The 328,021-nt window shown below is 59.1% G+C and carries 302 protein-coding genes, 1 tRNA gene, 17 pseudogenes, 1 riboswitch and 1 other annotated feature (1 of these 322 running past the window's edge); of the genes and pseudogenes, 144 read left to right on the top strand and 176 right to left on the bottom strand.

The genetic code is table 11. The features are described 5' to 3' along the window. Both VDP81_RS15300 and VDP81_RS15295 read right to left on the bottom strand, forming a co-directional pair. Positions 1-398: hypothetical protein (locus tag VDP81_RS15300; RefSeq protein ID WP_323012756.1), on the bottom strand; the 398-nt coding region annotated here is incomplete at its 3' end. A gap of 382 nt (positions 399-780) precedes the next feature. Beyond that, positions 781-1,218, bottom strand: a complete 438-nt coding sequence (locus VDP81_RS15295; protein ID WP_322995020.1) for a cupin domain-containing protein — start codon at positions 1,216-1,218, stop codon at positions 781-783. A gap of 207 nt (positions 1,219-1,425) precedes the next feature. Here VDP81_RS15295 and VDP81_RS15290 point away from each other — a divergent pair, with 207 nt between their 5' ends. Continuing rightward, positions 1,426-2,112 (top strand): heavy metal response regulator transcription factor, encoded by a 687-nt coding sequence (locus VDP81_RS15290; RefSeq protein ID WP_322995021.1) that lies wholly within the window; start codon positions 1,426-1,428, stop codon positions 2,110-2,112. Between the two features lie 3 nt (positions 2,113-2,115). Further along, on the top strand, positions 2,116-3,552 hold the full coding sequence (locus VDP81_RS15285) for a heavy metal sensor histidine kinase (protein WP_323012755.1): 1,437 nt from the start codon (positions 2,116-2,118) through the stop codon (positions 3,550-3,552). Between the two features lie 10 nt (positions 3,553-3,562). On the opposite strand, the gene VDP81_RS15280 is transcribed toward VDP81_RS15285, so the two are convergent. Continuing rightward, positions 3,563-4,759, bottom strand: coding sequence for a tyrosine-type recombinase/integrase (locus VDP81_RS15280; protein WP_322995023.1), 1,197 nt, complete (start codon positions 4,757-4,759; stop codon positions 3,563-3,565). 141 nt (positions 4,760-4,900) lie between these two features. Here VDP81_RS15280 and VDP81_RS15275 point away from each other — a divergent pair, with 141 nt between their 5' ends. Next, on the top strand, positions 4,901-5,947 hold the full coding sequence (locus VDP81_RS15275) for a DNA-binding protein (protein WP_322995024.1): 1,047 nt from the start codon (positions 4,901-4,903) through the stop codon (positions 5,945-5,947). 444 nt (positions 5,948-6,391) lie between these two features. On the opposite strand, the gene VDP81_RS15270 is transcribed toward VDP81_RS15275, so the two are convergent. The 4 genes from VDP81_RS15270 to VDP81_RS15255 form a co-directional block, all read right to left on the bottom strand. Continuing rightward, a complete protein-coding gene (locus VDP81_RS15270; protein ID WP_322995025.1) occupies positions 6,392-7,321 on the bottom strand; it encodes a LysR substrate-binding domain-containing protein in 930 nt (309 codons plus the stop codon). Between the two features lie 41 nt (positions 7,322-7,362). Continuing rightward, positions 7,363-8,538: an ABC transporter substrate-binding protein gene (locus VDP81_RS15265; RefSeq protein ID WP_322995026.1), complete on the bottom strand. Its 1,176-nt coding sequence runs from the start codon at positions 8,536-8,538 to the stop codon at positions 7,363-7,365. 20 nt (positions 8,539-8,558) lie between these two features. Further along, on the bottom strand, positions 8,559-10,451 hold the full coding sequence (locus VDP81_RS15260; RefSeq protein WP_322995027.1) for an FAD-dependent monooxygenase: 1,893 nt from the start codon (positions 10,449-10,451) through the stop codon (positions 8,559-8,561). 398 nt (positions 10,452-10,849) lie between these two features. Further along, positions 10,850-11,419, bottom strand: coding sequence for a TMEM165/GDT1 family protein (locus VDP81_RS15255; protein ID WP_322995028.1), 570 nt, complete (start codon positions 11,417-11,419; stop codon positions 10,850-10,852). 9 nt (positions 11,420-11,428) lie between these two features. Next, a riboswitch (yybP-ykoY riboswitch) is annotated at positions 11,429-11,609 on the bottom strand. A gap of 116 nt (positions 11,610-11,725) precedes the next feature. Between VDP81_RS15255 and nadA the strand changes: the two genes are divergently transcribed. Both nadA and nadC read left to right on the top strand, forming a co-directional pair. After that, entirely contained in the window at positions 11,726-12,862 is a 1,137-nt protein-coding gene (gene nadA / locus VDP81_RS15250; RefSeq protein WP_323012754.1) for a quinolinate synthase NadA, read from the top strand. Then, positions 12,859-13,734: a carboxylating nicotinate-nucleotide diphosphorylase gene (gene nadC, locus VDP81_RS15245; protein WP_322995030.1), complete on the top strand. Its 876-nt coding sequence runs from the start codon at positions 12,859-12,861 to the stop codon at positions 13,732-13,734. Before nadA ends, nadC begins: the two co-directional genes overlap by 4 nt. Positions 13,735-13,736: 2 nt before the next feature. On the opposite strand, the gene nadB is transcribed toward nadC, so the two are convergent. Beyond that, complete coding sequence (nadB, locus tag VDP81_RS15240; protein WP_322995031.1) at positions 13,737-15,362, bottom strand: L-aspartate oxidase; 1,626 nt, start codon at positions 15,360-15,362, stop codon at positions 13,737-13,739. 112 nt (positions 15,363-15,474) lie between these two features. Next, the gene (locus tag VDP81_RS15235; protein ID WP_322995032.1) at positions 15,475-15,810 is read right to left on the bottom strand and encodes a c-type cytochrome; all 336 of its coding nucleotides are present in this window, start codon (positions 15,808-15,810) and stop codon (positions 15,475-15,477) included. A 216-nt stretch (positions 15,811-16,026) separates the two neighbouring features. Between VDP81_RS15235 and VDP81_RS15230 the strand changes: the two genes are divergently transcribed. After that, positions 16,027-16,515, top strand: coding sequence for a redoxin domain-containing protein (locus tag VDP81_RS15230; protein ID WP_322995033.1), 489 nt, complete (start codon positions 16,027-16,029; stop codon positions 16,513-16,515). Here VDP81_RS15230 and VDP81_RS15225 read toward each other — a convergent pair. The 6 genes from VDP81_RS15225 to VDP81_RS15200 all read right to left on the bottom strand — a co-directional run bounded on the left by VDP81_RS15225 (position 16,472) and on the right by VDP81_RS15200 (position 21,480). Beyond that, positions 16,472-17,257 (bottom strand): slipin family protein, encoded by a 786-nt coding sequence (locus VDP81_RS15225; protein ID WP_322995377.1) that lies wholly within the window; start codon positions 17,255-17,257, stop codon positions 16,472-16,474. The two genes, VDP81_RS15230 and VDP81_RS15225, sit on opposite strands and share 44 nt — an antisense overlap. After that, positions 17,257-17,589 carry an NfeD family protein gene (locus tag VDP81_RS15220; protein WP_322995034.1) on the bottom strand — a complete coding sequence of 111 codons (333 nt, stop codon included), beginning with the start codon at positions 17,587-17,589 and terminating at the stop codon, positions 17,257-17,259. The genes VDP81_RS15225 and VDP81_RS15220 overlap by 1 nt, the downstream gene beginning before the upstream one ends. 26 nt (positions 17,590-17,615) lie before the next feature. Then, positions 17,616-17,993 (bottom strand): DUF488 domain-containing protein, encoded by a 378-nt coding sequence (locus tag VDP81_RS15215; RefSeq protein WP_322995035.1) that lies wholly within the window; start codon positions 17,991-17,993, stop codon positions 17,616-17,618. Between the two features lie 2 nt (positions 17,994-17,995). Next, positions 17,996-19,399 carry a class II fumarate hydratase gene (gene fumC / locus VDP81_RS15210; protein ID WP_323012753.1) on the bottom strand — a complete coding sequence of 468 codons (1,404 nt, stop codon included), beginning with the start codon at positions 19,397-19,399 and terminating at the stop codon, positions 17,996-17,998. Positions 19,400-19,475: 76 nt separating this feature from the next. Continuing rightward, entirely contained in the window at positions 19,476-20,522 is a 1,047-nt protein-coding gene (locus VDP81_RS15205; protein ID WP_323012752.1) for a type I glyceraldehyde-3-phosphate dehydrogenase, read from the bottom strand. Then, positions 20,515-21,480 (bottom strand): D-2-hydroxyacid dehydrogenase, encoded by a 966-nt coding sequence (locus tag VDP81_RS15200; protein WP_416233275.1) that lies wholly within the window; start codon positions 21,478-21,480, stop codon positions 20,515-20,517. Before VDP81_RS15200 ends, VDP81_RS15205 begins: the two co-directional genes overlap by 8 nt. A gap of 136 nt (positions 21,481-21,616) precedes the next feature. On the opposite strand from VDP81_RS15200, the gene VDP81_RS15195 reads away from it, so the two are divergent. Further along, positions 21,617-22,228 carry a glutathione S-transferase family protein gene (locus tag VDP81_RS15195; RefSeq protein ID WP_323012751.1) on the top strand — a complete coding sequence of 204 codons (612 nt, stop codon included), beginning with the start codon at positions 21,617-21,619 and terminating at the stop codon, positions 22,226-22,228. A 265-nt stretch (positions 22,229-22,493) separates the two neighbouring features. On the opposite strand, the gene VDP81_RS15190 is transcribed toward VDP81_RS15195, so the two are convergent. The 6 genes from VDP81_RS15190 to proC form a co-directional block, all read right to left on the bottom strand. Then, positions 22,494-23,195: an ABC transporter ATP-binding protein gene (locus VDP81_RS15190; protein ID WP_322995040.1), complete on the bottom strand. Its 702-nt coding sequence runs from the start codon at positions 23,193-23,195 to the stop codon at positions 22,494-22,496. A gap of 2 nt (positions 23,196-23,197) precedes the next feature. Continuing rightward, a complete protein-coding gene (livG, locus tag VDP81_RS15185) occupies positions 23,198-23,962 on the bottom strand; it encodes a high-affinity branched-chain amino acid ABC transporter ATP-binding protein LivG (protein ID WP_322995041.1) in 765 nt (254 codons plus the stop codon). Further along, positions 23,959-25,188, bottom strand: a complete 1,230-nt coding sequence (locus tag VDP81_RS15180; RefSeq protein ID WP_322995378.1) for a high-affinity branched-chain amino acid ABC transporter permease LivM — start codon at positions 25,186-25,188, stop codon at positions 23,959-23,961. Before VDP81_RS15180 ends, livG begins: the two co-directional genes overlap by 4 nt. After that, complete coding sequence (gene livH / locus VDP81_RS15175) at positions 25,185-26,114, bottom strand: high-affinity branched-chain amino acid ABC transporter permease LivH (protein WP_322995042.1); 930 nt, start codon at positions 26,112-26,114, stop codon at positions 25,185-25,187. Before livH ends, VDP81_RS15180 begins: the two co-directional genes overlap by 4 nt. A gap of 88 nt (positions 26,115-26,202) precedes the next feature. After that, on the bottom strand, positions 26,203-27,321 hold the full coding sequence (locus VDP81_RS15170; RefSeq protein ID WP_322995043.1) for a high-affinity branched-chain amino acid ABC transporter substrate-binding protein: 1,119 nt from the start codon (positions 27,319-27,321) through the stop codon (positions 26,203-26,205). Positions 27,322-27,497: 176 nt separating this feature from the next. Next, a complete protein-coding gene (proC, locus tag VDP81_RS15165; protein ID WP_322995044.1) occupies positions 27,498-28,343 on the bottom strand; it encodes a pyrroline-5-carboxylate reductase in 846 nt (281 codons plus the stop codon). A gap of 222 nt (positions 28,344-28,565) precedes the next feature. Between proC and ugpB the strand changes: the two genes are divergently transcribed. Genes ugpB through VDP81_RS15145 form a run of 4 tightly spaced genes read left to right on the top strand, consistent with a single transcriptional unit; the run spans position 28,566 to position 32,732 of the window. Continuing rightward, on the top strand, positions 28,566-29,891 hold the full coding sequence (gene ugpB, locus VDP81_RS15160) for a sn-glycerol-3-phosphate ABC transporter substrate-binding protein UgpB (RefSeq protein ID WP_322995379.1): 1,326 nt from the start codon (positions 28,566-28,568) through the stop codon (positions 29,889-29,891). 3 nt (positions 29,892-29,894) lie between these two features. Next, positions 29,895-30,776 (top strand): sn-glycerol-3-phosphate ABC transporter permease UgpA, encoded by an 882-nt coding sequence (ugpA, locus tag VDP81_RS15155; protein ID WP_322995045.1) that lies wholly within the window; start codon positions 29,895-29,897, stop codon positions 30,774-30,776. Positions 30,777-30,793: 17 nt separating this feature from the next. Next, a complete protein-coding gene (gene ugpE, locus VDP81_RS15150) occupies positions 30,794-31,636 on the top strand; it encodes a sn-glycerol-3-phosphate ABC transporter permease UgpE (RefSeq protein WP_322995046.1) in 843 nt (280 codons plus the stop codon). A gap of 13 nt (positions 31,637-31,649) precedes the next feature. Continuing rightward, on the top strand, positions 31,650-32,732 hold the full coding sequence (locus tag VDP81_RS15145; RefSeq protein ID WP_323012750.1) for a sn-glycerol-3-phosphate import ATP-binding protein UgpC: 1,083 nt from the start codon (positions 31,650-31,652) through the stop codon (positions 32,730-32,732). Positions 32,733-32,860: 128 nt separating this feature from the next. Here VDP81_RS15145 and VDP81_RS15140 read toward each other — a convergent pair whose 3' ends face one another. From VDP81_RS15140 to rph, 12 genes and pseudogenes are all read right to left on the bottom strand, one after another. Continuing rightward, positions 32,861-33,982, bottom strand: a complete 1,122-nt coding sequence (locus VDP81_RS15140) for a branched-chain amino acid ABC transporter substrate-binding protein (protein WP_322995048.1) — start codon at positions 33,980-33,982, stop codon at positions 32,861-32,863. A gap of 123 nt (positions 33,983-34,105) precedes the next feature. Then, the gene (locus VDP81_RS15135) at positions 34,106-34,630 is read right to left on the bottom strand and encodes a Dps family protein (protein WP_322995049.1); all 525 of its coding nucleotides are present in this window, start codon (positions 34,628-34,630) and stop codon (positions 34,106-34,108) included. Positions 34,631-34,727: 97 nt separating this feature from the next. Next, entirely contained in the window at positions 34,728-35,684 is a 957-nt protein-coding gene (locus VDP81_RS15130) for a LysR substrate-binding domain-containing protein (protein WP_322995050.1), read from the bottom strand. A gap of 32 nt (positions 35,685-35,716) precedes the next feature. Then, positions 35,717-37,786: an ATP-dependent DNA helicase RecG gene (gene recG, locus VDP81_RS15125; protein ID WP_322995051.1), complete on the bottom strand. Its 2,070-nt coding sequence runs from the start codon at positions 37,784-37,786 to the stop codon at positions 35,717-35,719. 22 nt (positions 37,787-37,808) lie between these two features. Further along, positions 37,809-38,195 (bottom strand): Rid family detoxifying hydrolase, encoded by a 387-nt coding sequence (locus VDP81_RS15120; RefSeq protein WP_322995052.1) that lies wholly within the window; start codon positions 38,193-38,195, stop codon positions 37,809-37,811. A gap of 70 nt (positions 38,196-38,265) precedes the next feature. After that, positions 38,266-39,042 (bottom strand): ferredoxin--NADP reductase, encoded by a 777-nt coding sequence (locus VDP81_RS15115; RefSeq protein ID WP_322995053.1) that lies wholly within the window; start codon positions 39,040-39,042, stop codon positions 38,266-38,268. 129 nt (positions 39,043-39,171) lie between these two features. Next, positions 39,172-40,752, bottom strand: a complete 1,581-nt coding sequence (gene ntrC / locus VDP81_RS15110) for a nitrogen regulation protein NR(I) (RefSeq protein WP_323012749.1) — start codon at positions 40,750-40,752, stop codon at positions 39,172-39,174. Continuing rightward, positions 40,749-41,702 (bottom strand): nitrogen regulation protein NR(II), encoded by a 954-nt coding sequence (gene glnL, locus VDP81_RS15105; RefSeq protein ID WP_323012748.1) that lies wholly within the window; start codon positions 41,700-41,702, stop codon positions 40,749-40,751. The genes ntrC and glnL overlap by 4 nt, the downstream gene beginning before the upstream one ends. A gap of 9 nt (positions 41,703-41,711) precedes the next feature. Then, positions 41,712-43,124: a type I glutamate--ammonia ligase gene (gene glnA, locus VDP81_RS15100; protein ID WP_322995056.1), complete on the bottom strand. Its 1,413-nt coding sequence runs from the start codon at positions 43,122-43,124 to the stop codon at positions 41,712-41,714. A gap of 194 nt (positions 43,125-43,318) precedes the next feature. Continuing rightward, positions 43,319-44,521, bottom strand: coding sequence for a radical SAM family heme chaperone HemW (hemW, locus tag VDP81_RS15095; RefSeq protein ID WP_322995380.1), 1,203 nt, complete (start codon positions 44,519-44,521; stop codon positions 43,319-43,321). Between the two features lie 29 nt (positions 44,522-44,550). After that, positions 44,551-45,144, bottom strand: a pseudogene (rdgB, locus tag VDP81_RS15090) (RdgB/HAM1 family non-canonical purine NTP pyrophosphatase); the annotation flags it as partial. A gap of 17 nt (positions 45,145-45,161) precedes the next feature. After that, positions 45,162-45,915 (bottom strand): annotated as a pseudogene (rph, locus tag VDP81_RS15085) (ribonuclease PH). A 70-nt stretch (positions 45,916-45,985) separates the two neighbouring features. Between rph and VDP81_RS15080 the strand changes: the two are divergent. The 6 genes from VDP81_RS15080 (at position 45,986) to VDP81_RS15055 (ending at position 52,718) form a co-directional block, all read left to right on the top strand. After that, a complete protein-coding gene (locus tag VDP81_RS15080) occupies positions 45,986-46,894 on the top strand; it encodes a YicC/YloC family endoribonuclease (RefSeq protein WP_323012774.1) in 909 nt (302 codons plus the stop codon). 289 nt (positions 46,895-47,183) lie between these two features. Further along, on the top strand, positions 47,184-47,435 hold the full coding sequence (locus VDP81_RS15075) for a hypothetical protein (protein ID WP_322995059.1): 252 nt from the start codon (positions 47,184-47,186) through the stop codon (positions 47,433-47,435). Next, positions 47,432-48,388 (top strand): c-type cytochrome, encoded by a 957-nt coding sequence (locus VDP81_RS15070; protein WP_322995060.1) that lies wholly within the window; start codon positions 47,432-47,434, stop codon positions 48,386-48,388. Before VDP81_RS15075 ends, VDP81_RS15070 begins: the two co-directional genes overlap by 4 nt. 13 nt (positions 48,389-48,401) lie before the next feature. Beyond that, the gene (locus tag VDP81_RS15065) at positions 48,402-50,096 is read left to right on the top strand and encodes a cbb3-type cytochrome c oxidase subunit I (protein WP_323012746.1); all 1,695 of its coding nucleotides are present in this window, start codon (positions 48,402-48,404) and stop codon (positions 50,094-50,096) included. Between the two features lie 181 nt (positions 50,097-50,277). Next, positions 50,278-51,510 (top strand): MFS transporter, encoded by a 1,233-nt coding sequence (locus tag VDP81_RS15060; RefSeq protein WP_323012745.1) that lies wholly within the window; start codon positions 50,278-50,280, stop codon positions 51,508-51,510. Then, on the top strand, positions 51,507-52,718 hold the full coding sequence (locus VDP81_RS15055; protein WP_323012744.1) for an MFS transporter: 1,212 nt from the start codon (positions 51,507-51,509) through the stop codon (positions 52,716-52,718). The genes VDP81_RS15060 and VDP81_RS15055 overlap by 4 nt, the downstream gene beginning before the upstream one ends. 84 nt (positions 52,719-52,802) lie before the next feature. Here VDP81_RS15055 and fabB read toward each other — a convergent pair whose 3' ends face one another. From fabB to VDP81_RS15040, 3 genes are all read right to left on the bottom strand, one after another. Then, complete coding sequence (gene fabB / locus VDP81_RS15050; RefSeq protein ID WP_323012743.1) at positions 52,803-54,020, bottom strand: beta-ketoacyl-ACP synthase I; 1,218 nt, start codon at positions 54,018-54,020, stop codon at positions 52,803-52,805. A gap of 11 nt (positions 54,021-54,031) precedes the next feature. Further along, positions 54,032-54,544: a 3-hydroxyacyl-[acyl-carrier-protein] dehydratase FabA gene (fabA, locus tag VDP81_RS15045; RefSeq protein ID WP_323012742.1), complete on the bottom strand. Its 513-nt coding sequence runs from the start codon at positions 54,542-54,544 to the stop codon at positions 54,032-54,034. Positions 54,545-54,646: 102 nt separating this feature from the next. Next, positions 54,647-55,126 (bottom strand): hypothetical protein, encoded by a 480-nt coding sequence (locus VDP81_RS15040; RefSeq protein ID WP_323012741.1) that lies wholly within the window; start codon positions 55,124-55,126, stop codon positions 54,647-54,649. A 94-nt stretch (positions 55,127-55,220) separates the two neighbouring features. Here VDP81_RS15040 and VDP81_RS15035 point away from each other — a divergent pair, with 94 nt between their 5' ends. Then, on the top strand, positions 55,221-55,682 hold the full coding sequence (locus VDP81_RS15035) for a GatB/YqeY domain-containing protein (RefSeq protein ID WP_322995067.1): 462 nt from the start codon (positions 55,221-55,223) through the stop codon (positions 55,680-55,682). A gap of 8 nt (positions 55,683-55,690) precedes the next feature. Here the strand turns inward: VDP81_RS15035 and VDP81_RS15030 are convergent, their stop codons facing one another. Beyond that, the gene (locus VDP81_RS15030) at positions 55,691-56,707 is read right to left on the bottom strand and encodes an alkene reductase (protein ID WP_323012740.1); all 1,017 of its coding nucleotides are present in this window, start codon (positions 56,705-56,707) and stop codon (positions 55,691-55,693) included. A 193-nt stretch (positions 56,708-56,900) separates the two neighbouring features. On the opposite strand from VDP81_RS15030, the gene VDP81_RS15025 reads away from it, so the two are divergent. The 8 genes from VDP81_RS15025 (at position 56,901) to VDP81_RS14990 (ending at position 64,030) form a co-directional block, all read left to right on the top strand. After that, entirely contained in the window at positions 56,901-57,557 is a 657-nt protein-coding gene (locus VDP81_RS15025) for a TrkA family potassium uptake protein (RefSeq protein ID WP_322995069.1), read from the top strand. Between the two features lie 9 nt (positions 57,558-57,566). Beyond that, positions 57,567-58,745 carry a TrkH family potassium uptake protein gene (locus VDP81_RS15020; RefSeq protein WP_323012739.1) on the top strand — a complete coding sequence of 393 codons (1,179 nt, stop codon included), beginning with the start codon at positions 57,567-57,569 and terminating at the stop codon, positions 58,743-58,745. Next, the gene (locus tag VDP81_RS15015) at positions 58,660-58,935 is read left to right on the top strand and encodes a potassium transporter TrkG (RefSeq protein WP_323012738.1); all 276 of its coding nucleotides are present in this window, start codon (positions 58,660-58,662) and stop codon (positions 58,933-58,935) included. Before VDP81_RS15020 ends, VDP81_RS15015 begins: the two co-directional genes overlap by 86 nt. 94 nt (positions 58,936-59,029) lie before the next feature. Next, on the top strand, positions 59,030-59,812 hold the full coding sequence (locus VDP81_RS15010) for a transporter substrate-binding domain-containing protein (protein WP_323012737.1): 783 nt from the start codon (positions 59,030-59,032) through the stop codon (positions 59,810-59,812). Between the two features lie 72 nt (positions 59,813-59,884). Continuing rightward, on the top strand, positions 59,885-60,601 hold the full coding sequence (locus tag VDP81_RS15005; RefSeq protein WP_323012736.1) for an ABC transporter permease subunit: 717 nt from the start codon (positions 59,885-59,887) through the stop codon (positions 60,599-60,601). Next, positions 60,598-61,281 carry an ABC transporter permease subunit gene (locus VDP81_RS15000; RefSeq protein WP_322995073.1) on the top strand — a complete coding sequence of 228 codons (684 nt, stop codon included), beginning with the start codon at positions 60,598-60,600 and terminating at the stop codon, positions 61,279-61,281. The genes VDP81_RS15005 and VDP81_RS15000 overlap by 4 nt, the downstream gene beginning before the upstream one ends. A gap of 3 nt (positions 61,282-61,284) precedes the next feature. Then, on the top strand, positions 61,285-62,661 hold the full coding sequence (locus tag VDP81_RS14995; RefSeq protein WP_322995074.1) for an MFS transporter: 1,377 nt from the start codon (positions 61,285-61,287) through the stop codon (positions 62,659-62,661). A gap of 133 nt (positions 62,662-62,794) precedes the next feature. Then, complete coding sequence (locus tag VDP81_RS14990) at positions 62,795-64,030, top strand: ABC transporter substrate-binding protein (protein ID WP_322995075.1); 1,236 nt, start codon at positions 62,795-62,797, stop codon at positions 64,028-64,030. Here VDP81_RS14990 and VDP81_RS14985 read toward each other — a convergent pair. Then, complete coding sequence (locus tag VDP81_RS14985; RefSeq protein ID WP_323012735.1) at positions 64,016-65,314, bottom strand: diguanylate cyclase; 1,299 nt, start codon at positions 65,312-65,314, stop codon at positions 64,016-64,018. The genes VDP81_RS14990 and VDP81_RS14985 overlap by 15 nt on opposite strands. 300 nt (positions 65,315-65,614) lie before the next feature. Between VDP81_RS14985 and VDP81_RS15400 the strand changes: the two are divergent. From VDP81_RS15400 to VDP81_RS14965, 5 genes and pseudogenes are all read left to right on the top strand, one after another. Then, positions 65,615-65,989, top strand: a pseudogene (locus VDP81_RS15400) (HAMP domain-containing protein); the annotation flags it as partial. Beyond that, entirely contained in the window at positions 65,963-66,790 is an 828-nt protein-coding gene (locus tag VDP81_RS14980) for a methyl-accepting chemotaxis protein (RefSeq protein WP_416233274.1), read from the top strand. The pseudogene VDP81_RS15400 and the gene VDP81_RS14980, both read left to right, overlap by 27 nt. 80 nt (positions 66,791-66,870) lie before the next feature. Further along, positions 66,871-67,305 carry a DUF5602 domain-containing protein gene (locus VDP81_RS14975; RefSeq protein WP_322995078.1) on the top strand — a complete coding sequence of 145 codons (435 nt, stop codon included), beginning with the start codon at positions 66,871-66,873 and terminating at the stop codon, positions 67,303-67,305. Further along, entirely contained in the window at positions 67,305-67,826 is a 522-nt protein-coding gene (locus VDP81_RS14970; protein WP_323012733.1) for a cupredoxin domain-containing protein, read from the top strand. Before VDP81_RS14975 ends, VDP81_RS14970 begins: the two co-directional genes overlap by 1 nt. Before the next feature lie 268 nt (positions 67,827-68,094). Beyond that, a complete protein-coding gene (locus VDP81_RS14965; RefSeq protein WP_322995080.1) occupies positions 68,095-70,266 on the top strand; it encodes a putative bifunctional diguanylate cyclase/phosphodiesterase in 2,172 nt (723 codons plus the stop codon). A gap of 47 nt (positions 70,267-70,313) precedes the next feature. On the opposite strand, the gene VDP81_RS14960 is transcribed toward VDP81_RS14965, so the two are convergent. The 5 genes from VDP81_RS14960 to VDP81_RS14940 form a co-directional block, all read right to left on the bottom strand. Then, entirely contained in the window at positions 70,314-71,054 is a 741-nt protein-coding gene (locus tag VDP81_RS14960; protein WP_322995081.1) for an amino acid ABC transporter ATP-binding protein, read from the bottom strand. Between the two features lie 81 nt (positions 71,055-71,135). Then, positions 71,136-72,233, bottom strand: a complete 1,098-nt coding sequence (locus tag VDP81_RS14955; RefSeq protein ID WP_322995082.1) for an amino acid ABC transporter permease — start codon at positions 72,231-72,233, stop codon at positions 71,136-71,138. After that, complete coding sequence (locus VDP81_RS14950) at positions 72,234-73,421, bottom strand: amino acid ABC transporter permease (protein ID WP_323012732.1); 1,188 nt, start codon at positions 73,419-73,421, stop codon at positions 72,234-72,236. Between the two features lie 84 nt (positions 73,422-73,505). Further along, entirely contained in the window at positions 73,506-74,522 is a 1,017-nt protein-coding gene (locus VDP81_RS14945) for an amino acid ABC transporter substrate-binding protein (RefSeq protein WP_322995084.1), read from the bottom strand. 132 nt (positions 74,523-74,654) lie between these two features. Next, positions 74,655-75,590 (bottom strand): phosphorylase, encoded by a 936-nt coding sequence (locus tag VDP81_RS14940; protein WP_323012731.1) that lies wholly within the window; start codon positions 75,588-75,590, stop codon positions 74,655-74,657. Between the two features lie 164 nt (positions 75,591-75,754). On the opposite strand from VDP81_RS14940, the gene VDP81_RS14935 reads away from it, so the two are divergent. The 7 genes from VDP81_RS14935 to VDP81_RS14905 all read left to right on the top strand — a co-directional run bounded on the left by VDP81_RS14935 (position 75,755) and on the right by VDP81_RS14905 (position 81,493). Further along, on the top strand, positions 75,755-76,465 hold the full coding sequence (locus tag VDP81_RS14935; RefSeq protein WP_322995086.1) for an RNA polymerase sigma factor: 711 nt from the start codon (positions 75,755-75,757) through the stop codon (positions 76,463-76,465). 13 nt (positions 76,466-76,478) lie between these two features. After that, on the top strand, positions 76,479-76,892 hold the full coding sequence (locus VDP81_RS14930; protein ID WP_323012730.1) for a copper resistance protein NlpE: 414 nt from the start codon (positions 76,479-76,481) through the stop codon (positions 76,890-76,892). 89 nt (positions 76,893-76,981) lie between these two features. Next, a complete protein-coding gene (locus VDP81_RS14925; protein WP_322995089.1) occupies positions 76,982-77,545 on the top strand; it encodes a DUF2799 domain-containing protein in 564 nt (187 codons plus the stop codon). Between the two features lie 49 nt (positions 77,546-77,594). Beyond that, positions 77,595-78,713: an alkene reductase gene (locus VDP81_RS14920; protein WP_323012729.1), complete on the top strand. Its 1,119-nt coding sequence runs from the start codon at positions 77,595-77,597 to the stop codon at positions 78,711-78,713. A gap of 67 nt (positions 78,714-78,780) precedes the next feature. Beyond that, positions 78,781-79,464, top strand: a complete 684-nt coding sequence (locus VDP81_RS14915) for an isoprenylcysteine carboxylmethyltransferase family protein (protein ID WP_323012728.1) — start codon at positions 78,781-78,783, stop codon at positions 79,462-79,464. A 32-nt stretch (positions 79,465-79,496) separates the two neighbouring features. Beyond that, complete coding sequence (locus VDP81_RS14910; RefSeq protein ID WP_322995092.1) at positions 79,497-80,162, top strand: response regulator transcription factor; 666 nt, start codon at positions 79,497-79,499, stop codon at positions 80,160-80,162. A gap of 47 nt (positions 80,163-80,209) precedes the next feature. After that, positions 80,210-81,493: a sensor histidine kinase gene (locus VDP81_RS14905; RefSeq protein WP_323012727.1), complete on the top strand. Its 1,284-nt coding sequence runs from the start codon at positions 80,210-80,212 to the stop codon at positions 81,491-81,493. On the opposite strand, the gene VDP81_RS14900 is transcribed toward VDP81_RS14905, so the two are convergent. After that, positions 81,490-83,691, bottom strand: coding sequence for an OsmC domain/YcaO domain-containing protein (locus VDP81_RS14900; RefSeq protein ID WP_322995094.1), 2,202 nt, complete (start codon positions 83,689-83,691; stop codon positions 81,490-81,492). The genes VDP81_RS14905 and VDP81_RS14900 overlap by 4 nt on opposite strands. Positions 83,692-83,915: 224 nt before the next feature. On the opposite strand from VDP81_RS14900, the gene dsrO reads away from it, so the two are divergent. Genes dsrO through VDP81_RS14885 form a run of 3 tightly spaced genes read left to right on the top strand, consistent with a single transcriptional unit; the run spans position 83,916 to position 88,950 of the window. Further along, positions 83,916-84,701: a sulfate reduction electron transfer complex DsrMKJOP subunit DsrO gene (gene dsrO / locus VDP81_RS14895; RefSeq protein ID WP_323012726.1), complete on the top strand. Its 786-nt coding sequence runs from the start codon at positions 83,916-83,918 to the stop codon at positions 84,699-84,701. Positions 84,702-84,727: 26 nt separating this feature from the next. After that, complete coding sequence (gene nrfD / locus VDP81_RS14890) at positions 84,728-85,780, top strand: NrfD/PsrC family molybdoenzyme membrane anchor subunit (RefSeq protein WP_323012725.1); 1,053 nt, start codon at positions 84,728-84,730, stop codon at positions 85,778-85,780. Continuing rightward, positions 85,777-88,950, top strand: a complete 3,174-nt coding sequence (locus VDP81_RS14885; RefSeq protein ID WP_323012724.1) for a tetrathionate reductase subunit A — start codon at positions 85,777-85,779, stop codon at positions 88,948-88,950. Before nrfD ends, VDP81_RS14885 begins: the two co-directional genes overlap by 4 nt. 46 nt (positions 88,951-88,996) lie before the next feature. Here VDP81_RS14885 and VDP81_RS14880 read toward each other — a convergent pair whose 3' ends face one another. Together VDP81_RS14880 and VDP81_RS14875 are read right to left on the bottom strand one after the other, a co-directional pair. Continuing rightward, positions 88,997-89,188 carry a hypothetical protein gene (locus VDP81_RS14880; protein WP_322995096.1) on the bottom strand — a complete coding sequence of 64 codons (192 nt, stop codon included), beginning with the start codon at positions 89,186-89,188 and terminating at the stop codon, positions 88,997-88,999. Next, on the bottom strand, positions 89,185-89,682 hold the full coding sequence (locus VDP81_RS14875) for a Zeta toxin family protein (protein WP_323012723.1): 498 nt from the start codon (positions 89,680-89,682) through the stop codon (positions 89,185-89,187). The genes VDP81_RS14880 and VDP81_RS14875 overlap by 4 nt, the downstream gene beginning before the upstream one ends. Before the next feature lie 159 nt (positions 89,683-89,841). On the opposite strand from VDP81_RS14875, the gene msrP reads away from it, so the two are divergent. From msrP to VDP81_RS14825, 10 genes are all read left to right on the top strand, one after another. Next, positions 89,842-90,804 (top strand): protein-methionine-sulfoxide reductase catalytic subunit MsrP, encoded by a 963-nt coding sequence (msrP, locus tag VDP81_RS14870; RefSeq protein ID WP_323012722.1) that lies wholly within the window; start codon positions 89,842-89,844, stop codon positions 90,802-90,804. Between the two features lies 1 nt (position 90,805). Continuing rightward, positions 90,806-91,510 carry a protein-methionine-sulfoxide reductase heme-binding subunit MsrQ gene (locus tag VDP81_RS14865; protein WP_323012721.1) on the top strand — a complete coding sequence of 235 codons (705 nt, stop codon included), beginning with the start codon at positions 90,806-90,808 and terminating at the stop codon, positions 91,508-91,510. A 62-nt stretch (positions 91,511-91,572) separates the two neighbouring features. After that, the gene (locus VDP81_RS14860; RefSeq protein ID WP_322995100.1) at positions 91,573-92,451 is read left to right on the top strand and encodes a lipid A biosynthesis lauroyl acyltransferase; all 879 of its coding nucleotides are present in this window, start codon (positions 91,573-91,575) and stop codon (positions 92,449-92,451) included. Between the two features lie 304 nt (positions 92,452-92,755). Then, entirely contained in the window at positions 92,756-93,505 is a 750-nt protein-coding gene (locus VDP81_RS14855; protein WP_322995101.1) for an IclR family transcriptional regulator, read from the top strand. Between the two features lie 20 nt (positions 93,506-93,525). Further along, the gene (locus VDP81_RS14850; RefSeq protein ID WP_322995102.1) at positions 93,526-94,272 is read left to right on the top strand and encodes a transporter substrate-binding domain-containing protein; all 747 of its coding nucleotides are present in this window, start codon (positions 93,526-93,528) and stop codon (positions 94,270-94,272) included. Beyond that, a complete protein-coding gene (locus tag VDP81_RS14845) occupies positions 94,269-94,937 on the top strand; it encodes an amino acid ABC transporter permease (protein WP_322995103.1) in 669 nt (222 codons plus the stop codon). The genes VDP81_RS14850 and VDP81_RS14845 overlap by 4 nt, the downstream gene beginning before the upstream one ends. Continuing rightward, positions 94,934-95,692: an amino acid ABC transporter ATP-binding protein gene (locus VDP81_RS14840; protein WP_322995104.1), complete on the top strand. Its 759-nt coding sequence runs from the start codon at positions 94,934-94,936 to the stop codon at positions 95,690-95,692. The genes VDP81_RS14845 and VDP81_RS14840 overlap by 4 nt, the downstream gene beginning before the upstream one ends. 13 nt (positions 95,693-95,705) lie before the next feature. Then, positions 95,706-96,650, top strand: coding sequence for a formimidoylglutamase (hutG, locus tag VDP81_RS14835; protein ID WP_323012720.1), 945 nt, complete (start codon positions 95,706-95,708; stop codon positions 96,648-96,650). A 225-nt stretch (positions 96,651-96,875) separates the two neighbouring features. Continuing rightward, positions 96,876-97,853 carry a helix-turn-helix domain-containing protein gene (locus tag VDP81_RS14830; protein ID WP_323012719.1) on the top strand — a complete coding sequence of 326 codons (978 nt, stop codon included), beginning with the start codon at positions 96,876-96,878 and terminating at the stop codon, positions 97,851-97,853. Positions 97,854-97,961: 108 nt separating this feature from the next. After that, positions 97,962-98,990: a DUF1254 domain-containing protein gene (locus tag VDP81_RS14825; protein ID WP_323012718.1), complete on the top strand. Its 1,029-nt coding sequence runs from the start codon at positions 97,962-97,964 to the stop codon at positions 98,988-98,990. Here the strand turns inward: VDP81_RS14825 and istB (VDP81_RS14820) are convergent. Both istB (VDP81_RS14820) and istA (VDP81_RS14815) read right to left on the bottom strand, forming a co-directional pair. After that, positions 98,941-99,681 carry an IS21-like element helper ATPase IstB gene (istB, locus tag VDP81_RS14820; RefSeq protein ID WP_323011742.1) on the bottom strand — a complete coding sequence of 247 codons (741 nt, stop codon included), beginning with the start codon at positions 99,679-99,681 and terminating at the stop codon, positions 98,941-98,943. The genes VDP81_RS14825 and istB (VDP81_RS14820) overlap by 50 nt on opposite strands. Beyond that, entirely contained in the window at positions 99,668-101,188 is a 1,521-nt protein-coding gene (gene istA / locus VDP81_RS14815; RefSeq protein WP_323012395.1) for an IS21 family transposase, read from the bottom strand. Before istA (VDP81_RS14815) ends, istB (VDP81_RS14820) begins: the two co-directional genes overlap by 14 nt. A 74-nt stretch (positions 101,189-101,262) precedes the next feature. Here istA (VDP81_RS14815) and VDP81_RS14810 point away from each other — a divergent pair, with 74 nt between their 5' ends. From VDP81_RS14810 to VDP81_RS14800, 3 genes are all read left to right on the top strand, one after another. Then, positions 101,263-101,916, top strand: a complete 654-nt coding sequence (locus tag VDP81_RS14810) for a DUF1214 domain-containing protein (protein WP_323012717.1) — start codon at positions 101,263-101,265, stop codon at positions 101,914-101,916. A gap of 91 nt (positions 101,917-102,007) precedes the next feature. After that, positions 102,008-103,618 (top strand): DUF1254 domain-containing protein, encoded by a 1,611-nt coding sequence (locus VDP81_RS14805; RefSeq protein WP_323012716.1) that lies wholly within the window; start codon positions 102,008-102,010, stop codon positions 103,616-103,618. Positions 103,619-103,636: 18 nt separating this feature from the next. Beyond that, complete coding sequence (locus tag VDP81_RS14800) at positions 103,637-104,023, top strand: hypothetical protein (RefSeq protein ID WP_323012775.1); 387 nt, start codon at positions 103,637-103,639, stop codon at positions 104,021-104,023. Here VDP81_RS14800 and VDP81_RS14795 read toward each other — a convergent pair. The 4 genes and pseudogenes from VDP81_RS14795 to VDP81_RS14780 form a co-directional block, all read right to left on the bottom strand. Next, positions 103,916-104,311 (bottom strand): annotated as a pseudogene (locus VDP81_RS14795) (reverse transcriptase domain-containing protein); the annotation flags it as partial. The gene VDP81_RS14800 and the pseudogene VDP81_RS14795 overlap by 108 nt on opposite strands. A gap of 110 nt (positions 104,312-104,421) precedes the next feature. Continuing rightward, positions 104,422-105,162 carry an IS21-like element helper ATPase IstB gene (istB, locus tag VDP81_RS14790; protein WP_323011742.1) on the bottom strand — a complete coding sequence of 247 codons (741 nt, stop codon included), beginning with the start codon at positions 105,160-105,162 and terminating at the stop codon, positions 104,422-104,424. Further along, positions 105,149-106,669 carry an IS21 family transposase gene (gene istA / locus VDP81_RS14785; RefSeq protein WP_323012395.1) on the bottom strand — a complete coding sequence of 507 codons (1,521 nt, stop codon included), beginning with the start codon at positions 106,667-106,669 and terminating at the stop codon, positions 105,149-105,151. Before istA (VDP81_RS14785) ends, istB (VDP81_RS14790) begins: the two co-directional genes overlap by 14 nt. Before the next feature lie 118 nt (positions 106,670-106,787). Then, a complete protein-coding gene (locus VDP81_RS14780; RefSeq protein WP_323012715.1) occupies positions 106,788-107,456 on the bottom strand; it encodes a hypothetical protein in 669 nt (222 codons plus the stop codon). A 389-nt stretch (positions 107,457-107,845) separates the two neighbouring features. Between VDP81_RS14780 and tnpA the strand changes: the two genes are divergently transcribed. The 7 genes from tnpA to VDP81_RS14745 all read left to right on the top strand — a co-directional run bounded on the left by tnpA (position 107,846) and on the right by VDP81_RS14745 (position 112,072). Continuing rightward, entirely contained in the window at positions 107,846-108,214 is a 369-nt protein-coding gene (tnpA, locus tag VDP81_RS14775; RefSeq protein WP_323012714.1) for an IS66 family insertion sequence element accessory protein TnpA, read from the top strand. Then, on the top strand, positions 108,214-108,570 hold the full coding sequence (tnpB, locus tag VDP81_RS14770) for an IS66 family insertion sequence element accessory protein TnpB (protein WP_323012713.1): 357 nt from the start codon (positions 108,214-108,216) through the stop codon (positions 108,568-108,570). The genes tnpA and tnpB overlap by 1 nt, the downstream gene beginning before the upstream one ends. A gap of 206 nt (positions 108,571-108,776) precedes the next feature. Further along, entirely contained in the window at positions 108,777-110,303 is a 1,527-nt protein-coding gene (gene tnpC, locus VDP81_RS14765; protein WP_416233273.1) for an IS66 family transposase, read from the top strand. A gap of 27 nt (positions 110,304-110,330) precedes the next feature. Beyond that, complete coding sequence (locus VDP81_RS14760; RefSeq protein ID WP_323012773.1) at positions 110,331-110,486, top strand: DUF1214 domain-containing protein; 156 nt, start codon at positions 110,331-110,333, stop codon at positions 110,484-110,486. Positions 110,487-110,571: 85 nt separating this feature from the next. Then, positions 110,572-110,823 carry a hypothetical protein gene (locus VDP81_RS14755; RefSeq protein ID WP_323012711.1) on the top strand — a complete coding sequence of 84 codons (252 nt, stop codon included), beginning with the start codon at positions 110,572-110,574 and terminating at the stop codon, positions 110,821-110,823. A 175-nt stretch (positions 110,824-110,998) separates the two neighbouring features. Then, positions 110,999-111,205 (top strand): hypothetical protein, encoded by a 207-nt coding sequence (locus tag VDP81_RS14750; protein WP_323012710.1) that lies wholly within the window; start codon positions 110,999-111,001, stop codon positions 111,203-111,205. A gap of 15 nt (positions 111,206-111,220) precedes the next feature. After that, on the top strand, positions 111,221-112,072 hold the full coding sequence (locus VDP81_RS14745) for a hypothetical protein (RefSeq protein WP_323012709.1): 852 nt from the start codon (positions 111,221-111,223) through the stop codon (positions 112,070-112,072). A 253-nt stretch (positions 112,073-112,325) separates the two neighbouring features. Here the strand turns inward: VDP81_RS14745 and VDP81_RS14740 are convergent. Both VDP81_RS14740 and VDP81_RS14735 read right to left on the bottom strand, forming a co-directional pair. Beyond that, a pseudogene (locus VDP81_RS14740) lies at positions 112,326-113,505 on the bottom strand (IS3 family transposase). After that, positions 113,111-113,227 (bottom strand) — a sequence feature (AL1L pseudoknot). It overlaps the preceding pseudogene by 117 nt. 312 nt (positions 113,506-113,817) lie before the next feature. Then, positions 113,818-114,087: pseudogene (locus tag VDP81_RS14735) on the bottom strand (transposase domain-containing protein); the annotation flags it as partial. Between the two features lie 56 nt (positions 114,088-114,143). Here VDP81_RS14735 and VDP81_RS14730 point away from each other — a divergent pair. Continuing rightward, positions 114,144-114,449 carry a transposase gene (locus VDP81_RS14730; RefSeq protein WP_323012708.1) on the top strand — a complete coding sequence of 102 codons (306 nt, stop codon included), beginning with the start codon at positions 114,144-114,146 and terminating at the stop codon, positions 114,447-114,449. 124 nt (positions 114,450-114,573) lie between these two features. Here the strand turns inward: VDP81_RS14730 and VDP81_RS14725 are convergent, their stop codons facing one another. Continuing rightward, positions 114,574-115,836, bottom strand: coding sequence for a HipA domain-containing protein (locus VDP81_RS14725; RefSeq protein WP_323012707.1), 1,263 nt, complete (start codon positions 115,834-115,836; stop codon positions 114,574-114,576). Further along, complete coding sequence (locus tag VDP81_RS14720; protein WP_323012706.1) at positions 115,826-116,158, bottom strand: helix-turn-helix domain-containing protein; 333 nt, start codon at positions 116,156-116,158, stop codon at positions 115,826-115,828. The genes VDP81_RS14725 and VDP81_RS14720 overlap by 11 nt, the downstream gene beginning before the upstream one ends. A gap of 213 nt (positions 116,159-116,371) precedes the next feature. On the opposite strand from VDP81_RS14720, the gene VDP81_RS14715 reads away from it, so the two are divergent. The 3 genes from VDP81_RS14715 to VDP81_RS14705 all read left to right on the top strand — a co-directional run bounded on the left by VDP81_RS14715 (position 116,372) and on the right by VDP81_RS14705 (position 124,677). After that, positions 116,372-119,356 carry a TrlF family AAA-like ATPase gene (locus tag VDP81_RS14715; protein ID WP_323012705.1) on the top strand — a complete coding sequence of 995 codons (2,985 nt, stop codon included), beginning with the start codon at positions 116,372-116,374 and terminating at the stop codon, positions 119,354-119,356. A gap of 466 nt (positions 119,357-119,822) precedes the next feature. Further along, a complete protein-coding gene (locus VDP81_RS14710) occupies positions 119,823-123,614 on the top strand; it encodes a hypothetical protein (RefSeq protein ID WP_323012704.1) in 3,792 nt (1,263 codons plus the stop codon). 259 nt (positions 123,615-123,873) lie between these two features. Continuing rightward, positions 123,874-124,677, top strand: a complete 804-nt coding sequence (locus VDP81_RS14705) for a hypothetical protein (protein WP_323012703.1) — start codon at positions 123,874-123,876, stop codon at positions 124,675-124,677. A gap of 443 nt (positions 124,678-125,120) precedes the next feature. Here the strand turns inward: VDP81_RS14705 and VDP81_RS14700 are convergent, their stop codons facing one another. The 10 genes and pseudogenes from VDP81_RS14700 to guaA form a co-directional block, all read right to left on the bottom strand. Beyond that, positions 125,121-125,363 carry a transcriptional regulator gene (locus VDP81_RS14700; RefSeq protein ID WP_323012702.1) on the bottom strand — a complete coding sequence of 81 codons (243 nt, stop codon included), beginning with the start codon at positions 125,361-125,363 and terminating at the stop codon, positions 125,121-125,123. Between the two features lie 17 nt (positions 125,364-125,380). After that, positions 125,381-126,328, bottom strand: a complete 948-nt coding sequence (locus VDP81_RS14695; RefSeq protein WP_323012701.1) for a nucleotidyl transferase AbiEii/AbiGii toxin family protein — start codon at positions 126,326-126,328, stop codon at positions 125,381-125,383. Then, positions 126,312-127,133, bottom strand: a complete 822-nt coding sequence (locus VDP81_RS14690; RefSeq protein ID WP_323012700.1) for a type IV toxin-antitoxin system AbiEi family antitoxin domain-containing protein — start codon at positions 127,131-127,133, stop codon at positions 126,312-126,314. Before VDP81_RS14690 ends, VDP81_RS14695 begins: the two co-directional genes overlap by 17 nt. Before the next feature lie 156 nt (positions 127,134-127,289). Continuing rightward, positions 127,290-128,504: pseudogene (locus VDP81_RS14685) on the bottom strand (tyrosine-type recombinase/integrase). A gap of 453 nt (positions 128,505-128,957) precedes the next feature. Further along, the gene (locus VDP81_RS14680) at positions 128,958-129,176 is read right to left on the bottom strand and encodes a hypothetical protein (RefSeq protein ID WP_323012699.1); all 219 of its coding nucleotides are present in this window, start codon (positions 129,174-129,176) and stop codon (positions 128,958-128,960) included. 90 nt (positions 129,177-129,266) lie between these two features. Next, a complete protein-coding gene (locus VDP81_RS14675) occupies positions 129,267-130,340 on the bottom strand; it encodes a hypothetical protein (RefSeq protein WP_323012698.1) in 1,074 nt (357 codons plus the stop codon). 44 nt (positions 130,341-130,384) lie between these two features. Next, positions 130,385-131,566: a GIY-YIG nuclease family protein gene (locus tag VDP81_RS14670; protein ID WP_323012697.1), complete on the bottom strand. Its 1,182-nt coding sequence runs from the start codon at positions 131,564-131,566 to the stop codon at positions 130,385-130,387. Next, positions 131,559-132,728, bottom strand: coding sequence for a DUF1016 N-terminal domain-containing protein (locus tag VDP81_RS14665; RefSeq protein ID WP_323012696.1), 1,170 nt, complete (start codon positions 132,726-132,728; stop codon positions 131,559-131,561). The genes VDP81_RS14670 and VDP81_RS14665 overlap by 8 nt, the downstream gene beginning before the upstream one ends. Before the next feature lie 107 nt (positions 132,729-132,835). Beyond that, positions 132,836-133,793, bottom strand: a pseudogene (locus VDP81_RS14660) (tyrosine-type recombinase/integrase); the annotation flags it as partial. 305 nt (positions 133,794-134,098) lie between these two features. Next, positions 134,099-135,691, bottom strand: a complete 1,593-nt coding sequence (gene guaA / locus VDP81_RS14655) for a glutamine-hydrolyzing GMP synthase (protein ID WP_323012695.1) — start codon at positions 135,689-135,691, stop codon at positions 134,099-134,101. 162 nt (positions 135,692-135,853) lie between these two features. Here guaA and VDP81_RS14650 point away from each other — a divergent pair, with 162 nt between their 5' ends. Further along, entirely contained in the window at positions 135,854-137,038 is a 1,185-nt protein-coding gene (locus tag VDP81_RS14650; RefSeq protein ID WP_323012694.1) for a YbfB/YjiJ family MFS transporter, read from the top strand. 7 nt (positions 137,039-137,045) lie between these two features. Here VDP81_RS14650 and VDP81_RS14645 read toward each other — a convergent pair whose 3' ends face one another. From VDP81_RS14645 to VDP81_RS14580, 14 genes and pseudogenes are all read right to left on the bottom strand, one after another. Further along, complete coding sequence (locus tag VDP81_RS14645) at positions 137,046-138,239, bottom strand: M20 aminoacylase family protein (RefSeq protein WP_323012693.1); 1,194 nt, start codon at positions 138,237-138,239, stop codon at positions 137,046-137,048. 6 nt (positions 138,240-138,245) lie between these two features. Further along, positions 138,246-139,706, bottom strand: coding sequence for an IMP dehydrogenase (gene guaB, locus VDP81_RS14640; protein WP_322995132.1), 1,461 nt, complete (start codon positions 139,704-139,706; stop codon positions 138,246-138,248). A gap of 177 nt (positions 139,707-139,883) precedes the next feature. Next, positions 139,884-143,930 (bottom strand): phosphoribosylformylglycinamidine synthase, encoded by a 4,047-nt coding sequence (purL, locus tag VDP81_RS14635; protein WP_323012692.1) that lies wholly within the window; start codon positions 143,928-143,930, stop codon positions 139,884-139,886. Positions 143,931-144,040: 110 nt separating this feature from the next. Then, a complete protein-coding gene (greB, locus tag VDP81_RS14630; RefSeq protein ID WP_323012691.1) occupies positions 144,041-144,595 on the bottom strand; it encodes a transcription elongation factor GreB in 555 nt (184 codons plus the stop codon). Next, on the bottom strand, positions 144,592-145,434 hold the full coding sequence (locus tag VDP81_RS14625; RefSeq protein WP_323012772.1) for a PHP domain-containing protein: 843 nt from the start codon (positions 145,432-145,434) through the stop codon (positions 144,592-144,594). The genes greB and VDP81_RS14625 overlap by 4 nt, the downstream gene beginning before the upstream one ends. A 48-nt stretch (positions 145,435-145,482) precedes the next feature. Continuing rightward, a complete protein-coding gene (locus tag VDP81_RS14620) occupies positions 145,483-146,433 on the bottom strand; it encodes an alpha/beta hydrolase (RefSeq protein WP_323012690.1) in 951 nt (316 codons plus the stop codon). Positions 146,434-146,536: 103 nt separating this feature from the next. Further along, entirely contained in the window at positions 146,537-147,949 is a 1,413-nt protein-coding gene (gene lpdA / locus VDP81_RS14615; RefSeq protein WP_322995136.1) for a dihydrolipoyl dehydrogenase, read from the bottom strand. A 6-nt stretch (positions 147,950-147,955) separates the two neighbouring features. Then, positions 147,956-149,287 (bottom strand): dihydrolipoamide acetyltransferase family protein, encoded by a 1,332-nt coding sequence (locus VDP81_RS14610; protein WP_323012689.1) that lies wholly within the window; start codon positions 149,285-149,287, stop codon positions 147,956-147,958. Continuing rightward, positions 149,287-150,324 (bottom strand): alpha-ketoacid dehydrogenase subunit beta, encoded by a 1,038-nt coding sequence (locus VDP81_RS14605; protein WP_322995138.1) that lies wholly within the window; start codon positions 150,322-150,324, stop codon positions 149,287-149,289. Before VDP81_RS14605 ends, VDP81_RS14610 begins: the two co-directional genes overlap by 1 nt. A gap of 2 nt (positions 150,325-150,326) precedes the next feature. Next, positions 150,327-151,559: a 3-methyl-2-oxobutanoate dehydrogenase (2-methylpropanoyl-transferring) subunit alpha gene (locus tag VDP81_RS14600; protein WP_322995139.1), complete on the bottom strand. Its 1,233-nt coding sequence runs from the start codon at positions 151,557-151,559 to the stop codon at positions 150,327-150,329. A gap of 114 nt (positions 151,560-151,673) precedes the next feature. Then, positions 151,674-154,307 (bottom strand): DNA internalization-related competence protein ComEC/Rec2, encoded by a 2,634-nt coding sequence (locus tag VDP81_RS14595; protein ID WP_323012688.1) that lies wholly within the window; start codon positions 154,305-154,307, stop codon positions 151,674-151,676. A gap of 92 nt (positions 154,308-154,399) precedes the next feature. Next, positions 154,400-155,228 (bottom strand): annotated as a pseudogene (locus VDP81_RS14590) (TatD family hydrolase). After that, positions 155,218-155,919: an ABC transporter ATP-binding protein gene (locus tag VDP81_RS14585; protein ID WP_322995142.1), complete on the bottom strand. Its 702-nt coding sequence runs from the start codon at positions 155,917-155,919 to the stop codon at positions 155,218-155,220. The pseudogene VDP81_RS14590 and the gene VDP81_RS14585 overlap by 11 nt, the downstream one beginning before the upstream one ends. After that, entirely contained in the window at positions 155,912-157,183 is a 1,272-nt protein-coding gene (locus VDP81_RS14580; protein ID WP_322995143.1) for a lipoprotein-releasing ABC transporter permease subunit, read from the bottom strand. The genes VDP81_RS14585 and VDP81_RS14580 overlap by 8 nt, the downstream gene beginning before the upstream one ends. Before the next feature lie 40 nt (positions 157,184-157,223). Between VDP81_RS14580 and VDP81_RS14575 the strand changes: the two genes are divergently transcribed. Further along, entirely contained in the window at positions 157,224-158,132 is a 909-nt protein-coding gene (locus VDP81_RS14575) for a hypothetical protein (RefSeq protein ID WP_323012687.1), read from the top strand. Further along, positions 158,117-159,817 (top strand): single-stranded-DNA-specific exonuclease RecJ, encoded by a 1,701-nt coding sequence (gene recJ / locus VDP81_RS14570; RefSeq protein ID WP_416233266.1) that lies wholly within the window; start codon positions 158,117-158,119, stop codon positions 159,815-159,817. Before VDP81_RS14575 ends, recJ begins: the two co-directional genes overlap by 16 nt. Here the strand turns inward: recJ and VDP81_RS14565 are convergent. Next, the gene (locus tag VDP81_RS14565) at positions 159,788-160,735 is read right to left on the bottom strand and encodes a DMT family transporter (RefSeq protein ID WP_323012686.1); all 948 of its coding nucleotides are present in this window, start codon (positions 160,733-160,735) and stop codon (positions 159,788-159,790) included. The two genes, recJ and VDP81_RS14565, sit on opposite strands and share 30 nt — an antisense overlap. Further along, positions 160,732-161,640 carry a DMT family transporter gene (locus tag VDP81_RS14560; protein WP_323012685.1) on the bottom strand — a complete coding sequence of 303 codons (909 nt, stop codon included), beginning with the start codon at positions 161,638-161,640 and terminating at the stop codon, positions 160,732-160,734. The genes VDP81_RS14565 and VDP81_RS14560 overlap by 4 nt, the downstream gene beginning before the upstream one ends. Positions 161,641-161,918: 278 nt before the next feature. On the opposite strand from VDP81_RS14560, the gene infA reads away from it, so the two are divergent. Next, positions 161,919-162,182 (top strand): translation initiation factor IF-1, encoded by a 264-nt coding sequence (infA, locus tag VDP81_RS14555; protein WP_322995147.1) that lies wholly within the window; start codon positions 161,919-161,921, stop codon positions 162,180-162,182. 13 nt (positions 162,183-162,195) lie between these two features. On the opposite strand, the gene VDP81_RS14550 is transcribed toward infA, so the two are convergent. From VDP81_RS14550 to VDP81_RS14535, 4 genes are all read right to left on the bottom strand, one after another. Further along, positions 162,196-163,002 carry a transporter substrate-binding domain-containing protein gene (locus tag VDP81_RS14550; protein ID WP_323012684.1) on the bottom strand — a complete coding sequence of 269 codons (807 nt, stop codon included), beginning with the start codon at positions 163,000-163,002 and terminating at the stop codon, positions 162,196-162,198. After that, complete coding sequence (locus VDP81_RS14545; protein WP_323012683.1) at positions 162,995-163,768, bottom strand: ABC transporter permease; 774 nt, start codon at positions 163,766-163,768, stop codon at positions 162,995-162,997. Before VDP81_RS14545 ends, VDP81_RS14550 begins: the two co-directional genes overlap by 8 nt. A gap of 84 nt (positions 163,769-163,852) precedes the next feature. Beyond that, positions 163,853-164,848: an ABC transporter substrate-binding protein gene (locus tag VDP81_RS14540; protein WP_323012682.1), complete on the bottom strand. Its 996-nt coding sequence runs from the start codon at positions 164,846-164,848 to the stop codon at positions 163,853-163,855. Then, complete coding sequence (locus VDP81_RS14535) at positions 164,845-165,621, bottom strand: ABC transporter ATP-binding protein (RefSeq protein WP_322995151.1); 777 nt, start codon at positions 165,619-165,621, stop codon at positions 164,845-164,847. Before VDP81_RS14535 ends, VDP81_RS14540 begins: the two co-directional genes overlap by 4 nt. Positions 165,622-165,798: 177 nt before the next feature. Between VDP81_RS14535 and VDP81_RS14530 the strand changes: the two genes are divergently transcribed. The 4 genes from VDP81_RS14530 (at position 165,799) to VDP81_RS14515 (ending at position 169,281) form a co-directional block, all read left to right on the top strand. After that, positions 165,799-166,260, top strand: coding sequence for a hypothetical protein (locus VDP81_RS14530; RefSeq protein ID WP_322995152.1), 462 nt, complete (start codon positions 165,799-165,801; stop codon positions 166,258-166,260). Positions 166,261-166,385: 125 nt separating this feature from the next. Beyond that, positions 166,386-167,393 carry a TRAP transporter substrate-binding protein gene (locus VDP81_RS14525; protein ID WP_322995153.1) on the top strand — a complete coding sequence of 336 codons (1,008 nt, stop codon included), beginning with the start codon at positions 166,386-166,388 and terminating at the stop codon, positions 167,391-167,393. A gap of 77 nt (positions 167,394-167,470) precedes the next feature. Continuing rightward, positions 167,471-168,007, top strand: a complete 537-nt coding sequence (locus VDP81_RS14520; protein ID WP_322995154.1) for a TRAP transporter small permease — start codon at positions 167,471-167,473, stop codon at positions 168,005-168,007. After that, positions 168,004-169,281 carry a TRAP transporter large permease gene (locus VDP81_RS14515; RefSeq protein ID WP_323011274.1) on the top strand — a complete coding sequence of 426 codons (1,278 nt, stop codon included), beginning with the start codon at positions 168,004-168,006 and terminating at the stop codon, positions 169,279-169,281. The genes VDP81_RS14520 and VDP81_RS14515 overlap by 4 nt, the downstream gene beginning before the upstream one ends. A gap of 62 nt (positions 169,282-169,343) precedes the next feature. Here the strand turns inward: VDP81_RS14515 and VDP81_RS14510 are convergent, their stop codons facing one another. Further along, positions 169,344-170,456: a tellurite resistance/C4-dicarboxylate transporter family protein gene (locus VDP81_RS14510; protein WP_416233265.1), complete on the bottom strand. Its 1,113-nt coding sequence runs from the start codon at positions 170,454-170,456 to the stop codon at positions 169,344-169,346. A gap of 153 nt (positions 170,457-170,609) precedes the next feature. On the opposite strand from VDP81_RS14510, the gene prfB reads away from it, so the two are divergent. After that, a protein-coding gene (gene prfB / locus VDP81_RS14505) for a peptide chain release factor 2 (RefSeq protein ID WP_323012681.1) occupies positions 170,610-171,714 on the top strand; the annotation gives its coding sequence in 2 pieces (ribosomal slippage) (positions 170,610-170,690 and positions 170,692-171,714; 1,104 coding nt in all). A 3-nt stretch (positions 171,715-171,717) separates the two neighbouring features. Next, positions 171,718-173,232: a lysine--tRNA ligase gene (gene lysS / locus VDP81_RS14500; RefSeq protein WP_323012680.1), complete on the top strand. Its 1,515-nt coding sequence runs from the start codon at positions 171,718-171,720 to the stop codon at positions 173,230-173,232. A 60-nt stretch (positions 173,233-173,292) separates the two neighbouring features. Here lysS and iscA read toward each other — a convergent pair whose 3' ends face one another. The 6 genes from iscA to VDP81_RS14470 form a co-directional block, all read right to left on the bottom strand. Then, positions 173,293-173,616, bottom strand: coding sequence for an iron-sulfur cluster assembly protein IscA (gene iscA / locus VDP81_RS14495; protein WP_322995158.1), 324 nt, complete (start codon positions 173,614-173,616; stop codon positions 173,293-173,295). A 27-nt stretch (positions 173,617-173,643) separates the two neighbouring features. Further along, the gene (locus VDP81_RS14490; protein ID WP_322995159.1) at positions 173,644-174,033 is read right to left on the bottom strand and encodes an iron-sulfur cluster assembly scaffold protein; all 390 of its coding nucleotides are present in this window, start codon (positions 174,031-174,033) and stop codon (positions 173,644-173,646) included. Beyond that, positions 174,033-175,247 (bottom strand): IscS subfamily cysteine desulfurase, encoded by a 1,215-nt coding sequence (locus tag VDP81_RS14485; RefSeq protein WP_323012679.1) that lies wholly within the window; start codon positions 175,245-175,247, stop codon positions 174,033-174,035. Before VDP81_RS14485 ends, VDP81_RS14490 begins: the two co-directional genes overlap by 1 nt. A gap of 11 nt (positions 175,248-175,258) precedes the next feature. Next, positions 175,259-175,777: a Fe-S cluster assembly transcriptional regulator IscR gene (gene iscR, locus VDP81_RS14480; RefSeq protein WP_322995161.1), complete on the bottom strand. Its 519-nt coding sequence runs from the start codon at positions 175,775-175,777 to the stop codon at positions 175,259-175,261. A gap of 218 nt (positions 175,778-175,995) precedes the next feature. Next, entirely contained in the window at positions 175,996-176,193 is a 198-nt protein-coding gene (locus VDP81_RS14475) for a DUF2892 domain-containing protein (RefSeq protein ID WP_322995162.1), read from the bottom strand. Positions 176,194-176,258: 65 nt separating this feature from the next. Then, positions 176,259-176,570 (bottom strand): metalloregulator ArsR/SmtB family transcription factor, encoded by a 312-nt coding sequence (locus tag VDP81_RS14470; protein ID WP_322995163.1) that lies wholly within the window; start codon positions 176,568-176,570, stop codon positions 176,259-176,261. 137 nt (positions 176,571-176,707) lie between these two features. Between VDP81_RS14470 and VDP81_RS14465 the strand changes: the two genes are divergently transcribed. After that, positions 176,708-177,064 (top strand): carboxymuconolactone decarboxylase family protein, encoded by a 357-nt coding sequence (locus VDP81_RS14465; protein ID WP_322995164.1) that lies wholly within the window; start codon positions 176,708-176,710, stop codon positions 177,062-177,064. Between the two features lie 60 nt (positions 177,065-177,124). On the opposite strand, the gene VDP81_RS14460 is transcribed toward VDP81_RS14465, so the two are convergent. Both VDP81_RS14460 and uvrB read right to left on the bottom strand, forming a co-directional pair. Further along, complete coding sequence (locus VDP81_RS14460; RefSeq protein ID WP_322995387.1) at positions 177,125-177,616, bottom strand: low molecular weight protein-tyrosine-phosphatase; 492 nt, start codon at positions 177,614-177,616, stop codon at positions 177,125-177,127. A gap of 139 nt (positions 177,617-177,755) precedes the next feature. Further along, positions 177,756-179,786, bottom strand: a complete 2,031-nt coding sequence (gene uvrB / locus VDP81_RS14455; RefSeq protein ID WP_323012678.1) for an excinuclease ABC subunit UvrB — start codon at positions 179,784-179,786, stop codon at positions 177,756-177,758. 93 nt (positions 179,787-179,879) lie between these two features. Here uvrB and VDP81_RS14450 point away from each other — a divergent pair, with 93 nt between their 5' ends. Together VDP81_RS14450 and lexA are read left to right on the top strand one after the other, a co-directional pair. After that, a complete protein-coding gene (locus tag VDP81_RS14450) occupies positions 179,880-181,085 on the top strand; it encodes an amino acid aminotransferase (protein WP_323012677.1) in 1,206 nt (401 codons plus the stop codon). A 133-nt stretch (positions 181,086-181,218) separates the two neighbouring features. After that, positions 181,219-181,974 (top strand): transcriptional repressor LexA, encoded by a 756-nt coding sequence (gene lexA, locus VDP81_RS14445; protein ID WP_322995167.1) that lies wholly within the window; start codon positions 181,219-181,221, stop codon positions 181,972-181,974. A 161-nt stretch (positions 181,975-182,135) separates the two neighbouring features. On the opposite strand, the gene lon is transcribed toward lexA, so the two are convergent. From lon to tig, 4 genes are all read right to left on the bottom strand, one after another. Beyond that, positions 182,136-184,595 carry an endopeptidase La gene (lon, locus tag VDP81_RS14440; protein ID WP_323012676.1) on the bottom strand — a complete coding sequence of 820 codons (2,460 nt, stop codon included), beginning with the start codon at positions 184,593-184,595 and terminating at the stop codon, positions 182,136-182,138. Positions 184,596-184,755: 160 nt separating this feature from the next. Further along, complete coding sequence (gene clpX / locus VDP81_RS14435; protein WP_322995169.1) at positions 184,756-186,048, bottom strand: ATP-dependent Clp protease ATP-binding subunit ClpX; 1,293 nt, start codon at positions 186,046-186,048, stop codon at positions 184,756-184,758. 13 nt (positions 186,049-186,061) lie between these two features. After that, positions 186,062-186,721: an ATP-dependent Clp endopeptidase proteolytic subunit ClpP gene (gene clpP / locus VDP81_RS14430; RefSeq protein ID WP_322995170.1), complete on the bottom strand. Its 660-nt coding sequence runs from the start codon at positions 186,719-186,721 to the stop codon at positions 186,062-186,064. Further along, positions 186,721-188,031: a trigger factor gene (tig, locus tag VDP81_RS14425; protein WP_322995171.1), complete on the bottom strand. Its 1,311-nt coding sequence runs from the start codon at positions 188,029-188,031 to the stop codon at positions 186,721-186,723. The genes clpP and tig overlap by 1 nt, the downstream gene beginning before the upstream one ends. A gap of 114 nt (positions 188,032-188,145) precedes the next feature. On the opposite strand from tig, the gene VDP81_RS14420 reads away from it, so the two are divergent. From VDP81_RS14420 to VDP81_RS14390, 7 genes are all read left to right on the top strand, one after another. Beyond that, positions 188,146-188,230 (top strand) — tRNA-Leu (locus VDP81_RS14420). Between the two features lie 311 nt (positions 188,231-188,541). Then, the gene (locus VDP81_RS14415; protein WP_323012675.1) at positions 188,542-188,700 is read left to right on the top strand and encodes a hypothetical protein; all 159 of its coding nucleotides are present in this window, start codon (positions 188,542-188,544) and stop codon (positions 188,698-188,700) included. Positions 188,701-188,761: 61 nt separating this feature from the next. Then, positions 188,762-189,016, top strand: coding sequence for a type II toxin-antitoxin system RelE/ParE family toxin (locus VDP81_RS14410; RefSeq protein WP_323012674.1), 255 nt, complete (start codon positions 188,762-188,764; stop codon positions 189,014-189,016). Continuing rightward, positions 189,000-189,326 carry a helix-turn-helix transcriptional regulator gene (locus tag VDP81_RS14405; protein ID WP_323012673.1) on the top strand — a complete coding sequence of 109 codons (327 nt, stop codon included), beginning with the start codon at positions 189,000-189,002 and terminating at the stop codon, positions 189,324-189,326. Before VDP81_RS14410 ends, VDP81_RS14405 begins: the two co-directional genes overlap by 17 nt. Positions 189,327-189,438: 112 nt before the next feature. Next, positions 189,439-189,636, top strand: a complete 198-nt coding sequence (locus VDP81_RS14400) for a hypothetical protein (protein ID WP_323012672.1) — start codon at positions 189,439-189,441, stop codon at positions 189,634-189,636. Between the two features lie 145 nt (positions 189,637-189,781). Beyond that, complete coding sequence (locus tag VDP81_RS14395) at positions 189,782-190,207, top strand: DUF6088 family protein (protein WP_323012671.1); 426 nt, start codon at positions 189,782-189,784, stop codon at positions 190,205-190,207. A 13-nt stretch (positions 190,208-190,220) separates the two neighbouring features. Beyond that, positions 190,221-191,135: a nucleotidyl transferase AbiEii/AbiGii toxin family protein gene (locus VDP81_RS14390; protein ID WP_323012670.1), complete on the top strand. Its 915-nt coding sequence runs from the start codon at positions 190,221-190,223 to the stop codon at positions 191,133-191,135. A 72-nt stretch (positions 191,136-191,207) separates the two neighbouring features. Here VDP81_RS14390 and VDP81_RS14385 read toward each other — a convergent pair whose 3' ends face one another. Continuing rightward, positions 191,208-191,708 (bottom strand): hypothetical protein, encoded by a 501-nt coding sequence (locus VDP81_RS14385; protein ID WP_323012669.1) that lies wholly within the window; start codon positions 191,706-191,708, stop codon positions 191,208-191,210. Between the two features lie 20 nt (positions 191,709-191,728). Here VDP81_RS14385 and VDP81_RS14380 point away from each other — a divergent pair, with 20 nt between their 5' ends. From VDP81_RS14380 to VDP81_RS14325, 12 genes and pseudogenes are all read left to right on the top strand, one after another. Then, entirely contained in the window at positions 191,729-192,127 is a 399-nt protein-coding gene (locus VDP81_RS14380; protein WP_323012668.1) for a hypothetical protein, read from the top strand. Positions 192,128-192,173: 46 nt separating this feature from the next. After that, positions 192,174-192,782 carry a DUF6088 family protein gene (locus VDP81_RS14375; protein WP_323012667.1) on the top strand — a complete coding sequence of 203 codons (609 nt, stop codon included), beginning with the start codon at positions 192,174-192,176 and terminating at the stop codon, positions 192,780-192,782. After that, the gene (locus VDP81_RS14370; protein WP_323012666.1) at positions 192,779-193,798 is read left to right on the top strand and encodes a nucleotidyl transferase AbiEii/AbiGii toxin family protein; all 1,020 of its coding nucleotides are present in this window, start codon (positions 192,779-192,781) and stop codon (positions 193,796-193,798) included. The genes VDP81_RS14375 and VDP81_RS14370 overlap by 4 nt, the downstream gene beginning before the upstream one ends. 476 nt (positions 193,799-194,274) lie before the next feature. Beyond that, the gene (locus VDP81_RS14365) at positions 194,275-194,511 is read left to right on the top strand and encodes an antitoxin (RefSeq protein ID WP_322995221.1); all 237 of its coding nucleotides are present in this window, start codon (positions 194,275-194,277) and stop codon (positions 194,509-194,511) included. Between the two features lie 12 nt (positions 194,512-194,523). Next, a complete protein-coding gene (locus VDP81_RS14360; protein WP_322995222.1) occupies positions 194,524-194,766 on the top strand; it encodes a helix-turn-helix domain-containing protein in 243 nt (80 codons plus the stop codon). Between the two features lie 61 nt (positions 194,767-194,827). Beyond that, positions 194,828-195,052, top strand: a complete 225-nt coding sequence (locus tag VDP81_RS14355) for a hypothetical protein (protein ID WP_322995223.1) — start codon at positions 194,828-194,830, stop codon at positions 195,050-195,052. A gap of 62 nt (positions 195,053-195,114) precedes the next feature. Next, entirely contained in the window at positions 195,115-195,447 is a 333-nt protein-coding gene (locus VDP81_RS14350) for a type II toxin-antitoxin system RelE/ParE family toxin (protein WP_322995224.1), read from the top strand. After that, on the top strand, positions 195,434-195,721 hold the full coding sequence (locus VDP81_RS14345; RefSeq protein ID WP_323012665.1) for a helix-turn-helix domain-containing protein: 288 nt from the start codon (positions 195,434-195,436) through the stop codon (positions 195,719-195,721). The genes VDP81_RS14350 and VDP81_RS14345 overlap by 14 nt, the downstream gene beginning before the upstream one ends. 228 nt (positions 195,722-195,949) lie before the next feature. Next, positions 195,950-196,228 (top strand): hypothetical protein, encoded by a 279-nt coding sequence (locus VDP81_RS14340; protein ID WP_322995226.1) that lies wholly within the window; start codon positions 195,950-195,952, stop codon positions 196,226-196,228. 98 nt (positions 196,229-196,326) lie between these two features. Then, positions 196,327-196,590, top strand: coding sequence for a helix-turn-helix transcriptional regulator (locus VDP81_RS14335; RefSeq protein WP_322995227.1), 264 nt, complete (start codon positions 196,327-196,329; stop codon positions 196,588-196,590). Next, positions 196,587-197,933, top strand: coding sequence for a type II toxin-antitoxin system HipA family toxin (locus tag VDP81_RS14330; protein WP_322995228.1), 1,347 nt, complete (start codon positions 196,587-196,589; stop codon positions 197,931-197,933). The genes VDP81_RS14335 and VDP81_RS14330 overlap by 4 nt, the downstream gene beginning before the upstream one ends. Positions 197,934-197,976: 43 nt before the next feature. After that, a pseudogene (locus VDP81_RS14325) lies at positions 197,977-198,099 on the top strand (helix-turn-helix transcriptional regulator); the annotation flags it as partial. A 49-nt stretch (positions 198,100-198,148) separates the two neighbouring features. Here VDP81_RS14325 and VDP81_RS14320 read toward each other — a convergent pair. Next, positions 198,149-198,685, bottom strand: a complete 537-nt coding sequence (locus tag VDP81_RS14320) for a DUF2058 domain-containing protein (RefSeq protein ID WP_323012664.1) — start codon at positions 198,683-198,685, stop codon at positions 198,149-198,151. A 389-nt stretch (positions 198,686-199,074) separates the two neighbouring features. Between VDP81_RS14320 and VDP81_RS14315 the strand changes: the two genes are divergently transcribed. After that, positions 199,075-199,881 (top strand): EcsC family protein, encoded by an 807-nt coding sequence (locus VDP81_RS14315; protein WP_323012663.1) that lies wholly within the window; start codon positions 199,075-199,077, stop codon positions 199,879-199,881. Between the two features lie 39 nt (positions 199,882-199,920). On the opposite strand, the gene VDP81_RS14310 is transcribed toward VDP81_RS14315, so the two are convergent. Then, positions 199,921-200,361: a hypothetical protein gene (locus VDP81_RS14310; protein ID WP_323012662.1), complete on the bottom strand. Its 441-nt coding sequence runs from the start codon at positions 200,359-200,361 to the stop codon at positions 199,921-199,923. Further along, on the bottom strand, positions 200,358-201,029 hold the full coding sequence (locus VDP81_RS14305; RefSeq protein WP_323012661.1) for a hypothetical protein: 672 nt from the start codon (positions 201,027-201,029) through the stop codon (positions 200,358-200,360). The genes VDP81_RS14310 and VDP81_RS14305 overlap by 4 nt, the downstream gene beginning before the upstream one ends. Positions 201,030-201,523: 494 nt before the next feature. Between VDP81_RS14305 and VDP81_RS14300 the strand changes: the two genes are divergently transcribed. From VDP81_RS14300 to VDP81_RS14265, 8 genes are all read left to right on the top strand, one after another. After that, positions 201,524-202,243, top strand: a complete 720-nt coding sequence (locus tag VDP81_RS14300) for an IrmA family protein (RefSeq protein ID WP_323012660.1) — start codon at positions 201,524-201,526, stop codon at positions 202,241-202,243. Positions 202,244-202,315: 72 nt separating this feature from the next. Continuing rightward, positions 202,316-203,182, top strand: coding sequence for a GTPase (locus VDP81_RS14295; RefSeq protein ID WP_323012659.1), 867 nt, complete (start codon positions 202,316-202,318; stop codon positions 203,180-203,182). A 72-nt stretch (positions 203,183-203,254) separates the two neighbouring features. Further along, entirely contained in the window at positions 203,255-203,818 is a 564-nt protein-coding gene (locus VDP81_RS14290; RefSeq protein WP_323012658.1) for a hypothetical protein, read from the top strand. Position 203,819: 1 nt separating this feature from the next. Continuing rightward, a complete protein-coding gene (locus VDP81_RS14285) occupies positions 203,820-205,616 on the top strand; it encodes a dynamin family protein (protein ID WP_323012657.1) in 1,797 nt (598 codons plus the stop codon). 32 nt (positions 205,617-205,648) lie between these two features. Further along, on the top strand, positions 205,649-206,617 hold the full coding sequence (locus VDP81_RS14280) for an IS5 family transposase (RefSeq protein ID WP_323011486.1): 969 nt from the start codon (positions 205,649-205,651) through the stop codon (positions 206,615-206,617). A 190-nt stretch (positions 206,618-206,807) separates the two neighbouring features. Then, a complete protein-coding gene (locus tag VDP81_RS14275) occupies positions 206,808-208,454 on the top strand; it encodes a GTPase (protein WP_323012656.1) in 1,647 nt (548 codons plus the stop codon). Further along, positions 208,447-208,725 carry a YkgJ family cysteine cluster protein gene (locus VDP81_RS14270; RefSeq protein WP_323012655.1) on the top strand — a complete coding sequence of 93 codons (279 nt, stop codon included), beginning with the start codon at positions 208,447-208,449 and terminating at the stop codon, positions 208,723-208,725. The genes VDP81_RS14275 and VDP81_RS14270 overlap by 8 nt, the downstream gene beginning before the upstream one ends. 60 nt (positions 208,726-208,785) lie before the next feature. After that, positions 208,786-209,433 (top strand): hypothetical protein, encoded by a 648-nt coding sequence (locus VDP81_RS14265; protein ID WP_323012654.1) that lies wholly within the window; start codon positions 208,786-208,788, stop codon positions 209,431-209,433. A 320-nt stretch (positions 209,434-209,753) separates the two neighbouring features. On the opposite strand, the gene VDP81_RS14260 is transcribed toward VDP81_RS14265, so the two are convergent. Together VDP81_RS14260 and VDP81_RS14255 are read right to left on the bottom strand one after the other, a co-directional pair. Then, positions 209,754-210,764: a WYL domain-containing protein gene (locus tag VDP81_RS14260; protein ID WP_323012653.1), complete on the bottom strand. Its 1,011-nt coding sequence runs from the start codon at positions 210,762-210,764 to the stop codon at positions 209,754-209,756. An 86-nt stretch (positions 210,765-210,850) separates the two neighbouring features. Beyond that, positions 210,851-211,051, bottom strand: a complete 201-nt coding sequence (locus VDP81_RS14255; protein WP_322995235.1) for a hypothetical protein — start codon at positions 211,049-211,051, stop codon at positions 210,851-210,853. 309 nt (positions 211,052-211,360) lie between these two features. On the opposite strand from VDP81_RS14255, the gene VDP81_RS14250 reads away from it, so the two are divergent. The 3 genes from VDP81_RS14250 to VDP81_RS14240 all read left to right on the top strand — a co-directional run bounded on the left by VDP81_RS14250 (position 211,361) and on the right by VDP81_RS14240 (position 214,934). Further along, on the top strand, positions 211,361-212,341 hold the full coding sequence (locus tag VDP81_RS14250) for a Fe(3+) ABC transporter substrate-binding protein (RefSeq protein WP_323012771.1): 981 nt from the start codon (positions 211,361-211,363) through the stop codon (positions 212,339-212,341). Between the two features lie 121 nt (positions 212,342-212,462). Further along, on the top strand, positions 212,463-214,070 hold the full coding sequence (locus tag VDP81_RS14245; protein WP_323012770.1) for an iron ABC transporter permease: 1,608 nt from the start codon (positions 212,463-212,465) through the stop codon (positions 214,068-214,070). Positions 214,071-214,076: 6 nt separating this feature from the next. Further along, positions 214,077-214,934 carry an ABC transporter ATP-binding protein gene (locus VDP81_RS14240; protein WP_323012652.1) on the top strand — a complete coding sequence of 286 codons (858 nt, stop codon included), beginning with the start codon at positions 214,077-214,079 and terminating at the stop codon, positions 214,932-214,934. A 14-nt stretch (positions 214,935-214,948) separates the two neighbouring features. Here the strand turns inward: VDP81_RS14240 and VDP81_RS14235 are convergent, their stop codons facing one another. Further along, the gene (locus VDP81_RS14235; protein WP_323012651.1) at positions 214,949-216,064 is read right to left on the bottom strand and encodes a J domain-containing protein; all 1,116 of its coding nucleotides are present in this window, start codon (positions 216,062-216,064) and stop codon (positions 214,949-214,951) included. Positions 216,065-216,247: 183 nt separating this feature from the next. Between VDP81_RS14235 and VDP81_RS14230 the strand changes: the two genes are divergently transcribed. The 3 genes from VDP81_RS14230 to VDP81_RS14220 are packed head-to-tail and all read left to right on the top strand — an operon-like array spanning position 216,248 to position 218,851. Then, on the top strand, positions 216,248-217,249 hold the full coding sequence (locus tag VDP81_RS14230) for a cytochrome-c peroxidase (RefSeq protein WP_416233264.1): 1,002 nt from the start codon (positions 216,248-216,250) through the stop codon (positions 217,247-217,249). A 43-nt stretch (positions 217,250-217,292) separates the two neighbouring features. Beyond that, positions 217,293-218,456, top strand: coding sequence for a PQQ-dependent sugar dehydrogenase (locus tag VDP81_RS14225; protein WP_323012650.1), 1,164 nt, complete (start codon positions 217,293-217,295; stop codon positions 218,454-218,456). 23 nt (positions 218,457-218,479) lie between these two features. Then, on the top strand, positions 218,480-218,851 hold the full coding sequence (locus VDP81_RS14220) for a pyrimidine dimer DNA glycosylase/endonuclease V (RefSeq protein ID WP_323012649.1): 372 nt from the start codon (positions 218,480-218,482) through the stop codon (positions 218,849-218,851). An 83-nt stretch (positions 218,852-218,934) separates the two neighbouring features. Here the strand turns inward: VDP81_RS14220 and VDP81_RS14215 are convergent. The 3 genes and pseudogenes from VDP81_RS14215 to VDP81_RS14205 form a co-directional block, all read right to left on the bottom strand. Beyond that, a pseudogene (locus VDP81_RS14215) lies at positions 218,935-219,150 on the bottom strand (DUF4372 domain-containing protein); the annotation flags it as partial. Between the two features lie 32 nt (positions 219,151-219,182). Next, positions 219,183-219,455: a BrnA antitoxin family protein gene (locus VDP81_RS14210; RefSeq protein ID WP_323012648.1), complete on the bottom strand. Its 273-nt coding sequence runs from the start codon at positions 219,453-219,455 to the stop codon at positions 219,183-219,185. Beyond that, complete coding sequence (locus VDP81_RS14205) at positions 219,439-219,708, bottom strand: BrnT family toxin (protein ID WP_323012647.1); 270 nt, start codon at positions 219,706-219,708, stop codon at positions 219,439-219,441. The genes VDP81_RS14210 and VDP81_RS14205 overlap by 17 nt, the downstream gene beginning before the upstream one ends. Positions 219,709-219,725: 17 nt before the next feature. On the opposite strand from VDP81_RS14205, the gene VDP81_RS14200 reads away from it, so the two are divergent. The 7 genes from VDP81_RS14200 (at position 219,726) to VDP81_RS14170 (ending at position 225,440) form a co-directional block, all read left to right on the top strand. Beyond that, positions 219,726-220,046, top strand: a complete 321-nt coding sequence (locus VDP81_RS14200) for a hypothetical protein (RefSeq protein WP_323012646.1) — start codon at positions 219,726-219,728, stop codon at positions 220,044-220,046. A gap of 797 nt (positions 220,047-220,843) precedes the next feature. Beyond that, entirely contained in the window at positions 220,844-220,981 is a 138-nt protein-coding gene (locus VDP81_RS14195; RefSeq protein ID WP_323012645.1) for a transcriptional regulator, read from the top strand. Positions 220,982-221,106: 125 nt separating this feature from the next. Further along, positions 221,107-221,892, top strand: coding sequence for an exodeoxyribonuclease III (gene xth, locus VDP81_RS14190; RefSeq protein WP_322995390.1), 786 nt, complete (start codon positions 221,107-221,109; stop codon positions 221,890-221,892). A gap of 45 nt (positions 221,893-221,937) precedes the next feature. Next, the gene (locus tag VDP81_RS14185) at positions 221,938-222,270 is read left to right on the top strand and encodes a hypothetical protein (protein ID WP_323012644.1); all 333 of its coding nucleotides are present in this window, start codon (positions 221,938-221,940) and stop codon (positions 222,268-222,270) included. Positions 222,271-222,285: 15 nt separating this feature from the next. Beyond that, on the top strand, positions 222,286-222,927 hold the full coding sequence (gene gmk / locus VDP81_RS14180; protein ID WP_322995241.1) for a guanylate kinase: 642 nt from the start codon (positions 222,286-222,288) through the stop codon (positions 222,925-222,927). A gap of 27 nt (positions 222,928-222,954) precedes the next feature. Further along, positions 222,955-223,158, top strand: coding sequence for a DNA-directed RNA polymerase subunit omega (rpoZ, locus tag VDP81_RS14175; RefSeq protein WP_322995242.1), 204 nt, complete (start codon positions 222,955-222,957; stop codon positions 223,156-223,158). Positions 223,159-223,175: 17 nt separating this feature from the next. Then, positions 223,176-225,440 (top strand): bifunctional (p)ppGpp synthetase/guanosine-3',5'-bis(diphosphate) 3'-pyrophosphohydrolase, encoded by a 2,265-nt coding sequence (locus tag VDP81_RS14170; RefSeq protein WP_322995243.1) that lies wholly within the window; start codon positions 223,176-223,178, stop codon positions 225,438-225,440. Between the two features lie 248 nt (positions 225,441-225,688). Here the strand turns inward: VDP81_RS14170 and VDP81_RS14165 are convergent, their stop codons facing one another. Then, entirely contained in the window at positions 225,689-227,776 is a 2,088-nt protein-coding gene (locus tag VDP81_RS14165) for a SurA N-terminal domain-containing protein (protein WP_323012643.1), read from the bottom strand. 214 nt (positions 227,777-227,990) lie between these two features. Between VDP81_RS14165 and ugpQ the strand changes: the two genes are divergently transcribed. Both ugpQ and VDP81_RS14155 read left to right on the top strand, forming a co-directional pair. Continuing rightward, on the top strand, positions 227,991-228,758 hold the full coding sequence (gene ugpQ, locus VDP81_RS14160) for a glycerophosphodiester phosphodiesterase (protein ID WP_322995245.1): 768 nt from the start codon (positions 227,991-227,993) through the stop codon (positions 228,756-228,758). Between the two features lie 10 nt (positions 228,759-228,768). Beyond that, entirely contained in the window at positions 228,769-229,740 is a 972-nt protein-coding gene (locus VDP81_RS14155) for a 23S rRNA (adenine(2030)-N(6))-methyltransferase RlmJ (protein WP_322995246.1), read from the top strand. Here the strand turns inward: VDP81_RS14155 and VDP81_RS14150 are convergent. Beyond that, positions 229,713-230,444 (bottom strand): pseudouridine synthase, encoded by a 732-nt coding sequence (locus VDP81_RS14150; RefSeq protein WP_322995247.1) that lies wholly within the window; start codon positions 230,442-230,444, stop codon positions 229,713-229,715. The two genes, VDP81_RS14155 and VDP81_RS14150, sit on opposite strands and share 28 nt — an antisense overlap. A 44-nt stretch (positions 230,445-230,488) precedes the next feature. Here VDP81_RS14150 and VDP81_RS14145 point away from each other — a divergent pair, with 44 nt between their 5' ends. Beyond that, positions 230,489-231,097, top strand: coding sequence for a chorismate--pyruvate lyase family protein (locus VDP81_RS14145; RefSeq protein WP_322995248.1), 609 nt, complete (start codon positions 230,489-230,491; stop codon positions 231,095-231,097). Here VDP81_RS14145 and VDP81_RS14140 read toward each other — a convergent pair. After that, positions 231,036-231,374: a P-II family nitrogen regulator gene (locus VDP81_RS14140; protein ID WP_322995249.1), complete on the bottom strand. Its 339-nt coding sequence runs from the start codon at positions 231,372-231,374 to the stop codon at positions 231,036-231,038. The two genes, VDP81_RS14145 and VDP81_RS14140, sit on opposite strands and share 62 nt — an antisense overlap. A 102-nt stretch (positions 231,375-231,476) precedes the next feature. Here VDP81_RS14140 and argH point away from each other — a divergent pair. Continuing rightward, positions 231,477-232,893, top strand: a pseudogene (argH, locus tag VDP81_RS14135) (argininosuccinate lyase). A 38-nt stretch (positions 232,894-232,931) separates the two neighbouring features. Here the strand turns inward: argH and rlmD are convergent. The 5 genes and pseudogenes from rlmD to surE all read right to left on the bottom strand — a co-directional run bounded on the left by rlmD (position 232,932) and on the right by surE (position 237,456). After that, entirely contained in the window at positions 232,932-234,254 is a 1,323-nt protein-coding gene (gene rlmD / locus VDP81_RS14130; protein ID WP_416233263.1) for a 23S rRNA (uracil(1939)-C(5))-methyltransferase RlmD, read from the bottom strand. Continuing rightward, positions 234,247-235,027 (bottom strand): annotated as a pseudogene (locus VDP81_RS14125) (3'-5' exonuclease). The gene rlmD and the pseudogene VDP81_RS14125 overlap by 8 nt, the downstream one beginning before the upstream one ends. Beyond that, complete coding sequence (locus tag VDP81_RS14120) at positions 235,024-235,878, bottom strand: peptidoglycan DD-metalloendopeptidase family protein (protein ID WP_322995251.1); 855 nt, start codon at positions 235,876-235,878, stop codon at positions 235,024-235,026. Before VDP81_RS14120 ends, VDP81_RS14125 begins: the two are co-directional and overlap by 4 nt. 13 nt (positions 235,879-235,891) lie before the next feature. Continuing rightward, positions 235,892-236,716 (bottom strand): protein-L-isoaspartate(D-aspartate) O-methyltransferase, encoded by an 825-nt coding sequence (locus VDP81_RS14115; RefSeq protein WP_416233272.1) that lies wholly within the window; start codon positions 236,714-236,716, stop codon positions 235,892-235,894. Then, positions 236,713-237,456, bottom strand: a complete 744-nt coding sequence (gene surE, locus VDP81_RS14110) for a 5'/3'-nucleotidase SurE (RefSeq protein ID WP_323012642.1) — start codon at positions 237,454-237,456, stop codon at positions 236,713-236,715. The genes VDP81_RS14115 and surE overlap by 4 nt, the downstream gene beginning before the upstream one ends. A gap of 134 nt (positions 237,457-237,590) precedes the next feature. On the opposite strand from surE, the gene plsY reads away from it, so the two are divergent. Further along, the gene (plsY, locus tag VDP81_RS14105) at positions 237,591-238,235 is read left to right on the top strand and encodes a glycerol-3-phosphate 1-O-acyltransferase PlsY (RefSeq protein WP_323012641.1); all 645 of its coding nucleotides are present in this window, start codon (positions 237,591-237,593) and stop codon (positions 238,233-238,235) included. Between the two features lie 6 nt (positions 238,236-238,241). On the opposite strand, the gene tsaD is transcribed toward plsY, so the two are convergent. Further along, positions 238,242-239,288 carry a tRNA (adenosine(37)-N6)-threonylcarbamoyltransferase complex transferase subunit TsaD gene (tsaD, locus tag VDP81_RS14100; RefSeq protein WP_322995255.1) on the bottom strand — a complete coding sequence of 349 codons (1,047 nt, stop codon included), beginning with the start codon at positions 239,286-239,288 and terminating at the stop codon, positions 238,242-238,244. A 107-nt stretch (positions 239,289-239,395) separates the two neighbouring features. Here tsaD and VDP81_RS14095 point away from each other — a divergent pair. Further along, a pseudogene (locus tag VDP81_RS14095) lies at positions 239,396-240,022 on the top strand (solute carrier family 23 protein); the annotation flags it as partial. A gap of 154 nt (positions 240,023-240,176) precedes the next feature. On the opposite strand, the gene VDP81_RS14090 reads toward VDP81_RS14095, so the two are convergent. Next, positions 240,177-241,145, bottom strand: coding sequence for an IS5 family transposase (locus tag VDP81_RS14090; protein WP_323011486.1), 969 nt, complete (start codon positions 241,143-241,145; stop codon positions 240,177-240,179). Positions 241,146-241,217: 72 nt separating this feature from the next. Between VDP81_RS14090 and VDP81_RS14085 the strand changes: the two are divergent. The 3 genes and pseudogenes from VDP81_RS14085 to VDP81_RS14075 form a co-directional block, all read left to right on the top strand. Then, positions 241,218-241,889, top strand: a pseudogene (locus VDP81_RS14085) (solute carrier family 23 protein); the annotation flags it as partial. Positions 241,890-242,025: 136 nt separating this feature from the next. Further along, positions 242,026-242,406 carry a thioredoxin gene (gene trxA, locus VDP81_RS14080; protein ID WP_323012640.1) on the top strand — a complete coding sequence of 127 codons (381 nt, stop codon included), beginning with the start codon at positions 242,026-242,028 and terminating at the stop codon, positions 242,404-242,406. Then, entirely contained in the window at positions 242,403-243,950 is a 1,548-nt protein-coding gene (locus tag VDP81_RS14075) for an MFS transporter (RefSeq protein WP_323012639.1), read from the top strand. The genes trxA and VDP81_RS14075 overlap by 4 nt, the downstream gene beginning before the upstream one ends. Here VDP81_RS14075 and VDP81_RS14070 read toward each other — a convergent pair whose 3' ends face one another. The 8 genes and pseudogenes from VDP81_RS14070 to recC form a co-directional block, all read right to left on the bottom strand. Next, complete coding sequence (locus VDP81_RS14070; protein WP_323012638.1) at positions 243,951-244,547, bottom strand: YigZ family protein; 597 nt, start codon at positions 244,545-244,547, stop codon at positions 243,951-243,953. A 14-nt stretch (positions 244,548-244,561) separates the two neighbouring features. After that, entirely contained in the window at positions 244,562-246,163 is a 1,602-nt protein-coding gene (locus VDP81_RS14065) for an ABC-F family ATPase (RefSeq protein ID WP_323012637.1), read from the bottom strand. A 68-nt stretch (positions 246,164-246,231) separates the two neighbouring features. After that, entirely contained in the window at positions 246,232-247,248 is a 1,017-nt protein-coding gene (locus VDP81_RS14060; RefSeq protein WP_416233271.1) for an LD-carboxypeptidase, read from the bottom strand. Between the two features lie 54 nt (positions 247,249-247,302). Next, a pseudogene (tadA, locus tag VDP81_RS14055) lies at positions 247,303-247,809 on the bottom strand (tRNA adenosine(34) deaminase TadA); the annotation flags it as partial. Next, positions 247,799-249,331: an NAD(P)H-hydrate dehydratase gene (locus VDP81_RS14050; protein WP_322995261.1), complete on the bottom strand. Its 1,533-nt coding sequence runs from the start codon at positions 249,329-249,331 to the stop codon at positions 247,799-247,801. The gene VDP81_RS14050 and the pseudogene tadA, both read right to left, overlap by 11 nt. Beyond that, on the bottom strand, positions 249,331-251,241 hold the full coding sequence (gene recD / locus VDP81_RS14045; protein WP_323012636.1) for an exodeoxyribonuclease V subunit alpha: 1,911 nt from the start codon (positions 251,239-251,241) through the stop codon (positions 249,331-249,333). The genes VDP81_RS14050 and recD overlap by 1 nt, the downstream gene beginning before the upstream one ends. After that, on the bottom strand, positions 251,238-254,882 hold the full coding sequence (recB, locus tag VDP81_RS14040) for an exodeoxyribonuclease V subunit beta (protein ID WP_323012635.1): 3,645 nt from the start codon (positions 254,880-254,882) through the stop codon (positions 251,238-251,240). Before recB ends, recD begins: the two co-directional genes overlap by 4 nt. Beyond that, positions 254,879-258,445 carry an exodeoxyribonuclease V subunit gamma gene (gene recC, locus VDP81_RS14035; RefSeq protein WP_323012634.1) on the bottom strand — a complete coding sequence of 1,189 codons (3,567 nt, stop codon included), beginning with the start codon at positions 258,443-258,445 and terminating at the stop codon, positions 254,879-254,881. Before recC ends, recB begins: the two co-directional genes overlap by 4 nt. Before the next feature lie 79 nt (positions 258,446-258,524). Between recC and VDP81_RS14030 the strand changes: the two genes are divergently transcribed. Together VDP81_RS14030 and VDP81_RS14025 are read left to right on the top strand one after the other, a co-directional pair. Continuing rightward, positions 258,525-259,307, top strand: a complete 783-nt coding sequence (locus VDP81_RS14030; protein ID WP_322995266.1) for a YggS family pyridoxal phosphate-dependent enzyme — start codon at positions 258,525-258,527, stop codon at positions 259,305-259,307. Positions 259,308-259,434: 127 nt separating this feature from the next. Continuing rightward, positions 259,435-259,947, top strand: coding sequence for a Spy/CpxP family protein refolding chaperone (locus tag VDP81_RS14025; RefSeq protein ID WP_322995267.1), 513 nt, complete (start codon positions 259,435-259,437; stop codon positions 259,945-259,947). A gap of 176 nt (positions 259,948-260,123) precedes the next feature. Here the strand turns inward: VDP81_RS14025 and VDP81_RS14020 are convergent, their stop codons facing one another. The 4 genes from VDP81_RS14020 to VDP81_RS14005 are packed head-to-tail and all read right to left on the bottom strand — an operon-like array spanning position 260,124 to position 263,887. Further along, on the bottom strand, positions 260,124-260,609 hold the full coding sequence (locus VDP81_RS14020; protein ID WP_322995268.1) for a C40 family peptidase: 486 nt from the start codon (positions 260,607-260,609) through the stop codon (positions 260,124-260,126). Between the two features lie 32 nt (positions 260,610-260,641). Then, on the bottom strand, positions 260,642-261,334 hold the full coding sequence (locus tag VDP81_RS14015) for a response regulator (RefSeq protein WP_323012633.1): 693 nt from the start codon (positions 261,332-261,334) through the stop codon (positions 260,642-260,644). Further along, the gene (locus VDP81_RS14010) at positions 261,331-262,725 is read right to left on the bottom strand and encodes an ATP-binding protein (protein ID WP_323012632.1); all 1,395 of its coding nucleotides are present in this window, start codon (positions 262,723-262,725) and stop codon (positions 261,331-261,333) included. The genes VDP81_RS14015 and VDP81_RS14010 overlap by 4 nt, the downstream gene beginning before the upstream one ends. 25 nt (positions 262,726-262,750) lie before the next feature. Next, a complete protein-coding gene (locus VDP81_RS14005; protein WP_322995271.1) occupies positions 262,751-263,887 on the bottom strand; it encodes an aminotransferase class V-fold PLP-dependent enzyme in 1,137 nt (378 codons plus the stop codon). Positions 263,888-264,033: 146 nt separating this feature from the next. On the opposite strand from VDP81_RS14005, the gene VDP81_RS14000 reads away from it, so the two are divergent. After that, positions 264,034-265,314 carry an EAL and HDOD domain-containing protein gene (locus tag VDP81_RS14000; protein ID WP_323012631.1) on the top strand — a complete coding sequence of 427 codons (1,281 nt, stop codon included), beginning with the start codon at positions 264,034-264,036 and terminating at the stop codon, positions 265,312-265,314. Further along, entirely contained in the window at positions 265,311-266,498 is a 1,188-nt protein-coding gene (locus VDP81_RS13995; protein WP_322995273.1) for a benzoate/H(+) symporter BenE family transporter, read from the top strand. Before VDP81_RS14000 ends, VDP81_RS13995 begins: the two co-directional genes overlap by 4 nt. A gap of 91 nt (positions 266,499-266,589) precedes the next feature. Here the strand turns inward: VDP81_RS13995 and VDP81_RS13990 are convergent, their stop codons facing one another. The 16 genes and pseudogenes from VDP81_RS13990 to VDP81_RS13915 form a co-directional block, all read right to left on the bottom strand. Continuing rightward, positions 266,590-268,215, bottom strand: a complete 1,626-nt coding sequence (locus VDP81_RS13990; RefSeq protein ID WP_323012630.1) for a methyl-accepting chemotaxis protein — start codon at positions 268,213-268,215, stop codon at positions 266,590-266,592. 149 nt (positions 268,216-268,364) lie between these two features. Beyond that, complete coding sequence (locus VDP81_RS13985) at positions 268,365-268,718, bottom strand: DUF4351 domain-containing protein (protein ID WP_323012629.1); 354 nt, start codon at positions 268,716-268,718, stop codon at positions 268,365-268,367. Between the two features lie 43 nt (positions 268,719-268,761). Continuing rightward, the gene (locus VDP81_RS13980) at positions 268,762-269,751 is read right to left on the bottom strand and encodes a PDR/VanB family oxidoreductase (RefSeq protein WP_323012628.1); all 990 of its coding nucleotides are present in this window, start codon (positions 269,749-269,751) and stop codon (positions 268,762-268,764) included. Positions 269,752-269,816: 65 nt separating this feature from the next. After that, positions 269,817-270,482, bottom strand: coding sequence for a hemerythrin domain-containing protein (locus tag VDP81_RS13975; RefSeq protein WP_323012766.1), 666 nt, complete (start codon positions 270,480-270,482; stop codon positions 269,817-269,819). Continuing rightward, positions 270,456-271,139, bottom strand: a pseudogene (locus VDP81_RS13970) (ABC transporter ATP-binding protein); the annotation flags it as partial. The gene VDP81_RS13975 and the pseudogene VDP81_RS13970, both read right to left, overlap by 27 nt. Then, complete coding sequence (locus VDP81_RS13965) at positions 271,132-271,881, bottom strand: ABC transporter ATP-binding protein (RefSeq protein WP_322995297.1); 750 nt, start codon at positions 271,879-271,881, stop codon at positions 271,132-271,134. The gene VDP81_RS13965 and the pseudogene VDP81_RS13970, both read right to left, overlap by 8 nt. Next, entirely contained in the window at positions 271,878-272,936 is a 1,059-nt protein-coding gene (locus tag VDP81_RS13960) for a branched-chain amino acid ABC transporter permease (RefSeq protein ID WP_322995298.1), read from the bottom strand. Before VDP81_RS13960 ends, VDP81_RS13965 begins: the two co-directional genes overlap by 4 nt. 9 nt (positions 272,937-272,945) lie before the next feature. After that, positions 272,946-273,803 (bottom strand): branched-chain amino acid ABC transporter permease, encoded by an 858-nt coding sequence (locus tag VDP81_RS13955; protein ID WP_416233262.1) that lies wholly within the window; start codon positions 273,801-273,803, stop codon positions 272,946-272,948. A gap of 104 nt (positions 273,804-273,907) precedes the next feature. Next, the gene (locus tag VDP81_RS13950) at positions 273,908-275,080 is read right to left on the bottom strand and encodes an ABC transporter substrate-binding protein (protein ID WP_322995299.1); all 1,173 of its coding nucleotides are present in this window, start codon (positions 275,078-275,080) and stop codon (positions 273,908-273,910) included. Positions 275,081-275,114: 34 nt separating this feature from the next. After that, complete coding sequence (locus VDP81_RS13945) at positions 275,115-276,071, bottom strand: Gfo/Idh/MocA family oxidoreductase (RefSeq protein WP_322995300.1); 957 nt, start codon at positions 276,069-276,071, stop codon at positions 275,115-275,117. Further along, positions 276,068-276,937 (bottom strand): class III extradiol dioxygenase subunit beta, encoded by an 870-nt coding sequence (locus tag VDP81_RS13940; RefSeq protein ID WP_322995301.1) that lies wholly within the window; start codon positions 276,935-276,937, stop codon positions 276,068-276,070. The genes VDP81_RS13945 and VDP81_RS13940 overlap by 4 nt, the downstream gene beginning before the upstream one ends. After that, positions 276,934-277,323: a protocatechuate 4,5-dioxygenase subunit alpha gene (ligA, locus tag VDP81_RS13935; protein ID WP_322995302.1), complete on the bottom strand. Its 390-nt coding sequence runs from the start codon at positions 277,321-277,323 to the stop codon at positions 276,934-276,936. The genes VDP81_RS13940 and ligA overlap by 4 nt, the downstream gene beginning before the upstream one ends. Before the next feature lie 3 nt (positions 277,324-277,326). Then, complete coding sequence (locus tag VDP81_RS13930) at positions 277,327-278,244, bottom strand: amidohydrolase family protein (RefSeq protein WP_322995303.1); 918 nt, start codon at positions 278,242-278,244, stop codon at positions 277,327-277,329. Between the two features lie 10 nt (positions 278,245-278,254). Next, on the bottom strand, positions 278,255-278,950 hold the full coding sequence (gene ligK / locus VDP81_RS13925) for a 4-carboxy-4-hydroxy-2-oxoadipate aldolase/oxaloacetate decarboxylase (RefSeq protein ID WP_322995304.1): 696 nt from the start codon (positions 278,948-278,950) through the stop codon (positions 278,255-278,257). A gap of 19 nt (positions 278,951-278,969) precedes the next feature. Next, a complete protein-coding gene (locus tag VDP81_RS13920) occupies positions 278,970-279,998 on the bottom strand; it encodes an amidohydrolase family protein (protein WP_322995396.1) in 1,029 nt (342 codons plus the stop codon). A gap of 46 nt (positions 279,999-280,044) precedes the next feature. Beyond that, the gene (locus VDP81_RS13915) at positions 280,045-281,196 is read right to left on the bottom strand and encodes a 4-oxalomesaconate tautomerase (RefSeq protein ID WP_322995305.1); all 1,152 of its coding nucleotides are present in this window, start codon (positions 281,194-281,196) and stop codon (positions 280,045-280,047) included. Between the two features lie 136 nt (positions 281,197-281,332). On the opposite strand from VDP81_RS13915, the gene VDP81_RS13910 reads away from it, so the two are divergent. Beyond that, the gene (locus VDP81_RS13910; protein WP_322995306.1) at positions 281,333-282,247 is read left to right on the top strand and encodes a LysR substrate-binding domain-containing protein; all 915 of its coding nucleotides are present in this window, start codon (positions 281,333-281,335) and stop codon (positions 282,245-282,247) included. A gap of 54 nt (positions 282,248-282,301) precedes the next feature. Here VDP81_RS13910 and VDP81_RS13905 read toward each other — a convergent pair whose 3' ends face one another. From VDP81_RS13905 to VDP81_RS13890, 4 genes are all read right to left on the bottom strand, one after another. Continuing rightward, positions 282,302-283,192, bottom strand: coding sequence for an NAD(P)-dependent oxidoreductase (locus VDP81_RS13905; RefSeq protein WP_323012627.1), 891 nt, complete (start codon positions 283,190-283,192; stop codon positions 282,302-282,304). A gap of 60 nt (positions 283,193-283,252) precedes the next feature. Continuing rightward, entirely contained in the window at positions 283,253-284,251 is a 999-nt protein-coding gene (locus VDP81_RS13900; RefSeq protein WP_323012626.1) for an aldo/keto reductase, read from the bottom strand. Between the two features lie 118 nt (positions 284,252-284,369). Further along, a complete protein-coding gene (locus VDP81_RS13895; RefSeq protein ID WP_322995309.1) occupies positions 284,370-285,221 on the bottom strand; it encodes a class III extradiol dioxygenase family protein in 852 nt (283 codons plus the stop codon). A gap of 2 nt (positions 285,222-285,223) precedes the next feature. Then, positions 285,224-285,583, bottom strand: coding sequence for a protocatechuate 4,5-dioxygenase subunit alpha (locus VDP81_RS13890; RefSeq protein WP_322995310.1), 360 nt, complete (start codon positions 285,581-285,583; stop codon positions 285,224-285,226). Between the two features lie 123 nt (positions 285,584-285,706). Between VDP81_RS13890 and VDP81_RS13885 the strand changes: the two genes are divergently transcribed. Further along, positions 285,707-286,690 (top strand): helix-turn-helix domain-containing protein, encoded by a 984-nt coding sequence (locus VDP81_RS13885; RefSeq protein ID WP_322995311.1) that lies wholly within the window; start codon positions 285,707-285,709, stop codon positions 286,688-286,690. On the opposite strand, the gene pobA is transcribed toward VDP81_RS13885, so the two are convergent. Beyond that, on the bottom strand, positions 286,687-287,868 hold the full coding sequence (gene pobA / locus VDP81_RS13880) for a 4-hydroxybenzoate 3-monooxygenase (RefSeq protein WP_322995312.1): 1,182 nt from the start codon (positions 287,866-287,868) through the stop codon (positions 286,687-286,689). The two genes, VDP81_RS13885 and pobA, sit on opposite strands and share 4 nt — an antisense overlap. A 118-nt stretch (positions 287,869-287,986) precedes the next feature. On the opposite strand from pobA, the gene VDP81_RS13875 reads away from it, so the two are divergent. Beyond that, positions 287,987-288,874, top strand: a complete 888-nt coding sequence (locus tag VDP81_RS13875) for a helix-turn-helix domain-containing protein (RefSeq protein ID WP_323012625.1) — start codon at positions 287,987-287,989, stop codon at positions 288,872-288,874. Here the strand turns inward: VDP81_RS13875 and VDP81_RS13870 are convergent. Beyond that, entirely contained in the window at positions 288,871-290,397 is a 1,527-nt protein-coding gene (locus tag VDP81_RS13870; protein WP_323012624.1) for an aldehyde dehydrogenase family protein, read from the bottom strand. The genes VDP81_RS13875 and VDP81_RS13870 overlap by 4 nt on opposite strands. Before the next feature lie 259 nt (positions 290,398-290,656). Between VDP81_RS13870 and VDP81_RS13865 the strand changes: the two genes are divergently transcribed. After that, positions 290,657-292,522 (top strand): sigma-54-dependent Fis family transcriptional regulator, encoded by a 1,866-nt coding sequence (locus VDP81_RS13865; protein ID WP_323012623.1) that lies wholly within the window; start codon positions 290,657-290,659, stop codon positions 292,520-292,522. A gap of 157 nt (positions 292,523-292,679) precedes the next feature. On the opposite strand, the gene rpoD is transcribed toward VDP81_RS13865, so the two are convergent. The 19 genes from rpoD to ndk form a co-directional block, all read right to left on the bottom strand. Continuing rightward, on the bottom strand, positions 292,680-294,968 hold the full coding sequence (rpoD, locus tag VDP81_RS13860; RefSeq protein WP_322995316.1) for an RNA polymerase sigma factor RpoD: 2,289 nt from the start codon (positions 294,966-294,968) through the stop codon (positions 292,680-292,682). 116 nt (positions 294,969-295,084) lie between these two features. Next, positions 295,085-297,031, bottom strand: coding sequence for a DNA primase (gene dnaG / locus VDP81_RS13855; protein WP_322995317.1), 1,947 nt, complete (start codon positions 297,029-297,031; stop codon positions 295,085-295,087). Beyond that, complete coding sequence (rpsU, locus tag VDP81_RS13850) at positions 297,032-297,244, bottom strand: 30S ribosomal protein S21 (protein WP_298015764.1); 213 nt, start codon at positions 297,242-297,244, stop codon at positions 297,032-297,034. It lies immediately after the preceding gene. Positions 297,245-297,378: 134 nt separating this feature from the next. Next, positions 297,379-297,939: a phosphoribosyltransferase gene (locus VDP81_RS13845; RefSeq protein ID WP_323012622.1), complete on the bottom strand. Its 561-nt coding sequence runs from the start codon at positions 297,937-297,939 to the stop codon at positions 297,379-297,381. A 74-nt stretch (positions 297,940-298,013) separates the two neighbouring features. After that, positions 298,014-299,309, bottom strand: coding sequence for an adenylosuccinate synthase (locus VDP81_RS13840; RefSeq protein WP_322995319.1), 1,296 nt, complete (start codon positions 299,307-299,309; stop codon positions 298,014-298,016). Between the two features lie 58 nt (positions 299,310-299,367). After that, positions 299,368-300,534, bottom strand: coding sequence for an ATP phosphoribosyltransferase regulatory subunit (locus VDP81_RS13835; protein WP_322995397.1), 1,167 nt, complete (start codon positions 300,532-300,534; stop codon positions 299,368-299,370). An 11-nt stretch (positions 300,535-300,545) separates the two neighbouring features. Beyond that, positions 300,546-301,424 carry a protease modulator HflC gene (hflC, locus tag VDP81_RS13830; protein WP_322995398.1) on the bottom strand — a complete coding sequence of 293 codons (879 nt, stop codon included), beginning with the start codon at positions 301,422-301,424 and terminating at the stop codon, positions 300,546-300,548. Between the two features lie 9 nt (positions 301,425-301,433). Further along, complete coding sequence (gene hflK / locus VDP81_RS13825; RefSeq protein WP_416233261.1) at positions 301,434-302,738, bottom strand: FtsH protease activity modulator HflK; 1,305 nt, start codon at positions 302,736-302,738, stop codon at positions 301,434-301,436. Beyond that, positions 302,716-303,819 (bottom strand): GTPase HflX, encoded by a 1,104-nt coding sequence (gene hflX, locus VDP81_RS13820; RefSeq protein ID WP_322995399.1) that lies wholly within the window; start codon positions 303,817-303,819, stop codon positions 302,716-302,718. The genes hflK and hflX overlap by 23 nt, the downstream gene beginning before the upstream one ends. A 96-nt stretch (positions 303,820-303,915) precedes the next feature. Next, positions 303,916-304,152, bottom strand: coding sequence for an RNA chaperone Hfq (gene hfq, locus VDP81_RS13815; protein ID WP_322995321.1), 237 nt, complete (start codon positions 304,150-304,152; stop codon positions 303,916-303,918). 96 nt (positions 304,153-304,248) lie between these two features. Beyond that, the gene (hisC, locus tag VDP81_RS13810) at positions 304,249-305,328 is read right to left on the bottom strand and encodes a histidinol-phosphate transaminase (RefSeq protein ID WP_322995322.1); all 1,080 of its coding nucleotides are present in this window, start codon (positions 305,326-305,328) and stop codon (positions 304,249-304,251) included. Then, the gene (der, locus tag VDP81_RS13805) at positions 305,325-306,710 is read right to left on the bottom strand and encodes a ribosome biogenesis GTPase Der (RefSeq protein ID WP_322995400.1); all 1,386 of its coding nucleotides are present in this window, start codon (positions 306,708-306,710) and stop codon (positions 305,325-305,327) included. The genes hisC and der overlap by 4 nt, the downstream gene beginning before the upstream one ends. Before the next feature lies 1 nt (position 306,711). Then, the gene (bamB, locus tag VDP81_RS13800) at positions 306,712-307,866 is read right to left on the bottom strand and encodes an outer membrane protein assembly factor BamB (RefSeq protein WP_322995323.1); all 1,155 of its coding nucleotides are present in this window, start codon (positions 307,864-307,866) and stop codon (positions 306,712-306,714) included. Positions 307,867-307,871: 5 nt separating this feature from the next. Further along, complete coding sequence (locus VDP81_RS13795; RefSeq protein ID WP_322995324.1) at positions 307,872-308,510, bottom strand: tetratricopeptide repeat protein; 639 nt, start codon at positions 308,508-308,510, stop codon at positions 307,872-307,874. Positions 308,511-308,518: 8 nt separating this feature from the next. After that, complete coding sequence (gene hisS / locus VDP81_RS13790; RefSeq protein ID WP_323012621.1) at positions 308,519-309,802, bottom strand: histidine--tRNA ligase; 1,284 nt, start codon at positions 309,800-309,802, stop codon at positions 308,519-308,521. 3 nt (positions 309,803-309,805) lie between these two features. Next, positions 309,806-311,113, bottom strand: coding sequence for a flavodoxin-dependent (E)-4-hydroxy-3-methylbut-2-enyl-diphosphate synthase (ispG, locus tag VDP81_RS13785; RefSeq protein ID WP_323012620.1), 1,308 nt, complete (start codon positions 311,111-311,113; stop codon positions 309,806-309,808). Further along, complete coding sequence (locus tag VDP81_RS13780) at positions 311,110-311,613, bottom strand: helix-turn-helix transcriptional regulator (protein WP_323012619.1); 504 nt, start codon at positions 311,611-311,613, stop codon at positions 311,110-311,112. Before VDP81_RS13780 ends, ispG begins: the two co-directional genes overlap by 4 nt. Next, a complete protein-coding gene (gene rlmN / locus VDP81_RS13775) occupies positions 311,610-312,761 on the bottom strand; it encodes a 23S rRNA (adenine(2503)-C(2))-methyltransferase RlmN (RefSeq protein ID WP_323012618.1) in 1,152 nt (383 codons plus the stop codon). The genes VDP81_RS13780 and rlmN overlap by 4 nt, the downstream gene beginning before the upstream one ends. A 56-nt stretch (positions 312,762-312,817) precedes the next feature. After that, the gene (ndk, locus tag VDP81_RS13770) at positions 312,818-313,243 is read right to left on the bottom strand and encodes a nucleoside-diphosphate kinase (RefSeq protein ID WP_322995328.1); all 426 of its coding nucleotides are present in this window, start codon (positions 313,241-313,243) and stop codon (positions 312,818-312,820) included. Between the two features lie 183 nt (positions 313,244-313,426). Here ndk and VDP81_RS13765 point away from each other — a divergent pair, with 183 nt between their 5' ends. Both VDP81_RS13765 and pncB read left to right on the top strand, forming a co-directional pair. Next, positions 313,427-316,267 (top strand): valine--tRNA ligase, encoded by a 2,841-nt coding sequence (locus tag VDP81_RS13765; protein ID WP_416233260.1) that lies wholly within the window; start codon positions 313,427-313,429, stop codon positions 316,265-316,267. An 18-nt stretch (positions 316,268-316,285) separates the two neighbouring features. Continuing rightward, positions 316,286-317,500, top strand: a complete 1,215-nt coding sequence (gene pncB, locus VDP81_RS13760) for a nicotinate phosphoribosyltransferase (RefSeq protein WP_322995329.1) — start codon at positions 316,286-316,288, stop codon at positions 317,498-317,500. Positions 317,501-317,525: 25 nt separating this feature from the next. On the opposite strand, the gene tldD is transcribed toward pncB, so the two are convergent. Both tldD and VDP81_RS13750 read right to left on the bottom strand, forming a co-directional pair. Continuing rightward, positions 317,526-318,980, bottom strand: a complete 1,455-nt coding sequence (gene tldD, locus VDP81_RS13755; protein WP_322995330.1) for a metalloprotease TldD — start codon at positions 318,978-318,980, stop codon at positions 317,526-317,528. A gap of 19 nt (positions 318,981-318,999) precedes the next feature. Further along, a complete protein-coding gene (locus VDP81_RS13750) occupies positions 319,000-319,812 on the bottom strand; it encodes a carbon-nitrogen hydrolase family protein (protein ID WP_323012617.1) in 813 nt (270 codons plus the stop codon). Positions 319,813-319,993: 181 nt separating this feature from the next. On the opposite strand from VDP81_RS13750, the gene VDP81_RS13745 reads away from it, so the two are divergent. Continuing rightward, a complete protein-coding gene (locus VDP81_RS13745; RefSeq protein WP_322995331.1) occupies positions 319,994-320,365 on the top strand; it encodes an H-NS histone family protein in 372 nt (123 codons plus the stop codon). A gap of 19 nt (positions 320,366-320,384) precedes the next feature. On the opposite strand, the gene VDP81_RS13740 is transcribed toward VDP81_RS13745, so the two are convergent. Then, positions 320,385-321,029, bottom strand: a complete 645-nt coding sequence (locus tag VDP81_RS13740; protein WP_322995332.1) for a DUF4136 domain-containing protein — start codon at positions 321,027-321,029, stop codon at positions 320,385-320,387. A gap of 168 nt (positions 321,030-321,197) precedes the next feature. Here VDP81_RS13740 and pepN point away from each other — a divergent pair, with 168 nt between their 5' ends. Both pepN and VDP81_RS13730 read left to right on the top strand, forming a co-directional pair. After that, positions 321,198-323,900, top strand: a complete 2,703-nt coding sequence (pepN, locus tag VDP81_RS13735; RefSeq protein ID WP_322995333.1) for an aminopeptidase N — start codon at positions 321,198-321,200, stop codon at positions 323,898-323,900. Between the two features lie 84 nt (positions 323,901-323,984). Beyond that, a complete protein-coding gene (locus VDP81_RS13730; protein WP_323012616.1) occupies positions 323,985-324,989 on the top strand; it encodes a class 1 fructose-bisphosphatase in 1,005 nt (334 codons plus the stop codon). A 7-nt stretch (positions 324,990-324,996) separates the two neighbouring features. Here VDP81_RS13730 and VDP81_RS13725 read toward each other — a convergent pair whose 3' ends face one another. Further along, positions 324,997-325,986: a quinone oxidoreductase gene (locus VDP81_RS13725; RefSeq protein ID WP_323012764.1), complete on the bottom strand. Its 990-nt coding sequence runs from the start codon at positions 325,984-325,986 to the stop codon at positions 324,997-324,999. Between the two features lie 42 nt (positions 325,987-326,028). On the opposite strand from VDP81_RS13725, the gene VDP81_RS13720 reads away from it, so the two are divergent. The 3 genes in view from VDP81_RS13720 to purD are tightly spaced (at most 56 nt apart) and all read left to right on the top strand, a layout consistent with a single transcriptional unit that may run on beyond the window. Further along, positions 326,029-326,886 (top strand): DMT family transporter, encoded by an 858-nt coding sequence (locus VDP81_RS13720; RefSeq protein ID WP_322995335.1) that lies wholly within the window; start codon positions 326,029-326,031, stop codon positions 326,884-326,886. Between the two features lie 56 nt (positions 326,887-326,942). Beyond that, positions 326,943-327,674 carry a YebC/PmpR family DNA-binding transcriptional regulator gene (locus tag VDP81_RS13715; protein WP_322995336.1) on the top strand — a complete coding sequence of 244 codons (732 nt, stop codon included), beginning with the start codon at positions 326,943-326,945 and terminating at the stop codon, positions 327,672-327,674. Beyond that, positions 327,671-328,021, top strand: the beginning of a protein-coding gene (purD, locus tag VDP81_RS13710; RefSeq protein WP_322995337.1) for a phosphoribosylamine--glycine ligase. 945 nt of this gene lie beyond the right edge of the window; only the first 351 of its 1,296 coding nucleotides appear in the window; it begins with the start codon at positions 327,671-327,673; its stop codon lies off the right edge, out of view. The genes VDP81_RS13715 and purD overlap by 4 nt, the downstream gene beginning before the upstream one ends.

The raw sequence follows: 328,021 nt of genomic DNA, 5'->3' as shown, positions 1-328,021 counted from the left end.
CATCGCAGAAAGGCGGCTGCGGTCAGTGCGACAATAGCCAGCATGGTGAGTACTTGCCATGTGATGAGAGCGCGTCGGTCTGCGTACGAGCCATGCGCATGCAGCAATAAGGCGATGAGTACGAGCGCCATAATCGCGCACGCTATTTTGATCGCTAGCGCCACGATGGCGATACCATGAATGTCGGGTAGCTGGCTGTAGAAGTAGAGGCTTACCAGGCCAAACAAAGTGCCACTGGCAATTTGCGCGACCCACCCAACCAGGGTCAACCACAAGATGCGGCGCTCATGTTTGGTCTGGCGGTTGATCAGGAAATAGAGCGGCCCAGCAACCACGGCCACCGCACCGAAGTTGTGGGCAACCTGTGTCAGCGCGTAAACGAGGTTTTGCCAGTTCAAAGCGCCTATCCGACGTTAAGATCGACGCAGTCCTCGGCGCCAGTAGCGACATGGGCTCTATTTGCCACCTTGATGCAGACTGTATGCTTTCCTGGTGATAGATCCATGCCATCAAGCGTGAAGCCACCCTTGAGCTGGCGTGTTTGCCCCATCAACTCACCATCCATGTAAACGTGCAGGTGGTCGACATTGGGCCCAGGGGTCGCACTGAAAACGAGCTCGTTTGGATTTTTAACATTGAGCGTCACACCGCTCGCTTGTGGGGCAGTGGCAATAGTCCTCTCGGCGCCTAGGCTAGGGGATCCCAATAAAACCGATCCTGAGACCAATGCGACCAACAATGTTAGTGCTCGAATAAATAGCATGCAGGTTCCAAAATTCGTTATTGAGCCTTGGGAGTGTCCCAGATGACGAGGTTGTGATCATTGGTGTCCGCAACGAAAATGGCGAGTAGCTTTGCTGGCTCGGTATCGCTCGCGTTTTCGCTGATAGCATGATGATCACCTGGGTTCTCAGACCAGCTTTCGCCTGCGTGAAAGACGATCTCCTTGCCATCATTGACTTTGCTGCGAATCGCGCCTGACAGTACGTAGGCGACAACGAATGCAGCGCCGTGGCTGTGTGGTGGAGATTTGACGCCTGGCGCGTAGTCGACAACGACTCCGGTAAGTGATTTGCCTGGGGCGTTGGCGATAGCTTGTTGGAAGGCTTGCGTGATGCCTTGATCCTGCTGGGAGGGGTCAGCCGCTAGCGTTGTGAAGCTTGCAGTGGCTAAAAGGCTGGCTGCTGAGATAGCCAACGATAAAGTTCGTATACTCATTTTTTGCCTCTTGCACATGACTTCATGTGTTTCTGCTTTTAGGATAGGCGCTTTCTATTGAAAATGCACATTACAGTTTTGTAATCTGCCCGTCATCGTCCTGTCAGGTGGGCGTGAGTAGAGTCTTACCTGGGTTTAGGCAATTCTTAGGCAGAGCGCTGTCCGCGAGTTGGGTGTAATACAGAAGAGCGTCGCAGGAGCGATCACATGAAATTGCTCGTTGTTGAAGATGAAATAAAAACCGGTGAATACGTGCGCCAAGGCCTGATGGAGTCCGGTTTCGTGGTCGACTTGGCACGCACAGGCCTGGATGGGCGCCATCTCGCACTCACGGAGTCCTATGACTTGATCATTCTCGATGTCATGCTCCCAGACGTTGATGGCTGGCGTATCCTTCAAACCTTGCGTGAGGCGAAGCTGTCTACGCCTGTGCTTTTTCTGACGGCACGCGATAGTGTGGAGGATCGTGTCAAAGGCCTGGAGCTGGGTGCTGACGACTATCTAATCAAGCCCTTTGCGTTTTCGGAACTACTTGCACGAGTGCGTACGTTACTGCGCCGGGGCGCTGTGCCAGTTTTTAATGATCAGCTGCAGGTAGCGGATCTCGTGCTGGATATCCCGCGCCGACAGGCGAGGCGCAAGGAGATGCGTATCAATCTGACCAACAAGGAGTTCGCCCTTTTGGAGCTTTTGGTTCGGCGCCAGGGCGAGGTTTTGCCGCGCTCACTCATTGCGTCTCAGGTATGGGATATGAATTTTGATAGCGATACCAATGTGATTGATGTCGCCATTCGCCGCTTGCGAGCCAAGATCGACGAGGCCTTTGAGCCCAAGCTCATCCATACCGTGCGGGGTATGGGCTATATGCTCGACGTCAGTAGCGACGTCAACTAAGCCGTGGCGCACCGTCCAGCCTCTCTGGCGCTGCGCCTGACTGTCTCTATTGGGGCAGTCATCACGGTGGTTTTGCTCACATTTGGGTGGACGGTTGAACGGTCTATCAATGATCACTTTGTCCAACAAGACGTCGACGAGCTCAATGCCGTGGTTCAGGCCCTACAGCAATCGTTGTCGTCCCGCCCGCTAGACGAGGATCCTGCGGCACTTCGGCGTCGGTTGGCCGCTGCGGTCTCGGGACATCATGATGCTGAGTTTCGTGTATCGGACGAGAGCGGCGCACTGATCTATGCGACGCCTGATTCCGATCTCGAAGGATTCGCCCGCCTGCCACCGTCGACTGAAGAGATTGATATCAGCTCCGTCAAGATCTGGCGAGATAAGGGCCAGACGTATCGAGGTGCTGTCATACAGATTGTGCCGCATGGAGCTCCTGACAATGCGCCCTTGACCGTTGTCGTTGCGACAGATATCGATTTCCATTTGCACTACCTTGAGAGCTTTCGTGATTACCTGCGGTTGATAACGCTCGCCGCCTGTCTTTTTGCCATCTTGGCCATTTGGTTCGCGGTGTATCGAGGTCACGCGCCAATTCGGCGTATCAGTCGTGAGATGAGGCGTATCAAGTCCGATCAATTGCATATTCGGCTCGAACCGGAGGCTGTGCCGGTTGAGCTGACGGAGTTGGCGGCATCGTTCAATGACATGCTGGATCGCATCGAGGGTGTTTTTCGCAGGCTCTCCAATTTTTCAGCCGATATCGCCCATGAGCTGCGTACTCCGATTACCAGTTTGAAGACTCAAACAGAGGTAGCCCTGTCCCAGGTGCGTAGCGTCGAGCAGTATCGCGAAGTCCTGTACTCCAGTTTGGAAGAATACGAGCGCATGGCGAAAATGGTGAGCGACATGCTGTTCTTGGCGCAGGCGGACAATAAGCTGCTGAAGCCCGAACTGGTGACTGTCGACCTTGCTGCGGAAGTGCATAGCTTGTTTGATTACTTTGAGGCGTGGGCAGAGGAGTGCGCGGTGGCGCTCGTTTTAGATGGATCGGGTGTGTGCGTACAAGGTGATCGTCTGATGATTCGCCGTGCCTTGAGCAATCTATTGTCTAACGCGATTCGTCACACCCCCAAAGGCGGTGCGGTCAGGGTCTCAGTGAGTTCGGCTGGCGACAAAGGGGTACTCCGAGTGGAGAACCCGGGATCTGCGATATCACCTGAACATCTACCTCATCTTTTTGACCGATTCTATCGGCCAGATGCCTCAAGGCGGCGCAGCGGCCAGGGTGCGGGGCTTGGGTTGGCGATTGTTAAATCGATCATTGAGGCACATGACGGATCGATCACAGCGTCCTCCTCGGGCAGTGTAATCACGTTCGAGATGACTCTGCCCACGCTAATGCATGCTGCAGATAACGCTGCGACTGAACCGCGATAACACCACTAAGCTACCACTGAATTTTGTGATGTTCTTCGGTCTCGCGGTGTCGCGCGTCATCCGAGGAATGCAGGTAGGTATTGGTTGTGCTGATGGACTCGTGCCCGAGGTTATCCCGGACATGACGCAGATCCACCTGGTTATTGGCCATGTGGGAGCCTGCGGTGTGCCGTAGCCAGTGAGCCGAGGCTTGTTCAACCCTTTGCGCTTTCGACTCAAAGTCAATGCCTCGTGCTCGGACCCGGGTAGCGGCTTCTTTAAAAATATGCTTAACAATACGATGGACTGCTGCGCGGGTGAGTGCGCGCGTCTGGCGACCGATCGGTAGCAAAAGCGGCGTAAATTCACCGGGAATAGGGAAGGGCGCCAAGCCCTTTTCACGCCGATAGCGCGCCAACTCGATCATGAGCTCGTGGGTAGCGGGAATGATCCGGGTTTTCTCGCCTTTACCAGTCACCTCCAGCCACCAGCGCTCCTCGCCATCCTTATCGCGTCGGCAAAAGAAGCCACCCATGGTATTTTGAGTGACTTCCGAAATACGCAGCCCGCATAGGTAGAGCAGGGAAAATAGCCAACGCAGCCGAAAATAGTGCTCACGCTCACGGTCGGAATCACGTGGCAGGGCATCAATGGCGAGTTTTACTTCGCTCCAGGCCTCGTCATCCAGGTAGCGCGTGACGCGCGGCTTGGCCTTACGAGCGCGCTGGCGCGAGAGCGATAACGGATTGCCTGCCAAGTAGCCAGCCGTCACCAGCCAGGAAAACATCCCGTTCAGAATGATGATGGCCTGACGACGACTCGTGGGCGCCAAGGGGCCGGCGAAGGGGCGCCAATCGGCATGCGTGCGGCCCACCTTACGCCCGGAGCGCATGACCCATTGGGCCGCGGGCTGGGGATCACTCAAGAAGTGCTGATAAGCCAGCAAGTCTTCGTGCGTGAGCGATGACACCGGCTTTTGCATTGCGCCAGTCGACCACAGCAGGAGGCGCTCAGCTTCCTTACGGTAATTATTGAAAGTGTTGGGAGAGTCCATAAAGCGCGCCAACCAGGCCGTAATGGCATCGACATCGGTGGTAGCAGCGATCTGGGGCCGATTACCCATGGCGCGGTTCGTACCAGCGCGTCCGTCCAGTTCTGGAGAAACACGCACAGCCTCGAAGGGCGAGGGCGGAGTAAGCGCTGCTGAAAATTCATTATTTGAGGCCATGTCCAGCTCGACGTAAGCAGAAGATCGTACTCTCTGTATAACTTGACATTATACCAATAATGTCAAATTATCAAGAAAATAAGTCATGTATTTAACGTATTACGTAGTATTATTTCTTGAATTATTTTATGGATTGTTGCCATGGCCACGGATATCGCCACGGATGCGGCGCTTTCGCGAGATGTCGAGGCGTTACGCGAGCGCTTCACCCAGACTCAAGAGCTTTATCGTGAGGTCTGTGCATTGCTGTTCTTTCGATATGGCGTCACACCGACAGCCAATAAGCTCTATCAATTAGTGCGCAAGGGCAGCATGAGCGCACCGGCTGAGGCGCTGACCAGGTTCTGGGGGGATCTGCGCGAAAAAAGCCGCATACGCATTGAGCATCCTGATTTGCCGGAAGCCTTGAAGAGCGTCGCGGGTGAACTTATTGCCACGCTATGGACAAGCGCCCAAACGGCTGCTCAAGAGTCACTGGCAGCGTACCGTGCCGAAGTCCAGGAAGAGGTACTCCAGGCAAAGGCCGATCTTGCCTCAGCGGAAGCTGAACGAGACGCTGCACGATCGGCGGCGCAAGGCGTTAAGAGTGAGCTTGAGCGGGCGAGACAAGAAATAGGTACTCAGTGTGAAAATCTAGCAGTCGCGGAAGAAACGCGGAATTCATTGCTCGCAAGGCTTGATGAAGCGAAGCATGAAAACACGGTATTACAGCGCCAGCTTGAAGATGCTCGCCGTGATTTTGCTCTTGAGCTCGACAAACAGCGCACCTCGATGCAGTTAGCCGAAGAACGCTCACGTGCCTCTGAAAAACGCATGCTTCTGGATATGGATCGTGAGCGTACCACCTTGGCAAAGCTTCAGAAAGAGCTTGATGCCCATGCCGCTGGAGCTTTACGCACGGTTGATCAGCACAGACAAGAGCTTAATTTACTGCAGCAGGCGCTCGGCGATAGTCGCCAAAAAAATGGCCAACTGGAAGGCGCTCTGCAAACAGTGACAGCAAGCCTGGAGCGCGCGGATACCGAGGCCAAGCAAATGCAAACCCAATTAAGCGAATCCAGCGCTCAAACAGTGCTGTTTCGTAGCCAGGCCGAAGGTTGGCGCCGTCAATTCGAAGAATTGCAAGAGCTCCAAAGAAAAAACGCACAAACAACCAAAGCAACCGCACGAAAGCCTCGCCGACCCTGAGCAGCGATATTTCGACAGATATGGCTAGCTGGAGCCTATCTAGATGATGCTTCCAAAAGATATAGATTTGATCTTCTAGACGGTGGCGGCAGTATCCTTGTCGATGCCGTGCAATAGAGCGGTCACAATCGTCTCACGAGTTGCGCCTGGCACGGAGAGGAATGGAACTAAACTTCCCACCAACATGCAAAACACCCATGTGGGGAATTTGGTTCAGAGCATTTTTTGACAATTCCACCTTGGAACTAAAGTTGGCAAGAGGATGCCACGCATCAATTTGCTAACTTTAGTTAGCGAAACTCGACCGACTTTAGTTCCGAGCACTGCCGACCTGAACGGGGTTGCTTTAGAGCATTCTTTTATTCGCATAATGTGTATTATGTAAAGTCATGAACAGAGTGACTGTTGCAGCTAAGATCATTCCTGTCGGCAGCTTGGCCCGGACTACGATTTCGGTTTATTGGCTGCTGTCCTAATGCAGTCCAGCGTTCGCTCTACCGAGTCCGGTAATATTTCGTTTTTGCGCCAATAGATCGAGACAGACCCTGTACCTTGCAGCGTCAAGGGCAAGATACGCAGCAAATCCATCTTCGACAAAATAAGCGCGGATCGGTGCGATGCCGTGCCGATGACATCGCTATTGTTCAGCAAGGTGATATTGGCAATGACAGAATTGGATTCGATATAGTTGGTAGGCAGCGGGCAGGCTGCCGCCTGCAGGGCGTCTTCCAGGGCTTTGCGGATGGGCGACCCCTGGGGCCAAACAATCCACTGATACTGTCGGATGTCATCCCAGTGGATGTCATCACGCAGCAACAATGGATGGCCGCAGCGCGTGACCAGATCCACAGATTCGGTGTACAGGACTTCACTGTGGAACGCGGGCTGATCTTCGATGGTGGACACGGTGCGCCCCAGGACGATGTCCACATCCCCCTGGGCCAGTTTTTCCAGCAACAAATCCATCGTGCCTTCGATCAGATCGATGCGCAGGCCCGGCATGCGTGCCGCCATTTCGAGTACCGCCAACGGACCGGCTTCGGTAGCGGCAACCCCGGACGCCCCCAGAACCACGTGCCCCGCCCCACCCTCGCTGAGAATCTGCATATCGGTGGCGGCGCGATCCAGTTGTGCCTCGATGCGGCGCGCATGGCTGATCAGTACCCGCCCGTGTTCGGTGGGGATCAGGCCACGAGCGTGTCGGGCAAACAGGGTCAGGCCGATGTCTTGTTCTAGTTCTTTTAGCCATTTCGACAGCGCTGGCTGCGTTGTGTGCAACTGTGCTGCCGAATGGCTTAAGTTATGCGTTTGCGCCAAATTCAGTAAAAACCGCAAATTTCGCAAACGGATGCGGTCGGTCCAGTTAGTCCCCATGACAGACACCTACGATACCGCCGCAGCCTTGGTGCAGTACCTTATTTGCCGGGATCCTTGACTGCCTCGAAGGTGTCGAATTCGATATTTTGCAGGGTTCCATCCACGCGCTCTAGTTTACGAATGTATTCATTCTGTACGATATCACGCGTGTCAGGGTCAATGCTGACCGGCCCCCGTGGGCTTTCCCATTGCAAGCCTTTTACCGCCGCAATAAAGGCGGGGGCGCTGGCATCTCCCTGGGTGGCTTGCAGGGCCTTATAAATCAATTGCATTCCATCGTAGCCACCCACCGACATGAAGTTTGGGCGTTCTCCCGGGAAATTCTTGGCGTAGGCCGCCACAAACGCCTGGTTTTCGGGTGATGCATGGGCATCGGAATAATGAAAAGCCGTGATCAGGCCCAGGGCTGCATCCCCTAAAGCCGCCAGGGAATTTTCGTCCGTCATGTCACCCGGGCCGATTCCCTGGATGCCCTGCTTATCCAGGCCCAATTCGCGGAAGTTTTTGGCCAATGACACCATGGAGCTGCCGGGTGGCACAAAAAAGAACAAGGCATCCGGCTTGCTGTCTTTGGTGCGCTGCAAAAAGGGCGAATAATCGGCTGTGCTGACCGGAGTGCGGACTTCTCCAACGATCTGCCCGCCCAACTCGGTAAAGGTTTTTTTGAATTGGTTCTGGGCATCGTGCCCTGGACCATAATCGGCCACCATGATATAGGCGGAACGGATACCTTCTTTGTAGGCCCATTGCGCAATCGCCCAAGAGCTTTGCGGCAGGGTCATCGATACCCGGACAATATAAGGCGATTTTTCTGTGATGGACGACGTTGCCGCATTCATCACCACCATGGGGGTTTGGGATTCAGTGGCCAGGGGAGCCACGGAAAAAGCATTGGGAGTCAGGTCAAAGCCGGCCAGAATGTCCACCTTGTCCTTGATCAGCAGTTCCTGGGCCTGGCGCTTGGCAACGGCTGGTGCGATACCGGTGTCGTCCTTGATGATCAACTGGATTTTGCGTCCGGCTACGGTATCGCCGTGCTGCTGCATATAGGTCTGAATACCGTTTTTGATTTGTTTGCCATAGTCGGCATAAGGGCCCGACATGGACAGCACCAAGCCGATTTTCAGGTCTTGATCTTGGGCCTGTGCCGTGGTGGCCGCCAAAACCATCCCTGCCGTCAGGGCAATGGCACTAAGGGTGTGTCGCAACTTCATTGGTCTTCTCCGAAAGTTTATTAGTGTTGGGGCAAGGCAAAGGTCTTTAAAAAACGGGTCAGCTGATCGATTGCGCTCAGAGGCAGCACATGCGCCACGTACTGGTCTGGTCGTACGATCACCACCGCCCCTTGGCGGCTGATTTTGCGCCGCTCAAAAATATCGTCGTCCGGTAAGGCGGCGTAGATATTTTCATAATCAGACAGACGATATGGGCCCACCCGGGGAATAAAGGCCTGGGGGACTTGGCCGATATCGATCTGGGTGTGGTTTTGCTGATAAATGACCTTGATATCAAACCAGGCGTTTTCGTCCAAATCAGCAGGGGTAAAGCCGCGCACCGGCGAATCGGGGGATTCATCCAGCCAGCGCCCCAGCGTCGTAGTGGCCGAGTCTTGGCCAGGCAGGGCCGCGTCGGCAAACACATAAAAGCGCCAACGGCCATCGGCAGTGGCCTCGTGGCCCAGATGGCGGCGATTCGCATCAGCCACCCGCATGACTTCGGCAGACCAGAATCGCTTACCCACCGGAAAGCCTGCGGCCAAAGACCCATCGTCCGGCGTGGCATTGATCATCGAGGGCGCATATTGCGTCATGAAACCCTGGGCAAACGCGGTAATCTGCAAATAGGCATCTTCAAATTCTTCTTGGCTGGAGAATTCCTCCGGGGACTTCGCCATTTGGGCGGCCCAGCGTTTGTCCTGTTGGATCAAATCATTGCCGATTTGTTGGCGTTCCGTACTGTAGGTGGACAGCAGGGTATCCGGGCTGCGTCCTTCCAGTACGTGACCCAGCTTCCAGCCCAGGTTGAATCCATCCTGCATGGATGCATTGGTCCCCTGCCCGGCCTTGGCACTGTGCGTGTGGGCGGCATCGCCGGTAATAAATACGCGCGGCATCCGATGGTCACATTGCTCCTGGGGTACATCGTCAAAGCGCTCAGAGACCCGGTGCCCGACTTCGTAGACGCTATACCAGGCCACATGGCGGATATCCAGACGATAAGGGTGCAGTATTTTTTGTGCCCGGGCGATGGTGTCTTCGACCGGGGTGCGGCGCACAGCCCCATCATCGCCTGCCGTGACATTGCCCAGATCTACATACAGGCGGAATAAAAACCCGCCTTCCCGGGGAATCAACAGAATATTGCCGTCATTTTTAGACTGGATGGCGCACTTCACCCGAATATCCGGAAAATCCGTTTCGGCCAAGACATCCAGCACTCCCCAGGCGTGATTGGACGATTCGCCCTGCAAGCGCCAGCCCAGCGCTTTGCGTACCCCGCTGTGCGCCCCATCGGCCCCAATCACGTATTTGGCCTGGATGGTACGTTCTTGCCCAGCTTGAGGGCCCGCCGTTGGCGCGACCCGGACTGCTACGGGATAATCCCCGTCAGACATGATTTCCATCCCCAGGAACTCCAGCCCGTAGTCCGGAGCCATGCGGGTGGGGGCATTGGCCATGAATTCGGCAAAATAATCCAGAACCCGCGCATGATTGACGGTCAGGTGAGGATATTCGCTGATCTGATTGGGATCTTCGTCCAACCGGGAAACCCGGCGGATATTGTCTGGTGCCACGGGATCTGGCCGCCAGAAGGCGGTTTCCGTCACGTGGCAGGCTTCGGCCATCAAAGATTGGGCAAACCCAAAGGCATTAAAAGTTTCCAGACTGCGTTTCTGCATGCCATCGGCCAGGCCGATTTCCAGTCGATGAGGGCGGCGATCAATGATTCGGGTGCTGACCCCAGGAAACTGTGACAGCTGGGCGGCTGCAATCATGCCCGCCGGCCCTGCCCCGACGATCAGCACATCCACTTGATCAGGCAATGCGGCGGATCGTGTCAAGCCCTCTCCGGCGGGCGGCAAAATCCTGGGATCGTGGGACACATAGCTGTGGTGATGATATTTCATATGGTCTCCTGGGCGTAGAGCGGCCCTTGGAATCTGCTGGGCCAGCAGATTTTTTTATAAAATTAATTGAGAAGCCCCCCTGGGAAATCCATTTCTGGATCGCCTCGTACAGCATCAAGAGATTTTTAAAGCCGCCAAGACCTGTTTTCCCTCATGCAAGAAAGCCTTGAAGAATGAACTCATTCAAAGCACCCATGCATTGAGGGGGTAAACATAGTTTATGAGTAAAGCGCGTGCTTTACTGTTTTTTAAGGATGAAGTTTTATTATTATTAATATGAAAATCGATATACCGGAATTCAAATATGCCATACGGATATGGCATAACAGAAATAAAGATTTTAAAAGTCCAAAATTAATTTGCTGGATTAATATAGGTTTGGGTGATTATGAATAAGCTTAAAACCAGCCCATCGCACTCAGCAAAGATCCTACGCCAATCACGGCAAACAGCGCCGCTGCCCCTGCATGCACCCATTTGACCGGCAGGCGGTCAGCTGCCTTGGCGCCCAGATAGACGGCAGGCACATTGGCCAGCATCATGCCGATGGTGCTGCCGACGACTACCAACAGTATGTCGTTAAAACGCGCGGCCAATGCAATCGTGGCGATCTGGGTCTTGTCGCCCATTTCAGCCAGAAAGAACATCACAATAGTGGCCATCAGCACGCCCATCTTGTGCATGGGCTTAAAGTCTTCGTCGATTTTGTCGGGTATCAGCAGCCAGATCCCCATCAGCACAAAAGACACCCCCAACACCCACTTCAGCAGCACGGGGTCCAGGAGTCCAGCCACCAGCACGCCCACCGCGCCGGCCAGGGCGTGATTGGCCAAGGTAGCAATCAGGATGCCCAGGCAGATCAAGCCGGGCCGGTGATAACGAGCAGCCAGCACGATGGCCAGCAATTGGGTTTTGTCGCCGATTTCTCCCAGGGCAACCACCCCGATGGAGACCAGAAGTGCGTCCATTTTTGAATACTCGGGGCGAACATGACCACGCCTTCCGTCGGCCCCTTGCGACGGGAAACGCAGTCAGCGGTCTTGCCAGGCCTGGGTATGCCCCAAAGGCTGCTGGTGCCATGGTCGAGCGACCAAGTGTGTTGACATCAGCCCAGCGGACAAACAGTCCTGCTGGCGGCTACTCCCCGATGACGGGTGCCGCATTATAGTCTGTGCCGGATCGAATAGCATCCAGGCCGGGTGACAGAGCGGACAACCCGCCTGGCTTTGGCGTATGATCCCCAGGTCTATCCTGTCCTTTTTCCATATCACATCATGCCTTCAGGTACCCGAATCGTCGAATTCGATCGCCCGGACATGGCCAGTGGGGCGCTCGGCACTGCCGAGGCCTGGGCCCGGGTCAATCCTCCTGTGTCTCCGGAAGAACGCGAGTTTCAAAAAACCCGCATCCGCAGCCTGCTGAAATCCCGCAATGCCGTGCTGGTGGCCCACTACTATGTGGATGCCGATATCCAGGATCTGGCCGAGGAAACCGGCGGCTGCGTGTCAGACTCCCTGGAAATGGCACGCTTTGGTCGTGATCACGGCGCGGATACCCTGGTGGTCTCCGGCGTGCGTTTCATGGGCGAGACCGCAAAGATCCTCAGTCCTGAAAAACGTATCCTGATGCCGGACCTGGACGCGACCTGTTCACTGGACCTGGGCTGCGATCCGCTGGCATTCAAGCAGTTCCGCGCCCAATACCCGGATCGTACCGTGGTGGTCTATGCCAACACCAGTGCTGCCGTGAAGGCCCAGGCCGACTGGATGGTGACCTCATCCATTGGGCTGGATATCGTGGCCGATCTACACCGTCAGGGCAAAAAAATCCTCTGGGCGCCGGATCGCCACCTGGGTTCTTATATTCAGCGTCAAACCGGCGCCGACATGGTGCTGTGGCAGGGCTCCTGTACGGTGCATGATGAATTCAAAGGGATCGAGCTGGATCTCATGCGCCAGGAACACCCGGACGCCTTGATCCTGGTGCACCCGGAATCCCCTGCGGGCGTGGTCGCGCTGGCCGATGTCGTGGGGTCTACTTCGCGTCTGCTGGCTGCCGTCCAGGAATCCTCCGCCGATACATTTATCGTGGCCACTGACCAAGGCCTGCTGCACAAGATGCGCCTGGCCGCTCCAGACAAGACTTTCATCGCAGCACCGACCGCCGGCGAATCCGCCACCTGCAAGAGCTGCGCGCACTGCCCGTGGATGGCCATGAATTCCCTGAAAGGCATTGCGGATGCCCTGGAATTCAATCTCAACGAGGTCCACCTGGACCCCGCACTGGGCCAACGCGCCAAAATCTGTATTGATCGCATGCTGGATTTTGCCGCCGCCCATCGTCAAAAAATCCAGCCTGGTGCAGATCTTGCCCAAGAACAAGCCCTATTCGCCAAAGTCGGCCCTGCATGAAGACCCCTCAGTCCACCCTGCGTAATCCCCACGCCCCCTTCTCCCCTGCCCTGCGGGCTGCCTTCGAGGCCCGCATCGATCAGGCGCTGGCCGAAGACATCGGTACCGGCGACGTCACCGGCCTGTTGATCCCTGCCGATCAGGTCGAGGCTGCCCAGGTCATTGTGCGCGAACCCGCAGTGCTGTGCGGAGCGCCCTGGTTCGAGGCGGTCATGCACCGGGTGGATGACCGGATACTGCTGGATTGGGCCTATGCCGAGGGCGACCTGATGGAAGCCGACAGCGTGGTCTGTCGCTTGCATGGACCTGCGCGGTCCTTGCTGACCGCTGAACGCACGGCCTTGAATTTTCTGCAGCTGTTTTCAGGGGTGGCCACGGCCACCCGTCGCTACGCCGACCTGATCACCGGCACCAAGGCCAGCGTGCTGGATACCCGCAAGACACTGCCCGGCCTGCGCCAAGGGCAAAAATATGCCGTGCGGGTCGGTGGCGGAAAAAACCAGCGCCTGGCTCTGTACGACGGCGTCCTGATCAAAGAAAACCACATTGCGGCGGCGGGTGGCATTGCTGCTGCCTTGCAGGCCGCCCAGGCCCTGCCCTATCATATTCCGGTTCAGATCGAGGTCGAAAACCTGGACGAACTGCGCCAGGCCCTGGATGCCGGGGCGTCTTCTGTGTTGCTGGATAATTTTTCCCTGAATGATCTGCGGGCAGCCGTGGATTTGACCCAGGGCCGCGCTCTGCTGGAGGCTTCCGGCGGAATCACCCACGAAACTGTGCGCGCCGTCGCCCAGACCGGGGTGGATCGTATATCGGTGGGCAGCCTGACCAAGGACATACAGGCAACGGATTATTCTCTGCGTATTCTGTAAGTCTACCGGAAGCCATCCTCGGGGGTCATGACCGTCGGCAACGCACGCGGTAGCGTCCAGGGGAAATCCTGGCAATAATGCAGGCCGCGGCTTTCCTTGCGCGACAGTGCTGACGCCACGACCAGGGCGGCTACCTGGATCAGGTTGCGGCACTCCAATAGATCGCTGGTGACCCGGTATTCCTGGTAGTAAGCCTGGATTTCCTGCTCTAGCAGACTGATTCGTTGGTGAGCCCGGCCCAGGCGTTTCTGGGTCCGCACAATGCCCACATAATTTGACATCAGGCGCCGGACTTCGTCCCAGGCATGGGTGACCAGGACGGCTTCAGCGCCATCGCGTGCCCGGCTGTCATCCCAATCGGGCACTTCAATGGTGGTGGACTCCAGCGGCGGCTGGACATCGATGTCGTGCGCCGCATTGCGTCCGATCACCAGGCATTCCAGCAGCGAGTTACTGGCCAGTCGGTTTGCGCCATGCAGGCCGGTATAGGCGGTTTCGCCCACGGCATACAGGCCGGGAATATCGGTGCGGCCGTTCAGGTCGATGACCACCCCGCCGCAGGTGAAATGCATGGCGGGGACCACCGGAATCGGGTCGCTGGTGATGTCGATGCCGAATTCCAGGCACCGTGCCTGAATGGTGGGAAAGTGTTCGTGGATGAATGCCGGAGAGCGATGGCTGATATCCAGATCCACATGTGTCAGGCCGCGTTTTTTGATTTCGAAATCAATCGCGCGCGCAACCACATCACGGGGGGCAAGCTCCAGTCGCTCGTCATGCCATTGCATGAAGCGTTCGCCCGCCTGGACACCCGCAGTGGCAGGCAGGCGCAATACCCCGCCCTCGCCGCGCAGCGCTTCGGAAATCAGGAATGATTTTGCCTGAGGGTGGTACATGCAGGTAGGGTGAAACTGCATGAACTCCATATTGGCGACCCGGCACCCTGCCCGCCAGGCCATGGCGATGCCATCCCCGGTCGAGGTGTCCGGGTTGCTGGTGTGCAGGTAGACCTTGCCCGCGCCGCCCGTGGCCAGCACAACCTGACCCGCCAGGATGGTATCGACCCGGTCGGCCTGTTCGTCGTATACGTAGGCGCCCAGGCAGCGCGCCGGGGCATGGGCCTGATCCTGCCCCAGGATGCGGCTGGTAATGAGTTCAACCCCAGAATGGTATTCCAGCAAGGTGATGTTGCGGTGGGTGCGCACCTGCTGCTCCAGCGTCAACTGGACCAGATGGCCGGTTTCATCGGCGGCATGGATGATGCGCCGCTGGCTGTGGCCGCCTTCGCGGGTCAGGTGAAAACCGAGTTCCGCCCCCTGGTCCTGGGTGAATGGAACACCCAGCCCAATCAGCCACTCGATGGCAGAGGGACCTTGCTCAACAATATGACGCGTAGCCAGCGGATCACAAAGATCCGCGCCGGCCACCTGAGTATCAAGCACATGCTTATCGTGGCTGTCGCCCGAGTCCAGCACGGCGGCAATCCCGCCCTGGGCCCAATTGCTGGCACCGTCCAGCAGGGCTTTTTTAGACAGGACGGCCACCTTTTTGTCAGCGGCCAAGTGCAGGGCAACGGTCAGCCCGGCCAGTCCGCTGCCAATAATCAGTACATCATAATGTTGGTTCATCACGCTTTGAGTAACAGTGAATAAAGCGAAACAATCAATGCTGCCTCGGCTGCGCAGCAAAAAACCCTGCGGCAGCCAAAGGCCGCACGCAGGGTTGATCGATCAGCAAAAATTAATGGGCAGCGCCGGCCACCAGCCATTCGACGACGATCTGGGTGTCTGCAGGCGAGATGCCGACATTGGGCGGCATGGGGATGGGGCCGTAATTGCCGGTGCTGCCTTCCTTGATGTGCTTGGTCAGGATTGCGGCGGCGTCGGCCTGGTCCTTGTGCTTGGTAGCGACCTCTTGGTAGGACGGCCCGATGACTTTTTTGTCGACGGCGTGACAGGCCAGACAGGCGTTCTTGGCCAGGATAGGCTGGACCTGAGTGGCGTAGTCAGGGGCGGCATGAGCCGATTGTCCCAGAACGAAAAGAGGAACGCACAAAGCCAGTGCAAACAGTTTCATGATTGGATCTCCGATATTAAAAACATATAGGCTTGTGGCAGGGCTGCTGAAGGCTCGACCTCGTGACCGCCAGCATCACGACCGACGGCAAGCAGCATCATTACACCATAGCCTAGGCATGGATATAAAAATACTGCCATAGATTGTAGGTCTTCACAGAGTTTTGGGGCAGGCCTATGATAAAGGGGAAGCATGATTCTTTGACACGGAGCCACCATGACTAAAGGCGACATCATTCCCGATTGGGATATCCAGACTTGGCTGAATACGGACACGCCTTTGTCGCTGTCGGATTTGCGGGGTTCGGTGGTCGTGGTGCATGCGTTTCAGATGCTGTGTCCAGGCTGCGTATCGCACGGCATTCCTCAGGCAAAATCCATCCACCAGGCCTTTCCACCAGGGAAACTACAAGTGGTTGGCCTGCATACCGTGTTCGAACACCACGCGGCCATGACCGAGATCGCCCTGCGGGCCTTCATGCACGAATACCGCATCCGCTTTCCGGTAGGCATCGATCGTCCCGACCCACGCGGCAACCCGATTCCCCTGACTATGCAGGCCTGGCGCCTGCAGGGCACCCCGACGCTGGTCATTCTGGATGCACAAGGCCATGTGCGACTGCATCATTTTGGTCAGATTGAGGATTTGCGCGTTGGCGCGGTCATTGGTCAGTTGTTGACTGAGGCGGAATCGATTTCCCCATGAATCCGGCCAGCAGGTCAATCGGAATCGGGAATACCAGCGTGGATGATTTATCCCCGGCCACCTGGGTCAGGGTCTCCAAGTAGCGCAACTGCATGGCAGACGGTTCTCGCGCCAGGATACTGGCAGCGTCTGCCAGGGCCTGGGCAGCTTGGCGCTCGCCTTCGGCGTGAATGACCTTGGCCCGGCGCTCGCGCTCGGCTTCGGCCTGGCGGGCCATGGCCCGCACCATGGTTTCATTCAGGTCGATGTGCTTGATTTCGACGTTGGTGACCTTAATGCCCCAGCCATCGGTCTGGGCATCCAGGATGCTCTGCACGTCCAGATTCAATTTTTCGCGCTCGGTCAGCATTTCGTCCAATTCGTGCTTGCCCAATACGGCCCGCAAAGTGGTCTGTGCCAATTGACTGGAGGCTTCCAGGAATTGCTCGACCTGAATGATGGCTTTGGCCGGATCGACCACCCGAAAGTACACCACGGCATTGACCTGTACTGAAACATTATCCCGGGAAATCACGTCTTGAGGCGGGATATCCAATGTGACTACCCGCATATCCACGCGCACCATCTGCTGCAGGAACGGAATGATGATGATCAGGCCCGGGCCTTTGGTGCCGGTATAGCGCCCCAGCGTAAAGACCACAGCGCGCTCGTATTCGCGCATGATGCGAAACAAGCGAAACAGCACCAAGATCAGAAACAGCAGGATCAACAGGCTGATCCCCGAGCTCGCATTCAGAAACATCATGAGGATTCCCCTGATAAAACATCAACATCGTCGGCGAGAGGCTCGACGATCAGCAATAAATCATGGGCCTGTATCACCCGCACGGCTTGTCCCGGAGATAAAGGGCTGGTGCAGCGAACCTGCCAGACTTCGCCGCGCACCAATGCCCGGGCGCGGCCACGCGCATCGGTAGCCTCGGTGACTTCACCGACCATGCCGGGAAGCTCTTCATTGCCTCCCAGGGCGCGGCTGCGATGCGCCTGGATGGCGATCACGACAGCCAGGGCCAGGATCAGGGCCAGCAGAACCAGTGCCCACAATGACTGGGCACCAAAATAAACCAGCAGCATGCGGTCTCCTGTGAGATAAACCGCCGTCAAGAATTGGCGGCGGCGCGCCGCCGAGCCAGCATATCTGCCAATACCACCGCCTGATTGTGCTCGGTATCGTGTGCGCCGTACAGCAGTGTGATGGTTTGACCCTGGGCGGCCGCCAGGATTTCATCCATCAGGGACAAGGCATCTGCAGATTGGAGTTCGGCCGTGTAATCACGGCGAAATTGTTCCCAGCGTTCGACTTGGTGACCAAACCATTTGCGCAGGTCTGTGCTGGGTGCCAGGGTTTTTTCCCAGCGATCATAAGGCAAGCTTGCCTTGGATAGGCCCCTGGGCCACAAACGATCCACCAGCACCCGGTAGCCGTCGCTGTCGGCAGCAGGTTCATAAGCGCGTTTGATGAGCACAGGGGCAGTCATGATCAGCCTTTGCTGGGATGCGTCATATCCAGAGGGACGATCCATTCATCGTACTGCGCATCAGTCAGAAAGCCCAGCGCCAGCGCTGCCTGGCGCAGCGTGCTGTGTTCCTTGTGGGCCTTTTTGGCAATGGCGGCGGCCTTATCGTAGCCGATATGGCGGTTCAGGGCGGTGACCAGCATCAGGTTCTTGTTCAGGTTTTCCTCGATGCGCTGAATGTTGGGCTCGATGCCAACAGCGCAGTGCTCGTCGAATGCCAGGCAGGCGTCAGCCAGCAAGCCGATGCTTTCCAGGACATTGTGCACCATGACGGGCTTGTAGACGTTGAGCTGGAAATTACCCTGGGAACCTGCAAAGGCCACTGCGGCATCATTGCCGAAGACCTGGGCGCAGACCATGGTCATGGCTTCGCACTGGGTTGGATTGACCTTGCCCGGCATGATGGAAGATCCAGGCTCGTTTTCCGGGATGTCGAGTTCGCCGATGCCGCAGCGCGGACCGCTGGCCAGCCAGCGCACATCGTTGGCGATCTTCATCAGGGCGCCAGACAGGGTGCGCAGCGCCGCCGACATATTGACCAGGGCGTCGTGGGCCGACAGAGCAAAGAATTTATTTTCAGCGCTGCGGAAAGGCAGCCCGGTGATGTCGGCGATCCGGGCGGCAGCCAATTCGCCAAAGCGCGGGTGTGCGTTCAGCCCCGTGCCTACGGCGGTGCCGCCGATGGCCAGATCATAAATGCCCGGCAAGGCCACCTGCACGGTATCCAGGGCGAAATCGATCTGGGCCACCCAGGCGCTGATTTCCTGGCCCAGGGTGATGGGCGTGGCATCCTGCAAGTGGGTGCGGCCGGTCTTCACGATCGTGGCATAGGCTTTGGCCTTGGCATCCAGGGTCGCCCGCAGTTGGCCCACCGCCGGGAAGAAGTGCCGGGACAATTCGGATGCCACAGCAATATGCATGGCGGTTGGAAAGGTATCGTTGGATGACTGGCCACGATTGACGTGATCATTGGGATGTACCGGGGCTTTGCTGCCCATGACACCGCCCGCTAATTCGATGGCGCGATTCGAAATGACCTCGTTGGCATTCATGTTCGACTGTGTGCCAGAGCCGGTCTGGAACACCACCAGGGGAAATTCGGCATTGAGCTTGCCGGCGATGACCTCATCTGCGGCACGCACGACCAGATTACCGATATCCTCCGGCAGTTCGCCGAGTTCGGCATTGGCCTGGGCAGCGGCCTTTTTCAGGACCCCCAGGGCGCGAATGACCGGCGGCTGCCAGCGAAACCGATCGACGCCGATCGGAAAATTCTGAATGGAGCGCTGTGTCTGTGCCCCCCAGTAATGGACGGAGGGTACCTCGATGGCGCCCATGGAATCGGTTTCGGTACGGCAATCAGCCATGGTGAAAAACTCCTGTATCGTTTCGATTGAAGTGAAAAAAATTGGCTTGAATATAACGCGATATGGCGATACCCAATCAGGCAGCACGCGCCAGCAGCGCAGCCCAGGTTCGGGTAATGTCCAGCATGCGATTGGCAAATCCCCATTCGTTGTCAAACCACAGCAGCAGGTTGATGAAGCTGCCATGATTCACCCGCGTTTGCCCGAGATCCACCACGGCAGAATGGGGGTTATGGTTGAAGTCGATAGAGGCATGCGGCTGACGGGTACAGGCCAGCAGCCCGGGGTGTGCCCGGGCGGCGTCTTCCAGCAAGGCATTCAGGGCCTCGACCGAGGTGGCCGTATTCAGGTTGACGGATAAATCAATGGCCGAGACATTCAGAATGGGCACCCGGATGGCCTTGGCCTGGATTCTGCCAGCTAACTGGGGCAATAATCTTTCCACCCCCTGGGCCAGGCCTGTCGTGACCGGAACGATGGATTGCATGGCAGAGCGTGTGCGCCGCAAGTCCGAGTGGTGATAACCGTCGATCATGGGCTGATCGTTCATCACCGAATGCAGCGTCGTCAGATAAGCACTCTGGACCCCCAGGTGCTGATCCAGCACATGCAGTACCGGCACCACGGCATTCGTGGTGCAGGATGCCGCAGACACGATGGTCTGATCCGGTTGCAGGACGGATTCATTGACGCCATACACGATGGTGCAGTCCACGTCCGCTGCGCCGTGGCCCGGGTTGGACACCAGCAAACGGGGGCAGCCCGCATCCAGAAAACCCTGCAGATCACGGCGGCTGCCATAGGCACCGGAACATTCCAGCAATAAATCCAGCTTCAGGGCTTTCCAGGGAACCTGGGCGGGTGTGCGGGCATGAAATACCTGGATATCCCGGCCCGCAATCTGCAGACCGTTGTCATGGGACTCTACCGCTGCAGGAAACACCCCATGGGTAGAATCAAAATGCGTCAGGTAGGCCATGGATTCCAGGTCAGCGGGCTCGTTGATGGCCACGACCTGAATGCTTTGATGATGCGGGGACTCGATCAGGGCGCGCAAAAAGCAGCGCCCGATGCGGCCATAACCATTGATGGCAATACGTAAGGGCTGGGACATATCAGCCATGAAAACCCGCCACAACATTGCGTGGCATATCGCGACAAAAGGCCTCGATGTTATCGCAGACCTGTCGGGCCATGGCGCTGATGGCTTCCTGGCTGGCCCACGCCACATGCGGGGTCAGGATGAAATTCGGGTAGCTCAGTAATTTCATCAACGGATGGTCCGGCATGGGGGGTTCCTGGGTGGTGACATCAAACCCCGCTCCACTGATCTGGCCGGTCTTCAGCGCGGCCTCGAGGGCGAATTCATCCACTAAGCCGCCCCGGGCGGTATTGATCAGCAAGGGTTGGCGTTCCATCAGGGAAAACTCATCGGCGCCAATCATGCCCCGGGTTTGGTCATTCAGCGGACAATGCAGGCTGATGACGTCGCTGTTGCGCAGCACGTGCGTAAATGATGAATAGTCCTCGGCGGGCGAGCCTTCATCGCGGCGGGCGGCAAACTGCACGCGCATGTCAAAAGCCCGGGCGATTTCAGCCACGGCTTCGCCCAGCGCCCCACGGCCGATAATGCCCAGGGTGGAACCAGCCAGATCGCGAATCGGGAAGTCAAAGTAGCAGAATTGGCCGCTATGTTGCCAGCGGCCATCCTGCACCGACTGACGATAAGCCAATAGGTTGCGGCGCAGTGCCAAGATCAGGGCAAAAGTGTGTTCGGGCACAGTGTGCACTGCATAGTCGCGCACATTGGACACAATAATGTTCCGACGGTTACATGCCTGCAGGTCAATGTTGTCGGTGCCGGTGGCGGCCAGCGCAATCATGCGCAGGCGCGGTGCTTGCTGCAGCATGGCCGCTGTCAGCACGACCTTGTTGGTGACGACAATATCGGCATCATGAATGCGTGGCACAACCTCGTCGGCGGTGGTGCGGGCATGCGACACCCACTCGTGCGGCACATCGGGGGCTGGTATTTCCACCGATGCAGGCAAAGTGTCACGATCCAGAAAGACAATGCGCAAAGGGTTCATAAGAGCAGCCTTTCAGTGAATATGAGTTATTCAGGGAAACCCTAGTCTACTCTACTCTATCGGCATGTTCTGCCCATGTGCCGGTGGTATAACATGCTCTGAGCATCGAACCTTTTGCGGGAATCTCATGAAACTCTATTATTTTCCGGGCGCCTGCCCGCTGGTCACCCATATTGTCCTCGAGTGGATCGGCAAACCCTATGAAACCGAGCGCCTCACGCCCGAACAAACCAAAGAACCTGCCTACTTGAAGTTGAATCCCAGTGGCGCCGTACCTACCCTGGTAGACGGGGATTTCGTCCTGACCCAAAGCGCCGCCATCCTGGACTATCTGGCCGAACTCAACCCCAATGTCCCGCTGATTGGTGACACGCCTCAGGCGCGAGCCGAAACCCGGCGCTGGCTCAGTTTTTGCAACTCGGACATCCACCGCACCTTTGGTCTGGTGTTTGGGGCGCCTTACTTCAGCGGCGGCGACGAAGCCATGGCCAAAGTCCTGACCGCCAAGGCCAGCGATAAGCTGAAAAGCATGTTCTCGATTGTCAATGACCGCCTCAATGGCCGCGACTGGCTGACCGGCCAGCGTTCAGTGGCAGACCCCTATTTATTCGTGCTGCTGATGTGGGCCGACGCCAAACAAATCGCCCTGCCCGGCCTGGAAAACCTACGTAAGTTCCAACAGCGCATGCAAGCCGACCCCGGCGTCCAAGCCGCCCTGAAATCACAGGGATTGATCTGACTCAAGACAGCCCTAATGGGCTGTCTTGTGTACAGATCAATCGGAGCTGCCTGCAGGCAGCGACGTGGGCTGAGTCCCCTGACAAGACAGCCCCAATGGGCTGTCTTGTGTACAGATCAATCGGAGCTGCCTGCAGGCAGCGACGTGGGCTGAGTCCCCTGACAAGACAGCCCCAATGGGCTGTCTTGTGTACAGATCAATCGGAGCTGCCTGCAGGCAAAAAAACAGCCCAGCCTTAGCCGGGCTGTTTTTTTACACGAAACAATCAGGCCCCTAGATAGGCCTTGCGGACCTCATCGTTGACCAGCAGGTTTGCGCCGGTATCCGCCAAGACGACCTTGCCGGTTTCCAGCACGTAGCCGCGGTCAGCCACCTGCAGCGCCTTATTGGCGTTCTGTTCGACCAGAAACACCGTGACGCCTTCGTCCCGGATGGTGCGGATGATGTCGAAGATCTGTGCAATGATCAGCGGCGCCAGCCCCAAGGTCGGCTCATCCAGCAGCAGAAGCTTGGGACGCGTCATCAGGGCGCGGCCAATGGCCAGCATCTGCTGTTCACCACCCGACATCGTGCCAGCCCGCTGGTTGGAGCGTTCTTTCAGGCGGGGAAACAGATCGTAGACATGGTCCATGCTTTCTTCGGTCTGGATCTTGTCCAGAAAGAAAGCGCCCATGTTCAGATTTTCTGCCACAGTCAGGTCGGGAAATACGCGCCGACCCTCGGGAGAGATGGCAATGCCACGCTGCATCACTGTATGCGTGGGCTGCTCGGTGATATCCTGGCCCAGAAAGCTGATGCGCCCGGAACGTGCCCGGGGGTTGCCGCAGACCGTCATCAGCAAGGTGGTCTTGCCCGCGCCATTGGCACCGATCAGGGTGACGATCTCGCCCTGGTTGACCTCGACCGAGACATCGTTGAGAGCCTGGATGGCACCATAAAAGGTGCTGACGTTTTCCAGTTTGAGCACGGTTATTCCCCCAGATAAGCTTTGATGACGCGAGGGTCCGTGCGGACCTCATCGGGTAAGCCCGTCATGATGGGCTTGCCGTGTTCCATGACCAGAATGCGATCCGATACCCCCATGATGAGACTCATGTCGTGCTCGATCAACAGCACGGCGACGCCGTATTCCCGGCGCAACTGGTCGATCAGGGCGGAGAGATCGCGTTTTTCCTGAGGATTGAGACCGGCAGCAGGCTCGTCCAGCATCAACAGGCGGGGCTGGGTGATCATGCAGCGGGCGATTTCCAGGCGCCGTTGGTGGCCGTAGGCCAGATTGCCGGCCTCGCGGTTTGCATATTGGCGGATATCCATGAAATCCAGCCATTCGACAGCGCGTTTTTTAGCATCGGCCTCGGAGTGGCGGAAAGACGGCAATTTCAGGATGCCCTGCAACAGCCCGGTTTCCATCAAGGTGTGCTGGGCAACCAGCAGATTTTCCAGGACTGTCAGGTTTTTGAACAGGCGCACGTTCTGGAAGGTACGCACCAGCCCGTGGCGCGCAACCTTATGACTGGGCAAGCCGCCGATGGGCTTGCCATCCATGGAAATATCGCCGCTGGAGGGTTTGTAAAACCCCCCGATGCAGTTAAACACAGTGGTCTTGCCTGCCCCATTGGGGCCAATGATGGCAAAGACCTCGTTTTTGCGGACATCGAATTCGACCTGGTCCACCGCCAGCAGGCCACCGAACCGCATGGTCAGCCCACTGACTTTCAACAAAGATTCACTCATGATTCCAATTCCACTTGTGGGCGTTTTACCGGCAGCAGGCCCTGCGGGCGCCACACCATCATCACCACCATCACCAGACCAAAAATCAGCATGCGATATTCAGCGAACTCGCGGGCGATTTCGGGCACCACGGTCAGCAGCACGGCGGCCAGGATGACCCCCAGCTGAGAGCCCATGCCGCCCAGCACCACAATGGCCAGAATCAGTGCGGATTCGATGAAAGTGAAGGATTCTGGATTGACCAGCCCCTGGCGAGCAGCAAAGAAAGCCCCGCCAAAACCGGCAAACATAGCGCCCATGGTAAAGGCGGAAAGCTTGATGTTGCGCGGATTGAGTCCCAGCGAACGGCAGGCGATCTCGTCTTCTCTGAGGGCCTCCCAGGCGCGCCCGATGGGCATGCGGATCAAACGACTGGTGAAATACAAGGTAATCAACACCAGCACCAGGGCCATCAAATACAGGTAGGTGACTACATCCTGACTGTTGAAAGTCCAGCCCATCATTTCGTGGAAAGTCTGGCTGCCATCGGTAGTGCGGCGAACCATCTGGTAGCCGAAAAAGGATGGTTTTGGGATGCCGGAAATGCCATCGGGTCCACCAGTCAGGCCATACAGATTGATCAGCATCAGGCGAATGATTTCACCAAAGCCCAACGTGACGATGGCGAGATAGTCACCCCTGAGGCGCAGCACGGGGAAACCCAGCACAAAGCCAAATAAGGCGGATACCAGGCCGGCAAACGGAAGGGCTTCCCAGAAGCCCCAGCCTGCCCAGTGATACAGCAAGGCATAGGTGTAGGCGCCGGTGGCATAAAAGCCCACGAAACCCAAGTCCAGCAGCCCGGCAAAGCCCACCACGATATTCAGCCCAAGCCCCAACATGACGTAGATCAGGACCAGAGTGGCAATATCAACCTGGGCGCGGCCACTGAAAAATGGCCAGACAATGGCAAACAGCACCAGCACCATAATGGCGTTGTGCCTAACCTTGTCGGTGAGCGCAGGCATGGTGAAGCGCGGCGTGGTGCTTTTTTTGCGGTTAAGCCACAGAGGCCGCAGCATCTGCACGACAAACACCAGCACCATGCCACCGATGATCATGGACCATTCAGGCTGTAGATAGGTTTCCTGGCCTTTGCGCAGAATCTGCAGGCCATAGACAGGCGCGATGATGACGCCGGCCATGATGGCGGCAATCAGGGAATTTTTCAGGTTCTGCATTATCAGACCTTTTCGACCTCGGGTTTACCCAACAGCCCCGTAGGACGGAACATCAGGATGAAGACGAGCAGCAAGAAGGCAACAATGTCCTTGTACTGCGATGAAATAAAGGCGGCGGCGAAAGTCTCGGCCAAGCCCAGCAACACCCCGCCCAACATGGCACCTGGAATACTGCCGATGCCGCCCAGCACTGCGGCGGTAAAGGCCTTGATGCCGGCGATGAAGCCGATGAAGGGGTTGAGCTTGCCGATAGCCAATGCGATCAGCACCCCGCCCACGGCTGCCAGCATGGCGCCGACAACAAAGGTAAATGAAATGATCCGGCTGGTATCAATCCCCAGCAGGTTCGCCATGCCCAGATCCTGTGAGCAGGCACGGGAGGCCTGACCAGTGCGAGAGTATTTGATGAACAGGGTCAGCCCCACCATCATCAACACAGTCACCAGGATGATCAAGATGCGGGAATATGGTGCCGTGACGGAAAAATCACTGGTGCCAATTGTGAATTCGAACGAGCCGCTGATCAAGGCGGGAACCGCCATGTCCCGGGCGCCCTGCCCGGTGGCCACCCAGTTCTGCAGAAAGATCGACATCCCGATGGCGGAGATCAGGGGCACCAGCCGAGGGCTGTTGCGCAAGGGGGCATAGGCCACCTTTTCGACAGCATAGCCGTATACGGCAGTGACCAGCACAGCGACGATCAGCATCGCCAGCACCATGACGGGCAGCGGCAAACCGCTACCGACGCCGATGGCGGATAAAGTGACCAGGCCGACATACGCACCAATCATGTAAATCTCGCCATGGGCGAAATTGATCATGCCGATGATGCCATAAACCATGGTGTAGCCAATCGCAATCAGGGCGTAAATCGCACCCAGCGACAAGCCGTTGAACAGCTGTTGCGTCAATAGAGGAAGCAAGTCAGACATAATGGCAGGGGTCTTCTAAAAATCGGCCGAGCTGAACAGCCCGGCCAGGAAAATGGCCCCGACAAAACGCCAGGGCCTGCCGAACCCTTTAGGGTTGGATCTGGGTCATGTTGCCGTCAGCATCCCACTTGAATACGGCAAATTCAAAGTGCTTCAAGTCACCCTTTGCATCGTAGTCGACTTTGCCGATACTGGTATCGAAGCTGGTCTTGTGCATGTAGTCGGCGACCTTCTCGGGGTCAGCGCCCACGGCATTGATACTGTCGGCCAGAATCTGCATCGCGGCATAGGCGGTCATGGTGAAAGCGCCATCCGGACTGCGGTTGAATTTCTTGAAGTTTTCGAGGATTTGCTCGTTGCCTTTGCGCTTGGTGAAATCGGCCGGCAGGGTAACCAGCAGCTTATCAACAGCCGGCCCGGCAATGGCGGACAGATCCTTGTTGGCGACGCCCTCGGGACCCATGAACTGGGTATCCAGGCCTTGTTCACGCGCCTGACGCAGCAACAGGCCGAGTTCGGGGTGATAGCCGCCAAAGTAGATCAGGTCGGGACCCAGTGCCTTAAGCTTGGAGATCACAGCGGAATAATCGCTGTCACCCACGTTAATGCCCTCGAACATGGCGATGTTGACATTGGCATCCTGCAATGCTTTTTGTACCTGGGTGGCAACGCCAGAGCCATAGGTTTGCTTGTCGTGCAGAATGGCGACTTTTTGGGGCTTCAGCTGTGTTGCGATGTAATCGGCTGCAAACGGACCCTGTTGATCATCGCGACCAATCGTACGGAAGAAAAAGTGCGGCTTGATGGTGTCGGTGACCAGCGGCGAGGTGGCGCCCGGAGTAATGGCCACGATGCCTTCTTGCTCGTAAACGTTGACGGCGGGTACCGTGGTGCCCGAGCATGCGTGAGCGACGGCGAATTTAGCGCCGGAGTTCACGACGCGGTTGGCGGCCGGGACGGCCTGCTTGGGTTCGCAGCCATCGTCAATCAGCAGGGCTTCGATTTTCATGCCCTTGATGCCGCCGGCTTCGTTCATGGCATCAATGGCGGTAAGTGCGCCAGCCTGAATTTGATCGCCGTATTGGGTATTGGGGCCTGTCATCGGTTGCGGGATACCGATTTTCAGCGTGTCGGCGTGGGCTCCAGCAGCCAGCGACAAAGCGCCAAATGCCAGAACGACAGGGGTGATGCGCAGATTGAACTTCATTCGTAATGTCTCCGGTAGAGGCGCCACTGACTTTGTTATGAACCTGATTGGATCAAACAGCCAGGGGCACTAAGCCTTGATTTTTGCTTCCGCCCTGAGCGGCAGGCGTATTCTGCAGGCTTAGCCCCCTTGTGTCACTACGGTTAATCCCTGATTTTTAATTATTTCAGGGTTATTCAGGAGCCGACGGGATCTGAATACTGTTTGGCCAGTTGGGCCGCGCGCTGGGTGGCTGCCGCTACAGCCTGATCCACGGTGGATTTCAGCGCGTGGCGCTGGAAGACTTCGAGCGCAGCCGCAGTCGTGCCGCCTTTCGAGGTGACGCGTTCGCGCAGCACGGCGGGACTGTCCGGTGACAAGGAAGCCAGCTGGGTGGCCCCATGAAAAGTGGTCAGGGCCAGCTGTCGAGCCTGGTCTGCCGACAAGCCCTGATGGATACCGGCTTCGATCAGGGCTTCGAGAAACAGGAATACATAGGCGGGACCGCTGCCTGAAACGGCTGTCACCGCATCGATGGCCGCATCATCGGGTACCCACAGAATATCGCCCACCGCTTGTAAAAGCTCTTCGGCCAGCAATCGGTCAGCAGTGCTGACGGCATCCAACGCCATCATGCCGGTCATGCCGCTGGCAATCAGGGCGGGCGTATTGGGCATACAGCGCACGATACGCTCATAGGGTGCATCCGCCGTCCCCAGCCAGCGGGCAATCGCCTGCCCCGGAATACCAGCAGCAATGCTGATGACCAGGGTATCCGGGCGCAGCCAGGCACGACACTGCTGCACGACTTGCGACATGATTTGCGGTTTGACCGCAAAAAACCAGACATGGCACTGGGCCAGGCGCTTGTCGGGGGCGCTGGCCGTGGTGGTGCCCAGGGCATCCCAGCGCAGTCGGGTGTCATCACCAGGGTCGATGACATGCACATTGGCGGCCGCGCAACGCCGTCCGATCAGGCCACTGGCCAGGGCATTGGCCATATTGCCGCCGCCAATCAGCGCGAGAGTAAGGTTCTTATCCATAGCGTACGATTGTAAAGGCATCATGCACTATCCGACACCCTGCCGGGGCGAGATTTCAAACGCGGGTTCATGCTACAAGAACGTCACTCATCCTGCGTTTTTGGCTGCCGGATGAACGTCTATCTTGTGGCAAACAGGGATTGTCAAAGCTGACATGAACTGGTCACAATAGCTTCCTACAATCCCCTCGTCGCCGCCCTTGGCTATTGACCGGGGGAGGCTATCAAGGAGAACCAAATGGCATTTCCCTTTACACGCATGACAATTTTGGCCGCTTTGCTGGCCAGCGCCGGTGTCGCCCAGGCGGCGACCACGGTCACCTTCTGGCATTCCATGGAAGGCCCGCTCGGTGAACGTGTCGACGCCATCGCCAAGGACTTCAACGCCAGCCAATCCGACTATGTCGTCAATCCGGTCTACAAAGGCGCCTACGGCGAATCCATGAATGCCGGAATCGCGGCATTCCGCGCTGGCAACGCCCCCGACATCCTGCAGGTCTTCGAAGTCGGTACCGCCACCATGATGTACGCCAAAGGCGCTGTGCAGCCTGTACAGGCCCTTTCTGAAAAGCTGGGCGACCCCATCAACCCGGGTGACTTTCTCGGGGCCGTCGGGGGCTATTACTCGTCCCCAGAGGGCAAGCTCGTCTCCATGCCTTTCAACAGCTCGACCCCCGTGCTGTACTACAACAAGGACGCCTTCAAGAAAGCCGGTCTGAATCCTGATGCCCCGCCCAAGACCTGGCCGGAACTGGCCGAGGCCGCGAAAAAACTGCGCGCAGCCGGCATGGAATGCGGCTACTCCACCGCGTGGCCGTCCTGGGTGCTGCTCGAAAACTTCGCGGCCTGGAATAACATCCCATATGCCTCCAAGGACAACGGCTTTGGCGGCTTGGACGCCCGGTTGCTGCTGGAAAGCGAACCCTTCAAAATGCACATGAACTTCCTGGCCAATATGGCCAAGGCAGGCGAATTTACCTATGGCGGGCGTGGTGATGCAGGCAACGCGCTGTTTACCTCCGGCAAATGCGGCATGTATACCGGGTCCAGCGGCATGCGCGCATCCGTCATTAAAAGCGGCCTGTTCGAATTCGGCACCAGCACCCTGCCCTACTACCCGGATCTGCCTGGTGCACCCCAGAACTCGATTATCGGTGGGGCTTCACTGTGGGTCTTTTCGGGTAAGTCCGACGATGCCTATAAAGGCGTGGTGAAATTCTTTAAATTCCTCGCCAGTCCGGCCCAAGCCGCCGCCTGGCACCAAGGTACCGGCTATGTGCCTGTCACCAAGGCTGGCTACGAAGCGACCAAGGCTTCCGGTTTCTACGAGAAAAACCCAGGCACTGAAGTCGCCGTGAAGCAGCTCGACGCCGATACCACGGCTAATTCCCGGGGTATCCGCCTGGGTTATCTGCCGCAGATCCGTGACATAGAAGACAGCACCATGGAACAAATCTTTGCGGGCAAGGTGTCCGCCGAAGATGGCCTGTCCAAGATGACCACGGAAGGCAATGCCTTGCTGGAACGCTTCGAGAAAAGCGTGAAATAAACCATGGAAAAGCGCGTCGTCTTCCGTCATCGGACTCTGCCCTGGTTGTTGCTGGCCCCTCAGTTGGCCATTACGCTGGTCTTTTTCTTTTGGCCGGCCGGGCAGGCCATGTGGCAGTCGTTTCGCCTGGAAGACCCCTTTGGCCTGTCTTCGCAGTTTGTCGGGCTGGAGAACTTCGCCGACCTTTTCGCCAACGATGATTACCTGGCCTCGTTTCGCACGACGGCCTGGTTTTCCACGCTGGTGGCGGTGGGGGGGTTGGTCATTTCGCTGCTGCTGGCGGTCATGGCCGATCGGGTGGTACGGGGCGCCGCGCTTTATAAAACACTATTGATCTGGCCCTATGCCGTGGCTGCCGCCGTGGCTGGGGTGCTATGGCTGTTTTTGTTTTCCCCGTCCGTGGGTATTTTGGCCGTGGCCATGATGGAAATAGGCCTGCAATGGAACCCTCGCCTGGATGGGGAGGATGCCATGGCCCTGATCGTCTTTGCCTCCATCTGGAAACAGGTCTCTTACAACTTTCTGTTTTTCCTGGCTGGCTTGCAGTCCATCCCTAAATCGCTGATCGAGGCGGCCGCGATTGATGGCGCAGGGCCGGTGCGTCGTTTCTTCAGCATTGTCTTTCCCTTGCTCTCCCCCACCAGTTTCTTTCTGCTGGTGATCAACTTCATCTATGCCTTTTTTGACACCTTTGCCGTCATCGACGTTGTGACCCAGGGTGGCCCTGGCCGCGCCACTGATATTTTGGTCTACAAGGTCTACAACGCGGGCTTCAAAGGCCTGGATCTGGGGTCGTCTGCGGCCCAGTCCGTGATTCTGATGCTGATCGTCATTGCCCTGACGGCTATTCAGTTTCGTTACGTCGACCGCAAGGTCAATTACTGATAAGGACGCAGATCATCATGGTAGAACGTCGTCCTATTCTGGATCTGATTTCTCACGCAGTCCTGATCCTGGGGGTGCTGGTCATTGCCTTCCCCTTGTATGTGGCCTTTGTCGCCTCTACCCAGACTGCCCAGGAAGTCGCTCAGGCGCCCATGTCGCTGATTCCTGGATCGCATTTTTTCAGCAATTATTGGGCCGTGTTGACCGGCAGTGCGATCAATACCCCACCCGTGGGGCGCATGCTCTGGATCAGCACGTTCATGGCGCTGGCGATTGCCATCGGCAAGATTTTCATTTCTATGCTGTCGGCATTCGCCGTGGTGTATTTTCGCTTTCCGTTGCGCATGCTGTGCTTCTGGATGATTTTTGTCACCCTGATGCTGCCGGTCGAGGTGCGCATTGCACCGACCTACGCCGTGGTGGCTGACCTGGGCATGCTCAACAGTTATGCCGGGCTGACCCTGCCTCTGATTGCTTCAGCGACGGCCACCTTTTTATTCCGGCAGTTCTTCCTGACAGTGCCAGACGAACTGGTCGAAGCCGCCCGCATCGATGGTGCCGGTCCAATGCGCTTTTTCAAGGATATTCTTTTTCCCTTGTCGCGCACCAGTATTGCCGCCTTGTTCGTGATTCAGTTCATCTATGGCTGGAACCAATATCTTTGGCCGCTGATCATTACGACCCAGGAAAACATGTACCCCGTGGTGGTGGGCATCCGGCGCATGATTGCTGGGGGCGACAGCGTCACTGAATGGAACCTGGTCATGGCCACCGCCTTGCTGGCCATGGTGCCGCCGGCAGCCGTGGTCATCCTGATGCAAAAGTGGTTCGTCAAGGGCCTGGTAGACACAGAAAAATAGGATATGGGCTGACATGACAACCCTGAGCTTTCGCAATGTACGCAAAACCTATCCGGGCGGCGTAGCCGTCATTCACGGCATCAGCATGGAAATTCACGATGGCGAATTTGTCGTCATCGTAGGTCCGTCCGGCTGCGGTAAATCCACGCTGATGCGCATGGTGGCCGGCCTGGAATCCATTACCGACGGCGAGATCCTCATCGGCGATCAAGTGGTGAATAATCTGGAGCCCGCCGAACGCAACATTGCCATGGTGTTCCAGAATTACGCACTCTACCCCCACATGAGCGTCTTTGACAATATGGCCTACGGACTGAAAATCCGCCGCATGGACAAGGCCGAGATCCACCGCCGCGTAGATGACGCAGCCCGCATCCTGGAGCTCGATCATCTGCTGGATCGCCGCCCCAGGCAATTGTCCGGGGGCCAGCGCCAACGCGTGGCCATGGGACGTGCCATCGTGCGTGATCCCTCTATTTTTCTGTTCGACGAGCCATTATCCAATCTGGATGCGAAGCTGCGGGTGCAAATGCGCCTGGAGATCCAAAAACTGCATCAGCGCCTGAAGACCACCAGCCTGTATGTCACGCATGACCAGGTAGAAGCCATGACCCTGGCGCACCGCATGATCGTGATGAATCAGGGCATCCCTGAGCAGATCGGCACGCCCGCCGAGGTCTTTGAACGCCCTGCGACGGTCTTTGTCGCCAGCTTTATTGGCTCACCCCCGATGAATCTGCTGCAGGTCAGCCTGGACGCCCAGGGCCGCCCCCAGGGGCCGGATGGACAGGTATTGCCCGTCCCCGCACCGGCTACCGCTCCATCCGATGGCGCCCAACTGATTCTGGGCTTGCGGCCCGAGCATCTGCAACTGGGTGCAAGCGGTCTGCAAGCCCAGGTCGACATGGTCGAAGTGCTGGGATCAGAGCAACTGATTCATGCCTCTTGGGGCAAGCAAAGCCTGATCCTGCGCTGCAGTGTCGCCGAAACCCGCGACCATCCCCTGAAAACAGGGGATACCATCAGCTTTGGGCTGGATGGACAGCACCCGGCGCACTGGTTCGATGCCAGTACCGGCAAGCGCCTGGAATCCTGACTGAGTTCACCGTTCGAATTCACCATTGAAAAAAGCCTCTTTGCAGAGGCTTTTTTGCGCCTGCCCGAAGACAGGCCAAGCGAGTGGATCACAGACCCGAACCTGAAGTCCGGGCCTGCTCAAGGCGCTTATTTATAGACGGACTTGTTGCCGTCGGCATGCCAGGTAAAGACATCGAACTTAAAGGATTTCAGGTCGCCCTGTTTGTTCCAGGAGATGTCGCCAATCGGGGTCTTGACATCATTGGCGTGCAGCCAGGCAGCGACCTTGGTGGGGTCATCTGCGCCTGCGCCCTTAATGCCGGCCACGATGGCATCCACAGCAGCATAAGCGGTCAACTGGAAGGCACCGCCCGCGTTACGGCCTTTGGCCTTGAAGGCCTCGACCACGGCAGCGTTGTCCGGGTTGGCGGTGAAGTCGGCCGGCAGGGTAACCAGCATGCCTTCGACTGAAGGACCAGCAATGGCATTGATGTCGGGGTTACCCACGCCTTCCGGGCCCATGAACTTTGCATTCAGGCCTTGTTCGGCACCTTGGCGCAGCAAGAGACCCATTTCGGGGTGATAGCCGCCATAATAAATAAAGTCGGCGCCTGCGGATTTCAGTTTTGTGATGATGGCGGAGTAATCGCTGTCACCGGCATTGATCCCCTCGAAGAGGACGACCTTCACACCGGCCTTTTCAAGATCAGCCTTGACGGCGGCGGCAATGCCCTGGCCGTAGGACTGTTTATCGTGCAGGACGGCCACGGCCTTGGGTTTGATTTTATCGACGATGAATTCCGCAGCGGCGGGACCTTGTTGGTCATCACGGCCAATGGTACGGAAAATCATGTCGTAGTTCTTGCCATCCGTGACTGCCGGCGAGGTGGCAGACGGAGAAACCATGACGACGCCTTCGTTGTTGTAGACGGGCGCGGCTGCAATCGTAGCGCCCGAGCACACATGCCCGACCACATAATGGATTTTCTCATTGACGACGCGGTTGGCGACGACTGGACCCTGTTTGGGTTCGCAGGCATCGTCGATCACCACGGCTTCGAGTTGATTACCCAGCACACCGCCATTGGCGTTGATGGTTTCGATTGCCGTGTCCACGCCTTCTTTGACCATATCGCCGTATTGCGTCAGTGCCCCGGTGTAAGGCCCCGCAATAGCGATCTTGATTGTGTCAGCGGTCGCTGCGGAAGACATCATCATGCCAGCGGCAAGCCCTAGTGCGGCCACCATCGGCGTCAAGCGAATGTTCATACAACCTCCTGTGAAAGACCCAGAAAGAATACACGAAACCCCGGCGAGTGGATGCAGGTTCGTACGGGGGTTTTCCCCGAATTCGGGCGATTCGAGTCCGAATTCGAGTCCGAAAGAGCGAGATCAGGCCAGCAAACTGCGCAGCATCCAGGCGTTTTTCTCGTGAATGTCCAGGCGCTGCGTGAGCAGATCGGCCGTGGGCTGATCACTGACTTTATCGGCACACTGAAATGCCTTGCGGGCAGTTTTTGCCACGGCTTCGTTGCCCTGCGTCAGGAGCTTGATCATGTCCTCGGCGGAGGGGACAGAGTCGGGTTCGGCGATGGAGCTGAGCTGGGCGTATTCGGCATAGGTGCCAGGGGCGTAATACCCCAAGGCACGAATGCGCTCGGCGATGGCATCCAGTGCCTGCCAGGCTTCTGTGTACTGATCCATGAACAGATTATGCAGCGTACTGAACATGGGGCCGGTGACGTTCCAGTGGAAATTATGCGTCATCAGGTACAGGGTATACGTATCTGCCAGCGTCTTGGAGAGTTCGGCCGCGACGGCAGCACGGTCTTTTTCAGACAGGCCGATATCAATAGGCAGGCCGCTGGAAGCCACCAGGGATTTTTTCGAACTGGATTTCTTGTCGGTTTTTGTCATGAAATACTCCCTTATGAATAGACCAAATCAGAATAGCACAGGGGGATAACCCTAGGGCTTGGTGAATATAAAAAATATAGACAGGGCTTGTGTCTTGTCAAGCCTCGGCCAGGCTGGTCTCGATGGAACCGTCCAGCCAGTTGACACCCGGCATGCCGCAATGGCGCACTGCCTGAGCCAGCGCCTCGATGGCCGCCAGGCGCGGGAAGCTCTTGCGCCAGACCAGCACGACCCGGCGGTCCGGCACGGGGGCGGCAAAGGGCACGAAACGCAGCAGCTTGCTTTCGTCGCCCTGCACGCCCAAGGCGCTGGCCGGCATCACAGTAATGCCGATGCCCGCCGCCACCATATGGCGGATGGTTTCCAACGAGGAACCCTCGAAGGTGCGCTGTATGCCTTCGCTGGACGCTGAATAGCGGGAAAGCTCGGGACAGACCTCCAGCACTTGGTCGCGAAAGCAATGCCCCGCTCCCAGCAGCAGCATGGTTTCTTCTTTCAGGCGTGAAGACGGAATCATGGATTCGTGCGCCCACGCATGGTCATGCGGCAAGGCCACATAAAAAGGCTCGTCATAGAGCGCGCACTGGGCCAAGCCGGTATCCGGCAGAGGCAATGCCACGATGGCGCAATCGATCTCTCCTTGGCGCAGCAGTTCCAGCAGGCGCGTGGTGTAGTTTTCCTGTAGCAGCAAGGGCATCTGGGGCGTGCGGCGGATCTGCTTGGGCACCAAATGCGGCAATAAGTACGGCCCCACGGTATAAATCACGCCCACGCGCAGCGGCCCCTCCAGGGGGTCATGCCCCTGGCGTGCGATTTCGCGCAGGTTAGCGGCTTCTTCAAGCACCCGCTGGGCCTGGGTGACGACGCGCAGGCCAATGGGGGTGATGCCGATTTCAGTGCCGCCGCGTTCGAACAGCACAATCCCAAGTTCTTCCTCGAGCTTGCGGATCGCCACCGACAGGGTCGGCTGGCTGACGAAGCAGGCTTCGGCGGCGCGACCAAAATGGCGCTCGCGGGCAACAGCGACAATATATTTCAATTCGGTCAAGGTCATGATGTTCCTTCGGGCATTCGGGCAACCAGGCCTTAGCTGCGTAAATACTGGGTCGCACCCGCCATCCAGCGCTGTTGGTGGGCTCGGGCTTGTGCTGGAAAATCGGCACTGAGCCACGCAGCGGCTTCGCGGGCTTGTTCCAGCAAGGCCTCGTCGGCCTCCAGGTTGGCAAAGCGCAGCAGGGCCTGGCCCGACTGTCGCAGTCCCAGCAGCTCGCCAGGCCCGCGCTGGGCCAGGTCTCGGCGGGCAATCTCAAAGCCATCAGTGGTTTCATAGAGCGCACGCAAACGGTCCCGCGCCACCGAGGACAAGGGGGATTGATACAGCAGCACGCAGGTGGATTCGCGCTGTCCGCGCCCTACCCGCCCGCGCAACTGGTGCAGCTGCGCCAGGCCAAAGCGCTCGGCGTGCTCGATCACCATCAGGCTGGCATTGGGGACATCGACGCCGACTTCAATGACCGTGGTGCTGACCAGCAAATCCAGCTGCCCATCCCGAAAGGCCGCCATGGTGTCGGTCTTTTCCTGGGCGGGCAGGCGTCCATGCATCAGGCCGACGCGCAAATCGGGCAAGGCCTGGCAGAGATGGGACCAGGTATCAACGGCAGTTTGCAACTGCAGGGCTTCGCTTTCCTCGACCAGCGGACAGACCCAATAGGCCTGCTGGCCTTCCCGGATGGCAGCCGCTACATGGGCGAGTAATTCTTCACGGCGAAAATCGGCAAACAGCCGGGTGCGTACCGGCGTACGGCCCGGCGGCAGCTCGTCCAGAACGGAGACATCCATGTCGGCGAAAAAGGCCATGGCCAGCGTCCTGGGGATAGGCGTGGCGCTCATGCTGAGCTGGTGGGCGAACCAGGCGTCCTGATCGCCCTTGCGACTGAGGGCCAGGCGCTGACCCACGCCAAAGCGGTGCTGCTCGTCGCTGATCACCAGGCCCAGGGCGTGAAATTGAACCTTGTCCTGGATCAGGGCCTGGGTGCCAACCACCAGACGGGCTTCGCCGGATTCGATGGCCTGCAAAGCCTGGCGCCGCTTGGCCGCAGGCAGCGACCCCGTCAGCCAGGCAAGCTGGATGCCCAAGGGCGTGAACCAGTCGGTGAACTTACGCCATAGCTGTTCGGACAGCAGCTCTGTGGGCGCCATCACCGCCACCTGGACTCCGGCATCCATGGCCTGGGCTGCCGCCATGGCAGCAACCAGGGTCTTGCCGCTGCCAACGTCGCCTTGCAGCAAGCGATGCATGGGGTGGGGCTGCGCCAGGTCGGACAGGATTTCGCGGATGGATTTTTCCTGGGCCGCAGTGGGCGCAAACGGCAGCAAGGCACGCAATCCGTCCAGCAAATCGCCTTGCCCATTAAGGGCCTGACTACGCTGTGCGCGACGCGCGGCGCGGGCATCGGCCAAAGCCAGTTGCTGCGCCAGAAGTTCGTCGAACTTGATGCGTCGCCAGGCCGGGTGGTCATGTTCAGCCAAGGAGGACAGCGAGATCTCCGGGCCCGGATGATGCAGCAAGCGCAGGGAGCTTTCGAAATCAGCCAGCTGATATGTCTGGCGCACTTCCAGCGGCAAGGTGTCATGCAGATCAGCCTGGTCCAGCGCCCTGGCAATCGCCTTGCGCAGACTGGGCTGGGACAGGCCCTGGGTGGTGGGATAGATAGGCGTCAGCGTGTCTGGCAGCGCCGTGCCGGGCTCGGTGACCAGGGGGTGAATGATCTCTGGCCCCTGATAACCCATGCGAATTTCGCCGCGCACCCGTACTCGTCGCCCTGCCCGCAGGCGGGCCAGTTGACCAGGATAGGCGTGCAGCCAGCGCAGCTGCAGTTGCCCCGAGCCATCGGACAGCAGCGCCTGCAGTTCGCGCCGGGGCTGCTGCTGCATCTGGCTATGCAGAATCTCACCCTCGAAGAGCGCATGCACCCCGGCGCGGGCCTGCGCCAACGGAGTCACCCGGGTTTCATCCAGATAGCGCAGCGGCAGATGCACAATGAAGTCTGCCGTGGTGCGCAGTCCCAGGCGCTCGAAGAGCCGGGACTGCGGGGTACTGTCTGTGGATGGCCGAGGGCGTCCGGGTGCCTGCGTGCTGGTCGCAGCGGGGGACATCTGACGGGAAAACCCAGCCCGATCAGAGCGCCAGAATGGCTTCGACCTCGAATTGGGCGCCTTTGGGCAGGCTGGCCACGCCGATGGTGGAACGGGCCGGATAGGGCTGCGGAATGATCTCGGCCATGATGGCGTTGGCGCTGGCGAACTTGCTGAGGTCAGTCAAAAACAAGGTGAGCTTGACGACATTGTCCAGCGTCCCGCCTGCTGCCTGGATGACGGCCTGCATGTTGGTAAAGGACTGGCGCACCTGGCCTTCGAAGTTTTCCGAGACGAGTTCGCCGGTGCCGGGTTCCAGGCCGATCTGACCGGACAGAAACACCAGACGGCCCGCTGTGGTGCTAACCGCCTGGGAGTACGGACCGACCGCTGCCGGGGCCTTGTCGGTGTGAATGATTTCTTTGCTCATGAGGGCTGTCCTGAATTAAGTTATACAACTATCGGATTCTACCAATCAATAGCGAAGAACAAAAGATCCCTTATTTTTCGGCAAAGGCGCGTTCGTAAACATAGTCACCGGGCTCGCCGACCCCAGGCGACACCACAAAGCCCCGGGCATCCAGCATGGCGCGAATATCCGTCAGCATGGCGGGGCTGCCGCAGATCATGGCACGATCCCGGGCGGGGTCCAGTGGCGGCAGGCCGATATCGGTAAATAACTGTCCGCTTTCGACCAAGGTGGTCAAACGACCCTGGTGAATATAGGGTTCGCGGGTGACAGTCGGGTAATAAATCAGCTTTTCACGCACCATTTCGCCCAGATATTCGTCCTGGGGAAGTTCCTGGGTGATGTAGTCGGCATAGGCCAGTTCACTGGTAAAGCGCACCCCATGCATCAGAATGATCTTGTCGAAACGGTCATAGACGTCGGGGTCTTTGATGATGCTGAGAAACGGCGCCAGGCCCGTGCCCGTGGCAAACAGGTACAAGTGCTTTCCTGGTTTCAGGTCGTCCGCCACCAGGGTGCCCACGGGCTTTTTGCTGACCAGGACAGCATCGCCTGGCTGCAAATGCTGCAGACGCGATGTCAACGGACCATTGGGGACCTTGATGCTGAAGAATTCAAGGTTTTCTTCGTGGTTGGCGCTGGCAATGCTGTAGGCACGCATCAAGGGCTTGCCCTCGACCTCCAGGCCCAGCATGAGGAAATGCCCATTATGAAAACGCAGACCGGGATCGCGCGTGGTCTTAAAGGAGAACAGCGTGTCGTTCCAGTGGTGCACGCTAAGGACTTGCTCGGAAATAAAGGCGGCCATGTCAGGGAATAGAGATGCAGTCGATACGTATATGGTAAGGCCTGAAGGGCTTAGTACAAGCCCTAGCCTGACAGACTGTGGGGATTTGCTTGATTTGGCTCAAGCTCAGGCCGTTTTCAACCCATTGTACTAAGGAGCATCGGGATAAGTCGAGCCATCGCCCGATGCGGCCGCATCCAGCGCCAGTGCCTGGGCTTTGCGCGTCAGGGTATTGCGCCCTATCCCCAGCATGGCGGCTGCCCGCCCCCGCTGGCCCTCCGCATGCAATAGCGCCTGGCGCAGCAGGACCCGATCGAACTCACCGCGCAGGCTTTCGTAGACATCGGGGCGATGCTGCGACAAGCTGGCGGCTGCCTGGACAGCCAGCGCCTGCTGCCAAGTACCCGCAGGCCCGGCACCGGGCGGGACGGCGCTTGATGATGATGGTGCATCTATCGCACCCGGAACGCGTGCATTGGCCGCCGTCGGGGCGGTGCGTGCCGCCGGATCGCCAGTGTTCAGAACCTCGGGGGGCAGATCCTCGGCCCGGACCCAGGCTTCATGGCTCATGACGGTCAGCCATTGGCAGATATTTTCCAGTTGGCGGATATTGCCGGGATACTGAAACCGCTGCAAAGCCTGCAAGGCCTGGGGGCTGAGGATGCGTACAGGCACCTGCAGTTGCTTTGCTGCCTGCTGCAGAAATTGCTGGGCCAGCAATTCTATGTCTTCCGGACGCTGTCGCAATGGCGGCAGGCGCAGGCGGATGACATTCAGCCGGTGAAACAAGTCCGCCCGAAAACGTCCCTGCATGACCCGATCTTCCAGGGGCTGGTGGGTGGCGGCGACGACCCGGACTTTGACCTTGATCGGACGGCTCCCCCCTACTCTGTAAAAACTGCTCTCGGACAGCACGCGCAGCAGTCGGGTTTGCAGCTCAGCCGGCATATCGCCGATCTCATCGAGGAACAAAGTCCCGCCGTCGGCCTCTTCGAAACGGCCTCGGCGCATCTGGACGGCACCCGTGAACGCGCCACGCTCGTGGCCAAACAGCTCTGCTTCCAGCAGATCCCGGGGAATGGCGGCCGCATTGACGGCAATGAATGGCCCCGATGCCTGACTGCTGTGCTGGTGCAGCGCACTGGCGACCAGTTCTTTGCCGGTGCCGGATTCGCCCGTGATCAGGACGGTCGCGCTGGATCTGGCCAGCCTGCCGATGGCGCGAAAGACCTCCTGCATGGCCTGGGACTTGGAAGGCAACAATAAACCCGTATCGCCCACAGGCTGGGGCATTGGCTGGATCTGGCGAATCAGGCCCGGCGCCAGCGATGTTTCGGCCGGTTTGCCCTGTGTACTGCCCGCCGCCCGGGCAATCAGGGCAAGCGCAGCCTGTATATCAAAAGGCTTGGCCAGATAGTCAAAAACCCCTTGGGAAAATGCAGCCACCGTGGTGTCCAGGTCGGTATAGGCAGTCATCAGAATGACCGGCAGCGTCGGCAGGCTCGCCTTGACGCGGCTGAGGACCTGAAAGCCATCCAGGCCGGGCATGCGTACATCCGATACCAGCACCGCCGGTGCCTGGGAGTCTTCGGCCGAGGATAAGTCCTCGATGGCTCGAACCAGCGCATGGCCGTCGGTAAAGCAGCGCACGGGCCAGCCTGATTTATCCAGGGCTTTTTCCAGCACCCAGCGCATGCCTGGCTCGTCATCCAGAATCCAGATTGATTTCATGGCCTGTCCAGGGGCAGCAAGAAACGAAACTCCGTGAGGCCGGGCTGTGAGTCGAATTCCAGTACACCGCCGTGCTGTTGCAAGCAAGCCTGGGCGAGGTTCAAGCCCAGCCCGCTGCCCTGTGCGCGCCCTGTCACCAGCGGATGGAAGACTTTGTCCTGCAAGGCCACAGGTACGCCAGGGCCATTGTCCATGACCCCCAGCAGCAAGCCCAGCCGGTGCTGACCCTGCAGCAGGACAGGTTGATGCAGGATGCGGGTGCGCAGCTGCAAAGTAGGCGCCTGCACGGCCTCTGCTTCAGTCAGGGCCTGGGCGGCATTGCGTACCACATTCAACAAAGCTTGCAGCAGACGATCCCGATCAGCCCAGATATCCGGCGCCGAAGCGTCGTAATCCCGGATCACGGTCAACTGCTGGCCGAATTCAAGCTCGATCAAAGCCAGGACACGTTCGCAGATTTCGTGAATATTGAACTGTATTGGCTCAAAATCCTGACGCTGCGGCGACACCAGACGAGTGACCAGATCGGCAAGGCGGTCTGCTTCCTCGATGATGACTCGGGTGTAATCATGCAAATCATCGCGTGTGAGCTCCATGTCCAACAGCTGGGCCGCCGCACGCAGGCCAGCCAGGGGATTGCGGACTTCATGGGCCAGATTGCGCAGGGTTTCGCGCTGGGCGGCCTGGTCAGCCAGGGCCTGCAGGCGGTCTTCATAACGCCCGCCTTGGTGGACGGGAATTTCCAACAACCAGGCCCAGGGGGGCGACGACAGTGGCGTCTTCAGGAAACTGGTCTGATCAGCCAAATATGGCGCCGCCGCCTGGCCATGCAATTGGCGGCGCGAAACCCCCAGCAAAGTCTCTGCCGCAGCATTGGCAAAACGAATCCGGCCGGACTCGTCCAGCAGCAAAACCGCTGTTTGCAGTATTTCGAAGCCGGACGGGTCCATGGGATAGGGTCAGAGCGCGTAATACATATCGAATTCAACCGGGTGCGGTGTTACCCGCAGACGATCGAGTTCGACGGCCTTCAGATCGAGATAGGCATCCAGCAAGTCATTGCTGAACACCCCGCCCCGGGTCAGGAACTCCCGATCCCGATCCAGCGCTTCCAGGGCCTGCTCCAGCGATGAGCAAACGGTCGGGATCTTGGCGTCTTCCTCGGGTGGCAGGTCATACAGGTTTTTATCTGCGGGATCGCCCGGATGGATTTTGTTCTGCACCCCATCCAGGCCGGCCATCATCAGTGCCGAAAATGCCAGATAGGGATTGGCCAAGGGGTCCGGGAAACGCGCTTCGACGCGCCGTGCCTTGGGGTTGCTGACGTAGGGAATGCGAATGGAGGCCGAGCGATTGCGCGCTGAATAGGCCAGTTTGACGGGGGCCTCGTAGTGCGGCACCAGACGCTTGTAGGAGTTCGTGCCTGGGTTCGTGATGGCATTCAAGGCGCGGGCATGATGAATAATGCCGCCGATGTAGTACAGCGCAAATTCGGACAGACCGCCATAGCCATTGCCGGCGAACAGGTTTTGGCCGTCCTTCCAGATGGACTGGTGTACGTGCATGCCCGAACCGTTATCCCCCACCACAGGCTTTGGCATGAAAGTCGCCGTCTTGCCGTAAACATGGGCGACGTTGCGAATCACGTACTTCATGATTTGAGTCCAGTCGGCACGCTGCACCAGCGTAGAGAACCGGGTGCCGATTTCCAGCTGGCCGCAGTTACCGACTTCGTGGTGATGGATTTCCACGGGCACGCCCATTTGTTCCATCAACAGGCACATCTCCGAGCGCATGTCGGCAAAAGAGTCAATCGGCGGCACTGGCACGTAGCCGCCCTTGATGGCTGGCCGGTAGCCCAGATTGGTGCCGTTGGCATCATCGGCATTGGACCAGGCCCCTTCGTTGGAATGGATTTTGACGAAACTGCCGGACATATCGGCCTTCCAACTGATGCCATCGAAGACGAAGAATTCTGGCTCTGGGCCAAAATAAGCGGTATCGCCCAGCCCGCTGGATTTCAGGTAAGCCTCGGCGCGGCGTGCCAGCGAGCGTGGGTCGCGGTCATACCCCTTGAGGTCAGAGGGTTCGACCACATCGCAGGTCAGAATCAGGGTGGACTCCTCGCGGAAAGGGTCCATGCGCGCTGAGGTCGCATCGGGAATCAGCACCATATCCGAGGCCTCGATGCCCTTCCAGCCGGGCAAGGATGACCCGTCGAAAGCCACGCCGGACTCCATCCGGTCCTCATCCACCTGGCTGGCAGGGACGGTCAGGTGGTGTTCCCGACCCAGGGTATCGGTAAAGCGAAAATCCACGAAGGTGACTTCGCGCTCGGCAATGAGCTGAATGACGTTTTCTGGGGTGGACATGAGGGCTCCTGCGCCAAAAATATATGAAAAGGTAGAAGCGGATTGGTGCTTGAGATCCGCTTTTTAAATTAAGCAAATTCCGTGCCAGATTCACAATCTGCCGTTAAGGTACAAATAAATCATATTTGCACCAAAATGGAACACATCCAGATTTGATATGCACCATTTTAGATTTTAATCCGCACCGAATTCGATCAGGCTAAAAATTCCATCTGCAAATCATTCAGGAACCGCCAGCCTTGGTCCGTGGCCTGGACACGATCCAGACCGGGCTTCAGTAAGCCTTTGTCGACGGCCCGACGCATGGCCGGCAAAAGCGTCATCAACGACAGCCCGGTGCGCTCGATGAACAGGCCGCCTTCTACGCCATGACGTAGCCTCAGGGCATTCAGCATGAACTCGAAGCCCAGGTCCTGGTGGTTCAATTCGCGTTGTTCGACGATGTGCTTGCCCGTGTGCTCTTGGGCCAGCCGCATCCAGGCATCAGGCATACGAGCCCTGGCCTGGCGGATGATGCGATTCTGGAAGGAAATCTTTGAATGTGCGCCTGGCCCTATGCCCAGGTAATCCCCAAATTGCCAATAGTTCAGATTATGCAGGCAGGCCTGACCTGGCTTGGCATAGGCGGAAACCTCGTAGCGATCCAGGCCTGCAGCCGCGGCAAGCTCGGCCACCCGGTCCTGCATGGTGGCGCTCAGTTCGTCGCCCGGCACAGGTGGCGGATATTTGGCAAATACCGTATTGGGCTCCAGCGTCAGGTGGTACAGCGACAAGTGCTCTGTCTGAAAAGCCAGGGCCTCGCGCAGGTCTTGCTCGCATTGAGCCAGGGTCTGCTCGGGCAGGGCAAACATCAGGTCCAGATTCACGCGCTCGACGGCCTGCTGGGCCATCTCGATGGCGGCACGCGCCTGGGCGGCATCATGGATGCGCCCCAATCGGCGCAGCTTATCGTCATTGAAGCTTTGGATGCCCAGGGAAATCCGGTTCACCCCTGCCTGGGCATAAGCCTGGAACCGCGCCGCCTCTGCGGTGCCTGGATTGGCTTCCAGCGTGATCTCCGCATCCGGCGGCAGACTGAGGGTCGCCCGCAGCAGGCTGATGATCTGGTCGACGGCATCCGCCGACAGCAAGCTGGGGGTGCCGCCCCCGAAAAAGACGGTCGATACTGGCCGTCCCCAGACATCCGGCAAGGCTTGTTCCAAATCCGCCTGCAGGGCCTGCAGATATGCCTGTTCGGGCAGCTCGCCACTGCGTTCGTGCGAATTGAAATCACAATAGGGACATTTATGCACACACCAAGGCACGTGCACATAGATAGACAGAGGAGGCAATGCAGCCAGGCCGGGCCGTCCCCTGACCCCGGGCTTGCCACCGGTATCGGGTTCGGGCTGCGGCACACGCACTAATTTTTTCACGGATCGGCCTTTTAATGCGTTGGCGCCGCATATTCGCTGCGCAACGCCTGCAGCAAAGCACGCAAGGCGCGCGCACGGTGACTCAGTTGATTTTTCTGCTCAAGCGGAAGTTCGGCGGCGGTCATGCCCAGATCGGGCAGATAGAAATAGGGATCATAACCAAAGCCATTGCTCCCCCGAGGCTGGTCCAGAATCTCGCCATCCCAGATACCTTCGACCACAATCGGGCGCGGGTCATCTGCACGGCGCACATAAACCAGCACCGCGACATAGCAGCCACGGCGGTCCGTGTGCGCAGCCATATCCGCCACCAAACGGGCATTATTGGCGGCATCCGAGCGCGTGCCATCGGCCAGCGCCGCGTAACGCGCCGAATGCACGCCGGGCGCGCCACCCAGGGCCTGCACGCACAGCCCCGAATCATCCGCCAGCGCGGGCAGTCCCGTGATCTGGCTGGCGTGGCGCGCCTTGGCCAGCGCATTTTCAATGAAAGTATTGAATGGCTCGTCGGCCTCCGCCACCCCTAAAGCGCCTTGTGCCAGCATATCAATGCCTGCCGCCGCCAGGCTGGCGGAGAATTCCTTGAGTTTTCCGGGATTGTTCGAGGCGAGGACCACGCGTGTCATTGCGCCTGCTCCAGTGCCTGGCGCTGTGCCACAATCAGCTGTCGGATGCCTCCATCGGCCAGATCCAGCAAGGCATCCAGCTGTTGGCGCTGGAAGCTGCCCCCCTTCGCCCGTGCCCTGGACTTCGACAAAATCCCCCGCATCCGTCATGACGACATTCATGTCGGTATCGCAGCGAGAATCTTCGGCATAGTCCAGATCCAGTACCGCTGCGCCGCCATGCAGGCCGACCGACACGGCGGCAACCTGGCCACGCAAGGGATCGCTACTGAGCAGACCCTGGGCCTGCAGGCCGCGCACTGCGAGGGCGGCTGCTACCCAGGCGCCCGTGATGCTGGCGCAGCGCGTGCCGCCATCAGCCTGCAATACGTCACAATCCAGGTGCAAGGTACGTTCACCCAAAGCGGACAAATCAAATACCGCCCGCAAGCTGCGCCCAATCAGGCGCTGAATTTCCTGGGTGCGGCCACTTTGTTTGCCCCGTGCGGCTTCGCGATCGCCCCGGGTGTGGGTGGCGCGCGGCAGCATGCCGTATTCAGCGGTCACCCAGCCCTGCCCTTGGCCCTTCAAAAAGGGGGGCACCTTGGACAGCACGCTGGCGTTGCACAACACCTGGGTATCGCCCATGCAGGCCAGCACGGAGCCTTCGGCATGGCGGGTATAGCCCGTCAGCAGACGAATCGGACGCAGGATATCGGCAGCCCGACCAGAGGGGCGGACCAGGGGCTGAGTTTCAGTAGAGTGGGACATGAGTGAAATTCCGGAATCAGGGGCAGACTACAATGATCCTCTTATTGTAGAGAATCACGAGAGCAAGCAGATGATCCGCAGCATGACTGCTTTCGGCGCCAGCCGCCTGGAGGCCCAGCAAGGCGCCCTGTCGATCGAGGTCCGCAGCGTCAATAATCGTTTTCTGGACCTTAATCTACGCATCCCCGAAGACCTGCGCTTCGTGGAGGGTCTGGTGCGTGATCTGGTCAGCCGCCATGCTTTGCGCGGCAAGATCGAGGTCCGCCTGAACTACAGCGTCAGCGGCCAGGACACCTTGCGTCCTTTTGATGAACAAGCCGTACGCACTTTGGCCGAGCAACTGGCCTGGGCCCGACGCCAGATTCCTGACTTGCCCGCGCCCTCTTTGGCAGAGCTTCCCCGCCAGGGCCTGACCCAGCACGGCCTGGACGCCGATACCTGGCTGCCCTTATGTCAGCAGGCCTGCACCCAGGCCTTGACTGAATTCCAAACCGCCCGCGAACGCGAAGGCGCCCGCTTGGCCGCTGCCATGCAGGCCATGGCCCACGAGATCAGCACCATCGTCGACCAAGTCGAGGTGGACCTGCCCGCATTGGTACAGCAGCATCAGGACAAAATTGCCCTGCGTCTGCGCGACGCCCTGCTGGCCGCCAGCCCCGATGGTTTTGCCGCCATCAGCGGGGCCGAACTCACCGCCCGCATTGCCCAGGAAGCCAGTCTGTTTGGCCTGCGAGTGGACGTTGCCGAGGAACTCACCCGGCTGCGCTCTCACTTGCAGGAACTTCACGATATCCTGGCCGGCACCCACCCGGCTGCCGCGCGCGGCAGCGGCAAGCGCCTGGATTTCCTCTTCCAGGAAATGAACCGCGAAGCCAATACCCTGGGCTCTAAAGCAGCGGCCCTGACGGTCACCCAGGCCGCCATCGATCTGAAACTGTTGATCGAACAGATGCGGGAACAGGCACAGAATATTGAATAGCGGGTTAATCCCTGTTTCATATCAAATTTGATCCAGGTTAAGGCAAAGGCAGTCGATTTCTGCTTGTGGCCGTCATTCCAGACAAACTAAAGAAATCCATAAAACTCCGCTTTTGCTTGGTTTCAAGCATAAGCGCGGGTGCTGCTGCATCACATGAATGATACGTTTGTTGTAAATAGCTGAATCCTCAAACAAATCAGTCTCCTCCTTGGCAGTAAGGGATTGCCGCTTTTCCCTTGGGCCTGTTCCTAGACTAAGCAAGCCAATCCAGTCTGAAAGGGAGGGGAATATGGCGCAACGTGTGATTGATCTAGTGTTATCGGCCTTGGCCGCCTTGCTGAGTGTCTTACTGTCCTGGCCATACTGGCACAGCGTCGGATACTGGGCTGAAACCCCCGCTATGTGGACCCTCTATATCGTGGTCGGTTATGTCCTGGCTGTCTACGTGTTTTACGTGTTTCTAGGCAGCCTGCGTACCTTGTTTCTGCATGATGCTCAGGGGCATCAATCGTCTGCAGACCCCCAGGAGAAGCAACCATGAGCTGCCTGAACGGAAGTGACTGCCGCGAGCCGGCAAAACGTCGCACCGCCCTGGCCATCTTGGCCGTGATGCTGGCAATTTTCCTGATCCTGTCGGTCTGGTCGTTCTTACCCGCCCACAAACAGGCCATCCCATCCACCACGCATTATGGCGATGCGGATGCCGTGCTGGGGAAACGCGTATTTCAGGCCTATAACTGTATGGGCTGTCACACCATTTTGGGCAACGGCGCTTATTTCGGACCGGATCTGACGGATACCTACGGAGATACCGGTCCAGCCTGGCTGGCGGCTTTCCTGCCATCCGCTGGCGGCTGGCCCACTTCGGCCGCCGTCCAGGTTCAGCTGCAAAACGCCGCAGTCCAAAAAGACATCGGCAGCACCAGCATGCAGGAATATCTGGACCGCTATCCGGGGGCAGCCGAACGCATAGCCCAGCGGGGCGGGCAGCACACACTGATGCCAAATCTGCCCCTCAAGGCCTCCGAAATCACGGCCCTGATCGCATTCTTCAAATACACCTCGGCCATGAATACCGAAGGCTGGCCGCCCGCCCCGAAAGAAGGCCGGCGCATCCCCGTCCTGGCCAATAGTGGCCAGTCGGCCAATCCGCCTGTGGCAGCCGCCGCTCCCGTCCAGCAAGCAGCGCCGACTGCAGAAGCCGACCCAGTGGCGCTGGGTAAAAAACTGGTCAATGACCTGGGCTGTGTCTCATGCCACGCCACCGACCAGAAACGCCTGGTGGGTCCGGGCTGGGGGGGATTGCATGGGAAAACCGTACAGCTGGCCGATGGCACCAGTGCGACGGCAGATGACGACTATCTGGTCGAATCCGTCCGCCAGCCTGACGCCAAAATCGTCGAGGGCTATCCACCACATGTCATGCCGTCCTACGACTCACTGGTCAATGAGTCCGACATGAAGGCCATCGTGGCCTATCTGCGCAGCCTTTGATAGGGAAGCCATCATGATCAAGATCGAATACCAAACACAGCGCCTTAGCCTGCGCTTCTTTTTGCTGATGCTGATTCTGTTTTTGTTCCAGATGTCGTTCGGCCTGCTGATTGCCACTCAGCACGTCGACCCGACACTACTGGCCGGCATCGCCAATTTCAACGTTCTGCGCGCCGAACACACCAACCTTGGCATCCTCTGGATTCTGTCAGGATTCATCGGCACCATCTTGTTTATCGGGCCTTTGCTGTCCAACCGGGAACTGGTCTCGCCTTGGCTGATCAAGTTCCTGTTTTACGCGCTCGTGGCGGTGACGCTCTGGAACGTCGCGACGCAGACCCTGGCCGCCGATGGCATCGCCGGCTGGTGGCTGGGGCAGCCCTGGTTCCAGGAAGGCCTGGAATACCTGGAAGCCGGCCGCGCCGCCGATTTAGTGATTTTCGTCGGCTTTGCCATTTTGACCTACGTGGTGCTGCGCACCTTCCCTGCCCGGCGCGAATGGAATGAAATCCACTGGGGTCTGGCGATGGGGGTCACTGCGCTAACCTTTGTCTGGCTGTTTGGCGTGTTCTTCGTCGAACGTCTGGATCTGCAGGAATACTTCCGCTGGTATGTGGTGCACTACTGGGTCGAAGGCGTCTGGGAAGTCATCCACATCAGCCTGGTGGGCTTCCTGCTGGTACTGATGTTCAAGGCGGACGTGAAAGCCGTGGGCTATGCCGTGTTCTGGGGAGTGTCCCTGGTCTGGCTGTCAGGCCTGATCGGCAATGCCCACCACTACTTCTGGATCGGCACGCCTGAATTCTGGCAATTCTGGGGGGCGCTGTTCAGCGCGCTGGAACCCTTGCCCCTGGTGTTCTGCTTCTGGCATATTTATCTGGATGCCCATCAGGACAAAAAGCCTCTGGAAAACGCCCCCGCCTTTTACTTCATCCTGGGTTCGGTCGTGCTGGAGCAGGTGGGTGCAGGAATCCTGGGCTTCACCATGACTTTCGCCCTGACCAACGTCTGGTCGCACGGCACCTGGGTCACTCCCAGTCATGCGCACCTGGCCATGTTCGGCACCTTCGGCATGCTGGGTATTGCATCGGCCTACTACGCCGTCCCTTTGTTGCGCGGGGTAAAAAGCTTCGATCAGCGTCTGGGAAAAACAGCCTTCTGGCTGGTCATGACCGGCATGCTGGGCATCGCCTTCGCCTTTGCCATCGGCGGCACCATACAGGTTTTCCTGGCACGCTCCATGGGTCTCAGCTGGTACGGCGGCCAGGTCTTTCCGGCCATGCAGTTCTTCAAGGTCCTGATTCCGCTGTTCGGCCTGGTGTTTGCAGTAGGGGCCGGACTGCTGGTCTATGACCTGCTGACCATCGGCTTGCGCCAGCCCTCCACCGCCGTGGCCAAGCAAGTCCCGCGCACCGAGCCCGCCCCGGACAAGGGCTGGCATTCCGCCCTCAGCGGCAGCGAGGCCAGTCTGTGGTTGATGGGCATGTGGATCTTTGGCGCCATCATCACCCTGGGGCTGCTGAGCTTCAACCTGGACGCCGTGGCCAGTGGCGACCCAACCATCCCTTATGTGTTGGCGGGTGTTGGCTATCCCGGCCTGCTGCTGATCACCCTGCTGTTTGTCTGGCGCTTCCTGGCTTCTCTGCAGGCCCGGCCCGTCACGGCATCCGCTGAAGTCCCCGGTCTGCTGGCAGCCAAAGGCGCCTGAAGACTGAGTTCATCCGCTTGGACGGGTTCGGGGCGAATGGCATATGTCATTCGCCCCGAACCCGTCCAAGCAGCCTATTCGGCAAATCAAGCTGAAAAGTCAGGTGCTATGCGCACAAAATGGTGCAAATTGGCCAACAGCGTACAATCGTCCGGATGCGCTTTTGATCGCCATCCGCCCCATGAAAAATACAATTTCTTCTGCCCTCCCCTCGTCGCCAGCCCAGTCCGCCTCTGTCGGTACGCAGCCTGGCATTGCCTATCCGGTCCTGGGTGCCATCAGCCTGACCCATTTGCTCAACGACATGATGCAATCGGTGTTATTGGCAATCTACCCAGTGCTGCAGGGGCGCTTCGACCTCAGTTTTGTCCAGGTCGGCCTGATTACACTGGCCTTTCAGTTTTCTTCTTCCCTGCTGCAGCCTCTGGTAGGGCGCTTTACGGATCGCCGACCACTGCCTTATTCCCTGCCCATCGGCATGGGCTTTACCTGTTGCGGCCTGCTGCTGCTGTCGCAAGCCTGGAACTTTCCTCTGGTCGTGCTGGCGGCAACGCTGGTGGGTGCTGGGTCATCGGTCTTTCACCCGGAATCCTCACGCGTGGCGCGCATGGCCTCAGCCGGGCACCATGGCCTGGCGCAATCCATTTTTCAGGTGGGGGGCAATATAGGTTCATCCATCGGGCCACTGTTGGCGGCCTTGCTGATTGTGCCCCGTGGCCAGGGCAGCGTGGCCTGGGTATCTTTGGCCGCCTTGTTGGGCATCGTCATTCTGATCGGGGTCAGCCGCTGGTATGCCGCCAACCTGACCAGCGTCCGAGGGCGCAAATCCCTGGGCAAGGTCGATAACGGCCTTGCCCCTCGCCAGGTCAAATTTGCACTGGCCGTTTTACTGTTGCTGATCTTCAGCAAATATTTTTACCTGGCCGGACTCAACAGCTATTTCACGTTTTTTCTGATCGATCGTTTCGGCCTGGATATCCAGCAGGCCCAATATTCGCTTTTTGTATTCCTGGCAGGGGTTGCCACCGGCACGCTGGTGGGTGGCCCCATCGGCGACCGGATTGGCCGCAAACGCGTGATCTGGGGCTCCATCCTGGGCACAGCGCCATTTTCGCTGGCACTGCCCTATGCCAATCTGGAATGGACCCTGATTCTGGTGTTCTGCGCCGGCGTCATGATTGCCTCGGCTTTCCCGGCCATCATCGTCTATGCCCAGGAACTGATGCCCGGCAAGACCGGCACAGTCTCCGGCCTGTTTTACGGTCTGGCCTTTGGCATGGCCGGCATCGGGGCTGCCGTCCTGGGAAAACTGGCGGATAGCACCAGCATCGCCTTTGTCTATCACCTGTGCGCGTATTTACCGCTACTGGGGCTGGCCGCGTACTTCCTGCCGGACATGCGGCGGCGCACATGAACAACCCCCAGCGTAGCATCACCCTGAATCGCTGGCTGGTCGCCGCCAGCCTGCTGTTGCTGGCCGCCAATCTGCGGCCCTTGTTTTCCAGCACTTCGGTCCTGTTGCCCAACATCATCACGGGCCTGGGCATCAGCGCGGCCACCGCCGGTTACCTCACGACCTTGCCCGTGCTGTGCATGGGGATTTTTGCCCCATTGGCGCCGCGCTTCGCCCAGCGCATCGGGGTGGAACGCACCCTCTGGGTCGTGTTGCTGCTGATCACCATCGGGACGGCATTGCGCGGCTATCTGGATGTGTACGGCCTGTTTCTGGGCACCGCCATGGGCGGGGCCGGCATTGCCATGGGCAACGTGCTGCTGCCCAGCCTGGTCAAACGCGACTATGCAGACCGCGCTGCACTGATGACCGGCCTATACACCATGAGCCTGGTCGGCGGAGCCGCATTGGGCGCTGCCATCAGCCTGCCGCTATCCCAGGCGCTGGGCGATCAATGGAGCAATGGCCTGGCCATCTGGGCCTTGCCGGGCCTGCTGGCCTTGTTCGCCTGGGCGCCCGTGGCCTATTTGTCAGGGGCTGCGCGGCGGGCGAGCACCAGACTGCTGCCAGTCAAGGGGCTGCGTCAGGACACATTGGCTTGGGCGGTCACCCTGTTCATGGGCTTGCAGTCGGCACTGGCCTATTGCGTCTTGGGCTGGATGGCGCCCATGCTGCAAGCCAGGGGTTTAAGCGGCACCGAAGCCGGTCTGATCACCTCGGCATCCATCATTTTGCAGGTGCTTTCCTGTATTCTGACCCCCATGCTGGCCAGTCGCGGACGAGATCAACGGGCGCTGGCAGTCGTGCTCAGCGCCATGGCGGCCCTGGGCCTGGTGGGCATGCTCATGGGCCCAAGCTGGGCCATCTGGCCCCTGGCGCTGGTCCAGGGACTAGGACAGGGAGGACTGTTCGCCTTGGCACTGATGCTGATCGTATTACGCTCACGGGATGCCCATGTGGCGGCCAGCCTGTCCAGCATGGCCCAAGCCATCGGCTATATCCTGGCGGCCAGCGGGCCGTTGTTGATCGGGCTGTTATATGCCTGGACAGGCGGCTTTGAGGCGGCCGCTGGCCTGATTGGCATATTGGGCATTTGCACCGCCTTGGCCGGGTGGTTTGCCGGGCGCAATCTATTGGTCAAGGCGCAAATCATCGACGTGACTGTCTAAGATTCCACTGAAAACAAATCCCGCCAGCCAGCGGGATTTGTTTTTAAACCGATCGATCAACCCCAGGTTGGGGAGATTACCGGCCTATAAGTCTGCGCGGGAAAACACCAAGGTTGCATTGGTGCCGCCAAAGCCGAAGCTATTGGACAAGGCTGTCTGGATCGTTGTGTTGGGCAGGGTTTCACACAGGATGTTCATGCCCTCGGCCGCTGAGTCCAGCGTGTCGATATTGGCCGAGGCCGCGACAAAGCCGTGCTTCATCATCAACAAGGTATAGACGGCTTCATTGACGCCAGCCGCCCCCAGCGCATGGCCAGACAGCGATTTTGTCGAAGCTATCCAAGGTTGGTCAGCCCCAAAAACCGCACGAATGGCCTCGAGTTCTTTGACGTCGCCCACCGGCGTGCTGGTGCCGTGGGTGTTGATATAGTCCACTCGCGACGACACGCCGACCAGCGCCTGGCGCATGCAGCGTTCGGCGCCCTCACCCGAAGGAGCCACCATATCGTAACCATCGGAGGTTGCCCCGTAGCCGACGATTTCAGCCAGGATATTGGCCCCGCGTGCTTTCGCGTGTTCGTATTCCTCGACCACCACGATGCCGCCGCCGCCAGAAATCACGAAGCCGTCGCGATCGGCATCATACGTGCGGGATGCCCGGTCAGGGGTATCGTTATAGCGCGTGGATAGCGCCCCCATGGCGTCGAACATAAAAGACAAAGACCAGTGCTCTTCTTCGGCGCCGCCGGCAAACACGATGTCTTGCTTGCCCAGCTGGATCTGTTCGACGGCGTTGCCGATGCAGTGCGCGCTGGTAGAACAGGCCGAGCTGATCGAGTAATTGACACCCTTGATCTGGGCGCCCGTGGCCAGACAGGCCGATACCCCGCTGGCCATGGCCTTGGTGACCATATAGGGGCCTACCCGGCGCACGCCCTTTTCGCGCAATGTCTGGATACCATCGTGGATAGAGGAATGCGATGCGCCCCCTGCCCCCACAATCAGACCAGTACGCGGATGCGAAACCTGTTCGGGTGTCAGACCGGCGTCCTGGATGGCTTCTTGCATGGCCAACCAGGCGTAGGCATGACCATTGGCCATGAAGCGCCCGAGTTTGCGGTCGATTTTTTCCAGTGCATCCAGATGCACTGAGCCCGCCACATGAGAGCGCAGCCCCTGGGCTGCGTATTCGGACTGATAGGTGATGCCCGAACGGCCTGTACGCAGGCTGTCGAGAACTTCGGATTGATTATTACCCAGGCTGGATACGATGCCCATGCCGGTGATGACCACACGACGCATGATAGGGCCTCCTAGAAATTATCCGTGCGGGTGAACAGGCCCACTCGCAAATCATGGGCCACGTAGATTTCGTGGCCATCGACTTCCATGCGGGCATCGGCAATGCCCATCACAAGCTTACGCATCATGACGCGCTTCATGTCGATGTGATAGCGCACGAGACCGCTGGTGGGCAATACCTGGCCAGTGAATTTGACCTCGCCCACCCCCAGGGCACGACCGCGCCCCTGGCCACCGCAGCAGCCCAGGAAAAACCCCACCAACTGCCACATGGCGTCCAGGCCCAGACAACCGGGCATGACGGAATCGCCCTGAAAGTGGCAATCGAAGAACCAGAGATCCGGGCGGATATCGAGTTCGGCGATGATCTCGCCTTTATTGTGCGGCCCACCCTGATCGTCGATATGAACGATGCGATCGAACATCAGCATGGGGGGCAAAGGCAACTGGGCATTTCCCGGCCCGAAGAGTTCTCCGCGCCCGCACGCCAGCAGTTCGTCATAGCTGTAACTGTTTTTTTGCATGATGTCCTGTGAGATAACCCGACTGCTGGCTGCAAAAACCAAGATATGAGCAGCCTACAAAGTAATCAAGCCTAACAGTATAACCCGAGGCTCGAACCTAGCCTAGCGCACCTGGGCATGGGGCTGATCCGCATACCAGACGGTCACCGTGCCACGCACAAACAAGGGGGGATGATCGCCGACCCAGCGGTCCACCCTGTGCACCAATAGCAGCGGCCCATTGGCGGGCTTGCCATTGAATGCGCTGGTATTGATGTGGCGCCCCTGCAGGGGCACGCAAAGACCTTTCGGGGAGCCCCAGCAAAGTTCCGTACTGACCTGGGCCAGACCCTCGTAGTCGCGCGAGGCATACACCTGGGTGATGCGCGCATTGCTGGTTAACTGGGGGCTTGTCTTGCTCTTTGGTGCATAGACTACCACCACGGGGCGGCCCAAGGCCTGCAAACCCGTGCTGGTGCGATCCAGAGTCCAGGCCAAGTCCGCCGCCGCACTGGTCGGCCCGGCCAGCAAAGCGGCCAGCAAGCATAGCCCCGCCTGCCTGAGTGGCCTGGTCAGCCTGAAGGAAGAAATCATCGAAATCATGAATGCCAGTATAAAAGCCAGATGGAGGAAGCGCGCGGCCGTGAATTGGCTGCGCGCTAAAATACGGGTTTTACAACATGAACAGGATATTCCCATGAGCACCGGCCTTGCCAGCCAGATTTCCGACGACGTCAAATCTGCCATGCGCGCACACGACAAGATCCGCTTGGGCACCTTGCGCCTGCTACAGGCCGCGATCAAGCAAAAAGCCGTCGACGAGCGCATCGAACCCGATGACGCCATGATTATTGCCATCATCGAAAAACAAGCCAAACAGCGCCGGGAGTCAATTGTTGCCTTTGAATCCGCCGGACGCACCGAATTGGCGGCTCAGGAAAGCGCCGAACTGGACATCCTGAAGGAGTTTCTGCCCCAGGGCGCCAGTCCGGAAGAAATCACCGCAGCCATCGCCGCAGCCATCGCGCAAACTCAAGATAAAGGCCTGCAAGGCGGTGCCGCCATGGGGGCGGTCATGGGACAGCTGAAAACTGCCTTGGCGGGCCGTGCCGACATGGCTGCCGTCTCCGCCCAGGTGCGCAGCCAGCTAAACGGCTGATCAGCCCGTCAGGCGATCGGCGTCAGTTCGTCGCAGGCCCGCAGCGCCTGGCCCTCGCGCAGACGCTGGACAAGGTCCGGATTATGCACAAAGGCGCGCCCAAAGGCGACAGCATCACCATGCCCAGCCTCCAGGGCATGGTGGGCCAGGCCCACGTCATAGCCTTCGTTCAGGATCAGGGCACCGCCGAATGCCTGACGCAACACGGGCGTCAGGGCATCATCGCCCGGATGTTCTCGGACACAGACAAAGGCCAGGCGGCGCTTGTCGAGTTCTTTGGCAATGTATTGGTACAGCGCAGCCGGGTCAGAGTCCCGCATGTCATGGCGGTCGCCCCGTGGCGACAGATGCACACCGATGCGGCCAGTGCTCCAGACCCCGATACAGACATCCAGAATTTCCAGCAAGAACCGGCAGCGATTTGCCAGAGAACCGCCGTACTCGTCCTGACGACAGTTGGAGCCATCGTGCAAGAACTGATCAATCAGGTAGCCGTCCCCGGCATGCACCTCGATCCCGTCGAATTCCGCCATCCGGGCATAGCGTGCCGCTTGATCGAAATCAGCCACAATGCGATGGATCTCGTTGAGACGCAGGCTGCGCGGCACGACATAGGACACCGTATCGTCGGTCACCGCGCACTGCCCGTTCTGACAGGCAATCGCGCTAGGCGCCACCGGCATTTCGCCAGAGAGCAATTCCGGATCAGATACCCGGCCCGCATGCCACAAGCGCAGAAAAATCCGGCCGCCGCGCTCGTGCACGGCCTGAGTCACCCGCAGCCAACCCTGCACTTGGGCGCTGTTCCAGATGCCGGGCATCCCCGGATAACCCAGCCCCAAAGGGGACACCGAAGCCGCTTCGGTGACAATCAGTCCGGCCGCCGCACGCTGCGCGTAATAGTTGCGCAATGCATCATCCGGCACCCGGCCCTGAGCGGGCCGACTACCGGCGGCTGGAGCCATGATGATGCGGTTGCGCAAGAGGATATCGCCCAGTTGCAGCGGGTCAAGCAAACTTGTCATATGATGCGACCAAGACAGGAAATGCCGGAGCTGCGAGACATTTTGCTGCAACGCACAATCCAGACATCAAAATCCATTAAAAATCCATCAGGGTTTTTACCAGATTTTAGACAGTCTGGCTATCATTACAAAGCCACATTACAAAGCCTCTGGCGCCTGCAGCCAGTGCCCTAAGACTTTCATCAGGAAACGCATGGGACAATTTGCCGTCATTGGATTGGGTCGTTTTGGTGCCGCCACATCGCTGGAACTGATGCGGCTGGGGCACTCCGTGCTGGGTCTGGACGGCGACAGCCGGGCTGTCGACCAGATCGCCGACCAACTGACCCGCGCCGCAATCGCGGATGTCACCGACCGCAATGCGCTGGCTGAATTGGGGCTGGACGAATATGACATGGTATTGGTCGCCATCGGCGAAGAACTCCAGGCCAGCCTGGTCTGCACGGTGCATCTGAAATCACTGGGGGTGCAGAACCTATGGGTCAAGGCCTCGTCGCGGGCCCACCATCTGATTCTGAATAAGCTTGGGGTCAGCCGCATCATCCACCCCGAGGAAGAAATGGGCATCCGGATTGCCCAGGTGCTCAGTTACCCCATGGTCACGGACTACATCGCCCTGGGCAATGGCGAGTTTATTGTCGAAATCGAAGCCAGCACCCACCTGGCGGGTCATACCCTGGGGGATGCCCTGACGACCGACCCACCCGGTCAGATCCAGGCCTTGCTGATCAAGCGCAAAGGGGTGCACACTGTGCACCCGCCAGAGCAATTCGTGCTGCAACCCAAGGACACCTTGATTTTATTCGGACCCTTGCAGCAGCTAAAGCTGGCTGCCCCAAAGCTGCGCTAGGTCAGTCGCATGCCTCGTTTATTTACTGTCCATCCGCTACAAGCTTACCGACGCGTCCGCCGCACCGGCCAGCTGCATGCCAGCCCGCCCGTCGTGCTGGCTGGCAGCTTTTTCATCCTGACCCTGCTGGGCATGCTGCTGTTGCTGCTGCCCGCCGCCCAGGCCCAGCCCATCAGCATCTTCCAGGCCCTGTTCACGGCGGCCTCTGCCGTGACGGTCACGGGGCTGATGGTCATCGACCCAGCCCAGGCCTTGACCCCTTTTGGCCAGGGGATCCTGCTGGCGCTGGTGCAGATCGGCGGGATCGGTTTCGTCACATTCGCCATCATTGCTTCAGTCACGCTGGGCAAGCGCGTCAGCCTTAAATACCAGGCATTGGCGCTGGAGGCCTTTAACCAGACCAGTGTCGCCCGTATCCGCCAGACCGCCCTGACCGTGCTGAAGTTTTCGCTGATCATCGAAGGCGTGGCCATTGTGATCCTGACGCTTTGGTGGTGGCGCCACAACAATCTGCATGATGCTTTTCTGATGGCTGTTTTTCATGCGATATCGGCCTTCAATAATGCCGGCATCACTTTATTTTCCGATAGCCTCAGCGGCTTTGTCGGCGATCCTGTCACGACCTTTGTGCTGACGGGCTGCATCATCCTGGGCGGATTGGGCTTTAGTGTGCTGGCCGATATCTACCATAAACGCGCCTGGAAAACGCTGGCTTATTACACGCGGCTGATGCTGATCGGCACTCTGGTGCTGAATCTATGCGCCCTGACACTGTTCTGGTTGATCGAGTCCCGGAATCCGGCCACGCTTGCCCACCTGCCCTTGCCCAGTCAGGGCTTGGCATCCTGGATACAGGTGGTGGCGGCCCGTACAGCAGGGTTTGCCGCGATGGATGTGGACTTGATGCACGATAGCTCGCGCTTCCTGCTGGTGGCGCTGATGTTCATCGGCGGTGGGTCACTATCGACGGCCAGCGGGATCAAGCTTGGCACCTTCATTATTTTGCTGGCCGTGATGCGGGCCTATATCCTGCAGCGCAAAGAAGTCGTGCTGATGAACCGCACCATCACCCCCCGAGGCCATCCACAAGGCCCTGGCCCTGATGATGATGTCCGGCCTGCTGGTGTGCATTGGCATTTTTATTGTCAGCCTGTTCGAACAGTTGCCATTTCTCTCGGTCATGACTGAAGTCATGTCGGCCTTCAGCACCACGGGACTCAGCCCGGATCTCACGCAGAAACTCAGCCTGCCCAGCCAGATTCTGCTGATCTTGCTGATGTTCATCGGTCGGCTGGGGCCTTTGACCCTGGTCTACAACCTGGGCACGCGCAGCCATAGCCGTATTCGATACCCGGACGCACAGATGCAGATTGGGTGAATCCGCCGATCTTGTACTACTATTGCCTTTTTCCAGCCCTCCTTTCGAAAGGATACCCTCATGGTGACAAGCATTGCACGACAGGCGGCGATTTGTGCCGCACTGGGCCTGGCCTGGCCTGGCGACCGCCGCCTCGGCGGCCACCCTGAAAATCGGCACTGAAGGCGGCTACCCGCCCTGGAGCATGGTCGACGCCCAAGGCAAGGTCCAAGGCTTTGACGCCGATGTAGGCAACGCCCTGTGCCAGAAACTGGACATGAAGTGTCGCTTTGTGGTTCAGGCCTTCGATAGCCTGATTCCGGCCCTGGAGGCCGAGCGCTTCGATCTGGTGATCTCCGGCATGTCGGTCACCGCCGAACGCGCCAAGGTCATTTCCTTCAGCATCCCCTACGCCACCGAAGACTCGTCCTTTGTCGTGCCCCAGGGCAGCCCCTTGATCAAGGCCGACTCCCAGGAAGCCCTCATCAAGGGTCTGACCGGTAAATCCGTCGGGGTACAAAGCGGCACCACCCAGGGTGCTTTTTTGCAGAAATACGCCCCTGAGCTGAAACTCAAGACGTACGAAACTCAGGACCAGATGCAGATGGACCTGTCCGCAGGACGCCTGGATGCTACCTTCTCCGAGGTCACCCCCCAGAGCGAATTCCTGGACAATAGCGGCAAAGGCAAATTCGCCATGGCCGACTATGTCGTCAAGAGCAGTGCTGATCCCGATATTCTGGGCCTGGGCATCGGCGCCGGCATCAATCAGAAAAACACCGAACTCAAAGCCAAGGTCGACAAGGCGCTGTGTGAACTGATCCAGGACGGCACCCTCAAGACATCCAGCCAAAAATGGTTTGGTGTCGATCTCTCCAACTATCAGGCCTGCAAATAAGCGCCTGACTCCCCTGCGCCCCGCGGGTATTCTGGTGTCATCACACCAGGATCTCCGGGGCATTCTGATTTTATGAACGCAACCCTGCACGACATTCTGAGCGCTGGCTGGGGCACCATGTTATTGCGTGGCGCCGGTATGACCATATTCATCAGTCTGTGCGGCATCGTGCTCGGCATGGTCATCGGCATTGGTGGCGCAGTCCTGAAGTCCGGGCGCAACCGGCTCCTGCGCGCAATCGTCAGCCTCTATACGCTGCTGGTGCGCAGCGTCCCCGAACTGCTCATTATCTATCTGCTGTTTTTTGGCACCGTACAGCCTGCCGCCGACCTGGCGGACTGGCTGGAATGGGACGACATGATGAGCAAGGTCTTCCCCATCCTGGTGGGCATATTGGCCATCGGCTTGATTTCAGGGTCCTATAGCGTCGAGGTTTTTCGCGGGGCCTTCAAGGCCATCGCCCCTGGTCAGCTCGAGGCTGCCCGGGCCATTGGCATGAGCCGCCGCCAATGTCTGATTCGCATCACCCTGCCCCAACTGTTCTGGTATGCCCTGCCCGGTGCCAATAACGTCTGGCAGAACGCCCTCAAGGACACGGCGCTGATCTCTCTGGTGGGTCTGGTTGAACTCATGCGGGCCGCCGTGCTGGGCGCTGCAGCCACCCGGGCCCCCCTGACCCTGTATTTATTGGCCGGTATCCTGTACTTTTTGATCGGTGCCTGTAGCCAAGGGCTGTTTGTCTGGGCCGAACGATATTTCGGACGCGGCATGCAAGGGGCCGACCGATGATCGAACTCTTTGAAAAAGCGCTGCCTGTACTGGTCGAAGGCTTTTGGGTCACTCTGCGCATCGGCCTGTTCGCGATTCTATTCGCCTCGGTGGTGGGCTTGGTGGCGGCCCTGATGCGCACATCATCCAGTCGGCTGGTCTCGGGAACTGCTTTTTTATACAGTACTGTGTTTCGTGGCACGCCGCTATTGATTCAGCTTTTTTTGCTGTACTACGGCATTGGCACACTGGAATTCGTGCGTGAACAAGCTGCATTGTGGTGGCTGTTCAGCGACGGCGCCCGCTGTGCCATCCTGGCGATCACGCTGAACAGCGGCGCCTACATGAGCGAGGCCATCCGGGGCGGGCTGCAGTCCGTTCCCGGCGGCCAGATCGACGCTGCCCTGTCATGCGGCATGAGCCGTTTTCAGGTCTTTCACCGGATTCGCTTTCCCTTGGCGATACGTCAGGCATTCCCGGCCTACAGCAACGAGCTGGTGCTGGCCATCAAAGGCACCAGTCTGGCCTCGACCATTGCGGTGATGGAGCTGACCGGCTTTGCGCGTCGCTTGATGAGCCAAAGTTATCTGATCATGGAAACCTTCATCATCGCCGGCCTGCTGTATCTGGCCATCAATATCACCTTGCTGGGCTGCGCCTGGTTGGTCGAACGCAGCCTGGGCCTGCGATCGGATACCTGAGTCATGCCTGCCACCACCACGATTCGCCGGGTACCCGCCTTTATCACCATCGCACTGGCACTGCTGATGACGTCGGTCGACTCCACCATCGTGGCCACCGTCCTGCATGATTTGCAGCATGGTCTGAATACCTCGATCAACTGGGCGGGCTGGACCATCACCGCCTTTGCCTTTGGCTTCGTCCTGATGCTGCCCATCAGCGGTGCTTTAAGCGAACGCATCGGTCGGCGTCGGGTATTCATGGGATCAGTGGCGGTCTTTACCCTGGCCTCGTTACTGTGCGGCCTGACCGACAATATCGTGCTGCTGATTTTCCTGCGCGCCTTGCAGGCGGCGGGCGGCGCGGGCATCACCCCATCGGCCACCGGCATCGTGGTGGATTATTTCGGCAGCAGCCGTGACCGCGCAGTCAGCCTGTTCGGCAGTATTTTCCCCATTGGCGCGATGATCGGGCCTATATTCGGGGGCCTGTTCGTGGCTTACTGGAACTGGCGCGGCGTTTTTTTCGTCAATGTCCCGATCGGCCTGCTGATACTCTGGATGGCGCTGCGCTATATCCCGCCAGATCCAGTGCGTGAACGCAAGCCCGGCCCCGGTCTGGACTATCTGGGCCTGGGATACCTGGGGGTCTGCTTGTTGGCCAGCATGCTGACGGCCAGCTACCTGGGCGAGCCCGATCTCCCGGTGCTGTCGGCTCAGATTCTGGTGCCGGGTGTGTTGGCGCTGCTGACAGGCTGGAGATTTTTTCATCATATCCACCGTAGCAGCCATCCCTTTATCACCCCAAACCTGATTCATGGTCCGGGCTTTGGGGTCGTCAACTTGATCAACCTGATCTTTGGCGGCATTACCATCGGTGCCATCACGCTGATTCCGCTGTATGCCACCAACCGCTATCAGATGGACGCCTTGCTCTCTGGGTCCTTGCTGGTTGCCCAGGGTGTGGCCGCCATCCTGCTGTCCCTGCTCTGCACCCTGCTTATCCGGCGTACCGGCTACCGCTTGCCGCTGTATGTGGGCGGCGTCATCATCGCCATCGGCATGACGCTGCTGGCACTGCCCCCCGCCTTTGGCTGGTCGCCTTTTGCCTGGCTGGCGGCCACCGCTTTTTTGATCGGTGTGGGCACCGGCAGCGTCAATCCGGCCAGCCGCAACGCAGGCCTGCAACTGGCCCCAAAATCCGCTGCAACCTTGGCGGCGCTGCGCACGCTGGCAATGCAGCTGGGTACCATCACTTTTATTTCCCTGGTCACTACCGTATTGTCGGTTTCACAGCACCCCGGCCAGAGCCAGGCCTGGATTTATGGGGGACTGGCGGCGCTGGTGCTGGCGGCGCTGCCACTGGTGCATCGGGTACCCGAGCACCATGGCGCCTGGTAGCGCCTGCAAAACCAAACCGCGCCAGCAGTAGGCATACCACCGTCTTGGCGGGCATTTGCTGGCATGATTGTGCCTGTCCCCAAGGCTGGTTCATGCATTGCATCCCGTTTACCATTGATATACAGGTTTCCCCATGAAGATATTCTCTAGTCTGGCCACTAGCCTGACGCTGGCCCTGCTGTGCAGCCCAGCCCATAGCACCGGCATCTCCGACGACATCATCCGCATCGGCTTCATCACCGATATGTCCGGGGTTTATGCCGACGGCGACGGCCCTGGCGGGGCTGAAGCCATCCGCATGGCCATTGCCGATGCCGGTGGTCAAATCAACGGCAAGTCCATCGAACTACTGACGGCTGACAGCCGCAATAAGGCCGATGTCTCATCTGCCCTGGCGCGCGACTGGTTCGATAACCAGCAACTGGATTTATTGATAGGCGGCACAAATTCAGCCGCCAGCCTGGCCATGTCGGCCGTAGCCGCCGAAAAGAAAAAACCCTTCATTACATCGGGGGCTGGGGCATCAGCTTTCACCAATGCGCAGTGCAACCCCTACACCATCCAATACACCTATTCCACCAGCGGCCTGGCCCGAGGCACAGGGGCAGCGGTTGTCGGCCAAGGCGGACAATCCTGGTTTTTCCTGACCACTGATTACACCTTTGGTCACGAACTGGAGCGTGACACCGCAGCCGTCGTCCAGCAATCCGGGGGAAAAGTCCTGGGGGCCGTGCGCACGCCCTTGGGCGTGGCTGATTTTTCATCCTTTATCCTGCAGGCCCAAAGCTCGGGCGCCACTGTACTGGCGCTGGCCAATGCAGGGGCCGATCTGGTCAACTCGCTGAAAACGGCCGTTGAATTCGGCCTGACCAGCACCATGACCCCTGTGGGCTTGACCACGACCCTACTGGACATTCATGCATTAGGGCTAGACGTTACCCAGGGCATGTATTTCACCGTGCCCTGGTATTGGAATAAAACCCCAGAGGCTGAAGTCTGGTCTGAACGCTATCTGGAAAAAATCGGTCGCATGCCGACCTACAGCCAGGCTGGGAACTACTCCGCTGTCTCCAGCTATCTGAATGCTGTCCGCGAAACAGGCTCAGACGATGCCGATGCCATGATGCAGTGGCTGAAGTCCCATCCGGTGAATGATTTCTTTGTACAAAACGGGATTATCCGCGCCGATGGCCGCATGATGAATGATCTGACTCTGCTGCAGGTAAAAACTCCAGCTGAAAGCACCGGCCCCTGGGATCTGCACAAAGTGGTCGCCGTCATCCCCGCCGAAACTGCCTATGGGCCGCTTAGTACATCCACCTGCCCTTATGTACAGGCAGCGGCAGGAAAACCATCAAGCCAAGGCTGACATACTGACCACCTGATTGCGGCCCTGTTTTTTAGCCTGATACAGGGCGTCGTCAGCCCTGGAGAACAAGGCATCGAAGCCTGCATCGTCGGCTTCGCGGCTGACCACCCCAAAGCTCGCGCTGACCTGCAGCGCGGAATGTTCCGGGCAAAACCGCCCTTGTATGATCAGGGTCCGCAGCCGCTCGGCGATGCTCAGGGCGGTCACCAAGTCTGTGGCGGGCAGCAATACGGCAAACTCTTCCCCCCCTATGCGGGCAAATACATCTTCTTCGCGCAGCGCATCCGTGCACACCCGCGCCAGGCCCCGCAAGACGGCATCCCCGACCAGATGGCCATACTGGTCATTGATTTGTTTGAAATGATCGACATCCAGCGTGATCAGGCTCAAGTCATGGCCGCGGCGGCGGCTACCGGCAAAATCGCGCACGGCATGTTCGTAAAAGCAACGCCGGTTTGCCACGGCGGTCAGGCTATCCGTGGTGGCCTGAGTCTGCAATTGCTCTTTGAGCTCATGCAGCTCGGTGATGTCCGTGGTCAGGCCAATCACCGCCTGTTCGCCCTGAGGCAGGGTCCAGGGAACCTTGACAGTCCAGTAGTGATGCATGCGCCCACTGGCATCAAGCAGGGATTCTTCGCCCTCCAGGCGCTGCCCTGATTCAAACAGACGACGATCCATCGCAGAATGACTCTCGGCCCGATCCGGCGGCAGGATATCGACATCGCGCCAGCCGACGATGTCCTGGATCGGACGCTGAAAGGTCTCGGCCACGCGCTGATTGGCATACAAATAGCGGCCATCCTGATCTTTCATATAGATGCAGGCCCCTAGATTATCCAGCACCATATCCAACAAAGCCTTGTGCTGCTGGGCCTTGGTCTCTGTCTTTTTTTCGTGAGTGATCTCAAAAGACACGCCGCTGATGCCCAGCAAGCGTTGCTGGGCATCGTATAAGGGACTTTTGACAGACCGATACCAGCGCAATTTTCCGGTTATGGGGTCTGGCATGGACTCTTCGGCGGTCAGACGCTGTCCGGACTGCATGACCAACACGTCGTTCTTGCGAAAGCCACGGGCGGCCTGCGCGTCCATATAGTGGTGATCTTTCTTGCCCAGAATATCGGCCAAAGCACAACCGAAACGCCGCAACAACACATCATTGGCGTAGGTCAGCCGTCCTTCGGTATCCTTGATGTAGATAATCGCGCCCAAACCATCCAAAACCTGTCTTAGCACAGCATTGTCTGACAAGGGTGCGAAATGATCGGATGCCTGACTGGACATAGCGCCTCGTCACTTGGTAAATAGGGTCATGAATCCACACGAAAATCCTTCAAAAGATATCACATCAGTAATAATCAGAACACTAGGGAAGCCCATGATGCAAGAACGCATGATCGACCGCCCCATCATCAAACCTTGATAAGCATCATCCAGGTAATGATATGTCAGGGGCGAATGTCTCATGCCAGAATAAAAATGCGGGATGCTGTGATCTGAGCAGATCAGACCAGCCTCCCGACTCATATGACCGGAAAAAAATAGTCGGCGCCATGGCAGTCCACGACCCTTGGAGACACCCCCATGAAAGGCTTTCTGTCCGGATGCTCGCTGCGTATGCGATTGTCCCTGATTTTGCTATCACTGCTGGTCTGGATACTGGCTGCTTTGGCCTGTGCCATGTGGTTGCGCCCTGCTTTGGGTGCAGGCTGGCCGGATGCACCAGCAGGCCAGAATCCCGGCACGTCAGGCTTTCTGTCTGTATTGGCCGCGATCCTGTTGGCAGCCACGGTCAACATTTTCCTGGCCTATCGCTGGCTGTACGGGATGGTTGTGCGCCCGCTGCGCGACACTGGCGGCTTGCTCAGCCGCATTGCGGCGGGCGACCTGACCACCCCCATCGAGGTCTGGACGCGTGATGAAATCGGCAATATGTTCCAGGGCATCAAGGACATGCAAACGGGCTTGAAATCCATCGTTGCCTCTACCCTGGACAATACCCAGCAAATGCAGCAGGCCGCCCAGGATATCGCCAACGGCAACCAGGATCTGACCCAGCACACCGAACAATCATCCACGGCGCTACGACATACCGCCAGCAGCATCGAGCAACTGCTGCGCACCATCGGCAGCAATGCAGACAACGCCAAACAAGCCAAGCTTCTGGCCCACCAAGCCGCTGCCGTCGCCGGCCAAGGCGGGCACACCGCAGCAGAAGTCACCCGCACCATGACAGAAATCACCGACAGCGCGGCCAAGATGACCGATATCATCGGCATCATCGACAGCATCGCCTTTCAGACCAATATCCTGGCCCTGAATGCCTCGGTCGAAGCGGCCAGAGCCGGTGAACAGGGGCGCGGCTTCGCGGTCGTGGCCGCCGAAGTTCAAGGCCTGGCGCAGCGCAGCGCCAACGCCGCGCGCGAAATCCGGGCGCTTATTTCCCTGTCCTCCACCCGCGTTGAGTCCGGCATGCAGCAAGCCCACAAGGCCGGGGACACCATGCAGAGTATTGTGCAGGTCATTGCCCAGGTATCGACACTGATCGAAGAAATCACGGCGGCCACCGAAGAACAATCCGCAGACATCAGTCAGATCCATCAGGCCATGGCAGAACTGGAAACCATCACCGAGCACAATGCCCGCCTGGCCCAAGCGGCAACCAGCAACGCCCACACGCAGCAGCGCCTGGCCGGGGCTGTCAATTCTTCGCTGGCCATATTTCACCTGCCCGAAACCGTGCCTGCGCTTTCTACGTGAAACGTTCTTTCTCCTGGGTGCATCCAATGGGGTGACGAGGCCACAAGTTGCCTCATATACACGCTATCAGGAGATAGACCATGATCCGTTCCATTCTGACCGCCACAGCCGCCGCCGCTGCAATGACTTTGTCCATGGGGGCCACCCCTGCCCTGGCCGCCGAGGCTGCCGTGCAATCCGCTCCTCCCGCCGCCCCTTACAAGGCGGTCAGTTCACTGGTGAAGCTGCCTGATTTCATCCCAGGCATGGGTCAGCTATTCGTCGATCCCGCCACCCTGCCTGCGGGCCCGTTCCTGGCCTATGACCACGATGGCAAGCTGGTCAGCACCACCTATATGATTCCGCTGTCCATGATGAAGGCCGACATGAATCTATCCGACCTGAAGGTGCCGGCTGGTACCGTAGACCATGTGGACATGATGTATAACGCAGGCCATCCGGGCGTGGCCGAGCCACACATCCACATCGTGCTGTGGAATATCCCTGCCGCCCAAGAAAGTCGGGTCGCCAAGTAATGATCAAGGCCTTTGACTCCCGCCGACGACTGATTTTGTCGGCTGGGGGCGGCCTGCTGTTGACGGCAACCCTGTTGCGCAGGGCCAATGCCGCCAGCGAGGTCGAGATCGCCATGGCTGGTACAGCCAACGGTTCCCAAGTCTGGTTCCGCCCGCGTGGGCTATTGATCCAGCCCGGCCAGCTTGTGCGCTGGGTCAATCAGGACGCTGGCAACGTCCACACCACGACCTCATATGATCCCAGCAACAAAAAGCCACAACGCATCCCCGATGGTGCGAAAGGCTGGAATTCGGATTATCTGATGCCGGGTCAGTCATTCAGCATGACGTTTACAGTGCCTGGCGTTTACGATTACTTCTGCCTGCCCCACGAACATGCCGGCATGGTGGGCCGCCTGATCGTCGGCACTGCCGATACCGCACAGTCGCCTTATGCAGGCACGGATGCCCAGTTGCCGGCGGCAGCGCTGCAGGCCTTGCCTTCTGTGGTGGAAATATTAAAAGGCCAGCCCATTGATTAAGCCGCTTTTTAGTCTGACGTAGACAACAGGCTCCCATTCGGGGGCCTGTTCGCTTCACGCCGCCCATTTTGCCTGAGTCAAGCGCAATAGCCTCTGGGTGAGAATTTAAACGCTTTGATGAACTGCCTGCGAAGCTCAGGGGATTGGCTCACAATCGCACAGAACACAGCGGCGGCCCGGAAAATGCGCGAATCGCCCTGCAACTTCCCCCAGCTTTCACTCATATCTAGCATAGAATCTATATCTTCTGATTTCCTGGGTGCCTGTGATGCTTGATTTTTTGCTGCGGTGGCTGCGTAGGCCTCGCCCCAAGCCCCATGCCGGGATACCAGCAGACTATCTGGCCCTGAAAGAAAGCCATCAACACCTGCAAACCATATTCAACCAAGCCGCCGTAGGCATTGCCTTGGTGAATATGGAAACCGGGCGTTTCGAACGTGTGAATCAACGTTACGCTGATATTTTGGGCTATACCAGGCAAGAACTAAACGGGCAGCTGGTCTTCAAGCTATCCAGCCCGGACGACGACAACCGCCTGACGCAAACCCTGCGCGACGAACTACGCCAGGGCAAACGCGCCTCTTTCCACATTGAAAAACGTCAAATTCGTAAGGATGGTCAAACAGTCTGGATAGATTTGACCGTTGCGCCCGTCGAGCAAGACGATGGATTGCGCCTATACGATATTGGGGTCATCCAGGACATCACCGAACGGCGACAGATGCAAGACGCCTTGCGTGTCAGTGAAGCCCACCTACGCAATATTCTGGATCATCTGCCGTTGGGGATACTGCAATCCGGCTCTGCGACGCAACGGGTTTTTTATAACCGCAACTTCATGGATATGACGGGTTATAGCAGCAAAGAGCTGGTCAACCCAGGCAGTTGGTGGCGCTTGGCCTTTCCTGACGCAAGCGAACGCCATGAAGCAAAAACCCGCTGGAGCACGCTACGCGCCCAGGCGGCTGCCCAGGGTGGATTGATTGAACGCAGCGAATACAATATACGCCGGGCAGATGGCACGTTTTGCAGCATGGCGATTTCGGGCATTTTGCTGGACACTGGTGAAATTGCGATTTTCGAGGACCTCAGCCGCTATAAAGCAGCTGAAGAGCAAATCAATTACCTGGCCTATTATGATTCGCTCACAGGCTTGGCCAACCGCCGATTGCTGAAAGAGAGATTGGCCGAAACGCTACACCAAGGCATACGCAGCAAGCAATGCGGTGCAGTGCTCATGCTGGGATTGGATCGTTTCAAAACCTTGAATGAAGCCCGGGGACACAGCTGCGGAGACCAGTTGCTGCGCCAGGTGGCACAGCAACTGCGTGCTTGCCTGCAGCCTGACGATACTTTGGCGCGCTACGCTGGCGATACCTTTGTCTTGGTGATGGCCGCCAGCCAGCAAACGCCCGATAAAGCCGCACAACAAGCCAGTCAACTGGGCCAAAAAATTCTCTTGATCCTGCGGTCAGCTTCAATTTTACTGGACGGACAAAGCTATCGTGGCACAGCCAGCATCGGGGTGGCTGTTTTTCAGGGCCAAGACGAAACCCCCGAGACCTTGCTGCAGCAGGTTGACATGGCCATGTATCAGGCCAAGGCCAATGGCCGCAATACACTGGCTTTTTACGATACCCAGACCCAGGCCCGTATCAGCAAACGGGCAAAGCTGGAAGCCGATTTACAGATCGCCATCGAACAGGGTCAGTTGCAGCCTTATTTTCAACCCCAGGTGCGCAGCGGACAGATCGTGGGGGCCGAGGTCCTGGTGCGTTGGCCGCACCCAAGCCAGGGCCTGATTTCGCCGGCCCAGTTCATTCCGCTGGCCGAAGAAACGGGCTTGATCATCCCGCTGGGCGGCCAAATATTGCGTGCCGCCTGCCTGCAATTGGCACAATGGCAACAAGACCCTGTGCTGGCCAAGCTGACCTTATCGGTCAACATCAGCCCACTGCAGTTTTATCGGGAAGACTTTGTGGATCAGGTCCTGGATGTCCTGCAGCAAACTGGTGCCAATCCTAGACTATTGGGGCTGGAAATTACCGAAAGCCTGCTGTTGCAGAATGTCGAATCCACGGTGATCAAGATGCAGCAACTCAAGGCCCAGGGGCTGAGATTTGCACTGGACGATTTTGGGACAGGGTATTCTTCCTTGGCCTATCTTAAGCGTTTGCCACTGGATGAATTGAAAATCGATCAGAGCTTCGTACAGGACGCTCTGGGCGATGCCAGCGATGCGGCACTGGTCCGCACGATTGTCAGTCTGGGGGACGCCTTTGGGCTGCAGGTCATTGCCGAAGGCGTAGAAACCGATGCCCAGCGCCGTTTTTTGCAGGCCCAGGGCTGTTTAAGCTGGCAGGGATACCTGTTTGGCAGGCCCACACCCGTGGATCAATTTGAAAAACTGGTCCACGGATATGGACAAGCAAGCGCTTAAACGCCCCCTGAACAAGTCGAGCGGCACGCAGGCGCTGTGGTTCCCCCTTAGCTCAGGATCTGGCTCAGAAAAAGCTTGGTCCGTTCGTTCTTGGGGTGGTCGAAGAACTCATCGGGGGTGTTTTCCTCGATGATTTCGCCATGATCCATGAAAATCACGCGGTCTGCGACCTTGCGGGCAAAACCCATCTCGTGGGTCACGCACAGCATGGTCATGCCGGTTTCCTGGGCCAATTCCACCATGACGTCCAGGACTTCCTTGACCATTTCCGGGTCCAGCGCCGAAGTCGGCTCGTCGAACAACATGATTTTTGGATTCATGCACAGGGATCGAGCGATGGCCACGCGCTGCTGCTGCCCACCCGACAGCTGACCAGGATATTTTTTTGCCTGATCGGGAATCTGCACCCGTTCGAGGTACTTCATGGCGGTGGCCTCGGCCTCGGCCTTGGGGCGCTTCAGCACCCAAACGGGGCCCAGGGTCAGATTTTCCAGCACGGTCATGTGGGGGAACAAATTAAAATGCTGGAACACCATGCCCACGTCGCGGCGGATGGTTTCAATTTGCCTGAGATCGTTGGTGAGTTCCGTGCCATCCACAATGATCTGGCCTTCCTGGTGTTCTTCCAGGCGATTGATGCAGCGGATCATGGTGGATTTTCCTGAACCAGACGGCCCGCAGATGACGATGCGCTCACCGGACGAGACATCCAGATTGAGGTCTTTCAGGACATGAAACTGCCCATACCACTTGTTGACTTTTTTCAGGCTGATGATGGCTTCCGACATATGTCGCGGCTCCTGGGGCCAGTCGGTTGAAAGACAATACCGACTGGCGCGGTAAAAAACAAAAAGAAACGAATCCCGATCTCAACGCTGCTGGGACTGATCCAGCTGCCGCTCCAGCGACAGGCTATAGCGCGAGATTGAAAAACAAAAAATGAAATAAATAACGGCAATAAATAGATAGGCCTCGGTGCTGTAGCCGCGCCATATCGCATCAGACACCGCGACCTTGGCCGCCTGGGTCAGGTCGAACAGCCCAATGATCACCACCAGAGAAGTGTCCTTGAACAGCGAGATGAAGATACCAACCAGCGGTGGAATAACGATCTTCAGGGCCTGCGGCAGGATGATCTTGCGCATTTTCTGCCAATAGCTGAGACCCAGGGACTCAGCCCCCTCGTATTGTCCTTTAGGCATGGCCTGCAGGCCACCGCGCACCGTCTCGGCAATATAGGCCGCTGCAAACAGAATGATGGCGATCTGCGCCCGCAGCAGCTTATCGATGGAGAAACCTTCGGGCAGGAACAACGGCAGCATGACCGAGGACATGAACAACAAGCTGATCAGCGGCACGCCGCGGATGAGTTCGATGTAGACGACGCAGACGGCCCGGACCCCCGGCATATCGGAGCGCCGCCCCAGGGCCAGCAACAGTCCGAACGGAAAGGCAAAGGCAATCCCGAATGTAGACAGAATCAAGGTGACGGGCAAACCACCCCACTTTGCATTTTCGACATAGGACAGGCCAAAGACCCCACCCCACATCAGTACACCGACTGCCACCAGCGCCACCAACCACATCACCCCCAGAAAAGGTTTCCAGAACCAGCGGATGCAGCTGCACACAATGGTGCCCACCAGGATGCAGGAAGCCAGCAAGGGGCGCCACTGCTCGTCGTAGGGATAGATGCCAAACAGGATCAGGCGGTGTTTTTCGCGCACGAAGGCCCAGCAATATCCCCCGGTAGCCTGGCATTGCTGGGGCGTGGTGGCGGCGAAGTCTGGTCGCACAAAGAGATAGTCGATCAGTGCGGGTACAGCCAGCGCCAGAACCCAGAGCGTAAGCAAGGTCAAGACTGAACTAAGCGGCGAGTAAAACAAGCGGGAACGCACCCAGCCGACAACGCCCTGATTCTGGTGGGGCGGCAAGCGGTCCGCCGTTGCGGTATAAGTATCAGCCATTTATCGCTCCACCAGCGCGATGCGCTTGTTGTACCAATTCATGAAGACAGAAATGGAGAGGCTGACCACCAGATAAGCCGCCATGATGATCATGATGCCTTCGATGGCCTGGCCGGTCTGGTTGAGGATGGTATTGGTGACTGCCACAATATCGGGATAGCCAATAGCCACCGCCAATGAGCTGTTTTTCGTGAGGTTCAGGTATTGGCTGGTCATGGGCGGAATGATGACGCGCATGGCCTGGGGCAGAATCACCAGCCGCAGCGTGCGCGCCCGGGACAAGCCGATTGACGAAGCGGCTTCCCATTGGCCCTGGCTGACCGCCTGGATGCCGGAACGCACGACCTCGCCCACAAAGGCGGAGGTATAGATCACCAGGCCCAGCAAAAGCGCGGCAAATTCCGGTGACAGATTCAGCCCGCCCTGGAAGTTGAAGCCCTTGAGTTCAGGGCGATCGATTTCCAGTGAACCGCCGCTGATCAGCCAGCCCAGAACAGGCATCAACACCAGCAGACCCAGGGCAGCACGCCCCAGTGGGAAAATCTCGCCCGTGTTGTCCTGGCGGCGACGCGCCCAGTGTGCCAGCAGCACGATCAGGATGATGGCCAGCGCCAGTCCACCGAAGATCCAGTCCATGGCATCGCCGGTCAGCCAGGGAAGTTTCAGCCCGCGGTTGGACAGAAAGACATTGGGCAGAGGCGTCAGTGCCTGACGCGGCCCCGGCATGAGTTCGGTGATCAGCGCATACCAGAAAAACAGCTGCAGCAGCAGGGGGATATTGCGCATGACCTCGATGTAGAGGCCTGTCAAGCGGGAGATCAGCCAGTTTTTTGACAACCGCCCGATGCCCAGCAAAGTACCGAACAAGGTGGAGACAATCACCCCGATGACGGAGACTTTAAGGGTGTTGAGCAAGCCCACCATCACCGCCCTGCCGTAAGTATCGGCCGGGGCATATGGAATCATGGATTCGCCGATGGCGAAACCGGCTTCTTCACCCAGAAAGCCAAAGCCGGTGGAGATATTGCGTACAGCCAGATTGTGTAGCGTGTTGGAAACCAGATACCACACCCCAAGGGCCACCAGGCCCAGAATGAGAACCTGATAGATCAGGGCGCGGGTGGATGGGTCATTCCAGGACCAACGGCGTGACGGCGCCTTCGGCGCACGATGAAGCGTGTCAGACATAGGCGATTTTCAGCAGACAGACGATTTTGCAAAAGAGGGCTCAGGCCACCGGGACCCCGGTGGCCTGAGAGGCAAAACGCTGGCTTAACGGATCGGCCAGCCGTACATGATGCCGCCCTTGTTCCATTGGGCGTTCAAGCCGCGATCAAGCTTCAGGGGTGAGCCCTGGCCGACGTTGCGTTCGAAGGATTCGCCGTAGTTGCCGACTTGTTTGATGATGTTGTAGGCCCAACGCTTGTCCAGGCCCAGGCCCTTGCCCATGTCGCCGGACACCCCCAGAATGCGCTGGATGTTGGGGTTGTCGCTCTTGAGCATTTCATCGACGTTCTGGGAAGTAATGCCGTATTCCTCGGCTTCCAGCATGGCCATGAGTGCCCAGCGGATGACCATGAACCATTCGTCATCACCCTGGCGCACCATGGGGCCCAGGGGCTCTTTGGAGAAGTTCTCGGGCAGGATGATGTAATTATCCGGCGTGGCCGAAGACGCCCGCAAGCTGGCCAACTGGGATTTATCGCTGGTGACGGCATCGCAACGACCCGACTCGAAGGTGCGGAAACCTTCTTCGGAGGTATTGATGACGACGGTCTTGAATTCAAGATTATTTGCCCGGAACCAGTCGGCAAGGTTGAGCTCTGTGGTGGTGCCCGCCAGCACGCACACCGCTGCGCCACCCAGTTCGGTGGCGCTTTTCACGCCAAGGTCCTTGCGCACCAGGATGCCCTGGCCGTCGTAGAAGTTGGTGCCGGTGCTCATCAGGCCCAATGTGGTGTCGCGGGTGATGGTGGCCGTCGAGTTACGTGTCAGTACATCGATCTCGCCGGACTGCAGCGCCGTAAAACGCTGTTGTGTGGTCAGCGGAACATATTTGGTCTTGGTGGCGTCACCAAACACCATGGCACCTACTGCGCGACACATGTCGATATCCAGACCTTTCCAGACGCCCTTGCTGTCGGCCAGCGCAAACCCAGGCAGACCGGCATTGACACCGCACTGCACATAGCCGTGTTGCTTGACCGTGTTGTAGGTATCGCCCGCCTGAGCACCCGTGCTGGCCAGCATCAAGGCAGCACTGACTGCTGCTAGTTTCATGAATTTCATAATTGTCCCTTCCAGTGAGCAGGTCGTTATTAGAAAGACGCGGATCGAAATCTTGTGGAATCAATCCGTCTGGCCTGACATCGTACTTTGTTAAGACACATAACAAACATGCGGGATATCCCTGCAGCAGAGTCAGCAATAGGCGTTTCCGGGCGCCATCCCTACGCTGGCGAGGACGTTCAGCGGGCCAGCCTCGCGAATGGCATCCATCTGGGCGGGGTCACGCACATAGAGCGTCCCGCCAAAGGACAAAGCATTCAGGGACACCCCCTGAAAATGCTCTTGGCTGCGCGGCACCGCCAACATCCAGCCATCACTGATCAACAGATTAAAAGGGGGCAGCAGGCCCTGGGCATCCGGGCGCAGGCCCAACACCGCGCAAGCCTGAGCATAGGCAGTCTGCATAGAGGCGGCGCTGGCCTGTGGCGCAGCCCCTGGCCCCGCATCCACCCGAATAAAGCAATGTGCTACCGAGGCCAGCAAAGGGTGATGCAGGACTGCGCCTTGCTCGGATACGGCAGGCAAGCCACGCACCAGGGCCTTCAATGAGGCGTTACCGGGTGCTGCCGGAATCCATTGCACATGCTTATGCCGCTGGCTGGCACCAGCCGCCGCTCCGCCGTTATAAAAGCCCAACCCACCGTATTGGGACAGGACTTGCGCCAGCGCGATGAAATCAATCAATTCCAGGGGGGACAATTGTTCGGCAAAGTCGCGCCTGGCCAACACCAGGTGATGCAGGCAGACAGGGAATTTATTCAGAATTGCCACGTGATGCGCGCCGATGGGCCCCACGGTCAACGCCGGATCAGGGCGCAGAAATGGATTGAAATTGGGGTCTCGGGGGCCGCCCGGCAAGATCGTGCCCGCTGGGCCAGATGCATTCTCAGCAGCGTCCTCGGGCTGTTTGACGGCATCCTTGGCGGCCAACGCCGCCACCCAGCGCACGACAAACGGCAAGCCCTGATCCTGCAGGTCGGCCTGCTCGGCCACGATAGGCTGTAAATCGCCTGTCGCAATGGCCTGCTGGGTACGCGTGCGTACTGTATCCATAAAATTATCTAGCATGCTCACTCCGTTCGTGGGCTGCGCCCATCAAGTTATGTGGCCAAGGCCTGACGGCTGGCGGTCAGATGAGCCCTGATTGTATGGGATCGATGTCAAAGCGGGTCTATACCGCACTGGCCCGTCAGGCCTTACAATTCAGCAAAGGATTTCTGGAGAAAGCCGCAATGGATACGATCGCGGAAACCGCATTGGACGACGATCTACACATATTCCAGCAAATTGCCGCAGGGGATCTGAGCGCATTTGACCGCCTGATGCGCCGCTATAACCAGCGCTTATATCGCACAGCACGCAGCATTCTGCACAACGACATGGATGCCGAGGAAGCCGTTCAGGACGCTTGGTGGAAAGCTTTTCAGCACTTAGGCGAATTCAGGGCCGAATCCCGCCCCTCAACCTGGCTGACGCGGATCGTGGTCAACGAGGCCCTGATGCGCCTTCGACGAAACAAAAGCCACGATGCCATCATCCAATTGGCAGATAACGAGCCCGATACCCCAAACCATCCTATGTCTCCCAGCAACCCAGCCACTACGTTGCCTGACAGCCAACAGCCCGATCAACAGGCCTGGCGCGCAGAAATGCGACGCCTGATCGAAACCCATGTCAACGCCCTGCCCGATCTGTACCGGGCCGTTTTCATGCTGCGCGGGGTAGAAGACATGCCTTCCGCCGAGGTCGCCACCATCCTGGACATCCCCGAAGCCACCGTCAGGGTGCGTTATATGCGCGCCAGGCGCTTATTGCAAGACAGCCTGAAGGATCAATTGGACCCTCATGTGCACGACGCATTTTCCTTCGCCGGCGAACGCTGCGATCGGATCGTGGCCGGCGTCCACGCCCGCATGCGGGCAGCCGGGCTGCCGGTGCCCTGATAACATGATGCTCATGAAAAAGAAACTGATATTGGCCCTGGCCACCGCTGTTCTGGCTGGATGCACCAGCCTGCCGACGTCCACTTCGGCCATCAACAGCGACCATAGCGCCCGCCAGGCCCTGGACTGGGCCGGCACCTATCGCGGCCTGTTGCCTTGCGCCGATTGCGAGGGCATAGAAACCACGGTAGTGCTCAGGCAAGATCGCAGCTACCACCAGCAAACCCGCTATGTGGGCAAGGGTGGCCAGGTATTCAATCAGGCAGGCACATTTACCTGGAACCCTGCGGGCGATACGATCACCCTGCCCGATCCGGAGCCTGCCCAGTATTTTGTCGGCGAGGGCTGGATCTTGCGCCTGGCCACCGATGGCAGCCGCATCACTGGTCCCCTGGCTGATCATTATCAACTGACCAAACTAGACTGAGCACCCATCAACAGCGTTTATCGGTGAGTCCCACGCCTCCTGATTTCCTATAACATACGGGCCATACCATCTCGGAAGGCTCCGTACCGATGAACCTGCTCAAACAAACACGTTCTGGTTTATATCGGACCTGGGCCTTCGGTCTGGGCATGTTGACGATTCTGATCCTGTCAGGTTGCGCCTCTATGTCCGAACAAGAGTGCCTGACTGCCGACTGGTACGATCAAGGCTACCGGGATGGCCGCAGGGGTTATCCGGTCGCGCGTGTGATCGACCATCAAAAGGCCTGCGCCGATGTAGGCGTCAGACCCGATATCGAGCGTTACAGGGCAGGGAACAGCCAAGGGGTGCTGGAATACTGCACCCCTGACAATGCCTTTACGGTCGGCCGCGCCGGACAATCCTATCGCAACGCCTGCCCTGCCCACCTAGAGGGAAAATTCCTGCCTGCTTACCACCAGGGCAAACGCATTTACGAAGCACAGCGGCAAGTTGACAATCTGAACAGCGAATCCAGTCGATTGCAGCGCAAACTGGAAAAAGAAAAGAAACCAGAGGTTCAGCGCCGCCTGCGCAATGAACTCCGCGACCTGGACCGGCGTCTGAGATACGCACGCGACACCCTGGCCGACCTGGATCGGTACTCACGATAGCCCGCTGCTGCTAAGCTGTCAGGTTATATCCCCTATACCCGAGACCAGCATGCGCACCTTATTCGATCCCTTCGACCTATCAGGTCTGAGTTTGTCCAACCGCATCGTGATGGCGCCACTGACACGCAATCGCTCTCCGAATGCGGTGCCACCCCCGATGGCTGCCACCTATTACACGCAACGCGCCAGCGCGGGGCTGCTGATCACGGAAGCCACGGCGATCTCTCAGCAAGGACAAGGCTATGCCGACGTGCCCGGCCTTTATTCAGCGGACGCGCTGAACGGGTGGCGGGCGGTCACCGACGCAGTACATGCCCAGGGCGGAAAAATCGTGGTGCAGCTATGGCATGTCGGCCGAGTCTCGCACCACTCGCTGCAGCCCGATGACCAGGCGCCCGTCGCGCCCTCGGCCATCCAGGCCAAAGCCAAGACCTATTTGATTGACCATGACGGCAATGGCCGCTTCATGCCCACGTCCATGCCGCGCGCACTGGAGATCAACGAAATCGCAGGGATCGTCCACGACTACCAACAAGCCGCCCGGGCGGCCATGGCCGCAGGCTTTGACGGGGTGGAAATCCATGCGGCCAACGGCTATCTGGTCGATCAATTCCTGCGCAGCAATTCAAACCATCGCACCGATGCCTATGGTGGCAGTATTGAAAACCGCGCACGCTTTCTGTTCGAGATCATCGATGCGATTTCAGCGGAAATTGGCACTGCACGCACAGGCATTCGCCTATCCCCCGTCACCCCCGCCAATGACGCCTACGACCCTCAACCTCAGCCGCTGTTTGAACACGTGGTCCAAGGCCTGGCAAAACGCGCAATTGCATATATCCATCTTATCGAAGGATCGACCGGGGCTGCCCGCGACCACCAGCAGGGCGACCAGCCATTTGACTATTCCGCGCTGAAGCAGGCCTATCGCGTGGCCGGGGGCCAGGGTGCCTGGATGGTGAACAACGGCTATGACGCGGCTTTGGCCGCCCAGACCATCGCCAGCGGCGAAGCCGACCTGATCGCCTTTGGCAAACCATTCATCAGCAACCCGGATCTGGTCGAACGCCTGCGTCTAGGTATTCCGTTCAGTGACTGGAACAGCCGCACGTTCTATGGCGGCGGAGAACAGGGGTATATCGACTATCCGGCCGCAACAAGCTGTTGACGCTCAGTCTGTCCTAAGTTTTCTTATGTAGTCTTCACGCTTTACGACACATCGGAAAAACTCAAGCATGGACCAGATATCGGCACACTACCTCGATTCAAGCGCCAATAGGATCGAAGACAAAATCATCGACAGCCGCTGGGAACATCTGGCACGTGCTCAGGTTCGGCGGCGTCACGCACTGGGCTGGCTTGCCGCGATGGCCATGTGCTCTTTGCTGTGGATCGACTCGGCGTGGCCAGAGGCCAGTATCCAGAACCAGGGGCTGGAATGGCTGGGCCTGGCATTGATATTCCTGGCCGTTCTCGGGCGTGCGGCGTGCATGCTGTATGTCGGTGGCCGCAAAGGCAGCGACCTCGTCGCTGATGGCCCCTACTCCATCAGCCGCAATCCTTTGTATGTTTTTTCGATGCTGGCCGTCCTGGGCATCGGGCTGCAAACTGGCAGCCTGACCATCGGCCTCGGCTTCACAGCGGTCGCCTATCTGATTTTTCGCTGGATTGTCAGGGAAGAAGAAATTCTGCTCAGTCTGGCTTTCGGCAAGGACTTTGATGCCTATTGCAAAACAGTCCCACGCTTTTTCCCCCGATTTTCCCTGTGGCAATCGCCACAGCACGTGATCGTTGATCTGCCAGGCATCTGGAGAACCGTTCGCGACGCCCTGCCCTATTTTCTGGCTGTGCCCGTCTTCGAACTGATCGAAGCCGCTCAACGGGCAGGCTGGGTGCATGTCTATGTTTCGCTGTTCTGAGCTGCAGACATTTCGGACGGAGAGAAGCCACCTTGAGAGTACTACTGGTTGAAGATGATCCCATGATAGGCGCAGCAGTCCGGGATGCCTTGAAAGAAGCCAGCTATGCAACGGATTGGGTCAAGGACGGCCTGACCGCGATCACCACGGCAAAGATCCAGCACTATGACACGGTGCTGCTTGACCTGGGCCTGCCGGGAATGGATGGACAGGATGTGCTGCGCACGATCCGCGCTCGAGATGCACAGGTGCCGATTCTGATCCTGACAGCACGCGATGCGCTGGACGAGCGTCTGCGCGGGCTGGACAGCGGCGCGGATGACTACATCATGAAGCCATTCGACATGGCGGAGCTCCTGGCCCGATTGCGCGCCGTGCTGCGCCGAAAGGAAGGCAAAGGAGCCCCAATCCTGTCGAACGGAATCATCTCGCTGGACCCCGTCACCCGAGAAGCCAGCATTGCGGGCGCTGAGTCCACGCGCCTGACGGCCCGGGAATTCGCCCTGCTGCGGGCGTTGCTGGCGCGTCCAGGGGCGATTCTGTCGCGCAGCGACCTGGAAGGCCATCTCTATGGCTGGGGAGAAGAAGTGGAAAGCAATGCCATCGAATATATTATTTATGCTTTGCGCAAAAAACTGGGCAATCACATGATCGAGAACGTCAGGGGGCTTGGGTGGATGGTCTCAAAAAGCGATTGAACGACTCTGTCCAATATCGCCTGTCATTTTCATTGGCTGCCGTGGTAATGGCCATCGCATTGGCAGCAGGAATTTTTTCTTTCATCTCGGCCTTCCATCAGGCCCAGGAACTGCAAGATGACGTTTTGTTCCAGATCGCGGCCCTGATCAACCAGAGCGACCCCGATTGGACGCTGCCCGCCGATGGTATCGAACTGGAAGACTGGGACGAAGATTCGTGGATACACATCCAGATGCTGTCGAGTGCAGTTGGCCCCCTGCACTCGACAGCCAAACACAGAATGCCGACACTGCCGACACCCCTGGCAGATGGCTTTCATACGGTCGATTCTGGCGGCGAAGCCTATCGCGTATTCATCAAGACGACCCACAGCGGGCACAGGATCGCCGTGTCACAGGAAGTCAGGGCCCGCAATGAAAGCGCCTACCTCAATGCGCTGAATACCTTGCTGCCATTCTTGATCCTGATCCCGATACTACTCATCATCATTGCCCAGCTGATTCGCAAGATATTCAGGCCGATTACCGCGCTTGCACACCACATAGACGCCCGCGCAGAAAATGACCTGCGCCCCATACAGGACAACAATATTCCCTCAGAAGTGCGCCCCTTCATTCTGGCCATGAACCGGCTGCTGGCCCGGGTCAATGAATCTGTCAATATCCAACGACGCTTTGTGGCCGATGCCGCGCACGAATTAAGATCCCCCATGACCGCCCTGTCCCTGCAAGCCGAACGCCTGAGGCACATGCCGATGTCGGACACTGCCCAGGAACAGCTGCATATTCTGGAAAATGGAATCACCCGCGGACGCGACTTATTGAATCAGCTGCTTAGCCTGTCCAAGGCCCAAGCCCCCCCGGAGCTGCCACCTGGTGCAGTTTCCATCCGGCACATCTACCGCGCCGTCCTGGAAAACCTGATGCCGCTGGCCAAGGCCAAGCAGATAGACATCGGGGTGCTGGACGGCCCCGACGCTTCCGTGTTGATCAGCGAACTGGATCTTTTCATCATGGTCAAAAATCTGGTGGACAATGCCATCCGCTATACACCAAGGGATGGCCGGGTGGATCTGTCCATCGAGATCAGCCCGCAAGCGACCTTGATCCGGATTGCAGACACAGGGCCGGGCATTCCCAGCGCAGAACAAGCACGTATTTTCGATCCGTTCTATCGCATTCTGGGCAGCGATCAGCAGGGTTCCGGCCTGGGGTTGGCCATTGTCCAGGCCATCGCAGGACGGCTGGGCGCCAGCATCCTGCTGGGCTTTAGCAATCCGCAGACCAAAACCGGCTTGACGGTTACGATCAAGTTGCCTGCTTTGGACTAGGCTTTACTTCCCCATGCAGCCCGCGCCTTGTGCAGTTTCCTGTAGCTATCCAGCAACCGGTGGTGCCTGTCCAGGCCTTCCAGTTTCATGCTGGTTGGCGTCAGCCCAAAGAAGCGCACGCTGCCGTCGACTGACCCCAGGACGGCATCCATTCGGGCATCCCCAAACATCCGACGGAAGTTGACCACGTAGTCGTCCAGTTCCAGATCATCATCAAGCATGGCTTCCAGCACCACATTCAAGGCCTGGTAAAACAGCCCGCGTTCAACGGTATTGTCGTTGTACTGCAGGAAGGCGCCGACCAGTTCTTGCGCGGCTTCGAATTTTTGCAGGGCAAGATTGATCAACAACTTCAATTCAAGAACTGTTAGCTGCCCCCAATCCGTATTTTCATCAAAATCAATGCCGATCAAGGTGGCGATATCGGAATAATCATCCAGATCATTGCTCTCCAGCCGATCCAGCAGTGTAGTCAGGCTGGCATCGTCCAGGCGATGCAAGTCCAGGATATCGGCGCGGAACAACTGCGCCTTATTGGTGTTATCCCAGACCAGATCATCCACTGGATAAACTTCTGAATAGCCGGGCACTAAAATCCGGCAAGCGATGGCACCCAATTGTTCATATACCGCCATGTAGACTTCTTTGCCCATGCCGTCGAGAATACCGAGCAACATGGCGGCTTCCTCGGCATTGGCGTTTTCGCCTTGCCTGGAAAAATCCCACTCAACGAATTCGTAATTTGCTTTGGCACTGAAAAACCGCCACGACACAATGCCGCTGGAATCAATAAAATGCTCAACAAAATTATTGGCGTCAGTCACGGTGTCGCTGGAAAAAGTAGGCTGAGGCAGGTCGTTCATGCCTTCAAAACTGCGCCCCTGCAGCAGTTCCGTCAGGCTGCGTTCCAGTGCTATCTTGAAGTTTGGGTGGGCGCCAAACGAAGCAAATACGCCGCCTGTGCGCGGATTCATCAATGTCACGCACATCAATGGATACACGCCACCCAATGATGCATCCTTGACCAGCACCGGAAAGCCTTGTTCTTCCAAGCCCTGAATACCGGCCAAAATATCGGGATATTTTTCCAACACTGCGTGCGGCACATCCGGCAAGGCAATTTCACCTTCCAGAATTTCGCGCTTTACCGCCCGTTCCAGAATTTCCGACAGGCATTGCACCTGCGCCTCGGCCAGCGTGTTGCCGGCACTCATGCCATTGGTGGCATAAAGGTTTTCAATCAAGTTGACCGGGAAATATACGATCTCGCCATCTGACTGCCGCACGTATGGCAGCGTGCAGATGCCGCGTTCTATATTGCCAGAATTGGTATCCACCAAATGCGAGCTATACAGTTCGTCATCCGGATTGTAGATTCTCAGGCAGTACGCATCCAGAATTTCAGCCGGTAATTCATCTTCAGGGCCAGGCTGGAACCAGCGCTCATTGGGGTAATGGACAAACGCCGCATTGGCGATGTCTTCCCCAAAAAATGCATCGGTATAGAACTGATTGCAGCTCAATCTTTCAATGTATTCACCCAGCGCCGACGCCAATGCGCTTTCTTTGGTCGCGCCTTTGCCGTTGGTAAAGCACATGGGCGAATGTGCATCACGGATGTGCAGCGACCACACATTGGGAACGATGTTGCGCCACGAAGCAATTTCAATCTTGATGCCCAAGTCCGCTAAAAGCCCCGACATATTGGCAATGGTTTGTTCCAGTGGCAGATCCTTGCCTGTAATACAGGTTCTGGCGCCAGCATCCGGATTCAGGGTCAGCAAGGATTGGGCATCGGCATCCAGGCTCTCTACTTCCTCAATGACAAACTGAGGCCCGGTTTGCACGACCTTCTTGACCGTACAACGCTCGATGGAACGCAAAATCCCTCGACGATCTGCTTCCAATATATCGGATGGCAGTTCGACCTGGATCTTGAATGTCTGCTGATATCTGTTTTCTGGATCAACAATATTATTTTGCGACAGACGGATGTTTTCGGTCGGAATATTGCGCGTCGTGCAATACAGCTTCACAAAGTAAGCCGCACACAAAGCTGACGAGGCCAGAAAATAATCAAAAGGACCAGGCGCGGAACCATCACCCTTATAACGGATGGGCTGGTCGGCCACGATCGTGAAGTCATCGAACTTGGCTTCGAGGCGAAGCTTGTCGAGAAAGTTAACTTTAATTTCCATGGCCGAATTCTTTAAATAACAGCATAACCAGTAATCGTACCTTAATTATTGCGCGATCCCAGCAGTGCGTCGCCCTCATGCAGCATGACGTCCCTTTATTTGAATCAATACGGGTATTCCCTAGGTCGTTAAGATCCAATAACACCTTTGCTTATAGGGTCTTTGATCCACAGCAGACCAGAGACATTGTCGCAAATCATCAATACGAGCCAAGGAGCGCCGCTATGCACACCACCCCGAAGGGTGACCTAACCACCCCCAGCAAACGGGGGTTTTTGCAGGATCTTATCGGCTTGACCATCGCCGCCACGACCCTGCCCGTGGCGGCTGCCACAGCGGCTCCAGTCCCGCATTTAGGCATGGGGGCACAGCCACCTCGCCGCCCAGGCATTGCGGGCAAGCGCTACGCCATGGTGGTGGATCTGCGTAAATGCATAGGCTGCCAAGCCTGTACTGTGAGCTGTTCCATGGAGAATTTGCCCCCCATCGGGCAGTTCCGCACCACCGTGCTGCAGTATGAGGTTGATCGCGGCCCCACCGAGCTTCCTGCCATGCTCAGCCTGCCGCGTCTGTGCAATCACTGCGACGAGCCGCCCTGCGTGCCCGTATGCCCGGTGCAGGCAACGTTTCAGCGTGAGGACGGTATTGTGCTGGTCGACAGCGATCGTTGCGTGGGCTGCGGCTATTGTGTGCAGGCTTGCCCATACGATGCGCGCTTCATCAACCACGAGACCCAGACCGCTGACAAGTGCACCTTCTGTGAGCACCGTCTTGATGTCGGACTGCTGCCAGCCTGTGTAGAGAGCTGCGTAGGCGGTGCCCGCGTGATCGGCGATATCAATGACCCGGACAGCAGTGCGTCGCAAATGCTCAAGGAGCATAGCGCAGACATCAAAGTACTCAAGCCTGGCATGGCCACTGCGCCGCATGTGTTCTACATCGGCTTGCCCGACGAATTTGTCGATGGCATTGACGGCCAGGCCAGCGTGCGCCCGGTCGGTGGCCTCTGAGCAAAGCAGCTTTCAAGGAATACACCATGAATATCATCGAGCTGCTCACTCTCGCCTACGAGGTGGCCTGGCTACCCTGGGCAGTCCAGTATTTCTTTCTCGTGGGCATCTGCACCGGCGCGGCGCTGACGGCAGCGGCTTGCGCCTTTGGCGGCCTGGGTTCTGCGGGCGCCCGCTTGTTGCCCACCGCCGTCGTCGTACTGGCTGCCAGCGCCGCTGCTGCGCCTGTTTCCCTGCTGGCCGACCTGCACCAGCCAGCGCGCTTCTGGCATTTCTATGCACACTTCACGCCTTGGTCGTGGATGTCGGTCGGCGCCTACCTGCTGCCGGCTTTGGTCGTGCTGGCCTTCGCCTTTTGTATTGTTTGGTGGCTAGGCTGGAAACCCCTGCTGCGCGTGCTGGCGGTGCTGATGGCCTTGTCTGCCATCAGCGTCATGGTCTATACCGGCGCGGAAATCATGGTGGTGCGGGCTCGTCCATTATGGAACACCCTGCTTTTGCCATTCAATCTGGCGCTGACTGGCTGGCTGGCCGCACTGGGCGCCATGCTGGTGGTGGGACGCCTGATGCCGGGTGGCATGGCAGCCCTGCCCGCCCAGTTGTTACGCAGGCTGTGTCTGGCCGTGGCCTGGCTCTTGGTGGCAGCGGTGGTGTTGTGGGCAGGCGTCGGCCTGATGACCGACACCCCCTCATTCGTGGCTGCCAAACGTCTGTTCACTGAATTTCCGGTCTGGCGCCTCAGCCTGCTGGGCTCGGTGCTGGCAGGCCTGGTGGTGCTGATGCTGCTGAAGCGCCCAGCAAGCACGTTGATGCGGCCTGGTTTTTCGCTAGGCATAGGCCTGGCGATGCTGGCAGCAGCCTGGGGGTTTCGCTGGGCACTGTTCATGGGGGTGCAGGGCGTGCCTAAATTTGGCGCCGGCCTGTATGTCTACAACATGCCGTTAGGCGGAGACGGCCTGCTGGGCATCTTAGGCGTATTTGGCCTGTGCGTGGCGCTGCTGGCCAGCCTCACGCTGGCGCTAGAGTACTTCCCAGCCCGTCATGCCATTCCAGCAAAAACCCCAAGGATTTCTCCATGAGCAAGAACGACAAACAAGATAAGCCCCAGGACGGGGCACGCCGTAAGCTATTGCTGCGCGGCGGCGTGGCAGCGGGCGGCTTGGCCGCATTTGCGGCGGGTTACGGCGAAACAGTCTACAAGGCGGGCAAAGGCCTGGTGACCGGCAGTGCGGGCGTCACGCCTGCACACGCCACACGCGGCAATTCACTCGCGCCTGAGTTCCGGATTGACCCCGTGACAGGCATGCTCAGCACCCAGCCGGGGCAAATCGTCAGCCCCTCCAGCTGTCTGGGCTGCTGGACGCAATGCGGTGTGCGCGTGCGCATCGACACCAAAACCAACCGCATCCTGCGCGTCGCTGGCAACCCTTATCACCCGCTCGCCACCACGCACCCGGCCCCCATGGAAACCCCCGTGCGCGAAGTCTACGCCCAGCTTGGTGGCGACAACGGCCTAGAAGGCCGCGCTACCGCCTGCGCACGAGGCTCGGCCATGCTGGAACACCAGACCAGCCCGCACCGTGTGCTGCAACCGCTCAAACGCGTCGGCAAACGCGGCGAGGGCCGCTGGCAGACGATTTCGTTCGAGCAACTGGTGCAAGAGGTTTGCGAAGGGGGCAACCTGTTTGGAGAAGGTGAAGTCGAAGGGCTGCGCGCCGTCTATGACACCCAAACCCCCATTGATTCTGACAACCCCGAATATGGTCCAAAAAGCAATCAGCTATTGGTGACTGACGCTTCGAATGAAGGCCGCGCACAACTGCTGCGTCGTTTTGCCAGCCAATCATTCGGCACCGTGAACGTCAGCAATCATGGCGCTTACTGCGGCCAGAGCTTCCGCGTTGGCGCGGCTGCCGCGCTGGGCGATCTGCCCGGCATGCCGCATGGCAAGCCCGATTGGAAAAATGCGAGCTTTGGCTTGTTTATCGGCGCAGCGCCTGCGCAATCGGGCAATCCTTTCCAGCGGCAAGGCCGCGAACTCGCCGAAGCGCGTGCCCGCAAAGAAAATACCTTTCGCTACGTGGTCGTTTCGCCCATCCTGCCCACCTCATCGAGTTTGGCAGCGGGTAGCGGCAATCGTTGGATTGGCGTTAAACCCGCCAGCGATCTGGCGTTGGCGATGGGCTTGATCCGCTGGATTCTGGATAATGAGCGTTACGACGCGCAGTTTCTGGCACAGCCTGGTGTCGCTGCCATGGAAGCGGCTGGCGAGGCATCGTGGAGCAACGCCACCCACCTGCTGATTAACGACCCCCAGCACCCCCGTTTTGGCAGCTATCTACGTGGCACCGACCTGGGTTGGTCGCTGCCTACCGCTGCCCCCACTGAGCCAGGCAAGGAGCCGACGGCACCAGCCGATGTGTTCGTGGTGCAGCGCGCCGATGGCACGTTGGCGCCACACACCATACCCGAGGCCGCCGCCTTGTTCGTGGAACGCATGGTGGATGTGCCGATGTCCGCGCAATCCTCACAGCCCCTGGCCGTGTGTTCGGCACTGTTCAAGCTGCGCGAGCAAGCCCGAGCCAAGACGCTCGACGAATACGCTGCTTTATGCGGGGTGCCACGCCCCGAGATCGAAGATCTGGCCCGCGAATTCACCAGCCACGGCAAGCGCGCCGTCGCCGACGCGCATGGTGGCACCATGAGCGGTGCCGGCTTCTACACTGCCTATGCCATCGCCATGCTCAATACCCTGGTCGGCAACCTGAATGTACAAGGCGGACTGGTGCTGGATGCCGGTCCATTTGGCCCCTTTGGCCCTGGCCCACGCTATAACTTCGCCGACTTCAAGGGCAAGGCCAAGCCACGCGGCGTGGCACTGTCGCGCAACCGTTTCCCCTACGAAAAAAGCAGCGAATTCAAGCGCAAAAAAGAGGCTGGCCAATCGCCCTACCCCGCCAAGGCGCCCTGGTACCCGGCGGTGGGCGGCTTGAGCAGCGAAATGCTGGCTGGCGCGCTGGCGGGCTACCCCTACAAGGCCAAAGTGTGGCTGAACCACATGAGCAATCCGGTGTATGCCATCGCGGGCTTCAAGAACGCGCTGCTGGACGCCGTCAAAGATCCGAAAAAACTGCCGCTGATCGTCTCCATCGACCCTTTCATCAACGAGACCAGTGCGTTGGCCGACTACATCGTGCCGGATACGGTCACGTACGAAAGCTGGGGCATCTCGGCGCCTTGGGCCGATGTGATTGCCAAGTCGTCCACGGTGCGCTGGCCCGTGGTGACACCAGCCGTGGCGTTGACCGCCAGCGGCGCACCCGTCAATGTCGAGAGTTTTCTATTCGCCTGCGCGGAGCGCCTGCAACTGCCCGGCTTTGGTGATCATGGGATGCAAGACGCACAAGGCAACCCCTGTGCGCTGAAAACAGCCGAAGATTTCTTTCTGCGCGGGCTGGCCAATATGGCTTTTTCAGGCGGCAAACTTGTCCCGCCGGCCAGCGATGACGACATGCTGATCACGGGCGTCAATCGCTACCAAGAACAGTTGCAAACTCAGTTAAAAGACGATGAATGGCGTCAGGTGGCAATGCTGATGACCCGCGGCGGGCGCTTTGACAAGATCGAGGCTGCCTGGAAAGGATCGCATATCCGCAAGACCCATGCCCCCGCGCAGCAGGTCTGGAGCGAAGACCTGGCCAAGATGCGCCATTCGATGACCGGCGAACGCTTGAGTGGCTGTCCCACCTGGTTTCCCACGCGCATGGCCGATGGCAGCAGCATGCGTCAGCACTATCCCGAGGCGCAGTGGCCGCTCTTGATGACCTCGTATAAATCGAATCTGATGAGCTCGATGTCAATCGGCGTGGCGCGACTGCGCCAAGTGCATCCGCACAACCCAGCCTCGGTCAACCGCGCCGACGCCGAGCGCCTGGGCCTGAAAAACGGCGATACCATCCGCATCAGCACGCCCGGCGGCAGCATGCTGGCCACCGCCCTGGTCCGCGACGGCATCATGCCCGGCGCCGTCGCCATCGAATATGGCTACGGCCACACAGAGCTGGGCGCACGCACGCACATGGTGGACGGGACAGCGCAAGCGCACAATCCGCAGCATGCCAACGGCATCAATCTGAACGAGCTGGGCTTTGCCGACCCAACACGCGGCGACCAGCGTAACGTGTGGATCGACTGGGTATCAGGGGCGGCCGTGCGTCAGGGCCTGCCGGCGCGGATCGAGCGGGCATAAGGCCGGATTGCGCGATGGCGATGCCAGACATTGCCATGACCTCCGTTCAACGCCGTGCTGGGTCGCTGCGCGTAGGTTTCTTCGGTTCAGGTGGATTCGGCCCGATATAGACCGATTTCCCATCCTTCCACACCACGGCGTACTGACCCAACCGGCGCTTGCGATCCAATGCTTTGGCGACAGAATTGCGCAGGCTTTCCAACGCCTTGCGCGTGTCCTCATCAAATTGGGGAGTCATAGGCCCGCCTCATTGCGTAGGTGCCGATAAACAGCGTCATCAAGAATTTCAACATGGTTCCCCTGCTGAGTAAACACAAGGTCAGGATTGTCCTGGCTGTTCAGGTAGCAGCGCGTCAGGCTGACCCTGGGGGCATACAGTTCAAACAAGTTGTATAAGCTGCGGGCAAAGCGCCGTTCAATTGCCTCAGTCGGGATGCCATGGCCGCCGTGCGCGACACGCTCTGCTACCCGATCATGGGACAGCTGCACATTGGATAGGGCCAAGTATGACATCTCCACTCGCCAGCCGCTTTGCATCAAGCGATCCACCAGCCGCAGATAACCGCGCCCGGACAATGTTGTCTCGAAAGCGAAATTCTGACAGGCGCGCTCGCATCGGTCAATTTCCGCGAGATACAGCCTTGACGCCGCCAACTGCTCGCGCTCGGGATTTAAGGGCGAGAGCCCAGCAGCGATCAGGTCAGCGTTGATAAACGTCTGACACTGAGCCACTGCGGGCAGGTAATCCAGCGCAAAGGTTGTTTTGCCCGCACCATTGGGGCCTGCAATAATCCAACAGGTAGGCGTAACATTCATCCAGGCCCTCCCCCTAGGTAAGCCGTTAGCTTACCGTCCAATAGCAGCAGTAGTCACGAGCAATGGAGGTATACCATGCAGCGCCCCTGGAAAACAGATGTGGCCCCGTCGGACATCACACCAGAATCCGTCTGGCGAGGTCGGCGACGACTCTTGCAGGGTGCTGCGCTTGCGCCACTTGCGCTGGGGGCTTCCCCCCTGGCTCACGCGGCGCTTGACGACCAGCCCACCGGGCCCGTACTTCCTGCGCAGCGCAACACTGAATGGTCGACCAACGAAGCCGTCAATAGCTGGCAGGAAATAACCACCTACAACAATTTCTATGAATTCGGCACCGGCAAGGGCGATCCCGCACAATACGCCAACAAGATGCAGCTGAGTCCCTGGACAGTGCAGATCGATGGAGCCGTGCGCAAACCCATCACGCTGGATATCGACGACCTGCGCAGACTTGCCCCCCTTGAAGAGCGCGTCTACCGGCTGCGCTGCGTAGAGGCATGGTCCTTGGTAATCCCCTGGGCCGGCTACTCGCTCGCGCACTTGCTCAAGCATGTCGAGCCCACTGAGGAAGCCAAATACGTGGTCTTTACAACCGTGGTGCAGCCCGAAGCTATGCCGGGCGTGCGCAGCAATATCCTGGACTGGCCCTACGTCGAAGGATTGCGCATGGACGAAGCCATGCATCCGCTGACGCTACTCACCTTCGGACTTTACGGCCACGATCTACCCGCGCAGGACGGTGCCCCCATGCGCATCGTCGTCCCATGGAAGTACGGCTTCAAATCGGGTAAGTCGCTGGTCCGGATTCACCTGCAATCCACCCAGCCGACCACAAGCTGGATGCGCGCAGCGCCCCAGGAGTACGGCTTTTATGCCAATGTAAATCCGGCAGTACCCCATCCACGCTGGAGTCAGGCGACCGAACGCCGTATCGGCTCGGGCTTCTTTGCGGCCCGCATCCCAACACGGCCTTTTAACGGCTACGAGAAGGACGTGGCAGACCTCTACAAGGGCATGGATTTGCGTCGGAACTTCTAAAATGACTGATAAGAACAGTCATGCACGACAAAGATGCGTTCAGCCAATCACTCAAGGCCAGAGCACCGCACGTCCTCAGCGGCATTCATCAACTGGCGGCCGCCTGGTACTTGGACTGTGTATTCACCTATTTGGGCTGTTCCCGCTTGTCCGCTGGGTAGTGCTTGGGTACGTCGGCAGCCTCAGCGCCAATCCGCAGGAGTTCCTGACCCGCTCCAGCGGAATCTGGGCACTGGTCTTCCTCTGGGTCACGCTTGCCGTGACGCCCGTTCGACGGCTGACCGGCTGGAACGGTCTTCTGCGCCAGCGTCGCAAATTGGGGCTATACGCATTTTTCTACACGATGCTGCACGTCATCGCCTGGGCACTCTGGGACCGAGGCGCAGTGCTGGCAGCCATGTGGACGGACATCTGGCAGCGCGACTTCATCGGCATCGGCACGCTTGCCACGCTTTGCCTAGTGCCGCTGGCCGTGACCTCCACCCACCGATGGATGCGTCGACTTGGCCGCTGGTGGACCCGCCTGCATTGGCTGATTTACCCCGCCGCCATTTTCTCGATCTTGCACTTCATCTGGATGCGTGCTGGAAAAAACGACTTTTTCGAGCCGCAGGTCTATGCCGTGGTGCTTGTCGTGATGCTCGGCATACGGCTCGCGTGGCGGTTATGGGGAACCTGCCCTGGGCGACGGTCTGCCCGGCACTGATCCCCGTGCTAGCATGAGGGTTCAGCCCAATGCGGGCTTCCCTCTCGGGATCTGCCCACTCTATGAAAAAGAAAACCCAGGCTGCCATGCTTTCGGGCTTGCTTCGCATCCTCTCTATCCTGCCCTACGGGCTGGTTGCCCGGCTGGGTGAAGCCCTGGGTTCCCTGTTGTACCTGATTCCCGGCAAGCGTCGACATATTCTGCACACCAATTTGCGCCTGTGCTTCCCGGAAAAGTCCGAGTCCCAGCGCAAACGCCTGGCCCGTGCCAATTTTCAGCACGTCATTCGCAGCTACCTGGAGCGCGGCCTGCAGTGGTATGGCAGCGCGCATGCCATCACCAGTCTGGTCGAACTGGACAGCGCCATCGAACTGCAGGACCGCTACGACCAGCCGACCATTTTCCTGGGATTTCATTTCACCGCCATCGAAGCCGCCTGTATGTACTATTCGATACAGCACCCGGTCGCCTCCATCTACACGCCAATGTCGGACGAAACAACGGACACGATTTCCAGGGAACAACGCTCACGATTTGGCTCTCTGATGATTCCGCGCCACCATAGCGCCCGTCATATCTTGAGCATCTTGAAAGCCGGTCAGCCCATCATGCTGGCCGCAGACATGGACTTCGGGCTGCGCGATTCGGTGTTCGTGCCGTTCTTCGGCGTGCCTGCCTGTACGCTGACTGCCGTGTCGCGCCTCGCGCGCCTCAGCGGCGCGCGCGTCGTTCCCTTTGTCGCGGAAGTGCTGCCCAACTATCGCGGCTACAAGCTACGAATCTATCCGGCGCTGCCGACCTTCCCCAGCGGGGACGATCAGGCAGACGCCCTGGCGATGAACCAGTTTCTCGAAACACGCATCCGCGAAATGCCTGAGCAATACTACTGGGTGCATCGCCGGTTCAAGCGCCGCCCGCCAGGCGAAGCGCCAGTTTACTGAGCGACCGGCAGCGGGCGTGCAGCAATGCCGCTGGCTTGCCTGGCACTACTTCCCTACTTCCCACGTTTGCACGCTAGACATGCCTGTGTTCGGATTTCTGACGAACACGGGCTGGCTGAGCTTTGCATTTGCGATTCAGGGAAAATCCATCCCTACTGATTAGGGATATCCCTTTATTTCTTATTTTATGAGACATGACCAGCTAATTTTTGAGAAAAAAGAATAATCTTCTCCCTGGACTGATCACAACGACCCCCAGGCTGGGCTGCATGCGCAGCCGACCTGGCCACGAAGGAGCCCATGGATGCAAGCGGACCCCATCAAAGGCGGAGCTGAGCGAGTACTGTTCATCCTGTCCGTGCTGGCTAGACTGGGACGCTCGGTTTCCATGACCGATCTGATTTCAGAGACGGGTCTGGCAAAAAGCACCTTGTACCGGCAACTGGCTTTGCTCAAGCGTTGGGGCTTCATCATCGACAGCAACAACGAGTACTTACCCGGCCCCATGTGTGTATCGCTGGCCTGGGGATTCGAACAATCTTCCTATCTGCGGCAGGAAGCCCGCGAAGAACTTGAACAGCTTTCCACCAGCAGCAACGAATCCGCCGGCTTGATGGTCGCCGTCAACAATCAGGTGGTCTGCCTGGAAATGATCGAAAGTCGCCAGCCCCTGCGCTGCTCTTTCGTCAAGGGACGCAGCCTGCCCTTGCTGAGCGGCGCATCCGCCAAGGCACTGCTGGCGTTCATGGCAAAGGATCGCCAGCGCGCCGCCCTGAAAGACTTGCAAACCCGCAATCTGATCACAGACGAATCCCGCACCGCGCTGGAAGGCGAATTGGCCCAGATCCAGACCCAGGGATATGCCTGTTCCATCAGCGAAGTGGATGAAGGGGTCTGGGGCGTGAGTGCGCCCATTTTTCAGCAGACCAGCCACGCGATTGCCGTGGTGACCCTGATGGTACCCAGCACCCGCATTGAAAACCGCACGCAGAATCTCATCAGCATGACCACCCGTGTGGCTGCACGCATTTCGTCTCGGCTACAAAGCCACTAACCGCATCAAAGGAACCTATCATGACACTGAGCAAGAAACTCATCTCCGCTGCGCTTGCCATCTCCATGAGCGGCTTTGCAGCTGCCAGCCTGGCCGCATCGAACACAATCCGCATCGTGACCGACCCGACCTTTCCCCCCATGGAGTTCACGGAATCAGGGGTGCGCACGGGCTTTGACATTGAACTGACGGAAGCACTGGCCAAAGAAGCTGGCCTGACCATCGAATGGACCGACATCGATTTCAAAGGCCTGATTCCCGCAGTCATCTCGGGGCGCGCCGATGCTGCCGTCTCGGCCATCTACATCACGGAGGCCCGCAGCCAGGTCGTGGATTTCACGCACTCCTATTACGCTGGCGGCCTGGTTGTCCTGACCAAGAAGGACGGCCCGATCAAAACCCTGAAGGACCTGGATGGCAAGAAAGTCTCCGTCCAGGTCGGCACAAAATCCGTGAAGTATCTGCAAGAACACTATCCCGACGTCCAGCGCGTTGAAGTCGAGAAAAACCAGGAAATGTTCAACCTGGTCGAAGTGGGTCGCACCGATGCCGCCGTGACAGGCAAGCCGGCTGCCAAGCTGTATGCGCAATCACACCCCGACCTGACGGTGCTGAACGAGCAGATCACCACGGAAGAATACGGCATCGCCGTCAGCAAGAACCAGCCCAAAACCTTGCAAGCCCTGAACGAGGCACTGGGCCGTCTGAAGGCCAATGGTACTTATGACAAGATCGTCAATAAATGGTTTGAAGGCGACGCGCAATGAATTTTGATTTCACGCCGGCCCTGACCGACTGGACGGCGCTGCTCAGCGGCGCCATCGTCACCATCGAAGTGACGCTCAGCGCGCTAGTGCTGTCTTGCCTGCTGGGCCTGCTGATCGGGATCGGACGCCTGAACCCACAACGCAAGACAGCTTACGGGATCTGCAGCATCTACCTGTCGTGCTTTCGCGGCACCCCGCTGCTGGTGCAGTTGTTCATCTGGTTCTTTGGCTTGCCGCGATTCGGCATCCTGTTGCCGGCCTTCGTCTGCGGCGTCGTGGGGCTGGGTATGTATTCGGCATCCTATGTGTCGGAGATCGTACGGGGTGCCATCCAGTCCATTGATCGCGGCCAGATGGAAGCCGCGCGATCGCTGGGCATGTCGTCCCGACAAGCCATGCTCAAGATCATCCTGCCCCAGGCATTCGTGCGTATGATCCCGCCGCTGGGCAATGAATTCATTTCACTGATCAAGAACTCGGCGCTGGTGTCGCTGGTGACGATTCACGACCTGATGCATGAAGGCCAGAAAATCATCAGTGTTTCCTATCGCTCGCTTGAGATTTACCTGGTGATCGCCGTGATCTATTGGATCATGACGACCACGACAACCATAATTCTGCATCGCATCGAATTGCGCATGAAAGCCGGAGGGATGGTGCAATGACGGCCCCAGCCATGATCAAAATCCACCAATTACACAAGTCGTACGGCAGCAACGATGTGCTCAAGGGCGTCGATCTCGAGGTCAATCAGTCCCAGGTGGTGGTCGTCATCGGCCCCAGCGGGTCGGGCAAGAGCACCCTGCTGCGTTGCTGCAACGGCCTGGAAGTGCCGCAAAAAGGCACCATCGATATCTGCGATCACCGCCTGGTGGCCGACGGGCGCCTGCTCGCCGATAAAGACCTGAACAAGCTGCGGATGCAGGTCGGCATGGTGTTTCAATCATTCAACCTGTTTCCCCACCTGTCTGTCCTGGAAAACGTGACGGTGGGGCCGCGGACACTGCGCGGCATGAACGCTGCGGATTCCGAAGTCCTGGCTCGCCAACTGCTTACCAAAGTGGGACTGGCGGAAAAAGTCGATGCCATGCCAGCCAGCCTGTCGGGCGGACAGAAGCAGCGTGTCGCCATCGCCCGCGCGCTTGCCATGGAGCCCAAGGTCATGCTGTTTGACGAACCCACCTCGGCACTGGACCCCGAGCTGGTCGGCGAAGTGCTGAGCGTCATGAAATTGCTCGTCAAGGAAGGCATGACCATGATGGTGGTGACCCACGAAATGGGATTTGCCCGTGAAATGGCTGATATGGTCGTCGTGATGGATGGCGGGAATATCATCGAAGCCGACGTGCCTGACGTGATTTTCACAGCGCCGAAGGAAGAACGGACCCGCTCGTTCTTGCAGGCGGTACTCAAGAAGTAAGGTAGAAGAAGCAATGACGCAAGACACGAATCCCTGGCACGGCCGCAACGACGCGGGCGAACAGGGCGATACCCGTCGGCTGTTTCAGATCGTGCAAACAGGGCCCCTGGCCTGCCAGGCAAACGAGGCCGTGGTGCTTGGATTTGCCAGCGATGCCGGCGTGCGCCGCAATCAAGGACGCCCCGGCGCCCGGCTGGCGCCGCACGCCATCCGCCGCATGATGGCCGGACTGCCCGCCCATGACTTGTCCGTCTTGTGGGATGCCGGCGACATCCCCTGCGAGGGCGATGCCCTGGAACAGGCGCAGGCCAAGCTGGGTGATCAGGTGGGCCAGATTCTCGATACGGGTGCACGGCTGGTGGTGCTGGGCGGGGGCCATGAAATGGCCTGGGGCAGCTTCCAGGGTCTGCACGCCCATCTCTCGAACCAAGATCAAGAGGCAGCGCGATCCATTCTGATCATCAATCTTGACGCACACTTCGACCTGAGGACCAGCCGACCGGGCAGTTCAGGCACGCCCTTCGACCAGATTCTGGCGTTTTGCGGTCAGCAGAATCAGCCTGTCACCTATGCCGTCTTCGGCATTTCACGGCTCGGCAATACTGCCGGGCTGTTCCAGCATGCGAAGGACTTGGGTGTCTTCTACATAGAAGACACAGACATGCAAGAGCGCCATCTCGACGCCAGACTGGCGGACCTGAACAGCCTGATCAATCAGGCCGACCATATCTATCTGACGATCGACCTGGATTGCCTGCCCGCAGCCGTCGCGCCGGGCGTATCGGCGCCTGCGGCCTTCGGCATCCCGATGACGGTGGTCGAGGCCGTGGTCCGGCACGTCAAGGCCAGCGGCAAGCTGCGCTTAGCCGATCTGGCGGAAATGAACCCGGAATATGATATTGACCAGCATACTGCCCGCTTGGCGGCGCGGCTGGCTTGGATGTTGTTGGCGCCTTGAGTGGTTGGTTACTTACCAGGGCCAGGATGAGCTGCTGTACGTGAAATCGAGACAAGTTCAGATGTGGGCATTACCGCAAACGTGAAGCGCCCCGGGGCGCTTCAAACGTCCCTAAATCTCGTAATGAAAGCGTACAAGAATCCTGCGTAAGCAAATTCCCTCTTGCCTCTCTGAGGCATAAACAGTAGCATCAATTTTAGGAACCACATATTGAGAGAGTGAGAAATGACCACTCACGCTTTGGAACGCTCTTCTGAGAATCAATGGTCTCATATATCTCTCTCTAACTTAGAGTCCCTGAGCGACGCGGTTTATGGCGCGGGTTTAGACATCGTGCAAATGTCTCGCGCACCAATCTCTGGCAGCCTTGGGTTCATGGCGCACGATGATGTTCGTTGCTCAACGGGCCTCATCGGGGCAAAAGTTGCGCTAAGCGGCCCACTGTCAGAAGATCAAATAACCTTGGGCGTCGGCATCACTATGCCCTCTGGAACACGGCACTGGCTCCATGAGGCAGCTTCTGGCGATATAGGCGTGTTTATGCCCAACGACGAACATGATTCACTTTACATGCCAAACTCGCTATATGCCGTGATCACATTAAGTGAGGATCGACTGGAGGAAATCGCAGCCGAACACGACATAGTCTTAACCGCGCGTAGCCTAGGCGGCACCGGTTTTTTCGGACGCCAACTTCCAGAAAAGAAGCTATTAAAACTTCGGCGTCTCTTTCAAGATGTCCATACCTCGGCAGACTCAGATATTCAAAAGAGAATTGACCCGATAAAATACCTCACCACCACGCTTGTTACTCATCTTGGTCGACCGCCTCGCACGATCGCTGGCATTAGAAACCCGCAGGGCCACACCAGAGTTTTCCAAAAAGCCCGCGCCTTTATTCATGAAAACCTTGACAGCGCATTGACGGTAGAAATGATTGCGCATGCCGCAGCAACCTCGACACGCACACTACATCGTGCGTTCATACTCCTACTTGGTGAAACCCCTTATGCGTATGTCCAGAAATTACGCCTTCATCGGATCCGTCATGAGTTGATCTCTAATGCAGAGCTCACGTCAACACTAGCCAGCATAACGAACCGCTGGGGGCTTAGCGAGTTAGGCCGCTCTTCGGGGTGGTATCGAGATCTCTTCGGTGAACTACCATCTGAAACGCGAAAGAAACTACGATCAATCGACTAGTTTTCAATGCTTTGAAATATACAAATGGCAGAAAGTGCATAGCCTGGCAAGCTAGGAGCAAGATACTATGGTTAAGTCCAATGTAACAAAAACTTAACTGGGGAAGGTATGAAGCTCACACTAGCACTTCGAGGTACATATATATTAGCCTTAGCTGCTCTACTTACATCGACGGTTTTTGCAGAACCCATTGCCATGGCAGATTCGAAGTTGTATGGCACCGAAAAAATACAAACACCAATCGGAATAATAAATCTGATTGATACCTATTTTGACAATGACGCTTCAAAACGCCTGTTTGACGAAATGGACTACCAGCGCGCTGCGCAGGCTTATATCTGGAGCATGCCGCTGGTAAGTTCAGCCATCTGGCGCGACAGGCAAAACAAGGCATTTGGTGTTAAAAACCCCACCGACTTCGTCGTGTTGGATACGGTAAAGCAGAAAAGCGGCATACTTACGCCCAATCTGACCACGCCCTATATTTTCAACTTCAGTACTCTGAAGAGCGGCCCGATACAAATTGATTATCCAGCAGGTGAAACCGCTGGTGGCGTGCTTGATTTTTGGCAGCGCCCGGTCGTTGATCTTGGTCTTACGGGCCCAGACAAGGGCAAAGGCGCTACCTATATCGTGGTCGGCCCGGAAGATGACCCATCCAAATACAAAAAAGATGGCGTTTACGTTGTGCAAAGTGCGACCAACAACATTCTTGTTGCACTACGCCTACTTAGCCAGGATGCAGATTATTACGGAAAATTTACTTCTGAATACCGCATGGGTAGTGTCGGTAAGGAACTTAAGCCTAGTCACTTCATTAAGAATAAAGACGTAAAGTGGCTGGCAACGCCACCACGTGATATCGAATACTGGCAAACACTTTCGGACATCATCCAAGATGAACCGGTCCGCGAGATCGACAAAGGCTGGATGGCTATGGTTGCCCCACTTGGTATTGTGAAAGGCAAATCATTCCAACCCGATGACCGCCTAAAAAAGATACTTCTTAACGGCATGAAGATGGGTGTGTCAATGGCCATTTATTTTGACCCACTTTTGGCCAATAAAATTGACCCACCCCTAAGCCCTATTCGGGCATTTTTTGTCTTAAACGGTAGCTCTCTCCTCCCAGCATGAATACGTTGGAATGATGGATGATGCGGTCGATGATGGGGATGGCCACGTTATCGTGATGGAAGAACGCCCCCCAGTCAGCGAACCCCTTGTTAGTAGTCAAGATAATCGACCGGTACTCATACAGGGTATTGACCAACTGGAACAGGTTGAAACGGGCCTGCGGTGTCATGGGTAGGTAGCCCAGCTCGTCGATTACCAGCAGGTCGAATTTGGCCAACTGATTGATGCGTTTTTTCAGTTCCCCCTTCATCTCGGCCAACTCCAAGTCCTCGACCAAATCCAAGGCAGTGCGAAACAACACCTTGTAGCCACTGGCCACGGCCTTGTGGCCAATGCCAATGGCCAGGTGGGTCTTGCCAACGCCGGGAGGGCCAATGAATATGATGTTCTCTCGATTGTCAATGAAGCTGAAATCCAGCAATGTGTTGACTTGGCGCTTGCTGATCGTCGTCTGGTGACGGTAATCAAACCCCTCCAGGTATTTGCCGGTAGGCAGTCCCGATGCACGGCGGTGCCGTTCAATACGTGTGCTTGCACGCTCGGCCAGTTCGTGCTCGGCTAGCAGGTGGGCAAAGTCCAGGTAGGATAGTTCTCCCGCCTCGGCCCGGGCGACCAGATCCACTAGGTTGTGGCCAATCGCATTCAGGCGCAGGGCACGATACTGGGTGCGGGCTATCTCAAGCGCACTCATGGTCCACCTCCTGGCCACCCGGTTGGCCAACCTGGGCGTAGACGGTCAGATCCAGCGGCTCAGCCCCATCCGCTCTGGACTCCCACAATGCGCCAGTGCGCCCACGGGCATGTGCCGATGCACTGGCTTGCAGATAACGCTCCAGCTGTGTGGCCGTCATACTTGGCCGACGAGCTAGTGCGGCAATCAGCCCGGCGTCTGTCTTCGCGTATACGCGAAGCATCTTGCAGACAGCCACCAACTGGTCTTTATAGATCCGTGGCGATGTATGCTTCAGGGTCGCGCACAGGGCCTGAGCATCCGGCGATGGAATCAGGGTGGCAATCTCCTGCTCCAAGTCAGTGATGCGTTGTGCATGGTCGCGGTAATGGTGATTGTTCTTGGCGATTTGTCCGCGCCCGACGCATAGGGTATGGGTGGCGATCACAGAACCAGATTCCAGGTCTGTAATAACTAGGCCACCATCTTGCTCGACCACGCCCACATAGGCCCGCTGCCAGGCCAGCGGGACAGAATATTTGTTGGACTGCCACGAGATCAGCCCCGTCTTGTCTGCCCGGCGGCGCTGCCAGACAGCCGACTGGGTGGTCAAGTCAAATGATGGGTTGTAAGGGCGCAAATGCTTGCGCTCTTCCTTCTCAAAAAGTTCACGCGGAATCTGTCCTGTGGTGCCATGCAGCCGGGCATTGGCTACGTCCTCCAACCATTGGGCGAGGTGTTCGCGCAGCGCCTGCTCGCTGGCAAACTCCTCGCCATATAGGCAGTCCGTCTTGACGTACTTGACGCCTGCCTCGACCTTGCCCTTGCTCTCGGGGTCATAGCCCTCGCAGGCATGGATACGAAACCGGGCATGGGTGGCGTATTCATAGAAACGCGCGTTGACAGTCAGTTCGCGGTAGCGCTCGTCGATAACCACCAGCTTGGTCTGATCATAGATGCACTCCTCTGGTACCCCGCCAAAGTAGCGCATCGCTTGGTCATGCAGTTCGATGAAGGCTGCTGTATCGAGCGCCTTGAACGCCAGCCCCACATACAGCAGCCGTGAATACGACAGGACAAACACTACAAAGTGCACCGTGCGTGCCTGGCCGCCAATCAGCACCTCGCGCAGTTCACCCGGGTCCACCTGGCACTGCACGCCAGGCACCGTCTGTAAAACCGGCTCGTAATAGCGCAGTTGCCCGCAGGCGACCTGTTGCTTCAGGTCCTGTACATAACGCCGGATGCTGCGATCTGATACAGCCAAATCGCCAACCTTCGCGCGCAGGCGTCGGGCAAGCTTCACTGCCGTGAGCTTCGGATAACGCTTCAGTTCAATGGCCAGGTAATCCCGGTAGGTATCGAGCGATTTGCTGCGTGACTGATAGGCTTGCTTGTCACTGATCTGCGTCTCGTCCATCTGCAGGTACTTACGCACCGTGTTGCGCGAGATCCCCAGCTCGGCGCTGATGGCCCGTATCGACATCCCGTGACCCTGATCGTACATCCCTTTTATCTTGTGAATCACAACCCACTCCTTCATCTGTGCGCTCCTTCCTACCTGCCATTGCGGGGTCGGAACGCTATACGGTTTGTGGCCTCATGGCCACCCGGGAGGTGGGTCAAAATTATTGGCCATTAGTGGGTCATTTTATTTGGCCATTAACAGGTGAGCTGATGGCGCGTAACCTTCAGATCAATCCCCGCTATACAGAGCCTTACTGGCCAGGTACTTCCTGGTATGACAGCGTCGACTTTGTGATTTCTCAAGAAACCGCCAATATCCAGCAGATTGACGAGCGTATCACGTGGTTCTATGAGGCTGTAGCGACCAGTAAAGGCATGGTCAACCCACAACCGGGCGAAGGTCAGGTCTATATGACCACCAAGCGTGATAGCGACGGTAATATGTTGCGCGCCGACCGGACCTATAAGTTACACGTTCCGGCCAAAGTGCCTGTGGGCCAGTTCTGGTCACTGACGCTTTATAGCGAGAACACCCGCACCACCTATGACAACGGTGGCACGCAGCAGCCTCGTGACGCAAGCATCGACAGTCGTATGAAAGATCTGAAACGTAACCAGGACGGTAGTATTGACATTTTCATCGGCCCCGAAGCTCAAGCGGGTCAGGAAGCGAACCACCTAAAAACGGTTGCTGGCGACGGCTGGTTTGTCTATTTCCGTCTTTATGCACCGGAGCAGCCTTTCTTCGACAAGTCGTTCAAGCTCGCTGATTTTGAATTAGTCAAGTAAAGCAGCTAAGAGGGCGCACCCACTGTGGCTGCGCCCCTACCGATTTCAAATCACAACAATACTTAATACAGCCGTCAAGAAAGGCACTTATATGAGCTCTCGAAAACTCCTACTATCATCTTTGAGTGCGCTAGCCGTCTCGCTCGGATCCATCAGCACAGCGAATGCCAATCAAGCGCACTATAATGCGCTTGCAAATCTTCCCTTCGAGCACAATCGTCCCACAGCTGAAACGGCAAAGACTCTAATGGATACGCTCGCGTTTCAGCAGGCGACACAGGCCTATATTTGGGCGCTGCCGCTGATTAACACGCTAGGCATGAAGTATGGTTCAGAAGCAACATTTGGCGCTGGCTATAGCGTACTTCCAATCTGGAAGCAGCGACTAGACCCCAAGACATTGGTGACGACGCCGAACTCCGATGTGCTTTACGCCATGAGCTATGTCGACATGAGTGAAACCGGTCCCATCGTTCTGGATGCGCCACCTAACCTTCAGGGTATTTTGCTTGATTTCTGGCAGCGCCCTATACCCGTTGACGGTGGCAAGTACCTTGGCGACATCGGCTTACCAGGCCCCGATCAGGGCAAAGGCGGTAAGTTCCTGGTGCTGCCTCCCGATTACAAGGGTGATATACCCGATGGGTACTACGTCTATCGTTCCAGCACCTACAACATTTTTGTTTTCCTGCGCGGATTCTATGAAGACCCGAATAACCTTAAGCCAGCTGTCGAGCATCTCGAAAAGACCAAGATCTACCCGCTGAATCTGGCAGAGGCCGAGCGCAAGCCAATGACGTTCCCGGATGCTTCCGGTGTTCCCGTGAACATGCTGCCGCGTTCAAGTGTAGAGGCCTTTGAACAGCTAAAATGGCTAGTCGATAAGGAAGGCGAGCATCTGGCTGGTCCAGACGGTCTGGGTATTCTTGCCAACGTCGGGCTGATTGCCGGGGTCTCTTTCAAGCCGGATGCGGAAAAGCGCGCCATGCTTGATGCGGCTGCGAAAACTGGCTACAAGACAAGCCGGGTTATAGGTCTGGATATCCGCGGCATCGGCTCTGATCGCCATCTTGCCGTTTGGCCTGATCGTCAGTGGATCAACCCATTCAACAACATCATATTCGCTGACACCAAGTCGCCGCTTGATTTCAGCTTTCGCAGTAAGACACATGGTTTCACGGCCATAGAGGCGCGCGCCTGGTACTTCACGAACTATTACTCCTTTAGCCCCGGAATGTTGTCGCAAATACCAGGGAAAGGGGCTGCCTACCAGATTACTTTTGAGGATGGAGACGGGGCGTCGCTACTTGGTAGCACTTCCTATAAACTCACCTTGCCGCCTAATGTCCCAGCCAAGATGTTCTGGTCGGTGACACTCTACGAGGCTGAGAACGCATCGGGTCTGGCAACAGACGCGCGTCGCTTCCCATCGCTAGGTTCACGTGACAAACCTGTTCAAAACGCCGATGGGTCGACTGATCTGGTCGCGGTAGGGACACCGGTTACCCGATGCCCCCCGCACAGATCCGTACGTGCAGAATTACCGCATACGGCTCCTGCCTTGGGTTGTGACGTCAAAACGAACCGAGGGATAGGGATGCTTCGGAACTTGCCGCGGGTACAGCAGGTAACGGCGAGCGATCGTTTTCAGCCTCTCCCACGTCATTCGATGCCGCTGACTTCGGCGCCTGAGCGCATGTAGCCAGTGACGACAAACTTCTTGGTAGAACTGATCCAGTCGCTTTTCATTACCGGGCACATTGAAGTAAGCAAAGTAGCCGCGCACCACTTGCCCAAGCCATTTACCCATCACGGGGACGGGCTCATGGCGACGGCGCAGCAATGTCTGGCCTACTGCTTTCAGCGTGGCACGCATTCGCTTCTTGACAGTGAGGCGTTTGACCTCGAAGAAGCCCTTCTTGTTCTTACCACAGATGTGAGTAAAACCAAGAAAGTCAAACGTCTTGGGTTTGCCTTCACCGTGCTTGAGACAGTCTTCGGCGGCGTACCGCCCAAACCGTATCAATCGGGTTTTGGCAACATTCAGTTCCAGTCCGAACTGACCAAGGCGTTTTGCGAGTGCCTTCAGGAACTGCCGGGCTTCTGACTCGTAAGCGAAACCCATCACGCTGTCGTCCGCGTAGCGCACAACGATGACTTCACCCTTGGCAATCCGCCTGCGCCATTGTGCAACCCAGAGGTCATACACATAGTGCAGGTAAATGTTTGCCAATACGGGTGATATGACAGCCCCTTGGGGGCATCCGCGTTCAGATGGAATGCGGCGACCCTCTTCAAATACACCTGCCACAAGCCATTTGCGAATCAGTCTCAAAAGACGACGGTCCGCAATCCGATGCTCAAGGAAACGCATCATCCATTCATGATCAATCATGTCGAAGAATGCACGGATATCCGCATCCAGCACCCACCTTATCTGACGTGTGTCAATGGCCATTTATTTTGACCCACTTTTGGCCAATAAAATTGACCCACCCCTAAGCCCTATTCGGGCATTTTTTGTCTTAAACGGTAGCTCTCTCCTCCCAGCATGAATACGTTGGAATGATGGATGATGCGGTCGATGATGGGGATGGCCACGTTATCGTGATGGAAGAACGCCCCCCAGTCAGCGAACCCCTTGTTAGTAGTCAAGATAATCGACCGGTACTCATACAGGGTATTGACCAACTGGAACAGGTTGAAACGGGCCTGCGGTGTCATGGGTAGGTAGCCCAGCTCGTCGATTACCAGCAGGTCGAATTTGGCCAACTGATTGATGCGTTTTTTCAGTTCCCCCTTCATCTCGGCCAACTCCAAGTCCTCGACCAAATCCAAGGCAGTGCGAAACAACACCTTGTAGCCACTGGCCACGGCCTTGTGGCCAATGCCAATGGCCAGGTGGGTCTTGCCAACGCCGGGAGGGCCAATGAATATGATGTTCTCTCGATTGTCAATGAAGCTGAAATCCAGCAATGTGTTGACTTGGCGCTTGCTGATCGTCGTCTGGTGACGGTAATCAAACCCCTCCAGGTATTTGCCGGTAGGCAGTCCCGATGCACGGCGGTGCCGTTCAATACGTGTGCTTGCACGCTCGGCCAGTTCGTGCTCGGCTAGCAGGTGGGCAAAGTCCAGGTAGGATAGTTCTCCCGCCTCGGCCCGGGCGACCAGATCCACTAGGTTGTGGCCAATCGCATTCAGGCGCAGGGCACGATACTGGGTGCGGGCTATCTCAAGCGCACTCATGGTCCACCTCCTGGCCACCCGGTTGGCCAACCTGGGCGTAGACGGTCAGATCCAGCGGCTCAGCCCCATCCGCTCTGGACTCCCACAATGCGCCAGTGCGCCCACGGGCATGTGCCGATGCACTGGCTTGCAGATAACGCTCCAGCTGTGTGGCCGTCATACTTGGCCGACGAGCTAGTGCGGCAATCAGCCCGGCGTCTGTCTTCGCGTATACGCGAAGCATCTTGCAGACAGCCACCAACTGGTCTTTATAGATCCGTGGCGATGTATGCTTCAGGGTCGCGCACAGGGCCTGAGCATCCGGCGATGGAATCAGGGTGGCAATCTCCTGCTCCAAGTCAGTGATGCGTTGTGCATGGTCGCGGTAATGGTGATTGTTCTTGGCGATTTGTCCGCGCCCGACGCATAGGGTATGGGTGGCGATCACAGAACCAGATTCCAGGTCTGTAATAACTAGGCCACCATCTTGCTCGACCACGCCCACATAGGCCCGCTGCCAGGCCAGCGGGACAGAATATTTGTTGGACTGCCACGAGATCAGCCCCGTCTTGTCTGCCCGGCGGCGCTGCCAGACAGCCGACTGGGTGGTCAAGTCAAATGATGGGTTGTAAGGGCGCAAATGCTTGCGCTCTTCCTTCTCAAAAAGTTCACGCGGAATCTGTCCTGTGGTGCCATGCAGCCGGGCATTGGCTACGTCCTCCAACCATTGGGCGAGGTGTTCGCGCAGCGCCTGCTCGCTGGCAAACTCCTCGCCATATAGGCAGTCCGTCTTGACGTACTTGACGCCTGCCTCGACCTTGCCCTTGCTCTCGGGGTCATAGCCCTCGCAGGCATGGATACGAAACCGGGCATGGGTGGCGTATTCATAGAAACGCGCGTTGACAGTCAGTTCGCGGTAGCGCTCGTCGATAACCACCAGCTTGGTCTGATCATAGATGCACTCCTCTGGTACCCCGCCAAAGTAGCGCATCGCTTGGTCATGCAGTTCGATGAAGGCTGCTGTATCGAGCGCCTTGAACGCCAGCCCCACATACAGCAGCCGTGAATACGACAGGACAAACACTACAAAGTGCACCGTGCGTGCCTGGCCGCCAATCAGCACCTCGCGCAGTTCACCCGGGTCCACCTGGCACTGCACGCCAGGCACCGTCTGTAAAACCGGCTCGTAATAGCGCAGTTGCCCGCAGGCGACCTGTTGCTTCAGGTCCTGTACATAACGCCGGATGCTGCGATCTGATACAGCCAAATCGCCAACCTTCGCGCGCAGGCGTCGGGCAAGCTTCACTGCCGTGAGCTTCGGATAACGCTTCAGTTCAATGGCCAGGTAATCCCGGTAGGTATCGAGCGATTTGCTGCGTGACTGATAGGCTTGCTTGTCACTGATCTGCGTCTCGTCCATCTGCAGGTACTTACGCACCGTGTTGCGCGAGATCCCCAGCTCGGCGCTGATGGCCCGTATCGACATCCCGTGACCCTGATCGTACATCCCTTTTATCTTGTGAATCACAACCCACTCCTTCATCTGTGCGCTCCTTCCTACCTGCCATTGCGGGGTCGGAACGCTATACGGTTTGTGGCCTCATGGCCACCCGGGAGGTGGGTCAAAATTATTGGCCATTAGTGGGTCATTTTATTTGGCCATTAACACGTGTCTGTAGTCCAACCGTCAGTGCATCCAAGGCGTCGTGCTGGCCCTTGCCTTGCCTGAATCCATAAGAGAACCCCAGAAAGTCCTGCTCGTAAATTGCATTCAGCAGCTGAGTTACCGCATGCTGAACCAGCCGATCTTCCAGAGCTGCGATCCCAAGCGGTCGTTGACTACCATCCGCTTTGGGAATGTAAACTCGCCGGGAAGCTGTTGCCCGATACCGTCCAGCATGAATTTCATCGTGCAGTTCGGGTAGTCGAGTGGACAGCCCCCGCTCATACTCTGCCCACGTCATCCGATCAATACCTGTCGCGGCATTCCTGTTGAGGGCATAGAAGCTCTCGTACAGTCGTTCCTCGGTCAGGTGATGCATCAGTGACGTGAACCGGACACGCTTATCCCTGCGTGCCGCTTGACGTATGCCCTCCAGAGACATCGACGCACTTACCCGGCTCTGAGTCCGGCGTGCGGGTTCCTGGCTGACATTTCCCTTGGCTACTCCCCTTTTCTCCACCGCCTCCGCAGGTTTCCCTTTGTTCGGCAGCTTCTTCGATACTACGGGAGTATCCGACTTCTCACCAACGTAGACGGCAGGATTACGGTTTATGACCTTGCCTGCCCCGTCCGGGGCCACATGATCGGACATTGATGAGACCTCCCAGTTTCCGTGTGAGTGACTTCCCAGCGTGCTCAGGGTCTGCGACCGCGCGGGACGTGAGCATGGCTTGCACTTGTCGTCATGTTCACTGTGGCCTTCCGCTTCGCTTAACAGCGTCGGCGTCCCGGATTTATGATTTCGCGGCTCGATGGCTGGCCCGCAGGTTTCCCCTGTCAACACTTCACCGACCACCTCGCGATGGGCGGCGCATGACTCGGGGTTAGGATGATGTGCCATTCTTTCCTATATCGGACTTTCACCGACTATCAACTCACCAGCTTTGACTGGCGTACTAAACGCTCCATTTTTCCCATGATTGTTCGCGCCCGCTCTGTGGGGCATCGTATCGGTTCTGCAAGCAAACAGGAGAACCGAGGATGTCGACGAGTCGAGGACCAGGGCAGGCCTGGTGGGAAATGCACCTTGACGCGATAGCGCGCGAGGGCATTGGCGCCACGGCCTACGCGCAGCGTGAGGGGTTGCCGGTCTCAAGCCTGTATTATTGGCGCCGGCGCCTCAAAGCCCTGGAGCGGAAGGCTCAGGTGCCCGTCAAGGCGGTGGCTGCGCCGGTTGCGCGCCAGTTTGTGCCGGTCAGCGTGGGTCCGCTCGCCGCTGTCGATCACCCTGTCGCGGCGGATCGCCATGTACTGGTGCTGGGCGCTGGCCTGCGTCTGGAGCTGTCCGGCTTGCCCAGCCCGCAGTGGCTGGCGCAGGTGCGTCAGGCGCTGACTGAGCAGGTGCATTGATGCACCCGGGAGTGGCGATTGGGCAGGTCTACTTGTGCTGCGTGCCGGTGGACTTTCGCAAGCAGATCGACGGGCTGGCCGCGCTGGTGCAAAGCGAGCTGGAACTGGATGTCTTCGGCGATACGTTATTCGTGTTCGTGAATCGCCAGCGCAACCGCATCAAGATTCTGTATTGGCATCGCAACGGCTTTTGCCTTTGGCAGAAGCGGCTGGAGAAAGAGCGCTTTGCCTGGCCCGCGCCAGGCGCGCAAGCGACCGTGACACTCACCCCCAAAGAGTTGGAGTGGCTGTTGGAAGGGTTTGATTTATGGACGAATTATCCTCATAAAACACTGAAATATCAGTCAGTTATGTGATAATTCTGGTATAATTATGCATGTCTGATCGCCCTGCAGCCACCCCATCCTTCCCCCCTGAGCTCAGCCCCGAAATCGGCGCTGTGCCGACCTCGGTTGAAGCCTTCCAGGCGGCATTGAAAGCCGAGCGCGAAAAGACGCTGGCCGAGTTACGGGCCACGCTGCAGGCGCAGAACGAAACCCACCTTCACGCCTTGCGTTCGGCGATGCAATCCGAGTTCGAGAGGAAACTGCAAGAAGGGATTGCCGCCGGCGTCGCCACAGGGGTCGCCGAGGCGGTGCAACGCATCCTTGAGCAATGGCGCTTGGCCCGGCATCAGGTGTTCGGCCCCAGTAGCGAGTCGCACCAGGGCGAGCTGTTTAACGAAGTGGAAGCCTTGGCCGAGCAGGCCGCTGATCTCGAAGACGCACACGAGGGCGCGCCCGCGCACAACACGCCTCGCCCCAAGCGCGGTCATCGCCGCGCTTTGCCGCCCGAGCTGCCCCGCGTCGAGTTCCTGGTCGATGTCCCCGAAGCAGAACGCCAATGCGCCTGCGGCACCCCCATGGTGCGTATCGGCGAAGACGTGAGTGAACAGCTGGACATCGTGCCGATGCAAATCCGCGTGATCCGCACGGTGCGCCCGCGCTACGCCTGCCCCAAGGGCGATCAGGCACCGGTACAGCAGCCGGCACCGGCGCAGGTCCTGCCGCGCAGCAACTTCAGCGCCGGGTTCCTGGCGATGATGGCGGTGGTGAAGTATGTCGACGGCCTGCCTCTGGCGCGCTTCGAGAAGGTGATGGCCCGCCACCAGGTGGACGTCCCACGCCAGAGCATGACGCGGGCCATGATCAGGCTCGCCCAGGCCTTGCAGCCGCTGCACAATCTGGCCCGCGACACCTTGCTGGATGCGCCCGTCATCCACATGGATGAAACCACGGTTCAAGTGTTGAAAGAACCAGGGCGAAGTCCGACCTCTAAAAGTTATATGTGGGTGCAGCGCGGCGGGCCGCCGGGGCGCACGGTGGTGTTGTTTGATTACGAGGCGAGCCGTTCGGGGCAGATACCGGTACGCCTGCTCGAAGGCTGGCAGGGTTACCTGATGACCGACGGGTACGAAGGCTACGCGCCGGTGGCGCGCCTGCCCGGTGTGGAGCACCTGGCGTGCGCAGCCCATGCTCGGCGCAAGTTCGTCGAAGCCAAACGGGTCAGCCCCAAAGGCAAGAGTGCCCGCGCAGACCACGCGCTGGATCTGTTCGCCCGGCTGTATCGTATCGAGGCCAAGCTGAAAACAGCGAGCGATGCGCAGCGCTTCGAGGCGCGCCAGACCCACAGCCTGCCGATCCTGCAAAAGCTGCGTGCATGGTTGGATGAAACCCTGCCGGGGGTCACGCCCAGGAGCAAGCTGGGCGAAGCGTTGGGATATCTGCACAAGGTCTGGCCGCGCCTGATCCGCTATACCGAGTGCGGCGATTTGCCCATCGATAACAACCCCGCAGAAAACGCCATCAGGCCGTTTGTGATTGGCAGAAAAGCGTGGATTTTTGCGGATACCCCGGCGGGTGCACACGCCAGCGCGGTACTGTATTCGCTGCTGGAAACGGCCAAGGCCAACGGGCGCGAGCCCTATGCGTGGCTGCGCTTTGTGCTGGAACACCTGCCGATGGCCCAAACAGTGGACGAAATCGAGGCGCTGTTGCCGTGGAATACTCATGACCAAGATTTAGCCATGAATCTCGCCGCCTGGGAATAATGGGGGAGATGCACCGCTTACACTGATCTGTATATCGGCCCGAAAGCGCCAGCAGGCAAAGAAGCTAACTGGCTGGCCACCGCGCCGGAACGAGGGTTCTTTGCAATTCTGCGATTGTATGGCCCAGAAGAAGCGGCCATCAATTACAGCTGGAAGCCAGGCGACCTAGAAAAGATTCGCTAATACGCTCAAAAGGTTGCGCCGCATTAATTTTCCTGCTCATAGGCGACGCAGCCTCGCTACCCTGTCTGCTAAGCAGGGATATCACATGATTATGAATCTACGCCCATTGTATGTTGCGGCGATTACAGCGCTAACCCTGTTGTCGCTACCCGCAACCGCCCAGGTCAGCAAGGCTGAACTAGAAACCATTTCAATGTCGGATCGCGTCAACACAGCCATCGACGAATTGAGATTTTTCGACGGTGTTCCCTCTGATACAACCATCGACAAGCTCTATGGCACCCAGACGCGTTCGTTATTGCAGACCAGCCAAACATTCCCGACTGTAGGTAGCTAGGACAAGGGCCTGGAAAAGAATGCTGATGGTTCTTATGACGTTTACTTCGAAACCTATGGCGCCGCAGGGCAAAGAAGGCAATTGGCTGGAGTGAAGTGGCCCCGGCAAGCCTGTCGGCATCAACCTTCATATTGGTCAGCGCCCCATTGCCGCGTTTGGCAGCTCTGACGGTGATGTGCAAATGTTGCAATGGGCGACGGCAGGCAAAAGGGCGCGATTGGGTGCAATCGTTCATCATACTGATGCTGAACGTGAATATGCCTACGACCGCAAGTCTTCATTTGGGCGACTTGATAAGGCGCTTGATGAGGCGTCGGCCAATCCCTGGCTCATCATTGATATGAAGAAGGACTGGAAAACTGTCTTTCCTTCTACAAAATAAATCTCAAGGAACAAGATGGCAATTCATAACGTCAGGCGCTTACGGGTCAGTTTGCACTGCACCAAGATATCAGTCATGTGTAGTACTGCACTTGCTTTTTTTGCGTCGAACCCAGCGTATACCGCTGATCTTCCCTCCACTGTTGTCCCGTCCAGTAGCCACACGTCAGCATCCGATTGGAAGTTTCAGTTAGGTCTTTACGGCTGGGCCACAGCATTAAATGGCGATGTTGGGGTACGCAATCTGCCCAACGCATCAATCAACGTGCCATTTTCAAAAGTACTACGCAATCTCGACGGAGCACTAATGGGGTCACTGATTGCTAATAATGGTAAGTGGTTGGTTCTGGGAGACGTGGTAGCCGCCAAACTTTCCCATTCGCGAGCATTTAATACGGCTTATGGAAGTTCTGTCGGTGCCGACCTTAACCAGACTGTTGTAACAGGCGCACTAGGGTACATACTGCCAACCAGTCGTGTTGATACTGACTTCGCTATTACAGGTGGGCTACGCTACACGAGCGTCAAAAGCTCTATGCAATTTGACTCATCGAAGCCTCTGCCTTCAGTGCCGACAAGCCAGCGAAAATCGTGGATTGATCCTACTATCGGTGTCTTTGCACAGCGGTCTATTAACGAAAAGCTTTATGTGAACGCCATTGTCGATATCGGAGGCTTTGGTGTTGGCTCGAAGCTGTCAAGTTCCGGTTATCTGGGCCTTGGTTACCTGTGGACCAATAGTTTCTCAACATCTATAGGGTATCGCTATTTGTATGAGAACTATAAAAGCAGCGGATCAGGCAAAGATGCATTCCGGTACAAGACAACCATACATGGTCCAACGATAGCGGCAATGTGGCGCTTTTGATCTACCTCTAGCGTATACTTCAGCATGTTATGTTTCATGCAATCGAGAATTCTGATACGCAAGAAGAGAGAACAGCGACGTTCCGCACGCCAAAACGGATACAGAGAAAGGGCAACTGCACCGCTTGCTGCAATGCTAGGCATAAAGCCAAAAACGCTCAAATGAGCGCCTACTTTTGCTTTATGCGAAGGATTGCATGGAAACCCGCTTTAGCCGGTTATGAATCCCCCCGGGTTTCGCGGAGGCTGTTTAGTTAAAGTAAAACAGGCTCTGCAGCCTGGACTGCGTGTTGTTGATAGTACCTCTGCTCGGCTTCTGCTGGCGGGATGTCGCCAATTCAACGGCTGCCTTGGTTTTCCAGGGGCCACGCTTGTGGATCACCTCAGCCTTGTACAGGCCATTGATAGTCTCCGCCAGTGCATTGTCATAGGCATCGCCTGTAGCACCCACCGAAGGACTGATCCCTGCCTCACCCAGCCGCTCTGAATACCTGATCGAGACGTACTGCGAACCGCGATCCGAATGGTGAATGAGACCGCTGGCCGGATCTGGTCGGCGGTCATAGATCGCTTGCTCCAGGGCATCGAGCACGAAGTCTGTGGTCATCCGCGAACTGGTGCGCCAGCCGACGATACGTTTGGCATAGGCATCAATCACAAAAGCTACATACAGCCACCCCTGCCAGGTGGACACATAGGTGAAGTCGGCTACCCAGAGACGGTTGGGGCGATCGGCATGGAAGGCCCGCAGCACCAGATCGCGTGGACAGGGCTTGGCGGGATCGGGAATCGTTGTGCGTATCCGTTTGCCACGGCGCACGCCCTCAATGCCCAGACGGCCCATGAGTCGCTCCACGGTGCAGCGGGCAATGGGCAGGTTCTCCCGATGCATCTGTCGCCAAACCTTGCGCGCACCATAGACCTGGAAGTTCTGATCCCAGACCCGTCGTATGTCAACCATCTGCTGTTCGTCCTGTTTGGCCCGGTTGCTGCACAGCGCCGGGTTGCGGCACCGGGCGGCATGAAGCCTGTAGGCTGATGGGGCGACCTGCAACACCTTACAGATCGGCTCGACCCCGTACAGCTCCCGATGCTGATCGATATAAGCGTTTATTTCTTCAGTTCGCGGTCGAGCGCCGCCTGGGCGAAAAAAGCACTGGCCGTCTTCAGTATCTCGTTGGCTCGGCGCAGTTCCTTGACCTCGCGCTCCAAGGCCTTGACGCGCTCTCGTTCCTCGCTAGTGACCCCAGGGCGAGTGCCGTTGTCAGTCTCGGTGCGTTTGACCCAGGTAAGCAGCGTTGATTGATTGCAGCCGATCTTGGGCGCAATTGAGCCTACCGCTGCCCACAGGGATGGATATTCGTCGCGGTGCTCTTGCACCAGCCGCACGGCGCGTTCGCGCACTTCAGGGGAAAAAGATGATTGATTTGCCATAGATCCATTCTCTCAAAGTTCGGAGCCTCCTCAAAACCCGGGGGGATTCACTGCGCGAGCGTCATCGCTTATATCGTCAGGCACAAGCAAACCACCCTGCTCGTTGGTCTGGCTGCACCAGGAACTGGGAGCCAGTTGGCGACGTCTGGCTCAATCCAGAGAAAGAGGCCGAACTGATTTATCCTGAAAGAGATTTAGAGGCCGCATGATTCATGTTCCAACTACCTTGACAGACTCCGACATCAAGGGGTTCACATGGAATCACAGTAAGGTTCCGACCAGGGCCGTCTTGACGGTTTATTCTGATGTTGCCTACGACTCAAGCGTGACGTTCCAGGGCAATAACTCGTCCACCCGATTCACTGGGTGATCGGCGATCACGGTCAAGACATGGGTCAGGTACGCTTGCGGATTAACACCGTTTAACTTGGCAGTGCCCAGCAAACTGTACATGGTCGCGGCGCGTTCGCCGCCAGCGTCTGAGCCCAGAAATAGGTAATTCTTTCTGCCCAAGGCCACACCGCGTAGCGCCCGCTCGGCCGTGTTGTTATCGATCTCGATACGGCCATCGCCCAGGTAGTGAAGAGGCCCCAAGAATTCGGACGGAGGCGTAAGCTCTGATCATTGAGGATAAGACAATGAGTCAGAAACGCAAACAGTACAGCGCTGAGTTCAAGGCGAAGGTGGCCATGCAGGCGCTGCGTGAAGAGCTGACAGTGGCGCAGCTCGCCCAGAAGTACGGCATCCATCCTACGATGATCAGCTACTGGAAGAAACAACTCGCCGAACACGCCGCCGAGATTTTCGCGCACGGCACACAGCACGACGACACGGCACAGACCATCGCTGAACTTTACCGTCAAATCGGACAGCTGAAGGTGGAGAACGATTTTTTGGCCAGCAGGCCCGGCATCATTCCCTTTGCATCAGTGCCTTCGACCTGAGCGCTTGCCAAGTCTGTGAATCCCTTGTAATCGTCAGCGGGGCTATTCAAGGTACCTCCACTTCACGAAGGGTCGGGTTCGAATTACGCAGTGGACCTGCCTGGGCGCCAGTCGGCTTTGCGGCTCACGCATCGGGACGCCTTTCGGAGAAGAAGCACTCAGGCAAGATGGCCGGCGCGATGTAGTTGATGTCTTCGACCAACACACCACAGGCGTGGAAGCCGTCGCGCCAATGCCGGACAACATCGACGAGTCGATCGATCTCCCCGCGCGCCTCTTCCGCCGACAAGCCGAAACGCCCCGCCTGCGACAAGAGGTTGTAGATGCTGGCCGTGCGACCGTAGTCGCCGACGGTCAAGGCCAGGTCGCGCCTCTCCAAGCTAACCACAGGTGCGGGCACGAGGTCATATGCTGGAGAAAGCCGCCATCCCTTCTGCCTGCGCAGTAGAGCGTGGTTGCGCGGATGATCATCGTTGTTGGTCACTGCGGCGTTGAAGACCATCCGCCTGAATAGTTCGGCGCAGTCGGCTTCCGGCTTGTCGGACCAGCGGCGCAAGTTGTCGGCCATCAGCGGGTAGGACCAACGCTCCCGGTCCAGGTGGCTATCGCCGCAGTCGAGCACGGTTAGGCCACTGACTAGACCGAAGCGCAGGTAGCCCTTGTCGGTGTAATCGCGATCGAAGCGCTGCAACATCAGCACATCGCTCTCGCCGACGGACTGGAGCCGCGCCTGTGTGACGTTCAGGCCGCATCTCCGGGCCAGGTCGAGCGTCGCGAACTCGACGCGCTGCAGATTGAAGCGGTCGTCTCTGGCTGGAAACTTGCCGAGCCAGAGACTTTGCGCATCCTCAATCGTGGCCTTCGGCCGCGCACCACCCATGCTGGTGCCAAGATCGAGCTGTTCGAGCAGATGGGCAGCCACCGGGCGCCCATCTTCGATCGCCTGTGCGGCCGCAATCAGCTCGGCCAGGTGATGCGTGCGGTTGTACTGGCGCTTGGGCGCGGGCGGTTCTGCCTTGAGCCCAAAGCTCAGGTACCCTGCCCCGTCTTGCGGTCCATGTAGCAGATAGTCAATTTCCTGGAGGTCGGCGGCGCTGCGCTCGAGCTTGTGCTCGATCACGCGACGTCCCCAGGCATCGGGGCCGGCGTCTCGAACTGCACCGGGGATGCCCTTGAGCTGGGTGAACTCGAAGACTTCCTTGGCAAGAGGCAAGTGAAACGGATCGAGTGCGACCGCCTCCTGGCGCCGAAGGTAGCGGTCGCCGTAGCGAAACCGCCCTATCTGCGTGCCGTCGGGCAGCGTCTGCACCCTGAGCAGCGCTGCCGGCACCGTTTCCATGGTGCCAGGCAGCTGGATATATACATAGGCCTCGCGCTCAGAAGTCATAGTCGTCGCTTGTCTTCCGAGCCTTGCCCGCCCGCGTCGGGCGGCGCGACGCTTCGAGCGCCTTGCCGTGGAGGTCGCTGTCGGGATCCGCAACAGCGTCCAGAGACTTGTCCAAGCCGAGCGCCCACAGCACCGTGAAGCTCACACCGACCGCCGTACCCGGCTTACCGAGTTCCAGCGCCGTGAGGGTATTTCGGTTGATGCCCGCCTTGCTGGCGAGATCGGCAACCGACCAGCCGCGCCGAATGCGCGCGACACGGATGCGCTGTCCCAGCCGGGCGACCCGGTCGGCAACTTCCAAAGGCATCACGAATTTGCTCATGAAATTAGGCATTACCATATTGAACGCCTGCTATATTAGGCCCGTTCAGCTACAAACACAAGGTAGCCTTGGCAAAATAAATCGCCAAACTAGGCAAAATCGTACATAATGCCTTGTATTTTAGGCATTTGGCCTTGGCATTTTGGGCTGGCCGTCGCTACATAACAGGAGTGACCGAATACGTCCTCCTTGGAAGAACACTGAAGAGGACCCATGGCCGACATGTTCGACGTACAAAGCAAACGAGGCTCGATCTGGCATCGCTGGGACCCTCACATCCACACGCCCGGCACCGCCCTGAACGACCAGTACGCAGGTCCAGATCCTTGGGCAGCGTTCCTAGATGCCATCGAGGCGTCGAACCCGCCGATTCGCGCGATTGGTATTACCGACTATTTCGGCATTGAACGTTACGAGCAGGTCGTCGAAGAAAAACGCCGTGGACGTTTGCCTGGCGTGGGCCTGATATTCCCCAACGTCGAACTGCGGCTTGGGATCGAAACCGCGAAGGCATCGGCGGTCAACATCCACCTGCTCTTCTCGCCGCATGATGCCGACCACATCGACCGGATCAAGCGCTTCCTGCTGGAATTCGAGTTCCCGTACCTGGGCGAGTCCTACCGCTGCCAACGCAGCGACCTCATTCGCTTGGGCCGCGCCCACAAACCAGACCTGACGGACGACGAGGCAGCCCGGTCTGAAGGTGCCAACCAGTTCAAGGTGAATTTCGACCAGCTCAAGCAGGCATGGTCAAAAAACGAGTGGATCAAGAAGAACACCCTGATCGCTGTTGCCGGAGGGGAGAAGGACGGAACTTCGGGTCTGCGCGACGCCACCGCCTCTTTCGCGGCGCAACGCAAGAACGTCGAGGGCCTTGCCCACATCATCTTCAGCGCCAATCCCAAGCAGGTCCGCTTCTGGCTGGGCAAAGAATCGGCCACGGTCGAAGAACTCGAAAGCCAGTACAACGGATGCAAGCCATGCCTGCACGGGTCGGATGCGCATTCGCTCGCCAAGGCCGAGCAACCTGACGGCGACCGGCGCTGCTGGCTCAAGGGCGACCTGATGTTCGACTCGTTACGCCAGGCCTGCATCGAACCCGAAGAGCGTGTTTTCATCGGCACCGAGCCCCCGCGCGGCGCACTGGACAGCCACACAATCAACTCGGTGTCTGTGACGAATGCGCCCTGGATCGCGAACGGTGCCGTTGGGCTGAACGCGGGATTGGTTGCCGTGATCGGCGCGCGCGGTTCGGGAAAAACCGCCTTGGCCGATCTGATTGCAGCAGGCGGTCTTGCGCTCTCCCCTCATTTGAACGAGCGCTCCTTCATCCTGCGCGCGAAACAATACCTCGGTGACAGCAAAGCCGAGTTGCAATGGGCGTCTGGCGAAACGACTGGCAACGAACTCGACCAGACTGACATGGAGGATTTGCTCGCCAGCCCGTATGTCCAGTACCTGTCACAGCAGTTCGTCGACCAGCTCTGCTCGGCGGAAGGCTTGAACGATGCACTGGTCGCGGAGATCGAGCGTGTGATCTTCAGTGCTCACCCGCTCAACGAGCGTCAAGGCGCAGACTCTTTCCAGGAGTTGCTGGGCCTTCGGCTGGAAACTTCGCGCCAGAAGCGCAAACGCCAGCAACAGGCTCTGACCAGGGCGTCCGCAGACCTCACCGACGAACGTGTCAAGAAGGACGGCCTCAAGGCGCTCGAGAAGGACCGGGACGAGAAGAAGCGTGCTATCGACAAGGACAAGACTGACCGCAAGTCGCTGGTTGCCAAGGGCAACGAAGAACGCGCGCGGCGCCATGAACAGGTTTCGCTCGCGGTCGATGCGAAGCGACAACTGGTAGATCAAGCCAAGCGCCGACACCAGGCGCTGCTTCATTTGCAAAACGACGTGCGCGACTTCCGCACCCGCCAGGCCCCCTCTCTGCTCGCCGACCTGAAGGAAGAGCGTGAGCAGGCCGGCCTCAGTGCCACTGACTGGGAAGCCTTCAGGCTCGACTATGCCGGCCCGGTTGACACGTTGCTGACCGAGCGCATCAAACAGGCGAACCTGTCTGTGACCGCGCTGCAAGGCCCCGCGAAAACCGATCCGGCGCCTCAGGCCAACTCCGACCCAGCCGTCACGCTGATCCCCGTGGACGTCAACCTCGCGGATCAATCTCTTTCGCTCCTTGAGCGGGAGCTTGCTCGCCTGCGCAAGCTGGTCGGTGTCGACGCGCAGAACGCCAAACGCTTCACCACCCTATCGGACAAGATCACCAAGGCCGAGGCCGCGCTGCCCAAAGTGTTGCAGCAGATCGAGCGCATCCAGGGCGCAGACGAGCGCATCCGCGCACTGATCGAAGCGCGGCGCAGCGCCTACGCCGCCATCTTCGAAGCGATCGTCGAGGAAGAGCGAGAGCTTGCAGATCTCTACGCGCCTATCAAAGCGCGCATCGACGAGGCGGCGGGCTCCTTGTCGAAACTGTCGTTCTCGGTGCGTCGAAATGTGGATCTTTCGCAGTGGGCCGCCAATGGCGAAGAGTTGTTGGACCTGCGGACCAACGGTCCTTTCAAGGGGCGCGGCGAATTGCTGCGGTCAGCGCGCGCCGGGCTGATGGCGGCATGGGCGGCCGGTGACGCTGCGCAAGCCGCCACGGCCTTGCTCGATTTCGTCAAGATCAATGAGGCCGCGCTCCGGACCCACATGCCTGAGAACGCCGATTTCCGTGCATGGGCGCGCAACATTTCGGACTGGCTCTACAGCACCGATCACATCACTGTTGGCTACGGCTTGCAATATGACGGTGTCGATATTGAGCAGTTGTCACCCGGCACACGCGGCATCGTCTTGCTGCTGCTGTACTTGGCCATCGACGCGGAAGATGATCGACCACTCATCATCGATCAGCCCGAAGAGAACTTGGACCCTCAGTCCATATATCAAGAACTGGTGCATCGTTTCCGCGACGCCAAGAAGCGGCGCCAGATAGTCATCGTGACGCACAATGCCAACTTGGTGGTGAACACCGATGCGGATCAGGTGATCGTGGCGCAGTGTGGGCCGCACAGGCCCGGCCAGTTGCCGCTCATTACATACGAGAGCGGCAGTCTCGAAAACCCGCTCATCCGGCAACACGTGTGCGACATCCTCGAAGGTGGAGAACGTGCCTTCAAGGAGCGCGCCAAGCGCTTACGAGTGACCATTTGATCAGCGAGAACACGGATGCCAAGTGTCCCGCCCTCGGTCGCGAGGCTGCGGGTGTGTATATACAAGCTTCGTGGTCTTCCGCCAGTTACGGCTTTGCTGGCTTCACCGCGAGGGTCGTTTGCCCTCCCCTCTTGAACATCCGATCGCCGGCCATGAATGCTTCCAACTGCGGGGGGCACTGGGTAACCGGTGTCCCTACCGCGACCGGAAAGTTGGCTGCCAATGTTGATACAGACTCAATTCATCACGGTTCTGCGTCAGTCATCGCAATAATGGTGCGAACACGAACCCAAACCGCTGAGGAATACCGTCAGCTCTTGCGGAAAGATCATTGGGAAAAGCCACTCGTGGAGGTCTTGCTAGATGCAGGAAAAATTTGATTCTAGGAACTATGGCGATTATTCGATGTGTCCAAGATCACTCGTTTCAGCATACCGCTTCAATTTTGAAGATATGTACAAAGAACATGAGTGATCACAACTACGACGCAGAACCTGACCTCGCTTCCTTGGCTGCAACGATGAGGTTGCCAGCATCAGATCCCAACATCGGAAAGATTGCTAGGCAGTGCAAATCGTTTGTCCGGGATCTACACAGATTCAATGCAATCAGGGTCGCGGCCGCGTTCGGCGGATTGCTGTTGCAACCGTCTCTCCAAGCGAACTGCCTGCGCCTAGAGACTCTCGTTCACCTCTCCGTCGCCTTTGGCCAAGGGATAGAAGCACCAGGTTCGAAGATTCTCCTTAAGGGCTTTTCTGCGCTTGGCTTAGCGTGTGGCCATCTTGAGGATCCACCCGAGAGCATCTTTGTAGGCAACATATCGTCCAGCCGCGGCAACTATCTTGTCCTGGAGGGTGTTTGGGAGAGCGCGACCTTCTACCTTCAGCGCATCGTCGAGATGGTCGATGAGCTGCCGGATGAACCGCAATTCCAATTCATCGCGAATTCAATTCATGCGCTTCTGAAAATTTCCGACTTTGCCCTCCGCCGAGCGGGACTGAAGCGAAACCAGTCTGGAGAGGAGACTCGGACCAAGGTGTTGCCGAAGTCGCTCGCTCAACAGTTTGGTCAGCTGCAGGACCTTGTGCGATTTAGCCACGCTGATCTCGCTGATGCAGGCGTTGACATCGACCTGCTGGGCCCATTTCTACTCGGCCAGGAGCGCGCGGGGCTTCTGCGGGATCAAACCGTCGGCCATTCCGAGCTGGAGCGCCGGCCGATCGTATGGAGCGAGCAGAGCCTCTTCCTTGTCCTCCCGACTGCCGTCACTGTCGCGATTCGCAGGTTCTTCATCGAAGTGCTGGGAATGGATGAGAACAGGCAAGTATTCCTCTCGAGCCTGACGCGCCAATATGCAACGCTACTCGCCCATTCACCGTTGCTCGGCAGCCAGGGTAGGAAACTTCCCTTTCGGATCAATCACATTGGAAGCCTCTGCTGCGCAGCCAGGGAGGTTGATGCGGGTCGTCATCTGGCGCTCGTATGCATAGTCGACACCCTTGAGGACTTCAAGGAAGATGGTTTCAGAGGGGCCTTCGTACCCACGAAAGAACAATCAGATCAAATCGATAAAGCCATCGCCTTCGTTCTAACCGCGTGCTCCAGGACAGAGGGCTTCCAGCAAGGACTTTTGCTGGTTCTGACCTGCGGAATCGGTCGAGGAGCCTCCCTATCTCTTCTGCCAGCCCCGGACCCAAGATGGAAAGTCCAGCATACGAGTACAGCAGACTTCTGGACCTTGGGATGGCTGCCCGACATGGATGTTCTCCAGCTCTGGCGCATTCTCCTGGCCCAGGACCAACTGGCAAGGATGGGTGTACAGCTACAGAACGCAAATGGGCTACTCAATCTGGTTGCCTGGGCCGATTCGAACAAAGGGCATCTAGTTCCACATTCAGATATCCCGTCCGAAGCAGCAAGAAAGAAACTCTGTTTGGCCATCACGCAGAACGCGATTCTGGAAGCCCGGCGCTCGTTCCATGCAGATGTTGACATGCACGCTGAGAGGTTCATCGATGGACGCTGGATACTGGTTCAGATCGACGGAAGAAGTCACTTCGACGATGAGAACCGGCAACCGCTATATCGAACGGTTGATCCCGCAGAAGACGGTTTCCCCATGGGGATGTGCAGAACAGCTGCACGCGCATGGTGGTTCCAGCTCCCAGTTCATGAAGGGAAGCCGAGCTGGACCTATGAGCGTTGGAGAATGCTCGAGACATGGTGCCGACGTGCGGCGCCTCATCTCGAAGCGGAGTTTTCTACATATCTTGGGAATGGAGCGATCCTTTGGAAATGCATCTTCACCTCGTCCCAAATCCCATTAGATCCTGAGCAAGGATGGGGTAATGCGGAAGACGCCGCGCACGCCATTGCCGTTACGGCCGAACATGCGACATGCACGATTCAAATGACGATCGGCTCGGCCTTCGAAAGAGCTCTCTACAGCCCCGAAAATATAGCGGAGGCAGCCTTAGTGAGAGCACTTATTTCAGGCGTCTCGCGGCTTTCCGATAGGGTACCGAGCGATCCTGAAGGCCTCTTTCGGAAGATCGTTCCCAGCGCTCAGGCCAGGCAGACTCACATGTTCTCGCAACAGGAGTTTCGGGATTTCTTCCCTTGGCTCGGTCGGGAGACGCTGGTCAACATCAGTTCCTACGAGGACGCCGCGACAAGGCTCGGACTCGGGTGGAAGGTCCGCGATCCCCGCGAGGGCGGTGCCGTTGCCGGAAAGGAAGCCTGCCGACAGTTTCTGAATGATCTGGTGCGGCGCGTGGAAGATGAACTGAGAGTACAGCTCGCGCAATTCGATCGGCGCGATGTGCTCTCAAAGGTTTCGCTCAACTATGAAGCGGCCTCGGTGTCCAGGGCCCGATGGCATCGAACGTCATCCGCGATCTTGGCACTGCGCGACGATCAGTCTTCTGCCCTGAGCGTTATGAAGGAGCAGGAATTCAAGCTGAATGCGATCTTTCACGGATCCCGCGTGCTGCTGGAGATGGCCATATGCGAATGCCCGCTCAACGGAGCACGTGAACTTGGCCGCATGGATCACTCCCTTCTTCTGACATTGGCGTCCCAGATCCATCACCTGGGTGGCTGGTCTGACCTGATCCATTGGGGCCTCATGAAGCCCGCAATCTCCGTTCGCGCGTTGGGCGATGTGCACGTTCATCACGACTTCATCGACAGTGTCATCGACCAGTTCGGTAGCAGGACGAACGCAGTCCGCTACATGGATTCGGTCAGGAGCTACAGCAAGAACCTCGCCATGCCCGCCGTCGTACTAGACGTGAAGGGTGTGTTGGATCAGAAATTTCTGGATGCGTGGGTTGTAGAATTCGGATTTGAGTTCAATGCGCTTCGACAGTTCGTGGATGCCGTTGAGAACCATGGGATCGAACGAGACGAGCCGATCTTCGTGATTCGACGAAGCGAGCTTGAGGCCCTAGCTCCAAACAAAGGGATTGGCCCGAACATCTTGGCGGCGCTGAGCCTGCAGCCCCGCACATCCTGGCGAGATCTGCCCGAAGGCCATGATGACCGAGACATCTCCTTCTGGAGGTTTCGTCGCCGACTCAGTTTCCTTCGACGACCACTGCTGCAACTCTCAAACGATGAAGACCCCGAGATGTTTGTGGCACCAGCTATGCTGAGGGAAGGTGTAATTTCCACGCTTGCAAACTACTACTCGGGGTCCTATGCAGACCGACATCTTGGTCCAGCTATGCGCAGATATGCTGGCCACGCACGTCACCGCGATGGCATGCAGTTCAACGAACGCGTGACAAAGCGGATGAATTCGCTGGGCTGGAGAACTCACTCCGAGATAGCTCTGAGCAAGTTACTTTCTTCAAAGCTAGAGCGCAACTACGGTGATGTAGATGTCCTAGCTTGGGATCCGAAAAATGGGCGGGTGCTGGTAATGGAGTGCAAGGATCTGCAGTTCCGCAAGACCTACGGGGAGATCGCCGAGCAGTTAATGGACTTCGCTGGTGAAGTGGATGAAAAGGGCCGGCGCGATTTGCTTCGGAAGCATCTAGACCGGGTCGAATTGCTTCAGATTCACGCATCGACCGTGGCGCGCTACCTAGGCCTGAGCAACGACTGCACGATTGAAAGTCATCTGGTCTTCAAAAACCCAGTGCCGATGCAGTTTGCAGAAGGCCCTATCCGTACTCATTGCATCCAGCACACGTTCGATTCCCTATCCGAACTGAACCTCGGCTCTCACGTCGAGGCAGCCACTGACTCATAAATCTGCACCAACGTCTCTTCTGGCGAGCGATCATTCCGCCCACTGAAGAATGTGTTGGCTTCAGCCGCAAGAACGCCGAGGAGCGGGCTGGCCGAATCAGAGCTCAGAAGCGCCTCTTGGGCAGGCTTACAAGGCGCCTAACACATCGGATCACAAATGCAAGGAATTGATGAAGTCATCGAGTCCTCAGTCCGAGCCAGCCACGACGCATGAGCCTTTTACGCTCGCTAAAGGATCCTTTCGCCAGGAGCACGACCCCATGGATCTTTTCACACCGATCGTCGATGAATCCAGGCAGCACCCGCACTTCAAGTCACTGCTTGGCCCCGCACGCGCACCTGACCGGGCAGTCCTCGCTGCTTGGGCCGAGGGCTTCCCCGACCGCGATGGGAAGATGATTCAAGAGTTCCAGCTCTCCTTCAACTCGTCCTTCTGGGAGATCTACCTATATGCGGTCTTCTGTGACTATGGGTTCGAGTTCGACTGGCCACACTCAGCGCCGGACTTCCAGCTCGACCGCGAGGGCACCCGCTTCCTTGTCGAGGCTGTGACTGCGAACGCAGCTCAGGGTAAACCCAACGAGTGGGACCTGCAGTTTTCTCTTGAATCGCCCGCAAACCTGGGCATCGACATCGACGCGCTGAACCACGAAGCCATGATTCGCCTTGCAAACGCGATTCACGGGAAGGCACGCAAGTTTACCGACGCCTACTCAAAGCTCCAGCATGTCGCCCGAAAGCCTTTCGTTCTGGTGATTGCTCCATTCGAGCAGCCGCACTTCAACCACCAGTACAACCGCCCGATCATGTCGGTCCTCTACGACCACTACGTCGATGAGCCGGCGTACATGCGTAACCCAGCTGCTTTTCCGAACGGCCCTCCGACCCGAAACCTCGGCTTCGTCACGAAGGACAACGGCGCCGAGATTGAACTGGGACTGTTCAATGATGACCGTATGCGCCAAATTTCCGCGGTGATTTTCTCCTGCACCGCTACCTGGGGAAAAGAGAGTGCACTTGCGCCCCAGACTTCAGAGCACCAGACGATGATGCACACCCTATAGGGCGCAACATCTGACGGCCGGCCTATGGCGCGCGTAGGCAGAGCTGACGAGATCGGTGAGACACTGAGCGACGGGCTGCAGGTTTATCACAACCCCTTCGCCTCAAACCCTCTCGACCCTACATTCTTCCGCCGCCGCGGTGTCGTCCAGCACTACTTCGAAGAAGCCTCAACGGGTTGGATCGTGGAAGGGCTTGAGCACAGCCTCATACACCGCATGCCGATGACCCTTGTCGCAAGGAATGACCTTAGCACTGAGCAAGCTGATGAAGCAGCCCCGTAGCGGTGAGCGGGGGGCCCGATTTAAGCCAATGATTAGTGTGATCGAAGGCCGCAAGCAGGCCTCTCGATCAGCGAAGACCCACTCGTCCAGCGGACCGGACGTGAAGCTGCGCCGGCACCGCCCTGTTCGATGATGACGCCATCATCAAATGCTTGCAGCGGCTACGCGGCATCTACCCGGACCAGCACCGCCCCGGGCAGCGCCTGTGCCATCTGCGCCGTTGCAAGCGTGACCGCAGTATCGCGGTCGCTCGCCTCCCTGCTGAATGCCAGGCCGACATGACCCGGCCGCCCCCAGCCGACCGTGGCATCGGCGCAATCGCTGTCCGCTACTTGGCGAAGGACATCCTCCTGCGACCCCATGCCCGAGTCCAGTGCATAGACCAGTGTGAAATCGTGAACCATCGCGTCAACCTCCTTCGTCATCCGGCACCGGTGATCCGCGCCAGCGTGTCGTCAAGCTGCCGGCGATCTGCCGCACGCTTGGCCGCCGTGCGCTGAGCCAGGTTGTGCAGCTTGCGCCGCACGCCGGGTAACTCGGCCGCATGGGCCAATCCGATCAAACTGAAATCCGCCTTCTCATCCTCGACGGATTGCAGAAAGGCACGCGACGGCCCATCCAGCCAATGCGCTACGCGCGCCAGCAGGCGCCCGCGACTCTCCAGCAAGGCAGCCACGCTGATAGGCTCGGACGTCATGCCCTTGAAATGGGCCTCGAAGGTGGCTCCGAAATCCGCTGGCACACGCGGCGCCAGCATTTCCCAGGCCGGCTTCGGACTGCACGTCAGGTACACGAGAAAAGTTCGCCAGAGACCCGCATCCGCGCGTTCATCCTCCAGCAGCAGGCCCACGTCGAACAGATCGCGCGGGTGCTGCCGCGACAGCGCAGCCGCCAGCTTGCCGGCATAGAGGTCGGTGAACGCCAGCACCTGCACCTCGGCAAAGCCGAAGGCCTCTTCCACCCTCGGGCGTACCACCATGCCGCGCACCGGATGCACCGCTCCACGCATGACAGGTGTCGTTTCGATTTGCACGCGCGCACGGCCGCGACTGGCCACCAAGCGAGTGACCGCCCCGCCCTCACCCGCCGAGGTGTGCACCTGCAATTGCAGAGGCCGGGCACGCAGCACATCGGCCAATCGCCCCAACGCTTCGGCGATCAGTCTTGCATCCTCGGCATAGTCGTGCACCGGCAACCAGGCCAGATCGATGTCCACCGACAGGCGCGGCAGATCGTGCTCGAACAGGTTGATGGCGGTGCCGCCCTTGAGCGCGAAGCGCGGCTCCTGCGCAAGCACCGGCAGGATCTCCACCAGCAACCGCACGCGGTCCGTGTAGCGCCGGTCCCACTGATCAAGCCAGGTGCTCATCGAGGTCTCCCGGCAAGGTGATCTGGTAGGTCGGATGCAGGCGCCCACCGGGCACCAGCGCACGCTTGCCCCGGCCTAGATCAACGCCTTCCAACGACACGTGCGCCAGCCATGCATGCCGATGGCGATCGGCCAGGGCCAGGAACAGCCGCTTCGCCTTGATGCTGCGGCAGTGCCGCAGCATCAGGCCGACACGCTGCGGCCGCAGCGTGGTCATGGCCTGCATCAGCGCATCGGCTTCGTAGACCCCTGCCGCACCCGATACGCTGTCGCACAGTTCCAGCATGGCCCGCTCGGGCGTCGAGCAGACCACGGCATCGGCCCCAAACGCAACGGAGTACCAAGCCAAGCCCGCGTCCGACAACGCCGTCCCTGAGACCTCCGCAGTGACAGGCACGGCCGGGAGATCCAACGGCCCCTTGCCCTCGTACTCGAAGCGCTGCTCCAGTGAAAGCTTGCCCATCCAGCCCGGCGGCTGCTGTGGCCCATACAGCGTGATCGTCCCGGCATCGCCCAGGCGCAGGTAGTGCTCGTGTCCCTGCAGGTCGAGTGCGAAGCATCCCCCGACGTGCAGCGGTACCCCCTCCCCGACCTGCAGGCTGCGGACCACGCCCTCCCATTGCAGCCGCCCGCCCCTGCGCATGTAGACGCCACGCGCCGGCGACACCAGCCAGCCGCTGCCCACGTAGCGCGCCACAAGGCTGTTGGAGTAGCCGTGCGCCCGTAGCCAGCGGCTGGAAACCAGGCGCGTATCGCCCAGTTCGGTCAGCAAGCGGTTCAATTTTCCTGAATTTTGAGCATCCATAGTGCTCAAAATAACATATTTGTAAACCTTCGCCAAGATCGGCCAGTTTGGCAAGGACCACAAAAGATCACCCAGAGTGATCTTTTCGTCCTGTCGGCAAACCTTGCGCTGGCCGCCGACAGAGAGTTTCGATACGGTCATCATGCGGCCCTCCCTTCACAAAGCCGCGCTGAGAACAGGGACCGATACGTTCTCCGGCAGCAGCTTCGGCACATGGATGCGCTCGTCGATCCAGGCATCGACCATGTCGGCTCACTCCTGCAGCATGTGCCGCCGCTGCTCGGCGTACTCGGCCTTGTTGTAGATCGAGCGCGAGGAACGCCCTTCCTCGTGCGCCAGGCACTTCTCGATCCAGTCGCCGTTGAAGCCCACTTCGTTGAGCAGCGTAGAGCCGGTACGGCGCAGGTCATGCACGGTAAAGGGCTCCAGCGGCAGTCCAGCAGCCTTGGCACGCTCCACGATGAGTTGGGTCACCCGGTTCAGGATCGCATGCGCCATGCAACGGGTCGGCTCATAGCGCGAGGGCAGCACGAACTTCGAGCCTGCCGCGCAGGTGTGCAATGCCACCAGGATGTCCAGCGCCTGCCGCGACAGATAGACCACGTGAGGGTTGCGCCCCTTCATGCGCTGCTTCGGAATCGTCCAGGTCGCGTTCTCGAAGTCAATCTCACTCCAGGTGGCCTCGATCAACTCGCTCTTGCGCACCAGGGTCAGCAGAACCATGCGCAGCGCCAGGCGGATCGTCGGGTAGGTCGCAATGGACTCCAACTGGTGGAACGCCAGCCGGATCTCGGTCGGCGACAGCGCCCGATCCTTCGGCACGAAAGTGGCGATCGAGGCGGCCGCCACGTCGTTGGCCGGGTTGTCCACCCTCTCCCCATGCAGGATCGCAAAGGCATAGACCTGCTTCACGATGTCGCGGACATGCACCGCAGTGGCAGGCGCCCCGCGCGCCTTCACCTTGTTGCACAAGGCCCGCAGGTCATCAGCGGTGATTTCATTGAGCAGCCGGCTCTTGAACACCGGCAGGATGTCGCGGTCGACGACATGCTTGCGCATCGCGCGTGTGCTGTCCGCCATCTTGGCGTCCGCCAGCCACTTGAGCGCTACATCACCGAAGTTCTTGTCTGCGGTGAGCCGGCGCTTCTCACGCTGCTTCTCCAGTGCCGGGGAACGGCCCGCAGCGACAGCCTTCTTGGCATCGAGCAGCTTTTCACGGGCCAGGGCCAGCGAGATGCCGCCCAAGCCGTAGCGGCCGATGGTCAGGGTCTCACGGCGCCCGTTGAGACGGTAATCGTAGCGGAAGGTGACGGTACCGGCAGTCGATACCGTCACGTACGTCCAACCCCGATCAGAATCCTTATAAGTCAACTACTTAGGCTTCAGATTGCGCAGTGCTGTGTCGGTAAGCATCGAGGTTTTCCTCCTGTTTCGTGACGGCTTTTACCGTCAGGGGTCAGGAGACCTGTTGATGCCCGGAAAGCCGCATGAAACAAGCTTTCCAGAGGAGTGTTTTACCGTCAAAGACCGTTTTGGTCTCAATAGTAAACGGGAGGGTCTTGATCCGCCCCCCGGTTCTTACCGCCAGCCCTACCGTCAATCCATTTCGCTGGTCGGCGATAGCCACCGATAGCCGCCGTGACGTATTTCTTTTTAAATCAACACGTTACGTCTTTTTCGATAGCTGGCGATAGTCCCCGAAGGACGTCAATTCACCCAACTCGATTGTCAATAATAGAAAAAATCCTTTCGAAATCAAAGTTTTATTTATTTGCATGCGCACGATACCATGCAAAGTACCATGCAATACCAAGAAAAGTTGAGCTAGCCACCATCGGTGACTTTCAACCTCCAGCCTTGCCGCTTCTGCCGCTCGGCGTCGGCCAAGTCGCCGGGCCACCTCGCCAACTCGTCATCGGGAAGGTCAGCCAGGATTTGCGGCAGGTTCATGATCCGGTGCGGAGGCATCGGCAGGTCATTGGACGGCGGGCCGTCGGTGATGAAACACGGCTCGGTTTGATCGTCCTGGTGCAGCCTCGTCATGCTCTTTCCTCTTGGCGTTCATTCTGGCCTGCGGCCAAGGTAAATCAAACTCGCGACGCCCTTGCTGAAAATGGACATAGGCCAACAAGGCTACCTACCGCGCTTCCGCGGGCGTGCCCGCCATGCTTCCTCGACTAATTCTGGCGTAATGGCATCCCGAAGCACACGTAGCGCATTGTCGGAATATCGGGGATGCTTTTGAGACCCGAACTCGAAAACCATCACGTTGGCTGGATCTTCGTCTATGCGCAGGAAGTCGCGGACGGCCTTGGCCTTGCTGGCCGACAAACCCAACTTGTCCGCCAAAGCGCTAGGGCTCCAGTGGTATTTTTTCTGGAGATCTACTTCACGGATGGCCGCTGCGCCCTCTGGGTCATCACCGGATATGTAACGAATAGCCGGGGCATCTGCCGCTTTGGTGATTCGAACACGAATAGTCGGACCTTCGCCTTCCACGTTCGTTGCTAAGGTCATCAACCGTGGAAACACCTGCTCTACCGGAATATCCCCTTTAATGGCATCCTCGATTCGATCCAGGTCACGCTTGGAAACCGCGACTTCCTCGCTAACGTGGGCTTCCATCGCCAGGAGTGCCGTAATTCGGCCCCTGGCTTCGTCTCGCGCTCTTCGGCCCGGAGCAAGCAGTTCTCGAATCTGCTCATACTCCCGATTCACCAGCATTAAGAAATCAGGAAGCGCTTGGGTCGACAGAGGAAGGACCCGTACCGGAAGGTTGTCAGCGAGCGTGTCTTCGAAATGTTCAGTCAGGACTTCATCCAAGACGGTGATCAATGCCCTGGCGTTGATGTAAAGAGCGTCTTCTGGAACCACGATCATCCAGTGCTGGGCTTGGTCGCGCATCGCGTCGATGACGCGGACGGCCCCAGCTTGCGCAGCGCTCACCCACCCTTTGGACTGAGCAATGTTCAACGCCTTCTCGATACCGATGGAAGTCCCCTTTTCCTTGTCGAAGACGTTTTGCCCCTTCTGAACCAACAATGCCTTAGTTAACATTTCACTGGCGTGCTGAAGCATAAGCAGGACAGTCTCTGGCCTTCCATCATCGTCGTGGTTGTTGAACGCCTCCAGCCCCCGCTTCAAGGATGCGATAGCCTTGGCTTTCAGTGTCTTGGCTTCCCTCTTTAACTTCACAATTTCCCCCAATCTTTGGCTAGCTGCGGACGCTTGATCGGCATAGCTGTCTCTAATTAAACCGCCGTTACCAACGTCGCAGCTTTGGGATCATAGATATACCCAGTGATACTCCCATCCTTGATGCGCGCGACGGCCTCGTCGATGACAAATAGCGGGACGAGAAACCATTCCTCGGGCTGCACGGGATGGCCGAAGCGATCATTGATGGTGATGTTCAGCCGTGCAGGTGCGAACAGCCTGTGGAACAGATTTTCCATCCGCGTTCGGTTGATGCCTGCGAGCTTGTAGGTTGCTACCACTTCGACCTTGGCCAACAGATAGGTGGAATCGTGTTCGGCATTGGCGATGCGTGTCTCTACCTTGCCGCCGGTCACACCAATCTTGTGGATGACATCGCGATGCTCGGCCACATAGGGGTTCTCAGACAGCGAGCGCAACACATAAATAGTGCCACTCTCCAGATCACCCTCTTCCAGGGAGTCGCTAAACAAAGGCCCCATATCTGGATCAGTAATTCGACGTGCTGTTTCGTCTTTGTACAAAGCACGGGCTAGGGACAGGCGCAGCAGGTTACTTTCTGTACCGTTCGAGAAAATGACACGCAGCCGAGCATCTTTCTTGCCTTGTGGCGAGTCGAACTCTTCACCTTCCTCAGCCACATACGCCATTTGTCCGTCCAGGATGAACCAATGATCCACTTCAATCGTTGCGTATTGCCCGAAAGGCCGAGTCACTCTTAAACCTGCACTCAGATCACTGCGCGCCTGATCAAACAGCTCTTTGAACCCACCAAAGTCTTCGCACGGCTTGCGATCCGCAATCTCCTCAGCAGCGCGCTTTTCGGCGCTGGTTCGAACATGGCGCAAGACCGTGATGTCGTCCGCGTCGGCAACACCCGCCAGCTCGGCAGCCAGGTCGTCGATGTCGATGGCGTCGTCTGCTGAAGCGGCATTGGTCTGTGCCTCAGCAAGCAAGCCCTGGTGATCCAGCGGCTCAAGCACGGCGCGGCAGTCCGGGAGCGCGCGCAGACGGTCTAGGCGCACGGCATACAGGCGCTCGAATATGTCGCGGTCTTCGCCATGCTGCGGCGCACGCCCATGCTGCTCGGTAAAGCGTTGGATTTCCTCGAAGCCGACGATGACACGCTCCTCGCTGGCGGGGCGTCCCTTTTTCTTCTCAGGCGGCGCGAACTCGGCCAGTTCTGCTGCCAGGTCATCAAGATCGAAGTTACTCATAGCGCCCCTCCGCCCTGAAACGCATGAATGCGGCTGCGCCTTCGGCAAGGTGCTTTTCCCAGGTATCTTGCGAGGTTGCCGATGGAAGCCGCCCGCGTTCGCGCTTGAACTCAGCCGCGCGCTTGGCAATCACTTTGGCATCGTCAGGCGTGATTGTGGTGCGCTTGGTCGAGATGGCCGTTGCGACCTGCTTCAAGCTGTCTTCGCTCATGGTCTTGGCGAGGATGGCATAGGCTTCGCCGAAGGGATTGATGCGGTCTATCAGGTCAATATCCAGTTCACGCACGTCCATCGCGAAGCGGCGCACGCCGTCGAGCAAGGCCGTATTAGGCGACCCATCACTTTCGCCGTCAGTAACAAGCCGCTTGGCCTGCTGCGTAAGGTTGAGGGCGGCGATGGCGTGCTGCCGCACGGCCTCCTGATCTTCGGCGTCAAACTCGGGGTATTTGTCCTTGATGATCTTGCCCATGCGAACCTGCGTCAGTTCTTCGGGCACCAGTTCCTCATCGAACAGGCCGCGCTCGATGGTGGGCTTGTCTTGTACGAAGGCCGCGATCACTTCGTTCAAGTCCTCCTGGCAGATACGCGCAGCCTCTTGGCTTTTGGGCTCGGCCAGGCCCTTGATCTCGATCTGGTAGGCCCCGGTCTGCTCGTTGACACCGAAATTGCAGCGATCCGGGTCATACCCCCCGTCGCCATAGTCAAAGCCCGGCGTCGGGCCGCTGTCAGAGTTCTTGGGCTTGAACTCGAAGCGCGGGGCCAATACCTGCTCCATCAGCAGGCTCAACTGCGACAACAGCACAAGATTGTGCCCCCAGGGCAATTGTCCAACAGCCTGTTGGACAATTTGCTCGTCGGGCCACGCCGCCGCAAACGCCCGCATATACATCAGGTTGGCGCGGGAAAAACCTTTCATCTCCGGGAAGGCCGAACGCAAGTCCTGCGACAGCCGCTCGATGACTTTCGCACCCCAACCCTGTGCGGCCTGCCGTGCCAGGATGTCCTGACCAATCTGCCAGTAGAGCAGCACGAGTTCACGATTAACCGCCAGCGCGGCGCGTTGCTGGGCGGTGTGGATGCGGGTTTTCAGCTCGACCAGCCAGTCGGCGTAGCCTTCGGGCACTGGTGTCAGTTTGACGGGTTTTGCATCATCGGTGCTCATGATTTTTTTCCCCACGGCACGTTCTCTGAATCAGTCACGTATTTCGCCGTCAACCGACTGGTATAGGTGTCGTCGTAGCCGCACAAGGCCAGAACAGACAACTCCAGGTACCACAGCGTCAGCACCTGGTTGAGTGTGGCATTGCTCATTGGCGCATCCGAGTCATACCGTGATGGCAAAACGAAGTCAGAACCACCGGCAAAGGTTTTCAGGGCAATGAAAATATCCAGCGCCTGCTGGGACAAGAACACCAGGTGCGGATTGCGCCGCTTCATCCTTTCCTTCGGAATAGTCCAAAGCGCTTCACTGAAACTGATTTCACTCCAGGTGGCGTTAGTCAGCTCGCTTTTACGCACCATCGTCAGCAACAGCAGCTTGGCCGCCGCACGGTTTGTTGGGCTTGTACCCACCCGCTCCATGTACTGATACATCAACCCGATTTCTTCTGGTGTCAACGCTCGGTCGCGTGGCTCAAATCGGGCAATGCTGGTTGGCCGCACCAGCTCCGCCGGGTTCTCGACCTTCTGCCCACGCTCAATTGCCCAACGAAAAACCTGAAGCACGATTTCACGCGCATGAACGGCGATGGCCGGTGCGCCTCGCTCGACGATGGCATCGGTCAGCGCACGCAAGTCCTCATGGGTGATCTCCACCAGCTTCTGATTGCTGAATTTCGGCTTCAGCTCGCGTTCATAGACCGAACGGCGCATATCGCGGGTGGAATCGGCCATTTGGTAACCGCGCAGCCACTTCTCCGCCCAGGCACCAAACGTCTCCGCATCTTTCACTCGCGCCTTGTCGCGGGCCTTCTCCTTGGCCGGCGACTTGCCAGCCGCAACCATCTTCTTGGCGTCATTCAACTGCTCACGGGCTTCAGCCAAGGTAATGCCACCAACGCCATAGCGGCCAAAGGTGATGGTCTCCTGCCTTCCGTTGATTGAGTAGTTGTAACGGAACACGAGATGGAGCCGGCTGGAGTCACGGCACATAGAGACCTTCCCGGTCATTCACCTTGTAGAGCTTGTCCCTAGGCTTGAGATTGCGCAGCTTGGTATCGGTCAGCATGTATCTTGTCCTTCTTCGCTTTCGATACCATGCTGAAAAAACGTCAAATTCATATTGTTTTATCTATATAAAACAACTATTTATTGAAATTCAATACCATGAACACATAAGAAAACGCAGCATGGTATCAACATCAATCATGGCATCGTCAGTCGATAGTACCAGCTTTAATGCCATGCTCAAACGGTGCTTGGCGCTTCCTTTTGTTGCCAGGCCATGCCAGACGAAAATACAAAAAAGCCCGCAACTACGCGGGCTTAGCGGATTTTTATGCCATCAGCTGCCTGACCGTGCCAGACGTGGAATCATTCCCACTCAATCGTAGCAGGCGGCTTACTCGACACATCATAGGTCACCCGATTAATCCCGCGCACCTCGTTGATAATCCGTGACGATACCTTTTTCAGCAACGAATAAGGCAGCTCTGCCCAATCGGCGGTCATGAAATCGGTGGTCTGCACAGCACGCAGGGCAACCACGTAATCGTAGGTGCGGCCATCGCCCATGACCCCTACCGACTTTACCGGTAGAAATACGGTAAAGGCCTGAGACGTCAGGTCATACCAGGACTTCCCGGTGGATTCATCCACGGTATTGCGCAGTTCTGTGATGAAAATATCATCGGCGCGGCGCAGCAGATCGGCGTATTCCGGTTTGACTTCACCCAGGATGCGCACGCCCAGGCCGGGACCTGGGAAGGGGTGGCGGAACACCATCTCGGGCGGCAGGCCCAGGGCCAGTCCCAAGTGACGGACCTCGTCTTTGAACAGTTCGCGCAGGGGTTCCAGCAACTGCAGGTTCAGGGTCTCTGGCAGACCGCCTACATTGTGGTGGGATTTGATGGCCACGGCCTTGCCGGTCTTGGAGGCCGCTGATTCGATAACGTCCGGATAGATCGTGCCCTGGGCCAGCCATTTTGCCGATTTCAGTTTTTTCGATTCGGCCTGGAAGACCTCGACGAATTCACGGCCTATGATTTTGCGTTTGGCTTCAGGGTCGGTCACGCCGACCAGATGGCCCATGAATTGGGCGCTGGCGTCCACGTGGATGACGCGTATGCCCAGGTTCCGGGACATGGTATCCATGACCTGGGTGGCTTCGTTCAGGCGCAGCAGGCCGTGATCGACAAATACGCAGGTCAGTTGATCACCGATGGCCTTATGGATCAGGGCAGCTGCGACCGAGGAATCCACCCCGCCGGACAGGCCCAGAATGACTTCGTCGGAGCCAACCTGATCGCGGATGCGGGCCACAGCTTCGGTGACGTAGTCGGGCATGTTCCAGTCGCGCGTGCAGCCACAGATTTCCGTGACGAAGCGTGCCAGCAAGGCCTGGCCCTGCAGCGTGTGGGTGACTTCAGGATGGAACTGCACGGCATAGAAACCACGGGCCTCATCAGCCATGCCCGCGATGTCGCAAGACGGCGTGGAGGCCATCCGGACAAAGCCGGGGGGCAGCGCCGTGACACGGTCGCCGTGGCTCATCCAGACCTTCAGCATGCCGTGGCCTTCGGGGGTGGCAAAATCCTGCAGGCCGTCCAGCAAGCGGGTGTGGCCGTGTGCACGGACTTCAGCGTAGCCGAATTCCCGGTGGTCGGAGAATTCGACCTGGCCGCCCAATTGCAGCGCCATGGACTGCATGCCGTAGCAGATTCCCAGCACGGGGACGCCTGCCTGGAATACCTCGGCGGGGACTTTCATCGAGGCTTCGGCATAGGCCGAGGCGTGGCTACCCGACAGGATGATGCCTTTCAAGCCCTGATCCAGCTGGCTGCGAATAAAGGCATCATCGACATCACCAGGATGAATTTCGCAGTAAACGCCGCATTCGCGTACGCGTCGGGCAATAAGCTGGGTAACCTGTGAACCGTAGTCCAGGATAAGAATGCGCTGGTGCATGATGAAAATCGGATGGGCTATTCAAGGCGATACTTTAACCCATCCAAAGCGGTTTCGGATAACGCTTGCAGTGCGCGGTGTTTGTCTGAAGTGCACGACAACCATTACAGTATTGGCGTTCCCAACAAAATAAACGGCTGCCTGATGGCTAAACATGAGTCAATGATTCCCCTGCCCCTGGCCGGGCTGCTGGCGCTGGCCGTGGCCATGGGCATCGGTCGTTTTGCCTTTACCCCGGTATTGCCGATGATGCAGGCAGACCTGGGCCTTAGTCTGGCCCAGGGGGGCTGGCTGGCCAGCGCCAATTATCTGGGATATTTGTTGGGCGCCTTGCTGGTCACCCACATGAACTGGACACCCGCCATGCTGCTGCAGCGCGGGCTGTGGCTGGTGGTGCTGACCACGGCCGCCATGGGGCTGGATACCCATTGGGCGGGCTGGCTGATGTGGCGCCTGCTGGCGGGGGTTGCCAGCGCCTGGGTGATGATCGGGACGGCATCCCTGTGCATCGCCAGGCTGAATGCGCTGGGCAAGGCCGAACACAGTGGCATTGTGTTTGCCGGGGTAGGCTGCGGCATTACCTTTGCCGGGCTGGCCTGCATGGGCTTGACGCTCCTGAGCGCCAGTGCCGCTTCGGCCTGGCTGTGGCTGGCTGCGGCTGCTTTGATGGGGCTGCTGGGGGCATCCACGCTCTGGCATTCGCCCGAGCACACCCAGCCGTCATTGACCGTAGAGCCCGCGCCCACACCAGCGCCTGATTCAGAGGCCAGCATGCTCAACACCGCCACGCCAGCACTGCACTGGGGCTTGATCCTGTGCTATGGCGTTTACGGTTTTGGCTATATTCTGCCGGCTACGTTCTTGCCCGCGCAGGCCCGGCTCTTGATCCCTGATCCGTGGTTGTTCAGCCTGGCCTGGCCGGTATTCGGGCTGGCCAGTGCGGGGTCCACCTTGATCGCCAGTCGGCTGGCCAGGCGTTTCAGCCGGCCTCAGATCTGGGCGGGGGCACAGGTCATGATGGCCGTCGGAGTGTTGATGCCTGCCATCTGGCATTCGTTGACAGCCATCCTGATTGCCGCGATCTGTGTGGGCAGTTCGTTCATGGTGATCACCATGGTGGGCCTGCAAGAAGCTCAGGCCACGGTAGGCGCGGCCCGGGCCAAGCACCAGATTGCCGCCATGACGGCATCTTTTGCCCTGGGTCAGTTGGTGGGGCCGATATTCTTCAGCCTGACGCATGCCTGGTTCGGGGCACCGCTGGAATTCGCGCTGATTCTGGGGGCACTGGGCTTACTGATCGGGGCGGCCCCGATTTTGCGGCTGGATCGCCGCGCCTCGAAGGCCTAGCGATCAACTAGGCGTTGATACACCGTTGATACACCAGGGTTGCGAAAATCGCCGCACCCTGGGCCAGCAGCGCATCGTCGAAATCGAATTCGGGGTGATGGCAGGTCAGGCCATCGTGTCCCAGGAAGAAGTAGGCACCTGGGCAATGATCCAGCAAATAAGAAAAGTCCTCTGAGGCCATCAGCGGGGTGACGGGATCGATGATTTGATCCGCCCCCAATACGGCAGCCGCCGCCTGACGGACATGGGCCACAGGCCCGGCGTGGTTGATGGTGGGCGGCGAACTGAGCAAGTGGTCAAAGGTGATTTGACAGCCATAGCCCTGGGCGATGCCGGCGCAGATTTCCTGCAGGCGTTGCAGGGTACGCGACTGGGCCTCGCGGGATAAAGTGCGCACTGTGCCGCGTAATACCGCATGATCGGCAATGACGTTGATGGCGCTGCCCGCCTGGAATTGACAGACACTGAGCACCGCCGTATCGAACGGACTGATATTGCGGCTGACGACCGACTGCAGTGACTGCACCAGCGCAGCGCCCGCGACGATGGGGTCATTGGCCTGATGCGGCATCGCGGCATGGCCGCCGACGCCCTGAATGCGGATTTCAAACAGATCGCAGGCCGATAAAATAGCCCCGACCCGCACCCCGACCTGTCCTGGACCAATACAGTTGTTATTGTGCAAGCCGTAGATTTCGTCGCAGGGAAAGTCCTTGAACAGGCCCGCCTGGACCAAGGCCTTGGCGCCGGTCAGGGGTTCTTCGGCAGGTTGGAAGACAAACACCACGCGCCCGGAAAAATCGGGATGCGCGGCCAGATGACTGGCAGCGCCCAGCAAAATGGCGGTATGGCCATCATGTCCGCAGGCATGGGCCACGCCATCGCGCGTGGAACGATGAGCATGATCGCCCTGATCCTGCATGGGCAAGGCATCCATGTCGGCGCGCAGCCCTACCGTAAGCCCGGCCCCCGAACGGCCGTCCAGCACCCCGATGACACCGGTGGTGCCGCCATAGTTTTCATGGACGGCCAGCCCCCAATCCCGCAACAGCTGGGCCACGCGGGCTGCCGTGCGGTGTTCTTGATGGCCGAGTTCCGGGTGCTGGTGAAAATCGCGTCGCCAAGCCTGCATCGCCAAGGCCAGATCAGGACTGATCTGGACCTTGGTTGGCTGGATTGGTGAATCAATCAACGGTGTCACGGCCGCTTAATCAGCCCGATAGTTAGGGGCTTCTTTGGTGATTTGCACGTCATGGACATGGGATTCACGCACGCCGGCCGCCGTGATTTCCACGAATTCGGCCTGCGTGTGCAGATCTGCAATCGTGGCGCTGCCGCAATAGCCCATGGAAGCGCGCACCCCGCCCACCAGTTGGTAGATGATGGCAATGACGCTGCCCTTATAGGGGACACGGGCTTCGATGCCTTCGGGGACGAGCTTGTCGACGTTGTTGTTGGGGTCCTGGAAATAGCGATCCGCCGACCCATCGGCCATGGCGCCCAAGCTGCCCATGCCACGATAGGATTTGTAGGAGCGCCCCTGGAACAGGACGACCTCGCCGGGAGCTTCCTCGGTGCCGGCGAACATGCCCCCCATCATGCAGGTGGATGCCCCGGCCGCCAGGGCTTTGGAGACATCGCCGGAATAGCGGATGCCGCCGTCGGCAATCAGGGGAATGCCCGTGCCTTCCAGGGCCTGGGCCACGTCGGCAATGGCCGTGATTTGCGGCACGCCCACCCCCGCGACGATGCGGGTCGTGCAGATGGAGCCTGGGCCGATCCCGACCTTGACGGCATCGGCACCGGCCTCGGCCAGCGCACGCGCTGCCGCTGCCGTGGCGATATTGCCGCCAATGACCTGAATATTGGGGTAATGCTTCTTGACCCAGCGCACGCGCTCGATCACGCCTGCCGAGTGGCCATGGGCGGTATCCACCACGATGACATCGACCCCGGCGGCGGCCAGTTTTTCAACGCGCTCGTCGGTGCCCTCGCCCACGCCCACGGCGGCGCCCACGCGCAGCTGACCTTGGGGGTCCTTGCTGGCCATAGGGTGTTCAGTGTTCTTGACGATGTCCTTGACGGTCGCCAGGCCACGCAGCTGGAATTTGTCGTTGACGATCAGCACGCGTTCCAGGCGATGCTTATGCATCAAGGCCTGGGCTTCTTCCAGGGTGGCACCCTCGCGCAGGGTGACCAGCTTTTCCTGGGGAGTCATGATCTCGCGCAGAGACACATCCAGGCGGTCTTCAAAGCGCAGGTCGCGATTGGTGACGATCCCGACGAGCTTTCCGCCTTCGACGACAGGCAGGCCGGAAATACCATGCATGCGCTGTAGTTCGATGGCGTCGCGCACCTTCATGGTAGGCGTGACGGTGACAGGATCGATGACGATGCCGAACTCGTGGCGCTTGACACGAGCGACCTCGCGGGCTTGTTCGTCCGCCGTGAGGTTTTTATGGATGATGCCGATGCCGCCTTCTTGGGCCATGGCAATGGCCAGACGGGATTCGGTGACGGTATCCATGGCGGCAGAAACCAGCGGGATATTCAACTGGATGCCACGCGTGAGCTGCGTGGTCAGGCGCGTATCGCGCGGCAGAACCTGAGAGAAGGCAGGCACCAGGAGAACGTCGTCGAAAGTGAGCGCTTTTTTAATGAGACGCATAAACTGTGTAGACTCCGGGCAAAGCCGGATTATACGCCGTTAACGTCTCCGGATAAACCCCTAGACAGATGGCTGCCACCCTTTATCTTGCGATCTTGCAAGGCATTCATCGCAAGCCTCGGCAACGCTCCTCCGAGCGCCTTGCGGGGCGCCCGGAGAAGACAGCGCAGAACAGCCCTATTTCATCGATGCGCGTGCGTTGCGAAATAGGCGCATCCAGGGGGTGTAGCCGCCGTGGGTGGTTTCTGCCGCGCCCTGGTCGGCGGGGCCCCACTGGGCGGGCCGCCATGACATGGCGACGTTGCGCGTGACGCGTTCGGGGTGCGGCATCATGGCGGTGAACCGGCCATCCGCCGTGGTGACGGCAGTCAGGCCATCGGGGCTGCCGTTGGGATTGGCGGGATACGCCTGAGTACGTGCTCCTCGGTTGTCCACAAAGGCGGCTGCGGCCAACACCTGGCGCGCATCGCCCTGGCGGGAAAAATTGGCGTAGCCTTCGCCGTGGGCCACCGCAATCGGCACCCTGGCGCCAGCCATGCCGCTGAAGAAAATGGAAGGCGAATCCAGGACTTCCACCAGCGACAGACGAGCCTCGTATTGCTCCGAGATATTGCGGGTGAAGCGCGGCCAGTGCTGCGCCCCCGGAATCATGTCGGCCAGGGCAGCCAGCATCTGGCAGCCATTGCACACCCCCAGGGCAAACACATCGGGGCGCGCAAAATAAGCCCCAAACTGATCGGCCAGGGCAGCATTGAAACGGATGGTGCGGGCCCAGCCTTCGCCGGCGCCCAGCACGTCGCCATAGCTAAAGCCCCCCACCGCCACCAAACCCTGCATATCGGCCAGGCTGATGCGGCCCGACAGCAGATCGGTCATGTGCACGTCCACTGCCTGGAAGCCTGCCACATCAAAAGCCCAGGCCATTTCGACCTGGCTATTGCAGCCTTGCTCTCGCAGGATGGCTATCTGAGGACGCACCCCGGTGGCAATGAACGGCGCAGCCACGTCTTCCTGGGGATTGAAGGTCACCTGGGGAGACAGGCCGGGGTCTTCGGTGTCCAGCCAGACATCGAACTGGGCCTGGGCGCAATCCGGATGGTCGCGGCGCGCCATGATGCGCCGGGTAGTCTCGGACCAGATCTGGCCCAATTCGGCCAGGGGACGGTGATACACAATCGCCCCATCACGGAACACCTGGAGTTCCTGGCGGGTATTGAGCATGCCCACCACCTGGGTGATGGCGGATAAGCCCAACTGCCGCAGATGCTGCAGGATGGCGTCACGGTGGACACGCGGCACTTGCAGCAACCAACCGGCTTCTTCGTTGAAAAGAGCCGTCAGATTGTGTTCGTGATGCAGCACGGCGACCTGATCGTTGCGGATCTTGTAGTCGCCGGCATCCGCCGTGTGCGGGTCGATGGTCAGCATGTCCAGATTGAGCGACAGCCCCACCCGCCCGGCAAAGGCCATTTCAGCCGCAGCGGCCAGCAGACCGCCATCAGATCGGTCATGACAAGCCAGCACCCAGCCTCGGGCCACCAGATCACGCACCGCCAAAAACGCTGTACGCAACAAGTTTGCATCGTGCATGTCGGGGGTTTCAATCCCGATGCCGCCATAGACCTGGCCCAGCACCGAGCCGCCCATGCGTTGGCGGCCCTCGCCCAGATCCAGCAGCAGCAGGACGGAATCCCCCGCATCGGTGCGCAACTGTGGTGTAACGGTCGCACGCACGTCGGCCACCGGCGCAAAGGCGGTGACCACCAGCGATACCGGCGAGACAACTTGCTGATCACCGGACTCGTCCTGCCAGGCGGTGCGCATGGACAGGGAGTCCTTGCCCACCGGGATGGACAGCCCCAGTGTCTGGCACCAGTCGCTGACTGCCGCCACCGTGTCATACAGGGCGGCATCCTGGCCTTCGGCCCCGCAGGCGGCCATCCAGTTGGCGGAGAGCTTGATGTCCTCCAGGCGCGCCACCCCAGCAGCAGCCAGGTTGGTCAGGGCCTCGGTGACGGCCATGCGGCCGGATGCGGCGGGATTCAGCACGGCAATGGGGCTGCGCTCGCCCAAGGCCATGGCTTCGCCTGCCACGCCCTCGTGGTCGCGCAGCGTGACGGCACAATCCGCCACAGGCACCTGCCAGGGGCCAACCATCTGGTCGCGGGCCGTCAAGCCGCCCACCGTGCGATCACCAATGGTGATCAAAAATGATTTATTGGCCACCGTCGGATGGCGCAGGACGCGCTCGATCGCGTCATCCAATTCGACCTCGACCAAGCTGAGCGGCGTACCGCGCACGGTCGAACGCCGGGCCTCGCGCTGCATGCGGGGCGGCTTGCCCAGAATCACATCCACCGGCACATCCACGGGACGCAAGCCCTGCGCCGGAATCTCGCCATGCGGGCGATCCAAGCCGGGCAGACCTTCGTCCAGGGTTACGCGCAGGCGGCGTTCTTCGGTGGCAATGCCCACCACCGCGTAGGGACAGCGTTCGCGATCGGCGATCCGGGCAAAACGGTCCAGGTCGGCCGGCAACAGGGCCAGCACATAGCGTTCCTGCGATTCGTTACTCCAGATCTCAGCCGGCGAGAGGCCGGATTCTTCCAGGGGGACGCGGCGCAGTTCGAATTCGGCACCTCGACCGGCGTCGTTGACGAGTTCGGGAAAGGCGTTGGACAGGCCCCCCGCCCCGACATCGTGAATGGCCAGAATCGGATTATCATCGCCTTGCTGCCAGCAGCGGTCGATGACTTCTTGGGCGCGGCGCTGCATTTCCGGGTTGCCGCGCTGGACGGAATCAAAATCCAGCTGGGCCTGGTTCGTGCCCGCACCCATGCTGGATGCCGCCCCGCCGCCCATGCCGATGCGCATGCCGGGACCGCCCAGTTGCACCAGCAAAGCGCCCGGCGGCAAAGGATCTTTATGGGTCAAACGGGCATCGATCTGGCCCAGGCCGCCGGCCAGCATGATGGGCTTGTGATAGCCCCAGCGCACGCCGTCCACAGTCTGTTCAAAGCTGCGGAAATATCCCAGCAAATTGGGTCGGCCGAATTCGTTATTGAAGGCTGCCCCGCCAATAGGGCCCTGGATCATGATGTCCAGAGGGGTGGCAATGCGCTCTGGCGCGCAGGCAGCGTCTTCCCAGGGTTCGATCGCATCATCCACTCGCAAGGCCGACACGGTAAAGCCCGTCAGACCGGCCTTGGGCTTGGAACCGCGCCCAGTAGCACCCTCGTCGCGGATCTCGCCCCCCGCGCCGGTCGCAGCGCCCGGGAACGGCGCAATCGCCGTGGGGTGGTTATGGGTCTCGACCTTCATCAGGATATGGCTAGTGATGTCCTGGCGGCGATAGATCGTGTCATCGGCCCCTGCCGCCTGAAACACCGAGGCCGGACCACCGGCCATCACGGCGGCATTGTCGGAATACGCGACCACCGTGCCCTCGGGCTGGGCCGCGTGGGTGGCGCGAATCATATCGAACAAGGTGCTGGACTGCGTCTGGCCATCCACCGTCCAGTGGGCATTGAAAATTTTATGGCGGCAGTGTTCACTATTGGCCTGGGCAAACATCATGAGTTCGACATCGGTGGGGTCGCGGTCCAGATCGCGATAGGCGCGCCACAGATAGTCGATTTCGTCGGCGGACAGCGCCAGCCCCAGGCGGGTATTGCAAGCGTCCAGGGCATCACGGCCCTGCGCCATGACAGGCACGGCCTGCACAGGCTGACCCGCCACAGGGGCAAACAGAGCCTGGCCGTCGAAATCGGCGGGCACCACGGTCTCGGTCATGCGGTCGTGCAAGCAGGCAGCCAGGGCCTGCTGCTGGGCTTGGTCCAACTGGCGGCTGCCCAACAGGCGGCGTTCTGGCTGTACCGTGTAGCACATGGCGCGTTCGATGCGATGCACCTGAGGCAAGCCGCAGTGGCGGGCAATGTCGGTGGCCTTGCTGGCCCAGGGCGAAATCGTCCCCAGGCGCGGGATCACCAGAAACTGCAAGGCATGCCGGTCAGGCGCAGCCGGTGCTGGCTGACCATCATCCAAGAGCGAATTCAGTCGTTGAGCATCCGCATCGGACAAGGCTGCATCCAGACCCACGAAATAGCAGGCTTGGGCGGTGATGGACGACACCGGCAGACCTTGTTGGGCAAAAAGACGCAGGAAATCCTGCTGGCGAAAATCAGACAAGGCGGCAGAACCGGAAATCTTCAGAACGGTGGTCACGGCTAAAGGCCCAACAATGGAGAAACCTTCATTTTACCGGGATCAGGCGCGCTGTATATGGAAAACCCTGAGCGCCTGTCTGCATCGGCGTCTGCAACCCCCTAAAATCCTTAGGGATCCGGGTAGCTGATCTGCAAAATATCGAGTTCCTGCACGCCTGCCGGGGTCCGCAGGGTAATGGTGTCGCCCTCGCGGGACTTGATCAGGGCGCGCGCCACAGGCGACACCCAACTAATGCGCCCGGCCAGGGGTTCGGCCTCGTCCACCCCGACTATGGTGACGGTGGTTTCCTGGCCCTGGCTATCGCAATATTGCACCGTCGCCCCGAAAAAAACCTGATCCCGGTTGGGTTGCAAAGCGGGGTCCACAACTTCGGCAGCCTCCAGGCGACGGGTTAGAAAGCGGATGCGGCGGTCGATCTCGCGCAGGCGTTTTTTGCCGTAGATATAGTCGCCGTTCTCTGACCGGTCGCCATTGGACGCCGCCCAGGACACGGTCTGCACCACGTCTGGACGCTCGGTGTTCATCAAATGCATCAGTTCGTCGTGCAGCGCCCGATAACCCGTCGTGGTCATGTAGTTCTTGGTCCCGGCAGGCAGGCCCGGAGTCTCCGGCAACTCATCTTCGTCGTCGTTGTCGGTTTCCTTGACAAAAGCTTTGTTCATAGCGACTCCTGTGTCCAATCCAGCCACACCGGAGTCAGCTCATCCGGCAGAGGCGGCATCCTGCCTAATTCTGTGCGCCCTATTCCAGGCGCATGAAAATCCGAGCCCCGCGAAGCCTGAAACCCGTACTGCAGCGCCATGCGGGCATACTGCTTGTATTGGGCCGACGTATGGCTGCTGGTGATGACCTCGATGCCCTGCCCGCCCAGATCTTTGAAGGCGGAAAACAAGGCGTCATGCTGCTGCGGGGTGTATTTATAGCGCCCAGGATGGGCAATCACGGCCTTGCCGCCAGCCGCCAGAATCCAGGCCACAGCATCAGCCAGCGTCGCCCACTGGGTGGGCACAAAGGCACGCTTGCCTTCGCCCAGATAGCGATCAAAGGCCTGTTGCAAGGATTTCACGTGGCCTTCCTGTAGCAGGTGGCGGGCAAAGTGCACACGACTGATCAGATCGGGGTTCTCGACGTATTTCAGGGCACCGGCATAGGCCTGCGCTATCCCGCAGTCGGCCAACAAGACATCCAGCTGATGCGCGCGCGTGAATCGGCTGCGGCGAATCTCCGCCAGGCCGGCCTGCAAGGCCGGGTGGTCCGGCTGGATATTCAGCCCCAGAATATGCACGGTCTTCTGGCAAAACGTGACGGATACTTCCACCCCAGGGATAAAACCCAACCCGTGCGCCTGGGCCGCCTGGGCCGCTTCGGCCAAGCCGCTGGTCTCATCGTGGTCGGACAAAGCCCACCAGTCCACACCATTGGCGTGGGCCCGCGCAGCGACCTCTGCGGGCGCAAGCGCACCGTCGGACTGGCGGGAATGGCTATGTAAATCAACATTCAACATCATCATGCATCCGCGCTAACGCCCAAACCGGGCGACAGCGACTGTTTAATCCTGCTTGGCCAATAAGAACCGGCGCACAGCGGCGATCTGATCGTCCGCGCGCAAGGTCGGCGCATGGCCGACACCGGGGAACTCCACCGCCTGCGCATGCGGATTGCGGGCCAGCATGTCCTTGACGGTATCAGCCGCCAAAATATCCGACTGCGACCCACGCAGAATCAGCGTTGGCATCGTCAGATAAGTCCACGCCTGCCACAACAGGGCTTGGGCGGCCTCGGTTGCCTCGGTGGTTTGCAACTCGAAGGCCTGCGCCATGCGCAGATCGTAGTGCTTGACCCACTGCCCGTCTTGTTGATTGAACACGTGTTCGGTCAAGGCGCGCCAGCCGTCGGCATCATGCGGGCCGAAACCCTGGGATGACGACCGGACATAATCCACGGCCTGCTGAAAATGCTCAAAACGAAGATCCTGGCCGACATAGGTACCGATGCGCGACAAGCCATCCAGATCCAGCGTGGGGCCAATGTCGTTGAACACCATGCGTCCCAGCGGAATATCTGCGGCTGATCCCAGGCCATATGCCCCCCGGTTGGGACGCATCAAAGGCGCAGCCATCACCGCCCCCGCCAGCCCCAAGCCAATCAGCCCCCCCATGGATGTCCCCACCCAATCCAGCCGGGCGGGCTTCAAGCGCGCAATCAGGCTGACCATATCGGCCACATACTGCGGCACCACATAGCCAGTGGGGTCGATCAACCAGTCGGAGCGCCCACGGCCCACCACATCCGGGCAGACCACCCGATAAGTGTCCTGCAGGGTGCGTGCCAGCGGATCAAAATCCCGGCCAGTGCGGGTCAGCCCATGCACGCACAGCAGCACATTATCATTATCAGGATCGCCCCACTCCCAGTAAGCCATGCGATGCAGACCAGCCGGACTGGCGCAGGTGACAGACCGCAGGCGCGGCTCGGTGGTGGAGTCAGCGGCGATTGACATGATGTGCCCCTAGGATGAAGGTAATCCTTTGATTGTAAACGGCCCGCCAGCAAGTGCCGACGGGCCGTCTGAAATCCACCCCTGGGCGAGGCGTGTGCTGCTGCTAGATGTGCAAGGCTTGTCCCAGTGCCCGCAAAGCGGCCTCTTGGATGGCTTCTCCCTGGGTGGGGTGGGCGTGAATGGTATGGGCCACGTCTTCCAGCCGGGCACCTAGTTCGATGGACTGGCCAAAGGCCGCCGAAAACTCGGATACCCCCCGGCCCACGGCCTGCCAGCCCAAAATCAGGTGGTTATCACGCCGCGCCACCACGCGGACAAACCCGTCTGTGGATTCCAGCGTCATGGCGCGTCCATTGGCCGCCAAGGGGAACACGCCTTCGATTGCATCGATGCCCGCCGCCTGAGCCTGTTGGGCAGACAGTCCGCACGTCACGACCTCGGGATCAGTAAAGCAGACGGCAGGGATGGCGGCAGGAACAAATTGGCGGGTTTTTCCGGCGATCTGCTCGGCCACGCATTCGCCCTGGGCCATTGCCCGATGCGCCAGCATGGGCTCGCCGGTGATATCGCCAATCGCCCAGACCCCGTTCATGGAGGTGCGGCAACGGTCGTCCACGCGCACCGCCAGGCCATCCATGTCCAGCATCAGAGAACTAAGACCAAAGCCACGGCTGCGCGGCCGACGGCCCACCGCCACCAGGATCTGCTGCGCGGCCAGAGTTTGTTCGTCGCCTTTGGCTGGCTGGATGCGCAGCCCCTTGCCATCCTCGGACAGCCCCAGCACCTGGGTTTGCAGGTGCAACCCCACCCCCAGTGCCTTCAGCGCCTTGTGCACGGGCTTGACCAGATCGGCATCGTAAGCAGGCAAAATGCGGTCTTGGGCCTCGATGATATCGACCTTGACCCCGAGTTTGCGATATACCGTGCCAAGTTCCAGCCCGATATAGCCCCCCCCCACAACAGCCAGGGACTTGGGGAGTTTTTTTGGTGCCAAGGCCTCGGTGGACGAAATGACCGGCCCCCCAAAAGGCATGAAAGGCAAGGCAACCGGCTCGGAGCCAGTGGCCAACAGCAGGTGTTCACAAGCAATACGCTGAGGCGCCCCAGCCTTGCCTTTGGCGACCGGGTCCACATCGACGGTCTTGCCATCGACGATGCGCGCCCAGCCCTGCACCACCGTGACCTTGTGCTTTTTCAGCAAGGCCCCGATGCCTGTGGTCAGTTTTTTGACGATGCCGTCCTTCCAGGCGATGCTGCGCTCCAGGTCGAGTTCCGGCGCCTGGGTGCGGATGCCCAGCGGCGAATCGCCCGCATAGCCCTGCAAGGCGTGGAACTGCTCGGCCACATGGATCAGGGCCTTGGATGGAATGCAACCGATGTTCAGGCAGGTGCCCCCTAAGGTGGCGCCTTCGACCAGCACCGTGGGGATACCCAACTGACCGGCACGGATGGCGGCCACATAGCCGCCAGGCCCCCCGCCGATGATCAGCAAGGTGGTTTGAATGGGATTGGACATGCTGGCTTACTCCACAAACAACAGCGCCGGGCATTCCAGATAACGCCGGATGCACTGGATGAACTCGGCGGCATGCATGCCGTCGACCACGCGATGATCAAAGGATGAGGACAAATTCATGAGCTTGCGCGCCACCACCCGGCCTTCGAGGAAAACCGGGCGCTCGACCACGCGATTGACGCCCACGATGGCGACCTCGGGGTGATTGATGACCGGCGTGGACACAATGCCGCCCAAAGGCCCCAGGCTGGTCAGCGTGATGGTGGAACCCGTGAGTTCATCGCGGGCGGCCTTGCCCTGGCGGGTGGCCTCGGCCAGACGTGCAACCTCGGCGGAGCAGGACCAGAGATCCAGGGTTTCAGCATGGTGCAGCACCGGCACCATCAGCCCGGCAGGCGTCTGGGCTGCGATCCCCAGGTGCACGGCCCCATACTGGGTAACCACCCCGGCATCATCGTCAAAACGGGCATTGATCTGCGGAAATTCGCGCAGCGCCAACACCATGGCCCGAGCCAGAAACGGCAACAGGGTGAGCTTGCCGCGCTGGGCGGCGTATTGGCTATTTAGCCGTGCGCGCAGAGATTCGAGTTCGGTGACGTCGATTTCTTCTACGTAGGTGAAATGCGGGATACGGCGTTTGGATTCCTGCATTTTCTGGGCGATCTTGCGCCGCAGGCCAATGACCGGAACCTGGGTTTCCTCGTCGTTGGATTGATACAACGACCCGGTGGTGCGGTTCGACGTCGCATTGCGGTCGCGCGCCAGCCAGGCATCCAGATCCCCGTGGGTGATGCGGCCTGCGGGGCCGGTGCCCGGCACATATTGCAAAGTAATGCCCAAATCCCAGGCGCGACGGCGCACGGCGGGCGATGCCAGAGGACGCTGACCCACCGCCCGAGCCGGGGCATGCGACGCCGCGTGGGGCGATACTGCCACCGAACGGGGTGCCTCCGCCACCGGGGCAGGAGCGGGAGCCGACGCAGCCACGACGGCCTGGGCCGGCACGGCTACCGCCACGGGTGCTGCAGCAGGCGCTGCCGGGGCCTCGGTCTTCGAGGCTGCCGTCCGGGTCTTGAAGGTGTGTTCGTTGCCCTCGCCCTCGATTTCCAGGCGGATGAGTTCAGCCCCCACCGCCATGACTTCGCCCACCTGGCCGCCCAGGGAGACGACCCGGCCATGCACCGGGGACGGAACCTGGACGGTAGCCTTGTCGGTCATGACATCGGCCAGGATCTGGTCCTCGACCACGGTGGCGCCCGGCTGGACATGCCATTCGACGAGTTCGACTTCTGCGATGCCTTCGCCAATATCCGGCATCTTGATGATATGAATACCCATTATGCCTCCCGGAACGCACGTTTGAATGCCTCGGCCACCCGTTTGGGGCCGGGGAAGTAAGCCCATTCATGGGAATGGGGATACGGCGTGTCCCACCCCGTGATGCGTTCGATCGGGGCCTCCAGGTGATAAAAACAATGCTCTTGCACCAAGGCGCAGAGTTCGGCGCCAAAGCCCCCTGTGCGGGTGGCCTCGTGCAGCACCACGCAGCGGCCGGTCTTGCGCACGGAGTTCAGGATGGTATCCAGATCCAGCGGCCAGATGCTGCGCAAATCAATGATATCGGCCTCGATGCCCGCCTCTTGGGCGGCGACCTCGGCCACATAAACCATGGTGCCGTAGGTAATGACGGTAAGTTCGCGGCCCTCGCGGTAAAGCGCGGCCTTATCCAGCGGCACGGTGTAATAGCCTTCCGGGACATTGCCCAGGGGGTGCTTCGACCAGGGCACCACGGGTTGGTCGTGATGGCCGTCAAAGGGACCGTTATACAGCCGTTTGGGCTCCAGGAAGATGACAGGATCATCGTTTTCAATGGAGCTGATCAACAGACCCTTGGCATCGTAGGGGTTGGACGGCATGACCGTGCGCAGGCCGGCGACGTGCGTAAACAGGGCCTCCGGGCTTTGGCTGTGGGTCTGGCCGCCAAAAATGCCGCCGCCGCAAGGCATGCGGATGGTCAGCGGCGCGGTATAGTCGCCCGCCGAACGGTAGCGCAAGCGCGCGGCCTCGGAGAAAATCTGGTCGGCTGCGGGGTAAAAGTAGTCGGCGAATTGAATCTCGACCACTGGCCGCAGGCCGTAGGCCCCCATGCCGATGGCTGCCGCCACGATGCCGCTTTCAGAGATCGGCGCGTCGAAGACCCGGGACTGGCCGTATTTGGCCTGCAGGCCTTCGGTGCAGCGGAATACGCCGCCAAAATAACCGACGTCCTCGCCGAAAACCACCATATTGTCGTCGCGTTCCAGCATGATATCCATGGCCGAACGCAGGGCCTGAATCATGGTCATGGGGCGTGTCTTGAGTTTTTCCTGTGCCATGATTACACCCCCAATTCCTGGCGCTGCCGACGCAGATGTTCCGGCATTTCCTTGTAGACGTCCTCGAACATGGTGGCCACGCTGGACGTGCGTCCAGTGGCCATCGTGCCATGGGCTTCGGCCTTTTTCTGGGCTGCAACGACTTCGGCCTCGCAGGATTTTTGGGTATCCTGGTGCTCTTTTTCGGACCAGATGCCACGCACAATCATGTGCTGTTTCAGGCGCGTGATAGGGTCACCCAGCGGGAAGCGCGACCAATCATCGGCAGGCCGGTATTTGGACGGGTCGTCCGAGGTGGAATGCGGCCCAGCCCGGTAGCTGACCCATTCGATGAGTGTGGCGCCGTGGTTGTTGCGCGCCCGATCGGCCGCCCAGCGGGACGCGGCATAGACCGCCAGAAAATCATTGCCATCCACCCGCAGCGACGCCAAGTTGGAGCCGATGCCGCGTGCGGCCAGGGTGATGCCTTCCCCGCCTGCGACGGATTGGAAGGTGGAAATGGCCCACTGATTGTTGATGACATTGAGAATCACCGGCGCCCGGTAAACATGGGCGAACAACAGCGCGGCCTGGTAATCGGATTCGGCGGTGGCACCGTCGCCAATCCAGCCGCAGGCAATGCGGGTGTCGCCCTTGATTGCCGAGGCCATGGCCCAACCCACCGCCTGGGGCATTTGCGTGCCCAGATTGCCCGACAGCGTGAAAAAGCCTTTTGCAGGCACGGAATACAGCACCGGCAACTGACGCCCTTTCAGGTGGTCTTTGTCGTTGGAGAAAATCTGGCACAGCATATCGAACAGCGGATAATCCTGGGCGATCAGAAGGCCCTGCTGGCGATAGGATGGAAAATGCATGTCGCCATCGCGCAAGGCCAGGGACTGGCCGATGGCAATGGCTTCCTCGCCCAGGCACTGCATATAGAACGAGGTTTTTTTCTGGCGCTGGGCAATGACCATGCGCGCATCGAAGATGCGGGTCTTGATCATGGCCTGCATGCCCCGGCGCAAAATTGCGTCATCCGGCGGGTCTTCGGCCCAGGGGCCCTGCGCCTGACCATCGTCATCCAGCACGCGGATCAGGCCCAGGGCCAGGTCGCGGGTGTCGTAGGGAATGGTGTCGATGGGAGGTTTTCGGGCAGCGCCTGCAGGTTGCAGCCGCAAATAGGAAAAGTCGGTCTCCTGACCGGGACGCCCCGAGGGCTCGGGGACATAGAATTTCAGGGGTGTCTGTGTCATGGTCGAGAAAATCTTTTGGATTTGCCATTAACCCGCTGGCGGGCAACAGTCGTCTTATGGACGGCTGGCGCATCATCGCCGATCCCGCAATTCAGCACAAGATCGGATAAACCATTAGGGACGCTGGCCATGCCAATACCGACGCGACGACTTCAATACACTGTACAACGACAGCCCATCGGCACGCGACTCGGCATTTACCCCGCCCTGCCAGTCAGTCCGCCAGACCTGCGTGTCCGCCTGCTGCCAGCGGCGCAGCACGGCATCCGCAGGATGGCCGTGGCGATTCCAGCGGCCTACCTGCATGATGACATGGCGGGCGGACACCGCCGCCACAAATGCCGCTGACGAAGACGTGCGCGATCCGTGGTGGGCAGCCACCACCACATCCACCGGCGTCAGGCCCCGCGCCACCAACACGGATTCCGTGCGGGCTTCAATATCCCCGGTCAGCAGCAGGCTGTGATAGCGCCCCCGCACCCGCAGCACACAGCTACCTGCATTGGCCTGTACGCCTTTGCGTTCACCGCGCACATCCAGGGGCCACAGAAATTCAAAACTGACGCCGTCGATCTGCCAGCGTCCGCCAAACTGACAAAAACTGGCGGCCAGCGGCGCAGTGGCAGGCTCAGCCTGCAACAGACGGGCCTCACGACGCAACCAGGCAGGCAGATCAAAGGAACTGTAAGTCTGTTCTACCGGCATGGCATCCAGGATGCTGCGCACCCCGCCCGCATGATCCAGGTCCGCGTGCGACACCACCAAGACATCCAGCCGCCGCACCCCCAGGGCCCGGGCCACAGGCACCACGGTGCGAACGCCCTCATCGCTATCGCGGGCATGACGGGCACCTGTATCGAACAAGATGGCGTGCTTTGCCGTGCGCACCAGCAAAGCACTGCCCTGCCCGACATCCAGGGCATGCAGATCCCACTCGCCCAGCGCCGGACGCGCAGGCACCCACATCAGCATGGGCAACAGGGCCAGCCAGCCCCAGCGCTGTCGGCCACCAAGCCAGACTGGCCAACGCAATGCAGATGCAGACCATCCTCCCCTGGCCTGTGCACCAACGGATTGGCGCGCCGTGCGACGCGGCCAAAGGGCCACCGCCACCCCGGCTGAAGCCAGAAGATACAAACCCGCAGGCACCGTCGGCACCGGCCAGGTCGGCAACCGGGCCAACCAGGCCGTGGGCACCATCATCCAATCCAGCACCCCATGCGCGAGCCAGGCCAGAACATCCGCCAACCAGTCCAGCCCCGGCACCAGGGCACACGCCGCCAACAGCAAAGACAGGGGCGTGACCAGCAATTCAATCAGGGGGATGGCATAGGCATTGGCCAGCGGCGACACCAGCGATACTTCATGAAATATCCAGGCCAGCACTGGCGCCAGCGCCAGGGTAATGGCCCACTGCAGGCGCGCCGCCAGGCGCAATCCGCGCAGCCAGCGTTGGCGGCATGATGCAAGCGTCGGCGCCGCCACCGGCACATCACCCGCCGCCGCAGTGGTACTGTCCAGCCCCACCGCCAGCAATACCCCCACGGCGGCAAAAGACAGCCAAAACCCACTGGCCAGCACCGACCAAGGGTCCAGTGCCACCACCACGAGGGCGGCCAAGGCCAGCACCCGAGCGCCACTGAGGCGCAACTGCAGGATCTGAGCCCCCGCGACGACCGCCAGCATCATGAAAGTGCGCTGGGCGGGAACCCCCCAGCCAGCCAGCAGGCAATACAGCCAGGCCACCAACAAGGCGGCACAGGCCCCGGCCCGCCTTGCGGGCCAGCGCTCGGCCAGCAAGCGGCCACGCCAGGAAAACCGGCGCCAGCCCCAGATCACCGACAAGCCCCCCATGCCTGCCAACATGGTGATGTGCGAACCGGATATGGACACGAGATGCGTCAGGCCTGTGCGGTTGAAAACCGTCCAATCGGCATCATCCATGCCATCCTGGTCCCCGATGGCCAAGGCGCGCAGTACCGCCCCATAGCGTTTTCCAGCTAGATAAGGCGCCATGGCCTGCCGGATATGATGTCGCGCCCGGTCGGCCACCGTCGACAGGCTGTGCCAGGGTTCATCGTGCAAATACTCGGGCGCTCCGCGCACCGTGCCTGTCGCCCGTATATCGGCGGCAAAGGCATGGCCCTCGTAATCAAAAGCGGTGATGTTCTGCGCGGCCTGGATCGGCCGCAACACCAGGGCCATGCGCCAGACCTGACCGGCATAAATATCCGGAAATGGCGGGTCTGCGGGCTTGGCCGCCGCATAAGGGCTACGCCAGCCGGATGCCGACCAGTTGACCAAGATGCGCTGGGGCACCCCCGGCGGATGAGCCTGCAACACTTCCGCCTCGAACCGGACCCGATCCGGCTGCAGCCGCGGCAAGCCCTGCACCCGCAAGATCACCCGGGACACCCGATCCGTATTGCCCGCATCCAGCGTCTGATCCAGCCGCCGTTCAGCCCAGAAAACCGTCACCGCTGCCGCCAGCAAGGCCGCCGACAGGCACGCCAGCAGCATGCGACAGGTTTGGAGCAGGCGCCCCAACCATAAGGCCAGACGTGCGTGACGAAGAAACCTAGACCTGATTCTGCTTTGGGGGCGACCGCCGAGCCATGGAATCAGGCCCAACAAGGCCAACGGCAGCAAGCCCCAGGCCAGAACACCCGGCCAGGCAGGCAACAGGGCCAGGCGGTGCACCGCTACGACTCCCAATAGCCCTGCCCCGACGATCAAGCGCCCGATCATGCCCTGTCTCCCAGCCTGCCCAGACCGAAGACACTACGTCACGCCGATAGGACAGTTCCAGTCCAGGTTGACAAAATTGCGCGCTTAATTGGTCAGATAGGCTGAACCAGGGCCAGCCTGGGCAGCGATCGCTGTGCATTAGCGGCGCATTGACCAATCACCGCTGCCCGGGCCTCGCCCCGCAAGCTCGCCAGGCAATCAGCCACACCCGCTATTTCTGCAGGCTCGTTGCGGGCTGGCTGAGCATGCCCCTGGGCATCCCGGCCCAACCAGGCTGGGGCCATGTCCGGCGCATCGGTTTCCAGCACCAGGGCGCCGATCGGCAACTGGGTGGCCAGGCGCCGGATCTGCAAGGCCCGATCAAACGTCAGCGCCCCGCCCATCCCCAAAGAAAAACCCAAATCCAGAAACTGATGCGCCTGCTGAAAACTGCCATTGAAGGCATGCGCAATGCCACCGATGGGCGACTGCCTGCGCAGGTATTTCAATAAAACATCCTGGGATTTGCGCCCATGCAGCAGTACCGGCAGGCCAAACTGCCGGGCCAGGCCCAGTTGGTGGGCATAAAATATTTCTTGGCGGGCGCGCTGGGCCGGGGCATTGTGATCCGGCACAAAAAAAATCCAGGCCGATTTCACCCACGGCAACCAGGCGAGGATCATCCTGCCAGGCGTGCAGGCATTGCGCCAGGGCCAGCAGGTCTTGATCATCCGCCTGCGCCACATACAAGGGATGTATCCCCAGCGCATAGCGGCCTCCCGGCCAGGACCAGGCCAAATCTCTGACCGCCTGAAAATTGCTGCGCCCCACTGCTGGAATCACGATTTGCCGTACCCCGGCGGCCACAGCGCGGGCAATCACCGCTGCCCGGTCGGCATCAAACTCGGTTGCATCCAGATGGCAGTGCGTGTCAATCAGCATGGCGCAAGCACCCGGCCTGCATGTGCAGCTGCCGATGCGCCAGCGCAGCCAGGGCCGGGTCGTGCGTGACGATAATGAAGGCCGTGCCCAGATCCTGATTGATCTGGCGCAGCAACGCAAACATCGTATCGGCCGTGTGGCGGTCCAGGTTGCCGGTGGGTTCGTCGGCCAGCACGCAGGCCGGTTGGGTGACCAGGGCGCGGGCCAGGGCCACGCGCTGGCGCTCGCCCCCGGACAACTGACCCGGAAAATGCGCCATCCGCTGGCCCAGCCCCACCTGATCCAGCATTTGACTGGCCTGCTGTCGGGCCTGGGATCGTGCCATGCGGCGCACGATCAGCGGCATGGCAACATTATCCAGGGCGGAAAATTCCGGCAACAGGTGATGAAACTGATACACAAATCCCAGGGACTGATTGCGCAAGCGGCTGCGCTGGCGCTCGGACAGGCCTGCGGCAGCCTGGCCCGCCACCCAAAGCTGCCCCTGGTCGGGCTGGTCCAGCAAGCCCAGGACATGCAGCAGCGTGCTTTTGCCAGAACCGGAGGCACCAATAATCGCCAGCATCTCGTGGGCATGCACCGTCAGGCTGACGTCTTGCAGCACATCCACCCGCCCAGTGCCCTCGTCATAGGACTTGGACAGGTGCTCGGCGCGCAGCACCACGTCGGCTGATTGGAATGATTCAGTCATGACGCAATACCTGGGCAGGCTGCAGGCGCGACGCCCGCCAGCTGGGATATAGCGTCGCCAACAGAGACAAGACCAATGAGGTCAGCCCGATGACCGTGATATCGCCCATCTGGGGATTGGATGGCAGTTCGCTGATGAAGTAGATCTGTTGCGGCAAGAACTGCACCCCCAGCATGCGCTCTATCCAAGGCACGATGACGTCGATGTTATACGCGGTCAGGGTGCCCAACAGCACCCCGGCTGCCGTGCCAATCACGCCGATCAAGGCTCCTTGTACCAAGAAAATACGTGCAATCTCTGCCGGGGTGGCCCCCAACGTGCGCAGGATCGCAATATCGGATCGCTTGTCCTTGACGGCCATCACCAGAGAGGACAACAAATTGAAGGCGGCCACCGCCACAATCAGGGTCAGGATCAGGAACATCATACGTTTTTCGGTTTGCACAGCGGCAAACCAGGTCCGATTATTCTGCGTCCAATCCATGGCGCGCACCCCCGGTGGCATGAGGGCCAGCAGTTGACGCGCCACAACCGGGGCTTGCTGCATATCCGCGATACGCAGCCGCACACCGCTGATGCCGCTGTCGCGAAACACGCGGGCGGCGTCTTCCACATTGATGAAGGCCAGCGTTGCGTCATATTCGTAATAGCCCGAGGAAAACACCCCAGACACCGTGAACTGGCGCATGCGCGGAGAAAATCCCGCCGGTGAAATCGAGCCCTGGGGGGCCAGCAGCAGCACCGTATCCCCCACCCGCAGGCCCAGCGACTGGGCGATCTGGCTGCCAATCACGACTTGGTACGACCCAGGGCTCAGACTGCTCAGCGAACCGGACTCCAGTTGCCCTTGCAAATCCGATACCTGGGGTTCAGTCGCCGGATCGATGCCGCGAACCTGAACGCCGCTGAGCGACTGTCCCTGGGCCAGCATGGCCTGAGCCGCCACAAAAGGCGCAGCCCCGCGCACGGCAGGGTCCGTCTCGGCCTCGCGCGCCAGGTCCTGCCAATGATCCAGTACCTGTTGATGCGACACGCCCGGTAAATAGAGTTCTATATGGGGTAGCACCGACAGCATGCGATCCCGCACCTGGGTCTGAAAACCATTCATCACGGACAGCACGATAATCAGGGCTGCAACCCCCAGCGCAATCCCCGCCATCGAGCTGGCCGCCACGAAAGACACGAAGCGGTCGCCTCGGCGGCCCCCGCGGCCAGTCCGCGCCAAGCCCGCATAACGCGCCCCAATCCACCACTCATAACTCATCTAAACAGCCTTTGCTTGCGTTTGACTCTACAATTCCGCCATGCATATCGTGATCCCTGGGGCCTGGCCCGACCCTGAAGTCGCCACCGAACTGGCACCCCATCTGGCGCAACGCGCCCCCACCCTGGCCCACTGGCTAGGCAAAGGGAAACCCGTGATCAGCCCCAGTCTGGCGGCAAACACTTGGTGCACCCCATTAGAACACTGGCTGCTGGATGCGCACGGCTTTATACCCGCACCAGCCGAGCATATTAGCGCAGGTCTGGGGCCTCTGCGTGCGCCTACGCTGGATGATGAGCCGGTCTGGCTGGCCGAGCTGATCCACATGGCGCCTTCACGCGATGGCGCCGCCCTGTTGCCGGCCGACACGCTGGCGATCACGACAGAACAATCCGAGGCGCTCTGGGCATCCGCCCAAGCATACCTGGAAGACGGCCTGCAGCTGGAACCGCTGCTGACCGATACCTGGCGCGTGCGCTGGCCATCGAACCCGACGCTGCCCTGTGCCAGCCCAGCCCTGGTGGCCGTCAGTGCAGTCAACGACTGGTGGCCCCAGGCCCCAGCAGCCCAGCCGTGGCGGCGACTGGTCAATACTTTGCAAATGGCATGGTTCGAGCATCCGATCAACCTCGACCGCCAGCGCAACGGCCTGCCACCCATCAATAGCCTCTGGCTGTATGGCGGCGCCCGCCCCAGCCAATTGACGACCTCGCTGCCACCAGACCTGCACATCGACACCCGCCTGCAGGCCTTGGCCACCGCCCAGCGCTGGGGTGAGTGGATAGAAGCCCTGGCCGATCTCGATCAGCAATTATTGACGCCCATGGCCAGCCAGCACCCTATCTTGGTCCTCGGCGGACGCGACCGCTATGCCAGTGTCACCGTATCTGGTGGCTGGCTGGCGCGCTTGAAAACCCAAGACTGGAGGCGCTGGTGGTGCAGCCGCTGATTCGTCCGCGCCAGTCCCGCCGGCAAGGCACGCAGGCACTGACGGATGCCGGGGTCCATCCGCTGCTGGCCCGGCTGTGGGCGGCACGCGGCCTGTCTCAAAGCACTGCGCCCGACTGGGCCAACCTCATCCCGCCGACGCGCTTATCCCAGGGACAACAGGCCGCCGATTTGCTGGCCGATGCGATTGCCAGTCAGAAAAAGCTACTGATTGTGGCCGACTACGATTGCGACGGTGCCACCGCATGCGCCGTGGCGGTGCGTGGATTGCGTCTGCTGGGCGCGCAGGTGGACTTTCTGGTGCCCAACCGCTTCGAGACCGGCTATGGCCTGTCGCCCGCCGTGGTCGAGCTGGCCTGCAAGCACGCCGCTGGACGGCCCGATCTGCTGATCACGGTGGATAACGGCATCGCCAGTGTCGAAGGCGTGGCAGCGGCCCAGGCGGCAGGCATCCAGGTGATTGTCACAGACCACCACCTGCCGGGCGATGCGCTGCCCCAGGCGCTGGCCATCGTCAATCCCAATCAGGCGGGCTGCGACTTCCCCTCTAAACACCTGGCCGGCGTCGGGGTGATTTTTTATGTGCTGTTGACCCTGCGTGCCACCTTGCGCGCACGTGGCGTGCTGCCGCCGCGCGGCGGCCCGCGCCTGGATGCCTTAAGCGACCTGGTGGCCTTAGGCACCGTGGCCGACGTCGTGCGGCTGGATGACAATAACCGTCTGCTGGTGACCCAGGGCCTGAAACGTATCCGCCAGGGACAGATGCAGGCGGGCATCGCAGCGCTGTTTGCCGTGGCCGGCCGCGACCCCCGCATGGCCAGCACCGCCGATCTGGGCTTTGCCCTGGGACCCCGCATCAATGCCGCTGGCCGCATGGCCGACATGAGTATCGGCATCCACTGCCTGCTGGAAGACGATCCGGCCCGCGCCCTGGCACTGGCCCAATCGCTGGATGAAATCAACCGCGAACGAAGGGCCCGCGAAACCACCATGCGTGATCAGGCCCTGGCACAGCTGGATATACAGCCCCCCAGACAAACCGCCAGTCTCTGTGTATGGCAGCCCGACTGGCACCCCGGCGTGATCGGCCTGGTCGCTTCGCGGCTGAAAGAAACCTACTGGCGCCCCACCCTGGCATTCGCTCCCGACGAGCACGACACGCTGCGCGGATCAGGGCGATCCATCCCCGAGGTCCACCTGCGCGACGCGCTGGACCTGGTCAGCAAGCGCCTGCCCGGCGCCATCCTGCAGTTTGGCGGCCACGCCATGGCCGCCGGCCTGATCCTGCGCCTGGCCGCATTCGAGGACTTCACCGAGCAGCTGGATCTGGCGGTACGCACGCTCAGTGGCCAGGATGCTTTCGAGCCCTGCCTGGAGACCGATGGCGCCCTGGAGCCCATGTATTTTTCCGTGGAAACCGCAGCCATGCTGGCAGAACAGGTCTGGGGTGCAGGCTTTGCGGCACCGCTGTTCCAGGGATATTTCCAGGTCATCCACCAGCGCGTCCTGAAGGAGCGCCACCTGAAGCTGTTTCTGGAGCACGACGGCCAGCGCCTGGATGCCATCTGGTTCAATCATGCCGACCCCCTGCCCGAGCGCATCGAAGCCGCCTATCGACTGGAGCGCAATACCTGGGGGGGACAGACCACCCTGCAGTTATTGATCGAGCACGCGCGCGGCGCTTGAGGCCCGACCCGGCCAGACCGCCAGCACCAACCCCAACAGCGCCAAGCCAAACGCCAGGGCATGCAGGCGACTGAAGGATTCCCCCAGCGCCAGCACCCCCACGCAAGCCGCCCCCACCGGCAGCATGGCGGTAAAAACGCCTGCGCGCGAAGCCGGCACGCGGCGCAAGCCCGTCATCCACAATAGAATCGTCCAGCTGGCGGCCAGGCCATACAGCAGCATTGCCCCCCACATGGATATAGACACCGCTGAAAAATCGAAATTCCGGGCCGTCCAAAGCCCCGCCGGCAGCATCAGCACAAACCCCCAGACATTCATCAAGGCACTGATGCGCTTGGCAGACAGGCTGCCCGTCAACTGTTTGCCGATGACGGCATACGCCGCCTCGCACAGCACGGCCCCGCCCAACAAGGCGTAGCCCAGCCAGTGCTGGGCAGCATCCCCGACCTGGGCCTGATCCGCATCGGGTTGGGCCAGCGCCAGCAGTGCGATGCCCAACACGGCGCAAAGAATAGCCAGCACGATCTGGGGCCGGATGGCCTCGCCCAGCACCAAACGGCTGAGGACGGCAATCGCCGCCGGAATGGCGGACATGATCACCCCAGCCGCCACGGCATTGCTGTAGCTGACGCCCAGCACCATGAACACCGTGAACAGAAAGCTGCCGATGAAGGACTCCAGAAAAATCAGCCAATGCAGGCGCATCGTCAAGGGCGGCTCGGTCGCGGGTTTACGCAGCCAATGCAGCACCGACAGCCCACCGATACCAAAGCGCAGGCAACCCAGCAAAAATACAGGAAAAATCAAGGCCAGCGGCTTGCTGAATGCCACATATGCCCCGACCACGAACATGCTGCCCGCCAGACAGACATATGCCACCCAAGGCACGGAGCTTGGTGCGGCATCCTGCGGACTCATGTCCTGGCCCGGCGCGAAGACATCACAATGCCCCCGATAATCAGCAAAAAGGCCGTCGCATGATAGAAATGCGGGCGTTCGCCCAGCAAAGCCGATGACAACAGGGCCGCAATCAAAGGGGTCAGATTATTGAAAAAACCCGCCAAGGTCGGCCCCACCCGCTGCACCCCGGCGCCCCAGCAGCGAAACGCAATCACCGCCGGGCCGACGGCCACGAACGCCACGGCCAACAGCAAAGGCCAGCCCCACACTACCTGACTATCGGTCAGTTGCCATTCCAGCGCCGCAAACATCCCGGACCAGGCCGCCCCATACAGCACCTGCCCCAACAAGAATCCCGCCCAATGCGCCCGCACCGGCGCATCCGCCGGAACCTGAGTCAACTGCCAGCTGTAAAACGCCCAGATAATCGTGGCCAATACCATCAGCAAATCGCCCACCACGAAGCGCAAGGCCAGAAACTGATCCCACTGGCCATGGGACAGAACGATGGCAACCCCGGCCAGCGACAGCCCCGCCCCCGCCATCTGCGCCGGACGTATCGCCGCCCCATGAAACATGCGCCCCACCAGCATCATCCAGACCGGCATGCTGGCCGCCACCAGCGTGACATTGACCGGGGTCGAGGTATGGAGCGCCAGGTATTGCAAAGAGTTATATAGCCCAACCCCCAGCAAGCCCAACATGGCATAGCGCGGCCATTCCCGCCAGACGGCGCTGCCCCGCTGCAATACCCGATAGCCAAACGGCAGCAGCAATAGCAGGGCCACGGCCCAGCGAAAGAAATTAAGCGTCATGGGGGGGACCAGATCGGCCACCGCCCGGCCAACCACCGCATTGCTGGCCCATAAGGCGGGGGGCACGAGCAGCAAAGCCACGGTCCCGGGAGTCAAACGTTCATTCATGTATCATTTGCCTGCATAGATCAGCAGGGATTCTAACCGTCAATTAATTCTTGACATAATACCGCCTCAAGCCTTAACATAAGGGCTTGTTTCATCAGCGGTTTTCAGCATTCACCAATTTTTCGGCTGCCTATAGCAGGTATTGCACCTGCTGCCTCTTTAGGGCGGCTCCGTCCCTGCCTGGTCCTGATCGCCTTTGCCCCATGCCTGCCTCCCCAGAGAGCCGGTTCACGGGGCATTTGCCCGCTGACACCAAAGAACTTTACGGGAGCCCCAATATGGCTAAAGAAGAACTACTCGAAATGCAAGGATCCGTCACTGAGGTCCTGCCAGATTCCCGCTTCCGCGTGACGCTGGACAATGGTCACCCAGTGATTGCCTACACCGGCGGCAAAATGCGCAAGCACCACATCCGCATCCTGGCCGGTGACAAGGTCACCCTGGAAATGTCACCCTACGATCTCAGCAAGGGCCGCATCACTTTTCGCCACCTCAACCGTCCGGCCGGCTCGGCTCCGACGCAGCAGCGTCGCCGCCACTGATCCACAGATCGGCTCAGTGACAATCCGGCACGGTCTGGTCCAGATAAACCTCAAAGGCAATGGACTTGGCCTGCTGCTGCGCAAGTTTTTGCAACTGCGCAGGCGCCACCGACTGGTGCAGGGCCGCCACCGCATCCGCCGACAAATCAGCCCTTTGCAACTGCACCAGCGTCACCTGTCTCTCGGGGGCCAACTGGGCCGAGAACTTGCGCCACTCCGGAAACCTCAGCAACTGACGCAGCAAGCCCTCATCCTGCACTGCCGCATCACATCGCCCAACCCGCAAAGCCAGTAAAGCATCCGTGGCCGATGGATAGACTTGCTCGATCGCCGCATGGCGGGCCGCGAGTTCACCGACATAACGGCCATCCGCACTAAGACAGACCGTGCGCCCCGCCAGATCGGCCCATTGATGTATATCGGTGTCCGTGCGCATGATCGCCATGGGACTGACCGACCAGTCCAGCACCCGACGCTGCACACCAGCAGGCAGGTCTTCCGTCGCTGACCACACCCCCACCCAGCCATCCAGATCGGATTGCTGCAATTTGCGGCCCACCTGATCCTGTGCCACAGCCTGCAAAGTGGCCGCATGCGCAGTCGCCTGGCCTGCCAGCACTTCAATCCGCGCAGAAGTGCGAGGCTTGGCCCCCGGTTCGGGCGCAGGTGGGACTTCGGCCACCCCGACGCGCCAACCACCGGCTTCCTGAGCCACGGCCGGTACGGTCACAATAAACCCCACCAGCGCCGCAACAGCCGTCGTGCGGATCAATGCCGCAGCACGTGTCAAAGAAACTGGAAGCAAAGCGAAATCAGACATATTGATAGCGCAGCACACTGCGTTTTATGTTCTCTAAAAACACTTGGTCGATCAGGGTAGCCAGAATGGCGATGGTCAGAATATTGGCCATCACCCCCACCATGTCGGCAGTCTCGCCGGCATAGGCCAGCGAACGCCCCAGCCCCTGGCCAAAGCCAATCAGCATTTCAGCCGAAATCAAGGCACGCCAGGCATTGCCAAAGGCCAGTTGAGCCCCGGTGATGAGTTCTGGCATGACCGCAGGCAGATAGACCCGGCGCACCATGTCCCAGGGGCTGGCCCCCATGACCCGGGCTGCCGACACATGGGTTTGCAACACGCTCTCGGTGGCGTTCATGACCGATAAAGCTGCCGGGAAAAATGCCGCCAGAGCAATCACCACGATAATGGGGATATTGCCAAAGCCCATCAGGATCAGGAACAAAGGGACCCAGGCGATCGACGGGATGGACTGCAGGATAATGATGGCGGACTTCAGGACTTCGCGAAAGAACAGCAGCAGCCCGCCCGCCAGACCGAAGCCCACCCCAAACAACAGGGCAAAGCCATACCCTACCCCCAGGCGCCCCATGCTGCCTGCCAGCACAGCCCGGAACTCGCCGGATTGCAAATCATGCCAGACCCGCACCAACACCCCCGGCACCCCCGGCATCAGAAAATCCGGCAAGGTCCAGGCCGCCATCTGCCAGACCAGCAAAATGGCGGCAATAGCCACCAGCATGGCCAGTTTGCGGGCTGTGGGTGAAATACGTTTGCTTGTGCTCATAATCAAGAAGAAGGCCGGAATCACATCCGGCCATGGGGTTGGATGCGGGGTGGCGATTATCGCACCCCCCGACAGATTGATGCTTTAAAGCTTGCGGGCCTGCTGCCATTCCAGGTCGACAATGGCCTTCACGTCAAAGGGCTGGCCATCGGCTGTTTTCAGCGCACCATGAGCCTGCATGATGTCGGCGACTTCCTGCATGCGGCCCAGGTCGTCCGGCGTCAGGGCAGGATTGAAGGTCTGCGTCTGGATCGCTTTGCTGATGATCTGATCGCGCGGCAGATCGCCCTGATTCAGGGTTTTCAGGGTGGGCTCGGCAATAAAGTAGCTGGAGATCAGCTTGGCTGCCTCGTCGGGCTTGCTTTGCAATAATTCGATTGCCTCGGCTTGGGCATCCAGGGATTTCCAGACCAGATCCTTCTTGTTTTTCAGGGTCTCGCCTGAAGTAATCGTGACCATGCAGGGGAAAGGCCAGACCGCGCCAATTTCATAAATCTGCTTGACCGGCGCAATCAGTTGAGCAATGCTGGCCTGAGGCTCGAACAAAAAGGCGGCATCCACGCGTTTGCCCACCAGCGACTGCACCGCCACCTGTGGGCTCACGCCCATGATATTGACATCCTCGACGGCCAGTCCGGCGTCCTTCAGAACCACCCCGCGCAAGACGGTATCGGCCGTGCTGCCTTCTTTTTGAGAGGCCAGTGTATGGCCCTTGAGATCGGCCACGGTATTGATATTGACATCATCGCGCACCACCAGGGCATGAAAGCCCCGCTGCGCACCAGACACGACTTTCAGGTCGGCTCCGCGTGAAGACCACGATGCCGCATTGGTAAAGCCCAGCACGCCGGTATCCAGTTGGCCGCCGACAATTGCCTTGATCAGGTCGGTGCCCGACTTGAATTCAACCAACTGCACGTCCAAACCATGTTTTTCATAGAACTTGCCCTCGAAAGCGGCAATTGCCTGGGCGTCATCCATGACACGGATATACCCCACCTTGAAAGGATCGGCGGCAAACGCCTGGGACGCAAAGGTCAGGGCCGCCAGGGCGGGGATCAATAAACGGCTGAATTTCATGCTGCAAGTTCCTCGGGATATGAAGACGAATCGGAATGTGTGTCGGCGACGATGCCCAGCAAGCCCAGAATTTCTCGGCGCATCTCGGCAAAACCCGACAAATCATGGGTTTTATCGCTGGCGGTCAGATGGAATTCCTGGAGCAGGCGCGAAGGCCGAGCACTGAAGACCAGAATGCGATCAGCCAAAAACAAGGCTTCGTCGACATCGTGGGTCACCAACAGCACGGTGGGCCGTGTCTCCTGGATCAAGGTGCGCAGGGCATCTTGCAAGGTCATGCGCGTCAGGGCGTCCAAAGCGCCAAAAGGTTCGTCCAGCAGCAAGACTTCAGGCTGCGTGATGAAGGCGCGCGCCAGGGCGCAGCGCTGGCGCATGCCGCCCGACACCTGATGCGGGAAATAGTCCTCAAAGCCTTTTAAGCGGACCTTGTCCAACCAGGCGGCGGCCTGCTCCCGGGCCTGGGCACGAGGAATCTTCTGCAGCTCCAGCGCCATGGCGACATTTTGCAGCAGGGTCAGCCAAGGGTACAGGGCATTTTCCTGGAACATCAGCATGCGGCTGGGGTCTGGGCGACGGATGACTTGGCCATCCGCCAGCACCTGACCTGCGCTGGGTGCTTCCAGGCCGGCGGCCAAATGCAGCAGGGTCGATTTCCCGCAACCAGACGGCCCGACCAGCGCGACGAGTTCGCCGGGCGCGATATCACTGCTGAACTGCTCGACCACCGAGAGATCGCCAAACTGTTTTTCGACTTGCCTGAAAGATAAATTCATGGTTTTTCCTGCCAAGCCAGCCAAACCGGGCTGACCCACGCTGCAAAATAACGGGACTGTCGATACTTTAACGACCATGCTTAATATCCAACAACAATAAATTAATGATTTTTTTATAACTAAAAGATATATGTCGACGCGTTACCATGAACCATCCGCTGAGGCAGGAACTTCATCATGACCAGCCAGATGTCCCCAGACCCAATCACGTGGCTGCTGACAGCACACGCCAGTACGCGCCAGCACCTGGAACAGCTGCTGCACACCCCTGCACCCGCCCTGGACCCGGCCACACAATCCGCCATCGCCTGGTTCGACAGCCCTGCACAGCTCCAGCACCACATCCTGCGCGATATCCTCTGCCCCCTGCTGATCGAATCCATGGCGGGTTCCGACGCCGTGTGCATCAAAGGCATGACCCAGTCGCTAGAGACACAGGGCACCCGCCTGGGCCAACAGTGGCGTCAACAAATTGCCCCGGGGCTGCTGACCCAGCCACCAACAGCCACGCAATTGGCCGCCTGGGTGCGCGACTACCTGGCATATCTGGACCAGGCGGATGACGAGCTGCTGCCCATGGCCGCCCGCCTATTGGATGACAAGGCCCTGGAAACAATTGCCCAGGCATGCCATCAATAGTGGTTTGCCCTAATCGTCAAAATATTACAATTTGATTAAACTTCGCGAGTTCAGCCCCTGATCAAGCCAGGGGGCCGTCAGACAAGGAACGCATCATCATGCACCTTGCTACCCGGAGGTTCTTCATGAAATTCACCACCACCCGCCTAGCCACTGCCATTGGCCTGTCCCTTACCCTGGGACTGGTGTCCGTCACCGCCAATGCGGCTCCGATCGTCATCAAATTCAGCCACGTGGTGGCCGACTCCACACCCAAAGGCCAAGGCGCCCTGAAATTCAAGGAGCTGGCCGAGGCCGCCCTGCCAGGCGAAGTCGAAGTCCAGGTCTTCCCGAACTCCCAACTGTTTGGTGACGGCAAGGAAATGGAAGCTCTGCTGTTGGGCGACGTCCAGATCATTGCTCCTTCGCTGGCAAAATTCGACCGCTATACCAAAAAAATCCAGATCTTCGACCTGCCCTTCCTGTTCGACGACATGGCGGCGCTTGACCGCTTCCAGGCCAGCCCCGCCGGGCAAAGCCTGCTGGATTCCATGCAATCCAAGGGCATCCAGGGCCTGGCCTACTGGCACAATGGCCTGAAGCAAATGTCCACCAACAAGGACAAGCTCACCCGCCCCGAAGACGTCAAGGGCCTGAAATTCCGCATCCAGGCATCCGACGTGCTGGAAGCCCAATTCCGCCAATTGGACGCCAACCCCCAGAAACTCGCCTTCGCCGAGGTCTATCAGGCCTTGCAGACCGGCGTGGTGGACGGTGCCGAAAACCCCTGGTCCAATATTTACTCGCAAAAATTCCACGAAGTCCAGAAAACCATCGCCAATACCAACCATGGCGCCCTGGACTACATGGTGATCACCAATGCCGGCTGGTGGGATGGCCTACCTGAAAATGTCCGCGCAGCCCTGAAAACCGCTATGGCAGGCGCCACCGAGCACGCCAATAAGCTCGCCAATGAAATCAACGAACGCGATAAAAAACTGATCGCTGACGCCGGTAAAGCCAAAATCCAACCTCTCTCCAAGGAAGACGTTGCTGCCTGGCGTACCGCCATGCAGCCAGTCTGGGAGAAATTCCAGGACGGTATCGGTGTAGACCTGATCGAAGCAGCCAAGGCATCCAACCAGCCTTCCTGATTCCGGCTATCATTCGCTGATTCTCAGTACGGCCGCTACCTAGCGGCCGTTTCGCATCCTACCAAGGAGCCCTCTCCATGCTGAAAAATTGGCTGGAACATACAGAAGAAGGTTTGATCGCCTTCCTGCTGGCGGCCATGACCCTGGTCACTTTTGCCCAGGTCGTGGCGCGCTACGTCTTCAACTACAGCTTTGTCTGGGCGCTTGAGCTGACCATGTATTTCTTCGGCGCCCTGATCTTTTTGGGCATGTCCTATGGGGTACGCGTCGGCGCCCATATCGGTGTCGATGCCGTGGTGCGTCTGCTGCCCGCACGCACCGCCCGCCACTTGGCGATTGCCAGCACCCTGCTTTGCATTATCTACGCCATCATCGTGCTTTACGGCAGCTGGATCTACGTCAGCAAAATTCACATGATCGGCATCATGGCCCAGGATCTCCCGATTCCGCAGTGGGTTCCCCGCCTGGTCATGCCGCTCGGCTTTGCCCTGCTGATCTACCGCTTCGGCGAAGTTCTATGGCACCTGATGAAGGGCGATCACGCCTCGCTGTTGGGTGACGAGGTCGCTGACGCCATGAAATACCGATCTGACGACACAGGGGACAACACATGACCACGCTTGCCCTCTTTGTCCTGCTGTTTGTCTTCATGTTCATGGGCCTGCCTGTGGCGATTGCCCTGGGCCTGTCCTCGCTATTGACCATTATGGCCTTTGGCACCGACTCCCTGGCGTCCCTTTCACTCAAGCTCTACGAAACATCCGAGCACTTCACCCTGATGGCCATCCCCTTCTTTATTCTGGCGGGGGCCTTCATGACCACCGGTGGGGTGGCCAAACGCATGATCCGCTTTGCCATCGCATCAGTCGGCCATCTGCACGGAGGCCTGGCCATTGCCTCCGTGCTGGCCTGCGTGCTATTTGCCGCTGTCTCGGGATCGTCCCCGGCGACTGTGGTCGCGGTCGGCTCCATTGTCATCGTCGGCATGGTGCGGGCAGGCTACACCGAGTCTTTCGCCGCCGGGGTGGTGTGTAATGCCGGTACGCTGGGCATTCTGATTCCGCCCTCCATCGTGCTGGTGGTGTACGGGGCAGTCACCGAAACCTCGGTGGGTGCGCTGTTCATGGCGGGCGTGGTGCCGGGTCTGCTGCTCGGCCTGGTACTGATGGTGGCAATCTATATCATCGCCCGCGTGCGCAAGATGCCGCGCCAGCCACGCGCCAGCATGGCCGAAGTCGCTACCGCTGCCCGGGATTCGATCTGGGGCCTGCTGCTGATCATCATCATTCTGGGCGGCATTTACGGCGGGATCTTCACGCCCACCGAGGCCGCTGCCGTGGCTGCCGTCTACGCCTTTGTGATCGCCGTATTCGTGTATCGCGACATCGGCATGAAACAAGTCCCGGAGGTCCTGATCGACGCGGCCAAGGTGACCATCATGCTGATGTTCATCATTGCCAACGCCTTGCTGTTTGCCCACGTGCTGACCACAGAACGCATCCCGCAGGCAATCGCCGAGCAGATCATCGCCTGGGACATGAGCAGTTGGCAGTTCCTGATCGTGGTCAATATCCTGTTGCTGGTGGCCGGGGCCTTCATGGAACCCACCGGAATCATCCTGATTCTGGCGCCAATCCTGTTTCCCATCGCCATGGAACTGGGCATCGATCCCGTCCATCTGGGCATTTTGATGGTGGTCAACCTGGAAATCGGCATGGTGACTCCACCCGTGGGCTTGAACCTGTTTGTCACGGCAGGCATCACCAAGATGAATATCTCGCAGGTGATCCGGGCCGCCAGCCCCTGGCTATTGTTGCTGCTGACCTACCTGGTGTTCATCACCTACGTGCCGAGCGTCAGCCTCTGGTTGCCGGGACTGTTCCACTGACACTCAACGTCATCTAATGCAAAAAGGCCAGGAAAACCTGGCCTTTTTGCTTGGTGAACGATTTATGCGCGAGCCTGGCGCAGCACACTGCGCACCATGCCATAGAACGTAATCGCCCAGGCCAGCAAGGCCGCATGAAAAAATACCCAGGACACACCCGTCAAAAACCCGAATTCCATGGCGTGCTCCAGCTGCCAGGTACAGGCCGCGTACATGCCCAGCGGGAACACCATGCCCCAATACAAGGGGTCGTACTCGAATGGAAAGCGCTGGAAGATATAGCGCCACACCCCCAGCAGCAGCAACATGGGAATCCACCAGGTACCGGTCGCCCAATAAAACACGGTAAAGCCCTTGAGAAAAGGGACGAGCGACACCAAGAACGGGGCATCCGGCGCATTCAGAATCAGTTGGGACCCGGCCAGCGTGGAAATCGCCATGGCTCCCATATTGATCCAGTACGGCGGCGAGAGATCGCTGGGCGGAAAGCGAAAAAACACATAACGATAAAAAATCAGAGACATCATCCAGATATAGAACATCCCTCCCCAGAGCCACATGGACAAGGCCAGAAAATTCAACTCTAGTCTGAACGGCTGGCCAATGCGGGCCGCCAACAATGCACTGGATACCGCCAATGACTGGGTTGCCACCACCGCCAGCAGCCAGGCACCGCTAATGCCACGATCCAGGGTGGGCTTTTCCGTCTTGACGGTGAACGCGGTGAAAATCGTGTACATCAGCAGCACCCACAGCACCACCGACAGCCCCCAGAGGGCCACGCCCAGTGGAATGTGATCCAGCTGAATCATCATCTGGCTGGATAAAATCCCCGTCGCCGCCACCATGGTAAAAAACCCCGGTCCTTTCAGGTGGCTGACCATATCGCCGAAAAAATTCCGGGGATAGCGCACGGCACGCAGTACATACAGCACCCACAGCACCAGAAACTGCACGACATTGAGCCCCAGCAAGACACTGGCTATCCAGGGATAGCCCATCATGTGGGCACCAATCGACACAATGCCGGTGGCCATGACCAGGCCAAAATACGCCGGATGCATGTCCTGCAGACGGCTCTGGCGTCCCGATGCCTGCCAGGGGGCGCCCTGGACCGCTGATGCGCCCGGCGCAGTCGGCACCCTGGATTGCTGACTCAATCCGCTAGTCTCCATGTGGTTCTCCTGATGCATAACAAACATGTCTTTCTTGACGCGCTAAAATAGCAGATTCCCCTAAAGTGTAATGTGCTATCGCTCGTACTCCGGTCAGTGGCCGGTGTGGGCCAGCCATGCGCTAGATTCAAGCCACCATCAGACAGGACCCCCATGGAAGCCGAACGCCAGAATCAGATCAGCAACCACATCGAAGATTACCTGGAACGCCAGGATATTCTACGGAGGTATCTTTGACTACGATACCAAGTCCGAGCGCCTGATTGTCGTCAACGCAGAGCTGGAAAACCCGGATGTCTGGAACAATCCCACGCACGCCCAGGAATTGGGCCGCGAGAAAAAATCCCTGGAATCCGTGGTTCAGACCTTGACCGAGCTGCAACAAGGCCTGCTGGACGCGCGCGACCTGTACGAGCTGGCCGCTGATGACGACGATGAACCGACCCTATTGGCCATCGAAGCCGACTGTGCCGCCCTCGGAGAGCGTCTGGAAGCCCTGGAATTCCGGCGCATGTTCGACAACCCTGCCGACCCGCTGAACTGCTTTGTCGATATCCAGGCCGGGGCCGGTGGCACCGAAGCCCAGGACTGGGCATCCATGTTGTTGCGCCAGTACCTGCACTACGGCGAACGCAAGGACTTCAAGGCCGAAATCCTGGAAGAATCCGAAGGCGAAGTCGCCGGGATCAAATCCGCCACCATCAAATTCGAAGGCGAATACGCCTACGGCCTGCTGCGCACCGAGACCGGCGTTCATCGCCTGGTGCGGAAAAGCCCTTTTGATTCCTCGAATGGCCGCCACACGTCTTTTGCCAGCGTGTTTGTATACCCGGAAATCGACGATTCCTTCGAAGTCGACGTCAATCCAGCCGATCTGCGGATCGACACCTACCGCGCCAGCGGGGCCGGTGGCCAGCACATCAACAAGACCGACTCGGCCGTGCGAATCACGCACAGCCCCACCGGTATCGTCGTGCAATGCCAGAACGACCGGTCCCAGCACCGCAACCGCGCCGAAGCCATGCAGATGCTGAAGTCCCGCCTGTACGAACTAGAGATGCGAAATCGCATGGCCGAGCAGCAAAAACTCGAAGACTCGAAAAGCGATGTAGGCTGGGGTCACCAGATCCGATCCTACGTGCTGGACCAAAGCCGCATCAAAGACCTGCGCACCGGGGTCGAAATCTCCAATACTCAAAAAGTCCTGGACGGCGACCTGGATCCCTTCATTACTGCCAGCCTGAAACAAGGCGTATGAGACATGAGCACGCAAGACACACCAGCCCCTGATGAAAACCGCCTGATCGCCGAGCGGCGCGCAAAGCTCTCCACCCTGCGCGAACTCGGTCCGGTCTATCCCAACGATTACCGGCCAGATACCCACGCCGCCACCCTGCACGCCGACTACGGCGCACTGGAGGCCGAAGCCCTGGAAACCCAAGGCATACAGGCCCGCGTCGCCGGGCGCATGATGCTCAAACGCGTCATGGGAAAAGCCAGCTTCGCCACCTTGCAGGACGCCTCGGGGCGCCTGCAACTGTACCTGGATCGCGGCGTGCTGGGCGACGAAGCCTATGCCGCCTTCAAGACCTGGGACATTGGCGATATTCTGGGCGCCGAAGGCCAGGTATTCAAAACCAACAAGGGCGAACTGTCCCTGCGCGTGCAATCCCTGCGCCTGTTGTCAAAATCCCTGCGCCCGCTGCCCGATAAGTTTCACGGCGTGGCCGACCAGGAACTGCGTTACCGCCAGCGCTATGTCGACCTGATCATGACCGACAGCACCCGCCAGACTTTTCTGGCGCGCAGTCGCATCGTCAATGCCATCCGCCAGATCATGACGGATGCCAACTTCCTGGAAGTCGAAACCCCGATGCTGCACCCCATCCCAGGAGGGGCCGCCGCAAAACCCTTCATCACGCACCACAATGCGCTGGACATGGAGATGTACCTGCGCATCGCACCAGAGCTTTACCTGAAACGCCTGATCGTCGGCGGCCTGGAACGCGTCTTTGAAATCAACCGGAACTTCCGCAACGAGGGCGTGAGCCCGCGTCACAACCCGGAATTCACGATGATGGAGTTCTACGCCGCCTACACCGATTATCGTTGGCTGATGGACTACACCGAGTCCCTGATCCGCGAAACCGCCCTGCAGGTATGCGGTACCGCCGATCTGTCCTACCAGGGTCAGCCCCTGGACCTGAGCCGCGCATTCGACCGCCTGACCATTGTTGAGGCCATCCAGAAATACGCCCCGGCCTACACGCTGGCGCAACTGCAGGACGAGGCATTTCTGCGCCAGGACTTGCGCCGCCTGGGGGCCGAGGTAGACGGCCCGGTACTGGCCAATGTCGGCCTGGGGGCGCTGCAGTTGGCGCTCTTCGAGGAAACCGCCGAAGCCAAGCTGTGGCATCCGACCTTCATCATCGACTACCCCATCGAGGTCTCGCCACTGGCCCGGGCATCAGACACCCAGGCTGGCATTACCGAGCGATTCGAACTCTTTGCCTGCGGCCGCGAGATCGCCAATGGATTTTCGGAATTGAACGACCCCGAAGATCAGGCCGCCAGATTCCAGGCCCAGGTAGCCGCCAAGGACGCGGGTGACGAAGAAGCCATGTATTTCGACACGGACTACGTGCGTGCGCTGGAATACGGCATGCCGCCCACGGGCGGCTGCGGCATCGGCATCGACCGCCTGGTCATGATGTTGACCGACGCGCCGAACATCCGCGACGTGATTCTGTTTCCCCATCTGCGCCGCGAGGACTGATCCGCTGGCAGGGTACGGTGACTGGCCAGTCTGGCCATCACCATGCCCTGATGAAACCGATTAGACGGTAAATGATTCGCCGCACCCGCAGGCGGCTTTTTCGTTGGGATTACGGAATCGAAAGCCCTCGTTCAGGCCTTCTCGGGCGTAATCCAGCTCGGTCCCCTGCAGGTATGGCAGGCTATCGGGGTCTATATACACGCTGACCCCGAATTGCTGAAATAACTGATCGGCTGCGGCGGGCTCGTCCACGTATTCGATCTGGTAGGCCATGCCCGAACACCCGGTGGCTTTTACCCCCAGGCGCAGGCCCAGGCCATGGCCACGTTTATCGAGATGACGCCGGATGTGATCGGCGGCGGATTGTGTAATAGTGATTGCCATAAAGACCTCGGTAATGGAAATCGGTGATCAGGAGTGCTTGCGGGTGTAATCGGCCACGGCTGCCTGAATGGCATCCTGAGCCAGCAAGGCACAATGCAGTTTAGCTGGCGGCAAGGCCAGCGCCCGAACAAAGTCCTGGCTATCAATGGCCAGGGCCTGATCCAGGCCACGCCCCTGCAGCCATTCGGTGGCCAACGACCCTGCGGCAATCACAGCGCCGCAGCCAAAGGCGCGGAAGCAAACCGCCTGGATCTGGTTATCCTGCAAACGAATCTGCAATTTAAGCACCTGTCCAAGCTGGGGCGTCCCCACCAGCGCGGTGCCCACCTGGGTGTCGTCTGGATCAAACGAACCCACATGGCGCGGGTGCAGGTAGTGATCCAGAATAACATCTCCGTAAACAACTGGCGCGGCCATCAAAGCACCTCCGTCCAGCTGGCCAGCGTGCCTGCCTGACGCATTTCCCATAAGGGGGATAAATCCCGCAACCGCAGAATCTGTGTGCGCAACAAACGGATAGCCAGATCAACCTGATCCTGCGTAGTGTAGCGCCCCAGCGTCAGGCGCAGAGAGCTATGCGCCAAGGGGTCGCTACGCCCCAGGGCGCGCAGCACATAGGAAGGTTCGAGGCTGGCTGAAGTACAGGCCGACCCGGTGGACACGGCCAATTCCGGGATAGACATCAGCAGGGCCTCGCCCTCGATGTGGGCCACGCTGAAATTCAGTGTATGCGCCACCCGCTGGTCTGGGTGACCATTCAGGTAGATATCGGGCAGATCCTTCAGGCCATCCCACAGCCGATCACGCAGCGCCCGAATGCGCGGGACTTCTGTATCCATCAACTGGGCGGCCAGGGCATAGGCCTGGCCCATGCCGACGATCTGGTGCGTAGGCAGGGTCCCCGAGCGCAGGCCACGTTCGTGGCCACCGCCATGAATCTGCGCCGCCAGACGCACACGCGGCTTGCGCCGCACATACAGGGCGCCAACACCCTTGGGACCATAGGTTTTATGCGCGGACAGGGACATCAGATCGACGTCCAGCGCCTGGACATCGATCTGAACCTTACCGGTGGCCTGGGCGGCATCCGTATGCAACAACACGCCATGCTGTTTGGCAATGGCGGCCAAGGCAGCAATGTCCTGGATGACGCCAATTTCGTTGTTGACCAACATCACCGAGACCAGGATGGTGTCGGGGCGCAGGGCAGCCTGCAGAACCTGTGGGTCCAACAGCCCATGGGCGTCCACATCCAGGTAGCTCACGCTGAAGCCTTGTTGTTCCAGGGCCTGGCAGGCATCCAGCACGGCTTTGTGCTCGGTGCGCAGGGTGATGATGTGTCGCCCGCGCGCCGCGTGAAATTCAGCCACGCCCTTAATGGCGAGGTTATCGGATTCGGTAGCGCCGGAAGTCCAGACAATCTCGCGCGGGTCTGCATGGATCAGACCGGCCACCTGGGCGCGTGCCTGTTCTACCGCGTCTTCGGCGTCCCAGCCCCAGGCATGGCTGCGCGAAGCCGGGTTGCCAAAGCGCTGTGCCAACCAGGGCACCATCGCCTCTACCACCAGGTCATCGACCGGCGTGGTGGCAGAGTAATCAAAGTAAACAGGGTGATCCAAAAACTGCGACATCAAGACTCCAATCAGGCCAAGACGGTCTCCCGTTGCGTGTCATTGGCCACCGGAGTAATCGGAATCGTGGGACGGCCGCTACGCAGCTGCCCGGATTCCTGCCATTCGCGCAAACGCTGCTGATCCACCAGATCCTGCAGCGAGACTGAATCCAGGTAATCCAGCATTTTACGACTAAGCGTGGCCCAGAGGTCGTGAGTCATGCATTTGCCCGAGCGCCCATTGCGTCCGATGTCGCAATTTTCCTTGCCGCCGCAACTGGTGGCATCCAGGGGCTCGTCGACGGCAAAGATGATGTCTGCCACGGAGAGGTCGCGGGCATGACGCGCCAGGGTGTATCCCCCGCCCGGCCCGCGCACGCTATCGACGAGTTCGTGGCGACGTAGCTTGCCAAATAGCTGTTCGAGGTAGGATAAGGAGATGTTCTGGCGCGCACTGATCGCTGCCAGGGTAACTGGGCCGCTATGATGACGCATCGCCAGATCAATCATTGCTGTTACGGCAAAACGCCCTTTCGTCGTCAAACGCATGATGAAAACCTCTTTTCTGAGTCCAAATCAATCGGATAACCCTATATCCGACTATTAGAGTCAAGTATACCCTGATACCTGACTAAAATACTCAGCTTTAAGCCCACTACACCCAGCATATTGATGAAGATCAATTTTACTCGATGCGTCCCGGAAAGGCTCTGAGACCATTCGAGGGCCGCCCCAGGGCAACCCTCGGATGGATGGCGCCGACCAGCTTACTTATTTTTCTTCAGCGCACAGGTGTTCAACCCCACCAAGCGATAAAGCGGACAAGTGCCTGCCAACCCGGTAAGCAGCGGCACCAGCCCCACCCACCCCCACCAGCCCACCATGTTCGTCGCAGCCAAAGCAACCAGCACAATGCCGACGACAACACGCAATACTCGATCAATGCTGCCAATATTCGATTTCATAAGCTTTCCTATAAAAAATGAAGGGGAAACAGATCAACACTGCGCAGATGCCTAAAACCAATGAATCAAGGACAAAAAATGTCCTTTAGCGTAGCAATCAACTTGACGACATTCGGGTTCTCAATGCGGTAGTACAGCGTCTGCGCCTCGCGCCGATACGCCACCAGGCCTTCGCCCCGCATCCGGGTCAGATGCTGCGAGAGCGCCGATGGGCTCAGGGGAACGCTTTCATTGAGCGCTCCGACGCTCATTTCGCCATGAATGATCAACAGACACAGCACCACCAAGCGATTAGGATTGCCTACCGCCTGCAGCAATGCAGCAGCTTGTGCGGCACTGTCTTGCAACAGTTCGATGTCGGACTTTTGTTGAGCCATATCAGAAGATATTCAATCTATAATTTAGAAAATTCTTAATTTAGTATATTATAAAATAAGATTTTTAGAAAGCGCCTTGCCCAAACCAAAGGGCGTGGCAACTGCCCCCGCATCCACCTGAAAACAGGAGTTCCTCCATGACCGTTGCGCCATATAAACAACTCACCCAGACCATCTCGACCAACTTGGCCCAGTTGCACAAGACTCAGGCAGGCGTGATGAAAAGCTTTGGCGACATGGGCAAGGCCGCCATGGCAGGCGGTGCCCTTGATTCAAAAACCAAAGAACTGATCGCCCTGGCCGTCGGCGTCGCCGCCCGCTGTGATGGCTGCATTGGTTTTCACACCAAGGCGCTTGCGCGCCTGGGCGCCAGCCACGAAGAAGTGCATGAGGCCCTGGGCGTGGCCATCTACATGGGCGGTGGGCCAGTGGCAATGTATGCAGCCAATGCCGTCGCTGCATTCAATGAATTCTCAGATCCGGCCCACGACTGAATAAAAAAAGCCCCAGTCATACTGGGGCTGCCAAGGCAAATAGAGGATGGGACGGAAGGGTCAGGCTGCCTGATACTGCAGGGCGCGCTTGCGCACCAATTCAAGCACGCCCTGACTGGCATCCTCGATGTAGTCCAGAACCTTATTGAAGCCTTCTGGGCCACCGTAATAGGGATCAGGCACTGTGGCTTCCTCGTATTCGTTGGAGAAGCGCATCAGCAGCATGAGCTTATGCTGATAGATTTTCGGGCAGCGTTGCTGCAGCGCCGACAGATTTTCCCAATCCATGGCGAGGATCAAATCGGCGTCGCGAAAATCGTCAGCCGCGATCTGACGGGCTACATGAGCCGACAAATCGTAGCCGCGTTTACGCGCAGCGGTTTGCGCCCGCGCGTCCGGGGCCTCGCCCACGTGGAATTGGTGGGTGGCGGCTGAATCGACGCTGATGGCGTCGGACAGACCTGCCTCGTCGACCAAGTGTTGGAAAACGCCCTGGGCAGACGGGGAACGGCAGATATTGCCCGTGCAGACAAAAAGTACCTTATGCATGATAGGTGAAAGTGTGAGGGAAAACCCGGAAATTGGCAAGCTTTTTTATTCAAGATTCATAAAAAAACCTCGTGATGTCAGAACTTTGCAAAATCCGACATTCGACCCATGCGCCCGATGACAGGTCTGAGGCAAACGGCATCTATGACAATAAGGCACGGTCCTTGAGGGCGCGCAGGGTATCCCGCACAGCAGCAGCCTGCTCAAACTCCAGATTGCGGGCGTGCTCGTTCATGCGCTGCTCCAGGCGCTTGATTTCGCGTGACAAGGCCTTTTCATCCCCCAACATGGATTCATCGAAGTCCGTCGCCAGCGCAAGCGGCGCCGCCGCGACGGACACCCCATCGATCAAGTCGCGCACGACCTTGTTGACCCCACGCGCCGTAATGCCATGTTCGATGTTGAAAGCCTGTTGTTTTTCTCTGCGCCGGGCCGTTTCATCCATGGCCCGACGCATGGAGTCCGTGATCCGGTCGGCATAGAGGATGGCCCGCCCATGAAGATGCCGGGCTGCCCTGCCTATGGTCTGGATCAGGCTGCGCTCAGAGCGCAAGAAGCCTTCCTTGTCGGCATCCAGAATCGTGACCAGCGAAACCTCGGGGATATCCAGCCCTTCGCGCAGCAGGTTGATGCCCACCAGCACATCAAAAGCCCCGAGACGCAGATCGCGGATGATCTCCACCCGCTCGACCGTATCGATATCGGAATGCAGGTAGCGGACCTTGAGGCCGTTTTCCTGCAGGTATTCGGTCAGGTCCTCGGCCATGCGCTTGGTCAGCGTGGTGACCAGGACTCTTTCGTGGCGGGCGATGCAGAGTTTCGCCTCGCCCAGCAGGTCATCCACCTGAGTGGCGGCTGGACGTACTTCAACCACCGGATCAACCAGGCCGGTAGGCCGCACCACCTGTTCGACGACCTCGTCGGCATGGTCCGCCTCGTAAGCCCCCGGCGTGGCAGAAACAAACACGCATTGCGGCATGCGGGCCTCGAATTCCTCCAGTTGCAAGGGCCGATTATCCAGCGCTGAAGGCAGGCGAAACCCAAACTGCACCAGCGTGGCCTTGCGTGAACGGTCACCCCGGTACATCCCCCCCAACTGCCCAATGGTGACGTGACTCTCGTCGATGAACATGAGCGCACCGGCAGGCAGATAATCAATCAAAGTGGGTGGGGGTTCGCCAGGCGCAGCCCCCGACAGATGGCGGGAGTAGTTCTCGATGCCCTTGCAAAACCCGAGTTCCTGCAGCATTTCAAGATCAAAGCGGGTGCGCTGTTCCAGACGCTGGGCTTCAACCAGATGGCCGTCAGCCGTTAGGTTGACCAAGCGCTCACGCAACTCGATCTTGATGGTCTCGATGGCGCGCAGCACGGTTTCGCGCGGCGTGACATAGTGGGAACTGGGGAAAATCGTGAAGCGCAGCAGATTCTGTACCAGCTTTCCAGTCAAGGGATCGAACAGGTCCAGGGATTCGATCTCATCGTCGAACATGGTGATGCGCAACGCCTGTTCGGCGTGTTCAGCAGGAAACACATCGATGGTCTCGCCTCGGGCGCGGAAGGCTCCCCGCCCAAAGTCCGTGTCGTTGCGTTCGTACTGCATGGAAACCAGCCGCGCCAGAACTTCCTGGCGACCAATATGGTCGCCAGTGCGCAAGGTCAGCACCATGGCGTGATAATCAGCCGGATTACCGATCCCGTAGATGCAGGACACCGTGCCAACGATAATCGTATCCTGGCGTTCCAGCAGGCTTTTGGTGGCCGACAAGCGCATTTGTTCGATGTGTTCATTGATGGACGAATCCTTTTCAATGAACAGATCGCGCGACGGCACATAGGCTTCGGGCTGGTAATAATCGTAATATGACACGAAATATTCGACGGCATTTCGCGGGAAAAATTCGCGCATCTCGGCATACAGCTGGGCGGCCAAGGTTTTATTCGGCGCCAGCACGATGGCGGGACGGCCCGTGCGGGCAATCAGATTGGCCATGGTGAAGGTCTTGCCCGAACCTGTCACCCCCAGCAAAGTCTGACACATCAGGCCGTCGCGCACGCCCGCCTCCAGCGCATCGATGGCGGCAGGTTGGTCGCCAGCGGGCGGATAAGGCTGATACAGCTGAAAAGGACTATCCGGGAAATACACAAAGCCCGGAGAATTTTTCTGGTTCTCCATGGTTCGCCTAGACATTATTCGGGTTAACCCCTTATTATCACATCGTTGGCCTCTGTGACCAAGACCATTTCTCTTTTGTCTCAACGGTATCTCATGACCTCACTATTCGCTTCTGTCGAACTCGCCCCTCGCGACCCTATTTTGGGTCTGAACGAACAATTCAAAACCGATAATCGGTCCACCAAGGTCAATCTTGGTGTGGGCGTCTACACAGACGACAACGGCCAAATCCCCTTGCTGAAGGCCGTGCGCCAAGCCGAGGCCATCCTGTTCGAACAGGCCGCCCCGCGCAACTACCTGCCGATCGATGGGATTCCCGGCTATAACCATGGCGCTGCCGCCTTATTGCTGGGGGAAAAATCCCCGCTGATGGCGGATCACCGCTCCCTGACCGTCCAGACCCTGGGCGGCACCGGTGCCCTGAAGGTCGGCGCAGACTTCCTCAAGCGCATCCTGCCCAATGCTCAGGTCGCCATCAGCAACCCCAGTTGGGCCAACCACGAAGCCCTGTTCTCGGCTGCGGGCTTCCCCGTGGTCAGCTACACCTATTACGACGCCGCGACTCATGGCCTGGATTTTGCCGGCATGCTGGCATCGCTGAAATCCCTGCCCGCCGGCACCATCGTGGTATTGCACGCGTGCTGCCACAATCCCACCGGCGTTGACCCAACCCTGGACCAATGGCGCGAAATCGCCCAAACGCTGCTGGCCAAGCAACTGGTGCCTTTCCTGGACATTGCCTATCAGGGCTTTGGCGACGGCCTTGAAGAAGACGCCGCCGTGGTGCGCATGTTTGCCGATCTGGGCATGACACTATTCATCAGCTCGTCATTCTCGAAGTCGTTCTCGCTGTACGGCGAACGCGTGGGCGCCCTCACCCTGGTCACCAGCGGCGACGAGGAAAGCACCCGGGTACTCAGCCAACTGAAGCGCGTCATCCGCACCAACTACTCCAACCCGCCCACCCACGGCGGTGCAATGGTCTCCACCGTGCTGAACAGCCCCGAGCTATTCAAGCTCTGGTCTGATGAACTGGCCGGCATGCGTGACCGCATCCGCACCATGCGCCATCAGTTGGTCGAGCAAATCCACGCCCAGGGTGTCACTCAGGACTTCAGCTTCGTGAAGACCCAGCGCGGCATGTTCTCTTACTCTGGCCTGACCAAACCTCAGGTAGAGCGTCTGCGCGAAGACTTCGGCATTTATGCCGTCGGCAGCGGCCGTATTTGCGTGGCGGCGCTTAACAGCACCAATGTAGACTACGTAGCCCGCGCCATCGCCCAGGTTCTGAAGGGATAAAATCGAACACAGGGCAGTCCCTGCGGACTGTTCTGTGCCTATTTTATCGAAGCGGCCTGCAGGCCGCGACGCGGCTTGCCTTATTTGGCACATTCGGACAAAATACAGGCTGTGATTTCATCCAGTACCAGCCATGTCCACCAAGCTTACTACCCGCCAATCGCAGATTCTGGCGCTTATTGCACAGGCTATCCATCAGGATGGCCGCCCCCCTACCCGGGCTGAGATCGCCACGGCGCTGGGTTTTCGGTCGGCCAACGCTGCCGAAGACCATTTACGCGCCCTGGCCCGCAAGGGCTACATCCTGCTGGTGGCAGGCACATCGCGCGGTATTCAGCTGACGGCACTGGCCCAGGCCATGCTGACCATCCCCGGCGCCACCGCAACGCAACAAACCCAAGACACCTCCTCCCCTACTCGCCACGCCGCCAACGACACCGGCGCAGCCATGCCCCCAGGCGATCTGCCTGGGGCTCCTGCCTGGATAGAATCTGCCGATCACCGCATGCTGCCCCTGATCGGCCGCGTCGCCGCCGGCCATCCAATCCTGGCCACTGCACACATAGAACGCGAAATCCCCATCTCCGCCTACCTGTTCGACTCCCCACCCGATTATCTGCTGCGGGTGCGCGGCAGCAGCATGCGCGATGCCGGCATCCTGGATGGCGATCTGCTGGCGGTGCGCAGCACCCCCGAAGCCCATCACGGACAGATCATCGTGGCGCGCCTGGGAGACGATGTCACCGTCAAACGCCTTGATCACCAGGGTCGACACATACGCCTGCTGCCTGAAAACCCGGACTTTTCCCCCATCGACATCAGCGCCGCCGACGATTTCGCCATCGAAGGCCTCGTCGTCGGCCTGATCCGCACCAATAAGCCGCACTAATCACTACCCTGTCCAACCCCATCCAGGACAAACACCAAAATCATCAAAAGCCGGGGACAGATGCTGTTAGCTGCACCAGCAAAAAGCCCCGCTCCTGATTTCTCAGGGACGGGGCTTTTGCCTGGATCACGCGCCAGTTAATTACCTGGGCCGCGTGCCAGTTAATGCTTCAACACATCACCGCCTGCTGAGGACGCCGGTTTCGAGGCCGCCAGGGCCTCGGCGGCCAAGCGGGCGACCTCTTCGTCAGACAAAGGGGTCGGCATATGCTGCAAGGCGACCTCTAGCACCCGATCGATCCAGCGCACGGGTATGATCTCCAGGTGGTTCTTGACGTTATCGGGCATCTCGGCCAGATCCTTGACGTTTTCCTCTGGGATCATGACAGTCTTGATGCCGCCGCGCAGAGCAGCCAGCAACTTTTCCTTGAGACCACCGATTTCCAGCACCTCGCCACGCAGCGTGATTTCGCCCGTCATGGCAACATCCGAACGAACTGGAATACCGGTCAGTGCCGAAACCATGGCCGTGGTGATGGCGATGCCCGCCGAAGGACCGTCCTTGGGCGTGGCACCCTCCGGAAAGTGCACATGCAGATCGTGTTTTTCAAAAACCTGATCGGCAATGCCCCAATGGCGGGCGCGAGCCCGGACCACCGTGCGCGCCGCCTCGACGGATTCCTTCATGACATCGCCCAAGGAACCCGTGCGGGTGACCACACCCTTGCCCGGCATGTCGGCAACCTCGATGGTCAGCAGATCGCCGCCCACCTCGGTCCAGGCCAAGCCTGTGACCTGGCCGACGCGGTCTTCCTTTTCGGCCATGCCGAAACTGTAGCGCCGCACGCCCAGGTAATCCCCCAGGTTATCCGAATCCACAGTCAAGGACTCAGAGACCTTGGATACTTTCCGCCCCTTGGTGACGGGATTGGCGGACAAAAGACGCTTGACGGCCTTGCGGCAGATTTTGGAGATTTCGCGTTCCAGTGCCCGCACCCCCGCCTCACGCGTGTAATAACGCACGATATCCCGGACTGCGGACTCGGCCACACTGAGTTCGCCATCCTGAACACCGTTGTTCTTCATGAGCTTCGGCAACAAGTGATCAAAGGCGATATGGACCTTTTCGTCCTCGGTGTAGCCCGCCAGACGGATGACCTCCATCCGATCCAACAGCGCAGGTGGGATGTTCAGCGTATTGCTGGTGGCCACGAACATCACATCCGACAGATCGAAATCGACCTCGATGTAGTGATCCTGAAAGGTATGGTTCTGTTCCGGGTCCAGGACCTCTAGCAGTGCCGAGGATGGATCGCCCCGGAAATCAGCCCCGAGCTTATCGATTTCATCCAGCAGGAACAGGGGGTTGCGAACCCCGACCTTGCTCATGTTCTGCAGGATCTTACCCGGCATGGAACCGATATAAGTGCGCCGATGGCCACGAATCTCGGCCTCGTCACGCACGCCACCCAGCGCCATGCGCACGAATTTGCGGTTCGTGGCACGCGCCACCGATTGCCCAAGCGAGGTCTTGCCCACCCCTGGTGGCCCGACCAGACACAGAATGGGTGCCTTGAGTTTTTCGACCCGCTGCTGCACCGCCAGATATTCGACGATGCGTTCTTTGACCTTCTCCAGACCGTAGTGGTCTGCATCCAGGACTTCCTCGGCGTTGGCCAGGGCGTTGTTGACCCGGCTCTTTTTGTGCCACGGAAGATTGATCAGCGTATCAATGTAATTGCGCACCACGGTGGCCTCGGCCGACATGGGTGACATGAGCTTCAGTTTTTTCAGCTCGCTATCGATTTTCTTGCGCGCTTCCTTCGACATGCGGGCAGCCTCGATCTTGCGTTCGAGTTCCTCAATGTCGGCGCCTTCCTCGCCTTCGCCCAGTTCCTTCTGGATGGCCTTGACCTGCTCGTTCAGATAGTAGTCGCGTTGACTTTTTTCCATCTGTTTTTTGACCCGGCCACGGATGCGTTTTTCGACTTGCAGAATCTCGATTTCGGATTCCAGCTGGGCCAACAGGGATTCCAGACGCTGGGCCGCCCCCGGCATTTCAAGCAAGGATTGCTTCTGGTCGATCTTCAGTGGCAAGTGAGCCGCAATGGTATCGGCCAGACGGCCGGCTTCTTCGATCCCGGCCAATTGAGTCAGCACTTCTTGGGGGATTTTCTTATTGAGCTTGACGTATTGCTCGAATTGGGCCATCACGGCGCGGCGCAAGGCCTCGGCCTCGGTTTGGTCGGTTGTATCTTCGGGGACACCCGTCACCCGCGCCACGAAGTGGGTCTCGGCATCGGCCACGGCATGAATATGCGCGCGCTGCAGACCCTCGACCAGCACCTTGACAGTGCCATCGGGCAGTTTCAACATCTGCAGAATATTGGCCGCACAGCCGATATCGTACAAATCGTCCGGTGTAGGTTCGTCCTTGCCGGCGGATTTCTGGGCCACCAGCATGATGCTGTTGCCGGCCTCCATGGCCAGCTCTAGCGCTTTGATGGAACGCGGTCGCCCGACAAACAGCGGGATGACCATATGGGGAAAGACCACGACATCGCGCAGCGGCAGCAGCGGTAGATCCACAGGGTCCTGGGTCAGAATCTGACTAGCAGACATGGTTGCATCCTAAAACGGTTATTCCAATAAAAAAGGAAGCGCAGGCTTCCTTTTTTGCATGTTGCCTGCTTGTTCATGTGGTGCCGGGTTGGCGGATTTCAAGACCCGGCACCGCAGTTTCAGTATAAGCGTAACCGCATGCCCCCATGATGGAGAAAAATCAAGCCGCTGCTGTCCGTAACGGCTTCTCCTCGGTCGTCGCGGCGCGCCGTGGGCCATGGACCAGTTGAGGCTTGGCCCGACCCTCGACGGCATCGGCATCCAGCACGACCCGATTGATATCCGGGCTGGAGGGCAGATCGAACATGGTGCCCAACAGGGATTGTTCCATGATGGAGCGCAGACCCCGTGCCCCGGTACGGCGCTTGATGGCGCGCTGGGCAATGGCAGTTAGCGCCTCTGGGGTCACGTCGAGTTCGACTTCTTCCATCTCGAAGAGCTTCTGGAATTGCTTGACCACCGCATTGCGCGGTTCAGTCAGGATACGCACCAGCGTATCTTCCTTGAGTTCTTCCAGCGTGGCCACCACGGGCAGACGGCCAACCAATTCGGGAATCAGGCCAAACTTGATCAGATCCTCGGGCTCGACCTCAGCAAAGAGCTCGCCCACGCCGCGTTCGGAACGCGCCCGCACGGTAGCGGAAAAGCCAATGCCCGAACGTTCGCTGCGATCACGGATGATTTTCTCGAGGCCATCAAAAGCCCCGCCCACGATGAACAGGATGTTGGTGGTATCCACCTGAACAAAGTCCTGATTGGGGTGCTTGCGCCCCCCCTGGGGCGGCACAGAGGCCACGGTGCCCTCGATGAGCTTCAGCAAGGCCTGTTGCACCCCCTCGCCCGACACGTCACGGGTAATGGAAGGGTTGTCGGCCTTGCGCGAGATCTTGTCGATTTCGTCGATGTAGACGATGGCGCGCTGGGCTTTGTCGACCTCGTAGTTGCAGTTTTGCAGCAACTTCTGGATGATGTTTTCAACATCCTCGCCCACATAACCCGCTTCGGTCAGCGTGGTGGCGTCGGCCATGACGAAAGGAACATCCAGCATGCGCGCCAGCGTCTGCGCCAGCAGGGTCTTGCCTGAACCGGTTGGGCCGATCAGCAGGATGTTGCTTTTGGAAAGCTCGACATCACCGCTTTTGGCCTCGGCATAGCGGATGCGCTTGTAGTGGTTGTATACCGCCACGGCCAGATTGCGTTTCGGCGTTTCCTGACCAATGACATAACCATCCAGGAAAGTTTTGATTTCCAGGGGCGTGGGGAGTTCGTTGCGCACGGCTTCGCGCGCGGCTTCTTGCTTGTCATCACGGATGATGTCGTTGCAAAGCGTAATGCATTCGTCACAAATGAACACGGAAGGACCCGCGATCAATTTATGGACTTCAGCTTGGCTTTTGTTGCAGAAGGAACAGTGCAAGTTCTTATCCTCGCCGGATCCTTTTTTTTCGGTCATGGCAAACCCGTGCTTATTTGGTTTCGTCGGTGCGCGAAACCAGGACTTTATCGATCAGGCCATAGGCCTGGGCATCCTCGGCCGACATGAAATTATCACGTTCCGTATCGGTCTCGATGCGCTGAATATCCTGACCAGTGCGTTCGGCCAGAATACCGTTGAGGCGCTCACGCAGACTAAGGATTTCCTTTGCCTGGATCTGAATATCAGATGCCTGGCCCTGCGCGCCGCCTGAAGGCTGGTGAATCATGATGCGCGAGTTAGGCAATGCGTAGCGCTTGCCTTTCTCGCCGGCAGCCAGCAGGAAAGCCCCCATGCTGGCGGCCAAGCCGGTACACAAAGTGGACACGGGCGGCTTGACGAACTGCATGGTATCGAAGATAGCCATGCCGGCGTAGACCGAGCCGCCCGGGGAGTTGATGTACAGGGAGATGTCCTTATCAGGGTTCTCCGATTCCAGAAACAGCAGCTGGGCCACGACAAGATTGGCGGACTGGTCATTGACCGGGCCGACAAAGAAAATGACACGCTCGCGCAGCAGGCGCGAATAAATGTCGTAAGAGCGTTCGCCCCGGCCAGACTGTTCGATCACGATAGGCACATAGCCCAGGCCGGTGGGGGTAACAGATTCCCCACCATACATCGATGCATAGAAATCGGTGAACCTGGACATTAATTCGTTCCCATCAAGGTATCAAAATCCACGGCCTCGTCGGTGACCTGAGCCGCAGCCAAGACATGATCGACGACATTGTCTTCGAGCACCAGGGATTCGATCTCGGCACGGCGCTGGCGATCGGACAGGTAGTAGGTCACGACCTGAGCGGGCTGCTCGTAGCTCTTGGCGAAGTCTTCGATGCGGGCGCGAACCTGCTCGGGCTTGGCTTGCAGATCAGCGGATTTGATCAGCTCAGCCACCAGCAGACCCAGGCGCACGCGGCGTTGGGCTTCGTCCCGGAAGGTGTCTTCGGGGATATCGATGGTATCGGCATTGGGCAAGCCGCGCTGCTTCAGCTCTTCGCGGGCGGCTGCCGTGCGGTTGGCGATTTCGCTGTCGACCAGGGCCTTGGGCACATCAAACGTGCAGGCGGCTGCCAATGCATCCATGACGCTGGCCTTGGTACGGCCTTTGGTGCGGGCCTCGGCCTCGCGCTGGACGTTGCCACGGATATCGGCCAGCAAGGCTTCGACATTGCCCTCGGGCTGACCCAGGGACTTGGCGAATTCGGCATCGATTTCGGGGAGTTCGGGTTCGGCGACTTCCTTGACGGTGATGGTGAATTCAGCCTGTTTGCCCGCCACGGTCTCGCTGCCGTAGTCTTCCGGGAAATCCAGCGAGAAAGTTTTTGTCTCGCCGGCCTTCAGACCCTGAGTGGCAGTCTCGAATTCGGCCAGCATACGGCCCTGCCCCAGCACAAAGGGGAAAGCTTCGGCAGTACCGCCATCAAAGGCAACACCATCGATGGTGCCGGCAAAATCCAGCGTGACGCGATCACCATCCTGCGCGGCGCGATCGGCTGCGGGCTTGAAGATGGTGCGCTGGCGGCGCAGGATGTCCAGGGTTTTCTCGACCTCGGCATCGCCGACATCAATCGTGCTGCGGGTGATCTTCAAGGCGGACAGATCAGGAAGCTCGACCTCTGGGTAGACTTCAAAGGTGGCGGTAAAGGCCATCACGCTGTCGTCCACACCTTCGAGCTTGGGTTCGAGCGTGGGGCTGCCGGCCAGGCGCAAATTGGTGTCGGCAATTGCCTTGTCCAAGGACTTGCCAATCTGGGCATTGACGACGTCGTAACGTACCGACGGGCCATGGCTGCGTTCGATGATGGACAGCGGGGCCTTGCCGGGACGAAACCCCTGGACCTTCGCCGTGCGGGCGACGCGTTTTAGCTGCGCCTGAACTTCTTTTTCAATGTCGGCGACAGACACGCTCAGATCGACACGGCGCTCTAGGCCGGAGAGTTTTTCAACCACGGGCTGCATTCGGAACCTATTGATAGTAGTGAATAGTAAACGGGCTATTTTAGCGGAAAGTGAAACCGGGCGTAGGGAGGGCTATGAGGATGGTTTTTCACGCTATAATGTCGGGCTACCCTAGCGAACGTGGCGGAATTGGTAGACGCACCAGGTTTAGGTCCTGGCGCCGAAAGGCGTGAGAGTTCAAGTCTCTCCGTTCGCACCACTGATCTGATCAGCATAACATTAATAATAAGCAAGATCAGTGGGTTACGAGACAGCCCTGGAATTGGGCGTTCGGGATTCCCGCCTGGACAAGGTCTCCGCCGCCTCGGTGCGCCGCGAGATCTGAATCCTGTCTTCGGTCTTCGAATCCGCCCGCCTTGAGTGGGGCTGGGCGGAACACAATCCCTGCCGTGACATTCGCAAGCCCGCGAACTCCAAAAGCCGGGACCGGGGAATTAGCTGGGATGCAGTGGGAGCAGGTCTTTGAGGATCACGTCCACCTGCCCCAGGCCAAATCCGGCAGACCACGGGATGTGCCGCTGTCCACCAGGGCCGGACGGCTGCTGCGCCAGAATTTCCCGCAAGGTCGAGGTGCTGGACCTGTGCAAGATCTTTGGCTGGACGGACCCGACGATGGTAATGGTGTACTACAACCCGCACGCCAGCACCCTGGCGGAACTGCTGGGGTAATGACGTGCTGAATATGAATACTAGTTTTCACCGTGAAACTTATATTTAACTTATAATTTTCATGAATACGATCCTTTGGACTCGAAAAGCCGTCAAGCAGCTACGAAAGCTGGATCCTCAGCATCAGGTCGCAATCCGCGATAGCGTCACGACGTTGGAAGGCATGCCTGAATGCCAGAACATCAAGTCACTCATCAACCACCCATACGGCTACCGTCTGCGGGTGGGACAGTACCGAGTTCTGTTCGACTGGGGCGGCGCCATCAAGATCGTCCAGATTGAAGAAGTGAGAAAACGCGATGAACGCACGTACTAATATCCAGATCATCAACGGCCCGGACGGCGAGCCTGCCTTTGTCGTGATCCCCTATACGGATTACGTGAACCAGCATTCCGAAGATCAGGACCTGATTCCACACGATGTCGTCAGCCGTACGGTAGACGGGGCCACACCACTACGAGCCTGGCGCGAGCACCTGGGCCTCACCCAGGGTGAAGTGGCTGAACGCCTGGCCATCACCCAATCGGCCTATGCCCAGCAGGAAAATAGCCAGCGGCTACGCAAAGCGTCACGAGACAAGATTGCTGCTGCCTTGGGCATCACAGGGGCGCAACTGGATTTCTGATTCATTTCCCAGTATGCAATGCCTGCGGCGCCAAGCAAGCAACTGCAGACCAGACTCGACAGAATAAAGCTGCGACCCTTGCTTTCCGCGCCTCTGTTGAAGGAACCCCACCATGAACGAACCCCTCTCCGAGGTCATCCGCATCCGGGCGACCCCGTCGCATGCTGCGCGCCTGCCCACCGATCAACCGCTGCATCTGGACCATGCCTACACCACCTGCCAGAGCGGGTGGATAGGCTGGAAGGTAAGGGGCTGGCGCATGATATTGGTGGGCTACACCATGGGCCGGCTCACGATGGCGCCACCCTGACGCTGTCCGACGCATAGGCATACACTCAGGCGTTCGAGCTTCAATAGTTGAGCAATGCTTGCATCAAAAACCCAGTAGAAACTGGATTTACGAGAAAAAATACTCTATAGTCAATGAGCAATGTTTGCATCAAGCAGGAGGTCCCATGAGCCGGCTCAGCATCAAAGACAGAATGACTCGTTCCATCGCCCTGCGCAAGGGCGAGGTCATCCTGCGCGCTGATTTCGAATCCATGGGCAGCGCCAGCCAGATCAGCCGCGCCCTCAAAGAACTGACCGAAGCAGGCAAGATTGTCCGCCTGGGTTACGGTGTCTATGCCAAAGCCCGCCCCAGCGCGCTCACGGGTAAGCCCATACCCCGTGTCAGCCTGGCTGAACTGGGCCAGGAAGCCCTGGAAAAACTTGGGGTCTCCGTCAAACTGGGGCATGCTCAGGCAGCCTACTCAGAAGGCAAGACGACACAAGTCCCCGTGCGTACCACCTTCAATACAGGCCAGCGCCGTATTTCCCGCAAGCTCACTGTCGGGATCAGCACCGTACGCTATGAGAACAATTACAACGCACGAATATGAGCTGATCACCAGTGTGATCGGCGAAGGGCTGACAGATCTGCCCGAAGCGGTCCTTGAAAAGGACCTGCTGATCACAGAAGCACTACGTACTGTGGCTACACCCGATGAAGATGGCCCTCAGCTTATTTTTTGTGGTGGCACATGCCTGTCCAAAGCATACGGTCTGATCGACCGGATGTCCGAAGATATTGATTTCAAGCTGGTACTGCCGACTGGTTTATCAAGCAACACACGCCGCCGATTACTCAGCCAGATCAAGAAGCGCCTGATCCAGGTCTTCACCGACGCAGACTTCTCGGTTCCAGCCGAAGGTGTCAAAGCGCGTGACGGCAACCACTATATTCAGCTGGACCTGCAGTACCGCAGTTGCTTTCCCGTGGTCGCCAGCCTGCGGCCCGCCATCAAGGTCGAAATCAATGCTCGCCCGCCGATACTGCCCACGACCACACAAGCCATCGCATCCATGCTGGACCGTTTGATCCAGACGTCCAGCCCCGCCCTGCAACTGAAATGCATCAGCGTCGAGGAGACTCTAGCCGAAAAGGTGCTGTCATTCCTGCGTCGCACAGCAGAAGCTCAGGCAGGGCGAAACCGCGCTGAATACGATAGCCGACTGGTTCGCCATATCTACGATATTCACGCCATCGTTCAACGACACAGAGACATGTCGTTACCACATGCCTGTTTTGCTGCCCTGGTGGTCAGTGATGCAGCGCAGTTTCAAAACCAATATCCAGAATTTGCAGCTGATCCTGTGGGACAGATGCAAACGACATTGGATGCCCTGCGCGATGACTCAGGCTTGTTCGAGCATGATTATCTGCGCTTTGTCGATGAACTGGTATTCGGAAAACCTGTAACCTTCGCCGAAGCCAGAATGGCATTTGTCAGCATGGCAGATCGTCTGATCGAGCAGATGCGCAAGTGACGCAACCTCCACATAATCAAGGCTCAGACCTGACAGCCCCCAAAACGTCTACCGACTGTCGTCATACTACCGTCAAGACGCACTCTGCCCGTCTTCATTGACCAGGCAGACCTGCTGCAAAGCGCTGTGCGCCACGCGGGCGGTCATACCGATGTCACCGCTATCCAGTCGGTCATCCAGACCCAGGTACAGGCAGGGACACTCATCCAGGAAGCGCCACACTATCGCAGCACCCAGGACATGAAGGCAGCGCCCATGACCCGCGACAGTTCGACCCGCTACGAAGCCATCGCCCAGGCCTATGTGAGGCTGCCCGCCGATCAGCAGGCCAGCACCATCGTCGCGACCGGCACCAACGCTTCGCGTCAGGCGATCAATGCCCGCATCCACGCCCTGCGCGGTCTGAAGGGCACGGGTCAGCGCTGCCAGTTGCTGTCCCGACACGACACCACACGGGCCGAACGCAGTGTGGCCCGGTATTACACCGTGGGCGATATCGTCGTGTCGGAACGCGATTACCAGTGCGGCCCGAAGCGCGGCGAACTGTACCGGGTGACCGGTATCCCCCGCCATGACCGCATCATGAATCAGAATTGTTCGCAGGCGACCAAGTGCGCATCACCCGCAACGATGCCCAGCATGACCTGGTCAACGGCCAGTTGGCACGGGTTGTCGCCATCGAGGCCAGCACCGTCACCATCAAAACTGGCGACAGAAGTATCACCCTGCCCACCGACCGGGTGCTGTACAACGCCGAAAGCTTCAGCCGCACCACGGCCCAGGATACCTACTACGTCAGCATCTCGCGCGAGCCGCATGAGGTCGTGGTGTTCACGGATGATGCGAACAAGTTGCCCGAACGGGCGGACCGTCTGGGGTTCAAGGGGCTGGCGCATGACATCAGCGGGCTACACCATGGGCTGCCGATTCATGGCACAGATGAAGCAGAGAACCAGCCCGCAAAACCGGATCAGGAGTTGGCGTGGCAATAGACTGTTTGTTAGAAATAAATTAGAATTATCTAACAAGGAAATACTGATGAGTACTGCCCAAAACATCCGCCAGCAAATCGCCCGGCTTCCTGCCGGTGAACCCTTCACGCCCGCGTTGTTCGCCGGGCTGGGTTCGCGTGCGGCCATCGACCAGACCCTGATGCGTCTGACCCAGTCCGGTCAGATCCAGCGCATCGGACACGGCCTTTACACAGTGCCCAAGGCCAGCCGCTTCGGCCTGGCCACCATGCCTGCACCCGAAGCCGTAGCACGGTTGATTGCCGATCACGAAGGTGCCTCCATCGAGATCCACGGGGCCGAGGCTGCCCGTCGCTTCGGTTTCAGCACTCAGGTGCCTGCACAGCCGGTTTTCTATACGACTGGGTCGTCACGCACCGTAAAACTGGGCAAACTGCAGGTACGCCTCCAGCATGTCGCCGCCCGCAAGCTCGCCCTGGCGGGCCGCCCGGCAGGTCAGGCACTCGCCGCGCTATGGTATCTGGGTCGTCAGCAGGTCACCCCCACCACCTTCCAACGCATCGAATCCAAACTGCCTCATGCTGAATTCCTGGCCCTGCGCCAGGCGAAATCATCCATGCCCGCCTGGATGGTCAAATCGTTGCGCCAGTACGAAGCCCAAAGCACCACCTCATGACAAAGACATCCGAAGAACGCTATTTCGATCTGCGCACACAGGAGCAGGCAGACTTGCTGCGCAGCCTGGCTCCCATCATGGGCCGACGGGCTGAAATCCTGGAAAAAGACATCTGGCTTTGCCAAGTGCTGGATCTGCTGTTTCGCCTTCCATGCTGCAAGCCCATGGCATTCAAGGGCGGCACATCTCTGTCCAAGGTATATCGGGCGATTGACCGTTTTTCCGAGGATATCGACGTCACCGTCGACTATCGCAGCCTGGATGCAAACGCGCCGGACCTGGACAACATGACCAGCAACAATCAACGCAGCAAGCTCTCAGAACGCTTGAGATCGGCACTGGCCACACACATCACCAACGAACTGGCCCCCGCATTGCAAACTGCCCTGCAAACAGCACTCCCCCAGGCCCCAACCAGCCTGGAAATCAGTGACGATGCCGAAAAAATCTGGGTGTACTACCCCAGCGCAGTTGAAAATTCAGACGCCTATCTGCGCCCGAGCATCCTGATTGAATTCGGGGGTCGCAATTCGACCTTGCCGCAAGACAGGCTGGTCATCGCTCCGGACATTGCCGGTCACGTCCCTGGTCTGGAATTGCCTACTGCCCACCTGGCTGTCTTATCGGGTGCGCGCACCTTCTGGGAAAAAGCGACGCTAATTCATGTCGAATGTCATCGCCCGGCCTTGCGTGCCAGCGCCGAACGGCTTTCACGTCACTGGTACGACCTGGCCAAACTGGCCGATCATTCGGTCGGCCAGGAAGCCATCCACGACAGGGCCCTTCTGGACGACGTACTACGCATCAAGCAGACCTTCTATCGCAGCGGATTCAGCCACTACGAACAATGCGCCAGCGGCGGGCTGCGCCTAGTCCCCGACGCCCCCCTGCTGACTGCCCTGCAACAGGACTACCAGGCTATGCTGGACGCCCAAATGTTCTATGGCGAAACGCCAAGCTTCGCACAAATCATCAAGCGGCTACGTGTGCTGGAAAAATCCATCAATACAGTCTGACAACTGTCTGCCAGATGTCGTCTTACCGGCTTCAAGACGCACTCTGCCCGTCTTCATCACACCCCGCACCTGTCACCCTGCCGTCTCACCCTTGCATCCTGCCCAGAATGTCTACGCACCATTCGGCCACAGTCGTGGTCGCCGTTCTTCCCGCTGGATCAATGGCTTGCGCCATTCCAGTGCCCTATCTGTCCTACATCACCAGAATCGGCCATCTCCCGACAAGCCATTGATCCACAAAGCCTTTTCCCACCCCACCAGGGGTGCGCCATGTGTGGGACGTTTAAGGCCACAAATAAGCGCAGCGAATTTGGGGACTGAACGGCCCAGCCTGAACGGGAACCGGGCAGGCAGCGTCACAGCGCAGGGCCCCAGGCGAAGCCTGGGAACAAGGCCAGGCATCAGCAGCAGATCCCCTGCGACAGGATGTATAAATGTGGTGATGTGGGTTTAAGGGGATTCTCGGAGCCATCACTATGAGCCGCCTAACCATTGACATGACCGACCAGCAACACCAGAACCTGAAAGCTATGGCCGCCCTGCAAGGCAAAACCATCAAGCAATACACACTTGAACGGCTGTTTCCCGCTAACGACCAGGCATGGCAGGAGCTGCAAGCCGTTCTAACCGAACGCATCCGTGACGGCCTGGCCGGAAAAATATCCGCCAAGAGCGTCGGCAGGATTCTCGATGAAGAGCTAGGGAACCTCTGAACACCGGAAGCCATGCTGGCCGAAGCCGCCCACCGGGGCGCATCCCGCGCCATAGAAGACATGGTGTGCTACCACTTCAACGAAGCTTGCGCCCGCCTGGGCATCAGCTACAACACGCTGCAAAAGCGTATCCGCGAAGGCAAGATCCACCCCATCGACGGCCGGATCACCGGTGCCGAGCTGCGCCGGTATCTGATGCTGGATGATTCGCCGAAAACCCGGCGGTTGATGCAGCAGAAAGCGGCTGCGCCATAGCGCGGCGATATGCGGCCTTGACTATGGGCGATGAGTGTGTACTCAACCGCTACAATGACGCATGGACACCCAACTATTCGAAGACCTGAAGGACAGCCTGCGGCAAGTGAAAGCCATCCGCCAGGGCAAGCTTGAAGGCCGTCGCACAGCGGTCGCGACCATCGACGTCAAGGCTAACCTGCGACCGGGTGCTGTACAACGCCGAAAGCTTCAGCCGCACCACAACCCAGGATACCTACTGCGTCAGCATCTCCCGACAGAAGCTAAGCTGAAAATTGAGCAGTAGCCGCCAGCGTGTGATCGCCGATTTCATTGGCCATTTATTCACATATTTGTTAACATCAGCTTATGTCATACACCATTCACTACTACAGTGAAGATGTGGAAGCTAAAGTGCTGGCACTCCCTAAAACCCTACTTGCCCGCTATTTCAACCTGACCGACCGCATGATCACAGCGGGCGCCAACCTCGGAGAGCCACATACCAAGGCTTTTGGTGGCGGTCTATTCGAATTGCGCCTGAAAGGGGCTGAAGGAATTGCCCGGGTGTTTTATTGCACACGCGTCGGCCACCGTATTGTGATGCTTCACTGTTTCGTGAAGAAGACCGACAAAACACCCCCGGCAGAGCGTCGCATCGCCGAAGCACGATTGAAGGAGATTCAAAATGCGCACTCATGAAGAGCTCAAGGCCTTGGCCTTATCGGATCCAGAAGTTCGTGCCGAATATGAACGTATCGAGCGCGAAGAAATGCCGATGCTGGATACCATCCTGAAAGCCCGACGTGAAGCGGGGCTCACCCAGGCACAAGTGGCCGAACGCATGGGTACCAAAGCCTCTGCTGTTGCTCGACTAGAAAACGCCCTGGTGACCGGAAAGCACTCCCCCTCGATTGCGACACTCAAAAAATACGCTGCAGCACTGGGTAAAGAACTGGAAGTCCGTTTTCACTGAGTGAAGTTCAGCCAGCCGGTGTCCGCCACCAATCAGGCCACCGTCTACGCGCCATTCGGCCACAGTCGTGGCCGCCGTTCTCCCCGTCAGATCAATGGATTGCGCCATTCCAGTGCCCTATCTATCCCGCATCACCAAAACCGGCTATTTCTCGCCAACCCATTGATCCACAAAGCCTTTCCTCACCCCGCCAGGGGTGTGTGATGTGTGGGACGTTTAAGGCCACAAATGAGCGCAGCGATTTTGGGGACTGAACGGACCAGCCTGAACGGGAACCGGGCAGGCAGCGTCACAGCACAGGACCCCAGGCGAAGCCTGGGAACGGGGCCAGGCATCAGCTACAACACGCTACAAAAGCGCATCCGCAAAGGCAAGATCCACCCCATCGACGGCCGGATCACCGGTGCCGAGTTGCGCCGGTATCTAATGCTGGACGATTCGCCAAAAAAACGGCGATTGATGCAACAAAAAACAGCTACACCATGGCGCGGCGATGTGCGACCTTGAATGGGCAAGCGATCTCTACTAGACGAATGTCTTGTATTTTTGTGTCTCTAAAGATACATTATTACTTATAACTGAATTTTTGTACCTCAGGAGACGCAATGACGACTCTTGCTGACATCGCTGATATGCTGCGGGAAGCCCGCAAAGAAGCTGGCCTTAGCCAACAGGCTTTGGCCAAGCGCGCAGGGGTCTCGCGCACCACGGTTGCCCGTATGGAAACGGTCGCCATGGGCGACATGAGCGTCTCTGCCTTGGTCAGGCTGTTGGAGTCAGCCGGCTATGGCCTGAAGCTGATCAAGCACGGCCATATTCGCACCATTGAAGATATCCTGGCTGAGCAACGTCGAGGCGATGACACATGAAGCTCGACGTGTACGTCTGCAGCAAAAAGGTCGCTAGCCTGTACAAGGACCGGGACGAATACGTCCTGACGTATTTGCCGCAGGCAGACCCTGCTGATTTCATCAGCCTGGCCATGCCCGTCCGTGAGGAATCATGGCGCTGGCCGCGTGATCTGCATCCATTCTTTCGCCAGAACCTGCCAGAAGGCTATTTGCTGAGCATCATCCGCGAGGAATTTGGTCCCCTGCTGGACGGCACCGACCTGTCCCTGCTGGCCGTCGTGGGGGGCACCGGGATCGGACGCGTAACGGTAAGCCCCGAAGGCACCGCCCCTGACAGTGACCAGGAATCCCTGCATATCGAACAGCTGCTGAAAGCTGACAATACGACAGAACACTTCGCCAAACTGGTGCGTCGGTACGCTCGGGCATCCATCTCGGGCATGGTACCGAAATTCATTGCACCCGAAGCAGTCGCTGGAGAAGTGCCGGAGCCCCTGGGCAAACCCACCCTGCGCACCCACCGTCACATCATCAAAGGCTCGGACGACAGCACGCCGTTTCTGGGGTTCAATGAGTTCTACACCCTGCGCGTCCTGGCACGACTGGATGTGACCCCAGTGGTCACAGCTCAAATGTCGGAAGACGGACGTGTGCTGATCGTCAAACGCTTTGATGTAGACGAGCACGGGACCGTGACTCACGGTGTCGAGGACGCCTGCAGCCTGTTAGGGCTGCCGCCACACGAAAAATATGCAACCACCACCGAGCGTGTCCTGACAGCAACTCGGACTTATATAGCAAGCAGCCATGCTCGGTCACAGCTGACGCACTTCGGCTGGCAATTGCTCACGAATTATGTCGTGCGCAACGCCGACTGCCATGCCAAGAATATCGCGCTGTACTACACCACCCTGAATGACGTGGCATACACGCCGGTCTACGATGTCGTCACCACACAGGCCTACCCACGCTACGCGACCAACCCACCCGGGCTGCCTGTTGACGGACGACAGACATGGGCCACAGGGAAAACACTTGAACGTTTTTTCAATGCACGACTCGGCATCCCACCGAAACAGTATGCCGAGATGGTCGAACGGCTATGTGAATCCGCCGTTGAAGTCGGATTTGAAGTCATCGCAGCGGCCCAGAACAACCCGCAGTGGCATAGCGTGGCTAAAAATATGGTGCATGCCTGGAACGAAGGAATGGCATCGCTGCGCAGCCCCAAAAGCCAAGTGTTGTTCAAAGGGCTGACCAATGCCATTGCCGACGCAGGCCTCTCTGATGCAGACAAACCCGAGATCGAACGGACCGTCATCGGGCGTTCGGAATTGCTAGCTACGCGGCGGAAAAAATAAACTGAGCAAATAACGGCCGCACCATGGTGCGGCGACGCACGGTCTGTGTGAAGCCCGCAAAGATGCTGGCCTTAGCCAACAGGCTTTGGCCAAGCGCGCGGGGGTCTCGCGCACCACGGTTGCCCGCATGGAAACGGTTGCCATGGGCGACATGAGCGTCTCTGCCCGTCACATCAGCGCCTCACAAGCGTTCGTTATGGCGCTGCTCGGTGGTACTACCACATCAAATCATCTGGGATCTTGTAATCAGCATAGAAATCATCGTCTATCGGCACAGACGTGGGCTTCTGCACGCGGACGACCAGGGCCGGGTCCCGCTCGGCGATCTTGTCGGCCACAACTTTCGGCACCAGCTCTGTGGCATCGCCCAACCGCACAATCACAAGCTGCCCGGCCGACAACAGAGAGCGCACCGCCTCGGACACGTAGATGCGCTCGATTTTTGTCCCAAACGTGAAGTTATAGGGGATATCACCACGCCCCCTGCTCTGGCTGCTCTGCTGAACCATCTGCTGAATCTGCGCACGGATTGCATTCCGGTTTGCTTCCGCATCCCGCTTCATATTCAGTTCACGGACGAGTTCGCGATTTTTTTGCTGTGCATCCAGCACAGCCAAACGCGCCTCGTCCTCGTGCTGCACACCCGTGGCGCGCTCGATTTTCTTCTGTCTGCTCTTGGCCTGATGAGCCTGCTTGACCTTCTTCTGATTGGTCAAACCCGCTTTCAAGAGCTGTTCCTGTAACGACACCATGAAAATGGTCCTTATCAAACGACTTGCCCAGCCATTCTAAACGAACCCATCTTCAAGGTCATCCGCATCCGGGGGCTCGTCGCATGCGACACACCTTGACGCCTCCTGGTGCAATCATGACCTCAAGCCCCCATCCGGGCAGTGTTCCAAACCCACGAGGTACATCATGATCCGAAATCTGCTTGCTTTAGTTGGCCTTGTCGTTGTGGCTCAGAAGGGCCTGCAATTCATATCGCACTATCTGGACATCAAAAAAGAAAACGAGTTTCTGCACAAATCCGGGTCCAAGCAAGGCCCTGAAACACAGCAGGACGCAGATTAGCCAGTGCTTTTTCCTTGAGACAAGCCCGTCTTCCCCCTGCGTTGCGTCTTCTCGTTAAGGCTATATCATGGATCTTGTTGTCATGACCCCCATCATGCAAGACACCGATCTCGAGTCCTTGCGCCAAGCCCACCAACTATTGGAATCCCCCAGCCTGACGGCCAGGATCATCGGCGTCCTGGGGACTCCCATCGAACAAGGCTTGCAATACTTGCCCAAGCGCTGGGGCCACGCCATCGGCGACGCCACCCGGCTGGCCTTGACCAAAGCCGCCGATGCCGCGCTGTTCACACTGGGTGACGAACCAGGAAAAGAATCCGCCAATGCCTGGCACAAGCTTGGGGTCGCCGTCACCGGCGGAATTGGTGGGTTTTTTGGCCTGGCCGGTTTGGCTGTCGAGCTGCCGATTTCCACGACGCTGATCATGCGCTCGATTGCGGACATTGCCCGCAGCGAAGGCGAACGCCTGGACGACCCAGACACCCGCCTGGCCTGCCTGGAAGTCTTTGCCCTAGGCGGAAAGCAAAAGAGCGACGACGCCACAGAAAGCGGTTATTACACCATCCGCGCCGTGCTAGCCCAGGCCGTCAGCCAGGCAGTGGAATATGCCAGCGGCAGCGTCGTCCTGGAAAAAACAGCCCCACCGGCCCTGATCCGCCTGATCAATCTGGTGGCCGAACGCTTTGGTCTGCAGGTGACCGAAAAAGCCGCTGCCCAGGCCATGCCCGCTATTGGCGCGGCCAGCGGCGCCCTGATCAACGTCCTATTTATTGACCACTTTCAATATATGGCCCGAGGCCATTTCATCATACGACGGCTGGAAGCCACCTATGGAAAGGAAGTCGTTCAACGGTGCTATCAGGCAATCGATTAAGCCGTCTGCCATCAGCCCACAGCAAAGCATCATCAAAGCTTATGGCAACAGCACTGCCTGTTCTGCCTGCGTACAGATTGGCTGCCAGACAGGATCAGCCCCCAACAAGCGCTGGGCGATAAGCTTCACCGAACGCAACAAATTATGCGGATTGCGTATTTGCCCCGTCATGCACGCGGCGGTGAATTGATGGCAATTATTCAGCAGCAGATGATAGCTGGAGACTTCGCCCAGCCGCTGCCACGCCCGATCAGCAAAATCAGACCGCCCCACAGCAGCCTCGCCCTTGCACGAGACATGGATTTCCTGGCCTAGCCCTCCGGCTGAAAACTCCGTCAGGCCAACCAAGCAAACCAAGCCATCGCGATTGAGTTCAATCACCTGGCCATCACCGACATAAACCCCGGAGTGCTGCATATACCCCGGGATCAAGTCGACATAAACAACGCTACCGACAGGCGGCGTAATAGGTGGGTTCATCGGCTGAGCAGCTTATCCAGGCTGGCACCCAGCTTGGATAAAGGACGAAAAATATTGTCAATGGTATTGAACACCCCCTGATGGCCTGTATCCAAGGTTTTTTCCAGCGTATTGCGGCCACGATAACAACTGCCAAAAGCCGTCAGCGCCCAGTCTCGGCCATGATAAAAAACATTGCTGGTGATATTGAGCACATCAACACGGTGGCCCAACTGAACATTGAAAAACGCATCGGAAAACTGCTTGCCATCCGGCACATAGGCTTCAAGCACCAGATTTTCATCGGACTCCAGCCGAACATTGGCATGCACAATCGTTGTGTTCGCGCGCTTCAGCGGGATGCTCTCGCCCGAATCGAAATTAACGACATCGGCTGGGTCTGCCAGAATCTTGAGTACAGGGTATTGCGCTGGATCCAGATTCAAACCAATGATATGGGAGACATTCAGCACATCGTCGTAATTGATTTCATGAATGCCATCGGGGACCAGCAAAATACTGGCCTCATCCACCTGGCTGAAATCCTGCGTCAGCAGCACAGGAAAATCATCTTCATCCAGTTGGCTTAAATTGATCAAGCTGATCTGACTGGTGGCACCCAGGCTTTGCAGCACCTGGCTGGCCAGTTCAAGTTCATCAGCAGTGGGTAGGCGGTTAGCGTTTTTCATGGTGTGCCTCGTTTTCAGTGTTGGCGACGTGAAACAGAATTTTTGCCCTGCCACCACAGGCTGGTTGCGGCTTCCAACCAGGTGGCCGAACGGCCGGACAGGTTTTTGCACCCGCACTTAGGACATTGCTGCTCTATGAGCAGTACATCGCTGACAGGGCGATAGGTGTGGTGCCAGCCACACTGCGGACAGTTCAGCGTGAAAGGCTTGGGTGGAATCGGCATGGTGAGTCTCCGGTATCGGGTTGATCTCAGCATAGGCACCATATACGTCAAGATGTGTCGCTAAAAAGCATTGAGCTAAAAAAACATTGAAAACCATTACTGCGACACAGCATGTCGTTGTCTTGTGGATCATGGCATTCAGTGCCGGGCGCACCTAGTCCCAGGCTACTGAAGCCCGACATCACCGACACCTTGTGGGGTGCGGCCAGATGCCTGAAAAGTAAGCTATATTTACCTACAGTAGCAAAATAAAACATTCTGGAGAAATCAATGCAACAAGCCTTCAAAACCTACCTACTCGCCCTTGTTTGCGGGGTCTTTGCACCCGGTGCCCAGGCAGTCGAGTTCTGGCATGCCTCCACCGCCTGGGCTGGGCAAGGCCAATGCGCTGCAGAATTCATCTTCGACAGTGGCGGCGAAGAAGTTTTGGGACTGAAGGTCGCCATGACCGCCGAAGACCCCCAGGGCAATCCAGTAGACGCCGCCGTCATGACGCTGCCCGATTTCGGCCTCAGCACGGCAGATCGCACGGTGAACGCTTTCTGGGAAAGCGAGGCCATCTGTGATGATGATTTGAGGCTGGTCGTCACCATGGCCAGCGCGCAGGTGGACGGCCAGACACAAAACCTGCTGAAAAACAGTGGCCTGACTGTGCGTGATTTCAAACCCTTGCCCATCCGTCTGGCCGGTGCACCCGCCCCTGCCCCTGCAGCGGCGCCAAACCAAGCCGCCGCACTGGAATGCGCCGTGACGCTAGATAAGTCCGATGCAGACGGACTGTGGAAAGACCTGCAGGCAGATCCAAACCAATACTACCAACAATGCGTGCAGATGACAGCTGAAATGGCGATGCAGTTTGGCGGAGTGCCGCAGGCTGAAGCCGTGCAGATGGCGACAGAAAGCTGCAAAACGGAGATTAACGAGGCGCAAGCTTGTATGGCACAGCTGGGAGCCCAGGCTGTGGGGTGTTTTTGTGGGGCGGATGGTTAGTGGAAGCAGCCACACAATAAAATTATATAAACAACTAATTTAATTAATCAAAACTCAATTAGGGATTATTACATGAACAACACAAACACCGCACTACACGCATTACAGGAAGAATATGAAACGTTCATGAATGCACCCGACACACGAGACGACAAGCCACGCGTAGCAGCATGGGGCTTGGTCAAGGCAGGAAAAAGCTCGCTGCTGAATATGTTGTCCGGTCACGTGACAGATGAGTACTTTGCCACAGGTGCTATCCGGACCACACGTACCAACTTGGAACTTGAAACTGAACAATACGTCCTCATCGATACACCGGGCCTAGACGCGGGGGACGAGGACACCCAGGAAGCATACCGGGGGCTGGATTCCGCCGATGTCATTCTTTTTGTCCATGCTCCTCAGGGAGAGCTCGATCGGGAAGAAATAGGTTTCCTGGATCAGGTCGTCGCAGAATACGGTACAGAAACAGATCAACGCTTGATCATGATTCTGACGCAGCTTGACAAAAACCAGGGACAAAACATCGACATGATCAAGGATAGAATCCTGGATCAAGTCGAAGAGTGCGCTGGTATAACTCCCAAGTGCTTTCTACTCTCCAATACGCGCTATCAGAAAGGCGCAACAGAACATAAGAACACTTTGGTAGAAAAGAGCGGAATCCCCGCCTTGGCACAACACCTAAAGGGGCTAGCGTACGAAATCCAGCCTAAATTGGATTTTGTACGCACACAGCGACTATCTGCAAAAAAACATTCCCTGCTGCAAAGACTGGATAATGCTATTGAATCAGAAATGGCACTTATTCTTGAAATACAGCATTCTTATGAGAAAAAAACCTCACGATTCAACGATATCATACAAAATCTGCGTGACGAATATCAAAGTACGGAAAAAGAAATCACCAGTGCAAAGCGCAAACTAACAAAACTGTAGTGAGTGTCTTTAAGCAGCATGCTTAAGAATTATTAATAACCTCAATTTAATTCAAAAAACAAGGAATTCCATATGGCACTCCCCTGGTTGATCGGCGCTGCAGTTGTAGGCCTCGGTGTTGCAATAAAAAAAGCACTGGAAGATGACGATACCTCAGACGAACAAGACACTGACGAGGATGAACGACGCAAACAGCAGCAAGAAGCCAAAACCAAACGTAAGCGTGCACAGCTTAAACAAAAAGTTTCCAATCTGGAAGCGCAATTAAAAACCGCCTTTCCCGAACAGTTTGCCCAAGCAGCTCAGGCACTCGAACTGCCGTCATACAAAACACTGCTAGACGCCGACGCCATAGCAATGAAACTAAAAGAAACACTACGAAACACCGACGCTACATCAAACTCCAGCTATGCCGAGGCCGTCACGGAAATCCTAGAGTTCGGCAAGGCGGCCGATCACGAAACTGAATCCTTAAAAGAAAAATTTGGTGCAAATCTTCTGATCCTGGAATCCATGCGAGGACAGCGCTTTGACCTGGAAGACGCTGACACAGCAGCCTTCTGTCACTTCAGGGAATCCGCAGCGCGCCTGAAAAAATACTTTTCTATGAAAGAAAATTTGCTTCGGAACGATTGAAATGAAACACAACCTGATCACACGCGATGACTTGATTGCAGAGTTCAATTGCCTTGAAGAAAAATTCTCCTCTCAAAAATCCGATATCGCGGATAAGGTGTTGAAATTTGACAACTTTCGAGACATCTTTGCCAAAAAACTAAAAAAATACCATTTAGAACTCAGGCAGTCGATCGGCGAAGAGAACCCTCTCCACAGATCCCTCGAGAAAACCGCCAGCCACATGGACACGCAATTTGACGCTTGGGAAAGCCAGGTCGCAGCACGCGCCAAGGGCGCTGTATTTCGAGAAGGGTTTAATGACAGCCTACTGGTCTTCATCTATGGAAAGGTCAAGTCTGGAAAAAGCTCTCTCGGCAATTACATGGCCTGGGGACACAGTAACCCGACTGAATCAATGAAGACGCAGGCAAAATCTCGCCCTTCATATTTCACGGCGGAGCAAACCAATGTCACCAGCGGAGATAAAAAAAATGAGGCCGAAGACAGGAAGCAGTTTCGCGTCGGTGCCACCGAAGCCACTAGCTCCATACAGGGGTTCAGGCTCCCCGGCCTGACTTGGATTGATTCACCTGGCCTGCACTCGGTCAACGCCAGCAATGGGGATCTGGCCATGGAATACGTGGAACATGCGGACCTTATCCTCTATACCATGCACTCCCAGTCGCCGGGCCGTGCGTCCGACATGCGTGAAATCCAGGATCTACTGAGTGACAACAAAAAAATGATGGTGCTACTGACCGGAAGCGACACCACGGACGAAGATGAAGACGACAATGGTTGCATCATTACCCGGGTGCTCATGAAAAGCCCCAAGGACAAGGAAAACCAGATCGCTTATGTTCGTAGCGAGTTGGATAAATTAAATCAGTTGGATGAAATAACAGATAAGGCTGGCATCCTGACCGATGTGCTGCCTATTTCGGTTCTCTATGCCGAGACCTGCTCCGATCCTCAGGCCATCGAAGAAAGCGGAATGGGGCGTCTTTTTACAGAGCTGAAAAGTATTTCCCACAGCCAGGCATTAAGCCTGAAACTGAATGCCCCCATGGACAAGTTACGTAACTCCATCTCTAAAACAATCGAAGATCTCGACGGTTTTCAAGAATCGATCAATAGTTTTGCAGAAAAAACCGAGATGCAACGTTCGGAAATCGAGCAAGAACTTATTTCCCTTGGACAAGAAGGTCGCTTACAAATGAGCACCTATATCAATCAATTTTTCAAGGATGGTCAGCCGCATGATGTGGATGCCAAGATTAAGAAAAAATTGACGGAAGTTCTTGAACTCCTGACAATGAAAATCATCGACAAAATTGACAAAAATCAGGCAAATAATCTGCAAAAGGCATTTAATGTCAGCAGTCTGGACAAACTTCCAGAGTACAAGGAAACAATGGAAACTAAGGAATACTTCGCGGGCACCAAAAAGGGCAATAAGGGGAAACTCGGCCTATTCGGCGGACTCATTGGCGGCGCTATAGGCTTTCTCACCGGAGGTCCCCCAGGCGCCGCCATAGGCGCCTCCCTGGGCAGTACCGCCGGATTAGCCGGCTCTTCCTCCAAGGGTCAATACCAGACCCACGAAGTCGTGGTTGGTGATAACAACGAAGAACGACGCGCCTCGGCCATCGCAATCTACGCGAACGACTTCCCCAAAATATTGCATCACATAGTGAACACGCTCTATGACCCCACTCGTAGCGGAATCATGACCTACTGCGCGTCATTGAAGGCTGAAATTGCCCAACTTTCTAAGGAAGGTCTGAACAAGTCCCCTGGACCTGTCAGAATGTAGGTTGTTGAACGAGACCCAATCAGGAAGCCCCGATGAGCCAGTTGAGTTTTTCCGACGCCGAATTTGCAGGCAAGCGCAAAGTGACGCGCCGCGAGAAGTTCCTGGCCCAGATGGAACGGGCCGTTCCCTGGAAGGTCTTCGCCGACCTGGTCGAACCGCACTACCCGAAGGCCGGCAACGGCCGTAGGCCTTACCCGTTGGAAGTGATGCTGCGCATCCACTTCATGCAGCAGTGGTTCAACCTGTCGGACCCGGCGATGGAAGAGGCGCTGTACGACAGCACCTCGATACGCAATTTCGCCAAGCTCTCGCTCACGCGTGGCAGCATTCCTGACGAGACGACGATCCTGAACTTTCGTCATCTGCTGGAAAAACACGACATTGCAGCAGACGCACTGGAAGCGGTGAACTTGCTGTTGGCCGATCAGGGCATCACGGTACGCAAGGGCACGATCATCGATGCCACGATCATCGAAGCGCCCAGTTCTACGAAGAACGCCGCAGGCGCGCGGGATCCCGAGATGCATCAGACCAAGAAGGGCAATCAGTGGCACTTTGGCATGAAGGCCCACATTGGCGTGGACATGACCGGCCTGGTGCACACTGTGGTGGGCACGGCAGCCAATGTTCACGATGTCACGCAGGCCCATGCGCTGCTGCACGGTGAAGAAGAATTGGTGCTGGGCGATGCGGGCTACCGAGGAGTCCAGGATCGAGAGGAAAACCAGAGTCGCAACGTGCAGTGGCACATTGCCATGCGTCCGGGCAAACGCCGTGCGCTGGGCAAGAGCAACATGGGGCGGATGCTGGAGTCCTACGAACGAGCCAAGGCCAGCCTGCGCTCGCGGGTGGAGCATCCGTTTCGGGTGATCAAATGCCAGTTTGGATTTACCAAGGTGCGCTATCGGGGGCTGGCCAAGAACACGGCGCAGCTGAAGATGCTGTTTACGTTGGCAAACCTGTGGAAGGTGCGCCACCATTTGATGGCTACGGCGGGATAGGTGCGCCCGAAATGGGCGTAGAGGGCCCAAAACGGGCCTGTCAGGGCGGAAATCACCCTGATTCTGGCCTATTTTTGAGCAAAAGTTCTGCATTATGAAATTCAGGTCGATTGGGCTGGAAAAACAGATTCTGAAACCGGCTTGATCAGACCTTCCCTAATGACTTGAATACTTTGGTCAAGGAATAACCATGCAAAACACAATGATCTCCAGGGCCTATGCGGCCTTTGATGGCGTTGCTGAAATTTGCCAACGCTACAACCCAGAGGAATATCCTGCCATCCACAGGATGATCGAGGACAGGCGCAAATCCCCCAGTGCGTCCATCATGGTCTACGGTGTCTACAACGCCGGAAAAAGCACCTTGATCAATGCCCTGCTCGGCGAAGCAGATCGTGCCAGCGTCTCCGACAAGCCCGAAACCGACAAAATCAACAGCTACCGCTGGCGTGAGTACGAAATTTTCGATACACCGGGTATCGACGCACCGCCCCATCATGAGGCCGTCACCCGGGAACAACTCTATTCCGCAAATGCTGTTATTTTCGTCGTCAATCCCTTAGGCATCGTCGAAGAAGCCGATACCCTGGATGTCCTTCTCGAACTGATCAAGCGAAAAAAACAAGTCTTTGTGGTCCTGAATTGCAAAAATCCACTGGAAGCGGACGATGCGGGGCGTATTAAGGATCAGCTCCGGACACGCATCCAAAAACTGGCAGAAGGAAAATCCCTGAAGGACGTTCTGACGGACATCCCGATCCTGGAGGTCAATGCCAAGACCGCACTGAGGGCGAAAATCGATCAAAAAAACACATTGCTCAACCACTCTGGGCTTCCCAGGCTTGAAGCGGAACTCAACAAATTCCTGGCTTCCATCGACGACAAAGCCATCGCTGCCGGTTTCATATCAGAACTCAGCTCCTTTCTGGAATCCACGCTCACAAAAATCGAATCCCAGACCCAGGACTCCAGTATTTCAAGAATCAATGCTTTCTTCGAGGATATCGAAGGGCGCCAGGCCAAGCTGCGTGGCGTGCTTAGAAACTTAATCGAAGCCAAAACATCTTTTATCGAGAAAAAAGCGTTCTCTATCATTTCGGCTAATCCCGAGCACGCGCAACCGGGGATCGAATCGCTGGTCCAGACGGCAAACACTGAAATATTCAATGAACTCGAGATCGAGTTAAACAGGTTGGCGGCTGATTCCGCCAAGCTGCTGAATACTCTACAGGAATCGATTTCAATCTCGAATCACACTAATACGCCCGAAGCACCAATCATATCCTCAGTATCCATCGACACCCCAAATGGTCTTCCCATATCTACTTCTGGGATAGATCCTGGCAAGCTTCAGCTTGGTTTGCAGCAGTTGGGTACTGTGGTCAAACCTGACCATATCGTTGAGGCGCTGAAGGTGGGCAAGGAAATATTCCCCAAGCTATTCGAAGGCATAGGGCCGGTCGCTATGGGAAAGATCGCCCAAACTATTCTGGGCAAGGTGCTCCCCGCTATAGGGATTGTTACTACCGTCTGGCAAATTGGCCAATCACTGTTTGGCGAAGACCCCGAAGAAGCCCGTATCCGCGAAGAGGCCCACCAACGCGAACTGGCCGAAGAACGGCGCAACGAGGCGATCCGCGACGCCAGCGAAAAACTGGCATGGGAGTTCAGCACTACCATCACCAAGGCTGTCAATGACAATATCCAAAGCCACTTTGCACAGGTTAATAATAAACTGACAGCCATCCGCGAAAGCTTTGGTGCTGAACAGCAGGCAATCAGTCAGGACCGCGCCCAGGTGACTCAGGCGCTGGAAATTCTGAAAAATCATGCCTGAAACACAAACGCCATTCCCCTGCTCGCAATGCGGTAAGTGCTGCGAGCATGTGGGCAGTCTCGCTGCAACCGCTGACATGGATCGCGGCGACGGAGTCTGCATGTTTTACGATCAGACGAACAGGCTCTGCCTTATCTATGACCATCGCCCCGATATATGCCGCGTCGATAAACAGTACACCATGCACTACCAGGACATGATGTCGTGGGAAGATTTTGTGGCATTGAATGCGCGGGCCTGCAAAAAACTACAGGACCTCGATACTTCTTGAAAAACCGAAATACAGACAACAATGGCACACACATTCCCCGACTCCCCTCCCCCCCCACCCATGACACACGACCAACTCAAAAACCGCCACCGCGAGGTGCGTGACACCTACCCGCCTAATCTCAATCTGCGGATTCACCGAGCCCTCAGTTGGTGGCAGCGGGCTTCCCTGGCTGATGACGATGATGGGCGCTATATTTTTTTGTGGATTGCCTTTAACGCGGCCTATGCCACCCAGATGGATGATCTCGAAAGGCCTTCCGAATCAGTCGCTTTTCAAGGCTTTCTGGAAAAACTGTGTGGCCTGGATCTTGAAAAGCGCATCGATGCGCTGGTTTGGGAGGAATACTCCGGGCGCATCCGGGTCTTATTGGATACGCCCTATGTGTTTCAAAGTTTCTGGGACTTTCACAACGGGAAAATCACCGAAGCAGAATGGCAAAAGCGTTTTGAACGCGGTAAGCAAAAAGCGCATTACGCGCTGGGCAGTGGCAACACGCCGATGCTATTGGGTGTCATGTTCAACCGCCTGTATACGCTGCGTAACCAACTGATCCACGGCGGCGCCACCTGGAATGGCTCGGTCAACCGCAAGCAGCTGCGCGATTGCACTCAGTTGCTGGGCAGCCTGGTGCCTATCCTGATCCAACTGATGCTGGATAATCCAAACACCCTGTGGGGCGAGGCCTGCTACCCGGTGATCCGGTAGCTTTCCAGCCTGCGACATATTCTGTCGGGTTCTTCTTCTAGCATGGCTCTATTGATACTCCTGGAGCCATTGGATGTCGGCTGCTACCTGCGCATTTGTGCTGCATTGCCCCGCCTGCGGATGGACCCGGTTGTACCCAGCAGACGGTGATCTGCTGGCCTTCAAGCCGGTGTGCAAGCAATGCGGGCATGCCCCGGTGCAAACCCGGCGGCCCAGCAGCCGGGATCAGGGTTTGCAGGTCATGCAAGTCGACAGAAAGCATACCCACGCCGATGCGGTTGATTCTTGTGCTTGCTCTGGCCCACTTACTGCCCCGCAACTCAGCTGGCAGGCGGGATATCGTCGGCGTCCCTGACAGCGTCAGTGGGTTCAACATCTGATTTTTCGATGGCTTGCACATCAGCGCCAAAGCCCCGCAACCAGCGATCCAGCAAGGCGCTATCAACCACGGTGGCCGATACCTGCAGCCAACCCGGTGCGGCGGATTCGATCTGCTGATCCCGAGACAACGGGGTTTCCTGCAGATGATGGCCGGCGATTTCGGTAATCTGAAAGCGCAAATACACCTGACTGCCATCCCCAAAGCCAAAATTTCCCTTGTCATCATAGGTGGCAAGGTCGAAATCCGAAGGGCGGGTAAAGGTCAAGGTCGAGGCCTTGGCCGAACGCATCCGGTGCAGCGCCAGAATGCGTTCATTGTCATAATCTGGATAACGGCATACCAGATACAGCCGCGACCCCTGCTGTGCCAGGCCCAGCGGCATAACCTTGATTTCGCTGCTCCGGCCTTTGGCGTTCTCGTAATCCAGCCACAGCCAGAAGTTGCCGTACAGGGCCTCGCTGACCTGTTCGAAGACAGGGGGCGAAATCTTGGGGGGCAACAAAGGCTGGCTGGTGGCCACGACGCGCACTTTGCCGGGCCACTCGCGCTCTAGTTTGGCCGTGCCGCCTGGCCCCAGTGTGCGATTGGCCTGCTCAAAAAGGCCCTTCATGGCCCGCATCAGATGGGCAGGCAGCAAATCCCGCAGGTGTTCCTGGGCCAGGCGCAGCAGCAGGGATTCCTGCGCGGTCAGATAGGATACTGCCAGGCCTTGGGTATGCTCAAGCCAGCGATAACGATACGGTTTGGCGGTGTTATTGCACTCGATATCCATCTGGCTGGACACCATTTCCAACTGTCGTTGAATGGTGCGCAGATCTCGGTTGAAACCACAGTTGGTCAACTGCTCGTGCAGTTGGCTGGCTGTCGTCCAATGCGGTTTGCGTGGAATGCGGCGCAGTATTTCCACTACCAGCAGGACGGTTTCCAGGGTATCGGATCGTTTGGTCATGGGCCATCCAGATAAGCGAAAAGCACAGGCTAAGGTTGATGTGCGACGGATTGCGTCGTTTTCGGCTTATCGTAACGTAAACTGGCCTACCGGCCTCGTGCCGAACCGCGTCCCGTGGGCATGCGGCCATGCACCGATCTGGCATTTTTGATCCCCGAATTGCCACCCAGGCCAGGCCAGCGCGGCTGCTTCAGGCCGGGCTTGGAATTCGTGGGCTTGGCCACTGCTTGCGCTGGGTTCTTGCCTGCGTCTTCAGCTGGCTTCTGATCTTCGTCTTTGATATCCATTTCTTTCCCGTTATCTATGGTCGCAGCGGATTTGCCACGACCAATCCATCAGCATAGGCCACATTGCTGAATAAAGCTTGTCCTGCCTGGGGCAATCAATACGCGTGGGCCATGGCAAAACTCTGAAAAACAGCGCTTTACTTGACTCCAGGGCTCTGGTAATCTCGCATCTGTTTTTGATTGTCATTCTCATTTGAACCGTAAAGAATCTGAACGACAGATTCACCGATCGGAGCCCCTTGCATGAAGCATTGTTCCCGCACCCCAGCCTTTGGCTTGCGCCGCCTTGGCCAGCTTTCAATCAGCCTTATGATGCTGGCGGCATCTGGTGCCATGGCCGCGGAGGTCAATCTCTATACCACCCGCGAACCCAAGCTCATCCAGCCGCTGCTGGATGCCTTCACACAAAAAACCGATGTCCGCGTGAATACCGTCTTTGTGAAGGATGGCCTGCTGGAACGTGTGCGCACCGAGGGCGCCCAGTCCCCGGCGGATGTCTTGATGACGGTAGACATCGGCAACCTGCTCGATCTGGTGGATGGCGGGGTCACGCAAGCCATCCAGTCCAGCACCATGGATGCCGCCATTCCCGCCCATCTGCGAGATCCGGAAGGCCACTGGTATACGCTGTCGCTGCGCGACCGCGTCGCCTACGTCGCTAAAGACCTGGATATCACGAACCTGACTTATGAAGACTTTGCCGATCCCCGCTGGAAAGGCAAGGTCTGCATCCGCTCGGGTCAGCATCCTTACAACACGGCCCTGATCGCCGCCCTGATCGCCCACAATGGCGAGGCGGCGACTGAAGCGTGGCTGCGTGGCGTCAAAGCCAACCTGGGTCGTCCGGCCACAGGGGGTGACCGTGATGTGGCCCGTGACATCCTGGGCGGCATCTGCGATATCGGGATTGCCAATGCCTACTATGTAGGCCGCATGAAAAATGCCGAGCCAGGCTCTGACAACTATCGTTGGGGCGAAGCCATCAAAGTGATCCGCCCGACCTTCAAGGCCTCTGGCGGCACCCATGTCAATATTTCCGGCGCATCAGTGGCGCAGCATGCCCCCAACCTGGACCAAGCCAAGCAACTCCTGGAATACCTGGTATCTGACGAGGCCCAACAGCTCTATGCCCAGGCCAACTACGAATATCCAGTCAAGGCCGGTGTGGCGCTTGACCCCGTGATAGCCAGTTTTGGTACTCTAGAGATAGATCCGCTGCCTCTGGACAAGATTGCTCAACAACGCAAGCTAGCCAGCGAGCTGGTGGATAAAGTAGGATTGAACCAATAGCAGACTTCACGCCTGCCCGGCCTACCACAGCCGGACAGGCCACCGGCATGGCCGGCGGCAGGATACATTGAACGGTTTTTCAACAGATTCACGCCAGCAAGCACGGCTCTGGCACTTCGGCATGCTGCTGGCTGGCGTGGGCGTGCTGGCGCCTGTCCTCGCGCTCCTGGGGCTGGCTTTCCAAAGTTCGGTCGGACACTGGACACACCTGCTGGAATACGTGCTGCCGCATGCCTTGGTTCAGACCGTGCTGCTGCTGGCTGGCGTGGGGGCAGTGGCCACCGCCCTGGGGGTCGGGGGTGCCTGGCTGGTCACCGCTTACGATTTTCCTTTCCGTAGGACCTTGTCCTGGGCCTTGCTGCTGCCCTTGGCGGTGCCGACCTACATCGTCGCCTACGCTTATCTCGATATTCTTCACCCCATCGGGCCTGTTCAGGGCGCGATCCGATGGCTGCTGGGCTACGACAGCCCGCGTGATTTTCGTCTGCCCGATCTGCGCAATCTACCCGGCGCCATTCTGTTGCTGGGCTTGGTGCTGTATCCCTACGTCTACCTCACCACACGCAGCATGTTTGCCACCCAGGCGGCCAGCCTGCTCGAAGCCGCCCGCCTGCTGGGACACGGTCCGCGCAGCGCCTTTTTCCACGTCGCTCTGCCTCTGGCCAGGCCGGCCATTGCTGTGGGCCTCAGCCTTGTCTTGCTGGAAACCCTGAACGACATCGGGGCCTCTGAATTTTTAGGCATCCAGACACTGACGGTGTCGGTCTACACCACCTGGGTCAGTCGCTCCGATCTGGCGGGTGCGGCACAGATCGCATTGCTGATGCTGCTGATGTCCCTGATGATGATTGCCGCCGAACGACATGGCCGACGCCAGTTGCGCTATTCCGGCGGTCGTCGCACACATCCTGTTCAACCCAAACGCTTGCGGGGGACGGCCGCCTGGATCGCCACCGCCCTGGCTGCCTGGCCAATCGTCATCGGCTTTCTGGTGCCCGCCACCTACCTGCTGATACAAAGCGCAGAACGCCTGCTGCAGGAAGGCCTGCCCTCGCCCCATCTTCTACAAGCCGGCCTGAACACCTTAAGTGTGTCGCTGATGGCCACGCTGATCACAGTTGCCCTGGGATTGGTCGTCGCCTGGAGCGCTCGCATCATGCGTCGACCCGCCCCTTGGCAGCAAGCCTTGCCACGTCTGGCGACGCTGGGCTATGCCCTGCCCGGCACGGTACTGGCCATTGGCCTGCTGTTTCCGCTGATGGGCCTGGAACACGGCCTGGTGGCCATCCGCAGCTGGCTGGGGCTGGACACTGTCGGGCTGATTCTGATGGGTTCACCCATTGTGCTGGCCCTGGCCTATGCTATCCGCTTCATGGCCATTTCAGTGGGCAGCATCGAAGCCGGACTGACCAGGATTGCGCCATCGATGGAACAAGCAGCGCGACTGTTGAATGAAACCCTGAATGGCACCCTGCGCCGAGTCCACCTGCCTTTGCTCAAGCCCGCCTTGGCCACTGCCGCCCTGCTGGTCTTCGTCGACAGCATGAAAGAGCTGCCGGCCACGCTGTTGCTGCGGCCCATGAACTTTGAAACCCTGGCGACCTGGCTGTACGGCGAGGCGGCCCGCGGCTCTTATGAAGAAGGTGCCCTGGCTGCGCTGGGCATTGTGCTGGCGGGCCTGGCCCCGGTCATTTTGCTGTCGCGCGTGCAAACGCGCAAAACTCATTGATGCCCCATGCTTGAACTGAACCAGATTTCTCTCAGCTATCCATCCGAAGCAGGCCACCTGCAAGTCGTCAGGCGCTTGAGCCTGTCGCTTGAATCTGGCCAGATTGCCTGCCTGCTGGGGGCCTCGGGGTGTGGCAAGACCACGGTCCTGAGAGCAATCGCCGGCTTTGAGCCGCTGGATGAAGGCGAGATCCGCCTTAAGGGACGGCTGCTTTCCAGCCCAGGTAAGCAACTCGAACCCGAACATCGCCGTGTCGGCATGATGTTTCAGGATTACGCCTTGTTCCCGCACCTGAGCATCCGCCAAAACGTGGCCTTCGGTCTGCGCCGCCTTGCGCAGGCCGAGCGCACCCGCCGGGTGGACGCGATGCTTGAACTCACCGACCTGCAGGGCCTGGCGGATCGCCACCCCCACCAATTGTCGGGGGGACAGCAGCAACGCGTGGCCCTGGCCCGTGCCCTGGCCCCCGAGCCCGAACTGCTGCTGCTGGACGAACCATTTTCCAACCTCGACGTGGACGCCCGCGAAAAACTGGCGTTTGAACTCCGGGACATTCTGAAGGCGACGGGGCGCACCGCATTGGTGGTGACACACAACCAGGCAGAGGCCTTTGCCATGGCCGACCGCATCGGTGTCATGCAATGCCACTGCCTGGCCCAATGGGATACGCCATACGGCCTGCATAACAATCCAGCCAACCCCGAGATCGCCGACTTCATCCGCCGGGAATCGCTGCTGGCCCAACGCACAACGGCCTGCCTGCGCGGCAGTCCAACAGGAAATACCCCGCTGCAATGCAGCACTGAAATTTCATTACAGCCAAACCAGTCCATACGATTCGCGCAATCCCCGCACCCCGGTTGATCACACAAGCACAGTCAGCGCCACAGGTCCAGCATGACTATCAGTTCTTTAGGGTCACGAATCCTGCGAACCTCGTTTTGCAGATCAGCAATGACGCTGTTCAGGTGAATCCGCTTCTGTCGAATAGCCTGATCGACATCGGCAGGACGGATTTTGCGCGAGTGCTGAAAAAGATGCCGATATTGACCGCGCAGGCCTTCTAGCTGTGCTTTAAGGGCCGTCACCTGCTGGCGCAAGGCGTGGTTATAGTGTGCAATACGTTCCGTTTCGATACCGGCTATCCCCGTCGCACGAGTCTGGGGGATTTCCAACTGGATGCTTAGTAGCTCAAACAGATTGTTGCTGTCATAGGCCTGATTGACGCGCTGCATCAGTACTGTACGGGTCGTTTCATCCTGGTGGTCGCTCTGACGGTCCGGATGCAGATGGCTAGCCAGCCGACGATACAAATCGCGCACAGACAACTGTGCTGCCGTGGTCTCGGCCTGGCGGGCTTGCTGGGCGGCAGCCGTGCGCGCAGATGGACGGCGGGCCTGCCCAGATGGGGGGTTTTGGGCCTGTTCCTGCCGAAACCGTTCGGCCATCTGGGCCAGTACAGAAGACAGATCGCCTTCGAGTTCGTCGGGATCCAGTTGAATGCCGAATTCTGCTTCGACCAGATCGACCACCATGAGTCGATCCATCTGATCCTGCTCTGCCAGGCTGATGTCGCTATAGCGGTTATACAGTTCGGTCACTTCCTGAACGACTATGTCCTCCGGGTCCTGATCCAGCAGGGATCGCGCTAATTCCAGGATAGCGTTGGTCAGCACCTTGCGGCGAACCTTGCCCCGGATAGCGCCCTGTTGCAAAAAATGAGCATCCATCTGACGAAGCAGGGCCAGATTGAGCGTCTGAAGGGTAGCAAACTGCGGCATCAACTGCTTGGCAATTTTTTGGCTGTAATGCGGCCGGTAATCATTCCAGACTAGAATCTCGGCGTCGAGCTTATGGATCTGGCGCACCAGACGTTGGAAAGCAGCATAAGCCGGATCGTCGGATTGCACGGAATCGACTGTGGCAACAATGGCCAACTGATTCTGTGATTGAGAATCATCGAACAATGGGATCTGAGCAGAGATACAAGACATCGAAGCGCAACGGTGACAAATAGACCATGATTGTATGTAGTTTTTGGGAAGGGGATGCATCATCACCGCCCTGAACCACGACAGGCTCAACGTCTCTTGCGCTAGGTCAAACCCCGCAAAGCCGAACTCCCATAAGCTATAACCATTCTATCAACATGGTTATAAACCACATAGGGAAACACGATGACGCAGCCAAAACTTCGCATCCTGGGAATAGCACTGGTCATGGGCTTTGCCAGTGCTTTGCACGCGCAGACCAACGAGCCTATCGAGCCCATCCCCCTTCCAGAGATCGGCGATCCCGCCAAGATTGAATTGGGGAAAAAACTATTCTTCGATCCTCGGCTATCCAAATCCGGATTTATTTCCTGTAACTCCTGCCATAACCTGAGCACTGGCGGGTCGGACAACCTTGCCACCTCGATTGGCGACAAATGGCAGCAAGGCCCGATCAACTCACCGACCGTCCTCAACTCCTCGTTGAATCTTGCCCAATTCTGGGATGGGCGCGCCGGCAATCTGCGTGAACAAGCGGGCGGCCCCATCGCCAACCCCATGGAAATGGCCTTCACGCACGAGCTGGCCGTTGAGCTGCTGGCCTCAATTCCGCAATATGTGGAAGAATTCGACGCCGTCTATAAAACCCCTGAAATCAATATAGAGAATGTCACGGACGCGGTAGCCGCCTTCGAGGAAACCCTGGTGACCCCGGATGCGCCGTTTGATCTCTGGCTCAAAGGCGATCCGAAGGCGATTTCTCCCATGGCGCTGGATGGCTACAAGCTATTCAAGACCAGCGGCTGTGTGGCCTGCCACAATGGCCCTAACCTGGGGGGGCGTTCATACCAAAAAATGGGGGTGATCGAGGCCTACAAGACCGACAACCCTGCTGAAGGACGCGTTGCCGTCACTGGTCAGGATGCCGATCGCTTTACCTTCAAGGTACCGACGCTGCGCAACGTAGAGCTGACTTACCCCTATTTCCATGATGGGGCCGTCAATACCTTGACTGAGGCCGTGGACATTATGGGCCGACTGCAACTGGGAAGACACTATACTCCCGAGGAAAACGCACAGATTGTCGCGTTTTTGAAGTCGCTGACCGGCAAGCAACCCGAGATCGTGTTGCCGATCCTGCCGCCTTCGTCGGACCTGACCCCGCGTCCTACGCCTTTTGGACCCTGAGGCCTGATCGCTTTTATCAATTCTTCTTCAACAGCAGCCCACTATGCGCCCCAGTCTTTTCTTTGTCGTCTGCACCGCGATATGGACGTGCCTGAGCATTCCCGCTTGGGCGGCTGCCCCCCACCCGATCAATGCCGGTGAACTGCAGGCCAGCGCGTCCCAGCCCTTCACCATCCAACACATGGCCACGCTGAATTCCCCCTGGGCCATGACGTTTTTGCCGGATGGACGACTGATCATCACAGAAAAGTCCGGCCAGATGTACTTGTTCGAAAAACCGGGTGTCATGCACGAAATCACGGGTGTGCCCAAGGTCCGTGCCAAGGGGCAGACGGGTCTGCACGATGTTGCGGCATCGCCCACCTTCGCTCAAGACCAATTGCTGTATTTCACCTGGGTCGAACCCGCACCAGAAGGCGGTGTCCTGGTGCTGGCCCGTGCGCGGCTGCAAGAATCAGCAGGCGCTGCACAGCTACAGGATATTCAGATACTGTGGCGACAAAACGCTGCGGCCCAGGGCGGACATCCTGGCAGCAAGATCGCCTTCTCGCCGGATGGCCAGCATTTGTTTTTGACTGTCGGCGAGCGTCAGGACTCTGACACCGCCCAGGACCCGGATCTGGCGCGTGGCAAGATTCTGCGCATGAACCTGGATGGCTCCATACCACCAGATAACCCCTACGCCGCCCAGGGCGGCGTGCGCGCCCTGACTTGGTCTACAGGCCATCGCAATCCTTACGGACTGACTTTTGACGCAGCCGGAACGCTGTGGTCCCACGAAATGGGGCCACGGGGAGGCGATGAACTCAATCGGATCGACCCAGGCAAAAACTACGGCTGGCCGCAGGTTTCCGAGGGTCGTCATTACAGCGGCTGGCCGATCGACGCACACGCAACGCGTCCCGAGTTTCAAGCCCCTGTGTTGTACTGGACTCCGGTAATCGCCCCTTCAGGGATGGCGCTTTATGACGGAAAAATGTTTCCCGAATGGCAAGGTTCCTTGCTGATCAGCGGTCTGGTCGCCAATGGCTTGCTGCGCCTGAGCGTCGATGGGCCCAATCACGTCGAACAAATAGATCGCTGGTCCTTGGGCAAGCGTATCCGTGACGTGGCTGTCGCCCCTGATGGAGCAATCTGGCTTATTGAAGACGGCACATCCGCCGCTTTGCTCAGGCTGATACCACTGTCACCCCCTGTCCAGCAATAGGCTTTTACGGAATGCGTTAAGCGATGACCCGAATTAACTGTGTGCCTGTCGAAGAACTCAGCGGCCCCCATCTCATCGCCGAATACCGGGAATTACCCAGAGTATTTGCGCTGGCAGAAAAAGCAGCTCATCGCGGGAATATATCGCAGCCACCAACATACACCCTCGGCAAAGGCCATTTGCTGTTCTTCTACACGAGGCTGGGCTACCTTGCCCAGCGTCACGCAGAACTCATCGCCGAAATGAGGAAACGCGGATACAAGCCAACGTTCTCTGGCGTACGCCGGGAAGATTTCCCAGATGCACCGGATGCGTTCTGGTGCGACTGGACACCCACCGGCGAGGCCATGGCCCTGAATCGAGCCAGGATCAAAGAACGCAGCGGAAATAAATAGGTTCGAGCTGCCAGCGGTTGCGGTACAACGCACAGACTGTGGGACTGGGCAGTGTCATCTGGCTGGTGATGAAGACGAGCGTCTTGTTTGATGGGTTCGCGAAAGCCCATGTGGCAGAGCTTGTCCTTCTGCGCAGCCAGGCAGACTTCGATGTCGCGCAGGCTCTCCCTGTAGGTCAGCTGCGCAAAGGCCATCACGCAAAACTGCTCGGCGCACATCAGCTTGCGAACACTCCTGTCGCCGCCGTAGCGACTGACGTACCGCGCAAATGCCGTCCAAGACAGAACGTCCAACGTCATGGGGTCAATTCACCAGGGCGGCTTCTTCACGCCTACGCATGTTTCCTGGCCACAGCCTTCTTCAAAGCCTCATTCATCCGGGTCTGCCAGCCCGGACCACCAGCCTTGAAGGCATCGATCACCGCCTTATCGTAGCGGATCGTCACGGCGACTTTCGGCGACTCCAGCCGTGGGCGTCCTACTCGCTTCAGCTGCTTGAATTCTTCCGGTCCCAGTTCATAGGTATCTGGATCTGCCGCAATGCCGCGATTGATTGCCGCGTCCTCTTCGGGCGTGGGCATGATCAGTTTACGTTTGCTCGACATAGTTCCGCACCTCTCGTGAATTGGCCTTGCGCAGACTGATGACATGCATCTTGTCGGCGCGCTGCGTGAACACCACGCAGTACAAGCGGTCGTCTATGACCGCGTAGCCGATTTCCCGAACCTCGCCGTAATCCTGGCGGGTGTCGGGCTTGGCCATCACCTCGGACCAGTCGATCTCATGCACCAACGACAGCGAGACGCCGTGCTTGCCCTGGTTGCTGCTGTCCTTGGCTGGGTCGAAGGTGATTTCCATTTAATTATTGTAGTTACATGAACACCAATAAACAAGGTACTTCTGTAGTGACGAAATCCGTACATCACCAGCCCGCCCAGCGGGCTTTTTTGCGTCTGCTGTTTTGTGCTGCAAATGTGCGTGACTCATATGCACTGGGTTGTGTTTTCCCAGTCGAGGAGTGCGACAACAAGGGAAATCACAAGGCTAACAAAGGCTCGCTGGTCGTAGTCAAGATTGACACAGCGACACGGCTCACGGCAGACAGCGTTCGCAGCGTTGGCGTGGCAGTAAACCCGGACTTACTGCCCACCTTCCTAAAAGTCATCATGCTCATTGACAGCCAGGCAGCAACTTGAGACAATGCGAACAACGCAATAGCTGGTGAGCCCATAGGGCAAAAGCGTTGACTGCCACGCAAGTGGTTCCGCCCAGTGCGGAGGTAACAGATTCCAGACTACGGGGCCCTATTTGTTGGGGCCTTCGCTTTTTTGGGCTCCGCTGCACCTATCTGGGCTTTCTGGGCCTCTGCCCTCGAAGCACACTGCCCAGAAGCACATTGAAACCCACCTTGCCTTTGCCTGGATCCGGCTTTCCAGCACTGAGCACATACGCGCTCTGTACAACCAGCAGGACACTATCAGTCCCCTGCTCCCCCCAAGCTTTCACATTGAAGAATACTGCATACCGAACGGACTGGCCATCTACCACCGGCAGATCCACCGTCACATAGTTGTCGTCCTTGGCAAAGCCACAACGCCGTACACCCAGCGTTCGAACAATCTTGGGAAGTTCTCTGGAAAGCTGATAGCGCTCCAGTGAAAATGTGCGAGCCTCGCGGTCATCGGCATAGCGGCTGCCAGAATCATCATTGCTCTCCTATAATACCGAGCGCCAGTTGCTGTATGTCGCCTGCACCCGCGCCCGCGATCAACTGCATATCTCTGCAGTGAAGCCGGAGTCGGAGTTTTTGCAGGATTTGTTGCAAAAATAGCGATGCGTTGATGCGGTAGTACCCGCCGGGTGTCCAGGCGGTCGCAGACCCGCTCTTTAACAAGTAACAAGCGATAAATACTGCGCCCTGCCCGATTACGTGGCACGCGATTGCCCAGCAACGCCAGCGCTGCTCTATCGCATCAACGTAGCTGAGGCAAAAATGGGGGTCTCACGGCCCACCATTTATCGGCTGGTCCATGACAGCGAGCCGGGGCTGGTCAAGATCGGCAAGCGATCCAGCGGCATTACCACCACCAGCCTCCATGCCATGATCGAGCGAAACAAGACGCCGTGCTGATACCATAGTCGTATTCACGCAACACAGAGAAAAACACCCACTGGGCCCAAATTGGGTAGCTAGCGCAAAAACACAGCTTGTGGTGATGTGATAACCATCTGATTAATAACAGCAATATCCATCAAATGAAACTCGCCACCTGGAACGTCAATTCCCTCAATGTCCGTCTTGGACACGTCATCGATTGGCTGCAGGCCAACCCGGTCGATGCGCTGTGCCTGCAGGAACTGAAGCTGCCCAGCGAAAAATTTCCCCTGGATGCCTTACAGGAAATCGGCTATCAGGCCTGCTGGGCAGGCCAGAAAACCTACAACGGCGTGGCCATCATCAGCAAGGCGGCGCCTCAGGATGTGCAGCGCAATATTCCCGGCTACGAAGATCCGCAGCAGCGCATTATTGCGGCTACTTTGCCGGGGTCCAATGGCCAGCCTGTGCGCGTCATCAGCGCTTACTGCCCCAACGGCCAGGCGGTGGACAGCGACAAATACGCCTATAAGCTGGAATGGTTTGCCGCCCTGCGGCTATGGCTGCAGCAAGAAATTGCCACCCACCCGGATCTGGTGATCCTGGGCGACTACAACGTGGCCCCCACTGATGCGGACGTACACGACCCCGAGGCCTGGGCAGGCGGCATCCTGGTGTCGGATGCCGAGCGCGCCGCCCTGCAGGCTGTGCTGGATCTGGGGCTGACGGACACATTCCGCCTGTTCGACCAGGCACCCAAGATCTTCAGTTGGTGGGACTATCGCCAGATGTCTTTCCGGCGCAATGCGGGCGTGCGCATCGACCATATCCTGGCTACGGCCAGCCTGGCGGCCCGCTGCACCGAATGCGTGGTGGACAAGGTCCCCCGAGGCTGGGAAAAGCCATCGGATCACGCGCCAGTCGTGGCTCAGTTCCAACTGGCCTGAGATCGACCGTCTATAATGACAGCATCATTCAATATCATCTGATTTATGCCTCTCAATAGCCAATTGATCTCTCTCCTGGACCAGGGCATGGTGCTGGATATCACCTTGGAAGACCTGCCTTTTCGTGTCTATGTGGCGCAGCGCCCTGCCGATGTCGAACAAGTCGCCAGTCTGGTGCCCGCCGAGCGCTTTCAAGCCGATGGCAATGTCCATGTGGCGGCAATACACGATACGGACGATGCCTCCGAGCAAATCCAGGACATGCTGTTCAATCTCAGCCCAGGCGATACCATCGTTTTTCTCTGCACAGGCCCGCAAGCCTACGCCGATACCTTGGCCGAATTCGGTCAAAGCTCCGGCGACATCGCCATTTCCTGATTTTGGTGTAATTCCATGACGACACATCAAGCCGGCAATATTTTTATGGTGGTCGCCCCCAGCGGGGCGGGTAAATCCAGTCTGGTCAACGCCTTGCTGGCCCAAGACAGCCACTTGTCTCTGTCGGTGTCCTGCACCACGCGCGCACCGCGTCCCGGCGAAATCGACGGCGAACACTATCGGTTTGTCTCGGTAGACAGCTTTCAGGCGCTCCGCGAACGCGGCGACATGCTGGAATGGGCCGAGGTCCACGGCAATTACTATGGCACCCCCAGGGACCGCGTCGCCCAGGCGATTGGCGCAGGCACCGATATCATTCTGGAAATCGACTGGCAAGGCGCCCGCCAAGTCCGCCAGCATTACCCCCAGGCACTGGGGGTCTTCATTCTGCCGCCCTCCATCGAGGCGCTGGAAACCCGTCTCAATAAACGTGGACAGGATGCGCCCCAAGTCATTGCCCGTCGTCTGCTGGCCGCAGGGGGCGAGATGGCGCACGCATCAGACTGCGAATATGTTATTATTAATCAAGACTTTAGCATTGCCTTACAACAGTTGCAGCAGGTTGTTGCTGCAGCGCGTCTGCGTTATACGGCGCAGTCTGCCCGCCACGCGGATTTATTCATGCAATTAGGCATACGCAAACCCCTCTCCAACTAACGCTCGCTGACCCGGAAAATATCATTTATGGCTCGTATCACCGTCGAAGACTGCCTGCAGCAGATCCCTAACCGTTTTGACCTGACCCTGGCGGCCACTTATCGCGCCCGCGAACTCGCCCAGGGTCACGAATCGCGCATCGAAAGCCACAATAAGCCCACCGTCACCGCCCTGCGCGAAATCGCTCAGGCCCAGGTGGGCACCGAGATGCTGCGCAAAGTCCCAACCTAATCACACAAGAGGGCCCTATGGCATTTTCCGGGATACGTGGTGCATCGTCCGGCTTGCTTGCGGTCTTGCGCAAGGGCCCTCGGCTGCGCCGCCGGAAGCCCCATAATGCCCCGGCCTCTGTGCCCGCAGCAGCCCCCAGTCCGATTGCTTCTTTGGCGGGGCTGCAGCAGATTATTTCCGGCTATTTGTCGCCGCGCGACATCGAGCGTGTGCGCGAAGCCTACCGTTTTGCCGATAACGCCCACCTGGGCCAGTTCCGCGAAAGCGGCGAACCCTATATCTCCCACCCGATTGCGGTCACCGAGATCTGCGCTGGCTGGAAACTCGATGCGGATTCGCTCATGGCGGCCTTGCTGCATGACGTCATCGAAGACCAGAACGTCACCAAACAAGAACTTGCCGAAAAATTCGGTCCGGACGTTGCCGACATTGTCGACGGCCTGACAAAACTGGAACGCCTGGAATACGCCACCAAGGCCGAGCAACAAGCAGAATCCTTTCGCAAAATGCTCTTGGCCATGGCACGCGACGTGCGCGTCATCCTGATCAAGCTCGCTGACCGCCTACACAATATGCGCACGCTGGATGCCGTCCCTCAGGATAAGCGCCGACGGGTGGCCCGCGAAACCCTGGATATCTACACGCCGATTGCGCATCGTCTGGGCCTGAACGCACTATTCCGGGAACTCCAGGATCGTTGCTTCAAGGCGGCCTTTCCCAACCGCTACGTCGTCCTGCACAAAGCCATGATGGCAGCCCGTGGCAACCGTCGCGAGGTCATCACAAAAATCGCCGAGTCCGTGCGTTCCGCCCTGCCCGCCGCCGGGTTGGATGCCGAGGTCAGTGGCCGAGAAAAAACGCTCTACGGCATCTATAAAAAGATGGTCCAGCAAAAAAAATCCTTTTCGGATGTGCTGGATATCTATGGCTTTCGCATCGTGGTACACACTTTGCCCGAATGCTATCTGGCCCTGGGCACCTTGCACCAGCTCTACCGCCCGGTTCCCGGGAAATTCAAAGACTACATCGCCATTCCAAAAATCAATGGCTACCAGTCCCTGCACACCACCCTGATCGGGCCTTTCGGCACCCCGATCGAATTTCAGTTCCGTACCCGCGACATGGATCACGTCGCCGAAGAAGGCGTGGCCTCACACTGGCTCTATAAAGAACAGGGCACCTCCCTCAACGATCTCCAGAAACGCACCCACCAATGGCTGCAATCCCTGCTGGACATTCAAAACCAGACCGGTGATTCCGGCGAATTCCTGGAACACGTCAAAGTCGACCTGTTCCCCGATGCCGTGTATGTGTTCACCCCCCAAGGCAAAATCCTGTCTCTGCCACGCGGTGCCACCCCCGTGGACTTTGCCTACGCCATCCACACCGATGTCGGCAACCATTCGGTCGCCTGCAAAATCAACGGCGACTACGCCCCCCTGCGCACTGAACTTCACAGCGGGGACGCGGTCGAGATCATGACCTCGGCGGCCTCGCGGCCCAGTGCCCAATGGCTGAATTATGTACGCACCGGGCGGGCGCGTTCCGAAATCCGACACTATCTACGCACCGAACGCTACGAGGAATCCATTGCCTTCGGGCGGCGTCTGCTGAACCAAGCCTTTGACCAGTTGGCCATTCCCTACCCCAAAGACGACGACCCCCAGTGGGAACGCCTGGCCAAGGGTTCCGGCGGCGCATCGCGCACTGAAATTCTGGCCGACATCGGTCTGGGGAAACGCCTGGCCGCCGTCGTGGCGCGACGCTTCGCCCCCGAAAACCCCATGCTGGAAACCACCGCCATGGCGGTGGACGAGTTCAACTCAGCCACCAGCGCCCCGATTGTCATTCACGGCAACGAAGGTCAGGCCGTCCAACTGGCCCCCTGCTGCGGCCCCCTGCCGGGCGACGCCATCATCGGCGGCATCCGCCTGGGCCACGGCCTGGTGGTCCACATGACCGACTGCCCCGTGGCCTTGCGACAGCAGACTAAAGAACCCGAACGCTGGATTCCCGTTATTTGGGATGTCAACACGGCCCGCCACCTGTCGACGCGCCTGGATATCACGGTTCTCAACGAGCGCGGCGTACTAGGCCGTTTAGCTGCCGAAGTCACCGAGGCAGATTCCAACATCACCCAATTGACCATGCCCGACGAGGCCGCCGCTACGGCCCTGCTGCACCTGACCGTGCAAGTGGACAGCCGTAAACACCTGGCCCAGGTCATCCGCGCCATCCGGCACGTCCCCCAAGTCCAAAAAATAGTCAGAGCCAAGGGATAAAATCGGACCAAAAAGAGTCCCTCGAGAACCCTTTTTGTGCCTATTTTATCCAAGCGCCTTGCAAGGCGCGCGGTGGAAAAAACGCCTCTAGCCAAGAGAGTCCCTCGAGAACCCTTTTTGTGCCTATTTTATCCAAGCGCCTTGCAAGGCGCGCGGTGGAAAGAGCGCCTCTAGCCAAGAGAGTCTGCCCCCTCAATCAAAAACAGCCCGCGAGGGCTGTTTTTGATTTATCCAAGCGCAACAGAACCTTAGTTCGAGCCCCCAGCGCCTTCAGCAATAAGTTTTTTGCCATCCTCGGTGGTCTTAACACCCATGGCCTGGCGCAAGTCCACCATCAAGGCCTGTTGCTCGACACTGCCCCAGACCTGGGCCAACTGGGCTCCCAGGCCATCCAGAGCTGGCTTGTCCGTCGTGCCCGGCGTGACATGATCCAGCTGCACAATGACATAGGCCTGAGGGACTGACACCCCCCCGTAAGCGGGCAGTGTATCGGCATCGATGGCAAAGACAGCATCCAGGACGATTTTGCCCAGCCCGGCCGGATCCAGGCGGCTGACCGTGACCGGCGCATCAAAGCCTTCAGCCGTTTTCACCGGCTGATCCGCAGCGGCCGTCTCGGTGGATGCTGCTACATCGGCCGACTTCGCACTATCCGCAACTGCTGCCTCGGTGGGCGCTACCGCATTGGTCGGCTTTGCATTATCTGCAGCGGACACAGCAGACTGGGCCTGAATGGCAGCCAGAGCTTCCTGGCCTGCAGCCACGGCGGCAGCCTGGGCGCGTTCGTCCTTAAGCTGTTCCTGGATATAGGGCTCGACCTTCTCCAGGGGCGGGACATGCGACTGGATGAGTTCGCCTACCCGCACGACCGCCATGGTATCGGGCGAGATTTCGATCACGCCGGAGTTTTGCTTGTCAGTCAAAACCTGACTGCTAAACAGCGCCTGACGCACGCGCACATCACCCAAGATCGCCGCATCGGGCGAGGCCATGGCAGCATCCGGGCCGATTTCTTCGGTACTGAGCAGACGGTCGCGCGCAATACCCTGGGCATGGCGTACCTGCAGGCCCAGATCTTTGGCGGCGGGCTCCAGGCTGGACGGATTGTCATAGACCAGGCTGGTCAGCTTGGTCGCCATGTCGGCGAACTGATCGGCTGCCAGTTGCCGGCGCACCTCGGCCTCGACCTTGGTGCGGGCCTCTTCGAAGGTCTCGCCTTTTTCAGGCTGAACCTGGTTGGCGATAAAGACGTGATAGCCGTCGGGGCCTTTGACCGGATCAGAGATATCGCCCTGCTTCAGCGCAAAGACGGATTGTTCCATCGGCAGGGGCAAAGTCCCGCGCTGCACCCAGCCCAGATTCCCGCCATCGCGAGCAGTGCCGGCATCCTGGGATTCCTTGCGGGCAAGTTCAGCAAACTGCGCAGGTTCGGCCCGCGCACGACGCGTAATTTCCTGGGCACTGGCCAGGGCGGCCTTGGAGGCCTCGTCGGAGGCCCCGGCGGGCAGCTTCACCAGGATATGGCTGACGTTGACCCGTGCAGGCACCACGTAGCGCGTCTTGTTTTGCTCGTAGTAATCCTGCAGTTGGTCATCGCTGATGGTGGGCACGCTGGCGACTGCCGCAGCCTCGTCCAGCACTAGATAATCGATGGCGACCTGATCCGGCAGACGCAAGGCATCCTGATGGCTGTCGTACCAGGCCTTGACGTCGTCCGCTGTGATCTGAACGTTCTTCAGATATTCAGACGCCGGAAAAACCTGCAACCGCACCGTGCGCTCTTCGGTCAAGGCGCGCTTCAGGGCATCCAGCACGGGGGCAGGCAAGGACGCGGTGTCACGCACCGGCCCCAGCACCGTATCCAGGGCAAGCTCGGCCCGCTGGCTGGCTTCGAAATCGCGCGGATTCAGGCCCACGGACTCCAGGACCTCATGGTAGCGGTCGGCGGAAAACTGGCCGTCCACCTGCAGCTGCGGCATGGCCGCAATCGCACGGCGCAGCGCATTGTCTGACACGCTGAAGCGCTCGTTGGTGGCCAGGGCAATCTGGACCTTGCGGTCGATCAGCTGATCGAGCAAGGCTTGGCGCGCCTGGGGATTATCCAGCAGAACTGGATCAAACCGCCCCTGGCTGCTTTCCTGCATCTGCTGCAGCTGATTGCGCTGAGCCTCGGTGAATTCCTGCTTGGTGACAGTCAGCGTGCCGATCTCGGCCACGGCAGGATCAGCCGTGACGACGGAATAGCCACTAATCCCTAAAAATACAAAGGACGGCACCACCAGAATCAGAAGAATCAGCTGCATCAGCCGCTGGTGCGTGCGAATAAAATCGAACATGGGCGTAGGTCCTGCTGAAGATGCCTGACGCAATGCCGGCACCATCCGAAACAAAAAAGGCGAACACAGCCGCCTTCGCCGACTGACCGAATTGACAGCCGAAATTGACACGCAGTTTACCATCCCGAAACCTGGACTGCGCAGCCAAGAACAATCTGTTGACGACGGGCAGACGGTAGAATGGCAGATTCTCTTACCTAGTTGGCGCAATCTCATGAGCACTTCCCATCCCGCCTGGCCCTGGCCTGCCTTTATTGCCCACCGTGGCGGTGGCAGCCTGGCCCCGGAGAACACGCTGGCGGCCATGCGTACCGGGGTGGCACATGGCTACCGGATGGCCGAATACGACGTCAAGCTCAGCCTGGATGAAGTCGCCTTCCTGCTGCATGACGACCGGATCGATCGCACCAGCAATGGCCTGGGGTTGGCCAGCCAGCTAGGCTGGAGCGCGCTCTCTCAATTTGATTTTGGCAGTTGGCATGGGGCCGACTTCGCCGGCGAGCCCGCCCCCTCGTTGCTGTCCATTGCCCGCTACACCCAGGCCCATGGCATGCACAGCAACATCGAGCTCAAGCCCACCACCGGCCACGACGCCAAGACCGGCCAGGCCGTGGCCCAAGCAGCCGCCCGGCTATGGGCCGAAGCCACCTTGCCGCCACTGCTGTCATCCTTTTCCGAAACCGCCCTGGAATCCGCCCGCACGGCGGCGCCTGAACTACCGCGCGCCCTGCTGATCGAAGGGCCGGTGCCCGCAGACTGGCGGACACGCCAGATCGGCCTGGGCTGCATCGGTCTGCACATCGACACCCAATACGCAGACCAAACCCTGGTGCGCGAGATCCTGGACCAGGGTGCCACCCTGGCAATCTGGACGGTCAATGATGCGGATCGTGCCCGCGAACTGCTAGGCTGGGGCTGTCAGGCCATTTTTACCGACGCCCTGGATTTGATTCTGCCCTCGGGCGCCACCCCTGCCCGATAGGTCCATCACCATGTTCAGTTATCGCCACGCCTTTCATGCCGGCAACCACGCCGACGTCCTGAAGCACGCCATCCTGGTGCAAATCCTGGATTATTTCAACCAAAAAGATGCCCCCTATTGGGTCATCGACACCCACGCCGGCGCCGGGCTATACGCCCTGAACGGCGAGTGGGCGGGTCAAAGCGGCGAGGTCACCGAAGGCCTGGACCGTGTGCTGGGCCAGCCACAGCCCCCGCTTCTGGTCGAGCGCTATCTACGCGCCGTACAAGACTTCAACCCCGATGGCATGGCCAATCTTTACCCCGGCTCTCCCTGTCTGGCGCTGCATGCCATGCGCCCACAGGATCGCCTGCGGCTATTCGAGCTGCACCCCACGGAAGGCCAGGTACTGGAAGACACCCTGCGCCGACAAGTCAAGGCATCGCCCCGGCAGGTTGCCGTCGCCCGCAGCGATGGCTTTACGGGCCTGAATCGCCTGCTGCCGCCGCCGCCACGCCGAGGGCTGATCGTGATTGACCCGTCCTACGAGGACAAACACGATTACCGTTCAGTCATGCAGGCACTGCGCAGTGGATTACAACGCTTTGCCCAAGGCTGCTTTATCGTTTGGTATCCCCTGATACAGCGTGTCCAGGCACACGAAATGGTGCGCTCGATGGAGCACCTGCCAGGCGCCCCTTGGCTGAATGCCAGCCTGACCGTGCACAAGCCCTCGGCCGATGGTCTGGGCATGCACGGCAGCGGCATATTCGTGGTGAATCCCCCCTGGACCCTGGAGGCGGAACTGCGCACCGCCCTGCCGTGGCTGAAAACCGCCCTGGCCCAGGATGACCAGGCCAGATTCAACCTGAGCACCAGCCAGGACCCGCGCCCGACCAAGTTCGGTCCGGGTTCGTCCACGGACAGGCCAGGCAAGCCCCATCCAGGCAGCTCTCGCGCATCCGGGAAAGGGCCTCAGAAGCGCTCACCCTCGCGCAAATAACGCCATTGGCCCATGGGCAGGTCGCCCAGGACGACCTGGCCCATGCGTACCCGTTTCAGGCCCACGACCTTCAGGCCGACCTGTTCGCACATGCGGCGAATCTGGCGTTTACGGCCTTCGTGCAAAATAAAGTGCAATTGATCTTCGTTCTGCCAGCGGACCTTGGCGGGTTGCAGCGCCTGACCATCCAGCATCAGGCCATGATTCAGCAAAGCCAGCCCGCCGCCGGACAGTCGGCCATCGACACGCACCAGATATTCTTTTTCAAGATCGGAATCATCGCCGATCAGTTGGCGCGCCACCCGGCCATCCTGGGTCAGCACCAGCAAGCCCTGGGAATCAATATCCAGGCGGCCAGCGGGGGCCAGGCCCCTGAGGTGCGCAGGATCAAAGCGTCGACGGGCCTTATCCGCATGAAACTGGGTGTCGGCGCGCACCAACGATGCTGCCAGCCGATAGCCGTGGTCCGCCTGGTGCGAGACATAGCCCACGGGCTTGTTCAGGATGATGGTGGCCTTATCGGTCTGGCGCCGAGCGGCCTGACGTTCCAGGGCGATATGGGCATTGGGCCGGGCCTTGGTGCCAAGCTCGTTGACGACCTGCCCATCGACGCGCACCCAGCCGCGTTCGATATAGGCATCGGCCTCGCGCCGCGAGCACAGGCCGCGTTGGGCCATTAATTTTGATATTCTGACTAGTTCCATGATGGCGCATATTGTAGCGTCAGCCATGCTATCGTGTCGCCCCGATGACCCCAAAAACCGCCAGTCCGCGTCTATGGCGCAACGCACCCTCCCCTTATCTGGACTCGCTGCAACAGGCGTGGCTATGCCAACCCGGTGCCCTGACGGCAGGCCTGCGCAAGCTGGGCCAGGTGCGGCTGTTCGTCTGCCGCGAGGCCACGCTGGCACTGCCGGCCAGCTGGGCCGCCGAAGCCGGCCTGCAGATCGGCAGCGCCATCTGGTGGCGTGAAATATTGATGACAGTCAACGGCCTGCCCAGCGTGCAGGCCTGCAGCTTTACGTCCTGGCATGGCTGCCTGGGGGCCTGGAAAGCCATGCGCGGCCTGGGCAGTCGCCCGCTGGCCGACATTCTGTACCAAGATCCCCGCATCGCGCGCAGCCCGTTTCGCTTCGGGCGGCTGCACGCGCACCAGACGGGCGTTCCCGGGGCAACAACGCAGGCCAATGCCCCTGTTGAGGCCCGGCATTCGGTATTCATGCGCCTGGGCCAGCCATTGCTGGTGGCTGAATATTTTTTGCCGACCTTCTGGGCATTGGCGGGACAATCGGGGGCTACAGGGCCTCGACGCCGCTTTCCCCTGTGCGAATACGCACTACCTGCTCGACCGGCGTGACGAAAATCTTGCCATCACCGATCTTGCCGGTGCGCGCGGCACGGATAATGGCATCAATCACCCCTTCGGTCTGATCGGCAGCCACCACCACGTCAATCCGGATTTTTGGTAGAAAATCGACGACGTATTCAGCGCCGCGATAGAGTTCTGTGTGTCCCTTCTGACGTCCGAAGCCCTTGACCTCGGCCACTGTCAAGCCATTGACGCCCAGATCGGACAGCGCCTCGCGGACCTCGTCAAGCTTAAAGGGTTTGACTATCGCTGTGATCTGCTTCATGTCTGACTGCGCCATGATGTCCGGTTCCCGCTGAAAACCTTTAATATAGCTCAGGGAGCACCCGAATCCGTCCGCATCCGCCTAATCTATAATCCCCGCACTATGTCCAATACCCCCTCATCCCACAATCAGTTCGATAATAAATCCCAGGCCTGGTCGGCCCGCTTCTCCGAGCCGGTCTCGGATTTGGTGAAACGCTATACCGCATCGGTCAATTTCGATCAGCGCATGGCCGAGTTCGATATCCAGGGCTCGCTGGCTCACGCCGACATGCTGGCGGCGGTCGGCGTAATCAGCGCCGCAGACCTGAGCGACATCCAGCGCGGCATGGCCCGGATTTTGCAAGAAATCCAAAATGGCCAATTCAACTGGTCGCTGGACCTGGAAGACGTGCACCTGAACATCGAAAAACGTCTGGTTGAACTCATCGGCGACGCAGGCAAGCGTCTGCACACCGGGCGTTCGCGCAACGACCAGGTCGCCACCGACATCCGCCTGTGGCTGCGCCACGAGATCGATCTGGCGATCGACCTGTTGGGCCAACTGCGTCGACGCCTGGCCTCCCTGGCCCTGCAGCACGCCGACACCATCCTGCCGGGCTTCACCCACCTGCAGGTAGCCCAGCCGGTTACCTTTGGCCACCATCTGCTGGCCTATGCCGAAATGTTTGGCCGCGATGCCGAACGCCTGATCGATTGCCGCCGCCGCACGAACCGCCTGCCGCTGGGCGCTGCTGCGCTGGCGGGTACTTCCTATCCCATCGACCGCGAACGCGTGGCACGCAGCCTGGACTTCGACGAGGTCTGCCGCAATTCGCTGGATGCCGTGTCCGACCGCGACTTCGCCATCGAGTTCTGCGCCGCCGCCGCCCTGATCATGACGCACATTTCGCGCCTATCCGAAGAGCTGGTGCTGTGGATGAGCCCCCGCGTGGGCTTTATTGATCTGGCCGACCGCTTCTGCACGGGCAGCTCCATCATGCCGCAGAAAAAAAAATCCGGACGTGCCCGAACTGGCACGCGGCAAGACAGGCCGCATCTATGGCCATCTGGTCGCCTTGCTGACCCTGATGAAGGGCCAGCCACTGGCCTACAACAAAGACAACCAGGAAGACAAAGAAGGTCTGTTCGACACCGCCGACACCATCCGCGATACGCTGACGATTTTTGTCGACATGATGGGTGGGGTACAGGTCAACCCCGCTGCCATGCGGGCTGCCGCCATGCAGGGCTACGCCACGGCGACGGATCTGGCCGACTACCTGGTCAAACGCGGGCTGCCATTTCGGGATGCCCACGAAACCGTGGCGCTTGCGGTGCGTTCTTGCGAGCAACGCGGCTGCGATCTGGCCGACCTGTCATTGGCTGATTTACGCGCATTTCACCAGGATATCGACGACGATGTCTTCCAGGTGCTCACCCTGGAAGGTTCGGTAGCGGCCCGCAAGCACATCGGCGGCACCGCCCCCGAACGCGTCCGCATCGAAGCCCAACTCATCCTGGACACCAAAAAAGCCTGATGATGCGGTCTTAAGAACCCTCTGTATTCAGAGAGTCCTTAGGGCTCGAAAACGGCAATGGACTCGACGTGCGCCGTGTGCGGAAACATATTCACCGCCCCCACCGCACGTAGTGTCCAGCCTCCGTCATGCACCAAACAGCCGGCATCGCGCGCCAAGGTGGCAGGATTACAGGACACATACACCACCCGGCGCGGACGCTCTGTCGGCGCCAAGACGGCCAAGGCCTGGGCCACGGCAAAAGCCCCCTCGCGGGGCGGATCAATCAGCATCAGATCAAAATAGCCCAGGCTGCGCAGCCAGTCTGCGTCAACCTCGAATAAATTCAGCTCAGTAAATTCCGTGCGTTCGGCCAGACCCTGGCGCATCGCATCCTCGCGCGCCCGGGCCACCAAGGTGGCACTGCCCTCGATACCCAAGACCTGACGAGCCTGGGTGGCCAATGGCAGGCTGAAATTCCCCAGTCCACAGAATAAGTCCGCGACCCGATCCTGCGGCTGCACATCCAGCAGCATCAAGGCCCGCGCAATCAGGGTCTGGTTGATGAATGGATTGACCTGGGTAAAGTCCGCTGGCCGGTAGTGCATGCGCAAGCCATAGGCCGGCAGCGCATAAGCCAGGGCATCCAGCTGGGCTGGGTCCAGGGGATGCGCGGTCTCCGGCCCCTTGGGCTGCAACCACCAGATGATGTTGTGCATGCCCGCGAAATCACGCAGGCGCAGCAGGTCTGCGTCCGTCAGGGGTTCCATGTGGCGCAGGCACAGCACGGTGGCCTGGTCGCCCACGGCCACCTCGATCTGAGGAATGCGGTCCGGTCGCGACAGTCCGCCCACCAGCCCGCGCAAAGGCACCAGCAACGCCGATACATGCGGCGGCAAGACCCGGCATTCGTGAATATCGGCCACATAGCTGCCGCGCCGTTCACGAAATCCGACCAGTACGCCGCCTTTTTTGTGCACCAGACGCACCGACAGGCGCGCACGATGGCGATAGCCCCAATCCGGCCCTTGCATGGCGGGCAGGATCTGGCCTGGGGTCACCTTGCCCAGATGCGCCAAGGCGTCCTCCAGGGCGCGTTGCTTGACGGCCATCTGGGCAGCTGGGTCCAGGTGCTGCATGGCACAGCCGCCACAGACGCCAAAATGCGGACAAGGGGGCGTGACGCGCTGGCTCGAAGCCCGCAGCACGGACTCTAGCTGGGCTTTATCGTAGGAGGGCTTACGACGGGTGATGCGTGCCACCACGCGTTCACCGGGCAGCGCCCCATCCACAAAAACAACTTTGCCGTCGTGGTGGGCAATGCCCCGTCCCTCAAGATCCAGGGACTCGATATCCAGGGTATGCAAAATGGGTTCAGGCATGGGTCCAGGCAGAGAGAAATTCTTTCCAGTGAGGGGCATCGATGCCCGCCAGGGTATTGCGCACCAAATCCAGTTCGGCGGCATAAGAGACCGGGTCGAGTTCGCCCTTGATCAGGCGATAGCGACAGTACACCAGCCAGGTATTGACCACGTCGGTCTCGCAGTAATTGCGTACATGATCGCGCTGGCCGGGCATGCCAGGCCTGCCAGACCTGCCCACCATCCATATCGAGCTTGCCGGGGAAACCACAGAGCTTGGCCAACTGGTCCAGGGGCGCATTGGCGCGACCATTGAATTTCGCCAGCACATCCATCAAGTCCACATGACGCGTGTGATAGCGATTCAGGTAGTTGTTGAAACGGAAATCACGGTCGTCCTCGCCGGTATCCCAATAACGTGGTGCGGCCACCCCGTGAATCAGACTGCGGTAATGCAGCACCGGCAGATCAAAACCAGACCCATTCCAACTGACCAAGGTGGGGGTGTAATGGCCGATGGTCTTGAAAAAGCCGGTAATCAAGGCAGATTCCGGATCATCTGCCTGACCAATGGTCCGTACCCGAAAGCCCTGATCATCGCGAAAAGCGCAACCGATGACGGCCACCTGCTGCAGATGCAGCGGCAAAAAATCATTGCCGTGGGTTTCGCGGCGCTGAGCCAGCGCCGCTTCAATCAGGTCAGCGTCCGGCAGCTCCGCCCACTGGGGATTCAGACGCCGCAAACCGGCGGCATCCGGGATGGTTTCCAGATCAAAGACCAGGGTGGGAATCATCGGGCGGGAAGATAGGACAAGGGATTAACCGGGGTGCCACTGCGCCGGACCTCGAAGTGCAGGCGCGGCGATGTGGTGTCGGTCTGGCCGATGGTGGCGACCTTGACGCCTTTTTTGACGGCACTGCCGGTCTTGACCAACAGGGTCTGGTTATGGGCATAGGCAGTGATAAAGCCATTGCTATGACCCAGCAGAATCAGATTGCCCAGCCCGCGCACGCCATTGCCGGCATACAAGACCTTGCCATCGGCTGCCGCCAACACCGGTGCGCCAGCCTGGCCCTCAATGTCGATACCCTTGGTGTTGCTGGTAAATCCCTGGATGATCTTGCCCTCGGCCGGCCAGCCCCATGACACCAGGTTTGCATCGCTGGCGCGTGCAGCACTGGTGCTGACAGGCGCCGCAGGCGTGCCGGCGCTGCTGCCGGGCGTCGTCACCGGCGTCGCCACGGTCGTGGCAGCCCCGCCGGTGGGCTGTGGCGTACTGGCGTCCAGACGCAACATTTGGCCAATCGCCAGTTGCGAGGGATCGGTGATGTTATTCAGCTGCACCAGGCGCGAGACCTCCATGCCATGGGCCTGAGCGATCTTATACAGCGTATCGCCAGAGCGCACGACATAAGTACCGCTGGCCGCCTGGGTAGACGATCCACTGGAATGGTCTGCTACCGGGGCGCGCTGTGAGCGCGAAGCGCAGCCTGCCAGAGCAACAGCAGACAGCACGGCAGCCAGCAGCAGAATATGGCGGCCCCCACGCGGCGCCTTGGGCGTGGAGCGGCCCGGCGACAAAAAGCGCTCTGTGCGCAATGATTGGGGGGTTGGAGCATCTGTCACCAGCGTCCCATCGTGCATGTGGTTCTCCTACTCAGGCCTGCGTGCCAGGACGCAGTGGTACAAATCGGACATCTTCGAGCTCGACACGGTGCCAGGAGGCTGGGCCGGTGCGCTCGAAGAGAATAAGCCTTTGGTGCGCGGCACCTTCGGGGGCAATCAGTCGTGCGCCAACAGCCAACTGGTGCAACAAGACTTCTGGGATTTTAACCCCCGCAGCCGCAACGACAATGCCATCAAAAGGCGCCCGGTGTTCCAGACCCCGCATGCCATCGCCAAACGACAGGCGAACCCGGCCACGAGCCCGGCCATGAGACAGATTCAGACGCGCTTGATCATACAGCCCGCGGATGCGTTCGACGGCATAGACCTCGGGCACGAACTGGGCCAGCACGGCTGACTGATAGCCACAGCCAGCGCCGATTTCCAGTACCCGTTGGGGGGTGCGATCCTGGGCCATCACCGCCAGCATATAAGCAACCACCCAGGGCTGCGAAATGGTCTGACCGTAGCCGATCGGCAGGGCCGCGTCCTCGTAGGCACGGCTGGCCAAGCCCTGGTCCACAAAATCATGCCGGGCAACCGCCTGCATGGCGGCCAGCACCCGGTCATCGCTAATGCCTTGTTCACGCAGACGGCGCACCATCTGAGTGCGCAAGCGATCTGAATTCAAGCCCAGGTTGGCGGATGCCGCAGGCGGCACGGCAGACGACAACGTGGCTGTGCCGCCTTGTGGCCCCAGTATCCGGGTATTGCTGTTAGCCACCGAATACCCAGGCCCCAGCGTACTGCTGCGAACCGGGCTGCGGCTGATGCGCGGCGGCTGGCCCAGGGGGGGGTGACGCGATTTATTCATCAGGCCTGCACCCACTGGGCAACTGCCTGGGCTTGGGCATGATCCGTCAGATCCAGACGCAAAGGGGTCAAAGAAACCGCCAGCGACTCGGTTGCCCCGAAGTCCGTGTCCAGCCCGCCATCCAGCGGACGCCCTACCGGCCCAATCCAATACACGGTTTCACCATAAGGCGTCGTGCTGCGAATCACGGGCTCGGAGGGATGCCGACGCCCCAGCCGGGTGGTCCGAAACCCCGTCAGTTCGCGGTAGGGCACGGAGGGGATGTTGACATTGAGCAACAGCGGCGATGCCCAGGGCTGATCGCGAAACCGGACCACGAGTTCGTGGGCAACCTGGGCGGCGGTGTCCAGATGCTGCCATTCGCGGCTAAGTAAGGAAAAAGCAATCGACGGCACGCCGAACAGATAGCCTTCGGAGGCGGCAGCCACAGTCCCGGAGTACAGTGTGTCTTCGCCCATATTGGCGCCATTATTAATGCCGGACACCACCAGATCAGGGCGAAAATCCAGCAAGCCCGTCAGCGCAACGTGGACGCAATCCGACGGCGTACCATTAACAAAGAAAAACCCATTGGCAGCCTGCCTGACCAACAAAGGACGGCGCAACGTCAGGGAATTGGATGCCCCACTGCAGTTGGTTTCGGGCGCCACTACCGTGATATCGCCCAAAGGACGCAACACCGCCACCAGCGCTTCAATGCCCGCCGCGTTGTAACCATCATCATTCGTGACCAAAATCCGCATTGCCGCCTGCCTGTATGAAACTGGATGAAGCGAATTGTACTCGGGGATACCCTGATCAGGATGACGTTGAAGGCCGCCGGCTTTAGAATGGCCCCCATTCGGATTCATGCTGCCCATGGCGGCCCACAACACATATGCCTGATTACCTCTTGACCCTAGGTCCCATTCTTAGCCTGCTGGTGGGGTATTTGCTGGGTTCCCTGCCCTTTGCCGTGATCGTCAGCCGACTGATGGGCTTGCGCGATCCACGCAGCTTTGGCTCGGGCAACCCCGGGGCCACCAATGTCCTGCGCAGCGGCAGCAAGGTCGCTGCCATCCTGACGCTGCTGGGCGACGCCGCCAAGGGCTGGGCTGCCGTTGCCTTGGCAGCCTGGTGCGTACGCCAGGGCTGGCTGCCTGAACTTGCCATCCCGCTGGCCGGGCTGGGCGCCGTGCTGGGTCACATGCTGTCCTTGTTCCTGGGGTTTCGGGGGGGCAAGGGCGTCGCGACCGCCCTGGGGGTGCTATTGGCGCTACAGCCCTGGTTGGCGCTGGCCACCACACTGACCTTCCTGGTGCTGGTGCTGGTGACCCGCTTTGTGTCGCTGGCTTCGATCCTGGCGGCTGTATTCGCGCCTTTTTATTATATTTTGGGCGATAACGCCATCTGGCGCAGCAATGCGCCAACCACCATCATCATCGTCCTGATCAGCGTGCTGGTGATCAACCGCCACAGGGCCAATATCAACCGCCTGATGGCAGGCACCGAAAGCCGCCTGGGGGCCAAGAAAAAACCCTGAATCCGGTCAGCCCGGCACGCAGATATCCTGCAGATTCCAGCGCGGTCGCACGGCAAACCCGGCATCCAGCAGTTGGCTTGTGTCCACCAGCCCGGCGCGCACCCGCAGGGCGGCGGCCCAGGCAATCATGGCGCCATTGTCGGTGCATAGGTGCAGCGGCGGGAAATATACCCGCCCTCCCAGCGCAGGCATCGCCGCCTGCAACTGGCGGCGCAAATGCTGGTTGGCGCCCACACCACCCGCCACCACCAGCGTCTTCAGCCCTGTCTGCCGCAAAGCGCGTATCGATTTTGCCGCCAGCACATCCACAATCGCGGATTCAGTGGCGGCCGCCAGATTGGCCCGAGCCACCAAATCGGTTTCCTGACCGGCTGCCTGAAATGCCCGCATCCGGGTCAGCACTGCGGTCTTCAAGCCACTGAAGCTGAAATCCAGATCGCCGCTATGCAGCATGGGGCGCGGCAACTGACAGGCGCTGGCATCGCCCTGCTCCGCCAGACGCGACAGCTCTGGGCCGCCGGGATAGCCCAGGCCCAACAGCTTGGCGCTTTTATCAAAGGCCTCGCCTGCCGCGTCGTCCAGCGTCTCGCCCAACAACTGGTACTGCCCGACCCCATCCACCCGCATCAACTGAGTGTGGCCACCGGACACCAACAAAGCCACAAACGGAAAATCCGGTGTGTCTTCGGCCAGCAGGGGTGACAACAAATGGCCTTCCAGGTGATGAATCGGCAAGGCAGGCAAGCCTTGACCCCAGGCAAAAGCGCGCGCAAAGCCCGCCCCCACCAACAGAGCGCCAGCCAGGCCTGGCCCAGCGGTATACGCCACCAGTTCCAGATCGGATGCCCGTACGCCAGCCTGCTGCAGCACCTGCCGCGTCAGCGGCACAATGCGCCGGATATGGTCGCGCGAGGCGAGTTCCGGTACCACGCCACCGTACTCGCGGTGCATGGCGATCTGGCTATACAGGGCGTGGGCCAGCAGGCCACGTTCGGTGCACGCAATGGCCACACCGGTCTCGTCGCACGAGCTCTCGAATCCAATAATCAGCATAGGCCGCCAGTTTACAGCGGTTCACAAATTGTCTCGGGTCGCCGTAGAATAGGCTCGTTCCGATAATATGTAGTGAATAAAACAATTCCACCACCGAGGGCGACAACATGCTGGAAAATCTATTCAAGCTCAAGGATCACGGTACTGATACACGGACCGAGATCCTTGCAGGTCTGACCACCTTCCTGACGATGTCTTACATCATCTTCGTCAATCCGGACATCCTGTCCAGCACCGGCATGGACAAAGGCTCGGTCTTTGTCGCTACCTGCGTGGCCGCCGCGCTAGGTTCGCTGATCATGGCCTTCCTGGCCAACTGGCCCATCGGCATGGCCCCCGGCATGGGGCTGAACGCATTTTTTGCCTTTACCGTCGTCGCCCAAATGGGCTACACCTGGGAACAAGCCCTAGGGGCGGTGTTTATTTCCGGGGTGGTATTCGTCATCCTTACCGTCACAGGGGCCCGAGAATGGCTGGTGGCCGGTATTCCCGCGTCATTACGGGCGGCCATCGCCGCCGGTATCGGCTTATTCCTGGGCATTATTGCGCTCAAGAGCGCAGGCATCGTCGTCGCCAACCCCGCCACCATGGTCGGCCTGGGCGACCTGACCCAATCCAGCACCCTGCTGGCCATTCTGGGCTTCTTCCTGATTGCCGCCTTAGGGGCCTTGCAAATTCGCGGCGCCATCCTGATCGGCATTCTAGTCATCACCGTGCTGTCCATCATGCTAGGGAAGGTCTGATCAAGCCGGTTTCAGAATCTGTTTTTCCAGCCCAATCGACCTGAATTTCATAATGCAGAACTTTTGCTCAAAAATAGGCCAGAATCAGGGTGATTTCCGCCCTGACAGGCCCGTTTTGGGCCCTCTACGCCCATTTCGGGCGCACCTATCCCGCCGTAGCCATCAAATGGTGGCGCACCTTCCACAGGTTTGCCAACGTAAACAGCATCTTCAGCTGCGCCGTGTTCTTGGCCAGCCCCCGATAGCGCACCTTGGTAAATCCAAACTGGCATTTGATCACCCGAAACGGATGCTCCACCCGCGAGCGCAGGCTGGCCTTGGCTCGTTCGTAGGACTCCAGCATCCGCCCCATGTTGCTCTTGCCCAGCGCACGGCGTTTGCCCGGACGCATGGCAATGTGCCACTGCACGTTGCGACTCTGGTTTTCCTCTCGATCCTGGACTCCTCGGTAGCCCGCATCGCCCAGCACCAATTCTTCTTCACCGTGCAGCAGCGCATGGGCCTGCGTGACATCGTGAACATTGGCTGCCGTGCCCACCACAGTGTGCACCAGGCCGGTCATGTCCACGCCAATGTGGGCCTTCATGCCAAAGTGCCACTGATTGCCCTTCTTGGTCTGATGCATCTCGGGATCCCGCGCGCCTGCGGCGTTCTTCGTAGAACTGGGCGCTTCGATGATCGTGGCATCGATGATCGTGCCCTTGCGTACCGTGATGCCCTGATCGGCCAACAGCAAGTTCACCGCTTCCAGTGCGTCTGCTGCAATGTCGTGTTTTTCCAGCAGATGACGAAAGTTCAGGATCGTCGTCTCGTCAGGAATGCTGCCACGCGTGAGCGAGAGCTTGGCGAAATTGCGTATCGAGGTGCTGTCGTACAGCGCCTCTTCCATCGCCGGGTCCGACAGGTTGAACCACTGCTGCATGAAGTGGATGCGCAGCATCACTTCCAACGGGTAAGGCCTACGGCCGTTGCCGGCCTTCGGGTAGTGCGGTTCGACCAGGTCGGCGAAGACCTTCCAGGGAACGGCCCGTTCCATCTGGGCCAGGAACTTCTCGCGGCGCGTCACTTTGCGCTTGCCTGCAAATTCGGCGTCGGAAAAACTCAACTGGCTCATCGGGGCTTCCTGATTGGGTCTCGTTCAACAACCTACATTCTGACAGGTCCAGGGGACTTGTTCAGACCTTCCCTAGGACTGACCCAGTATCAGGGGATTTTCTCCGCCCCACCCAGCCTGGACCCGACCCTCTTCAAGCTCGACATTGCGGGGGTGCTGAATACCGGCTTTTTCCACATCATCCTGGTGTTTGTGCTGGTCGAGGTCTTTGACGCCACCGGCACCATGATCGGGGTGGCCACCCGTGCAGGCCTGGTGCGTCCGGGCAACCCTGGCCGCCTGGGCCGCGCCCTATTGTCCGATAGCTGCGCCATCGTGGCGGGCTCATTCCTGGGCACCAGCAGCACCACCGCCTACGTCGAAAGCGCCTCCGGCGTCCAGGCAGGCGGGCGCACCGGCCTGACCGCCCTGGTGATTGCGGTTCTGTTCCTGCTGGCCCTGTTCCTGTCGCCCCTGGCCGCCATCGTACCGGCCTATGCCACAGCCCCCGCCCTGCTGTATGTCGCCTGCCTGATGCTGCGCGAACTGGTCGACGTGCAATGGGAGGACATCACCGAATCCGTCCCCGCCGCCATGACCGCCGTCGCCATGCCGCTGACCTACTCCATCGCCAACGGTCTGGCATTCGGCTTCATCAGCTACGTCGCCATCAAGGCCCTCTCGGGCCGCTTCCGCGACATCCATCCGGCCACTTTGCTGGTCGCCATCCTGTTCGTCATCAAATACGCCCTGTTCCCCGATTAAAACCGGGCACGCACCAGCCTGCTTCGGGCTGGTGCGTCAGGGCTGATTTTCATCCGTCATCTTGTACTGCAGGTAAACTGCCCCCATGTGAATTGAAACTCGGGCGGTATTTTGCTGCCCCCTGACCGGAGACGCCATGAGCATCATCGAACTCACCCAGGACACCTTCCAGGAAGCCACCAAGGCCGAAAAGCCCCTGATCATCGACCTCTGGGCACCCTGGTGCGGCCCGTGCCGCCAATTTGCCCCCACCTTCGAAGCCGCAGCTGAAAAGCACCCCGACGTCACCTTCGCCAAAATCAATACCGAAGAACAGCAGGAACTGGCCTCTGCCTTGCGCATTCGCTCCATTCCGACCCTGATGGTCTTCCGTGAAAACGTCCTGTTGTTCCAACAGGCCGGTGCCTTGGCCGCCTCGCAGCTCGAAGAGCTCATCACCCAGATCAAGGACGTAGACATGACCCAGGTGCACGCCCAGATTGCGGAACAAGAAAAGGCTTCGTCCACCAGCCATTGACCTCCTCGTCCCTCTCCCGGCCATCCTCCGACTACCGGCCGGACCCCGGTCGGTGGCGCATTCTGGTCATCTTGCTGACCACGATCTTCATGTCTCTGATCGGGGTCAGCATTGTCAACGTCGCCCTGCCCTCCATCCATACCGCCCTGCAAGCCTCCCAGGCCGACATGCAGTGGGTGCTGTCGGGCTATGCCCTGACCTTCGGCGTCGTGCTGGTGGCTGCCGGGCGGGCGGGCGATCTCATGGGTCGCGGCGGGCTGTTTCTGATCGGGGTGGCCTTATTCACACTTTCGTCCATTGCAGCGGGGCTGGCACCGGATGCCACCTGGCTGAATGGCGCCCGCTTTGTTCAGGGCGTAGGCTCGGGCCTGCTCAATCCGCAAGGCCTGGGCATGATTCAGCACTATTTTCGCGGGGCGGAGCGCGGCCGCGCCTTTGGCTATCTCGGCACGGTGGTGGGGTTCTCCGTCGCCATCGGACCCGTGCTGGGCGGGCTGCTGATCGAGATTGGCGGCCTGGAACTCGGCTGGCGCCTGACCTTTCTGGTGAACGTCCCGATTGGACTTGTCGTGATTTTCCTGGGATTCAAATGGTTTCCACGACCGCTGATCCAGCTACCCAGACAGCGCCCTGCCCCTGCGCGCATCCAAGCAATAGAAAACAATCAAGCCACCGACATGGCAGGCGCGCCGGACTCCCAGGCTGCGGCACGCCTGGGCTGGCGTTCGCTGGACCCGATCGGATCGCTGCTGCTGGGGCTGGCCGTGCTGTCGGTCTTGTATCCCTTCGTCGAGTCCCGCAGCAGCCCCCTGACCTGGCTGCTGTTGCCCCTGGGCCTACTGCTGACGCTAAGCTGGGTCCGGTGGGAGCGCCACACCGCCAATCAGGGCGGCAGTCCCATGGTCAACCTACAGATTTTTTCCACGGCCAGCTTCAGCAATGGCGTGCTGATCATGGCCTTGTATTTTCTGGGCATGACCAGCATCTGGGTGCTGGTGGCGCTATACGTCCAGGAAGGCCTGGGCATGACGGCGCTGCAATCGGGCATGTTCGGCGTGCCGGCGGCGCTGCTGTCCTCTTGGGCGGCGAATTGGGCTGGCCGCCGGGTCATGACCTACGGGCGCAAGATCGTTATCGGCGGCCTGTTGCTGGCCCTGATCGGGCTGATGCTCAGCATTCTGGTGATCTTCCTGGAAGCACAGGGCCGGATCAGTGCCTGGTGGCTGCTGTTGACGCTCTCGTTCATCGGCCTGGCCCAAGGGGCGGTCATCAGTCCCAACCAAACACTGACCTTGATGGATGTACCGCTGGATTATGCCGGTAGCTCTGGCGCCATCATGCAGACGGGACAGCGCATTGGCACGTCGGTGGGGATTGCCATGATCACGGCGGCGGTCTTCTGGTCGCTGAACAGTGCGTCCTGGCCGATTGCGACCATGGTGGGCTTTGGCGTCATCATTGCCGTGGTGCTGGTGGCCCTGCTGGTCGCCATCCAGGATCAGCGCATCCGTCAGTGCCGTATTACCGGGGTGATTCCAGACTGATCACAGCAGAGCGGACAACACCGTCCAACTGCCCTGCCCACGGGTCTGGTCCATGTACAGGGACTCCATCACAGGGACATCCGCCTTGGCACAGCGTAAATCCCACACCACGCCCTGGGCATCGAATACGGCAGCGTCAATCTGGGCGCCAGCAGCCAGCAAGCGCGCCTGGACGCGATCCATATCGGCATAGGGGCAGGTGCAGCGCACCAGGGATTCCTCGCGCAAGAGCTGCTTATCGGCCAGGCGCAGACATTCGGCGGCACTGCCCCCGTAAGCCCGGGCCAGCCCGCCGGTTCCTAGCTTGATCCCGCCATACCAGCGGATCACCAGCACCGCCACCCGGTCACAGTCCTGGGATTGAATCGCCTGCAATATAGGCCGCCCAGCCGTGCCGCCGGGTTCGCCATCATCATGGAACCGATACTGATCCCCGATCTGCCAGGCCCAGCAATTGTGTGTGGCCTGCGGATCGTGGTGCGCCGCCAAAAAATCCTGGGCCGCCTGGACGGTGCCGACTGGTGCGGCCAGCACCAGAAACCGGCTCTTGCGAATATCGACCTCGTGGCGGCTCAGGGCAATCAGTGTGCTGGGCATGGCCTCATGGGCAATCAGGCCTCGATACCCTGCGAGGCAAGATATTCGTCATAGGTGCCAGGATAGTTATTCAGATTGCCATCCGGCAGGATTTCAATGATGCGGGTGGCGATGCCCGACACGAACTGGCGGTCATGCGACACAAAGATCAGCGTCCCCTGGTATTGCTCCAGTGCATATTGCAGCGACTCGATGGACTCCATATCCAGGTGGTTGGTCGGCTCATCCATCAGCATGACGTTATGCCGCCCCAGCATCAGGCGGCCAAAGCTCATGCGGTTTTTTTCGCCCCCGGACAACACCCGCACGGACTTGGTGATGTCATCGCCCGAAAACAGCAAGCGGCCCAGCACGGCACGGATGGACTGATCTTCGTCGCCTGCCTGGCGATAGTCCGTCATCCAGTCAAACAGATCCCGGTCGGAATCGAACTGATCGGATACGTCCTGCGCCATATAGCCTTTATCGGCGTTTTCAGACCAACGCACCTGGCCGTCGTCCGGGGCCAGATTACCCGCCAGCAGACGCAATAGCGTGGTCTTGCCCACGCCGTTGGCACCAATGATGGCAATCTTCTGACCTGCCTCGATCATGGTGCTAAGCCCGCGTATGATGGGCCGATCGTAGGATTTCGACAGGCCTTCGATGTGGGCGGCCTGGCGGTGCAGGACCTTATTGAGTTCGAAACGAATATAAGGATTCTGGCGCGACGAAGGCTTGACCTGGACGGTTTCGGATTTGATGCGGTCGATCTGCTTCAAGCGGGATGTCGCCTGGCGCGATTTGGATTTATTGGCGGCAAAGCGGCGGACAAAATCCTGCAGTTCGATGACACGATCCTTGGCCCGGGCATTGACGGCCACCAGACGTTCACGGGCCTGGGTGGAGGCCAGCATGTAATCATCATAGTTGCCGGGGTAGACACGCAGTTCGCCGTAATCCAGGTCGGCCATATGGGTGCAGACCTGGTTCAGGAAGTGGCGGTCGTGACTGATGATAATCATGGTGCTGTCATAGCCATTCAGCACGTTTTCCAGCCAACGGATGGTATTGATATCCAGGTTGTTGGTGGGCTCGTCCAGCAACAGAACGTCGGGGTTGGAAAACAGGGCCTGGGCCAGCAAGACACGCAGCTTCCAGCCGGGTGCGATTTCACTCATGGGCAGTTGGTGCTGTTCGACCGGAATTTCCAAGCCCAGCAAGAGTTTGCCGGCCCGTGATTCAGCCGTGTAGCCATCGTATTCGGCGAACTTGCCTTCCAGTTCGGCGGCGCGCATGTAGTCGTCTTCGGTGGCATCCGGATTGGCATAAATGGCGTCGCGTTCGCTCATGGTCTGCCACATTTCGACATGGCCCATCAGCACGACATCCAGCACGCGCTGGTCTTCAAAGGCAAACTGATCCTGGCGCAGCTTGCCCAGCCGCACACCAGGGTCCAGGGCGACGTTCCCGGCGCTGGCTTCGAGGTCGCCCCCGATAATCTTCATCAAAGTGGATTTGCCAGACCCGTTGGCCCCGATCAGGCCATAGCGGTTGCCGTCGCCGAATTTGGCGTTGACGTTTTCGAACAGGGGTTTGGAGCCAAACTGAATAGTGAGATTATTGGTGGAGATCACGGTGGTGGGCTTGTTAGGTAAGAGTCAAAATAACCTGGCATTTTAGCAGCTTGATTTTTCTGCTTTTTTTAATGTATGTGTTCCTGCAGAACCAGGTGTGCCATGCCGTCCTCGGTGGCGATGCCGACATGGGCACCGATGGGCAGGGTCGCCTTGACCTTGACATGGCCATAGGGCAGACCCGTGATGACCGGCGTCTTGGTGACGCTGCGCAGCCATTTCACGACCGAATCCAGCGTATAGCCGTTATCGTGGACCGCCAGGCGGTAATCCGTGAACTGGCCCAGCACGATGGCGTGTTGTCGATCCAGAATGCCGGCATGCCACAGCTGAGTCAGCATGCGCTCGATGCGAAACGGGTGTTCGGCCACGTCTTCCAGGAACAAAACGCCACCCTGGATATCCGGCAGATAGGGCGTGCCCACCAGGGACGCCACCATGGCCAGATTGCCGCCCCACAATATCCCGCGGGCGTCGACGGGATCAGCATCCGGGGATTCGAAGCTCAGGATTTCCAGTTCGCCCGAAAGCGTTTCCTGAAACAGGGCCTGCGTCAGATCATCGACCTTTTTGGCACCAAAATCATGCAGGGCCGTAGGCCCGGCCAAGCTGACTGCGCCGGTCTTGGCCAGCAAGGCCAGGTTAAAGGCCGTGAAATCGCTTTGGCCGATAAAGGTCTTGCCGCTATCGGCCACGGCCTGCCAGTCGATATACGGCAGCAGGCGGCTTAAGCCATAGCCGCCACGGGTGGCCATGACCACCGGGTGCTTTTGTTTCAAGGCCCGCTGGATAGCCGCCAAACGCTGCTTGTCCGTCCCGGCAAAGCGCTCGTGTACGGCGCAGGCGGTACGGTCGACGGTGACCTTGAAGCCCATGGCCTTCAGGCGTCCCACAGCCAGATCCAGGACAGCGGGATCAGGCACCGATCCCGACGGCGAGATCAGATAGATGCCAGAAGGTGATTCGTGGTGATGATGGTGTTCGCCGGCTGGGCAGGCCCAGTGGCTGTGATCGGCATGATCCGCCGTCCCGGCGGAGGCCGGGTCGATGGAATCAATCGTAGAGTCACTTGCGGGTTTTGTCATGATGTCCAGGCTAGTGGGGGCACAATCAGAAAGGGGAACAGTCTTGTTCAGGCGGGCGGCCTGGCGGCGGGCACGGAAAAAGCTGCGCAATAGTTCACTGCAAGAATCAGCACACACCCCGCCGCGTATGCGGGCGTGGTGGTTCAGGCCTGGCTGCTGCTGCAAATCGAACAAGCCGCCACAGGCCCCGGTCTTGGGGTCTGGCGCACCAAAAACGATGTCCGCCAAGCGGGCATGAAACATGGCCCCCAGGCACATCGTGCAAGGCTCCAGCGTGACATACAGGCGCGCATCGACCAAGCGGTAATTATCCACGCATCGCGCCGCCTGCCGCAAGGCAACGATTTCAGCATGGGCCGTCGGATCGCGATCCAGAATGGTGCGATTATGCCCGACTGCCAGCAGACGACGATCCGCACCCAACACCACCGCGCCGACCGGCACCTCGCCCAGCGCGGCAGCCTGGCGAGCCTGCTCCAGAGCCAGCTCCATGGCCGACGCATCATCCAGGACCGGTGACTGCGCCGGATCGGCCCGCGACTGCGATGAATCAATCCCCATGATCTGAATCCGAATGATTAGCCCCCAGCCCGGCCAATATCGCCAACGCAGCAGGCAAGGCGCCCGGCAGGTCTTCGGCCAACAGCCCCCAGCCCAGTTGGTCTGCGGCCAAGCCATGCAGCCAGACCGCCGCGCAGGCGGCCTGAAAGGCAGGCATGCCGGCCGCCAGCAGGCCTGCAATGCAGCCCGCCAGCACATCCCCCGCCCCTGCGGTGGCCAAGGTGGGGGGCGCATTATCGTTGATCGCCGCACGGCCATCGGCGGATGCAATCACCGTATCCGCCCCTTTCAGGACAATCACTGCACCACTGGCTACCGCCGCCGCACAGGCACGCTGCAGCTTGTCGCCAGACACCTGGAATAGCCGGGCAAACTCGCCTTCGTGCGGCGTCAATACGCAATCCGCATGCAAAGCAGCCAGCAACTCCGTCGGCGCATCGGCAAATAGACTGAGGGCATCGGCATCCAGTACGCAAGGCCGCCCGGTCGCCAAGACAGACAAGACCTGTTGCCTGGCCACGGCAGAGCGCCCCAACCCAGGGCCGATCAACAAGACATTGCGCCGCGCATCGGCCAGCGCACCCTGCAAACCACCATCGACAGGCAAGGCCTCGACCAGCACCGAGCTTAGCGCTGCCGCCTGCACCGCCCAGGCCTGCGGAGGCACCGCCAATGTCACCAGCCCCGCCCCGATACGGCCCGCGGCCAGACACGCCAGACGGCTGGCCCCCAGCATGCTCTCGCCGCTGACGGCCAGCACATGTCCGCGCCGGTATTTGTGGTCGCCGACCTGCGGCCAGGGAAACTGCGCAAGCCATAAATCGGGATCATTACTCCATACCTTGGGGGCAATCCGGGTCAGAACCCCATCAGGAATGCCGATATCGGCACACTGCAGCTGACCGCACAGCAGGCGACCCGGCAATAGCAGATGTCCAGGCTTACGACGAAAGAAAGTCACGGTCAGATCCGCCTGCACCACTGCGCCCAGACACTGGCCGCTGGTGCCATCCAGTCCCGTCGGCACATCAACCGCACAAATGCCCTGCAGCCCCGGTGCTGCGTGCGACGCCTGCCTGGCTGCATTGATGGCCCGGATCAACTGAGCCAGCGCAGCATCCGGTGCACGGCTCAGGCCAGCGCCGAATAAGGCATCGACCAGCAAACACGCGCCCGTCAAGGACAGCGGGCAGGCGGATTCCACCGGCCCGGACCAGGTACTGGCTGCCCAGGCGGCATCGCCGCGCAAGGCGGACAGATTCCCCCACAACGCCACGCGCACCGGCCAGCCCGCCGCCTGCAGGTGACGGGCCACCACAAAGCCATCGCCGCCGTTGTTGCCTGGTCCACACAGCACCAACGCGGGCATCGGCGTCCAGCGCGACCGGATGGCGCGCGCCACCGCTGCGCCGGCGGCCTCCATCAGAGAGGCTCCCGCCACGCCCAGCGCGATGGCCGCCTGATCCGCCTGCCCCATTTGCAATGGGGTCAGCAAAGTATGTTGATTCAGTAAATCCATCATCAATCGTCCGTCCAGATACCGCGCGCACGCCGGATCGGATGGCGCACAGCATGCTCGATAATCCCTGGCGTGGGCGGCAGCACCAGCGTCAGTGCCTGACGCGCCCGCGTCGCCCCGGTATACAACAATTCCCGCGTCATCAAAGGCCCAGGTGTGTCAGGCAGCACCAGGACAACCCGGTCGAACTCGGACCCTTGGGACTTGTGCACGGTCAGCGCGTAGGCGGTTTCGACCGCCCCCAGGCGGGCCGGTGAAACCCAGCGCACGGTGCCTGGACGCGAACCGGCAAAAACCGCCCGCAAGCGCCCTGCCGGATGGCCTGGCGCAGGCACCGGCAGCACCAGGCCCATATCGCCATTGGCCAAGCCCAACCCCGGCAGGTTACGCCGCACCAGCACCGGCTGGCCGGGGTACCAGACACGCGGCAGATCAGGCACCAGACCCACCGAACGCAGCCTGGACTCGATCAATCGGTTCAAGCCTTCGACCCCATAGTCCCCTTGGCGCAAGGCGCACAGCACCTGAAACCGCCCCTGGACCTGCAGCAGGGCCCTGGCCCATTCATCCCAGGCGGCGCGTTCGGCATGCTCGGCGGGGCGCTTTGCCCGTAGATATTCAAATACCGCCGGGTAGCCATCATCGGCCAGGATGCCGGATTGATCTAAAAAGTCGGCCTCTCGGTGCAAGCCACGCAAGTCCGGCAGGCCTGCGGACAGCAAGTCCTGCACCTGCCCCACCAGGCCCTGATTGACCGCAACCGCAAAACGCCCGATCCCGCTATCCTGCCCAAACCGCATGCTGCGACGCAACATCACCACCGCCTGATCCAGCAGCCCGCCTGCCGCATCCGGCCAGCGCACCAGCTGCGTGGCCACTCCGCTGAGTTCGGGTTGTTCCGCTGCCGCCAGCAAATCCTGGCCGCACAAGGCCATCAACTGCTGACAGGTATCCGGGGTGTAATGCCCCGCCTCGGCTCGTGCGCAGAGTTCACCCAGCACGGCGCCCGCCTCGACCGACGCCAATTGGTCCTTATCGCCCAACAGAATCAATTGCGCCGCCGCAGGCAAGGCCGCCAGCACGGCATCCATCATCTCGATATCGATCATCGAAGCCTCGTCGATGACCAGCACATCCAGATCCAGTTTATGACCGGCGTGGTATGTCAGACGGCGGGTGCCTGGACGACTGCCCAACAGGCTATGCAGGGTCGTGACCCGCGCAGGGACACAAGTCAGGGCCGCCTGCAAGCGGGCATCACCAGGCTGCTCCAGCGATTGCAAGCGGCCCGCAATGGATTCATTCAGGCGCGCCGCCGCCTTGCCGGTGGGCGCCGCCAGCCGAATGCGCAGCCCCTGGTCCAGCCCGCGCGCCTGGGCCAGGCCTTGCAACACCGTCAACAAGCGCACCACCGTGGTGGTCTTCCCGGTTCCTGGACCGCCGGTGATGATGCTGAAGCGCTGGCGCAGCGCCACCGCGCAGGCGAGCTTCTGCCAATCCAACGCAGCATCGTCCGTCGGCGGGAACATACGATCCAGCCACTGGCGGGCCAAATCAGGCTGGGCCAGGGCATCTGTGGGCGACATCAGCCGCTGCTCGATGGCCTGCCGGATGCGGATACTGGCCCGCCAGTAACGCGCCAGATACAGCGTTGTTCCCCGCAGCACCAAGGGCTGTGCGCCATTGCCATCGCCGACAAAATCGGCCTGAGCCAAGGCCGCCAGGGCATCCGGGACGGCGCAGGGCAGCGGGATGGCCGCATGCTTCAAATCCAGGCAGATATGCCCTTGCGCCAGATGCGCGCTGCACAAATCGGCCAGCTTCACCGCAAGAGCCGGGGCCGTCGGGGCCTGGCGGGCCAGAAACTGGCCAAATGCCGCCGCAAGCCCCTGAGATTCAGCAAGATCATTCATGACAAGCCAAGGCCTCCGGCAAACAAGGTATCCAGGGATTCAATCAAGACCTGGGAGGGACACAGGGAAACCAAACCCTGTCCTGGTGTTTCCTGGCCCCGTAAAAACAGATAAATGGCTCCGCCCAGGTGGCGGGTGTAGTCATAATCCGGCAAACGTGCGCGCAGCTGGCGATGCAGGGCCAGCACATACAGCATCATCTGCACGTCGTAACGCGCCGCACACATGGCCTTTTGCAAGGCAGACGGATCATAATCCCGCCAATGCTGCCCCAAGTGATTGGATTTGTAATCGAGCACGTAGTAGCGGCCATCGTCCAGCTGCACCGTCAAGTCGATAAAGCCCTTGAACAAGCCATTCAGATGATCCGCAGCCAAGGCCGGACGGGCCGCTCCATCAAATGTATGGGCGGTGATCAGACGATCCAATTCGGCCACGGATACCTGATCTGTCGGCAACCAGAATTCCATTTCCGCCAGGCTGACCGGCAGACGATCCAGGCGCAGCCCAGGCGCCCCCGGCAATAACGGGCGCCACTCCACAGACACCACTCCCAACAGCCACTGATGCAAACCATCAATCTGGGTTTCCCAGCCCCGTACCGCGCAGCGGCGGGCAATCATGTCACGGGCACCGTCCAGATGACGAAATTGGCGCTGGGCCGCCCATTCCAGCAGGCCATGCAAAAAAGTACCCGCCTGGCTGCCTCGGGGAAAATCGGCCAGACACGTCACGAGACGGTCATCCGACCCCGTGCCCCAGCCTGCGTCCAGCGACAGGGATTCCTCCAGCAAAACATCTTCGGCTGCCGTGTCCGGCGGCATCCGGACGGCTGGCCGCGGCGGCGCATCGGCCAACTGCAGGCCTGAATAACTGGCAATCTCCCAGTGCTGCGAGAACAAGACGCTGGACAGTCGCCGGGCAGGCCCCAATGCAGCTTCCGTCGCCAGATCGTCTGCCGATGGCTGAACATCCGCCTGGATGTCCTCTCCCCAGGCGAACTGCGCCGGGTGCGTCTGGCAACGCTCTTCCCACGCGGCAAAGATATTGCCACCCAGCACATGCGCCACCCCGCTAGGCCGCCCGGTATCGGCCAGGGCCAGCCAGACCGCATGGCGCGCACGGGTCAGGGCCACATAGAACTTGCGGGTTTCCTCGCCCAGGCGTTCCGCCTGCAACTGGGCATGTTGGGCTGCATTCAGCTGCAGCAGCCACTGGCGTTGGCCATCCACGTGCAAAGCATGCGGTCCGGCGCCTGGTTTTTCCCACAACCCACAGGATACGAACGGCAAAAATACCAGGGGATATTCCAGGCCTTTGGATTTGTGGACGGTGACCACGCGCACCAAAGCCTCGTCGCTTTCCAGCCGCACGCGGCGACTGCCCTCGGCATCGGCTTGCGCCAACTGGGCATCGCGCTGCAAAGCCAGGTAATGCAGCAAGGCTTCTTCACCATCCAATTGAGCGCTGGCCTGTTGCAGTAATTCGGCCAGATGCAGGCAATCAGTCAGTTGCCGTTCGCCTTCAGCCCCTTGGGCCAGTAGCCGCGCAGGCACTGAAAAATCATGCAATAACTGGCGCAGCATGGGCAAGACCCCCCGCCATTGCCAGCGCTGCCGGTAGCGCTGAAAGCCCTCTACCTGGTCATCCCAGGCCCACTCGTTGTCGACCAGCTTGGCCAATTGGGCTGTGCTCAAGCCCAATAAGGGAGTCGCCAACGCCGCCCGAATCGTTTGCTCGTCGCCCGGATGGGCGCAGGCCGCCAGAATAAAACCCAGATCCTGCGCCACGGCAGACTCGAACACCGAACGGTTATCCGACAAGTACACACTGCGAATGCCCAATGCCGACAAGGCCTCGCGCACCAGGCCAGCCTCGTCCCGCTTATTGACCAAGATGGCCATATCCGCCGCGACCACCGGGCGAAAACCCTGCGGCGACTGAAATCCCGCCCGACCCGCGCGCCCCAGCCGCAGCCAATGCGCCAGTTGTCGGGCGCAAGCCTGGGCCGCCAGGGGACGCAGGGTCGTCACGCCGATCGCATCCTGATCTGCTCCTTTGATGGGCCAAGCCTGCATAGCGGTCACCGGGTCTTCGTCAACCACCCAGACCTCGTCGCGCCCTTGTGCCTGCACGGCATGAAACGCAATCTCCTGGTCCGCCTGCCCCGTGGGAAACACCGGGGCGCCCGTCTGTCGATCAAAAACATGATTGACGGCCTGCACCAAAGCCCGGGAAGACCGGTAATTGCGCTTCAAGGTCTGGACCCGGCCCTGGCACGCTTGGGCGGCCTGCAGATAGGTCTGTACATCCGCCCCCCGAAAGCCGTAAATCGCCTGCTTCGGATCGCCGATAAAGATCAGGGCAGTCCCCGCAATGGGTTGCGCGACCTGATAGATGCGGTCAAAAATCCGGTATTGCACCGGGTCTGTGTCCTGAAACTCATCAATCAGCACAACGGGAAACTGCTGGCGCAAGGTCTGCGCCAGGGGTTCGCCACGCACGCCTTTGAGGGCGTGCGCCAAGCCCGTCAGCAGGCCATCGAAACCCATGGCGCTGCGGCTGGCCAGGGTCTGATGCAGCCTATCCGCAAGCCAGCCCAGGGCATGTTCGCGTATCGGCTGATCCAGCGTCGGCAAAGAATCCAGCGCCTGGCGCAATTGGTCCAAGGCCTGGCTGGCCTCGGGGCTATCCGGCATCGGATCTTTGCCCTTCCAGCGGGCCGCCAGACCTTCGGCTGACAGCCCCTTCCAGGCCGCCGATTTCGCGTCGAACGGCGGCTGATCCGTCAGCGCCAGCCAATCATGCAGGCTCCGCATCCAGCGGTCTACGTCATTCATCCTGCCTATCTGGCTGCGATTGACGTCGAGCCAAGCATCCAAGGCCTGAATCCTGGGTTGCCAATCCGCCTTGATTGCCGCCAGCGCGGCAGCACGCACTTGCAACATATCGGCGCACAACCCCGACAACATCATTGCCGGTTTCGAGGGCAGGCCTTCCTGCGTCAGGATTGCGCCATAGGCCCAGGCCAAGGCATCCGGGTCGCGCCAGATTTTCAGCACCTCGGCCAACGACGCATCATCCAGCCCGGCCACATTGCTGCGCCAATAATCCCAGGCCAATGTCCGCGTCAACTCGCCCAGATCGGTCAGCATTTCTTGTTCGAACAGCATGGCACTATCAAAGGCATGTTCTTTCAGCGCCCGCATGCACCAGGCATGTATCGTGGAAATCGCGGCCTCGTCCATGGACTGTGCCGCCAGATCCAGCAAGCGCGCACACGCCGCCCACCGATCAGGCGGATAGGTGGCACGCAAAGCCTGCAGATAAGCATCGGCCAGATCGGGCGCAGGCTCAACCTCCAGTCCGGCAGCAAACCCGGTGGCGGCCTCCGACAGGCGGCGGCGGATACGGTCCCGCAGCTCCTGGGCGGCGGCCTCCGTAAAGGTCAGCACCAGGATTTGCCCCGGCAAAAGGGCGGGTAATTCTCCATGTCCCAGCACCAGACGCACATACAGGGCGGCAATCGTCCAGGTCTTGCCCGTACCGGCACTGGCCTCGATCAAATGGCTGCCCGGCAGCGAAAACGTCAGTGGGTCAACCTCGGGAATCAGGGACTGAATTGTCTCGCCGGCATTCATGGCGTGGCCTTTTTTGAAGATTTCTTGGCGGGCAGGCTGTCATTCAAGGCACCATACAGCTGGCCAGCCAGTGGATAAAACTGCCGACTAGCCTGTAATGCCTGAAAATCCGGATAGCTTCTGGCCAAGTAGGAGTCATTTTGCACGGCATAGTCGTAGGCCTCCTGTGCAGCCTGCCCGGCCCGTCCGTCCAGGTCGTCCGCCTGGCGGCCACCACTGCGCAGCCAGGCCCCCGCCGCACTGATTTCCATGGGCAATGGCGCGCACAAGCCCTGAAAATACGCCTCCCACCACGCCTGCCATACCGCCAGGGCATCCTCCCGATCCAGCGGGGCAAACGTGACACTGCCCTTGGGCGACATCAGAATCGTCGTCAACACCCGCCCCTGCACATGCGCCGCCACATGCGCCACCCAGGCGGTCATCAGGCTCTTGAAGCGATAATGATTACTGCTATCAACCACATGCGATGCCTGCAACAGCAGGCGGCACCACTCGCCGCTTGGGTTCTGACGCCACTGCGACAACAAATCCTGGAATAGCCAGTTGCCTCCCCAGGGGTCCTGCAGCGTTGCACTCAAGCGCAGCGGCTCGGCCCAACAAACGGGCCATTGTTCGCAGGCCTGAATGTACTCATTCAAGGGTTTTTGCAGCTGGGCATATAAATCCTGCATAGTCAGCTTGCCCAGCCCCCCCCCAACCAAGGCCCCGCTGCCCTGCAGCCGCGCCAAGCACTGCCAAACCGCCTGATCCGCTGCGCTCTGCATCGATGCCGTATCGGGCGTATCGGTCGATATGGCGTCCAAGGCCTGGGAAGCAGCCATCAACAGCGTGTCTTTGAGCTGCCATTGTTCAAGTTTGTCGTGCACATAAGGCTCATTATCCGGAAACGCCAGATCAGCTTCGTAAAAATTGATATGCAGTCGCTGCTGGTAAAACATCCGCACCGGGCCAAGTAAAAAAGTCCGCAAGGCTTGCAAAGTCAAAGGGGCATCTGACGGCACCAGAGGCGGCAAGCCCGGCGCGGCTGCCACCGATTCCTGGGGCGCATGTGCCATCCGCCATTCGGCGGCATAGGTAAACAGGCCCTGTGGGCCGCTGGCGGCTTGCAGGGGAAAATACCGTCGGCTAAACGGCTGCAAAGGATGATGACAACTGAGTGCCTGCGCGACAGATGGCCCGCCATCGGCCAGGGACCAGCCCCGATCCAGGTGATCCCGCAGCTGCGCCACCAGCACGGAAGGCGGCTGTTCGGCATTGTCCTGGATGCTGTGTCCCACCCACGATATTGTCAGACGGTCACGGGCGGATAACAAGGCCTCCAGAAACAGATAACGGTCATCCTCGCGCCGGGATCGATCCCCCGAGCGTGGGTTCAGGGCCATCAAGTCCATGTCCGATGGTGGCCGCACCCGGGGGAATGCCCCGTCGTGCATGCCCAACAGGCACACCTGACGAAACGGGATGGCGCGCATGGGCATCAGGGTGGCGAAAGTCACTGCACCGGCAAAAAAACGTTGCGACAAGCCGCCCTGGTCCAGGCCTGACAGGCAGTGTTCGACCACAATGGCCGAAGGCAGAGGTTCCTGAAAATCCGCCGTCTCGCAATATTGCAGCCAATCCTGCAAGCGTTCGCGAAACTGATTCAGCGGCATGGCCTCATCGGCTTCAGTCAAGAAAAAATCATCCAGCAAGGCCTGCAGATGTCCGCCCCACTGAGCCGGTGTCGCGGACTCTGACAGCAGCCGCCAATAATGATCCAGCGTATCCAAAAACCGCGCCAGTCCCCCCAATACCGCCGCCTGCAAACCTGAAGGTTCGCCATAGGGCTCAATGCCGTGCCAGGCGGGAGCATCCTGGCCCACGGCATAGCCCAGCAGCATGCGCTGCAGGCCGAAGCGCCACGTATGCCCATGGGCGGCCTGCGGGTCCTGATCCAGTTGGAAGCTGGCCCGATGGTCGGCATGCAGCCCCCAGCGCACCTGGGAGGCCTGCACCCAGTCCTGCAACACCGGCAGGTCCTCGGCGGCAATATCAAAGCGCTGACGCAAGGCCGGCAGCGCCAGCCACTCCAGGACTTCGTTAATGCCCAGTCGATGCTGTGGCAAGGTCAGCAGCTGTTCCAGCACCACGACCAAGGGATCGGCATGGCGCGTGCTGCGATCGGCCAACGCATAGGGAATATGGCGCCAGTCCTTGCGCCCATACAGGCCAAACACTGCTTGAATATAAGGGGCATAGGCTTCTATGTCGGGCACCATGACGATGACATCACGAGGCTGCAGCGTCGGGTCCGCCTGAAAGGCCGCCAGCAATTGATCCTGCAGGACTTCAACCTCGCGCTGGGCGCTGTGGGCCACCTGAAAGCGCAGCGAATCATCCTGCACAGGATCTACCGCAGGCCACAACGCACGCGTCTCGGCCACTGGCCGCAGGTCGCGAATATCTTCCTGCAACTGCTCCAGCAGCGTGGTGCCGGCCAACGCCTCGAAGGCATCGATCCGTTGATGCAAGGCCGCAAATACCGGACTCCAGCGGCTGCGCTGGGCAGGGTCGTCGAACTCGTCCAGCAAGCTGATGTAATCACGCCCCTGGCGTCCCCAGGAGGCCAACAAAGGATGCGTTTGCTGGTGCAAGGCAGCCTCGTCCAGCATATCCGGCATGCCGGGTCGGCGCGCCTGACGACGAAACTGTGCACGCAACACATCGCGGTCGCCCTGGATGTCGGCCCAATAGTGAGCACAAGGGTTATGCACGCACACCAGCACCTGCACCCAGCGCGACAGACCCGCCAGGGCTTCCAGGGTCTGGCGGGGCATGGCCGACACACCAAACACCAGAATGCGGCGCGGCAAGCCCTGCGGCCTGGGGGCGGATTCATCCGTCATCACCCGAGCCATGAAAGCTTCGTGGATCGCCGCCCGGCCCACCACACGCCCCGCCTGAACCACCTCCGGGTCCATATCCGTCTGCAAATCATCCAGCAGCGCCTGCCATAAGTGCGCCTGCCAGGCCTGCGTCGGGGGAATTTCCTGGGCAACGCCACGCGCATCCGGCAAACAAATCCGGCCCTCGGACCAGGCCTGCAGCCAATCGGCCCGATAGACCTGATACTGATCGAACAAATCCGCCAACCGGGCGGCCAATTGATAGCGCTTGCGCGCTCCATCATCATTGGCCAGAAAACGCTGCAGCACCTCGTATTCAGGCCGCCCCACCAAGGTGGGCAACAAGCGCATCAAGCGCCAGATCAAGGCGTCCTTATCCAGGGGTGAATCCTCGGGTACAGCGTCGGGCCCCAGCACGCTGCGATAGGCCTGCCACATAAAGCGCGACGGCAGCAGAAAATCCAGGGCAGCGGCAATCCCGCCGCAGTCATTCTGCGCCAAGGCCAGCCGCAGCCACTGGGCAATGCCATTGCTTTGCACCAGCAGGCATTCATTTTCCAACGGTGCCAACGGACTGTGCCGCATCCACGTCACCAGCACATCACGCAGCTGTTCAGCCCGATTGCCATGCACCAGCACCAGGCCAGGCGTCAGTTCGCTTGCGTCTTGCTGCATTCCTGCCTCCGTGTTCAACCGTGAAATGATAATCGCGTTATCCTTTACAGGTTTTGAATTGCATCATCCGAGGCCGCCCATGAGTGCTGTTCCCCCGATTCGTCCCGCCTACCAGACTGCGTCTTCTCAGGCTGAAATACAGGCTAACCTGGCCGATATCCAACATCGGGTGGGTGCCGCCTGCCAGCGCGCCGGGCGCGACCCGGCCAGCGTGCGCTTGATGCCTGTCAGCAAAACCGTCGACGAGTCCCGCATCCGCATGGCCTATGCGGCTGGCTGCCGCCTACTGGGTGAAAACAAAGTCCAGGAGGCCTACAGCAAATGGGAGGCCATGTCGGATCTGGCCGATCTGCACTGGGCCGTCATCGGCCACCTGCAGACCAACAAGGCCAAATTCGTGGCGCGTTTCGCCCAGGAATTTCAGGCGCTGGACAATCTGCGCGTGGCCGAGGCCCTGGATCGCCGCCTCCAGGAAGAAGGCCGCAGCCTGGACGTATTCGTTCAGGTCAACACATCCCAGGAAGACAGCAAATTCGGGCTGGCGCCCGACCAGGTGCTGGATTTTGCGCGTGCCCTGCCTGCATTCAGTGCCTTGCGAGTGCGCGGCCTGATGACCTTGGCCCTGTTCTCGTCGGATGAAAACCACGTGCGCCCGTGCTTTGTGCTGCTGCGCAGCCTACGCGACCAGTTGCGTCAGGACGCGCCCCAGGGCGAGGCTTTTGCCGAGCTGTCCATGGGCATGTCAGGGGATTTCGAGTGGGCCATCGAAGAAGGCGCCACCACCGTGCGCGTGGGTCAGGCCATCTTCGGCTCACGCACCTTGCCCGACAGCTATTACTGGCCCGAGGGCAAACCAGCCTAGTCCCTGAAGCAAGGCGCCGCTATTCACAGTTTTTTCACATTTCATCCATTTTTCCATCGCAGTCGGTGCGTAATCTGTCCCCAATGCCCCACCACTTAGGTAAGGCCCAATAACAAGGAATCAGATCATGACCATCAAACCGACTCGCGCCCTTTCCGTCCTGGCCCTGGCCGCTGCCTTTGCCGCTGCCCCTCTGGCGGCCTCGGCTGCCCCAAGCAGCACCAGCGATGGCCAGCGCTACCACCAAAGCGCCGATCATCATAGCGGCCAGAAACACATGCACCAGCACGGCGATCGCGGTCAGCGCGGTGACCGCTGGCTGCGGGGCCTGGACCTGAGCCAAGCCCAAAAAGACCAAATTTTCCAGATCCGCCACGACCAGGAGAAAGCCGTCTACGATCAGAAGCAGGCCCTGAACGCCGCTGCCACCACCTTGCGCGAGCTCAGTCGCACGCAACCTTTTGACCAAGCCAAAGCCAAGCAGGCCGCCGAAGCCCTGGGCCAGGCCAAAGGTCAACTGGCTCTGTTGCAAGCCCAGACCATGGCTGAAGTCCACGCGGTACTGACCCCCGAGCAACAGAAAAAACTGACTGAACGCCAGGCTAAAAAATCGGGGGAAAAAAACAGCGCTAAGTCCTGATTGGATTCTTTGACGCCCCCCCGCAGCCATAGCCGTTGCTATCGTGAGGATGAGGCCGGACACAGTGCAGTCCCTGCGGACTGTGCTGTGCCGGACGAATCCACAGATGGCTGAGACGCGGGACTTGTTCAGCGGGCCTCTAGGCAAACGGGGGCTGGCGCTGAAGATCAACGATTTCAGCTGCCAAACAAAGTCCCGACCGACTGGAAATGCCGCTGATAATAGGGATTGTCCAGGGTATCCACCCGCACCTGCCCACCCGTGGAGGGCGCATTGATAAAGCGCCCATCCCCCAAATAAATCCCCATGTGAGAATTGGGTTTGCCCAGGGTATTGAAAAACACCAGATCCCCCGGCTGCAAGCGGCTGCGCGCCACCGGACGGCTAAGCCCCGCAATCTGGGCCGTGTTATGGGGCAAGGCGGTTTCAGTGGCCGCATCAAACACATATTGCACCAGGCCGCTGCAATCAAAGCCCTGTACCGGGCGTGAACCGCCATAACGGTACTGGGTTTCCAATAGGCTCAAAGCCGTCATGACGACCTCGGTACGATGCGCAGGATCAATCTGCGGGCCCGTGATCGCTGAATGTCTTGGACCGCCGCTGGGGCCTGCGCAGGCCGACAACAGCAGGCTGATCGTCAGTGCACCCAAAACCCGCATCTGCGCTTCTCCTGGCTTTATCGCGCCTAAAACTACGGCGTAGCGGCCCCGCAATCCAGCCGATACCCCACCCCATACACTGAACGAATCAAATCCTGATCTGGCCGGATATCCGCGAACTTGCGGCGCAGGTTCTTGATATGGCTGTCCACCGTACGATCTGTTACCACCCGATGGTCATCATACAGTCCATTGAGTACCTGGTCACGGCTGAATATCCGGCCTGGCTGGCTGGCCAGCAAGGCCAGCAGCCGAAACTCTACCGGAGTGAGCTCCAGGGCCTTGCCATCCAGACTGGCCTGCCAGGTCTCGGGCTGCACCACCAGACCCGCTGTCGCCCCTGGCTGATCCGACACCATCTGCGGCACCTGCAGACGCCGCAAGACAGCCCTGACCCGAGCCACGACTTCGCGCGGACTATAAGGCTTGCAGATGTAATCGTCCGCTCCTAGCTCCAAGCCCAGCAGGCGGTCGATCTCGTCGGTGCGGGCGGTGACCATGATGACGGGAATCGCCGTCTGCGCCCGAATATCACGGCACACATCCAGACCATCACGCCCTGGCAGCATCAGATCCAGCAGCACCAGCTGCGGCACCCAGGCGCGCACCACCGGCATGACATCCAGGCCATTATCCAGGCAGCGCACCGTATATCCGGCAGCTTCCAGATAGGTGCGCAGAATCTCTGCCAATTTGATTTCGTCTTCGACCACCAAGATATTCATGAGCGATGTTCTCCTGGAAACTGCACCCGAATCAACAATCCGCCAGCCGTCGAGGGCATGGCATCGATACGGCCGCCATGGGCCTGGACGATGCGGCGGCAGATCGCCAGCCCCAGCCCTGCCCCGCCATGCTGGCGGCTGCGCGAGGCTTCTACCCGATACAAGCGCTCGAACAAGCGTGGCAGTTGATCCTCGGGCACGCCTGGTGCGCTATCTGCGATATCCAGCAGCAAACCATCGCCCTGCCGCGCCACCCGCAGCATGACTTGGCCAGGCGCGTCCGTATAGCGCAGACTGTTTTCCAATAGATTGCCCACCAATTGCAACAGGCGTTGATAATCACCCCGCAAGGTCAGGCCCGCCGCCGCCTGCACATCCAGGGACAGACCGTGGCGTTCAAAGCGATCCTGCACCGCCCATGCCGCCTGGGTGGCGATATCCGCCAGGTCAACCGTCTCCATGCGGTAATCCAAAGCGCCGACATCCGCCAGGGATAGCTCATACAAATCATTGATCAGGCTGCTGAGCCGACTGACCTCGTGCGCGAGCGAAGCCAGCGCCGCCTGGTCCAGCGGCCGCAAGCCGTCTTCCAGTGCTTCAATCTCGCCGCGCAAAATCGCCAGCGGGGTCCGTAGTTCATGCGAGACATCCGCCAGCAAATCACGCCGCCACTGCTCGTGACGTTCCAGGCTATGCGCCAATTGATTGAAGTCCCGGGCCAGGCGACCCAACTCGTCAGGCGCCCCCACCCGCACACGGGTCTGGTAATCGCCTCCGGCCAGGCGATGGGTGGCCTGCGCCAGCCTACGCACCGGCACCAGCAGAACCCGGGCCAATAGCAGGCTGACCAAGGCCGCCAGCAACACCGACAGACCAACAATAATCCAGGTGGCCCGCAACTGCCGGGCCTGGAACTGTTGGTCAATATCATCACTGACGACCAAAGGAATAAAGGGTGGACTGAGCAGCCAGCCCACCGTCTGTTCTTGCACCACCACCGGCAGCCGACGGATATCCGAACCGGGGCGCACGCGCGGCCCAGCCAGCCAGTTGCCTTGCTGGTCCACCAAAGTCACGCGCAGCGGGGGTTCGCCATGCGCGCGATCACTATGACTACGGACATCCGGCAAATCTCGCCGCGACAGACGCAGACCACGCCACCATCGATCTCGGCGATCTTTCAGAAAACCCCAATTGCCGGATTCTGCATAATCAGCCGCCAGCAGCTGAGACAAGGTCTCCAACTGCTGACGTTCGCGTTTTTCCACATAATCGTCAAAGCCGCTGTCAAAACTAAAGCGAACAGCCACCCCCATGGCCAGTGCCACCACGATGCAACTGGCCAAAATCGTCAAAAAAAGCTTGAACGCAATGCTGGAACGCAAAAACATGCTGGGTGCACGTCCACAGGCAGGATCAAGAACCCGCGTCGATCTTATCCAAGGCCCGAGCCAGGGTTTCGACCGTGCGCTGGGGGTTATGCAACTTATCCAGCCCGAACAAGCCAATGCGGAAAGTCTTGAAGCCCTCGGGTTCGTCGCAAGCCAGCGGCACACCAGCAGCAGCCTGCAAGCCGACCTGGGCGAATTTCTGCGTCGACTGAATGCCATCGTCCGTGGTGTAGCTGACCACCACGCCTGGCGCCTCGAAGCCCGGTGCGGCCACGCTCTTGAAGCCGCGCCCGCGCAGTAACGCACGCACGGCATCGCCTAGTTGCTGCTGTTCGATCTTGACCTTGTCGTAGCCATAGGTGTCGGTCTCCAGCATGACATCGCGCAAAATGATCAACGAATCCGTGGGCAGCGTCGTGTAGTAGGCATGGCTGCCGCTTTCGTAGGCCTCCATGATGCCCAGCCATTTACGCAGATCGCAGGCAAAACTGGTGCTCTGTGTGGTGTCGATGTACTTGCGGGCGGCTTCACCCAGCATCACCAAACCGCAGCAGGCCGACGATGTCCAGCCTTTTTGAGGGGCGGAAATCAGCACATCGACGTGCACATCCTGCATGTTCACCCAGATCGTGCCGGAGGCGATGCAATCCAGTACGAACAGGCCGCCTTCGGCGTGGACGGCATCAGCCACCTGACGGATGTAGTCATCCGGCAGCAAAATCCCCGACGCCGTTTCGACGTGGGCGGCAAACACGACTTCAGGCTTGAACTCGCGGATGGCCGCAATGACCTCGTCCAGTGGCGGCGGTGCAAAATGCGGCTGGATGCCGGGTTCGATGGGGCGGGCCTTCAGCACCCGGGACTCCGACGGGATATTGCCCGTCTCGAAAATCTGTGTCCAGCGGTAGCTGAACCAGCCGTTGCGGATCACAAGGCAGCGTTTGCCAGTGGCAAACTGACGCGCCACCGCCTCCATGCCAAAAGTACCGCTGCCGGGGATCACGATGGCCGAATGGGCCCCATATACCGTTTTCAGGGTGCGCGAAATATCCTGCATCACGCCCTGAAAAGACTGGGACATATGATTCAGCGCACGGTCTGTATAGACCACCGAGTATTCCAACAAGCCTTCGGGATCGACCTGAGGTAGCAAACCTGGCATGGCATTCTCCAGTTAATGAACATCCCGATTGTAGACTTCCCTATAATGTCATGCGCGCTGGGCGACAAATCCTGGTTGCCCAAGACAAAACACAAAAATAGGGCCTGGCAGGCACAATCTGGCCGGGCACCACCCGAGGAGCCCTTATGCAGTCTAGCCTGACGGACGAGCCCGATACCACCGAGCCAACCGAAGAAACCCCTGTCATCATCCCGCCCTACCTGATTCGTCGCGAACCTATTTTTGACCAGAATCGCAGCTTGGCCGGGTATCGCCTGCGTATCCTATGGACGGATGAAACCGAGACCGATCCAGGCCTGGCTTTTGTACAGTCTGCGCGTACCCATGGTGTCAACCCCTTTCTGGCCTATGTGCCGCACTGGGTGGACGCCACGCCATTTTTATTGAATAACGCCTTCGCCGCCACCCTGCCGCGTCATCGCTGCTACCTGGAGTTCCCCGAGGAACTGGAAATCACCCCAGAGCTGATCAAATCCCTGCAACAGCTGGCCCACAGCGGACTTAAGTTTTCCTTGCGCGGCGACCTGGCTGCCCAGCCCGAACGCCACGATCTGCTGCCCTTCACCAAAATCGTGCACTTTGACCCCGCTCGCAGCACCAAGGCCGAAATTTTCAAGCAAAGCTTCCAGCACAAACAGGCTGGTTGCCAATTGCTGGCGACCAACCCGCCTGATAAAGCCAGCCTGGATAACTTTTTACTGCTGGGCTTTAACCTGGTCCAGGGGCATTGGCCCCAAGACAAAACCTCAGCGACCGGCGTCCTGAGCACCCGCCAAAAAATCCTGCTACGTCTCATCACCCTGATCATGGGCGAAGGCGAAGCCCCGGAAATCCAGGCGTGCATCCAACAAGACTCTGAACTCGTCAAGACCCTGCTGGACATGGTCAACACCCCGGCGTATGGCCTCAGCCAGGAAGTCGAATCCCTGAACCAAGCCATCATGCTGCTGGGTCGCCGCCAACTGCAGCGCTGGATCCAAGTCCTGATGTATACCGATGCTGGCCGACCAAAGGGATATCTGTCCCCCATTCTGATCCAGGCCAGCGCCCGCGCCCACTTGATGGAAGGCATTTCCAGTCTCAGCCACCCAGACAAAGCCGTGCGTGCCGATGCGGCATTTACCACCGGCATGCTGTCCATCATGGATCAACTATTCGGCAGCAGCATGGCGGACCTATTGGGGCAGGTACAGGTGGATGTGCCTGTGCGCGACGCCCTGCTGCGCCATGAAGGCTTGCTGGGGCCGGATCTGCGTCTGGCCACGTTGATTTTTCCATCTGACCGCGATCCCACCGAAGACCCCGGTCCCCTGCTGCAATCCATCGGCCTGACCGCTCAGCAAATCGAACCTTTGATCCAGGCCGCCTTTACTTGGGCTCACGGCATCACCCAAGCAGCCCCATGAATCTTTCTACCGTGCGCGTCAGCCTGGCCGGCTGGCTACGCATTTCCCACGTATCGGCTGGCTTCATCGCCGTCCTGGTGGGCTACACCAGCTCGGTGGCGATCATATTTCAGGCAGCCAGCGCCGCCGGGGCCCAAGAAGCCCAGTTGGCCTCCTGGATGTGGGCCCTGGGCATCGGCATGGGCATCACCTGCATCGGCCTGTCCCTGGCCTGGCGCGCGCCGGTGCTGACGGCCTGGTCCACCCCTGGCGCAGCGCTGCTGGCTACCAGCTTGGGCGACATCGGCTTGTCGCAGGCCATCGGCGTATTTATGGTCAGTTCCGTCTTGATCACCCTATGCGGACTGACCGGCTGGTTCCAGAAAGTCATGGACTGGGTGCCCCGTCACCTGGCATCGGCCATGCTGGCGGGCATTCTGCTGCGCTTTGGCACGGACCTGTTCGGCTCCATGCAAGGCCAGCCTCTGCTGGTGATCGTGATGTTCATCTGCTTCCTGCTGGCCCGCCGATTCGTGTCACGCTATAGCGTGCCACTGGCTCTGCTGGCCGGCATCGTGGTGGCTGCCGTGCAAGGCAATCTGGATTTAAGCGGCCTGGATTGGACTCCGGCCCATCCCGTGTGGATGCCTCCGACCTTTTCACTATCCGCCGCCATCGGCGTGGCCCTGCCGCTGTTCATTGTCACCATGACCTCCCAGAACGTGCCCGGGCTGGCGGTGCTGCGGGCCAATGGCTATGTCCACGTCCCGGTGTCCCCTGTGATTTCCTGGACCGGTATCACCGGCCTCGTACTGGCGCCATTCGGTGGCTTTGCGTACAACCTGGCTGCCATCACCGCCGCCATCTGCATGAGCCCGGATGCCGACCCCGATGCGCGCGAGCGCTACAAAGCCTCCGTCTGGGCCGGAGTCCTCTATGTATTGACAGGAATTTTCGGCGCCACAGTCGTGGCCCTGTTTGCCGCATTTCCACAAGAACTGGTGGCCGCCATCGCTGGCCTGGCGCTGCTGGGCACCCTGGGCACCAGCATCCACGAATCCCTGCAGGCGCCAGACTACCGCGAAGCTGCTCTGGTCACCTTTTTGACCACTGCCTCGGGCATGAGCCTGCTGGGGATAGGCAGTGCATTCTGGGGACTGGTTCTGGGGGGAATTTGCCACGCCGTGCTGCGTCCACGCAGCTAATGCACAGCGTCGCTGGCTCGCCAACAACCCCGAAGCGCAAAGCCCCGCCACCCTGGAATGGGTGGCGGGGCTTTGCACTGCGGGGCGATGATCAGGCAGCCCTGACCATGGGCTGATCGCCAGCAATCAGCCGTACCGCAGATCCGTGGCCCGATGTCGGCATTTCCAGCATATCCCCCAGGCGAAAATGCGTCACCAACTGGGCCAAGGTCGTGGCCTGATCATTCAGGCTGCCCGCTGCAGCGGCGGATTCCTCGACCAGACTGGCGTTCTGGCGCGTGACGTCATCCATCTGCATCACCGCAGTATTGACCTCTTGGATGCCGGAGGACTGTTCGCGACTGGCGGCGCTGATTTCGCCCATGATGTCATTCACACGACTAATGCTGTCCATGATTTTCTGCATGGCCTGCCCCGCATTGGCGGCCTGTGTATTACCCCGATGGGTAGACACCGCCGAAGTTTCAATCAGGTCTTTGATTTCGCGGGCAGCGGAAGCCGACCGCTGGGCCAAGGCCCGGACTTCAGCGGCCACCACAGCAAAACCACGCCCCTGCTGCCCTGCACGAGCGGCTTCGACAGCAGCATTAAGTGCCAGAATATTGGTCTGGAAGGCAATCGTGTCAATCACGCCAATAATATCGGCCACCTGATTGGAACGGGAATCGATCTCTCTCATGGTCTCGACCAGCTCGCTGACAATGGCCCCGCCCTGGGCCGCCGCCTGCGAAGCCGTGCTGGCCAGTTCATTGGCCTGCACGGCATTATCCGCATTCTGGCGCACCGTGGCAGTGAGTTCTTCCATGGTAGCCGCGGTCTCGGCCAAGGAACTGGCCTGTTCTTCGGTCCGGGAAGAAAGATCCAGGTTGCCCGCCGTAATCTGATTGGATGCGGAGGCCACCGACTGCGCCCCATGGCGCACATCCGCCACCACCGAGGCCAGATTATCCTGCATCTGGCGCATGGCATACAGCAAGCTGCTGTGGTCACCTGGCCGAGTCACGATGACTGCGGACAGATCCCCATTGGCAATCCGCTTCGCCACAGCGGCGGCAGCGGCTGGCTCGCCACCCAACTGGCGCACCAAGCCCCGAGCAATCAGCCAGGCCATCAACGGCCCCAGTATCAGAGCCAGCAAAGTCGCCCCCGCCAGAACAGCCAGTCCGGTCTGCATGCTTTGCTGATTATCGGCAAACACATCGGCGCTGAGTTCAGCCTGAAATTGGGCGAGCTTTGCAATGCTGTTTTGGTAGTCAGCCGCCAATTGCGGCAATGTCGTCAGAAACAGCGTCGTGGCAGCCGCCTGATCGCCGGCCTGTTGGGCCGCCATGGCCTGGCCCCGGCCAGCCAGATAAGCCTGCCGGGCCGCCCCGATCTCCTTCAGCAAGGCCTGCCCCTGGGGCAGGTTCAGAAGCTGCGGCAGTTCCTGTTGAATTTGGCCAGCCCGGATGGAGGATGCCTCCATCCCATGCTGAAACAGCGATTTGGCCTGCTCGTCCGGCACCAGGCTGATGGCCTGGGCCTGATTGACATTGACCTCGACCTGCCGCGCCCAGTCACTGATCAGGGCATTGACTGCCTGGCGCGTCTGCAGGAATTCACTACCGCTTTTAATGCCGAGGATTTTCCAGGCACCAATACCCGACATCAACAACATTAACACCAGAATAAAACCAAAGCCGACAATCAGCCGTGTACTGACACGTAGGTTTTGCACTATTATCCCTTTATGGTTCAAGCATTTTTATGCTTAAGTTGTGAACTAAAGAGAAAATTTATAATCGATATAAACCATTTTTACAATAGGGAGATAACTATACTTAAAGTCTCTTATGACGGCATCCACCCTCGTCGGTGGAGGCCAATTTAATCCCGAAATACCTCGTCCAACTCAGTGGCGTCAACAAAATTCAGCGACCAGGTCTCTAGCTGGGCGGCTGTGGCGGTCTGAATACGTTGAACAATATCATCGGCATTTGGGCCAAAGCGGCGCTGTATCTGGCGTAACAGAAACTTTGCCTGCCCTTCGACACTGCCTTGAATCTTGCCCTCGACTTGCCCCTCGATCTGCCCTTCGGCAAACCCTTTATCACGACCGGCGCGCTCAATCAACGTCACGTAGCTCATCTCGTTCTCCTTGCTGAGGGCTTGGACGGCCCGTACAAATTCGGGTTCCTGGTCTTTCTCCAGGGTAACCACCCATTCGACCAAACGGTACACTTGCACTGCGATATCTCGCAGATCCGGCCAAGCTGAGAAAAACCTAAAGATCAAGGATCAGCAGCGATGTTTTTGCCCGAGAGCAGCACGGCATGAATTGATCATTGGCGGCGTGCTCGTCGTCGGTCAAATAGGTATCCCGGTGATCCGGAATCCCGCCTTTCAGGCCGGTCAAGCAGGTGCCGCAAATGCCTTCCTCGCAAGAAACCGGGATGAACACCCCCTGGCGATCCAGGGCTGCGGTAATGGATTCGTCCGCGGGGATATCGAAGATTTCACCCGTGCTGTCCAGCTGCACCTGAAAGGCCACGTCCTGGTCGGTAATCACAGGGCGGTCTGCCGCATCCAGGGCGAATAATTCGACGTGAATGCGGGCTGCATCCAGCCCGGCTGCCTGGGCCTGGGTACGCACACCATCGATATAGCCGGTGGGGCCGCAAATATACACCTGAGTGTCGGCTGGGCAGCCCGCCAACACGGCGGCGACATTCAGGGATTGGCTGGGCTGGTCATCAAAATAACAATGGGCCTGGGGGCCAAAATCCTGTTGGATATCGGCCAAGAAAGCAGCCCGGGCCGCTGTGCGGCTGTTGTAATACAGGGCCAGGCCCGCTTGCTGGGCCTGCAACTGACGCCCCATGCACAATAAGGGTGTAATCCCGATGCCCCCGGCAAACAGCACGCTGTGTGCCGCCGGAACCAAGGCAAAATGATTGCGCGGCTGGCTGACCTGCAAAATATCGCCCACCTGGACGCGGTCGTGCAAGGCCACCGAACCGCCACGCGAAACGGCTTCGCGCAGCACGGCGATCCGGTAGCGGGCCGGCGCGACCGGATCGGCGACGCTGCCCGCCACCGGATCCAGCAGGGAATACTGGCGGATCAGTCCACCAGGAAGATGCACATCAATATGAGCCCCTGGGGCATACGCAGGCAACGCCACCCCATCCAAAGGGGTCAGTTCCAGACAGACAGTATCCTGGGCCACCGATTGCTTATCGGCCACCAATACAGACAAAAGTGAGGTATCCATAGTGCTCATTATCGCGCAAATCTGGATACCTTTTTTTGCCTATATCAGGATGGCTGCGTGTTTGCTTAGCTGGTCTGAGTCGGCCCAACCCCTAGCGGCGCGGGGGCCAGATTGGTGATGCGCTTGAACAACGATGCATAGCGATTATCCGCCCCGGACCAAGGGTCGCCATTGCGCGCAAAGTCCGCATTGATCTCCTGCCAGTCCTCCTGGGTGAACAGGCGTCTGGCCGCAGGCAGAATGTCGGCTTCTTCGGTATTGAGGTGCCGCCATTCGTCAGCGATATAGACGCGGACTGCATCCCGGAACCCGGCAAATTCCGATGCGCCGCCCTGCATATAGCTGACCAAGGCCCGATCCAGGCGGCTGGTGGCCGCTATCGCATCGCGGTGTTCGGCCTCCAGCATGTCCAACTGTGTATCGACATCGCGGGTTTTACTGCGCAGCAACGCGAAAATCCGATCTTCCTTGGGGTGGTGCAGCTTATCGGGCATTTCGGCAATATATTCAATCATGCTGGCCAGCAGCGTGAAATCCGGCTGCAAATGCCCTGCTTCGATATTATCCAGAATACGCGTCAATGCACTGAGAATCGCCGCAATGGCGCGGTGCTCTTCCCGAATCGTTTCAATCGCGGAAATAATGGAAGACGAGCTTTTTTTGCTGGCCGAATTCTGATTATCGGTCGATCCCGCCCCCAGCCAACGATCCAGTTGTTCGGGGTCTTGCAACAACGCAGCACTGGCACCCGCATAAACGACTTTCCCGCGCTCCAGGACGATGGCCTGGCGGGTAATGGGCAAAATCTGCCGGGCATGCTGCTCGACCAGAATTACGGCCATACGGCCTTCAGACACCATGGTGTTGATGATGTGCAGCAACTCTTGGGCAATCAGGGGTGCCAAGCCCTCCAGGGGTTCGTCCAATAACAGAACCTTGGGGTTGAGCATCAGCGCCCGCCCCATCGACAGCATCTGCTGCTCGCCGCCTGACAACTGGTTGCCCATGTTCATGCGACGATCGCGCAGACGGGGAAACAGGTCATAAACCCGATCCAGCGTCCATTCGCCCGGGCGGGCCACAACGGTGAGGTTTTCCTCGACGGTCAACGAGCGAAAAATATCGCGTTCCTGAGGCACCCAGCCCAGACCTGCCCGCGCCCGCAGATGGCTGGGCACACGGGCAATATCGGCGCCTTCAAAAAAAATCCGCCCCTGACGCAAGCGCGTTGCCCCCATCAGGGTGGCCAGCAGCGTGGTTTTCCCCATGCCATTGCGTCCCAGCAAAGCCAGGCTACCGCCCGCCTCCAGGGAAAACGATAAGTCTTCCAGGACGATGGCATCACCATAACCGGCCCAGACTTTTTCCATACGCAGCATTTCAGCCATGGGTTTCTCCGAGATAGACTTCCTTGACCTTGGGGTGATGGGCAATCACATCGGGGGTGTCTTCCAGCAGCAAAGCCCCGGACACCAGCACCGAAATACGCTGGGCAAATTGAAAAACCAGATTCATGTCGTGCTCGATCAATACAATCGTGACGTCTTGCGGCAACTGGGCAATGGTGTCGAAAAGTTCGCGGGACTCCCCGGTCGGCACACCTGCCGCTGGCTCGTCCAGCAGCAGGACTTTAGGACGCAAGGCCAGTGCCAAGGCGATCTCGATCAGCCGCTGGCGGCCATAAGCCAGATCGCGGGTGACTTCGTAAGCGTCGTTCAGCAGGTGCAACTGTTCCAGAATGGCGGCGGCTTCGTCCAGGACTTCTCCATGGGAAACCATGGGTTTCCACCACTGGGTGCCCAGGCCCCGGCATTCGCTGACGGCCAACGCCACGGATTCCAGCACGGTCATATCCATGAACAGCTGGTTGATCTGAAAGGTACGCACCAGCCCATGACGGCAACGGGCATGCTGAGGCATTTCGGTGACATCCTGGCCCAGCAGACTGACCCGTCCGGAAGTCGGGGCCAGATAGCCGGTCAACAGATTGATCAGAGTGGTCTTGCCCGCCCCATTGGGGCCAATCAGCGCGTGGCGCGCACCCGGGGCAATTGATAGATTGACCTTGTCCGTGGCGACGAAACCACCGAAATTGCGAACCAGGTCATGCGTTTGTAAAACCGGGTTCATGACGAGGCCTCCGTGTCGGCATCGGCGGCAGCCCGCGCCCGATGACGAGAAGCGCGTATCCATTGCTGGGCAGTGCCCAGAATACCGCCGCGGGCGAACAACACGATCAGCACCAGGATCAAGCCCAGCCAGAACTGCCAATACTGAGGATTCATATCAGACAGGAAATAATTGATCATGACAAAAACGATGGCACCGATCAGGCCGCCATACAGGTGCCCTGCGCCGCCCAGGATCAGGATCAGCAACAGATCGGCCGAACGCTGAAAACCCAGCACATCCAGGGATACGAACTGATTGGTCTGAGCCAATAAAGCACCCGCCACCCCGGCATAGGCCGCACCAATGGTATAGACCCGCACCAGACGATTATTGACTGGCACACCCAGGGCAGGCATGCGCAAGGCATTCATGTGGATGCCGCGCAGGCTTTGCCCGAAAGGCGAGTACACCAGCCGGCGTGCCAACCAGAACAGGATAAACAGCACGATGACGGAATATACAAACCCGACCCGGCCAAACATATCGAAATCGAATATCCCAAGAATGGGTTTGATCTCGATGCCTGGCATGCCGTCCACGCCCCCCGTGATATCGGTGAACTTATTGGCCAGTTCGTAGAGCATGAGAGCCACACCGAGCGTGACCATCAGGCGCGACAGATCGTTGCCGCGCAAGAGCAGAAAGCTGCTGAAAAACCCCACAATGCCGGCAAAAATGGCCGCCAGCAACAGACCTAATAAAGGGTCCCCCAAACCGTGCGAGCCCAACAGCCCCACCGTATAGGCGCCAATGCCAAAAAAAGCGGCATGGCCAAGAGAAATCACCCCGGCGTAGCCGAAAATCAGATCCAGCGACAGGGCAAACAAAGCCGTGATGGCAATCTGACTGAGCAGCAGGTAATTACCGGGAAAAGCGAAATACGCCAGGATAGGCAAGCACCAGAAGATATATTCCAGAGGCTTCCAATTTGCGGCCCGGCGATAGTCGGCCAGAACTTCAGCGCGCTGCGGCCCCCGACTGGCATCGGCCCCGCTTAAAAAAGAGGTCGTCATGTCAGGTTCCTATTGGTGAGGGCGGCCAAACAGGCCTTGAGGACGATAGATCAGCGTCACCACCATCACGGCATAGATGATGAAAGCGCCCACCTGAGGGATATAGTATTTGCCGGCCACATCAGCCACCCCCAGCAAGATTGCGGCATACAGAGAGCCAAGAATATTGCCGCTGCCCCCGACCGACACGACAATCAGGAAGTACACCAAGTACTTCACGGGGAATTCGGGGTCCAGGCCCAGCATTTCGACCCCCAGCGCACCGCCCAATCCCGCCAGGGCCGAGCCCAGCGCAAACGTCAGGCTGAAGACGCGATTCACATCTACCCCCATGCCTCGGGCGACCCGCTGGTTATCCACAGCGGCACGCAATCGAGCACCGAAAGAAGTGCGAATCACGGAAAACTGCAGTGCGGCGGCCACAACCAGCCCCGTCACAATCAAGAATATGCGATAGACGCCCAGGTCCAGGCCCGGCATGATCTGCACCTGACCAGACAGGAATTCAGGCAACTGCAAGGGCTGCTGGCGAGCGCCAAAGAAGAAATGCGCGGTGGCCACGGCCATAAACACCAGACCAATGGAAAACAGCACCTGATCGAGTTCTGACGCGGCGTACAGGCGGCGGTATAGAAAGCGCTCCAGGACGATGCCAACCAGCGCGGGGAGCAAGGCAGCCACCGGCAATGTCATCAAGAACGGCACCCCGAAGTCATTCAGTGTAACGACGCAGGCATAACCGCCCAGCATGGCAAAAGCACCGTGGGCGAGATTCACGAAATTCATCAAACCCAGGGTTACGGACAAGCCGACGCTGATCAAAAACAGCAGCATCCCGTAGGCAAGGCCATCGAACAATATAGTCATGATTTATCCTGATGATGGAGATAGGTGATGCCGCACTGCAACATCACCCCCGCAGGAATCCAGATCGGCAGCAGCACACCATATGCCGCTGCCAGCAATGCAGATTAGCCTTGCTTGCCCGGATCTTTTACTGCTTCGATCTTGTCGAATTCGACGTTCTGCAACACGCCGTCAACCTTTTCGACCTTGCGAATATAGACGTTCTGGATAATGTCACGCGTTTCGGGATCGATTTCGACCGGGCCACGCGGGCTGGTCCATTTCATGCCCTTGACGGCATCCATGAAGGCGGCGGCACTGGAATCGCCATTCGTCTTTTTCAGGGCTTCATAGATCAGGTGCATACCGTCGTACCCGGCCACTGCCACGAAGTTGGGGCGGTCGTTGGGATAAGCCTTGGCGTAGGCGGCGGTAAAGGCCTTGTTTTCCGGCGAATCATGCGCTGCCGAATAATGGAAGGAGGTAATCATGCCGATCGCCGCATCCCCCATGGCATCCAGCACGTCCTCGTCGGTCACGTCGCCCGTGGCCAGCTCCTTGATACCGGCCTGATCCAGACCGCGCTCTTTAAAGCCCTTGGCCAAAGCCACGCCCTGTTCACCATTGGGCACAAACAGGAACACCGCATCCGGCTTGGCATCCTTGATGCGCTGCAGGTAAGGCGCATAGTCGGGTGTTGCTACAGGTGTGCGAACTTCGCCAATGATTTTGCCGCCCAATTCGGTAAAGGTCTTCTGGAATTGTTTCTCAGCGTCGTGGCCGGGGCCGTAATCAGACACCAAGGTATACACCGAGCGGATGCCGTTGGCATAGGCCCACTGCGCCATCGGCGCCGTATCCTGCGGCAGAGTCATGGACACGCGCACGATATTGGGTGATTTTTCGGTGATCGAGGACGTGGCGGCATTCAGCACCACCATCGGCACATTGGCTTCAGTGGCCAGGGGGGCAACCGAAAACGCATTAGGCGTCAGGCTGAAGCCGGCCAAAATATTGACCTTGTCCTTGATCAGCAATTCTTGGGCCTGGCGCTTGGCCACGGCCGGGGCGATGCCGGTGTCATCCTTGATCAGGACTTTGACCTTGCGGCCAGCGACTTCGTCGCCGTGCTCGGCCATGTACAAGTCAATGCCATGCTGCAGCTGCTTGCCGTGGGCGGCAAACGGGCCTGACATAGGCATGACCACGCCGATCTTCAGGTCTTCGGCGTGAACGGGGGTAAAAGCAATGGCGCCGACAGCCAAGGCCACTGCTCCAAGGGTCTTGATGATTTTCATGGTCTCACTCCTGGTACTTTCAAGAACCAGCTTTTCAGCTGGACAATTGCTGCTCTAAGTCATGCAGAACTTGGTAACACGGCAGAACCTGGGCCACGCTGGCATTGGGTTCCCGCCCTTCGCGAATTGCTGCGAAAAACTCACGATCCTGTAATTCGATGCCATTCATGGACACATCCACCTGGCTGACATCGATGACTTCATCACGGCCAGTGAACAAGTCGTCGTAGCGGGCAATATAGGTGGCGCTATCGCCGATATAGCGAAAGAAGGTGCCCAATGGGCCGTCGTTGTTAAAACTGAGCGACAAGGTGCAAATGGCCCCATTGGCCGCCTGCAGCTGAATCGACATATCCATGGCAATGCCCAAGGCCGGATGAATCGGCCCCTGCACGATATTGGCCTTGACCACAGGACTGCCACATTGATAGGCGAACAGATCCACGGTGTGGGCGGCGTGGTGCCACAATAAATGGTCGGTCCAGCTGCGTGGTTCGCCCAGCGCGTTCATGTTGGTGCGACGAAAGAAGTACGTCTGCACGTCCATTTGCTGGATGTTGAATTCGCCCCGCTGAACGCGTTGATGCACATACTGGTGGCTGGGGTTGAAACGGCGCGTATGACCGCACATGGCGATTTTTCCTGCCTGACTGGCCAGCGCCACCAGGGCCTGCGCATCCTGCAGCTTATCCGCCATGGGGATCTCGACCTGCACGTGCTTGCCTGCCTTCAGGCAGGCCATGGCCTGGGCCGCATGCATCTGGGTGGGGGTGCACAAAATGACAGCGTCGATATCCGGGCGCTGCAGGACCTCATCCAGCTCGGTGGCGGCTTGCTCGATACCGTATTTCTGTGCGATTGCCTGAGTCTTCTCCAGGTCACGGCTAACCAGGGCGACTACCTCGACACCGTCAATCCGGGCAATGCCATCCAGATGCTTGATACCAAAGGCGCCGGCGCCGGCCAGGGCCACCTTCAAATGCTGCGTCATGCCTGTTCCTCCAGAATCAGATGCCCCACGGCGGTATTCGATGCCGGCACGTGGTAGAAGCGATGCGCGACATGCGGCGCAGGCCCTCCCGCTACATCGGCCATGGCGCCACGCGCAATCAGCCACATGACCAGCTCGATACCCTCTGAGCCGGCTTCGCGCACGTAATCGATGTGCGGCAGCGTCGCCAGACCCGCGGGATCGGCAATCAGGCGATCCATGAAAGCGGTGTCGAATTCACGATTGATCAGGCCGGCCCGAGGCCCCTGCAACTGATGACTCATGCCGCCCGTGCCCCAGATCTGTACATTCAGGGGGCGGTCAAAAGTTTCGATGGCGCGCCGAATGGCCTGGCCCAGCTGAAAGCAGCGCTGGCCCGAAGGCACGGGATATTGCACGACGTTGACGGCAAACGGGATGATGGGGCATGGCCAGGCCTGAGGCTGGCCGCACATCAGCGACAAAGGCACGGTCAAGCCATGATCGACGTCCATTTTATTGACGATCGTCAGGTCAAAGTCTTGCTGGATGACCGATTGCGCAATATGCGCCGCCAGTTCCGGATGCCCGACCACTGGCGGCACGGGACGCGCACCCCAGCCTTCGTCGGCGGGCTGATATTCAGCCGCGCAGCCGATGGCAAACGTCGGGATCATATCCAGGCTAAAGGCCGTGGCGTGATCGTTGTACACCAGGAAAATCACGTCAGGCGTATTTGCCTGCATCCACTGCTTCGAAGGCTCATAGCCCTTGAACAGCGGTGCCCAGTAGGCATCGCCCGATTTGCCCAGATCCAGCGCTGCGCCGATGGCCGGCACATGGGAGGTGTACACGCTGGCCGTGATACGCGCATGGGTATTGCTCATGAGTGATCTCCGATTTTGCGGTTGCCCTGGATGGAGCGCCCGCCCGCCAGCATCATGGCGGCATATTCCTCTTGGGACATGCCGGTCATGCTGGCGGCCATATACTGAAACGACCGGCCATCCGTAGCGCCGAGCTTGGCCAGAAAATAAATATTGCCCCCCAAGGACAGGCAGCGATTCAAGTCGCGGGCTAGAACAGCCTGCTTCTGATCTTCGCTCATGGGCCATTCATCCAGGTAGGCACGTTCATCGGCCAGGAAACGCTGACGGTTCTCGGCCTTCATCAGCGACATGCAGAATTGATTCAGGTGATATCCCAGGCGGGACTGATCTGCATCGAAAATCGTGGTGCCGGGTATATCGACATAGGGCTTGTTCAAGGACATGGCTTAACTCCAGTACAAGCGGTTAGGATTATCAACCAGCAGCTTTTGCTGCAACTCAGGGGTTGAGGCGATCTGCGAAATATAGTCCACCAACAAGCCATCATCAGGCATGTGGGACTTCAGGTTAGGGTGTGGCCAATCGGTGCCCCACAGGACCCGGTCGGGAAAGGTCTCGACCAGATGGCGCGCATAAGGCACGACATCCTGATAGGCATGCTGTTCACCATTCAGGGCAAACGGCCCGGATTGGCTGAGGCGCTCTGGGCAACTGACCTTGGTCCAGATATTGGGGTGGTCGTGCATCAGCGACACAAAGCGCTGGAACTCCGGCCCATCGATTGGTTGGGTGACATCAGGACGCCCCATATGATCCACCACCACAGTGGTCGGCAAAGTCGTGAAGAAGTCATAGAGCTCGGGCAAGTCGGCCGCCTCGAAGTAGACCACGACGTGCCAGCCCAGCGGCGCAATACGGGCGGCAATATCGGCCAAGACCTCGCGCGGCGTGAAATCCGCCAGGCGTTTGACGAAATTGAAGCGCGTACCGCGCACCCCCGCAGCATGCAGCGCCTGCAGTTCGGCATCGCTAATGTCCTGTGCGACCGTCGCGACGCCACGCGCCCTGCCCTCGGACGACTGCAGCGCATCGACCAGGGCACGGTTGTCCGTGCCGTGGCAGGTGGCCTGCACGATGACGTTTTTGCTGAACCCCAGGTGATCGCGCAAGGCGAACAGGGCTTCTTTGGACGCATCGCAAGGCGTGTACTTACGCTGCGGCGCATAAGGAAACACAGCGCCCGGTCCAAAAACATGGCAGTGTGCATCCACCGCACCCGGCGGCAGGCGCAAATGCGGTTGGCTGGGCCCATTGTAGTAATCCAGCCAGCCCGGGGTCTTGACGAAAATGCCGTCGGCGCTCATGGTGCAGTCCTTAATCCAGGTATTTCAAACCGGCTTTTTCCAAGCCTTCCCGCATTTTGTAGTAGTCCAGGCCCAAGACGCCAGAAGCGAAAATATCGCGCTTGCTGATTTCATTGTCTTCGCGGGCCTGGGCCCGGGCTGCGACCTCGGCGGCCAGGGCGGCAGGTACCACCACCACGCCATCGGTATCCGCCACAACCACATCGCCCGGCATCACACTGGCATTGGCGCATACGACCGGGATATTGACCGAGCCCAGCGTGGCCTTGATGGTGCCGCGGGCGCTGATGGCCTTGGCGAATACCGGAAAATCCATGGATTCCAAGGTATCAATATCGCGCACGCCGCCGTCAATGATCAGACCCGCTGCGCCGCGCGCCTTGAAGGACGTCGCCAACAAATCACCGAAAAAGCCATCGGTGCTGTCGGCCGTACAAGCCGCCACGACCACGTCGCCTGGACGGATCTGTTCGGCGGCCACGTGCAGCATCCAGTTATCGCCCGGCTGCAGCAGCACCGTGACGGCCGGACCGCATAGCTTTGCCCCATGCCAGACAGGGCGCATGGTGGGCTTCATCAGGCCCACCCGCCCCATGGCTTCGTGAATGGTGGCCACGCCAAAATGCGACAGGTGTTCGACAGCAGCAGCATCTGCACGCTGGATCGTGCGATGCACGACACCCAGCTGATTCAAGGGAATGCTCATATCCATAGTCCTCTAGGAATCAAAGGCCCCTGGCCTTCAGGGCAGTATCCAGGCGCGGGAAAACACGCCGGGCATTGCCTTCGTAAATCTGAAAACGATCCGCATCGGACAGGGTGTCGGCGGCTTCGATGTAGCGCTTGGTGTCGTCGAAATAATGGCCGGTTTCCGGATCGATGCCGCGCACCGCGCCGATCATCTCGGAAGCGAACAGCACATTTTTGACGGGAATGACGCGCGTCAGCAGATCAATGCCCGGCTGGTGATACACGCAGGTATCAAAGAACACGTTGTTCAGCAGGTGTTCGTCCAGCAGAGGTTTATTGAGCGCCTGCGCCAAACCACGGAACCGGCCCCAATGGTAGGGTGCCGCGCCGCCGCCGTGCGGAATCACAAAACGCAGCGTGGGGAAGTCTTTAAAAAGATCAGACGTCAGGCACTGCATGAAGGCCGTGGTGTCGGCATTCAAATAGTGCGCGCCGGTCGTATGAAAGCAGGCATTACAACTGGTCGAGACGTGAATCATGGCGGGAATATCGTATTCCACCATTTTCTCGTAAATCGGATACCAGGACCGATCCGACAGCGGCGGCGCAGTCCAATACCCGCCAGAAGGATCTGGGTTCAGGTTGATGCCGACGGCACCGTATTCCTCGACGCAGCGTTCTAGTTCGGGAATACAGGTGGCCGGATCGACCCCTGGCGACTGAGGCAGCATGGCCGCCATGGCGAAATGCTCTGGAAACAAGGTCGCGACCCGGTGGCAGAGTTCATTACAAATGGCCGACCAGGTGCTGGATACCTGGAAATCACCGATATGGTGCGCCATAAAGCTGGCGCGGGGCGAAAAAATCGTCAGATCGGACCCACGCTCGCGCATCAGGCGCAGTTGGTTGGTCTCGATGCTTTCACGCAGATCATCGTCGCTGATGTGCAAGTCAGACGCTTTCGGGCTGAGGGACGCATCCTGCAGGCCGGCAATCTGGCGCTCGCGCCAATCGGCCAAGGCCTGAGGGGCTGTCGTATAGTGCCCATGGCAATCAATGATCAGGGGTTTTCGGTTCATGGGGACGGATTCTCCTAGTAGATAAACCGCTTCAGCGGGCTGCGCCTGTGGCCTGGGCCGACCAGGCGGCTGCAGGGACCATGGCATCGCCACGCATGATCAGCCGTGCCGTGCGCAATAAAGCAGCACGCACGACTTTTTGTGCATCATGCGGGTCCAATTCAAGTTCGACGGTGAACTCCCCGCTGGGGTGTTCAATGGAAACCGCCTTGCGGGCGCCTTGTGGCAAACGGGCCAGCGCATGCGGCACCGCGCCTTCCAGCACACAGGCGGTCCCCACCGTGACGGCAGCCAGCACGCCAATGGCTTCGTGGCAGACATGCGGGATGAAGCAACGCGTGCTGATGGCACCCCCTGACTGCGGGGCCGACACCAGGGTCATCTTGGGGTAATTGCGATCTTTGACGTCGCCCAGCCCCATGCGTTCGGCGGTGATCAGGCGTAAAGCCTCGATTTTTGCCTTCAGCGCCACGTCCGCATTCAGTTGGGCCGGTGTTTCCTGGCCAGTGCAGCCTACGTCCTGAGCACGAAACAAGACCAGGGGCATGCCATTGTCGATACAGGTCACGTCGATATCAAACGCCGGAAAATCCGCGCCTGCGGTCGGTTCGACATGCACGCGGTCCAGCACCTGACCGGTCGGCAGCAGGCTGGCGCATACCGAGCCTGCGGTATCCAGAAAGTTGATGGTGATGGGGGCCGAGGTGCCGGGCACGCCATCGATGCGGGCCTGGCCTTCGTAGCTGACCTGACGGCCTGTCGGCGTCAGTGGTGTCTGCACCGTGATGTCGCACAGCATACCGGTGTTGCGGGTCAGAACGCGCACCGTTGTTTCATCGGCCTGGGCCTGAATCAGCCCACGTTCGAGGGCAAACGGCACCACGGCGGCCAGCATATTGCCGCAGTTGGCGGTGGTGTCCACGGTATCTTGATCCGGCTGCAGTTGGGCAAACAGAAATTCCAAATCCACATCCGGGGTAGTTCCTGCCCGGACGATGCCGACCTTGCTGGTCAAGGGATGCGCCCCGCCCAGGCCATCGATCTGGCGTCGATCTGGCGAACCCAGCACGGCCAGCAACACACGGTCGCGCGCTGCCGTGTCCGACGGCAGATCGGATTCCAGAAAAAACGGACCGCGTGAAGTGCCACCACGCATGAACAAGGTCGGGACAGGCTTTTGCATCTCATCACCACATTGCTGGATTACAGCCATTATGGCCAGATGCAAGCCAACAAATAAGAGGATGATGTCACTAGCTGTTATGCCGAATTGTTATAATTAACAGGCTCACATATCAAACCCAAGGGTAAACCCTGACATGGATCTGAAACAGTTGGAATACTTCGCTCGGGTTGCCGAACTGGGCAGCTTCACCCAGGCATCGCACGCGCTGGATGTGGCACAACCGGCACTTAGCCGACAGGTTCGTCTGCTCGAGGTCGAACTACGCCAGAATCTGCTGAATCGCAACGGCCGGGGTGTGACGACCACCGAGGCCGGCAAGCTTCTGCTGGAACACTGCCAAGGGATACTGCATCAGGTTGAACGCGCCAAAGAAGACATGGCCCGGGTGCATGGCGCGCTGGCGGGCCGGGTCACCCTGGGCATCGCCCCCAGCGCCTCGAAAATGCTGACGGTGCAGCTGACGCGGGCATTTCGCAAGCAGCTGCCCAATGCCTCTCTGTCCATCACCGAGGGCTTGTCGCTGATGATGCAGGAATCACTGTTGGCGGGCCGCCTGGACATTGCGCTGCTGTATAACCCATCGGCATCGGCCGAACTGGATCTTATCCCGCTGACCAGCGAGTTGCTGTATCTGGTCGGCCCCCGGGGTCCGCACCCCTCGACACAGCCGATTTCCTTGAAATCATTGGCAGGCATGCCCCTGGTGATCCCAAACCGCCCGCACACCATTCGTATGCTGCTGGAATCCCACATGGCGCAGATCGGCTGCCGCCCCAATATCCGTCTGGAAATCGATAGCGTGCCTGCCATCCTGGATCTGGTGGCCGACGGAGCGGGCTATGCCGTGCTGAGCGAGCATGCCGTGCTGACCACGGCATACCCGGATCACTACCATACACGCCTGATCAAACCACCCGAGCTACGCAGCCAGCTATACCTGGCAACAGCGTCAGGCCGGATCACCACGCTGACACAAAAAGCCATGCTGGATCTGATTCAGACCATGGTACAGCAGGTCTATCCGGCACCAATGACGCAAACCGGCTGAGACTGCCCACCAGGGCAGTCTCAGCCTGGTCGCAGGCAACTGGCGCCAGACGGCTTACTTCGCCTGATCGATCAGGCGATCGGCATAGGCTTGCCAGCCTTCGGCCTGATCGACGCCGGCAAACAGATCCTGAGCAGCCAGACCGGCCACCCAATCCTGCTTTTCAGCGGTAGCGGCGGCCATCCAAGGCTCGAAGCCTGCCTCGCGCACGGTATTGGCAACCTCGCGCATCTCTTCGGCACGGCGTCGACCATGCTGCACCACCCGGCTGTAGAAATACCGCCCCTGCTCTGCCCAGTCGATGGACGGGAAGGTTTCCTGCAGGGTAGGCAGTACGTAATCTTCGACACCGTAAGCGCGCGCAGTCGTATAGCTTTCAATCACCAAGGCCTCCAGGCCCTTGATCATGACACTGCGGCACATCTTGATGGCCGATGCTATCCCCAGTTCTGGCGATACCGCCGTGGCATCCATCCCCCAGGCAGTCAGGCGGACGGCCAGGGCCTGCGCATGCGGCCCCCCCAACAACATGGGCACCCGGATGCCGTACGGCGGCACCGAGGTCATTACCCCGGCCTCGACATAGTGCCCGCCTGCAGCTTCGACCAGGGAAGCGGCCTCGCGCTTGGCGCCCGGCGAGGCGGAATTCAAATCCAGAAAAACCGTGCCTGGCAACAGATGGTCTGCGGCGGCACGCGCCACCGCCACCGTATTGGATGCCGTGACGGCGGACATCACCAGATTGCTGGCGGCGCACAGATCGGCCACCGACGCACACAGAGTAATACCGTCCTGTGCGGCCCGCTGGTTCAGCGGCTGCGCTGCCACGGGATCAGTCAGCTTCAAATCCCAGGCCTGGGCGCTTGCCACCTGCGACTTCAGGCCTGCACAGAAAATCCCGCCTACCTCGCCATAACCGATCAACCCCAACCGCGTATCCTGCATGATTGCTCCAAAGGACTAAATATTTTTGGCCCGATGCACGGGCCAGCCACCATCCGCCCCCTAGGCGGACGGGTATTGCTCCGTATCGATTTCCAGCTGTGTGGCCGGCCCATAGCGGTCTCCCGCCACACGATCATGGCGGAAGTGCGCCGCCAGTGCGGCACACAAGGCGTCGTTCAGCACCACATCGACCGCGTCCAGGTTTTCTTGCAAGTGCGCCAGATCACAAGTGCCTGGGATGGGAATAATGTCTGGCCCCTGGTGCAGCAGCCAGGCCAGGGCCAATTGGCCGGGGGTACAGCCCAGCGCTCGGGCGCTGTCACGCAGCAGCCCCAGCAATGACTGGTTTCGGGCAAAAGCGTCGGGCTGAAAACGCGGCATGCGACGGCGCAAATCAGTGTCCGCCAAGAGACTGATAGAAGGCAAGCCATCGGCCAGAAATGCCCGCCCCAAGGGGCTGAATGCCACCAGTTGCGCCCCGATCTCACGGCAGGCTTGCAGGACGGCAATTTCCACATTGCGCGACCACAGCGAGTATTCGCTTTGGACTGCAGCAATAGGGTGTACCGCATGCGCCTTGCGCAAGGTGTCAGCGGAAACCTCGGATAAGCCGATGTGGCGGATCTTGCCTGCCTGCACGAGATCCGCCAATGCGCCAATACTATCTTCGATGGGGACAGATTTGTCCCAGCGATGCAAGTAATACAGATCCAGGACATCGGTACGCAAGCGGCGCAACGAGTCCTCGCAGGTACGCCGCAGCGTGTCCGGGCGGCCATCGATGCGGCGCTGGCCGTCTTCGCGAAAAATACCGCACTTGCTGGCCAGCAAAAAACGGCTGCGATGCGGCGACAGCCCCCGACCCAGCATTTCTTCGTTGTGGCCGAAGCCATAAAGAGCCGCCGTGTCGAATAGTGTCACCCCCCGGTCCAGCGCCCCCAGCAGCAGGGTTTGCGCCTGTTCAGGCGAAGCGGCGGGGCCATAGCCGTGGCTGAGGCTCATGCATCCCAAGCCAATCGGAAAAACCGGCATGCCGGCGAGCGTGCGTGTTGATGTCATAGTAGTTGAATTATCCCCAGAACAACGGGGCAGTGTAAGCCCGCATCGACCACTAACAGCTATAAGCGATTGCGATAGCGGGCTGGGCGGGCAGAAATTCACTGCCCCGCCAACAATATCATGCAGGTTCCAGCACCAGCAGACCTGTCGCCGTATTGGAAATCGGTACATGATAGTGGGCATGGCGCTTGCGCACCGGAATATCATCCAACACCCCGCGCGCCGCCACCCACATCAATAATTCAATCCCTTGCGTTCCGGTCAGTTCGACCAGTTCGTCGTTGGTGTATTGCGTGATCCAGGTCGGGTCATCGACCAGGCTTTCCATGAACTGCTGATCAAAGGATTTATTGATGAAGCCTGCACGTTCGCCATCCAATTGGTGCGACAGGCCGCCGCTGGCGATCACCAGCACGCGCCGCTCATCATCCCAGGACTCGATGGCACGGCGCAGCGACTGCCCCAGGCGATAACACCGCGCCGCAGAGGGGTAAGGCGCCAAGACCGTATTGATGCATACCGGCACGATTTCCACCGGCCATGCGCCCGCTTCTTGGCCTTCGGGCCAGAGCAAGGCCAAAGGCAGCGAGACCGCGTGATCGATCAGGGCTTCCTGGCAAGTGGTGATGTCGAATTCGTCCTCGACCAGGGTCTCGATCATATGCCAGGACAAGTCTACACAGCCACGCGGCTGGACCAGGGCCGGGATGCCCCAACCTTCATCGCCGGTCTGGTAGACGTCTGCCGCCCCGACGGAGAAGGTCGGCATCTTGTCCAGAAAGAAATTCAGCCCATGGTCGTTATGCACGATCACCACGACATCGGGGCGCACCTGTGCCAGCCAGGCCCGGGCCTCGTCATAGGCATCGAAAAAAGGCTTCCAATAGGGCTCCTGCTCTTTTCGGCGCGCCAAGGCGCCGCCAATGGCCGGGACATGAGAAGTGCTGATGCTGCCAATAAGTTTTGCCATGATTATGCTCCTGCGGCAAGCAATTTTGCCTGAAAGTCCTGCTTGCTCATCCCGGTCTGCTGGGCGCCGATATCCTGCATATCCAGGCCGAATATGCCGGCGAGTTTGGCCAGATAATAAGGATGCCCGCCAGCGGCAATCATGCTCAGGACAAGGCGGCTGCGCACGGCTTCTTTTTGGGTATCGTTCAGGCTGTAACGCGTCATATAGGCTTCCTCATCTTGCAGAAAGGCCTGGCGACATTGTGCAGAATTAAAACTAAAACACATCCGATTCAAGGCGTAGCCGATCCGTGCCAGATCCCCATCGAAAATGACCGTACCGGGAATTCCCCGCCGACGCGCTCGTGTGTTTGATGTCATGACTTGTCTCCTAGAAAATAGCCCGTCTCGGTATTTACCGTTCGCGGGTCATCAGACAGGTCCATGATGGCCCAGGCCTGGCCAATCAAGAATGGATTTTTATGCTTTAAAAAAGTACATTTGATGGATTCACATCATCTGCATAGCGCCATGGAATCCCTCACGCCCGCCCCGCCCGTGCATGACCACACGGCGATCCCTATCTATAAGCTATACGGCTATGGCAACGTCTGGACCATGGCCGACCCACTGTATTGCGAGACCATTGCCGCTCAGGAAAAATTGCATAATTGGCATGTCACGGCACACAAGCACATTGACCTGTTCCAAATCCTGTTTCTGGAGTCCGGCAGCGTGACGGTGGTGCTGGACGGCCTGGCCCAGCGCCTGACCACAATGCCAGAACCGGCGGACCAGCCCACCACGCCCGCCATCGGGCACATCATCATGGTGCCCAGTCATGTAGTGCACGAATTCATTTTCCAGCCTGGTGCCAGCGGTTATATCCTGACCCTGACCTATGCCTTGTTGCAGCCGCTGTGCGAACGCCATGAATTAAGCCTGGCCGGAATGACGGCGGCGGCCACCCTGCCGTTAGGCGCCAGCGATACGCACACAGTCCAGCTATTTCACCAGTTGAATCACGAATACCGCAGTCTGCCCACGCCTCAGCGCGGACCCTTGCTCGAATCTCTGCTGGGCATTATTTTGGTCTGGATGCAGCGGCAACGGCAGCCGACCGATGCCGCGCCGGGCGATGCCCATGTAGGCGCGCAGCACCTCAGCAAATACATGCAGATGATCGAAAACCATTTCCCCCGCCAACACCGGGTCCATTGGTACGCTCAACGCATCGGTGTCACGCCAGCGCACCTGAACAGCATCGCTCAGGCCCTGGCCGGCAAGACCGCCCTGCAGTTGATCCACGAACGGCTGTTGCTGGAAGCCCGGCGCGAGCTGATCTACACCACCCGCACCATCAGCATGATCGCCGATACCCTGGGCTTTGCAGACCCAGGGTACTTCACCCGGTTTTTCAAACGGCTGACCGGGGCTGCGCCCAAGGATTTCCGCCGTCAGAAAAAGGACGCTGGCACGCAGAACTAGACCACCGGCTCGTAGGGCAAGCCGACATAGTTTTCCGCAATCGTCATCAGCCCTGCCCGGGTGCTGGTGTAGTAGTCCTGCTCGGCCTGCTGGATACGCTGGCTGAAGGCATCATCATCAAACGTATGCAGCAGCATGGTCATCCACCAGGAAAAGCGCTCGGCCTTCCAGATGCGGCGCAGACAAATTTCTGAATACCGATCCAGCAAATCAGGGCGACCATCCAGGCAGGCACCGCGCAGCGCGTGGTACAGGGTATACACGTCGCTGGAAGCCAGATTCAGGCCTTTGGCGCCGGTCGGCGGCACAATGTGCGCGGCATCCCCTACCAAAAACAGATTGCCAAAGCGCATGGGTTCAGCCACAAAGCTGCGCAAGGGCGCAATGCTCTTTTCAAACGACGGACCAGTCTGAAGCTTGGCAGCGACATCTTCCGGCAAGCGGGCGGTCAATTCTGTCCAGAAACGATCGTCCGACCAATCATCCACGTGTTCGGCCAGGCTGCACTGAAGATAGTAGCGGCTGCGCGTATGTGAACGCATGCTGCACAGGGCAAAACCACGGGGATTGTGAACGTAGATCAGTTCGTCCTCGACGGGCGGCGTATCGGTCAACAAGCCCAGCCAACCAAACGGATAGACACGTTCGAAATTGCGAATGCGGTCCTGGGGCACAGACTGGCGCGACACGCCATGAAACCCGTCGCATCCGGCGATATAGTCGCATTGCAGCACATGCTGCTCGCCCTGATGCGTAAAGCTGACGCTGGGCTTATCCCCGTCCAGGAAATCGTTCAGACGGACATCGGTCGCCTCGTAGTAAATCGGCGCCCCACTGGCTTCGCGTGCTTCCATCAGGTCGCGCGTTACCTCGGTTTGTCCATAAACCAGCACGGATTTTCCGGTCAATTCCCGCATATCAACCCGCTGACGGCGGCCCTGGAACGCCAGGGAAAAACCGCCGTGATCCAGGCCTTCGGCATCCATGTTGGCGGATACGCCAGCCTCGCGCATCAGGTCGACAAAGCCATATTCCAGCACACCGGCGCGTACCCGACTCAACACGTAGTCAGGCGTGTGGCGCTCCAGAATGACATTATCAATGCCACAGCGATGCAGCAACTGGCCCAGCAACAGCCCGGATGGACCGGCCCCGATTATTGCGACTTGTGTTTTCATGATTCTCCTCCGCCCAGGCCCGCGTACCCCATGGCACTAGATCAGGTCCGGCATAGGCACCATGATGACAATGCAACTATCTTTTGAGAATGTATTTTTCAAGCATAAAATTGCCAATATGAACTATTTTGAACATGCGCCTTTGTTCCAGCTATATGGTGAACAGACCGACTGGCCTCTGGCAGAAATGCTGCACTGCGAAACCATTGCTTCGCGCAGCCGCTTGCACCATTGGCATATTCGGCCACACCGCCATGCGGGCCTCTACCAAATCCTGTATCTGCACCGGGGCCAGGCCATCGTCAGCCTGGACGAAACCCGTTCGGCCATCCAGGGCCCGGCTGCCGTTGAAATCCCCCAGGCTTATGTGCACGGCTTTGAATTTGATACCGACTGCACCGGCTACGTCATCACCATCACCAATGCATTGCTGACCCGGCTTGCGCTGCGCCTCGGGCCAACGGCGGCCCCCACCCGCCACCCGGCGCTGCACCCGCTGAGCATCGGCCAACACAGCAACGATCTGCACGAGGCCTGTGCCCAGCTGAATACCCAATACGCGGCCCGGCATCCCTATCGGGAAGCCCAGATCGAAGCCTGGTTGACCTTGTTGTATGCCCGCCTGCGCAGCCAGCCGGGCAATACCGAGCACCAACCCCAGACCACCAAGGGGCTACGACACTACACCCGCTTCAATGAACTGCTGGAACAGGCACACAAGCGCCACCATGCAGTCGCCTGGTACGCCCAGCGGCTAGGCCTTAGCACCACCCACCTGAACCTGCTGACACGCACTCACGCAAACAAAACCCCGCTGCAGCTCATTCACCAGCGTCTGACCCTTGAGGCCACCCGCAGTCTGATCTATACGACGATGACCATCCAGGAAATCTCCGACGATCTGGGTTTTTCAGAGCCAGCACATTTCACCCGGTTCTTTCGCAAAACAGCCGGACAATCCCCCAGGGATTTCCGGCTGCACATCATTCATGCCATCGGATCTTAAAAGAAGCCCAAGGCATTGGGGCTGTAGCTGACCAGCAGGCACTTCGTCTGCTGATAGGCCCCCAGCGCCATCTTGTGGGTTTCACGGCCAATCCCTGACTGCTTATAGCCACCAAAAGCTGCATGCGCGGGGTACAGGTGGAAGCAGTTGGTCCAGACGCGGCCGGACTGAACCTGGCGCCCCACCCGATAGGCCTGTGAACCGTCACGCGTCCAGACCCCTGCCCCCAGGCCATAGTCGGTATCGTTGGCAATGGCGATGGCCTCGTCCTCGTCCTTGAAGGTGGTCACGGATGCCACCGGGCCGAAAATTTCCTCTTGGAAGACGCGCATGCTGTTATCGCCAAACAGCAAGGTGGGTTTGACGTAAAAGCCCTGATCCAAGCCAGCGCCCGGCGCATTGCGTGCACCACCCGTCAGGCAACGCGCCCCTTCTTCGCGGCCAATGTCGATATACCCCAAAATCTTATCCATCTGGGCCTGCGAGACCTGCGCCCCCAACATGGTGGTGCTATCCAGGGGGTGGCCGGTCTTCATGGACTCAATGCGCTTGACGGCACGCTCGATGAAACGTTCGTAGATGGATTCCTGAACCAGGATGCGCGATGGGCAGGTGCAGATCTCGCCCTGATTCAGGGCAAACATGCTGAGACCTTCCAGTGCCTTGTCAAAAAAGGCATCATCCTGGTCCATCACGTTGGCGAAGAAAATATTGGGGCTTTTACCGCCCAATTCGACGGTGCTGGGAATCAGGTTGTCGGCGGCGGCATGCAGAATATGCTTGCCCGTGGGGGTAGAGCCCGTAAACGCGATCTTGGCGATGCGCTTGCTGGATGCCAAGGCAGCACCGGCTTCACGGCCAAAGCCATTGACGATATTCAGCACGCCGGGGGGCAACAGGTCGCCCACCAGCTCCATCAGCACCAGAATCGAGACCGGGGTTTGCTCGGCTGGTTTCAGCACGACGCAATTCCCGGCGGCCAGCGCGGGGCCAAGCTTCCAGGCAGCCATCAGCAGCGGGAAATTCCAGGGAATGATCTGACCCACAACCCCCATGGGTTCGTGGAAGTGGTAGGCCACCGTCGTCTTGTCGATTTCGGAGATCCCGCCTTCCTGGGCGCGAATGCAGCCCGCAAAATAGCGCAGGTGGTCAATCGCCAGGGGCAGGTCGGCAGCCATGGTCTCACGCAAGGGTTTGCCATTGTCGATGGTCTCGGCCACAGCCAGCAAGCGCAGGTTTTGCTCCATGCGATCGGCCATGCGCAGCAGCACGCCGGCGCGCTCGGCCACCGAGGTTTCCCCCCAGGCCTTACGGGCGGCATGCGCGGCATCCAGCGCGGCCTCGACATCGGCCGCGTCCGAGCGTGGCACTTCGCAAAATACCTGGCCGGTAATGGGTGAAAGATTATCGAAATACTGCCCGCCAATCGGGGCTACCCAGCGTCCTCCGATATAGTTTTCATAGTGTTTCTTATACGGAAAGCCGATATCGATGCCAAAGTGTTTCAGATCTGTCATGTCCATGTTTGTCTCCTTTGAACTCAGGTACGCCTGAAAACCCAGGCGCTATATTGGCCAGAGCATTTGTTCTCTGTGCTTGTATTGACTGAAGCAAAACCCATGCCAACTTTTAAAGCCCTACTCAGCGCCCGCTAGTGATGGCATACTGGCACAAAGCTGTTTTGAAAACAGGGACTTGTCGCAAAACGCGACACCCAGGCTGTTTATTTCGCGACAGCAGGTGTTGCAGCTTGCGACACCTGCCTCCTGACGGGGACGCCTCATGCAAACCTCAGCGCCGTTTTTTCTGGCCTCCAGCGCACGGCCTCAGACACCGCACCGCATACAGCGCTCATGGGCGCGTTGCGCCGACCTCGATCAGCACCTGCTGGCCGATCCCAATCCGCTTTCTCGTGCTGATCTCGACTTGCACCGCGAGGCCAACCGGCTATTGCTGGAACATGCCCAGGCAGGTTTATGCGCTCTCAGCTCGTTGGCTGATCACCGTGACAGCATTGCGATTCTGGCCGATCCCTCTGGCATGATTCTGCACGAACAGGGCAATCCCGGATTCCTCAGCCAGGCCCAGCGCGTCTCCTTGCAGCCGGGCGTGAATTGGGCCGAAACCCATCGGGGCACCAATGCCATCGGCACGGCCTTGCACGATGGCCGCGCCGTCTGCATCCACGGGCCCGATCATTTCCTGGCACGCAATCGCATTCTCAGCTGCCATGCAGCCCCTATCTTCTCTGGGATCGGCGGCATCCTGGGCATTCTGGACTTTTCCGGCCCAGCCAACGCCCTGCACGACCACACCCTGCCCCTGGTCCAGCGCATGGCCCAAGGCATCAGTCGGCAAATCCTGCTGGCGCAGCCTGGCCATCGCCTGATTTTTCAAGTGGGCGAACAGGCCACCCCCCAAGCCCATCAACAGGCTTTGTTATTGCTGGACGACGATGGCCTGATCATCGGCGCCAACGAAGTCGCTCTGCAGGCCCTGAACACCAATTGGCAACTGATCGGCAGCCCGTACCAGCAGTGGATCAGCGGCAATCCCACCGCTCAGGACAGCCTCCTGCATCGCCATGACGGCCAGCCGCTGGTGGGCCATGTGCAGCATCCCGTCCAAGCCCGCCGGGGGCCCATTCCTCTTGCCAAGCCCCAGCCGTCCGCCCATGCGGTACCCTCCAGCCCTACGCTACCCGCCCCCGACGCGCTGACCCAGCCCCTGCTGGAGCAAGCCATTCGGGCCACCCATGCCGGGCTGGCCATTCTGTTGCATGGCGAAACCGGCACCGGAAAAGAAGTCCTGGCACGCCACATCCACGCCCAGGGGGCGCGGGCACAGGGCGCCTTTATCGCAATCAACTGCGCTGCCCTGCCCGAACACCTGATCGAGTCCGAACTTTTCGGCTACGAACCGGGTGCGTTTACAGGGGCCCGGCGCGAGGGTGCCCGCGGATTGCTGCGGCAAGCACACCAGGGCACGCTGTTTCTGGACGAAATCGGCGATATGCCGCTTAGCCTGCAGACCCGGCTGCTGCGCGTCCTGCAAGAACGCGAGGTCCAGCCGCTGGGGTCCGAAAAACGCCATGCGCTTGATTTTTGCCTGATCAGCGCCAGCCACCAGGATTTGCCCTGCCTGGTCGAACGCGGCTTATTTCGGGCTGACCTGTATTACCGCTTGCAAGACATGCCGCTGAATCTGCCCGCCCTGCGGCAGCGCCCCGATCTCGCACACTTCATCCTGCGTGCTTACCAGACACTGGGCGGGCAGATCAGCCCCGCCGCCGTGGCAGTGATGGCCGCCCATCACTGGCCGGGCAACTACCGAGAACTGGACAGCATGCTGCGCCGCCTGCGCTGCCAGTACCCGGATGACATCCTGCTGGGACCACAGCACTTGCCGGATAGCCTGCACGCTACACCTGTACGACCCCCGCCCTGCCTGGATATCCCAGCCAGCCAGGATGGCCCGGCAGCCCCTGACACAGCAGCGCCCCACAGCCCTGGCGACGGCAGCCTGCAGGCCCTGGAACACCACGCCATCGCGCAAGTCCTGCAGGCCTGCGGCGGCAATATATCCCAGGCCGCCAAACGGCTGGGCATCCACCGCAGCACGCTTTACCGGAAATTGCACAGCCACTAGGGGACCCTCTGAACAAGCCCCATGGCAAGCGGCAGCGGCTTTTTCGAGCACACGTATAGAAAAGGCCCGTATCGCCAGAATCCAGCCCTCGGGTTTGGATTTGGGCGATACGGGCCTTTTGTTTCAATATTCCCGCCATCGCAGGAATAGCAAAAGCTTACTGGCCTTCCAGGAAGGACTTGAGCTTATCGGCGCGGCTGGGGTGGCGCAACTTGCGCAGTGCCTTGGCCTCGATCTGGCGGATGCGTTCACGCGTGACATCGAACTGCTTGCCGACTTCTTCCAGGGTCTGGTCGGTGCTCATTTCAATCCCGAAACGCATGCGCAGGACCTTGGCTTCACGCGGCGTCAGTGAATCCAGAACTTCCTTGACCACGTCGCGCATGGAGCCATGCAAGGCCGAATCCGACGGCGATACCGTGCCGGTATCTTCGATGAAATCGCCCAGATGCGAATCATCATCATCGCCGATGGGGGTTTCCATGGAGATCGGTTCCTTGGCGATCTTCAGGATCTTGCGCACCTTGTCCTCGGGCATGTCCATCTTCTGGGCCAAGGTAGCGGGATCTGGCTCGGCGCCGGTTTCTTGCAGAATCTGGCGATTGATGCGATTCATCTTATTGATGGTTTCGATCATGTGCACCGGAATCCGGATGGTGCGTGCCTGGTCTGCGATAGAACGCGTAATGGCCTGACGAATCCACCACGTGGCATAGGTGGAGAATTTATACCCTCGGCGATATTCGAACTTATCGACCGCCTTCATCAGGCCGATATTGCCTTCTTGGATCAGATCCAAAAATTGCAGGCCGCGATTGGTGTATTTTTTAGCGATGGAAATCACCAGACGCAGGTTGGCCTCGGTCATTTCGCGTTTGGCCTTGCGGGCCTTGGCTTCGCCGGTGGCCATGCGCTTATTGACGTCTTTCAGATCCTTCAGCGGCAACACCACGCTGCGCTGCAGCTCGATCAGTTTTTGCTGGATCTCCAGGACGGCGGGCGCATGGCGCTCCAGCGTCTCGGCATAATCACGACCTGACGCGATTTCCTGGGCAACCCAATCCAGATTGGTTTCATTGCCTGGGAAGGATTTAATGAAATAGGCTCGCGGCATGCCCGAACGTGTGACGCAAATCGTCATGGCTGCGCGTTCATGCGCGCGAACTTCAGCCACCTGGGTGCGCAAGGCATCAGCCAGGCGCTCGACCATTTTTGCGGTGAAACGCACCCCCAGGAGTTCGGCGTGGATGGCCTCGCGGGCCTCGGTGTAGGCGGGTGAACGATAGCCCTCGCCTTCGAAGGCGGTACGCATCTTGTCAAACCAGGATTCGACCAGATCGAATTTCTTGAGGGCCTTGGTGCGCAGGTATTCCAGCTGCTTGCTGCTCATGCCGCCAGCAGGGCCGTCATCGTCATCCGAGGTCACGCCGGACCCGGCGTAGTCTTCGCCTTCCTCGTCGATCAAGCCATCGACGACTTCGTCGATCTGGGCCGAACCGTCACGGACCTTGCGGATGTGTTCGAGGATTTCATTGACGGTAGTGGGGCATGCGGCAATCGCCATGACCATGTGCTTCAGGCCATCCTCGATGCGCTTGGCGATCTCGATTTCGCCCTCGCGGGTGAGGAGTTCCACCGTGCCCATTTCACGCATGTACATGCGCACCGGATCGGTCGTGCGACCAAAATCGGAATCTACGGTGGTCAGCGCGGCCTCGGCTTCATCCTCGACGTCGTCGTCGCTGGTGGCCGAAGGCACGTTATCGCTCATCAGCAGGGTCTCGGCATCGGGCGCCTGGTCATAGACCTTGATCCCCATGTCGTTAAAGGTGCTGATAATGCCGTCGATGGCCTCGGCATCCACCAAGTCATCGGGCAGATGGTCGTTGATTTCGCCGTAGGTGAGATAGCCGCGATCCTTGCCGAGCTTGATCAGGATCTTCAGGCGGTTGCGCCGGGCTTCTTGTTCTTCGGGGGTCAGTTGGCTGCGCGACGGGGTTTCTTTTTCGCCCTTGGCACGCTTGCTGCCGCGCTTGGGCAGGGGCTTCAGATCAGGGATGACTTCGCCGTCATCATTATCATCATCCACATAGTCTGCGCCATCGCCACCCGCGTTTTTAGCGGGACGACCGGGCTTGCGGCCGCTGGCAACCTTAGGCGCGCGCGGCTCAGCGGCTTTTTTCGTGGTTTTCTTGGCCGCTGCAGTTTTGGTCGCCGTAGCCTTCGCTGTCGTGGTTTTTGCCGCAGTCTTGGTGGTTTTCGCCGTAGTTTCGGCCTTGGCTGCCTTAGGGGCTGCCTTGGTGGCTTTCTTTGCCGCGGCGGGTGTGACCGCCGTCACACTGGCCGCCTTGACCGCGGACTCGAGCTCTGGGCTCTGCGCCTTGGTTTTTTTGGCCGCCGTTTTGGGGGCTGCCTTAGGGGTTTTGCCAGTAGATTGGGTGGTCATAGGTGCTGGGTTCCATTCTTTTGCTGTTTCCCGGGCCATGCTGTTGGCCTAGGCAACCAAATAAAGGCGTTCAACTTATTGAAAACCATGTAGTTTACTGCAGTTGACAAGAAGAATCATCCTGCGCCGGACTTTAGCCGGGCCATGCGACGACTGAGATCCTGATAGCGCCGACGTTGGTGCTCATCCCGCAGTCCGGTCTCGATCAAGAGGTCACACTGTTGCTGCACTGCCTGTAATTCGATCTGCCGCAAGGCATCGCGCCATTCGGCCTGGGGGTCAGGAAGCTCTTGCATCAACAGTTCGACGGACAGATCCTGAATGGCCTGCGCCAGATCGGAGTCAGGGTCTGCTGCCTCTAGCAGGGCGCCGGCATGGCGCCCTCCAGTGGCGCTGGCCAAGCTGATGAGTTCGCGTACCAGATGCAGATGGGGATGGTGGGCCAATAATTCAAGCTGTTGATCGCCCAGCCCATCCACCAGGCCTGGATGCCCCAGCAATAGACGCAATAAACGCCGCGCCATCGGGGTAACGGTACGCGCCTGCTGCTGCCGACGCCCCCGCTGCGCTGCGCCACGCGCACGGGGCGCCGACATGGTGCCGCTACCATAGCCATCGGCCATCCAGGGCGGCTCTGGCGACATGTTTGACGCATCAAGCCAGGGTTCATTCAGCATGGCGTCATCCGGCTCGGGATGCCCCTGCCATCCTTGTGGTGCCGGGCCAGTTGGCGGACTGGCGTGAACCACAGGCGCCACACCCTGAGGAGTCGCTCCAGCAGCCAACAAGCCCGTCAGTTCGTCAGGGGTCAATCGGACCTGCTGCGCGAATTCGCGCTCTACCTGCAGTCGAAAGCCACCCTCGGGCATCTGGACAAATAAAGGCCGTGCCTCGTGCAAGCATGCGGCACGGCCTTCGGCTTCGCGCAGATCATGACGGGCCGCCAGCTCTTCAAGCATGAAGCGCGACAATGGCACGGCCTCATCCAGGCAGGCGCGCAAAGCCTCTACCCCGTAGGCACGGACATAGGAATCCGGGTCCTGACCGTCGGGCAAGAATAAAAACCGCATGGAGATATCTTCGGCCACCCAGGGCAGGCAAGCCTGCAGAGCACGCCAGGCCGCCTTGCGCCCTGCCCCATCCCCATCAAAGCTGAAGATGATGCGGTCGCTGGCGCGGCATAGCTTCTGCAAGTGCGTCTCGGTGGTCGAGGTCCCCAACGTCGCCACCGCATTGCCCAGTCCGAACTGGGCCAATGCCACAACGTCCATATAGCCTTCGACCACCAGCACACAGCCTTCGGCCCGGATGCCCGCCCGCGCTTCGTACAGGCCATAGAGTTCATGGCCCTTGGAAAACAAGCTGGTTTCGGGGGAATTCAGGTATTTCGGTTCACCGCGCTCGATCAGACGCCCGCCAAAGCCAATCAACTGGCCCCGGGTGTTATGGATGGGGAACATCACTCGGCCACGAAAGCGATCGTGGCGGCGCCCGTCCTCGGCTTCGATCACCAGGCCCGACTCGATCAGGGCCGGGTCTTCATAGTGGGCAAAAACATTTGCCAAGCCGCGCCGGTCGGCACTGGCCCAGCCCAGGCCATAGCGGGCGGCAATTTCACCGCTGAGGCCGCGTTTCTTCAGATAAGAAACTGCTGCGGGGGTGCTTTTCAGGGCGGACTTATAGTGGGCTTGAGCCTGTTGCAAGACATCGCGCTGGCGATTGGATTCTTCGTGGCGTGCCTTCGCAGCAGCCTGTTGCCGGGGGCTGCGCGATTCTTCGGGCACCCTCATCCCCACGCTGGCGGCCAGCGACTGCACCGCTTCGGGAAACGTCGCGCCGGTATGCTCGGTCAGAAAATGCAGGGCGCTGCCATGCGCCCCACAACCAAAGCAGTGATAGAACTGTTTAGTGGGGCTGACTGTAAACGAAGGGGATTTTTCTGTGTGAAAAGGGCACAAACCCAGCAGGTTTGCGCCCCCTTTGCGCAGCTGTACATACCGGCCGACTATATCGACGATATCAACGCGCGCGAGTAGATCCTGTATGAATGATTCTGGAATCAATCAATAGAGTCGCGGCGGCAGTTGTTGGCTGCGAATGCGTTTGTAGTGACGCTTGACCGCAGCGGCGAGCTTGCGCTTGCGTTCGGCGGTGGGCTTTTCGTAGAATTCGCGCGAGCGCAGTTCCGTCAGCAAACCGGTCTTTTCGATGGTGCGCTTAAAGCGTCGCAGGGCAGCCTCGAAGGGCTCGTTTTCTTTGAGGCGGACAATCGGCATGTAAATCCTTGGGTAGCCTGTTAAATCATGGGCGTCGGCCATTAATATCAGCCGGTGCACCCACGGTTATGGGTTAATAATATCTTAATCTGGACAGCAAAAGATTCTATCATGAATCCACTGATGAATCCAGCTTAATCGGGGCTTTGGTAGGCAGTGCGTACACCTTTGCGAATCCAGGACTCCAGCTGATGAGGCCGCAGGCTGTCATAGTCTTCGAAGGGCTGGTGTATCCAGGGATTCGTGGGCAGGTCCTCGATGAAATAATCCGGCTGGACCTGGGCATGGCCTTTTTTCCAGAGTACCGCAGTGCGTAGTTCGGTAATTCCGGGAAATTGCTGCAGCAGGTGGTCGCGCACGCGGGTGAAAGTCAACCCGGTATCGACCATATCATCCACCAGCAGAACCTTGCCTTCCAGGGTGCCACGCGTGATCGTGATGAATTGAGCAATATCCAGCTGCCCCTGCACGGTGCCGGCGGCCTCGCGGTAGCTGCTGGTGGCCAATATCCCCAGGGGCACATCAAAAATACGCGACATCACGTCCCCCACACGTACCCCGCCCCGGGCCAGACAAAGAATCTTATCAAAGGCCCATGCAGATTCGTGCACCTGCAGGGTCAGCCGCTCAATCAGGGTGTGGTATTGCTCCCAACTGATCCAAAGATCGCGATCGGTGCTTGGCGGGATGCTCATATGGCGTTCCTGTGTGTCCGTATAAAAAGATAATGAATCAAAAAACCGCAAGCTGGCTTGCGGTTTTTGGTGGCTCAACCCTGGAAAGGGTGCCGCAACACAATGGTTTCCAAGCGGTCAGGGCCGGTGGAGACCATATCGATAGGCACGTCACAGACCTCGGCGATGCGTTCGAGATAGCGCCGGGCATTGATCGGGAGCTTGTCGTATTCGGTGATGCCGACGGTGGTTTCAGTCCAGCCGGCCATTTCCTCGAGGACGGGCTCGGCCTCGGCGGCCGCATGGGCACCATACGGCAGGACGTCCAGGAACTGACCCTTATAGCGGTAGCCCACCCCGATCTTGATTTGTTCGACCCCGTCGAGTACATCAAGCTTGGTGATGCACAGGCCGGTAAGGCCATTGATCATGACCGAACGCTTCATGGCCGCGCCATCAAACCAGCCGCAACGACGCGGACGGCCAGTGACTGAGCCGAATTCCTTGCCGACTGTCGCCAGACGCAACCCTGTGTCGTCGAGCAGTTCGGTAGGGAACGGCCCGGAGCCGACCCGCGTGGTGTATGCCTTGGCAATGCCCAACACGTAGTCCAGCGCCTGCGGCCCCACGCCGGTACCAGCAGCAGCTGCACCCGCCACGCAATTGCTGCTGGTGACAAAGGGATAGGTGCCATGATCAATGTCCAGCAAGGTGCCCTGAGCCCCTTCGAACAATAGATTGTGGCCGGCCCTGCGGGCGATGTGTATATTGCTGGAAACGTCCGACACCATGGGTTCGAGCTGAGGCGCCAACGCCATGACCTGATCGCGCACCTGGGCCGCATCCACCGGCTTTGCACCCAGATATTGAGTCAGGACAAAGTTATGGTAGTCCAGGACTTCGGCGAGCTTTTCGTCGAACACGGCCGGATCGTAGAGATCCTGGACGCGCAAGGCGCGCCGTGCGACCTTGTCCTCGTAGGCGGGGCCAATGCCACGCCCCGTGGTGCCGATCTTGCCCTCGCCCTTGCGGGCTTCGCGGGCCTGATCCAGCGCCACGTGGTAGGGCAGAATCAGCGGGCAGGCGGCCGAAATCTGCAGGCGCGAACGCACATCCAGACCCGCAGCCTCGAGCTCGGCAATTTCGCTGAGCAGCGCCTCGGGGGAAAGCACCACGCCATTGCCTATATAGCAGGTGACATGCGGGTGCATGATGCCCGAGGGAATCAAACGCAGAATGGTTTTCTTGCCATTGATCCAGAGGGTATGGCCAGCATTGTGCCCCCCCTGGAAACGCACCACCCCTTGGGCGGATTCGGCAAGCCAATCCACGATCTTGCCTTTACCTTCATCACCCCATTGGGTGCCAATCACGACGATGTTCTTGCTCATAAGCCTTGCTTGTGGCAGCACCATGCCGCCTTGGGGAAACAAATAAGTTTATACCATCTTAAGCGACAGCCAGCGGATGCAAGACCCAACCGTTGTCGGAAGAAATAAGTTCCTGGTCCACCTGGAATTCATCAGACTGCTGCTGTTCGCCCGGCAGATGTTGAATCACAATATGGCCCTGAGTGCGCAGATCCGCCACCACCCGCGTCAGGCCGGGGTCATCGGACCACGGCGCACGAATGGCACGGGCACGCTGGGCGTCGGGCAGGCCCGCAGAAAGCTTGCGCAAATCCAGGCTGAAGCCGGTAGCAGGCCGGGCACGGCCAAATTTACGGCCTATGCCGTCGTAGCGCCCGCCACGGACCAGGGCATCATGCCAGCCTGCCGCGTAAATCGAAAACACCACGCCCGAATGATAGCCGTAGCTGCCGCCCATATCGGCCAGGTCAATGGCCACCGGCGCATCCGATAGCGCCTGACAAAGGGTCCGCAAGGCATCCAGGGCAGCATGCACCGCAGGCAGATCCGGCAGGCACTGGCGCGCTCGATCCACCACGTCCAAGCCGCCATATAACGTTGTCAACGTCTTCAAAGCCCGCAAGCTGTCGTCGCGGGCGCCGACGTCCCGGCACAAGAGCTGCAACCCAGGGGCATCCTTTGAGCTCAGCAGATCGAATACCGTATCGGCCACATCGATCAGCGCCGGGTCGGCATCGACCAGCGCACGCCCCACCCCAGGGTGATTCAGGTCCAGGCTGGGCTGGGCAACCCCGGCGCAACGCACGGACTCCAGCGCCAGGCGGACGCATTCGATATCGGCCTGCACCCCGGCATGGCCGAAGATCTCGGCCCCGATCTGCAAGAGTTCACGATCCGACAGCAGCCCTGAAGGCCGCGCATGCACCACCGGCCCGCAATAGCACAGGCGTGTGACACCGGGCCGATTGAGCAAGTGCGCATCGATGCGAGAAACCTGCACTGTCATGTCGGCCCGCACGCCCATGGTCAGCCCTGAGAGCTGATCCACGAGCTTGCAGGTGCGCAAGCGCAACGCCTCGTCGTCGGCCAGCATCAGCGAGTCGAGGTATTCCACCATCGGCGGTGCAACCAGCTCAAACCCATGCGTGCGGTAGAGATCAAGCAACTGGCGCCGTAGCTCTTCGATGCGGCGCGCCTCGGCAGGCAGAATATCCGACAGGTTTTCCGGTAATAGCCAATTCGACAGCATGACGGCCCTTAGTCCTGCTTCGGCTGGGTGCGATCCCAGTAGCGGAAGAAGTCGGAGTCCGGGCTCAGGACCAGCGTGCTGCCAGAACCGGAGAATGCCGCACGATAGGCATCCAGGCTCTTGTAAAAGCTGTAGAACTCGGAATCCTTGCCATAGGATTCAGCATAGATGGCGGCCGCAGTCGCATCCCCGTTACCACGCTTTGCCTGAGATTCGGCATAAGCCTTGGCCAGGACTTCCTGACGTTTGCGGTCAGCCTCGGCACGAATGCGTTCGCTGTCGGCAGCACCACTGGCGCGCAGACGGTTGGCTTCTTGCTTGCGCTCGGCTTCCATGCGGCGATAGACGGATTCGGAAATTTCAGGGGTGAAATCGATGCGGCGCAGGCGCACATCGACCACATCCACCCCCAGGGGCTTGGCCCGCTGAGCCACGGACGCCTGAATTTCGCGGGTGATGGCATCACGATCGCTGGACACGACCTGCTTCACAGTGCGTACGTTGACGGCCGCATTCAGGGCGTCGCGGATCTGGGCCTGCAGCCGTTCGACTGCCGCCCCGCTGTTGGAACCGAAAGTGACGTAGTACAGACGCGGATCGGAAATCCGCCATTTGACATACGAATCGATCAGCAGGTTTTTCTTTTCGGCGGTCTGGATGCGTTCCGGGTCGCGGCTTTCGATGGTCTGCAGGCGCTTATCCAGATAAACGACGTTTTCAAAGGGTGGTGGATATTTGAAATAAAGCCCCGGCTGGGTGATGGTCTCGCGGACCTCACCCAAAGCGAACAGCAGGGCATAATCGCGCATCGGCACGATATACAGGCACGACGAGAGCGCCGCAACCAACAATACCAGACCGACCAGGGCAGGAAAAAAACGTTGCATCATGGGCTCCTAGTTCGAGTACGGGCTAGACATCAGCGAATCCAGGCCGGACGGAACGCCACGCGCTGGGGTGCCAGACGAGGAAGCCTGGTTGGCGGCATGGGCCGCACCTGCCGTACTGACGGGGGAACTGCTGGATGAGCCTGCTGACGAGGTGGCTGCTGATGGACTACTGCCGGACGCCGCCTGCTGCATGATTTTATCCAGCGGCAGATACAACATATTGTTGCCGACGGGCGCATCGATCATGACCTTGGCCGTATCGGTGAAGATATCCTGCATGGTCTGCAGATAAATACGTTCACGGGTAATGGCAGGCGCCTTGTTGTATTCGGCCGCTACGCTGCTGAAGCGCGAGGTATCACCCTGGGCCTGACCGATGACCTGAGCGCTATAGCCCTCGGCGTCCTGAACCATGCGCGCTGCCTGGCCTTCGGCCTCGGGCAGGACCTTGGAGGCATAGGCATTGCCTTCGTTGATCTGACGCTCGCGATCCTGACCGGCCTTGACGGCATCGTCAAACGCAGCCTGGACCTGTTCGGGCGGCTGGACGTTCTGGATGGCCACCGTGGATATCTCGATCCCTGTGTCGTATCGATTGAGGATTTTCTGGGCCTGCGACTGGACCTCAGAGGCGACCTCGGTTCGACCGGAATACAAAACAAAGTCCATGGGCTTGCTGCCGACGACCTCGCGCATGGCGGTTTCGGCCGCCTGGCGCACGGATTCATCCGGTTGATTTGTATTGAACAAATAATCAGGTGCGCCATCGGGTCGCAGGCGATACTGCACGACATACTGCACATCAACGATGTTTTCGTCGTTGGTCAGCATCAGGGATTCGGAAAGAACCTTATTGCGCGCCGAGCCACGAAACCCGACTTCGAAAGTCCGCAGACGTGCAATATTGACGTCCTGGGAGTTTTCGATGGGATACGGCATGCGCCACTGCAGGCCGGGGCTAAGGGTGTGCACGTACTTGCCAAAACGCGTCACCACCGCCACCTGGCCTTCCTGGACAATCATGAAACCACTGGCCAGCCACAACAAAACGCCGGCAATAATCAGCAAGATCACAAACCGCGGCGATGGGCCCGGCATAGACGGCAAGCCGCCGCCACCCGATGGCATGCGCGGGCCACGCCCGCCGCCCTTACGCCCAAAAAAGCCAGTCAGGCGATTATTGAAATCGCGCCAGACTTGGTCAAGATCGGGGGGGCCATCATTATTGCCTTTAGGCCTGCCCGACGGGTCGCCATCCTGGTTCTGCTGTCCGCGCCCCCAGCCCGGATCATTCAGGTTGAACAGTTTCATTCCACGCATTGTTTACCGTTGGTCCCTTAAATTCTGCTATCGACTGCCTCAATCCGTCCAGGCCACTGCGTTGCAGGGCACTGACGAAGACTCGCGCAATCGTACCATGTTCATTTCGCTCGACCCGGGGTTCATATCCCGCCATGTCGATTTTGTTATAGACGCGGATCTGAGGAATCTCGTCAGCGCCGATTTCCTTTAACACCTGATTGACCTCGGCCGCCTGCTCGTCCCGCTGAGGGCTGGCCGCATCGATCACGTGCAGCAACAGATCCGCATGAATGGTTTCCTCGAGGGTGGCCCGGAAGGCGGCAATCAGCATGGTGGGCAAGGAACGGATGAAACCCACCGTATCGGATACCACAACCTGCCCTGCCCCCTCGATCCAGACCCGCCGCGTGGTGGTGTCCAACGTCGCAAAAAGTTGATCGGCGGCATAGGCGTCCGCCCGCGTCAACGCATTGAAAAGCGTGGATTTACCCGCATTGGTATACCCGACCAGGGACACTGACAGGGTCTGACCACGCACCCGTGCGCGGCGCTGCGTCAGGCGCTGTCGTTGTACCCGATCCAGACGTTCTTTTAAGGCTCGCACCCGTTCCCCGATCAAACGCCGATCGGTTTCGAGCTGGGACTCGCCCGGCCCACGCACCCCGATACCGCCGCTTTGGCGTTCCAGGTGGGTCCACATGCGGGTCAGGCGGGTGGACAAGTGCTGCAGCTGGGCCAGCTCCACCTGCAGTTTGCCTTCGTGGCTTTTGGCCCGTAACGCAAAAATATCCAGGATCAGGGCGACACGATCAACCACCCGGACCCCCAGCTTGCGTTCGAGATTACGCTGTTGAGCCGGACTGAGAGACTGGTCGAACAAGACGACCTCGGCCCCAGTTGCCTGGACCAGGGCGGCGGCTTCTTCGATTTTCCCGGAACCGATGAACCCCGCCGCATCCGGTCGGCTGCGGCGGGCCACCAGGACTTCGGCGATCTCGGCCCCGGCACCGCTGGCCAACATGAGGAATTCCTCGGCGTGGGCGGCGTAATCGGGTTCGCCCAGATCGACGCTGATCACCAAGGAAATCATACGCATGCCCCCCTGTGATTCAGGGGCAAGGAAAAATGAAGACCCGCCGATGCAGGCAGCATGGCGGGTATCGGTTGCACCGGTGCAACCGGGAAATTATTCAGCAGAGTCGTCCACCTGGAAAGCAACCGGGCGTGCCGGAACGACTGTGGAAATAGCATGCTTGTAGACCATTTGCGTGACCGTATTGCGCAACAGCACGACGTATTGATCGAAAGATTCGACCTGGCCCTGCAGTTTGATCCCGTTGACAAGATAGATGGACACGGGCACGTGGTCCTTGCGCAAAGCGTTGAGGAACGGGTCTTGAAGAATTTGCCCTTTGTTGCTCATGGACGAGGCTCCAGTTATTGAAGTTATAGTGTCGAGTTATTTTAATGCGTTTCGTGCGCTGCAGCATAAGCACCGGAATTAGCCCGGGTGAATTGCTCAGGCTGCCGCCAGAATGCTTTTCAGCGTATCACACAAGCGCGTGCATTGTTCAGGCGTACCGACCGTGATGCGCAGGTATTGATCAATGCGCGGCGCCTGAAAGTGACGCACCAGAATGCCCTCATCGCGCAGCTTGCGAGCAATGTCGGCTGCTTCCTGGGTCCGGTGGGTCACAAAGAGAAAATTCGTCAGGGAAGGCAGCACCGTAAAGCCCAGGGAGCGCAGTTTTTGAGCCAGGCTCTCGCGGGCATTCACCACGGCCTGGCAGCTCTGGTCGAACCAGTCCTCGTCCTCGATGGCTGCCTGGGCGCCCGCCAGGGCCACCCGATCCAGGGGATAGGAATTAAAGCTGTCCTTGACCCGCACCAGCCCGGCGATCAAGTCCGGCGAGCCCATCGCATAGCCTACCCTGAGCCCGGCCAAAGCACGGGACTTTGAGAGCGTATGCACGACCAGAATATTGGGCAGTTCGCGAATCAGGACCGCCGCCGACTGTGCGCCGAAATCCACGTAGGCCTCGTCCACCACCACCGTGCTATCTGGATGCGCCAGTGTAATCTGGCGGATGGCATCCAGGTCCAGCACGCAGCCCGTGGGCGCATTGGGATTGGCGAAGATAATGCCGACGGGCTCTTGATCGGCGGCCTCGGTGTAGTCCTGCAGGCGCAGCGTAAAGTCTCCCGCCAGCGGAATCAGGCGGTGCGGCACTTCGAAGAAGCGACAATACGTCCGATAGAAGCTGTAGGTAATGTCCGGCAGCCACAAAGGCCGCCCACCCCGCAGAAAAAAGGCGTTGAATACATGCGCCAGCACTTCGTCCGAGCCATTGCCCAGAAACACCTGGTCGGGCTCTAAACGATAACGCCGGGCGATCACCCGTCGCAGCGCCGTGCCATGGGGATCGGGATACAGCCGCAGGTCGTCGCCCAGGGCCGCCCGCATGGCTGCAATCGCCTTGGGGGATGGCCCGTATGGGTTCTCGTTGGTGTTGAGCTTCAGCAGATTGGGTATCCGGGCCTGTTCACCAGGCACATAGGGGATCAATCCGGCAATGTGATCGCTCCAGAGCGTGCTCACTTATTGTTGTCCTTCAGATAAGGGTTGTGCGAAGACTTGAATTCGACGCTCAGGGGCGTGCCATCGAGCTTGAAGGCCTCGCGGAACTGACCTTCGAGATAGCGGCGGTAAGAGTCCGGCACGGCATCCAGGGCATTGCCGTGGATGATGATGCGGGGGGGATTTTGCCCGCCTTGATGGGCATAGCGCATCTTGGGACGGAAAATACCCTTGCGCGGAGGCTGCTGCTGCTCGACGGCGGCCTGCAGGACGCGGGTAAGTTTCGGGGTGGAGAGCTTGGCGAAGGCCGCCGCATGCGCGGCATCGACGGCCTTCAAGACCGGGCCGATACCCTGCCCCTTCAGGGCCGACAGGTGCAGCATTTTGGCAAATGACAGAAAACGGAGCTTGCGGTCGTATTCGCGTTGCACCCATTCGCGCTGTTCGCGATCAATGGCATCCCATTTGTTCAGCCCCACAACCAAAGCACGCCCTGCCTCGGCAGCGAAACCGGCAATATGCGCGTCCTGATCCGAAATCCCGGACTCGGCATCGATCAGCAACAAGACGACATTGGACGCCTCGATGGCCTGCAAGGTTTTGATGACGGAAAACTTTTCAATGGTTTCGAAGACCTTGCCGCGCCGCCGCAGCCCGGCAGTATCAATCAGGGTGTAGCGTTTTTCGCCACGCTGGAATTCAATCTCGATGGCATCCCGGGTGGTGCCCGGCAGATCGTAGGCAATCACACGATCTTCGCCAACCAGCGTGTTGATCAGCGTGGATTTGCCGACATTGGGCCGCCCGGCAATGGCCAGCTTGATACGATGGTCAACCACCGCATCCGGGTCGAAAGCATCATCATCGCCCGCTGCTTCTGCATCCTGGGCATTGCTGGCCGCCTGCAGCAGGGGCTGCAAGGCTTGATCGACCAGATCGGGGATGCCATCGCCATGGGCTGCAGAAATCGGGTGCGGCTGGCCCAGGCCCAATTCATGGAACTGGCTGAGTGTCCCGTGATCGCGCATGCCCTCGGATTTATTCACCACCAGCAAAACGCGCTGGCCGGACTTGCGCAGCAAGCGGGCAATTTCATGGTCGTGGGCGTTGATGCCTTCGCGGGCATCCACCAGAAACAGCACAACATCGGATTCGGCAATCGCCTGGGCGGTCTGGCGCGCCATCTCGACCAGAATACCGCGGGTGGCGACAGGTTCGAAGCCGCCGGTATCCACCACAATGAAAGGCCGATCACCGACCCGGCCTTCGCCATAGTGGCGGTCGCGGGTCAGGCCCGAGATATTTGCCACCAGAGCCGCCCGCGAACGGGTCAGGCGATTGAACAGAGTCGATTTACCGACGTTGGTGCGGCCAACCAGGGCCACTACCGGTTTGAAATGCAGGTCAGTCACTGACACCCACCAAAATAAGGTTACCCGCCCCGGTCTGAACGACAATGCCTCGGGCGGTGGACAGCGGGGCGGACTGGATTGCCCCGCCGCCCAGCTGTATGCGGCCCAACAGCCTGCCATCCGCCCGCGACAGAAAGTGCAGATAGCCCTCGTAGTCGCCAAAGGCCACCGTCTTGCCGGCAAAGGCGGGGGCGGTCAGGCGGCGATTGAGCAAAGCGGGCTGTTTCCAGTATTCCTGACCGTCTTGCAGGGCCAGGGCATGGACCGTATCCCGCAAATCCGCCAGATAAATATTCTGTCCGTCCGAGCCCAGCCCAGTGGCTGAGGACACATCCTGAGCCCAGATGGGGCGCCCCCCCTGGGAAATATCAAAGCATGTGGTGCGCCCCTGATAGCTGGTGCCGCACAACAAAGGCCCCAACGCCAAGGGTTCACCCACGACATCGGTGATGCGCTCTAAATCCGATGCGCCACGCGAGGCCGACACGGTGCCTTCCCAGCGCACCGCACCAGATGCCGTATCAATCACCAACAAGCGACCATTGGGCATGCCGGCCACCAATATATTGGGCACCATCACCATGCGGATACTGGTGCGCAAGGCCAGTGCGGGACCGGGCCGCTGCACGGACCAGCGCAACTTGCCACTGGCCTCGTCGAAGGCCTGAATCCGGTAATCGGTCGTGCGCACCACTACCACGCCATTGCCCACGGCCGGCGGGATATTGACCGCGCTGGCAGCCTGGGCACGCCAGCGTTCCTGGCCCTGGGCATCATAGGCAACGACGACGCCCGCCTGGGTGACGACTGCGGTGGTATTGCCGTTGCTGCCGACACCCGCCTGCAAAGGCTGGTCGCTTGCGACACGCCAGCGGATCGCGCCAGAATTGAGGTCCACCGCTGCCACTGCCCCCGAAGGGGTTGCGGCATACACCGCATCGCCCACCAACTGGGGTGAAAAACCATAATCGCCGCCACTGCCGATGGCAGTAGACCAACGGGTAGAAGCGGCCAGCGCAGGCGCATACTCGGTGAGTTCGGCCGGATCGAATCGGGCATCCGTCGTGGAAAACAGGCCGCAACCTGCCAAGCCTGCCACAGCCAGGCCAAGCACTGCAGCGCGAAACAGTCGAACAGGAATATGCATGGGAATCAGGCTCCGTTCAGGGCATCGATTTTCAGTTGAACAATCTGGGCAGCGGGATCTGCGCCAAACGCGGTCAGGGCTTCATGCCAGGCCTCGGTTGCCTGATCCAGGCGCCCCAAGGCCGCCAGAATATCACCTCGGCGGTCGGCATACAGGCCGGCGAAACCGGTAGGCACCTTATCCTGAACCTGAGCAAGCGCAGGCTCGTATTGTTGCTGTGCCAACAGGACACCGGCCAGACGCAAGCGGGCGACGGCCTGCAAAGCGGGCGACTGGCTATCCCGGACCAGCCATTCCAGCTGCTCACGCGCACCATCCAGGTCTTTTTGGCTCTGCAGGGCCCAAGCCGCGACCAATACCCCGCGCGCCGTGTAGCCGGAACCAGGGTAATCATCCCGCAAGGCCGTGCTGGCGGCCTTGATGCGGGCGACCGAGTCCTCGCCAGACTGGCTGGCGGCGGTCTCAAGCGCCTCGTAGTAGCCCATGGCCTGGGACGCCTGGTGCGAGGCGTACCACTGCCAGCCCCGCCAACCGGCAAAAGCGACCACCACGGCCAGCACCAGCACCATGCTGAGCGTGCCATAGCGTTCCCACCAGGCTTTCAGTGCGTCGAGTTTTTCCTGTTCTTCGAGATCGTATGCCATGCCTGAAATCAGATCCTTTGCTTGAGATAATCGGCCAACTGGCCAAATGCGACGGTTTCTTGCTGCGCACTGCCTGAGTCGTCGGCGCGCAGCCACTTGACCGATGCGGCACTATTGCTCAGTTCGTCCGCACCGAGAATGACGGCTGCCATTGCACCGCTGGCGTCAGCCCGACGAAACTGTGATTTAAACCCAGCCGAGCCTGCATGGACAAGTACCCGCAGCCCGGCATCCCGCAGGGACTCTGCCAGACGCGCAGCGCAGCGCTGCTCGGCGTCTCCTTGGTGGATCAGATAGACCTGGCACTCGGCTGCAGGCGCGACCTCGGCCTGTTGGGTCCAGAGATCCAACAAGCGCTCCATGCCGATGGCAAACCCCACCGCCGGGGCGGGCTTGCCCCCCAGCAGTTCGATCAGGCCATCATAGCGTCCGCCGCCGCAGACCGTGCCCTGGGCACCCAGGCGATCGGTGACCCATTCAAAAACGGTGAGATTGTAATAATCCAGGCCTCGAACGAGACGCGGATTGAGCGTGTAGGAGATCCCGGCATCATCCAAACGGGCACACAGCCCCTGATAGTGCGCGAGAGATTCTTCGCCCAGAAAATCAAACAGGCGCGGCGCGCTGTTGGCCATGTCCTGCATGGCAGGGTTCTTGGTATCCAGCACCCGCAAAGGATTGACGTGCATACGGCGACGGGCTTCCTCGTCCAGCACATCCATATGTTTTTCCAGGTGTGCGATCAAGGCCGCACGATGGGCTGCGCGTTCAGCCGCCTGACCCAGAGAGTTAAGCTCCAGGCGAATATCATCCAACCCCATCAGGCGCCACAAACGCGCCAGCATGAGAATCAGTTCGGCATCCACGTCGGGGCCGGAAAAACCCAAAGCCTCGACGTCGATCTGGTGAAACTGACGGTAGCGGCCCCGTTGAGGACGCTCGTGGCGAAACACCGGACCCATGGCGTAAATGCGGCGCGGCCGGTCATACAGAAAATTATGCTCGATGGCCGAACGCACGATACCGGCGGTGAACTCTGGCCGCATGGTCAGGCGCTCGTCGTTCAGCGGATCGACAAAGGAATACATTTCCTTTTCGACAATATCGGTGACTTCGCCGATCCCACGCGCAAACAGCCGTGTCTGCTCAAGTATCGGCGTGCGCATGTTCTGGTAGCCATAGGCGGCCAGCCAGTCGCGCACCAGGGCCTCAAGGGACTCCCACTGTGCGGACTCGGGCGGCAATGTATCTTTCATGCCGGTCAGGCCGGCGACTTTTTTAAATGCGGACATGAACTACTCTGTCTGACGCGCCACGACGCCGGGACGATGCGCAGGCGCCTGCCCGCACTGTCCGTAGCGCCGCGCCACGTAATCTTCAACGATTTGCTTGAATTCCTGGGCGATGGAGTCGCCCTTGAGGGTGACGACACGCTTGCCATCGACATAGACCGGGGCGGATGGGATTTCACCCGTGCCCGGCAGGCTGATGCCGATATCGGCATGACGGCTCTCGCCAGGACCATTGACGACACAGCCCATGACGGCCACGTGCATGTTTTCGACCCCAGGATAATGATGCTTCCAGACCGGCATCTGATTGCGCAGGTAGTCCTGGATGCTGGCCGCGAGTTCCTGGAACACGGTGCTGCTGGTCCGGCCACACCCTGGGCAGGCCACCACCATCGGGGTGAAAGCCCGCAAGCCCATGGTCTGCAGGATTTCCTGGGCCACAATGACCTCGCGGCAACGGTCGCCGCCAGGTTCAGGCGTCAGGGAAATACGGATCGTGTCGCCAATGCCCTGCTGCAGCAGCACGGCCAAGGCGGCAGTAGACGCCACGATGCCCTTGGAGCCCATGCCCGCCTCGGTCAAGCCCAGGTGCAGGGGATAATCACAGCGCTGGGACAGGTCCCGATACACCGTGATCAAATCCTGCACGTGACTGACCTTGCAGGACAGCACGATCGCATTGCCCGCCAAGCCCAGCTGCTGGGCACGCTCGGCATTGCTGATGGCCGACACCACCAGGGCCTCGCGCATGACGGCGCCTGCCGTCCAGGGCTGGGCACGGGCGGCATTGTCATCCATCATCCGGGCCAGCAGTACCTGGTCCAGGCTGCCCCAGTTGACCCCGATACGCACCGGCTTGTCGTAGCGGCAGGCGACCTCGATCATTTGGGCGAAGTTATCGTCGCGATGTTTACCCGCCCCCATATTGCCGGGGTTGATGCGATATTTTGACAGCGCCTGGGCACAGTCCGGAAACTGAGTCAGGAGTTTATGCCCGTTATAGTGAAAATCCCCCACCAGGGGCACAGGCACGCCCATGCCATCCAGGGCCTCGCGCAGAGCCGCGACCTGGGCGGCGGCCTCGGGAGTGTTGACCGTGACCCGGACGAGTTCCGAACCCGCCTGCCAGAGTTCCTGCACCTGGCGGGCCGTCGCCTGGGCATCGGCGGTATCGGTGTTGGTCATGGACTGCACCACCACCGGCGCATCCCCCCCCACACGCACCACATGATCGCCCCAGCGCACGTCCACCGCACGCGTGGGCCGACGCGCTGCGGCGGCGGGCTCGGTCACAACAGAATCGGACATCATGGGCGCAAAGCCTTCAACCAATCAAAAATCAGCCACTCGTCAGGTACCCACCCCCGATTGATGGCATACACCCCGGCCACGGCAAATAAAACCAATAACAGCAGCAGCCAGGCCCAGGTGCGATGGGCAGGTTCACCGCGGGCGCTCTTGTCGGATTGCTGGATGACCCGCCGCGTGCCCAGCGAACTGCTGGCCACAGGCGTCGGCCGCGTCGAACCGACTGCCTGGTCCAGCAAACGCAGCAATGCATCGGTATCCGCACCTAGAAAACGGGTGTAATTACGCACCAACCCACGCAGGGGTACGCCTTCGGGCAGACGGCTCCAGTCGCAGGATTCGAGATACCCCAGTTGCACGGCGGAGTATTTGATCCGTGCGGAAACCTCGGGCAGCGTCAGGCCACGCGTCTCGCGCAGGCGCTTGAGGGTCTCGCCTACCGACAGGCTTTCAGCGCCGCTGGCCGCAGCGGGCGACAGCAGATCGTCAGAGAGGTCACTCATCCATTTTCCTTTTTGCGTATGACAATGCGGGCCCTGTCTGGCAGGCGTTCGTTGATGCGGGTGCGGTCCTTGACCTCGCCGGCCAGTTGACCACAAGCCGCATCGATATCGTCGCCCCGGGTCTTGCGCACCGTGACCACCAGCCCCGCATCGGTCAACTGCTGGGCAAACAGACGGATACGGGCGGATGGCGAGCGTTTCAGGCCAGATTGCGGGAAGGGATTAAACGGAATCAGATTGAATTTGCAGCGCACCTGGCGAGCGATCTGAATCAGCTCTTGCGCTTGCTCGTCGGCATCGTTGACGCCATCGAGCATGATGTATTCAAACGTGATGAAGTCACGCGGCGCGACTTCGAGGTAGCGGTTGCAAGCATCCAGCAACTGCGCCAGCGGATATTTTCGGTTGAGCGGCACCAGACGATCCCGCAAGGCATCATTGGGCGCATGCAGCGACACGGCCAGCGCCACGGGGCAATCCTGCGCCAGGCGATCGATCATGGGCACGACGCCGGAAGTGGACACGGTGACGCGCCGACGCGACAGGCCATAGGCATGGTCATCGACCATCAGGCGCAAAGCGCCCAGCACCTGGTCGTAATTCAGCAAAGGTTCGCCCATGCCCATCATGACCACATTGCTGACAGCGCGTCGGGCATCGGCCGCAGGACCATTGAGGCGGGCGGCCTGGGGGTCGTCGTGCAGGGCGCGATTGGCATACCACAGCTGGCCGATGATTTCGGCGGTGGTGAGATTACGGCTGAAACCCTGATAACCCGTGGAGCAAAACGGACAGGCCACCGTGCAGCCTGCCTGGCTGGAAATACAAAGGGTGCCACGATCGTCCTCGGGGATATAGACGGTTTCAATGGCATTGCCCGCACCCATATCGAACAGCCACTTGCGGGTGCCGTCGGTCGAGTGCTTTTGGAAATTCAGTGGCGGCGCCTGGACAACGCAATGGGCGCCCAGCTGCGCACGAAACTCTTTGGCCAGATCGCTCATGTCGGAGAAATGATCCGCCCCACGCTGGTGCACCCACTGCGACAACTGGCGCGCACGAAAGGGCTTGCCTCCCCATTGAGCGACCAGGGACTGCAGTGCGGCGGGGTCCAGCCCCAGGACATTGATCAATTCAGTATCAGACATGAGCTTCAGGCAATCAAACAAAGGCCCCCGCATCAACAAGGGCCGTCAGCCGACAATTAACGGCTGAAAACGTTGCTTTCGGGGAAGAAGAAAGCAATTTCAACAGCAGCGGTTTCCGGGGCATCCGAACCGTGCACGGCGTTGGCATCGATGCTGTCGGCAAAGTCGGCGCGAATCGTGCCGGCTTCGGCCTTCTTCGGGTCGGTGGCGCCCATCAGATCGCGGTTTTTGGCAATGGCGGATTCGCCTTCCAGAACCTGGACGAAAACCGGGCCGGAAACCATGAAATCCACCAGATCCTTGAAGAAGGGGCGCTCTTTGTGCACGCCATAGAAGCGCTCGGCTTCGCTGCGCGAGAGCTGTTGCAAACGGGCGGCGACCACTGTCAGACCGGCCTTTTCGAAACGGGCGACGATCTGGCCGATGACGTTTTTGGCAACGGCATCGGGTTTAATGATGGAGAGGGTGCGTTCAATAGCCATGACGGAGTTTTCCGATAAAAAACGGAGAAAAAGGATTTCTCTGGTGAAAAGGTAGAATGAAACCCGCGCAATCGCAAATCCCGATACAGGGCTGCATTGATGCGTACGGTCAACCGTGCATTTTACCATGCGCCTTTCGCGGGTCATCCGCCTACAATAATCGTTTTTTCGCTGCCCAATCCCATGAGCGACTCTTCTTCCGCCTCCCTGCCCAAAAGCTTCGAACCCCAGGACATCGAGTCCCGTTGGTATGCCTACTGGAACCAACAAGGCCTGTTTGCCGGGGGACAGCATGTCGCCCCTGCACCCGGCCGGGCATCCACGCCCTTTGCCATCCAGTTTCCGCCGCCCAATGTCACGGGCACCCTGCATATGGGCCATGCCTTCAATCAGACCATCATGGATGGCCTGATCCGCTACCACCGCATGAACGGCGACGATACGGTCTTTATCCCAGGCACCGACCATGCCGGGATTGCCACCCAGATCGTGGTCGAGCGCCAACTGGATGCCGAAGGCGTGTCGCGCCATGACCTGGGCCGCGATAAATTTCTGGATCGCGTCTGGGCCTGGAAAGAACAATCCGGCAATACCATCACCGGGCAATTTCGCCGCCTGGGTTCATCGTGCGACTGGACGCGCGAATACTTCACCATGGACCAGCGCCTTTCGCGCGGCGTCGTCGAGGTCTTCGTCCGGCTGTACGAACAAGGCCTGATCTACCGTGGCAAGCGCCTGGTCAACTGGGACCCGGTGCTGGGCACCGCAGTCTCCGACCTGGAAGTCGTCAGCGCCGAAGAAGACGGCCACATGTGGGAAATCCGCTACCCCCTGAGCATCCCGGTGGCGGGGTTGACCCATCTGGTCGTGGCCACCACCCGGCCTGAAACCATGCTGGGCGACGTAGCCGTCATGGTCCACCCCGAAGACGAACGCTATGCCCACCTGATTGGCCAGACCGTCGTCCTGCCGCTGGTCGGCCGCGAGATCCCCGTGATTGCCGATGATTATGTCGACCGGGATTTCGGCACTGGCGTGGTCAAAGTCACCCCCGCCCACGATTTCAACGACTACGCCGTGGGCCAGCGCCACGGCCTGCCCATGATCAGCGTGCTGACGCTGGATGCCAAGGTCTGCGAGGATGCCCCGGCAGCCTATCGTGGCCTTGACCGCTTTGCCGCCCGCAAGCAGATCGTATCGGACCTGGAATCCCAAGGCCTGCTGCTGCAAGTACGCGACCACAAGCTGATGGTGCCGCGCGGCGATCGCACCAACAGCATCATCGAGCCCATGCTGACCGACCAGTGGTTCGTGGCCATGAGCCAACCTGCCCCTGCTGATAGCCTGCACCCAGGCAAAAGCATCACCCAGGTGGCGCTGGAGGTCGTGGCCGATGGCCGGGTGCAATTCGTGCCGGAAAACTGGACCACCACCTATAACCAATGGCTGGAAAAAATCCAGGACTGGTGCATCTCCCGCCAACTTTGGTGGGGCCACCAGATCCCGGCCTGGTATGCCGAGGACGGCCGCATCTTTGTGGCGAAATCTGCCGAGGACGCCGAGCGCCAGGCCCGCGAGGCCGGCGTCACCGGCCCCTTGACGCGTGATTCCGATGTGCTGGATACCTGGTTTTCATCCGCCCTGGTGCCGTTCACCGACCTGGGCTGGCCTGACCAGACGCCCGATCTGACGCGTTATCTGCCATCCGGGGTGCTGGTCACGGGGTTTGACATCATTTTCTTCTGGGTCGCCCGCATGATCATGATGAGCATGCACCAGACCGGCCAGGTGCCCTTTCGCACAGTCTATGTTCACGGACTGGTCTGCGACATGGAAGGCAAGAAAATGTCCAAATCCAAGGGCAACACCATTGATCCGGTGGATCTGATCGACGGCATTGCCCTGGAACCCCTGCTGGCCAAACGCACCGCAGGCCTGATGAACCCGAAACAGGCCGATTCCATCCGCAAGCGCACGCGCAAGGACTATCCCGATGGGATTCCGGCCTATGGCGCCGATGCCCTGCGCTTTACCATGGCGGCCTATGCCACCCTGGGGCGCAACATCAATTTCGACCTGAAGCGCTGCGAGGGCTACCGCAATTTCTGCAACAAGCTCTGGAATGCGACCCGTTTTGTGCTGATGAACGTCGAAGGCCACCCCTTGGGCCAAGCCCAGCCAAACGACCTGTCATTTGCCGACCGATGGATCATCGACGGCCTGCAGCAGCTAATCACCGACGTACACACCGGCTTCGCCCAGTATCGCTTCGATCAGGTGGCTGATCGCCTGTATCACTTCATCTGGGACGAATACTGCGACTGGTACCTGGAACTCGCCAAGGTCCGCCTGAATACGGGCGACGCCATCCAGCAGGCTGCAACCCGGCGCACGCTAATCCATGTGCTGGAAACTTTGCTGCGCCTGGTTCACCCCATCATGCCCTTCATCACCGAAGAGCTCTGGCAAAAAGTCTCCGTGGCGGCTGGGGTACGCCAGGCCGACACCCCTGCCAGCATCAGCGTCCAGGCCTTTCCCCAAACCAACGACGTGCTGTTGGCCCCCGAGGCCGCCCAATTGATGACCGAGTTCAAATCCCTGACCGATGCCATCCGGGCCTTGCGGGGCGAAATGAGCCTCGTCCCCAGTCAGCGGGTACCCCTGCTGGTCCAGGGCGCCACCACCGACCTGGCTGAACTGGCACCATATCTGATGGCCCTGGCACGCCTGGAAAACGTCCAGGCAGTCGACCAGCTACCTGATCTGGGCGCCCCGGTGCAGGTAGTGGGCACCACCCAGCTGATGCTGCACGTAGAAATCGATATCGCCGCCGAATGCGCCCGCCTGGACAAGGAAATCGATCGACTGGAAAAGGAAATCGCCAAGGCCAATGGCAAGCTATCCAATAGCAGCTTCATCGAACGCGCCCCAGCGGCCGTGGTCGATCAGGAAAAGGCACGCCTGGTGCAGTTTGGCGAAACCCTGGATCGCGTGCGCGCCCAACGCATCCGCCTGCAAGCCTAGACAAAGGAGCCGCGCTTCATGGTCGCCCCCCCCTTCAAACCCGTGATCGAGTCCTTGCTGGACACGGATTTGTATAAGTTCACCATGTGGCAGACCATGCTGCACCGGCACCCGGCGGCGCAGGCCGAATATCGTTTCATCAGCCGCCATCCGCCAGCCCACCCGCTGGCGGATCTGGCGCCCGAGATCCGTCAGCAGATCGACCATCTGTGCACACTGCGATTCAGCCAGTCCGAACTGGATTATCTGGCTGGCCTACGCTATATAAAATCTGATTTTGTCGACTTTCTGTCGCTGTTTCATTTTCAACGCCGATTCATCGACATCAGCACAGATGGCGATGCCCTGAATATCGTCGCGCGCGGCCCGCAGGTCCACGTCATGGGCTTCGAGATTTTTGTGCTGGCGATTGTCAACGAGCTCTATTTTCGTCGATATCAAACCCCGGACACCCTGGCCGAAGGACGGCGCAGGCTTCAGGAAAAAATCGCGCTGCTGCATGATTTTTCCACAGAACCGCCACGCAGATTTCCCTTGCAGATATCTGATTTCGGTCTGCGCCGCCGTTTTTCCCGCACCTGGCAGGCCGAGGTCGTCGAACGCCTGCACCAAGCCGTCCCGAACATCATCACCGGCACATCCAATGTAGCGCTGGCCCAATCCCACGGCCTGGTCCCCGTAGGCACCATGGCCCACGAATACCTGCAATCCTATCAGGCCTTCGGCAAGGTCCGCCTGCGCGACTTCCAGCGCAGCGCGCTGGAAGACTGGGTGCAGGAATATCGCGGCGATCTGGGCATCGCCCTGACCGACGTCGTGGGCATGGATGCCTTTCTGGCAGATTTCGACCTGTATTTCGCGAAATTGTTTGATGGCCTGCGGCATGATTCCGGCGATCCATTCATCTGGGGCGAAAAGGCCATCGCGCATTATCAAGCCTTGCGCATCGACCCGGCCACCAAGCGGTTCGTTTTTTCAGACGGGCTGGACATCCCCAAGGCACTGGAGATTTATCGGCACTTTGCCGACCGGGTGCAATTGGGTTTTGGGATCGGCACGAACCTGACCAACGACCTGGGCCCCAAGCCCTTGAATATCGTGATGAAACTGTTCGAGTGCAACGGCATGCCCACCGCAAAGCTGGCCGACAGCCCAGGCAAGGAACACTGCACAGATGCCACGTTCCTGGCCTATCTGCGACAGGTATTCGGTCAGGCGGCCCACCCCCACTAAGCCGCCTGCCGATCGACACAATCAATCAGGCGGTGCCACCCACGGTCAGGCCATCAATGCGCAGGGTCGGCATGCCCACCCCGACAGGCACGCTTTGGCCTTCCTTGCCGCAAGTTCCCACCCCGGAATCCAGCGCCAGATCGTGGCCTATCATGCCGATGCGGCGCATGGCCTCTGGCCCGCTGCCGATCAGCGTGGCCCCCTTGACGGGATAAGTGACCTTGCCTTTCTCGATCAGATAGGCCTCGGAGGCGGAAAAGACAAACTTGCCACTGGTGATATCGACCTGACCACCGCCGAAGTTCACGGCATACAGCCCGCGCTCCACGGACTGGATGATTTCCTGAGGATCAGCCTGGCCCGCCAGCATATAGGTGTTGGTCATACGCGGCATGGGCAAATGAGCATAGGATTCCCGGCGTCCGTTGCCCGTGGGGGCCTGCTTCATCAGACGGGCATTCAGGGAGTCCTGCATATAGCCGCGCAAAATACCGTCTTCGATCAGGACATTGCGCTGGGTGGGGTGACCCTCGTCATCGACATTGAGCGAACCACGGCGATCGGGCAGCGTGCCATCATCGACCACCGTCACACCACGCGAAGCGACCTGTTCGCCGATGCGCCCGGAAAACACGCTGGAGCCCTTGCGATTGAAGTCGCCCTCTAGCCCATGGCCGACAGCTTCGTGCAGCAAAATCCCAGGCCAGCCAGACCCCAACACCACCGTCATCTGACCTGCCGGGGCCGGACGCGCCTGAAGATTGACCCGCGCCTCGTGCACCGCACGATCCACATAGCCGCGCAGAATCTCATCCGTAAAGTATGCCAGCCCAGTACGCCCGCCACCGCCACCGTGACCCATTTCGCGGCGGCCTTTGTGTTCGGCAATGACGGTGACCGACAGACGCACCAGCGGGCGGACATCCGCCACCAGCCGGCCATCGCTGCCCGCTACCATCATCACATCATATTCAGCCGCCAGTCCCGCCATCACCTGGATAATGCTTGGATCAGCGGCACGCGCCATGGCCTCGACACGCTCGAGCAAGGCGACTTTATCGGGGGCGGTCATTGATTCGACCGGATTGATTGCCGAATACAGATGATGTGGCGTCTCCTGCCCGCCATCCACCCGGCGGCGCCCCGCCCCCTGGCGTGCAATGGTACGCACCGCTTGGGCAGACGACATCAAGGCTTCTGGCGACAGAGAATCAGAATAGGCAAAAGCAGTTTTCTCACCGCTGACGGCTCGCACCCCAACCCCCTGATCAATAGAGAAGCTGCCGGTTTTTACAATGCCTTCTTCGAGGCCCCAGCTCTCGGAGCAACTGTATTGGAAATACAAATCGGCATAATCCACCCGGTGGCTATGAATCTCGGACAAAGCCCGCGCCAAATGGGATTCGTCCAGCCCCCAGGGGTCCAGCAGCAAGGTACGGGCAGTATTCAGGGCATCCAGGCCCGGTTCAATCAATTTCATCAGTGATGATCCATCCAACTTATAAAACGCGATGCTTCAAGGCCGGCAAGGCCTGCCGCACAGCATCCAGGCGACCCATATCCAGCACGCCCGACACGACACCAGGGCCTTCCGGCAGGCAATCCAAGACCTCCCCCCAAGGGTCGATCAACATGGAATGCCCCCAGGTACGGCGGCCATTTTCGTGTGTCCCACCCTGGGCACTGGCCAATACATAACACTGGTTCTCGATGGCGCGCGCGCGCAGCAATACCTCCCAGTGTACAGAACCCGTGGTGTATGTAAAAGCGGCGGGCAGCACCATCAGGCGCACATCCCCCTGGGCGCGAAACAGTTCGGGAAAACGCAGGTCGTAGCAGGTGGCCAGCGAAATCCGCCCAAAAGGCAAGGAAAAGACCTGCGGCGGATTATCCCCGGGACGAATCGAAATGGACTCGTCATAGGATTCAGTGTCTTTTTGAAACCCGAACAAATGAATTTTGTCGTAGCGTACTGCCTGCTGTCCATGGGGGTCGAAAACCAGACAAGCATTGTAGATACGATCGGCATCGGGACTATGCAAAGGCAAGGTTCCGCCGACCATCCAAACGCCATGCTGTTTTGCCTGGTCTGCCAGAAAAGACTGAATAGGGCCGGCCCCCGGGGCTTCTGCCAAAGCAAGTTTATCGGGATCTCGACGACCCATAAAACAAAAATATTCAGGCAAGGCAATTAGTTTTGCGCCAGCCTGAGCAGCAAGCTTGATCCAATAGGCGGCCTGCTGAAGATTATCATCGAGCGACAACCCCGATACCATCTGCACTGCCGCCACTGGAAATGCATTGTTCCGCATAATTAAATTATCCTTAACCTGGTGCAGGTCAGCCATTAAATAGTTGATACATAAAAAATCAAAATCAACTTGCATGGCGATGTGAAAATCTGATTAAAATACCAACTTATGGGAAACTGATTAGGGTTCGCACCAGCACCTGTTATCCCGACCATTCACTCTCATCCTCAGGAGCCCCCTCATGGCCCGCAGCAGTTACGTCACACAAAAAACCAAACTCGAAAAAGAAATGGCCAAAATCGAGAAACAGCTACAGTCGCTGCAGGCCAAGCAGCGCAAACCCGTGATTACATCCATCGTGCGCTCCATGCGCGATTATGGCATTACTCCAGAAGAAATCGTCGCCGTCTACGAACGGAAGTCCTCTGTCCGCGGCACGGCCACGGCCCGAAAATCCAATACCGGCGGCGCCAAACGCGTGATTCCGCCTAAATATCGCCACCCTGAAACCAAGGCCGAATGGACTGGCCGTGGCAAGGCCCCGCGCTGGATTTCCGATGCCGAGGCCGCCGGCACCTCGCGCGATACTTTCCTGATCGAAAAAGCCGCTTGATCCGCATTTCAGCGGGATACTAATTCAGGGGATACCGCACTTGGATCTCCTGACCATTGCGCCCCGGAAACTGATCAAACAAGGCGCGGGCTAAATAGGGCATGACTGCACCCTGCTGACCCGTCTGCCCTCTGGTGGTCGCCGATGCCCGGTAAACCTCGCGCCCCTGCTGGTTCTGATCATCCAGCCGCACTGACAGGCGATATTCGGTAAACACCACGGGCACGCTTTGGACCATCTGCCCACTCATCCAGGGATAAGCAAGCCCAAAGCCCCGGCCATACGCGCCAGAATAGAAAAACGGATCAACAGTTTCTTGGCGCCAGCCTTGTTTTTCCTGGCTGACATAATCCATATGCACGATAAATCTGGCCTGAGCCTGCGACTGGGCCTCGACCAGTCCTGCCGACCCCATGGCTGCCCGCACTGTATCGGCATAGGTCTGAAACTGCAGATTATTCTGCTGAGTCGCATCAGGGGCGATCCAGTAATAGGCGCCTACCGTCTGTTCCGGCCATTGCTGATAGCGAGTCAACTGGGCGGAAAACACATTACTGCAGCCCGACAAGACCATGGTCAGGACTATTAGGCCCAGGCTCGTCAGCCAGCGCTTGCATTGATTCGATAGCCCCATGGCGGCCTCGGAAGATTCTCGAGTCTCCATGATAGACAGGGTCCGTTCCAAAAGGACACACATCTAAAAATCGTTACACCTGTATCGAACATGCATCTTCCGATCCGCATTGAAGAACGAATTCAAGGTCGGCTACGCACATCCAAAATCAGCCAGCCGACTACAATGCAGACTTGATATAGGCTTTATGGAAAAATCATGCGCACCGATCTCGTCCAGACGATTTATCGCCAGGATTACACTCCCTTTCCCTACCGCCTGCCGCAAGTCCGGCTGATCTTTGATCTGGACGCCGACACCACCTGCGTGCAATCCGAACTGCACCTCGAGCCCGCAGCCCAGACCCCGCCGGGCACACCGCTGGTCCTGCATGGCGAAGACCTGGAACTCATCCAGGTGTGCATCAACGACCAAGCACTGAGTCCCCAGGACTACCAACTGGATGACAGCACCCTGCGCCTGATCCCGCCAAGCGACGGCCAGCCTTTTGTGGTGCGCATCACCAGCCATTGCCATCCCGCCAAAAACACCAGCCTGATGGGGCTTTATGTCTCGGGCGATAAGCTTTTCACGCAGTGCGAGGCCCAGGGCTTTCGCCGCATCACTTGGTTTCCCGACCGCCCGGACGTCATGTCGCGCTACGAGGTCACCCTGCGAGCCCAGCCGACTGCCTACCCGATCCTGCTGTCCAACGGCAACCTGGTCCAGGAATCCACCCTGCCCGATGGCCGCATTCAGGCCCATTGGCAGGACCCGCACCCCAAGCCCTCCTATTTGTTCGCCCTGGTGGCAGGCGATTTCGATTGCATCGAACGCCACGACACCACCCGCAGCGGGCGTCCCGTGCTGCTGCAGGTCTACAGCGACAAGGGCTGCGCAGAGCAAACCCACTGGGCCCTGGATTGCCTGGCGCGCGCCATGCATTGGGATGAACAACGCTTTGGACTGGAACTGGATCTGGATCGCTTCATGGTGGTGGCGGCACGCGACTTCAATATGGGCGCCATGGAAAACAAGGGGCTGAATGTATTCAATGCCGCATATGTACTGGCCGATCCGGATAGCGCCACTGATGTGGCCTATCGGCGCATCGAAGACGTCATCGGGCACGAATATTTTCACAACTGGACCGGCAATCGCGTCACCTGCCGCGATTGGTTTCAGCTTTCCTTAAAAGAAGGTCTGACCGTCTTTCGCGAGCAAGAGTTCTCGGCCGACATGCAGGCCGACGGCCTGCTGCCGCACGAATCCGCCAGCGCGCGCGCCGTCAAACGCATTGATGACGTGCACGTACTGCGCATGATGCAGTTTCCTGAAGACGCAGGTCCGATGGCCCACCCCATCCGCCCGGACAGCTACCAGGAAATCGGTAATTTTTATACCGCCACCGTCTACGAAAAGGGTGCCGAAGTCATCCGCATGCAGCACACTCTGCTGGGCGAAGCCGGTTTTCGGGCCGGTATGGACGAGTACTTTCGCCGCCACGATGGTCAGGCGGTGACCTGCGACGATTTCATCAACGTCATGGAATCCATCTACACCCGCCAGCACGCCAACCAGGATTTCCAGGCGTTTCGCCAATGGTATTCCCAGGCAGGCACCCCGCGCCTGCAGGTCCAGCAGCACTACGACCCCGCCAATCAACAACTACACCTGACGCTGAAGCAACATTGCGCCCCGGCCGGCCTGGAAACCCGCCAAAACCCGGTCGCCCAGAAGCCCCCGCTGCATCTGCCGGTTGCCATCGGGCTGCTGGATAAGCACGGACAAGCCATGCCGATCACCTGGCAGGGCCAGATCCGGGACACGGTGATTCTGGACCTGCGCGACACAGAACAAACCTGGATACTAGACCATATCCCTGGTGCCCCGGTCTTGTCGCTATTACGTGGCTTCTCGGCTCCCGTCATTATTGACAGCCCTCGCAGCACCGCCGACCTGGCGCTGCTGGCTTGTCACGATCCCGATCCCTTTGCCCGCTGGGACGCCACCCAGGAAATCGCCCTGCGCTATCTGCTCTCTAAAATCCAGGCGCCATCGGACACCACGGATCTGCCCACCATCGACACCCTGATCGGCATTTGGCGCGCAGCCCTGCAAGACCACACGCTGTCAACCGCCTACCGCACTCGCTTGCTGACTCTGCCCGCCCTGCGCGAACTCATTGAACACAGCCGCCCCATGAATCCCCAGGCCGCCGTCACCGCCTGGGATCAGACCCAGCAAGCCCTGGGGGCGGCACTGGCGCCCGTCTGGCGTCAACTGTATGACAGCCTGAAAAACGACGGCAGCCCCTATTCGCCCGACCCAGTGTCCGCCGGACGGCGTGCGCTGCACAATCTGGCCTTGGACTACTTACTGGCCACCACCGAGGCAAATGCCATCGATAGCGCCCGCCAACAGTACGCCCAGGCCTGCAATATGACCGAACGCCTGGGGGCGCTGTCAGCCCTGCTGCAACACGCACCCCAGGCCTGCACCGACCTGCTGGAAGAAGCTCATCAGCGTTGGCAGCACGAGCCCCTGGTCATGGACAGCTGGTTCAGCATCCAGGCCAGCGCGCCCTCCTGCTCGGTGGCGCAGGCCCGCGCCTTGATGGCGCTGCCCGACTTCACGCTGCGCACGCCGAACCGTGCACGGGCGGTGATTTTTCGCTTCTGCATGGATAATCCCGCCAATCTGCATACACCGGAAGGCTATGATTTCTGGGCTGAGCAGGTATTGGTCCTGAACCAGCTGAATCCCGAAATCGCAGCGCGCCTGGCACGGGCCTTTGACAACTGGGCACGCTTCGAGCCCGCCTGCCGGGATGGCATGCAGGCCGCACTGCGGCGGATATTGGCAGCCCCAGACCTGTCACGCAATGTCCGCGAGATCGTCTCCAAAGCACTTGATTCCTGATTCATAGGCCGCGGCAGTGCTCAGGCGGTTCCCGCCCCAGCACTGCCGCAGCCCGCACACTTTCCATCACTCACGGGGAATACCTTGAAATTCAAAACTTTTACCCAGTACCTGGTCGAGCAGCAAAGGCTGCACCAGGCTGTCTCACCCGATGTCCGCTTATTGATCGAGACCGTTTCGCGGGCCTGCAAAGCCATTAGCCACGCCGTCAGCAAAGGCGCCCTGGGTGGTGTGCTAGGCAGTCAGGGCACCGAAAACATCCAGGGTGAGATCCAGAAAAAGCTGGACGTGCTATCCAATGAAATCCTGCTGGAAGCAAACGAATGGGGGGGCAATCTGGCTGCCATGGCCTCCGAGGAAATGCAGACCATACACCGCATCCCCAATCACTACCCCAAGGGCCAGAACCTGCTGCTGTTCGATCCGCTGGATGGCTCATCCAATATTGACGTGAATGTCTCCATCGGCACGATTTTTTCAGTCCTGCAGGCCCCTCCCGAGGCCGCCGGACGCGAGATCACCGAGGCGGACTTCCTGCAGCCGGGCAGCCGCCAAGTCGCTGCGGGCTATGCGATTTATGGCCCGCAGACCATGCTGGTGCTGACGGTAGGGAACGGAGTGATGGGCTTTACCCTGGATCGGGAGATGGGCTCGTGGCTGCTGACCCACGAAAACATCCGCATTCCGGAAAAGGCCACGGAATTCGCCATCAATATGTCGAATAAGCGCCACTGGGAAGCCCCGATTCAACGTTATATCGACGAATGCCAGCAAGGCGAAACCGGCCCGCTGGGCAAGAACTACAACATGCGCTGGATTGCCTCGATGGTGGCTGACGTACATCGCATTCTGACCCGTGGCGGGATTTTCATGTATCCCCGAGATGTACGCACATCCGGGCGCAATGGAAAATTGCGCTTGATGTATGAAGCCAACCCCATGAGTCTTTTAGTGGAACAGGCAGGTGGCAGCGCGGTGGACGGCAGTACGCGCATTCTGGACATTCAGCCCGAGGCCATCCACCAACGCGTCGGGGTGGTGCTGGGGTCCAAAGAAGAAGTGGAGCGCGTACAGCGCTACCACCAATAAACCCAGCCTAATCCAGCGTCAATACGGTAGCCCCTGTCGTCTGACGAGATTTAAGGGCCTCATGGGCCAGTGCGACGTCCGCCAGGGCAAAGCGCTGGCCCACCACAATGCTGATCTTGCCTGCGGTCACGAAATCGAAAAGATCCGCAGCAGCAGCCTGCATGGCCTGCGCCGTGGCCACATGGGACGCAAGCGTCGGCCGGGTAACATACAAAGAGCCTTTGACAGCCAACTGGCCCAGGTTGATGCCCTCGACAGGCCCGGACGCATTGCCGAAGCTGACCATCAGCCCATGCGGCTGCAAACAATCCAGCGAGGTCTCCCAGGTGTCGCGCCCTACGCCATCGTAAACCACCGGGACCTTTTGGCCCTTGGTGAGTTCCTGCACGCGAGCAACCACGTCTTCCCGGCTGTAGTCGATGACTTCCCAGGCACCGTGCTGGCGTGCCAGCGCAGCTTTTTCAGGCGAAGAAGCTGTCCCGATCAGACGCACGCCCAGAGCCCGTGCCCACTGGCAAGCGATCAGCCCAACCCCGCCGGCTGCCGCATGGAACAAAATGGTCTCATTGCCCTGCAGACGATAAGTCTGACGAAACAGATATTGAACCGTCAGGCCCTTGAGCATCAAAGCCGCCGCCTGCTCGAAACCCAGCGCATCCGGAATCGTCACGACGCGATCCGCCGGGACATTGCGCAAGTCGGCGTAGGCACCCAGGGGGCCTTGGCCATAGGCCACCCGGTCACCCACTCGCAGATGGCTCACATCCGCCCCGATCGCCGAGACCACGCCGGCCGCCTCGAAACCCAAGCCGTGCGGCAAGGGATGCGGGTACAGGCCTGTGCGACAATAGATGTCGATAAAGTTAAGCCCGATGGCTTTCTGGCGAATCTGCACCTCATGGGGCGCGGGAGCTGGCACATCAACTTCCACGATTTGCATGACTTCAGGACCACCGTGCTGGTGGACCTGAACGACGCGTGTCTTTTCCACGGCAATTTCCTCCGGCCCGTCATGGGCACTACGATCGATTAGACTAGCATGAATTCCCGCCAGGCCCAGTTCGCCATCCACACCACCGCCGTCCTGTTTGGCTTGACCGGCATCTTCGGCGAACTCATCCAGGCCAGCGCCACCCTGATCACGGCAGGCAGAGCCACGCTGGCCGCCATCGCCCTGTTGCTCTATATCCGCCACACGGGGCATCGCATGTCCATGCCGCGTGGACGCGCCTGGCTGCCCCTGGGCTTGGCCGGGCTCATGTTGGCCATCCACTGGATCAGTTTTTTCGTGGCGGTCAAGATCGGCGGCATCGCAATTGCCACCCTGGGATTTGCCAGCTTTCCCGCCTTCATCACCTTGCTGGAGGGCATGCTTTTCCACGAGCGCACGCGCCTGCCCGAATGGCTGGTCGTGATGCTGATCACCTTCGGCTTGGTCCTGGTGACTCCCCGCTTCGATTTGCAGGATCAGGCCACAACCGGCTTGGTCTGGGCCGTGCTGTCCGGACTGGCGTTTGCCCTATTCACCCTGGCCAACCGCAAGGCCGTGACGCAGCACTCGGCCCATGAGCTGGCCTGTTGGGAAAACCTGATCGTGGCGGCCTTGACCTTGCCCTGGTGCCTGACGGAATTCGCGGACTTGCGCCAGATCGACTGGCTGTGGCTGCTGATGCTGGGGGTGCTGTGCACCGCCCTGTCGCACACGCTGCTGGTCTCCAGCCTCAGCCGCCTGAACGCCCGATCCGCCGGCATCGTCATCGCCCTGGAACCCGTCTATGCCATTGCATTTGCAGCAATTCTATTTGCCCAATATCCCAGCGAAAGAGCGCTCTTGGGCGGGGCCATCATCATCGTCACCATCGTCTGGGCGGGCCTGCGGCGACCATCACCAAGCTGAAAGCGCCGCTAATGGTTAAAATGATGGATTCCCTGTTTTATCCTAGTTGACATATTATGGCCGGACACAGCAAGTGGGCGAACATCCAGCACCGCAAAGGTCGCCAAGACGCGAAACGCGGGAAGCTCTGGACAAAAATCATTCGTGAAATCACCGTGGCAGCACGCGCTGGCGGCCCCGACCCGGATGCCAACCCGGCTCTGCGCCTGGCCTGGGACAAGGCCACCGCTGCCAACATGCCCAAGGACAACATCCTGCGGGCCATCCAGCGGGGCGCCGGTGGCGCCGACGACGCCAACTACGAAGAAATCCGCTACGAAGGCTACGGCATTGGCGGCGCAGCCCTGATCATCGACTGCATGACAGACAACCGCCAGCGCACCGTCTCCGAAGTCCGGCATACCCTCAGCAAACACGGCGGCAACCTCGGCCAGGACGGCTGCGTGGCCTTCATGTTCCAGCACTGCGGACAATTCATCTTCGGCCCCGGCACCTCCGAGGATCAGGTCATGGAAGTCGCCCTGGACAATGGCGCCGACGACGTTCAGTCCGACGACGAAGGCGTCATCGAGGTCACCTGCGAACCCGGCCAGTACCCCGCCCTGAAACTGGCGCTAGATCAGGCCGGACTCAATGCCGAAGTCCACGGCATTGTCATGAAGGCCCTCTCCGAGGTCCAACTACAAGGCGAAGACGCCGAGCGCATGCAAAAAATCATTGATCTGCTCGAAGGCCTGGACGATGTCCAAGAGGTCTACACCACTGCCGTGCTGGACGAGGCCGAATGAAAATCCTGGTAATCGGCTCAGGGGGCCGCGAACACGCCCTGGCCTGGCGGCTGGCCCAATCACCCCGGGTCCAGAAGATCTACGTAGCCCCTGGCAACGGCGGTACCGCCCAGCCGCCTCTGATCGAGAACCTGGCCTTGCAAGACACTCAGGCACTGATCGATTTTGCCCGCCAGGAAAAAATCGCCTACACCGTGGTTGGCCCGGAGGCCCCGCTGGCCGCTGGGATCGTGGATGCGTTCCGGGCAGCCGGACTGCGTATTTTCGGCCCCACCCAGGCAGCCGCCCAGCTAGAAAGCTCCAAGGACTACGCCAAGGCCTTCATGCTGCGCCATGGCTTGCCCACC

It is taken from the genome of Castellaniella sp., assembly GCF_034675845.1.
Taxonomy (GTDB): Bacteria; Pseudomonadota; Gammaproteobacteria; order Burkholderiales; family Burkholderiaceae_B; genus Castellaniella.
This window is presented reverse-complemented; position numbering and strand designations above follow the sequence as displayed.

Coding starts and splice junctions, on each gene's coding strand:
- VDP81_RS15295 (WP_322995020.1), bottom strand. CDS start 1,218: ATGAGTATACGAACTTTATCGTTGGCTATCTCAGCAGCCAGCCTTTTA.
- VDP81_RS15290 (WP_322995021.1), top strand. CDS start 1,426: ATGAAATTGCTCGTTGTTGAAGATGAAATAAAAACCGGTGAATACGTG.
- VDP81_RS15280 (WP_322995023.1), bottom strand. CDS start 4,759: ATGGCCTCAAATAATGAATTTTCAGCAGCGCTTACTCCGCCCTCGCCC.
- VDP81_RS15275 (WP_322995024.1), top strand. CDS start 4,901: ATGGCCACGGATATCGCCACGGATGCGGCGCTTTCGCGAGATGTCGAG.
- VDP81_RS15270 (WP_322995025.1), bottom strand. CDS start 7,321: ATGGGGACTAACTGGACCGACCGCATCCGTTTGCGAAATTTGCGGTTT.
- VDP81_RS15265 (WP_322995026.1), bottom strand. CDS start 8,538: ATGAAGTTGCGACACACCCTTAGTGCCATTGCCCTGACGGCAGGGATG.
- VDP81_RS15260 (WP_322995027.1), bottom strand. CDS start 10,451: ATGAAATATCATCACCACAGCTATGTGTCCCACGATCCCAGGATTTTG.
- VDP81_RS15255 (WP_322995028.1), bottom strand. CDS start 11,419: ATGGACGCACTTCTGGTCTCCATCGGGGTGGTTGCCCTGGGAGAAATC.
- nadA (WP_323012754.1), top strand. CDS start 11,726: ATGCCTTCAGGTACCCGAATCGTCGAATTCGATCGCCCGGACATGGCC.
- nadC (WP_322995030.1), top strand. CDS start 12,859: ATGAAGACCCCTCAGTCCACCCTGCGTAATCCCCACGCCCCCTTCTCC.
- nadB (WP_322995031.1), bottom strand. CDS start 15,362: ATGAACCAACATTATGATGTACTGATTATTGGCAGCGGACTGGCCGGG.
- VDP81_RS15235 (WP_322995032.1), bottom strand. CDS start 15,810: ATGAAACTGTTTGCACTGGCTTTGTGCGTTCCTCTTTTCGTTCTGGGA.
- VDP81_RS15230 (WP_322995033.1), top strand. CDS start 16,027: ATGACTAAAGGCGACATCATTCCCGATTGGGATATCCAGACTTGGCTG.
- VDP81_RS15225 (WP_322995377.1), bottom strand. CDS start 17,257: ATGTTTCTGAATGCGAGCTCGGGGATCAGCCTGTTGATCCTGCTGTTT.
- VDP81_RS15220 (WP_322995034.1), bottom strand. CDS start 17,589: ATGCTGCTGGTTTATTTTGGTGCCCAGTCATTGTGGGCACTGGTTCTG.
- VDP81_RS15215 (WP_322995035.1), bottom strand. CDS start 17,993: ATGACTGCCCCTGTGCTCATCAAACGCGCTTATGAACCTGCTGCCGAC.
- fumC (WP_323012753.1), bottom strand. CDS start 19,399: ATGGCTGATTGCCGTACCGAAACCGATTCCATGGGCGCCATCGAGGTA.
- VDP81_RS15205 (WP_323012752.1), bottom strand. CDS start 20,522: ATGGCTGATATGTCCCAGCCCTTACGTATTGCCATCAATGGTTATGGC.
- VDP81_RS15195 (WP_323012751.1), top strand. CDS start 21,617: ATGAAACTCTATTATTTTCCGGGCGCCTGCCCGCTGGTCACCCATATT.
- livG (WP_322995041.1), bottom strand. CDS start 23,962: ATGAGTGAATCTTTGTTGAAAGTCAGTGGGCTGACCATGCGGTTCGGT.
- livH (WP_322995042.1), bottom strand. CDS start 26,114: ATGTCTGACTTGCTTCCTCTATTGACGCAACAGCTGTTCAACGGCTTG.
- VDP81_RS15170 (WP_322995043.1), bottom strand. CDS start 27,321: ATGAAGTTCAATCTGCGCATCACCCCTGTCGTTCTGGCATTTGGCGCT.
- proC (WP_322995044.1), bottom strand. CDS start 28,343: ATGGATAAGAACCTTACTCTCGCGCTGATTGGCGGCGGCAATATGGCC.
- ugpA (WP_322995045.1), top strand. CDS start 29,895: ATGGAAAAGCGCGTCGTCTTCCGTCATCGGACTCTGCCCTGGTTGTTG.
- ugpE (WP_322995046.1), top strand. CDS start 30,794: ATGGTAGAACGTCGTCCTATTCTGGATCTGATTTCTCACGCAGTCCTG.
- VDP81_RS15145 (WP_323012750.1), top strand. CDS start 31,650: ATGACAACCCTGAGCTTTCGCAATGTACGCAAAACCTATCCGGGCGGC.
- VDP81_RS15140 (WP_322995048.1), bottom strand. CDS start 33,982: ATGAACATTCGCTTGACGCCGATGGTGGCCGCACTAGGGCTTGCCGCT.
- VDP81_RS15135 (WP_322995049.1), bottom strand. CDS start 34,630: ATGACAAAAACCGACAAGAAATCCAGTTCGAAAAAATCCCTGGTGGCT.
- VDP81_RS15130 (WP_322995050.1), bottom strand. CDS start 35,684: ATGACCTTGACCGAATTGAAATATATTGTCGCTGTTGCCCGCGAGCGC.
- recG (WP_322995051.1), bottom strand. CDS start 37,786: ATGTCCCCCGCTGCGACCAGCACGCAGGCACCCGGACGCCCTCGGCCA.
- VDP81_RS15120 (WP_322995052.1), bottom strand. CDS start 38,195: ATGAGCAAAGAAATCATTCACACCGACAAGGCCCCGGCAGCGGTCGGT.
- VDP81_RS15115 (WP_322995053.1), bottom strand. CDS start 39,042: ATGGCCGCCTTTATTTCCGAGCAAGTCCTTAGCGTGCACCACTGGAAC.
- ntrC (WP_323012749.1), bottom strand. CDS start 40,752: ATGAAATCAATCTGGATTCTGGATGACGAGCCAGGCATGCGCTGGGTG.
- glnL (WP_323012748.1), bottom strand. CDS start 41,702: ATGGACCCGTCCGGCTTCGAAATACTGCAAACAGCGGTTTTGCTGCTG.
- glnA (WP_322995056.1), bottom strand. CDS start 43,124: ATGTCCACCCCAGAAAACGTCATTCAGCTCATTGCCGAGCGCGAAGTC.
- VDP81_RS15080 (WP_323012774.1), top strand. CDS start 45,986: ATGATCCGCAGCATGACTGCTTTCGGCGCCAGCCGCCTGGAGGCCCAG.
- VDP81_RS15075 (WP_322995059.1), top strand. CDS start 47,184: ATGGCGCAACGTGTGATTGATCTAGTGTTATCGGCCTTGGCCGCCTTG.
- VDP81_RS15070 (WP_322995060.1), top strand. CDS start 47,432: ATGAGCTGCCTGAACGGAAGTGACTGCCGCGAGCCGGCAAAACGTCGC.
- VDP81_RS15065 (WP_323012746.1), top strand. CDS start 48,402: ATGATCAAGATCGAATACCAAACACAGCGCCTTAGCCTGCGCTTCTTT.
- VDP81_RS15060 (WP_323012745.1), top strand. CDS start 50,278: ATGAAAAATACAATTTCTTCTGCCCTCCCCTCGTCGCCAGCCCAGTCC.
- VDP81_RS15055 (WP_323012744.1), top strand. CDS start 51,507: ATGAACAACCCCCAGCGTAGCATCACCCTGAATCGCTGGCTGGTCGCC.
- fabB (WP_323012743.1), bottom strand. CDS start 54,020: ATGCGTCGTGTGGTCATCACCGGCATGGGCATCGTATCCAGCCTGGGT.
- fabA (WP_323012742.1), bottom strand. CDS start 54,544: ATGCAAAAAAACAGTTACAGCTATGACGAACTGCTGGCGTGCGGGCGC.
- VDP81_RS15040 (WP_323012741.1), bottom strand. CDS start 55,126: ATGATTTCGATGATTTCTTCCTTCAGGCTGACCAGGCCACTCAGGCAG.
- VDP81_RS15035 (WP_322995067.1), top strand. CDS start 55,221: ATGAGCACCGGCCTTGCCAGCCAGATTTCCGACGACGTCAAATCTGCC.
- VDP81_RS15030 (WP_323012740.1), bottom strand. CDS start 56,707: ATGACAAGTTTGCTTGACCCGCTGCAACTGGGCGATATCCTCTTGCGC.
- VDP81_RS15025 (WP_322995069.1), top strand. CDS start 56,901: ATGGGACAATTTGCCGTCATTGGATTGGGTCGTTTTGGTGCCGCCACA.
- VDP81_RS15020 (WP_323012739.1), top strand. CDS start 57,567: ATGCCTCGTTTATTTACTGTCCATCCGCTACAAGCTTACCGACGCGTC.
- VDP81_RS15015 (WP_323012738.1), top strand. CDS start 58,660: ATGATGATGTCCGGCCTGCTGGTGTGCATTGGCATTTTTATTGTCAGC.
- VDP81_RS15005 (WP_323012736.1), top strand. CDS start 59,885: ATGAACGCAACCCTGCACGACATTCTGAGCGCTGGCTGGGGCACCATG.
- VDP81_RS15000 (WP_322995073.1), top strand. CDS start 60,598: ATGATCGAACTCTTTGAAAAAGCGCTGCCTGTACTGGTCGAAGGCTTT.
- VDP81_RS14995 (WP_322995074.1), top strand. CDS start 61,285: ATGCCTGCCACCACCACGATTCGCCGGGTACCCGCCTTTATCACCATC.
- VDP81_RS14990 (WP_322995075.1), top strand. CDS start 62,795: ATGAAGATATTCTCTAGTCTGGCCACTAGCCTGACGCTGGCCCTGCTG.
- VDP81_RS14985 (WP_323012735.1), bottom strand. CDS start 65,314: ATGTCCAGTCAGGCATCCGATCATTTCGCACCCTTGTCAGACAATGCT.
- VDP81_RS14980 (WP_416233274.1), top strand. CDS start 65,963: ATGTTCCAGGGCATCAAGGACATGCAAACGGGCTTGAAATCCATCGTT.
- VDP81_RS14975 (WP_322995078.1), top strand. CDS start 66,871: ATGATCCGTTCCATTCTGACCGCCACAGCCGCCGCCGCTGCAATGACT.
- VDP81_RS14970 (WP_323012733.1), top strand. CDS start 67,305: ATGATCAAGGCCTTTGACTCCCGCCGACGACTGATTTTGTCGGCTGGG.
- VDP81_RS14965 (WP_322995080.1), top strand. CDS start 68,095: ATGCTTGATTTTTTGCTGCGGTGGCTGCGTAGGCCTCGCCCCAAGCCC.
- VDP81_RS14960 (WP_322995081.1), bottom strand. CDS start 71,054: ATGTCGGAAGCCATCATCAGCCTGAAAAAAGTCAACAAGTGGTATGGG.
- VDP81_RS14955 (WP_322995082.1), bottom strand. CDS start 72,233: ATGGCTGATACTTATACCGCAACGGCGGACCGCTTGCCGCCCCACCAG.
- VDP81_RS14950 (WP_323012732.1), bottom strand. CDS start 73,421: ATGTCTGACACGCTTCATCGTGCGCCGAAGGCGCCGTCACGCCGTTGG.
- VDP81_RS14945 (WP_322995084.1), bottom strand. CDS start 74,522: ATGAAATTCATGAAACTAGCAGCAGTCAGTGCTGCCTTGATGCTGGCC.
- VDP81_RS14940 (WP_323012731.1), bottom strand. CDS start 75,590: ATGCTAGATAATTTTATGGATACAGTACGCACGCGTACCCAGCAGGCC.
- VDP81_RS14935 (WP_322995086.1), top strand. CDS start 75,755: ATGGATACGATCGCGGAAACCGCATTGGACGACGATCTACACATATTC.
- VDP81_RS14930 (WP_323012730.1), top strand. CDS start 76,479: ATGAAAAAGAAACTGATATTGGCCCTGGCCACCGCTGTTCTGGCTGGA.
- VDP81_RS14925 (WP_322995089.1), top strand. CDS start 76,982: ATGAACCTGCTCAAACAAACACGTTCTGGTTTATATCGGACCTGGGCC.
- VDP81_RS14920 (WP_323012729.1), top strand. CDS start 77,595: ATGCGCACCTTATTCGATCCCTTCGACCTATCAGGTCTGAGTTTGTCC.
- VDP81_RS14915 (WP_323012728.1), top strand. CDS start 78,781: ATGGACCAGATATCGGCACACTACCTCGATTCAAGCGCCAATAGGATC.
- VDP81_RS14905 (WP_323012727.1), top strand. CDS start 80,210: ATGGCCATCGCATTGGCAGCAGGAATTTTTTCTTTCATCTCGGCCTTC.
- VDP81_RS14900 (WP_322995094.1), bottom strand. CDS start 83,691: ATGGAAATTAAAGTTAACTTTCTCGACAAGCTTCGCCTCGAAGCCAAG.
- dsrO (WP_323012726.1), top strand. CDS start 83,916: ATGCACACCACCCCGAAGGGTGACCTAACCACCCCCAGCAAACGGGGG.
- nrfD (WP_323012725.1), top strand. CDS start 84,728: ATGAATATCATCGAGCTGCTCACTCTCGCCTACGAGGTGGCCTGGCTA.
- VDP81_RS14885 (WP_323012724.1), top strand. CDS start 85,777: ATGAGCAAGAACGACAAACAAGATAAGCCCCAGGACGGGGCACGCCGT.
- VDP81_RS14880 (WP_322995096.1), bottom strand. CDS start 89,188: ATGACTCCCCAATTTGATGAGGACACGCGCAAGGCGTTGGAAAGCCTG.
- msrP (WP_323012722.1), top strand. CDS start 89,842: ATGCAGCGCCCCTGGAAAACAGATGTGGCCCCGTCGGACATCACACCA.
- VDP81_RS14865 (WP_323012721.1), top strand. CDS start 90,806: ATGACTGATAAGAACAGTCATGCACGACAAAGATGCGTTCAGCCAATC.
- VDP81_RS14860 (WP_322995100.1), top strand. CDS start 91,573: ATGAAAAAGAAAACCCAGGCTGCCATGCTTTCGGGCTTGCTTCGCATC.
- VDP81_RS14855 (WP_322995101.1), top strand. CDS start 92,756: ATGCAAGCGGACCCCATCAAAGGCGGAGCTGAGCGAGTACTGTTCATC.
- VDP81_RS14850 (WP_322995102.1), top strand. CDS start 93,526: ATGACACTGAGCAAGAAACTCATCTCCGCTGCGCTTGCCATCTCCATG.
- VDP81_RS14845 (WP_322995103.1), top strand. CDS start 94,269: ATGAATTTTGATTTCACGCCGGCCCTGACCGACTGGACGGCGCTGCTC.
- VDP81_RS14840 (WP_322995104.1), top strand. CDS start 94,934: ATGACGGCCCCAGCCATGATCAAAATCCACCAATTACACAAGTCGTAC.
- hutG (WP_323012720.1), top strand. CDS start 95,706: ATGACGCAAGACACGAATCCCTGGCACGGCCGCAACGACGCGGGCGAA.
- VDP81_RS14830 (WP_323012719.1), top strand. CDS start 96,876: ATGACCACTCACGCTTTGGAACGCTCTTCTGAGAATCAATGGTCTCAT.
- VDP81_RS14825 (WP_323012718.1), top strand. CDS start 97,962: ATGAAGCTCACACTAGCACTTCGAGGTACATATATATTAGCCTTAGCT.
- istB (WP_323011742.1), bottom strand. CDS start 99,681: ATGAGTGCGCTTGAGATAGCCCGCACCCAGTATCGTGCCCTGCGCCTG.
- VDP81_RS14810 (WP_323012717.1), top strand. CDS start 101,263: ATGGCCACCCGGGAGGTGGGTCAAAATTATTGGCCATTAGTGGGTCAT.
- VDP81_RS14805 (WP_323012716.1), top strand. CDS start 102,008: ATGAGCTCTCGAAAACTCCTACTATCATCTTTGAGTGCGCTAGCCGTC.
- istB (WP_323011742.1), bottom strand. CDS start 105,162: ATGAGTGCGCTTGAGATAGCCCGCACCCAGTATCGTGCCCTGCGCCTG.
- VDP81_RS14780 (WP_323012715.1), bottom strand. CDS start 107,456: ATGTCCGATCATGTGGCCCCGGACGGGGCAGGCAAGGTCATAAACCGT.
- tnpA (WP_323012714.1), top strand. CDS start 107,846: ATGTCGACGAGTCGAGGACCAGGGCAGGCCTGGTGGGAAATGCACCTT.
- tnpB (WP_323012713.1), top strand. CDS start 108,214: ATGCACCCGGGAGTGGCGATTGGGCAGGTCTACTTGTGCTGCGTGCCG.
- tnpC (WP_416233273.1), top strand. CDS start 108,777: ATGCAATCCGAGTTCGAGAGGAAACTGCAAGAAGGGATTGCCGCCGGC.
- VDP81_RS14755 (WP_323012711.1), top strand. CDS start 110,572: ATGATTATGAATCTACGCCCATTGTATGTTGCGGCGATTACAGCGCTA.
- VDP81_RS14745 (WP_323012709.1), top strand. CDS start 111,221: ATGGCAATTCATAACGTCAGGCGCTTACGGGTCAGTTTGCACTGCACC.
- VDP81_RS14730 (WP_323012708.1), top strand. CDS start 114,144: ATGAGTCAGAAACGCAAACAGTACAGCGCTGAGTTCAAGGCGAAGGTG.
- VDP81_RS14725 (WP_323012707.1), bottom strand. CDS start 115,836: ATGACTTCTGAGCGCGAGGCCTATGTATATATCCAGCTGCCTGGCACC.
- VDP81_RS14720 (WP_323012706.1), bottom strand. CDS start 116,158: ATGAGCAAATTCGTGATGCCTTTGGAAGTTGCCGACCGGGTCGCCCGG.
- VDP81_RS14715 (WP_323012705.1), top strand. CDS start 116,372: ATGGCCGACATGTTCGACGTACAAAGCAAACGAGGCTCGATCTGGCAT.
- VDP81_RS14710 (WP_323012704.1), top strand. CDS start 119,823: ATGAGTGATCACAACTACGACGCAGAACCTGACCTCGCTTCCTTGGCT.
- VDP81_RS14705 (WP_323012703.1), top strand. CDS start 123,874: ATGGATCTTTTCACACCGATCGTCGATGAATCCAGGCAGCACCCGCAC.
- VDP81_RS14700 (WP_323012702.1), bottom strand. CDS start 125,363: ATGGTTCACGATTTCACACTGGTCTATGCACTGGACTCGGGCATGGGG.
- VDP81_RS14695 (WP_323012701.1), bottom strand. CDS start 126,328: ATGAGCACCTGGCTTGATCAGTGGGACCGGCGCTACACGGACCGCGTG.
- VDP81_RS14690 (WP_323012700.1), bottom strand. CDS start 127,133: ATGGATGCTCAAAATTCAGGAAAATTGAACCGCTTGCTGACCGAACTG.
- VDP81_RS14680 (WP_323012699.1), bottom strand. CDS start 129,176: ATGACGAGGCTGCACCAGGACGATCAAACCGAGCCGTGTTTCATCACC.
- VDP81_RS14670 (WP_323012697.1), bottom strand. CDS start 131,566: ATGAGTAACTTCGATCTTGATGACCTGGCAGCAGAACTGGCCGAGTTC.
- VDP81_RS14665 (WP_323012696.1), bottom strand. CDS start 132,728: ATGAGCACCGATGATGCAAAACCCGTCAAACTGACACCAGTGCCCGAA.
- guaA (WP_323012695.1), bottom strand. CDS start 135,691: ATGCACCAGCGCATTCTTATCCTGGACTACGGTTCACAGGTTACCCAG.
- VDP81_RS14650 (WP_323012694.1), top strand. CDS start 135,854: ATGATTCCCCTGCCCCTGGCCGGGCTGCTGGCGCTGGCCGTGGCCATG.
- guaB (WP_322995132.1), bottom strand. CDS start 139,706: ATGCGTCTCATTAAAAAAGCGCTCACTTTCGACGACGTTCTCCTGGTG.
- greB (WP_323012691.1), bottom strand. CDS start 144,595: ATGAACAAAGCTTTTGTCAAGGAAACCGACAACGACGACGAAGATGAG.
- VDP81_RS14620 (WP_323012690.1), bottom strand. CDS start 146,433: ATGTCAATCGCCGCTGACTCCACCACCGAGCCGCGCCTGCGGTCTGTC.
- lpdA (WP_322995136.1), bottom strand. CDS start 147,949: ATGTCCAATCCCATTCAAACCACCTTGCTGATCATCGGCGGGGGGCCT.
- VDP81_RS14610 (WP_323012689.1), bottom strand. CDS start 149,287: ATGGGTATTCATATCATCAAGATGCCGGATATTGGCGAAGGCATCGCA.
- VDP81_RS14605 (WP_322995138.1), bottom strand. CDS start 150,324: ATGGCACAGGAAAAACTCAAGACACGCCCCATGACCATGATTCAGGCC.
- VDP81_RS14600 (WP_322995139.1), bottom strand. CDS start 151,559: ATGACACAGACACCCCTGAAATTCTATGTCCCCGAGCCCTCGGGGCGT.
- VDP81_RS14595 (WP_323012688.1), bottom strand. CDS start 154,307: ATGATCGGGCGCTTGATCGTCGGGGCAGGGCTATTGGGAGTCGTAGCG.
- VDP81_RS14585 (WP_322995142.1), bottom strand. CDS start 155,919: ATGACTGAATCATTCCAATCAGCCGACGTGGTGCTGCGCGCCGAGCAC.
- VDP81_RS14580 (WP_322995143.1), bottom strand. CDS start 157,183: ATGAGTTATGAGTGGTGGATTGGGGCGCGTTATGCGGGCTTGGCGCGG.
- VDP81_RS14575 (WP_323012687.1), top strand. CDS start 157,224: ATGCATATCGTGATCCCTGGGGCCTGGCCCGACCCTGAAGTCGCCACC.
- VDP81_RS14565 (WP_323012686.1), bottom strand. CDS start 160,735: ATGAGTCCGCAGGATGCCGCACCAAGCTCCGTGCCTTGGGTGGCATAT.
- VDP81_RS14560 (WP_323012685.1), bottom strand. CDS start 161,640: ATGAATGAACGTTTGACTCCCGGGACCGTGGCTTTGCTGCTCGTGCCC.
- infA (WP_322995147.1), top strand. CDS start 161,919: ATGGCTAAAGAAGAACTACTCGAAATGCAAGGATCCGTCACTGAGGTC.
- VDP81_RS14550 (WP_323012684.1), bottom strand. CDS start 163,002: ATGTCTGATTTCGCTTTGCTTCCAGTTTCTTTGACACGTGCTGCGGCA.
- VDP81_RS14545 (WP_323012683.1), bottom strand. CDS start 163,768: ATGAGCACAAGCAAACGTATTTCACCCACAGCCCGCAAACTGGCCATG.
- VDP81_RS14540 (WP_323012682.1), bottom strand. CDS start 164,848: ATGAAATTCAGCCGTTTATTGATCCCCGCCCTGGCGGCCCTGACCTTT.
- VDP81_RS14535 (WP_322995151.1), bottom strand. CDS start 165,621: ATGAATTTATCTTTCAGGCAAGTCGAAAAACAGTTTGGCGATCTCTCG.
- VDP81_RS14530 (WP_322995152.1), top strand. CDS start 165,799: ATGACCAGCCAGATGTCCCCAGACCCAATCACGTGGCTGCTGACAGCA.
- VDP81_RS14525 (WP_322995153.1), top strand. CDS start 166,386: ATGAAATTCACCACCACCCGCCTAGCCACTGCCATTGGCCTGTCCCTT.
- VDP81_RS14520 (WP_322995154.1), top strand. CDS start 167,471: ATGCTGAAAAATTGGCTGGAACATACAGAAGAAGGTTTGATCGCCTTC.
- VDP81_RS14515 (WP_323011274.1), top strand. CDS start 168,004: ATGACCACGCTTGCCCTCTTTGTCCTGCTGTTTGTCTTCATGTTCATG.
- VDP81_RS14510 (WP_416233265.1), bottom strand. CDS start 170,456: ATGGAGACTAGCGGATTGAGTCAGCAATCCAGGGTGCCGACTGCGCCG.
- lysS (WP_323012680.1), top strand. CDS start 171,718: ATGAGCACGCAAGACACACCAGCCCCTGATGAAAACCGCCTGATCGCC.
- iscA (WP_322995158.1), bottom strand. CDS start 173,616: ATGGCAATCACTATTACACAATCCGCCGCCGATCACATCCGGCGTCAT.
- VDP81_RS14490 (WP_322995159.1), bottom strand. CDS start 174,033: ATGGCCGCGCCAGTTGTTTACGGAGATGTTATTCTGGATCACTACCTG.
- VDP81_RS14485 (WP_323012679.1), bottom strand. CDS start 175,247: ATGTCGCAGTTTTTGGATCACCCTGTTTACTTTGATTACTCTGCCACC.
- iscR (WP_322995161.1), bottom strand. CDS start 175,777: ATGCGTTTGACGACGAAAGGGCGTTTTGCCGTAACAGCAATGATTGAT.
- VDP81_RS14475 (WP_322995162.1), bottom strand. CDS start 176,193: ATGAAATCGAATATTGGCAGCATTGATCGAGTATTGCGTGTTGTCGTC.
- VDP81_RS14470 (WP_322995163.1), bottom strand. CDS start 176,570: ATGGCTCAACAAAAGTCCGACATCGAACTGTTGCAAGACAGTGCCGCA.
- VDP81_RS14465 (WP_322995164.1), top strand. CDS start 176,708: ATGACCGTTGCGCCATATAAACAACTCACCCAGACCATCTCGACCAAC.
- uvrB (WP_323012678.1), bottom strand. CDS start 179,786: ATGGAGAACCAGAAAAATTCTCCGGGCTTTGTGTATTTCCCGGATAGT.
- VDP81_RS14450 (WP_323012677.1), top strand. CDS start 179,880: ATGACCTCACTATTCGCTTCTGTCGAACTCGCCCCTCGCGACCCTATT.
- lexA (WP_322995167.1), top strand. CDS start 181,219: ATGTCCACCAAGCTTACTACCCGCCAATCGCAGATTCTGGCGCTTATT.
- lon (WP_323012676.1), bottom strand. CDS start 184,595: ATGTCTGCTAGTCAGATTCTGACCCAGGACCCTGTGGATCTACCGCTG.
- clpX (WP_322995169.1), bottom strand. CDS start 186,048: ATGACCGAAAAAAAAGGATCCGGCGAGGATAAGAACTTGCACTGTTCC.
- clpP (WP_322995170.1), bottom strand. CDS start 186,721: ATGTCCAGGTTCACCGATTTCTATGCATCGATGTATGGTGGGGAATCT.
- tig (WP_322995171.1), bottom strand. CDS start 188,031: ATGCAGCCCGTGGTTGAAAAACTCTCCGGCCTAGAGCGCCGTGTCGAT.
- VDP81_RS14415 (WP_323012675.1), top strand. CDS start 188,542: ATGTGCCGCTGTCCACCAGGGCCGGACGGCTGCTGCGCCAGAATTTCC.
- VDP81_RS14410 (WP_323012674.1), top strand. CDS start 188,762: ATGAATACGATCCTTTGGACTCGAAAAGCCGTCAAGCAGCTACGAAAG.
- VDP81_RS14405 (WP_323012673.1), top strand. CDS start 189,000: ATGAACGCACGTACTAATATCCAGATCATCAACGGCCCGGACGGCGAG.
- VDP81_RS14400 (WP_323012672.1), top strand. CDS start 189,439: ATGAACGAACCCCTCTCCGAGGTCATCCGCATCCGGGCGACCCCGTCG.
- VDP81_RS14395 (WP_323012671.1), top strand. CDS start 189,782: ATGAGCCGGCTCAGCATCAAAGACAGAATGACTCGTTCCATCGCCCTG.
- VDP81_RS14385 (WP_323012669.1), bottom strand. CDS start 191,708: ATGGCGGGGGATACCGGTCACCCGGTACAGTTCGCCGCGCTTCGGGCC.
- VDP81_RS14375 (WP_323012667.1), top strand. CDS start 192,174: ATGAGTACTGCCCAAAACATCCGCCAGCAAATCGCCCGGCTTCCTGCC.
- VDP81_RS14370 (WP_323012666.1), top strand. CDS start 192,779: ATGACAAAGACATCCGAAGAACGCTATTTCGATCTGCGCACACAGGAG.
- VDP81_RS14365 (WP_322995221.1), top strand. CDS start 194,275: ATGAGCCGCCTAACCATTGACATGACCGACCAGCAACACCAGAACCTG.
- VDP81_RS14360 (WP_322995222.1), top strand. CDS start 194,524: ATGCTGGCCGAAGCCGCCCACCGGGGCGCATCCCGCGCCATAGAAGAC.
- VDP81_RS14355 (WP_322995223.1), top strand. CDS start 194,828: ATGGACACCCAACTATTCGAAGACCTGAAGGACAGCCTGCGGCAAGTG.
- VDP81_RS14350 (WP_322995224.1), top strand. CDS start 195,115: ATGTCATACACCATTCACTACTACAGTGAAGATGTGGAAGCTAAAGTG.
- VDP81_RS14345 (WP_323012665.1), top strand. CDS start 195,434: ATGCGCACTCATGAAGAGCTCAAGGCCTTGGCCTTATCGGATCCAGAA.
- VDP81_RS14340 (WP_322995226.1), top strand. CDS start 195,950: ATGAGCGCAGCGATTTTGGGGACTGAACGGACCAGCCTGAACGGGAAC.
- VDP81_RS14335 (WP_322995227.1), top strand. CDS start 196,327: ATGACGACTCTTGCTGACATCGCTGATATGCTGCGGGAAGCCCGCAAA.
- VDP81_RS14330 (WP_322995228.1), top strand. CDS start 196,587: ATGAAGCTCGACGTGTACGTCTGCAGCAAAAAGGTCGCTAGCCTGTAC.
- VDP81_RS14320 (WP_323012664.1), bottom strand. CDS start 198,685: ATGGTGTCGTTACAGGAACAGCTCTTGAAAGCGGGTTTGACCAATCAG.
- VDP81_RS14315 (WP_323012663.1), top strand. CDS start 199,075: ATGGATCTTGTTGTCATGACCCCCATCATGCAAGACACCGATCTCGAG.
- VDP81_RS14310 (WP_323012662.1), bottom strand. CDS start 200,361: ATGAACCCACCTATTACGCCGCCTGTCGGTAGCGTTGTTTATGTCGAC.
- VDP81_RS14305 (WP_323012661.1), bottom strand. CDS start 201,029: ATGAAAAACGCTAACCGCCTACCCACTGCTGATGAACTTGAACTGGCC.
- VDP81_RS14300 (WP_323012660.1), top strand. CDS start 201,524: ATGCAACAAGCCTTCAAAACCTACCTACTCGCCCTTGTTTGCGGGGTC.
- VDP81_RS14295 (WP_323012659.1), top strand. CDS start 202,316: ATGAACAACACAAACACCGCACTACACGCATTACAGGAAGAATATGAA.
- VDP81_RS14290 (WP_323012658.1), top strand. CDS start 203,255: ATGGCACTCCCCTGGTTGATCGGCGCTGCAGTTGTAGGCCTCGGTGTT.
- VDP81_RS14285 (WP_323012657.1), top strand. CDS start 203,820: ATGAAACACAACCTGATCACACGCGATGACTTGATTGCAGAGTTCAAT.
- VDP81_RS14280 (WP_323011486.1), top strand. CDS start 205,649: ATGAGCCAGTTGAGTTTTTCCGACGCCGAATTTGCAGGCAAGCGCAAA.
- VDP81_RS14275 (WP_323012656.1), top strand. CDS start 206,808: ATGCAAAACACAATGATCTCCAGGGCCTATGCGGCCTTTGATGGCGTT.
- VDP81_RS14270 (WP_323012655.1), top strand. CDS start 208,447: ATGCCTGAAACACAAACGCCATTCCCCTGCTCGCAATGCGGTAAGTGC.
- VDP81_RS14265 (WP_323012654.1), top strand. CDS start 208,786: ATGACACACGACCAACTCAAAAACCGCCACCGCGAGGTGCGTGACACC.
- VDP81_RS14260 (WP_323012653.1), bottom strand. CDS start 210,764: ATGACCAAACGATCCGATACCCTGGAAACCGTCCTGCTGGTAGTGGAA.
- VDP81_RS14255 (WP_322995235.1), bottom strand. CDS start 211,051: ATGGATATCAAAGACGAAGATCAGAAGCCAGCTGAAGACGCAGGCAAG.
- VDP81_RS14250 (WP_323012771.1), top strand. CDS start 211,361: ATGATGCTGGCGGCATCTGGTGCCATGGCCGCGGAGGTCAATCTCTAT.
- VDP81_RS14245 (WP_323012770.1), top strand. CDS start 212,463: ATGCTGCTGGCTGGCGTGGGCGTGCTGGCGCCTGTCCTCGCGCTCCTG.
- VDP81_RS14240 (WP_323012652.1), top strand. CDS start 214,077: ATGCTTGAACTGAACCAGATTTCTCTCAGCTATCCATCCGAAGCAGGC.
- VDP81_RS14235 (WP_323012651.1), bottom strand. CDS start 216,064: ATGTCTTGTATCTCTGCTCAGATCCCATTGTTCGATGATTCTCAATCA.
- VDP81_RS14230 (WP_416233264.1), top strand. CDS start 216,248: ATGACGCAGCCAAAACTTCGCATCCTGGGAATAGCACTGGTCATGGGC.
- VDP81_RS14225 (WP_323012650.1), top strand. CDS start 217,293: ATGCGCCCCAGTCTTTTCTTTGTCGTCTGCACCGCGATATGGACGTGC.
- VDP81_RS14220 (WP_323012649.1), top strand. CDS start 218,480: ATGACCCGAATTAACTGTGTGCCTGTCGAAGAACTCAGCGGCCCCCAT.
- VDP81_RS14210 (WP_323012648.1), bottom strand. CDS start 219,455: ATGTCGAGCAAACGTAAACTGATCATGCCCACGCCCGAAGAGGACGCG.
- VDP81_RS14205 (WP_323012647.1), bottom strand. CDS start 219,708: ATGGAAATCACCTTCGACCCAGCCAAGGACAGCAGCAACCAGGGCAAG.
- VDP81_RS14200 (WP_323012646.1), top strand. CDS start 219,726: ATGAACACCAATAAACAAGGTACTTCTGTAGTGACGAAATCCGTACAT.
- VDP81_RS14195 (WP_323012645.1), top strand. CDS start 220,844: ATGGGGGTCTCACGGCCCACCATTTATCGGCTGGTCCATGACAGCGAG.
- xth (WP_322995390.1), top strand. CDS start 221,107: ATGAAACTCGCCACCTGGAACGTCAATTCCCTCAATGTCCGTCTTGGA.
- VDP81_RS14185 (WP_323012644.1), top strand. CDS start 221,938: ATGCCTCTCAATAGCCAATTGATCTCTCTCCTGGACCAGGGCATGGTG.
- gmk (WP_322995241.1), top strand. CDS start 222,286: ATGACGACACATCAAGCCGGCAATATTTTTATGGTGGTCGCCCCCAGC.
- rpoZ (WP_322995242.1), top strand. CDS start 222,955: ATGGCTCGTATCACCGTCGAAGACTGCCTGCAGCAGATCCCTAACCGT.
- VDP81_RS14170 (WP_322995243.1), top strand. CDS start 223,176: ATGGCATTTTCCGGGATACGTGGTGCATCGTCCGGCTTGCTTGCGGTC.
- VDP81_RS14165 (WP_323012643.1), bottom strand. CDS start 227,776: ATGTTCGATTTTATTCGCACGCACCAGCGGCTGATGCAGCTGATTCTT.
- ugpQ (WP_322995245.1), top strand. CDS start 227,991: ATGAGCACTTCCCATCCCGCCTGGCCCTGGCCTGCCTTTATTGCCCAC.
- VDP81_RS14155 (WP_322995246.1), top strand. CDS start 228,769: ATGTTCAGTTATCGCCACGCCTTTCATGCCGGCAACCACGCCGACGTC.
- VDP81_RS14150 (WP_322995247.1), bottom strand. CDS start 230,444: ATGGAACTAGTCAGAATATCAAAATTAATGGCCCAACGCGGCCTGTGC.
- VDP81_RS14145 (WP_322995248.1), top strand. CDS start 230,489: ATGACCCCAAAAACCGCCAGTCCGCGTCTATGGCGCAACGCACCCTCC.
- VDP81_RS14140 (WP_322995249.1), bottom strand. CDS start 231,374: ATGAAGCAGATCACAGCGATAGTCAAACCCTTTAAGCTTGACGAGGTC.
- rlmD (WP_416233263.1), bottom strand. CDS start 234,254: ATGCCTGAACCCATTTTGCATACCCTGGATATCGAGTCCCTGGATCTT.
- VDP81_RS14120 (WP_322995251.1), bottom strand. CDS start 235,878: ATGCACGATGGGACGCTGGTGACAGATGCTCCAACCCCCCAATCATTG.
- surE (WP_323012642.1), bottom strand. CDS start 237,456: ATGCGGATTTTGGTCACGAATGATGATGGTTACAACGCGGCGGGCATT.
- plsY (WP_323012641.1), top strand. CDS start 237,591: ATGCCTGATTACCTCTTGACCCTAGGTCCCATTCTTAGCCTGCTGGTG.
- tsaD (WP_322995255.1), bottom strand. CDS start 239,288: ATGCTGATTATTGGATTCGAGAGCTCGTGCGACGAGACCGGTGTGGCC.
- VDP81_RS14090 (WP_323011486.1), bottom strand. CDS start 241,145: ATGAGCCAGTTGAGTTTTTCCGACGCCGAATTTGCAGGCAAGCGCAAA.
- trxA (WP_323012640.1), top strand. CDS start 242,026: ATGAGCATCATCGAACTCACCCAGGACACCTTCCAGGAAGCCACCAAG.
- VDP81_RS14070 (WP_323012638.1), bottom strand. CDS start 244,547: ATGCCCAGCACACTGATTGCCCTGAGCCGCCACGAGGTCGATATTCGC.
- VDP81_RS14060 (WP_416233271.1), bottom strand. CDS start 247,248: ATGACAAAACCCGCAAGTGACTCTACGATTGATTCCATCGACCCGGCC.
- VDP81_RS14050 (WP_322995261.1), bottom strand. CDS start 249,331: ATGATGGATTTACTGAATCAACATACTTTGCTGACCCCATTGCAAATG.
- recD (WP_323012636.1), bottom strand. CDS start 251,241: ATGAATGATCTTGCTGAATCTCAGGGGCTTGCGGCGGCATTTGGCCAG.
- recB (WP_323012635.1), bottom strand. CDS start 254,882: ATGAATGCCGGCGAGACAATTCAGTCCCTGATTCCCGAGGTTGACCCA.
- recC (WP_323012634.1), bottom strand. CDS start 258,445: ATGCAGCAAGACGCAAGCGAACTGACGCCTGGCCTGGTGCTGGTGCAT.
- VDP81_RS14030 (WP_322995266.1), top strand. CDS start 258,525: ATGAGTGCTGTTCCCCCGATTCGTCCCGCCTACCAGACTGCGTCTTCT.
- VDP81_RS14025 (WP_322995267.1), top strand. CDS start 259,435: ATGACCATCAAACCGACTCGCGCCCTTTCCGTCCTGGCCCTGGCCGCT.
- VDP81_RS14020 (WP_322995268.1), bottom strand. CDS start 260,609: ATGCGGGTTTTGGGTGCACTGACGATCAGCCTGCTGTTGTCGGCCTGC.
- VDP81_RS14015 (WP_323012633.1), bottom strand. CDS start 261,334: ATGAATATCTTGGTGGTCGAAGACGAAATCAAATTGGCAGAGATTCTG.
- VDP81_RS14010 (WP_323012632.1), bottom strand. CDS start 262,725: ATGTTTTTGCGTTCCAGCATTGCGTTCAAGCTTTTTTTGACGATTTTG.
- VDP81_RS14005 (WP_322995271.1), bottom strand. CDS start 263,887: ATGCCAGGTTTGCTACCTCAGGTCGATCCCGAAGGCTTGTTGGAATAC.
- VDP81_RS14000 (WP_323012631.1), top strand. CDS start 264,034: ATGCAGTCTAGCCTGACGGACGAGCCCGATACCACCGAGCCAACCGAA.
- VDP81_RS13995 (WP_322995273.1), top strand. CDS start 265,311: ATGAATCTTTCTACCGTGCGCGTCAGCCTGGCCGGCTGGCTACGCATT.
- VDP81_RS13980 (WP_323012628.1), bottom strand. CDS start 269,751: ATGGATACCTCACTTTTGTCTGTATTGGTGGCCGATAAGCAATCGGTG.
- VDP81_RS13965 (WP_322995297.1), bottom strand. CDS start 271,881: ATGAACCCGGTTTTACAAACGCATGACCTGGTTCGCAATTTCGGTGGT.
- VDP81_RS13960 (WP_322995298.1), bottom strand. CDS start 272,936: ATGACGACCTCTTTTTTAAGCGGGGCCGATGCCAGTCGGGGGCCGCAG.
- VDP81_RS13955 (WP_416233262.1), bottom strand. CDS start 273,803: ATGACTATATTGTTCGATGGCCTTGCCTACGGGATGCTGCTGTTTTTG.
- VDP81_RS13950 (WP_322995299.1), bottom strand. CDS start 275,080: ATGAAAATCATCAAGACCCTTGGAGCAGTGGCCTTGGCTGTCGGCGCC.
- VDP81_RS13945 (WP_322995300.1), bottom strand. CDS start 276,071: ATGACGCAGCATTTGAAGGTGGCCCTGGCCGGCGCCGGCGCCTTTGGT.
- VDP81_RS13940 (WP_322995301.1), bottom strand. CDS start 276,937: ATGAGCAATACCCATGCGCGTATCACGGCCAGCGTGTACACCTCCCAT.
- ligA (WP_322995302.1), bottom strand. CDS start 277,323: ATGTCCTTGAACAAGCCCTATGTCGATATACCCGGCACCACGATTTTC.
- VDP81_RS13930 (WP_322995303.1), bottom strand. CDS start 278,244: ATGAGCGCCGACGGCATTTTCGTCAAGACCCCGGGCTGGCTGGATTAC.
- ligK (WP_322995304.1), bottom strand. CDS start 278,950: ATGAGCATTCCCTTGAATCAGCTGGGTGTCGTGCATCGCACGATCCAG.
- VDP81_RS13915 (WP_322995305.1), bottom strand. CDS start 281,196: ATGCAAAAGCCTGTCCCGACCTTGTTCATGCGTGGTGGCACTTCACGC.
- VDP81_RS13910 (WP_322995306.1), top strand. CDS start 281,333: ATGGATCTGAAACAGTTGGAATACTTCGCTCGGGTTGCCGAACTGGGC.
- VDP81_RS13905 (WP_323012627.1), bottom strand. CDS start 283,192: ATGCAGGATACGCGGTTGGGGTTGATCGGTTATGGCGAGGTAGGCGGG.
- VDP81_RS13900 (WP_323012626.1), bottom strand. CDS start 284,251: ATGACATCAACACGCACGCTCGCCGGCATGCCGGTTTTTCCGATTGGC.
- VDP81_RS13895 (WP_322995309.1), bottom strand. CDS start 285,221: ATGGCAAAACTTATTGGCAGCATCAGCACTTCTCATGTCCCGGCCATT.
- VDP81_RS13890 (WP_322995310.1), bottom strand. CDS start 285,583: ATGACATCAAACACACGAGCGCGTCGGCGGGGAATTCCCGGTACGGTC.
- VDP81_RS13885 (WP_322995311.1), top strand. CDS start 285,707: ATGGATTCACATCATCTGCATAGCGCCATGGAATCCCTCACGCCCGCC.
- pobA (WP_322995312.1), bottom strand. CDS start 287,868: ATGAAAACACAAGTCGCAATAATCGGGGCCGGTCCATCCGGGCTGTTG.
- VDP81_RS13875 (WP_323012625.1), top strand. CDS start 287,987: ATGAACTATTTTGAACATGCGCCTTTGTTCCAGCTATATGGTGAACAG.
- VDP81_RS13870 (WP_323012624.1), bottom strand. CDS start 290,397: ATGGACATGACAGATCTGAAACACTTTGGCATCGATATCGGCTTTCCG.
- VDP81_RS13865 (WP_323012623.1), top strand. CDS start 290,657: ATGCAAACCTCAGCGCCGTTTTTTCTGGCCTCCAGCGCACGGCCTCAG.
- rpoD (WP_322995316.1), bottom strand. CDS start 294,968: ATGACCACCCAATCTACTGGCAAAACCCCTAAGGCAGCCCCCAAAACG.
- rpsU (WP_298015764.1), bottom strand. CDS start 297,244: ATGCCGATTGTCCGCCTCAAAGAAAACGAGCCCTTCGAGGCTGCCCTG.
- VDP81_RS13845 (WP_323012622.1), bottom strand. CDS start 297,939: ATGAGCATCCCGCCAAGCACCGATCGCGATCTTTGGATCAGTTGGGAG.
- VDP81_RS13840 (WP_322995319.1), bottom strand. CDS start 299,309: ATGAGCAAGAACATCGTCGTGATTGGCACCCAATGGGGTGATGAAGGT.
- hflC (WP_322995398.1), bottom strand. CDS start 301,424: ATGCAACGTTTTTTTCCTGCCCTGGTCGGTCTGGTATTGTTGGTTGCG.
- hflK (WP_416233261.1), bottom strand. CDS start 302,738: ATGAAACTGTTCAACCTGAATGATCCGGGCTGGGGGCGCGGACAGCAG.
- hflX (WP_322995399.1), bottom strand. CDS start 303,819: ATGATTTCCTTGGTGATCAGCGTCGATCTGGGCGAACCCGATTACGCC.
- hfq (WP_322995321.1), bottom strand. CDS start 304,152: ATGAGCAACAAAGGGCAAATTCTTCAAGACCCGTTCCTCAACGCTTTG.
- bamB (WP_322995323.1), bottom strand. CDS start 307,866: ATGCATATTCCTGTTCGACTGTTTCGCGCTGCAGTGCTTGGCCTGGCT.
- VDP81_RS13795 (WP_322995324.1), bottom strand. CDS start 308,510: ATGGCATACGATCTCGAAGAACAGGAAAAACTCGACGCACTGAAAGCC.
- hisS (WP_323012621.1), bottom strand. CDS start 309,802: ATGTCCGCATTTAAAAAAGTCGCCGGCCTGACCGGCATGAAAGATACA.
- ispG (WP_323012620.1), bottom strand. CDS start 311,113: ATGATGTCCGATTCTGTTGTGACCGAGCCCGCCGCCGCAGCGCGTCGG.
- VDP81_RS13780 (WP_323012619.1), bottom strand. CDS start 311,613: ATGAGTGACCTCTCTGACGATCTGCTGTCGCCCGCTGCGGCCAGCGGC.
- rlmN (WP_323012618.1), bottom strand. CDS start 312,761: ATGTCTGATACTGAATTGATCAATGTCCTGGGGCTGGACCCCGCCGCA.
- ndk (WP_322995328.1), bottom strand. CDS start 313,243: ATGGCTATTGAACGCACCCTCTCCATCATTAAACCCGATGCCGTTGCC.
- VDP81_RS13765 (WP_416233260.1), top strand. CDS start 313,427: ATGAGCGACTCTTCTTCCGCCTCCCTGCCCAAAAGCTTCGAACCCCAG.
- pncB (WP_322995329.1), top strand. CDS start 316,286: ATGGTCGCCCCCCCCTTCAAACCCGTGATCGAGTCCTTGCTGGACACG.
- tldD (WP_322995330.1), bottom strand. CDS start 318,980: ATGAAATTGATTGAACCGGGCCTGGATGCCCTGAATACTGCCCGTACC.
- VDP81_RS13750 (WP_323012617.1), bottom strand. CDS start 319,812: ATGCGGAACAATGCATTTCCAGTGGCGGCAGTGCAGATGGTATCGGGG.
- VDP81_RS13745 (WP_322995331.1), top strand. CDS start 319,994: ATGGCCCGCAGCAGTTACGTCACACAAAAAACCAAACTCGAAAAAGAA.
- VDP81_RS13740 (WP_322995332.1), bottom strand. CDS start 321,029: ATGGAGACTCGAGAATCTTCCGAGGCCGCCATGGGGCTATCGAATCAA.
- pepN (WP_322995333.1), top strand. CDS start 321,198: ATGCGCACCGATCTCGTCCAGACGATTTATCGCCAGGATTACACTCCC.
- VDP81_RS13720 (WP_322995335.1), top strand. CDS start 326,029: ATGAATTCCCGCCAGGCCCAGTTCGCCATCCACACCACCGCCGTCCTG.
- VDP81_RS13715 (WP_322995336.1), top strand. CDS start 326,943: ATGGCCGGACACAGCAAGTGGGCGAACATCCAGCACCGCAAAGGTCGC.